At 70.3% G+C, this 461,373-nt stretch carries 408 protein-coding genes, 7 tRNA genes, 3 rRNA genes, 8 pseudogenes and 2 riboswitches (1 of these 428 cut by a window edge); of the genes and pseudogenes, 272 read left to right on the top strand and 154 right to left on the bottom strand.

What is annotated here, in order from left to right:
* The first annotated feature begins 1 nt into the window (after position 1).
* The 3 genes from OH768_RS41875 to OH768_RS41885 all read left to right on the top strand — a co-directional run bounded on the left by OH768_RS41875 (position 2) and on the right by OH768_RS41885 (position 3,327).
* Positions 2–1,132, top strand: coding sequence for a PP2C family protein-serine/threonine phosphatase (locus OH768_RS41875; protein WP_406461690.1), 1,131 nt, complete (start codon positions 2–4; stop codon positions 1,130–1,132).
* Positions 1,133–1,338: 206 nt separating this feature from the next.
* Positions 1,339–2,679 carry a transcriptional regulator gene (locus tag OH768_RS41880; RefSeq protein WP_406461692.1) on the top strand — a complete coding sequence of 447 codons (1,341 nt, stop codon included), beginning with the start codon at positions 1,339–1,341 and terminating at the stop codon, positions 2,677–2,679.
* 69 nt (positions 2,680–2,748) lie between these two features.
* Positions 2,749–3,327, top strand: a complete 579-nt coding sequence (locus OH768_RS41885) for an NUDIX hydrolase (RefSeq protein WP_406461694.1) — start codon at positions 2,749–2,751, stop codon at positions 3,325–3,327.
* Positions 3,328–3,405: 78 nt separating this feature from the next.
* Here OH768_RS41885 and OH768_RS41890 read toward each other — a convergent pair whose 3' ends face one another.
* Positions 3,406–3,663 (bottom strand): hypothetical protein, encoded by a 258-nt coding sequence (locus OH768_RS41890; protein WP_200714457.1) that lies wholly within the window; start codon positions 3,661–3,663, stop codon positions 3,406–3,408.
* A 204-nt stretch (positions 3,664–3,867) separates the two neighbouring features.
* The gene (locus OH768_RS41895; RefSeq protein WP_406461696.1) at positions 3,868–4,743 is read right to left on the bottom strand and encodes a 3-hydroxybutyryl-CoA dehydrogenase; all 876 of its coding nucleotides are present in this window, start codon (positions 4,741–4,743) and stop codon (positions 3,868–3,870) included.
* 170 nt (positions 4,744–4,913) lie between these two features.
* Between OH768_RS41895 and OH768_RS41900 the strand changes: the two genes are divergently transcribed.
* On the top strand, positions 4,914–6,158 hold the full coding sequence (locus OH768_RS41900) for a glycoside hydrolase family 10 protein (RefSeq protein WP_406461697.1): 1,245 nt from the start codon (positions 4,914–4,916) through the stop codon (positions 6,156–6,158).
* Position 6,159: 1 nt separating this feature from the next.
* Here OH768_RS41900 and OH768_RS41905 read toward each other — a convergent pair whose 3' ends face one another.
* Both OH768_RS41905 and OH768_RS41910 read right to left on the bottom strand, forming a co-directional pair.
* A complete protein-coding gene (locus tag OH768_RS41905; RefSeq protein ID WP_026178161.1) occupies positions 6,160–6,354 on the bottom strand; it encodes a DUF1918 domain-containing protein in 195 nt (64 codons plus the stop codon).
* A 93-nt stretch (positions 6,355–6,447) separates the two neighbouring features.
* Positions 6,448–7,389, bottom strand: a complete 942-nt coding sequence (locus OH768_RS41910) for a DMT family transporter (protein ID WP_406461699.1) — start codon at positions 7,387–7,389, stop codon at positions 6,448–6,450.
* Here OH768_RS41910 and OH768_RS41915 point away from each other — a divergent pair.
* The 3 genes from OH768_RS41915 to OH768_RS41925 all read left to right on the top strand — a co-directional run bounded on the left by OH768_RS41915 (position 7,388) and on the right by OH768_RS41925 (position 10,100).
* The gene (locus OH768_RS41915; protein WP_406461701.1) at positions 7,388–8,821 is read left to right on the top strand and encodes a PLP-dependent aminotransferase family protein; all 1,434 of its coding nucleotides are present in this window, start codon (positions 7,388–7,390) and stop codon (positions 8,819–8,821) included. The genes OH768_RS41910 and OH768_RS41915 overlap by 2 nt on opposite strands.
* Before the next feature lie 143 nt (positions 8,822–8,964).
* A complete protein-coding gene (locus OH768_RS41920; protein ID WP_406461703.1) occupies positions 8,965–9,402 on the top strand; it encodes a GNAT family N-acetyltransferase in 438 nt (145 codons plus the stop codon).
* A 104-nt stretch (positions 9,403–9,506) separates the two neighbouring features.
* Complete coding sequence (locus tag OH768_RS41925) at positions 9,507–10,100, top strand: histidine phosphatase family protein (RefSeq protein ID WP_359608410.1); 594 nt, start codon at positions 9,507–9,509, stop codon at positions 10,098–10,100.
* Between the two features lie 43 nt (positions 10,101–10,143).
* Here OH768_RS41925 and OH768_RS41930 read toward each other — a convergent pair whose 3' ends face one another.
* Positions 10,144–10,587 carry a DUF6314 family protein gene (locus tag OH768_RS41930; RefSeq protein ID WP_406465670.1) on the bottom strand — a complete coding sequence of 148 codons (444 nt, stop codon included), beginning with the start codon at positions 10,585–10,587 and terminating at the stop codon, positions 10,144–10,146.
* A gap of 304 nt (positions 10,588–10,891) precedes the next feature.
* Here OH768_RS41930 and OH768_RS41935 point away from each other — a divergent pair, with 304 nt between their 5' ends.
* Positions 10,892–13,378: an alpha-L-arabinofuranosidase C-terminal domain-containing protein gene (locus OH768_RS41935; RefSeq protein WP_406461705.1), complete on the top strand. Its 2,487-nt coding sequence runs from the start codon at positions 10,892–10,894 to the stop codon at positions 13,376–13,378.
* Here OH768_RS41935 and OH768_RS41940 read toward each other — a convergent pair.
* The 3 genes from OH768_RS41940 to OH768_RS41950 all read right to left on the bottom strand — a co-directional run bounded on the left by OH768_RS41940 (position 13,365) and on the right by OH768_RS41950 (position 15,459).
* Positions 13,365–13,814, bottom strand: a complete 450-nt coding sequence (locus OH768_RS41940) for a carboxymuconolactone decarboxylase family protein (RefSeq protein ID WP_406461707.1) — start codon at positions 13,812–13,814, stop codon at positions 13,365–13,367. The genes OH768_RS41935 and OH768_RS41940 overlap by 14 nt on opposite strands.
* Positions 13,811–14,293, bottom strand: coding sequence for a MerR family transcriptional regulator (locus tag OH768_RS41945; protein ID WP_406461709.1), 483 nt, complete (start codon positions 14,291–14,293; stop codon positions 13,811–13,813). The genes OH768_RS41940 and OH768_RS41945 overlap by 4 nt, the downstream gene beginning before the upstream one ends.
* A gap of 422 nt (positions 14,294–14,715) precedes the next feature.
* The gene (locus tag OH768_RS41950; RefSeq protein ID WP_406461711.1) at positions 14,716–15,459 is read right to left on the bottom strand and encodes a VOC family protein; all 744 of its coding nucleotides are present in this window, start codon (positions 15,457–15,459) and stop codon (positions 14,716–14,718) included.
* 97 nt (positions 15,460–15,556) lie between these two features.
* Between OH768_RS41950 and argC the strand changes: the two genes are divergently transcribed.
* Genes argC through OH768_RS41975 form a run of 5 tightly spaced genes read left to right on the top strand, consistent with a single transcriptional unit; the run spans position 15,557 to position 20,402 of the window.
* On the top strand, positions 15,557–16,585 hold the full coding sequence (argC, locus tag OH768_RS41955) for an N-acetyl-gamma-glutamyl-phosphate reductase (protein WP_406461712.1): 1,029 nt from the start codon (positions 15,557–15,559) through the stop codon (positions 16,583–16,585).
* On the top strand, positions 16,582–17,733 hold the full coding sequence (gene argJ / locus OH768_RS41960) for a bifunctional glutamate N-acetyltransferase/amino-acid acetyltransferase ArgJ (RefSeq protein WP_406461714.1): 1,152 nt from the start codon (positions 16,582–16,584) through the stop codon (positions 17,731–17,733). Before argC ends, argJ begins: the two co-directional genes overlap by 4 nt.
* Positions 17,730–18,638 carry an acetylglutamate kinase gene (argB, locus tag OH768_RS41965; RefSeq protein ID WP_406461715.1) on the top strand — a complete coding sequence of 303 codons (909 nt, stop codon included), beginning with the start codon at positions 17,730–17,732 and terminating at the stop codon, positions 18,636–18,638. The genes argJ and argB overlap by 4 nt, the downstream gene beginning before the upstream one ends.
* Entirely contained in the window at positions 18,635–19,843 is a 1,209-nt protein-coding gene (locus OH768_RS41970; protein WP_406461717.1) for an acetylornithine transaminase, read from the top strand. Before argB ends, OH768_RS41970 begins: the two co-directional genes overlap by 4 nt.
* 19 nt (positions 19,844–19,862) lie before the next feature.
* Positions 19,863–20,402 carry an arginine repressor gene (locus OH768_RS41975; RefSeq protein WP_019066294.1) on the top strand — a complete coding sequence of 180 codons (540 nt, stop codon included), beginning with the start codon at positions 19,863–19,865 and terminating at the stop codon, positions 20,400–20,402.
* 33 nt (positions 20,403–20,435) lie between these two features.
* Here OH768_RS41975 and OH768_RS41980 read toward each other — a convergent pair whose 3' ends face one another.
* From OH768_RS41980 to OH768_RS42000, 5 genes are all read right to left on the bottom strand, one after another.
* Entirely contained in the window at positions 20,436–21,239 is an 804-nt protein-coding gene (locus OH768_RS41980; protein ID WP_406461719.1) for an FAD:protein FMN transferase, read from the bottom strand.
* A complete protein-coding gene (locus OH768_RS41985; protein ID WP_406461721.1) occupies positions 21,232–22,008 on the bottom strand; it encodes an FMN-binding protein in 777 nt (258 codons plus the stop codon). Before OH768_RS41985 ends, OH768_RS41980 begins: the two co-directional genes overlap by 8 nt.
* A 19-nt stretch (positions 22,009–22,027) precedes the next feature.
* Complete coding sequence (locus OH768_RS41990) at positions 22,028–23,410, bottom strand: ferric reductase-like transmembrane domain-containing protein (protein WP_406461723.1); 1,383 nt, start codon at positions 23,408–23,410, stop codon at positions 22,028–22,030.
* A gap of 77 nt (positions 23,411–23,487) precedes the next feature.
* Entirely contained in the window at positions 23,488–23,946 is a 459-nt protein-coding gene (locus OH768_RS41995) for an FMN-binding protein (protein WP_406461725.1), read from the bottom strand.
* A gap of 7 nt (positions 23,947–23,953) precedes the next feature.
* Positions 23,954–25,306 carry a ferric reductase-like transmembrane domain-containing protein gene (locus OH768_RS42000; RefSeq protein WP_406461726.1) on the bottom strand — a complete coding sequence of 451 codons (1,353 nt, stop codon included), beginning with the start codon at positions 25,304–25,306 and terminating at the stop codon, positions 23,954–23,956.
* 151 nt (positions 25,307–25,457) lie between these two features.
* Here OH768_RS42000 and OH768_RS42005 point away from each other — a divergent pair, with 151 nt between their 5' ends.
* Both OH768_RS42005 and OH768_RS42010 read left to right on the top strand, forming a co-directional pair.
* Positions 25,458–26,195, top strand: coding sequence for a response regulator transcription factor (locus OH768_RS42005; protein WP_359608428.1), 738 nt, complete (start codon positions 25,458–25,460; stop codon positions 26,193–26,195).
* The gene (locus OH768_RS42010; protein ID WP_406461727.1) at positions 26,195–27,715 is read left to right on the top strand and encodes a sensor histidine kinase; all 1,521 of its coding nucleotides are present in this window, start codon (positions 26,195–26,197) and stop codon (positions 27,713–27,715) included. The genes OH768_RS42005 and OH768_RS42010 overlap by 1 nt, the downstream gene beginning before the upstream one ends.
* Before the next feature lie 104 nt (positions 27,716–27,819).
* On the opposite strand, the gene OH768_RS42015 is transcribed toward OH768_RS42010, so the two are convergent.
* Positions 27,820–28,533 (bottom strand): L,D-transpeptidase, encoded by a 714-nt coding sequence (locus tag OH768_RS42015; protein ID WP_406461729.1) that lies wholly within the window; start codon positions 28,531–28,533, stop codon positions 27,820–27,822.
* A 131-nt stretch (positions 28,534–28,664) separates the two neighbouring features.
* Entirely contained in the window at positions 28,665–29,531 is an 867-nt protein-coding gene (locus tag OH768_RS42020; RefSeq protein WP_406461731.1) for a hypothetical protein, read from the bottom strand.
* A 228-nt stretch (positions 29,532–29,759) separates the two neighbouring features.
* Here OH768_RS42020 and argH point away from each other — a divergent pair, with 228 nt between their 5' ends.
* The 4 genes from argH (at position 29,760) to OH768_RS42040 (ending at position 34,458) form a co-directional block, all read left to right on the top strand.
* Entirely contained in the window at positions 29,760–31,187 is a 1,428-nt protein-coding gene (gene argH / locus OH768_RS42025; RefSeq protein WP_406461732.1) for an argininosuccinate lyase, read from the top strand.
* Positions 31,188–31,318: 131 nt separating this feature from the next.
* Positions 31,319–32,290 (top strand): aldo/keto reductase, encoded by a 972-nt coding sequence (locus OH768_RS42030; RefSeq protein ID WP_406461734.1) that lies wholly within the window; start codon positions 31,319–31,321, stop codon positions 32,288–32,290.
* Positions 32,291–32,371: 81 nt separating this feature from the next.
* Positions 32,372–32,938, top strand: coding sequence for a TetR/AcrR family transcriptional regulator (locus OH768_RS42035; RefSeq protein ID WP_406461736.1), 567 nt, complete (start codon positions 32,372–32,374; stop codon positions 32,936–32,938).
* A complete protein-coding gene (locus OH768_RS42040; RefSeq protein WP_406461738.1) occupies positions 32,935–34,458 on the top strand; it encodes an MFS transporter in 1,524 nt (507 codons plus the stop codon). The genes OH768_RS42035 and OH768_RS42040 overlap by 4 nt, the downstream gene beginning before the upstream one ends.
* Before the next feature lie 70 nt (positions 34,459–34,528).
* On the opposite strand, the gene OH768_RS42045 is transcribed toward OH768_RS42040, so the two are convergent.
* Positions 34,529–35,200: a lysophospholipid acyltransferase family protein gene (locus tag OH768_RS42045; RefSeq protein ID WP_406461740.1), complete on the bottom strand. Its 672-nt coding sequence runs from the start codon at positions 35,198–35,200 to the stop codon at positions 34,529–34,531.
* A gap of 319 nt (positions 35,201–35,519) precedes the next feature.
* Here OH768_RS42045 and OH768_RS42050 point away from each other — a divergent pair, with 319 nt between their 5' ends.
* From OH768_RS42050 to OH768_RS42060, 3 genes are all read left to right on the top strand, one after another.
* Complete coding sequence (locus OH768_RS42050) at positions 35,520–36,701, top strand: glycerophosphodiester phosphodiesterase (protein WP_406461741.1); 1,182 nt, start codon at positions 35,520–35,522, stop codon at positions 36,699–36,701.
* A 73-nt stretch (positions 36,702–36,774) separates the two neighbouring features.
* Positions 36,775–37,281 (top strand): sigma-70 family RNA polymerase sigma factor, encoded by a 507-nt coding sequence (locus OH768_RS42055; RefSeq protein WP_406461742.1) that lies wholly within the window; start codon positions 36,775–36,777, stop codon positions 37,279–37,281.
* A gap of 46 nt (positions 37,282–37,327) precedes the next feature.
* Positions 37,328–37,825 (top strand): GNAT family N-acetyltransferase, encoded by a 498-nt coding sequence (locus OH768_RS42060; protein ID WP_019066311.1) that lies wholly within the window; start codon positions 37,328–37,330, stop codon positions 37,823–37,825.
* Here OH768_RS42060 and OH768_RS42065 read toward each other — a convergent pair.
* Together OH768_RS42065 and OH768_RS42070 are read right to left on the bottom strand one after the other, a co-directional pair.
* Positions 37,815–38,252 (bottom strand): hypothetical protein, encoded by a 438-nt coding sequence (locus OH768_RS42065; protein ID WP_406461744.1) that lies wholly within the window; start codon positions 38,250–38,252, stop codon positions 37,815–37,817. The genes OH768_RS42060 and OH768_RS42065 overlap by 11 nt on opposite strands.
* A 1-nt stretch (position 38,253) precedes the next feature.
* Positions 38,254–38,613, bottom strand: coding sequence for a hypothetical protein (locus tag OH768_RS42070; RefSeq protein ID WP_019066313.1), 360 nt, complete (start codon positions 38,611–38,613; stop codon positions 38,254–38,256).
* 51 nt (positions 38,614–38,664) lie between these two features.
* Here OH768_RS42070 and OH768_RS42075 point away from each other — a divergent pair, with 51 nt between their 5' ends.
* The 12 genes from OH768_RS42075 to OH768_RS42130 all read left to right on the top strand — a co-directional run bounded on the left by OH768_RS42075 (position 38,665) and on the right by OH768_RS42130 (position 55,668).
* The gene (locus OH768_RS42075; RefSeq protein ID WP_406461745.1) at positions 38,665–39,351 is read left to right on the top strand and encodes an HAD family hydrolase; all 687 of its coding nucleotides are present in this window, start codon (positions 38,665–38,667) and stop codon (positions 39,349–39,351) included.
* A 325-nt stretch (positions 39,352–39,676) separates the two neighbouring features.
* Positions 39,677–40,711 carry a methionine ABC transporter ATP-binding protein gene (locus tag OH768_RS42080; RefSeq protein WP_406461746.1) on the top strand — a complete coding sequence of 345 codons (1,035 nt, stop codon included), beginning with the start codon at positions 39,677–39,679 and terminating at the stop codon, positions 40,709–40,711.
* The gene (locus OH768_RS42085; RefSeq protein ID WP_019066316.1) at positions 40,708–41,412 is read left to right on the top strand and encodes a methionine ABC transporter permease; all 705 of its coding nucleotides are present in this window, start codon (positions 40,708–40,710) and stop codon (positions 41,410–41,412) included. The genes OH768_RS42080 and OH768_RS42085 overlap by 4 nt, the downstream gene beginning before the upstream one ends.
* Positions 41,413–41,500: 88 nt before the next feature.
* On the top strand, positions 41,501–42,337 hold the full coding sequence (locus OH768_RS42090; RefSeq protein WP_406461749.1) for a MetQ/NlpA family ABC transporter substrate-binding protein: 837 nt from the start codon (positions 41,501–41,503) through the stop codon (positions 42,335–42,337).
* 20 nt (positions 42,338–42,357) lie between these two features.
* Positions 42,358–43,188: a MetQ/NlpA family ABC transporter substrate-binding protein gene (locus OH768_RS42095; RefSeq protein WP_406461751.1), complete on the top strand. Its 831-nt coding sequence runs from the start codon at positions 42,358–42,360 to the stop codon at positions 43,186–43,188.
* 149 nt (positions 43,189–43,337) lie between these two features.
* Entirely contained in the window at positions 43,338–43,976 is a 639-nt protein-coding gene (locus OH768_RS42100) for a GNAT family N-acetyltransferase (RefSeq protein WP_406461753.1), read from the top strand.
* A 115-nt stretch (positions 43,977–44,091) separates the two neighbouring features.
* Positions 44,092–45,321, top strand: coding sequence for a precorrin-6y C5,15-methyltransferase (decarboxylating) subunit CbiE (gene cbiE, locus OH768_RS42105; protein WP_406461754.1), 1,230 nt, complete (start codon positions 44,092–44,094; stop codon positions 45,319–45,321).
* Between the two features lie 384 nt (positions 45,322–45,705).
* Positions 45,706–49,623, top strand: coding sequence for a nicotinate-nucleotide--dimethylbenzimidazole phosphoribosyltransferase (gene cobT / locus OH768_RS42110; protein ID WP_406461756.1), 3,918 nt, complete (start codon positions 45,706–45,708; stop codon positions 49,621–49,623).
* A 142-nt stretch (positions 49,624–49,765) separates the two neighbouring features.
* The gene (gene cobA, locus OH768_RS42115; RefSeq protein WP_406461757.1) at positions 49,766–50,998 is read left to right on the top strand and encodes a uroporphyrinogen-III C-methyltransferase; all 1,233 of its coding nucleotides are present in this window, start codon (positions 49,766–49,768) and stop codon (positions 50,996–50,998) included.
* Positions 50,999–51,062: 64 nt separating this feature from the next.
* Entirely contained in the window at positions 51,063–51,881 is an 819-nt protein-coding gene (locus OH768_RS42120) for an RNA methyltransferase (RefSeq protein ID WP_093624585.1), read from the top strand.
* A gap of 9 nt (positions 51,882–51,890) precedes the next feature.
* On the top strand, positions 51,891–52,286 hold the full coding sequence (locus tag OH768_RS42125) for an NUDIX domain-containing protein (RefSeq protein ID WP_406461759.1): 396 nt from the start codon (positions 51,891–51,893) through the stop codon (positions 52,284–52,286).
* A 256-nt stretch (positions 52,287–52,542) separates the two neighbouring features.
* On the top strand, positions 52,543–55,668 hold the full coding sequence (locus OH768_RS42130; protein ID WP_406461761.1) for a Tn3 family transposase: 3,126 nt from the start codon (positions 52,543–52,545) through the stop codon (positions 55,666–55,668).
* Between the two features lie 133 nt (positions 55,669–55,801).
* On the opposite strand, the gene OH768_RS42135 is transcribed toward OH768_RS42130, so the two are convergent.
* Together OH768_RS42135 and OH768_RS42140 are read right to left on the bottom strand one after the other, a co-directional pair.
* Positions 55,802–56,467, bottom strand: coding sequence for a response regulator (locus tag OH768_RS42135; RefSeq protein ID WP_406461763.1), 666 nt, complete (start codon positions 56,465–56,467; stop codon positions 55,802–55,804).
* Positions 56,464–57,639, bottom strand: coding sequence for a sensor histidine kinase (locus tag OH768_RS42140; protein ID WP_406461764.1), 1,176 nt, complete (start codon positions 57,637–57,639; stop codon positions 56,464–56,466). Before OH768_RS42140 ends, OH768_RS42135 begins: the two co-directional genes overlap by 4 nt.
* Positions 57,640–57,847: 208 nt before the next feature.
* Between OH768_RS42140 and OH768_RS42145 the strand changes: the two genes are divergently transcribed.
* From OH768_RS42145 to OH768_RS42155, 3 genes are all read left to right on the top strand, one after another.
* Positions 57,848–58,768: an ABC transporter ATP-binding protein gene (locus OH768_RS42145; protein ID WP_406461766.1), complete on the top strand. Its 921-nt coding sequence runs from the start codon at positions 57,848–57,850 to the stop codon at positions 58,766–58,768.
* Positions 58,765–59,589 (top strand): ABC transporter permease, encoded by an 825-nt coding sequence (locus OH768_RS42150; RefSeq protein ID WP_406461767.1) that lies wholly within the window; start codon positions 58,765–58,767, stop codon positions 59,587–59,589. Before OH768_RS42145 ends, OH768_RS42150 begins: the two co-directional genes overlap by 4 nt.
* Positions 59,590–59,771: 182 nt before the next feature.
* Complete coding sequence (locus OH768_RS42155; protein ID WP_406461768.1) at positions 59,772–60,782, top strand: recombinase family protein; 1,011 nt, start codon at positions 59,772–59,774, stop codon at positions 60,780–60,782.
* A gap of 132 nt (positions 60,783–60,914) precedes the next feature.
* Here the strand turns inward: OH768_RS42155 and OH768_RS42160 are convergent, their stop codons facing one another.
* Positions 60,915–62,288 (bottom strand): protein kinase domain-containing protein, encoded by a 1,374-nt coding sequence (locus OH768_RS42160; RefSeq protein ID WP_406461769.1) that lies wholly within the window; start codon positions 62,286–62,288, stop codon positions 60,915–60,917.
* Positions 62,289–62,485: 197 nt separating this feature from the next.
* Between OH768_RS42160 and OH768_RS42165 the strand changes: the two genes are divergently transcribed.
* From OH768_RS42165 to OH768_RS42180, 4 genes are all read left to right on the top strand, one after another.
* Positions 62,486–62,761 carry a hypothetical protein gene (locus tag OH768_RS42165; RefSeq protein ID WP_362972044.1) on the top strand — a complete coding sequence of 92 codons (276 nt, stop codon included), beginning with the start codon at positions 62,486–62,488 and terminating at the stop codon, positions 62,759–62,761.
* 212 nt (positions 62,762–62,973) lie between these two features.
* Positions 62,974–63,183: a hypothetical protein gene (locus OH768_RS42170; protein ID WP_026178166.1), complete on the top strand. Its 210-nt coding sequence runs from the start codon at positions 62,974–62,976 to the stop codon at positions 63,181–63,183.
* A 291-nt stretch (positions 63,184–63,474) separates the two neighbouring features.
* Entirely contained in the window at positions 63,475–64,416 is a 942-nt protein-coding gene (locus tag OH768_RS42175; RefSeq protein ID WP_406461772.1) for a phosphotransferase family protein, read from the top strand.
* Between the two features lie 80 nt (positions 64,417–64,496).
* Positions 64,497–64,796, top strand: a complete 300-nt coding sequence (locus tag OH768_RS42180; RefSeq protein WP_318015217.1) for a zf-TFIIB domain-containing protein — start codon at positions 64,497–64,499, stop codon at positions 64,794–64,796.
* A gap of 53 nt (positions 64,797–64,849) precedes the next feature.
* Here OH768_RS42180 and OH768_RS42185 read toward each other — a convergent pair.
* The 5 genes from OH768_RS42185 to OH768_RS42205 form a co-directional block, all read right to left on the bottom strand.
* Positions 64,850–64,921 (bottom strand) — tRNA-Val (locus tag OH768_RS42185).
* 34 nt (positions 64,922–64,955) lie between these two features.
* A tRNA-Val gene (locus OH768_RS42190) sits at positions 64,956–65,027 on the bottom strand.
* 19 nt (positions 65,028–65,046) lie between these two features.
* Positions 65,047–65,118, bottom strand: a tRNA-Val gene (locus OH768_RS42195).
* Position 65,119: 1 nt separating this feature from the next.
* Positions 65,120–65,193, bottom strand: a tRNA-Cys gene (locus OH768_RS42200).
* Positions 65,194–65,232: 39 nt separating this feature from the next.
* Positions 65,233–65,305 (bottom strand) — tRNA-Gly (locus tag OH768_RS42205).
* 179 nt (positions 65,306–65,484) lie between these two features.
* Between OH768_RS42205 and OH768_RS42210 the strand changes: the two genes are divergently transcribed.
* The 3 genes from OH768_RS42210 to OH768_RS42220 are packed head-to-tail and all read left to right on the top strand — an operon-like array spanning position 65,485 to position 68,224.
* The gene (locus OH768_RS42210; protein ID WP_406461773.1) at positions 65,485–66,528 is read left to right on the top strand and encodes a chorismate-binding protein; all 1,044 of its coding nucleotides are present in this window, start codon (positions 65,485–65,487) and stop codon (positions 66,526–66,528) included.
* Entirely contained in the window at positions 66,525–67,346 is an 822-nt protein-coding gene (locus OH768_RS42215; RefSeq protein WP_406461775.1) for an aminotransferase class IV, read from the top strand. The genes OH768_RS42210 and OH768_RS42215 overlap by 4 nt, the downstream gene beginning before the upstream one ends.
* A gap of 53 nt (positions 67,347–67,399) precedes the next feature.
* Positions 67,400–68,224, top strand: coding sequence for a GNAT family N-acetyltransferase (locus tag OH768_RS42220; RefSeq protein WP_406461776.1), 825 nt, complete (start codon positions 67,400–67,402; stop codon positions 68,222–68,224).
* Between the two features lie 15 nt (positions 68,225–68,239).
* Here the strand turns inward: OH768_RS42220 and OH768_RS42225 are convergent, their stop codons facing one another.
* Positions 68,240–68,755 carry a DsbA family protein gene (locus OH768_RS42225; protein ID WP_406461777.1) on the bottom strand — a complete coding sequence of 172 codons (516 nt, stop codon included), beginning with the start codon at positions 68,753–68,755 and terminating at the stop codon, positions 68,240–68,242.
* A gap of 287 nt (positions 68,756–69,042) precedes the next feature.
* Between OH768_RS42225 and OH768_RS42230 the strand changes: the two genes are divergently transcribed.
* Both OH768_RS42230 and OH768_RS42235 read left to right on the top strand, forming a co-directional pair.
* A complete protein-coding gene (locus OH768_RS42230; RefSeq protein WP_406461778.1) occupies positions 69,043–69,486 on the top strand; it encodes a hypothetical protein in 444 nt (147 codons plus the stop codon).
* Positions 69,487–69,650: 164 nt separating this feature from the next.
* Positions 69,651–69,803, top strand: coding sequence for a hypothetical protein (locus OH768_RS42235; RefSeq protein ID WP_019059824.1), 153 nt, complete (start codon positions 69,651–69,653; stop codon positions 69,801–69,803).
* Between the two features lie 64 nt (positions 69,804–69,867).
* Here OH768_RS42235 and OH768_RS42240 read toward each other — a convergent pair whose 3' ends face one another.
* Together OH768_RS42240 and OH768_RS42245 are read right to left on the bottom strand one after the other, a co-directional pair.
* Positions 69,868–70,428, bottom strand: coding sequence for a CGNR zinc finger domain-containing protein (locus OH768_RS42240; RefSeq protein ID WP_406461780.1), 561 nt, complete (start codon positions 70,426–70,428; stop codon positions 69,868–69,870).
* A 303-nt stretch (positions 70,429–70,731) separates the two neighbouring features.
* Positions 70,732–71,145, bottom strand: coding sequence for an SsgA family sporulation/cell division regulator (locus OH768_RS42245; protein ID WP_004002642.1), 414 nt, complete (start codon positions 71,143–71,145; stop codon positions 70,732–70,734).
* Between the two features lie 191 nt (positions 71,146–71,336).
* On the opposite strand from OH768_RS42245, the gene OH768_RS42250 reads away from it, so the two are divergent.
* The 7 genes from OH768_RS42250 (at position 71,337) to OH768_RS42280 (ending at position 78,861) form a co-directional block, all read left to right on the top strand.
* Complete coding sequence (locus tag OH768_RS42250; RefSeq protein ID WP_406461781.1) at positions 71,337–71,813, top strand: TIGR02611 family protein; 477 nt, start codon at positions 71,337–71,339, stop codon at positions 71,811–71,813.
* A 78-nt stretch (positions 71,814–71,891) separates the two neighbouring features.
* A tRNA-Val gene (locus OH768_RS42255) sits at positions 71,892–71,963 on the top strand.
* Positions 71,964–72,307: 344 nt separating this feature from the next.
* On the top strand, positions 72,308–73,594 hold the full coding sequence (locus OH768_RS42260) for an ABC transporter substrate-binding protein (RefSeq protein ID WP_406461783.1): 1,287 nt from the start codon (positions 72,308–72,310) through the stop codon (positions 73,592–73,594).
* Positions 73,594–74,562 (top strand): carbohydrate ABC transporter permease, encoded by a 969-nt coding sequence (locus OH768_RS42265; protein ID WP_019066340.1) that lies wholly within the window; start codon positions 73,594–73,596, stop codon positions 74,560–74,562. Before OH768_RS42260 ends, OH768_RS42265 begins: the two co-directional genes overlap by 1 nt.
* Positions 74,559–75,431, top strand: a complete 873-nt coding sequence (locus OH768_RS42270; RefSeq protein WP_406461785.1) for a carbohydrate ABC transporter permease — start codon at positions 74,559–74,561, stop codon at positions 75,429–75,431. Before OH768_RS42265 ends, OH768_RS42270 begins: the two co-directional genes overlap by 4 nt.
* Before the next feature lie 4 nt (positions 75,432–75,435).
* Positions 75,436–76,026, top strand: coding sequence for a hypothetical protein (locus OH768_RS42275; RefSeq protein WP_406461787.1), 591 nt, complete (start codon positions 75,436–75,438; stop codon positions 76,024–76,026).
* Positions 76,027–76,125: 99 nt separating this feature from the next.
* Positions 76,126–78,861, top strand: a complete 2,736-nt coding sequence (locus tag OH768_RS42280; protein ID WP_406461788.1) for a Tat pathway signal sequence domain protein — start codon at positions 76,126–76,128, stop codon at positions 78,859–78,861.
* A gap of 7 nt (positions 78,862–78,868) precedes the next feature.
* Here OH768_RS42280 and OH768_RS42285 read toward each other — a convergent pair whose 3' ends face one another.
* Positions 78,869–81,304, bottom strand: coding sequence for an SCO7613 C-terminal domain-containing membrane protein (locus OH768_RS42285; RefSeq protein ID WP_406461790.1), 2,436 nt, complete (start codon positions 81,302–81,304; stop codon positions 78,869–78,871).
* Between the two features lie 65 nt (positions 81,305–81,369).
* Between OH768_RS42285 and OH768_RS42290 the strand changes: the two genes are divergently transcribed.
* The 4 genes and pseudogenes from OH768_RS42290 to OH768_RS42305 all read left to right on the top strand — a co-directional run.
* Entirely contained in the window at positions 81,370–81,816 is a 447-nt protein-coding gene (locus OH768_RS42290) for an SRPBCC family protein (protein ID WP_406461792.1), read from the top strand.
* A gap of 39 nt (positions 81,817–81,855) precedes the next feature.
* Positions 81,856–81,927 (top strand) — tRNA-Val (locus tag OH768_RS42295).
* Between the two features lie 172 nt (positions 81,928–82,099).
* Positions 82,100–82,678, top strand: a complete 579-nt coding sequence (locus tag OH768_RS42300; protein WP_406461794.1) for a DUF2207 domain-containing protein — start codon at positions 82,100–82,102, stop codon at positions 82,676–82,678.
* A 151-nt stretch (positions 82,679–82,829) separates the two neighbouring features.
* Positions 82,830–83,207: pseudogene (locus OH768_RS42305) on the top strand (hypothetical protein); the annotation flags it as partial.
* Between the two features lie 342 nt (positions 83,208–83,549).
* Here OH768_RS42305 and OH768_RS42310 read toward each other — a convergent pair.
* Positions 83,550–84,275 (bottom strand): 3'-5' exonuclease, encoded by a 726-nt coding sequence (locus OH768_RS42310; protein ID WP_406461795.1) that lies wholly within the window; start codon positions 84,273–84,275, stop codon positions 83,550–83,552.
* Positions 84,276–84,444: 169 nt separating this feature from the next.
* Between OH768_RS42310 and OH768_RS42315 the strand changes: the two genes are divergently transcribed.
* From OH768_RS42315 to thrS, 3 genes are all read left to right on the top strand, one after another.
* Positions 84,445–85,011, top strand: a complete 567-nt coding sequence (locus OH768_RS42315; protein WP_093624554.1) for a DUF4365 domain-containing protein — start codon at positions 84,445–84,447, stop codon at positions 85,009–85,011.
* On the top strand, positions 85,008–86,240 hold the full coding sequence (locus tag OH768_RS42320; protein WP_406465672.1) for a hypothetical protein: 1,233 nt from the start codon (positions 85,008–85,010) through the stop codon (positions 86,238–86,240). The genes OH768_RS42315 and OH768_RS42320 overlap by 4 nt, the downstream gene beginning before the upstream one ends.
* Before the next feature lie 115 nt (positions 86,241–86,355).
* Positions 86,356–88,332, top strand: coding sequence for a threonine--tRNA ligase (gene thrS, locus OH768_RS42325; RefSeq protein ID WP_406461796.1), 1,977 nt, complete (start codon positions 86,356–86,358; stop codon positions 88,330–88,332).
* A gap of 35 nt (positions 88,333–88,367) precedes the next feature.
* Here the strand turns inward: thrS and OH768_RS42330 are convergent, their stop codons facing one another.
* Entirely contained in the window at positions 88,368–89,030 is a 663-nt protein-coding gene (locus OH768_RS42330; RefSeq protein ID WP_406461797.1) for a potassium channel family protein, read from the bottom strand.
* A 67-nt stretch (positions 89,031–89,097) separates the two neighbouring features.
* Between OH768_RS42330 and OH768_RS42335 the strand changes: the two genes are divergently transcribed.
* Positions 89,098–89,658 carry an HIT domain-containing protein gene (locus tag OH768_RS42335; protein ID WP_019066352.1) on the top strand — a complete coding sequence of 187 codons (561 nt, stop codon included), beginning with the start codon at positions 89,098–89,100 and terminating at the stop codon, positions 89,656–89,658.
* A gap of 19 nt (positions 89,659–89,677) precedes the next feature.
* Here the strand turns inward: OH768_RS42335 and OH768_RS42340 are convergent, their stop codons facing one another.
* A complete protein-coding gene (locus tag OH768_RS42340; protein WP_406461799.1) occupies positions 89,678–91,345 on the bottom strand; it encodes a hypothetical protein in 1,668 nt (555 codons plus the stop codon).
* Positions 91,346–91,553: 208 nt separating this feature from the next.
* A complete protein-coding gene (locus OH768_RS42345; protein ID WP_406461801.1) occupies positions 91,554–93,749 on the bottom strand; it encodes an elongation factor G-like protein EF-G2 in 2,196 nt (731 codons plus the stop codon).
* 233 nt (positions 93,750–93,982) lie between these two features.
* Between OH768_RS42345 and pgsA the strand changes: the two genes are divergently transcribed.
* The 16 genes from pgsA (at position 93,983) to OH768_RS42425 (ending at position 110,316) form a co-directional block, all read left to right on the top strand.
* Positions 93,983–94,717, top strand: a complete 735-nt coding sequence (gene pgsA, locus OH768_RS42350; protein WP_406465673.1) for a phosphatidylinositol phosphate synthase — start codon at positions 93,983–93,985, stop codon at positions 94,715–94,717.
* A complete protein-coding gene (locus OH768_RS42355; protein WP_406461803.1) occupies positions 94,714–95,625 on the top strand; it encodes a phosphatidylinositol mannoside acyltransferase in 912 nt (303 codons plus the stop codon). Before pgsA ends, OH768_RS42355 begins: the two co-directional genes overlap by 4 nt.
* Positions 95,622–96,782 (top strand): glycosyltransferase family 4 protein, encoded by a 1,161-nt coding sequence (locus tag OH768_RS42360; RefSeq protein WP_406461805.1) that lies wholly within the window; start codon positions 95,622–95,624, stop codon positions 96,780–96,782. The genes OH768_RS42355 and OH768_RS42360 overlap by 4 nt, the downstream gene beginning before the upstream one ends.
* A gap of 76 nt (positions 96,783–96,858) precedes the next feature.
* The gene (locus OH768_RS42365) at positions 96,859–97,692 is read left to right on the top strand and encodes a formylglycine-generating enzyme family protein (RefSeq protein WP_406461807.1); all 834 of its coding nucleotides are present in this window, start codon (positions 96,859–96,861) and stop codon (positions 97,690–97,692) included.
* A 25-nt stretch (positions 97,693–97,717) separates the two neighbouring features.
* Positions 97,718–98,260, top strand: coding sequence for a hypothetical protein (locus OH768_RS42370; RefSeq protein ID WP_406461809.1), 543 nt, complete (start codon positions 97,718–97,720; stop codon positions 98,258–98,260).
* 190 nt (positions 98,261–98,450) lie between these two features.
* The gene (gene pdxS, locus OH768_RS42375; RefSeq protein WP_234468195.1) at positions 98,451–99,299 is read left to right on the top strand and encodes a pyridoxal 5'-phosphate synthase lyase subunit PdxS; all 849 of its coding nucleotides are present in this window, start codon (positions 98,451–98,453) and stop codon (positions 99,297–99,299) included.
* Positions 99,299–99,901 carry a pyridoxal 5'-phosphate synthase glutaminase subunit PdxT gene (pdxT, locus tag OH768_RS42380; RefSeq protein ID WP_406461810.1) on the top strand — a complete coding sequence of 201 codons (603 nt, stop codon included), beginning with the start codon at positions 99,299–99,301 and terminating at the stop codon, positions 99,899–99,901. Before pdxS ends, pdxT begins: the two co-directional genes overlap by 1 nt.
* 51 nt (positions 99,902–99,952) lie before the next feature.
* A complete protein-coding gene (locus OH768_RS42385) occupies positions 99,953–100,705 on the top strand; it encodes a YebC/PmpR family DNA-binding transcriptional regulator (RefSeq protein ID WP_406461811.1) in 753 nt (250 codons plus the stop codon).
* Positions 100,706–100,908: 203 nt separating this feature from the next.
* Positions 100,909–101,484 carry a crossover junction endodeoxyribonuclease RuvC gene (gene ruvC, locus OH768_RS42390; RefSeq protein WP_406461812.1) on the top strand — a complete coding sequence of 192 codons (576 nt, stop codon included), beginning with the start codon at positions 100,909–100,911 and terminating at the stop codon, positions 101,482–101,484.
* Entirely contained in the window at positions 101,481–102,089 is a 609-nt protein-coding gene (gene ruvA, locus OH768_RS42395; protein WP_019059777.1) for a Holliday junction branch migration protein RuvA, read from the top strand. The genes ruvC and ruvA overlap by 4 nt, the downstream gene beginning before the upstream one ends.
* 9 nt (positions 102,090–102,098) lie before the next feature.
* Positions 102,099–103,169, top strand: coding sequence for a Holliday junction branch migration DNA helicase RuvB (gene ruvB, locus OH768_RS42400; protein WP_406461814.1), 1,071 nt, complete (start codon positions 102,099–102,101; stop codon positions 103,167–103,169).
* A gap of 165 nt (positions 103,170–103,334) precedes the next feature.
* Positions 103,335–103,841 carry a preprotein translocase subunit YajC gene (yajC, locus tag OH768_RS42405; RefSeq protein ID WP_406461816.1) on the top strand — a complete coding sequence of 169 codons (507 nt, stop codon included), beginning with the start codon at positions 103,335–103,337 and terminating at the stop codon, positions 103,839–103,841.
* Between the two features lie 143 nt (positions 103,842–103,984).
* Positions 103,985–105,739, top strand: a complete 1,755-nt coding sequence (gene secD, locus OH768_RS42410; RefSeq protein ID WP_406461818.1) for a protein translocase subunit SecD — start codon at positions 103,985–103,987, stop codon at positions 105,737–105,739.
* A gap of 1 nt (position 105,740) precedes the next feature.
* Positions 105,741–106,859 carry a protein translocase subunit SecF gene (gene secF / locus OH768_RS42415; protein ID WP_406461819.1) on the top strand — a complete coding sequence of 373 codons (1,119 nt, stop codon included), beginning with the start codon at positions 105,741–105,743 and terminating at the stop codon, positions 106,857–106,859.
* Positions 106,856–107,395: an adenine phosphoribosyltransferase gene (locus OH768_RS42420; protein WP_406461821.1), complete on the top strand. Its 540-nt coding sequence runs from the start codon at positions 106,856–106,858 to the stop codon at positions 107,393–107,395. Before secF ends, OH768_RS42420 begins: the two co-directional genes overlap by 4 nt.
* Positions 107,396–107,775: 380 nt before the next feature.
* Complete coding sequence (locus OH768_RS42425) at positions 107,776–110,316, top strand: RelA/SpoT family protein (RefSeq protein ID WP_406461823.1); 2,541 nt, start codon at positions 107,776–107,778, stop codon at positions 110,314–110,316.
* 92 nt (positions 110,317–110,408) lie between these two features.
* On the opposite strand, the gene OH768_RS42430 is transcribed toward OH768_RS42425, so the two are convergent.
* Positions 110,409–111,638: a DUF349 domain-containing protein gene (locus OH768_RS42430; protein WP_019066371.1), complete on the bottom strand. Its 1,230-nt coding sequence runs from the start codon at positions 111,636–111,638 to the stop codon at positions 110,409–110,411.
* A 135-nt stretch (positions 111,639–111,773) separates the two neighbouring features.
* Entirely contained in the window at positions 111,774–112,619 is an 846-nt protein-coding gene (locus tag OH768_RS42435) for a peptidylprolyl isomerase (RefSeq protein ID WP_406461824.1), read from the bottom strand.
* A gap of 179 nt (positions 112,620–112,798) precedes the next feature.
* On the opposite strand from OH768_RS42435, the gene OH768_RS42440 reads away from it, so the two are divergent.
* Complete coding sequence (locus OH768_RS42440; RefSeq protein ID WP_406461825.1) at positions 112,799–113,506, top strand: MBL fold metallo-hydrolase; 708 nt, start codon at positions 112,799–112,801, stop codon at positions 113,504–113,506.
* 12 nt (positions 113,507–113,518) lie between these two features.
* On the top strand, positions 113,519–114,781 hold the full coding sequence (gene hisS, locus OH768_RS42445; protein WP_406461826.1) for a histidine--tRNA ligase: 1,263 nt from the start codon (positions 113,519–113,521) through the stop codon (positions 114,779–114,781).
* A 221-nt stretch (positions 114,782–115,002) separates the two neighbouring features.
* Here hisS and OH768_RS42450 read toward each other — a convergent pair whose 3' ends face one another.
* The 4 genes from OH768_RS42450 to OH768_RS42465 are packed head-to-tail and all read right to left on the bottom strand — an operon-like array spanning position 115,003 to position 118,536.
* Entirely contained in the window at positions 115,003–115,626 is a 624-nt protein-coding gene (locus OH768_RS42450) for a response regulator (protein WP_406461828.1), read from the bottom strand.
* Positions 115,623–116,831 (bottom strand): sensor histidine kinase, encoded by a 1,209-nt coding sequence (locus tag OH768_RS42455; RefSeq protein WP_406461830.1) that lies wholly within the window; start codon positions 116,829–116,831, stop codon positions 115,623–115,625. Before OH768_RS42455 ends, OH768_RS42450 begins: the two co-directional genes overlap by 4 nt.
* Positions 116,828–117,673, bottom strand: coding sequence for an ABC transporter permease (locus tag OH768_RS42460; protein ID WP_406461832.1), 846 nt, complete (start codon positions 117,671–117,673; stop codon positions 116,828–116,830). Before OH768_RS42460 ends, OH768_RS42455 begins: the two co-directional genes overlap by 4 nt.
* On the bottom strand, positions 117,670–118,536 hold the full coding sequence (locus OH768_RS42465) for an ABC transporter ATP-binding protein (protein ID WP_406461833.1): 867 nt from the start codon (positions 118,534–118,536) through the stop codon (positions 117,670–117,672). The genes OH768_RS42460 and OH768_RS42465 overlap by 4 nt, the downstream gene beginning before the upstream one ends.
* A gap of 142 nt (positions 118,537–118,678) precedes the next feature.
* On the opposite strand from OH768_RS42465, the gene OH768_RS42470 reads away from it, so the two are divergent.
* From OH768_RS42470 to rpsD, 3 genes are all read left to right on the top strand, one after another.
* Positions 118,679–119,335, top strand: coding sequence for a vitamin K epoxide reductase family protein (locus OH768_RS42470; protein WP_406461834.1), 657 nt, complete (start codon positions 118,679–118,681; stop codon positions 119,333–119,335).
* Positions 119,336–119,381: 46 nt separating this feature from the next.
* On the top strand, positions 119,382–120,737 hold the full coding sequence (locus OH768_RS42475; protein ID WP_406461835.1) for a replication-associated recombination protein A: 1,356 nt from the start codon (positions 119,382–119,384) through the stop codon (positions 120,735–120,737).
* Between the two features lie 297 nt (positions 120,738–121,034).
* Entirely contained in the window at positions 121,035–121,649 is a 615-nt protein-coding gene (gene rpsD / locus OH768_RS42480) for a 30S ribosomal protein S4 (RefSeq protein ID WP_406461836.1), read from the top strand.
* Between the two features lie 33 nt (positions 121,650–121,682).
* Here the strand turns inward: rpsD and OH768_RS42485 are convergent, their stop codons facing one another.
* Positions 121,683–123,845 carry an ATP-binding protein gene (locus OH768_RS42485; protein ID WP_406461837.1) on the bottom strand — a complete coding sequence of 721 codons (2,163 nt, stop codon included), beginning with the start codon at positions 123,843–123,845 and terminating at the stop codon, positions 121,683–121,685.
* Between the two features lie 152 nt (positions 123,846–123,997).
* Between OH768_RS42485 and OH768_RS42490 the strand changes: the two genes are divergently transcribed.
* From OH768_RS42490 to nusB, 13 genes are all read left to right on the top strand, one after another.
* On the top strand, positions 123,998–124,444 hold the full coding sequence (locus OH768_RS42490) for a DUF948 domain-containing protein (protein ID WP_200686476.1): 447 nt from the start codon (positions 123,998–124,000) through the stop codon (positions 124,442–124,444).
* Between the two features lie 7 nt (positions 124,445–124,451).
* Complete coding sequence (locus OH768_RS42495) at positions 124,452–124,802, top strand: hypothetical protein (RefSeq protein ID WP_406461839.1); 351 nt, start codon at positions 124,452–124,454, stop codon at positions 124,800–124,802.
* A complete protein-coding gene (gene alaS, locus OH768_RS42500) occupies positions 124,802–127,474 on the top strand; it encodes an alanine--tRNA ligase (RefSeq protein ID WP_406461840.1) in 2,673 nt (890 codons plus the stop codon). Before OH768_RS42495 ends, alaS begins: the two co-directional genes overlap by 1 nt.
* A 15-nt stretch (positions 127,475–127,489) precedes the next feature.
* Positions 127,490–127,954, top strand: a complete 465-nt coding sequence (gene ruvX / locus OH768_RS42505; RefSeq protein WP_406461842.1) for a Holliday junction resolvase RuvX — start codon at positions 127,490–127,492, stop codon at positions 127,952–127,954.
* 122 nt (positions 127,955–128,076) lie between these two features.
* Positions 128,077–129,861, top strand: coding sequence for an endolytic transglycosylase MltG (mltG, locus tag OH768_RS42510; RefSeq protein WP_406461843.1), 1,785 nt, complete (start codon positions 128,077–128,079; stop codon positions 129,859–129,861).
* Positions 129,842–130,681: a shikimate dehydrogenase gene (locus tag OH768_RS42515; RefSeq protein WP_406461844.1), complete on the top strand. Its 840-nt coding sequence runs from the start codon at positions 129,842–129,844 to the stop codon at positions 130,679–130,681. The genes mltG and OH768_RS42515 overlap by 20 nt, the downstream gene beginning before the upstream one ends.
* A 197-nt stretch (positions 130,682–130,878) precedes the next feature.
* Positions 130,879–132,063, top strand: a complete 1,185-nt coding sequence (aroC, locus tag OH768_RS42520; protein ID WP_406461846.1) for a chorismate synthase — start codon at positions 130,879–130,881, stop codon at positions 132,061–132,063.
* Positions 132,060–132,578, top strand: a complete 519-nt coding sequence (locus tag OH768_RS42525; RefSeq protein ID WP_406461848.1) for a shikimate kinase — start codon at positions 132,060–132,062, stop codon at positions 132,576–132,578. Before aroC ends, OH768_RS42525 begins: the two co-directional genes overlap by 4 nt.
* Positions 132,575–133,666 (top strand): 3-dehydroquinate synthase, encoded by a 1,092-nt coding sequence (aroB, locus tag OH768_RS42530; protein ID WP_406461849.1) that lies wholly within the window; start codon positions 132,575–132,577, stop codon positions 133,664–133,666. The genes OH768_RS42525 and aroB overlap by 4 nt, the downstream gene beginning before the upstream one ends.
* A gap of 164 nt (positions 133,667–133,830) precedes the next feature.
* On the top strand, positions 133,831–134,643 hold the full coding sequence (locus tag OH768_RS42535; RefSeq protein ID WP_406461850.1) for a Pro-rich N-terminal domain-containing protein: 813 nt from the start codon (positions 133,831–133,833) through the stop codon (positions 134,641–134,643).
* Between the two features lie 167 nt (positions 134,644–134,810).
* Positions 134,811–135,917: a M24 family metallopeptidase gene (locus OH768_RS42540; RefSeq protein ID WP_406461851.1), complete on the top strand. Its 1,107-nt coding sequence runs from the start codon at positions 134,811–134,813 to the stop codon at positions 135,915–135,917.
* Positions 135,918–135,977: 60 nt separating this feature from the next.
* The gene (gene efp, locus OH768_RS42545; protein ID WP_043683951.1) at positions 135,978–136,544 is read left to right on the top strand and encodes an elongation factor P; all 567 of its coding nucleotides are present in this window, start codon (positions 135,978–135,980) and stop codon (positions 136,542–136,544) included.
* Between the two features lie 2 nt (positions 136,545–136,546).
* Positions 136,547–136,981: a transcription antitermination factor NusB gene (gene nusB / locus OH768_RS42550; protein ID WP_200712616.1), complete on the top strand. Its 435-nt coding sequence runs from the start codon at positions 136,547–136,549 to the stop codon at positions 136,979–136,981.
* Positions 136,982–137,148: 167 nt separating this feature from the next.
* On the opposite strand, the gene bldD is transcribed toward nusB, so the two are convergent.
* Positions 137,149–137,649, bottom strand: a complete 501-nt coding sequence (gene bldD / locus OH768_RS42555; RefSeq protein ID WP_019059743.1) for a transcriptional regulator BldD — start codon at positions 137,647–137,649, stop codon at positions 137,149–137,151.
* A 253-nt stretch (positions 137,650–137,902) separates the two neighbouring features.
* Here bldD and pyrR point away from each other — a divergent pair, with 253 nt between their 5' ends.
* From pyrR to metK, 13 genes are all read left to right on the top strand, one after another.
* Positions 137,903–138,466, top strand: coding sequence for a bifunctional pyr operon transcriptional regulator/uracil phosphoribosyltransferase PyrR (pyrR, locus tag OH768_RS42560; RefSeq protein ID WP_406461852.1), 564 nt, complete (start codon positions 137,903–137,905; stop codon positions 138,464–138,466).
* A 141-nt stretch (positions 138,467–138,607) separates the two neighbouring features.
* Positions 138,608–139,585 (top strand): aspartate carbamoyltransferase catalytic subunit, encoded by a 978-nt coding sequence (locus OH768_RS42565; protein ID WP_200685905.1) that lies wholly within the window; start codon positions 138,608–138,610, stop codon positions 139,583–139,585.
* A gap of 5 nt (positions 139,586–139,590) precedes the next feature.
* Positions 139,591–140,877 carry a dihydroorotase gene (locus tag OH768_RS42570; protein WP_406461854.1) on the top strand — a complete coding sequence of 429 codons (1,287 nt, stop codon included), beginning with the start codon at positions 139,591–139,593 and terminating at the stop codon, positions 140,875–140,877.
* Positions 140,874–141,458: a hypothetical protein gene (locus tag OH768_RS42575; protein ID WP_406461856.1), complete on the top strand. Its 585-nt coding sequence runs from the start codon at positions 140,874–140,876 to the stop codon at positions 141,456–141,458. Before OH768_RS42570 ends, OH768_RS42575 begins: the two co-directional genes overlap by 4 nt.
* The gene (carA, locus tag OH768_RS42580) at positions 141,455–142,639 is read left to right on the top strand and encodes a glutamine-hydrolyzing carbamoyl-phosphate synthase small subunit (RefSeq protein ID WP_406461857.1); all 1,185 of its coding nucleotides are present in this window, start codon (positions 141,455–141,457) and stop codon (positions 142,637–142,639) included. Before OH768_RS42575 ends, carA begins: the two co-directional genes overlap by 4 nt.
* The gene (carB, locus tag OH768_RS42585; RefSeq protein ID WP_406461859.1) at positions 142,632–145,940 is read left to right on the top strand and encodes a carbamoyl-phosphate synthase large subunit; all 3,309 of its coding nucleotides are present in this window, start codon (positions 142,632–142,634) and stop codon (positions 145,938–145,940) included. The genes carA and carB overlap by 8 nt, the downstream gene beginning before the upstream one ends.
* A 53-nt stretch (positions 145,941–145,993) precedes the next feature.
* Positions 145,994–147,100: a quinone-dependent dihydroorotate dehydrogenase gene (locus tag OH768_RS42590; protein ID WP_406461861.1), complete on the top strand. Its 1,107-nt coding sequence runs from the start codon at positions 145,994–145,996 to the stop codon at positions 147,098–147,100.
* Positions 147,097–147,942, top strand: a complete 846-nt coding sequence (gene pyrF, locus OH768_RS42595; RefSeq protein ID WP_406461862.1) for an orotidine-5'-phosphate decarboxylase — start codon at positions 147,097–147,099, stop codon at positions 147,940–147,942. Before OH768_RS42590 ends, pyrF begins: the two co-directional genes overlap by 4 nt.
* Positions 147,943–148,231: 289 nt before the next feature.
* The gene (locus tag OH768_RS42600; protein ID WP_019059734.1) at positions 148,232–148,555 is read left to right on the top strand and encodes an integration host factor; all 324 of its coding nucleotides are present in this window, start codon (positions 148,232–148,234) and stop codon (positions 148,553–148,555) included.
* A gap of 37 nt (positions 148,556–148,592) precedes the next feature.
* Complete coding sequence (gene gmk / locus OH768_RS42605) at positions 148,593–149,150, top strand: guanylate kinase (RefSeq protein ID WP_406461864.1); 558 nt, start codon at positions 148,593–148,595, stop codon at positions 149,148–149,150.
* Between the two features lie 40 nt (positions 149,151–149,190).
* Complete coding sequence (gene rpoZ, locus OH768_RS42610; RefSeq protein ID WP_019059732.1) at positions 149,191–149,463, top strand: DNA-directed RNA polymerase subunit omega; 273 nt, start codon at positions 149,191–149,193, stop codon at positions 149,461–149,463.
* Positions 149,464–149,554: 91 nt separating this feature from the next.
* Entirely contained in the window at positions 149,555–150,757 is a 1,203-nt protein-coding gene (gene coaBC, locus OH768_RS42615; protein ID WP_406461866.1) for a bifunctional phosphopantothenoylcysteine decarboxylase/phosphopantothenate--cysteine ligase CoaBC, read from the top strand.
* A gap of 239 nt (positions 150,758–150,996) precedes the next feature.
* Positions 150,997–152,205 (top strand): methionine adenosyltransferase, encoded by a 1,209-nt coding sequence (gene metK / locus OH768_RS42620; RefSeq protein WP_406461868.1) that lies wholly within the window; start codon positions 150,997–150,999, stop codon positions 152,203–152,205.
* A gap of 61 nt (positions 152,206–152,266) precedes the next feature.
* Here the strand turns inward: metK and OH768_RS42625 are convergent, their stop codons facing one another.
* Genes OH768_RS42625 through OH768_RS42635 form a run of 3 tightly spaced genes read right to left on the bottom strand, consistent with a single transcriptional unit; the run spans position 152,267 to position 155,636 of the window.
* Positions 152,267–153,376 carry a hypothetical protein gene (locus OH768_RS42625; protein ID WP_406461870.1) on the bottom strand — a complete coding sequence of 370 codons (1,110 nt, stop codon included), beginning with the start codon at positions 153,374–153,376 and terminating at the stop codon, positions 152,267–152,269.
* A 26-nt stretch (positions 153,377–153,402) separates the two neighbouring features.
* A complete protein-coding gene (locus OH768_RS42630; RefSeq protein WP_406461871.1) occupies positions 153,403–155,343 on the bottom strand; it encodes an ABC transporter substrate-binding protein in 1,941 nt (646 codons plus the stop codon).
* Entirely contained in the window at positions 155,340–155,636 is a 297-nt protein-coding gene (locus OH768_RS42635; RefSeq protein WP_406461872.1) for a hypothetical protein, read from the bottom strand. Before OH768_RS42635 ends, OH768_RS42630 begins: the two co-directional genes overlap by 4 nt.
* 74 nt (positions 155,637–155,710) lie before the next feature.
* On the opposite strand from OH768_RS42635, the gene OH768_RS42640 reads away from it, so the two are divergent.
* Complete coding sequence (locus OH768_RS42640) at positions 155,711–155,950, top strand: hypothetical protein (protein WP_266592842.1); 240 nt, start codon at positions 155,711–155,713, stop codon at positions 155,948–155,950.
* 124 nt (positions 155,951–156,074) lie between these two features.
* Here OH768_RS42640 and OH768_RS42645 read toward each other — a convergent pair whose 3' ends face one another.
* Both OH768_RS42645 and OH768_RS42650 read right to left on the bottom strand, forming a co-directional pair.
* The gene (locus tag OH768_RS42645; RefSeq protein WP_266655938.1) at positions 156,075–156,671 is read right to left on the bottom strand and encodes an NAD(P)-binding domain-containing protein; all 597 of its coding nucleotides are present in this window, start codon (positions 156,669–156,671) and stop codon (positions 156,075–156,077) included.
* Positions 156,672–156,714: 43 nt separating this feature from the next.
* The gene (locus OH768_RS42650) at positions 156,715–157,533 is read right to left on the bottom strand and encodes a 3'(2'),5'-bisphosphate nucleotidase CysQ (RefSeq protein ID WP_053747145.1); all 819 of its coding nucleotides are present in this window, start codon (positions 157,531–157,533) and stop codon (positions 156,715–156,717) included.
* A 139-nt stretch (positions 157,534–157,672) separates the two neighbouring features.
* On the opposite strand from OH768_RS42650, the gene OH768_RS42655 reads away from it, so the two are divergent.
* A complete protein-coding gene (locus OH768_RS42655; RefSeq protein ID WP_053747144.1) occupies positions 157,673–158,566 on the top strand; it encodes a LysR family transcriptional regulator in 894 nt (297 codons plus the stop codon).
* 263 nt (positions 158,567–158,829) lie between these two features.
* On the opposite strand, the gene OH768_RS42660 is transcribed toward OH768_RS42655, so the two are convergent.
* The 4 genes from OH768_RS42660 to OH768_RS42675 form a co-directional block, all read right to left on the bottom strand.
* Complete coding sequence (locus OH768_RS42660) at positions 158,830–159,372, bottom strand: hypothetical protein (RefSeq protein WP_406461874.1); 543 nt, start codon at positions 159,370–159,372, stop codon at positions 158,830–158,832.
* 13 nt (positions 159,373–159,385) lie between these two features.
* A complete protein-coding gene (locus OH768_RS42665) occupies positions 159,386–160,675 on the bottom strand; it encodes a helix-turn-helix domain-containing protein (RefSeq protein ID WP_406461876.1) in 1,290 nt (429 codons plus the stop codon).
* Positions 160,676–160,875: 200 nt separating this feature from the next.
* Positions 160,876–161,628 (bottom strand): ABC transporter permease, encoded by a 753-nt coding sequence (locus OH768_RS42670; protein WP_406461877.1) that lies wholly within the window; start codon positions 161,626–161,628, stop codon positions 160,876–160,878.
* Positions 161,618–162,532 (bottom strand): ABC transporter ATP-binding protein, encoded by a 915-nt coding sequence (locus OH768_RS42675; RefSeq protein ID WP_406461878.1) that lies wholly within the window; start codon positions 162,530–162,532, stop codon positions 161,618–161,620. Before OH768_RS42675 ends, OH768_RS42670 begins: the two co-directional genes overlap by 11 nt.
* A 68-nt stretch (positions 162,533–162,600) precedes the next feature.
* Between OH768_RS42675 and OH768_RS42680 the strand changes: the two genes are divergently transcribed.
* Entirely contained in the window at positions 162,601–163,131 is a 531-nt protein-coding gene (locus tag OH768_RS42680; protein ID WP_406461880.1) for a TetR/AcrR family transcriptional regulator, read from the top strand.
* A 61-nt stretch (positions 163,132–163,192) separates the two neighbouring features.
* Entirely contained in the window at positions 163,193–165,340 is a 2,148-nt protein-coding gene (locus OH768_RS42685) for a primosomal protein N' (RefSeq protein WP_406461882.1), read from the top strand.
* 175 nt (positions 165,341–165,515) lie between these two features.
* On the opposite strand, the gene OH768_RS42690 is transcribed toward OH768_RS42685, so the two are convergent.
* Positions 165,516–166,067: a hypothetical protein gene (locus OH768_RS42690; protein ID WP_406461883.1), complete on the bottom strand. Its 552-nt coding sequence runs from the start codon at positions 166,065–166,067 to the stop codon at positions 165,516–165,518.
* Between the two features lie 255 nt (positions 166,068–166,322).
* Here OH768_RS42690 and fmt point away from each other — a divergent pair, with 255 nt between their 5' ends.
* Together fmt and OH768_RS42700 are read left to right on the top strand one after the other, a co-directional pair.
* Positions 166,323–167,264 carry a methionyl-tRNA formyltransferase gene (gene fmt, locus OH768_RS42695; protein ID WP_406461884.1) on the top strand — a complete coding sequence of 314 codons (942 nt, stop codon included), beginning with the start codon at positions 166,323–166,325 and terminating at the stop codon, positions 167,262–167,264.
* Between the two features lie 75 nt (positions 167,265–167,339).
* Positions 167,340–168,758, top strand: coding sequence for an RsmB/NOP family class I SAM-dependent RNA methyltransferase (locus OH768_RS42700; RefSeq protein ID WP_406461886.1), 1,419 nt, complete (start codon positions 167,340–167,342; stop codon positions 168,756–168,758).
* 457 nt (positions 168,759–169,215) lie between these two features.
* Here the strand turns inward: OH768_RS42700 and OH768_RS42705 are convergent, their stop codons facing one another.
* Complete coding sequence (locus OH768_RS42705; RefSeq protein WP_406461887.1) at positions 169,216–170,382, bottom strand: alpha-hydroxy-acid oxidizing protein; 1,167 nt, start codon at positions 170,380–170,382, stop codon at positions 169,216–169,218.
* Between the two features lie 125 nt (positions 170,383–170,507).
* On the opposite strand from OH768_RS42705, the gene rpe reads away from it, so the two are divergent.
* The 5 genes from rpe to OH768_RS42730 all read left to right on the top strand — a co-directional run bounded on the left by rpe (position 170,508) and on the right by OH768_RS42730 (position 173,696).
* Positions 170,508–171,194 carry a ribulose-phosphate 3-epimerase gene (gene rpe, locus OH768_RS42710; RefSeq protein WP_406461889.1) on the top strand — a complete coding sequence of 229 codons (687 nt, stop codon included), beginning with the start codon at positions 170,508–170,510 and terminating at the stop codon, positions 171,192–171,194.
* 78 nt (positions 171,195–171,272) lie between these two features.
* A complete protein-coding gene (locus OH768_RS42715) occupies positions 171,273–172,319 on the top strand; it encodes a sugar-binding domain-containing protein (protein WP_359614083.1) in 1,047 nt (348 codons plus the stop codon).
* Between the two features lie 50 nt (positions 172,320–172,369).
* Complete coding sequence (locus tag OH768_RS42720; protein WP_406461891.1) at positions 172,370–172,735, top strand: ribonuclease domain-containing protein; 366 nt, start codon at positions 172,370–172,372, stop codon at positions 172,733–172,735.
* Positions 172,732–173,049: a barstar family protein gene (locus OH768_RS42725; RefSeq protein ID WP_406461892.1), complete on the top strand. Its 318-nt coding sequence runs from the start codon at positions 172,732–172,734 to the stop codon at positions 173,047–173,049. Before OH768_RS42720 ends, OH768_RS42725 begins: the two co-directional genes overlap by 4 nt.
* Positions 173,050–173,084: 35 nt before the next feature.
* Positions 173,085–173,696, top strand: coding sequence for a hypothetical protein (locus OH768_RS42730; protein ID WP_406461893.1), 612 nt, complete (start codon positions 173,085–173,087; stop codon positions 173,694–173,696).
* A 12-nt stretch (positions 173,697–173,708) separates the two neighbouring features.
* On the opposite strand, the gene OH768_RS42735 is transcribed toward OH768_RS42730, so the two are convergent.
* Entirely contained in the window at positions 173,709–175,313 is a 1,605-nt protein-coding gene (locus OH768_RS42735; RefSeq protein ID WP_406461894.1) for an LPXTG cell wall anchor domain-containing protein, read from the bottom strand.
* 219 nt (positions 175,314–175,532) lie between these two features.
* On the opposite strand from OH768_RS42735, the gene OH768_RS42740 reads away from it, so the two are divergent.
* The 5 genes from OH768_RS42740 to OH768_RS42760 all read left to right on the top strand — a co-directional run bounded on the left by OH768_RS42740 (position 175,533) and on the right by OH768_RS42760 (position 179,002).
* A complete protein-coding gene (locus OH768_RS42740; RefSeq protein ID WP_406461896.1) occupies positions 175,533–176,975 on the top strand; it encodes a GuaB1 family IMP dehydrogenase-related protein in 1,443 nt (480 codons plus the stop codon).
* A gap of 88 nt (positions 176,976–177,063) precedes the next feature.
* Positions 177,064–177,588, top strand: coding sequence for a GNAT family N-acetyltransferase (locus OH768_RS42745; protein ID WP_406461897.1), 525 nt, complete (start codon positions 177,064–177,066; stop codon positions 177,586–177,588).
* Between the two features lie 15 nt (positions 177,589–177,603).
* On the top strand, positions 177,604–177,999 hold the full coding sequence (locus OH768_RS42750) for a hypothetical protein (RefSeq protein ID WP_406461898.1): 396 nt from the start codon (positions 177,604–177,606) through the stop codon (positions 177,997–177,999).
* A 70-nt stretch (positions 178,000–178,069) separates the two neighbouring features.
* Positions 178,070–178,522: an Lrp/AsnC family transcriptional regulator gene (locus tag OH768_RS42755; RefSeq protein ID WP_262062324.1), complete on the top strand. Its 453-nt coding sequence runs from the start codon at positions 178,070–178,072 to the stop codon at positions 178,520–178,522.
* 36 nt (positions 178,523–178,558) lie between these two features.
* Positions 178,559–179,002 (top strand): VOC family protein, encoded by a 444-nt coding sequence (locus tag OH768_RS42760; RefSeq protein ID WP_406461899.1) that lies wholly within the window; start codon positions 178,559–178,561, stop codon positions 179,000–179,002.
* Positions 179,003–179,021: 19 nt separating this feature from the next.
* Here OH768_RS42760 and OH768_RS42765 read toward each other — a convergent pair whose 3' ends face one another.
* Positions 179,022–179,762, bottom strand: coding sequence for a GntR family transcriptional regulator (locus tag OH768_RS42765; protein WP_406461901.1), 741 nt, complete (start codon positions 179,760–179,762; stop codon positions 179,022–179,024).
* Positions 179,763–179,974: 212 nt separating this feature from the next.
* Between OH768_RS42765 and OH768_RS42770 the strand changes: the two genes are divergently transcribed.
* Genes OH768_RS42770 through OH768_RS42790 form a run of 5 tightly spaced genes read left to right on the top strand, consistent with a single transcriptional unit; the run spans position 179,975 to position 185,432 of the window.
* Complete coding sequence (locus tag OH768_RS42770; protein WP_406461902.1) at positions 179,975–181,132, top strand: ABC transporter substrate-binding protein; 1,158 nt, start codon at positions 179,975–179,977, stop codon at positions 181,130–181,132.
* On the top strand, positions 181,129–182,028 hold the full coding sequence (locus OH768_RS42775) for an ABC transporter permease (protein ID WP_406461904.1): 900 nt from the start codon (positions 181,129–181,131) through the stop codon (positions 182,026–182,028). Before OH768_RS42770 ends, OH768_RS42775 begins: the two co-directional genes overlap by 4 nt.
* Positions 182,013–182,831 carry an ABC transporter permease gene (locus OH768_RS42780; RefSeq protein WP_406461905.1) on the top strand — a complete coding sequence of 273 codons (819 nt, stop codon included), beginning with the start codon at positions 182,013–182,015 and terminating at the stop codon, positions 182,829–182,831. The genes OH768_RS42775 and OH768_RS42780 overlap by 16 nt, the downstream gene beginning before the upstream one ends.
* A 3-nt stretch (positions 182,832–182,834) precedes the next feature.
* Positions 182,835–183,914, top strand: coding sequence for an ABC transporter ATP-binding protein (locus tag OH768_RS42785; protein WP_406461907.1), 1,080 nt, complete (start codon positions 182,835–182,837; stop codon positions 183,912–183,914).
* Between the two features lie 42 nt (positions 183,915–183,956).
* Positions 183,957–185,432: an HAD-IA family hydrolase gene (locus OH768_RS42790; RefSeq protein ID WP_406461908.1), complete on the top strand. Its 1,476-nt coding sequence runs from the start codon at positions 183,957–183,959 to the stop codon at positions 185,430–185,432.
* 6 nt (positions 185,433–185,438) lie between these two features.
* On the opposite strand, the gene OH768_RS42795 is transcribed toward OH768_RS42790, so the two are convergent.
* The gene (locus OH768_RS42795) at positions 185,439–186,317 is read right to left on the bottom strand and encodes a DUF1963 domain-containing protein (RefSeq protein ID WP_406461910.1); all 879 of its coding nucleotides are present in this window, start codon (positions 186,315–186,317) and stop codon (positions 185,439–185,441) included.
* A gap of 212 nt (positions 186,318–186,529) precedes the next feature.
* On the opposite strand from OH768_RS42795, the gene OH768_RS42800 reads away from it, so the two are divergent.
* Together OH768_RS42800 and OH768_RS42805 are read left to right on the top strand one after the other, a co-directional pair.
* The gene (locus tag OH768_RS42800; RefSeq protein WP_406461911.1) at positions 186,530–187,318 is read left to right on the top strand and encodes a carbon-nitrogen hydrolase family protein; all 789 of its coding nucleotides are present in this window, start codon (positions 186,530–186,532) and stop codon (positions 187,316–187,318) included.
* 59 nt (positions 187,319–187,377) lie between these two features.
* Positions 187,378–189,090, top strand: coding sequence for a flavin monoamine oxidase family protein (locus tag OH768_RS42805; protein ID WP_406461912.1), 1,713 nt, complete (start codon positions 187,378–187,380; stop codon positions 189,088–189,090).
* Between the two features lie 7 nt (positions 189,091–189,097).
* Here OH768_RS42805 and OH768_RS42810 read toward each other — a convergent pair whose 3' ends face one another.
* Positions 189,098–190,027, bottom strand: a complete 930-nt coding sequence (locus OH768_RS42810; protein ID WP_406461914.1) for an LLM class F420-dependent oxidoreductase — start codon at positions 190,025–190,027, stop codon at positions 189,098–189,100.
* A gap of 95 nt (positions 190,028–190,122) precedes the next feature.
* A complete protein-coding gene (locus tag OH768_RS42815) occupies positions 190,123–190,809 on the bottom strand; it encodes a DUF5995 family protein (RefSeq protein ID WP_406461915.1) in 687 nt (228 codons plus the stop codon).
* Between the two features lie 150 nt (positions 190,810–190,959).
* Between OH768_RS42815 and OH768_RS42820 the strand changes: the two genes are divergently transcribed.
* From OH768_RS42820 to OH768_RS42830, 3 genes and pseudogenes are all read left to right on the top strand, one after another.
* The gene (locus OH768_RS42820; RefSeq protein ID WP_406465675.1) at positions 190,960–192,066 is read left to right on the top strand and encodes a glycoside hydrolase family 6 protein; all 1,107 of its coding nucleotides are present in this window, start codon (positions 190,960–190,962) and stop codon (positions 192,064–192,066) included.
* 127 nt (positions 192,067–192,193) lie between these two features.
* Positions 192,194–193,015 (top strand): class I SAM-dependent methyltransferase, encoded by an 822-nt coding sequence (locus OH768_RS42825; RefSeq protein WP_406461916.1) that lies wholly within the window; start codon positions 192,194–192,196, stop codon positions 193,013–193,015.
* Between the two features lie 65 nt (positions 193,016–193,080).
* A pseudogene (locus OH768_RS42830) lies at positions 193,081–194,475 on the top strand (aldehyde dehydrogenase family protein); the annotation flags it as partial.
* Here the strand turns inward: OH768_RS42830 and OH768_RS42835 are convergent.
* Positions 194,472–195,080, bottom strand: a complete 609-nt coding sequence (locus OH768_RS42835) for a flavin reductase family protein (protein WP_406461918.1) — start codon at positions 195,078–195,080, stop codon at positions 194,472–194,474. The pseudogene OH768_RS42830 and the gene OH768_RS42835 overlap by 4 nt on opposite strands.
* 277 nt (positions 195,081–195,357) lie before the next feature.
* On the opposite strand from OH768_RS42835, the gene OH768_RS42840 reads away from it, so the two are divergent.
* Positions 195,358–196,623, top strand: coding sequence for an alginate lyase family protein (locus tag OH768_RS42840; RefSeq protein ID WP_406461919.1), 1,266 nt, complete (start codon positions 195,358–195,360; stop codon positions 196,621–196,623).
* Positions 196,624–196,972: 349 nt separating this feature from the next.
* Complete coding sequence (locus OH768_RS42845) at positions 196,973–197,431, top strand: acyl-CoA thioesterase (protein ID WP_406461920.1); 459 nt, start codon at positions 196,973–196,975, stop codon at positions 197,429–197,431.
* Here the strand turns inward: OH768_RS42845 and OH768_RS42850 are convergent.
* A complete protein-coding gene (locus OH768_RS42850; protein WP_406461922.1) occupies positions 197,391–198,602 on the bottom strand; it encodes an MFS transporter in 1,212 nt (403 codons plus the stop codon). The two genes, OH768_RS42845 and OH768_RS42850, sit on opposite strands and share 41 nt — an antisense overlap.
* Before the next feature lie 147 nt (positions 198,603–198,749).
* On the opposite strand from OH768_RS42850, the gene OH768_RS42855 reads away from it, so the two are divergent.
* The 10 genes from OH768_RS42855 (at position 198,750) to OH768_RS42900 (ending at position 207,886) form a co-directional block, all read left to right on the top strand.
* Positions 198,750–200,069, top strand: a complete 1,320-nt coding sequence (locus OH768_RS42855) for an ROK family transcriptional regulator (RefSeq protein ID WP_406461924.1) — start codon at positions 198,750–198,752, stop codon at positions 200,067–200,069.
* A 210-nt stretch (positions 200,070–200,279) separates the two neighbouring features.
* Positions 200,280–200,410: riboswitch (FMN riboswitch) on the top strand.
* Positions 200,411–200,560: 150 nt separating this feature from the next.
* Entirely contained in the window at positions 200,561–201,163 is a 603-nt protein-coding gene (locus OH768_RS42860; RefSeq protein ID WP_406461926.1) for a riboflavin synthase, read from the top strand.
* Positions 201,160–201,804, top strand: a complete 645-nt coding sequence (locus OH768_RS42865; protein WP_406461928.1) for a nicotinamide riboside transporter PnuC — start codon at positions 201,160–201,162, stop codon at positions 201,802–201,804. Before OH768_RS42860 ends, OH768_RS42865 begins: the two co-directional genes overlap by 4 nt.
* The gene (locus tag OH768_RS42870; protein WP_406461929.1) at positions 201,801–203,090 is read left to right on the top strand and encodes a bifunctional 3,4-dihydroxy-2-butanone-4-phosphate synthase/GTP cyclohydrolase II; all 1,290 of its coding nucleotides are present in this window, start codon (positions 201,801–201,803) and stop codon (positions 203,088–203,090) included. Before OH768_RS42865 ends, OH768_RS42870 begins: the two co-directional genes overlap by 4 nt.
* Positions 203,091–203,125: 35 nt before the next feature.
* On the top strand, positions 203,126–203,611 hold the full coding sequence (gene ribH, locus OH768_RS42875; protein WP_019059681.1) for a 6,7-dimethyl-8-ribityllumazine synthase: 486 nt from the start codon (positions 203,126–203,128) through the stop codon (positions 203,609–203,611).
* Between the two features lie 33 nt (positions 203,612–203,644).
* Positions 203,645–203,917 carry a phosphoribosyl-ATP diphosphatase gene (locus OH768_RS42880; protein WP_018534786.1) on the top strand — a complete coding sequence of 91 codons (273 nt, stop codon included), beginning with the start codon at positions 203,645–203,647 and terminating at the stop codon, positions 203,915–203,917.
* A gap of 49 nt (positions 203,918–203,966) precedes the next feature.
* Positions 203,967–204,815, top strand: coding sequence for an ATP phosphoribosyltransferase (gene hisG / locus OH768_RS42885; protein ID WP_406461931.1), 849 nt, complete (start codon positions 203,967–203,969; stop codon positions 204,813–204,815).
* A 50-nt stretch (positions 204,816–204,865) separates the two neighbouring features.
* A complete protein-coding gene (locus OH768_RS42890; protein WP_406461933.1) occupies positions 204,866–205,309 on the top strand; it encodes a PH domain-containing protein in 444 nt (147 codons plus the stop codon).
* 175 nt (positions 205,310–205,484) lie between these two features.
* Positions 205,485–206,819: a hemolysin family protein gene (locus OH768_RS42895; RefSeq protein ID WP_406461935.1), complete on the top strand. Its 1,335-nt coding sequence runs from the start codon at positions 205,485–205,487 to the stop codon at positions 206,817–206,819.
* Entirely contained in the window at positions 206,816–207,886 is a 1,071-nt protein-coding gene (locus OH768_RS42900) for a hemolysin family protein (protein WP_406461937.1), read from the top strand. Before OH768_RS42895 ends, OH768_RS42900 begins: the two co-directional genes overlap by 4 nt.
* A 130-nt stretch (positions 207,887–208,016) precedes the next feature.
* On the opposite strand, the gene OH768_RS42905 is transcribed toward OH768_RS42900, so the two are convergent.
* On the bottom strand, positions 208,017–209,885 hold the full coding sequence (locus OH768_RS42905) for an AAA family ATPase (protein ID WP_406461939.1): 1,869 nt from the start codon (positions 209,883–209,885) through the stop codon (positions 208,017–208,019).
* A gap of 433 nt (positions 209,886–210,318) precedes the next feature.
* Complete coding sequence (locus OH768_RS42910; RefSeq protein ID WP_406461941.1) at positions 210,319–210,939, bottom strand: uridine kinase; 621 nt, start codon at positions 210,937–210,939, stop codon at positions 210,319–210,321.
* 229 nt (positions 210,940–211,168) lie between these two features.
* On the opposite strand from OH768_RS42910, the gene OH768_RS42915 reads away from it, so the two are divergent.
* The 4 genes from OH768_RS42915 (at position 211,169) to OH768_RS42930 (ending at position 214,920) form a co-directional block, all read left to right on the top strand.
* Complete coding sequence (locus OH768_RS42915; RefSeq protein ID WP_406461943.1) at positions 211,169–212,536, top strand: peptidase C39 family protein; 1,368 nt, start codon at positions 211,169–211,171, stop codon at positions 212,534–212,536.
* A 101-nt stretch (positions 212,537–212,637) separates the two neighbouring features.
* On the top strand, positions 212,638–212,784 hold the full coding sequence (locus tag OH768_RS42920) for an SCO1431 family membrane protein (RefSeq protein WP_200708868.1): 147 nt from the start codon (positions 212,638–212,640) through the stop codon (positions 212,782–212,784).
* 65 nt (positions 212,785–212,849) lie between these two features.
* Positions 212,850–213,509: a TetR/AcrR family transcriptional regulator gene (locus OH768_RS42925; protein WP_388105493.1), complete on the top strand. Its 660-nt coding sequence runs from the start codon at positions 212,850–212,852 to the stop codon at positions 213,507–213,509.
* 229 nt (positions 213,510–213,738) lie between these two features.
* A complete protein-coding gene (locus OH768_RS42930) occupies positions 213,739–214,920 on the top strand; it encodes an acyl-CoA dehydrogenase family protein (protein WP_406461946.1) in 1,182 nt (393 codons plus the stop codon).
* On the opposite strand, the gene OH768_RS42935 is transcribed toward OH768_RS42930, so the two are convergent.
* Positions 214,874–215,122, bottom strand: a complete 249-nt coding sequence (locus tag OH768_RS42935; RefSeq protein ID WP_406461948.1) for a hypothetical protein — start codon at positions 215,120–215,122, stop codon at positions 214,874–214,876. The two genes, OH768_RS42930 and OH768_RS42935, sit on opposite strands and share 47 nt — an antisense overlap.
* A gap of 142 nt (positions 215,123–215,264) precedes the next feature.
* On the opposite strand from OH768_RS42935, the gene OH768_RS42940 reads away from it, so the two are divergent.
* Together OH768_RS42940 and OH768_RS42945 are read left to right on the top strand one after the other, a co-directional pair.
* Positions 215,265–216,365 (top strand): hypothetical protein, encoded by a 1,101-nt coding sequence (locus OH768_RS42940; protein WP_406461950.1) that lies wholly within the window; start codon positions 215,265–215,267, stop codon positions 216,363–216,365.
* A gap of 12 nt (positions 216,366–216,377) precedes the next feature.
* The gene (locus OH768_RS42945; protein ID WP_406461952.1) at positions 216,378–217,472 is read left to right on the top strand and encodes a phosphotransferase family protein; all 1,095 of its coding nucleotides are present in this window, start codon (positions 216,378–216,380) and stop codon (positions 217,470–217,472) included.
* A 10-nt stretch (positions 217,473–217,482) separates the two neighbouring features.
* Here the strand turns inward: OH768_RS42945 and OH768_RS42950 are convergent, their stop codons facing one another.
* A complete protein-coding gene (locus OH768_RS42950; RefSeq protein WP_406461953.1) occupies positions 217,483–217,917 on the bottom strand; it encodes a hypothetical protein in 435 nt (144 codons plus the stop codon).
* Positions 217,918–218,186: 269 nt separating this feature from the next.
* Between OH768_RS42950 and OH768_RS42955 the strand changes: the two genes are divergently transcribed.
* The 4 genes from OH768_RS42955 to fxsA all read left to right on the top strand — a co-directional run bounded on the left by OH768_RS42955 (position 218,187) and on the right by fxsA (position 222,253).
* Entirely contained in the window at positions 218,187–218,627 is a 441-nt protein-coding gene (locus OH768_RS42955; protein ID WP_019066462.1) for an Lrp/AsnC family transcriptional regulator, read from the top strand.
* A gap of 47 nt (positions 218,628–218,674) precedes the next feature.
* Positions 218,675–220,276: an amidohydrolase gene (locus OH768_RS42960; RefSeq protein ID WP_406461955.1), complete on the top strand. Its 1,602-nt coding sequence runs from the start codon at positions 218,675–218,677 to the stop codon at positions 220,274–220,276.
* A gap of 534 nt (positions 220,277–220,810) precedes the next feature.
* Positions 220,811–221,623 carry a polyprenol monophosphomannose synthase gene (locus OH768_RS42965; RefSeq protein WP_406461957.1) on the top strand — a complete coding sequence of 271 codons (813 nt, stop codon included), beginning with the start codon at positions 220,811–220,813 and terminating at the stop codon, positions 221,621–221,623.
* Positions 221,624–221,695: 72 nt separating this feature from the next.
* A complete protein-coding gene (gene fxsA, locus OH768_RS42970) occupies positions 221,696–222,253 on the top strand; it encodes an FxsA family membrane protein (protein ID WP_406461959.1) in 558 nt (185 codons plus the stop codon).
* 106 nt (positions 222,254–222,359) lie between these two features.
* Here fxsA and OH768_RS42975 read toward each other — a convergent pair whose 3' ends face one another.
* The 4 genes from OH768_RS42975 to OH768_RS42990 form a co-directional block, all read right to left on the bottom strand.
* A complete protein-coding gene (locus OH768_RS42975; RefSeq protein WP_003977404.1) occupies positions 222,360–222,734 on the bottom strand; it encodes an RNA polymerase-binding protein RbpA in 375 nt (124 codons plus the stop codon).
* Positions 222,735–222,989: 255 nt separating this feature from the next.
* Positions 222,990–224,348 carry an MFS transporter gene (locus tag OH768_RS42980; protein ID WP_406461961.1) on the bottom strand — a complete coding sequence of 453 codons (1,359 nt, stop codon included), beginning with the start codon at positions 224,346–224,348 and terminating at the stop codon, positions 222,990–222,992.
* A gap of 38 nt (positions 224,349–224,386) precedes the next feature.
* Positions 224,387–225,154 carry a glycerophosphodiester phosphodiesterase gene (locus OH768_RS42985; protein ID WP_406461962.1) on the bottom strand — a complete coding sequence of 256 codons (768 nt, stop codon included), beginning with the start codon at positions 225,152–225,154 and terminating at the stop codon, positions 224,387–224,389.
* Positions 225,151–225,840, bottom strand: a complete 690-nt coding sequence (locus OH768_RS42990; protein WP_406461964.1) for a YitT family protein — start codon at positions 225,838–225,840, stop codon at positions 225,151–225,153. The genes OH768_RS42985 and OH768_RS42990 overlap by 4 nt, the downstream gene beginning before the upstream one ends.
* Positions 225,841–225,904: 64 nt before the next feature.
* Here OH768_RS42990 and OH768_RS42995 point away from each other — a divergent pair, with 64 nt between their 5' ends.
* Positions 225,905–227,407 carry a PLP-dependent aminotransferase family protein gene (locus OH768_RS42995; protein ID WP_406461965.1) on the top strand — a complete coding sequence of 501 codons (1,503 nt, stop codon included), beginning with the start codon at positions 225,905–225,907 and terminating at the stop codon, positions 227,405–227,407.
* Between the two features lie 66 nt (positions 227,408–227,473).
* On the opposite strand, the gene OH768_RS43000 is transcribed toward OH768_RS42995, so the two are convergent.
* The gene (locus OH768_RS43000) at positions 227,474–229,051 is read right to left on the bottom strand and encodes a hypothetical protein (protein WP_406461967.1); all 1,578 of its coding nucleotides are present in this window, start codon (positions 229,049–229,051) and stop codon (positions 227,474–227,476) included.
* A gap of 34 nt (positions 229,052–229,085) precedes the next feature.
* Positions 229,086–229,280: a hypothetical protein gene (locus tag OH768_RS43005; protein ID WP_164314909.1), complete on the bottom strand. Its 195-nt coding sequence runs from the start codon at positions 229,278–229,280 to the stop codon at positions 229,086–229,088.
* A 256-nt stretch (positions 229,281–229,536) separates the two neighbouring features.
* Between OH768_RS43005 and OH768_RS43010 the strand changes: the two genes are divergently transcribed.
* The 5 genes from OH768_RS43010 (at position 229,537) to OH768_RS43030 (ending at position 234,955) form a co-directional block, all read left to right on the top strand.
* A complete protein-coding gene (locus tag OH768_RS43010; RefSeq protein ID WP_019066472.1) occupies positions 229,537–229,929 on the top strand; it encodes an ankyrin repeat domain-containing protein in 393 nt (130 codons plus the stop codon).
* 323 nt (positions 229,930–230,252) lie between these two features.
* Complete coding sequence (locus OH768_RS43015) at positions 230,253–231,671, top strand: HEAT repeat domain-containing protein (protein WP_406461969.1); 1,419 nt, start codon at positions 230,253–230,255, stop codon at positions 231,669–231,671.
* A gap of 139 nt (positions 231,672–231,810) precedes the next feature.
* On the top strand, positions 231,811–232,938 hold the full coding sequence (locus OH768_RS43020; protein ID WP_406461971.1) for a glycosyltransferase family 4 protein: 1,128 nt from the start codon (positions 231,811–231,813) through the stop codon (positions 232,936–232,938).
* Positions 232,935–234,098 (top strand): glycosyltransferase, encoded by a 1,164-nt coding sequence (locus OH768_RS43025; protein WP_406461973.1) that lies wholly within the window; start codon positions 232,935–232,937, stop codon positions 234,096–234,098. Before OH768_RS43020 ends, OH768_RS43025 begins: the two co-directional genes overlap by 4 nt.
* On the top strand, positions 234,095–234,955 hold the full coding sequence (locus OH768_RS43030) for an SGNH/GDSL hydrolase family protein (protein ID WP_406461975.1): 861 nt from the start codon (positions 234,095–234,097) through the stop codon (positions 234,953–234,955). The genes OH768_RS43025 and OH768_RS43030 overlap by 4 nt, the downstream gene beginning before the upstream one ends.
* A gap of 6 nt (positions 234,956–234,961) precedes the next feature.
* Here OH768_RS43030 and OH768_RS43035 read toward each other — a convergent pair whose 3' ends face one another.
* Genes OH768_RS43035 through OH768_RS43055 form a run of 5 tightly spaced genes read right to left on the bottom strand, consistent with a single transcriptional unit; the run spans position 234,962 to position 239,344 of the window.
* On the bottom strand, positions 234,962–235,831 hold the full coding sequence (locus OH768_RS43035; RefSeq protein ID WP_406461977.1) for a biotin-dependent carboxyltransferase family protein: 870 nt from the start codon (positions 235,829–235,831) through the stop codon (positions 234,962–234,964).
* Positions 235,828–236,445, bottom strand: a complete 618-nt coding sequence (locus OH768_RS43040; protein ID WP_406461979.1) for an allophanate hydrolase subunit 1 — start codon at positions 236,443–236,445, stop codon at positions 235,828–235,830. The genes OH768_RS43035 and OH768_RS43040 overlap by 4 nt, the downstream gene beginning before the upstream one ends.
* Positions 236,442–237,194, bottom strand: a complete 753-nt coding sequence (locus OH768_RS43045) for a LamB/YcsF family protein (RefSeq protein WP_406461980.1) — start codon at positions 237,192–237,194, stop codon at positions 236,442–236,444. The genes OH768_RS43040 and OH768_RS43045 overlap by 4 nt, the downstream gene beginning before the upstream one ends.
* A gap of 12 nt (positions 237,195–237,206) precedes the next feature.
* Positions 237,207–238,028 (bottom strand): putative hydro-lyase, encoded by an 822-nt coding sequence (locus tag OH768_RS43050; protein ID WP_406461982.1) that lies wholly within the window; start codon positions 238,026–238,028, stop codon positions 237,207–237,209.
* Complete coding sequence (locus OH768_RS43055; protein ID WP_406461984.1) at positions 238,025–239,344, bottom strand: MFS transporter; 1,320 nt, start codon at positions 239,342–239,344, stop codon at positions 238,025–238,027. Before OH768_RS43055 ends, OH768_RS43050 begins: the two co-directional genes overlap by 4 nt.
* 170 nt (positions 239,345–239,514) lie before the next feature.
* Between OH768_RS43055 and OH768_RS43060 the strand changes: the two genes are divergently transcribed.
* The 4 genes from OH768_RS43060 (at position 239,515) to OH768_RS43075 (ending at position 247,669) form a co-directional block, all read left to right on the top strand.
* Positions 239,515–240,222 carry a GntR family transcriptional regulator gene (locus OH768_RS43060; RefSeq protein WP_406461985.1) on the top strand — a complete coding sequence of 236 codons (708 nt, stop codon included), beginning with the start codon at positions 239,515–239,517 and terminating at the stop codon, positions 240,220–240,222.
* A 100-nt stretch (positions 240,223–240,322) separates the two neighbouring features.
* Positions 240,323–241,849 (top strand): hypothetical protein, encoded by a 1,527-nt coding sequence (locus OH768_RS43065; RefSeq protein ID WP_406461986.1) that lies wholly within the window; start codon positions 240,323–240,325, stop codon positions 241,847–241,849.
* Positions 241,850–241,956: 107 nt separating this feature from the next.
* On the top strand, positions 241,957–242,835 hold the full coding sequence (locus OH768_RS43070; RefSeq protein ID WP_406461988.1) for a hypothetical protein: 879 nt from the start codon (positions 241,957–241,959) through the stop codon (positions 242,833–242,835).
* Positions 242,836–242,902: 67 nt separating this feature from the next.
* Positions 242,903–247,669, top strand: a complete 4,767-nt coding sequence (locus OH768_RS43075; RefSeq protein ID WP_406461989.1) for a hypothetical protein — start codon at positions 242,903–242,905, stop codon at positions 247,667–247,669.
* Between the two features lie 7 nt (positions 247,670–247,676).
* On the opposite strand, the gene OH768_RS43080 is transcribed toward OH768_RS43075, so the two are convergent.
* Complete coding sequence (locus OH768_RS43080) at positions 247,677–248,225, bottom strand: hypothetical protein (protein WP_406461990.1); 549 nt, start codon at positions 248,223–248,225, stop codon at positions 247,677–247,679.
* 418 nt (positions 248,226–248,643) lie between these two features.
* Between OH768_RS43080 and OH768_RS43085 the strand changes: the two genes are divergently transcribed.
* Genes OH768_RS43085 through OH768_RS43100 form a run of 4 tightly spaced genes read left to right on the top strand, consistent with a single transcriptional unit; the run spans position 248,644 to position 252,980 of the window.
* Positions 248,644–251,490 carry a nitrate- and nitrite sensing domain-containing protein gene (locus OH768_RS43085; protein ID WP_406461992.1) on the top strand — a complete coding sequence of 949 codons (2,847 nt, stop codon included), beginning with the start codon at positions 248,644–248,646 and terminating at the stop codon, positions 251,488–251,490.
* The gene (locus OH768_RS43090) at positions 251,487–251,921 is read left to right on the top strand and encodes a roadblock/LC7 domain-containing protein (protein ID WP_406461994.1); all 435 of its coding nucleotides are present in this window, start codon (positions 251,487–251,489) and stop codon (positions 251,919–251,921) included. The genes OH768_RS43085 and OH768_RS43090 overlap by 4 nt, the downstream gene beginning before the upstream one ends.
* Before the next feature lie 9 nt (positions 251,922–251,930).
* On the top strand, positions 251,931–252,326 hold the full coding sequence (locus OH768_RS43095; RefSeq protein WP_200708836.1) for a DUF742 domain-containing protein: 396 nt from the start codon (positions 251,931–251,933) through the stop codon (positions 252,324–252,326).
* 48 nt (positions 252,327–252,374) lie between these two features.
* Positions 252,375–252,980 (top strand): ATP/GTP-binding protein, encoded by a 606-nt coding sequence (locus OH768_RS43100; protein ID WP_362982696.1) that lies wholly within the window; start codon positions 252,375–252,377, stop codon positions 252,978–252,980.
* Positions 252,981–253,052: 72 nt separating this feature from the next.
* On the opposite strand, the gene glpK is transcribed toward OH768_RS43100, so the two are convergent.
* From glpK to OH768_RS43125, 5 genes are all read right to left on the bottom strand, one after another.
* On the bottom strand, positions 253,053–254,564 hold the full coding sequence (glpK, locus tag OH768_RS43105) for a glycerol kinase GlpK (RefSeq protein ID WP_406461996.1): 1,512 nt from the start codon (positions 254,562–254,564) through the stop codon (positions 253,053–253,055).
* A 70-nt stretch (positions 254,565–254,634) separates the two neighbouring features.
* Positions 254,635–255,360, bottom strand: coding sequence for an MIP/aquaporin family protein (locus OH768_RS43110; RefSeq protein WP_406461997.1), 726 nt, complete (start codon positions 255,358–255,360; stop codon positions 254,635–254,637).
* Between the two features lie 336 nt (positions 255,361–255,696).
* Positions 255,697–257,349 (bottom strand): EAL domain-containing protein, encoded by a 1,653-nt coding sequence (locus OH768_RS43115; RefSeq protein WP_406461998.1) that lies wholly within the window; start codon positions 257,347–257,349, stop codon positions 255,697–255,699.
* Between the two features lie 100 nt (positions 257,350–257,449).
* On the bottom strand, positions 257,450–258,640 hold the full coding sequence (locus OH768_RS43120; protein WP_406462000.1) for a lipid-transfer protein: 1,191 nt from the start codon (positions 258,638–258,640) through the stop codon (positions 257,450–257,452).
* The gene (locus OH768_RS43125; protein ID WP_406462001.1) at positions 258,637–259,062 is read right to left on the bottom strand and encodes a Zn-ribbon domain-containing OB-fold protein; all 426 of its coding nucleotides are present in this window, start codon (positions 259,060–259,062) and stop codon (positions 258,637–258,639) included. The genes OH768_RS43120 and OH768_RS43125 overlap by 4 nt, the downstream gene beginning before the upstream one ends.
* Positions 259,063–259,296: 234 nt before the next feature.
* Here OH768_RS43125 and OH768_RS43130 point away from each other — a divergent pair, with 234 nt between their 5' ends.
* A complete protein-coding gene (locus OH768_RS43130; RefSeq protein WP_406462003.1) occupies positions 259,297–259,833 on the top strand; it encodes an NUDIX domain-containing protein in 537 nt (178 codons plus the stop codon).
* Positions 259,834–259,835: 2 nt separating this feature from the next.
* On the opposite strand, the gene OH768_RS43135 is transcribed toward OH768_RS43130, so the two are convergent.
* Positions 259,836–262,202 (bottom strand): TIM-barrel domain-containing protein, encoded by a 2,367-nt coding sequence (locus OH768_RS43135; protein WP_406462005.1) that lies wholly within the window; start codon positions 262,200–262,202, stop codon positions 259,836–259,838.
* Positions 262,203–262,416: 214 nt separating this feature from the next.
* Between OH768_RS43135 and OH768_RS43140 the strand changes: the two genes are divergently transcribed.
* Positions 262,417–264,384 carry an acetoacetate--CoA ligase gene (locus tag OH768_RS43140; protein WP_406462006.1) on the top strand — a complete coding sequence of 656 codons (1,968 nt, stop codon included), beginning with the start codon at positions 262,417–262,419 and terminating at the stop codon, positions 264,382–264,384.
* 21 nt (positions 264,385–264,405) lie between these two features.
* Here the strand turns inward: OH768_RS43140 and OH768_RS43145 are convergent, their stop codons facing one another.
* The gene (locus OH768_RS43145) at positions 264,406–265,731 is read right to left on the bottom strand and encodes an aminotransferase class I/II-fold pyridoxal phosphate-dependent enzyme (protein WP_406462008.1); all 1,326 of its coding nucleotides are present in this window, start codon (positions 265,729–265,731) and stop codon (positions 264,406–264,408) included.
* A gap of 111 nt (positions 265,732–265,842) precedes the next feature.
* Between OH768_RS43145 and OH768_RS43150 the strand changes: the two genes are divergently transcribed.
* The gene (locus tag OH768_RS43150; protein WP_406462010.1) at positions 265,843–267,051 is read left to right on the top strand and encodes an MFS transporter; all 1,209 of its coding nucleotides are present in this window, start codon (positions 265,843–265,845) and stop codon (positions 267,049–267,051) included.
* 22 nt (positions 267,052–267,073) lie between these two features.
* The gene (locus OH768_RS43155) at positions 267,074–267,970 is read left to right on the top strand and encodes a hypothetical protein (protein ID WP_406462011.1); all 897 of its coding nucleotides are present in this window, start codon (positions 267,074–267,076) and stop codon (positions 267,968–267,970) included.
* 71 nt (positions 267,971–268,041) lie between these two features.
* On the opposite strand, the gene ptsP is transcribed toward OH768_RS43155, so the two are convergent.
* Positions 268,042–269,712, bottom strand: a complete 1,671-nt coding sequence (ptsP, locus tag OH768_RS43160) for a phosphoenolpyruvate--protein phosphotransferase (RefSeq protein ID WP_406462013.1) — start codon at positions 269,710–269,712, stop codon at positions 268,042–268,044.
* A gap of 78 nt (positions 269,713–269,790) precedes the next feature.
* The gene (locus OH768_RS43165; RefSeq protein WP_406462015.1) at positions 269,791–270,240 is read right to left on the bottom strand and encodes a PTS glucose transporter subunit IIA; all 450 of its coding nucleotides are present in this window, start codon (positions 270,238–270,240) and stop codon (positions 269,791–269,793) included.
* Positions 270,241–270,805: 565 nt separating this feature from the next.
* Here OH768_RS43165 and OH768_RS43170 point away from each other — a divergent pair.
* From OH768_RS43170 to OH768_RS43230, 13 genes are all read left to right on the top strand, one after another.
* Positions 270,806–272,333 (top strand): 16S ribosomal RNA (locus tag OH768_RS43170).
* A 312-nt stretch (positions 272,334–272,645) separates the two neighbouring features.
* Positions 272,646–275,767, top strand: a 23S ribosomal RNA gene (locus OH768_RS43175).
* Between the two features lie 92 nt (positions 275,768–275,859).
* A 5S ribosomal RNA gene (gene rrf / locus OH768_RS43180) occupies positions 275,860–275,976 on the top strand.
* Together the 16S, 23S and 5S rRNA genes form the textbook arrangement of a ribosomal RNA operon.
* A 110-nt stretch (positions 275,977–276,086) precedes the next feature.
* On the top strand, positions 276,087–276,695 hold the full coding sequence (locus OH768_RS43185) for a CDP-alcohol phosphatidyltransferase family protein (protein ID WP_406462017.1): 609 nt from the start codon (positions 276,087–276,089) through the stop codon (positions 276,693–276,695).
* A 114-nt stretch (positions 276,696–276,809) separates the two neighbouring features.
* The gene (locus OH768_RS43190) at positions 276,810–279,305 is read left to right on the top strand and encodes a sugar phosphate nucleotidyltransferase (protein WP_406462019.1); all 2,496 of its coding nucleotides are present in this window, start codon (positions 276,810–276,812) and stop codon (positions 279,303–279,305) included.
* Positions 279,306–279,472: 167 nt separating this feature from the next.
* Positions 279,473–280,309: a DUF881 domain-containing protein gene (locus OH768_RS43195; protein ID WP_406462021.1), complete on the top strand. Its 837-nt coding sequence runs from the start codon at positions 279,473–279,475 to the stop codon at positions 280,307–280,309.
* Positions 280,306–280,638, top strand: a complete 333-nt coding sequence (locus tag OH768_RS43200) for a small basic family protein (RefSeq protein WP_019059351.1) — start codon at positions 280,306–280,308, stop codon at positions 280,636–280,638. The genes OH768_RS43195 and OH768_RS43200 overlap by 4 nt, the downstream gene beginning before the upstream one ends.
* Before the next feature lie 5 nt (positions 280,639–280,643).
* Positions 280,644–281,480: a DUF881 domain-containing protein gene (locus OH768_RS43205; protein ID WP_406462023.1), complete on the top strand. Its 837-nt coding sequence runs from the start codon at positions 280,644–280,646 to the stop codon at positions 281,478–281,480.
* Between the two features lie 61 nt (positions 281,481–281,541).
* Complete coding sequence (locus tag OH768_RS43210) at positions 281,542–282,423, top strand: FHA domain-containing protein (protein ID WP_406462025.1); 882 nt, start codon at positions 281,542–281,544, stop codon at positions 282,421–282,423.
* Between the two features lie 43 nt (positions 282,424–282,466).
* Positions 282,467–283,204, top strand: coding sequence for a MerR family transcriptional regulator (locus tag OH768_RS43215; protein ID WP_406462027.1), 738 nt, complete (start codon positions 282,467–282,469; stop codon positions 283,202–283,204).
* Positions 283,205–283,289: 85 nt separating this feature from the next.
* On the top strand, positions 283,290–283,763 hold the full coding sequence (locus OH768_RS43220) for a bifunctional nuclease family protein (RefSeq protein ID WP_006123076.1): 474 nt from the start codon (positions 283,290–283,292) through the stop codon (positions 283,761–283,763).
* Positions 283,764–283,979: 216 nt separating this feature from the next.
* Positions 283,980–284,624 carry a MerR family transcriptional regulator gene (locus OH768_RS43225; protein WP_406462028.1) on the top strand — a complete coding sequence of 215 codons (645 nt, stop codon included), beginning with the start codon at positions 283,980–283,982 and terminating at the stop codon, positions 284,622–284,624.
* A 57-nt stretch (positions 284,625–284,681) separates the two neighbouring features.
* Positions 284,682–286,250 carry a DNA polymerase IV gene (locus OH768_RS43230; RefSeq protein ID WP_406462029.1) on the top strand — a complete coding sequence of 523 codons (1,569 nt, stop codon included), beginning with the start codon at positions 284,682–284,684 and terminating at the stop codon, positions 286,248–286,250.
* On the opposite strand, the gene OH768_RS43235 is transcribed toward OH768_RS43230, so the two are convergent.
* A complete protein-coding gene (locus OH768_RS43235; RefSeq protein ID WP_262061719.1) occupies positions 286,172–286,543 on the bottom strand; it encodes a PRC-barrel domain-containing protein in 372 nt (123 codons plus the stop codon). The two genes, OH768_RS43230 and OH768_RS43235, sit on opposite strands and share 79 nt — an antisense overlap.
* Before the next feature lie 114 nt (positions 286,544–286,657).
* Positions 286,658–286,753: riboswitch (glycine riboswitch) on the top strand.
* Between the two features lie 179 nt (positions 286,754–286,932).
* Between OH768_RS43235 and gcvP the strand changes: the two genes are divergently transcribed.
* Positions 286,933–289,818, top strand: a complete 2,886-nt coding sequence (gene gcvP / locus OH768_RS43240; RefSeq protein WP_406462030.1) for an aminomethyl-transferring glycine dehydrogenase — start codon at positions 286,933–286,935, stop codon at positions 289,816–289,818.
* 109 nt (positions 289,819–289,927) lie between these two features.
* Here gcvP and OH768_RS43245 read toward each other — a convergent pair whose 3' ends face one another.
* From OH768_RS43245 to modA, 3 genes are read right to left on the bottom strand one after another with little or no spacing between them, the layout of a single operon-like run.
* Entirely contained in the window at positions 289,928–290,992 is a 1,065-nt protein-coding gene (locus OH768_RS43245; RefSeq protein ID WP_406462032.1) for an ABC transporter ATP-binding protein, read from the bottom strand.
* Positions 290,989–291,846: an ABC transporter permease gene (locus OH768_RS43250; protein ID WP_406462034.1), complete on the bottom strand. Its 858-nt coding sequence runs from the start codon at positions 291,844–291,846 to the stop codon at positions 290,989–290,991. The genes OH768_RS43245 and OH768_RS43250 overlap by 4 nt, the downstream gene beginning before the upstream one ends.
* The gene (gene modA / locus OH768_RS43255) at positions 291,843–292,664 is read right to left on the bottom strand and encodes a molybdate ABC transporter substrate-binding protein (protein ID WP_406462035.1); all 822 of its coding nucleotides are present in this window, start codon (positions 292,662–292,664) and stop codon (positions 291,843–291,845) included. The genes OH768_RS43250 and modA overlap by 4 nt, the downstream gene beginning before the upstream one ends.
* A gap of 205 nt (positions 292,665–292,869) precedes the next feature.
* Between modA and OH768_RS43260 the strand changes: the two genes are divergently transcribed.
* Positions 292,870–293,361, top strand: coding sequence for a molybdopterin-dependent oxidoreductase (locus tag OH768_RS43260; protein WP_406462037.1), 492 nt, complete (start codon positions 292,870–292,872; stop codon positions 293,359–293,361).
* Here the strand turns inward: OH768_RS43260 and OH768_RS43265 are convergent.
* Positions 293,273–293,773 (bottom strand): annotated as a pseudogene (locus OH768_RS43265) (molybdopterin cofactor-binding domain-containing protein); the annotation flags it as partial. The gene OH768_RS43260 and the pseudogene OH768_RS43265 sit on opposite strands and share 89 nt — an antisense overlap.
* Positions 293,774–293,925: 152 nt before the next feature.
* Here OH768_RS43265 and OH768_RS43270 point away from each other — a divergent pair.
* The 3 genes and pseudogenes from OH768_RS43270 to OH768_RS43280 form a co-directional block, all read left to right on the top strand.
* Positions 293,926–294,096: pseudogene (locus tag OH768_RS43270) on the top strand (helix-turn-helix domain-containing protein); the annotation flags it as partial.
* 26 nt (positions 294,097–294,122) lie between these two features.
* Positions 294,123–295,055 carry a LysR substrate-binding domain-containing protein gene (locus tag OH768_RS43275; protein WP_406462039.1) on the top strand — a complete coding sequence of 311 codons (933 nt, stop codon included), beginning with the start codon at positions 294,123–294,125 and terminating at the stop codon, positions 295,053–295,055.
* Between the two features lie 104 nt (positions 295,056–295,159).
* On the top strand, positions 295,160–296,320 hold the full coding sequence (locus OH768_RS43280; protein WP_406462040.1) for an NAD-dependent formate dehydrogenase: 1,161 nt from the start codon (positions 295,160–295,162) through the stop codon (positions 296,318–296,320).
* Between the two features lie 47 nt (positions 296,321–296,367).
* Here the strand turns inward: OH768_RS43280 and OH768_RS43285 are convergent, their stop codons facing one another.
* On the bottom strand, positions 296,368–296,763 hold the full coding sequence (locus tag OH768_RS43285; protein ID WP_406462042.1) for a molybdopterin-binding protein: 396 nt from the start codon (positions 296,761–296,763) through the stop codon (positions 296,368–296,370).
* A gap of 98 nt (positions 296,764–296,861) precedes the next feature.
* Here OH768_RS43285 and OH768_RS43290 point away from each other — a divergent pair, with 98 nt between their 5' ends.
* Positions 296,862–297,452 (top strand): DUF1707 domain-containing protein, encoded by a 591-nt coding sequence (locus OH768_RS43290; RefSeq protein WP_406462044.1) that lies wholly within the window; start codon positions 296,862–296,864, stop codon positions 297,450–297,452.
* On the opposite strand, the gene OH768_RS43295 is transcribed toward OH768_RS43290, so the two are convergent.
* The 4 genes from OH768_RS43295 to OH768_RS43310 all read right to left on the bottom strand — a co-directional run bounded on the left by OH768_RS43295 (position 297,430) and on the right by OH768_RS43310 (position 302,470).
* Positions 297,430–297,951, bottom strand: coding sequence for a hypothetical protein (locus OH768_RS43295; protein ID WP_406462045.1), 522 nt, complete (start codon positions 297,949–297,951; stop codon positions 297,430–297,432). The two genes, OH768_RS43290 and OH768_RS43295, sit on opposite strands and share 23 nt — an antisense overlap.
* A 118-nt stretch (positions 297,952–298,069) precedes the next feature.
* Positions 298,070–300,028, bottom strand: a complete 1,959-nt coding sequence (locus OH768_RS43300; RefSeq protein WP_406462047.1) for an amino acid transporter — start codon at positions 300,026–300,028, stop codon at positions 298,070–298,072.
* 280 nt (positions 300,029–300,308) lie between these two features.
* Entirely contained in the window at positions 300,309–301,883 is a 1,575-nt protein-coding gene (locus tag OH768_RS43305; protein WP_406465676.1) for a Na+/H+ antiporter, read from the bottom strand.
* Between the two features lie 104 nt (positions 301,884–301,987).
* Positions 301,988–302,470 carry a hypothetical protein gene (locus OH768_RS43310; protein WP_406462048.1) on the bottom strand — a complete coding sequence of 161 codons (483 nt, stop codon included), beginning with the start codon at positions 302,468–302,470 and terminating at the stop codon, positions 301,988–301,990.
* A gap of 141 nt (positions 302,471–302,611) precedes the next feature.
* Here OH768_RS43310 and OH768_RS43315 point away from each other — a divergent pair, with 141 nt between their 5' ends.
* The 9 genes from OH768_RS43315 (at position 302,612) to OH768_RS43355 (ending at position 315,479) form a co-directional block, all read left to right on the top strand.
* Positions 302,612–304,453 (top strand): APC family permease, encoded by a 1,842-nt coding sequence (locus tag OH768_RS43315; protein WP_406462050.1) that lies wholly within the window; start codon positions 302,612–302,614, stop codon positions 304,451–304,453.
* 502 nt (positions 304,454–304,955) lie between these two features.
* Positions 304,956–305,045 (top strand): K(+)-transporting ATPase subunit F, encoded by a 90-nt coding sequence (kdpF, locus tag OH768_RS43320; protein ID WP_016434100.1) that lies wholly within the window; start codon positions 304,956–304,958, stop codon positions 305,043–305,045.
* An 8-nt stretch (positions 305,046–305,053) separates the two neighbouring features.
* Positions 305,054–306,733, top strand: coding sequence for a potassium-transporting ATPase subunit KdpA (gene kdpA / locus OH768_RS43325; protein WP_406462052.1), 1,680 nt, complete (start codon positions 305,054–305,056; stop codon positions 306,731–306,733).
* A complete protein-coding gene (gene kdpB / locus OH768_RS43330; protein WP_406462054.1) occupies positions 306,730–308,856 on the top strand; it encodes a potassium-transporting ATPase subunit KdpB in 2,127 nt (708 codons plus the stop codon). Before kdpA ends, kdpB begins: the two co-directional genes overlap by 4 nt.
* Positions 308,857–308,881: 25 nt before the next feature.
* A complete protein-coding gene (locus OH768_RS43335) occupies positions 308,882–309,514 on the top strand; it encodes a potassium-transporting ATPase subunit C (RefSeq protein ID WP_406462056.1) in 633 nt (210 codons plus the stop codon).
* A gap of 100 nt (positions 309,515–309,614) precedes the next feature.
* Positions 309,615–310,298 (top strand): response regulator, encoded by a 684-nt coding sequence (locus OH768_RS43340; protein ID WP_406462057.1) that lies wholly within the window; start codon positions 309,615–309,617, stop codon positions 310,296–310,298.
* Between the two features lies 1 nt (position 310,299).
* Positions 310,300–312,846: an ATP-binding protein gene (locus OH768_RS43345; RefSeq protein ID WP_406462059.1), complete on the top strand. Its 2,547-nt coding sequence runs from the start codon at positions 310,300–310,302 to the stop codon at positions 312,844–312,846.
* A 52-nt stretch (positions 312,847–312,898) separates the two neighbouring features.
* The gene (locus tag OH768_RS43350; RefSeq protein WP_406462061.1) at positions 312,899–314,344 is read left to right on the top strand and encodes a glycoside hydrolase family 43 protein; all 1,446 of its coding nucleotides are present in this window, start codon (positions 312,899–312,901) and stop codon (positions 314,342–314,344) included.
* 91 nt (positions 314,345–314,435) lie between these two features.
* Positions 314,436–315,479 (top strand): endo-1,4-beta-xylanase, encoded by a 1,044-nt coding sequence (locus OH768_RS43355; protein WP_406462063.1) that lies wholly within the window; start codon positions 314,436–314,438, stop codon positions 315,477–315,479.
* 93 nt (positions 315,480–315,572) lie between these two features.
* Here the strand turns inward: OH768_RS43355 and OH768_RS43360 are convergent, their stop codons facing one another.
* Together OH768_RS43360 and OH768_RS43365 are read right to left on the bottom strand one after the other, a co-directional pair.
* Complete coding sequence (locus OH768_RS43360) at positions 315,573–315,764, bottom strand: DUF5999 family protein (RefSeq protein ID WP_406465678.1); 192 nt, start codon at positions 315,762–315,764, stop codon at positions 315,573–315,575.
* Between the two features lie 284 nt (positions 315,765–316,048).
* Entirely contained in the window at positions 316,049–316,633 is a 585-nt protein-coding gene (locus OH768_RS43365) for a hypothetical protein (protein WP_406462064.1), read from the bottom strand.
* Between the two features lie 522 nt (positions 316,634–317,155).
* Between OH768_RS43365 and OH768_RS43370 the strand changes: the two genes are divergently transcribed.
* Entirely contained in the window at positions 317,156–318,673 is a 1,518-nt protein-coding gene (locus tag OH768_RS43370; RefSeq protein WP_406462066.1) for a glutamate-cysteine ligase family protein, read from the top strand.
* A gap of 12 nt (positions 318,674–318,685) precedes the next feature.
* Here OH768_RS43370 and OH768_RS43375 read toward each other — a convergent pair whose 3' ends face one another.
* Complete coding sequence (locus OH768_RS43375) at positions 318,686–320,473, bottom strand: substrate-binding and VWA domain-containing protein (protein WP_406462068.1); 1,788 nt, start codon at positions 320,471–320,473, stop codon at positions 318,686–318,688.
* Positions 320,474–320,611: 138 nt separating this feature from the next.
* On the opposite strand from OH768_RS43375, the gene OH768_RS43380 reads away from it, so the two are divergent.
* Positions 320,612–321,412, top strand: coding sequence for a CPBP family intramembrane glutamic endopeptidase (locus OH768_RS43380; protein WP_406462070.1), 801 nt, complete (start codon positions 320,612–320,614; stop codon positions 321,410–321,412).
* A 27-nt stretch (positions 321,413–321,439) separates the two neighbouring features.
* Here the strand turns inward: OH768_RS43380 and OH768_RS43385 are convergent, their stop codons facing one another.
* Together OH768_RS43385 and OH768_RS43390 are read right to left on the bottom strand one after the other, a co-directional pair.
* Positions 321,440–322,252, bottom strand: coding sequence for a PhzF family phenazine biosynthesis protein (locus OH768_RS43385; protein WP_406462072.1), 813 nt, complete (start codon positions 322,250–322,252; stop codon positions 321,440–321,442).
* 83 nt (positions 322,253–322,335) lie between these two features.
* Positions 322,336–323,004 carry a class I SAM-dependent methyltransferase gene (locus tag OH768_RS43390; RefSeq protein ID WP_406462073.1) on the bottom strand — a complete coding sequence of 223 codons (669 nt, stop codon included), beginning with the start codon at positions 323,002–323,004 and terminating at the stop codon, positions 322,336–322,338.
* Between the two features lie 45 nt (positions 323,005–323,049).
* On the opposite strand from OH768_RS43390, the gene OH768_RS43395 reads away from it, so the two are divergent.
* On the top strand, positions 323,050–323,574 hold the full coding sequence (locus OH768_RS43395; protein WP_406462075.1) for a hypothetical protein: 525 nt from the start codon (positions 323,050–323,052) through the stop codon (positions 323,572–323,574).
* 3 nt (positions 323,575–323,577) lie between these two features.
* Here OH768_RS43395 and OH768_RS43400 read toward each other — a convergent pair whose 3' ends face one another.
* Positions 323,578–324,474 carry an aminoglycoside phosphotransferase family protein gene (locus OH768_RS43400; protein ID WP_406462076.1) on the bottom strand — a complete coding sequence of 299 codons (897 nt, stop codon included), beginning with the start codon at positions 324,472–324,474 and terminating at the stop codon, positions 323,578–323,580.
* A gap of 121 nt (positions 324,475–324,595) precedes the next feature.
* On the opposite strand from OH768_RS43400, the gene OH768_RS43405 reads away from it, so the two are divergent.
* Positions 324,596–325,231: a PadR family transcriptional regulator gene (locus OH768_RS43405; protein ID WP_026178907.1), complete on the top strand. Its 636-nt coding sequence runs from the start codon at positions 324,596–324,598 to the stop codon at positions 325,229–325,231.
* Positions 325,232–325,336: 105 nt separating this feature from the next.
* On the opposite strand, the gene OH768_RS43410 is transcribed toward OH768_RS43405, so the two are convergent.
* Both OH768_RS43410 and OH768_RS43415 read right to left on the bottom strand, forming a co-directional pair.
* Entirely contained in the window at positions 325,337–325,765 is a 429-nt protein-coding gene (locus OH768_RS43410; RefSeq protein ID WP_406462078.1) for an SRPBCC family protein, read from the bottom strand.
* Positions 325,766–325,910: 145 nt separating this feature from the next.
* Complete coding sequence (locus tag OH768_RS43415; RefSeq protein ID WP_406462080.1) at positions 325,911–326,099, bottom strand: hypothetical protein; 189 nt, start codon at positions 326,097–326,099, stop codon at positions 325,911–325,913.
* 197 nt (positions 326,100–326,296) lie between these two features.
* Here OH768_RS43415 and OH768_RS43420 point away from each other — a divergent pair, with 197 nt between their 5' ends.
* The 3 genes from OH768_RS43420 to OH768_RS43430 all read left to right on the top strand — a co-directional run bounded on the left by OH768_RS43420 (position 326,297) and on the right by OH768_RS43430 (position 328,232).
* Entirely contained in the window at positions 326,297–326,848 is a 552-nt protein-coding gene (locus OH768_RS43420) for a Clp protease N-terminal domain-containing protein (protein WP_406462081.1), read from the top strand.
* An 88-nt stretch (positions 326,849–326,936) separates the two neighbouring features.
* Positions 326,937–327,944, top strand: a complete 1,008-nt coding sequence (locus tag OH768_RS43425; RefSeq protein ID WP_406462083.1) for an EamA family transporter — start codon at positions 326,937–326,939, stop codon at positions 327,942–327,944.
* 30 nt (positions 327,945–327,974) lie between these two features.
* Complete coding sequence (locus OH768_RS43430; RefSeq protein ID WP_406462084.1) at positions 327,975–328,232, top strand: hypothetical protein; 258 nt, start codon at positions 327,975–327,977, stop codon at positions 328,230–328,232.
* A gap of 44 nt (positions 328,233–328,276) precedes the next feature.
* Here OH768_RS43430 and OH768_RS43435 read toward each other — a convergent pair whose 3' ends face one another.
* Positions 328,277–328,909, bottom strand: a complete 633-nt coding sequence (locus OH768_RS43435) for an FMN-binding negative transcriptional regulator (RefSeq protein ID WP_406462086.1) — start codon at positions 328,907–328,909, stop codon at positions 328,277–328,279.
* Complete coding sequence (locus OH768_RS43440; RefSeq protein WP_406462088.1) at positions 328,909–329,595, bottom strand: pyridoxamine 5'-phosphate oxidase family protein; 687 nt, start codon at positions 329,593–329,595, stop codon at positions 328,909–328,911. The genes OH768_RS43435 and OH768_RS43440 overlap by 1 nt, the downstream gene beginning before the upstream one ends.
* 70 nt (positions 329,596–329,665) lie before the next feature.
* On the opposite strand from OH768_RS43440, the gene OH768_RS43445 reads away from it, so the two are divergent.
* Positions 329,666–330,997 (top strand): aminotransferase class I/II-fold pyridoxal phosphate-dependent enzyme, encoded by a 1,332-nt coding sequence (locus OH768_RS43445; RefSeq protein WP_406462090.1) that lies wholly within the window; start codon positions 329,666–329,668, stop codon positions 330,995–330,997.
* Positions 330,998–331,056: 59 nt separating this feature from the next.
* Positions 331,057–331,959, top strand: coding sequence for a LysR family transcriptional regulator (locus tag OH768_RS43450; protein ID WP_406462092.1), 903 nt, complete (start codon positions 331,057–331,059; stop codon positions 331,957–331,959).
* Between the two features lie 23 nt (positions 331,960–331,982).
* Here OH768_RS43450 and OH768_RS43455 read toward each other — a convergent pair whose 3' ends face one another.
* Positions 331,983–332,450 (bottom strand): pyridoxamine 5'-phosphate oxidase family protein, encoded by a 468-nt coding sequence (locus tag OH768_RS43455; protein WP_406462094.1) that lies wholly within the window; start codon positions 332,448–332,450, stop codon positions 331,983–331,985.
* Between the two features lie 149 nt (positions 332,451–332,599).
* On the opposite strand from OH768_RS43455, the gene OH768_RS43460 reads away from it, so the two are divergent.
* On the top strand, positions 332,600–333,250 hold the full coding sequence (locus tag OH768_RS43460) for a cysteine hydrolase (RefSeq protein ID WP_406462096.1): 651 nt from the start codon (positions 332,600–332,602) through the stop codon (positions 333,248–333,250).
* Between the two features lie 3 nt (positions 333,251–333,253).
* Here the strand turns inward: OH768_RS43460 and OH768_RS43465 are convergent, their stop codons facing one another.
* Entirely contained in the window at positions 333,254–333,730 is a 477-nt protein-coding gene (locus OH768_RS43465; RefSeq protein WP_406462097.1) for a Rieske (2Fe-2S) protein, read from the bottom strand.
* A gap of 350 nt (positions 333,731–334,080) precedes the next feature.
* Here OH768_RS43465 and OH768_RS43470 point away from each other — a divergent pair, with 350 nt between their 5' ends.
* The 8 genes from OH768_RS43470 (at position 334,081) to OH768_RS43505 (ending at position 341,130) form a co-directional block, all read left to right on the top strand.
* Entirely contained in the window at positions 334,081–334,917 is an 837-nt protein-coding gene (locus OH768_RS43470) for an SGNH/GDSL hydrolase family protein (protein WP_406465679.1), read from the top strand.
* 135 nt (positions 334,918–335,052) lie between these two features.
* Entirely contained in the window at positions 335,053–335,808 is a 756-nt protein-coding gene (locus OH768_RS43475) for a HipA family kinase (protein WP_406462099.1), read from the top strand.
* Positions 335,805–336,221 (top strand): DUF3037 domain-containing protein, encoded by a 417-nt coding sequence (locus OH768_RS43480; protein WP_019071068.1) that lies wholly within the window; start codon positions 335,805–335,807, stop codon positions 336,219–336,221. The genes OH768_RS43475 and OH768_RS43480 overlap by 4 nt, the downstream gene beginning before the upstream one ends.
* A 142-nt stretch (positions 336,222–336,363) precedes the next feature.
* On the top strand, positions 336,364–337,125 hold the full coding sequence (gene fabG / locus OH768_RS43485) for a 3-oxoacyl-ACP reductase FabG (RefSeq protein WP_406462101.1): 762 nt from the start codon (positions 336,364–336,366) through the stop codon (positions 337,123–337,125).
* Between the two features lie 21 nt (positions 337,126–337,146).
* Positions 337,147–337,908: an SDR family oxidoreductase gene (locus OH768_RS43490; RefSeq protein WP_406462103.1), complete on the top strand. Its 762-nt coding sequence runs from the start codon at positions 337,147–337,149 to the stop codon at positions 337,906–337,908.
* Between the two features lie 201 nt (positions 337,909–338,109).
* Positions 338,110–339,687 carry an ABC transporter substrate-binding protein gene (locus OH768_RS43495; RefSeq protein WP_406462104.1) on the top strand — a complete coding sequence of 526 codons (1,578 nt, stop codon included), beginning with the start codon at positions 338,110–338,112 and terminating at the stop codon, positions 339,685–339,687.
* 113 nt (positions 339,688–339,800) lie between these two features.
* On the top strand, positions 339,801–340,484 hold the full coding sequence (gene ung / locus OH768_RS43500) for a uracil-DNA glycosylase (RefSeq protein WP_399194293.1): 684 nt from the start codon (positions 339,801–339,803) through the stop codon (positions 340,482–340,484).
* A 103-nt stretch (positions 340,485–340,587) separates the two neighbouring features.
* Positions 340,588–341,130: a hypothetical protein gene (locus OH768_RS43505; protein WP_406462105.1), complete on the top strand. Its 543-nt coding sequence runs from the start codon at positions 340,588–340,590 to the stop codon at positions 341,128–341,130.
* A gap of 27 nt (positions 341,131–341,157) precedes the next feature.
* Here the strand turns inward: OH768_RS43505 and OH768_RS43510 are convergent, their stop codons facing one another.
* Entirely contained in the window at positions 341,158–341,640 is a 483-nt protein-coding gene (locus OH768_RS43510; RefSeq protein WP_406462106.1) for a hypothetical protein, read from the bottom strand.
* 117 nt (positions 341,641–341,757) lie between these two features.
* Positions 341,758–342,270: a DinB family protein gene (locus OH768_RS43515; protein WP_406462108.1), complete on the bottom strand. Its 513-nt coding sequence runs from the start codon at positions 342,268–342,270 to the stop codon at positions 341,758–341,760.
* A 98-nt stretch (positions 342,271–342,368) separates the two neighbouring features.
* On the opposite strand from OH768_RS43515, the gene OH768_RS43520 reads away from it, so the two are divergent.
* Positions 342,369–343,280, top strand: a complete 912-nt coding sequence (locus OH768_RS43520; RefSeq protein ID WP_406462110.1) for a Gfo/Idh/MocA family protein — start codon at positions 342,369–342,371, stop codon at positions 343,278–343,280.
* Here the strand turns inward: OH768_RS43520 and lnt are convergent.
* Positions 343,198–344,772 (bottom strand): apolipoprotein N-acyltransferase, encoded by a 1,575-nt coding sequence (gene lnt, locus OH768_RS43525; protein ID WP_406462111.1) that lies wholly within the window; start codon positions 344,770–344,772, stop codon positions 343,198–343,200. The two genes, OH768_RS43520 and lnt, sit on opposite strands and share 83 nt — an antisense overlap.
* Before the next feature lie 97 nt (positions 344,773–344,869).
* Positions 344,870–345,361, bottom strand: a complete 492-nt coding sequence (locus OH768_RS43530; protein WP_406462113.1) for a nuclear transport factor 2 family protein — start codon at positions 345,359–345,361, stop codon at positions 344,870–344,872.
* A 198-nt stretch (positions 345,362–345,559) separates the two neighbouring features.
* Between OH768_RS43530 and OH768_RS43535 the strand changes: the two genes are divergently transcribed.
* A complete protein-coding gene (locus tag OH768_RS43535) occupies positions 345,560–346,300 on the top strand; it encodes an SDR family NAD(P)-dependent oxidoreductase (protein WP_406462115.1) in 741 nt (246 codons plus the stop codon).
* 53 nt (positions 346,301–346,353) lie between these two features.
* Here OH768_RS43535 and OH768_RS43540 read toward each other — a convergent pair whose 3' ends face one another.
* The gene (locus OH768_RS43540) at positions 346,354–346,533 is read right to left on the bottom strand and encodes a hypothetical protein (protein ID WP_026178900.1); all 180 of its coding nucleotides are present in this window, start codon (positions 346,531–346,533) and stop codon (positions 346,354–346,356) included.
* 131 nt (positions 346,534–346,664) lie between these two features.
* Positions 346,665–346,943 carry a winged helix-turn-helix transcriptional regulator gene (locus OH768_RS43545; protein WP_406465681.1) on the bottom strand — a complete coding sequence of 93 codons (279 nt, stop codon included), beginning with the start codon at positions 346,941–346,943 and terminating at the stop codon, positions 346,665–346,667.
* 140 nt (positions 346,944–347,083) lie between these two features.
* On the opposite strand from OH768_RS43545, the gene OH768_RS43550 reads away from it, so the two are divergent.
* Positions 347,084–347,644 carry a carboxymuconolactone decarboxylase family protein gene (locus tag OH768_RS43550; protein WP_406462117.1) on the top strand — a complete coding sequence of 187 codons (561 nt, stop codon included), beginning with the start codon at positions 347,084–347,086 and terminating at the stop codon, positions 347,642–347,644.
* Between the two features lies 1 nt (position 347,645).
* Here OH768_RS43550 and OH768_RS43555 read toward each other — a convergent pair.
* Both OH768_RS43555 and OH768_RS43560 read right to left on the bottom strand, forming a co-directional pair.
* Positions 347,646–347,777: pseudogene (locus tag OH768_RS43555) on the bottom strand (undecaprenyl-diphosphatase); the annotation flags it as partial.
* A 45-nt stretch (positions 347,778–347,822) separates the two neighbouring features.
* Positions 347,823–348,347: a hypothetical protein gene (locus OH768_RS43560; RefSeq protein WP_406462119.1), complete on the bottom strand. Its 525-nt coding sequence runs from the start codon at positions 348,345–348,347 to the stop codon at positions 347,823–347,825.
* A gap of 240 nt (positions 348,348–348,587) precedes the next feature.
* Here OH768_RS43560 and OH768_RS43565 point away from each other — a divergent pair, with 240 nt between their 5' ends.
* The 3 genes and pseudogenes from OH768_RS43565 to OH768_RS43575 all read left to right on the top strand — a co-directional run.
* Positions 348,588–348,839 carry a type II toxin-antitoxin system Phd/YefM family antitoxin gene (locus OH768_RS43565; protein WP_406462121.1) on the top strand — a complete coding sequence of 84 codons (252 nt, stop codon included), beginning with the start codon at positions 348,588–348,590 and terminating at the stop codon, positions 348,837–348,839.
* Positions 348,827–349,225: a PIN domain-containing protein gene (locus OH768_RS43570; protein ID WP_406462122.1), complete on the top strand. Its 399-nt coding sequence runs from the start codon at positions 348,827–348,829 to the stop codon at positions 349,223–349,225. The genes OH768_RS43565 and OH768_RS43570 overlap by 13 nt, the downstream gene beginning before the upstream one ends.
* A gap of 476 nt (positions 349,226–349,701) precedes the next feature.
* Positions 349,702–350,046, top strand: a pseudogene (locus OH768_RS43575) (transposase); the annotation flags it as partial.
* Positions 350,047–350,335: 289 nt separating this feature from the next.
* Here the strand turns inward: OH768_RS43575 and OH768_RS43580 are convergent.
* From OH768_RS43580 to OH768_RS43595, 4 genes are all read right to left on the bottom strand, one after another.
* Positions 350,336–351,181, bottom strand: coding sequence for a ketose-bisphosphate aldolase (locus tag OH768_RS43580; protein ID WP_406462124.1), 846 nt, complete (start codon positions 351,179–351,181; stop codon positions 350,336–350,338).
* 79 nt (positions 351,182–351,260) lie between these two features.
* On the bottom strand, positions 351,261–352,202 hold the full coding sequence (locus OH768_RS43585) for a 1-phosphofructokinase family hexose kinase (protein ID WP_406462126.1): 942 nt from the start codon (positions 352,200–352,202) through the stop codon (positions 351,261–351,263).
* On the bottom strand, positions 352,199–353,014 hold the full coding sequence (locus OH768_RS43590; RefSeq protein WP_406462128.1) for a DeoR/GlpR family DNA-binding transcription regulator: 816 nt from the start codon (positions 353,012–353,014) through the stop codon (positions 352,199–352,201). Before OH768_RS43590 ends, OH768_RS43585 begins: the two co-directional genes overlap by 4 nt.
* A gap of 231 nt (positions 353,015–353,245) precedes the next feature.
* On the bottom strand, positions 353,246–354,643 hold the full coding sequence (locus OH768_RS43595) for an L-fuculokinase (RefSeq protein ID WP_406462129.1): 1,398 nt from the start codon (positions 354,641–354,643) through the stop codon (positions 353,246–353,248).
* Between the two features lie 347 nt (positions 354,644–354,990).
* Between OH768_RS43595 and OH768_RS43600 the strand changes: the two genes are divergently transcribed.
* The 6 genes from OH768_RS43600 to OH768_RS43625 all read left to right on the top strand — a co-directional run bounded on the left by OH768_RS43600 (position 354,991) and on the right by OH768_RS43625 (position 360,474).
* Positions 354,991–356,346: an ABC transporter substrate-binding protein gene (locus tag OH768_RS43600; RefSeq protein ID WP_406462131.1), complete on the top strand. Its 1,356-nt coding sequence runs from the start codon at positions 354,991–354,993 to the stop codon at positions 356,344–356,346.
* Between the two features lie 24 nt (positions 356,347–356,370).
* A complete protein-coding gene (locus OH768_RS43605; RefSeq protein WP_406462132.1) occupies positions 356,371–357,354 on the top strand; it encodes a carbohydrate ABC transporter permease in 984 nt (327 codons plus the stop codon).
* Between the two features lie 11 nt (positions 357,355–357,365).
* Positions 357,366–358,226 carry a carbohydrate ABC transporter permease gene (locus tag OH768_RS43610; protein WP_406465683.1) on the top strand — a complete coding sequence of 287 codons (861 nt, stop codon included), beginning with the start codon at positions 357,366–357,368 and terminating at the stop codon, positions 358,224–358,226.
* Positions 358,223–359,227, top strand: a complete 1,005-nt coding sequence (locus tag OH768_RS43615; RefSeq protein ID WP_406462134.1) for a zinc-dependent alcohol dehydrogenase family protein — start codon at positions 358,223–358,225, stop codon at positions 359,225–359,227. Before OH768_RS43610 ends, OH768_RS43615 begins: the two co-directional genes overlap by 4 nt.
* A 177-nt stretch (positions 359,228–359,404) precedes the next feature.
* The gene (locus tag OH768_RS43620) at positions 359,405–359,947 is read left to right on the top strand and encodes a winged helix-turn-helix domain-containing protein (RefSeq protein WP_406462135.1); all 543 of its coding nucleotides are present in this window, start codon (positions 359,405–359,407) and stop codon (positions 359,945–359,947) included.
* A complete protein-coding gene (locus OH768_RS43625) occupies positions 359,872–360,474 on the top strand; it encodes a transposase (RefSeq protein WP_406462137.1) in 603 nt (200 codons plus the stop codon). The genes OH768_RS43620 and OH768_RS43625 overlap by 76 nt, the downstream gene beginning before the upstream one ends.
* Before the next feature lie 19 nt (positions 360,475–360,493).
* Here OH768_RS43625 and OH768_RS43630 read toward each other — a convergent pair.
* From OH768_RS43630 to OH768_RS43665, 8 genes and pseudogenes are all read right to left on the bottom strand, one after another.
* Positions 360,494–361,005, bottom strand: a pseudogene (locus tag OH768_RS43630) (oxidoreductase); the annotation flags it as partial.
* A gap of 51 nt (positions 361,006–361,056) precedes the next feature.
* Positions 361,057–361,245, bottom strand: a pseudogene (locus OH768_RS43635) (transposase domain-containing protein); the annotation flags it as partial.
* 218 nt (positions 361,246–361,463) lie between these two features.
* Complete coding sequence (locus tag OH768_RS43640; protein ID WP_406462138.1) at positions 361,464–362,990, bottom strand: mannitol dehydrogenase family protein; 1,527 nt, start codon at positions 362,988–362,990, stop codon at positions 361,464–361,466.
* Positions 362,991–363,006: 16 nt separating this feature from the next.
* The gene (locus OH768_RS43645; RefSeq protein ID WP_406462140.1) at positions 363,007–363,774 is read right to left on the bottom strand and encodes an SDR family NAD(P)-dependent oxidoreductase; all 768 of its coding nucleotides are present in this window, start codon (positions 363,772–363,774) and stop codon (positions 363,007–363,009) included.
* A gap of 140 nt (positions 363,775–363,914) precedes the next feature.
* Entirely contained in the window at positions 363,915–365,018 is a 1,104-nt protein-coding gene (locus OH768_RS43650; RefSeq protein WP_406462142.1) for an ABC transporter permease, read from the bottom strand.
* Positions 365,015–366,019 carry an ABC transporter permease gene (locus tag OH768_RS43655; RefSeq protein WP_406462144.1) on the bottom strand — a complete coding sequence of 335 codons (1,005 nt, stop codon included), beginning with the start codon at positions 366,017–366,019 and terminating at the stop codon, positions 365,015–365,017. Before OH768_RS43655 ends, OH768_RS43650 begins: the two co-directional genes overlap by 4 nt.
* The gene (locus OH768_RS43660; protein ID WP_406462146.1) at positions 366,016–367,578 is read right to left on the bottom strand and encodes a sugar ABC transporter ATP-binding protein; all 1,563 of its coding nucleotides are present in this window, start codon (positions 367,576–367,578) and stop codon (positions 366,016–366,018) included. Before OH768_RS43660 ends, OH768_RS43655 begins: the two co-directional genes overlap by 4 nt.
* Before the next feature lie 10 nt (positions 367,579–367,588).
* Positions 367,589–368,638 (bottom strand): autoinducer 2 ABC transporter substrate-binding protein, encoded by a 1,050-nt coding sequence (locus OH768_RS43665; RefSeq protein ID WP_406462148.1) that lies wholly within the window; start codon positions 368,636–368,638, stop codon positions 367,589–367,591.
* A 196-nt stretch (positions 368,639–368,834) separates the two neighbouring features.
* Between OH768_RS43665 and OH768_RS43670 the strand changes: the two genes are divergently transcribed.
* The 7 genes from OH768_RS43670 (at position 368,835) to OH768_RS43700 (ending at position 374,062) form a co-directional block, all read left to right on the top strand.
* Complete coding sequence (locus OH768_RS43670) at positions 368,835–369,929, top strand: substrate-binding domain-containing protein (RefSeq protein ID WP_406462149.1); 1,095 nt, start codon at positions 368,835–368,837, stop codon at positions 369,927–369,929.
* Positions 369,920–370,669: a hypothetical protein gene (locus OH768_RS43675; RefSeq protein ID WP_406462151.1), complete on the top strand. Its 750-nt coding sequence runs from the start codon at positions 369,920–369,922 to the stop codon at positions 370,667–370,669. Before OH768_RS43670 ends, OH768_RS43675 begins: the two co-directional genes overlap by 10 nt.
* A gap of 428 nt (positions 370,670–371,097) precedes the next feature.
* Positions 371,098–371,508, top strand: a complete 411-nt coding sequence (locus tag OH768_RS43680; protein WP_406462153.1) for a hypothetical protein — start codon at positions 371,098–371,100, stop codon at positions 371,506–371,508.
* The gene (locus tag OH768_RS43685) at positions 371,486–372,082 is read left to right on the top strand and encodes a winged helix-turn-helix domain-containing protein (RefSeq protein WP_406448757.1); all 597 of its coding nucleotides are present in this window, start codon (positions 371,486–371,488) and stop codon (positions 372,080–372,082) included. The genes OH768_RS43680 and OH768_RS43685 overlap by 23 nt, the downstream gene beginning before the upstream one ends.
* The gene (locus OH768_RS43690; RefSeq protein ID WP_406448759.1) at positions 372,007–372,609 is read left to right on the top strand and encodes a transposase; all 603 of its coding nucleotides are present in this window, start codon (positions 372,007–372,009) and stop codon (positions 372,607–372,609) included. The genes OH768_RS43685 and OH768_RS43690 overlap by 76 nt, the downstream gene beginning before the upstream one ends.
* A gap of 97 nt (positions 372,610–372,706) precedes the next feature.
* The gene (locus OH768_RS43695) at positions 372,707–373,261 is read left to right on the top strand and encodes a hypothetical protein (RefSeq protein ID WP_406462155.1); all 555 of its coding nucleotides are present in this window, start codon (positions 372,707–372,709) and stop codon (positions 373,259–373,261) included.
* Positions 373,262–373,831: 570 nt separating this feature from the next.
* Entirely contained in the window at positions 373,832–374,062 is a 231-nt protein-coding gene (locus tag OH768_RS43700; RefSeq protein WP_406462157.1) for a hypothetical protein, read from the top strand.
* An 80-nt stretch (positions 374,063–374,142) separates the two neighbouring features.
* Here OH768_RS43700 and OH768_RS43705 read toward each other — a convergent pair whose 3' ends face one another.
* Together OH768_RS43705 and OH768_RS43710 are read right to left on the bottom strand one after the other, a co-directional pair.
* Positions 374,143–374,460 (bottom strand): hypothetical protein, encoded by a 318-nt coding sequence (locus tag OH768_RS43705; protein ID WP_406462159.1) that lies wholly within the window; start codon positions 374,458–374,460, stop codon positions 374,143–374,145.
* A 336-nt stretch (positions 374,461–374,796) separates the two neighbouring features.
* Complete coding sequence (locus tag OH768_RS43710) at positions 374,797–375,672, bottom strand: undecaprenyl-diphosphate phosphatase (RefSeq protein ID WP_406462161.1); 876 nt, start codon at positions 375,670–375,672, stop codon at positions 374,797–374,799.
* A gap of 251 nt (positions 375,673–375,923) precedes the next feature.
* On the opposite strand from OH768_RS43710, the gene OH768_RS43715 reads away from it, so the two are divergent.
* Genes OH768_RS43715 through OH768_RS43725 form a run of 3 tightly spaced genes read left to right on the top strand, consistent with a single transcriptional unit; the run spans position 375,924 to position 378,795 of the window.
* On the top strand, positions 375,924–377,111 hold the full coding sequence (locus OH768_RS43715; RefSeq protein WP_406465685.1) for a Gfo/Idh/MocA family protein: 1,188 nt from the start codon (positions 375,924–375,926) through the stop codon (positions 377,109–377,111).
* Positions 377,108–378,046 (top strand): PmoA family protein, encoded by a 939-nt coding sequence (locus tag OH768_RS43720; RefSeq protein WP_406462163.1) that lies wholly within the window; start codon positions 377,108–377,110, stop codon positions 378,044–378,046. Before OH768_RS43715 ends, OH768_RS43720 begins: the two co-directional genes overlap by 4 nt.
* Positions 377,998–378,795, top strand: coding sequence for a cupin domain-containing protein (locus OH768_RS43725; protein ID WP_406462165.1), 798 nt, complete (start codon positions 377,998–378,000; stop codon positions 378,793–378,795). Before OH768_RS43720 ends, OH768_RS43725 begins: the two co-directional genes overlap by 49 nt.
* A gap of 13 nt (positions 378,796–378,808) precedes the next feature.
* On the opposite strand, the gene OH768_RS43730 is transcribed toward OH768_RS43725, so the two are convergent.
* Positions 378,809–379,294 carry a winged helix-turn-helix transcriptional regulator gene (locus OH768_RS43730; protein ID WP_406462167.1) on the bottom strand — a complete coding sequence of 162 codons (486 nt, stop codon included), beginning with the start codon at positions 379,292–379,294 and terminating at the stop codon, positions 378,809–378,811.
* A gap of 105 nt (positions 379,295–379,399) precedes the next feature.
* Between OH768_RS43730 and OH768_RS43735 the strand changes: the two genes are divergently transcribed.
* The gene (locus tag OH768_RS43735) at positions 379,400–380,569 is read left to right on the top strand and encodes a thiolase family protein (protein WP_406462168.1); all 1,170 of its coding nucleotides are present in this window, start codon (positions 379,400–379,402) and stop codon (positions 380,567–380,569) included.
* A gap of 3 nt (positions 380,570–380,572) precedes the next feature.
* On the opposite strand, the gene OH768_RS43740 is transcribed toward OH768_RS43735, so the two are convergent.
* Positions 380,573–381,376 (bottom strand): TVP38/TMEM64 family protein, encoded by an 804-nt coding sequence (locus tag OH768_RS43740; RefSeq protein ID WP_406462170.1) that lies wholly within the window; start codon positions 381,374–381,376, stop codon positions 380,573–380,575.
* 50 nt (positions 381,377–381,426) lie between these two features.
* Here OH768_RS43740 and OH768_RS43745 point away from each other — a divergent pair, with 50 nt between their 5' ends.
* From OH768_RS43745 to OH768_RS43760, 4 genes are all read left to right on the top strand, one after another.
* Complete coding sequence (locus tag OH768_RS43745; RefSeq protein ID WP_406462172.1) at positions 381,427–382,149, top strand: DNA alkylation repair protein; 723 nt, start codon at positions 381,427–381,429, stop codon at positions 382,147–382,149.
* A gap of 294 nt (positions 382,150–382,443) precedes the next feature.
* Positions 382,444–383,613, top strand: coding sequence for an elongation factor Tu (gene tuf / locus OH768_RS43750; RefSeq protein WP_406462174.1), 1,170 nt, complete (start codon positions 382,444–382,446; stop codon positions 383,611–383,613).
* Between the two features lie 155 nt (positions 383,614–383,768).
* Entirely contained in the window at positions 383,769–384,605 is an 837-nt protein-coding gene (locus OH768_RS43755; RefSeq protein ID WP_406462176.1) for a patatin-like phospholipase family protein, read from the top strand.
* A 49-nt stretch (positions 384,606–384,654) separates the two neighbouring features.
* On the top strand, positions 384,655–385,500 hold the full coding sequence (locus OH768_RS43760; protein WP_406462178.1) for a spermidine synthase: 846 nt from the start codon (positions 384,655–384,657) through the stop codon (positions 385,498–385,500).
* Here the strand turns inward: OH768_RS43760 and OH768_RS43765 are convergent.
* The gene (locus OH768_RS43765) at positions 385,462–386,769 is read right to left on the bottom strand and encodes an MFS transporter (RefSeq protein ID WP_406462180.1); all 1,308 of its coding nucleotides are present in this window, start codon (positions 386,767–386,769) and stop codon (positions 385,462–385,464) included. The genes OH768_RS43760 and OH768_RS43765 overlap by 39 nt on opposite strands.
* Before the next feature lie 75 nt (positions 386,770–386,844).
* Entirely contained in the window at positions 386,845–387,861 is a 1,017-nt protein-coding gene (locus tag OH768_RS43770) for a hypothetical protein (protein ID WP_406462182.1), read from the bottom strand.
* Between the two features lie 153 nt (positions 387,862–388,014).
* Here OH768_RS43770 and OH768_RS43775 point away from each other — a divergent pair, with 153 nt between their 5' ends.
* The gene (locus OH768_RS43775) at positions 388,015–388,452 is read left to right on the top strand and encodes a DUF4442 domain-containing protein (RefSeq protein ID WP_266776222.1); all 438 of its coding nucleotides are present in this window, start codon (positions 388,015–388,017) and stop codon (positions 388,450–388,452) included.
* 68 nt (positions 388,453–388,520) lie between these two features.
* Here OH768_RS43775 and galU read toward each other — a convergent pair whose 3' ends face one another.
* Positions 388,521–389,486 (bottom strand): UTP--glucose-1-phosphate uridylyltransferase GalU, encoded by a 966-nt coding sequence (galU, locus tag OH768_RS43780; RefSeq protein ID WP_406462184.1) that lies wholly within the window; start codon positions 389,484–389,486, stop codon positions 388,521–388,523.
* 419 nt (positions 389,487–389,905) lie between these two features.
* Here galU and OH768_RS43785 point away from each other — a divergent pair, with 419 nt between their 5' ends.
* Complete coding sequence (locus OH768_RS43785) at positions 389,906–391,657, top strand: RICIN domain-containing protein (protein WP_406462186.1); 1,752 nt, start codon at positions 389,906–389,908, stop codon at positions 391,655–391,657.
* 42 nt (positions 391,658–391,699) lie between these two features.
* Positions 391,700–393,196: an amidohydrolase gene (locus tag OH768_RS43790; protein WP_406462188.1), complete on the top strand. Its 1,497-nt coding sequence runs from the start codon at positions 391,700–391,702 to the stop codon at positions 393,194–393,196.
* Between the two features lie 223 nt (positions 393,197–393,419).
* On the opposite strand, the gene OH768_RS43795 is transcribed toward OH768_RS43790, so the two are convergent.
* Complete coding sequence (locus OH768_RS43795) at positions 393,420–394,727, bottom strand: lysine N(6)-hydroxylase/L-ornithine N(5)-oxygenase family protein (protein WP_406462190.1); 1,308 nt, start codon at positions 394,725–394,727, stop codon at positions 393,420–393,422.
* A 98-nt stretch (positions 394,728–394,825) separates the two neighbouring features.
* Here OH768_RS43795 and OH768_RS43800 point away from each other — a divergent pair, with 98 nt between their 5' ends.
* Entirely contained in the window at positions 394,826–395,779 is a 954-nt protein-coding gene (locus OH768_RS43800; RefSeq protein ID WP_406462192.1) for a methionyl-tRNA formyltransferase, read from the top strand.
* A 116-nt stretch (positions 395,780–395,895) separates the two neighbouring features.
* Here the strand turns inward: OH768_RS43800 and OH768_RS43805 are convergent, their stop codons facing one another.
* From OH768_RS43805 to OH768_RS43815, 3 genes are read right to left on the bottom strand one after another with little or no spacing between them, the layout of a single operon-like run.
* Positions 395,896–396,783, bottom strand: coding sequence for an ABC transporter ATP-binding protein (locus OH768_RS43805; RefSeq protein ID WP_406462193.1), 888 nt, complete (start codon positions 396,781–396,783; stop codon positions 395,896–395,898).
* Positions 396,784–396,787: 4 nt separating this feature from the next.
* Positions 396,788–397,861, bottom strand: coding sequence for a FecCD family ABC transporter permease (locus OH768_RS43810; protein ID WP_406462194.1), 1,074 nt, complete (start codon positions 397,859–397,861; stop codon positions 396,788–396,790).
* Positions 397,858–398,883, bottom strand: a complete 1,026-nt coding sequence (locus OH768_RS43815) for a FecCD family ABC transporter permease (protein ID WP_406462195.1) — start codon at positions 398,881–398,883, stop codon at positions 397,858–397,860. The genes OH768_RS43810 and OH768_RS43815 overlap by 4 nt, the downstream gene beginning before the upstream one ends.
* A 227-nt stretch (positions 398,884–399,110) precedes the next feature.
* Here OH768_RS43815 and OH768_RS43820 point away from each other — a divergent pair, with 227 nt between their 5' ends.
* Entirely contained in the window at positions 399,111–421,256 is a 22,146-nt protein-coding gene (locus OH768_RS43820) for a non-ribosomal peptide synthase/polyketide synthase (RefSeq protein ID WP_406462196.1), read from the top strand.
* Positions 421,257–421,308: 52 nt separating this feature from the next.
* On the top strand, positions 421,309–421,512 hold the full coding sequence (locus OH768_RS43825; RefSeq protein ID WP_406462197.1) for an MbtH family protein: 204 nt from the start codon (positions 421,309–421,311) through the stop codon (positions 421,510–421,512).
* A gap of 60 nt (positions 421,513–421,572) precedes the next feature.
* Here the strand turns inward: OH768_RS43825 and OH768_RS43830 are convergent, their stop codons facing one another.
* The 3 genes from OH768_RS43830 to OH768_RS43840 are packed head-to-tail and all read right to left on the bottom strand — an operon-like array spanning position 421,573 to position 426,197.
* The gene (locus tag OH768_RS43830) at positions 421,573–422,649 is read right to left on the bottom strand and encodes an iron-siderophore ABC transporter substrate-binding protein (protein ID WP_406462199.1); all 1,077 of its coding nucleotides are present in this window, start codon (positions 422,647–422,649) and stop codon (positions 421,573–421,575) included.
* 48 nt (positions 422,650–422,697) lie between these two features.
* Positions 422,698–424,485 (bottom strand): ABC transporter ATP-binding protein, encoded by a 1,788-nt coding sequence (locus OH768_RS43835; protein ID WP_406462200.1) that lies wholly within the window; start codon positions 424,483–424,485, stop codon positions 422,698–422,700.
* Positions 424,482–426,197, bottom strand: a complete 1,716-nt coding sequence (locus OH768_RS43840) for an ABC transporter ATP-binding protein (RefSeq protein WP_406462202.1) — start codon at positions 426,195–426,197, stop codon at positions 424,482–424,484. The genes OH768_RS43835 and OH768_RS43840 overlap by 4 nt, the downstream gene beginning before the upstream one ends.
* A 219-nt stretch (positions 426,198–426,416) precedes the next feature.
* Here OH768_RS43840 and OH768_RS43845 point away from each other — a divergent pair, with 219 nt between their 5' ends.
* Positions 426,417–427,061, top strand: coding sequence for a DedA family protein (locus OH768_RS43845; RefSeq protein ID WP_406462204.1), 645 nt, complete (start codon positions 426,417–426,419; stop codon positions 427,059–427,061).
* 89 nt (positions 427,062–427,150) lie between these two features.
* Here OH768_RS43845 and OH768_RS43850 read toward each other — a convergent pair whose 3' ends face one another.
* Entirely contained in the window at positions 427,151–427,678 is a 528-nt protein-coding gene (locus OH768_RS43850) for a gamma carbonic anhydrase family protein (protein ID WP_406462206.1), read from the bottom strand.
* A gap of 108 nt (positions 427,679–427,786) precedes the next feature.
* On the opposite strand from OH768_RS43850, the gene OH768_RS43855 reads away from it, so the two are divergent.
* Positions 427,787–428,584 carry an acyltransferase gene (locus tag OH768_RS43855; RefSeq protein WP_406462208.1) on the top strand — a complete coding sequence of 266 codons (798 nt, stop codon included), beginning with the start codon at positions 427,787–427,789 and terminating at the stop codon, positions 428,582–428,584.
* 188 nt (positions 428,585–428,772) lie between these two features.
* Here the strand turns inward: OH768_RS43855 and OH768_RS43860 are convergent, their stop codons facing one another.
* Positions 428,773–429,630: an EamA family transporter gene (locus OH768_RS43860; RefSeq protein WP_406462209.1), complete on the bottom strand. Its 858-nt coding sequence runs from the start codon at positions 429,628–429,630 to the stop codon at positions 428,773–428,775.
* Positions 429,631–429,737: 107 nt separating this feature from the next.
* Here OH768_RS43860 and OH768_RS43865 point away from each other — a divergent pair, with 107 nt between their 5' ends.
* The gene (locus OH768_RS43865) at positions 429,738–430,322 is read left to right on the top strand and encodes a helix-turn-helix domain-containing protein (RefSeq protein ID WP_406462210.1); all 585 of its coding nucleotides are present in this window, start codon (positions 429,738–429,740) and stop codon (positions 430,320–430,322) included.
* A gap of 31 nt (positions 430,323–430,353) precedes the next feature.
* Positions 430,354–430,911, top strand: coding sequence for a YbaK/EbsC family protein (locus OH768_RS43870; RefSeq protein WP_406462212.1), 558 nt, complete (start codon positions 430,354–430,356; stop codon positions 430,909–430,911).
* A 12-nt stretch (positions 430,912–430,923) separates the two neighbouring features.
* On the opposite strand, the gene OH768_RS43875 is transcribed toward OH768_RS43870, so the two are convergent.
* The gene (locus tag OH768_RS43875) at positions 430,924–431,973 is read right to left on the bottom strand and encodes a cation diffusion facilitator family transporter (protein ID WP_406462214.1); all 1,050 of its coding nucleotides are present in this window, start codon (positions 431,971–431,973) and stop codon (positions 430,924–430,926) included.
* Between the two features lie 59 nt (positions 431,974–432,032).
* On the opposite strand from OH768_RS43875, the gene OH768_RS43880 reads away from it, so the two are divergent.
* A complete protein-coding gene (locus tag OH768_RS43880) occupies positions 432,033–432,392 on the top strand; it encodes a metalloregulator ArsR/SmtB family transcription factor (protein WP_362978478.1) in 360 nt (119 codons plus the stop codon).
* Between the two features lie 7 nt (positions 432,393–432,399).
* On the opposite strand, the gene OH768_RS43885 is transcribed toward OH768_RS43880, so the two are convergent.
* From OH768_RS43885 to OH768_RS43905, 5 genes are all read right to left on the bottom strand, one after another.
* A complete protein-coding gene (locus tag OH768_RS43885) occupies positions 432,400–433,623 on the bottom strand; it encodes a 4-hydroxybenzoate 3-monooxygenase (protein WP_406462215.1) in 1,224 nt (407 codons plus the stop codon).
* Between the two features lie 83 nt (positions 433,624–433,706).
* Positions 433,707–435,344 (bottom strand): APC family permease, encoded by a 1,638-nt coding sequence (locus tag OH768_RS43890; protein ID WP_406462216.1) that lies wholly within the window; start codon positions 435,342–435,344, stop codon positions 433,707–433,709.
* Positions 435,345–435,510: 166 nt separating this feature from the next.
* Positions 435,511–435,924 carry a CoA-binding protein gene (locus tag OH768_RS43895; protein WP_406462217.1) on the bottom strand — a complete coding sequence of 138 codons (414 nt, stop codon included), beginning with the start codon at positions 435,922–435,924 and terminating at the stop codon, positions 435,511–435,513.
* A gap of 70 nt (positions 435,925–435,994) precedes the next feature.
* Complete coding sequence (locus tag OH768_RS43900; RefSeq protein ID WP_406462218.1) at positions 435,995–437,845, bottom strand: right-handed parallel beta-helix repeat-containing protein; 1,851 nt, start codon at positions 437,843–437,845, stop codon at positions 435,995–435,997.
* Between the two features lie 156 nt (positions 437,846–438,001).
* Complete coding sequence (locus OH768_RS43905) at positions 438,002–438,997, bottom strand: LacI family DNA-binding transcriptional regulator (RefSeq protein ID WP_406462220.1); 996 nt, start codon at positions 438,995–438,997, stop codon at positions 438,002–438,004.
* Positions 438,998–439,190: 193 nt separating this feature from the next.
* Between OH768_RS43905 and OH768_RS43910 the strand changes: the two genes are divergently transcribed.
* Entirely contained in the window at positions 439,191–441,149 is a 1,959-nt protein-coding gene (locus OH768_RS43910; protein WP_406462222.1) for a hypothetical protein, read from the top strand.
* Between the two features lie 13 nt (positions 441,150–441,162).
* Here the strand turns inward: OH768_RS43910 and OH768_RS43915 are convergent, their stop codons facing one another.
* The gene (locus tag OH768_RS43915) at positions 441,163–443,322 is read right to left on the bottom strand and encodes a BTAD domain-containing putative transcriptional regulator (protein WP_406462223.1); all 2,160 of its coding nucleotides are present in this window, start codon (positions 443,320–443,322) and stop codon (positions 441,163–441,165) included.
* Between the two features lie 127 nt (positions 443,323–443,449).
* On the opposite strand from OH768_RS43915, the gene OH768_RS43920 reads away from it, so the two are divergent.
* The 4 genes from OH768_RS43920 (at position 443,450) to OH768_RS43935 (ending at position 446,119) form a co-directional block, all read left to right on the top strand.
* Positions 443,450–444,334 (top strand): alpha/beta fold hydrolase, encoded by an 885-nt coding sequence (locus OH768_RS43920; protein ID WP_406462225.1) that lies wholly within the window; start codon positions 443,450–443,452, stop codon positions 444,332–444,334.
* A 57-nt stretch (positions 444,335–444,391) separates the two neighbouring features.
* Positions 444,392–444,784: a DUF190 domain-containing protein gene (locus OH768_RS43925; RefSeq protein WP_406462227.1), complete on the top strand. Its 393-nt coding sequence runs from the start codon at positions 444,392–444,394 to the stop codon at positions 444,782–444,784.
* Between the two features lie 70 nt (positions 444,785–444,854).
* Positions 444,855–445,580: a hypothetical protein gene (locus tag OH768_RS43930; RefSeq protein WP_406462228.1), complete on the top strand. Its 726-nt coding sequence runs from the start codon at positions 444,855–444,857 to the stop codon at positions 445,578–445,580.
* Entirely contained in the window at positions 445,577–446,119 is a 543-nt protein-coding gene (locus OH768_RS43935) for a SixA phosphatase family protein (protein ID WP_406462230.1), read from the top strand. The genes OH768_RS43930 and OH768_RS43935 overlap by 4 nt, the downstream gene beginning before the upstream one ends.
* Before the next feature lie 8 nt (positions 446,120–446,127).
* On the opposite strand, the gene OH768_RS43940 is transcribed toward OH768_RS43935, so the two are convergent.
* Positions 446,128–446,952: an SDR family oxidoreductase gene (locus OH768_RS43940; protein WP_406462231.1), complete on the bottom strand. Its 825-nt coding sequence runs from the start codon at positions 446,950–446,952 to the stop codon at positions 446,128–446,130.
* Positions 446,953–446,957: 5 nt separating this feature from the next.
* Positions 446,958–448,943, bottom strand: coding sequence for an amino acid transporter (locus OH768_RS43945; protein ID WP_406462233.1), 1,986 nt, complete (start codon positions 448,941–448,943; stop codon positions 446,958–446,960).
* A gap of 125 nt (positions 448,944–449,068) precedes the next feature.
* On the opposite strand from OH768_RS43945, the gene OH768_RS43950 reads away from it, so the two are divergent.
* A complete protein-coding gene (locus tag OH768_RS43950; RefSeq protein WP_406462234.1) occupies positions 449,069–449,695 on the top strand; it encodes a YigZ family protein in 627 nt (208 codons plus the stop codon).
* A 16-nt stretch (positions 449,696–449,711) separates the two neighbouring features.
* On the opposite strand, the gene OH768_RS43955 is transcribed toward OH768_RS43950, so the two are convergent.
* Together OH768_RS43955 and OH768_RS43960 are read right to left on the bottom strand one after the other, a co-directional pair.
* Positions 449,712–451,613, bottom strand: a complete 1,902-nt coding sequence (locus OH768_RS43955) for a protein kinase domain-containing protein (RefSeq protein ID WP_406462236.1) — start codon at positions 451,611–451,613, stop codon at positions 449,712–449,714.
* 169 nt (positions 451,614–451,782) lie between these two features.
* Positions 451,783–451,971 (bottom strand): IclR family transcriptional regulator C-terminal domain-containing protein, encoded by a 189-nt coding sequence (locus OH768_RS43960; protein WP_406462238.1) that lies wholly within the window; start codon positions 451,969–451,971, stop codon positions 451,783–451,785.
* A gap of 74 nt (positions 451,972–452,045) precedes the next feature.
* Here OH768_RS43960 and OH768_RS43965 point away from each other — a divergent pair, with 74 nt between their 5' ends.
* The 8 genes from OH768_RS43965 to OH768_RS44000 all read left to right on the top strand — a co-directional run.
* Complete coding sequence (locus OH768_RS43965) at positions 452,046–452,273, top strand: hypothetical protein (RefSeq protein ID WP_406462239.1); 228 nt, start codon at positions 452,046–452,048, stop codon at positions 452,271–452,273.
* A gap of 102 nt (positions 452,274–452,375) precedes the next feature.
* Positions 452,376–454,028, top strand: a complete 1,653-nt coding sequence (locus OH768_RS43970) for a glycosyltransferase (protein ID WP_406465687.1) — start codon at positions 452,376–452,378, stop codon at positions 454,026–454,028.
* Between the two features lie 442 nt (positions 454,029–454,470).
* Positions 454,471–456,033: an ABC transporter substrate-binding protein gene (locus OH768_RS43975; RefSeq protein ID WP_406462241.1), complete on the top strand. Its 1,563-nt coding sequence runs from the start codon at positions 454,471–454,473 to the stop codon at positions 456,031–456,033.
* A gap of 42 nt (positions 456,034–456,075) precedes the next feature.
* Complete coding sequence (locus tag OH768_RS43980; RefSeq protein ID WP_406465689.1) at positions 456,076–456,999, top strand: ABC transporter permease; 924 nt, start codon at positions 456,076–456,078, stop codon at positions 456,997–456,999.
* A complete protein-coding gene (locus OH768_RS43985) occupies positions 456,996–458,933 on the top strand; it encodes a dipeptide/oligopeptide/nickel ABC transporter permease/ATP-binding protein (protein WP_406462242.1) in 1,938 nt (645 codons plus the stop codon). Before OH768_RS43980 ends, OH768_RS43985 begins: the two co-directional genes overlap by 4 nt.
* The gene (locus OH768_RS43990) at positions 458,930–459,730 is read left to right on the top strand and encodes an ATP-binding cassette domain-containing protein (protein ID WP_406462244.1); all 801 of its coding nucleotides are present in this window, start codon (positions 458,930–458,932) and stop codon (positions 459,728–459,730) included. The genes OH768_RS43985 and OH768_RS43990 overlap by 4 nt, the downstream gene beginning before the upstream one ends.
* A gap of 38 nt (positions 459,731–459,768) precedes the next feature.
* A complete protein-coding gene (locus OH768_RS43995; protein WP_406462245.1) occupies positions 459,769–461,019 on the top strand; it encodes a serine hydrolase domain-containing protein in 1,251 nt (416 codons plus the stop codon).
* A 113-nt stretch (positions 461,020–461,132) separates the two neighbouring features.
* Positions 461,133–461,373, top strand: the 5' portion of a protein-coding gene (locus OH768_RS44000) for an exonuclease SbcCD subunit D (RefSeq protein WP_406462247.1). 923 nt of this gene lie beyond the right edge of the window; the window shows 241 of its 1,164 coding nt (coding positions 1–241); the start codon lies at positions 461,133–461,135; the stop codon falls past the right edge of the window.

Below are 461,373 nucleotides of genomic sequence, written 5' to 3' on the forward strand. Positions count from 1 at the left end.
CATGATCCGCATCAAGGCTGGGGTTCCCCGCAGGCCGCGCCCGAGGCCGCGCGCCCGCCGTCCACTGCGCCGGGCGCTCGCTCTGGGGCTGCCCACGATGTGGGGCGCCATAGCGATCACCTACAAACTCACCTGCCCGCTCGCCCAGCAGACCGGCCTGGGCGCCCGCATCGTCACCAGCGCGGTGTTCTTCGCGGTCGGCACCGGTCTCATCGTCCAGGTCCGCCGCTCCCTGCTGCGCGAACTCCGCCAGATCCGCCAGATCGCGGGCGCCGCCCAGAACGCGCTGCTCCGCCCACTGCCACCCCGACTCGACGGCCTGAACATCGCCGCCGCCCAACTCTCCGCCGAGCGCGGCGCGGTGGTGGGCGGCGACCTCTACGAGGTGATCGCCACCGAGCACGGCGTCCGGGTCGTGATGGGTGACGTACGCGGCCACGGCATCGCCGCGATCGGCACGGTCGCCGCGGTCCTCGGCAGCTTCCGCGAGGCCGCCCACGACGAACCCGACCTGGAGGGCGTCCTACGCCGCCTCGACCGCGCCCTCGCCCGCCACCTGCGCGAACGCGCCCGCGCGGAACACCCGGCGTCGGGCGCGCTGGACCCCGACAGCCAGGTGGCCGAGGAGTTCGTCACGGTACTGCTGCTGGAGATCGGCGCGGACGGCGAACTCCGCGCTCTCAACTGCGGCCATCCGTGGCCGTATCGGTTGAGCGGGACGGGTGCCGAGCCGCTGGCCCGGGCAGATCCTCTTCCGCCTCTCGGCCCGTTTCCCCTGCCGACGGCGCTGCCTTTCGTCTGCTGCGGTCAACTGCTCCCGGGCGAGGCGCTGTTCCTGTACACGGACGGAGCGGAGGACGCCCGCGACGCGCGGGGCCGCTTCTTCCCGTTGAGGGATGTCTTGGCAAAGGTGGTGGCCCAACACCCGCTGCCCGTACCGCAGTCCGTGCTCGGCTCGGTCTTCACGGCATTACTGCGCCACACGGGCGGCACCCCGACGGATGATGTGGCGATACTCGTCCTCCGCAATGACCGCAGGCCCGCATCCACACCCTCAGGGCCGCAGGGAACTGCGCACTCAGCGACGACGCACCCGCACCCGACGAACTACCCACAACGCAACGGTGTCTAGTCGCACCGTTCCGCCCGCAAAGCCAGGCCGCCGCACTTACGAGGGGGAGCCGGCGGCCCGGCCGGCCTCTTGCGAGGCAATCCAGTCAACCGGTTGGAAACTCTCCGCGACAGCGCGCACACACCCCGGATCCACGCACTCCGTTCACACCCCGTGTGAACCCAACCGCACTACTCTGTCCGCACCGAGTCACCGGGGGGCCCTCCATGCAGCCCAACACACTTCTCGACGCCATCCTGGACGAGGCGGGCATCTCGCACGCGGGACTCGCCGCACATGTGAACCAGGCCGGCCGGCCCCGAGGCCTCGCACTCCGGTACGAACACACCGCCGTGGCAAGGTGGTTGAAGGGCCAGCGCCCACGGGGCCAGGTCCCCGACCTGATCTGTGAGGTGCTCGCGACCCGCCTGCACCGGCCCGTCACGCTCGACGACATCGGCCTCGGCGTACCCGGCGAACCCGCCACCCCGCACGGCACCTCCCTCTCCGGCTTCGTCGAACGGGCCACCGCCCTGTGGCGCTCCGACGAGCAGCAGCGCCCGCACATCCTCGGGGCGCCCGCGGTCACCGGAACCCCCGCCGTGATGCCGGTGTGGGAGTGGGAGAACCCACCGGACGACGTGGACGTCTCGCGCGGGGGCCGGCACCGGGTGAGCATGGCCGACATCGAGATGCTGCGCGCGGCCCGCGCCCACTACGAGCAGATGTACCGCAAGGCCGGCGGCGTGGCGACCCGCACCCGCATCGTCGGCTTCCTCAATTCCGAGACCGCCCCGCTGCTGCGCGGCAGCTACACCGACGCCACCGGCCGCCAACTGCATCGGGCGACCGGCGGGTTGGTGGCGATCGCGGGCATCTGCGCCTACGACTCCGACGCGCACGGACTCGCCCAGCGCTACTTCCACCAGGCGCTGCGGCTCGCAAAGGCCAGTAACGACAGGGGACTTGGCGCGTACGTCATCGCACTGCTCGTCAACCAGTCGCTGTTCATGCGGGAGTTCCGCCAGGCCGTCGCCTTCGCGGAGGCCGCGCTGCGGGCCGCGGGCCGGCAGATCACCCCGGCACTCGCCTCCGACCTGTACGCGATGCAGGCGAAGGCGTACGCCCACCTCGGCGACGGCACGAGCGCGCTGTCCTGCATCCGGCGGGCCGAGCAGGCCGCCGAACGCATCCGGCGCGGATACGAACCCGACGAGACCGGCTATGTCCAGCCGGGCCTGGTCAACGTCCAGGTGGCGGAGGCGCTGCTCAGCCTCGGCGATCTGACGGCGGCGGGGGAGCACGCCACGGCGGCCGTTGACACTCCGGCGCACGACCGGGGCCGGGTGCACCGGCTCGCCATGCTCAGCCAGATCGAACTGCGCCAGGGAAACGCCGACAAAGCGGTGGCCACCGCGCTGCAGATGGCCGAACAGGCCAGGGGGATGGAGTCCCAGCGGCTGCGCGACAGACTCCGCGCGGTGCGCGAGTACCTGGTGCGCAGCGACTGCGCGGGTACGGCCGAGGCGGCCGAACTCATCGACGGGGCACTGCGCGTACCGCTGTAAAGACGCCGTAGACCACAACACAGTCCCTGCTGCGATATTGCCACTTACTCGACGGAAGGTGGCAGAACCGTGCAGTGGACGAAACAGAACGAACAAACTGTGTACTCAAACCGCTGGTTCAGCGTCAATCTCGCGGATGTCGAACTACCCGACGGCCAGCACCTCGACCACTTCCTCATACGGCTGAGGCCGGTGGCGGTGGCGACGGTCGTGAACGAGGCGAACGAAGTTCTCCTCCTGTGGCGGCACCGCTTCATCACCGACAGCTGGGGGTGGGAGCTCGCGGCGGGCGTCGTCGAGGACGGCGAGGACATCGCGCGGGCCGCCGCCAGGGAACTGGAGGAGGAGACCGGCTGGCGGCCGGGGCCCCTGCACCACCTGATGAGCGTGGAGCCGTCCAACGGGCTCACGGACGCCCGGCACCACATCTACTGGGCCGACGAGGGCGAGTACACCGGACACCCCGTGGACGACTTCGAGTCGGACCGCCGGGAATGGGTACCGCTCAAACTCGTACCCGACATGGTCGCCCGCGGGGAGGTCCCGGCCGCCAACATGGCGGCCGCGTTACTGCTGTTGCACCACCTGAGGCCAGGAGCGGACACAGCGCCGGTTTCTGCAGCGCCCCATAGGGGCGCGGGGCGGTGACATTCTGCGGCTCCGCCGCGTGGGCGCGACCAGCCACAACGGACCCGCAGAGAACCCACCGGCCTTCCACCGGAACGTCTAGCGTCCCAAGGCCTGCCAGACAGTCACGACAAGGGCACCCACGGCGGTCAGCGCGGCAATAGCCGGCAGCGGCCACCGCGTGTGCTCCAGTGCAACGATTCGCGCGCTCAGATCATCCACTTCCTTGTCCGTCTCCTCGGTGCGATGGCTGAGCAGGGCCAGCCCTCCCTCGACCCGCGCGTAGGCGACGTCGAGGCGGCGGCGTAACTCTGCGAGTTCTCCATGGACCACGGGATGCTCGGGGTCGGCGGTCACGTGTCCGCTCCTTTCCGTAGTCGGAACATCCCTTGCATGCGCATGAAGAGTCAACTCGCCTGGTGGACACCGGGGGAGAGTGTGCGAGCGGCATATGCGGGCCCGGCGCGCACACGGTGTGTGAATGCCGCGGGCCCGGCACTCCGAAGAGCGCCGGGCCCGTAACGGCCGCGATATCACGGTGAGTTGCCGCGCGGTGCGCGCTCAGTCGTAGGTGTAGAACCCCGAGCCGGACTTCCGGCCCAGCCGCCCCGCGTCGACCATGCGCTGGAGCAGCGGGGGAGCGGCGTACAGCGGCTCCTTGTACTCCTCGTACATCGAGTACGCGACCGAGGCCACCGTGTCCAGGCCGATCAGGTCGGACAGCTTCAGCGGGCCCATCGGGTGGGCGCAGCCCAGTTCCATGCCGTTGTCGATGTCCTCGCGGCTGGCGATGCCCGACTCGAACATCCGGATCGCGGACAGGAGATAGGGGATCAGCAACGCGTTGACCACGAAGCCGGAGCGGTCCTGGGCGCGGATCGCGTGCTTGCCGAGCACCTTCTCGGTGAACAGCTGGGCGCGGCCGAGCGTGCCCTCGGAGGTGGTCAACGCCGGGATCAGCTCGACGAGTTGCTGTACCGGGGCCGGGTTGAAGAAGTGGATGCCGATGACCTGGTCGGGGCGTGAGGTGGTGACCGCGAGCCGCACCAGCGGGATCGAGGAGGTGTTGGAGGCGAGGATCGCGTCGGGGCGGGTCACGACCTGGTCGAGCACCTGGAAGATCTCGGTCTTGACCTGCTCGTTCTCGACGACGGCCTCGATGACGAGGTCGCGGTCGGCGAACTCGCCGAGGTCGGTGGTGAAGCTGAGCCGCGCCCGGGTCCCGGCCAGTTCCTCGGCGGAGATCTTGCCGCGTTCGGCGGCCTTGGACAGGGAGTTGAACAGCCGGGTCCGGCCGATCTCCAGGGCCTCGCCGGTGGTCTCGGCGACCTTCACGTCCAGGCCGGCGCGGGCGCACACCTCGGCGATACCGGCGCCCATCTGGCCGCAGCCGACCACTCCGACGCGCGAGATGTCTCCCGCCGGGATGTCCGTCACATCGTCCCCTTCGCTGCTACTGCGGGCTCTGTTGGAACCCCGTTGTCCGGAGTCTGCTCCGATCGTGCACGTTACCCGCAAGTATCGATGATCGATCGCCGGGGTCGGGCATCCTGGGGCGCGGAGACGATCCGTGACCGCACGGATCCACAGCGTATGGGGGTGTGCAGATGGGGCGATTGTCACGTCGGGCGTTCGCGATGGCGGCGCTGTCGACCCTGGCGACCACGGGCAGTGCGGCGGCGGACACCGGGCGCGCTCCGGTGGCGGCCGGGCGTCCGCGCGCGGTCACCGAGATGCGGGGCGTGTGGCTGGCGACGGTGGCCAACCGCGACTGGCCCTCCCGCCCGGGCCTGACCGCCGCGCAGCAGCGCACCGAACTGATCGCCCACCTCGACACGGCGGTCCGCGACCGCCTCAACGCGGTGATCTTCCAAGTCCGGCCCACCGCCGACGCGTTGTGGCCCTCGCCGTACGAACCCTGGTCCCAGTACCTGACCGGCACCCAGGGCGTCGCCCCCGGCTGGGACCCGCTGAAGACGGCCGTAGAGGAAGCGCATGTGCGGGGGCTGCAACTGCACGCCTGGTTCAATCCGTACCGGATCGCCAACAGCACCGACCTGACGAAGCTCGTCGCCTCGCACCCCGCGCGCAAGCACCCCGACTGGGTCGTGACGTACGGCGGGAAGCTCTACTACAACCCCGGGCTGCCGCAGGTCCGTCTCTTCGTCGAGAACGCGATCCTCGACGCGGTGCGCAAGTACCCCGTGGACGCGGTCCACTTCGACGACTACTTCTATCCGTACCCGGTCGCCGGCCAGACCTTCGACGACGACGCGGCCTACGACAGGTACGGCGGCGCCTTCACCGACCGGGCCGCGTGGCGCCGCGACAACATCGACAAACTGATCCGCGAGACCGCCGCCCGCGTCAAGCAGATCCGCCCGGGCACGCGCTTCGGCATCAGCCCCTTCGGCGTGTGGCGCAACGCCGCCACCGACCCGCGCGGCTCCGACACCAGGGCGGGCGTGCAGACGTACGACGATCTCTGCGCGGACACCCGCAAGTGGGTGCGCGAGGGCTGGATCGACTACATCGTTCCGCAGCTGTACTGGAACATCGGCTTCGCCCCCGCCGACTACGCGAAGCTGCTGCCCTGGTGGGCGGCGGTCGCGCGCGGCTCGAAGACGCGGCTGTACGCGGGTGAGGCGCTCTACAAGGCGGGTGACCCGGCGCAGCCCGCGGCCTGGCAGGACCCGGTCGAACTCTCCCGGCACCTCACCCTCGCCGACCGCTACCCGGAGGTCGGCGGGCATGTCTTCTTCGCCGCCCGGGACGTCGCGGTGGACCCGGTCGGAGCCATGGCGCGGGTGGTCGCCGACCACTACCGGCAGCCGGCGAAACCCCCGCGCTGATCTACCGTTCCGTGTCCTGGTGCCTGACCTCGCAGTCGGGGCCGGGTGACATCACGGCCTCGTGCCCGTCGGGGAAGCGGACGCGGTAGGGCGGGTTGCCCTCCGTGCCCATCACCTCGACGACCTCCGAGACCTGGTCGTGCAGGCCGACCACCCTGCCGTGCTGGACGAGCCTGTCGCCAACGGTCGCACGCATTTGCAGCGCCTCCTCACCGAGTCCGGGAGCAGCGGTCCATGCCCTTCGAGTCTACGGCGGCCTGCCCGGCCGGGACCGGGTCGCGCACGCCCCTCAACTCCGGGCGCGCTGGGTGACGGCGATGCACACCAGCACGGCCGCCGCGGTCAGCGGAGCGGCCACCGGCAGATGCTCACCGAGCAGGAACACCGACCACACCAGTGTGAGCAGCGGCTGCGCCAACTGCAACTGGCTGGCCTTCGGGACCCCGATGGCCGCCATGCCCCGGTACCAGACGACAAGCCCCAGGAACTGCGAACCGGCGGAGACCCACAGCACCCCGGCCACACTGTGCGCGGTGAGCTGCGGGGTGTCGTAGGACAGCGCGACCGCGGCGGCGGGCACGCTCAGCGGGAGGCAGAGGACCAGTGCCCAGGCGATGACCTGCCAGCCGGGCATCACCCGGGCCAGTCGGCCGCCCTCGGTGTAGCCGGCCGCGCAGACCAGCAGGGCCGCGAGGAGATACAGGTCGGCGCTGGTCAGCGCGCCGCCGCTCTGCTGGATCGTGAAGGCGAGCACCGCGCCGGCACCGGCGAGCGCGGCCGTCCAGAAGGCGCGTGAGGGGCGGACACCGGTGCGCAGCGCGGACAGGGCCGCCGTCGTCAGCGGCAGCAGACCGACGACGACGGCCGCGTGCGCGGTGGTGGACGTCTCCAGAGCGAGCGTGGTCAGCATCGGGAAGCCGACCACCACTCCGGCCGCGACGACGGCCAGCCCGGCCCAGTGTCTGCGGGCGGGCACGGGCACACGCAGCGCCAGCAGACAGCCGCCCGCCGGCAGCGCGGCGAGGACGCAGCGCACGGCCACCAGCGACCAGGGGCCGAAGCCTTCCAGCCCCCACGCGGTGGCGGGAAAGGTGAGGGAGAAGGCGATCACACCGAGCGCGGCGAGGACCGTACCGGCGGGGGCCTTCGCCGCCTTGGCCGTTCCGGTGGTGGTGGGGGCGGTGCTGACCGCTATCGGGCTCGGTGCAGTAGCGCTATCATGAGCTCTCATGCAAGAGCGTAGCAGTGTCGGCGAACTGGCGAATCATCTACGGCGTGAACTCGACCGCTACTCTCCTGGTGGAAAGCTGCCGTCGAGTCGGGCGCTCGTCGAGCGGTTCCGGGTGAGCCCGGTGACCGTCTCGCGCGCCCTCGCGCAGCTGACCGCAGAGGGACTGGTGGTCACCCGCCCCGGCGCGGGCGCGTTCCGGGCCGCGCCCCGCGCCGCGACCGCCGTCACGGGAGACACCTCCTGGCAGGAGGTCGCACTCAGCGCGGACGGTGCCGTCGACGTCGTACCGCGCACGGTCGACGCGTCCGCGGTCCTGGCCACGCTGGCCGTCCCGCCACCGGGCGTGATCGAGTTCAACGGCGGCTATCTGCACCCGTCCCTGCAGCCCGAGCGGGCGATGGCCGCGGCGCTGTCCCGGGCCGGCCGCCGCCCCGGCGTCTGGAGCCGGCCGCCGCTGGAGGGACTGCCGGAACTGCGCGAGTGGTTCGCGCGCGGCATCGGCGGAGCGGTCACCGCGGCCGACGTCCTCATCAGCGCGGGCGGCCAGACCGCGCTGACCACCGCACTGCGCGCCCTGGCGCCTCCCGGCGCACCCGTCCTCGTCGAATCCCCCACCTATCCGGGCATGTTGGCGATCGCGCGGGCGGCCGGTCTGCGTCCGGTCCCCGTGCCGGTCGACGCGGACGGCGTACGTCCCGCCCTGCTCGCCGACGCCTTCCACGCCACCGGCGCCCGGGTGTTCGTCTGCCAGCCCCTCTTCCAGAACCCGACCGGCGCCGTCCTGGCCCCCGCCCGCCGCCCGGAGGTCCTGCGCATCGCCCGTGACGCGGGCGCGTTCGTCATCGAGGACGACTTCGTACGACGGCTGGTGCACGAGGACGCGGGGCCGCTGCCGCGCCCGCTGGCCGCCGACGACCCCGACGGAGTCGTCGTCCACGTCGGCTCGCTCACCAAGGCCACCTCACCCAGCTTCCGGGTCAGCGCGCTCGCCGCACACGGACCGGTACTGCAACGCCTGCGCGCCATCCAGGTCGTCGACACCTTCTTCGTCCCCCGCCCACTCCAGGAAGCCGCCCTCGAACTCGTCGGCTCACCGGCCTGGCCACGCCATCTCCGCGCCATCTCGGCCGAGTTGAAGACCCGCCGGGACACGATGACGGCGGCCCTGCGCCTGGAACTCCCCGACTTCTCCCTTCCGTACATCCCCTCCGGCGGCTACCACCTCTGGCTCCGCCTCCCCGCCGGCACTGAGGAGCAGCCCCTGACCACCGCGGCCCTCCGCGCGGGCGTCTCCCTCACCCCCGGCCGCCCCTACTTCAGCGCCGAACCCCCGGCCGCCCACATCCGGCTGAGCTTCGCGGCGGTCGCGGGAACGGGGGAGATCGTGGAGGGGGTACGGCGACTGAGGTCGGCGTGGGACGAGATCCGCTGAGGGGGCCTTGTGAACTCGGGTCCCCTCAAGGGGCGCGGGGCGGTGACATTCTGCGGCTCCGCCGCGTGGGCGCGCCCAGCCCCCACCGGCCCGCAGCGGAAAACCACTCGACGTCCGCGATCCTGAACTGCCAGTCTCCGGCCATGAACGACATCCCGAGCCTCCCCGACGGCTACGAGTTCTCCGCCGACACCGCCCGCGTCGACCTCGACCGCACCTACCACTGGCTGTCGACCGACGCCTACTGGGCGAAGGGCCGGCCCCGCGAGCAGCACGAGCGCGCGGTCGCGTCCTCGCTGAACTTCGGGGTGTACGACACGGCTTCGGGGGAGCAGGTGGCGTACGCGCGCGTGGTGACCGACGGGGCGCTGTTCGCGTGGCTGTGCGACGTGTACGTGGACCCGTCGGCACGCGGCAAGGGCATCGGCACGGCGCTCGTCGCTGCCGTACGCGAGGAGCTGCGGCCGCTCGGAGTGCGCCGGATCCTGCTCGCCACGCACGACGCCCACGGGGTGTACGAGAAGGTCGGATTCAAGCCACTGGAACGGCCCGACCAGTGGATGGCCCTGTATTTCGAGTGACTTGTCCGCCTGGTCCTGACTTCGAAGTAAGGTTTCGCCCACCCTGGGTAACTCTCATCCGGCCCCCCTTGACCTGCGTACTTCGGCGGGATCACGATCGCCGCATGCAACTTCGGGTCACGTTCGTCGCCGCCGCGCGCAGTTCCCCGCTGCTCGCGGAGCGCTTCGAGGACGACCGGCCGCTGGACCAGGCGGGCTGGGACGAGGTGCAGCGCGCCGCTCCGGTACTGCTGCCGCTGGCGGCGGCGGAGCTGCGCTACTGTTCGCCGACCCCGCGCAGCCGCACCACCGGCGACGGCCTCGGCTACACCCCGCTGGTGCAACTCGCCCTGCGGGACTGCGACATGGGCCGCTGGCGGGGGCTGACGCTCGGCGAGGCGATGGCCCGCGAACCGGCACTGGTGGACGCCTGGCTCGCCGACCCGCGCTCCACCCCGCACGGCGGAGAGTCGCTGCTCTCCTTCATCGCCCGGGTGGGCGGCTGGCTGGACACCCGGCCCATCGAGGACGGCGGCCGGATAGTCGCCGTCGCCGAACCCTCCGTCATCCGGGCCGCGTTGGTCTACGCCCTCAAGGCCCCGCCCTCGACCTACTGGAACCTCGACGTACGCCCCTTGTCCACGACCACCGTCACCGGCAGCGCAGGCCGCTGGAACCTGCGCTTCGACGGAGCGGCGGTTCAGTCGAGACGGGTCTAGCCGGAGCGAGTCACGGGTCAACCCGGCGAAGCGGGGCCCGGGTTCAGCCCGCGCGCACGTAGTCCGTGCTGAGCACCAGGTCCTTCGCGGGACCGCCCACCCGCCACACGGTCCGCCAACGGTCCGCGTCCAGGATCGTGAACTCGCCCCGGTACAGGTCCGCCGAGCAGGGATGGTCGGCGGCATACCGTCCCGACGTCAGATCCAGCTCGTGGAAGGGGCGCCCGTCGCCGAAGCGCACGTCGGCCGTACCGGGCGCCGTGCCCGGCAGGAACCGCAGCGTCCGCTCGGCGGGACGGGCCACGCCCCGCCAGGTGAAGGTCCCCGACTCGGCGTGCAGCAGGCCCCCTTCGGGCAGCGCGCTGAACACGGTCGTCCCCGAGAAGTCGCCCTCGTCCCCGCTCGCCAGATCCCGCACCGACCGCCGCACCCGCCAACTCCCGGACAGATACGCCAACACATCGGGAACCGGCCAGAACTCGCCCACTGTCACCCTTTCCTGCGCCACCGGCGCCATCCGTCCGGCGAGTCGGCGGGCGCCTTCCGCTCCGCCTGCGCCCGGATCTCGTAGTGCGCCGCGTGACCCGTGGCCCGGAAGGCCTCCTCGTACGCGGCCAGGGCACCGCGACAACGCAGACATGCCCTCGACCCTACGTCCCCACCCGGGCCGGTCCCATTGACGTGCTCACGCCCCTTGCTTATCTTGCCGTTCGAAGTGCTGACCGACGTCCGATATCTCGAACTGGACATTCGAGCATCGCGCACGATCCGACACGAGCCGCGGAGTATCCATGTCACGCACCAGCCGCACCCGCCTGAGACTTGCCCTAGGGGCAAGCGCTTTCCTGCTGGCGACGGCCGTCGCCCCCGTCCCCGCCCGCGCCGCCGACGTCACCGATTACGCGATCACCGTCGCCCCGGGCACGCGGGGCGCCGCGATCGACAGGACGATGTACGGCGTCTTCTTCGAGGACATCAACCGCGCGGCCGACGGCGGCCTGTACGCCGAGCTCGTGCAGAACAGGTCCTTCGAGTACTCCACCGACGACAACAAGTCGTACACCCCGCTGACCGGTTGGACGGTCAGCGGTACGGCCCAGGTGGTGAACGACGCCGGCCGCCTCAACGAGACCAACCGCAACTACCTATCCCTGGCGGCCGGTTCAGCCGTCACCGACGCCGGCTACAACACCGGCATCGCGGTCGGGGACGGCAAGAAGTACGACTTCTCGGTGTGGGCACGCGCCGACAGCGGCACCACGCTCACCGTGAGCCTCCAGGACACCGGCGGCACCCTGGCGACCGCCCACCAGGTCGCCGTGCGGAAGAACGGCTGGGCCAAGTACAAGGCCACGTTCACCGCGACCCGCACCAGCACCACGGGCCGCCTCACCGTCGCCTCCACGGCCGCGACCGCCCTCGACATGGTCTCCCTCTTCCCCCGCGACACCTACAAGCACGAGCCGAACGGCCTGCGCAAGGACCTCGCCGAGAAGATCGCCGCCCTGCACCCGGGCTTCGTGCGCTTCCCCGGCGGCTGCCTGGTCAACACCGGTTCCATGGACGACTACAGCGCGGCCTCCGGCTACCAGCGCAAGCGGTCGTATCAATGGAAGGACACCGTCGGCCCGGTCGAGCAGCGCGCCACCAACTCCAACTTCTGGGGATACAACCAGAGTTACGGCCTCGGCTACTACGAGTACTTCCGCCTCGCCGAGGACATCGGCGCGATGCCGCTGCCCGTCGTACCGGCCCTGGTGACCGGCTGCGGCCAGAACAAGGCCGTCGACGATCCCGCGCTGCTGAAGCGGCACATCCAGGACACCCTGGATCTCGTCGAGTTCGCCAACGGCCCGGTCACCTCGAAGTGGGGCAGGCTGCGCGCCGAGATGGGCCACCCCAAGCCCTTCCACCTCACCCACATCGAGGTCGGCAACGAGGAGAACCTCCCCACCGAGTTCTTCGCCCGCTTCACCCAGTTCCGCGCCGCGATCCAGGCCGCGTATCCGTACATGACCGTGATCTCCAACGCGGGCCCGGACGACAGTGGTTCGACCTTCGACACGGCCTGGCAGCTCAACAAGGACGCGCATGTCGACATGGTTGACGAGCACTACTACAACAGCCCGCAGTGGTTCCTCCAGAACAACAACCGCTACGACTCCTACGACCGCACCGGCCCGAAGGTCTTCCTCGGCGAATACGCCTCCGGTGGCAACGCGTTCAAGAACGGCCTCGCCGAGGCTGCCTACATGACCGGCCTGGAACGCAACGCGGACGTCGTCAAACTCGCCTCCTACGCACCGCTGTTCGCCAACGAGGACTACGTCCAGTGGCGCCCGGACCTGGTGTGGTTCAACAACCACGCGTCCTGGGGCTCCGCCGACTACGAGGTCCAGAAGCTGTTCATGAACAACGTCGGCAGCCGTGTCGTGCCGTCGACTGCCACCGGCACACCGTCACTTGTCGCCCCGATCTCCGGCGCGGTCGGCCTGTCGACCTGGGCGACGAGCGCGGCGTACGACGATGTGAAGGTGACGGCGGCGGACGGTTCGGCGCTGCTCTCCGACGACTTCTCCGGTGACGCGACCCGGTGGACCCATACGGGAGGCGGGAGTTGGAGCCTCCAGGACGGGCAGTACGTCCAGACCGACACCGCCGCCGAGAACACCATGGTGTCGGCGGGCGACCCGGCCTGGCACGACTACGACCTGCACGTGAAGGCGACGAAGCGGTCCGGGAAGGAAGGCTTCCTGGTCGCGTTCGGCGTCAAGGACACCGGCAACTACTACTGGTGGAATCTCGGCGGCTGGAACAACACCCAGACCGCCGTCGAACAGGCCGTGGACGGCGGCAAGTCGACGCTGATCGCCAAGCCGGGGACCATCGAGACGGACCGCGCCTACGACGTCGACATCAAGGTGAGGGGCCGTCAGGTCACCCTGTACCTCGACGGGCAGGAGTGGGGAAGCTTCACCGACGACAAGCCGGCCGAGCCGTTCCGGCAGGTGGTCACCAAGGACGCGAAGACCGGTGATCTGATCGTCAAGGTTGTCAACGCCCAGTCTGCGGCGGCCCGTACGGCGATCGACCTGGGCGGCGCCAAGGTCGCGTCCAAGGCGAAGGTGACCACGCTCGCCGCCGCGCCCGAGGCGGTGAACAGCGAGACGGCCACGGCGGTCGCGCCGGTCCTGTCGACCTTCAACGGCGTTGCCGACAAGTTCAGTTACACGTTCCCGGCGAACTCGATCACCTTCCTGAGGATCAAGCAGAAGTAGCTTCGGCGTCCGCCGCGTCCGGCGTGGGCCGCTGTCCCAGCGGCAGCAGCCCACGCTCGGCGAAGACCTTCTTCGCGGCGAAGGTCGCGTTCAGGGCCTTGGGGATGCCGCAGTACACGGCGGAGTGCGTCAGTGCCTCGATGATCTCCTCGGGCGCGAGGCCCACGTTCAGCGCCGCGTTCACGTGCACGTCGAGCTGGGCCTCGCAGCCGCCGAGCGCGGTGAGCATGCCCAGCGTCACCAACTGGCGGTCGCGCGGGGCGAGTCCGGGACGGTCGTAGATCTCGCCGAAGGCCCAGGCGACGACCTGGTGGCCCAGTTCGGGGTTGATGTCGGCGAGCGAGTCGACGACCCGCTGCCCGGCCTCGCCGTCGACCCGCTTCAGGACCTCCAGGCCGTGGGTGAACCGCTCTTCACGGGTGGTGCTCGCGCTCATGTCAGCTCGTCCGATCCCTGCTGCTCGTGCTCGAACTCTTCGAGGAGCAGCTGTTCGTAGTGGTCGATCTTGTGGTCCAGCACGGCCGCGTTGCGGCGCAACGCCCTTATCCGGTCGGCCAGTTCGGCGCGGTGCTCGCGGAGCATCGCCAGCCGGTCGGCGACCGTGACGTTCCCCGCCGCCCGCAGCGCGGCGAACCGCTGCATGTCGGCGATCGACATACCCGTCTCGCGCAGCCGCAGCAGAAACTCCAGCCAGGCCAAGTCCGCTGCCTGGTAACGCCGTTGGTTGCCCGTGCTCCGGCCGACCCGCTCGATCAGGCCGGCCTTCTCGTAGTAGCGCAACGTGTCGTGCGAGAGTCCGGTGCGCTCGGCGACCTGGGCGATGGTCAGAGTGGGTTCCCGGTCCTGCGGGCGGGGCTTCCGGGGCTGTCCGCCGATCTGCCCGCCGATCTGCCCGCCGGTCTCTCCGCTGGTCATGAACACCACGCTAGAACCTGGAGCGCGCTCCAGGTCAAGCACTGCCGGGGATCAGCTGGCACGGGCATCGCGCCCGGCCGCTACGTCGTACGACGGCAGGGCGAGCGCGACACCGAGCGCATCGGCCGGTTCGGGAACCCGGGCGACCGGATGATCGCCGTCGTGTCGACGTAGGCCGGCGGGATGGACAGGGCGAAGACCAGTGCGCGGGCGACGGCTTCGGGCCGAGATCCAGCAGTATCAGGTGCGTGACCAGGGTCGTCCCGGCGGGCAGGGCGGTGAGGATGCGCCGGTGGTCGCGCCAGAACCCGGAGAGCGGGGAGAGACTCAGTGCGAAGGTGCCGATGCCGTCGGAACAGGGTGGGCGTCCGTCGTATGACGTCATTCGTCGGGTGTGCCCGGGCCGTCGCCGAGGCTACGCGTCAGGATGAGCGGGCCAGGACGCAGAACTCGTGGCCCTCCGGGTCCGACAGGCACCGCCACGGGACATCGCCCTGGCCGACGTCGAGGTCGGTGGCGCCGAGGGCTCGCAGCCGGGTCACCTCCGCCTCCTGATCGTCGCTCGGGTACCGCAGCAGGTCGAGATGGACGCGGTCCGGCACGGTCTTCACGCCGGGTGTGCGGAGGAACTCGAAATACGGGCCGTCGCCCTTGGCGGAGCGGAACGTCGCGTGGTCGTCGCTCACCTCGTGCAGCGTCCAGTCCGTCGCCTCGCCCCAGAACCGGGCCATGGCCCGTGGATCCACACAGTCGATCACCACCGCGGCGATCGGCCCGGTGTCCCGGTAGATCTCCCTGGGCTCCAGCACGCAGAACTCGTTGCCCCCAGGGTCCGCGAGCACCGTCCACGGCACCTCGCCCTGGCCCACGTCGGCGGGCGTCGCGCCGAGCGAGCGCAGGCGCGCGGTCAGCTCCGACTGATGGGCGGCGGAGGTGGTGGCGAGATCGAGGTGCACCCGGTTCTTCGTCGCCGTCTTGGGTTCCGGTACGGCGATGACGTCGACGCAGACACCGACCGGGTCGAGCCAGTCGAAGCCGGCGGGTTTGACGGCCGTCGCGCCGGGCTCCGCGCCGGAAACGGTCCACCCGAGCACCTCCGCCCAGAACCGGCCGACCGCCGTGTCGTCGAGGGCCTTGATGTTCACCTGAACTGGTCGCAGCGTCATGTCGGCGATCCTATTCAGCCGCTCGCCGTACCCACGGCGTCGGATTGCATAAACGTGCAGCGAAACGTATAGTCATGCCATCGATGAGGAGGGTTCCATGGCGGTACGTGCGGCAGTGGCCGGAGCGAGTGGATACGCGGGCGGGGAACTCCTGCGTCTGCTCCTGGCCCACCCCGGGGTCGAGATCGGCGCTCTGACCGGCAACTCCAACGCCGGCCAGAAACTCGGCGCGCTCCAACCGCATCTGCTGCCGCTGGCCGACCGGGTCCTGGAGGAAACCACCCCCGAAGTCCTCGCCGGACACGAGGTGGTTTTCCTCGCCCTGCCGCACGGCCAGTCCGCCGCCGTCGCCGAGCAGCTCGGCCCGGACGTCCTCGTCGTCGACATGGGCGCCGACTTCCGGCTGAAGAACCCGGCCGACTGGGAGAAGTTCTACGGCTCCGCGCACGCGGGCACCTGGCCCTACGGCCTTCCCGAACTGCCGGGCGCCCGCGCCGCGTTGGAGGGGTCCAAGCGCATCGCGGTGCCCGGTTGCTATCCGACGGCCGCATCCCTCGCGCTCTTCCCGGCGTACGGCGCCTCCCTCGCCGAGAACGAGGCCGTGATCGTCGCCGCCTCCGGGACGTCGGGTGCCGGAAAGGCGCCCAAGGCTCACCTCCTGGGCTCCGAAGTCATGGGCTCCATGTCGCCGTACGGCGTCGGCGGCGGCCACCGGCACACCCCCGAGATCATCCAGAATCTGGGTGACGCGGCCGGTGAGACCGTCACCGTCTCCTTCACGCCCACCCTCGCGCCGATGCCCCGCGGCATCCTCGCCACCTGCAGCGCCAAGGCGAAGCCCGGGGTCACCGCCGAGTCGGTCCGCGCCGTCTACGAGAAGGCCTTCGCCGACGAACCCTTCGTGCATCTCCTCCCCGAGGGGCAGTGGCCGGCGACGGCGTCCGTCTACGGTTCCAACGCCGTTCAGGTACAGGTCGCGTACGACGAGGCAGCGGGCCGCATCATCGCGATCAGCGCCATCGACAACCTGACCAAGGGCACCGCGGGCGGTGCCGTCCAGAGCATGAACCTCGCCCTCGGACTCGACGAGACCACCGGGCTTTCTACGATCGGAGTCGCGCCGTGAGTGTGACGGCAGCACAGGGATTCACGGCCGCGGGCATCGCCGCCGGGATCAAGGAGAACGGCAACCCGGACCTGGCCCTCGTGGTCAACAACGGGCCCCGCCTCGCCGCCGCGGGCGTCTTCACCTCCAACCGCGTCAAAGCCGCGCCGGTGCTGTGGTCCGAGCAGGTGCTCAAGGGCGGCCAGGTCTCCGCCGTGATCCTCAACTCCGGTGGCGCCAACGCCTGCACGGGGCCGAAGGGCTTCCAGGACACCCACGCCACCGCCGAGAAGGTCGCCGACACGCTCGGGCTGAACGCCGCCGAGGTCGCCGTCGCCTCCACCGGGCTCATCGGGCTGCTGCTCCCGATGGACAAGCTGCTCCCGGGAGTTGAGACCGCCGCCGGTCAACTCTCCGAGCACGGCGGCGAGAAGGCCGCAATCGCCATCAAGACCACGGACTCCGTCCACAAGACCGCTGTCGTGACGAAGGCAGGCTGGACCGTCGGCGGTATGGCCAAGGGCGCCGGCATGCTCGCCCCCGGCCTCGCCACCATGCTCGTCGTCCTCACCACCGACGCCGACGTCGAGAGCGACGTACTGGACAAGGCACTTCGGGCCGCCACCCGCACCACCTTCGACCGGGTCGACTCCGACGGCTGCATGTCCACCAACGACACCGTGCTGCTGCTCGCCTCCGGCGCCTCCCAAGTCACCCCGGAATACGCCGAGTTCGCCGAGGCCGTCCGCGCCGTCTGCGACGACCTGGGCCAGCAGCTGATCCGGGACGCCGAGGGTGCCAGCAAGGACATCAAGGTCGAGGTGGTCAACGCCGCGAGCGAGGACGAGGCCGTCGAGGTGGGCCGCTCCATCGCCCGCAACAACCTCCTCAAGTGCGCGATCCACGGCGAAGACCCCAACTGGGGGCGGGTGTTGTCCGCGATCGGCACGACCAGGGCCGCCTTCGAGCCCGACCAGCTCAACGTCGCCATCAACGGCGTGTGGGTCTGCAAGAACGGCGGCGTCGGCGAGGACCGCGAGAAGGTCGACATGCGCTACCGCGAGGTGCACATCGTCGCCGACCTGGCCGCCGGGTCCGAGACCGCGACGATCTGGACCAACGACCTCACCGCCGACTACGTCCACGAGAACAGCGCGTACTCGTCATGAGCACTACCCGTAAGCACACCGCGCTGCCCAAGGCGCAGATCCTCATCGAGGCGCTGCCCTGGCTGACCCGGCACAACGGCAAGACCGTCGTCATCAAGTTCGGCGGCAACGCCATGATCGACGAGGACCTGAAGGCCGCGTTCGCCCAGGACGTCGTGTTCCTGCACCACGCGGGCCTCAAGCCCGTCGTCGTGCACGGCGGCGGCCCGCAGATCAGCGCCGCCCTCGACAAGCACGGCATCGTCAGCGAGTTCAAGGCCGGCCTGCGCGTCACCACCGAGGACGCCATGGACGTCGTACGGATGGTGCTCGCCGGGCAGGTCCAGCGCGAGCTGGTCGGACTGCTCAACCAACACGGGCCGCTCGCCATCGGGTTGACCGGCGAGGACGCGCACACCATTACCGCCACCAAGCATCTGCCCGAGATCGACGGGGAGTTGGTCGACATCGGGCGGGTGGGCGAGATCACCGCGATCGACACCGGCGCCATCGAGGCACTGCTCGCGGACGGCCGTATCCCGGTCGTCTCGTCGATCGCCAGGAGCGAGGACGACGGACATGTCTACAACGTCAATGCTGATACGGCGGCTGCGGCACTCGCTGCTGCTCTGGGCGCCGAAACCCTCATGGTCCTCACGGACGTCGAGGGCCTCTACGAGGACTGGCCCAACAGCGACGAGGTGATCAGCCGCCTCACCGCCTCCCAACTGGAGAAGCTGCTCCCGGAGTTGAGCTCCGGGATGGTGCCGAAGATGGAGGGCTGTCTGCACGCCGTCCGCAACGGCGTCACCACCGCTCGCGTCATCGACGGCCGGGTCCAGCACTCGATCCTGCTGGAGATCTTCACCGATGAGGGCATCGGCACGATGGTCGTGCCCGACAAGAATCAGGGGGATGCCGGATGACCGGGACCGTGACGAACGCAGAGCTGACCCAGCGGTGGCAGGGGTCGCTCATGAACAACTACGGCACCCCGAAGCTCCCCCTCGTCCGCGGCGCGGGCGCCAGGCTCTGGGACGCGGAAGGCAACGAATACACCGACTTCGTCGGCGGTATCGCGGTCAACGCGCTCGGCCACGCCCACCCGGCGATCGTGGAAGCCGTCAGCAGGCAGATCGCCGAACTCGGCCATGTCTCCAACCTGTTCATCGCCGAACCGCCCGTCGCCCTCGCCGAACGGCTGCTGGAGCGCTTCGGCCGGGACGGCAAGGTGTTCTTCTGCAATTCGGGCGCCGAGGCCAACGAAGGCGCCTTCAAGATCGGCAGGCTGACGGGCCGTCAGCACATGGTCGCCACGGAGGGCGGCTTCCACGGCCGGACGATGGGCTCCCTCGCCCTCACCGGCCAGCCCGGCAAGCGGGAGCCGTTCCTGCCGCTGCCCGGCGATGTCACGCACGTCCCGTACGGCGACGCGCAGGCCCTCGCCGCCGCCGTCACCGACGAGACCGCGCTCGTCATCATCGAGCCCATCCAGGGCGAGAACGGGGTCGTCGTACCGCCCGCCGGGTATCTGAAGGCGGCCCGTGCGATCACCGCCGCGCACGGTGCGCTGCTGGTCCTGGACGAGGTGCAGACCGGGGTCGGCCGTACCGGGCACTGGTTCGAGTACCAGGCCCACGAAGGCGTGCTCCCGGATGTCGTGACCCTCGCGAAGGGGCTCGGCGGCGGGCTGCCGCTCGGTGCCACCGTCGCCTTCGGACGCGCGGCCGACCTGCTCCAACCGGGCCAGCACGGTACGACGTTCGGCGGCAACCCGGTCGCCTGCGCCGCCGGTCTCGCCGTCCTGGACACCATCGCGAACGAGGGGTTGCTGGAGAACGTCAAGCAGCAGAGCGAGAAGCTGCGCGACGGAATCGAGGGCGCTGACGGCAGTTCCCGTCACCCGTTGATCGATTATGTCCGGGGTGCGGGCCTCCTCCTGGGTATCGTGCTCACCGAGCCGCTCGCGCCCCAGGTGCAACAGGCGGCTCAGGACGCCGGTTTCCTGGTCAACGCGCCCGCCCCCGATGTCGTACGGCTGATGCCACCGCTGAACCTCGGCGACGACGAGACGGACGCGTTCCTCCGGGCGCTGCCCGGTGTCCTGGACGTGGCCAAGGGGGACGGATGATCCGGAGAATGAGTCGACGATGAGTCAGGCGCAGGAGCACGAACAGTCGGCGGGGCCGGCCGTGCCGCAGACCCGTACCGCCCGCCACCGCCGGATCGTGGACATCCTCAACCGGCAACCGGTGCGCTCCCAGAGCCAGTTGGCGAAGCTGCTGTCCGACGACGGGCTGAGCGTCACCCAGGCGACGCTCTCCCGGGACCTGGACGAGCTGAACGCGGTGAAGATCCGCAACAACGACGGCGACCTCATCTACGCGGTACCGAGCGAGGGCGGCTTCCGCACCCCGCGCGTGCCGCTGGGGGAGTCGGCGAAGGAGGAGCGGATGCGGCGGCTCTCCTCCGAGCTGCTGATCTCCGCGGAGGCCTCCGCCAACCTCGTGGTTCTGCGCACCCCGCCGGGCGCCGCCCAGTTCCTGGCCTCGGCGATCGACCAGGCGGAACTGCAGGACATCCTCGGCACCATCGCCGGCGACGACACGCTGCTGCTGATCAGCCGGGACCCGCTCGGTGGACAGGCCCTCGCGGACCATCTGCTGCGGCTGGCGCAGAACGACCACTGACATACCCGTAGGACCGACTCGCATGGGGGATCCCTACCCTAGGCGGGCCGCCAGTCCGCCGGTGCAGCGCACTTCGTCGCCTGCCGTGATGAGCAGGGCTTCCACGTCCGGGAGCGATTCCAGCCATGCCAGGCCCTCCCGTGAGCCCATCGCGAACGCGGCCGTGGCCCAGCAGTCGGCCCAGGTGAGGCGGGGTGCCACCACGGTGACGGCGACCAGGTCGGTTACCGCGGACTTGCCGGTGGACGGGTCCACGATGTGCGCCCCGCGCTCCGCCGTACCGGAGGTGGCGACCGCGAGTTCGTCGGCGCCCGCCGCGGAGATCACGGCCGCGAGACCGCCCGGGCGGAGCGGATCGGACACGCCGACCCGCCAGGGCCGGTGCGGTCCCGGGGTGCCGAACATCTGGACGTCGCCGCCGCCGTTCACACTGACCCCGCTCACCCCGGCCGCCGTCGCGATCAGCTCGGCCGCCCGCTCGGCCGCCCAGCCCTTCACGATGCCGGTCGGGTCGAGGCGGCCCTCGTAGTTCGTGCTGAACCAGCCGGAACTGACCCGCTCCGCCTCGGCGCCCAGCTCCAGCACCTCGGCGACCTCGGCGTCGCACTCCGCCACGGTCAGCTCGCCGCGGGCCAGCCGGGAGACCTGGCTGTCGTCGCGGTAGGTGCTGAACACCTCGTTGACCCGGTGCAGTTGGGCGACCGCCTGTTCCAGCACGGCCCGGACGGCCTCGGGCTCCCCGCCGCGGATGTCGAAGGAGAACACCGTCCCCATGACCTCCTCGGCGTGCCGCAGCGTGGCGGGAGCCTCCGCGGGATCGGTCACCGTGTCAGCCACCGGCCTTGTCCAGCGCCGACTGCAGGGACTGCTTGTAACCGCCGCTCGTGTAGGTGGCACTCGACACGGAGTCGATGTTCGCGTTCCCGGCCGCCACGGCCTCCTGGTTGAGCTTGGGGATCGCCAGCGCGGTCTTCTGGTCGCTGGTGCCGCCGCTCGGGGCCTGCACCGCCTCGGCCTTGGTGATCTTGCCGTTCGCGACCGTGATCCGGACCTGGACGGGCCCGTACTGGGTCGTCGCGACATTGCCGGTGACGGTCTTGGCCTGCGCTGCGGGAGCCGCGGCTGCCGAACTCTGGGACGGGGAAGCCGCGTTGGCGGTCTTCATCTTGTCGATGGCCGACTGCAGGGACTTCTTGTAGCCGCCGCTGGTGTACGTCGCCCCGGTCACGGAGGTGATGTCCGCGCTCTGCGTGGCGACCACCTCCTGGTTCAGCTTGGGGACGGACAGCGCGGTCTTCTGGTCGCTGGTGCCACCGTGCGGCGCCTGGACGGCCTCGGCCTTGGTGATCTTCCCGTTGGCGACCGTCAGGCGCACCTGGACGACCCCGTACTCGGTCTGGGTGGCGGCGCCGGTGACCGTCGAGGTCCCGGCCGCCGCGGCACCGCCCTGGGGCGACTCCTGCGCGGCGGCGGCCCCCTGGGCCGCACCCTGCGCGGACGCCGAGGAGGAGTCGGTCGCCGGCTTCAGGGAGAGCAGCAGAACGATCCCGGACACGGTGGCGGCGCTCGCGAGCAGAACACGCCGGATGGGGTGGCTCTTCTTCATTGCTCCTGACTCCCGTCGCTCACATCTCGAACGACTCGTGATGGATACGGCGGGCGGGGACCCCCGCGCCGCGCAGTGCTTCGTAGACCGACTGCGCGAAGCCGGGCGGCCCGCACATGAAGACGTCGTGGTTGTCGATGTCGGGCAGCTTCCGGCGCAGGGAGTCCGCCGAGATGTCGGGGCGCTCCCCGTCGGGGCTGTTGACCGCGTACATCAGACGGGCGCCGCGCTCGTCGGCGATCTTCGCCAACTCGTCCCACAGCGCCAGATCCTGGGTGGTGTTGGCCCGGTAGAGCAGCGTGATGTCGCCGGCCGCTCCCGGCAGCGTCTCGAACAGCGCCCGCATCGGGGTGATGCCGACACCGCCCGCGACCAGCAGCACCTTGCCTCGGGTGCGCCGCTGCGAGGTCAGCGCGCCGTAGGGGCCCTCGGCCCACACCTTCATGCCGGGCCGCAGTTCGCGCAGCCGGGCGCTGTGGTCGCCGATCGCCTTGACCGTGATCCGCAGCATGTTCGGGCGGGGCGCCGCCGACAGCGAGTACGGGTGCGAGCTGAACCGCATGCCCGGCGCGAGGAACCGCCACCGGAAGAACTGCCCGGCCTCCGCGCCCATCCGGTGCAGCTTCCGCCCGCCGATCAGCACGGACACGATGCCCGGCGTCTCCTCGATGACCGCCTCGACGTACATCCGGTGACGCAGGTTGAGCCGGATCGGGGTGAGGATCCGGTACCAGACCACCAGCGCGGTGACCGTGCCGTACAGCCCGTACCAGACGGTCTTGGCGAGCGGCGTCAGCGCGAAGTCGTTGCCGGTGGTGATCTGGTGCCAGAAGGTGAGGAACACCGCGCCGTACGTCAGCAGGTGCACGTGGTACCAGGTGTCGTACGGCAGTCTGCGGCGGATGCCGCCGATCGAGGACAGGCCGATGAGCAGGAACAGCCCGGTGCCGATGGCGGCCTTGCCCATGTCGGGCAGCTGGTTCACCGAGTCGATGGTCTGCTGGACGATGTCGCTCAGCGTCTTGCCCGCCTGGAGGGCGTAGCCCCACATGATGAGGAAGACGTGCGCGAAGACCAGGCAGAGCGTGTACCGGCCGCTCATCGCGTGCCAGCGGGCGACCCGGTCGGAGCCGACCCGGCGTTCGAGAGCGGGCACGCGGGCCATCTGGAGCACGACGAGTGCCATCAGATAACCCGCCAACAGGCCTGTGATACGGCCCGCGTTGAGGATCTTGCCGTTCTGGTCGGCGATGGACGGCGTGTTGTGCCACCACAGCCACAGCACCCCGACCGCGCCCGCCCAGACGGCGAGCAGCAGCAGGGTCGCTGGGGAGCGGCGCGGGCGGATGCGGCGCATCGTCTGTCGGCGGGCGGCACGTCCGCCTGCGAGCGTGGTGGTCACGGTTCCTCCGTGGACGGGGCACAAGGGGGGTGGCGTGGCCCCTTGGCCCTGAAGTACGTGCCGTTGCGCCCGTGCGTTCAGAGTCCCGCGGAGTCCAGTGCGGACTGGAGTGACTGGCGGTAACCGTCACTTGTGTACGTGGCTCCCGACACCGTGTCGATCTTCGCGCTCTGCGCGGCCAGCGCCTCGCTCTTCAACTGCGGCAGGGCATAGGAGTTGATCTCCTGGTCGCGTGGATTGTCCGACGGCGACTGGACGGCCGTGACATCGGTGATCTTGCCGTTCGTCACGGTGATCTTCACCTGGACGGGTCCCCAACGGGTCTGCGCGGTCGAGCCGGTGACGGTCTTCGTCCCGGCCACCGCCTTCCCGCTCGCGCTGCCGGAGGGAGCGGGCGACGAGACGACCTGGGGTGCCGAGGCCGCCTCGGGCGCCGTGTGCGGCTTCAGCGCCAGCAGCATCACCAGGCCGGAGGCGGTGACCGCGCTCGCCAGCACGATCCGGCGCAGCGGACGGTTCTTCTTCAACGGATGCACGACGGCCTCACAGCTCGAACGACTCGTGGTGGATACGGCGGTCCGGCACACCGGCGGCGGACAGCGCCCCGTACAGCTCCTGGGCGAAGGAGTGCGGACCGCAGATGTACACGTCGTGCCCGGCGAGATCGGGCACGGCCTCGCGCAGATATGCCGGGGTGAGCGAAGGCCGTTGCCCCTGCGGCCCGTTGAGCGCGTACAGCACCTTCGCCCTGCGCCACCGTGCGATCGCCTCCAACTCCCCGCCCAGCGCCAGGTCTTCGGCCGTACGCGCCCGGTACAGCAATGTCACCTCGCCGGGCAGCGTCTCGAACAGCGCCCGCAGCGGGGTGATCCCGACACCGGCCGCGATCAGCAACGACCGCTGCCCGGTGCGCCGTTCGGCGGTCAGCGAGCCGTACGGCCCCTCCGCCCACACCCGCGCACCCGGCCGCAGCAGCGGTACGGCCGCGCTGTGGTCGCCGAGCGCCTTCACCGTGATCCGCAGCCGGTCCCCGCGCGGCGGCGCCGACAGCGAATACGGCGTCGACGTCCAGCCCATGCCCTCGCCGAAGAACCGCCAGCGGAAGAACTGCCCGGCCTCCGCGCCGAGTTGGTCGATCCGCCGCCCGCGTACGACGACGGAGTACACCCCCGGCGCCTCCCGGTGCACCGACTCCACCCGCAGCCGGTGCCGCAGGTTCAGCCGCACCGGTGCGAGCACCCGGAACCACAACACCAGTGCCGCCACGCCCAGATACAGCGCGTACCAGGCGGCCGTGGCCCCGGCCCGCCCGTTGAACTGCTCGCCCAGGGACAGTTGATGGAAGAACGCGAGGAACACGGCGGCATACGTGAGGAGATGGACGTAGTACCAGAACTCGTAACTCACCCTGCGCCGCGCGGCCCGCGCCGAGGTGATGCCGACCGCGAACAGGATGAGCCCGCCGAAGGTCGCCTTCAGCATGTCCGGGTAGTCCAGGACGACGGTGACCGTCTCGTGCACGACCGAGGCGCGGTCCTGGGCGGCGTACCCGAGCAGGATCAGCACGACGTGCACGACCAGCAGACAGACCGTGTACCGGCCCGCCATCGCGTGCCAGCGCGCCACCCGGTCCGAGCCGATCCGCCGCTCCAGCAGCGGCACCCGCGCCATCAGGCCCACCAGCACGGCACAGGCGTACCCGCACAGCAGCCCGGCGATCCGCCCGGCTCCCGTCAGCCAGCCCGCGGCCCCGACGACCGACCCGGTGTCCGCCCACCACAGCGCGACGACGGCCGCCGCACCCGCCCACAGCAGGGCGAGCACCGGGCCCGCCGGCGGGCGCCGGGGAACGGGCGCCACGGGCGGCGCCTTCCGCTGCTCGTACACGGTGGCCATGTGTGCGTCCTTTCACCTGTCCTCCACGCAACTGTGCGGGCACAACCTCTGAGGGATCTCTGAGCGGGCGCCTTTCTCAGAGTTCTCAGAGGAAACTCAGAGGCCCTCGCGGCGGCCGGGGACGCCGCGAGGGGCGATGCTGGTAAGTGCCATGAACACGACCCGCTCCGGCCGACCGGCCCTCACCCGCCCCGACGGCACACCCGTCCGCGTCCTCGTCGTCGACGACGACCCCGACCTGGCCGAGGTGCTCTCCGGCGCCCTGCGCTACGAGGGCTGGGAGGTCCGCACGGCCGGCGACGGAGCCGCCGCGCTCGCCGGGGCGCGCGAACTGCGGCCGGACGCCGTCGTCCTCGACGTGATGCTCCCGGACACCGACGGCTTCGCCGTACTGCGCTCCCTGCACGAGGTGAAGCCCGACGTCTGCGTGCTCTTCCTCACCGCCCGGGACACGGTCGAGGACCGCATCGCCGGCATCACGGCGGGCGGCGACGACTACGTCACGAAACCCTTCAGCCTGGAAGAGGTCGTCGCCCGGCTGCGCGGACTGCTGCGCCGCGCCGGCATGGCCCGCCAGGCGGAGGAGGGGCCCCGGATCACCGTCGGGGACCTGGTCATGGACGAGGAGGCCCGCGAGGTCAGCCGGGCCGGCCGGATCGTCGAACTCTCACCGACCGAGTTCGAACTGCTCCGCTTCCTCATGCGCAACCCGCGCCGCGTCCTCAGCAAGGCCCAGATCCTCGACCGCGTCTGGTCCTACGACTTCGGCGGCCAGGCCCATGTCGTCGAGCTGTACATCTCGTACCTGCGCAAGAAGGTGGACGCCGGCCGCGCGCCCATGATCCACACCGTGCGCGGGGCCGGATACGTGCTCAAGCCGGTCCTCTGATGGGCAGGGCACTGCGGGCCGTCGCGCGCAGGCTGCGGAGCCTGCCCCGCCCGCACACTCTGCGGGCGCGCCTGACGGCGGGCCTGGTGGTACTGCTCGCGGTCAGCTGCGCGGCCGTCGGAGTGGCCGCCGTCGTCGAACTGGACGGCTTCCTCACCGGCCGCCTCGACCAGCAGCTCACCGAGGTCGGGACACAGTTCCCGGCCAGCCTGGAGCACAAGGGCCAGACGCTCACCGACCACGACGCCGACGACCGGGAACGCGGCGACACCCGCCGGCAGGCACCGCACACCTTCGGCGCCCGCCTGGTCGACGGCATCGTCACCAACTCCGGGGTCGTCCCCGCGGACAAGGACGACACCACGACCGACCTCAAGGTCTCGCTGACCGCACGGGACCGCAGGGAACTCGCCGAGGTCCCGGTAGGCGGCACGGCCCGCACCATCCGCCTCTCCTCCCTCGGCAAGTACCGCGTCCTCGCCGCCAAGGGCCGGGACGGCGACGTGATGATCACCGGGCTCCCGCTGGAGTCGGTGGAGGCCGCCGTCCACCGGTTGGAGACGGTCGCCGCGATCGTCTTCGGCGCCGCCCTCCTGATCACCGGGTTCGCGGGCGCGCTCTGGGTGCGCTGGTCGCTCCGGCCGCTCAGCCGGGTCGCCGCCACCGCCACCCGGGTCAGCGAACTCCCACTGGCCAGCGGCGAGGTGGCACTGCCGCCCCGGGCGCCCGAGTCCGATCCGCGCAGCGAGGTGGGCCGGGTCGCCGGTGCCTTCAACCGCATGCTCGGCCATGTCGAGGACGCGCTCACCCACCGGCACGCGAGCGAGGAACGACTGCGCAGCTTCGCGGCCGACGCCAGCCACGAGCTGCGCACCCCGGTCGCCTCGATCCGGGGCCATGCCGAACTGGCCCTTCTCCACCCGGACCCCGTCCCGCCCAAGGTGACCCGGGCACTGGAACGCATCGGGGCCGAGTCGGCGCGCATGGGCGTGATGGTCGACGAGATGCTCCTCCTCGCCCGCCTCGACGCGGGCCGCCCCCTCGAACGCAGTCCCGTCGACCTGACCCGCCTGGTCCTCGACGCCATCGCCGACGCGCGCGCCGCAGGCCCCGACCACCGCTGGGCCCTGCAACTCCCCGAGGAACCGGTCACGGTCACCGGCGACGCCCACCGCCTCCAACAGGTGTTGGCCAACCTGTTGGCCAACGCACGTTTGCACACGCCTGTTGGCACGAAGGTGACAGTGTCGGTGGAGACGGACGGCAAGGCGACCTACCTGACGGTCCACGACGACGGCCCGGGCGTCCCGGCGGAGGTCCAGCCGGGCGTCTTCGAACGCTTCACCCGGGCAGACCGCCGCCGGGCGGAGAACGGGGGAGCGGCAACGGGCGGGGGAGCGGGCCTGGGCCTGTCGATCGTGGCGGCGGTGACGGAGGCGCACGGGGGAAGCGTGGAACTGGAGAGCCGCCCAGGCTCAACGACGTTCACGGTCCAACTCCCGTCCAGGGGAGCTACCTAGGGGCACGGGGCTGTGTCGATTTGCGGCTCCGCCGCGTGGGCGCGACCAGCCACGAACGACCCGCACCCGCCGTACAACCGACACCTGAACGGCGCTGCGACGCATCAGTACCGAGTGACAGCCGTAATCCCGCTCACCGTCCCGATAGCAATGTGCGGCGCCCGCCCAGGATCGACCCACCGCAAAATCCTCCGCATCGCATCCACCGGCACGGACACACAACCGGCGGTAGCCCCACGCCCGTTGACATGCAAAAAGATCCCGGCCCCACGCCCCTTCACAGGCTTGGCGTAGTTGTACCCAATGACAACCCCGTACGCGTACTGCGTCGCATAAGAGATCATCCGCTCGGACTCGGACGCCCGACAGTCACGAGCCAACGGCTCACTCCACCGGTTGTAGACCCGCGACCGAGTGTCCTCACACCACCAAGAACTCCCGTGCACCCGCCGGTACTTGACCCGAGTCCCACTCGGCGCACCCTTGATCCCGAAGGCGTACGGCAGGTCGTACAACCCGGTGGGAGTCGTGTAGGACCCCTGCTTACGAGCCCGCCCCTCGACGAGCCCCTTCGCCCCGAACCGAGCGACGGCGGAACCGACCTTCACCCACGCCCCACCTCGCCGCCGCTCCCACCAACTGAGCGTCCCCGAAGTGGAGTTGGCGCGCGGCGCCTGAGCGAGGATCAGCTGACCGCCACCCCCGGTGTCCGCGAGCAGCGAGGGCACCGGAGGCGACACGGCACGCGCGGGCGCCGCCCCCGCACCGAGCAGCAGAAGAAGAGACGCGGAGGCAAGGGCGAGAGCACCGGGACGCATGGCTCAGACGGTAGAGCGCACGCGCGCTGACGGCACCTCAGATGGGCCGAACAGGCAACGCACCCCGCTCCGGACATCACCGTGCCCGCCCCGGCCGGCGTTCATCGGGGCGGCCACGGCTGCCTGTCACGTCACTTGGTGAGCGTGCAGGCGGCCAGGGAGTCCAGTCCGGTCGGCTTGGTGCCCTGTCGCCCGATGGCGATGGCGATGCGGTCGATGGTGGAGACGCGCTTGTCCTTCAGGGGGCCGAGGATGGCGTTCTGGACGAAGTTGGCGCCGCCCTGTCCGACGGTGTCGACGAGTCGCTTGTTGGCCTCGGCGATCTGCGTGTCGAGGAGGGCGAGGTTCCGGTCGACCTCGGCCTGCGCGGAAGCCGGAACCGCCGGCAGCTGCGACTTCACGTCCGGGCAGGAAATGGTCCCGACCGCACTCGACCCGGCGGCGGTGTCGTCCGTCCCCCCGGCCGCCTGCGTGGCGGCAGCCGTCGCGCTCGGGGTGGCGGTCGCGGCGTCCGTCGCACCGGTCGAACCCGTAGTACCCGTAGCACCGGCCGAGTTCAGGGTGCACGCGGCGAGCGCGTCGAGGCCCGTCGGCTTGGTGCCCTGTCGCCCGATGGCGATGGCGATGCGGTCGATGGTGGAGACGCGCTTGTCCTTCAGGGGGCCGAGGATGGCGTTCTGGACGAAGTTGGCGCCGCCCTGTCCGACGGTGTCGACGAGTCGCTTGTTGGCCTCGGCGATCTGCGTGTCGAGGAGGGTGAGGTTCCGGTCGACCTCGGCCTGCGCGGAAGCCGGAACCGCCGGCAGCTGCGACTTCACGTCCGGGCAGGTGATCGTCCCGGGGTCGGACAACGTGCGGGCGCTCTGCGTGGTGCTGCTCTTGTCCGGCGTCCCGGCAAGGGCGGTACCGGCGATGACAGCACCGGTGAGCGCCACGGCGGCGGCACCGCCGATGAACACGACGCGACGCTTGTTGTACTTGGGGAGAGCCCTGGACATGCGAATGCCTCACTCGGGTCAGGGGTGAACTGAAGGTGACTCGTGGGGGGAAACGCGGCGCCTGCGTTCGGCGAGAGGTACGGGAAAGCGGTTGCTGGTGTTCAAGATTGTTCAAGGGTCTTTCAAATTGACGAATCATGCAGAGCTCTGCATAATCATGCATGCGAGACAATGCAGGGACACCACAGAACGACGAACCCCGTCCACGGCCTTTGAGGAGCAGCGCAAGTGAGCAGCAACAGCGGTGACGTACGGCTCTGGGGCGGTCGTTTCGCCGACGGTCCCGCCGAGGCCCTGGCGAAGCTGTCCGCGTCCGTCCACTTCGACTGGCGGCTCGCGCCCTACGACATCGCCGGTTCCCGCGCCCACGCACGCGTACTGCACAAGGCGAACCTCCTCACGGACGACGAGTTGACCCGCATGCTCGGGGGCCTCGACCAGCTCGAAGCGGACGTCGCCGACGGCTCCTTCGTGGGCACGATCGCCGACGAGGATGTCCACACCGCCCTGGAGCGCGGCCTGCTGACCATCCTCGGCCCCGACCTCGGCGGCAAGCTGCGGGCCGGCCGCTCCCGGAACGACCAGGTCGCGACGCTGTTCCGCATGTGCCTGCGCGACCACGCCCGGACGATCGGCGGCCTGATCGCCGACCTCCAGGACGCGCTGGTCGGCCTCGCGGAGGCCCACCCCGACGTGGCGATGCCCGGCCGCACTCACCTCCAGCACGCCCAGCCGGTGCTCTTCGCCCACCACGTCCTGGCCCACGTCCAGTCCCTGTCCCGGGACGCGGAGCGGCTGCGCCAGTGGGACGAGCGCACCGCCGTCTCCCCGTACGGCTCGGGCGCGCTGGCCGGCTCCTCCCTGGGCCTGGACCCGGAGGCGGTGGCGAAGGACCTCGGCTTCGAGCACGGCTCGGTCGCGAACTCGATCGACGGCACGGCCTCCCGCGACTTCGTCGCCGAGTTCGCCTTCATCACCGCGATGATCGGGGTGAACCTCTCCCGGATCGCCGAGGAGATCATCATCTGGAACACGAAGGAGTTCTCCTTCGTCACCCTGCACGACGCGTTCTCCACGGGCTCGTCGATCATGCCGCAGAAGAAGAACCCGGACATCGCGGAGCTGGCGCGCGGCAAGTCGGGCCGCCTGATCGGCAACCTGACGGGTCTGATGGCAACGCTCAAGGCGCTCCCGTTGGCGTACAACCGGGACCTCCAGGAGGACAAGGAGCCGGTCTTCGACTCCATCGACCAACTCGAGGTCCTGCTCCCGGCGTTCACCGGCATGATGGCCACCCTGACGATCCACCGCGACCGCATGGAGGAACTGGCCCCGGCCGGCTTCTCCCTCGCCACCGACATCGCCGAGTGGCTGGTCAAGCAGGGCGTCCCGTTCCGGGTAGCCCACGAGGTCGCCGGCGAGTGCGTCAAGGTCGCGGAGTCCGAGGGCATCGAACTCGACGGCCTCACCGACGAACAGTTCGCGAAGATCTCCGCCCACCTGACCCCCGAGGTCCGCACGGTCCTCAACGTCCCCGGCGCCCTCGCCTCCCGCAACGGCCGAGGCGGCACGGCCCCGAGCGCGGTGGCAATCCAACTGGCAGAGGTGAAGGCGGATCTGGTCCAACAGCACATCTGGGCCAACGCCAAGTCGTAAAGGGGCGCGGGGCTGTGTCGATTTGCGGTTCCGCCGCGTGGGCGCGAGCAACCACGACGCACCCGCACTCGCCGATCAACCGCACAACCCGAATCCTGAGGCGAACGGGCATCCCGAGTTACGTTGTCGGTATGCCCTTCGCCCGCCTCGCCACCGCCACCACGCCCACGGCCCACCTCGGACTCGGCCTCGCCGCAGTAGGCCGCCCCGGCTACATCAACCTCGGCCGGGACGAAGACCTCGGAGAGAACCGCACCGTAGAAACACTCCGCACCCGCACCCACGAACTCCTCGACGCCGCGTACGCGCAGGGCGTCCGCTACTTCGACGCGGCCCGCTCCTACGGCCGCTCGGAGGAGTTCCTCGCCGACTGGCTGACCGCCCACCCCGACCTCGACGACATCGTGGTCGGCAGCAAGTGGGGCTACACCTACACCGCCGACTGGACCACGGACGCCGAGAAGCACGAGGTCAAGGACCACAGCGTCCAGACCTACGACCGCCAGCGCGGCGAAACCGCAGAACTGCTCGGCGATCGCCTGGACCTCTACCAGATTCACTCGGTGACCCCGGACAGCCCGGCCCTCACCGACAAGGAACTCCACGCGAGGCTCGCCGAGGCCACCGCAGACGGCGTGACCATCGGCTTCTCGACGAGCGGCCCGGCCCAGGCGGACGCCATCCGCGCCGCGCTCGCCGTGACGGTCGACGGCGAGCCCCTCTTCCGTACCGTCCAGTCGACCTACAACGCCCTGGAGACCTCGGCAGGCCCCGCCCTCGCCGAGGCCCACGACGCCGGACTCACGGTGATCGTCAAGGAGGGCATGGCCAACGGCCGGCTGGCGGGGCCGTACGCACCGGACGCCCTGAAGGCCGTGGCGGAAGAGACGTCCTTGGGTGCCGACGCGGTCGCCCTGGCCCTCATCCTGCGCGAGCCGTGGGCAGGGGTGGCCCTGTCCGGCGCGGCGACGGTCGGTCAGCTGGCGTCCAACCTGCACGCGGCGGTCGTGGACCTGAACGACGACCAGCTCGCCCGCCTCGCCGTACTCGCCGAGGACCCGCACACGTACTGGGAGAAGCGCGGACAGCTGCCCTGGCACTGAGAGATCCCGACGCTCGACCACCCGTGAGGCAGCCATGCCCGTAATGAGACATGAATGTCTCACATGGGTTATGGTTGTCTCATGGCTCTCGACCGCGACCACGTACTCCGCGCTGCCGCCGCCCTGCTGACCCGCAAGTCCACCGCGACCATGGACGAGGTCGCCAAGGCGGCCGGGATCAGCCGGGCCACCCTGCACCGCCAGTTCGCGGGCCGCGACGCGCTTGTACGGGCGCTGGAGGCGCTCGGTATCGCCGAGTGCGAGGCCGCCCTGGACGCGGCGCGGCTGGACGACGGCCGTGCCGAGGACGCCGTACGGCGACTCGTCCGCGAGGCCGAACCGGCCGCCGGTCTGCTCGCCTTCCTCTACACGGAGAACCAGCTGTTCGAGGGCGAGGAGCAGCACGCCGGCTGGGCCAGGATCGACGACCGCATCACCGCCCTGTTCCGGCGCGGCCAGCAGAGCGGCGAGTTCCGCATCGATCTCACGCCCGCCTGGCTCACCGAGGCGCTGTTCGGCCTGCTGGCCTCCGGGGTGTGGCTGGTACAGAGCGGCAAGGGCGCCCCCAAGGACTTCACGCACATGACCGTCGAGCTGTTGCTCGGCGGCGCACTACGCAGAGACGCAACACGGAGAGAGGAATCATGACCAGCACCCTGCAGCCGGCGGCTGTGACGGAGACGGAGAAGCGCCCGGGCCGTTGGCTCGCGCTCTCCGTCCTCGTGCTCGCCGTGCTGCTGGTGGCCGTGGACGCGACCGTCCTCGGCCTCGCGACCCCTTACATCAGCGAGGACTTGAAGCCGTCCGGCACCCAGCTCCTCTGGATCGGCGACGTCTACTCATTCGTCATCGCGGGCCTGCTCGTGTCGATGGGCAGCCTCGGCGACCGCATCGGCCGCAAGCGGATCCTGCTCGTCGGGGCCACCGCCTTCGGCGCGATCTCGATCCTCAACGCCTATGCCACGACACCGGAGTTGATGATCCTGGCCCGGGCGCTGCTCGGTGTCGCGGGTGCGACCCTGATGCCCGCCACCCTCGCCCTGATCCGCAACCTCTTCCACGACCCGCGCGAACGCAGTCTCGCGGTCGGCATCTGGGGCGCAACGGCGTCCGCCGGTACGGCAGTCGGTCCCGTCGCCGGCGGCTTCCTGCTCGAACACTTCTGGTGGGGCTCGGTGTTCCTCATCAACCTGCCCGTGATGGCGGTCCTCGTCCTGGTCGGCATCAAGATGCTCCCCGAGTCGAAGAACCCCAACCCCGGGCCCTGGGACATGATCAGCGTCGCGCTGTCCCTGGTGGGTGTGATCGGCATCGTCTACGCGGTCAAGGAGGCCGCGACCCACGGCTTCGAGTGGCCCGCACTCGCGGTGGGCGCACTGGGCGCGGCGGCCCTGTACTGGTTCGTCCGCCGCCAACTCACGATTCCCGCACCGCTGTTGGACATGCGCCTGTTCCGTAATCGGGGCTTCAGCGCGGCCGTCCTGGCCGACCTGCTGACCATCCTCGGCCTGTCCGGGCTGGTGTTCTTCCTCTCCCAGTACCTGCAACTGGTCCAGGGCAGGGGCCCGTTCGAGGCGGGCCTGGCCGAAATCCCCGCCGCTGTCGGTGCGGTGGCGGCCGGTCTGATCGCGGGCCGGGCGGCCCGCCGCTTCTCGGTCCGCGCGGTGGTCGCGGGCGGCCTCGCCGCGGTCGGCCTGGCCCTCGCCGTACTGACAACCCTCGGCCAGTCGACCGGCTACCCGCTCCTCGGCGCCGCACTGCTGGTGGTCGGCGTCGGCGCAGGCTTCTCCTTCACGGTGACAGCCGACGTCATCCTCTCCTCCGTACCGAAGGAACAGGCAGGCGCGGCCTCGGCGGTCTCAGAAACGGCCTACGAACTGGGCGCGGCCCTCGGCATCGCCGTACTGGGCTCCATCGTGACGGGCGTGTACCGGGGCTTCGCAGCTCCGGCAGGCACTCCGAGCGGGGCGCACGAGTCGTTGGGTGGCGCGGTGGAGGCAGCGGGCAGCCTGCCGACGCAGGCGGCTCAGGAAATGCTGACGTCGGCAAGAGAGGCTTTCGTCAACGGCCTCAGCCTGGCATCGGGTGCAGGCGCAACAGTCCTGCTGGCAACGGCGGTTGCGGCATGGTTCATGCTGAAGAGTCAGAAGCTGGAAGACGCAGGGTAAGGGCGATGTTTTTAGGGGCGCGGGGAACTGCGCGACCAGCCCCCACGCACCCGCACCCGAAAACGAACCCCTACGCGGCTTTGGCCTTCGTGGCGTACATATCCACGTACTCCTGCCCCGACAACCGCATGACCTCGGTCATCACAGAGTCGGTAACAGCCCGCAGCACATACCGATCCCGGTCCATCCCCTCGTACCGGGAGAACTCCATCGCCTCACCGAACCGAACAGTGACCCGCCCGGGGCGGGGAATCCCCGCACCCCCCGGCTGCAACTTGTCCGTGCCGATCATGGCGAACGGAACAACCGGCGCGCCCGTCATCATCGTCAGCCGGGCGATGCCGGTACGGCCCCGGTACAGTCGCCCGTCGGGCGACCGCGTGCCCTCGGGGTAGATGCCGAACACCTTGCCCTCTTCCAGGATGCGGCGCCCGGTCATCAGCGCGGCGACCCCGCCGTTCGCCCCGTCCCGGTCCACCGGGATCATGCCGACGCCGGTGAAGAACCAGGCCATGAGGCGGCCTTTGAACCCCTTGCCGGTGACGTACTCGTCCTTGCCGATGAAGAGCACCTGCCGGTCGCAGACCAGCGGAAGGATCATCGAGTCGATGAACGTGAGGTGGTTGCCGGCCAGGATCACCGGGCCGTCGTCGGGGATGTGCTCCGCGCCCTCCACACGTGTGCGGAACATCAGGCGCATGATCGGTCCGAGCACTGCCTTGATGAGCACGAAGCGGGACAACGGGCCCTCCGGTGTCAAGGGGTCGATATAAAACTGTGCAGGTGAGGACGATACTCGCGGTACCCCGCGTATTGCACATCGGGCTCACCGAGGTCTTACGCAATGTTGACGCACGTTTACCTGCGGTGTCGCTCCGGAGTCGTCCCGTAACCGGGCCGCCATGTTGTGACGCATCTCGCCTTCCTTGCTGATGGCGTGTCAAACCTGTCCGTCCGTACGACATCCAGCGTCACCGTCGTGTTCCCACCGAGGTCTCCCGCTCGTCATGTGCGCGCACCTACGATCGGCGCGCACCGACGGGGCGACGCCAGGAGGTTTCATGGACACGCAGGGAACGCAGGGGCCGAACGAGCGAGCGGGCGGCACCGGACGACGGGCGCTCCTCGGCGCGGCCGTGCTCGGTGCGGGAGTGGCCGCACTGGGACCGGCGGGCACGGCGAGAGCCGCCGAGGCCACGACGGCCCGCCACGGCGGCGGTCTGAAGGACCTGCCCAAGCCGACCATCGTCGGGCACCGGGGAACCAGCGGCTACCGCCCGGAGCACACCTTCGGCTCGTACAACCTGGCCCTCGACCTGGGCGCCGACATCGTCGAGGCCGGCGACCTCGTCCCCACCAAGGACGGTCACCTGGTCTGCCGGCACGAGCCGGAGATCGGCGGCACGACGAACGTCGCCGACCACCCCGAGTTCGCGAGCCGCAAGACCACCAAGCTGCTCGACGGCGTCTCCACGACCGGCTGGTTCACCGAGGACTTCACGCTCGCCGAGCTGAAGACCCTGCGCGCCATCGAGCGCATCCCGGCCAACCGCCCGCACAACACGCTCTACAACGGCCGCTGGGAGATCCCGACCTTCGAAGAGGTCCTCAAGTGGCAGGACGAGCAGACCCGTAGGCGCGGCAAGCAGGTCTGGATCTACCCCGAGATGAAGCACCCCACCTACTTCCGCAAGCGCGGATTCGAGATGGAGAAGCTGCTCTCGACGGCCCTGCGCAAGCACGGCAAGGACAAGCGGAACTCGCCGGTTCTCATCCAGTCCTTCGAACCGACCAGCATCCAGAAGATCAGCAAGCTCGTCCGCAACAACCTGGTGGTGCTGCTGTCCGGTACGGGCACCCAGCCCTTCGACTTCATCGACCTGGGCGACCCGCGCACGGTCGACGACCTGGTCAAGCCCAAGGGCCTCGCCGAGATCGCGACGTACGCGCAGGGCCTGGGCCCGACGCTCGACCTGATCATCACGAAGAACGCCGACGGCAGCCTGAACAAGGAGACCACCCTGGTCGCCGACGCGCACAAGGCCGGCCTGATCCTGCACCCCTACACCATGCGCAACGAGAATCCCTTCCTGCCGCTGGAGTACCGCAAGGGCACCGCCGTGGACGCCTACGGCGACGTGTTCGGCGCCTTCAAGCGCTACTTCGCCACCGGCATCGACGGTGTCTTCACCGACAACGCCGACACCGGTCTGCTGGCCCGCGCGGACTTCGTCAACGGCTGAGCCCCGCGCCCCGTTGGAGTGACAGACGGCCGCCCCGGCAACCCTCCGCCGGGGCGGCCACGTCGTGCCGCATATGACACACCAACTCGTCGCTACTCTGCGCCCACTGCTCGCCGCCGAGGCCTCTGCCGAGGCACATGCCTCCGGAACCGAACCGGCCGACCTCGAACAGGCCGTCTGGCTCCGCCTCCTGGAGCGCCTCGACGCCTCCGGCCCACCGGTCGACCCCCAGCGCTGGCTCCGCCGCGCGGTCCGCTCGGAGGCCCAACGCACCCGCCGCACGGCCCGTCTCGAACAGTCGTACGGCGATGATCCCGTCGAGGACAGTGACTGCGGCCCGGAGCAGGTCGCCCTCACTGCGGCGCGGCACCGCGCGCTGCACGACGCGGTGCGCCGGCTGCCGGGGCGCTGCCCGCGTCTGATGGAGGCGCTGCTGTCGCCCAAGGACCTCACCTACCGCGAGATCGCAGGGGAGTTGGGTATCTCACAGGGCAGTCTCGGCCCGGAACGTTCCAGATGTCTGGGATGTCTTCGTCGATTGCTGACGCCGGAGGTTGCGGCCCGCGAAGCACGGGGATAGGAGTGAGGGACCACATGGCGATCAGGTGAGCGGGAGGCGTGCGCACATGGGCATGAGCGTGACCATCTCGGTGGCGACCGAGCAGGACGCAGAGCAGATCTTCAGGCTGCAGTACCTGTGCTTCCAGAGCGAGGCGGCGCTGTACGGCAACTACCGCATCGACCCGCTCGTCCAGAGCCTCGACTCGGTCCGGGCCGAGCTCGGCTCCGACTGCGTCTTCGTGGCCCGGCTGGGCGAGGAAGTGGTCGGCTCGGTCCGCGGCACGGTCACGGAGGACGGCGCCGCAGCCATCGGCAAACTCTGCGTCCACCCGCGCCTCCAGGGCCACGGCATCGGCGCCCGCCTTCTCCGCGCGGCCGAATCGGCCCTCGCCGAGGAACGCGGCGCCAAGAAGTTCCGCCTCCACACCGGCCATCGCAGCGAGGGCAACCTCCGCCTGTACCGCCGCGTGGGCTACGAGACCGTAGGCACCTCCCAGGGCGACGACGGCGTACCGATGATCGTCCTGGAGAAGCCGGTCGAGGCGTACGTCGCTACGGCGTGACCGTGTCGGCGCGGTTCTTCCGCAGCCAGTAGAGCGCGGACAGCGGCAGCAGCACGGGAATGAAGATGTACCCCGCGCCGTAGTACGACCAGACCGTCGCGTCCGGGAAGGCCGAGCTGTCGATCACGGTCAGCGTGCCGACGATCAGGACCCCCGCGAGTTCGGCGGCGCAGCACGCCTGTGCCGCCCTGCGGGCCTTCTCGCCGCCGCGGATCAGGGAGTACGTGATGAAGCCGTACACCACTCCCGCGACGGCCGACAGGGAGTAGGCGAGCGGGGCCCGGTCGAACTCGGTGGCGATCTGGTAGACGGAGCGCGAGACCGCGCCGACGACCATCACGCCGTAGAACCAGACGAGCAGCATGCCGGGCCCGCCGATGAGCCGCTTCGGCTTCTCTTCCACGGTGCTCTCTTCCACGGTGGTCATCTCAGCTTCCCCAGATGTCGTAGAGCCGGACTTCGAGCACGGCGAGGACCACGGCGCCGGCCGCGACCGTCGCCGTGCCCCAGCGGGTGCGCTCCGCCAGGGACATGAAACCCGCCGCGGGGACCGCCGCGAACGCGCCCAGCAGATACGCCACGAAGATCGCCGTGCCCTGCTCCGCCTTCTCGCCGCGCGCCAACTGCACGATGCCGACCACCAGTTGGACCGTGGCCAGCAGGGTGACCACGGCCATCCCGATGAAGTGCCAGTCCTTCGTCGACTGGTCGCGGTAGGCCGCCCACCCGGTCCAGGCGGCGAGCAGCAGCGCGGCGACACCGATCGCCAGCGTCAGGGCATCAAGCATGCGGCGACCCTATTACGGGCCAAAAGACCCGGTGACCGTAGGGTCGGGAACGTGAAGATCCATGCTGAGGCCCTCCTGTTCGACAACGACGGCACGCTCGTCTCCTCCCTCGAATCCGTGCGCAGGTGCTGGACGCGGTGGGCGGCGGAGTTCGGGATCACCGCCGAGGACTTCGCCCGGGTCGAACTGCACGGGCGGACCGCCGTGGCGATAGCCGCCGACCTGCTGCCCGCCGACGTCGTCCCGGCGGCGGTCGCGCGGATCGAGGCGCTGGAGGTCGAGGACGTGCCCAACGGGGGTGCCGTCCTGCTGCCCGGTACCAAGGAATTCCTCGACTCGCTGCCCTCCCCCACGCTCGAATCCTGCTCGCGCGGGGGGACCCCCATCCGCTGGGCCGTCGTCACCTCCGCCACCCGCCGACTGGCCGAGGCCCGGCTCGCGCACGCCGGCATCCTGCCCAAGACCCTCGTGGTCGCCGAGGACGTCACGCGCGGCAAGCCCGACCCCGAGCCCTACCTCCTCGCCGCCCGCCGGCTGGGCGTCGACCCGGCCCGTTGTGTCGTCTTCGAGGACGCCCCGGCGGGACTCCAGGCGGGCCGCGCGGCCGGAATGATCACCGTGGCATTGGCCACAACCCACCAGGCCCACGAGCTGGACGCCGACCTTGTTGTGAGTGACCTGTCAGCCCTGTCCGTGCTGGTCAGCGACGGGGAAGTGGAGATCTCCGTGCGCCCCTGACAGCCGTCCGCCGCTGTCCGACATGCGGACAGCGGCACTTTGTCAGGACCGTACGTCTGCTTTACTGATTCCATGACCACGACGAGCAGCCGCACCCTTGCGACCGAGGCGACCCTGACGCCCGGTGCTCGTTGTATGTGTCGAATGTGCGCCTTCTAGAGGGCCCCCGCACCACCCCGGGCCCAGCGCCCGAAGCCTCGCGCCCCGAAGCGAGCCGTGGCATGTCCATGTGCTGAACGCCGTGTGACTCCGCCGCCCCACGCACATTTCCCCCCTCGTACCAGGGCACATCCACGCCCGTGTACTCGACAGTCATGGAACCCCAGTGATCACCACATCGGGCCTGACCAAGGTCTACCGCTCACGCGGCCGTGAGGTCACCGCCCTCGACGGCGTCGATCTCCACGTCCGCGAAGGCGAGGTGTACGGCGTCATCGGCCAGTCCGGCGCCGGCAAGTCCTCGCTCGTCCGCTGTGTCAACCTGCTGGAGAAGCCCACCGCCGGCACGGTCACCGTCGACGGGCAGGACCTCACCGCCCTCGCCGGGCGCGGGCCGCGCGCCGGACGGGAACTCCGGCAGGCGCGCAGCCGTATCGGCATGGTCTTCCAGCACTTCAACCTGCTGTCCTCGCGGACCGTGCAGGACAACGTCGAGCTGCCGCTCGAAATCCTCGGGAAGTCGGGGAAGGAACGGTCCGCCAAGGCCCTCGAGCTCCTCGGCCTCGTCGGGCTCGGCGACAAGGCGAAGGCCTACCCGGCCCAGCTCTCCGGCGGTCAGAAGCAGCGTGTCGGCATCGCCCGCGCGCTGGCCGGCGATCCCAAGGTGCTGCTCTCCGACGAGGCCACCAGCGCCCTCGACCCGGAGACCACCCGCTCGATCCTCCAGCTGCTGCGCGACCTGAACCGGCAGCTGGGCCTGACCGTCCTGCTCATCACCCACGAGATGGACGTCGTGAAGTCGGTCTGCGACTCCGCCGCGCTCATGCGGCACGGGCGCATCGTCGAGTCCGGCACGGTGAGCGAACTGCTCGCCACCCCCGGTTCCGAGCTGGCCTCCGCGCTCTTCCCGGTCAGCGGCGAGGCGGGCGGCGAGGACCGGACCGTCGTCGACGTCACCTTCCACGGCGAGGCCGCCACCCAGCCCGTCATCTCCCAGCTCTCGCGCACCTACAACATCGACATCTCGATCCTCGGCGCCGCCATCGACACCGTCGGCGGACTCCAGGTCGGCCGCATGCGCATCGAACTGCCCGGCCGCTACGAGGACAACGTCGTGCAGATCGGCTTCCTGCGCGAACAGGGCCTGCAGATCGACGTGTTGGGCCAGGAGCCCGTACTGCTGAAGGAAGGTGCCAAGTGAGCTGGTCCGAGATGCAGCCCCTGCTGTCCCAGGCGTGTTGGGACACGCTCTACATGGTCGGCTGGTCCACGGTCATCGCCGTCGTCGGCGGACTTCCGCTCGGCATCCTGCTGGTGCTGACCGACCGCGGCGGACTGCTGCAGAACGTCGCCGCCAACAAGGTCATCGGGCAGATCGTGAACGTGGCCCGCTCGCTGCCCTTCATCATCCTCATGGTCGCGCTGATGAACTTCACCCGGACCATCACCGGGACGACCATCGGCCGCGAGGCCGCGATCGTGCCGCTCGCTATCGGGGCGATTCCCTTCTTCGCGCGCCTGGTCGAGACGGCTGTCCGCGAAGTGGACGGCGGTCTCGTCGAAGCCGTGCAGTCGATGGGCGGCAACACCTGGACGATCGTGCGCAAGGTCCTCGTACCGGAGTCCCTGCCCTCGCTGATCTCCAGCACCACCACCACGATCGTCGCGCTCATCGGCTACTCCGCGATGGCCGGCACGGTCGGCGCGGGCGGCCTCGGCGACATCGCCATCCGCTACGGCTACCAGCGCTTCGAGACCCAGCTGATGTGGATCACGGTGGCGATCCTCGCGGTCGTCATCTCCCTCATCCAGTTCGCCGGCGACTACGCGGCCCGCTCCGTGCACCGGCGCGGCGGACGGTCGGGACCCGCGCCGAGGCTCCGGCTGCTGAAGGCCGCGTAGGCCCATCCCGGCACCCCACCCCAAAGGCTCCCCGCACCACCCAACGCGGGGCCGTAATACGCAACACCCTTCAGGAAAGGCACTTTTCGTGCGTAACACCGCAAAGCTCACCACCGCCGTCCTCGCCGCCGGAGCCCTCACCTTCGCGCTCTCCGCCTGCGGCTCGGACAAGGGCTCCTCCTCGGCCTCCTCCGACTACAGCGGACCGCTGGTCGTCGCCGCGAGCCCCACGCCGCACGCCGAGATCCTCGACTACGTCAAGGACCACCTGGCGAAAAAGGCCGGACTCGACCTGGAGGTCAAGGAGTTCACCGACTACGTGACGCCGAACACGGCGACGGAGGACGGCTCGGTGGGCGCCAACTACTTCCAGAACCAGCCGTACCTCGACGACTTCAACAAGAAGAACGGCACCCACATCGTGCCCGTCGTCACGGTCCACCTGGAGCCGCTCGGCCTCTACTCCCACAAGGTGAAGAGCGCCGACGCCCTGAAGAGCGGCGCGACGATCGCCGTCCCGAACGACAGCGTCAACGAGGCCCGCGCCCTCAAGCTGCTCGCGGCCAACGGGCTGATCACCCTCAAGTCCGGTGTGGGCAACGAGGCGACCCCCGCGGACATCACCAAGAACCCGAAGAACCTCAAGTTCAAGGAGCTGGAGGCGGCCCAGACCCCGCGCTCCCTGGACGACGTCGACGCGGCCGTCATCAACGGCAACTACGCCATCTCCTCGGGCCTGAAGCCCGCCAAGGACGCGATCGTCCTGGAGTCCGCGACGGACAACCCGTACGGCAACTTCCTCGCCGTGAAGAAGGGCAACGAGAAGGACCCGCGCGTCAAGAAGCTCGCGAAGCTGCTGACCTCGCCCGAGGTGAAGAAGTTCATCGAGGACAAGTACGCCGGTTCGGTCATCCCGTCCTTCTGAGTCGAGTAGGGGGAATCACCATGCGCAGGAGCATCGCCATGACGGCGGCCGGACTCGCCGTGACCTTCTTCGGCCTCACGGCCTGCGGCTCGGGCTCCGACTCCGGCAAGAGCGGCGGCAAGGACGACGGCGCCCTCGTCGTCGGCGCCACCGCCGTGCCGGCCGGCGAGGTCCTGACGTACATCAAGGACAACCTCGCCGCGAAGGCCGGACTCGACCTGGAGATCAAGGAGTTCACGGACTACGTCCTGCCGAACACCGCGCTCCAGGAGGGCTCGCTGGACGCGAACCTCTACCAGAACCAGCCCTTCCTGGACGAGTTCAACAAGTCCAAGGGCACCGACCTGATCTCGGTCGTCAAGGCGTACCTGCCGCCGATGGGCGTGTACTCCAAGAAGATCAAGGACATCGCCGAGCTCGCCGACGGAGCCACCGTCGCCGTGCCGAACGAGACCACCAACGAGGGGCGCGCCCTGAAACTCCTCGCCGCGAAGGGGCTGATCACGCTCAAGGCGGACGCGGGCACCGACGCGTCCCCGGCGGACGTCACGGCCAACCCGAAGCACCTGGAGTTCAAGGAGCTCGACCCGGCCCAACTCCCGCGCTCGCTCGACGACGTGGACGTGGCCGTCATCAACAACAACTACGCCCAGGACGCGGGCCTCAGCCCCGCCAAGGACGCGATCCTCCTGGAGTCGGCGAAGGACAACCCCTACGCCAACCTCCTGGCCGTGAAACGCGGCAACGAGGACGACCCGCGCGTCGAGAAGCTCGCGAAGCTGCTCGTCTCCGCCGACGTGAAGAAGTTCATAGCGGAGAAGTACAAGGGCTCCGTCCTGCCGGTCACTTAAGGCTGACGGGGGCGTATACGGCGTATCACCACGCACGGGGTCCACTCGCTCACCGCGGGTGGACCCCGTGGTGCGGTTCACTGCTTTCATGCTGCATGCTGGGCAGTTCAGGTTGCCCTGAACATTTTCCAAAGGTTACGGAGTGGCGCATGACTAGCACCTTCCCCAACATCTCCATCAGCACGGAGCGGTTGGTGCTGCGGCCCCTCGACGAGGACGATGTGCAGGCCCTGGCCGAGATGATGAACGACGAGCAGGTCGCGGCCTGGACCGACGTCCCCCAGCCGTTCACCGAGGCCGGCGCCCGCGAGTGGATCACCAACTATGCGCCCGCCGAACGGACTTCGGGCCGCGGCCTCGACCTCGCCGTCACCGAGTTCCTCACCCAACGGCTCGTCGGCATCGTCCAGTTGACCAAGACCGACTGGCATGTCCGGTCCACGGAGCTGTCGTACATCATCGCCCCCTGGGCCCGCGGCGAGGGCTACGCCTCCGAAGCCGCGCTCGCCACCGCCCAATGGCTGTTCGGGGACCAGAAGCTGGAGCGCATCGAACTGCGCACCGCCGCCGACAACACCGCCTCCCAGCAGGTGGCCCAGAAGATCGGCTGCATCAGCGAGGGCGTCCTCCGCAACGCCTGCATAGCGCATGTCCACGCCGGCGACGGCACCTGGATCGACGTCCGCACCGACTTCATCGTGTGGAGCCTCCTCCCGGAGGACCTGGAGGGCACGGCGGAACAGCTCGCCGACGTCGACGGTTTCACGTCACTCGCCGACTGGAACTGAATCCGGCGGGTACCACCACGGGAGCACCGCCCAGCCGCACCAGGTACCCTCACGGTGCCCGCGTACGGGCCGCTTCCCCTGACGACCTGCGATGTACCCCTGGAGACTGACGACGATGGCCGACCGCGTCACGGTGATCGGCTGGGACGGCTCTCCGCTGACAGCTGCGGCACGCTCCGCCCTGAGCGCCGCCACCCTGGTGGCCGGCGCGCCCCACCATCTGGAGCTGCCCGAGGTACCGGCGGGCGCCGAACGCATCCGCCTCGGCAGCGTGGCCCTCGCCGCCCGCCGTATCGCCGGCCGCCGCGGTACCGCGGTCGTGTTCGCCGACGGGGACCCGGGCTTCTTCGGCGTCGTACGTACCCTGCGCGCACCCGAGTTCGGCCTGGAGGTGGAGGTCGTCCCCGCTGTTTCCTCGGTGGCCGCCGCCTTCGCCCGCGCCGGTATGCCCTGGGACGACGCACAGGTGGTCGTCGCACACAGACGCACCCTGCGACGCGCGGTGAACGTATGCCGGGCCCACACTAAGGTCGCCGTTCTCACCTCGCCGGGCGCCGGCCCCGCCGAACTCGGCCTGCTGCTTGAGGGCGTCCACCGCACCTTCGTCATCTGCGAGGAACTGGGCACCGAGCACGAACAGGTCACCGTCCTCACCTCCGACAAGGCCGCCGACCGCACCTGGCGCGACCCCAACGTCGTCATCGTCATCGGCGGCCCGGTCGGCCGCGCCGTCACGACCGGCCCGGGCGAGGGTGCCGGCTGGATCGCCGGCCGCGACCCGTCCGCCGTCTCCCGCGGCTGGACCCTCCCTGCCGAGGCCTACGTCGGTGAGCTCGGCGAGGGCGAGACGGAACTGCTCCGGGCCGCCCAACTCGCCCGCCTCGGCCCGCGCGTCGGAGACCTCGTGTGGGACATCGGCTGCGGCAGCGGCGCCTTCGCCATCGAGGCGGCCCGCGCCGGAGCCGCCGTCATCGCCGTCGACCGCGACGCCCAGGCCTGCGCCCGCACCGACTCCGCGGCCCGCAGTTTCGGCGTGCACCTCCAGATCGTGAAGGGCGACGCCCCGCACATCCTGGAGAACCTCCCCGAACCTGACGTAGTACGCGTCGGCGGCGGGGGAGTGGCCGTCGTCTCCGCGGTCGCCGACCGGCGCCCGCAGCGCATCGTGGCGCACGCCTCCACCCGCGACGAGGCCGAACTCGTCGGCCGCGACCTGTCGGAGCACGGCTATCACGTCGAGTGCGCCCTCCTCCAGTCCGTCGAACTCGACACCAGGGCCTGGACGGAGACGGAGCGGAGCGTCGCGTTCCTGCTCAGCGGCCTCCTCCCGGAGCGCGTTTCCTGACCCCTCGAACCGTCCCCGTGATCCTGTTGTCGTACTGCGCGCGGTAGGCTGGCGGACCGTTGTACCGCACAGGGTGGACCGGCGCTTCGTTCGCCAATGTCCGGAAAACCCGCCCGTTTTGGGGTGTGTGTGATACAGCGGAACCGGAGGACGCGCAACGTGGCGCAGTCCACAGCGGGCTGTCGCGGATCAAGCTGCCGTGACGGCGCAACGGCCGCGACAATGCCATTCAATGGCTTTGTCGTCTCAATGGCTTTGTCGCTTTTTGGCGTCGGGTCGTTCGTGCCGCTGGACAGGCACGCTCGTTCTCCACTGCGGGGCGGTCGGTGCGCCGTTCCCGGTGAGCGGGTCGTAGAAGCACTAACCGATGGGCGAGGGGTACGCATGACCGACACCGGCCAGGTCCCGGCCGAGGGGTTGCCGGAGAACGCAGGCATGGTGGAACAGCCGAGCGTTCCCGCACACGGCGCGTACACCTACCTCTCCGAGACCACCGCCGAGGACGAGGACCTGTTGCTACTGCCGGGCGCCCAGGGCGCCTGGGGCAACGAGGTCCCGCCCCCCGTCCCCGTGCCGGTCGTCGAGACCGTCCAGGAGCCCGCTCCGCTCGAGCCGGCTCCGTACGGGCAGGGTCCGCACGAGTCGGCTCAGCACGGGCAGCTTTCGCCCGAGTCGGGTTCGCCCGAGTCGGTTCTGGATGAGCCGGGTCCGCACGAGACGGCGGGCCGGGACAGCGGCTCCGTGGACCTCGGCGGCGTCCGGCTCGCCGAACCGCCGTCCGCGCCGGTCACCCCGCGCCGCCCGCTGCACCTCGGCCCTCCCCTCCCCGACACCTCCGCGAGCCCGGTCCGCTCCCTCGCCGACCGCGGCCCCGCCGGTGCGCCGGTACGTCAGTCCGGCCCGCCGACGACCAGCCCCGAGTACCTCGACGCCCCCCAACTCCGTGACCTGCCCCCGCAGGGCGCGGCCCCCTGGGGCGCCCACTCCTCGGTCGCCGCAGGGGTGCGAACCGCGGAAACGGCTGCCCCGGCACCGGCGGCCGAAGCGGCCCCGGAGCCCGACGGCGCGGCCCAGTCCGCGGTGGCGAGGCTCGCCACGGAAGCGGTGAACGGGGGAGTCGCCACGGCCGTGGACACCGGGCTCACCCCGGCTTCCGAGCCGGGCCCGGGCTTGGCGCAGGCCCCCGACGCGGGGGAGGCCTGGCAGGGGCATGGCCAGCTGTACGCGGTGGAGACGGCGCCGACGGCGTCCGCTGTGGAGTCCTCTGCTTCTTCTGCTTCTTCGGTTTACGCGAGCACGGAGAGCTCCGAACCTGTCGGTGTCCCTGAGGCGGGTCAACTGCCGGAAGGTGCTGAGGGATTGGGCGCCGGGGCGGTGCCGGGGGCCGGAGAGGCTGTCGACGCCGGGTTCGACCAGGGTGTTGAGGCCGGGGTGGCTTACGGTGCCGGGGTAGACCCTGAGCCCGCATTCGACTCCGGCGCCGAGGGCGAACTCCTGCACAGCGCAGGCCCTGCGCCCGATGCCACGCTCGTGCAGGACGGCATCCCCGTTTCCGAAGCCGCGCAGACCCCCGAGGGCGCGTTCGTTGTCCCCCCGACCCCGGAAGCCGTAGCCGCTGCGGAGCCGAGCCACGCAGAGGGGGACCAGGGTTTCGACGCCGCTCAGGCCCAGGAGACCGCTCCCCTCGACGAGGCCGGCGAGGTCCATGTCCAGGACGCCGGGTCAACTTCCCCTGTTCCTACGGCAGTCGAGACCCCGCTCACCCCCGACGCCGAGCCCCTCGCCCCCGCCTCGGACACCGAGCAACCCGCACCCACGGCCGACGACTCGGCGCCTCTCGCCGAAGCCATCCCGGTCCCGGCCCCGGTCCCGGTCCCGGCCCCGGTCCCGGTCCCGGCCCCGGTCCCGGTCCCGGCCCCGGTCCCGGTCCCGGCCCTTGACGAGGCACACCCCGAGACTGCGGTCACGCCCGTCGAGGAGGCCGTCCCCACTCCAGTCGTCGAAGACTCACCCGCCCTCCTCGACGCGACCCCGGGCGACCTGGCTTTCCAGCCCACCGCCGCGCCCGAAGCCGTACCGGACCAGCAGTTCGCGGTGGAAGCGGAGCCGGCACTCGCGCCGCAGCCGACCACCGCCGAGGGCCACGGAGCGGAAGCCGCCGATCCGCACGCCCCGCTCTCCACCGAGCAGCCCCCCGCCTCCGAGCTCCCCGCTCCCCTCGCCGAACCCGCCACCCCGGAAGCCGAGTTCGCCGAGTTCGCCGAGGTGCCCCAGGCCGTCCCGGTGGGCCCCAACCCCGACGACTCACTCGGCCGCTTCGTGCCGGTGGAGGGCTCGGTGCCCACCACCCCACACCTCGCACCGACCCCGCCGCACCCCCTCACCCTCCCCACGGAGGATCCGTCGGGCGGCGCGGAAGCCTTCGCCACCGTCCCCGGCCCCCGAGAGGCCGATGCCGACGCCGAAGGTGAGCCCGAACTCGTACAGCACGCGGACGACCTGGACACCCGGGCCGCCGACCAGGAAGAAGAGAGCACGGCCGCAGTGGAAGACGTACGGGAGTCCACCGGCCCTGCCGCACCCGCCTACGACGACGCCGAGCGCGAGGCCGTGCTGAAGGTGATGCGCGAGCGCCGTGACATCCGCAACGGCTTCCGCAGCGACCCGATCCCGCACGACGTGCTGCTGCGTGTGCTGGAGGCGGCGCACACGGCGCCGTCCGTCGGCCACTCCCAGCCGTGGGACTTCGTGGTCATCCGTTCCGCCGACACCCGCCGCAACATGCACGAACTGGCCCAGAGCCAGCGCGAGGCGTACGCCAAGTCGCTGCCGAAGGGCAGGGCGAAGCAGTTCAAGGAACTGAAGATCGAGGCGATCCTCGACACTCCGGTGAACATCGTCGTCACCGCCGACCCGACCCGCGGCGGCCGGCACACCCTGGGCCGCCACACCCAGCCGCAGATGGCGCCGTACTCCGCCGCCCTCGCGGTGGAGAACCTGTGGCTCGCGGCCCGCGCCGAGGGCCTCGGGGTCGGCTGGGTCAGCTTCTTCGACGAGCGCGAGATGGTTCGCGCGCTCGGTCTGCCGGAGCACCTGGAGGTCATCGCGTACCTCTGCGTCGGCTACGTCGACGAGTTCCCGGAGGAGCCCGAGCTGATGCAGGCGGGCTGGTCCAAGCGCCGCCCGCTGTCGTGGGTCGTGCACGAGGAGACGTACGGCCGCCGTGCCCTGCCCGGTGAGGACCCGCACGACCTGCTCGCGGAGACGGTCGCCGGGATCCGCCCGCTGGACGCGAAGGCGCTCGGCGAGGCGTGGGAGCGGCAGAAGCGGATGACGAAGCCGCCGGGCTCGCTCGGCATGCTGGAGATCATCTCCGCGCAGCTGTCCGGGCTTTCCCGGCAGTGCCCGCCGCCGATCCCGGAGCCCGCGGCCGTCGCGATCTTCGCGGGCGACCACGGTGTGCACGCGCAGGGGGTCACCCCCTGGCCGCAGGAGGTCACGGCCCAGATGGTCGCCAACTTCCTTGGCGGCGGCGCCGTTTGCAACGCCTTCGCGAGCCAGGTGGGCGCCGAGGTGTGTGTCGTGGATGTCGGTGTGGCATCCGAACTCCCCGCCACGCCGGGCCTGTTGCCCCGCAAGATCCGTGCCGGTACGTCCGACATGACGACCGGTCCGGCGATGTCCCGCGAGGAGGCCAAGCAGGCCATCGAGGTGGGCATCGAGACGGCCCGCGACCTGGTGGCGGCCGGCAACAGGGCTTTGCTCACCGGTGAGATGGGCATCGCGAACACCACCGCGTCCGCCGCCCTGATCTCGGTGTTCACGGACACCGACCCCGCCGATGTCACCGGCCGGGGCACCGGTATCAACGACGAGACCCTGGCCCGCAAGACGGAGGTCGTGCGCCGCGCGATCGAACTCCACCAGCCGGACCCCGCCGACCCCATCGGCGTACTCGCCGCGATCGGCGGCTTCGAGCACGCGGCCATGGTCGGCCTGCTGCTCGGCGGCGCCTCCCTGCGTACGCCGGTGATCCTGGACGGCGTCAGCGCCGGCGCCGCCGCCCTGGTGGCCCGGGCGATCGCCCCCGAGGTCCTCGCGGCCTGCATCGCGGGTCACCGCAGCGCCGAACCGGGGCACGTCGCCGCCCTCAACAAGCTTGGCCTGCGCCCCCTGGTCGACCTCGACCTCCGCCTCGGCGAGGGCACGGGCGCGCTGCTCGCCCTGCCGCTGGTGCAGAGCACGGCGCGGGCGATGCACGAGGTGGCGACGTTCGATTCCGCCGGGGTGACCGAAAAGTAGGCGCCCGCAAGGTGCTGTGGCGGCTCAGCCAGTGGACCGGCTGAGCCGCCACAGCGCCCTGCCCGTAAAATCTGCACGTCAGGGCCACCGCACGCCGAAAAGCACGCCGGGCAACCCGCCGTAAAAGAGGAGCCGCAACCTCATGGCCGAAAACCCCGCCTACCCCGTAGGCCTCCGCCTCACCGGCCGCAGGGTCGTCGTCCTGGGCGGCGGCCAGGTCGCCCAGCGCCGGCTGCCGGCGCTGATCGCGGCGGGCGCGGACATCCTCCTCGTGTCCCCCGAGGCGACCCCGTCCGTCGAGGCGATGGCGGACGCGGGCGAGATCACCTGGGAGCGACGCCCGTACGCGGACGGCGACCTCGCGGACGCCTGGTACGCCCTGATCGCCACCACCGACCCCGAGGCCAACACCGCCGCCTCCGCCGAGGCGGAAGCGCACCGCGTCTGGTGCGTGCGCTCAGACGACGCCGACCGGGCCACCGCCTGGACCCCGGCGACCGGCCACAGTGAGGGCGTCACCGTCGCCGTACTCACCACGGACGCGCGCGGCCGGGACCCCCGCCACACCGCCGCCATCCGGGACGCGGTCGTCGCGGGCCTGCGCGACGGCACCCTCGTCGCCCCCCACCACCGCACCCGCACCCCGGGCGTCGCCCTCGTCGGCGGCGGCCCCGGCGACCCGGACCTCATCACGGTCCGCGGCCGCCGCCTCCTCGCCGAGGCCGACGTCGTCATCGCCGACCGCCTCGGCCCCCGCGACCTCCTCGCCGAACTCCCCCCGCACGTCGAGGTGATCGACGCGGCGAAGATCCCCTACGGCCGTTACATGGCCCAGGAGGCCATCAACAACGCCCTGATCGAACACGCCAAGCAGGGCAAGTCGGTCGTACGACTGAAGGGCGGCGACCCGTTCGTCTACGGCCGTGGCATGGAGGAGGTCCAGGCACTCGCCGAGGCCGGCATCCCGTGCACGGTCGTGCCGGGCATCTCCAGTTCGATCTCGGTACCGGGCGCGGCCGGTATCCCGGTCACCCATCGCGGAGTCGCACACGAGTTCACGGTGGTCAGCGGCCATGTCGCCCCTGACGACGAGCGCTCCCTGGTCGACTGGCCGTCCCTCGCGAAGCTCACCGGCACGCTGGTGGTTCTCATGGGCGTGGACAAGATAGGGAAGATCGCCGAGACCCTGATCGCGCACGGCAAGCCGGCCGACACCCCGGTTGCTCTGGTCCAAGAGGGCACGACCGCCTCTCAGCGCCGGGTGGACGCGACCCTCGCGACGGTCGGCGAGACCGTGCGCACCGAGGACGTGAAACCGCCGGCGGTGATCGTCATCGGCGCGGTCGTCACCGTAGGCCCCGAGGCGCTTGCGTAACCCCGGGTAACACAACCCGTTCCCAGCCGTTGGCACGACACCCAGGACAAGGCAGTATCACCCTGTGGCCGATCTCATCACCGTTGAGGATCCCGACGACCCGCGCCTGCGTGATTACACGGGCCTGACCGACGTAGAGCTGCGCCGCAAGCGCGAACCGGCCGAGGGCCTGTTCATCGCCGAGGGCGAGAAGGTCATCAGACGGGCCAAGGACGCGGGCTACGAGATGCGCTCGATGCTGCTGTCCGCGAAGTGGGTCGACGTCATGCGGGACGTCATCGACGAACTCCCGGCCCCCGTCTACGCGGTGAGCCCCGAACTCGCCGAACGCGTCACCGGCTACCACGTCCACCGGGGCGCGCTCGCCTCGATGCAGCGCAAACCGCTCCCCACGGCGCACGAACTCCTCCAGACCACCCGCAGGGTCGTCGTCATGGAGTCGGTCAACGACCACACCAACATCGGCGCGATCTTCCGCTCGGCGGCGGCGCTGGGCATGGACGCGGTATTGCTCTCCCCGGACTGCGCGGACCCCCTCTACCGCCGCAGCGTGAAGGTCTCGATGGGCGCGGTGTTCTCCGTCCCCTACGCCCGGCTCGACAGCTGGCCCAAGGGCCTGGAGTCGGTCCGCGAGGCAGGCTTCACGCTCCTCGCCCTCACCCCCGACGAGAAGGCGAAGAGCCTCGACGAGGCCGCCCCGCACCGCATGGACCGGGTCGCCCTGATGCTCGGCGCGGAGGGCGACGGCCTCTCCACACAGGCCCTGGTCGCCGCCGACGAATGGGTCCGCATCCCGATGGCCCACGGCGTCGACTCGCTGAACGTGGGCGCCGCGGCTGCCGTAGCCTTCTACGCGGTGGCCACCGGCCGCCCCGAACTCTAGGAGAACGGCTTGGCCCAGCGCGAGGCGATCGTCGCAGTCCTCCGGCGCGCGGACCGCGTCCTGGTCATCCGCCGCGGCCCCGACTCCGCCCGCTCCGGCTACTGGGCCCCGCTCAGCGGCAAGCTCGAACCCGGCGAGACCCAGGAAGAAGCCCTGGTCAGAGAGGTCCACGAGGAGGTCGGCCTCGCGGTCTCCCCCCTGGCCAAGGTCTGGCAGTCCGAGACCGACGACGGCAGTTTCCGCCTCCACTGGTGGACCGCCACCGAAACAGGCAACGGCACCATCGTCCCCGACCCGGGCGAGGTCTCCGAGGTCCGCTGGGTCACCCCGGCCGAGTTCCTGACGATGACCCCACTCTTCGACGCGGACCGCGAGTTCTTCGAGCGGGTGCTGCCGGGGTTGTAGGCGGGGCTGGGGCCGCACACTTTTGGCCCAGGCCACAATCCAGCCTGTCCGGCGTTTGAGGACGAGGCCCTTTCAGGACCGACGGGGGTCTGTGGGCGCAGCAGCCCCCAGGCGGGGCCAAAGCGGCCTTGGGGAACATCGGTACAGCCGTTGGCGCTGAGATTGATCATGGTCGGCGAGCACAGCGATCGTCCCCGGAGCGGGGGTTCGCTGAAAGATCGTCGATCACGGGCGGGGCCTGCCTACGGTCCGGGCCATGCCGGTGGAGTTCTTAACTGATGATCAGGCCGAGGTGTACGGGAAGTTCGCCGAGGAGCCGACGAGACCTGAGCTGGAGCGGTTCTTCTTCCTGGACGACGTCGACCGGGATCTGATCGCGCTGCGGCGAACGAAGTATCACCAACTGGGCTTCGCCCTCCAGATGTGCACGGTCCGCTACGTGGGGCTGTTCCTGGAGGACCCCGTCGCGGTGCCGTGGCCGGTGGTCGAGCACCTGGCCGCGCAGCTCGGCATCGAGGACCCGTCGTGCGTGAAGCGGTACACCGAGCGGCTGAAGACGGCGTACGAGCATGCGTGGGAGATCCGGGACGCCTACGGCTACCACCCGTACGACGATCCGGGGTGGGGTCGGAAGTTCCGTACGTTCTTGCACGGCCGGGCGTGGACGCATGCGGAGGGGCCGGTCGCGCTGTTCAACCAGGCGGTGGGCTGGCTGCGGCGGAACCGGGTGCTGCTGCCGGGTGTCTCGGTGCTGGCCCGGCAGGTGTCCGAGGTTCGCACGATCGCGGAGAAGCGGCTGCACGCCACCGTTGCCAGGGCGGCTCACCGCGCGGACCCGGCGCTGCCGGCGGACTTGGTGGCCACGCTGGTGACGCCGGAGGGCGGCCGGTACTCGGAGCTGGAGCGGCTGCGCCGGCCGCCGACGCGCACGACGGGCACGGCCTTCGCGCGGTCGCTGGAGCGGGTCGATGAGATCGGCGCGTTCCAGCTGGGCCGGTTGAGGCTGTCGCAGATCCCGCCGAACCGGCTCGCGGCGCTGGCCCGGTACGGGCTGGGGTCCAAGGCCGCGAGCCTGGAGCGGGCCGCGGAGCCCAAGCGCACGGCGATGCTCACCGCGGTGATGCGCCACCTTGAGGCCAAGGCGATCGACGAGGCGCTGGACCTGTTCTCGGTGCTGATGGCGACGAGGCTGATCAGCACGGCGAAGAGGGCCACGGACAAGGAACGGCTCTCGACGCTGCCGCAGCTGGAGAAGGCGTCGCGGACCCTGGCCCGGGCGGCGAAGGTGCTGTTCGAGGAGCTGGAGTTGGTCGAGGCACACGGCACGGATCTGGACGCGGCGGCGTTGTGGCGGGCGGTGGAGGAGATCGCGCCGCGGGCGGTGGTGATGAGCTCGGCCGCGATGGTGGTCTCGCTGGTGCCGGAGGACGAGGACTCGGCGGCGGTCGCCATGCGGGCGGCGCTGGCCACCCGGTACAACACGGTGCGGCCGTTCCTGTCGCTGTTGGGCGAGTCGAAGGCGCTGGACGCGGCGAGCGGAGGGGCCCGCATCCTGGCCGGGGTGAAGCGGTTGCCCGCGTTGGCGCGGCGGCGGGTGAAGGACAAGCCGCTGCTGCCGCGAGAGGTCGACGACAAGCTGGTGCCGGCCGCGTGGCGCAAGTCGGTGTACGCCAACGCCGAGCTGCCGCCGGGGGCGGTGGACCGGGACGCGTACGTCGTGTGCGTGCTGGAGCAACTGCACCGCGCGCTTCAACGCCGGGACGTGTTCGCCTCTCCCTCGCACCGCTGGTCCGACCCGCGCGCCCGGCTGCTGGACGGCACCGAGTGGGAGGCGGTCCGCGAGGATGTCCTGGCCGGGCTGAGCCTGGACATGCCGGTCGAGGAGCACCTGGCCGCGCTGGTGACGGTGCTGGACGCGGCGTGGAAGCAGATGGCGGAGCGGCTGGAGACGGCCGGGCAGGAAACGAAGGTCTCCATCGATGTCCCTGCGGGCGGCCGGGCGAAGCTGAACGTGTCCAAGCTCGGCGCGTTGGGCGAGCCGAAGTCGCTGGCCTGGCTGCGGGGCCGGGTGGAGAAGATGCTTCCGAAGATCGACCTGCCGGAACTGCTCTTCGAGGTGCACGGCTGGACCGGGTTTCTGGACGCTTTCGTGCACCTGGGCGACGGCACGACCCGAATGAAGGACCTGATCACTTCCCTGGTGGCCCTCCTGGTCTCGGAGGCGTGCAACATCGGCATGACCCCGGTCATCAACTCCGGCCACGAGGCGCTGACCAGAGCCCGGTTGGTGCACGTCGACCAGTTCTACCTGCGTGCCGACACCATCGCCGCGGCGAACGCGGTGCTGATCGAGGCGCAGGGCCAAGTGCCGATCGTGCGGTACTGGGGGGACGGGCTGCTGGCCTCGGTGGACGGGCTGCGGTTCGTCGTCCCCGTGCGCACCATCAACGCCGCCCCGTCGCCGAAGTACTTCGGGTTCAAGCGCGGCATCACCTGGCTCAACGCCGTCAACGACCAGGTTGCCGGGATCGGGCAGATGGTCGTGCCGGGCACCCCGCGCGACTCCCTGCACATCCTGGATGCCCTGCTGAACCTCGACGGCGGGGTGAAGCCGGAGATGGTTGCCACCGACAACGCCTCGTACAGCGACATCGTGTTCGGCATCTTCCGCATCCTGGGCTACAACTTCAGCCCCCGGTTCAAGGACCTGGACGACCAGCGGTTCTGGCGCGCGTCCCTGCCCGGCGTCGAGACCGGCACATACGGACCGCTGGAGCCGTTGGCCCGCAACCGGGTCAACCTGAACAAGGTGATCACGCACTGGCCCGACATGCTGCGGGTCGCCGGTTCCCTGGTCACCAACCAGGTCCGCGCCTACGACCTGCTGCGGATGTTCGGCCGCGAGGGCCACCCGACCCCGTTGGGACAGGCATTCGCTGAGTACGGGCGGATCGCCAAGACTGAGCACCTGCTGCGGGTCGTGGACCCGGTCGATGACACCTACCGGCGGCAGATGAACCGGCAGCTCACCGTGCAGGAGTCCCGGCACAAGCTGGCCCGCGACGTATGCCACGGCAAGCGCGGCACTATCCGCCAGGCGTACCGGGACGGGATGGAGGACCAGCTCGGCTCGCTCGGCCTGGTCCTCAACGCTGTGGTGCTCTGGACCACCCGGTACATCGACGCCGCCGTTGCCCAGCTCCGCGCAGAGGGCCACGAGATCCGGGACGAGGACATCGCCCGGCTGTCCCCGCTCAAGCACCGAAACCTCAACGTGCTCGGCCGCTACAGCTTCACCGCCTCCCAGCCGGTTGACGGGCTGCGGCCCCTGCGCGACCCGGACGCCGTCAACCTCGACGATGACGACGACGGAGAGGACTGAGCCAGCCCGGGACCGGCCAGTCCTGTTTACAGCCGCAGTGGGTGGCGTGGTGGCGGCTGCTCCTTTGGCGGCTCGTACACGAGACGTGAGCGACAGGGTATTCCCGGCTTCGCCATGGGGGCCGGGGACGCCATCAGCGAGGCAGGGTGACGAGCCCCATCTCATAGGCGGTGATGACGAGCTGGACCCGGTCCCTAGCGCCCAATTTGGTGAGCAGCCGTGACACGTGCGACTTGGCGGTGGCCACCGTGATGAAGAGGTCGTCGGCGATCTCGGTGTTCGACCGGCCGCGTCCGACCAGGGTCAGAACTTCCCGTTCCCGCTCGGTGATGCCCTCGACCGGCCGTGGGGAGCGCTCCGGAGCTGCCGCCGGACGCCGCCCGATGAAGTCGGCGATCAGACGGCGCGTCACACCCGGCGCGATCAGTGCGTCGCCGGCGGCGACCACGCGGATCGCCGCGAGGATGTCGTCCAGCGCCATGTCCTTGACCACGAAGCCGCTCGCGCCGGCCCGGAGCGCGCCGTAGACATGGTCGTCCTCGTCGAAGGTGGTCAGGACGAGAACGCGAGTGGTTGCCGGACCGGCCGTTATCAGGCGGGTGGCCTCGATCCCGTCCATGCCGGGCATCCGGATGTCCATGACCACGACGTCGGGGCTGGCATCCCTGACCAGTTGGACGGCCTCGGCGCCAGTGGCGGCTTCACCGACGACCTCCAGGTCGGTGTGATCGGCCATGATCACGCGGAGACCGGACCGAACCAACGGCTGGTCGTCGGCGAGCACCACCCGGATGGTCATCGGGCCTCCACCGGAATTCCGACGGGTGCGGGCAGCGGCAGCCGGGCTGCGACCCGGAAGCCGCCCTCAGGGCGCGGCCCGGCGCTGAGCCCGCCGCCCAGCAGACCGACCCGCTCCCGCATCCCGATGATGCCGAAGCCGTGGGCCGAGCCGTTCCCGGTGGCGCCACGCCCGTCGTCGACGACCTCCACGGACAGCTCCTCGTCTCCGTAGTCGATGGCCACCCGGCAACGCCCGGTGGCCGCGTGGCGGACCACGTTGGTCAGCGCCTCCTGCACGATGCGGTAGGCGGACAGGTCGATGTCGGCCGGCACAGGACGCTGCTCCCCGCTGCGGCGCACGTCGACGCGTACCCCCGCGTCCGCGGTGGCTGCCGCCAGCCGTTCGACGTCCGCCAGCCCCGGCGAGGGTGCGCGCGGTGACTGCTCCGAAGTGCTCGCGCCCCGGTCAGCCTGACGGAGCGACACCAGCGTGCGGCGAAGGCCCGACAGAGTCTCTCTGCTGGTGGCCTCGATGGCGCGCAGGGCCTCGCGCGCCTCCGCCGGCTGGGTCTGGATGACCCGGCTGCCCACACCGGCCTGAATGGCGATGATGCCGATGCTGTGCGCGACCATGTCGTGCAGCTCCCGTGCGATCCGCAGCCGTTCGGCGGTCACGGCCTCGGCCACCTCCTGTGCACGCAGCGCCACCGCGTGCTCGCGGCGCTCGCGACTGAGCAGACCGGCCATGCAGGATGCGGCGAACGCCAGGAGAGCGATCACCTCGTTGACGGCCAGGCTGTCCCCGTGCGCGAAGACGCCGATTACCAAGAGCTGCACGGCGAAGGACACGGCCACGGCCACAATCGAAGCGCGCCGTGCGCGGGTGGCGACGATGAAGCCCAGAACGAGGTCCACCGCCACATACGACAGGAACTGGCCGTGGTATGACGCCGCCGGGCTCTCATGGCCAGAACTCGGAGGGCCCACCACCACAGCAGTGGATCCGAAGAGTGCCATGGCCAGAGCCAGCAGCGGCATCTGTCGCACGACGCCGGCGAGCAGGCTCACAGCCAGCAGTGCTCCGACACCGTGGACCGTGCCCGACGCCCGCGGCGCGCCCCCCACCAGCAGACCCACAACCAGGAGGTAAGAGGCACCCCCCGCCCAGGCCACGGCCTTGGTTCTCGTCATCGGCGGTGTGGCCTCTCGGGAACAAGGCCGCGGTGCGCGATGCGCGCAGGCAACGAAGTGGTCGTCATGGGGTTCACGCCGCGAGACTAACCGGCCACCACGGGCGTGGCATCAGCCCGGGGACGTACGCCCACGGGCCAGTGCGGCCGCACGATTGCCGCCCTCGGCCCCATGTCCGGACGCGGGTCCGCTCGGCAGTGTGGGTACCGTGATCGAAGTCAGTGAACTCACCAAGCGCTACGGCAGCAAGACGGCCGTCGACCATCTGTCCTTCACCGTGCGGCCGGGCCAGGTCACCGGATTCCTCGGCCCCAACGGGGCCGGCAAGTCCACCACCCTGCGGATGATCCTCGGCCTGGACGCGCCCACCACCGGCGCCGCCACCGTCAGCGGCATCCCCTTCCACCGCCACCCGCGCGGACTGCGGCACGTCGGCGCCCTCCTCGACGCCGGACAGATCCACGGCGGACGCAGCGCCGTCGCCCACCTTTCCGCTCTGGCCCGCAGCAACGGCATCCCGCGGCGCCGGGTGGACGAGGTGCTTCAGGAGGTAGGGCTGGCCGAGGTGGCGAACCGCCGCATCGGCGGATTCTCCCTCGGCATGAAGCAGCGCCTGGGCATCGCCACCGCCCTGCTCGGCGACCCGCCCGTGCTCTTGTTCGACGAGCCGATCAACGGCATGGACCCGGAGGGCGTGCTCTGGATACGCCGGCTCTTCCGGCGCCTGGCCGCCGAGGGGCGCACGGTCTTCCTCTCCAGCCACCTGATGTCGGAGATGGAGAACACCGCCGACCAGCTGGTCGTCATCGGCCGGGGCCGCCTCATCGCCGCCGAGCCGCTGCGGGACTTCGCGGCTCGCAGCACCGGTAGCAGTGTTGTGGTGGGGACACCACAGGCCGCCGAGCTGGCAGCGGTGCTGACCGCAGCGGGCGCCTCGGTCGAGCCGGAGGGCTCGGCCGGCGCCGAGAAGCTCGCCGTGACCGGGCTCCCGGCGGACCGGATCGGGGCGCTCGCCTTCGAGAACGGTATCCGGCTGGACGAGCTGACCACCCATACCGCCTCGCTGGAGGCGGCCTTCATGCAACTGACCGCCGACAGCGTCGAATACGTGGCAGGACAGCCCCGATGACCACACTCGCCTCCGTCTCCCCGACCACCCCCGTCGCCGGGCCGCCCGCCCGCTTCCGCGACCTGCTCGCCTCCGAGTGGATCAAGATGCGGTCCCTGCGCTCCACCCCGTGGACCATCGGCCTCACCCTCCTGTTCGTCGTCGGGTCCGCCGCCGTGGCCACGCTGGCGGACAAGGCCGCGGGCTCGGGCCCCGCTGATTTCCTGCCCTTCGACGCCTACCCGGCGGCCGGCTACTGGACTCTGATGCTCGTCGCCAGCAGCATGGGCGCCCTCACCGTCGTGAGCGAGTACAGCAGCGGGCTGATCCGCACCACCACCGTGGCCGTCCCGGCCCGCGGCTCGGTCGTGCTGGCCAAGGCGGCCGTCACCGCTGTGCTGTGGACCGCGGTCGGCACGGCCGCCTCCACCGGTTCCTTCCTGGTCTCCCAGGCCATCCTGGACGGGCACCATGCCGGCGTTCCGATCACCCACCCCGGGGTGTTCCGGGCGCTGGTGGCATCCGCGTTGCTGGCTCCAGTCTGTGCCCTGGTCGGTCTGGGCCTCGGCGTTCTGCTCCGGCATGCCGCCGGGACCATGGTCACCAGCATCTTCACCCTGCTGATGCTGCCCACCATGTTCTCGGAGAGCAACCGCTGGTCGGCAGACATCAAACACGCGCTGGTGTCGGCCGCCTGGAATCGCCTGGTCCAAAACTGGGGGCCGCAACCCGGATCCCTGGGCTACACCGCCACGGTCCCCGGCTCCTGGATCGTGTACACGCTCTGGCCGCTGATCACGATCGCACTCGCCGTTCTCGTCGTGAGGCGCCGCGTCGTGTGAGTGTGCCTCCAGAGGCGAGGTCCCGATAGCTCGTCGCAGCCTTGATGACGGTCTCTCATAAATGAACATCTGTGAGAGTTCTGCGAGAGCCCCAGGAGCAATCACATTTCCCCAGGTCGCCGTTCGCAAAAGGCCTCTCAAAACAGGCGCGTTGTGCGAGGCACTTCTGAGAGGCTGCGGCCATGAATCTCACGCCCGATCAGGCCGCATTGGCAGTAGAACGTCACGACTGCCCGAACTGTGACGCGCCCGCAGGCAGCGCCTGCCGAACCCGGGGCGGGAAGACCGCCGCGAAGTACCACACCCCGCGCTTCGTCCTCGTCCCCGCGCTCCGCGAGGAATTGGAGATCCCCGTCCCCGCCGACCGGCTCCCCGGCCGCGCGTGGAAGCAGGGCCCCGCGCTCGCCGTCGTGCCGGCGCCCCGCACCGAGCGGCCGGTGCGGATCGGGTACGCGAGGACGTCGACCGCCCGCCAGGAACTGGCGAGCCAGCTCGAAGCCCTCCACCGCGCGGAGTGCCACAAGGTCTTCCAGGAGCAGATCAGCACCCGCATCAAGGTGCGGCCCGAGCTGGAGAAGGCACTCGCCCTGGCCCGCCAGTTCAAGGAGGCCGCCCCCGAGACGCCGGTCATCTTCACCGTCCACGAGCTTAAGCGCCTCGCACGCAACGCCGCCGAGCTGATGACTCTGTCCGCCGGGCTTCAGGCCGGCGGCATCCAACTCGAACTCCTCACCGGCCCGCTCACCGGCATCTACGACCCCAACGGCATGGGCGCCATGTTCTTCGCCGTACTCGCCGTCGCCGGGCAGATCGAGCGCAACTACATCCGGGAGAAGACCCTCGAAGGCCAGGTCACCGCAGCGGCCAAGGGCAACCACGGCGGACGCCCGAAGGTCATCGACGACGACATGCTCACCTTCGCCGTCGCGCTCAAGGACAAGGGCGTCCCCGTCCCCGAGATCGCGAAGAAGCTGGTCATCAAGACCGGGAAGAACGCGGGCAAGAACCCCTCGGTCGCCTCGCTCTACCGGGCGTTCGCCGAAGCTGAGGAAGCCGCGGCGGACGACGGCCTGCCGCTGGGGCCCAAGCCCGCACGCATCCGCCGGACAGAAGATTCGCTCACCCCTGAGGAGATCGACCTCCGCGAACGTCTCCAGGCCCAGCCTCACCCGAATACGGAGATCCTCAGCTAGACCCGTGATCATTCTCAGCGCCAACGGCTGTACCGATGTTCCCCAAGGCCGCAAAGGGGCGGCAGCCCCTGAGGACGGGACGGGTAGGAGCGGCGGGGGCGAAACAACAACCCCACGACACCTCACCGCGAACTACCCGGCGAAACCGCCCACAGCCCCGAACCGCCCATCCGCCGCTACGACCCTCTCGTGCCCCTGCGGTGCACCGCCCCCCGTGCGCCCAAGCCCGTGCGCCGGCCCCGAGCAGCCCTGGGCCACCGCGATACCGAGCGCGACCAGCAGGGTCACCACGACGAACACGAACAGCCGCTGGCGCAGCAGGCGCGGGTTGGCGGGGCGCCGTCCGGTGCCTGTGGTGCGCGGTCCGGGGCGCCCGGTGCCGCTGCGCGGAGCGGGACGGCTGCCGCTGCCGCTGCCGTTGCCGGAGCGGGTGGTGTTGCGCCCCGCCGGAGTCGGCCGCGCCTGACTCGGCCGGGACGGGACCCCGCCCCCGCGTGACGCACTGCCACCGCCCCGCGACGGCGGGGCGGCACCGCGCGGCGCCGGGGTGCCCTGCGGACCCTGCGGGCGCCGACCGCCCTGCGTGCGCTGCTGCTCCGGATAGCTCTCGGTGAGCCGCCCCGTGGGCCGGTCGGCCTCGCTGCCACGCGGCGCGGGCGGTCGTACATCCGACAGACCTTGGGCCTCGCGGGCGGCGATCTCCTTGAGGCGCAAGGACAGTTGGAGGGTGCTGGGCCGCTCCTCGGGGTCCTTCGCCAGGCACGCGCGGACCAGCGGGGCGAGCGCGTCCGGTACGCCGTGCAGGTGCGCCTCCTCGTGCACCACGCGGTACAGCATCACCTCGGAACTGCCGTGCCCGAAGGGCGAGTCGGACGTCGAGGCGTACGCCAGCGTGGCACCGAGCGAGAACACGTCCGTGGCCGGCGTGACAGCCGCCCCGCGCACCTGCTCGGGCGCGAGGAAGCCGGGCGAACCGACCGCCGTACCGACGTGCGTGAGCGTCGAGGCACCGGTCGCCCAGGCGATACCGAAGTCGATGATCCGCGGGCCCTTGGGGGAGAGGAGGATGTTCGACGGTTTGAGGTCCCGGTGGACGACCCCGGCCTCGTGGACGGCGACGAGCCCCTCCGACAGCGCGGCCCCGATCGCGGCGACCTCGGCCGCGCCGAGCGCGCCCTCGTCGGCGACCTTGTCGTGCAGGGAGGGCCCGGGCACGTACTGCGTGGCGAACCACGGCCGGTCCGCCTCAAGGTCCGCCGCGACCAGCCGCGCCGTGCACCCGCCGCGGATCCGCCGGGCGGCCGACACCTCGCGCGCGAACCGCGAACGGAACTCCTGGTCCTCCGCCAGATCCGGCCGGATGACCTTCAGCGCGACCCGCTGCCCCTTGCGGTCGGAGCCCAGGTAGACGACGCCCATTCCGCCCGCGCCGAGCCGTCTGTGAAGCCTGAACGAGCCGACGACGCGCGGGTCCTCGCGCCTCAGGCGCATCATCGCCATGTTCATCCCCGCTGCCCGGTCCGTGTGACGAGCGACAGCTTACGTTTCCACAGCCGCCCGCGCGCAAAGGCCGCGCCCTCTCGGACCGACGGATTGTCAGTGCCGGGTGGGAAACTTTGAAGGGTGGTCAGAGGCCGTGCGAAGAGCAGGACTTCATATCGCCCCCGACCCCAACCAACCATCACAGAAGGGGGATTGAGCGCGTGAAGGGTGATCGCGTCGAGATAGTGGTGGACGCCGGCGACACCACACGTACATACGAGGTGGTGGCGAGCAGGGCAGGCCGCAGGGTGGAGACGGCGGTACGACGAGGTGTCGTGGAAGTGAGCGAAGTCACCCGCAGCGGCTCCGTCGTCCGCACCGCCCGTTTCATGGCGACCAGGGTCCTCGCCCTGGTCGAGCAGCCGGTTCCGCGCGAGGACAGCTCAGAGAAAGCGGGGCACACCGGACGCCCCCTCAGGGAAGACCCCGAGACCTAGGTCCCCGTCTCCACCCAGGGGAGTAGTTCGCAGGTCATTGCTCATCCTCCGGGAGGCCCGCCAATCGGTACGAGGGCATGACGACCCGCACCCGCCGCACGCCTAGATTTGAGGTCAAGCGGCGGGTGCAGCACTCGTCCCCCGAGGTCAGACACCCGCCGCTGCCAACGACAACTGAGTTCGGTCAACGGAGCACGGTCAGGAGAGGGACCATGGCCCACACGGCACCGCGGGCATTGATCCGCGAAGAGGGACGCAAGGCGTACAACGCGGCGTTCCGCACCCGCCGCACGGGCCGTCGCCACCCGCTGGTGGCGACCTTGATGGCACTTCCCCTGGCGGTCCTGCTCCTCGTCGTCTTCGACGGCTGGGAGACCGTGGCCACACAGGCGTCGTCCGTGGGAGTGATGCTGGGGCGCTGAGCGGCGACCCCAGGCCCGGAAGAGCGGTCCGGGCGGGGACATCAACCCATGAAACCCCGTGGGGACGGGGGTGCGGCGGACGGCAAAAAAAGCCGGCGCAGCTGGGGAGCTGCGCCGGCTTTGCTTTGCCCTCGCGGGAAAACACCCTGGGCCGGAGCGCCCCATAGGGGCGCGGGGCCGCATCGATTTTCGGCTCCGCCGAGTGGGCGCGACCAGCCCCCACCGACCTGCACCGGACCCACGTACCGAGCCGTACGCTCCCATCGAAAGCCGTACGACCCAGGGGACCCCGTGACCACCCACCAACTGCTGCCCGAGCTGACAGCCCGAGCCATAACCGCGGCGCACACCCGAACCTCCGCCTGCCCTTGCGGAGCAACCCGCACGCTCACGGACCGCCCCGACGGCACAGTCGTCCGCCACGCGGCCACCGTCGCCAAGGCCCACGCCCCCAACACAAACCCCACGGACCTCACCGCCCGCCTCACCGCCGCCGCACACCTCCCAGGCATCCTCCTGCCCCCACTGGACCCCACCCCCGTCACCCTGCACGACCGCCAGGTGACGTTCTGGCCCTACGGCACCCCCGTGGACCCGGAGGATCCGGACGCGGCCCCCTGGGAAGCCGCGGCCACCCTCCTAGCCCGCCTCCACCGCACCCCCGCCCCGACCCCTCTCCCACCCATGCGCGGCCCCCTCAAGGCGGTCCGCGCGGTCACCCGCCTCCGCGAGACAAGCGGCGGCCACCCCGCCGCAGCCCCCGTCCTGCACGCCTGGACCCTGCTCCCGGCCTGGGCCCGCGCGGAGGCGCCCCAGCCCGACACGACCACCCTCTGCCACGGCGACCTCCACCTCGGCCAGCTCGTCCGGCACCCGGCCCCCGACGGCCCCTGGCAGCTGATCGACGTCGATGACCTGGGTGTAGGAGTCCCCGGATGGGACCTGGCTCGCCCCGCCGCCTGGTACGCCTGCGGGCTGCTCCCGCCCGAAGAGTGGACCCGCTTCCTGGCCGCGTACCGCGCGGCCGGCGGCCCGGCGGTTCCCACCGACGGCGACCCCTGGCCCGCCCTGGACGTCCCGGCCCGCGCGCTCACCGTGCAGACCGCGGCTCTCGCCATCGTCAAGGCGGTCGCGGCGGGCCGTCCACTGGACGAGGTGGAGGGAGCGGTGGTGGACGCCTGTGACCGAATGGGTTCCGTCCCGCCCGAGTTGACGCCCGGATTCGCGAAGTAGGGTGCAACCGACCGGGGTCGGACGGAGTCTGTCCTGGGGAAACACGAAGACGTACCAACGGCCGAGGAGTTGAGCCGAGCATGCAGTGTCCGAAGTGCCATGCGCCGATGCACACGTACAACCGCAACGGTGTCCAGATCGAACAGTGCAGCAACTGCCGGGGGATCTTCCTCGACTACGGCGAGCTGGAGGCGCTGACCCGCGTGGAGTCGCAGTGGCAGCAGCCGGCCCCACCGCCCCCGGGCCCGCAGGCCTACCCCGCCCCGCCCGCGCCCGCCTGGGGCGCCCCGCACGGCGGCGGTCACGGCGGTGGCCACTACGGAGGTCACGGCGGCCACCACCGCCACAAGAGCTTCGGCCACATGCTGTTCTCCAGCTGACCGGCACACGGAAGAACCCCCGGCCGTACGAGACGGCCGGGGGCTCCGGTGTGTGGACGATACTGGGATTGAACCAGTGACCTCTTCCGTGTCAGGGAAGCGCTCTCCCGCTGAGCTAATCGTCCTCGAGACCACGATCCGGGGATCATGGGCGGTGCGTGCGCGATACTGGGATTGAACCAGTGACCTCTTCCGTGTCAGGGAAGCGCTCTCCCGCTGAGCTAATCGCGCGGGGATCCTTGCGGACCAGTGGACGATACTGGGATTGAACCAGTGACCTCTTCCGTGTCAGGGAAGCGCTCTCCCGCTGAGCTAATCGTCCTTGGAGGTGGAGACGGGATTTGAACCCGTGTAGACGGCTTTGCAGGCCGTTGCCTCGCCTCTCGGCCACTCCACCAGGAGCGTAGGGGTTCGGGAAGATCCCCCACTTCCTGCGAGCGGACGACCAGGTTCGAACTGGCGACCTCAACCTTGGCAAGGTTGCGCTCTACCAACTGAGCTACGTCCGCTTGTCGTTTCCGCTCGGCTTGCGCGTCGCGGCGACGAGTTGAACTCTAGCGGATTCCGGGGCCAGCACAAAAACGCGTTTGTGCAGCGTGCTGGCCTGCGACTACGGGAACACATGGTCAAGGCGGCCGCGGTGACATGGCCGGGCAACCTGTGAGACACCCGCCATAGACTCGACGGTGTGCTCGACCTCGCTCCTCTCGCCCGCTTCGGCGGCCGCGTCGCCACCGGCCTCCTCGATGTCACCAGCGATCCCGCGGCCCTGGACTCCACCGGCTTCTGGGCGGTCGCTGCCGACTTCGAGGGCCGTCTGACCTGCGCGCGCTTCAGCGACGTACGACCCGAACCGGTCCCGGCACCCGTCCCCGGCGCCTGGCACGGCCCCGCGACCGGCGCCTGGACCACCTCCCTCGACCGCGCCGCCTACACCGCCGGCGTCCGCCGCATCCGGGAGCACATCGCGGCCGGCGAGGTCTACCAGGCCAACCTGTGCCGCGTCCTGTCCGCGCCCATCGCCCCCGACGCCGACGTGGACGCCCTCACCGCGCTGCTCGCGCGCGGCAACCCGGCGCCGTACGCAGGAACGATCCGGCTGCCCGGTGACGGTGTCGAGATATCCACCGCGTCACCCGAGCTCTTCCTGCGCCGCACCGGGCGGGTCGTCGAGTCCGGCCCGATCAAGGGCACCGGGCGGACGGAGGCGGACCTGCTGCAGAAGGACTACGCCGAGAACGTGATGATCGTGGACCTGGTCCGCAACGACCTCGGGCGTGTCTGCGCCACGGGGACCGTGACCGTGCCGGACCTGTGTGTCGTCGAGAAGCACCCCGGTCTCGTCCATCTCGTGTCGACGGTCCGGGGTGAGCTGCCCACGGACGCGGGCTGGCCGGAGCTGCTGGCCGCCGCCTTCCCGCCCGGGAGTGTCACCGGTGCCCCCAAGTCCAGTGCCCTGCGCATCATCGACGCCCTGGAGACCGCGCCCCGGGGCCCCTATTGCGGGGGCATCGGCTGGGTCGACGCCGACCGGGGCACCGGCGAACTGGCCGTCGGCATCCGCACCTTCTGGATCGACCGCGCCGACGGCATGCTCCGCTTCGGCACCGGCGCCGGCATCACCTGGGGGTCGGACCCCGAGGGGGAGTGGCGGGAGACCGAGCTGAAGGCGTCACGGCTGCTCGCGGTAGCGTCGGGCGCGTACGAGGTGAGCGGAGGGGCTCTTTCATGAAGATCTGGCTCGACGGCGGGCTACAGGACATCGAGTCCGCCCGCGTCTCCGTCTTCGACCACGGACTGACCGTGGGCGACGGCATTTTCGAGACGGTGAAGGCGACGGGCGGGAAGACGTTCGCGCTGACCCGCCATCTCGACCGGCTGACCCGCTCCGCACGCGGCCTCGGCCTCCCCGACCCCGACCTGGACGAGGTCCGCCGCGGCTGCGCGGCCGTCCTCGCCGCCAACCCGATGCCGTTCGGCAGGCTCCGCATCACCTACACGGGCGGCCACGGCCCCCTCGGCTCGGATCGCGGCGAGCACGGGCCGACCCTTGTGGTCGCCCTCGGTGAGGCAAGCCGCCGCCCGGACTCCACGTCAGTCGTCACGGTCCCCTGGACCCGCAACGAGCGCGGCGCCCTCGCCGGCCTCAAGACCACGTCCTACGCCGAGAACGTCGTCGCCCTCGCCCGCGCCCACCAACACGGCGCCTCCGAGGCCCTGTTCGCCAACACGGTCGGCCAACTCTGCGAAGGCACAGGGTCGAACGTCTTCGTCGTCCTGGACGGTGAGATCCACACCCCGCCGGTCACCTCCGGCTGCCTCGCCGGGATCACCCGCGCCCTGACCGTCGAATGGACCGGCGCGAAGGAGACCGACCTGCCGCTGGACGTCCTGGAGCGCGCCGACGAGGTCTTCCTGACGTCCTCGCTGCGGGACGTACAGGCCGTCCATCTGCTCGACGACCGCCAACTCCCGGGTGTGGCAGGGCCGGTGACCGCCAAGGCGATGCGCGTCTTCGACGAGCGGTCGGGCGACGACCTTGATCCGTAGAAGCCCGATTTAATAGGCTGACCTGGTGCTCCGGGTCGGGTAGAACACAGTTGATGACCACGACCCTGCGGCCGACCGAGCCGCTTCAGCGCGAGGCAGACGGGACGCGTTCACGCCGCTACCAGGTGTGTGTGAACAGCCGTCCCGTCGGCGCGATACACCTCGGCACGAGTCCGTTCTTCGGCGAGTCCGTGGCCCAGATCCTGGATCTGCGCATCGAGGAACCGGACCGTCGTCGTGGCCGGGGCACCGTGGCCGCGTTGGCCGCCGAGGAGGTGACGCGGGGGTGGGGCTGCGATCGGATCGAGGCATCCGTGCCCGCGGAGGCGGAGGCGGCACTCAAGATGGCGACCAACCTCGGATACGTGGTCCGCAACCGCCACATGGAGAAGCCCCTCGGCGACACCGCGCCCGAACTGCCCGAGGGGAGCCGGGGTCGGCCCATGACCCAGGAGGAGTACGGCCCGTGGGAGGACCGCGGGACGGAGGACTTCATCCTGAGCTGGACCGCGCGCGGGGTGCCCGAGGCCGAGGCCCGGACCAGGGCTCTGCAGAGCAACGCCGATTTCCTGCCCGACGGACTCGCCACCGCGGACATGCTCTTCAGCGTCCTGGAGCACGAGGGCACCGGGGTGGGCACGCTCTGGACGGGCCGCCGTGACGGCAACGCCTTCGTCTACAAGGTCGAGTCCGACGCGCGTCATCGGGGCAAGGGCCACGGCCGCACCCTGATGCTCCTGGCCGAGGCGCAGGGCGTGGCGGCCGGTCTGCCCGCCATCCAGCTGAACGTCTTCGCGGGCAACACCCCGGCCGAGCGGCTCTACGAGTCACTCGGCTACAAGACGGTCACCTACCACGTGTACAAGAGCCTGCTCTGAGGCGCGCTTCGGGGCTCACTCGCCCCCTGCGAGCAGCCGGTCGGCGATCTCCTCGATGCGGGCGCGCAGCCCTTCCTGGCTCTTGCTGCCGTCGAGGCGTTCGCCGCCGATGACATACGTCGGGGTGCCGGTCACCCCGATGGCCTTGCCCTCGGCCTGGTCGGCGTCGACGATCAGGATGTGCCGGCCGTCGATCAGGGCGGTGTCGAACTCCTCGGCGTCCAGGCCGAGTTCGCCCGCCACCTCGACCAGGAAGGGTTCGCCCCTACGGTCCAGCTCCTCGACCCGGCCGAGCACGGCCTCGATGTAGTCCCAGCCCCGCCCCTGCTCCACGGCCTCCTCGGCGGCCTGCGCGGCGGCGAAGGCGTGCTTGTGCTTCTCCAGCGGGAAGTGCCGCAGCCGCAGCTCCAGCCGGTAGCCGTAGCGGGCCCGTAGGGCGCGCAGATCCTCCAGCGCGGTGCGGCAGTCCGTGCACTGGAGCTCGCACCAGACGTCGAGGACGGGGGTGCGCGCGGAGGAGAGGTCACTCATGGGACCAGTCTCCCAGCCCCGGATCCACCGTCCCAACCGGGACCACGGGGACCACGGGGACCACGGGGACCACGGGGACCAAGGGACGCGGACGTACGACGCCGACCGGCACCTGGGGAGGATGCAACCCGGAGATGTCCCTGATGTCCTACCGGGGCATGGCATCCAGGGGACCGGACGGTGCAGGATGGAAGGGACGAAGTGCGACCTGCCGGACCGACGTGTCCGAGCGGACCTGCCGACCTCGTCCGACCGAGAGTGCCCGACGGAACTGCCTGGAGGACCGGATGATTGCCGAGACCGTCTGTTCCGCCGTCTCCGCGGCAGGCCTGGGCATCGCGGCGGTCACCGCGTACCGCAAGCGTTTTCTCTCCGCCGCCCGTATCGCCGCCTATTCGCTGGTGCCCGTCGGCCTGGTGATGACCGGGGTCGTCGGCTGGGCCGCCGACACCGCGTTCAGTCCCACGGCCTGGGCGGGTTTCGTCGTACTCGGCGGCGCCTGGCTGCTCTTCACCAGTACCCGCGCCGTGGAGCGCCGCCGTGGCGGCACCCGCAAGGAGCGCAGGGCTGCCCGGGCCTCGGCGCAGCCCGACGCGGTGGCGCCGACGGCCTCCGCGCCCTCCCTCGGCCCGGCCGTACGCCCGGCGACCCGGCCCGCCGCCGCGCCCCGCGCCCAGAGCGGGGACGACTTCAGCGACATCGAGGCCATCCTGAAGAAGCACGGCATATGACGGCCGCACAGCGACTGAAACGACACAGAGCGAGCCGGGCCCGCCGGTAAGTGTTCAGGACGCGACGCGACCCGAAACGGACATCACGGAATTCAGCGAACTCCCTCCCTTATCGGGCGTGTTGATCGCGTGAGGGGTCCTCGCTGCGTCATCATCGCGACGAGATGCTGGACACGACACAGAGCGACGCCGCGCCGCCGAAGGACGAGCCGCGCGGGTGCCTTTTCGCCCTTTCCCAGCCACCGCTGATGATCTTCCTTGCGGTGATCGGGTGTCTGCTGCTCATGGCCTCGCTGCACGACCTGCTGATGCTGTGAGCCGTACTCGTGGTCCCCGACGTCACCCGCCGGGGGCCACGACCTCATCGAGGGGCGCCGGCCGTCAGCCCGCGGCTTCCTTGCGCCGGGCCCGGTACGCGGCGACATGCAGTCGGTTTCCGCAGGTCCGGCTGTCGCAGTACCTGCGCGAGCGGTTCCGGGAGAGGTCGACGAAGGCGCGCCTGCAGTCGGGGGCCTCGCAGCGGCGCAGCCGCTCCTGCTCGCCGGCCACCACGAAGAACGCGAGCGCCATCCCGCAGTCGGCGGCGAGATGGTCGGCGACCGAGGCGCCGGGCGCGAAATAGTGCACGTGCCAGTCGTAGCCGTCGTGGTCCGTGAGGCGGGGCGTGGTGCCCGCGGCGGCGACCAGGTCGTTGATCAGTCCGGCGGCGGCCCGGGGGTCCGGCGCGGAGAAGACCGCGGTGAACCGGCCGCGGATCTTGCGCACGGCGGAGAGGTCGAACTCCGAGAGCACGCCGACATCGCTGATCTCGTGGTTTCGTACGAAATCCGTGAGCAGCGCGACGTCCGACAGTCCGTCCGGCGCCGCGGCGTCCTCCGGTGCGGTGTTCACCAGATCCACCACGGTGTCGAGGGCACACCGGGTGTCGTGGGTGATCAGCACGTTTAGCTCCCTGGCCTGGGGGTCGGGCGGGCGCCCGCCGATGCTGGCCGATGGTAGTGGCATCCCGGAGGGCGGCCCCTGCCTCTATGAACGCCTTCGTGTCCCTCACGGTTCCCCGGACTACGGAGAGTCGCGCCCTCCGCGGCCCACGGGGGACCGCCGGTAGCAGGTACCGCACGCACCGGCGCCGCCCCCGCGACGAATCGCGGCGACGGCGCCGGTGTGTGCCATATGCGGTTGTCCACGCCCGAGCCGTCTCCCCGAGTTCGGACGGCGCCGGGTGGTTTGGGTCGGGGCCGTGCGCTAGCTCTCCGCCAGGATGTGCGACAGCTCCTGATCCAGGTCGAAGTGCCGGTGCTCCGTGCCGGGTGGCACGGCGGCGTCCGTCCGCTTCAGGAAGGACTCCAGGGCCCGTGCGGGAGCCTCCAGCAGGGCTTCGCCCTCGGGAGAGCTCAGTGCGATGCAGACGACGCCCTGACCGTGACTACGGGATGGCCAGACACGGACGTCGCCGGTACCGGTGGGCCGGTGGAGGCCCTCCGCGAGAAGGTCGCGGGCGAACACCCACTCGACGGTCTCCTCGGCTCCGGTGTGGAAGGTGGCGTGCACGGCGTAGGGGTCGGCCGTGTCGTACCTCAGGCCTGCGGGGACAGGCAGGGATGACTCGCTCGACACAACGAGGCGCAGGTGCAGCTCGCAGCTGACCGTGGTGTTCATAAGCGCCAGGGCCTTTCGCTCAGTGTGCGCTCGGGGATTCGCACGTCGGCGAAATCGACATGCCACCTACGGTGCCGTTGTAAACCCCTCTGAGTGTTTTGCGTGCCTTTACGTAACTCTTCCGGCCGAGAGCTCGATCGCCCGGTGCGGCCATTCCGGTGACTGGTTTCCCTCGGGTAGGGTTTGTCCGTATGAATACGGGGAGTGACGGGCCGGGTGAGGTTGTCGTGGCGCCGGACGGAGCGGCCGACGGGGTGCCGGACGGGACAGGAGCGGACGGGGCGCGGGACGAGCGGGGGCTCGGTTCCAAGGCGCCGGAATTCATCAAGGCGCGCCGTGCGCTGCACGTGAGCTGGCAGGTCGGCGTGTTCGTCGTCGGCCTCGCGGTCGTAGCCGCCGGCATCGTGATGCTGCCGCTGCCGGGACCCGGCTGGGTGGTGATCTTCGGCGGTATGGCGATCTGGGCGACCGAGTTCGTCTGGGCCCAGCTGGTGCTCCGCTGGACGAAGCGCAAGGTCACCGAGGCGGCGCAGCGCGCGCTCGACCCCGCCGTGCGCCGCCGCAACATCGTCCTGACCTCGATCGGCCTGGTGATCGTGGTCGCCCTTGTGGGCGTCTACGTCTGGAAGTTCGGTGTCGTGATGCCCTGGAAGATCAAGGACCAGTGACCCGGTGACGGCGCCCGGGTGCCTTCCCGTGCTGGTCGGAGGCACCCGCTGACATGGGGTAATGTTCTCCGTGCGTCCGGGCGATTAGCTCAGTGGGAGAGCGCTTCGTTCACACCGAAGAGGTCACTGGTTCGAACCCAGTATCGCCCACCCGGACCGACGGCCCGCGTGTGATCACGCAGGCGGGCCGTCGTCGTTCGCCCGCCGGTGACGAGAGGTCAACTCCCCGCCGCCCAGGCCTTTTTCGGCCGGTCGTCAGCGAGTGCGGCCGGCTGCTTCCTGTTCGTCCGGCCGAACACGGGCGCCTCACCTGCGGTGTCCGTCCCGCCGCTCCCGCGCCGTGTCCGGCGGCGCCGTCGTAGCGCTCAGCCGGTCCACAAGAAATTCCTGTCCGAATCATTGACGCACCCCGAGGGCCTCCGTAACTTGTGCCAGCAAGCGCTTACTTGAAACGATTCATGCAGGTGGCAACGACGCTACGGGGAGGGCCCGTCATGGGAACCGGCACGAATGTGGAGAGGCGTACGGTCTTGAAGGCCGCCGGAGTCTCGGCGGTCACGCTGGGGCTGGCCGCGACGGCTTGCGGCGGCAACGGCGGCACGTCCGCGGACGGGACGGTGACGATCCGTTACTCGTGGTGGGGTGCAGAGGAGCGGGCGAAAAAGATCAATCAGTCCATCGCGCTCTTCGAGAAGAAGTATCCGAAGATCAAGGTGAAGACGGACTTTCAGACGTATCAGTCGTTCTGGGAGAAGTTCCAGACGCAGGCCGCGGGCGGAAATCCGCCGGACGTATTCCAGAACGCCGTCGGATTTCTTCGGAAGTACGACAGGAGAGGCATTCTTCTCGACCTCAACTCTCAGGTAAAAGCAGGCAATCTGAGTCTGGATCACTTCCGTGCGGGCGTCACGAAGGTCGGTGAGGTCGACGGAAAGCAGCTCGGTGTTCCGGTCGGCTCCAACACCATGGCGCTGGTCATCGACAAGAAGGTGTTCGAGAAGGCGGGCGTCGACCCGGCGACGGGCTGGACCTGGGACGACTACTTCAAGGCCCTCAAGACGATCCACGACAAGACGAAAGTCCCCGGCGACACGGGCTACTTCGCCATCATGTACCTGTACGACCTCTACCTCCGGCAGAACGGCAAGGCGTTCTTCACCAAGGACGGGCTCGGTTTCGACAAGTCCGATCTGACGGAGTGGTGGACGGACGGCTACGGCCGGGTGAAGGCCGGAATCGTCACGGACCCGAAGGTCGTCGCACAGGACCAGCCCAAGTCGTCGCTCTCCGCCGGGCACGGTGCCTCGGAGTTCACCTGGGACAACTTCACGGTCCGCTACTCGGCGGAGGGCAGCAGCACCTACGGCCTCGCCCCGATCCCCACCATGGACGGCAAGCACACGGGCCAGTACCTCGCCTCGCTGATGCTGAGCGCCTCCGCCCACACCGCGCACCCCAAGGAAGCCGCGCAGTTCATCGACTTCATGGTCCACGACCCGGCGGTCGGCCAGATCATGGGCTACGACCGCGGCATCCTGGCGAGCACCGAGCAGTACGCGGCGTTCAAGCCCACCGACACGGTGAGCAAGGAGATCGCGCAGTACGAGGACACCACCGCCAAGTCCGGCGTCCTCGGCACGATCACCCCGCACCCCTCCGGCGCCGACACCGTCGAGGCCGCCTTCCTGCGCATCGGCGGTGACCTCGGCCAGGGCAAGACCAAGGTCACGGACGCGGTGAAGCAGTTCTTCACCGAGTCCGAGGCCGCCTTCCAAGCCTGATGGGAACCGCCGTGACGCTCGTCAAGGACTCCGTGCCCACCACCCGGAAGGCACGCTCCGCCGCCCCCGTCACCAAGGGGCGGCGGGGCCGCCGGGAGAACCTCGCCGGCTATCTCTTCATGTCCCCCTGGATCGCGGGCTTCCTGCTGCTGACCGCGGGCCCCATGGTCGCCTCGCTCTACTTCGCGTTCACCGACTACAACCTCTTCAACAGCCCGAAGTGGGTCGGTTTCGACAACTTCACCGCGATGTTCGACGACCCGCGCTGGCGGAAGTCGGTCGAGGTGACGGCGAAGTACGTCGTCATCGGCACCCCGCTGAAGCTGCTGCTCGCCCTCGGCGTCGCCCTGCTGCTGGCCCAGAGCCGCCGCGGCCAGGCCTTCTACCGGGCCGCGTTCTACGCCCCCTCGCTGATCGGCGCGAGCGTCTCGATCGGCTTCGTCTGGCGGTCGCTCTTCTCCGACGGCGCCGTGGTGGACCGTACGCAGTCCTTCCTCGGCTTCCATGTCGGCGGCTGGGTCGGCAACGCCGACTGGGTCCTGTACTGCCTGGTGGCGCTGACCGTCTGGCAGTTCGGGGCGCCCATGGTGATCTTCCTGGCCGGGCTCAAACAGGTGCCCCGGGAGCTCTACGAGGCCGCCGAGATGGACGGCGCCGGACCCTTCCGGCGCTTCTGGAGCATCACGCTGCCGATGATCTCCCCGGTGCTGTTCTTCAACGTGCTGCTGGAGACCATCCACTCGTTCCAGATCTTCGGCTCGGCGTACGTCGTCTCCAACACGTACTGCGGTCCCGCCGACGCCACGCTCGTCTACACCTGTTACCTCTACCAAAAGGGCTTCAAGGACGCCCAGATGGGCTTCGCCGCCGCGATGGCCTGGATGCTGCTGCTCGCCGTGGCACTGGTGACGGCCGTCCTCTTCTGGTCCCAGAAGAAGTGGGTGCACTACGAGGAGGACGCCCGATGAGCGCCACCACCACGAAGCCGCCCGCCCTCGGCCGCCGCCGCACCGGTTCCCTGGTCTGGCATCTCGGCGCGCTGCTGATCCTCGCGGTGATCCTCTATCCGGTGGTCTGGGTCGTCGGCGCCTCGTTCAAGCCCAGCAAGGACATCATCAACAGCCTCCAGCTGTTCCCGGGCCACCCCATCCTGTCCAACTTCAAGGGCCTCGCCGACGGCATAGCCGACATCAGGATCTGGACCTTCTTCGAGAACTCCCTTTTCTACGCCCTCGGTTCGGTCGTCGGCATCCTGGTCTCCTGCTCCCTGACTGCCTACGCGTTCGCCCGCATCCGGTTCGCCGGCCGCAACTTGCTCTTCTCCCTCATGATCGGCACGCTCCTGCTGCCGTATCACGTGCTGCTGATCCCGCAGTACGTGATGTTCCAGAAGCTCCAACTGGTCAACACCTACGTCCCGTTGCTCATCGGCAAATACCTGGCGACCGAGGCCTTCTTCGTCTTCCTGATGGTGCAGTTCATGCGGAACCTGCCCAAGGAACTGGACGAGGCCGCCCGCCTCGACGGCTGCGGGCATCTGCGGATCTACTGGTCGATCGTGCTGCCGCTGTGCAGGCCCGCACTCATCACCAGCGCGATCTTCACCTTCATCAACGCCTGGAACGACTTCATGGGCCCGCTGATCTACCTCAACGAACCGGGCAAGTACACCGTCTCCCTGGGCCTGATGATGTTCCGCGACTCCGACGGAGTGGCCGCGAACTACGGCGGCATGATCGCGATGTCGCTGGTCGCGCTGCTGCCGGTGCTGCTGTTCTTCCTCGCCTTCCAGCGGTATCTGATCGACGGTATGGCGACCTCCGGACTGAAGGGCTGAGGCGGTGACCGAAGCACGTGTGAAGGCGCGGAAGGAATCGGTCTTCGCCGAGCGGTTCGGAGTGTTCGCCGAATGTCTGCTCACCGGGGTGTGGATCGCCGTCGCATCGGCGGGAGTCGTCACCTATCCCGCCGCATTCGCCGCCGGGGCACGGCACTTGAGGCGCCGCACCGCTCATGTGGGCGGCGGCTGGCGGGAGTTCGTCGCGGACTTCCGGGCGGCGGTGCGTGGCGGGTGGGTCGTCGGCCTCGCCGGCTGGGGCGCGGGGGCCGCCGTGTGGGTGGACGTCCAGGCCGTGCGGGCCGGGCTGCCCGGTGGGCCGCTCATCGGTGCCGTCGGGGTGTTCGCGCTGCTCGGGCTCGTCGTCGCCGGGATGCGTGCGGCGGCGGTCTGGGCGCCGGGGGACACCTGGCGGGCCCTGCTCGCCGAGGCCGGCCGCCGGACCGTGCTCGACCCCGCAGGTTCCTTCCTGCTCGTCGGCGGACTGGTCCTCGTCGGCTGTTCCGCCCTGCTCATCGCACCGCTGGCGGTCCCCGTCCTGGGAGCAGTTGCCGCGGCGGCCGTCGCGGTGGAAGAGCGGTATCGGGGCCGCTGACGGGCGGTTCTGCGGCAGCGGACTGCTGCCGCACCTCTATCTGTCATGCCCCTGACCAGACGGACGTGAGAAACGCTACCCGCACGGAAAGGACAGGTCATGTCTCCCATCCCCCGCAGGTCCCTCCTCAAGGCAGCCGCTGTCGCGGGAGCCGCCGCGCAGTTCAGCTGGGCGCTAGGGGCGAAGGACGCCCAGGCCGCACCCAGAGCCGCCGCTGCCGACGACGACCCGGTGACCCTCGACTGGCTGGAGGACGGCGGTCTCGGCGCCGCGCCCGGTTCGACGGTCGGCGTGCCGTGGCCGATGGGCACCTACCAGGAGGACCAGACCTTCGCGCTGACGGATGCCGAGGGCACGGCCGTTCCGGTGCAGTCCTGGCCGCTCGCCTACTGGCCCGACGGCTCGCTCAAGTGGACCGCGCACGCGGTGAGTTCGGGCTCAGGCAAGCTCACGCTCACCGCCGGGGACACGGCCGCCCCCGACAAGAAGGTCACCGTCGACAAGAGCGGCGGCACCATCGACGTGTCGACCGGGGTCATCACCGCGAAGATCGGCAAGACCGGCTCCACCCTCATCAAGTCGGTCACCAGGGACGGTACGGAGATCGCCAGGAACGGCCGGCTCGTCCTCATCCGCCAGCCCGAGATCGAGGACGAGGACCAGGGCTCGGTGAAGACCGAGCGCTTCGACGGCGTCATCGGCGAGGTCACCGTCGAACAGGACGGCCCGGTAAGGGCGGTGATCCTCATCGACGGCAAACACCGCAGGGGCGGCCGGAGTTGGCTGCCGTTCTCGATCCGCCTCTACTTCTACGCGGGCGCAGACTCCTTCCGCATGGTGCACACGATCACCTTCGACGGCACGGTGGAACCCGGCAAGGCCAGCGGTGACTTCATCCGCGGCCTCGGCGTCCGCTTCACCGTGCCGATGCGGGACGCTGCCTACGACCGCCACATCCGCATCGGCGGCGAGGGAACAGGTCTGCTGCGCGAGGCGGTTCAGGGCATCACGGGCCTGCGTCGCGACCCTGGCGCGACCGTCCAGGCGGCCCAGTACGCGGGCCAGAAGCTGGCCGATCCGTCCACCTGGGACCAACGGGTCACGACCCGTCTCCAGTACATTCCCAAGTGGGGCGACTACACCCTCTCCCAGCTCTCCGCCGACGGCTTCACCCTGCGCAAGCGAACCACCAAGGGCTACGGCTGGATCCCCGCCGGCGGTGGCGGGCACGCCTCCGGGTTCGGGTACGTCGGCGGGGCGAGCGGCGGATTCTCCTTCGGACTGCGGGACTTCTGGGAGAAGTTCCCCGCGCAGCTCGACATCCGCGACGCCCACACCGACGAGGCCGAGGTAACCCTCTGGCTCTGGTCGCCCGAGGCCCAGCCGATGGACCTGCGCTTCTACCACGACGGCATGGGCCAGGACACCTACGCCGAACAGCTCCAAGGCCTCGAAATCACCTACGAGGACTACGAACCCGAGTTCGGCACCCCGTACGGCATCGCCCGCACCTCCGAACTCCTCTTCTGGGCCAACGAGTCGACGCCGACCCCGGAGACCCTCGCCCAACAGGTCGAAGCGCTACGGGTGTTGCCCCAACTAGCCGCCCCGCCTCAGCAGTTGATCAAGTCCAAGGTCTTCGGCCCCGGCCTCTACTCCGAACCCGACCGCTCCACCGCCGCCAAGGCGAAGGTCGAGGACCATCTCGACTTCCTCTTCACCTACTACAAGGACCAGGTGGCGCAGCGCCGTTGGTACGGCTTCTGGGACTACGGCGACTTCATGCACTCGTACGACACCGTGCGCCACCAGTGGCGGTACGACATCGGCGGCTACGCCTGGGACAACTCCGAGCTGTCGCCGGACATCTGGCTCTGGTTCGCGTACATCCGCTCGGGCCGCTCGGACATCTTCCGCTTCGCCGAGGCGCTCACCCGGCACACCGGCGAGGTCGACGTCTACCACCTCGGCCAGTGGGCCGGGTTGGGTACCCGGCACGGCGTCCAGCACTTCGCCGACAGTGCCAAGCAGCAGCGCATCGCCAACACCACCTACCGGCGCTACTACTACTTCCTCACCGCGGACGAACGCGTCGGCGACCTCATGGCGGCCAATGTCGACTCCGACGAGACGTTCCTCGTCCTCGACCCGATCCGCAAGATCCGTACCGAGCCGTACACGCCCGACCGGCATGCCCTGTCGATCGGATTCGGCACCGACTGGAGCGGGTTGGTGTCGGCATGGCTGACCGAGTGGGAGCGCAAGGGCCCCAAGTGGGAGAAGGCGAAGGCGCGCGTCCTGTCCACGATGGAGACAATCGCCGCCCAGCCCAACGGATTTGTACAGGGAAGCGGGCTGTACGACCTCGACACCGGCAGGTTCGCCGTCGCCTCCGCGCCCGTGGTCTCCGTCTCGCACCTCTCGGCCGTCTTCGGTCTCAACGAGCTGTGCGCTGAACTGATTTACCTCGTCGACATGCCCAAGTTCAAGGAGGTGTACATGGATTACTGCCGCTACTTCAACGCCTCCAAGACGGAACAGGCGGCACGTTACGGCTCCAACTTCGGCACCCTGCTGCTCTTCCAGGGCCACTCACGTCTCGACGCCTACGCCGCCGTACAACTCGACGACGCGGCACTCGCCAAGCGGGCCTGGACGAAGTTCTACGGCTCCGACGGCTACATGGAGACCTCGCCCTGGAAGACGGAGGCGCTGAACGGTCCGGTCACCCTCGTCCCGGGCAGCGAGGCCGCGTGGGTGTCCTCGAACGACACCGCGCTGTACGGCCTCGCCGCCATCGAGAACCTGGCGCTGCTCGGCGACAAGATGCCCTAGCCGAGGGCTAGTTCATCCTCCCCAGGACCTCCCGTACCCGCCGGGCGTCACGGATCCGCTGCTCGTAGGTCGCGCCGAGTGCGAGCAGCAGGAGTCCGGCGAGGGCGGGAGGTGCCCAGCGGGGGAGGGCGCCGACGACCTGGACGAGGTACGGGGCGAGTTCGTGCAGCGCGTCCAGCGCGAGGGTGCTGCCGCCGAGGACGAGGGGTGCCTGCAGGCGGTGCCGGGCTCCCAGCAGGGTGACGGCCAGCGCGGCAGTGCCCAGCAGCAGTGGGCGGGTCCAGTGCGGGTCCGTCCAGGCCGCGAGGAGGCTCGGCGCGAGCGTGACGGTGAGCCCGGGGCCGTAGGCCGTCCAGGACGTGGCGCTCGGGTCGCGGCGCCTGCGCAGCGCGCCGACGAACAGCGCGGGGACGGTCACCGGCAGCGTGTACGCCTCGGGGTTGGTGACGTTCCAGGTGCTCAGCCGCACCCAACTGGCGAGGACGAAGAGAGCGGCGGCCACATAGCCGAGGCTCCTGCGTTCGGGCCGTATCGCCGTACCCGCCACGATCACCCCGCACAGGGCCAACACCAGTGCCAGCACGGGCAGTTCGGCCGTCGCGAGATCGATCGCGACCAGCGCCGCCGCAGCCCCCGTGATCTCGACCGCCTTCGTGGTGGCCGGGTCGGTGATGCGTGCCGCGAGCAGTGCGGCGGTCACCGGTACGAGCAGCACCAGCAGCGCGATGTGCTGTGGCTGCCAGTCGAGGGAGGCGCCCACCGCGCAGGCGAGGGCCGTGGCGTAGCCGAGGGAGGCGGCGGCGGACGCCGGTGCGAGGCGCCCGCGCCAGGCGGCTGCCGCGAACACGGCGGTCAGCGACGCGAGGACGGAGAGAGTGGCCGGCTCGGCGGCCAGGGCGAGGCAGGCGAGGCTGAGAGAGGTGACCAGGGCGAGCGTGGTCGCCATGCGGTGCCTGAGCGCGAGCAGTGCCATGACCGTGCCCCCGTGTACCAACAGGCCGACGTTGTACGGCAGTTGCAGCGCGGTCGGGAGGATGAGTGCCGTCGCCCAGGCCAGGGTGAGGGCGCCGGTCAGCGACTGGGGGCGCCATTCGGCGGCGCGGACCGAGAGGGCCAGCACTGTGGCAACCGCGAGCAGGATCAAGGGAGTTGTGGTCGCGTGCGCCGGCCAGAAGGTGTCCGTCGCCGCCGCTTCACGGGCGTCGCCGGGCGCACCGGACCACGCACGGGACAGCCACGCGGCCGGGCCGAGCAGCGTGACGCCGACGGCGGGCAGCGTCCACAGCACCGCGCTCGCCTGCACGACACCGGAGGCCCAGCCGAGGCCGTCGCGCACGGGCTTGGGGAGTCGGCCCCGTACCAGTGCCAACAGGGCGATCCCGCACGCCAGATAGCCGGGAACCGTCCAGTCGGCGGGCAGCGACGCGCGCAGCATTCCGCCGAGCGCGGCGACCACGAACAGGCCGCCCGCCGCGGCCGTACTCGTCCGGAGGCCACGGCCCGAAGCGAGCCACGCGGCGCCGAACGCACCCGCCGCGGCGAGAGCGAAGAGCGCCGCCGCACGGGCGGCGGCGCCCGGACCGGCCGCATCCAGAGAGATGAGGCCGGCCGCCGGCACGCCCCAGCCACCCATGCCGAACGCACCGCCGGCGGCGACGGCGCGAACGGCCTTAGGAGTGACCCGGAGCGCGACAACCATGTCGATCACGGCGGTCAGCAGCACCGCCGCCGTGATCGTACGAGGGCCCCCGCCGGCCGCGATCGCCCAGAGGACCAAGGGGAGTTGGGCGACCGCGAGCGCGGCGGGGAGGGGGAGGAGAAGGGCCGGCGAGGCGGGTGCGGTGGTCGGGTCGGCGCGGGCGACGGCCGGGCGGGGGAGCGCCGCCGTCCCGATGCCGTACGCCGCCCACACCACCGCGAGCACCGCCGACGCGGCAGCCGCGAACGAGACGCCGTACCTGTCCGGGAAGGCGACCTCGTGCAGCGCGTAGGTGTCCAGCACCGTCAGGACGAGACCGATGCCCGCGATCGACTCGGCCGTGGAACGCAGGCCCCGCCGCAGCAGCGCCACGGGCGCGCCGAGCGCCGTCAGCGTCACCGCGCCGAGCACCAGCGCCCGGCCCGTGATCCCCATGCTTCCCCAGCTGACCAGCGTGAACGCCGTCGCGGCGAGGGCGAGCAGGATGCCGCCGAGCACCAGCAGCAGGTTCTGCACACCGGGCGCGGTGGTCTCGCGGCGGGACGGCACGGTCGGCAGTGGCGGCGGCACGGGCGCGGACCAGGCGGGCTGAAGCACGGTCAGCAGCCAGGCCCGGCGGTGCAGCAACCGCGCACGGCGGGCGTCCAGTTGGTGCAGCTCGGCATCGAGGAGCTGCAACTCCAGGGCCGGGGGCGGGATGTGCGTCATGACTCGGAGTGTGGCGCCCGTCACGCCGTACGACATGAGTACGGGTACTCAAACGCCCCCGATTGCCGGGAGACGGGCCGCCCAGCGGGCAGACTCCCGCTATGGACTGGACCCATTACCGCTTCCGCGCCCGATGGGAGCTGCCCGCGCCGCCCGCCGTCGTCTACCCGGTCCTGGAGCGGGCCGAGGAGTATCCGCGCTGGTGGCCGCAGGTGCGCGAGGTCAACCAGCTCGACGACACCACCGGCGTCATCCGCATCCGCGCGAGCCTGCCGTACGCGCTGACCTTCACCGCGCGCGAAGTGCGGCGCGATCAGGCCGCCGGGGTGCTGGAGATCGCGATGACCGGAGATCTGGAGGGCTGGGCGCGCTGGACGCTCACGGCCGACGGCACCGGCACGCTCGCCCGCTACGACCAGGTGGTCGACCTGAACCGGCCGCTGCTCAGGCGGTTCGCCGTACCCGGGCGGCCGGTGTTCCGGCTCAACCACGCGCTGATGATGCGGGCCGGACGGCGCGGGCTGCTCGCGCACCTGGAAGCGGTTTGAAGGAAACCGGCGGGGGCCTGTATTGTTCAGTCCGTTCCCGGGCGATTAGCTCAGTGGGAGAGCGCTTCGTTCACACCGAAGAGGTCACTGGTTCGAACCCAGTATCGCCCACCGGGGAAAACCGGTCCGCATCAGCGGGCCGGTTTTTTCGTATCCCGGGCACGTCTTCGTGTCCGTTGTGCGTCTTGAGGGGGGCCTCATGCGTGACGGAGAAGGCAAGAGACGGAGAAGGAGACGGGGGAAGGTCACGTCCCTGCGGCGGCGCCGCATACGGTCGTTGGCCGTGATCGTCTTCGTGCTGATGGTGTTCGGCGGGATCGGTGCCGGCTGCCAGGCGCTCTCGAACACGGAGCGGGTCACCTCGATGTGGGTCGGCGCCGAGATCCGCGCCGACGGGAGCGCCCGGGTCACGGAGGTCATCGACTACGACTTCGGGCACTCGGGCCAGACGCACGGCATCTACCGTGACGTACCGGACGCGGACTTCGACGCCGACGACGTCCGGGCCACCATGGACGGTCACAAGGTTCCCTACGCGAGCACTTACGGCGACTCCTACCGGGACGAGAACGGCAAGGAGTCCTACGCCGAGCGACTCAAGGTGGGCGACCGCAACCGCACGGTCGGGGGAGTGCACCGCTACCGAATCCAGTACACGGTCACCGACGCGGTCGTCGTCAAACTCGACAGGCTCAACGGACACGAGGGCCGCACGCCCCACGCCACCACAGCCAAGAGCAGGACCGAGCCCCGGCGGCGCTGCCAACAGCGCCCACGGGCAATGCCGCTGGCACCTCCCTTCCGCAACCGCTGCGCAACGGCGGGCTGTTCCTCGCCGTCGCCCTGGCCGCTGTCACGCTGACGCTCTGCGTACTGCGGTTCCTCGGGCGCGACCGGGTGCAGGGGGACGGCGGGCGGGTACGGCGCGTCGAGGTCGAGCGGCTCGCCCGCACGGGCATCTCACCATCGAGGGAGACGATCAGCATCCGGTCCTGAAGCGGCACGGGCGTCCGGTGAACCGGGAGATCAGGGACGTACTGGACCGGATGTTCACCGGCGGCACCAGCCTGGCCCTCGGCTTCCGTAACCCGTCGTTCAAGGCGGGCTGGGAGGACCTCTCAGGGAAGCTGGACAACTGGCGCGAGGCGAGCGGCCTGTGGGACACGACCCTCACCCGGCGGCTCCGTGAGCGGCTGATGGTCCAACTGGGCGTGGTGCTCCTCGGGTTCGTCCTCGTGGTCACCGGCGGTGTGCTGAACGGCCATCGCATCGCGGCCGGACTTCCCGTCCTGCTGGCGGGTGCCGTGGTCGCCGGTCTCGGTCTCGCCGTGGTCGCCCGCGGCTGGGAGCTGGACAGCCGTACCCCTCGCGGCAGCGCTCTCTGTCTCCAAGTCGAGGCGTTCCGGCGCTACTTGGCCGACCCGGCCGGCTGCCCCGACGCACCTCCCGCCGCGGAGACCGCGGACCGCTACGCGGCCTGGGCGGTCTCCTGGGTGTCGAGGCCGCCTGGGAACAGGCCGTCGGCGCCTCGGCCTCGGCGGCGAGAGCGAGGCGGAGTCTCTCGCTGGGCGTCGGTGACGTCCTGCTCGCCGCCGTCGTCTCCGCGGCCGACGCGGCCTCCAGCTCAGGGAGTTCTGGCTCCGGCGGCGGTTCCTCCAGCGGCGGAGTCGGTGGCGGCGCCGGTGGTGGAGGCGGCGGCTCCTGGTGAGGTGTGGGGACGCGACCCCACACCGTCAGGCCGCTTCGGCCAGGCCCGGCCGGAGCGGCCAGTCCGTGCTCACCACCTCCGGTGTACCGCTGCGCGTGAACCACGCCTGCAGTCCTCGCGCCTGCGCCGCGTGCCACGTCGACTGCAGCGTGTGCAGCTCGGCGGGGGACAGGCGCTCCAGCCTGGTCGCGAAGCGGCGGCCCAGGGCCCGTACCACCTCCAGGGAGGCCAGCGCGTCCGCGCCCGCGTCGTGCGCGCCCTCCAGCGTGACACCGTAGTGCTCGCACAGGTCGGTGAGGGTGCGGCGGCCCTTGCGGTAGCGGTCCAGGTGTTTGTCGAGGACCCGGGGGTCCAGCACCCGCAGCGCCGCCGACTCGAACCAGTGGTCCAGCGAGGACGCGCGGTGCCGGCGCAGCTCGCGGTCCAGGAGCGTCAGGTCGAACGGTGCGTTCATCACCACCAACGGGCGTCCCATGGCCGCCTGTTCGGCCAGCTCGTCGGCTATCTCGTGCATCACCGGCGCGGGCCAGCGGCCGTTGCGCTGAAGATGCTCATCCGTCAGTCCATGGATCGCCGTCGCCCCGGCGGGCACCGGCACCCCCGGGTTCACCAGCCACCGGGAGACCCGGGGACGGGTGCCGGGGGCGTCCTGGACGACGACGGCGGCCGACACGATCCGGTCGGTCTCCACATCCACGCCCGTGGTCTCCGTGTCGAACGCGGCCAACGGGCCCTCGTACCAGCACGTCATACGTACACAACTCCTCGTTCACCCACGGCAGCTGACGCACCGTCTTCTGCCTGTTTGGTGATACCCGTGCTGTTTGCGCCGTACGCCGGAAGGACACAACAGGAGTACGGGTCTTTGCAGTTCAGCGGCCCGGTACGGGGAAACACTTGGCGTGGAAGGCGATTTGCTCATGGTGATAGCGCAGCCCGAGCGGGGCGGGCTGCTGCCCGAACGGACGGCACCCCATCGCGGATCGCTCGCCACCACCGCCTGCATGGAAACGTTGCAGGTGGGCTATCTGCACGCCGTCGCCGCCGCGGCCGGCTGCTCGCTGTCGCAGCCCTTTCCGGACAACGGCATCGACTGGCACGTCAGTCACGGCTCGCCGGGGCACACCGTCGACGACGAGGTCACCATCAAGGTGCAGCTCAAGTGCACCTACCAGATCCCGCCGAACCCGCCCGGCCGCTCCTTCTCCTTCACCCTCGACAACGACCACCTGCGCAAGCTCGCCCGCACCCCGGTCTCGGTGCACAAGATCCTGGTCGTGATGCTCGTCCCGCGTTCCCAGGACGACTGGCTGCGCGCCAGCCACGACCGGCTCGACCTGCGGCACTGCTGCTACTGGGTCAATCTCGCCGGTCACGCGATCACCGGCCGGACCCGGACCACCGTGCGCATACCGACCGCGCGCATCTTCGACGACCGGGCGCTGTGCGAGATCATGACGCGGGTCGGGACGGGCGGCAGGCCGTGAGGGACCGCCCGGTCGAGGAACACCTGAGGCAGGTACGGCCGCATCCCGTGGACACCTCCTCCTGGGAGCGTCCCCCCGAGCCCGGCCAGGTCGACCCCGCCGTCCTCGGCGCCCTGCTGCGCCGGCACGGCTGGCAGCGGCGCGGCGGCGCCCCCGGACGCTACGGCCGCTGGACCCCACCCGGGCCCGGCGGCTCGGGCACCAGCCTGCTGGTCCCCGAGAGCCGGGCCTTCCCCGACAGCGACGACCTCCTCGGCGAGGCGCTCATCGCCCTCGCCCGCAGCAACACCCCCTCCGCCCGCGAGGTCCTCGTCGGCCTCGCCGTACCGAGCGACGAGATCCGCTGGTGGCGGGACATCCCCACCGGCCCGGCCGGCACCGCGCCCTGGACCGTCGAGGAACAACTCCGCGCCGCCGCCCGCCAGATGCTGCTCGCCGCCGCCCTCGCCACCCGCGCGCGTGCCGGTTACTACGGCGCCCGCCACCGCCGCCCCGCCGCCGCGTCCCTGGAACACGTCCTCGTCGGCTCGGCCCCCGGCGGCCGGCAGCTCACCGCGTTCGTCCCCGTCGACACCGGCCGCATCCTCGCCGTACGCCTGCACCAGGCCCTGTACGCCACCCGCGAGGCCATCGACTACGAGCGGGCCACCGGCGGCATGGACGCCTTCGACGGGGCCGTCGAGGCGGGCGTCAGCCGCGAGTTGACCGAAGCCGTCGTCGCGCTCGTGCGCGGCACCGAGGGCGCCCGGATCGCCGTCGAGTGGGCGCCGGCCGCGGGCGTCCCCGAGGGCTGTGCCGCCCCCGCCGAGGCCGTCGAGTTCTCGCCCGGCGACCTGCCCGTACTGCGCGCGGCCGGGGCCCGCTATCTGCGCGAGGAACCCTCCATGCCCGTGCGCATCACCGGCTCGGTGGTGCGGATGCGCAGGTCGGGGCCGCGCGGCGAGGGCACCGTACGGATGCAGGTGATCGCCGGCGCCGAGGTCGGGCACGTCCGCATGACCCTGGACGAGGAGTCGTACCGCATAGCCGGTCACGCCCACCTCGTCGGGCTCCCGGTCCGGGTGCACGGGCGGCTGGAGAGCCGGGGCGGCTTCCGCAGGCTGACCGGCGCCTCCGGGGTCGTACCCGTGCAGGTGGACGAGGCGGAGCGGGACCGGCTGATGAAGTCAATCCAGGGGCACGGGGAGAGCACTGCCTTCTTCGAGGAGGCGTGCAGCGGGGAGGACTGAGGGAGGGGAGCCCAGGGGCAACCGTTTCGCGGTGGGCCCCTTAGGGTCGGTACGATCCCCTATTGCGCGCGCTCACGGTATGGCGCCGCATCCACCCCGCAGTCAGGAGAGACCGGTGTCAGACGTCCGCGTGATCATCCAACGCGATTCCGAGCGGGAAGAGCGCACGGTGACGACGGGCACGACGGCCGCCGAGCTCTTCGCCGGCGAGCGCTCGATCATCGCCGCGCGCGTGGCCGGAGAGCTCAAGGACCTGGCCTACGTCGTCTCCGAGGGGGACGAGGTCGAGGGCGTCGAGATCTCCTCCGCCGACGGCCTCAACATCCTGCGCCACTCCACCGCGCACGTCATGGCCCAGGCCGTGCAGGAGCTGTTCCCCGAGGCCAAGCTCGGCATCGGCCCGCCGGTCAAGGACGGCTTCTACTACGACTTCGACGTCGAGCGGCCGTTCACGCCCGAGGATCTCAAGGCCATCGAGAAGAAGATGCAGGAGATCCAGAAGCGCGGCCAGCGCTTCTCGCGGCGCGTGGTGACCGACGAGGACGCCCGCGCGGAGCTGGCGAACGAGCCGTACAAGCTCGAACTGATCGGCATCAAGGGCTCCGCCTCGACCGACGACGGCGCGGACGTCGAGGTCGGTGGCGGCGAGCTGACGATCTACGACAACCTCGACGCCAAGACCGGCGACCTGTGCTGGAAGGACCTCTGCCGCGGTCCCCACCTGCCCACCACCCGCAACATCCCGGCGTTCAAGCTGATGCGCAACGCCGCCGCGTACTGGCGCGGCAGCGAGAAGAACCCGATGCTCCAGCGCATCTACGGCACCGCCTGGCCCTCCAAGGAGGAGCTGAAGGCGCACCTCGACTTCCTGATCGAGGCCGAGAAGCGCGACCACCGCAAGCTGGGCAACGAGCTGGACCTCTTCTCCATCCCGGACCAGATCGGCTCCGGCCTGGCGGTCTTCCACCCCAAGGGCGGTGTCGTCCGCCGGGTCATGGAGGACTACTCGCGGCGCCGCCACGAGGAGGAGGGCTACGAGTTCGTCTACACCCCGCACGCGACGAAGGGGAAACTCTTCGAGACGTCCGGGCACCTGGACTGGTACGCCGACGGCATGTACCCGCCCATGCAGCTCGACGAGGGCGTGGACTACTACCTCAAGCCCATGAACTGCCCGATGCACAACCTGATCTTCGACGCGCGAGGCCGTTCCTACCGTGAACTGCCGCTGCGGCTCTTCGAGTTCGGGACCGTGTACCGGTACGAGAAGTCCGGCGTCGTGCACGGCCTCACCCGGGCCCGCGGTTTCACGCAGGACGACGCGCACATCTACTGCACGCGCGAGCAGATGGCCGACGAGCTGGACAAGACGCTCACCTTCGTCCTGAACCTGCTGCGGGACTACGGCCTGACGGACTTCTACCTGGAGCTGTCGACCAAGGACCCGGAGAAGTTCGTCGGCTCGGACGAGGTCTGGGAAGAGGCGACGGAGACGCTGCGCCAGGTCGCCGAGAAGCAGGGGCTGCCGCTCGTACCCGACCCGGGCGGGGCCGCGTTCTACGGGCCGAAGATCTCCGTCCAGACGAAGGACGCGATCGGCCGGACCTGGCAGATGTCGACCGTCCAGCTCGACTTCAACCTGCCGGAGCGGTTCGACCTGGAGTACACCGGCCCGGACGGCTCCAAGCAGCGGCCGGTCATGATCCACCGTGCGCTGTTCGGTTCCATCGAGCGGTTCTTCGCCGTGCTCCTGGAGCACTACGCGGGTGCCTTCCCGGCTTGGCTGGCGCCGGTGCAGGCGGTCGGGATTCCGATCGGGGACTCGCATGTCGAGTACCTGGAGAAGTTCGCCGTGGCGGCCAAGAAGAAGGGGCTGCGCGTCGAGGTCGACTCGTCCTCGGACCGGATGCAGAAGAAGATCCGCAACGCGCAGAAGCAGAAGGTGCCGTTCATGGTCATCGTCGGCGACGAGGACATGAACGGCGGCACGGTGTCCTTCCGCTACCGGGACGGCTCGCAGGAGAACGGCATCGCGTTCGACGCGGCCATCGCGAAGATCGTGAAGGTCGTGGAGGAGCGGGCGCAGGTCTGACCCGACGCCTGTGTGACGGTGGGCCCTCGGAGAGCTCAGCTCCCCGGGGGCCTTTCCTCGTCCTCCCCTCGCGCGAACCGCTGCATGAGGTACGACGAGAACGAGCCCGTCACCGCGCCCAGCAGGGCCAGCCCGCAGCCCATGAGCACCGCGGCGACCAGCCGTCCCGGCAGCGTCACTGGAGCGACATCGCCGTAGCCCACGGTCGACAAGGTGGAGGCCGCCCACCACAGCGAGTCGCCGAAGGTACGGATCGTCGCGTTCGGGGCCGTGTGCTCGAAGCGGTACACGGAGAGGGAGCAGGCGAAGCCGAGCAGCCCGGTCGACAGGCCCGCGTACAGGATCACCCGCCCCTGCAGGGACATGGTGGGTCGCTCCCCGCGGCGCTGCTGCAGCGCGTCGTAGACCCGCACGACACGTACCGGCCGCAGCAACGGCAGCACCACGACCACCGTGTCCAGCCAGTGGCGGTGGACGAAGTGCAGCCTCTGGCCGCTCAGCGACCAGCGCACCGCGTAGTCCACGACGAACAGCGCCCAGCTCGCGGCCATCACGGCCAGGAACAGATCGCGCACGGGCTGGGGCAGGTCCTCTCCGAGGACCCACACCGCGTACGAGCCGAGATAGACCAGGGATGCCACCCCGAGCGGAATCCCCGCCCACCGCTCCCAGCGGGCCGTGCGGCTGTTGTCGTCCATCGCCCCAGCTTGGCCCGGGACGGCCTTCCCGCAACCCCGGCGACACGCCGCGAACGAGCGAAGCCATATGCTGACTTGCATGACGAGTGAGCCGGAGCAGCAGATCGGAGTGGGCACGCCGGACGCGTTCCAGCGCCTGTGGACGCCCCACCGGATGGCCTACATCCAGGGCGAGAACAAGCCGACCGGCCCCGGTGCCGACGACGGTTGCCCCTTCTGCTCGATTCCGGCGAAATCGGACGAGGACGGGTTGATCGTCAGGCGCGGTGAGCTGGTGTACGGGGTGCTCAATCTGTATCCGTACAACGGCGGCCATCTGATGGTGGTGCCCTACCGCCATGTCGCCGACTACACCGACCTGACCGACGCGGAGACCGTGGAGCTCGCGGCGCTCACCAAGCAGGCGATGACGGCCCTGCGCACCGCGTCCGGCGCCCACGGCTTCAACATCGGCATGAACCAGGGGAGCGTGGCGGGCGCGGGCATCGCCGCCCATCTGCACCAGCACATCGTCCCGCGCTGGGGCGGCGACACCAACTTCATGCCGGTGGTGGGCCACACCAAGGTGCTGCCCCAACTCCTCGCGGACACCCGGAAGATGCTGGCGGACGCGTGGCCCACGGCGTGAGCCACGCGACGGGGACCGGCTACGCGTCGTAGAGGTCGGCCTTCCTCGGTGACGCGTCCTGCACGTTCGTGCTGAGGAACGACGAGCGGTTGCCGAACTTCTCCGTGTCGACGCCGTTCTCGTCGAGGACGCGGATCGCGGCCGCGTGCACCACGCGCAGTACCGGTGTCGCGGCGCGCAGCGCGTCGTCCGCCATGAAGCGGTGGCGCCAGGGCTGGTCGGCCCAGGCGTGCCGCAGGCCGAACGGCTCGGGCAGGGACATGGAACCGCCGAGCCAGTTGAGCAGCGGCGGGTACCAGGTGATCGGGGCGCGGACCGCGAGCCGTACCACCTCGTCGGCGGGGACCAGCGGGAGTTTGACCTTGCGGGTCTCCCACGGCTTCAAGGTCTTCTGCACGTCCTTCGTCGGGGCCTCGGGCTTGCCGGTGAACAGTGAGTTCACGGGACCCAGGGCGTGCCCGGTGATCTCGATGCGCAGCGTCTTGTGCAGCACGGTCACCGTGATCATCATCGTGATGACCAACTGCCCTTCCCAGAGCGTCCACTGCACGCCCAGGTAGTGCCGCTCGCCGCTGCCGAACTGCTGCTTGTTGCAGATGTCCTGTATCGCGTGCGACTTGACCTGGTACGCCTCCACGTCCGTGCCGTCCGGCCGGGACACCGCCTTGGCACCCTCGCCGACCGGCGTGACGATCCAGTGCCGTACCGACGCCTTCGGGAAGCCGCCGGTGTTGATCGTGTTCCGCTCCAGCATGCGCAGGTCGTCATGGATGTTGCGGATGACGTCCCAGCTGCGGAAGGGGTGGATCTCCCGGTCGGCGTCGCGCGCGATCAGGTCCTCGGCGAGCTGCCAGCTGCCCCAGCGGGTGCCCATGCCGAGGATGCCTTTGGGGCCGGCGTAGAAGATCGAGTTGGACTGCTGCTCGGCGCTGAGCTTGGCGAGGGACTGGCGGAGCTGCTCGGCCTGGGTCTCGCCGGGGCTGGTCGGCACCGCCTCGGGGACCTTGGCGCCGACACTGCTGCCGGAGAGCAGGCTGTCCCAGCGCCCGCGCAGATCCTTCGCGGTGTTCTCGCAGACCTGCTTGGCCCACAGCCAGCCGACCACGGGGAGGACGACGCACGCGCGCGCGTACCAGGACCAGAAGCCCGCGAAGGGCATCTTGACCAGGAAGATCACGGCGACCGCGCCCACCGCGACGAGCAGGGTCGTGGCGATCGCGCCGGCCCGCTTGTTGGTCTGGGTGCGTTTGTCGATCAGGCTGCGCAGCTGGAAGACCAGCAGCCAGACGATGAGCCCGGGCAGGAACAGCAGGCCGCACAGCACCATGATCATGGACAGCCTGTTGTCCCGCGCGCGGCGGATGTTGTTGGCCGCCAGGGCGTGTTCGACGACGGCCTGGGGCTCGGTGCCGAACGACTGGATGAGCGGTTTGCGGCCGGGGCCGAGCATGCGGGCCACTACGGCTCCGGCGAACGCCTCACCGAGGTTGGGGCGGAAGATCGTCGCCCACTTGCGGCCCTCGTCGACGGTCGTCTGGTGCCATTCGTTGTCGGCCTTCTTGATGTCCGCGACCGGGTTGTCCCGGTAGGCCGCCGAGGCCAGCGCGAAGGTCGCCGTCTGGCCCTCGTTGCCCGTACGCGGCACCTGTGGTCCGAAGATGTCCCCATAACCGCTGTCAACGGTCATTCCCGCCCCCGATCGCCGCTGCTCCCGCTTCTGCGGCTTTCCCGACTTCCGTGCTCCGCACACCTGTTGATCAGGTCATCAGCGTATCGGCCATCACTGACATCCGTAGGCGGACGACCGAAGCCGCCCGTCTACCCGGAACAGACCGTTCCATTTAGGCCTCTTGTGGGTCGTCGCAAGCCACAAGTGAGCCGTCCGGTATCAACTCCTAGACGTCGCCCACCTGTTCGCGGATCCGTTCGGCGATCTGCGGAGGCATCGGTTCATGGCGGACGTAGGTGCGGTTGAAGCGTGCCGAGCCGTGGGAGAGGGAGCGGAGGTCGACGGCGTAGCGGCCGATCTCGATCTCGGGGACCTCGGCCCGGATCAGTGTGCGCCCGCCGGTCGTCTGCTCGGTGCCGAGCACCCGGCCGCGCCGCCCGGACAGGTCGCTCATGACCGCGCCCACGTAGTCGTCGCCGACCAGCACGGTCACCTCGGCCACCGGTTCGAGGAGATGGATCTTCGCGTCCGCCGCCGCCTCCCGCAGGGCCAGCGCGCCGGCCGTCTGGAACGCGGCGTCCGAGGAGTCCACCGAGTGCGCCTTGCCGTCCAGGAGCGTGATCCGTACGTCGAGAAGCGGATGCCCGGCCGCAACTCCCCTCGCCGCCTGGGCCCTAACGCCCTTCTCCACCGACGGGATGAACTGCCGGGGCACCGCGCCGCCGATGACCTTGTCCACGAACTCGATGCCCGTGCCGCCCGGCAGGGGTTCGACCTCGATCTCGCAGATCGCGAACTGCCCGTGCCCGCCGGACTGTTTGACGTGCCGGCCGCGCCCCTGCGCCTTGGCGGCGAACGTCTCCCGCAGGGAGACCTTGTGCGGGACGACGTCGACCTGGACGCCGTAGCGGCTGCGCAGCCGTTCCAGGGCGACGTCCGCGTGGGCCTCGCCGAGGCACCACAGGACGACCTGGTGGGTGTCCTGGTTCTGTTCCAGGCGCATGGTGGGGTCCTCGGCGACGAGCCTGCTCAGGCCCTGTGAGAGCTTGTCCTCGTCCGCCTTGCTGTGCGCCTGGATGGCGAGCGGCAGCAGCGGGTCGGGCATCTCCCATGGCTCCATGAGGAGCGGGTCGTCCTTGGCCGAGAGGGTGTCCCCGGTCTCCGCGCGGCCCAGCTTCGCCACGCACGCGAGGTCGCCCGCGATGCAGTGCGTGAGCGCCCGCTGCTGTTTGCCGAAGGGCGCGGACAGGGCGCCGACGCGTTCGTCGACGTCGTGGTCCTCGTGCCCTCGGTCGGCGAGCCCGTGCCCGGAGACATGGATCGTCTCGTCGGGGCGCAGGGTGCCGGAGAAGACGCGGACCAGGGAGACCCGGCCGACGTACGGGTCGGAGGCGGTCTTCACGACCTCGGCGACCAGCGGCCCGTTCGGGTCGCACGCCTTCAGCTCCCGCGCCCTGCCGTCGACCGTGGTGACCCCGGGCGCCTCGCGCTCCAGTGGGGTCGGGAAACCGCGCGTGATCAGCTCCAGGAGCTCGACCGTGCCCAGACCCTGGCGGGCGCCCTCGGCGGCCGGAGCGGCGGCCAGCACGGGGAAGAACACCCCGCGCGCGACGGCTCGCTCCAGGTCCGCGATCAGCGTCCTGACGTCGATCTCCTCGCCGCCGAGATAGCGGTCCATGAGGGTCTCGTCCTCGCTCTCCGAGATGATCCCCTCGATCAGCCGGTTGCGGGCCTCCTCGATCCCCGGCACCTGGTCGGGCCCAGGCTCGGACTCCTTGCGCTCCCCGGACGCGTAGTCGAACAGCTTCTGCGACAGCAGCCCCACCAGACCGGTCACGGGCGCGTGCCCGTCGGGCCCCGGCGCGCCGCGCAGCGGCAGATACAGCGGGAGTACGGCGTCGGGGTCGTCCGCGCCGAACGCCTCCGCGCAGTTCCGGATCATCGCCTCGAAGTCCGCGCGCGCCGACTCCAGGTGCGTGATGACGATGGCCCGCGGCATGCCGACCGCCGCGCACTCCTCCCACACCATGCGGGTCGAGCCGTCCACGCCGTCGGAGGCCGAGACGACGAAGAGGGCCGCGTCCGCCGCACGCAGACCGGCCCTCAACTCGCCGACGAAATCGGCGTATCCGGGGGTGTCGAGAAGATTGACCTTGTACCCGTCCCAGTCGACGGGCACCAGGGAGAGCTGTACCGAGCGCTGCTGGCGGTGCTCGATCTCGTCGTAGTCGGAGACGGTGCCGCCGTCCTCCACGCGGCCCGCCCGGTTCACCGCCCCCGCGGTCAGCGCGAGGGCCTCCACCAGAGTCGTCTTGCCCGATCCGGAGTGGCCGACCAGCACCACATTCCGTACGGACGCGGGGTGGTCGGCCGCCGTAGCCCTGCCGGCGGCTCCGGGGTGTGCGTTCGCCTTGTCGCCCATGGCCTTGCCTCCCGTGCACGGTGAGGTCACTGTGGGCGCGGACACACGGTGCCGCGTGCGGTGGCGGCTCCGATGACGCCCGCGGTGGTTCGAGCTTTCCACGCCCGTCACGGTGCGTCCATACAGCGGACGCGATCCGGCCGTGACACCGATGGCATCGCCTCGTGCTGCAGCCATTCAAAAACATGGGCACGCGGGTGCCCGGCGGCCGCCCACGCGCGCGCGTGGCTACGATGGGCCAGCCGGTGGCCAGCAGGGGCCGCGCGGCGACACCGACCCTCGGGAAGGCCATGCTGAACAAGTACGCGCGTGCATTCTTCACGCGTGTCCTCACGCCGTTCGCCGCGTTTCTGATCCGCCGGGGCGTCAGCCCCGACACGGTCACCCTCCTCGGCACCGCCGGAGTGGTCGCGGGCGCGCTGGTCTTCTACCCCATGGGCGAGTTCTTCTGGGGCACGGTCGTGATCACGCTGTTCGTGTTCTCCGACCTCGTCGACGGCAACATGGCCCGCCAGCTGGGCCGCTCCAGCCGCTGGGGCGCCTTCCTGGACTCCACCCTCGACCGGGTCGCCGACAGCGCGGTCTTCGGCGGCCTGGCCCTCTGGTACGCGGGCGGCGGCGACAACATCGCCCTGTGCGCCGTCTCGATCTTCTGCCTGGCCAGCGGCCAGGTGGTGTCGTACACCAAGGCGCGAGGCGAGTCGATCGGCCTGCCGGTCGCCGTCAACGGCCTGGTCGAGCGGGCCGAGCGACTGGTGATCTCACTCGTCGCGTGCGGCCTCGCCGGCCTGCACAAGTTCGGTGTCCCCGGCATCCAGTGGCTGCTGCCGATCGCGCTGTGGATCGTCGCCGTCGGCAGCCTGGTCACGCTGATCCAGCGGGTCGTCACGGTCCGCAAGGAGGCCGCCGAGGCCGACGCCGCCGCGGCTCAGGAAACCGAGCAGCACAGCACCGGGGCGACCCCGTGAGCAGTGCCCAGGAGCGGCTGACCGACGCGCTCTACGGCCTCGGCTGGAGCACCGTCAAGAAGCTCCCCGAGCCGGTCGCCGTCCGGCTCGGCCGCACCATCGCCGACCTCGCCTGGAAGCGGCGCGGCAAGGGCGTACGCCGGCTGGAGAGCAACTACGCGCGCGTGGTGCCCGACGCGAGCGCCGAGCGGCTCGCCGAGCTCTCGCGCGCGGGCATGCGGTCGTACCTCCGCTACTGGATGGAGTCCTTCCGGCTCCCCGCCTGGAGCCCCGAGCGCGTCAAGACGGGCTTCGACCCCAAGGACGTGCACTACCTGACCGACGGCATCGCCTCCGGCCGCGGTGTCATCCTCGCGCTGCCGCACCTCGCCAACTGGGATCTCGCCGGCGCCTGGGTCACCACCAAGCTGGCCACGCCGTTCACGACGGTCGCCGAACGCCTCAAGCCGGAGACGCTCTACGACCGGTTCGTCGCCTACCGCGAGGGCCTCGGAATGGAGGTCCTGCCGCACAGCGGCGGCACCGCCTTCGGCACGCTCGCCCGGCGGCTGCGCGACGGCGGCCTGGTCTGCCTGGTCGCCGAGCGCGACCTGTCCGCCTCCGGGGTCGAGGTCGAGTTCTTCGGCGAGGCCACCCGGATGCCCGCCGGACCTGCCCTCCTCGCCCAGCAGACGGGCGCGCTGCTGCTCCCGGTGACGCTCTGGTACGACGACTCGCCGGTCATGCAGGGACGGGTCCATCCGCCCGTCGAGGTCCCCGAGTCAGGTGACCGGGCCGAGAAGACGTCTGTCATGACACAGGCGCTGGCAGACGCCTTCGCCACCGGCATCGCCGACCACCCGGAGGACTGGCACATGCTGCAGCGCTTGTGGCTCGCGGATCTCGACCCCACGAAGGGACCCTCGTGAGGATCGGCATCGTCTGCCCCTACTCCTGGGACGTCCCGGGCGGCGTCCAGTTCCACATCAGAGACCTCGCCGAGTACTTCATCCGGCTCGGCCACGAGGTGTCCGTCCTGGCTCCGGCCGACGACGACACCCCGCTGCCGCCGTACGTCGTCTCGGCGGGGCGTGCGGTCCCGGTGCCGTACAACGGCTCGGTGGCCCGGCTGAACTTCGGCTTCCTGTCCGCCGCGCGGGTCCGACGCTGGCTGCACGACGGCGAGTTCGACGTCATCCACATCCACGAGCCGACCTCGCCGTCCCTCGGCCTGCTGGCGTGCTGGGCCGCGCAGGGCCCGATCGTCGCCACCTTCCACACCTCAAACCCGCGCTCCCGGGCGATGATCGCCGCGTACGCGATCCTGCAGGCCGCGCTGGAGAAGATCAGCGCGCGGATCGCCGTGAGCGAGTACGCCCGCCGCACGCTCGTCGAACACCTCGGCGGGGACGCGGTCGTCATCCCGAACGGCGTCGACGTCGACTTCTTCGCCCGCGCCGAACCCAAGCCCGAGTGGCAGGGGGAGACGATCGGCTTCATAGGGCGCATCGACGAACCCCGCAAGGGCCTCCCGGTGCTGATGAAGGCCCTGCCGAGAATCCTCGCCGAGCGGCCGAACGCGAGGCTCCTGATCGCCGGGCGCGGCGACGAGGAGGAGGCCGTCGAGACGCTCCCCGAGGAACTGCGCTCACGCGTCGAGTTCCTCGGCATGATCAGCGACGACGACAAGGCCCGCTTCCTGCGCAGCATCGACCTCTACGTCGCCCCCAACACCGGCGGCGAGAGCTTCGGCATCATCCTCGTCGAGGCCATGTCGGCGGGCGCCCCGGTCCTCGCCTCCGACCTGCCCGCCTTCGCGCAGGTCCTCGACCAGGGCGCGGCCGGCGAGCTGTTCACCAACGAGGACCCGCACACCCTCGCCGAGGCGGCCGTACGACTCCTGGGCGACCCGGAGCGGCTGGCGCAGCTGCGGCGGAGCGGGAGCGCCCATGTGCGGCGCTTCGACTGGTCGACGGTCGGGGCCGACATCCTGTCCGTGTACGAGACCGTGACCGCCGGCGCGGCGGCCGTCGCCACCGACGAACGCACCGGTCTGCGGGCGCGGTTCGGGCTGGCCCGGGACTGAGGTGCGGGACGGCGACCGCGCGGGGGCGTGCTGCTCTCCCGCGCGCGGGGAGGGCGGTTCGGTTTTCCAACTCGGGGTGCCCGTCGGCCGATCCGCCGACGACACCCGCGCGATCGCCCTGCCCGGCGGTGAGTTCCGCATGGGCGACGCCTTCGACGAGGGCTACCCGGAGGACGCGGAGGGACCCGTCCGTACGGTGACCGTCGAGCCGTTCCGCATCGACGCGACCGCCGTCACCAACGCGCGCTTCGGCCACTTCGTGGACGACACCGGATACGTCACCGAGGCGGAGCGGTACGGCAGTTCGTTCGTGTTCCACCTGCTGCTGCACCCCCGCGCGCGGGACGCCGTGTTCGGCCAGGTCGAGGCGGCACCCTGGTGGCTCGGCGTGGCAGGCGCCTCCTGGAGAGCACCGGAGGGCCCTGGTTCCGATGTCGTCGGACGTGCGGACCATCCCGTAGTGCATGTCTCACACCACGATGCCCTCGCCTACTGCGCCTGGGCGGGCGCCCGGCTGCCCACCGAGGCCGAGTGGGAGTACGCGGCACGGGGTGGCCTCGACGACCGGCGCTATCCCTGGGGTGACGATTTCGCCCCGGAGCGGCTGAATACCTGGCAGGGCGACTTCCCCAGGACCAGCACCCGCACCGGTGGCGCGACGGGCACGGTCCCCGTGGACGCGTACGAGCCCAATGCCTTCGGCCTGTTCAACACATCGGGCAACGTGTGGGAGTGGTGCGCCGACCGCTTCGTACCGGGCGGCGAGGAACGCGTGATCCGCGGCGGCTCGTACCTCTGCCACGCCTCCTACTGCCACCGCTACCGGGTCGCCGCCCGCTCGAAGAACACCCCCGACTCCTCGACGGGGCACGGGGGTTTCCGGTGCGCGTGGGACCTGACGGGACCGTGACCGCCGCCCGGTAGCCTTGCCGCCCGTGACGCCAACCCTGATCTGGATCCTCGTCGCCCTCGTGGCGATCGGCCTGTACCTGAGCTGGACCGCGGGCCGGCTCGACCGGCTGCACGCCCGGATCGACGCGGCCCGCGCGGCACTCGACGCCCAACTGCTGCGCCGCGCCTCGGTGACACAGGAGTTGGCCACCTCGGGCGTCCTCGACCCGGCCGCCTCGATCGTCCTCTACGAGGCCGCGCACGCCGCCCGGCAGGCCGAGGAGGAGCAACGGGAGGTCGCCGAGAGCGAGTTGAGCCAGGCCCTGCGCGCCGTCTTCGCCGAGCCCCCGCAGGTCGAGGGCGTCCGCGAGGCCCCCGGCGGAGAGGCGGCGGCCCGCGAACTCGCCGAGTCGGTACGCCGCGTCCCAATGGCCCGGCGCTTCCACAACGACGCCGTGGGCGCGGCCCGCCGCCTCCGCGAACACCGCAAGGTCCGCTGGTTCCGTTTGGCTGGACACGCCCCCTTCCCCATGGCCTTCGAAATGGACGACGAGCCACCGGCGGCACTGGTCGACCGGGCCGCGTAGCGGTTGCCCCTGGGGCACAGCGGTTCGAAAACGATCCACCGGGTGTTCATTGGCCCTTGCTGTGGCCTGCATCTCTCGCGTTTCCTCGGTACTGCAGCAGCCCTCTTTCACCGAGTGAGGTCACCCCGTGTCCAGCACCCCCAGCTCCGCCCAGACTCCCGAGACCGGCACCGCGCGCGTCAAGCGCGGGATGGCCGAGCAGCTCAAGGGCGGTGTGATCATGGACGTGGTCAACGCCGAGCAGGCGAAGATAGCCGAGGACGCCGGCGCCGTCGCCGTCATGGCCCTGGAGCGGGTCCCCGCCGACATCCGCAAGGACGGCGGAGTGGCCCGGATGTCCGACCCGAACATGATCGAGGAGATCATCGAGGCGGTCTCCATCCCGGTCATGGCCAAGTCCCGCATCGGCCACTTCGTCGAGGCCCAGGTCCTGCAGTCCCTCGGCGTCGACTACATCGACGAGTCCGAGGTCCTCACCCCGGCCGACGAGGTCAACCACAGCGACAAGTTCGCCTTCACCACCCCCTTCGTCTGCGGTGCCACCAACCTGGGCGAGGCCCTGCGCCGCATCGCCGAGGGCGCCGCGATGATCCGCTCCAAGGGCGAGGCCGGCACCGGCAACGTCGTCGAGGCGGTCCGCCACCTGCGCCAGATCAAGAACGAGATCGCCCGCCTGCGCGGCTTCGACAACAACGAGCTGTACGCCGCCGCCAAGGACCTGCGCGCCCCGTACGAGCTGGTCCGCGAGGTCGCCGAGCTGGGCAAGCTCCCGGTCGTGCTGTTCTCCGCCGGCGGTGTCGCCACCCCCGCCGACGCCGCCCTGATGCGCCAGCTCGGTGCCGAGGGCGTCTTCGTCGGCTCCGGCATCTTCAAGTCCGGCGACCCGGCCAAGCGCGCCGCCGCCATCGTGAAGGCGACCACGTTCTACGACGACCCGAAGATCATCGCGGACGCGTCCCGCAACCTCGGCGAGGCCATGGTCGGCATCAACTGCGACACCCTCCCCGAGGCCGAGCGTTACGCGAACCGGGGCTGGTGATGACCACTCCCGTAGTCGGAGTGCTCGCGCTCCAGGGCGACGTACGGGAACACCTGATCGCCCTGGCCGCGGCCGACGCCGTGGCCAGGCAGGTCAGGCGCCCCGAGGAACTCGCCGAGGTGGACGCCCTCGTCATCCCCGGGGGTGAGTCCACCACCATCTCCAAGCTGGCCGTCCTCTTCGGACTGATGGACCCCCTGCGCGCACGCGTGCGTGCCGGTATGCCCGTCTACGGCACCTGCGCCGGCCTGATCATGCTCGCCGACAAGATCCTCGACCCGCGCTCGGGCCAGGAGACGATCGGCGGCATCGACATGATCGTGCGCCGCAACGCCTTCGGACGGCAGAACGAGTCCTTCGAAGCAGCTGTCGACGTCCGGGGGATTGAGGGCGATCCTGTGGAGGGCGTCTTCATCCGCGCCCCCTGGGTCGAGTCCGTCGGCGCCGAGACCGAGGTCCTCGCCGAACACGAGGGCCATATCGTCGCGGTCCGCCAGGGCAACGCGCTCGCCACGTCGTTCCACCCGGAGCTGACCGGCGACCACCGCGTGCACTCCCTGTTCGTCGACATGGTGCGCGCGAACCTGACTCCGGGGTCCTAGTAGGATCTCTGGGGTTCGTAAAGAGTTGGGTTACGCGAAGGAGACAGGCAGATGTCCGGCCACTCTAAATGGGCTACGACGAAGCACAAGAAGGCCGTGATCGACGCCAAGCGCGGCAAGCTCTTCGCGAAGATGATCAAGAACATCGAGGTCGCGGCCCGTACGGGTGGTGCCGATGTGTCCGGCAACCCGACGCTGTTCGACGCCATCCAGAAGGCCAAGAAGAGCTCGGTCCCGAACAAGAACATCGACTCCGCCGTCAAGCGCGGCGCCGGTCTCGAAGCCGGTGGCGCCGACTACGAGACGATCATGTACGAGGGTTACGGCCCCAACGGTGTCGCGGTGCTCATCGAGTGCCTCACCGACAACCGCAACCGCGCCGCCTCGGACGTCCGCGTCGCCATGACCCGCAACGGCGGGAACATGGCCGACCCCGGCTCCGTGTCGTACCTCTTCAACCGCAAGGGCGTCGTCGTCGTCCCCAAGGGCGAGCTGTCCGAGGACGACGTCCTGGGTGCCGTGCTCGACGCGGGCGCCGAGGAGGTCAACGACCTCGGTGAGTCCTTCGAGGTCATCTCCGAGGCCACCGACCTGGTCGGCGTCCGCACCGCGCTCCAGGACGCCGGCATCGACTACGACTCCGCCGACGCCAACTTCGTCCCGACCATGCAGGTCGAGCTCGACGAAGAGGGTGCCCGCAAGATCTTCAAGCTGATCGACGCCCTGGAGGACAGCGACGACGTGCAGAACGTCTTCGCCAACTTCGACGTCAGCGACGAGGTCATGGAGAAGGTCGACGCGTAGCGCTGCCGCGAGCTGAGCGGGATTTCGGCGGGCCGACGGGACACGTCCCATCGGCCCGCCGCCGTTGTCGGTGGCACCGGATAGCCTGACGGAAGTCAAAGATCACCGACCGCGGACCGCAACCATCAATTGAGGAACTCCGACGGTGCTCAGCCAGGTCCGCGAGAGCGGCGGCGGTTTAGCCGCAAAGAAGGGGGGTTGGAGTGCGCGTACTCGGGGTGGACCCCGGTTTGACCCGCTGCGGTGTCGGTGTCGTCGAGGGCGTCGCGGGCCGGCCTCTCACGATGGTCGGCGTAGGTGTCGTACGGACCCCGGCGGACGCCGAGTTGGGGCTGCGCCTGCTCGCCATCGAGCAGGGCATCGAAGCGTGGCTGGACGAACACCGGCCCGAATTCGTCGCCGTGGAGCGGGTGTTCAGCCAGCACAACGTCCGCACGGTGATGGGCACCGCCCAGGCCAGCGCCGTGGCGATGCTGTGCGCCGCCCGCCGTGGCATCCCGGTCGCCCTGCACACCCCCAGCGAGGTCAAGGCCGCCGTCACCGGCAGCGGGCGCGCCGACAAGGCCCAGGTCGGCGCCATGGTGACCCGTCTGCTCCGGCTCGACGCGCCCCCCAAGCCCGCCGACGCGGCCGACGCCCTCGCCCTCGCCATCTGCCACATCTGGCGGGCCCCCGCACAGAACCGCCTCCAACAGGCGGTCGCCCAGAACCGACTTCAGCAGGCCGTCGCCCTGCACGCAGCCAGGACTCCGAACGCATCGAAAGGCCGTACCGCATGATCGCCTTCGTCAGTGGCACGGTCGCCGCACTCGCTCCCGACGCCGCGGTGGTGGAGGTAGGCGGTGTCGGCATGGCGATCCAGTGCACGCCGAACACGCTCTCCACGCTCCGCCTGGGCAAGCCGGCCAAGCTCGCCACCTCCCTCGTCGTCCGCGAGGACTCGCTCACCCTGTACGGCTTCGTCGACGACGACGAACGCCAGATCTTCGAGCTGCTGCAGACCGCGACCGGCGTCGGCCCCCGGCTCGCGCAGGCCATGCTGGCCGTGCACACCCCGGACGCCCTGCGCCGCGCCGTCGCCGCCGGTGACGAGAAGGCGCTGATGGCCGTGCCCGGCATCGGCAAGAAGGGCGCGCAGAAGCTGCTGCTGGAGTTCAAGGACCGGCTCGGCGCCCCGGTGGGGTCCGCCCCGGCGATCGGCGCCCCGGTCACCAGCGGCTGGCGCGACCAGCTGCACGCGGCCCTCATCGGCCTCGGGTACGCCACCCGCGAGGCCGACGAGGCCGTGGCCGCCGTAGCACCGCAGGCCGAGGCCGCCGAAGGGGCGCCGCAGGTGGGGCAGTTGCTCAAGGCCGCCCTGCAGACCCTGAACCGCGCCCGCTAGGAGACGTCAGTGAACTGGGACGACACGACCGACGAGACCGCCGCCGAGCGGCTGGTGGGCTCGGTCGCCGACCGCGAGGACCAGGCCGTCGAGGCCGCCCTGCGCCCCAAGGACCTGGGCGAGTTCATCGGCCAGGAGAAGGTCCGCGAACAGCTCGACCTGGTCCTGCGCGCCGCACGCGCGCGTGGCGCCACCGCCGACCACGTGCTGCTCTCCGGCGCCCCCGGCCTCGGCAAGACCACCCTCTCGATGATCATCGCGGCCGAGATGGACGCCCCCATCCGCATCACCAGCGGCCCCGCCATCCAGCACGCCGGCGACCTCGCCGCGATCCTCTCCTCCCTCCAGGAGGGCGAGGTCCTCTTCCTCGACGAGATCCACCGCATGTCCCGGCCCGCCGAAGAGATGCTCTACATGGCGATGGAGGACTTCCGCGTCGACGTCATCGTCGGCAAGGGCCCCGGCGCCACCGCGATCCCGCTCGAACTCCCGCCGTTCACCCTGGTCGGCGCCACCACGCGCGCGGGACTGCTGCCGCCCCCGCTGCGCGACCGCTTCGGTTTCACCGCGCACATGGAGTTCTACGAGCCCATCGAGCTGGAGCGGGTCATCCACCGCTCGGCCAACCTCCTCGACGTGGAGATCGACCCCGCCGGCGCCGCCGAGATCGCCGGCCGCTCCCGCGGCACCCCCCGTATCGCCAACCGCCTGCTGCGCCGCGTCCGGGACTACGCGCAGGTCAAGGCCGACGGCTTCATCACCCGGGACATCGCCGGGGCGGCCCTCAAGGTGTACGAGGTCGACGGCCGCGGTCTCGACCGGCTCGACCGCGGTGTCCTGGAGGCCCTGCTCAAGCTGTTCGGCGGCGGGCCGGTCGGCCTCTCCACGCTCGCGGTCGCGGTGGGGGAGGAGCGCGAGACCGTGGAAGAGGTCGCCGAGCCCTTCCTCGTACGCGAAGGTCTGCTGGCCCGCACCCCCCGGGGACGCGTCGCCACCCCCGCCGCATGGGCCCATCTCGGCCTCACCCCGCCCCGCTCGTCAACCGGGGGAAACGGACAAGGGGACCTGTTCGGGGCGTGACGGCGGGGACACTGGCCGGGTCAGGAACCCCGGTGCCATGCTGAGCGTTGTTCCATCAGCGTGGACTCGCTTAGACTCCGCCGATGCCGCCTTTGTGGGCGGCGCCGACCACCCCCATCCACCAGGCCGCTCACCGCCGCGGTCGTGCGAAGGAAATTCCGTCCCGTGAATATCGTGACCCTCCTCCCCTTCATCGTGCTCATCGGGGCCATGTTCCTGATGACCCGCTCGGCCAAGCGCAAGCAGCAGGCGGCCGCGTCGATGCGTAGTGACATGCAACCCGGCACCGGCGTCCGCACGATCGGGGGCGTGTACGCGACGGTCAAGGAGGTCAACGAGGAGACGGTTCTCCTCGACGCCGGCCCCGGTGTCGAGCTCCTCTTCGCGAAGAACGCGATCGGCGCCGTCCTCACCGACGACGAGTACAACCGCATCGTCCACGGCATCGAGCACGACCTGAAGGACGACGCCGAAGTCGTCCTGGACGACGCTTCCTCCCTCACCGAGACCGACGAGCCCGCCGCCGACTCTTCCGACGACAAGCCCATCGACCTCGGCAAGAAGGACGCGGCCGACGAGCCCGCCGACGCCACCGAGGAGCCGGCCGAGGCCGCCGAGGCAAAGACGGACGAAGAGCCGAAGAAGACCGACGGCGACTCCGACGCGAAGTAGTTCACGTCCCGGGAGCGCGGCGCGATCCGCTAGCGCCCCGCGCACCCCGGGTACGTGCGTCGCTCGCACGGGATCCCGACACCATGTCATGGCCGCAGGCGCGCTGACCCGGCGCGGAGCGGCCCGAGAGGGAGTACGAGAAGGTGGCAGCACCTAAGAGGGGCCGTAGCGCGAGCGCCCAGAGCAAGCCAGGGCGCTCGCTGGCCCTCATCCTGATCGCCATCGTGGCGCTCACCGGTGGCATGTTCGCATCCGGGCACACCACTCCGCGTCTCGGCATCGACCTGGCCGGCGGTACGAGCATCACTCTCCGGGCCGTTCCGGAGAAGGGCCAGGAATCCGCGATCAACAAGGCCAACATGGACACCGCGGTCGACATCATGAACCGCCGTGTCAATGGTCTTGGTGTCTCGGAGGCCGAGGTCCAGACGCAGGGCACCAGGAACATCATCGTCAACATCCCCAAGGGCACGAACTCGGAGCAGGCACGGCAGCAGGTCGGTACCACGGCCAAGCTGTACTTCCGCCCGGTCCTGACCACGGATCCCTCCACGGGCGCCGCGACGACGAGCCCGTCCCCGAGCGCGTCCGGCAGCCCGTCGAGCTCGGCCAGCCCCAAGACGACGGCCTCCTCGACCAAGACCGGCTCCGCGACACCGTCGGCCTCCGCCACCTCGCAGGGGCGTGCCGCAAGCGACGCGCTGAAGGCCGACTCCACCCCGTCCGCCAGCGCCTCGGCCTCGGCCAGCGCCAGCCCGTCGGCGTCCAGCAGCAGCGCCGCCAGCGAAGCGGCGGCCAAGCTGGAGGCCCAGTACACCGCGCTGGACTGCTCCAAGAAGTCGGTCCAGAACACCGCGGGCAGGGGCGCCAAGGCCACCGACGCGACCGTGGCCTGCGGCAAGGTCTCCGGGATCTGGTACAAGTACCTGCTCGGCCCCGCCGCCGTCGACGGCACGGACGTCAAGAAGGCCTCGGCCGTCTACAACACGACGACCGCCGCCGGCTGGCAGGTCACCATGGACTTCACGGGCAAGGGCGGCGACAAGTTCGCCAAGGTCACCGGTGAGCTGGCGAAGAACACCGCCCCGCAGAACGAGTTCGGCATCGTCCTCGACGGCCAGGTCGTCTCCAGCCCCTCCGTCAGCTCGTCGATCACCGGCGGCAGCGCGGAGATCTCCGGCAGCTTCACCCAGGAGGAGGCCCAGAGCCTCGCCAACATGCTGTCGTACGGCGCCCTGCCGCTGACCTTCAAGACGGACAGCGTCACCACGGTGACCGCGGCGCTCGGCGGTGAGCAGCTGCACGCCGGTCTGATCGCGGGCGCGATCGGCCTCGCGCTGGTCGTCATCTACCTGCTGATCTTCTACCGCGGCCTGTCGGTCATCGCGATCCCCTCGCTGCTGGTCTCCGCGATCCTCACGTACGTGATCATGGCGCTGCTCGGCCCGGGTATCGGCTTCGCGCTGAACCTGCCGGCCGTCTGCGGTGCGATCGTCGCGATCGGTATCACCGCGGACTCGTTCATCGTGTTCTTCGAACGCATCCGGGACGAGATCCGCGAGGGCCGCTCGCTGCGTCCCTCCGTCGAGCGGGCCTGGCCCCGTGCCCGGCGCACCATCCTGGTCTCCGACTTCGTGTCGTTCCTCGCCGCCGCGGTGCTGTTCATCGTCACCGTCGGCAAGGTCCAGGGCTTCGCGTTCACGCTCGGTCTGACCACCGTGCTCGACGTCGTCGTGGTCTTCCTCTTCACCAAGCCGCTGATGACGATCCTCGCCCGCCGGAAGTTCTTCGCGAACGGCCACAAGTACTCCGGCCTCGACCCGAAGGCACTCGGCGCCAAGCCGCCACTGCGCCGCACCCGCCGTCCCTCCGCCCCCGTCGACCCGAAGGAGGCGTGAGATGTCGAAAATCGGCAGCATCGGCGCCCGACTGCACCGTGGCGAGGTCGGGTACGACTTCGTCGGCAATCGCAAGATCTGGTACGGCATCTCGATCCTGATCACCATCACGGCCATCCTCGGTCTGACGGTGCGCGGCCTGAACATGGGCATCGAGTTCCAGGGCGGCGCCGCCTTCACCACGCCGAAGCACATGAGCGCCTCGGTGAGCCAGGCGGAGAAGTACGCGGTGGACGCCTCCGGCCACGACGCGGTCGTCCAGAAGCTCGGTGACGGCAGCCTGCGCATCCAGATCGCCGGTATCGACACCGACAAGTCCGACAGCATCAAGAAGCAGCTGTCGAAGGACCTGAACATCAGCTCCGAGAGCATCGCCGCGGACCTGGTCGGCCCCAGCTGGGGCGACCAGATCGCCAACAAGGCCTGGGAGGGCCTGGCGATCTTCATGGTGCTGGTCGTGATCTATCTGGCGATCGCCTTCGAGTGGCGCATGGCCCTGGCCGCGCTCGTCGCCCTGATCCACGACATCACCATCACCATCGGCATCTACGCCCTCGTCGGCTTCGAGGTCACGCCCGGCACGGTGATCGGTCTGCTGACGATCCTCGGTTACTCGCTCTACGACACGGTCGTCGTCTTCGACAGCCTCAAGGAGCAGACCAAGGACATCACCAAGCAGACCCGCTGGACCTACAGCGACATCGCGAACCGCTCGATCAACGGCACCCTGGTGCGTTCCATCAACACCACGGTCGTCGCGCTGCTGCCGGTCGCGGCCCTGCTGTTCATCGGCGGCGGTTTCCTCGGCGCGGGTGTCCTCAACGACATCTCGCTGTCGCTGTTCGTCGGTCTCGCGGCCGGTGCGTACTCGTCGATCTTCATCGCCACGCCGCTCGTCGCCGACCTCAAGGAGGCCGAGCCGCAGATGAAGGCGCTCAGGAAGCGCGTCCTCGCCAAGCGGGCCCAGGCCGCCGCGCAGGGCGAGCCGGTCGAGCCCGAGGTCACCGACCAGGCGGACGACGACTACGAGGACGAGGACGCCGCAGCGGTCGTAGGACCGCGCACGCAGCCGGCGTCCCGCAACCGCGGCCGTGGCCGCCCCTCGGGGAAGCGCCGATGACCGACGTCCAGGAGCTGCTGCTCAGCCGTATCCGCGATGTGGCCGACTACCCGGAGCCGGGCGTGATGTTCAAGGACATCACCCCGCTCCTGGCGGACCCGGCCGCGTTCACGGCCCTCACGGACGCGCTCGCCGAGATCGTCGTGACCACCGGCGCCACCAAGGTCGTCGGACTGGAGGCACGTGGCTTCATCCTCGGCGCCCCGGTGGCCGTCCGCGCGGGCGTCGGCTTCATCCCCGTGCGCAAGGCGGGCAAGCTCCCCGGAGCCACCCTCAGCCAGGCGTACGACCTGGAGTACGGCTCCGCCGAGATCGAGGTGCACGCCGAGGACCTGAACGCGGGAGACCGCGTCCTGGTCGTCGACGACGTCCTGGCCACCGGCGGTACCGCCGAGGCCTCCCTGCAGCTGATCCGCAGGGCGGGCGCGCAGGTCGCCGGCCTCGCGGTCCTGATGGAGCTGGGTTTCCTCGGGGGCCGCGCCCGCCTGGAACCGGCACTGGGCGGGGCGCCGCTGCAGGCACTGCTCGTAGTCTGACGTGAACGCGTGACGCAACGGCCGTCCCTCTGCCACGGGGACGGCCGTTGCGCATGTCACGGGCCTTGGTGCCGCGTCCCAAGGGGCGCGGGGCCGTATCGATGTGCGGCTACCACCGCGTGGGCGCGATCAGTCACGGCGAGGCCGCACTCGCCGACGGACCTCAGACCTCACGGCCCCATCCGCGCAACCTCGTGCAAGCCCACAGAACAACCCTGGGACACCGTAGAGCTGCCTCCCGGAATGCCGGCGGCAGTCCCTCGTGTTTCACCGGTAGACGGCCCTCACATCGGCCTGAAGGCGATCCCCGAGCCCGGGATCGCTACCATGGGCACTCCGGAGCCTGACCGGGGGACCCGGATCGCGCACGAGGAGTCCTCTTGGCAGACGAGGCCCAGCCCCTGACCGCCGCCAAGCCCGAGCCCACCCCGGGCCCCGCGGCACAGCCCGCGCCCGGCGCGACGACCGCGCCCAGCGAGCCGCGCGGGACGGCGGAGCACGCCCAGACGGCGCCCGCCGACAAGGCGGCCGAGCCTCCGCGCCCCAAGCCCGACCAGCCCGAGCGCCCGGCGCCGGCCCCCGCGCCCCGGCCCACGGCCGGTCAGCCCGCCCGCACCGGCGGCGGCTCCTCCAACCGCGTCCGCGCCCGCCTGGCCCGCCTCGGTGTGCAGCGCTCGAACCCGTACAACCCGGTCCTGGAGCCCCTGCTGCGGATAGTGCGCAGCAACGACCCGAAGATCGAGACGGCCACCCTCCGCCAGGTCGAGAGCGCCTACCAGGTCGCCGAGCGCTGGCACCGCGGCCAGAAGCGCAAGAGCGGCGACCCGTACATCACGCACCCGCTCGCCGTCACCACGATCCTCGCCGAACTGGGCATGGACCCGGCGACGTTGATGGCCGGCCTGCTGCACGACACCGTCGAGGACACCGAGTACGGCCTCGACCAGCTCCGCCGCGACTTCGGCGACTCCGTCGCCCTCCTCGTCGACGGCGTCACCAAGCTCGACAAGGTCAAGTTCGGCGAGGCCGCGCAGGCCGAGACCGTGCGCAAGATGGTCGTCGCCATGGCCAAGGACCCGCGCGTCCTGGTCATCAAGCTCGCCGACCGCCTGCACAACATGCGCACCATGCGCTACCTCAAGCGCGAGAAGCAGGAGAAGAAGGCACGCGAGACCCTGGAGATCTACGCGCCGCTCGCCCACCGGCTGGGCATGAACACCATCAAGTGGGAACTGGAGGACCTCGCCTTCGCGATCCTCTACCCCAAGATGTACGACGAGATCGTCCGTTTGGTGGCCGAGCGGGCACCGAAGCGTGACGAGTACCTGGCCATAGTGACCGACGAGGTCCAGACCGACCTGCGCGCCGCCCGCATCAAGGCCACCGTCACCGGCCGCCCGAAGCACTACTACAGCGTCTACCAGAAGATGATCGTCCGCGGTCGCGACTTCGCGGAGATCTACGACCTGGTGGGCATCCGCGTCCTCGTGGACACCGTCCGCGACTGCTACGCGGCCCTCGGCACCGTGCACGCGCGATGGAACCCGGTCCCCGGCCGGTTCAAGGACTACATCGCGATGCCCAAGTTCAACATGTACCAGTCGCTGCACACGACCGTGATCGGCCCCAACGGCAAGCCCGTTGAGCTCCAGATCCGCACCTTCGACATGCACCGCCGCGCCGAGTACGGCATCGCCGCGCACTGGAAGTACAAGCAGGAGGCCGTCGCCGGCGCCTCCAAGGTGCGCTCGGACCAGCCGCGGACCACCGGCAAGGACGACCACCTCAACGACATGGCGTGGCTGCGCCAGTTGCTCGACTGGCAGAAGGAGACCGAGGACCCCGGGGAGTTCCTGGAGTCCCTGCGCTTCGACCTGTCCCGCAACGAGGTCTTCGTCTTCACGCCGAAGGGCGACGTGATAGCGCTGCCGGCGGGCTCCACCCCGGTGGACTTCTCCTACGCGGTGCACACCGAGGTCGGCCACCGGACCATAGGAGCACGGGTCAACGGCCGCCTCGTACCGCTCGAATCCACCCTGGACAACGGCGACTTGGTGGAGGTCTTCACCTCCAAGGCACCCGGCGCGGGCCCCTCCCGCGACTGGCTCGGCTTCGTCAAATCGCCGCGTGCCCGCAACAAGATCAGAGCGTGGTTCTCCAAGGAGCGCCGCGACGAGGCGATCGAGCAGGGCAAGGACGCCATCGCCCGCGCGATGCGCAAACAGAACCTGCCGATCCAGCGCATCCTGACCGGCGACTCCCTGGTCACGCTCGCGCACGAGATGCGCTACCCGGACATCTCCTCGCTGTACGCGGCGATCGGCGAGGGCCATGTCGCCGCGCAGAACGTCGTACAGAAGCTGGTGCAGGCGCTCGGCGGCGAGGAGGCGGCCACCGAGGAGATCGACGAGAGCGTGCCGCCGACGACCGGCCGGGGCCGCAAGCGCCGGTCGAACGCCGACCCGGGTGTCGTCGTCAAGGGCGTCGACGACGTGTGGGTCAAACTGGCCCGCTGCTGTACGCCCGTCCCCGGCGACCCCATCATCGGTTTCGTCACACGGGGTAGCGGCGTATCGGTTCACCGCAGCGACTGCGTCAACGTGGAGTCACTGTCCCGCGAACCCGAGCGCATCCTCGAGGTCGAGTGGGCGCCCACGCAGTCCTCGGTCTTCCTGGTCGCCATCCAGGTGGAGGCCCTGGACCGCTCCCGGCTCCTCTCGGACGTCACCCGCGTCCTGTCCGACCAGCACGTCAACATCCTCTCCGCGGCCGTCCAGACCTCCCGCGACCGCGTCGCCACCTCCCGCTTCACCTTCGAGATGGGCGACCCCAAGCACCTGGGCCACGTCCTGAAGGCGGTCAGGGGAGTGGAGGGCGTCTACGACGTCTACCGCGTGACGTCGGCGCGCAACAAGTCGTAAGGCACAATCGGCGCGCAACAAGTCGTAAGGCACAAAAGGAAGGGGCTCCCGTACGCGATGTACGGGAGCCCCTTCCTCATGCCTGCGACGTGTCAGCCGCCGAACTCCTGGAGGCCCTTCAGCGCCTGGTCCAGCAGGGCCTGGCGGCCTTCCAGCTCGCGCTCCAGCTTGTCGGCACGGGAGTTGTTGCCCTGGGCGCGCGCCTGCTCGATCTGGCCCCTGAGCTTGTCCACCGCGGCCTGGAGCTGGCCGGTCAGACCCTCGGCACGCGCGCGTGCCTCCGGGTTCGTCCGGCGCCACTCGGTCTCCTCGGACTCCTGAAGGGCCCGCTCGACCGCGTGCATCCGGCCCTCGACCTTGGGGCGGGAGTCACGCGGCACATGGCCGATGGCCTCCCAGCGCTCGTTGATCGAGCGGAAGGCCGCGCGGGCCGCCTTGAGGTCGCCGATCGGCAGCAGCTTCTCGGCCTCCTCGGCGAGCTCCTCCTTGAGCTTCAGGTTCTCCGTCTGCTCCGCGTCCCGCTCGGCGAAGACCGAGCTGCGGGCGGCGAAGAAGACGTCCTGGGCGCCGCGGAAGCGGTTCCACAGATCGTCCTCGTGCTCGCGCTGGGCGCGGCCCGCCGCCTTCCAGTCGGACATCAGCTCGCGGTACCGCGCGGCCGTGGGACCCCAGTCCGTCGAGGCCGACAGACCCTCGGCCTCGGCGACCAGCTTCTCCTTGGTCTTGCGGGCCTCCTCGCGCTGCGCGTCCAGCGACGCGAAGTGCGCCTTGCGGCGCTTGGAGAAGGCCGACCGGGCGTGCGAGAAGCGGTGCCACAGCTCGTCGTCCGACTTGCGGTCCAGACGCGGCAGACCCTTCCAGGTGTCCACCAGGGCGCGCAACCGCTCGCCGGCGGCCCGCCACTGGTCGGACTGCGCCAGCTCCTCCGCCTCGACGACCAGCGCCTCCTTGGCGTGCCGGGCCTCGTCGGACTGCTTGGCGCGCTGCTGCTTGCGCTCCTCGCGGCGCGCCTCGACGGTCTCCACGAGCTTGTCGAGCCGGACCCGCAGCGCGGCGAGGTCGCCGACCGCGTGGTGGGCGTCGACCTGCTCGCGCAGATGGTCGACGGCGGCCTGCGCGTCCTTCGCCGACAGGTCGGTCGTCTTCACGCGCTTTTCGAGGAGGCCGATCTCGACAACCAGGCCCTCATACTTGCGTTCGAAGTAGGCCAGCGCCTCGTCAGGGGAGCCGGCCTGCCAGGAACCGACGACCTGCTCGCCGTCGGCCGTACGCACGTACACGGTCCCCGTCTCGTCGACGCGTCCCCACGGGTCGCTGCTCACAGCGCCTCCTCCACATGATGCCTGCACAGGGCCTCTGTGCCCCCGGGCATCGTCCACAGTTTCGTCACGGCCAACATAGGCGACCGGCGGGTTGCCTGTCCGCATCCCGCGCGACCGAAAATTCGCTGCTGACGGTCAGGATTTTGTCACGGTCGCCTTGTTGATCACGACGGTCGCGTTCGGAGCGGTGTTCCCCGTCGTGGGGTCGGCGGCCTGCGCCCCAGCTGCGGCGATCTTCTTCAGGACCGTCATCCCGGAGGCCGAGATGGTACCGAACGGGGTGTAGTTGGCCGGGAGCTGGCTGTCCTGGTAGACGAGGAAGAACTGGCTGCCGCCGGTGTTGCGACCCTTGCCCGTGGAGGCGTCGTAGGTGTTCGCCATCGCCACCGTGCCCGCCGGGTAGGTCCCGCCCTTGAGGCTCGTGTCCTTCAGGTTCTCGTCCGGGATCGTGTAGCCGGGGCCGCCGCTGCCCGTGCCCGTCGGGTCGCCGCACTGCAGCACGTAGATGCCGCTGGTGACGAGCCGGTGGCACTTCGTGTGGTCGAAGAAGCCCTTGCCCGCAAGGTAGTTGAACGAGTTCACGGTGTGCGGCGCGGCCGACGTCTTCAGCGCGACGTCGATGTCACCGCAGGTCGTCGCCAGCTTCATCGTGTACTTCGCCGACTTGTCGATCGTGACCGCCGGCTCCTTCTTCCAGGTCGCCGTCTTGATCTTGCCGGCCGCCGGCTTCGCGCACGGGTCCGGCGCCTTGCTCGTCGCCGAGGCGCTTGGCGTCACGTCCGCGCTCGCGTTGGACTTGTCGTCGTCCTTCATGACCCCGGTCGTGTACAGCGCCACACTGCCGATCACGATCACGCCGAGCACCGACGCGATCACCGAGTTGCGCGCACGCGCCTTGCGCCGAGCGGCCGTGCGCCGCTGCTGCTGCCGCAAGAACTTCTCCCGCGCGAGCTGCCGCTTCCGCTGTTCCTGGGTGACCACCGGATTCTCTCCTCATGCGTCTCGTACGTCGACTGGGACGCGTGCGTCTTGTGAGCCGACCGCCTGCGTGTGCCCCGTACCGTATATGGGTTCGCTGAGGATTCGGCAGCGCCGGTAGGCTCTGACCACTGAGGCAGGGATCCTTATCCCCTCCCGTATCGACACAACGAAGGACGATCGTGCTCATTGCCGGGTTCCCCGCCGGGGCCTGGGGGACGAACTGTTATCTCGTCGCCCCCGCCGCCGGTGAGGAGTGCGTGATCATCGACCCGGGCCATCAGGCCGCCCAGGGAGTCGAGGAAGCGCTCAGGAAGCATCGGCTCAAGCCCGTCGCGGTCGTCCTCACCCATGGCCACATCGACCATGTGGCCTCGGTCGTCCCGGTGTGCGGCGCGCACGACGTGCCGGCCTGGATCCACCCCGAGGACCGCTTCATGATGAGCGACCCCGAGAAGGCGCTCGGCCGCTCGATCGGGATGCCGCTGATGGGCGAGCTGACCGTGGGGGAGCCCGACGAGGTCAAGGAACTGACCGACGGCGCACGGCTGGAGCTGGCGGGACTGGAGTTCTCGGTCGCGCACGCGCCGGGCCATACGAAGGGGTCGGTGACCTTCCGGATGCCCGAGAACCCGGAGATCCCCTCCGTGCTCTTCTCCGGGGATCTGCTCTTCGCCGGCTCCATCGGACGCACCGACCTGCCCGGCGGCTCCCACGCCGAGATCCTCGACTCGCTGGCCCGCGTGTGCCTGCCGCTCGACGACTCGACCGTGGTGCTGTCCGGCCACGGCCCCCAGACGACCATCGGCCAGGAGCGCGCCACCAACCCGTATCTGCGGGAAGTGGCCGCCGGCCTCGGGAGCTCGGACGCTCCCCGACGAGGAATGTGACGAGAGACTTTCGTGAGCACCTTTCAGGCCCCCAAAGGCACGTACGACCTGATCCCGCCGGAGTCGGCCAAGTACCTCGCCGTGCGCGAGGCGATCGCCGCCCCGCTGCGCAACTCCGGCTACGGCTACATCGAGACGCCCGGCTTCGAGAACGTCGAGCTCTTCGCGCGCGGTGTCGGTGAGTCGACCGACATCGTGACCAAGGAGATGTACGCCTTCGAGACCAAGGGCGGCGACCAGCTCGCCCTGCGTCCCGAGGGCACGGCCTCCGTGCTGCGCGCGGCACTTGAGGCCAACCTGCACAAGCTGGGCAACCTCCCGGTCAAGCTCTGGTACTCGGGCTCCTACTACCGCTACGAGCGCCCCCAGAAGGGCCGTTACCGCCACTTCTCCCAGGTCGGCGCCGAGGCGATCGGTGCCGAGGACCCGGCGCTGGACGCCGAGTTGATCATCCTGGCGGACCAGTCGTACCGCTCCCTGGGCCTCAGGAACTTCCGCATCCTCCTCAACAGCCTGGGCGACAAGGAGTGCCGTCCGGTCTACCGGGCCGCGCTCCAGGACTTCCTGCGCGGCCTGGATCTCGACGAGGAGACGCTCCGCCGCGCGGACATCAACCCGCTCCGGGTCCTCGACGACAAACGCCCGGACGTCCAGAAGCAGTTGACGGACGCCCCGCTGCTGCGCGACTACCTGTGCGACGCGTGCAAGGCGTACCACGAGGAGGTCCGCGAACTGATCACGGCCGCGGGCGTCGCCTTCGAGGACGACCCGAAGCTGGTCCGGGGCCTGGACTACTACACCCGCACCACCTTCGAGTTCGTCCACGACGGTCTGGGCTCCCAGTCCGCGGTGGGCGGCGGCGGTCGCTACGACGGTCTCTCCGAGATGATCGGCGGCCCCGCACTGCCCTCCGTGGGCTGGGCGTTGGGCGTCGACCGCACGGTCCTGGCCCTGGAGGCGGAGGGCGTCGAACTCGAACTCCCCGCGTCCACCAGCGTGTTCGCGGTCCCGCTGGGCGAGGAGGCCCGCCGCGTCCTCTTCGCCAAGGTCACCGAACTCCGCAAGCTGGGCATCGCGGCCGACTTCTCCTACGGCTCCAAGGGCCTCAAGGGCGCCATGAAGAACGCCAACCGCAGCGGCGCCCGCTACGCGATCGTCGCCGGCGAACGCGACCTCGCCGAGGGCGTCGTACAGCTCAAGGACATGGAGTCCGGCGAACAGTCGGCGGTCGCGGTGAACGAGATCGTGGCGGAGCTGGAGTCGAAGCTCGGCTGAGGACCGGGTTCTTCGCCCCCGCCGCCCCTACCCGTCCCGTGCCTGGGGGCTGTGCCCCCAGACCCCCGCTTCGGCCTGAACGGCCTCGTCCTCAAACGCCGGACGGGCTGAAAGATCAAGCCTGGGCCAGCATCAACTCAGCCCCTCCGGCGTTTGAGGAGCGGGGTCTGGGGCGGAGCCCCAGGCACGGGACGGGTAGGGGCGGCGGGGGCGAAGAACCGCTAGTCCAGCAACCCGTACCGCATCGCACTCGTCACCGCCGCCGTCCGGTCGTCGACCCCCAACTTGCCGAACACGCGCAGGAGATGGGTCTTCACCGTCGACTCCCCGATGTACAACCGCCGCCCGATCTCCGCGTTCGTGCACCCCTCCGCCACCAACCGCAACACCGCCGTCTCCCGCTCCGACAACCGCGGCCGCTCCGGCTTCGTCCGCAACTGGTCCACCAACCGCGCGGCCACCGAAGGCGCCAACACGGTCTCGCCCCGCGCAGCGGCCCGTACCGCGTCGGCAAGCTCACCCCGAGGCAGGTCCTTCAGCAGATAGCCCGCCGCCCCCGCCTCCACCGCGCGCAGGATGTCCCGGTCCGTCTCGTACGTAGTGAGGACGATCACCCGGCACGGCAGCCCGGCCTCGCTCATCCGCACGATGGAGTCGACACCTCCGCCGCCCGGCATCCGCAGGTCCATCAGCACGATGTCGGGCCGGAGTTCGGCCGCCAGCGCCTCGGCCTGCGGCCCGCTGGAGGCGTCGGCGATCACGTCGAGATCCGGTTCGGCACTGAGCATCGCCCGCAGCCCCTCCCGTACGACGGGATGGTCGTCGGCCAGCACGATCCGGATCATCGGGGACTCCTCAAGGGTGATGCGGGGGATACCGGCAGCCGGACGGTCACCGTCGTGCCGCCGCCCCGCGCGCTGCGCACCAGCGCCGTGCCGCCCACCTCCGCGGCCCGGGTGCGAAGCCCCGCCAAGCCGTAGCCGCCGGACACCGCGGCCGGATCGAAGCCGCACCCGTCGTCCCGCACCGACACGGTGAGTTGATCGTCGGTGTACGCCAGTGTGAGGCTCACCGTCGCCGAACTCCCCGCGTGCTTGCGGGCGTTGGCAAGGGCCTCCTGGCAGGAACGCAGCGCGACCACCTCGGGTCCTGCGGGCAGGGTGCGCACGGAGCCGGTCACCTCCAGGACCGCGTCATGGCGCGCGGCGAGCCGGCGCAGGGCGTCCGGCAGTGAGGCGTCGGCGAGGTCGGCCGGGGTGCCGCCGGCGACCAGGGCGCGGGCCTCGGCGAGGTTCTGCCGGGCGGTCTCGTCCATCAGCGCGAGGTGGCGGCGGGCTTGGGGGAGGTCCTCGTCCAGCTCGGCCTCCACCGCCTGGACCAGCATCAGCAGGCTGGTAAAGCCCTGGGCGAGGGTGTCGTGGATCTCGCGGGCCATGCGCTCGCGTTCGGCCAGCGCGCCGTGCGCCGACGACAGCCGGGAGACCTCGTGACGGCTCGCGTCCAGCTCGGCGATCAACTCGGCGCGCTCCTGGCTCTGTTCGATGACCTGGATGATCCAGGTGCCCAGGGCCATCGAGAAGACCAGGGTGACCACGGCGAACACCGAGTTGAAGAACACGTCGTGGGCGCCGGGCCACCACAGCAGCGCCCAGCCGATCACCGGCGCGATGTTGATCACGGTCACCGCGATCAGCGCCCAGCGCAGCCGCAGCATCATGAAGCAGGGCGGGACGAGGGCGAAGGCCATCAGCCGGGTCTCGCCGACCAGCACCGCCGACGGCAGGAACAGTGCCATCTGCGCCGCGAGGTAGGAGACGGCCCGCCGCTCGTCGGGCGGATCGCCCCGCAGGACAGGGCGCCCGAACCAGACGTACAGCGGAACCAGCGGGGCGAGCAGCCCGGCCGCCACCGCGCGCACCGGCCACCCCGGCTTGTCCGTGCCGAGCACGAACACCAGGGTGGCCAGCCAGATCAGGGCGAAGTACGTGTCCCAGATCCGGAACGACCGGTCCCAGGTGTACGAGCCCTTCGCCGGGGCGGGAACGGTCATCCGTCGCGCCGGTTCTTCCACCGGAAGGTCAGCAGGCACAGCAGCAATCCTCCGACGCACCATGCCCCGAGCACCAGCGCGATCTTCCCGAACTCCCAGCTCCCGGCCTGCTCCAGCACCTGCGCCGACGAGGGCAGGAACACCCCGCGCAGCCCCTGGCACATCCACTTCAGCGGGAACAGGGCACCGATGTTGAGCATCCAGTCCGGGATGGTGTCGATCGAGATGTACACCCCGGAGATGAACTGCAGGACCAGGAAGGGCAGTACGACCACGGAGGTCGCGCTCTTGCCGGACTTGGGCACCGAGCTGACCGCTATGCCGAGCAGCGCGCACGCCGTCAGACCGAGCACGAAGATCCACCCGAAGTCCAGCCACTTGGTGGCGGACGAGGGCAGGTCCACGCCGTAGAAACTGGTCCCGACAACCAGCAGGATCGCCGTCTCCAGCAGGCCCGTGACCAGAACCAGCCAGATCTTGCCGAGGAAGTACGCGGCCGGCGGCATCGGGGTTCCGCGCAGCCTGCGCAGCACCTTCTCGTCGCGTTCGATCGCGATCGAGATGCCGAGGGACTGGAAACTCGTCGACATGATGCCGGCGGCCATCATGGCCGGGACATAGAGCTGGGAGGCGGTGACGCCCGCGCCCCGGACGTCGTCCTTGAAGATCGACGCGAAGAGGAAGAGGAAGACGACCGGGAAGGCGAAGGTGAAGACGACCTGGTCGCGCTGGCGGAAGAACTGTTTGAGTTCCAGCGCCCCGCGCCGCAGCCCGAGCCCCCAGGCGCCGGGCAGCCGTTCCTCGGCGGTCCGGGGCCGGGCCCGCACAGCTGTCGTGGTCATCGCACGTCCTCCTGTCCGGTCAGGCGGAGGTAGACGTCCTCCAGGGTGGGGCGGGTCACCAGCAGGCCGGGGATCTCGCCGTCGAACCGGTGCATGAGCTCGGCTACTGCCTTGGTGGGAGTGTCGGTGTGCTCCGCGCGCGGGGTGCCGTCGGGCTCGGTCCACTCGACGGTGGCTCCAGTGCCGTGGCGCTCGCGCAGGGCGGCCGGTTCGCCCTCGGCGACCACACGGCCCTTGGCGACGATGGCGAGGCGGTCGGCGAGGTTCTCCGCCTCCTCTAGGTAGTGGGTGGTGAGGAGGATGGTGGTGCCCTCGCCGGCGAGCTTGCGGATCAGGTCCCAGAACTGGCGCCGGGCCGCCGGGTCGAAACCGGTTGTCGGCTCGTCCAGGAGCAGGAGTTCCGGATCGCCGATCACTCCGAGGGCCACGTCCAGCCGCCGGCGCTGTCCGCCCGACAGCGCCTTGATGCGGCTGTCCACCTTGGCCTCCAGGCCCACCAGGCCGATGACCTCCTCGGGGTCGCGCGGACGCGGGTAGTAGCGGGCGAAGTGCCGTACGGTCTCGCCGACCGTCAACTCCGCGGGTGCCGATTCGTCCTGCCAGACGATGCCGACCCGCGAACGCCACGCGCGTGTGCCCGTCGCCGGGTCCGACCCGAGTACCAGGACCTCGCCCGCGTCCCGGCCCCGGTTGCCCTGGAGGATCTCCACCGTGGTGCTCTTGCCCGCGCCATTGGGCCCGAGCAGGCCGAACACCTCTCCCGTGCGGATCTCCAGGTCGATTCCGTCCACGGCGGCCACGTCCCCGTACTGCTTGCGCAGCCCCCGCACATCCACTGCGAGTTCGTTCGCCTGTGTTGTCATGCCATGAGCATCGTCCGGAATCGAGCGCTCAGGGACGACCGTACGTACTTCCTTATGTCCACCGAACGGTGGACAGGCCGGTGCGTGCGGCACAATGGCCCTGCCCGAAGATGGTCCAACTCTCAAGTGACGGATCGGCGTGATGAGCAAGACGACAGTGAAGGACGTCTCCACCGACTCCGAGCCGGAGCACACGGCAGAGGAGCCGCGCACGGTCGGCAGCAGCCGGGCCTTCGCCGTGCTGCTGGTGATCACCGGTGCGGCCGGTCTGCTCGCCGCGTGGGTCATCACGATCGACAAGTTCAAGATCCTCGAGGGCAAGCTCGCGGGCAAGACGTTCACCCCGAGCTGCAGCATCAACCCGATCGTGTCCTGTGGCAGCGTCATGGAGAGCAAGCAGGCCGCGGCCTTCGGCTTCCCGAACCCGATGCTCGGGCTGGTCGCCTACGGCATCGTCATCTGCGTCGGCATCAGCCTGCTGACCCGGGTGAAGTTCCCGCGCTGGTACTGGCTGACCTTCAACTTCGGCACGCTCTTCGGAGTGGGCTTCTGCACCTGGCTCCAGTTCCAGTCGCTGTACCGGATCAACGCGCTGTGCCTGTGGTGCTCGCTGGCCTGGGTCGCCACGATCACCATGTTCTGGTACGTCACGTCGTTCAACATGCGCAACGACTTCCTGAATGTCCCGCGCCCGGTGAAGAACTTCCTGGGCGAGTTCACCTGGGTCCTCCCGGTCACCCACGTCGGCATCATCGCCATGCTGATCCTGACCCGCTGGGGCACCCAGCTCTGGGCGTAATCCCGCCCCGACTGGATTGTCAGTGCGGTGACATAGGGTTTTGGACGTGGAGCCCGACCTTTTCACCGCCGCAGCCGAAGAACGCCAGGAGAAGGACCCGTCCAGCAGTCCCCTGGCGGTACGGATGCGCCCGCGCACCCTCGACGAGGTCGTGGGCCAGCAGCACCTGCTGAAGCCGGGCTCACCCCTGCGCCGACTGGTCGGCGAGGGCGCGGGCGGCCCGGCCGGACCGTCCTCGGTGATTCTCTGGGGGCCGCCCGGCACCGGGAAGACGACCCTCGCCTACGTCGTCTCCAAGGCCACCAACAAGCGGTTCGTGGAGCTGTCCGCGATCACTGCGGGGGTCAAGGAGGTCCGCGCGGTCATCGACGGGGCCCGGCGCGCGACCGGTGGCTTCGGCAAGGAGACCGTCCTCTTCCTCGACGAGATCCACCGCTTCAGCAAGGCCCAGCAGGACTCCCTCCTCCCGGCCGTCGAGAACCGCTGGGTGACCCTGATCGCGGCGACCACGGAGAACCCGTACTTCTCGGTGATCTCCCCGCTCCTGTCCCGCTCCCTGCTCCTCACCCTCGAACCCCTCACGGACGACGACCTGCGCGCCCTGCTGCGCCGCGCCCTGTCCGACGAGCGCGGTCTCAAGGACGCGGTCACCCTCCCCGAGGACAGCGAGAACCACCTGCTGCGCATCGCCGGCGGCGACGCCCGCCGCGCGCTGACCGCCTTTGAGGCCGCCGCCGGGGCCGCCCTCGACAAGGGCGAGCCGGACATCACCCTCCAGACGCTGGAGGAGACGGTCGACCGGGCCGCCGTGAAGTACGACCGCGACGGCGACCAGCACTACGACGTGGCCAGCGCCCTCATCAAGTCCATCCGCGGCTCCGACGTCGACGCGGCCCTGCACTACCTCGCCCGCATGATCGAGGCCGGAGAGGACCCCCGCTTCATCGCCCGCCGCCTGATGATCTCCGCCAGCGAAGACATCGGCCTCGCCGATCCCAACGCGCTGCCCATAGCGGTCGCCGCCGCCCAGGCCGTAGCCATGATCGGCTTCCCGGAGGCCGCGCTCACCCTCAGCCACGCCACCATCGCTCTCGCCCTGGCCCCCAAGTCCAACGCGGCGACCACGGCGATCGGCGCCGCCATGGAGGACGTACGCAAGGGGCACGCGGGCCCGGTGCCGACGCATCTGCGGGACGGGCACTACAAGGGTGCGGCCAAGCTGGGGCACGCCCAGGGGTACGTCTACCCGCACGACCTGCCCGAGGGGATCGCCGAGCAGCAGTACGCCCCGGAGGAGCTGAAGGACCGCGTGTACTACGAGCCCACCCGGCACGGCGCGGAGGCGCGGTACGCGGACGCCGTGGAGTGGACCAGAAAACACCTTGGTCGTAAGCGGTCCTGAACAGCCTGTAGAATCCTGCGCAGTGCTGTGTCCCGTGTCCGACTCCGGTCGGCGCCTCAGGCGGGACAATCAGCCGGATCTTTCTGATCCAGGAGCGTCGCGCACCGTCGTAGGTGTCGCGGGCAGCCCACCACCACCCGGGGATCCGGGACCGGTCGGTGGGCCGTTCGTGTGCTGCACATGTGCCCAGACCAGGGAACGGCTGCCTGACAAGTCCCTCGTGGACCCGTCGGGATTCCCCGGCTGCGGATGCGACCTCCCCTAACCCTGAGGCAGCCGAAACGAAAAGGATAAGCAGTGGCGAATCAGTCCCGCCCCAAGGTCAAGAAGTCGCGTGCCCTCGGCATCGCGCTGACCCCGAAGGCCGTCAAGTACTTCGAGGCCCGTCCCTACCCGCCGGGTGAGCACGGTCGTGGCCGCAAGCAGAACTCGGACTACAAGGTCCGTCTGCTGGAGAAGCAGCGTCTGCGCGCGCAGTACGACGTGTCCGAGCGCCAGCTCGTCCGCGCCTACGAGCGTGCCTCCAAGGTCCAGGGCAAGACCGGTGAGGCCCTGATCATCGAGCTGGAGCGTCGTCTCGACGCGCTGGTCCTGCGTTCGGGCATCGCCCGCACGATCTACCAGGCCCGCCAGATGGTCGTCCACGGCCACATCGAGGTCAACGGTGGCAAGGTCGACAAGCCGTCCTTCCGCGTCAAGCCCGACGACGTCGTCATGGTCCGCGAGCGCAGCCGCAGCAAGACCCTGTTCGAGGTCTCCCGCGCCGGTGGCTTCGCCCCCGACGGCGAGACCCCGCGCTACCTCCAGGTGAACCTCGCCGCCCTGGCCTTCCGCCTGGACCGCGAGCCGAACCGCAAGGAGATCCCGGTGATCTGCGACGAGCAGCTCGTCGTCGAGTACTACGCCCGCTGATCACCTCACGGACGTAGCACCACCCGCACCATGTCAGCCCGCCGTCTCCCCGCCCTTCCGGGTGGGCGAGGCGGCGGGCTTTCGCATGTCCACGCCCACCGGCGCAGGCCGTACCGGCCCACGTGGCACCGGTAGGGCGTCGAGGGGCCGCCGCTGCCCCAGCGCCCGTGCCACGGCGGCCTCCCGGCCGAGCCGCGCCCCCTCCCGTACGCACTCCTCGTACGGGCCGTCGCCCAGCCGCTCCCGGGCCATCGCCTCGCACAGCTCGTGCGGCGCGTTGTAGTACGCCGAACCGAACAGCGGCAGACCCACCGACGGCCACATCCCGCCCGCCGCGCCCTGCAGCAGCGCGGCCTCGGCGGCGTCGCCCTCGGCCGCCGTGACGAGGGCGAGCAGTTCGACCGCCAGCACCGAGCCCAGCAGATCGCGGAAGCCGTGCGCGCTGCCCAGACAGTCCGCCAACAGGTCGCGCGCGAGCGGGAGTTGGTCCTCGCTCCAGGCGACGTAGGCCAGGACGTACAGCGCGTACGCCCGGGTCCACCGCTCGCCGTGGTCCTCGCACACCCGCCGTACGTCCTCGCACAGCGTCACCGCGTCGGCCAGATCGCCCTGGAAGGCCCGGGCCATCGCCAGCTCGACCTGGCCCATCAGTACGTTGCTGTTCAGCTCGCCGATCTGCTGATAGCGGTCGAGCGCCGAGCGCAGCAGGGTCTCCGCGCGCGGCATGTCGTCCGTGACCAACGCCAGGCAGCCGGTGCGGTGTTCGGCGTACGCGACCGCCGTGGGGTTCGCGGCCTGGTCCGCCTCCTCGCTGCACTCCTGGAGCGCGGCCAGCGCGGGCACGGTGTCGCCCTGGAGAATCGCCACATAGCCGAGCACCCACAGGGCCTTCAGCCGCGACTGGTCGTTGTCGGAATCGAGCCGTACGGCCTGCTCCAGCCAGTGCCGGCCCTCCGAGAGCCGCCCGCAGCCCGCCCAGTAGAACCACAGGGAGCCCGCCAGATACTGGCCCAGATGCGTCTCGTCCGGCTCGGTCAGGCAGTACTCCAGGGCGCCGCGCAGATTCGGCAGCTCCGCCTCGACCCGTGCGGCGACCTCGCCCTGGCGCGGCGAGAACCAGTCCAGCTCGCACCAGGTGGCCAGCCCCAGATACCAGTCGCGGTGCCTGCGCCGCAGTCGGGCCGCGTCCCCGGTCGCCTCCAGCCAGTCGGCGCCGTAGGCCCGGATCGTGTCGAGCATCCGGTAGCGCAGGCCCGTCGGTGTCTCCTCGCGGACGACCACGGACTGCGCGAGCAGCTCGGACAGCACGTCGAGGACACCGTCCGAGGGCAGTCCGTCGCCGCCGCAGACGTACTCGGCGGCCTCCAGGTCGAAGCGCCCGGCGAACACCGACAGCCGTGCCCACAGCAACCGCTCCTCGGGGGTGCACAGTTCATGGCTCCAGCCGATCGCCGTCCGCAGCGTCTGATGCCGGGGCAACGCATCCCTGCGCCCGCCGGCCAGCAGCCGGAACCGGTCGTCGAACCGCGCCAGCAACTCCCCGGGCGACAGGGCCCGCAGCCGCCCCGCCGCCAGCTCGACGGCGAGCGGGATCCCGTCCAGCCGCCGGCACAACTCCCGTACGTCCGCGTCCTCTTCGCCGAGGACGACCCCCTGCTGCGCGGCCCGCTCGGCCAACAGCTCCGCCGCCTCGCCCTCACCCAACGGCGCCAGCGCCATCACGCGCTCGCCCGCCAGTTCCAACGGCCGCCGCCCCACCGCGAGCACCCCCAGCCCCGGCACCCGCCCCACCAACTCGGCCACCAGCGGGGCACACACCTCCACCAGATGCTCGAACCCGTCCAGCACCAACAGGAGTTGACGTCCAGTCAGATGAGCGAGCAGCGCCTCACGGGGCAGCCGCGTGGTGTGATCCGTCAGCCCCAGGGCCTCCACGACCGCGAAGTCCACGAGTTCCGGATCGCGCACCGGCGCCAGCTCCACCCGCCACACGCCGTCCGGGGGAGCGGACCGGGCCGCCGCACGGGCCGCGAGCCGGGACTTGCCGACTCCGCCGGGCCCGGTCACCGTGACCAGACGCGAGGCGTCGAGCGCCCGTGCCAGTTCGGTGAGTTCGGCCGTGCGGCCCACGAACCGGTCGGGTTCGAGGGGCAGATTGCCGTCCGCGGTGGCGTCGCCGCCAGGGGAAGCTCGCATGGAACACGGAGCGTACTGAACCGTATTCAGTCCGTACAATCGCTCCACCCAACTCCACTGCGCGCGGGGCGGGAATGCGGTACGGAGCGCCACCCCCGGCGCGATAGGCTCGGGACCAGTTATCTACAGGTGGTTGTGAGAGAGGGTGTCAGGTGTCCGGTGGAGAGGTGGCCGGGATCCTGGTGGCCGTCTTCTGGGCGATCCTGGTCTCCTTCCTCGCCGTCGCACTGGTGAGGCTGGCCCAGACGCTCAAGGCGACCACCAAACTCGTCGCGGACGTCACCGACCAGGCCGTCCCGCTGCTTGCGGACGCCTCCTCGGCGGTGCGCTCGGCGCAGACCCAGATCGACCGGGTTGACGCGATCGCCTCCGACGTCCAGGAAGTCACGTCGAACGCCTCCGCCCTGTCCACCACCGTCGCCTCCACCTTCGGCGGCCCCCTCGTCAAGGTCGCGGCCTTCGGCTACGGCGTCCGCCGGGCCCTGGGCGGCCGCCGCGAGGACGTGCCCGCGCCGTCCGGGGCGTCCCGTCGTACGGTGATCGTGGGCCGTACCGTCCCGGCCGGACGGCGGGGCAAACGCACCCGGAAGAAGGACTGACCGAGCGATGTTCCGCCGTACGTTCTGGTTCGGCACGGGCGTGGCCGCCGGTGTCTGGGCGACCACCAAGGTCAATCGCAAGCTGAAGCAGCTGACCCCCGAGCACCTGGCCGTCGCCGCGGCCAACAAGGCGCTGGAAGCCGGGCACCGGCTCAAGGACGGCGCGGTGGGCTTCGCGCTCGACGTCCGCGCGGGCATGGCCCAGCGGGAGACCGAACTCGGCGACGCCCTGGGGATCAACGCCCCGGTCGACCCCGAACTCCCCGCACCCAGGCAGCACATCGCCATCGAGAACCGCAGCAACCCGAAGTCCGTCGACAGGACGACGTACTCGTACAACCGGAATGAGGACCACTGATGGAGTCGGCTGAAATCCGCCGCCGCTGGCTGAGCTTCTACGAGGAGCGCGGCCACACCGTTGTTCCCTCGGCGTCGCTCATCGCGGACGACCCGACTCTGCTCCTGGTCCCCGCCGGCATGGTCCCCTTCAAGCCGTACTTCCTCGGCGAGGTCAAGCCGCCGTGGCCGCGCGCCACCAGCGTGCAGAAGTGCGTGCGCACGCCCGACATCGAAGAGGTCGGCAAGACCACCCGGCACGGCACGTTCTTCCAGATGTGCGGCAACTTCTCCTTCGGCGACTACTTCAAGGAAGGCGCCATCACCTACGCCTGGGAGCTGCTCACCTCGCCCCAGGACAAGGGCGGTTACGGCCTCGACCCCGAGCGCCTGTGGATCACGGTCTACCTCGACGACGACGAGGCAGAGACGATCTGGCGCGACAAGATCGGCGTCCCCTCCGAGCGCATCCAGCGCCTCGGCAAGAAGGACAACTACTGGTCGATGGGCGTCCCCGGACCCTGCGGCCCGTGCTCCGAGATCAACTACGACCGCGGCCCCGAGTTCGGCGTCGAGGGCGGCCCTGCCGTCAACGACGAGCGGTACGTGGAGATCTGGAACCTGGTCTTCATGCAGTACGAGCGCGGCGAGGGCATCGGCAAGGAGGACTTCGAGATCCTCGGCGAGCTGCCCAGCAAGAACATCGACACGGGCCTCGGCCTGGAGCGCCTCGCGATGATCCTGCAGGGCGTGCAGAACATGTACGAGATCGACACCTCGATGGCCGTCATCAAGAAGGCCACCGAGCTGACCGGCGTCGAGTACGGCGACTCGCACGACTCGGACGTCTCGCTGCGCGTGGTCACGGACCACATGCGCACCTCCGTGATGGTCATCGGCGACGGTGTGACCCCGGGCAACGAGGGCCGCGGCTACGTCCTGCGCCGCATCATGCGCCGCGCCATCCGCAACATGCGGCTGCTCGGCGCCACCGGTCCGGTCGTCAAGGACCTCATCGACACGGTCATCGCGATGATGGGCCAGCAGTACCCGGAGCTCGTCACGGACCGCCGGCGCATCGAGACCGTGGCCCTCGCCGAGGAGGCCGCCTTCCTCAAGACGCTGAAGGCCGGCACCAACATTCTCGACACGGCCATCTCCGACACCAAGCAGTCGGGCGGCAAGGTCCTCGCCGGCGACAAGGCGTTCCTGCTCCACGACACCTGGGGCTTCCCGATCGACCTCACCCTCGAAATGGCCGCCGAACAGGGCCTTTCCGTGGACGAGGACGGCTTCCGCCGCCTGATGAAGCAGCAGCGCGACCAGGCCAAGGCCGACGCGCAGGCCAAGAAGACCGGCCACGCGGGCGTCGGTGCCTACCGCGAGATCGCCGACAAGGCCGGCGAGACCGACTTCATCGGCTACTCGGACACCCAGGGCGAGTCCACCATCGTCGGCATCCTCGTCGACGGCGTCTCCTCCCCGGCCGCGACCGAGGGCGACGAGGTCGAGATCGTCCTCGACCGCACCCCGTTCTACGCCGAGGGCGGCGGTCAGATCGGCGACACCGGCCGCATCAAGGTCGAGTCCGGTGCCGTGATCGAGGTCCGCGACTGCCAGAAGCCGGTGCCCGGGGTCTACGTCCACAAGGGCGTCGTCCAGTTCGGCGAGGTCACCGTCGGCGCCAAGGCCGAGGCCGCGATCGACACCCGCCGCCGTACCGCCATCGCCCGTGCCCACTCGGCCACCCACCTCACCCACCAGGCGCTGCGTGACGCCCTCGGTCCGACGGCCGCGCAGGCCGGTTCCGAGAACCAGCCGGGCCGTTTCCGCTTCGACTTCGGTTCGCCGTCCGCGGTTCCCACCGTCGTGATGACCGACGTCGAGCAGAAGATCAACGAGGTGCTCGCCCGCGACCTGGACGTGCACGCCGAGATCCTCAGCCTCGACGAGGCCAAGAAGCAGGGCGCCATCGCCGAGTTCGGCGAGAAGTACGGCGAGCGGGTCCGCGTCGTGACCATCGGCGACTTCTCCAAGGAACTGTGCGGCGGCACCCACGTGCACAACACCTCCCAGCTGGGCCTGGTGAAGCTGCTCGGCGAGTCGTCGATCGGCTCCGGAGTCCGTCGTATCGAGGCGCTCGTCGGTGTGGACGCCTACAACTTCCTCGCCCGTGAGCACACGGTCGTCGCCCAGCTCCAGGAGCTGGTGAAGGGGCGCCCGGAGGAGCTTCCGGAGAAGGTCTCCGCCATGCTCGGCAAGCTGAAGGACGCCGAGAAGGAGATCGAGAAGTTCCGCGCCGAGAAGGTGCTCCAGGCCGCCGCCGGTCTCGTCGAGTCCGCCAAGGACGTGCACGGCATCGCAGTCGTGACCGGCCAGGTCCCGGACGGCACCACCCCGGACGACCTGCGCAAGCTGGTCCTCGACGTGCGCGGCCGTATCCAGGGCGGACGCGCCGCCGTGGTCGCCCTGTTCACGGTCAACAATGGCAAGCCGCTCACCGTCATCGCCACCAACGAGGCCGCCCGCGAGCGCGGTCTCAAGGCCGGTGACCTGGTGCGCGCCGCCGCCAAGACGCTCGGCGGCGGCGGTGGCGGCAAGCCGGACGTGGCCCAGGGCGGCGGCCAGAACCCGGCCGCGATCGGCGAGGCTGTCGAGGCCGTCGAACGCCTCGTCGCCGACACGGCGAAGTAAGAAGCGGTCGAGAGTATGAGAAGAGGACGTCGGCTCGCGCTCGACGTCGGGGACGCCCGCATCGGGGTCGCCTCGTGCGACCCCGACGGGATCCTCGCCACTCCCGTCGAGACGGTTCCCGGCCGCGACATCCCGGCGGCGCACCGCCGACTGAGGCAGCTCGTCGAGGAGTACGAACCGGTCGAAGTCGTCGTCGGCCTCCCTCGCTCCCTCAAGGGCGGCGAGGGACCGGCCGCCGTGAAGGTCCGGGCCTTCACCCAGGAGCTGGCCAAGGGAATCGCCCCGGTACCGGTCAGACTGTTGGACGAACGGATGACCACAGTGACGGCCAGTCAGGGACTGCGCGCCTCGGGTGTGACCTCCAAGAAGGGCCGCTCGGTCATCGACCAGGCAGCCGCCGTCATCATCCTTCAGCAGGCGTTGGAATCCGAACGAGTGTCAGGTAAACCACCCGGCGAGGGCGTCGAAGTGGTCATCTGATCGCGATACGGTAACGTTCCGCGCGATGCGATGGTGTTCGAACAGCCATGGCACAGCAAGAGGCGGGACGGGAGCCGGAGCCCCAAGCGCCGCGACCGCCGCCTCGCGGCTCTAGGGGATCGATGACTGAGTATGGCCGGGGCCCAGGCTCCGAACCGTGGCATCCGGAGGACCCGTTGTTCGGGGACATCGGATGGGAAGGCCAGCAGGCCCACGTGGGCCAGCAGTCCTCCTACGACGGCCAGCCGCAGCACTATCCGGAACAGCCTCAGCAGCCGCAGCAGTACGGCGACTGGGGTCACGGCCAGCAGGCCGACTACGGTCAGGCGCAGCAGCAGTACCAGGTCTACGACGAGCAGGGCCACCCGCAGTACCCCGATCAGCACCAGCAGTACAACGACCAGCAGCAGTACGCCGACCAGAGCCAGCAGTACGACGACCAGCAGCAGTACGCCGATCAGAGCCATCAGCAGTACGCCGGTCAGCAGCAGCAGTACCAGCAGGGCGGCTGGGACGGCACCCACCCGCACAACCAGGTCCCGTACGCCGCCGACCCCGGCGACCCGTACGGGCAGCAGGCCGCCGCCTACGGCGAACAGCAGCCCGATTTCTACGGCACGCCCGACGCGTTCCCGCCGCCGGAACCGCCCGGCAAGCGCCGCACGGAACCCGAACCGGAGCAGGTCGACTGGGACCCGGGACCCGATGAAGGCGAACACGCGTTCTTCGCGGGTGGCGGCGACGACGATGACGAGGCCGACGACGAGCCGGAGGACGGCCGCCGGCGCGGCAAGGGCAAGGGCGGCAAAGGCAAAGGCGGCAAGGAGAAGAAGCGCCGCAACGGCTGTGCCTGCCTGGTCGTCGTCCTGGTGTTCGGCGGCGGCCTCGGCGGCGTCGGCTATTTCGGCTGGCACTTCTACCAGAACCGTTTCGGCTCGGCGCCCGACTACGCGGGCGACGGCACCGGTTCGGTGAGCGTCACCATCCCCAAGGGCGCCTTCGGCTCGGACATCGGGCAGAAGCTGAAAGAGGCGGGCGTCGTCAAGAGCGTCGACGCGTTCGTCGCCGCCCAGTCGCAGAATCCGGACGGGAAGAAGATCCAGGCGGGCGTCTTTCTGCTGAAGAAGGAAATGTCCGCCGCGGCCGCCGTCAAGCTGATGCTCGATCCCAAGAGCCAGGACAACCTGATCGTCGCTCCCGGCTGGCGAAACGCCCAGGTCTACGCGGCGATCGACAAGAAACTCCAGATTTCCGACGGCACCACCAAGGCCATCGCCAAAAAGGAATACAAGAGCCTCGGACTGCCCAGCTGGGCGAACGACAACGCGGATATCAAGGACCCGCTGGAGGGATTCCTCTACCCAGGTACCTATGGCGCCGCCAAGGGCATGAAACCCGAGACGGTCCTCAAGCAGATGGTCGCCCAGGCCAACGACAATTACGACGCGATCGACCTCTCGGCGAAGGCCAAGGCGCTCAACCTGGACAGTCCGCTGCAGGTCATCACGGTCGCGAGCCTCGTCCAGGCCGAGGGCAAGACGCACGACGACTTCCGCAAGATGGCCGAAGTCGTCTACAACCGGCTCAAGACCACGAACACCGAGACCAACCGTTACCTGCAATTCGACTCGACCTTCAATTACCTGAAGGGTCAGAGCAACATCCGCATCAGCGAGTCCGAGATCAACAGCAACAAGGACCCGTACAACACCTACACCCAAAAGGGCCTGCCGCCCGGTCCCATCGACAACCCCGGTGCCGAGGCTCTGGCAGCGGCACTGAATCCGACCCGCGACGGCTGGATCTACTTCGTGGCGACCGACGGCGAGAACAAGACCGAATTTGCCAAGACGTACGCCGAATTCCAGGCACTCAAGGAAAAGTTCAATGCCACCTCGGGCAACTGACGCCCGCCGGGCCGCCGTGCTCGGTTCACCCATCGCCCACTCCCTCTCCCCGGTGCTGCATCGCGCGGCCTACCGGGAGCTGGGGCTCGACGGCTGGTCCTACGACCGCTTCGACGTCGACGAGGCAGGCCTGCCTGGGTTCTTCGAGAACCTCGGACCGGAGTGGGCGGGGCTGTCGCTGACCATGCCGCTGAAGCGGGCGGTCATACCGCTGCTCGACGAGATCAGCGAGACAGCGGCGTCGGTGGACGCGGTCAACACGGTCGTGTTCACCGGGGACGGCCGCAGCGTCGGCGACAACACCGACATCCCCGGCATGGTCGCCGCCCTCCGCGAACACGGCATCGAGCAGGTCGACTCGGCCGCCATCCTGGGCGCCGGCGCCACGGCTTCCTCCGCACTGGCCGCCCTCTCCCGGATCTGCACCGGCGAGGTCGTCGCGTATGTCCGCAGCGAAGCCCGCGCCGCCGAGATGCGCCAGTGGGGCGAGCGACTGGACGTGGAGGTCCGTACGGCGGACTGGGCCGACGCGGCGGAAGGCCTGCGCGCCCCCCTGGTCTTCGCGACCACCCCCGCAGGCACCACGGACGCCCTCTCCTCCGCCGTACCGGAACGCCCCGCCACCCTCTTCGACGTCCTCTACGACCCCTGGCCCACCGACCTCGCGGCCCGCTGGTCCGGCTACGGCGGCGCGGTCGTCAGCGGCCTCGACCTCCTGGTCCACCAGGCCGTACTCCAGGTGGAACAGATGACCGGCCACCGGCCGGCCCCCGTCGACGCGATGCGCAGAGCGGGCGAGAAGGCCCTGGCCGACCGCTGACGCGGGCTCCGCAGGGGGCGCCGGTCGCTGACCTTGGCCGTTCGGCGTCCGTTCTCTGGACCGTCGGCCAGGTCCGTGTGCCGAACGTGGGAGGATCGGGGACGGCGGGCCAGGGCCGCGCACCCGGTCACGCCGACGCCGTACGCGAGGACACGCGTGCGCAGGGCAGTACCAGGGCGCGAGCATGAGGAGCACCGTTGAGCAGGTTGCGCTGGCTGACCGCGGGGGAGTCCCACGGTCCCGCACTCGTGGCGACGTTGGAGGGCCTTCCCGCCGGCGTGCCGATCACCACGGAGATGGTCGCGGACCACCTGGCCCGGCGCAGGCTCGGCTATGGGCGCGGCGCGCGTATGAAGTTCGAGCGCGACGAGGTCACCTTCCTCGGCGGCGTCCGCCACGGTCTGACCCTCGGCTCCCCGGTCGCCATCATGGTCGGCAACACCGAGTGGCCCAAGTGGGACCAGGTCATGGCGGCCGACCCGGTCGACCCGGAGATCCTCGCCGGACTGGCCCGCAACGCCCCGCTGACCCGCCCGCGCCCCGGCCACGCCGACCTCGCCGGCATGCAGAAGTACGGCTTCGACGAGGCCCGCCCGATCCTGGAGCGCGCCTCCGCACGGGAGACCGCGGCGCGGGTCGCGCTGGGCGCGGTGGCCCGGTCGTACATCAAGGAGACGGCCGGTATCGAGATCGTCTCGCACGTCGTCGAGCTGGCCTCCGCGAAGGCCCCGCAGGGCGTGTACCCGACCCCGGCGGATGTCGAGAAGCTGGACGCCGACCCGGTGCGCTGCCTGGACGCGGACGCGTCGAAGGCGATGGTCGCGGAGATCGACCAGGCGCACAAGGACGGCGACACCCTGGGTGGTGTGGTCGAGATCCTGGCCTACGGCGTCCCCGTCGGCCTGGGCTCGCACGTGCACTGGGACCGCAAACTGGACGCCCGTCTCGCCGGTGCCCTCATGGGCATCCAGGCCATCAAGGGCGTCGAGATCGGTGACGGGTTCGAGCTGGCGCGGGTGCCGGGTTCCAAGGCGCACGACGAGATCGTCAACACGGATGAGGGCATCCGGCGTGTGTCGGGGCGTTCCGGCGGCACCGAGGGTGGCCTGTCCACCGGCGAACTGCTGCGGGTGCGGGCTGCGATGAAGCCGATCGCGACCGTGCCGCGCGCCCTGCAGACCGTCGACGTCGTCACCGGCGAGGCCACGCAGGCCCACCACCAGCGCTCCGACGTGTCCGCGGTCCCCGCCGCCGGAATCGTCGCCGAGGCGATGGTCGCGCTCGTGCTCGCGGACGCGGTGGCGGAGAAGTTCGGCGGCGACAGCGTGCCCGAGACCCGGCGCAACGTCCGCTCGTACCTCGAGAACCTGGCAATCCGGTGACCGCTGCACCGCTCGTCGTCCTGATCGGTCCCATGGGCGTCGGCAAGTCCACCGTCGGACAGCAGCTGGCCGAGCGGCTCGGCGTCGGCTACCGGGACACCGACGACGACATCGTGGCCGCCGAGGGCCGCACCATCGCGGAGATCTTCGTCGACGAGGGCGAGCCCGTCTTCCGCGCGATCGAGAAGCGCGCAGTGGCCCGGGCCTTGGGCGAGCACGACGGTGTCCTGGCCCTGGGCGGCGGCTCGATCCTCGACGAGGACACGCGCGCGCTGCTCGCCGCGCACCGGGTCGTCTACCTCTCCATGGACGTGGACGAAGCCGTCAAGCGCACCGGCCTGAACGCGGCGCGCCCGCTGCTCACCATCAACCCCCGCAAGCAGTGGCGCGAACTGATGGAAGCCAGGCGTCACTTGTACGCCGAGGTCGCGCAGGCCGCCGTACCCACCGACGGCCGCACTCCCGAAGAGGTCACCCAAGCCGTCCTGGACGCACTGGAGTTGAAGGAAGCATGAGCGAGTCAGTGACGCGGATCCAGGTCGGCGGCACGGCGGGCAGCGACCCGTACGAGGTCCTGGTGGGCCGTCAACTCCTGGGCGAGCTGGGCGGGTTGATCGGCGAGAAGGCCAAGCGGGTCGCCGTCATCCACCCCGAGGCGCTGGCCGAGACCGGTGACGCGCTCCGCGCCGACCTGGCCGGGCAGGGCTTCGACGCCGTCGCCATCCAGGTGCCCAACGCGGAGGAGGCCAAGACCGCCGAGGTCGCCGCCTACTGCTGGAAGGCCCTGGGCCAGTCCGGGTTCACCCGCTCCGACGTCATTGTGGGCGTCGGCGGAGGTTCCACCACCGACCTGGCCGGATTCGTCGCCGCGACCTGGCTGCGCGGGGTCCGCTGGATCGCCGTCCCGACCACCGTGCTGGCCATGGTGGACGCGGCGGTCGGCGGCAAGACCGGCATCAACACCGCCGAGGGCAAGAACCTGGTCGGCTCCTTCCACCCGCCGGCCGGCGTGCTCTGCGACCTGGCCGCGCTGGACTCCCTCCCGGTCAACGACTACGTCTCCGGGCTCGCCGAGATCATCAAGGCCGGCTTCATCGCCGACCCGGTGATCCTCGAACTCATCGAGTCCGACCCGCAGGCCGCCCGCACCCCGGCCGGTCCACACACCGCCGAGCTCATCGAACGCTCCATCAAGGTCAAGGCCGAGGTCGTCTCGGCCGACCTCAAGGAGTCGGGTCTGCGCGAGATCCTCAACTACGGCCACACCCTCGCGCACGCCATCGAGAAGAACGAGCGCTACAAGTGGCGGCACGGCGCCGCGGTGGCCGTGGGCATGCACTTCGCGGCCGAACTGGGCCGTCTCGCGGGCCGGTTGGACGACGCGACGGCCGACCGTCACCGCACGGTCCTCGAATCGGTGGGTCTCCCGCTCAGCTACCGATACGACCAGTGGCCCAAGCTCCTGGAGACCATGAAGGTCGACAAGAAGTCCCGCGGCGACCTGCTCCGCTTCATCGTCCTCGACGGCCTCGCCAAACCCACCGTCCTGGAGGGCCCCGACCCGGCCGTCCTCCTCGCCGCGTACGGCGAAGTGGGCGAGTAAGTCCCGCCGGGCCCCATCCACCCGATGTGCCTTGCGGGGATGGGCACTTCGGCCCCTCCCCGGCCGTTCACCAAATGGCGGCCGGGGAAGGTACCGTTCGGTAGGGAGCGGGGTTCGGGCCTGCTGCCAGCGCCAATTGTCCGTACGAGATGGAGTGGCACCGGATGCAGCACGCAGTGGGGTCTCCGCTGCCGCCGCCCCACCAGCCGGGGCAGGGACCGGCCGCCGGTTGGATGCCGACGGGACAACACCCGGGCCCGCAGCATCCGGGTTCGGTACCCCCGCCGCCACCGGCCCCGCCGATGCCGTACACGATCCCGCGCCACGCACCGGACACCACCGGCCATGTCCAACTGCCACCCGGCGGCCCCGTGGCCATGCCGAGTACGCCCCCCGCGCAGGCCGCCCCCGACCCGACGTCCACCACCCTCGCGGTGCTGCTCATCGGCCCCGCCGGCGCGGGCAAGACGAGCGTCGCCAAGTACTGGGCGGACCACCGCCGGGTCCCCACCGCCCACATCAGCCTCGACGACGTCCGCGAGTGGGTCCGCTCCGGTTTCGCCGACCCCCAGTCGGGCTGGAACGACCACTCCGAGGCGCAGTACCGCCTGGCCCGCCGCACCTGCGGCTTCGCCGCCCGCAACTTCCTCGCCAACGGCATCTCCTGCATCCTCGACGACGCCGTCTTCCCCGACCGCCCGGTCGTCGGCCTCGGCGGCTGGAAGCGCCACGTCGGCCCCGGCCTCCTCCCCGTCGTCCTCCTCCCGGGCCTGGAAATAGTCCTGGAGCGCAACGCCAAACGCTCCGGCAACCGCCGCCTCACCGACGAGGAGGTCGCCCGCATCCACGGCCGCATGGCCGGCTGGTACGGCTCGGGCCTCCCGATCATCGACAACTCCCAGATGGACGTACAGCAGACGGCCCAGGTACTCAACGACGTCCTCGCGCGCTCCATGGCGAGCCCACCGAGCTGGTAATCGCCGGGAAGTTGTCCCACCTGAGGGGCGCGGGGCTGTATCAACTTGCGGCTCCGCCGCGTGGGCGCGCTCAGCCCCCACCGGCCCGCAGCGGAAACTCAAGGCCCGTCCCCCGAACGGCACCCTCCCAACCGGCACAATCCGGCCACCGCTCCTACGCTCATCTCATGTCAGAGGTCTACGCAGCCCGCAGAGCCAGGCTCAGGGAACGCGCCCAAGCCGGTGGCAGCCAATCCGCGCTGGTGACCAACCCAGCCAACGTGCGCTACCTGGCGGGCCCCGCCCCGCAGGACACCGTCCTGCTGCTGGGCAGGCGCGACGACATGCTGGTGTGCGCGAGCCCACTGGACGAGCGTCCGGCAGAGGGTCGCCCCGACGAGACCCTGCGCATCCACATCCTCCCCGGCCCCGGCGGCGACCCCGCCGTGGCCGCCGCAGACCTCGCGGCAGCGCACGGCGCCGAATCCATGGCCGTAGAAGAACACCACCTCACCGTGACCCGCCACCGAGCCCTCCGCTCGGTCGCCCCCGCGCTGCGCCTCACCGACATCGGCGGCGCCGCGGAACAGCTGCGGGTCATCAAGGACGAGGAGGAGATCTCCTGTCTGAGAATCGCCGCCGAGATCGCCGACCAGGCCCTGGGCGAGCTGCTTGAGTCGATCCTCGTCGGCCGCACCGAACGCCATCTCGCCCTCGAACTGGAGCGGCGGCTCGTCGACCACGGTGCCGACGGCCCCGCCTTCGCCACGTCCGTCGCGACCGGCCCGCACTCCGGCCGACGCGGGCACCGGCCGACCGACCGCCGGGTGGAGGAAGGAGATTTCCTCTCCGTCTGCCTCGGCGCCACCTATCGCGGCTACCGCTGCGAGATCGGCCGTACGTTCGTCATCGGCACCTCGCCCGCCGACTGGCAGATCGAGCTGTACGACCTCGTCTTCGCCGCCCAGCGCGCCGCGCGGGAGTCCCTGACCCCCGGCGCCGCCTACCGGGATGTGGACCGCGCGGCCCGTCAGGTGCTGGACTCCGCGGGGTACTCGGAGGGCCTCGCACCCCTCACCGGCCACGGTGTCGGACTCGAAATCGACGAGGACCCGCAGCTGGCCCCCGCGGCCATGGGTAAACTGGACGCTTGCGTGCCGGTCACCGTCGAACCGGGGGTCCACCTCCCGGGCCGGGGCGGTGTCCGGATCGATGACACGCTCGTCGTACGCCCTGAGGCGGACGGCGGACCCGAGCTACTCACCATCACGACCAAGGAACTGCTCGCGCTCTAGCTTTTCGAGCTGTGCGCGTGCCCCGTGGTCGTCCACGTCAGTCCAGGAGATTCCGCAACCGTGGCTTCCACGAACGACCTCAAGAACGGCCTGGTGCTCAAGCTCGACGGGGGCCAGCTCTGGTCCGTCGTCGAGTTCCAGCACGTCAAGCCCGGCAAGGGCCCTGCCTTCGTGCGCACCAAGCTCAAGAACGTGCTCTCAGGCAAGGTCGTCGACAAGACGTTCAACGCCGGCGTCAAGGTCGAGACGGCCACTGTCGACAAGCGCGACATGCAGTTCTCGTACATGGACGGCGAGTACTTCGTCTTCATGGACATGGAGACCTACGACCAGCTCATGGTCGACCGCAAGGCCGTCGGCGACGCCGCCAACTTCCTGATCGAGGGCTTCACCGCCACGGTCGCGCAGCACGAGGGCGAGGTGCTCTTCGTCGAGCTGCCCGCCGCCGTCGAGCTGACGATCCAGGAGACCGAGCCCGGCGTCCAGGGCGACCGCTCCACCGGTGGCACCAAGCCCGCCACCCTGGAGACCGGCTACCAGATCCAGGTCCCGCTCTTCATCACCACCGGTGAGAAGATCAAGGTCGACACCCGCTCCAGCGACTACCTCGGCCGGGTGAACAGCTAACCGTGGCTGCCCGCAATACGGCCCGCAAGCGCGCCTTCCAGATCCTCTTCGAGGGCGACCAGCGCGGAGTCGGCGTCACCACGGTCCTCGCGGACTGGATCCGGCTCTCCCGGGACGACACCCGGCAGCCGCCGGTCAGCGAGTACACGATGGAGCTGGTCGAGGGGTACGCGCAGCACGCGCGCCGCATCGACGAGCTGATCGCTCAGTACTCGGTCGGCTGGACGCTGGACCGCATGCCCGTGGTGGACCGCAACATCCTGCGCCTCGGCGCCTACGAGCTGATCTGGGTCGACGAGACCCCGGACGCCGTCGTCCTCGACGAGATGGTGCAGCTGGCCAAGGAGTTCTCCACGGACGAGTCGCCCTCGTTCGTCAACGGCCTGCTGGGCCGCTTCAAGGACCTGAAGCCCTCGCTGCGCCGCGACGAGGCGTAAGCAGTACGCGAGCGAAACGCCGGAGGGCCCGCAGCGACACCGCTGCGGGCCCTCCGGCGTTCCCGTACCCATGAGGCCCCTGAGGCCCGCAGAAAGCCGCCGGGGCGGCCGGAACCGTGAAGTTCCGGCCACCCCGGCGGCACGTTTCTGCTGAGACGGGGAGCGGCTCAGTTCTCCTCGTGGGAGACCGCGCGACGCGCGTCCGCGTCCAGCACGCCCCAGCTGATCAGCTGCTCGGTGAGGACCGAAGGCGACTGGTCGTAGATGACGGCGAGTGTGCGCAGGTCGTCCTGGCGGATCGAGAGCACCTTGCCGTTGTAGTCACCGCGCTGGGACTGGATCGTGGCGGCGTACCGCTGCAGCGGGCCGGCCTTCTCGGCGGGCACGTGGGCCAGCCGCTCCAGGTCGAGCACCAGCTTCGGCGGCGGCTCGGCGGCCCCGCCCGGCGTGGTGCCCGGCAGCAGCTCCTGAACCGGAACCCCGTAGAAGTCCGCCAGCTCGGCGAGGCGCTGCACGGTGACGGCACGGTCGCCGCGCTCGTACGACCCGACCACGACCGCCTTCCAGCGTCCCTGGGACTTCTCCTCGACACCGTGGAGGGAAAGGCCCTGCTGGGTGCGGATGGCCCGGAGCTTGGCCCCGAGCTGTTTGGCGTATTCGCTGGACATATAGCTCCCCGGACACTGTGTCTACGCGGCAACAGTGTTTCCGCGCCGCGCGGCTGGTAACTCACTGTGAGGTTACGCAGCGTTACACTTCCGCGTCAAGCCGAATGGTCCGCACCGGCACTTCCGTGCCAGCGGTGGCCGATTACTCCATAGGGGTGATCAGGGGTGTCGTCCCGGCCTGCTACCGTGGATGGCGCAAATCCGACGTCCTTTAAGGTCCGTCCCGTGAGGCGGAGAAGGAGGTCCGTTTCTTATGGACACCCAGCAGTACGAGTCCGATGCGCGGCCGGTCCTCGAGGCCCCCGACATCGCGCGGGTCCTGACCCGCATCGCCCACGAGATCGTCGAGCGCGCCAAGGGCGCCGACGACGTGGTGCTCCTCGGCATTCCGACCCGGGGCGTCTTCCTCGCCCAGCGGCTCGCCGTCAAGCTCGAGGAGATCACCGACCGCAAGATCCCGGTCGGCTCCCTCGACATCACGATGTACCGCGACGACCTGCGCATGCATCCACCGCGCGCGCTGGCCCGCACCGACATCCCCGGCGACGGCATCGACGGCCGCCTCGTGGTCCTCGTCGACGACGTGCTCTTCTCCGGCCGCACCATCCGCGCCGCCCTGGACGCCCTGAACGACATCGGGCGCCCCCGCGCGGTGCAGCTCGCGGTCCTGGTCGACAGAGGCCACCGCGAACTGCCCATCCGCGCCGACTACGTCGGCAAGAACCTCCCCACGTCGCTGCGGGAGACGGTCAAGGTCCAGCTCGCCGAGGAGGACGGTCGCGACACCGTGCTGCTCGGCGCCAAGCAGGTCCCGTAGCGGACGGCCGCCGTGCCCCCGCGGCACGCCACGCCTCCGCATGCCCGGCTGTGCTCTCTGGGGCCGTGACACAAGCGGCTACCGCCGCGGGCCCCAGACCCCCGCCTCCCCAAACCTGAACTGCCTTACGGAGCCTGACAGATGCAGCGTCATCTCATCTCGGCCGCCGACCTCTCCCGCGACGACGCCGTCCTGATCCTCGACACCGCCGAGGAGATGGCCCGGGTCGCCGACCGGCCGATCAAGAAACTGCCGACCCTGCGCGGCCGTACCGTCGTCAACCTCTTCTTCGAGGACTCCACGCGCACGCGTATCTCCTTCGAAGCCGCCGAGAAGCGCCTCTCCGCGGACGTCATCAACTTCACCGCCAAGGGGTCGAGCGTCTCCAAGGGCGAGTCCCTGAAGGACACCGCGCAGACCCTGGAGGCCATGGGCGTCGACGCGGTCGTCATCCGGCACGGTGCCTCCGGAGCGCCGTACCGGCTCGCCACCTCCGGGTGGATCGACGCGGCCGTCATCAACGCCGGTGACGGCACCCACCAGCACCCCACACAGGCGCTGCTCGACGCGTTCACCATGCGGCGCCGGCTCGTCGGCCGGGACGCCGGGCTCGGGCAGGACCTGGCCGGCAAGCGGATCACCCTCGTCGGCGACATCCTGCACAGCCGCGTCGCCCGCTCGAACGTCGACCTGCTGCACACCCTCGGCGCCGAGGTCACCCTCGTCGCCCCGCCCACCCTGGTCCCGGTCGGCGTCGAGGCCTGGCCCTGCGAGGTCTCCTACGACCTCGACAGCACGCTCTCCAAGTCCGACGCGGTGATGCTGCTGCGCGTGCAGCGCGAGCGCATGAACGCGGCGTTCTTCCCGACCGAGCGCGAGTACTCGCGGCGCTACGGCCTCGACGGCGACCGCATGGCGAAGATGCCCGAGCACGCGATCGTGATGCACCCCGGGCCGATGGTCCGGGGCATGGAGATCACCGCCGAGGTCGCCGACTCGGACCGCTGCACCGTCGTCGAGCAGGTCGCAAACGGAGTGTCCATCCGGATGGCCGTGCTCTATCTGCTTCTGGGCGGCAACGAACCCGCCGTCAGCCACGCCCGCATCGAGGAGAAGTAAGTCACATGAGCAAGATCCTGATCCGTGGTGCGAAGATCCTCGGCGGCGAGCCGCAAGACGTGCTGATCGACGGGGACACCATCGCCGAGGTCGGTGTCGGTCTCAGCGCCGAGGGCGCCGACGTCGTCGAGGCCGACGGCAAGGTGCTGCTCCCCGGCCTCGTCGATCTGCACACCCACCTCCGCGAGCCCGGCCGTGAGGACTCCGAGACGGTCCTGACCGGCACGCGGGCTGCCGCGAGCGGCGGATACACCGCCGTGTTCGCCATGGCCAACACCTTCCCCGTCGCCGACACCGCCGGTGTCGTCGAGCAGGTCTACCGGCTCGGCCAGGAGCACGGCTACTGCGATGTGCAGCCCATTGGCGCCGTCACCGTCGGCCTGGAGGGCAAGAAGCTCGCCGAGCTGGGCGCCATGCACGAGTCGGCCGCCGGGGTCACCGTCTTCTCCGACGACGGCAAATGCGTCGACGACGCGGTGATCATGCGCCGCGCGCTGGAGTACGTGAAGGCCTTCGGCGGAGTCGTCGCTCAGCACGCGCAGGAGCCGCGCCTCACCGAGGGCGCCCAGATGAACGAGGGCGTCGTCTCCGCCGAACTCGGGCTCGGGGGCTGGCCGGCGGTGGCCGAAGAATCGATCATCGCCCGGGATGTCCTGCTCGCCGAGCACGTCGGATCCCGCGTCCACATCTGCCACCTCTCGACCGCCGGGTCCGTCGAGATCGTCCGCTGGGCCAAGTCCCGGGGCATCGACGTGACCGCCGAGGTGACCCCGCACCACCTCCTCCTCACGGATGAGCTGGTGCGCTCCTACAACCCGGTCTACAAGGTCAACCCGCCGCTGCGCACCGAGCGCGACGTGCTGGCGCTGCGCGAGGCGCTCGCCGACGGCACGATCGACATCGTCGCCACCGACCACGCCCCGCACCCGCACGAGGACAAGGACTGCGAGTGGGCCGCCGCCGCCATGGGGATGGTCGGCCTGGAGACCGCGTTGTCAGTGGTGCAGGAGACCATGGTGGACACCGGGCTCCTCACCTGGGCCGGGGTCGCCGAGCGCATGTCCGTCAAGCCCGCCGAGATCGGGCGGGCGGCAGGCCACGGCCGTCCCGTCTCGGCTGGTGAGCCCGCCAACCTCACGCTCGTCGACACGGAATACCGTGGGTCGGTGGACCCCGCGGGCTTCGCTTCGCGCAGTCGCAACACCCCGTACGAGGGGCGTGAGCTGCCGGGCCGTGTGACGCACACCTGGCTCCGGGGCAAGGCCACGCTCGTCGACGGGAAGCTCACGTGACACCTCTGGAACTGACCCACCTCGCGGCCGGGGAGAAGTCCGCCCCGGTGACCGACTGGGCCGCCCGTATCGGCTGGCTCGTCGGCCTCGCCCTCTTCATCGCGCTCGTCTACTGGCTGATGCGCGAGGGCTGGAAGTGGCGCGGCACGCTCCAGGGCGACCTGCCCGAGCTGCCCGACGCGCCGTCCGACCCCGGTCCGGCGAGACTGACGATGAGCGGCCGCTACCACGGCTCCACCACCGCCGGGCAGTGGCTCGACCGCATCGTGGCGCACGGCCTGGGCACCCGCAGCCGGGTCGAGCTCACGCTGACGGACGCGGGACTCGATGTCGTACGGCCCGGGGCCACCGACTTCTTCATCCCGGCCGGCGCGCTCCGCGAGGCCCTGCTCGGCAAGGGCATTGCCGGGAAGGTGCTCAGCGAGGGCGGTCTGCTGGTCGTGACGTGGGCACACGGCGACCGGCTGATCGACTCCGGGTTCCGCTCCGACACCGCGGCCGAGCACACCGAGTGGGTCGACACGCTGAACAGCATGATCAACAAGAGTCTCGAAACGACCGACACGGAAGGCGCACGATGACCACCTCCACCAGGGGAGCCGCCAAGGTTCCCGCCGTACTCGTCCTGGAGGACGGCCGGATCTTCCGCGGCCGTGCCTACGGGTCCGTGGGGGTGACCTTCGGCGAGGCAGTGTTCTCCACCGGCATGACCGGCTACCAGGAGACCCTGACCGACCCGTCGTACCACCGCCAGGTCGTCGTGATGACCGCCCCGCACGTCGGCAACACCGGTGTGAACGACGAGGACCCGGAGTCGTCCCGCATCTGGGTCGCCGGGTACGTGGTGCGCGACCCCGCGCGCGTGCCGTCCAACTGGCGCTCCCGCCGCTCCCTCGACGAGGAGCTGCGCAACCAGGGTGTCGTCGGGATCTCCGGCATCGACACGCGCGCGTTGACCCGTCATCTGCGCGAGCGCGGCGCGATGCGCGTCGGCATCTTCTCCGGCAACGCGCTGCCCGACGACGGGACCATGCTGGCCGAGGTGCGCCAGGCCCCCGAGATGGCGGGCGCGGACCTCTCCGCGGAGGTCGCCACCAAGGAGACGTACGTCGTCCCCGCGATCGGCCCCGACGGCGAAGCCGTCCCGATTGGCACAGCGAAGTACACCGTCGCCGCCGTCGACCTCGGCATCAAGGGCATGACCCCGCACCGCATGGCCGAGCGCGGCATCGAGGTGCACGTGCTGCCCGCGACCGCGACCGTCGAGGACGTCTACGCCGTTCAGCCCGACGGTGTGTTCTTCTCCAACGGCCCGGGCGACCCCGCCACCGCCGACCACCCGGTCGCCGTCATGCAGGCCGTCCTGGAGCGCGGTACCCCGCTCTTCGGCATCTGCTTCGGCAACCAGATCCTGGGCCGCGCGCTCGGCTTCGGCACCTACAAGCTGAAGTACGGCCACCGGGGCATCAACCAGCCCGTGCAGGACCGTACGACCGGCAAGGTCGAGGTCACCGCGCACAACCACGGCTTCGCCGTCGACGCGCCCCTCGACAAGGTCTCCGAGACCCCCTACGGCCGCGCCGAGGTCTCCCACGTCTGCCTGAACGACCAGGTCGTAGAAGGGCTGCGGCTCCTCGACCGGCCGGCCTTCAGCGTCCAGTACCACCCCGAAGCGGCAGCGGGCCCGCACGACGCCGCCTACCTGTTCGACCGCTTCACGTCTTTGATGGACACAGCTCTGATGGAGGGCCAGCGTGCCTAAGCGCTCCGATATCCAGTCCGTCCTGGTCATCGGCTCCGGCCCGATCGTCATCGGCCAGGCCGCCGAGTTCGACTACTCCGGCACCCAGGCCTGCCGCATCCTGCGCGCCGAGGGCCTCCGCGTCATCCTGGTCAACTCCAACCCGGCGACGATCATGACCGACCCGGAGATCGCCGACGCCACCTACGTCGAGCCGATCACCCCGGACTTCGTCGAGAAGATCATCGCCAAGGAGCGCCCGGACGCCCTTCTGCCCACCCTGGGCGGTCAGACGGCGCTCAACACCGCGATCTCGCTGCACGAGGCGGGGACCCTGGAGAAGTACGGCGTCGAGCTGATCGGCGCCAATGTCGAGGCCATCAACAAGGGTGAGGACCGCGACCTCTTCAAGGGGGTCGTCGAGGCCGTCCGCCAGAAGATCGGGCACGGCGAGTCCGCCCGCTCGGTGATCTGCCACTCCATGGACGACGTCATCCAGGGCGTGGAGACGCTCGGCGGCTACCCGGTCGTCGTCCGCCCCTCCTTCACCATGGGCGGCGCGGGCTCCGGCTTCGCGCACGACGAGGAGGAGCTGCGCCGCATCGCCGGCCAGGGCCTCACCCTGTCTCCCACCACCGAGGTCCTCCTGGAGGAGTCCATCCTCGGCTGGAAGGAGTACGAGCTGGAGCTGATGCGCGACAAGAACGACAACGTCGTGGTCGTCTGCTCCATCGAGAACTTCGACCCCATGGGCGTGCACACCGGCGACTCGATCACCGTCGCCCCGGCGATGACGCTGACCGACCGCGAGTACCAGGTGCTGCGCGACGTGGGCATCGCGATCATCCGCGAGGTCGGCGTCGACACCGGCGGCTGCAACATCCAGTTCGCGATCGACCCGGTCGACGGCCGCGTCATCGTCATCGAGATGAACCCCCGCGTGTCCCGCTCCTCGGCGCTCGCCTCCAAGGCGACCGGCTTCCCGATCGCCAAGATCGCCGCCAAGCTGGCCGTCGGCTACACCCTCGACGAGATCCCGAACGACATCACGCGCGAGACCCCGGCCTCCTTCGAGCCGACCCTCGACTATGTGGTGGTCAAGGCCCCGCGTTTCGCCTTCGAGAAGTTCCCGAGCGCCGACTCCACCCTCACCACCACCATGAAGTCGGTCGGCGAGGCCATGGCCATCGGCCGCAACTTCACCGAGGCCTTCCAGAAGGCGCTGCGCTCCCTGGAGAAGAAGGGCAGCCAGTTCACCTTCGTCGGCGAGCCCGGCGACAAGACGCAGCTCCTCGAAGAGGCCGTACGGCCCACCGACGGCCGGATCAACACCGTCATGCAGGCGATCCGCGCGGGCGCCACCCAGGAGGAGGTCTTCGAGTACACGAAGATCGACCCCTGGTTCGTCGACCAGCTCTTCCTCATCAAGGAGATCGCCGACGAGCTGGCCGCCGCCGACAAGCTGGACCCGGAGCTGCTCGCCGAGGCCAAGCGGCACGGCTTCTCCGACCAGCAGATCGGCGAGATCCGCGGCCTGCGCGAGGACGTCGTCCGCGAGGTGCGGCACGCGCTCGGCATCCGCCCGGTCTACAAGACGGTCGACACCTGCGCCGCCGAGTTCGCCGCGAAGACGCCGTACTTCTACTCGTCCTACGACGAGGAGAACGAGGTCGCCCCGCGCGAGAAGCCCGCGGTCATCATCCTGGGCTCCGGCCCCAACCGCATCGGCCAGGGCATCGAGTTCGACTACTCCTGCGTCCACGCCTCCTTCGCGCTCAGCGACGCCGGCTACGAGACGGTGATGGTCAACTGCAACCCCGAGACCGTCTCCACGGACTACGACACCTCCGACCGCCTGTACTTCGAGCCGCTCACGCTCGAGGACGTACTGGAGATCGTCCACGCCGAGCAGCAGGCGGGCCCGGTGGCGGGCGTGATCGTGCAGCTCGGCGGCCAGACCCCGCTCGGGCTCGCGCAGGCCCTCAAGGACAACGGCGTCCCGGTCGTGGGCACCCCGCCCGAGGCGATCCACGCCGCCGAGGACCGCGGTGCCTTCGGCCAGGTCCTCGCGGAGGCGGGCCTCCCGGCGCCGAAGCACGGCACCGCGACCACCTTCGTGGGCGCCAAGGCCATCGCCGACGAGATCGGCTACCCGGTCCTCGTCCGCCCCTCCTACGTCCTCGGCGGACGCGGCATGGAGATCGTCTACGACGAGACCCGCCTGGAGTCGTACATCGCCGAGTCGACCGAGATCAGCCCGTCGCGGCCGGTCCTGGTCGACCGCTTCCTGGACGACGCGATCGAGATCGACGTGGACGCGCTCTACGACGGCCACGAGCTCTACCTCGGCGGTGTCATGGAGCACATCGAGGAGGCCGGCATCCACTCCGGCGACTCGGCCTGCGCCCTGCCGCCGATCACCCTGGGCGGCTTCGACATCAAGCGCCTGAGGGCGTCAACGGAAGCCATCGCCAAGGGCGTTGGCGTGCGCGGACTGATCAACATCCAGTTCGCGATGGCCGGCGACATCCTCTACGTCCTGGAGGCCAACCCGCGCGCGTCCCGTACGGTCCCCTTCACCTCGAAGGCGACCGCGGTGCCGCTCGCGAAGGCCGCCGCCCGTATCTCCCTGGGCGCGACGGTCGCCGAGCTGCGGGCCGAGGGGCTGCTGCCGGCCAACGGCGACGGCGGCACGCTGCCGCTCGACGCGCCGATCTCCGTCAAGGAGGCCGTCATGCCGTGGTCGCGCTTCCGCGACATCCACGGGCGCGGTGTCGACACGGTCCTCGGCCCGGAGATGCGCTCCACCGGCGAGGTCATGGGCATCGACTCCGTCTTCGGCACGGCGTACGCCAAGTCCCAGGCAGGCGCCTACGGCCCGCTGCCCACCAAGGGCCGCGCGTTCATCTCGGTCGCCAACCGCGACAAGCGCTCGATGATCTTCCCGGCGCGCGAACTGGTCGCCCACGGCTTCGAGTTGCTCGCCACCTCCGGCACCGCCGAGGTCCTCAAGCGCAACGGCCTGAACGCGACGGTCGTCCGCAAGCAGTCCGAGGGCGTCGGCCCGAACGGCGAGAAGACCATCGTCCAGCTCATCCACGACGGCGAGGTCGACCTCATCGTCAACACCCCGTACGGCACCGGAGGCCGTCTCGACGGCTACGAGATCCGTACGGCGGCCGTGGCCCGGTCGGTCCCGTGCCTGACGACGGTCCAGGCGCTCGCCGCCGCCGTCCAGGGCATCGACGCCCTCAACCACGGTGACGTGGGCGTGCGTTCACTCCAGGAACACGCGCAGCACCTGACCGCGGCCCGCGACTAGCAGCCGAAGAGGGGGACACCGGAAACGGTGTCCCCCTCCTTCATGAGGACACCATGTACAAGATCTTCTTCAGTCTCGTCTTCAAACGGATGGACCCGGAGCAGGCCCACCGTCTCGCCTTCCGCTGGATCCGGCTGGCCGTCCGCATCCCCGTCCTGCGCACATTCGTCGCCGCCGCCCTCGCGCCCCGGTTCGAGGAGTTGCGGACGGAGGCCTTCGGGCTGCGGATGCACGGCCCGTTCGGGCTCGCGGCCGGCTTCGACAAGAACGCGGTCGCCATCGACGGCATGTCGATGCTCGGCTTCGATCACGTCGAGATCGGCACGGTCACCGGGGAGCCGCAGCCAGGCAACCCCAAGAAGCGGCTGTTCCGCCTCGTGCCGGACCGCGCGCTGATCAACCGCATGGGCTTCAACAACGAGGGTTCCGCGGCCGTGGCGGCCCGCCTGGAGGCGCGTGAGGTGGTCTTCCGGACCGTCGTGGGCGTCAACATCGGCAAGACCAAGGTCGTACCCGAGGAGGAGGCCGTCGGCGACTACGTGAAGTCGACCGAGCGACTCGCCCGGCACGCCGACTATCTCGTCGTCAACGTGTCGTCGCCCAACACGCCCGGGCTGCGCAACCTCCAGGCGACCGAGGCGCTGCGCCCGCTGCTCACCGCAGTCCGCGAGGCCGCCGACCGCGCGGTGACCGACCGCCGCGTCCCGCTCCTGGTGAAGATCGCCCCGGACCTCGCGGACGAGGACGTGGACGCGGTCGCCGATCTCGCCGTGGAACTGGGCCTGGACGGCATCATCGCCACGAACACCACCATCGCGCGTGAGGGCCTCGGTTTGAAATCCGAACCTTCAGTGGTCAAGGAGACCGGCGGACTCTCCGGAGCACCGCTGAAGGCTCGCTCCCTGGAGGTACTGCGCCGCCTCTACGCGCGCGTGGGCGACCGCATCACCCTCGTGGGCGTCGGCGGCATCGAGGACGCCGAGGACGCCTGGCAGCGCATCCTCGCCGGTGCCACGCTCGTGCAGGGCTACAGCGCCTTCATCTACGAAGGGCCTTTCTGGGGCCGCGCCATCCACAAGGGCCTCGCCGCGCGTCTGCGCACGAGCCCGTACGCCACCCTCGCCGACGCGGTCGGCGCCGACGCAAGGAAGCCGGTATGAGCCCTCTCGAACCCTTCGGCGCACGTCTCCGCCGGGCCATGGACGAACGCGGCCCGCTCTGCGTCGGCATCGATCCGCACGCCTCGCTGCTCACCGAGTGGGGCCTGAACGACGACATCGCAGGCCTGGAGCGGTTCAGCCGCACGGTCGTCGAGGCTCTCGCCGACCGGGTCGCAGTCCTCAAGCCGCAGAGCGCCTTCTTCGAGCGCTTCGGCTCGCGCGGGATCGCGGTCCTGGAGAAGTCCGTCGAGGAGGCGCGGGCGGCCGGCGCGCTGGTCGTGATGGACGCCAAGCGCGGCGACATCGGCTCGACCATGGCCGCGTACGCCGAGTCCTTCCTCCGGAAGGACTCCCCGCTGTTCTCCGACGCACTGACCGTCTCGCCGTATCTCGGCTACGGCTCGCTCGCCCCGGCGATCGAACTGGCCCGCGAGAGCGGCGCCGGGCTCTTCGTGCTCGCGCTGACCTCCAACCCGGAGGGCGGCGAGGTGCAGCACGCGGTCCGCGCGGACGGCCGGAACGTCGGAGCGACCATGCTGGCCCACCTGGCCGCCGAGAACGCGGGGGAGGAGCCGCTGGGTTCCTTCGGGGCCGTCGTCGGCGCCACCCTGGGCGACCTGTCGTCGTACGACCTGGACGTCAACGGTCCGATTCTCGCGCCCGGCATCGGGGCCCAGGGGGCGACTCCGGCCGATCTTCCCGGGGTTTTCGGGACGGTGCTGCGCAATGTCGTTCCGAACGTGAGCCGGGGTGTTCTACGTCACGGTCCCGATGCGGGAGCGCTTCGAGCGGCCTCGGATCGCTTCGCGGAGGAGATCCGCGTCGCCTTTGCGACCGTCTGAGGTGTTCGAACGGGTCGATCGAGTCCTCCGATGAGTGGTTCGACGGGCGGCTCGGGAGCGACTTGAGTCTGAATACATCCTCAAATCCGGGGCGTTATGTCGGAAATGTCCGGCCTGGCGCAGGCTGACCAGGACTTTTCCTCTGTTCTCGCTGACTCTGGCGCCCCTGGCCGCTAGTCTCCGAGCAGAGTCAACGGGCAAGCGTGTTGCTCGTAGCTCCCCAGGTGTGGGGCGACTAGGTTCCTCACCGGTCCGTATCCGACAGTTCGACATCCGAGGTGACGTAGGCGTGGCTCTTCCGCCCCTTACCCCTGAACAGCGCGCAGCCGCGCTCGAAAAGGCCGCCGCGGCTCGCCGGGAGCGGGCCGAGGTCAAGAATCGACTCAAGCACTCCGGCGCCTCCCTGCATGACGTCATCAAGCAGGGCCAGGAGAACGACGTCATCGGCAAGATGAAGGTCTCCGCGCTGCTTGAGTCCCTGCCCGGCGTGGGCAAGGTCCGCGCCAAGCAGATCATGGAGCGGCTCGGCATCTCCGAGAGCCGCCGAGTACGTGGCCTCGGCTCCAACCAGATCGCCTCCCTGGAGCGTGAGTTCGGCAGCACCGGCTCTTGAGTCCCGGGCACCCCGGGATTGCTGGAATAATCGCTGCATGAGTGAACGTCCGCGGCTGACCGTGCTCTCCGGCCCCTCAGGGGTCGGCAAGAGCACGGTCGTCGCCCATATGCGCAAGGAACACCCCGAGGTCTGGCTCTCGGTGTCGGCGACGACCCGCAAGCCCCGCCCCGGTGAGAAGCACGGGGTCCACTACTTCTTCGTCAGCGACGAGGAGATGGACAAACTGATCGCCAACGGCGAGCTGCTGGAGTGGGCCGAGTTCGCCGGCAACCGCTACGGCACCCCGCGTAAGGCCGTGCTGGAGCACCTGGAGTCCGGTGTGCCGGTGCTGCTGGAGATCGACCTCCAGGGCGCCCGGCAGGTCCGCGAGTCCATGTCCGAGGCCCACTCGGTGTTCCTGGCTCCCCCCTCCTGGGAGGAGCTGGTGCGCAGGCTCACCGGGCGGGGCACCGAGCCGCCCGAGGTGATCGAGCGCCGCCTGGCCGCGGCGAAGGTCGAACTGGCGGCGGAGCCCGAGTTCGACGCGACCCTGGTCAACACCTCCGTCGAGGACGTAGCGCGCGAGCTGCTAGCCTTGATGGAAGTTGTGTGATCGTTTTTCCGATCTCATCCCATCTTTCGGAAGGCAGAGCGTGTCCTCTTCCATCACCGCTCCCGAGGGCATCATCAACCCTCCGATCGACGAGCTCCTCGAGGCCACCGACTCGAAGTACAGCCTCGTGATCTACGCCGCCAAGCGCGCCCGTCAGATCAACGCGTACTACTCGCAGCTCGGCGAGGGCCTGCTGGAGTACGTCGGTCCGCTCGTCGACACCCACGTCCACGAGAAGCCGCTCTCCATCGCCCTGCGCGAGATCAACGCGGGTCTGCTGACCTCCGAGGCCGTCGAGGGCCCCGCGACCTGAGTAGCAGCAGTTCTCTTCACAGGCCCGGCAGCGCGACTGCCGGGCCTGTGGTGTGTCATGGATACGTAGGTTTCCGAACTCGGGGAGAGACGTGGACAAGCCGAAGGTCGTTCTGGGAGTCAGTGGTGGCATCGCCGCGTACAAGGCGTGCGAACTGCTGCGCAGACTGACGGAGTCGGGCCATGACGTCCGCGTCGTCCCCACCGCGTCCGCCCTGCACTTCGTCGGCGCCGCCACCTGGTCCGCGCTCTCCGGGCACCCTGTCTCGACCGAGGTGTGGGACGACGTCCACGAGGTCCCGCACGTGCGCATCGGCCAGAGCGCCGACCTGGTGGTCGTAGCCCCTGCCACGGCGGACATGCTGGCGAAGGCGGCCCACGGCCTGGCCGACGACCTTCTCACCAACACCCTCCTCACCGCCCGCTGTCCGGTCGTCTTCGCGCCCGCCATGCACACGGAGATGTGGGAACACCCGGCCACCCAGGAGAACGTGGCGACACTGCGCCGCCGCGGTGCCGTGGTGATCGAACCGGCGGTAGGCCGGCTGACCGGCGTCGACACCGGCAAGGGCCGGCTGCCCGACCCCGTAGAGATCTTCGAGGTCTGCCGCCGGGTGCTCGCGCGGGGCGTCACCGAACCCGACCTCAAGGGCCGGCACGTCGTCGTCAGCGCTGGCGGCACCCGCGAGCCCCTCGACCCGGTCCGCTTCCTCGGCAACCGCTCCTCCGGCAAGCAGGGCTACGCCCTCGCACGCACCGCCGCCGCCCGGGGCGCCCGGGTCACCCTGCTCGCGGCGAACACGGGACTGCCGGACCCGGCGGGCGTCGACGTCGTCCAGGTCGGGACCGCCGTACAGCTGCGGGAGGCGGTGGTGAAGGCCGCCGCGGACGCGGACGCGGTCGTCATGGCCGCGGCGGTCGCCGACTTCCGCCCGGCCGAGTACGCGACGGGGAAGATCAAGAAGAAGGACGACAAGGACCCCGAGCCCGTCGTCCTGGTGCGGAATCCGGACATCCTCGCGGAGATCTCCGCCGACCGGGCCCGCTCCGGACAGGTGGTCGTCGGGTTCGCCGCCGAGACGGACGACGTCCTCGCCAACGGCCGTACCAAACTGGCGCGCAAGGGATGCGATTTGCTGGTGGTGAACGAGGTGGGGGAGCGCAAGACCTTCGGTTCCGAGGAGAACGAGGCGGTCGTGCTGGGCGCCGACGGCAGCGAGACCACGGTGCCCCACGGCCCGAAGGAAGCCCTGGCCGAGACCGTGTGGGACCTGGTGGCACAGCGTCTTGCCTGATTTGTTTCAGCCGTCTGACAGTTCGCTGAAACCTGACATTCGCGCGTGGCGGCTCTGGCCAACGGCACTCGGCATTCGGCAAAATGCGCGTGCCGCAGGTCACAGCGCTTCCCGAGAGACGAGACGGGGGGACCGTCTGTCGACCGCGACCGATAAACTGTTCTCGGACGACGTCGGGCGCAGCTCCCGTCCCGTCCGCCAATGATCAGCCAGCAGCCGCTGCAACCTCAGGGAGCGTTGTGTCCCGTCGTCTTTTCACCTCGGAGTCCGTGACCGAAGGTCACCCCGACAAGATCGCTGACCAGATCAGCGACACCATTCTCGATGCGCTTCTGCGGGAGGACCCGACCTCCCGGGTCGCCGTCGAGACGCTGATCACAACCGGCCTGGTGCACGTGGCCGGCGAGGTCACCACCAAGACCTACGCGCCCATCGCGCAGCTCGTCCGCGACAAGATCCTGGAGATCGGCTACGACTCCTCCAAGAAGGGCTTCGACGGCGCCTCCTGCGGCGTCTCGGTGTCCATCGGCGCGCAGTCCCCGGACATCGCGCAGGGTGTCGACGCGGCGTACGAGAACCGTGTCGAGGGCGACGACGACGAGCTGGACAAGCAGGGTGCCGGCGACCAGGGCCTGATGTTCGGTTACGCGACGGACGAGACGCCGACGCTGATGCCGCTCCCGATCTTCCTGGCGCACCGCCTCGCCAAGCGCCTCTCGGAGGTCCGCAAGAACGGGACCATCCCCTACCTGCGCCCCGACGGCAAGACCCAGGTCACCATCGAGTACGACGGCGACAAGGCCGTCCGCCTCGACACGGTCGTCGTCTCCTCGCAGCACGCGTCCGACATCGACCTGGAGTCGCTGCTCGCCCCCGACATCCGCGAGTTCGTGGTCGAGGCCGAGCTGAAGGCGCTCCTGGACGAGGGCATCAAGCTCGACACCGACGGCTACCGCCTGCTCGTGAACCCCACCGGCCGCTTCGAGATCGGCGGCCCGATGGGCGACGCCGGCCTCACCGGCCGCAAGATCATCATCGACACCTACGGCGGCATGGCCCGCCACGGCGGCGGCGCGTTCTCCGGCAAGGACCCGTCCAAGGTCGACCGCTCCGCCGCCTACGCGATGCGCTGGGTCGCGAAGAACGTCGTGGCCGCGGGCCTCGCCTCGCGCTGCGAGGTGCAGGTGGCGTACGCGATCGGCAAGGCAGAGCCGGTGGGCCTGTTCGTGGAGACCTTCGGCACCGCCAAGGTCGACACCGACCGGATCGAGAAGGCGATCGACGAGGTCTTCGACCTCCGCCCAGCCGCCATCATCCGCGACCTCGACCTGCTCCGCCCGATCTACGCCCAGACCGCCGCGTACGGCCACTTCGGCCGTGAGATCCCCGACTTCACCTGGGAGCGTACGGACCGCGTGGACGCACTGCGGAAGGCGGCGGGGCTGTAACCCCGCGATTGCCGTCGCGAGGCCCGGTTTTCCTTTGGGGGAGCCGGGCCTCGGCGTTTCGTCAGTGCGGGGGTTCGTCACCCGGGGGCGGGGCGGAGTCGCCCACCCCGTCGTCGTCTCCCTGCTCCGCCGGGTCGTGGCCGAAGCGGCGCCTGATCTCGTCGACGGCACCGGTCTTGCCGTGCACCGACGCGAGGTGGATCAGGCGTTCCGCGAACAGGTCGACATCCGGATCGGCGGCGGAGAACCCGAACCACTCCAGCAGCGAGTCGACGGAGAGACCGTCGCCCGAGCCGTTGTCGGACGCCGTCGCGTCCCCCATGTCGTAGGGCTGCTGCCAGTCGGCGGATTGCGGGCTGTCCGCGAAGACGGTCCTCGGCGGGGACACCAAGTGCTCGAACGGTGGTGCGACCGGTTCGTTCTTGGCCGCGGCGGAGAGCTGGGCGAGCAGACCGATCCGGTCGACCGCGCCCTCCACCTCCTTCTCGTTGCGGGAAAGCCACCACACCACCGCACTGCCGGTGTCCTTGAGCACGTCCTCGCCGAGGTAGACCCTCTTGCTGCGCTCGTAGTTGCGTTCGTGCTCCCAGACGTCCTCGTCCTTGCGTACGTCGGAGAGCCTGGCGAGTCGCTCACGGTCGTGCTCCGGAAGGCTGAGCGAGACGTCGAAGGCCATCGCCATGATCCGGCCGGTGGAGTCGACGCGCATGGTCGCCAGGACGCCGTCGAGTTGGTGCTGTGCGAACGCGCTGCGGTGGGGCGGATGTTGGGCCGTCACCACATGGGCGCGCTGGAGGACGGCGTCGATCGCCAGGCCCCCCGGGTTGATGTAGGGCGCGTCCGGCAGTGCGTCCAGCACCAGCCAGCGCACCGCCGCGGAGAAGGAGAAGTCGTAGTCGGCGACCGAGCTGGGCAGTGCCACATGGGCCACCCGCTGCTCCTGCCGCACGGATTCCGGCAGTGGGAGATCCGGTTCCGGAAGCAGTTCACGCCGGAACGGCTCGGGTTTCGGTGCGAGGAGCCGGTGCGTCACCACGCCGATGACCGCCAGCAGCGCGGCGGACGCGTCCCAGGCCCAGCGCGGCCAGTCGGCGCACAGTCCGAGGATGACGAGGAGCAGGCCGACGATGACAGTGAGGAACAGCGTCATCGCCTTGTGTCCGGAACTCATGGAAGGCCCCCGATGGGTGCTCGCGGTCAGACGGCGAGTGGGTGGGACTCGATGCCCTGCGCGGTGTTGATCTTCCGCAGCAGGAGGGAGACGGTCTCGGCACGGGACGCGTTCGGGTCGGCGTACTGCCAGAGCAGGGCACCGTGGTAGAGGCGACCGGAGATCCGGACGTCCGTGTCGCAGGCGGCGGCCAGCACTCTGAGCACGAGCTCGCGATGGCGGACGCCCTCGCTCGCGGTCAGCCAGCGTGCCAGAGCCGCGGCCCAGGATTCGACGGGATGGCGCAGGACGCCGCTCCAGCAGGCGATCAGCGACTCGCGGACGCTTCGATGCGCCACGAGACGTACGGGGTCGGCGAGTTCGAGGAAGAGGGCGAGGTCCTCGACCCACTGGCCCTGGGCGATCCCGGCACCGAGCCGGTCCAGCATCCGCCGGTACAGACGGTCGTCCGACCGTGCCAGATCGAGCAGAGCCCGGCGGGCGTCCACGCCCACGACGCCGTTCGTGCGTCGCGCGAGATGGTGCAGCCGGACGAGGGCCTGGTCGGGATGCGAGCGGGCCGTGGTCGTGGAGCACACGGGGACGAGCACCCGCCTGAGCCCGTAGCTCGTCTCCGTCGACGTGCTCCAGTCGTAGATCTGCTGTCGGAAGAAGCGGCCGTACCGCTCGTCGTCGAGCCCGCATGCCAGGAGTTGGGCCGCGTCGAGGTCGAGTCGCGCCGGTGCCTTGCTCGACGTCCACCGATGCGCGAGCCAGGACAGATCCTCGGGACGCGCGGTGCGCAGACTCTGGGCGGCGAACCTGGCTACGGCCTCCTTGCGGCCGTACCGCAGGAGCGAGGGGTCGGTCAGGCACATGTCGAACCAGTCGCGCAGCTGTCTGCGGATGTCCGGCAGGAAGGTCCAGAAGTGGTCCCGCACCGCACGGTCGTATCCCGCGATGCGGAACCGCACCCGGCCGTCCGCCCGTGTCTCGGCGCCGATGTCGGAGAGTTCGGCGTACAGGTCCGCCCGGTCGAGCCGGGGGGTGGGGTCCGGTGGATGGCTGAGCACCCGCAGCAAGGCGTTCGCGCCTTGGAGCACAGCCCCCGGGGCGGCCCCGTGGAACAGGGCGAGGGACAGCAGCAGTGCCCTGTGCCGCCCGTCCGGCCGGGCCGAGAGATCCGCCGCGACGCGCGAGCGCTGGTCCTGTTGGCCGACCAGCGATTCGGCGAGCCAGTGGGAGAAACCCCGGTCGGCCGGTGATACCTCCCGGCAGCGCCGGATCCGGTCTGCGAGTCCGGCCACTTCACGCAGCGGGGCCTGCGTCAGATAGTTCAGGAGATCACTGCCGCCCAGGTCGGACTGCGACGGTTCGATGCCCTCGTGCCGCAGATGCCGGACGAGCACGCGCTGTGCCGAGGGGCGGCCGATCTCCACGGTGAGGCGCTTCAGTTCGCCCTGGAGGAGGTAGCCGAGGTGGTGGGGAAGCACCACGGCGAGATGGGCGCCGCGCCGGACAAGACTGTCGCGGAAATCGGAGAGCACGTTCTGGATGGCGAGATACCGGGCCTCTCCCGTCTCCGAGAGATCCAGCAGCAGCCGGTCGCCCACACTGATGTCCCGGACGTCGAGCGGCGACGCGGCCGTGTCGTCGGAGGTGTCCGGCAACTCGTGCAGACTGCCGCGGGTGTCGGACAGATCGTGCAGCAGCATGATCGCGGCGGTGCGCCGGCCGCTGCCCGGCAGTCCGTCGATCAGCACCGTGTTCCGCTCGTCCAGCCGGTCGCGCGCGAGCTGCATACCGCGCGGCGGCACGAACCGCGTGGCGAACTGCTCGCGGTCCTCCCTCGCGACGGCACGCGGACGCCTGCTCGCCTGTTCGCGCAGCCTGGCCTCGGCGGCGTAGTAGAAGTTGTACTGAGGTCCGTCGCCGCTGTGGACCGATCCGTGGGCCTCGTGCACATACGAACCGAAGGTCTCGGTCACCGCTCCTCGCCCCCGCGGGGCGTCCGGGTACCGAACCCCTGACGTATCCCGCCGTGGTTGTCCCCGGCGATGTGGTTCGTGCCGTCGCCGTTGATCTGCGTCCCGTTGAACTGATCGCCGTCGCCCGTGTGGAGCGGACCGCGGGCGTCGTGCACATGCGTTCCTACGGTGCCGCTGACCTGGCCGATGCCGCCGCTCTGGTGGTCGTTGCGCACCGTGAAGTCGGGTTCGGCGGGCGCGGACCCATCGGCCCGCGCACTGCGGTCAAGTGCCCCGGAGGTCTCTGGCCACAACCAACTGTTGCTGGGATTTCAGTGACTGTGAGGGGCCGACGCCGGCGGAGTGGGCGCACGCGCACGGCACGCAGATGGGACAGCCGGTGCTGCTGCGGGCCGATGGTTGGTCGGTGCCGGAGGTCAACGGGTTCTTCGCCTCGGCGCGGATGCGTAACGCGAGCGCGGGCACGCGGAGGAAGTACGCCTTTGCGGTAGCGGTCTGGCTGGGGTTCCTTGATGCGGCGGGCCGGGCTTGGCACGACGCCGGCGAAGAGGACGTCGCCGGGTTCAAGTTCTGGCGGATGACTGACGAGGCGAGAGTTTGTGCCTGACGCCCCTAGGTCAACGTCGACTCCGCCACCAAGTCGGACAGTACATCCCACGATCGTGTCCCACCGGGAACCCATCCATGCCACGCGCCGGCTCCGGCTACCTCCAGCCGGCGCAGCTCGACAGTCAGCGGGCGATTGAGATCGCGAAGGGTGTGAATCCGGTGGAACGGATGACGTGAGGTACGAACAGGATCGCGGCCTCTGTGGCGCGGGCGGTCTGGATCCCGCCGAGGTCGGTGATCCATTCCTTTTGCCAGCCGAGGTCGGTGAGCAGTTCGCGGACGCTCTGCTTGGCCTGCGCGTCCTCGCCGGAGAGGAACACGGTCGGTGTCTGGGCGAGCGTGTCCGGCGAGGTCATCACCGGGAAGAGCATGGTGTTGAGTGTCTTGACGACGCGCGTTTCGGGGAGCGCCTTCTGGAGCTGTTCGGCCAGGCTCGAGCCGGGGTAGATCAGATCGGCGGGCAGTCCGTCCGGTCCGTCGGTGGTGGCGTTGGAGACGTCGACGAGGATCTTGTCCCGGAGTTCTTCGCGCAGAGCGGCGAGCCGGTCCAGCGAGCCGGCGCCCGGGGTGGCGTTGATGACGATCCGGGCAGTCCGGGCGGCGTCGGCGGCGGTGCCCGGCGTGCGGTCCGCCACTGTCACTTCGTGTCCTGCCCGGGCGAGGGCTGCGGCCAGGTTGCCGCCGACGCGGCCGTTTCCGAGAACTGCGATCTTGGTCATGATGATCTGGTCCTTCCGTGGGCGTGCGGGTTGTAGTGCGCGGTCAGCGCGAGAGCGTGGACACGGCCTCGGCGTGGACGCCCGGCGCGGCGGCCACAAAGCTCTGGCTCTGGGGGGTCCAGGGGCGGCCCTCGGCGTCGGAGATCCGTCCGCCGGCCTCGGTGACGAGCAGCGCTCCGGGAAGCAGGTCCGCGCGGGCGCCGGCGAACTGCCAGAAGGCGTCGATCCGGCCGGCGGCTACGTTCAGCAGGTGCAGGGTCGCGGGCACGGCGACGCGGACGACGAGCGCGTCGAAGAGCATCGCGGTGATCGAGGAGCCGACCCGCCGCACGACCTTTTCGTCCTCGTCCGGCCGGGCCTGGCTGGTGGCCACGATGCTCAGGCCGAGGTCGGCGGTCTGGGAGACGTGCAGCGGCCGGCCGTCGAGGTGGGCGCCCGCGCCGGTGAGCGCGGTGTAGGTCTCGCCGGTCAACGGCAGGTGCACTGCGGTGAGCACCGGCTGATTCTCCCGCACGAGGGTGGCGGTCACCGCCCACTCCGGCAGGGCGTGCAGGTGGTTGACGTTGCCCTCGGCCGGATCCACGACCCACCACTCGCCGGCCGGCAGCGCCCCGCCGTCCAGTTCGTCCTCCACCCAGCCGGCCTGCGGACGCAGGCTCGTGAGACGGGGACGCAGGATGTCGAGAGCCGCGTCGTCGTTGACGGCCAGCGCGCGCATCAGCTCTTCGCGGCTCTGGTAGCGGACCACCTCGCCGAAGCGCTCGCGCAGCGCCGAACCCGCCTCACGCACGGCGATCGCGGTCTGGGCGAGCAGGTCGGCGTCGGAGGCGGCGACGTCGGTGGTCTGAAGCGTTTCGGACATGGCGGTATTCCCGTCTGAGGAGGGGTGCTGAGGCCGGTCGAGGGCCGAACTGCGCGTTACTTCTTGCGCTTTCGCCTCAACGGTAGGCAGCCCGGCAATTAACTTCAAATGCATGTCAGGCACGGTTAGAATTACTCACATGCAATTGGATTTGAACCTGCTCGCCGCGCTCGACGCGCTGCTGGAGGAGGGCAGTGTGGCCGGGGCGGCGGCGCGCCTGCACGTCACCGCCCCCGCGATGAGCCGGAGTCTGGGCCGGATCCGGCGCACGACCGGGGATCAGATCCTCGTGCGCACCGGCCGCACGATGACCCCGACGCCGTATGCGATCGCCGTCCGGGAACAGGTGCACGAGCTGCTGCACCAGGTCCAGGGGGTGCTGGCACCGAGCCGTGAACTCGATCTGGCAACGCTCGAGCGCACGTTCACACTCCGCTGGCACGATTCCCTCGTCGCCTTGAGCGGCCCCGCACTGCTCGCGGCCGTGCGCGGACAGGCGCCAGGCGTGCGACTGCGCTTCGTCGCGGAATCGAGCATCGACACCCCCGAATTGCGGCGCGGCGAGGTCGACCTGGAGGCGAACTCCAACCGCCCGAGCGCACCGGACATCCGTGCCGAGAACGTGGGCGAGACCCGCCTCGTCGTCGTCGCGAGGCAGGGGCACCCCCTCACCCGCGTCAGGACCCTCACCGCACAGCAGTACGCCGACGCTGAACACGTCACCGTCTCGCGACGTGGAAACCTCACCAACGCCATCGACGACGCCCTCGCCCGGCTCGGCCTCACCCGCCGTGTGGTGGCGACCGCGCCCACGGAAGGGGCCGCTCTGGAGTTCGCGCGCGGCTCCGACATCCTGATCAGCGTCCCCGAAGCCACCACGCGGTCAGCGGTCGCCGACCTCGGCCTGGTCGTGCTCCCCCTCCCGCTCGAACTGCCGTCGGCACCGATATACCTGTCATGGCATCAGCGCTACGACACCGATCACGCCCACGCCTGGCTCCGCGGACTGGCGCGAACCGCGCTGGCCCTGTGAGGAGCGTCGTAGTCGGCGCCGTGGCTGCGTCACTCATGCGTCCACGGTCCACGCGACCACCACGGCGATCTGCTTGAACGTCAGCAGCGGCTTGTCCGTGCGGGTGCCGGCCGTGGAGGCGGCTCACAATCGCGGCTCGCCGGTGTGCAGATCAATCTCACCGGGATTTCCTGTACCTCAACTACTTTCCAGGAGTCGGGCGTTCACTGGCACAGGACCTACCGCCCTCAAGCCATAACAAGGGCGAGTTCGGCACCGCCGGGCTACGCGGGGACGGCCGCTGAACCGTGATCGATTAACGCCGGAAGCAACAACTCGGGATAGGCGAGAGAAGCGAGGGCCGGCACCAGGCGCACGAGACGGTCACCGAGCCGGGCGAGATCGGTCTCCAGGCTGTGCAGTTCCACCCGCGTGTACTGGCATTCCGCGATCTCCGCGATCGACCGGGGGAGCCGTCGTGGATCGAGCTGCTCCACCCTGCGGCCGATGAACAGCGGCACGATCAGCACCCCGGAGACCAGCGCCTCCTCCATCTCGCGCCGTACCCAGTCCTGGGGGTTGTCGAGCGCCCGCCTGCCCGGCCTGTTCCGGTCGGGCGCGTCGAGCCACTCCTCGTCGACAAGGGCGAGCAGTACATGACTGCGCCGGGCGCCCCGGACGAGAGCGTCGGTGTTGTCGCCGGGCTCGATCGACTTCCGGGCGAGGAACACGCTGTCGGGGCCGAACCTGGCCGACAGCACACGGTCGCACGAGTAGGCGACCTCCTTGCCGCCCTTGGTGCGGTAGTTGACGAAGATCTCGTGCATGGTCGTAACCCTTCTAGGAGGTCCTGGAGCGGGTGAGCGTGGCGGACAGGTCCGGGATCAGCGCTCGTACGGAGACGTTGCGGGAGTGTCTGCCGAGCGTGTGGGTGAGGCGGCGCAGGTCGGCGGAGACCGTCGCGGAGTGGGTGAGCCGCACGGACGGCAGGATGTCGGTGGTGATCCGGCAGGCGTGGTCGATCTCTCCCGCCGCCGCGTGGGCCAGTGCGCGCCGGACGCCGTACCGGGCCCTGGTCCGGAAGGCGTGCTCCGGGATGCGGGCGGTCTCCTGGTCCAGCAGCTCGGCCGCCTGCTTCGGGCGGCCCAGGTCGTACAGCCACCAGCCGGTGAACATCGAGACCACGTCGGGTACGTGGGAGGCGCCGAGGACCGGTTCGGCGGGGTCGACGGCGTCCTGTTCGAGGAGTCGGCGGGCGCGGTCGAGGCTGCGCATACAGGTGTCGTGGTCGCCGTCGGCGGCGGCTCCCTGGGCCAGGTGCTGAGCGGCCAGGCCGCGGATGCGGGCGGGTGCGTCGCTCTCCAGGGCATGGGTGGCCAGTTGGACGGCTTCGGCGATGTCCCCGCGATACAGGCTGATCAGCGAGCGGCGGACCTGTGCGTAGGTGGCCAGCCCGGGGTCCGCACCGGCCGCGGCAAGGTGTACGGCGCGGTCCGTCCACCAGATCGCGGCCGTGTCGTCGCCGCACTCCTGGGCCATCCAGCCCGCGTACTCGGCGTAACGGGAGGCGAGGAGCAGCAGGGTCTGCCGTCCGCGTGGGCCGCTGTGCCTGGAGAGCTGTTCCAGGCTGTGGGTCTGGGCGATGAGCGGCGGCAGCACGCTGGCCGGACCGGACGTCTGACCGAGTCGCCGGAACTGGTCGAACAGCATGCGTGAGGCGTCCGCGAAGGTCTCGGCGCCCTCAAGGGGGAGCGAGCGAGGGTCGCCCGTGTGCAGGGTCAGCACCGAGGCGGCGCCGCCGGTGATGAGCCCGCGCCGGGTCACGGGTTGGAAGGAACTCGAACCGTCCTTGCGCAGTTGCATCAGCCACACCTCGTCGTCGCTTCCGGGAGCGGTCAGCGGCGGTTCGGAGGGCCGGACGGTCACGAGCCGGCTCAGTGCGCCTCCGGCCCGCAGCTCGGTGTCGCACAGGCGTGCCAGTTCGGGCGTCGGACGCTTGATTCCCCGTTCCACCTTGCTCAGTTGGCTCTTGCTGTAGTGCACGCGCTGACCCAGTTGGTGCAGGGAGAGCCGGGCGGCGAGGCGCCTTCTGCGCAGTTCCGGCCCGAAGTCGTGCGACTGATCCAACACGTCGACCTCCGTCACTCCCCGGCCGACAGCCGGTGAGCGCCGCGATTCAGCGTGTGGCAGCCGGCTGGGCCGAACAAGGCGAAACGGGTGTTTCCCGTTTCCTCATTCGGAGCGAAGCCGACGTGAACTGCCGTGTCGAGTAAGGGATTTCGGCCAGGTTCGGTCGCAAGCCGGCGGACACCGGGCCCTGTTCGGGAGAGTCAGTGGCGGGTCCCGCGGGCGGCCACCAGGAGGGCCGCCGCCGTGATGGCCGCGATGACCGCCGTCGCGTGTGCGTAGGCCCGGGGGTCGCCGGTGACGGATGCCTGGAAGCCGTGCAGGGCCCAGTAGCCCGGGGTCGCGGGGGCCACCGTGGAGACCCAGTGGGGGAGGACTGTGAGGGGGACCAGGCAGCCGCTGAGGCAGGTGATCGTGAGGGCGCCGATGTCGGAGGCGGCGGCCAACTGGCCCTGGCTGCGGGCGTGGACGCCGAGCGCGAGGCCGCAGGAGGTCACGCAGGCTGCCCAGAGGAGGGCCAGCAGTGGTAGGCGCCAGGTGCCGGCGGCGAGAGGGAAGCCTAAGGCCGCGGTCGCGAAGAGGAAGAGTACGGCCTGCTGGGCGAGGAACAGCGCCGCCAGCGGCAGGGCCTTGCCGGTCAGGATCGTTGTGGGGGTGGCCGGGCCCGAGCGCAGGCGGTCCCAGGTGTGCCAGGTGCGTTCGGAGAGCAGGAGTTGGCCGGCCACGTCCAGGGCGAGCAGGGTGAACATCACCGCGATGCCGGGGGCGGCCTGCACGACGCCCGGTGTGCCGGGGGTGGCGAGGCGGTCGTAGACCGGGTGGAGCACGCTCAGGAGGACCAGGGACATGACGGTGTAGGCGAGCGGGGTTCCCGGGTCCCGGACGAGCAGGACGAGGGTGTGGCGGGTCATGGCCCAGGTGCGGCGGGCCGTGGTCGGGGCGGGTTCAGGCCGCATGGTGGGTCTCCGTGGGGAGTCGGTCGGCGGCCAGGCTTCGGTAGAGGTCGTCGAGGGAGGGTTCGCGGACCGCGGCCGAGCGGACCCGGGTGGTGTCGGGGCCCAGATCCCGGAGGAGCCGGGCCAGGGCCCGGGCTGGGTCCACGGTGGTGAAACGCAGTTCTCCGGGGGCAGCTGAGGTCTGGGCGAGGTGTTCGGGCACGGGGCCGGTGAACGTCACGGTGACCTCGCCGGGCAGGCCGTCCAGGAGGTCGGCGCGGTCGCCGCGGGCGATCACCCGGCCGGCCGCGGCCACCGCGAGCGTGGCGCCCAAGTCCTCCAACTCCGGCAGGTAGTGCGTGGTGTAGCAGATGGCGGCGCCTTCGTCGGCGCGGGTCCTGACGAGTCGTAGCAGCGCTTCGCGGGTGGTGGGGTCGGCGCCGACGGTGGGCTCGTCGGGCAGCAGCACGCGGGGGCGGGGCAGCAGGACCGTGGCCGCCTGGGCGCGGCGCTGCTGGCCCCCGGAGAGCGTGGCGATCGGTCGGTCGAGTACGTCGGTGAGGGCCAACTCCTCTGCTACGGCGGCCAGTTCGGAGCGCAGTTCGGTCCGGCGCAGGCCGGCCAGGCCGCCGAAGAGGCGGAGGTTCTGGCGCAGGGTGGCGGTGGGGTAGAGGGCCAGTTCCTGGGGCGCAAGGCCGACCAGGTTTCGGGCGGAGCGTGGGGCTGTGGCGAGGTCCGTTCCCGCGACGAGGACCGAGCCCGCGTCGGGCCGCTCCAGGCCGGCGACAATGCGGGCGAAGGTCGTCTTGCCCGCGCCGTTGTGGCCGATCAGGCCGCAGATCTCGCCGGACTCGATCCGCAGGTCGAAGCCGTCCAGGGCCTGGACGGGACCCCATCGTCTGCGCAGGCCGCTGACGGTCAGCATGGCCACTCCCTCGATATATACAACGTATACGTATACTGTGTATACGTAGCTTCGAGGGAGGATGTCAAGTGACGCCACGGCGGATCAGTCGTGATCAAGTGCTCGACGTGACATGGGAGTTGGCGACCCGGAAGGGGCTGCCGGCCGTCACCATGCGGGCCGTCGCGCAGGAACTCGACGTGAACCCGATGACGCTCTACCGGCACGTCGGAGACAAGCAGGGACTCCTCGACGGCCTCGTGGAGCGACTGCTGCTGGAGATCGAGGTACCCGGTCCCGGACTCGACTGGCGCGAGCAACTGCGCCTGCTCGCCCACAGCATGCGCGCCACCGCCCGCCGTCACCCCGACCTGTTCCTCCTCCTCTTCCAACGGCCGGCCGTGACCCCGGAGGCGGTCGGGCCGCGCAACGCGGTCTACGGCGCCCTGCGCGCCGCCGGTCTCCAGGAGGAGCAGATTCCGCGGGCCGAGCGGCTGCTGTCCACGTTCATGCTCGGGTTCGCCGCCTCGGAGGCGGGAGGGCGGTTCCGGGACGGCGACCCGGACGAGGACATGGCCTACGCGGAGCGCCTCGTCGTGCGGCTGCTCGCCGAGGTCTAGAAGACCGGGCGCGGACGGCGGTCGTCGGCCGTTGTCAGTCGCGTTTGGTAAGAATGCAGGCGTGAGCAGCGCGGACGGGGAACGGGACGGCGGGGCGGAGGGTGCGCCGCCCGAGCAGCTTGCGCTGATTCGGGAGAGTGTGCGGCAGGCGAAAGGGCCGAGGGCGAAGCCGCGGACATGGCGGGGGGCCGCGCTGGCCGGGGAGTTGCCCGTCGCGCGGGTGCTGGTCGACAAGGGGGTGCTGCATCTCGACCGGTACTTCGACTACGCCGTGCCCGCGGAGCTCGACGCCGACGCGCAGCCCGGGGTGCGGGTGCGGGTGCGGTTCGGGGCCGGGCGGCACCGGGTGCGGGACGGACGGCGTGAGGGCGGGGGGCTGATCGACGGGTTCCTCGTGGAGCGGCTGGCCGAGTCGGACTACTCCGGGCCGCTCGCCGCGCTGGCACAGGTCGTGTCGCCGGAGCCGGTGCTGAGCGCGGAACTGCTCGGGCTCGCGCGTGCCGTCGCCGACCGGTACGCGGGGAGCCTCGCCGATGTGCTGCAGCTGGCCGTGCCGCCGCGCAGCGCGCGGGCCGAGCAGAAGCCGTCGCCCGCGCCCTTGCCGCCGCCGGGGGTGCCCGAGGCGGGGTCCTGGGGGCGGTACGAGCGGGGGGCCGGGTTTCTGGAGGCGCTGGCCTCGGGGGGTGCGCCGCGCGCTGTGTGGAACGCGTTGCCGGGGCCCGAGTGGAGCGAGGAGATCGCGCGGGCCGTCGCCGCGACGCTCGCCTCGGGGCGCGGGGCGCTCGTCGTCGTACCGGACGGGCGGGCCGCCGGGCGGGTCGACGCCGCGTTGACGGCTCTGCTGGGTGAGGGGCGGCATGCGCTGCTCACCGCCGATGCCGGGCCCGAGAAGCGGTACCGGCAGTGGCTGGCCGTGCGGCGGGGGTCCGTGCGGGCGGTCGTCGGGACCCGGGCGGCGATGTTCGCGCCGGTCCAGGACCTGGGGCTTGTCGTGATCTGGGACGACGGGGACGACAGCCACAGCGAGCCGCACGCGCCGCAGCCGCATGCGCGGGAGGTGCTGCTGCTGCGCGCAGCGCTGGACAAGTGCGGGTTCCTGCTGGGGAGTTGGAGCTGCACGGTGGAGGCGGCGCAGCTCGTGGAGAGCGGGTGGGCGCGGCCGTTGGTCGCGTCGCGCGACCAGGTGCGTGCGGCCGCTCCGCTCGTACGGACCGTGGGGGACGGGGACTTGGCGCGGGACGAGGCCGCTCGGGCCGCCCGGTTGCCGACGCTGGCCTGGCAGGCGGTGCGGGAGGGGCTGAAGCACGGGCCCGTGCTGGTGCAGGTGCCCCGGCGGGGGTATGTGCCGCGGATGGCGTGCGCGCAGTGCCGGGCCGCCGCGCGCTGTCGGCACTGCGCCGGGCCGTTGGAGGGGCAGGACGCGGGGGTGCTGCGGTGCGGGTGGTGCGGGGTCGAGGAGAACTCCTGGCACTGTCCCGAGTGCGGGGGGTTCCGGTTGCGGGCCCAGGTCGTGGGGGCGCGGCGGACCGCGGAGGAGCTGGGGCGGGCGTTTCCCGCGGTGCCGGTGCGGACGTCGGGGCGGGAGCAGGTGCTCGACACGGTGCCGGGGACTCCCGCGCTGGTCGTGAGTACGCCGGGGGCCGAGCCGGTCGCCGAGGGTGGGTATGCGGCGGCGCTGCTGCTGGATGGCTGGGCGATGCTCGGGCGGCCTGACCTGCGGGCCGGGGAGGACGCGTTGCGGCGGTGGATCGCGGCGAGTTCGCTGGTACGGCCGCAAGGGGATGGGGGGACGGTGGTTGTCGTGGCTGAACCCACCTTGCGGCCTGTGCAGGCGCTTGTGCGGTGGGATCCCGTGGGGCATGCGGTGCGGGAGCTGGCCGAGCGGGCCGAGTTGGGGTTTCCGCCGGTGTCCAGGATGGCTGCTGTGGCCGGGGCGGCGGAGGCTGTGGCGGAGTTTCTCGCGGCTGTTGAACTGCCGCCGGACGCCGAGGTGTTGGGGCCGGTACCGGTGCCGGTCGTGTCGGCCGGGGGGCCTCGGCGGGTGGGGGGGCCGGCGGTGGGGGAGCGGTGGGAGCGGGCGTTGATCCGGGTGCGGCCGGGGAGTGGCGGGGCGTTGGCTGCCGCGTTGAAGGGGGCGCAGGCTGCCCGGATGGCTCGGGGTGGGGGGGATGTGGTGCGGGTGCGTGTCGATCCGCCGGACATCGGGTGAGGCCTCGGCCTTCGGCCTCGGTTTTTCTCCCACCCACGCACCGCCCGTTCACCGTCCGCCGAGAAGTGGACCTTTCCCGTGGGGGTTCTCGCCGTCGGCGGCCGGCTGTCCGTGCCTCCGGCATACAGCTGCCTCCCGGTCTTCGTCCGGGAGGCAGACAAGGTTCGTCGTGGAATCAGCCGTTGCGTGGGCCCGGGAAGGCTGTTGGCCTGGCCTCTTCGCGGAGGGTGGGGCTGCCTGCTGTGGGCTGGGTCGGCATGGAGCGGGCGGCGGGAACCGTCGGGAGCGCGGGCATCGGGGGGAGGCCCGTGTTCACCGTGACGGGGCGGGCGGTCGCCGCCTCGGTCGTGCGTTCGGCGTCGGCCGCTGCCTGGGTCGCGGCGCGGCGGGCGCCGTAGCGGCGGTGTACCGCCTGCTTGGTGACCCCGAGGGCCGAGCCCACCGCGTCCCACGAGAAACCGAGCGAGCGGTCGAAGTCCACGGCGGCCGTGACCAGGGTCTCGACACTGTCCCGCAGCTCCTGCGCGAGACGGACCGTCGGGGCGGGAGCGCGCCCGTAGACGACGAAGCCCGTGGACGGGCCGGAGCGGCGCGGGCGGTAGACGTTGCCCAGCTGGGCGGTGAGCGTGCGCAGTGCGTCCACCTGCCGGCGGACCCGCTCGATGTCCCGCACCAGCAAGTGCAGGCTGGCCCGAGCCTGGGCGTCGTGGGTTGCGTGGTCGGCCATGAACAAGCCTCTCGAACCGGCGTTGAAACGGATCGGGCCGCGTGAATGCGGCCCATAGTGGTCAACTCTTTCTTGACCAACGCGTGTGCGCTCCGCTGGTCACGCAACGGGGGCGTAAGGGCATTTGCGTACGCCCCCGGTGAACCGGTGCGCGCTGCGGGCGTCCGTGCGTCCGCCGACGTGGGCCCCTGGGCCCACGCACCATAGACTGGTGCGCTGCCCGCACACTCCCGCCCGAGAGGCCCGAACGCACCCATGAGGCTCGTCTTCGCCGGTACCCCCGAGGTCGCCGTTCCCGCACTGGATGCCCTGATCGCCTCCGGGCGGCACGAGGTGGCCGCCGTCGTCACGCGGCCCGACGCACCGGCCGGGCGTGGGCGCAGGCTGGTGGCGAGCCCCGTCGCCGAGCGGGCCGAGGAGGCGGGGATCGAGGTGCTGAAGCCCGTCAAGCCGCGCGACCCGGAGTTCCTGGAGCGGCTGCGGGAGATCGCGCCCGACTGCTGTCCCGTCGTCGCCTACGGCGCCCTGCTGCCCCGTGTCGCCCTCGACATCCCGGCCCACGGCTGGGTCAACCTGCACTTCTCGCTGCTCCCCGCCTGGCGCGGCGCCGCCCCCGTGCAGCACTCCATCATGTCCGGCGACGAGATCACCGGCGCCTCCACGTTCCTGATCGAGGAGGGACTCGACTCCGGGCCCGTCTACGGCACCGTGACCGAGGAGATCCGCCCCACGGACACCAGCGGCGACCTGCTGACCCGGCTCGCCTTCGCCGGCTCGGGCCTGCTCGTGGCGACCATGGACGGCATCGAGGACGGCACCCTGAAGGCCGTACCGCAGCCGGGAGACGGCATCACCCTCGCCCCGAAGATCAACGTCGAAGACGCCCAGGTGGAGTGGGCGGCTCCTGCGCTGCGGGTGGACCGGGTGGTGCGCGGGTGCACCCCCGCGCCGGGTGCCTGGACCGGCTTCCGGGGTGAGCGCCTGAAGATCGTGCAGGCCGTGCCCGTGCCGGAGCGGACCGACCTCGCGCCCGGTGAGCTCTCCGTGGGCAAGAACAACGTGTACGTGGGCACCGGGTCGTACGCCGTCGAGCTGCTGTGGGTACAGGCGCAGGGCAAGAAGCCGATGCGGGCGGCGGACTGGGCGCGCGGGGCGCGGATCGGGGCGGGGGAGACGGTCGGGACTCTGGCCGTGTGACGTTCCGCGCGCGGTCGGGCCGGTGCGACGTAGGCTGGACGCACATCTCGGCCAGAAATCCGGAGCACCTTTTTCGTGAGCGAGCAGTCCCCGCGACCCCGTAAGCCCGGCAAGCCCTACCGCCGGCCGCAGAAGGACCCCGTCCGCATCCTCGCCTTCGAGGCGCTGAGGGCCGTCGACGAGCGGGACGCGTACGCCAACCTCGTGCTGCCGCCGCTGCTCCGGAAGGCGCGCGAGAAGGGCGACTTCGATACCCGGGACGCCGCGCTCGCCACCGAGCTGGTCTACGGGACGCTGCGGCGGCAGGGGACGTACGACGCGATCATCGCCTCGTGCGTCGACCGGCCGCTCCGTGAGGTCGACCCGCCGGTGCTGGACGTGCTGAGCCTCGGGGTGCACCAGCTGCTCGGGACGCGGATCCCGACCCACGCCGCCGTGTCCGCGTCCGTCGAGCTCGCCCGGGTCGTCCTCGGCGACGGGCGGGCCAAGTTCGTCAACGCCGTGCTGCGGAAGGTCGCGCAGGACGACTTCGACACGTGGGTCGAACGGGTCGCGCCGCCCTACGACGACGATCCCGAGGACAACCTCGCCATCGTGCACTCGCACCCGCGCTGGGTCGTCTCCGCGCTGTGGGACTCGCTCGGCGGCCCCCGTGCCGGGATCGAGGACCTGCTGGAGGCCGACAACGAGCGGCCCGAGGTGACCCTCGTGGCCAGGCCCGGCCGGTCCACCACCGACGAGCTGCTGCGCGAGGAGGCCGCGCTGCCGGGGCGCTGGTCGCCGTACGCCGTGCGGCTCAGCGAGGGCGGCGAGCCCGGGGCCGTGGCGGCCGTGAAGGAGGGCCGGGCGGGGGTGCAGGACGAGGGCAGTCAGCTGGTCGCCCTCGCGCTGGCCAACGCGCCGCTCGACGGGCCGGACGAGAAGTGGCTCGACGGGTGTGCCGGGCCCGGCGGCAAGGCCGCGCTGCTCGCCGCCGTGGCCGCCGAGCGCGGGGCGACGCTCCTCGCCTCGGAGAAGCAGCCGCACCGCGCGGGCCTGGTGGCGAAGGCGCTCGCCGGGAACCCCGGGCCGTACCAGGTCATCGCCGCCGACGGGACCCGGCCGCCGTGGCGGCTCGGCAGCTTCGACCGGGTCCTGATGGACGTGCCCTGCACCGGACTCGGCGCGCTGCGCCGCCGCCCCGAGGCGCGCTGGCGGCGCCGGCCCGAGGACCTCGACGGGTTCGCGCCCCTGCAGCGCGGGCTGCTGCGCACCGCGCTGGAATCCGTGCGCGTCGGCGGCGTTGTCGGCTACGCGACCTGCTCGCCGCACCTCGCCGAGACCCGGGCCGTCGTCGACGACCTGCTCAAGCAGTACCCGCACACTGAGCTGATCGACGCCCGCCCGCTCCTCCCCGGCGTCCCGGCACTCGGCGACGGTCCCGACGTACAGCTGTGGCCGCATCTGCACGGGACCGACGCGATGTACCTGGCGCTCATCCGCAGGACCGGCTGACGGGCCGGTCACAGGAAGCCGTCACCGGCAGGACCGGTCGACGCGCGGATCACAGACGCGGTCAACCGCAGCATCGGCTGACGCGCTGGTCGCAGGGCGGGCTTATCTGCGGGACCGGCTCACGCGCGGATCATGGAACGCGCTCATCTGCGGGACCGGCTGACGGGCGGGTCACAGGACGCTGTCATCGGCAGGGTCGGTTGACGCGCGGATCACAGACGCGGTCAACCGCAGCATCGGCTGACGCGCTGGTCGCAGGGCGGGCTTATCTGCGGGACCGGCTCACGCGCGGATCATGGAACGCGCTCCTCCGCGGGACCGGTCGGCCGGTCACTCACAGGACGACGTCATCGGCAGGACTGGCTGATCCGCCGGTCACAGGACGTCGTCATCGGCAGGACCGGTCGACGCGCGGATCACGGAACGCGCTTGTCCGCAGGGCCGGTTGACGCATGGGTCATACGACGCGCTGGAGGGCCTTCCTCGTGAGGTCGGCGAGGGTTGGATATCCGTCGACGGCCATGATCAGGTCGGTCTCCGCGAGGAGTGAGCGGAGGACGTGGACGATGCCGTCCGTGCCGCCCAGGGCGAGGCCGTAGGCGTACGGGCGGCCGATGCCGACGGCGGTGGCGCCCAGGGCGATCGCCTTGACGATGTCGGCGCCGCTGCGGACGCCGGAGTCGAAGAGGACCGGGAGGCCGTCCGCCGCCTCGACCACGGCCGGGAGCGCGTCGAGGGCCGGGAGGCCGCCGTTGGCCTGGCGACCGCCGTGGTTGGAGCAGTAGACGGCGTCCACGCCCCCGTCCTTGGCCCGGCGCACGTCCTCGGGGTGGCAGATGCCCTTGACGATCAGGGGGAGGTCGGTCAGGGAGCGCAGCCAGGGGAGGTCGTCCCAGGTGAGGGGGTTGCCGAAGAGCTGCGTCCAGAGGAGGACCGCGGACTGGGGGTCCTCCTCCGGGGTGCGCGCGAGGCGGCCCCGGAAGACCGGGTCGCTCGTGTAGTTGGCGAGGCAGTGGCCGCGCAGCTGGGGGAAGTTGGCGGTGGACAGGTCGCGCGGGCGCCAGCCGGTGATCCAGGTGTCCAGGGTGACCACGATGCCCTTGTAGCCGGCCTGTTCGGCACGGTGGACGAGGCTCGCGGCGAGGTCGCGGTCGGTCGGGGTGTAGAGCTGGAAGAGGCCCGGGGTGTCCCCGAACTCGGTGGCGACCTCCTCCAGCGGGTCGACCGTGAGCGTGGAGGCGACCATCGGCACGCCGGTGCGCGCGGCGGCCCGCGCGGTGGCCAGGTCGCCGTGCCCGTCCTGGGCGCACAGGCCGATGACACCGACCGGTGCCATGAACACGGGGGAGGGCAGCTTCAGCCCGAACAGGTCGACGGACAGGTCGCGTTGGGCCGCTCCGACGAACATGCGGGGGACCAGTCCCCAGTGGTCGAAGGCGGTCACGTTGGCGCGCTGGGTGCGTTCGTCGCCGGCGCCGCCCGCGACGTACGACCAGACGGAGGGCGGCAGCGCCGCGCTCGCCCTCTCCTCCAGTTCCGCGAAAGCCATGGGGTAGGACGGCACGATTCCGCCGAGCCCGTTGAAGTAGATCTCGTTCTGATAGGAGCCGAACGGCTGTCCCATGCCATCTCCCTCTTCGCTCAGGGAGGGATTCTCGCAGTGGACGCGGTGGCCCCGTACCCCGCACCCGATCCCGTCCGCCACCGACCGATGCCGCTAACCCCCGCGGGACATGGCAGGCTTGGGGCATGGCCGTGCAGATCAACCCCAGCATCCTGTCCGCCGACTTCGCCCGTCTCGCCGAGGAGGCCAAGGCGGTCGAGGGCGCCGACTGGCTCCACGTCGACGTCATGGACAACCACTTCGTCCCGAACCTCACGCTCGGCGTGCCGGTCGTAGAGTCACTGGCCCGGGCGACGGACACCCCGCTGGACTGCCATCTGATGATCGAGGACGCCGATCGCTGGGCCCCCCAGTACGTCGAGGCGGGTGCCTCCTCCGTCACCTTCCACGTCGAGGCGGCCGCGGCTCCGGTGCGGCTTGCCCGTGAGATTCGGGCCAAGGGCGCCCGCGCCTCCATGGCGCTCAAGCCGGCGACGCCCGTCGAGCCGTACGAGGATCTGCTGGGCGAGCTGGACATGCTGCTGATCATGACCGTGGAGCCGGGCTTCGGTGGCCAGTCGTTCCTGGACATCATGCTGCCGAAGATCCGCCGCACCCGTGAGCTGATCAGGAAGCACGGGCTGGAGCTGTGGCTGCAGGTCGACGGAGGAGTTTCGGCCTCGACGATCGAGCGCTGCGCGGAGGCCGGAGCCGATGTGTTCGTCGCCGGTTCGGCGGTCTACGGGGCATCCGACCCGGCAGCGGCGGTACGTGCATTGCGCACACAGGCCGAAGGGGCCGTGAGCAAGGCATCCTGGGCGTGCGACCACTGAGCGGCAGGTATGTGAACGGCGGCCATCAAGGCTGATCAAGAGCGCCGGATCTGCGAGGATGAACGGCGAATCCAGAGTGTGAACAGCAGTGAGGAGATCGCCGTGTCGGGTATGTCGGCGGGCCGGTCAGCCATGCGGATGGGACCCGCAGAGCTGGTGCAGGCGGCGGCCATGGCCCGCCGCTTCTACCTCGAGGGCAAGTCCAAGATCCAGATCGCGGAGGAGTTCGGCGTCAGCCGCTTCAAGGTGGCCCGGGTCCTGGAGACCGCTCTCGAACGGGATCTCGTACGCATCGAGATCCGAGTACCGGCCGAGCTGGACGCGGAGCGCTCGGACGCGCTGCGCGCCCGCTACGGCCTCAGGCACGCCGTCGTGGTCGAGTCCCCGGCCGAGGTCAGCGACGAGTCGCCCGACCCCGAGAACCTCGGGGAGGTCGCGGCCGATCTGCTCGGCGAGCTGGTCAACGAGGGCGATGTGCTCGGCCTCGCCTGGGGCCGGTCCACCATCCACATGGCGGCGGCCCTCGACCGGCTGCCGCCCTGCACGGTGGTCCAGCTGACGGGCGTGTACGACGCCGGGACGGCCGAGCGCGGCTCGGTCGAGGCGGTACGGCGGGCCGCGCAGGTGTCGGGTGGCGACGCCCACCCCATCTACGCGCCGATGCTGCTCCCGGACGCGGCCACCGCGGAGGCGCTGCGCCACCAGACGGGGATCGCCCGGGCCTTCGAGTACTTCGACAAGGTCACCGTCGCCTGTGTCTCCATCGGCTCCTGGGAGCCGGGCATCTCGACGGTGTACGACATGCTCAGCGACGAGGAGCGGGCGCACTACTCGTCCCTCGGTGTCGCCGCCGAGACGTCCGCGCACCTCTTCGACGCCGAGGGCCGCCGGGTCGGCCGGGACCTGGGCGAGCGGTGCATCACCGTCAAGGCGGACCAGCTGCGCCGTATCCCCGAGGTCGTCGCGATCGCGGGCGGGCAGCGGAAGGCGGCGGCGATCGACGCGGTGCTGCGGTCCGGTCTGGTCACCAGCCTGGTGACGGACACCGCTGCCGCGGACTATCTGATGACGGCCGGCACACCACCGAAGTCGGCGCTCGGCAGGACGGACCCCGACGGGATTTGACGGGTCCTGACAGCAGGTCGTGAGGGGACGGCCGTGGCAGCATCGGGCGCATGCTGCTGCGGTTCGTCTCCCGAGTGCTTCTCGTCTGTCTGGCCGTACTACTGCCCGTAGGCTGTTCGTCCACGGCCACGAGTGGAGGCACCGGGACCGTCAAGGCGTCCCAACTCCCCGCCGAGGCACGGCAGACCATCACCCTCATCGACCGGGGCGGTCCCTTCCCGTACGCCAAGGACGGGGTCGTCTTCGGGAACTACGAGAAGCTGCTGCCGGAGCAGAAGAGCGGCTACTACCACGAATACACCGTCCGGACGCCGGGCTCGCGCGATCGCGGGGCCCGCCGCATTGTCACCGGACAGGGCGGCGAGATCTACTACACCGATGATCACTACAAGTCGTTCAGGACGGTACTGAGATGACGCAGCTCGCGGTCACGCTCGACCTCGACGGGGTCACGGACAAGGCCGGCCTGATGGACGGTGTCGCTCGCGCTCTCCGGCTCCCCGACTGGTTCGGCCGCAACTGGGACGCCCTCGCGGACAGTCTCGGCGACCACACCGTGTGGCCCGAAGAGGCCGTGGAGCAGGGCCTGTTGGTCGTCGTACGGAACTGGCGGGCGTACGCGAAGGCACGGCCGGGGGAGTGGGAGACGGCGGTCGACGTCTTCGGCGACGCGGTCGACCGGACGCCGACGCTGTCCGTGGTGCTCGCGCTGGGTGGAGACGGGCGCTAGGCCCATTGTCCGAGGCGGCTGGCAGAGTGTTCGGTATGGAGCAACAGGAGCAGCGCACGTCCGTCCGTCTCGTGGTCGTGGATCCGGATCTCGACGCGCAGTGCGACCGGGTCGAGGAACACCTGCTGGCGCCGCTGGCCGAGTCCGCGCGGGGAGCCGGTGGGCACGCGCTTTTCGCGGACGGGCTCGTGGTCTTCCGGCGGGTGCGGGAGACACTCGCCGAGGCGGTGGCGCGGGGACCCAAGGTGTGGACGCCGAACGGCCGTTGGGAGCACGAGGGCCTGCGCATCGTCGAACTCCCCACCGGGGAAACGGACTTGCTGTACGCGCTGCTGCGAGAGCTGTCCGGACTCCTCGTGACCCCGCCGGACCTCCCCGACCCGTCGGGCGTCGTGGCCGAGGTCCGCGGCACCGTCCTGACGCCCGAGAAGACCGCCGTCGGCCTGGTCGGCGCGCTGGCGAGGGTGCTCTCCCTGGTGGACCTCACGCCCGACGCCGATACGGCCACCCTCTTCGCGGCGATCGAGGCGGCCGACGGCGAGGACGTGAGACTCAGCTACGGGCAGGACGAGGCGTGGCAGCGGCTCGCCCACCGGCTCACGATGCTGCTCACCGAGTCCGCCCCACTGCACCGCTTCCTGTACTGACCCGGCCGCCGCTCAGTGGGCACGGCGCCTGCGGCGGGCGACGACCAGGGCGGCCGAGCCCAGCAGCACGGCTCCGGCCGCCGCGGTGGCGACGAGCGCCATGGGGCCCGTGCCCGTGTGGGGCAGCGTGCCGCCCGGCGAGGCCTCCGCGGTGGGCGTGGCCGACGCGCCGCCCGATGCCCCCGGCGTGGAGGACGTGCCCGGTGTGGGTGACGTGCCCGGCGTCGGTGACGCGTTCGACGTGTCCAAGGCGAACGTGACGCTGTCGTTGGCGGTGTTCGGATCGTGGAGGGGGATGGCGGCCGGGCCGGGGAGCACGGTCGCCGTGCCCTTGGCACCGTCGTAGTCCTTGGTGGTCCTGCCCCACAGCACGAAGAGCTGGCTCTTGCCGGCCGCGACACCGCGCGGCACGGGGCACACGTAGTGCCGGTGACCCGCCTCGAAGGGTGCCGTCCTGGTGCCGCTGACCCAGAGAAGGCATTCGCCGTAGGGGGTGTCCTCCCCTTCCTCGAAGGCGTTGCCGGTCGCGACCGTGCCCTTGGGCAGGACGACGTCGACCAGGGCGACGGCCTTGTTGTCGACCCCGTAGGCGGAGGCCGGGCCGTGGTTTTCGGCGTTGAGGTCCAGGGTCCATTCGCCCGCCTTGCGGCCGGGCCCGACCGCCGCGGTGGCGGCGAGGTCGGCGGAGCTGTCGGCCGAGACGGTGACCCGGCCCGTGGCGCCGCTCTCGAAACCGTCCCCCGCTCCGGACGCGGGCACCAGGGTGAGCTCCGGCCCGGTGCCGCGGTAGGGGCCGCCACCGGGCTGCACGTCGGGCTTCAGCAGCTCGGCCGAGTAGTCGGTCACGGCGGTCAGAACGCGGGCGCCGACCGTGGCGGTCAGCGGGCTGCTCAGCTCCACGGTGGCGCCCGCGGCCACGGGGGCCGTGAAGATGCAGGTGACGGACGCCTGGCTGTCGGGTTCGACGGGGTCGTCGCCGATGCCGTACATGCAGTTGGAGAACTTCCGGTCGAAGACCAGACCGCCCACCGACTCCCAGCGCAGCATGATGCGCCGGTCGGTCGCCAGGGAGCCCGTGTTGCGGAGCCGGAGCGGAAGGTCGATCCGGGACCCGAGCTCGGCGTTCGTCACGTCCGGGACCTTGCCGACGACCAGGTTCGGGACGCCGACGACCACCTTCGTCTGCGCGGTGGCGCCGGTGCCGTGGTCGGCGCTGACGGCGTACTTGAGCGTGCCGCTGTCGCCGAGGGCGGCGCGCGTGTCCGCACGCAGGGTGAACTCGACCGACTCCTGCTGGTAGACGTCCTTGTTGACGCAGGTGAAGACCTGTCCGTCGGCCGTACACCTCGGGTCGTCGACCGCGACGCTCGCGACGCCCGCCAGGTCACGTGTGTCGATGACGAGCGCGATGTTCGTGGGCAGCGGGACCTGCGCACCGTCGTCCGCGAAACTCCAGCTCACGGTGGCCGACTGCGCCGCCGACCCCACGTTGATCTGTTTCTCGGCGCTGATCGACGCGTATGCCTGCGTCGGCAGGGGAGACGGACCGGCGGCCACGGCGGCCGCACCGGGCGCCAGGGCGAGCACCACGGCAGTGAGCGCTGCCCAGAACGCCATGCGATTGACAGTCATACGCGTTCGACAGGCGAGGTGTCCCGAAGGTTGCCCACATGTGAATCACAGATTCGTTCGGGCGTTCCTCCAGCGAGGCCGCCGACCGGCCTGGACGATGATCCCATGCATGGCATTCCGCCTGACATGGGACAATGAAGTACGTGCTCTTCCCCCTGGCTGACCTGTCCGGGGGTCACCTCGATCGACTGGGATGTGCGGCACGTGCGTTTCCTCAACGACATCCAGCCCCCGTACGACCTGACGTACGACGACGTCTTCATGGTGCCGAGCCGCAGCGCGGTCGGCTCGCGTCAGGGTGTGGACCTCAGCTCTCCGGACGGCACGGGCACCACGATCCCGCTGGTCGTCGCCAACATGACCGCCATCGCGGGCCGGCGCATGGCCGAGACCGTGGCCCGGCGCGGCGGGCTCGTGGTCATCCCGCAGGACATCCCGATCGAGGTCGTCACCGAGGTCGTGTCCTGGGTGAAGAGCCGCCACCTCGTCCTGGACACCCCGATCCGGCTGGCCCCGCACCAGACCGTCGCCGACGCGCTGGCGCTGCTGCCCAAGCGCGCGCACAACGCCGGTGTCGTCGTGGACGAGGACCAGCGCCCGGTCGGTGTCGTCACCGACGCCGACCTGAACGGTGTGGACCGCTTCACGCAGCTCGCCGAGGTCATGTCCCGGGACCTGCTGCTGCTCGACGCGGACATCGACCCGCGCGAGGCGTTCAACAGGCTGGACGGCGCCAACCGCCGATACGCGCCCGCCGTCGACAAGGACGGCAGGCTCGCCGGCATCCTCACCCGCAAGGGCGCGCTGCGCGCCACGCTGTACTCGCCGGCCGTGGACGCGGACGGCAAGCTGCGGATCGCCGCCGCCGTCGGCATCAACGGCGACTTCGTGCAGAAGGCCAAGCAGCTGCTGGACGCGGGCGTCGACACGCTCGTCATCGACACGGCCCACGGCCACCAGGAGTCGATGATCAGTACGATCCGGCAGGTGCGGGCCCTCGATCCGCAGGTCCCCATCGTGGCCGGCAACATCGTCGCCGCCGAGGGCGTCAAGGACCTGATCGAGGCGGGCGCCGACATCATCAAGGTCGGCGTCGGCCCCGGCGCGATGTGCACCACCCGCATGATGACCGGCGTCGGCCGCCCGCAGTTCTCGGCCGTCAAGGAGTGCGCCGCCGAGGCGAAGAGGTACGGCAAGCACGTGTGGGCCGACGGCGGTGTCCGCCACCCGCGCGATGTCGCCATGGCGCTGGCGGCCGGTGCGTCGAACGTGATGATCGGCTCGTGGTTCGCGGGCACGTACGAGTCCCCGGGCGACCTTCAGCAGGACGCCGACGGGCGAATCTACAAGGAGTCGTTCGGCATGGCGTCCGCGCGCGCGGTCCGCAACCGCACGTCGGACGAGTCGGCCTACGACCGCGCCCGCAAGGCGCTGTTCGAGGAGGGCATCTCCACCTCCCGCATGTTCCTCGACCCGGCCCGCCCGGGCGTCGAGGACCTGATCGACTCGATCATCGCGGGCGTCCGCTCCTCCTGCACCTACGCCGGCGCGGGCTCCCTGGAGGAGTTCGCCGAGCGGGCCGTCGTCGGCATCCAGAGCGCGGCCGGCTACGCGGAGGGCGAGCCCCTGCACGCCAGCTGGAGCTGAGCCAACTCCTTTTCCTGCGGCCCCTGTTGTCCTGTCGCCCGGGATATTCGGGGGCCGTCGGCGTGCTCCGGCGGTTACCGTCGGACCTATGGAGATCGCCGCGTGCAGGGCCGCCGACGTGGCGCCGCTCGACGAGTTCATCGGCTCGCCGGGGGCCGCCTCGACCCATGCCCGACGGTTCGCACGGCAGCAGGCGGGCGGGGGTACCTATCTCGTCGCCTGGATCGACGGCCGGCCCGTCGGGCACGCGGAGGTGATCTGGGACGGCTGCGCGGCACCCGAGGTGCGGGCAGCGCTGCCCGGCTGCCCGGAGCTCAACGGTCTCGCCGTATGGCCCCCACGACTGCGCTCGCGCGGCATCGGCGGCGCGCTGATCCGGCGCGCCGAGGAAGTGGCCCGGGAGCGCGGCCGTACGGTCCTCGGTCTCGGGGTCGCGGCCGACAATCCGCGCGCCGCCGCGCTCTACGCGCGGCTCGGCTACCGGCCTCTGACGGACTACGTGGACCGCTGGTCGTACGAGGACCGTGACGGGGTGATCCGTGAATGCGTGGACCCCTGCACCTTCCTCACCAAGAAGTTGCCGTCAGGCCCCCTTGACGTCAAGCGACCTTGACGCAACGGTGAACCCATGACCACACCCCAGAGCATCGAACCCGAGCACACCCTGCTCACCGCCGTCGCCCGCCTCGACGACCTCCGCACCCGCGAGTCCCTCGCCGGCTTCGGCAGCGACGCCGAGGCCCTCGACAAGGCCGAGACGCTGGAACTGCTCGCCCTGAGCGAGGTCGTCGCCCGCAAGGCCTCCTACGGCCGTCAGCTCACCGTCCGCGCGGCCCGCGAGGCCGGTGCCTCCTGGACGCAGATCGGGGCCGCGCTCGGCATGAGCAAGCAGGCCGCCTGGGAGGCGCACACCCGCTGGATCGACGCACAGGCGGAGGTGCACGGACAGCCCGGGCGGATGGGGTTCGACGAGGAGGACCTGGCCGCGGCGCGGGCCCTCGCGGGAGATCCGGACGAGGGCTGAACCGTGTTCTACTTCGTATACGGCCATCGCCGCTCCCACCCGGCCAGCGCAGAGAAGTGAACCGCCCGCAGTGCTGAACGAACTCGACGAACGCATCGTGCACGCCCTCGCCGAGGACGCCCGCCGCTCCTTCGCGGACATCGGGCACCTGGTCGGCCTCTCCGCGCCCGCCGTGAAGCGGCGCGTTGACCGGCTGCGGGCCACCGGCGCCATCACCGGTTTCACCGTACGGGTGGACCCGGCGGCGCTCGGCTGGCAGACCGAGGGGTTCGTCGAGATCTACTGCCGGCACAACACCTCCCCGGACACCATCCGGCGGGGCCTGGAGCGCTACCAGGAGGTGGTCGCCGCGTCCACCGTCACCGGCGACGCCGACGCCGTCGTCCAGGTCTTCGCCGCCGACATGCGCCACTTCGAGCGGGTACTGGAGCGGATCGCGGGGGAGCCGTTCGTGGAACGCACCAAGTCCGTGCTGGTGCTGTCCCCGCTGCTGCGCCGCTTCTCGTCCGGCTCGCCCACGTAAGGGCGACTGTCAGTGGGACGCCGTACGGTCGGGGGCATGGCAGCACGAATCGATCTCACCCTCGACTGCGACCACGCCCCGCTCCTCGCCGCGTTCTGGAAGACGGCCCTCGGCTACGTCGACGAGCCACCGCCCGCTCCGTTCGCCACGCGCGCCGAGTGGATCGCGCACCACGACCCGGAGGACGACGGGGCCGAGGACGACGGGGCCGAGGACGACGGCGCCTGGCTGTGCGACCCCGACGGCGTCGGACCGCGCCTGTCCATCCTCAAGGTCCCCGAGCCCAAGACCGCCAAGAACCGGCTCCACCTCGACATCCGGGTCCCGGTGCGGGGTGGCCCGGAGGAGAGATGGGCCGCGATCAGAGCCGAGGCCGAGCGGTTGGCGGACGCGGGCGGCCGGGTGCTCACCGAGGTCGACGGACACCATGTGGTGATGGCCGACCCGGAGGGCAACGAGTTCTGCGTGGCGGCCGGTTGAGCCTCCGGGCTCCCTGCATTCACTCCGCAGTCTTGCGGGCCAGCGCGTTGTTCCCTATGGAGTTGTGCACGCTGAAGGTCACCGCGTCCGAGCGGTAGCGGTCGTCCGACCACTCAACGGGCCGTCCCTCGCGGGTGGTTGTGACCCGGCGGACCCGCAGCAGCGGGCTGGTCCGGCGGATGCCCAGCAGCTCCGCGTCCTGCGCGCCCGCCGCCACCGCGTCGATCACGTGCTCGCCGTAGGCGAAGACCAACCCCGTGTCGTCGTACAGGCGTTGAGTGACCGACGGACAGTCGGGCTCGATCGCCTCGACGGCCGGAGAAATCCAGTCGGCGTATACGGTCCGCTCCAGCAGGACCGGCTCGCCGTCCAGGCCGCGCACCCGGAGGACGTGCAACACCGGGGTCTTCTCCGGGAGTTGGAGGTGTACGGCGTCCTCGGCCGTGGCCGGGCGGTACTCCTGCTCGACCACGTGCCCGGTCGCCTCGCGGTCCATCGCGCGCGCCCACTCGGCGAAGCTGCGCAGTTCGGCGAAGCTCTGGCTGCGGCGGCTGGCCAGCACCACCCGGCGGGCGCCCTGACGGGAGCCGATCAGCCCTTCGGCGGTGAGGGCAGCGACGGCCTGGCGGACCGTGCCGCGCGAGACGCCGTACTGCGCCGCGAGCTCCGTCTCCGCGGGCAGCCGGCTGCCGACTGTGTACTCCTCGCGGTCGATGGCCCTGCGCAGCTCGTCGGCGATCTCCTCGTGTCGCGCCGTCATGCTTCCCCTCTGAGTCGACCACTGTGCACAGCGTGAGCAGCGTAGTCGAGTTCCCTTGGTGATCCGTGTCAGCCAGGACTGTGCAGTGAATAAGGGGTCACGGTTTCGCCAATGTTTACGAACAAGACACCATCGGCGGGCGTACTGAGGCCAACTTGTTCAGACAAGTTCTCCGCTCTGCTCTACCCCTCGTGCGCACCCCTGGAGAGACCGTGACCGTGTCCCCGCCGAGAAACGCCGTCCTGGGTGGTTCCCTCGCCGTCGTCGCCGCGCTCGCCCTGAGCGCCTGCGGCGCCGCTCCCACCAACTCGTCGACCACCGCCGACGGCAAGAACGCCGCCACCGCCACCTCCGTCGCCGACTTCGGCGGGATGGACGCCCTGGTCAAGGCCGCCAAGAAGGAGGGCACGCTGCACATCATCGCGGTGCCCCGTGACTGGGCCAACTACGGCGCCATCATCGACGGCTTCACCAAGAAGTACGGCATCAAGATCACGGACGAGAACCCGGACGGCTCCAGCCAGGACGAGATCAACGCCGTGACCTCCCGCAAGGGCCAGGACCGTACGCCCGACGTCCTCGACCTCGGCTCCTCCTTCGCGCTCAGCGCCGCCCAGCAGGGCCTGCTCGCGCCGTACAAGGTCGCCTCCTTCGACCAGATCCCCGAGGGCCAGAAGGACCCGAAGGGGCAGTGGTTCAACGACTACGGCGGCTACATCTCCATCGGCTGCGACGCCAAGCGCGTGAAGACCTGTCCGACCACCTTCGCGGACCTGCTGAAGCCGCAGTACAAGGGCCAGGTCGCCCTCAACGGCAACCCCACCAAGTCGGGTTCCGCCTTCGGTGGCGTGTACGCGGCGGCGCTCGCCAACAAGGGTTCCTTCGACGACATCCAGCCCGGCCTGGACTTCTTCGCGAAGCTGAAGAAGAACGGCAACTACACGCCTGTCGAGTCCACCCCGGCCACCGTCGAGAAGGGCGAGACGCCCATCTCCATCGACTGGGACTACCTCAACGCCGGTTACGCCGACGAGTTCAAGTCCAAGGGCGTCGACTGGAAGGTCACCATCCCGAGCGACGGCCAGTACGCGCAGTACTACTCGCAGGCCATCAACAAGGACGCCCCGCACCCGGCGGCCGCCCGCCTGTGGCAGGAGTACCTGTACAGCGCCGAGGGCCAGAACCTGTGGCTCAAGGGGTACGCGCGCCCGGCGCTGATGACCTCCATGGAGTCGGCCGGCACGCTCGACAAGACCGCCGCCGCCAAGCTCCCGCAGGTCTCCGGCACGCCGTCCTTCCCGACCGAGGCCCAGCAGAGCAAGGCCAAGACGGTCATCGCGTCCGGCTGGGCGAAGGCCGTCTCCGGATGACGGCCACGCTCACGCGGGCCGACGTGGTTGCCGCCGCTTCCTCGAAGCGGCGGCGCCGCGTCCCCGGCTGGATAGCCGTGGTCCCGCTGCTCGTGTTCGTCGCGGTCGCCTTCGGGGTGCCCGCCATCGCGATGCTGAACGGCGCCTTCACCGTCAAGAACCAGACGACGGGCGCCACTTCGTACAGCACCGTCAACCTCACCGACTCGCTCCAGGGCGCCTACTTCACCGCGCTGGTCGGCAGCGTCAAGTTGTCCGCCCTCTCGGCCGCCCTCGGCACCCTGCTCGGTCTCCCGCTCGCGCAGGTCGTCGTCACCTCCCGCTTCCGCGCGCTGCGCGAGGCCGTCCTCACCGCTTCCGGCGTCCTCGCCAACTTCGGCGGTGTCCCCCTCGCCTTCGCGTTCGTCGCCACCCTGGGCAACGCCGGTGTGCTGACGACCCACTTGGGCCTGAAGGACAAGGGGTGGGATCTCTACAGCTTCTCCGGCCTTGTCCTCGTCTACCTGTACTTCCTCATCCCGCTGATGGTCCTCACCATCACCCCTGCCCTGGAGGGCCTGCGCACCCAGTGGCGTGAGGCCGCCCAGAACAACGGCGCCACCGGCGTGCAGTACTGGAGGCACGTAGCCCTGCCGGTGCTGCTGCCCTCGCTGCTCGGCGGATTCGTCCTCCTCTTCGGCAGCGCCTTCGCCGCGTACGCCACCGCCGCGGCCATGGTGGGCAGTTCGATCCCGCTGGTCACCCTCCAGATAGCCGACGCCATCTCCGGCAACGTGCTGGTCGGCCAGGAGAACGTGGCCCTCGCCCTCAGCCTCGACATGGTCCTGGTCGCGGGCCTGGTCATGGCCGTGTACCTGCCCCTGCAACGACGGAGCGCGCGATGGCTGGACGCCTGAACATCTGGCGGTGGGTCGTCCTCGGCCTCGCCGCCCTGTACTTCCTGGTGCCGCTCGCCGCGTCGGTGATCTTCACGGTCGACGTGCCGGGGGAGGGCGTCACCTTCGACGCCTACACCCAGATCGTCTCCGCCGACGGCTTCACCTCCAGCCTGGTGCTCTCGCTGGAACTCGCCGCCGCCACCATCGCCGTCGTCCTGCTCCTGATGGTCCCGGCCATGGTCGCGCTACGGCTCGGCGCGCCCCGGCTGCGCCCTGTCGTCGAGGTGATCTGCTCGCTGCCGCTGGTGGTGCCGCCGATCGCGTTCGTCGCCGGTATCGCCACCGTCCTCAAGTGGGGCCCCGACTACCTGTCCCGGACCCCGCTGTTCGAGACCTTCGTCGCCATCCAGAATCCGAGCTTCCCGTTCATTCTCGTCCTCGCCTATGTCGTGATGGCCCTGCCGTTCGTGTACCGGGCGCTGGACTCGGGGCTGCGGGCCATCGACGTGAAGACCCTCGTCGAGGCCGCCCGCAGCTGCGGCGCGGGCTGGCCGCAGGCGCTCGTGCGGGCCGTACTGCCCAATCTGCGCGGGGCGTTGCTCAACGCGTCCTTCCTCACGCTGGCGCTGGTGCTCGGCGAGTTCACCGTGGCCCAGCTCCTCGGCTTCCAGCCCTTCGCCGTGTGGATCTACAGCGTCGGCGGGTCCAACGCCCAGCTCTCCGTCGCCGTCTCCGTGCTCAGCCTGGTCGTCACCTGGGCACTCCTCCTCACGCTCGCCGGTGTCGGCGGGCGCGACAAAACCGCTTCGTCCCGGGGATGAACCATGACCGCCACCACGCTTGAGAAAACCACGACGGAGAACGCCGCCACCGTCGAATTCCGGGGCCTGCGCCGGGAGTTCGGCCCCACGGTCGCCCTCGACGGACTCGACCTGACCGTCCGCCCCGGCGAGTTCCTGGCCCTGCTCGGCCCCTCCGGCTGCGGCAAGACCACCGCCCTGCGCATGCTCGCCGGCTTCGAACACCCCACCTCCGGCGAGGTGTTGGTGGACGGCAAGGACGTCACCGACGTGCCCGCGCACCGCCGCGACGCCGGGATGGTCTTCCAGTCGTACAGCCTCTTCCCGCATCTCAACGCCCTCGACAACGTCGCCTTCGGGCTGCGCATGCGCAAGGTGCGTACGGCCGAACGGCGGTCCCGCGCGGCCGAGTTGCTCGACCTCGTCGGGCTCGGCGACAAGGGCGAGCGCTTCCCGCACCAGCTCTCCGGCGGCCAGCAGCAGCGCATCGCGCTGGCCCGAGCGCTCGCTCTGCGCCCCCGCGTGCTGCTCCTGGACGAGCCGCTGTCGGCGCTCGACGCCAAGGTGCGGCTGTCCCTGCGCGAGGAGATCCGCCGCCTCCAGCAGGAACTCGGCATCACCACCCTCTTCGTGACGCACGATCAGGAAGAGGCCCTGTCCATCGCCGACCGGGTCGCCGTGATGCGCGCCGGAAAGCTCGAACAGTGCGCCGCACCGGCCGAGTTGTACGGCCGGCCCACGACCGCGTTCGTCGCCGAGTTCGTCGGCACCATGAGCCGGCTCCCGGGGCACCTCACGGACGGCACTGTGGAGGTGCTCGGCCAGCGGCTGCCGGTCGACGGCGAGGCCCCGGCAGGACCCGAAGTCGACGTCCTTGTACGGCCCGAGGCGATCCACGTGAACGCCGACGACGCCGGAGACGCGCGTGTCGTCGGCACCGCCTTCCTCGGCGCGGTCGTCCGTGTCAGCGTTCTGCTCGCCGACGGCACCGAGGTCAAGGCCGACCTGCCCACGCACGAGGCCACCACCCTGGGCGCCGGAGTCGCCGTACGCGTGTCGCTGCCGGAGCGGCCGGTGCTCGTGGCGGAACGCGTCAACCCGTAGGGCCCACAGGCCCGCAGTGAACCCGCAGTGAAAGAGAGAAACGTGACCCCCCACACCCAACTCCCGCTCCAGGCCGTCCTGTTCGACATGGACGGAACGCTCGTCGACACCGAGCGGCTGTGGTGGGAGGCGGTGGAGCAGGTCGCGGGCAGAACCCTCACCGACGCGGACCAGTCGGAGGTGCTCGGCCGTCCGGTCGAGCACACCGCCGACTGGCTCGCCACCGCCACGGGCGCGTCGGCGACGGACCTCGCGGCCGAACTGCACCGGGAGTTCGCCGCCCGCGTCCGCACCGGCATCGTGCCCCGCCCCGGCGCGCTCGATCTCCTCGACGCCCTCGCCCGCGACGGCGTCCCCACGGCACTCGTCACCGCGTCCCCCCGCGCGGTCGCCGACACCGTCCTCGACGCCCTCGGCGCCAGCCGCTTCGCGGTCTCCGTCACCGCCGACGACACCGGGCCCACCAAACCCGCCCCGGACCCCTACCTCGCCGCCTGCCGCGCCCTCGGCGTCGACCCGGCGGCCTGCGTTGCCGTGGAAGACACCCAGACCGGCGTCAGCTCCGCCGAGGCGGCCGGCTGCGCGGTCCTCGCCGTACCGTCGCTGGCCCCGATCGACGCGGCCCCCGGCCGGACCGTACGGGCGAGCCTCGTCGGGATCACCCCGGCGGACCTGCGCGCGATGGTGACGCCCGGCACGGCACAAGAACTACGCGTGTTGACCTGGAATCTCTGGCTCGGCGGCAGCAAGGTCGACGACCACCGGACCAAGCAGCTCAAGGTCATCGCGGAGACCGGCGCGGACGTGGTCGGCCTCCAGGAGACCGGCGGCACCGCCGGCGAGGAACTGGCCGAGGCGCTCGGCTGGCACCACCACCGCGCCGGCGAGAACCTCGGCGTCATCAGCCGCCACCCGATCACCGCCCGCTTCGGCGGCCCGGACGTCGGCTTCTACGGAGCCGCCGGGGTACGGATCGCCGTCCCCGGGGGCCGCGAGATCGACCTGTGGACCTGCCACCTCGACTACACGCCCTACGGCCCCTACGAATCCGCCTTCGACGGGCTCCCGGCCACCGACCTGATCGCCCACGAGGACGTACGGCTCGCCCAGATGCGGGACACCCTGGACCGGATCGCGGACGCGGCCGTGGACGCCGTACCCGTGGTCCTGGTGGGCGACTTCAACAGCCCCTCGCACCTGGACTGGCCGGACGTCGAGTGGCCGGTCACGAAGGCGGCGGCCGACGCGGGCCTGCGCGACAGCTACCGGGAGGCCCACCCGGACCCGGCCGCCGACCCCGGCCACACCTGGTCGCCGATCCACCCCCTGCACGAGGACGGCAGCGGGCGCCCCGAACCCCAGGACCGCATCGACTACGTCCTGCACCGGGGCCTGACCGTGCTCGACTCCCGCACGTTCGTCACCGGCACCCCGGCGCCCTGGCCCGACGTGTCCGCCAACTGCTGGCCCTCGGACCACGCGGCCGTCCTCACGGTCTTCGCGGTGCCCAACCCGTAGGCCCTGTCAGGGATTCCAGAAGAACGACACGTGCGCGCGGTCGAAGCGGCGCTCGGCCAGATCCTGTCGCGGGATCACCCAGTGCAGGGTGGAACCCTCCCGGCCGGTGAGACCGATGTCCCATTGGGCGAGCAGCACCCATTCGTCGGGGGCGGGCAGTTCCGTGGCGTCGGCGTCGACGGACCCGGGCGCCGCCTCGGCCCGGTGCCGTCGCGCGTCCTCCGCCTCCTCGGCGGCGTCCGTGACGGGGTCCGTCTCCGTGCACTCGTGGAAGGCGTACCCGCCGATGTGCAGCGGTCCGTCGACGGCGATCTCGCCGTACGTCTCCTGCCACACCTCGGCCAGCTCCCAGGCGCGGGGATGGCCGGGGAGCGTGACGGTCTCGTCGCCCGACCCGGGGGACGGGGCCAGGAAGTGGTGCGGCAGGGAGACATCGGGCGCCAGCCGCAGTTCGTCCTGCGGGAACTGCTCGTAGATGGCGAGCGTCGCGTCGTCGCAGACGCTGTTGTTCTTCGTCCGCCGCTCCTCGACAGGCGTCCCCTCGGGGATGTACACGACCTCGCCGGCCGGAGCGCTGTAGTACGTCATGTCGGGGAAGCCGAAGAGCAGCAGACGGCCGTCGGCCGGCAGTGGCAGGCCCGTCGTCTCCTCGGGCAGGGCCGCGCAGTCGAGGGTGGCGAGTAACGGGAACCAGGGGTCGGGGGTGTCGGCGGGCAGCAGCAGCGGTCCGCCGAACCTGCCCACGACCGGCCCGTCCCCACGGGTGACGAGGGTCCCGGTCGGACGGGCGGTGGCGATCCACGCCTCGACGTCCTGGAGCGGTATCCCGCGCCGCAGTGCCTCCGCGCGGAACGGCACGAGCCGGCTGATCAGGTCAGGATTCATGGGCGGAAACATACGCCCGGGGTCTGACAGCCGGTCCGTGGCACCGGAACGACCGGCGCGCAACGAATCGCCGCCCCGCCCCACCCGCACGCAACGAAACGCTCACCGGCGCGCAACGGCTCCTTCTTGTCCGGCCCAGCCCCTCAGCCGTACCGTCTAGATGGCCCCCGACAGGTGGCTCGTCAACCTTTTCGTACCGGCGAGGAACACACATGCGCACCGCCCTGCTCCAGAGCTCCGGCCGCCCCGGCTCCGTCGTCGAGAACCTCAAGGTCCTCGACGAGGCGGCCGGCCGGGCCGCGGCCGGCGGTGCCGCGCTGCTCGCCGCGCCGGAGATGTTCCTCACCGGCTACGCGATCGGCGACGACATCGGCCGCCTCGCCGAACCCGCCGACGGCGACTCCGCCGACACGATCGCCGAGATCGCCACCCGGCACGGTCTCGCCATCACCTACGGCTACCCGGAGCGCGACGGCGACGCCGTCCACAACTCGGCCCAGCTGATCTCCGCCCACGGCGACCGCCTCGCGAACTACCGCAAGACCCACCTCTTCGGCGACTTCGAGCGCGCCCACTTCACCCCCGGCGAACAGCCCGTCGTCCAGACCGAGTTGAACGGCCTGACCATCGGCCTGGTGATCTGCTACGACGTCGAGTTCCCGGAGCCCGTCCGCGCCCACGCCCTCGCCGGCACCGATCTGCTGCTGGTCCCGACGGCGAACATGCACCCGTTCCAGCTGGTCGCCGAGTCCGTGGTCCCGGTGCGGGCCTGGGAGAACCAGATGTACGTGGCGTACATCAACCGCATCGGCCAGGAAGGGGAGTTCGACTTCTTCGGCCTCTCCACGCTCGCCGGTCCCGACGGAGTCGCCCGCACCAAGGCCGGCCGCGGCGAGGAACTGCTCCTCGGCGACGTCGACCCCGCGTTCCTCGCCGAGTCCCGCGCGGCGAACCCGTATCTGCAGGACCGCCGCCCCGGCCTCTACGGGTCCCTGGCCTGAATCCCCCCTGCCGTTCCCGTACTTGTTCCAGTTCTTGTTCCGCTAGGAGTCCGTACCCCATGACGTCCACGGTGCCCAACGCCGTCCAGCACGCCGACGAGCGACAGCCGCCGATCACCATGTTCGGGCCGGACTTCCCCTACGCCTACGACGACTTCCTCGCCCACCCGGCGGGCCTCGGCCAGATACCCGCGACCGAGCACGGCACCGAAGTCGCGGTCATCGGGGGCGGGTTGTCCGGCATCGTGGCGGCCTACGAGCTGATGAAGATGGGCCTCAAGCCCGTCGTCTACGAGGCGGACCGGATCGGCGGCCGGCTGCGCACCGTCGGCTTCGAGGGCTGCGACCCGTCCCTCACCGCCGAGATGGGCGCGATGCGCTTCCCGCCCTCCTCCACCGCCCTCCAGCACTACATCGACCTGGTCGGACTGGAGACCCGCCCGTTCCCCAACCCCCTTGCGGAGGCGACCCCTTCGACCGTCGTCGACCTCAAGGGCGAGTCCCACTACGCGACCACCGTCGACGACCTCCCGCAGGTCTACCGCGATGTGATGCACGCCTGGAACGCCTGCCTCGAAGAGGGCGCCGACTTCTCCGACATGAACCGCGCCATGCGCGAACGCGACGTCCCGCGCATCCGCGAGATCTGGTCGAGGCTCGTCGAGAAGCTCGACAACCAGACCTTCTACGGCTTCCTCTGCGACTCCGAGTCCTTCAAGTCCTTCCGGCACCGCGAGATCTTCGGCCAGGTCGGCTTCGGCACCGGCGGCTGGGACACCGACTTCCCCAACTCGATCCTCGAGATCCTGCGCGTCGTCTACACCGAGGCCGACGACCACCACCGCGGCATCGTCGGCGGCTCCCAGCAACTCCCCCTCCGCCTCTGGGACCGCGAGCCGCAGAAGATCGTCCACTGGCCCTACGGCACCTCGCTGGCATCCCTGCACGTGAACGGCGAACCCCGCCCCGCCGTGACCCGGCTGCACCGCACGGCCGGCAACCAGATCACCGTGACGGACGCGAACGGCGACATCCGCACCTACCAGGCGGCGATCTTCACCGCCCAGTCCTGGATGCTGCTCTCCAAGATCGCCTGCGACGACTCGCTCTTCCCGATCGACCACTGGACGGCGATCGAGCGCACCCACTACATGGAGAGCTCCAAGCTCTTCGTCCCGGTCGACCGGCCCTTCTGGCTCGACAAGGCCGCCGACGACAGGGGAAACCCGACCGGCCGGGACGTCATGTCGATGACCCTCACCGACCGTATGACGCGCGGGACTTACCTCCTCGACGACGGCCCGGACAAGCCCGCCGTCATCTGCCTCTCGTACACCTGGTGCGACGACAGCCTCAAGTGGCTGCCGCTGTCCGCCAACGAGCGGATGGAGGTCATGCTGAAGTCGCTCGGCGAGATCTACCCGAAGGTCGACATCAGGAAGCACGTCATCGGCAACCCGGTGACCGTCTCCTGGGAGAACGAGCCCTACTTCATGGGCGCGTTCAAGGCCAACCTGCCCGGCCACTACCGCTACCAGCGGCGCCTGTTCACCCACTTCATGCAGGACCGGCTGCCCGCGGACAAGCGGGGCGTCTTCCTCGCCGGCGACGACATCTCCTGGACGGCCGGCTGGGCCGAGGGCGCCGTCCAGACCGCGCTGAACGCGGTCTGGGGCGTCATGCACCAGCTCGGCGGCACGACCGACCCGACCAACCCGGGTCCGGGAGACGTCTACGACGACATCGCACCGGTCGAACTCCCGGAGGACTGAGGGGAGTTCAGACCCCGGCCGCCCGCGCCTTCTCGTACACCTCGGCGGCCACGTCCTTGAGCTCCTGGGCGTCCCGCGGGGTGGTCTGGAGGTCGATCAGGATTTCCTCCAGGCCGACCGCCGCGTGTGCCACCAGGTCCTCGACGATCTGGTCGGCGCTGCCCTGGAAGGGCCGACGGTCGGGTCCTTCGTAGGGCTTGGCCGTGTACACGGTGTTGACCCGCACGACCGTCCGGATCGGTTCGGTGCGCCCGCGTTCGGCCGCCAGGTCCTGCAACTCCCGCCACTGGGCGGCCAGTTGCTCGGCACCCATGCCCACCGGCAGCCAGCCGTCGGCGTGGTCGACCAGCCGCCGCCGGGCCTTCCTGTTGGTCGCGGCCAGCATGATCGGGATCGGCCGGGCGGGCTTGGGGCCGACCACGGCGGAGGCGATCTTCGTCAGCTGCCCGTCGTACTTCACCGGGTCGGGGCCCCATACCGCCCGGCACACCTCGATCAGCTCGTCGAGCACCGTGCCGCGCTCCTCGAACGGCCGGATGCCGGAGGCCGCGTACTCGTCGAGCGACCAGCCGGTGCCCAGGCCCGCGATCACCCGGCCGCCGCTCGCCGCGTCCAACGAGGCCAGGGACTTGGCCAGTTGGAAGGGAGCGTGCAGCGGCGCCACCAGCACGCTGCTGCCCAGCCGCGCCCGCTCGGTGGCCGCCGCCGCCAGGGTCAGCGTGACCAGTGGCTCGGCCACGTTCCGGTACGCGTCGGGCCAGGGCAGACCCGGGACGCCGTACAGCCCCTGGGTGGCGGGCTCCGGGAAGAGCGCCCGCTCGAAGACCCACAGACTGTCGTAGCCAATGTGCTCGGCGGTGCGGGCCACGTCGGGAACGTCCGCGCCGATGCTGTACTGCCGCATCTGGGGAAGGCCGAGGCCGAGCCGAGTCGTCATACCGGTGCTCCTTCGCAGTCGGGTGCGTGCCGTCAACGTAGGGCGAACACCGGGAGATTCCGAAGCGGTTCGCACGCCGATCGGATCAGGCCACCTCAGTCGGGCAGCGGTGTGAGCATCATCCGGCCCGCGAGCCCCACCGCCGCGTCCAGCCGTTCGGTGAACTCCTCGGCGACCTCGGGCAGTCCGCGCAGCGCCCACAGGGCCCGGGCCGCCGTCCAGGTGGCGTCCCGGGCGCGCTCCAGGCTCCAGGAGCCGAGCAGATGAGTGAGCGGATCGGCGATCTGGAACAGGTCGGGGCCCGGCATCAGCTCTTCGCGGATGCGCTCCTCCAGCGACACGAGGAGATCGCCCACGCGGTCGAACTCGTCCTCCAGGTCGGCCGGTTCGCAGTCGAGCGTACGACAGGCGTCCACCACGGCGAGCGCGAGATCGTGGCCGATGTGCGCATTGATGCCCGAGAGGGCGAACTGCAGCGGTCGTACGCCCGGATGCCGGCGCAGCTGGAACAGCGGACGCCAACACGCGGGCGCACGCCGCCCGTTGGTGACCGTGTCCACGGCCGCCAGATAGCGTTCCGCGAACCGTACGTCCAGCGTGATCGCGGCCCGTGGGTCCGTGAACCGCCCGGCGTCTACGCTCCGGTCGACCGCCTCCGTGACGGCGAGGTAGACGCGGTTGAACACCGCGACCCCGTCCCGGGCGGGCAGCTCCTCGTCGAGCGCGCGCAGCCGGGAGACGACCTTGTCCACGGGTGTGGTGAAGTGTGCCAATTGCCCCATGGGGGCAGCGTCCCAGTCCTAGGCTGGCCGAGGTGCCGGCGGGCCCGACACTTCCCCGGAACGGGGGAACGGGTGCGACGCACGGGAGGGGGCGGCGGCGTGTCGGGTTCGCGTGGCCGGCGGCGCGGGCGGGGCGCCCGGCGGAGCGTGCTGGTCGTGGCCGCGTCGGTCGTGGTCGCGGTCGGCACGGTGACCGGGATGATCAGAGCGCTGGACGACGACAGCGCTGCGAGCACGGCGCGGCCCGACGCGACGGGGGCGACGCTGCTGGTGCCACTGCCCGAAGTGCCGTCGGCGTCGGACTCCCCGTCCGCGAAGGCGAGTTCGTCCACCCGGCCGAAGAAGACCGCCACCACCGGCACCGTACGGAAGCCGCAACGGACCGCCACCGTCCCCCCGCGTCTCTACCGCCACCCCGAGTCCCAGGTCCTCGACTGGGTCCGCGACCACCCCGACGACCCCCGTACCGAGGTCATCGCGTCCCGGATCGCCGACCGGCCGGCGGCGGTGTGGTTCGCCGACTTCACACCGTCGACCATCACCTCCCGCGTCCGCGCCGTCACTTCGGGCGCCGCAGCGCAGGGCAGGGTGCCGGTCGTCGTGCCGTACGCGATCCCGGACCGCGACTGCGGCGGGGCCTCCGAGGGCGGCGCGTCCGACTTCGCCGCGTACGACGGCTGGATCGACAACTTCGCGGCGGGCCTGGGCTCCCGTGAGGTCGTCGTGATACTGGAACCCGACTCCATAGCCCAGGCCGATTGTCTCTCCGACGCCCAACGCGCCGAACGCTTCGAGGCGTTGGCCCGCGCGGGCCGCGTCCTGAAGGCCGCCGACCCGCAGGCACGCGTGTACTACGACGCCGGCCACTCCGACTGGAACCCGGCCGGACAGCAGGCGGCCCTGCTCAAGCAGGCGGGCGCGGCCTCCGCCGAGTCCTCCGACGGGATCTTCAGCAACGTCTCGAATTTCCACACCACTTCGGCGGAGATCGCCTACGACCGCCAGGTCCTCGACGCCCTCGGCGGCCCCTCGGGCCTCGGCGCCGTCATCGACACCAGCCGCAACGGCAACGGCGCCCCGGCCGACGGCCAGTGGTGCGACCCGGCGGGCCGGAAGATCGGCCGGGCACCGACGCTGAACACCGGCGAGGCCCGGATCGACGGCTATCTGTGGGTGAAACTGCCGGGGGAGTCGGACGGCTGCAAGGGCACGGCCGGCACGTTCACGGCGTCGTACGCCTACGACTTGGCCCGCTGATCCGCTCGTCCACGGGAAAGGACTGTGCGCCGACACGAAAGACGGCTCCGCCACGCCTTGGCAGAGTCGTCCGCGAGTCACCGTCGGGGTGTCTCGGTCGGTACTCGTGAACGGTGGCGGAACGAACATGTCAGAGGCGGGCGGCAGCACGTACGCGATGGGAAGAACCTCCGCGGAGACGGCCAGACTGGATGTTCAGGACGCGCTGTACGGAGGGTTCACCGAGTACCTCTTGCGGGCCGCCGGCCTGCGGGAGGGAATGCGCGTCCTCGACGTCGGCTGCGGCACGGGCGGAGTGTCACTCGCCGCCGCGCGAATTGTCGGCCCGCAGGGCCGCGTTGTGGGCGTGGACATGAATCCGGAGGTACTGGAGACCGCGCGCGCCAATGCCGCCGCGGCCGCGATGGAGAACGTCAGCTTCGAGCACCATGTGCTGCCCGATGTCGAACTCGCGGAACCCGTCGACGCGTTGGTGGGCCGACTGATCCTCATGCACCTCGCAGACCCCGTGACGGTCGTGAAAGCGCTCACCAGGTCTGTACGGCCCGGCGGTCTCGTGACGTTCCAGGAGATCAATATCTCGCGGGCGCGCGCCATTCCGGACGTGCCCCTGGTGACGGCCTGCCGCGAGTGGATCTGCGCGGCGCAGCGAGAAGCGGGCAGCAACCCCGACATGGGCGAACAACTGGCCCAGGTACTGCGATCCGCGGGGCTGGCACATCCCGAGGTCGCCGTCGCCGTCCCGACGGGAGGCGCGGACTCGCCGGCGATGTCTCTCATCGCCGAGACCGTGCGCAGTCTCCTTCCGCTGATCGAGCGCGGGGGTGTCGCCGAGGCCCGGACCGTTGACGTCGAGACGCTGCGCGGCCGTCTGTCGCACGCGTGCGAGGAAGCGCAGGCGATCGTCTACCTGTCCGAGCTGGTCGCCGCGTGGGGACGGCTCGGCTAGTACGCCGGGTTCGGCGGAACTTCGTCCGCCGGACCCGCACACCGCCGACCGAAGTCACGACGGCCGAGACCGCCACCGCGCGGCCCACGGCCGCACACCATCAGCGAGGCACCGTGAACCAGTCCAGCCCCGAGCAGGCCGCCGACGTCGTGGCCCGGCTGCGCGCCACCTTCCGCACCGGCCGCACCAAGCCCGTCGAGTGGCGCACCGCCCAGCTGCGCCGCCTGCGCGACCTGCTCACGGAGCACCGCGAGGACCTTGCCGCGGCCCTCCACGCCGACCTCGGCAAGAGCGCGCACGAGGCCCACAGCACGGAGATCGACTTCACCGTCCGGGAGATCGACCACACCCTCGACCACCTTGCCGACTGGCTGCGCCCCGAATTCACCGCGGTCCCGGACCACCTCGGCGCCGACGCGACCGCCTGGACGCAGTACGACCCGCTCGGCGTCGTCCTGGTGATCGCCCCCTGGAACTACCCGGTCCAGCTCCTGCTGACCCCGGTCGTCGGCGCGCTGGCGGCGGGCAACGCGGTGGTGGCCAAGCCGAGCGAGCTGGCCCCCGCGACCTCCGCCGCCGTGGCGCACCTGCTGCCCGCCTACCTCGACACGGACACGGTCGCCGTCCTCGAGGGCGGCATCCCCGAGACGACGGCCCTGCTCGCCGAGCGCTTCGACCACATCTTCTACACCGGCAACGGCGCCGTCGGCCGCATCGTGATGCGGGCCGCCGCCGAGCACTTGACCCCGGTCGCCCTCGAACTCGGCGGCAAATCACCGGCGTTCGTAGACCGCGGCACCGATCTCGCCGTGGTCGCCGACCGGTTGGCGCGCGGAAAGTTCCTCAACGCCGGCCAGACCTGCGTCGCCCCCGACTACGTCCTCACCGACCCGGAAACGGCCACCGCCCTGGAGTCCGCGCTCGCCCGCGCCGTAGTGGACCTGTACGGCACCGATCCGTCGGCCTCCGGCGAGTACGGACGCATCGTCAACGAACGCCACGTCGACCGGCTCACCGGACTGCTCGACTCGGGCCGCGTCGTGGTCGGCGGCACCAACGACCGTACGACGAAGTACTTCGCGCCGACCGTTCTGGCCGATGTGGACCCCAAGTCACCCGTCATGCAGGAGGAGATCTTCGGTCCGATCCTGCCGATCGTGACGGTCCCCGACCTGGACGCGGCGATCGACTTCATCAACGACCGCGACAAGCCGCTCGCCCTCTACACCTTCACGGACTCCGGCGACACCCGGGCCCGGATCGCCGCCGAGACCTCCTCCGGCGGCCTCGGCCACGGCCTTCCGATCGCCCATCTCACCGTCCCCGACCTGCCGTTCGGCGGTGTGGGGGAGAGCGGGACGGGCAACTACCACGGCCGCTGCTCGGTCGAGACGTTCAGTCACCGCAAGGCGGTGCTGGAGAAGTCGCTGGGCCGATCCGGCGGGAATTCGGCGTCTTAACTCGATGCCGGCCAGTCGGTGTACCGAATTCGGCGCAGGTCGAGAACATCACCGATGGTGCTCCACTCGTCTTTTCCGAGACGTGCCAGGGGCCGCAGCCGAGTGATTTCCGGGTGGCCGTTCTCCAGCGCGGCTTCGTCGATCGCGATATGTACCACCCGTCCGAATACCACCGTGGAGTCACCCAGCCGAAGGGTGCTGTGGAGTTCGCATTCCAGCGCCGCGGGGGAGCGGGCGACCCGTGGTGCCTTCACCCGCGCACTGGCCTCGCGCGCCATTCCCACGGCGTCGAACTCGCTGACACCGTGCGGGAAGTCGGTGGCGGTCCTGTTCACCTCGTCGACAAGCGGTTCCGGAGCGAGGTTGACCACGAACTGTCCGGTGGCCTCGACATTGCGCAGCGAGTCCTTACGGCCGACCGACGTGAACTGCACGATGGGCGGCGTGACGGACGAGATCGTGAAGAATGAGTGCGGAGCGAGATTGTCGACGCCGTCGGCGGAGACGGTCGAAACCCAGGCGATGGGACGCGGAACGACGGTCGACGTGAGCAGTCGATAAACCGCGATGGGTTCGAGCTGGGCCGGGTTGTATTCAGTGCGCATACCAGCGATATATCAGATGCCCGTGTGGCGCCGTGCCGCTGTCCCGGCGGTTCCGGCCCGACACCACGTCCGTGAGAAAGAACTGTGCGCCGACGCGAAAACGGGGCGGCACCGCTGGGTCCGAGCCCCACCGCGAGGCTCACCGTCTCCGTACATGAAGACGGTCCGGACCATTGCCACGTGTACCTGGCGGTTCTACGCTCGCACGGTCCCACTCATGAACTGCGTTCACATGTATGATCGGAGTCGCCTGGTGAGTGCACCGATGAGATCCCTGGTGAGTGCGAGACCCCGACTGGGTGTCCTGCTCGCGGCGGTGGCCACGCTGACCGCCGTGTTCGTCCCCTCCGCCGCCGCGCACCCGTTGTCGGCCGCCCCCGACACCGCCGTCCTCGACGGCGCCCGCCTCCAGCAGACCAAGCTCCGCCTGGACCACGGCGACCCCCAACTCGGGCGCGCACTCGGGAACTTGGCGACGCGCGCCGACAACTGGCTCAACCAGGGCCCCTGGACGGTCGTGGACAAACCAAAGCCCGCGCCCGGCGGCGATGTTCACGACTACCTGAGCCAGGCCCCGTACTGGTGGCCCACGACCACCCCGACCGCCGACAACCCCTGGGGCTGCCCGTACGTCCAGCGCGACGGTCAGCGCAACCCCGAGGTCGACACGGGCACCGACCGCCAGGACGTCGAGAAGGTCTTCGACTCGACGTACGACCTCGCGCTCGCCTGGTACTACACCGGCGACAAGCGCTACGCGCAGAAGGCCGGCCAGGTCCTGCGCACCTGGTTCCTCGACCCAGCCACGAGGATGAACCCCAACCTGAACCACGCCCAGTTCATCCCCTGCAAGTACGACGGCCGGGCCATCGGCGTCATCGACTTCTCCCAGTCGTACACCAGCGTCCTCGACGCCATCGCGATCCTCGGCGCCGGCGCCCCCGGCTGGACGAAGACCGACCGCACGGCGATGACCAAGTGGAACTCCGACTTCCTCGGCTGGCTGAAGAACAGCGCCTTCGGCAAGGAGGAGGGCGGCGCCGCCAACAACCACGGCACGTTCTACGACATGCAGCTCGCCGCCCTCGCCTACGCGACCGGTGACAAGGCGCTGGCCAAGAAGACCGTGCTGGACGCGCGCGCCAAACGCATCGACCCGCAGATCGCGGGCGACGGCAGTCAGCCGCAGGAGCTGGCGCGGACCCGGAGTTGGCACTACTCGACCTTCGACCTGGTCGCGTACAGCCGGCTCGCGGCCATCGGCCGGCATGTCGGTGTGAACCTGTGGAGCTATCAAGGCCCGGAGGGGCAGGGCCTGTTGAAGGCCGTGGACTATCTGCTGCCGGCCGCGACCGGAGCCGCCGCGTGGCCGCATCCGGAGCTGGAGTTCTACCGCTACGCGGCGAGCGACATCGTGCACGCGGCGGCCGACGCGGGCGACGCACGCGCCAGCGCCGCCGTACCGAAACTGGAGACACCGCCCGGCGGTGACCTGTGGGCGCTGCGCCCGGCGGCCGAGCAGCTGGACTCGATCGCAGGCTGACCTGCCGCGCGCGCGGCCCGCGCATCGTCGGCGGGCCGGGCCGCGGAGATCCGCGCCTTGCCGTTCGGCCGGGCTGTGGAGATCGGCTCATCGCCGTTCGGCCGGGCTGCGGAGATCCGCCCATCGCCGTCCGGCCGAGCAGCTGGACTCGATCACCGGCTGACCGGGCCGCGAAGACCCGCCTGCTGTCGCCCGACTAGCCGGTGAGGGTCGCCTGTCGTCGGCCGACCGGCCTGCGCAGGCCCGCCTGACCTGGGCCCTCTCGAACAGGGGTTCCTGAGCGGTCGCTTAGAATGGGGTGTCCCCACAGCCTCCACCGCCCCACTCAGCACCGCTCGGGAGCCCCGCCGTGACCGTCGAATCCCCGTCCGCCACCACCCTCACCCACGGCCGGCTCATCCCCGTCACCGTCCACTTCGACGACCTCGACGCCCTCGGCATGCTGCACAACGCCCGCTACCCGCTCCTCGTCGAACGCGCCTGGACCGAGCTGTGGCAGGAGCACGGCGTCCGCTTCGACGGCGACTGGGCGAGCGCCGGCGACGCCTGCAACGTCGTGAAGGAACTGCTGATCAGTTACGAGGCACCGGTCACCAGGCCCGGCACCTACGCCGTCCACCTGTGGCTGGACCGGCTCGGCACCACCGGCCTGACCTACGGTTTCCGGCTCTGCTCGGCGGACGGCTCGACGACGTACGCGACCGGCATCCGCGTGCTGGTCCGGCTGGACGCGGGGACGCTGCGCCCCGCGCCCTGGAGCGAGGACTTCAGAGCTGCCGGTCGGGCACTGCTGCGCTCGGAGCGCTGACCTCCGGGCGGTCCCGGTCCCCGGCGCGCAGCACGCCCGCGAAGGCCGCGAGCCCACCCGCCAACACCGTGACCAGGCAGAACGACACCACCAGGCTCGTCGCCTGCGCGACCCCGCCGATCAGGCTCGGCGCGATCAGTCCCGAGGTGTAGGTGATCGTCGCCACGCCCGCGATGGCCTGGCTCGGGTTGGGTCCGCTGTGACCCGCCGCCGCGAAGCACAGCGGTACGACCACGGCGATGCCCAGACCGAGCAGCGCGAAGCCGCCCATCGCGAGCGCCGGGCTGTCCGCGACGACGATCAGCAGCCCACCGCACACGGCCAGGACCCCGCCCGCGCGGACCGTGCGCACCGAGCCGAAGCGGTTCACCACCGTGTCGCCCACCAGCCGGGCCACCGCCATCGTCAGCATGAAACCGGTCGTCGACGCCGCCGCGAGCCCGGCCGACGTGCCCAACTGGTCGTGCAGATACACCGCCGACCAGTCCAGGCTGGCCCCCTCCGCGAACACCGCGCAGAAGCCCACCGCGCCGATGAGCAGCGCCGACCGGGGCGGCAGTGTGAACCGCGGCGGCGCCTCCTCCTCCGCCCCCGGCTGGATGTCGAGCACCCAACGGCAGGCGGTCACGCCGAGCACGGTGAGGATCAGGGCCGCGATGAGATGGTGCACGCGCGCGTCCGAACCGAGATGCGCGGCCAGGGTGCCGCCCGCCGAACCGATCAGGGCGCCCGCGCTCCACATGCCGTGCAGGCTCGACATGATCGACTTGTCGAGGAGGCGCTCGATCTCCACGCCGAGCGCGTTCATCGCGACGTCGGCCATACCCGCGCTCGCCCCGTACGTGAACATCGCCAGGCACAGGGTGACCAGGTTCGGCGCGAGGGACGGCAGCACCAGGGACATCGTCCACAGCGAGATCAGCCCGCGCAGCGCCGTACGACTGCCGAAGCGATGTGTGATCCAACCGGCCAGCGGCATCGAGCAGGAGGCGCCGAACGCGCCGAAGGCGAGCGCGAAACCGAGCCAGCCGGCGGCGACATGCGCATGCTCCTGGATCCACGGCACCCGGGTCGCGAACGAGCCGGTGACCGCGCCGTGCACGGTGAAGACGGCCGCCACGGCGTACCGGGCGCGCTTCACCTCGTGTCGGTCGTAGACCACTTCGCTCATTCTCCGGCCCCTCCTGCTGTTCGGATCCCGACCCCGATGTCGGTCCCCGTCCCCACTCGCGTCGCGTAAACTATCAGGAACCCTGCCTGATAGATAGAGAATTACCGGCCGCCCGCCGCGCCCCCTCGATCTGGGAGGATTCCCGGCATGCCCGCATCCCCGAGCACCGCCCGGGCCATCAACGACCGGCTCGCCCTGCGTCTCCTGCAGCGCGAAGGCCCGCTGACGGCAGGGCAGTTGAAGCAGCTCACCGGACTGTCCCGGCCCACCGTCGCCGACCTCGTCGAACGCCTCACGGCCTCCGGACTGATCGAGATGGTCGGCGAGTCGGGGGCCCAACGGCGCGGTCCGAACGCCCGGTTGTATGGCATCGTCGGCGACCGCGCCCATCTGGCCGCGCTGGACGTCCGCCTGGAGAGCGTCTCCGTGCTCGTCTCCGACCTGGTCGGCCGGGTCCTCGCCGAGGCGTCCGTGCCGATCGACGCCGACGCCGGGACGGGCCCGGCGGTGGAGCAGGCCGTCGCGCTGGTGGAGCGGGCGGTGAAGGAGGCGGGGGCGCGGGCAACTGGCCCTGGGGCCACGGGAGTTCAGCGCCGAGAGCCCGTGCGCGAGCCTGAGCCCGTGCGTGAGTGGGGGAGCCTGCACACCGTCGGCATCGGCGCACCCGGTCTGATCGACCCGGCCACGGGTGAACTCCGCGACACCACCGGCCTGCCCGCGTGGCACCGCAGCCTGGTGGCCGCCCTCCAGGAACGGCTGCCCGACGCCCGCGTCGTCGTCGAGAACGAGACCAACCTCGCGGCCCTGGCGGAGATGCGCGACGGCGCGGCCCGGGACCGGGACACCTTCGTCCTCCTCTGGCTGGACATGGGCATCGGCGCCGCGGTGGTCCTGGACGGGGCACTGCGCAGGGGGGCGTCGGGCGGCGCGGGCGAACTCGGCTTCCTGCCGGTGCCGGGCACGCGCGGACTCCCGTCGGCGACGGACTGCGAAGGGGGCTTCCATTCACTGGCCGGTGCGGCGGCGGTGCTCGAACTGGCCCGGGAATGCGGGGTGTTGGGCGTCGGAGCCGCGGGGGAGCGGGCGACCGCGCCGGAGGTCGTGCGGTGGGCGGTCGCGACTGTGGCCGACGGGGATGCCGAGGCCGTGCGGCCGGACGCCCCGCGAGGCGCCCCCGCTCCCCGGAAGACGGACGCCCGCGCCGCTCGCCTCCTGGACACCCTCGCCGATCGCCTCGCCCTCGGTGTCGCGTCCGTCGTCGCGCTGCTGGACCCCGGATGCGTGGTCCTCGGCGGCGAGGTCGGGCAGGCCGGCGGTGACGAACTCGCCGTACGCGTGGCCGAACGGATCGCCGGTATGTCACCGCTGCCCGTGGAGGTGCGCCCCAGCCTCCTCGGCGATACGGCCGTTCTGCGCGGTGCGCTGCTGACGGCACAGGACGGCGCGCAGGACGAGCTGTTCGGCTGAGAGGCCCGGCGGTGGGCAAGGGCCGTCGTCACCACCGCCGGACCGGTTCATGGGATCCGCCTGGAGTCCGTGATCCAGAAAGGACTAGACCAGATGATCCAGCAGGTGAGGGCCTGTTGAGAAGTCCATCGACGCTCTCTGTGAGCCAGCCCACACGCTTCACCTGGATGGACCCTTGCCGGGCGTGGCACACTTGCCGTGTACCAGAAGCAGCGCACTCCGGGGTCGGTGAAAGTCCGAACCGGCGGTTACAGTCCGCGACCCGTCCGCTTCCAGCGGCCGGTTGACCAGGTGAAATTCCTGGACCGACGGTTAAAGTCCGGATGGGAGGCAGTGCGCGGCGGGCGGGCATTCGTGCGCGCCGCCGTATCGGCTCGTCCTGTGTGGACGGGTTCTGTCCGGCGTCGTCCTCGGTGCTCCCGTTCGTTTCATTCTGTCGTCTTCGACAGGCCCCGGAGTCCGTGCCCCGATGTGGCAGGAGGACCCGGGAAGTGTTCACCGGAATCGTCGAAGAGCTGGGTGAGGTCACCGCCGTCGAGAGTCTCGACGACGCCTCTCGCTTTCGTCTGCGCGGCCCGATCGTCACCGAGGGCGCGAAGCACGGCGACTCCATCGCCGTGAACGGCGTCTGTCTCACCGTCGTCGAGCACGAGGGCGACGAGTTCACCGCCGACGTCATGGCCGAGACCCTGAACCGCTCCAGTCTCGGCATCCTCGCCGTGGGCTCCCGCGTCAACCTCGAACGCCCCATGGCCCTCGGCGCCCGCCTCGGCGGACACATCGTGCAGGGCCATGTCGACGGCACCGGCGCGGTGTTGGAGCGCAAGCCGTCCGAGAACTGGGAGCTCGTCAAGATCTCGCTCTCCGCCGACCTCACGCGCTATGTCGTCGAGAAGGGCTCCATCACCGTCGACGGCATCAGCCTCACCGTCGTCGACGCGGGCCCCGACTACTTCACGGTCAGCCTCATCCCCACCACCCTCGACCTGACCACGCTCGGCCTCAAGCAGCCCGGCGACCCGGTCAACCTCGAAGTGGACGTCATCGCCAAGTACGTCGAGCGGCTCATCGGCTCGCGCGAGGTGACCCCGTGAACTGGCTCAACTCCGAGGCCTTCGTCCTGTTCGGCCAGCACATCAAGTGGTCGGACATGATCGGCAACGTCGTCGGCCTGATCGCTCTGGCCTTCGGCTGGCGGCGGTCGATCTGGAGCTGGCCCACCCAGTTCGTCTCCGGCGTGATCCTGTTCGCCGCCTTCGCCACCGCCCACCTCTCCGGCAGCGCCGGCAAGCAGGTCGTCGTCATGGTCGTCGCGGTCTACGGCTGGTGGCAGTGGAACCGTGGCAGGGGCGGCTCCGCCGACGGTCACATCACCCCCCGCTTCGCCACCTGGCGCGAGCGCGCGATCCTCGTCGGCTCCGCCGCCGTGGGAACGGTCGCGGTCGCCGCCCTCTTCAAGGCGTACCCGTCCCTCTCCTGGGACCCGTGGCCCGACGCCTACATCTTCGTCGGCACGATCGTCGCCATGTACGCCCAGGCCCGCGGCATGGTCGAGTTCTGGTTCGCCTGGCTCCTCGTCGACCTGGTCGGCGTCCCCCTCAACTTCGCCAACGGCTTCGCGTTCTCCGGCTTCGTCTACGTCATCTACGGCGCACTCGTCCTGTGGGGCATGCGCGACTGGTGGCTGCGCTCCCGCAAGGCCCCGCAGCCCGTCCTGGAAGGAGCGCCGGCATGACAGCGGCACCAATCCTGTACAGCACCGACGGTTTCGAGGACTTCTCGCTCGACCCGGTCGAGCAGGCCATCGCCGACATCGCGGCCGGCCGCCCGGTCGTGGTCGTCGACGACGAGGACCGCGAGAACGAGGGGGACCTCGTCATCGCCGCCGAGAAGGCCACCCCCGAGATCGTCGCCTTCATGATGAGCGAGTGCCGAGGCCTCATCTGCGCGCCCATGGAGGGCGACGAGCTGGACCGGCTCCGGCTCCCGCAGATGGTCGAGGACAACACCGAGTCGATGAAGACCGCGTTCACCGTCTCCGTGGACGCGTCCGCGGCCCACGGTGTGACCACCGGCATCTCGGCCGCCGACCGCGCGACCACGCTCCGGCTCCTCGCGAGCGGCACCACCGAGGCCGACGACTTCGTCCGCCCCGGCCACATCTTCCCGCTGCGCGCCCGGTCCGGCGGAGTGCTGGTCCGCAACGGCCACACCGAGGCCGCCGTCGACCTCGCCCGCCTCGCGGGGCTGCGCGCGGCCGGCGCGATCGTCGAGATCGCCGGCGAGGACGGCCGGATGCTCCGCCTCCCCGAACTGATCCCCTTCGCCCGCAAGCACGGCCTGACGATCATCTCCATCGAGGACCTGATCGCCTACCGCCAGACCGCCGAACCCACCGTCCGGCGCGAGGCCGAGGTCCAACTCCCCACCCGCCACGGCCAGTTCACCGCCTACGGCTACCGCTCCACCGTCGACGGCGTCGAGCACGTCGCCCTCGTCCACGGCGAGATCGGCGACGGCGAGGACGTCCTCGTCCGTGTCCACTCCGAGTGCCTCACCGGCGACGTCTTCCACTCCCAGCGCTGCGACTGCGGCCCCCAGCTGGAAGCCTCCCTGGAGCGCATCCAGGAAGAGGGCAGGGGAGTGGTCGTCTACCTGCGGGGCCACGAAGGACGCGGCATCGGCCTGCTCTCCAAGCTCCGGGCGTACGAACTCCAGGAGCGCGGCCGGGACACCCTCGACGCCAATCTCGAACTCGGCCTGCCCGCCGACGCCCGGGACTACGGCGCCGGCGCGCAGATCCTGGAGGACCTCGGTGTCCGCAGCCTGCGCCTGATGACCAACAACCCAGACAAGACCGACGCGCTCGTCCGGCACGGCCTCAAGGTCACTCGCCGGGAGCCGATGCCGATGCAGGCGGGCGAGCACAACCTCCGCTACCTGCGCACCAAGCGGGACCGCATGGGCCACGACCTGCCCTGGCTGGACACGGCCCCCGTGTCCACCTGCGGCAACCAGTAAGACACCTTCAGAAGTCACCGAGGAGACAAGAGAACGTGAGCGGCAAGGGCGCACCGGAACTGTCCGTACGCAACGTCGGAGACCTGCGGGTCGCCGTCATCGCGGCGCAGTGGCACGAAAAGGTGATGGACGGTCTGGTGGACGGCGCCCTGCGCGCCCTGCACGACCTGGGGATCGACGAGCCGACCCTGCTCCGGGTCCCCGGCAGCTGGGAACTCCCGGTCGTGGCAAAGGTGTTGGCGGGCCGGGGCTACGACGCGATCGTCGCCCTCGGTGTCGTCATCCGGGGCGGCACCCCGCACTTCGAGTACGTGTGCCAGGGCGTCGTCCAGGGCCTCACCCAGGTCTCCGTCGAGACCGGCGTCCCCGTCGGCATGGGCGTCCTGACCTGCGACACCGAGGAGCAGGCCCTGGACCGGGCAGGCCTGGAGGGCTCCAACGAGGACAAGGGGCACGAGGCGGTGACGGCGGCCGTGGCGACGGCGGCCACCCTCCGCTCAGTATCTGAACCCTGGCGATGAGGTGTGCCCGCAACTCTGTAGTGTTGGGACATCATGTCCAATAAGACGTTCGAGGAGCTCTTCACCGAGCTCCAGCAGAAGGCCGCCACCGGCGACCCCGCCACTTCCCGCACCGCAGAGCTGGTCGGCAAGGGTGTCCATGCCATCGGCAAGAAGGTCGTCGAAGAGGCCGCCGAGGTCTGGATGGCCGCCGAGTACGAGGGCAAGGAGGCGGCCGCCGAGGAGATCTCGCAGCTGCTCTACCACGTCCAGGTGATGATGGTCGCCCGCGGAATCTCGCTGGACGACGTCTACGCCCACCTGTAAAACACAGTTCCGACACTTCACCCCATTTCACGCGAAGGAAGCCGACCTCATGCTGCGCATCGCCGTCCCCAACAAGGGTTCCCTGTCAGGACCTGCGGCGGACATGCTGCATGAGGCCGGCTACCAGCAGCGCCGGGAGTCCAAGGAACTGCGGATCGTCGACCCGGTCAACGAGGTCGAGTTCTTCTACCTCCGCCCCCGCGACATCGCGATCTACGTCTCCTCCGGCCGCCTCGACATCGGCATCACCGGACGCGACCTGCTCATCGACTCCGCCGCGAGCGCCGAGGAGATCCTCCCGCTCGGCTTCGCCCGTTCCACGTTCCGCTTCGCCTCCAAGCCCGGCGCGGCCAGCAGCGTGGAGGACCTCAAGGGCAAGACGGTCGCCACTTCGTACGAGGGCATCGTCGCGGGGCACCTCGCCGACAACGGCATCGACGCCTCCGTCGTCCACCTCGACGGCGCTGTCGAGACCGCCATCGAACTCGGTGTGGCCGAGGTCATCGCGGACGTCGTCGAGACCGGCACCAGCCTGCGCAACGCGGGCCTGGAGGTCTTCGGCGAGCCCATCATGAAGTCCGAGGCCGTCGTCATCCGCCGCAAGGGCGCCGAGGTCGATGAGCCCAAGGTCCAGCAGTTCCTGCGCCGCCTCCAGGGCGTCCTGGTCGCCCGGACGTACGTGATGATGGACTACGACTGCCGGGTCGAGCAGCTCGAGAAGGCCGTCGCGCTCACCCCCGGCCTGGAGTCCCCGACCGTCTCCCCGCTGCACAACGAGGGCTGGGTCGCCGTCCGCGCGATGGTCCCCGCCAAGGAAGCGCAGCGGATCATGGACGACCTGTACGACATCGGCGCCCGGGCCATCCTGACGACGGCCATCCACGCCTGCCGGCTCTGAGAAACACACCGAGGAATACGTCGAGGAACAGGCCGAGGACCACACCGACCATGTCCGAACTCCCCGCCCTGCCGGTCACGTTCCGGCCGGGCCGCACCCGTGCCGTACTGCTCACCGCGGGCGCCGCGATCTTCGTCGTCATCACGACCGTCGCGCTGCTCCTGGAGCAGCTCGGCCCGGGGGAGAAGCTCAGCTTCGTCCTCACCGGTGCCCTCCTCTTCGGAGTGCTGGCCGTGCTCGCCCGGGTGAAGGTCGTCGCCGACGAGACCGGTGTCACCGTCGTCAACATCGCCGGCAGGCGCCGTCTGGAGTGGGCCGAGATCCTCCAGGTGAACCTGCGGCCCGGCGACCCCTGGGTTTTCCTCAACCTCAGCGACGGCACCAGCCTCCCCGTGCTCGGCATCCAGCCCGGCATCGCCAAGGAGCGGGCCATCGCCGATGCGCGCACTCTGCGGGCGCTCGCCGAGGCCCACTCGACAAGGGATCTGCCGTAGATGGCCATGTCTTGATTAATCTGTTGTCGGTGGCGTTTTTCCTCGCACCTCCGTCACCGGTGTTCCCCCCTGTCTTCCGAGGCCCCCTGCTACCCGAGGAGTGACTCCCTCCAGCGATGGACGGATCGTCCTGTAGTACCTGCGCCGCCCCCTCCCGGCATATCGAGGCGGCGGCATGACCATCCCCTTGCTGCTCCTCGGAGCGGCGATCCTGCTGATTCTGGCCAACGGCTTCTTCGTCGCGGCCGAGTTCGGGCTCGTCACCGTGGAGCGCCCCGAGGCCGAGAAGGCCGCCGCCGAGGGCGACCGACGGGCCGCCACGGTCGTCGAGTCGCTCAAGGAGCTGTCCTTCCAGCTCTCCGGCACCCAGCTCGGCATCACCATCACCTCCCTGGTCGTCGGCATGCTCGCCGAACCGGCCCTGGCGGAACTGCTGCACGGCCCGTTCAGCGCGATCGGCATCCCCGAAGGCGCCGTCTCCGGTGTCGCCGTGGTCGTCGGCATGCTGCTGGCCTCCGCCGTGCAGATGGTGATCGGCGAGCTCGTGCCCAAGAACTGGGCGGTGTCGCGGCCCCTGCAGGTCGCGCGCTTCGTCGCCGCACCGCAGCACGCCTTCGCCCGCCTGTTCCGCCCGGTGATCGCCGCGCTCAACGCGGTCGCCAACCGGCTCGTCCGCGCCCTGGGCGTCGAGCCCGCCGACGAGCTGGCCTCCGCCCGCACCCCCGGCGAGCTGGTCTCCCTGGCCCGCCACTCCGCGCAGGCCGGCGCCCTGGAACAGGACACGGCCGATCTCTTCGTACGGACCCTGTCGCTGGGCGAGTTGACCGCGCAGCACGTCATGACCCCGCGCGTGAAGGTCAGCGCGCTGCAGTCGTCGGCGACCGCCGAGGACGTGGTCAACCTGACCCGGGCCACCGGTCTGTCCCGCTTCCCCGTCTACCGGGAGAAGATCGATGAGATCGTCGGCATGGTCCACCTCAAGGACGCCCTGGCCGTGCCCGCGCACGCTCGACTCCGCACCTCCGTCACCAGCATCGCCAAGTCCCCGGTGCTGGTCCCCGAGACCCTGCCGGTCCAGCCGCTCCTGGCCCGGCTGCGCAGCGAGCAGCCGATCGCCGTCGTCGTCGACGAGTACGGCGGTACGGCCGGTGTGGTCACCCTGGAGGACATCGTCGAGGAACTCGTCGGCGAGGTCCGCGACGAACACGACGGCCAGGACGTACCCGAACTCGCCGCCGCACCGCCCGAGGACGGCAAACCCGCCTGGGACGCCGACGGCAGCTGCCGCGTCGACATTCTCCAACGCATAGGCCTGGACGTGCCCGAAGGACCGTACGAGACCGTCGCAGGACTCGTCGCCGACCTCCTCGGCCGCATCCCCGCCCCCGGCGACAAGGCCGAACTCCCAGGCTGGCGCCTCTCGGTGCGCCAGGTGGGCCACTACCGCGCCGAACGCGTCCGCCTGGTCCGCACGACTCCCGCGGTGAACGTCATGGAGGCGGCCCGATGACCGTCCTCCAACTCCTCTTCGCCGTCCTGCTGGTGCTCGCCAACGGCTTCTTCGTCGGCGCCGAGTTCGCCCTCGTCTCGGTCCGCCGGAGCCAGATCGAACCCCTCGGCACCGCCCGCGCCCGACAGGTCCTCTACGGCCTGGAGCGGCTCCCGCAGATGATGGCCGCGGCCCAATTCGGGATCACCGTCTGCTCGTTGACGCTGGGCGCGGTGGCCGAACCGACGGTCGCCCATGTGCTGGAACCGGTCTTCGAGTGGATGCACCTGCCCGACGGCATGATCCACCCCCTCGGCTACGTCCTCGCGCTGGCCGCGGTCGTCTTCTTCCACCTGGTCATCGGCGAGATGGTCCCGAAGAACCTCGCGATGGCCGCGCCGGAGAAGGCCGCGATGTGGCTCAGCCCCGGCCTGGTCGCCTTCGCCCGGATCTGCAAGCCGATCACCATCGCCCTCGGCGCCGTCGCCCAGGGCATCCTGCGGCTCTTCCATGTCGAGCCCAAGGACGAGGTCGAGGCCGTCTTCACCAGCGAACAGCTCAACCGCCTGGTGGAGGACTCGGGCCAGGCCGGCCTCCTCGATCCCGAGGAGCAGGAACGACTGGAGGACGCACTGGAGTTGGGCTCCCGCCCGGTCACCGACGTCCTCCTGCGCCGCGAGAACCTGGTCACGGTCAGCCCCTCGGTCACCCCGGGCGAGATCGTCGCCCTCACGGCTCGCACCGGCTATTCCCGCTTCCCGATCGCGGCGGAGACCGGCGCCTTCATGGGCTACCTGCACGTGAAGGACGTACTCGACCTGGAGGAGTCCGAACGGGCGGTCCCGCAACAGATCTGGCGCCCCATGACGACCCTGCGCTCCGAACTCCCCCTGGACGACGCCCTGACAGTCATGCGCCGAGCCGCAACGCACCTGGCCCAGGTGGCCGACGCGTCCGGCAAGGTGCTGGGCTTGGTGGCGATGGAGGACGTATTGGAGCTGTTGGTGGGCGAGGTGACGGACCCGGCTCACCGGGAAGTCCCCGCTCAACCGCGCACGACGGAACTGAAGCAGACGGTACCCAGCTGACGCCGGATCCCCGTGCCCAGCTCAGGGGTGCGGGGCTGTATCGATGTGCGGCTCCGCCGCGTGGGCGCGACCAGCCCTCACGGCGTCGCAGCCGCGAGTCAACCGATCCGACCGGGCTGTTGCGCTCTGTTCACATCCCCGGCGGATCCTGAGGCCCCCGCCCGGACAACACCTCTCCATACGCCTGCATCAGATCCGGCAACCGCAGAGTCGACAGATCATCCCGCGACAACATCCCGGGATACACCGAGAGCCGCAGATCCCGATACGCGCAGCTCTTCTCGTACAGAGTCCGCAGGAACCGCCCGTTCCCCAGCTCGTCGATCCACCCCTGATCCACCACATGCCCGGCGATGGACCGCAGCTCGTCCAAGGCCTCCTCGTCCCACACGTCCCCGTTCTCCGCGGCCAACACCTCCCCGATGGAGGTGAGTTCAAGGGGACGGTACGAGGGGAAGTCGACGCGAGTCGTGAAGCGGGACGACAGCCCGGGGTTCGCGGCCAGCAGCCGGTCCATGCCCTCGGGGTAGCCGGCCAGTATCACCACGAGGTGGTCGCGGTTGTCCTCGGCCCGCTTCAGCAGCACCTGCAAGGCCTCGTCGCCGTACGCGTCGCCCTTGCCGTAACCGGAGTTGGAGAGCGAGTAGGCCTCGTCGACGAAGAGCACGCCACCGATCGCCGAGTCGATCAACTCGTTGGCCTTCACGGCCGTTTGACCGAGATACTCGCCGACGAGATCGGCCCGCTGCGCCTCGACGAGATGGTCACCGCCGAGCAGCCCGAGAGCGTAGAAGACGCGGCCGAGTATGCGGGCCACCGTGGTCTTGCCGGTGCCCGAGGGACCGGAGAAGACGAAGTGCCGTTTCGGCGGCTGGACCGGCAGCCCCTGCCCGGCACGCAGCCGAGCCATGTTCAACTGGGCGGACAGCGCCTTGACTTGGCGCTTCACCGGCTCCAACCCCACCATGCGCTCCAGCTCGTTGAGCGCCTCCTCCAATAAGACGGGGTCGGTGGGCCCGGTGGGCAGCGGCGGGACGGGCACCGAGGTCTTCTCGCGCACCGAGTCGGCGGCCGAGGGCAGCGGACCGGTCGGCGGAAGACCGGGCTCCGACAGCTTCAGGTCGCGCCCCTCCGCGCCGAACAGCGGATCGAGCCCGTCGGGGCTCTCCAAGGCGTCCTGCCCGCCGGAGAGCGTGATCGCCGCGAGGTCGGTCACGTCCTCGGAGCCGTCGTACCCGTCGGAGTCGGTGATCGCGGCGAGCCGCGCCGAGGTGTCCATGAACGCGGGGTCGACGCGGTGCACCGCCCGGTACAGGGGGAGCGCGGCGGCGCTGCGGCCGGTGCCCTCGTGGGCCCGCGCCAGCCAGTACCGCAGCTCCTTGCGCTGCGGCTGTTCGCTGCGACAGCGCATCAGCGCGGAGGACAGCAGCGGCTCGGCCTGGCCGTACATCTCAAGCCGCACCCGGGCCATCCCGCCGAACAACCCGGCCTCGATGCCCAGGAGTTGGTCGTTCAGCAGCGGATCGGTGTGCCGGACCAGCTGCTCCCAGTCCTTGACCAGATAGGCGCGGCAGGCGTGCAGGAAGCGGACCTGGTGGTCGGTGTCGACGGGCGGCAGTCCGGCCAACGCGCGGTCCAGCTCGGGCACATGGCGGCCGTCCAGCCAGTGCGAGGCGTGCGCGAGCAGCAGATCACGCGGGCTCTCCAGCACGGGCTGGACCCACCAGCCGAGCCAGTACCAGGAGTTGAGCGTCCGGCGGTGTCTGGTGCGCTGTTCCCCGAAGCGTTCCCGGTGCCGGTACATCCGCAGCAGCGCGGTGGTCGTGTCGACGCGCAGCGCGTGCAGTCCGAGCCAGCCGTCGGCCATCCCGGGATCCATCCGTACCGCGGTGCGGAACTCCTCCTCCGCCTGCGGATAAGCGCCCATCGTGTAGGCGTCCACGCCTCGCAGCCACGCGAGGTCGGCCGGGGCCTCGGGGCCCTGCGTGCCGAAGTCCATCACGTCCCCCCACAAACCGTGCCCCCGTTGATTCACCGCCGGGCCGGCGCCCGTCGGCAGTCTGGGTCGAACTGCTGTGCCGCGGACGGGAGTTGCCGTGGTGCGCGAAGCAGCCGTCCGTTGGTCGCACCCTGGGCATCGTACCTGCGGGGCAGTCGCCCATCGAAGGGTGCCGCACAGGCCGTTTGGCGAGGTGGGAGCAGATGGGGCGCACTCGGGCCGGTGACCCAGGGTGAGCAAATCACGGCTCGTAGCGGCCGGAAAAGAGACTGAGAGCAGAACGAAGCCCCCGATCACGGGGGAACAACCGGGGGCTTCGCGACTCTGGGCGGCTCCGAACGGCCGCACATTCAGAACGTAAGACCTGTACGGCCCCTGGGTCAAGCCGAGTTGAGGCACTCAAGCAAGTTCGCGCATGACGCTCTTCACAAGTTCAGCACACTGCGGGCGGTTCGTCACCGTGGGTGATTTCGTGGTCCGGTCCAATCGTCCCGGAGGGCCCCGCCAGCACCTCGTACCCCTTCAGCAACTGCCGTACCAGGAAGTCCGCGTACGGTCGCGAAGGGTCCTCGGTGAAGTGCTCGCGTTCCGCCTCGACCCACCCGTCCCAGAAGTCCCGTTGCTCACTCCCGTCCCGCAGTCGCCCTCGTGCCCAGGACTCCTCCCGGGGCAGCTCCATCCACAGCAGCCGCGCGAGAAACGGTCGTACCGCCCGGCGTCCGGCGCCGACACCCTCGATCAGGACCACGGGCGCGGTCGGCAGCGTGCGGGGTGTTCCGAAGCGTCGGGTGTGCCAGTCGTAGGGGGCGTAGTGGGCGGTCCCGCCGTGGCCGAGTGGTGTGATCACCTGGCTCAGCAGCCGGTCGGTCCAGCCGAACAGCTCGTCGTGGGTGGCGAGGTCGTCCAGGTGCAGCACGGGCGCACCGCCCAGGGCCGCGGCCAGCCGCCCGGCGAACGTGGACTTCCCGGAGCCCGCGTGCCCGTCGACACCGACGAGCCGGACCGGGCCGCAGGACGGGGGCAGGCGGCTGAGCCGGTGGGCGAGGTCGTGCATGAGGGGTCCCGGGGGTCGTGGGCCGATGCCGCAGGTCGCCCCGGCATTCTACGGAGCGGCGGGCTGCGCCCCAGGTCATGCCGGTGGTCGATGCCAGTGGTCGAGACCAATATTGGTGGGCGTGACATGGCTCGCGGTGCTGGCAGGGGCGCGCCGTCGACGTACATAGTTGGCGCACGACCGTGCAGTGGATCTGTCCCGACTCGGAACGCCTGGGGGTCTTCCGCATATGAGCAGAGCCGAACATCCGTCCCGCAGAAACGTCCTGGCCGCGGCGGTCGGCGCCGCCGTGGTGAGCGGCACGGGCCCCGCGGCCGCCGACACCACGACCGTCACCGACGCCGCCGATTCCGAACGCGGCCCGACCCCCACGGTCGACAACCACGCGTGGACCACCTACGACGACTGGTGCCGCGGTGCCGCCCAGGGCACCCGGGCCGTCCCGGGCCTCCGCCCCGGTCTCGTCATCGGGGCCGCCCTCGGCGGCGTCGACTACACGGACCCGCACACCGGCAGGACCGCGAGCTGGGAGTACGCGACCTGGACGTCCCCCGTCCACAAGCTCTCCGTCCCCGCGACGGAGGCCATCGCCTCCTGGAACGCGCACACCCCCGCCGGCACCTGGATCCAGATCGAGCTGCGCGGGACGTACTCCGACGGCACGGACACCCCCTGGTACGTGATGGGCCGCTGGGCCGCCGACGACCAGGACATCAAGCGGACCTCCGTCGACAACCAGAAGGACGGCAGGTCCGCCGTCTGGACGGACACCTTCGCGATCGACGACGCGACCACGGGCCTGCGCCTGGCGTCGTACCGGCTGCGCCTGACCCTCTACCGCAAGCCCGGCACCGAGCTCACCCCCACCGTCCGGCGGCTCGGCGCGATGGGCTCGGACGTCCCGGACCGCTTCACCGTCCCGGCCTCGACGCCCGGACTCGACCGGGAGCTGATCGTCCCGCGCTACTCGCAGGAGATCCACATCGGCCAGTACGCGGAGTACGACAACGGCGGCGAGGCCTGGTGCAGCCCCACCTCCTCGCAGATGATCATCGAGTACTGGGGCGGCCGGCTCACCCCGGAGCAGCTGGCCTGGGTCGACCCGGGCTACACCGACCCGCAGGTCGACAACGCGGCCCGCTTCACCTACGACTACCAGTACCAGGGCTGCGGCAACTGGCCGTTCAACGCCGCCTACGCGGCGACGTACCAGGACCTCCAGGGCGTGGTCACCCGGCTCGGCTCGCTCACCGACCTGGAGACACTGATCGCGGCGGGCATCCCGGCCATAACGTCACAGTCGTTCCTCAGCAGCGAGCTGACCGGCGCGGGGTACGGCACCGCCGGCCATCTGATGACCGTGATCGGCTTCACCGCCACCGGCGACGTGATCGCCAACGACCCCAACTCGCCCAGCGATCCGGCCGTCCGGCGCGTCTACAAGCGCCGTGAGTTCGAGAACATCTGGCTGCGCACCAAGCGGTACAACGCCTCCGGCAAGCTCTCCTCCGGTACCGGCGGCGTCTGTTACCTCTACTTCCCGGCGCAGCCGACCGCCCGCCAGCGCACCGCACTCGCGGCGGTGGGCGTGCGCTGACCGTGCCGCTGTGACCAAGGTCTCCGGCACGGAAGGCGATATGGATGGCAAGGTGGACAGAACGGGGGAGTCCACCGCACATCCGACCTCTGTGAGCCACCATGACCGCACACTCGGCCGGCGCCGCGCGCGCCCGCACCCGCACCGGCGGCCCCAAGGGCGACGGCCCGAAGATCGTCGAACACGTCATGGGCTGGACCCTCGTCGTGGTGATCGCGATGCTCGTGACTCAAATCGGCCTGCTGTGACCTGGCGCATGCTTGACCTGCCATACTGCGGTTGACCAAGCCCAGTTGGAGAGCCAGAGTCGAAATTGGAAATCAGTCAGCAGCGTGACGTCGTACGTCCCCGGGCGCGCGGTACCGAGCGTTCCCTGGCGCGCCGCGCCGAACTCATCGCCATTGGCCGGAAGTTGTTCGCCGACACGTCCTACGACGCGCTGTCCATGGACGACATCGCGCGGCAGGCCCATGTCGCCAAAGGGCTGATCTACTACTACTTCCAGTCCAAGCGCGGCTACTACCTGGCGATCATCAACGACTCCGTCGCCGACCTGGTCACCTTCGCGGCGAGCGGCTACGAACTGCCCCAACTGGACCGCGTACAACGCACGATGGACAGCTATCTCCGCTGGGCCGAGCACAACCAGGCCGCCTACCGCACCATCGTCAGCGGCGGCGTCGGCTTCGACACCGAGGTGCACGCCATCCGTGACGGAGTGCGCGCCGCCATCGTCGAGACCATCGCCGCCGGGGCCTACGGCCGCAGCGACATCTCCCGCCTCGCGCGCATGGGCCTGTTCGGCTGGGTGTGCAGCGTCGAGGGCGCGACCCTGGAGTGGATCAGCGGCCCCGACCTGTCCCGCGAGACGATGCGCGAACTCCTCGTGAAGACCCTGGGTGGCACCCTGCGCGCCATCGAGGAACTGGACCCGACGTATCCGGCGCCGGCCCCGGCCCGCAGGGACGGCTGAACAGGCGCTCCCGACCAGTTCCGGACGACCGGGTTATTCTCGAAGTAAGCGGTCGTTAACTGGTGACGACAGACCTCCGATCGGGCATACTCACAGCGCAGAGCCGCTGGTCAGCCGCTTCCGAGACCCGGGAGCGGGAGCAGCGGCCGTACCCGTGCGATATCCGGCGGAGTCGCCTCGACCCCAGGCGCGCGCCCGCCGATGTCCCGACAGGGAGGAGAGCGTCGCCATGCCCGACCGCGCCCCGCAGCCGGTGGACCGGCAACTGCCCACGGACGAGGCCCGGGATCTGATCTCGCTGGTCCGCGACATCGCGCAGCGTGAGATCGCCCCGAGAGCGGCCGAGGAAGAGGACGCCGGACACTTCCCGCGCGAGGTCTTCACCCTGCTCTCCGAGTCCGGACTGCTCGGCCTGCCCTACGACTCCGAGTACGGCGGCGGCGACCAGCCGTACGAGGTCTACCTCCAGGTACTCGAAGAACTCGCGGCGGCCCGCCTCACCGTCGGCCTCGGCGTCAGCGTCCACTCCCTGTCCTGCCACGCGCTGGCCAACTACGGCACCAAGCAGCAGCAGGTCGAGTACCTGCCCGCGATGCTCGGCGGCGGGCTGCTGGGCGCCTACTGCCTCTCCGAGCCGTCCTCCGGCTCCGACGCGGCCTCCCTGCGCACGAAGGCGGTACGGGACGGCGAGGACTGGGTGATCGACGGCACCAAGGCCTGGATCACGCACGGCGGTATCGCCGACTTCTACACGGTCATGGCCCGCACCGGAGAGGACGGCCCGCGCGGGATCAGCGCCTTCCTGGTGCCCGGTGACGCGCCCGGCCTGAGCGGCGCGGTGCCGGAGAAGAAGATGGGCATGAAGGGCTCGCCCACCGCCCAGGTCCACTTCGACGGCGTCCGGGTCTCCGACGAGCGGCGCCTCGGCGAGGAGGGCCAGGGCTTCGCGATCGCCCTGTCCGCGCTGGACTCCGGACGGCTCGGCATCGCGGCCTGCGCGATCGGCCTGGCGCAGGCAGCGCTGGACGAGGCGGTGGCGTACGCGACCGGACGGCAGCAGTTCGGGCGGCCGATCTCCGACTTCCAGGGGCTGCGCTTCATGCTCGCCGACATGGCCACCCAGATCGAGGCGGGCCGGGCGCTCTACCTCGCGGCGGCCCGGCTGCGCGACGCGGGCCGGCCGTTCGCCAAACAGGCCGCCATGGCCAAGCTGCACTGCACCGACACCGCGATGAAGGCCACCATCGACGCCGTCCAGGTGCTCGGCGGATACGGCTACACCGCGGACTTCCCGGTCGAGCGCTACATGCGCGAGGCCAAGGTCCTGCAGATCGTCGAGGGCACCAACCAGATCCAGCGCATGGTCATCGCCCGCCACCTAGCGGGTCCCGAGGCCCACCGAACTGGCTGAGCCCGGCCGGCGGCGCCGCCAGCCGCACCCACTCCGGGTCGTGCCGCCCCGGCAGGGTGCGGCCCCGGTCGGCCCAAGTCCGCATGAGATCACGGTAGATGGGCGGGTCCTGGGGCTGCGGCGGCGCCAGCGGAACCGATTCTGCGGGTGCGGGGACGTAGATACGGCGCTGACGCCCGGTCGGCGCATATGTGGGGGTCATACCAGGGCAACGCAAGAGCCCGCCGACAGGTCACCGGTGCGGGAAATCGAGCGTGAGTTCACCGGCGTACGGCTCCCGCCCCCTGGCTACCGCACGCCACCTGACGTACCGTCACCTCCACTGTCCCCAGGGGAGGTTAGCCGTGGCAGACGACCGTCCCGTGCCCCTCGACGAGTACCCCGTGCACCAGGTCCCCCTGTCGATGAAGCACGTCGCGACCGGCGACCGCAACGCCTACGACCGCTGCATCTTCCACGTCCTCGACCACGAGGGCCGCGCCCTCCTCATCCTCGGCCTCGGCGTCTACCCCAACGTCGGCGTGATCGACGCCTACGCGACCCTCCGCACCGGCGACACCCTGCACGCCGTCCGCGCCTCGGACGCCCTCGGCGACGACCGCATGCACCTCGCGGTCGGCCCGCTGTGCATCGAGGTCGAGGAACCACTGCGCCGACTGCGCCTGCGCTGCGAGGACAACTCCCTTTCGTGCGAACTCACTTGGACCGCCGAGTTCCCCGCGCTCTGGGAACCCCACCACGTCCAGTACCGCGGCGACCGGCTCACCCTCGAAGGGCGCCGCTTCGTCCAGGCGGGTGGTGTGGAGGGCGTGATCCGCGCCGGTGACGAGGAGTTCCGGGTCTCGGCCGACGGCTGGACCGGTACCCGTGACCGCAGTTGGGGTGTGCGGCCCATCCCCGGCGAGGAGGGCGGCCGGCTCGCCGCGGACCATCCGACCGAGGGCTTCCACTGGATCTGGTGCCCGGTCCGCTTCGAGGACCGCTTCCTCATGGTGATCGTCCAGGAGGACGCCGACGGCCACCGCACCCTGAACGAGGCGACCGTCGTCCGCCCCGGCCACCGGGACCGCCAACTCGGCTGGCCCCAGGCCGAGATCACCTACCGTTCCGGCACCCGCCGGCCCGAGCGCGCCCTCGTCCACCTCGGGGACGCCCGCAAACCGCAGGAACTCGAGGTCGAGATCCTGACCTCCTCACCGCTGGCCATCGGCGCCGGCTACCCACCCGCCGACGACTGGCAGCACGGCACCTGGCGAGGCCGGGACTGGACCGACGCCCGCACCTACGACCTCACCCAACCGGCTCCGCTCGCCGCCTACGGTGTCACCGACCATGCGGCCCGCTTCCGCTTGGACGGCCAGGTGGGCCACGGCATCTTCGAGCACGGCTCCTTCGGCCGCCACGACCCGAGCGGCTTCACCGGCTTCGACTCGGTTGCCCCGTAGGGGAGTTGACACATGGCCACGGCACCCCGCCCCCGCACGACCACCCGCGACCCCGAGGAACTCGCCCACCGCCTCACCGCCTGGCTCGACACCCGCCTGCCCGGCGCCAAGGCCGTCGACATCACGGTCCCCGCGTCGAACGGCATGTCCAGCGAGACCCTGCTCTTCGACATCGAACATCCCGAACCACCCTTGCGCGCCTGTGCGTTGAGGCTCGCGGCCGACCCGGCGGCGTACACCGTCTTCCCGGTCTACGACCTGCCGCGCCAGTTCCGCACCATGCGCCTGGTCGCCGACCGCACGGACCTCCCGGTCCCGGAAGTCCGCTGGCTGGAGGAGGACCCGGGCCCGCTCGGCGCCCCGTTCTTCGTGATGGAACGGGTGGAGGGTCGTGTGCCGCCGGACGTCATGCCCTATACGTACGAGGGCAATTGGCTGCACGCGGCGACCGACGCGGAGCGAGAGCGTCTGGAAGCCGCCTCGATCGGAGTGATCGCCCGCCTGCACGACCAAGTTCCTTTGGCCGAGGCCGAGTTCCTCGCCCTCCCCGGCGAGGGCGACGCGCTCAGCCGCCACGTCGCGTCCCAACGCGCCTACTACGAATGGGTCGTTGACGGGCTCGCCCGCTCACCGCTCATCGAGAGCGCCTTCGACCGGCTGACGGAACTCTGGCCGGCCGACCCCGGCGAGACGGTCCTCAACTGGGGCGACGCGCGCATCGGGAACGTCGTCTACGACGGCTTCGACCCCGTCGCCGTCCTCGACTGGGAGATGGCGGCCCCGGCCCCCCGCGAGGTGGACCTCGGCTGGACCGTCTATCTGCACCGCTTCTTCCAGGACCTCACGGCCGCCTTCGGCCAGGCGGGCCTGCCGGAGTTCCTCCGCCGGGACCGGGTGGAGGCCCGGTACACCGAACTCACCGGCCACACCCCGCGCGACATGGACTTCTACACCCTGTACGCCGCCCTGCGGCACGCGATCGTGATGCTGCGCGTCGCCTACCGGCAGGTGCACTTCGGGGAGACGGCCGTCCCGGCGGACCCGGACACACTGGTCCTGCACCACGGCAGTCTGCGGGCCATGGTGCAGGGCAGCTACTGGGACTGAGCGAGAGCGCTCAGGCGGCGCGGCGCATGTCGGGCACCCGCATCGGGCGCGAGCTGGGGCCACCGACGTGCGAGAACGGCTGCGTCCGCCAGTCGAGCCCCTGAGGGAGCGTCAACAGCAGCGCGGTGTCCTGCTCCTGGGGTTCCGCGGACTCGTCGGCGGACCGGGCGTCGGCCGCCTCACGGCCCGTACCGGCGCAGACCGTCAGCCCGAACGGGTTCCACGGCGAGGCGCACAGCGCGTGCTCCGGCAGGACCGCCTCGTCCGCGAGGAGCGCGATGGGCTGCACGCAGTCCGGGCAGATCACCCGGTACATCTCGAAGGTGTCGTACTCGTCGAGCTCGTCGGCCTCGAAACCGTCGGGTTCGACGCCCTCCGGCTCGGACTCGACGACGAGCTGCGGCCGCCTGGGCGCGGTGCGTCCAGGGCGCTTAAGACTCTGCATGGGTTTCTCCCCCTACTGGGCTGGGCCGTGAAGGCGCTGCGGCCTCGACCACAGCAAGCACTTCCCGTCCCGTCTCCGCGGTAATCACGAGAACATCACGGAGACCGCTCGGGGCCTGTGGCGTTCGTCACATGCCGCCCGCAGATGCCCGGGGCGGCGGATTTGTCCCCGGCCGACTCACGGGCTGCACTCCGTCACATCACGAACCGGGTATGACCTGCGCCGCTGAGGTATCGGAGGAGATCAGCCGCCATGTAAGTTCTTGCGCCATGGAGGAGCTGGACCGACAAATCGTGCAGCTGCTCGTCAAGGACGGGCGGATGAGCTACACAGACCTGGGCAAGGCCACGGGCCTGTCCACGTCGGCCGTGCATCAGCGGGTGCGCAGGCTGGAGCAGCGTGGCGTCATCCGCGGGTATGCCGCGGTCGTCGACCCGGAGGCGGTGGGCCTGCCCATGACCGCCTTCATCTCGGTGAAACCGTTCGACCCCAGCGCCCCCGACGACATCGCGGACCGCCTCTCCGGCGTCCCCGAGATCGAGGCCTGCCACAGCGTCGCGGGCGAGGAGAACTACATCCTCAAGGTGCGGGTCTCCACCCCGCACGAACTGGAGGAACTGCTCGCCCGGCTGCGCGGCCTGGCCGGCGTCTCGACCCGCACCACGGTGGTGCTGTCGACGCCCTACGAGGCCCGCCCGCCGCGCATCTGACCGACCTGCGTGCGGGGCCGCGCCGGTGAGGCGCGAGACTGTTCCCCATGAGTGAGCGCACCCCCGAACCGGCCACCGTCCTGCTCCGCCGCGGCGAGGTCCACAGCCCCGCCGACCCCTTCGCGACCGCGATGGTCGTGGAGCGCGGCCAGGTCGCCTGGGTCGGCTCAGAGGGGGCCGCCGACGCGTTCGCGGACGGGGTCGACGAGGTGGTCGACCTGGACGGCGCGCTGGTCACCCCGGCGTTCACCGACGCACATGTGCACACCACAGCCACCGGCCTCGCGCTCACCGGCCTCGACCTGTCCGACGCGCCCTCCCTGGAGTCGGCCCTGTCCCTCGTCCGGGACTTCGCCGCCGCCCGCCCGGCCGACCGCGTCCTGCTCGGCCACGGCTGGGACGCCGCCCGCTGGCCGGGAGGCCGCCCGCCGACCCGCGCCGAACTCGACACGGCGACCGGCGGACGTCCGCTCTACCTCTCCCGCATCGACGTCCACTCCGCGGTCGTCACCACGGCCCTGCTCGACCTCGTCCCCGGCTTCGAGGCGCCGGACGGCCCCCTCACCGCCGACGCCCACCACACCCTCCGCGCCACCGCGCTCGCCGCCATCACGCCGGAGCAGCGCGTCGGGGCCCAGCGCACCGCGCTCGCCCACGCGGCCTCCCTGGGCGTCGGCTCGGTCCACGAGTGCGCCGGCCCCGACATCTCCTCCGAGGACGACTTCACGGGCCTGCTGCGGCTCGCCGCCGAGGAGCCCGGGCCGCGGGTCGTCGGCTACTGGGCCGAGCAGGACGTGGCGAAGGCGCGGGAACTGGGCGCCGCAGGAGCGGCCGGGGACCTCTTCGTGGACGGGGCGCTCGGCTCGCACACCGCGTGTCTGCATCAGCCGTACGCCGATGCCGGGCACACCGGGATCGCCTATCTCGACGCGGACGCCGTCGCCGCCCATGTCGTCGCCTGCACCGAGGCGGGCCTCCAGGCGGGCTTCCACGCCATCGGGGACGCCGCCGTGACCGCCGTGGTCGAGGGCGTCCGCGCGGCCTCGGAGAAGGTCGGCCTGGCCCGCGTCCGTGCCGCCCGGCACCGCGTCGAACACGCCGAGATGCTCACCCCGGAGACCATCGCGGCCTTCGCCGAACTGGGCCTGACCGCCTCCGTGCAGCCCGCCTTCGACGCGCTGTGGGGCGGCGAGGAGGGTATGTACGCGCAGCGTCTGGGTGTAGAGCGGGCGTGTGCCCTGAACCCCTTCGCGGCCCTGCTCCGGGCCGGTGTCCCGCTCGCCTTCGGCTCCGACAGCCCGGTCACCCCGGTCGACCCGTGGGGCACGGTCCGCGCCGCCGCGTTCCACCGAACGGCTGAACATCGGGTCTCCGCGCGGGCCGCGTTCACCGCGCATACGCGGGGTGGCTGGCGGGCCGTAGGACGGGACGACGCGGGTGTTCTGGTCCCGGGCGCGCCCGCCGACTACGCCGTCTGGCGGACCGACGCCCTGGTCGTGCAGGCGCCCGACGACCGGGTCGCGCGCTGGTCGACCGACCCGCGCTCCGGCACACCCGGACTGCCCGACCTGACACCGGGCGGCGGCCTTCCGGTCTGTCTGCGCACCGTCGTGGGCGGGCGGACGGTGTTCGTACGGCCGGGCGAGTGATCTCCCGGGGTGGCGCGCCCCCGATCCGCGCCCGCCGCCGCGTCGCGCGACCTGCGCATCCTCTGCCCTGACCAGCCAGTTGATGGAGAAAGCGCAGATCGGACGGCTGTTGACAGGCGGGAGCAGGGGGCCGGTAGGTTCGTCCGAGTCCACCACCGGACGCCCGACCGGGGAACCTCCGAACAATCGCCGAAGCGCCGCTGGGTCAGGGACGGTGTGCCGCACCGGGGCACCGCCACTGGGAGCCAGGCTCAGCGCCCGCGCCACGGCGAGGGAACGTTCCGGCCGGTCGGCTGGTGTGACCCGGGTGGGGCCCGGACGTCCAGTAGACAACGGCTTTGGTCGACCCGCAGCCGGCGGGTCCCTGGTCGGCCCGAAGGGCGCCGGGCCCCCATCCGCAGCGCACCAGTGCCCAAAAGGCACACTCTTACCCCCTTCTTGTCGAATCGGCACCGCAGTACGAACGACGTGGCACGTCATCCCATGCGGCGGCCACTATGGTGGACGCCTGCGTACGGACATGAAGGGGCAGCAGTGAACGACGGCGACGGAGCCCTCGCGGCACAGGCCCAGGGGCGGAAGTTCGGCCCGCTCGGCACGGCCTTGGTGATCATTCCGACCTACAACGAGGCGGAGAACATCAAGGCCATCGTCGGGCGGGTGCGGCAGTCGGTCCCCGAGGCTCATGTCCTCGTGGCCGACGACAACAGCCCCGACGGCACGGGCAAGCTGGCCGACGAGCTGGCGGCCGAGGACGAACAGGTCCAGGTGCTGCACCGCAAGGGCAAGGAGGGCCTCGGCGCCGCCTATCTCGCGGGCTTCCGCTGGGGCATCGACAACGGCTACGGCGTCCTCGTGGAGATGGACGCCGACGGCTCCCACCGGCCCGAGGAGCTGCCCCGGCTGCTCACCGCCCTCAAGGGCGCGGACCTGGTGCTCGGCTCCCGCTGGGTGCCCGGCGGCCGGGTGGTGAACTGGCCGAAGTCCCGCGAGTTCATCTCCCGGGGCGGCAGCCTCTACTCGCGCGTGGCGCTCGACCTGCCGCTGCGCGACATCACCGGCGGCTACCGAGCCTTCCGCCGCGAGACCCTCGAAGGCCTCGGCCTGGACGACGTGGCCTCCCAGGGCTACTGCTTCCAGGTCGACCTGGCCCGCCGCGCCGTCAAGGGCGGCTACCACGTCGTCGAGGTCCCCATCACCTTCGTGGAGCGCGAACACGGCGACTCCAAGATGAGCCGCGACATCCTCGTGGAGGCCCTGTGGCGGGTCACCACCTGGGGCGTGGGGGAGCGGGTCGGCAAGCTCCGCGGCCGGGGCAACTCCGGAAGAAAGCCCTCACAGCCGTAGCCCCACAACCCCACAGGCCTCGTTGATCGTCCCCTTATCCCGCACTGAGCCGGGCCCAGGCACACTGGACGTATGACGACTGGCGCATCCACCCCTTCCTCCGCCGCCCGGCCCCCGCGTTCCCGGCTGCGTACGTTCCTGCCGCTGGGCATCGCCGCGTGGCTGGTGCTGGAGATCTGGCTGCTGACCGTGGTGGCGGGCGCGTCGAGCGGTCTTACGGTCTTCCTGCTGCTGCTCGCCGGGTTCGTGCTCGGCGCGGTGGTGATCAAGCGGGCGGGCCGGCGGGCCTTCCAGAACCTGAGCCAGGCCGTGCAGCAGGGCACCGCGCCGGCCAGCGGCGGTGGCAGCGGCCTGATGATGCTGGGCGGGCTGCTGCTGATGATCCCGGGGCTGATCTCGGACGCGGCAGGGCTGCTCCTGCTGATCCCGCCGGTCCAGCAGGCCCTGGGGCGCTACGCGGAGCGCACGGTCGAGCGGAAGCTGCGCAAGGCCGCTCCCGGCACCCTCGGGGACGCCTTCCAGCAGGCCCGCATCCACCGCCCGGACGGCAAGGTCGTCCAGGGCGAGGTCATCCGGGACGAGCCCGGCGGTGACACCCCGCAGGGCCCGCGCCCGCCGCTCACCCACTGACATCCGGGCAGGCAAAAGCGCGGGCGCCGTACATGTTCGTACGGCGCCCGCGCTTACTTGCTTGTGCCACTTGCGTGTGCGGTAGAACCGCTCCGCACCTTCGGGACTAGGCCGACTTGCGGCTGTCCCTCGGGTGAACCGCGATATTCATCGCGCCGGAGCGGAGAACGGCAAGACGCTCCTCGAGGACCTCTTCGAGTTCCTCGCGGGTGCGCCGCTCCATCAGCATGTCCCAGTGGGTACGCGCGGGCTTGGCCTTCTTTTCCTCAGGGCCGTCGCCGTCGACCAGGAGTGCCTGGGCCCCGCAGACCTTGCACTCCCACTCCGGCGGAATCTCCGCCTCGACCGAGAAGGGCATCTCAAAGCGATGTCCCTTCTCGCATGCGTACTCCACGGCCTGGCGTGGTGCCAGGTCGATACCGCGGTCCGTCTCGTAGCTGGTCACCACGAGGCGCGTGCCGCGAAGAGCTCGCTCACTCATGAATCGTGCCTCCCGGGCTTGTCGCCCACAGGACAGGTGTCGCTGTCGTCGTCATCCGGTCAACGTCCGGTCGGCGGTAAAGATTCCCGTACGGGGTCATGCGTCGCCGTCGTAGCCGCCCCTTGTTGTACCCACCAGCGCCCGGTTTGTCACATCTACTAGCAGATGTCACCTAGCGATTCGTCATCTTTGACGCGCAGTAACGGTACGCCAGGCAGGCCAAACGCGTACACTACCGCCCTTTCGCCTCCAGCGCTAAATCCTCTCGGGAAGAGGATTCCCCGCGTCGCCGATCGCCTGTGCCACCGGAACCCGTGCGAGCAGCACGAACCCCACGATGAAGAAGGCCACCAGGGAGATGATCGCGTCCCGGTAACTTCCGGTCAGCTGGTACGTCACCCCGAACAGAAGTGGGCCCAGCCAGCTCATGCCCCGATCGCTCATCTCGTACGCCGAGAAGTACTCGGCTTCCTTGCCGGGCGGCACCAGATGCGAGAACAGAGAACGGGACAGCGCCTGGCTGCCGCCCAGGACCAGGCCGATCCCGGCGGCCAGCACGAAGAACCAGACGGGCGCGCCGGCGGGCAGGAAGTACCCGGCGGCCAGCGTCACCGTCCACGCCACCAGCGAACCGAGAATCGTCCGCTTGGCCCCGTAGGTCTGGGCGAGTCGCCCCATCCCGAGCGCACCCGCCACGGCCAGCACCTGGACCATCAGCACGGCCGTGATGAGCGTCGACTGACTCAGCCCCAGCTCCTCGGAGCCGTACACGGACGCCTGGGAGATCACCGTCTGGATGCCGTCGTTGTAGATCAGGTAGGCGAACAGGAAGGACAGGGTGAGCGGTTTGCCGCGCATGTCCCGGACCGTCGCCGCCAGCTGCCGCCAGCCCTGCGCCGTGGGCGCCTCGGACGTCGTACGGCCGCGCTCGCGCAGCCGTTTCAGCGGTACGAGGGTGAAGGCGCCCCACCAGATGCCGGCCGAGGCGAGACAGATGCGGACGGCCATCGACTCGGACAGGCCGAAGGAGTCGTGGGCGGTGAACAGGATCAGGTTCGCGACGAGGACCAGGGAGCCGGCCGCGTAGCCGAAGGCCCAGCCGCGTGAGGAGACCGCGTCGCGTTCCTCGGGCGGGGCGATCTGCGGAAGGTAGGAGTTGTACAGGACCATCGAGACGGCCACGGAGGAGTTGGCGACGATCAGCAGGAAGCCGCCGAGCAGATAGCGGTCGCCGTCCAGGAAGAACAGGCCCGTGGTGGCGGTCGCGCCCACATAGGCGGCGAGCGCCAGGAGCGGCTTCTTGCGGCCCGTGCGGTCGGCCGCCGCGCCCGCGAGGGGCATGACGAGGATCGACACGATCACGGACGCGGAGACGGTGTAGGCGAAGAAGGAGCCCGCCCGGACCGGTATCCCCAGGGGGTGCACGAAGCCGTCCGGGTCGGCCGCCGACTTGGCGACCGAGGTCAGATAGGGGCCCAGGAACACGGTGAGCACGCTCGTCGAGTAGACGGAGCAGGCCCAGTCGTAGAAGTACCAGCCGCGCTGCTCGCGCCGCCGCTCGGCTGCCTCGTCGGCCTCGTCGGCCTCCGGTGACCGCAGGGTGTCGGTACCCACCCATGCCTCGCTTCCCGTGCACGCGTCGGCCCCGGGGCTCAGGCCCAGACGCCCCGCTCCACCATGACCTCGCGCAGTGTGTCGATGTGATCGGTCATGATGCCATCGACTCCCAGGTCAAGGAGCCGGTGCATGCGATCGGCCTCGTTGATGGTCCACACGTGGACCTGCACCCCGCGAGCGTGGGCAGCGTTTACGAAGCGCCGGTCAACGACTGGGACGCCCGACTGCTCCTCGGGCACCTGTGCGGCGATCGCCGAACGGCGGACCGGGAGGGGCGCGCCCCAGGAGCGCAGCCGCAGATTCAGCACCCCGCGCGTGCCGAACGACGTGGCCAGGCGCGGCCCGGCCAGGTGCTGGGCGCGGACCACGCGCTTCTCGGAGAAGGAGCCGACGCAGACGCGGTTCCAGGAGTCGGTGCGCTCCAGCAGGTCCAGGAGAGGGTGGAGCGCCGGCTCCGCCTTGATGTCGACGTTCCAGCGCACCTCGGGGAAGGTCTCCAGCAACTCCTCGAAGAGGGGCACCGGTTCCCTGCCCGCCACGCGCGCGTGGCTCACGTCGGACCAGAAGAGGTCCGCGATCCGGCCCGCGCCGTCGGTCACCCGGTCCAGGGTCTCGTCGTGGAAGGCGACGAGCTTCCCGTCCGCGGTGGCGTGCACGTCGGTCTCGATGTACCGGTAGCCCAGCTCGACCGCGCGCCGGAACTGGAACACCGTGTTCTCCAGGCCGTCTGCCGCGCCGCCCCGGTGGGCGAAGGGGATGGGGCCCGGATGGTCGAGGTACGGATGACGTATGAGCGTGGTCACCCGGGCAGTATCGCCCGTTCCGGTGACCCGGTGGCTACGACCGTGCTGCCGCCGGATGCCGAGGGGGCGGCGAAGACGCGAAGGAAGAGCTGGGCGAGCGGGCCGATCGCCAGGGCGTAGAACAGAGTGCCGATGCCCACCGTGCCGCCCAGCGCGAAGCCGGTGGCCACGACGGCGACCTCGATGCCCGTGCGGATCAGGCGGATGGAGCGGCCGGTGAGCTTGTGCAGCCCGGTCATCAGCCCGTCGCGCGGGCCCGGTCCGAAACTCGCGGAGATGTAGAGCCCGGTGGCGACCCCGTTGAGCAGGATGCCGGCCAGCAGCAGCGGAATCCGTACGGCCAGGCCGTGTGCGTCCGGCACCAGCGCGAGGGTGCCGTCCATGGCAAGCCCGACTACGAACACGTTGGAGACGGTGCCGAGGCCGGGGCGCTGGCGCAGCGGGATCCACAGGAGCAGCACCGCCGCGCCCACGATGATCGAGACGACACCGATCGTCAGGCCGGTCAGCTCGGCGAGGCCCTGGTGCAGCACGTTCCAGGGCTCCAGGCCCAGGCCGGAGACCACGAGGAGCGCCGAGCTGGCGCCGTACAGCGCGAGTCCGACGTAGAGCTGGACCAACCGTCGGCCGAGACGGTTCCGCGTGGACAAGGGGTGCCCCCTGGTGGTGGTAGTGGCCTGACTCATGACACTCTGTGGCTTGAGAACAGACGTCATCCATGGCCAATTCCGGGAAGGTGGACTGGTTTCCATGGCGCAGTGGACCTCGGCGATGGGCGCCGCGCAGCTGGCCCGGCTGCTCAACTCCCAGCAGGACCGCCCGGCCGGGCCCGGCACCCGCCGCCCGCCCGCCTACCGGGCCCTCGCGGACGGCATCCGCCTCCTCGTGCTGGAGGGGCGAGTCCCGGTGGCCGCCCGGCTGCCCGCCGAGCGGGAGCTGGCCCTCGCGCTGTCCGTCAGCCGCACCACGGTCGCCGCCGCCTACGAGGCGCTGCGCGCCGAAGGATTCCTGGAGTCCCGGCGCGGGGCCGGCAGCTGGACCGCCGTACCGGCCGGAAATCCGCTCCCCGCGCGCGGGTTGGAGCCGTTGCCCCCGGAGGCCCTCGGTTCGGTGATCGACCTCGGCTGCGCCGCCCTGCCCGCGCCCGAGCCGTGGCTCACCCGGGCCGTGCACGGCGCCCTGGAGGAACTGCCGCCGTACGCCCACACGCACGGCGACTACCCGGCCGGGCTGCCCGCGCTGCGCGCGATGATCGCCGAGCGGTACACCCTGCGCGGGATCCCGACCATGCCCGAGCAGATCATGGTGACGACCGGCGCCATGGGCGCCATCGACGCCATCTGCCATCTCTTCGCCGGGCGCGGCGAGCGCGTCGCCGTCGAGTCGCCCTCCTACGCCAACATCCTCCAGCTGATGCGGGAGGCGGGCGCCCGGCTGGTGCCCGTGGCGATGGCCGAGGGGCTGACCGGCTGGGACATGGACCGCTGGCGGCAGGTCCTGCGGGACGCGGCGCCCCGGCTCGCGTACGTCGTCGCCGACTTCCACAACCCGACCGGCGCCCTCGCCGACGACGACCAGCGGCGTCAACTCGTGGACGCGGCCCGCTCGGCCGGCACCGTGCTCGTCGCCGACGAGACGATGACCGAGCTGTGGCTTGACGACGACGTCGAGATGCCGAGGCCCGTCTGCGGGTTCGACCCGGCCGGTTCGACCGTCATCACCGTCGGCTCCGCCAGCAAGGCCTTCTGGGCCGGCATGCGCATCGGTTGGGTGCGTGCGGCCCCCGATGTCATCCGCAGCCTGGTCGCCGCCCGCGCCTACGCCGACCTCGGCACCCCGGTACTGGAACAGCTCGCCGTCAACTGGCTGTTCAGCACGGGCGGTTGGGAGCAGGCCGTCGACATCCGGCGTGCTCAGGCCCGGGAGAACCGCGACGCGCTGGTCGCGGCGGTACGGCGGGAGCTGCCCGGCTGGGAGTTCGAGGTGCCGAGGGGCGGGCTCACGCTCTGGGTGCGCACGGGTGGGCTGTCGGGTTCCCGGCTCGCCGAGATGGGGGAGCGCGTGGGGCTACGGGTGCCGTCCGGGCCGCGCTTCGGCGTCGACGGTGCCTTCGAGGGATATGTGCGGCTGCCGTTCACCGTGGGCGGCGCGGTGGCCGAGGAGGCGGCGGCCCGGCTGGCCGCGGCAGCCCGGCTGGTGGAGAACGGGGTCGGCGGGAGCGGTGGCGAGTCGCCGCGGACGTTCGTGGCGTAACTGGCGACGGGATCGGCTCGGGTTCGGTGCGGGCGACTCCCGGCCGCCCGCACCGAACACCGGCCTCTACGAAGTCTCCGCCACCGCGGCCTCCACCACCGCTTCCGTCGTCACCGTCTCCGCCGCGTCCGCCGGTGTCGTACGCGGCGGGAGCAGGGCCAGCACCGCCTGGCGGTCCGCGTCGCTCGTCGCGTCGTCGTACGGGTCCGGGGTCGCCGGGACCTGGAGCCGGTGCACCGGGCCGTTGCCCAGGCGGGCGTAGCCGCGGCCCGGCGGCACCTGGGCGATCGGGGTGGTGTGCGGGGGAGCGCCGAGGACCGCCTCCAACTGCGTGGCGGTGGCGGGGCCGAGGACGACACGCGCGCGTGTGTGCTGTCGTACGGCGTCGCTCAGGGTGTCCGCGCTGTCGAACTGGTCGGCCACCACCACCGTCACATGGGCCGCGCGGCCGTGCCGCAGGGGTACCTGGAGCAGGGACTGCGGGTCCTGGCGGCCGTCGGCCGCGGCCAGGTGGGCGAAGGCGCTCGGGCGGTCCAGGATGATCCACAGGGGGCGCCTGGTGTCGTCCGGCGCCGGGTGGCCCGACTGGCGGGCGTGGTTGGCCGCGATCAGCCGGCGTTCCGTCTCCTGAGAGGCCCACTCCAGGCTGGCCAGGGTGCCGGTCAGCCCGCACTCGACGGCGAGGACCCCGTCCCGGCCGGTGAGGCACGCGTACTCGCCGGTGCCGCCGCCCTCCACGATCAGGACATCGCCGTACTGGAGGGCCTGGAGGGCGATGGAGCGCAGCAGGGTGGAGGTGCCGCTGCCGGGCTGGCCCATGATCAGCAGGTTCGGCTCGGTGGAGCGGATGCCGGTGCGCCAGACGACCGGCGGGACGTCACGCTGTTCCGTGCCGTGGGTCAGCGGAAGCGTGCGGTGGACGTGGGTCGGGTCGGTGAAGCCGAGGACGGTCTCGCCGGGGGCGGTGACGAAGTGCTGGGCGGCGATGTCGGTGGGGAGGGGGGCGAGGACGCCGATGGTGAGCTGGTTGCCCTCCTCGTCCCATCCGAATTGGTACTCCCGGCCGCGTCCGGACTTAGCGGTGAGCAGCTGCTCGATCCGCGCGCGGGAGTCGGGCTCGCCGTCGGTGAAGTAGGCCGGGTAGCGGACGACCAGGTGGGTGATCCGGCCCGCGCCGTCGAACTCGTAGGCGGGGAAGGCCGTCTCCCAGTCTCCGCCGTGGGCGAACAGGGGTGAGGGGTCCTCGGCGGCCGAGAAGTAGGGCACCAGCGCCTCGTAGAGGGACTGCAGGCGCTGGGTCTGGGACTCGTCGGGCCCTTCGGGCGCCGGCGGGGTGCGGTCGCGGCCGTGCCATGCTGCCGCCGCCATCAGGACGATGACGGCGAGCAGCGGGCCGTACGGCACCAGTGCCACCACCAGGACCACCGAGGCCACCAGGAACAGCAGTGGCCCGCGCTTGTCCTTGGGGGTGTCGGCCCATCTGCGCCGCCCGGCGGATGCCAGCCGGCGCAGACCGCGAGTGATCGTGATCAGCGGATGGAGGACGTCGGTGGCGCCGTCGGCCGCCGTCCGGGCCAGCTCCCGGCTCCGGGCGATCTGTGCGCTGCCGTTGCTCAGGATGCGGGGGAGTGGGCGCCGGGCCACTGCTGTCTCCTGGTGGTGCGTACGGGTGGTTGCGTCAGAACTTGATGCCGCCGAGGAGGCTCGCCAGGCTCTCCCCGCCGGCCTTGATGCTCGGCGCGATGGCCGTGCTGGCCATGTAGAAGCCGAAGAGCGCGGCCACAAAGGCGTGGGAGGCCTTGAGTCCGTCCTTCTTGAAGAAGAGGAAGACGATGATGCCGAGAAGGACGACGCCTGACATGGACAGGATCATTTGAGCTCTCCTGGTTCGTGGGGACAGTCACCATGAGTTCTTCCAGGATCACAGGATGTATCCATACGATAAAAGGTGCAAGTGGGTGGATTTCGGCAGATTTCCCTCTGGTGGCGGAGCGCGCTCGGGCCGTCTGAGCAAGGGTTTCACCTATGCCGGGCCCTGTGGTGATCTTTGCCTCGGAGGGGGCCGGTCATGTGTCGGCGGAGCCAGTACGCTGGCGATTCACCCGTACTAGTGAGAGGCGGTCAGGCCGATGAGTGAAGCCCCCGACCCCGAGGTCGTGGAGCTCGCGACCAAGATCTTCGATCTGGCCCGCCAGGGCGGGACCGAGGCGCTGGTGGCGTATGTGGACGCGGGCGTTCCGGCCAACCTCACCAATGACCGCGGTGACTCCCTGGTGATGCTCGCCGCGTACCACGGGCACGCCGACGCCGTACGGGCGCTGCTGGCGCGGGGAGCCGAGGCCGACCGGATCAACGACCGGGGGCAGACCCCGCTCGCCGGGGCCGTCTTCAAGGGCGAGCAAGAGGTGATCGAAGTCCTGCTGGAGGCCGGTGCCGATCCGGCCGCGGGCACGCCGTCGGCACTCGACACGGCCCGGATGTTCGGCAAGGCCGAGCTGCTGGAGCTGTTCGGCGCGCACTGAAGTGTGGTCCGTCAGTCACGGAGACGGGCCTTGTGACCAGGTACGACAAGGAAAACGGGGGAAGGCAGCACGGGGCCGCCCGAAATTTCGGTCGCGGCAGCGAGAACTGCCGGGTCATCATGACGTCGTGATTCACGGACGCGATGGCCGGGCAGGTGTTGCCGCACCGCGCGGACCGTGAGGGTCCGCTTGGGCCACCGACGAGAGGCAGAGGAAAATGGTCTACAGCAAGCAGGAAACGGCGGGCGCCCCGACGTGTTGTCACGCGGCCAGGTAGTGCACGTCCCCCGGTTGCGTCGACGCTTGATGTGAGGCTGTTTCCCATGTTCGATCCGGTCATAGCGCCCAGCGGTACGCTGCTCGGCCTGCTTCAGCGGGGCCGCGGCGACGGCACACTGCACGCGCTCACCGCACCCCGTGCCGAGGCACTGGCTGCGCTGAACCACTGTGTGCTGCGCGACCCCCGCCACGACTGGCAGGTGGAGAACCGCTCCCTGTACTACGCCCGTCTGTACCTCGATCTGAATGGCGACCTGGACGCCGTGGAGGCCCACCTCTTCGACACCGAGGACGTCCTCGACACCGAGGAGTCCCGCACGGGCCTCGCCCTCGCCGTCCTGGGGCATCTCGCCTCCTACGGCAGGCGGGACGCGCTCGCACTGCTACGCCGTTACGCGGCCACCGGGACCAATTGGGCCTGGGCGCTCGACGAACTGGCCCTCAGGGACGACGACGCGGGCCTGCGCGCCCTCGCCGCCCCCGTGCTGGCGCGTTTCCCGGCCGATCCCGAGGGCGAGGCCGAACTGGCCACCGCCGTGCGGGACGCCTTCGAACCCCGGCCCTGGCGGCTGTGGGCCGAGGACTCACGGGAATCGATCGCCACGCGCGTGCGTGCCGCCCAGGAAGCCGGCTGCTTCGACCGCTGGCAACGGCAGATGCGACCAGCCGGGCCCCGTCCGGGGTGGAGCGTGCAAGCGGTGTTCGAATGGGCCCAACAGGGCGTCGAACGCGGCGCCGCGCTGCACGTCCCCGCCGCCCGCTGCCTCAGCGCCGTGGCGGGCCCCGAGGACCGGCCCGAGATCGTCGAGGCGGCCAAGGACGGCAGCGAGGGAGCCCGCTGCACCGCCCTGCGCTATCTCGCCGACAGCAATGATTCCGAAGCCCTCCAGCTGATCGAACGCGCGGTCGCCACCGGCTCCGCGCCCGTGGTCGAGGCCGCCGTCGACGCCTTCGAACGGATGCGCTCCGTCGCCGCCGTCGACCGGGCCCGCGGCTGGGCCCGCCGCCCCGACCCGCTCGGTGCCGCCGCCGGCCGGATGCTCGCCTGCCGGGGCGGAGCCCAGGACAGCGACCTCGTCCTCGGCGCCCTCAGGGAGGCCGTCATGGGCGAAGGACCCGACGCACCCACCCTGTGGACCCTCGTCGACGGCGCGGGACGCCTCGGCATCGCCTGCGCCGCACCCGTCCTGCGCCATGTGTACCGGGAGACCGCCTCGTCCCATCTGCGCGGCAGGGCCGCCCGGGCCCTGGCCGCCACCGACCCCTCCTTCCCCACCGGCTTCGCCGTCGAGTGCCTCTGGGACTGCGAGGAGACCACCCGCGAGATCGCCGCCCGGCACGCCGAGACCGGTGACGCCCGGGTCGTGGAACAGCTCCGCAGGCTCGCCGCGGACCCGGCCGAGGAAGCGGAGGTCCAGACAGCCGTTCGGAGCCGGATCGGGCCCGACACCCCCGCAGTGTGAACACGGGATGACCCGCGGGTCAGACGAGCATGGACGCCGTCTGACCTGCTCGGGTGTGCAGCGCAACGCTCATGGGACGTTCACCGTTCGCATAGATCCACGTTGACGCGGGCACGTCCAGCACGGCGACAACACGGGTATGCGTGTCGTCATCGTGACCGAATCCTTTCCCCCCGACGTGAACGGCGTGGCCCACTGCGCGCTCCAGACCGCCCGGCACCTCGTGGATCGCGGTCATCATCCGCTCGTCGTCGCGCCGGCCACCGCGGCCGGTAGCGGGCCCGACGCCCAGTCGCCGTGCCCTGTCATCCGCATCCCCTCCCTACCGCTCCCGGGCTACCCCCAGGTCCGCGTCGCCCTCCCCAGCCGACGCGTCGCCGCGGCCATCACCGAACACCGCGCCGACATCGTGCACCTGGCCAGCCCCTTCATCCTCGGCGTCCGCGGCATGGCCGCCGCCGCCCGGCTCGGCATCCCCGCCGTGGCCGTCTACCAGACCGACCTGGCCGGATACGCCCGTACGTACGTCGGCGCGGGCGAGGCCACCGCCTGGCGGCGCATCCGCTCCGTCCACGCCGCCGCCGACCGCACCCTCGCGCCCTCCAGCGCGGCCCTCGGCGACCTGGAGGCACACGGCGTGCCCCGGGTCAGGCTCTGGCCGCGCGGCGTGGACACCGAGCGCTTCCGCCCCCAGTACCGGGACGAGGCGCTGCGCCGCGAACTCGCCCCGAACGGCGAACTGATCGTCGGCTACGTCGGCCGGCTCGCCCCCGAGAAGCAGATCGAACTCCTCGCCGGAGTCTGCGGTCTGCAGGGCGTCCGTGTCGTGGTGGTCGGCGACGGACCCAGCCAGCCGCACCTCACCGAGGCGCTGCCCGGCGCGGTCTTCCTCGGACGCCGTACGGGCGAGGAGCTCGCCCGTATCTTCGCCTCGTTGGATATATTCGTGCACACCGGACCTTTTGAGACCTTCTGTCAGACCGTCCAGGAAGCCATGGCCAGCGGCGTTCCCGTCGTCGCGCCCGCCGCCGGCGGACCGCTCGACCTGGTCGCCCACGGGCGCACCGGGTTCCTCTTCCCGCCGCGCGACGAGAACGCCGTGACAGACGCCGTACGGACCCTGGCCGCCGATCCCGCGCTGCGGGCCGAGTACGGCACCGCCGCGCGGGCCATGGTCGAGGGCCGCACCTGGGCGGCCGTCGGCGACCAGCTGATCGCGCACTACGGCGACGTCCTCGCCGCCCGCAAGGTGGTGGTGGCGGCGTGAACACCGCTGCGCTGCGGATCGTGCGGCTCGCCAACTTCGTGGCCCCCGCCTCCGGGGGGCTGCGCACCGCCCTGCGCGAGCTGGGCAAGGGCTACAAGGAGGCCGGGCACGACCCGGTCCTCATCGTGCCCGGCGAGCGCCACACCGACCGCGAGACCGAGCAGGGCCGGATCATCACCCTGCCCGGTCCGCTGCTGCCCGGCACCGGCGGCTACCGCGTCCTCGCCGACAAGCGGCGCGTGGCCAGCCTCCTGGAACAACTCGCCCCCGACCGCCTGGAGGTCTCCGACCGTACGACCCTGCGCTGGACCGGCAAATGGGCCAGGCGGGCCCGCATCCCCGCCGTGATGGTGTCCCACGAGACCGCCGACGGCGTCCTGCGCACCTGGGGCCTGTCGGAGAACATGTCCCGGCGTACCGCCGACGCCCTCAACGTCCGTACGGCGCACACCTACGCGCGCGTGGTGTGCACCACCGAGTTCGCCGAGCGGGAGTTCGTCCGCATCGGCGCCCGCAATGTCGTACGAGCACCGCTGGGCGTCGACCTGGTGGGGCGCAGTCCGGCGCTGCGGGACCCGGTGGTGCGCGCGGAGTACGCGCGCGTGGACCAGGTTCTCCTGGTGACCTGTACCAGGCTCTCCGTGGAGAAGAAGCCCGGCACGGCGCTCGACGCCCTGGAGGCGCTGGTACGGCGCGGGCGGCGGGCGGTCCTCGTGGTCGCCGGGGACGGGCCGCTGCGCGCCCGGCTCGAACAGCGGGCCCGGGAGCGCGGGTTGCCTGTCATCTTCCTCGGGCACGTCTCCGACCGGCGGCTGCTCGGCGCGCTCCAGGCCTCCGCCGACGTGTGCCTGGCACCCGGGCCCGCCGAGACCTTCGGGCTGGCCGCGCTGGAGGCGATGGCCTGCGGCACGCCCGTGGTGGCCAGCGCCTCGTCCGCGCTGCCCGAGGTCATCGGCTCCGCCGGGGCCACGGCCGCGGACAACGGGCGGGCCTTCGCGGACGCCGTGGACATGCTGCTCGAACGGTCCGAGCCGGAGCGGCGGGAGACCGCACGCGCGCGTGCGGAGTGCTTCGGGTGGGACACGGCGGTCGACGCGTTCCTCGCCGCGCACGACGCGGATGTTCCGGTACGGCGCTTCGTGCCCGGAGGCGTGGCATGAGAACGGTCCGTTTCGTCGCCCTCGGTGACTCGCTCACCGAGGGCGTGGGCGATCCCGTCGGCGAGGTATGGCGCGGCTGGGCCGCGCTGCTCGCTGACGGGCTGGCCCAACAGCCCGAGGCGTCCGTGGAGTTCACGAACCTCGCGGTCAGCGGGGCACAGTCACGGGACGTGCTGGAACGGCAGACCCCGGCCGGGCTCGCCCTGAACCCGGACGTCGTATCCGTCGTCATAGGAGTCAACGACACCCTGCGCTGCACTTTCGACATCCAGGCCCTGGCCGCCCGGCTCGACAAGGTCTACGCGGCCTTCACGGCACAGGGAGCGGTCCTTCTGACGGCCTGTCTGCCCGACCCGGGCACCATGCTCGGCCTCCCGGGCGCACTGGCCCGTCCGCTCGCCCGGCGGCAGCGAGCCGTCAACACGGTGGTGCACGCGCTCTCCGAGCGGTACGGGGCCGTGCATCTGCATGCCGCGGAGGGCGAGTGGATCATGGACCGGGCGATCTGGAGCGCGGACCGGCTGCACCCCGGGGAGCGGGGCCACCGCCAACTGGCCCTGCGGTTCCACGCGTTGCTCACCGAGGAGGGTGTGGCCACGGGGGCCGCGCCGTCACCCGAGCCCGAGTTCCCGGCACCCACCAGGTCGGCCAGCCTGTGGTGGCTGGCGACGGCGGGCACCGGGTGGATGGCCCGCCGCTGCACCGACCTGCTGCCGCAGCTCCTCGGGCTGGCCGCCGACGAGATGCGCCACCGCGCGCGGGGCACCAGCGCGAGGCTCGACCTGAGCGCGTCCCACGCGGTGTCGGCGGCGCTGGCCGCCCTCTCGGTGGGGGAGAAGCAGCCGGATGCCGCCTAGGGCGCCTCAGCGGCGCCGTACGGCCACGAAACGGACCGGGGTTCCGGGCACCGCCTGGGCGGCGGCCGGGAGGTCCGTCGGGCGGACGACCGCGATCACCGGGTAACCGCCGGTGGTCGGATGGTCGGCGAGGAAGACCACGGGGCGGCCGTCCGGCGGGACCTGGACGGCGCCCAGGACCATGCCCTCGCTGGGGAGTTCACCGGTCAGCGCCCGTTCCAGGGCGGGGCCCTCGGTGCGCAGCCCGATGCGGTTGCTCGCCGAGGACACCTGGTAGACGCGTGACGTGAACGTCCGCACGGCCTCCGGGGTGAACCAGTCGTCGCGCGGTCCGAGCGTCACCCGGAGGACGAGTTCGACCGGGGGCCGCGGCTGCGGGGCGACGTCCACGCGCGCGTGGAGGTTTGTCGGGGACCCCAGTGGCAGTATGGCGCCGTTCGTGAGCGGCGCGGGACCGAGCCCGGACAGCAGGTCCGTGGAGCGGCTGCCGAGCACCGGCTCGACGGCGACGCCGCCGGCGAAGGCGACGTAGGCGCGTACTCCGGAGAAGGCTGTTCCGATGTCCAGGAGCGCCCCGGCGGGCACGTGCACGGGCGCTCCCCAGGCGACGGGCCGTCCGTCCACCGTGACCGGGCAGGGCGCGCCGCCGACCGCCACGAGGATCGTTGAACGAGGCCGTACGGCACACCCGTTGAGGGTCGTCTCCAGGACGGCCGCCTCGGGCGGATTGCCGACCAGCCGGTTGACGAGCGCCGCCGCGGGCCTGTCCAGCGCCCCGGAATGCGGCACCCCAAGGTGCGCGTGTCCGGGCCGCCCCAGATCCTGCACGGTGGTCAGGGCCCCGGCCCGTACGACGGCGAGTGCGCGGTCCGTCATACGTCCGCCACGGGGACGAAGCGCACGCGTGTGCCCGGCGACAGCAGCGCGGCGGGCACCCGCGTGTGGTCCCACAGGACCGCGTCCGTCGTGCCGATCAGCTGCCAACCGCCGGGCGAGGCACGGGGATACACGCCGGTGTACGGGCCTGCCAGGCCCACGGCGCCGGCGTGTACGGCCGTGCGCGGGGTGGCCCGGCGCGGGATGTCGTAGCGGGCCGGCAGGCCGGTGAGGTAGCCGAAGCCGGGGGCGAAGCCGCAGAAGGCTACGCGGAACTCGGTGGCCGCGTGGATGCGGCCCACCTCCTCCTCGGGGACGCCCCACAGGGCGGCGACGTCGGCGAGGTCCGGGCCGTCGTAGCGCACCGGGAGTTCGACCACCTCCCCCGCGCGCGGGGGAGCGGGGGGTACGTCGGAGGCGGCCAGCTCGGTGGCCAGCCGGGCCGGGTCGGCGAGGCCGTCCAGGAGCACCGTGCGCGCGGCCGGGACGATCTCGCGGACGGTGAGGAGGCCCTCCGCGCGGCGGCGCAGCAGCTCCGCGTGGACGGCCTCGGCCTCCTCCCCGGAGGCGACCTCGACGAGCAGTGCGTCGTCCCCGACGCGCAGGGCCCTCATGCGAAGGCCTCCACCCGGACACCCGACTCCAGGAGCCGTTCGCGGACCCTGCGGGCCAGTTCGACCGCCCCGGGCGTGTCCCCGTGCAGACACAGGGAGCGGGCCCGGACCTCGATGCGCGCCCCGGAGAGCGCCTCGACCGTCCCCGAGCGGGCCAGGCTCAGCGAGCGCTCCACGACGGCCGCCGGGTCGGTGACCACCGCGCCGTCCCGGCCGCGCGGCACGAGCGTGCCCTCGTCGGTGTAGGCACGGTCCGCGAACGCCTCCGGGACGGCCGGCAGCCCCGCCTTCGCGGCCAGATCGAGGACGACCGAGCCGGGCAGCCCGAGCACGGGCAGCGAGCCGCCGGCCAGGAGCACGCCCTCGATCACCGCGGCGGCCTGCTCCGGGTCGTGCACGACCCGGTTGTAGAGCGCGCCGTGCGGCTTGACGTAGGACACGCGCGTGCCCGCCGCCCGGGCGAACACCTCCAAGGCACCGATCTGGTACGCCACTTCGGCCGCCAGCTCGGCGGACGGCACCTCCATCGCGCGCCGCCCGAAACCCGCCAGGTCCCGGTAGGACACCTGCGCGCCGACCCGCACCCCGCGCTCGGCCGCCAGCTCGCACACCCGCCGCATGGTGACCGGGTCCCCGGCGTGGAAACCGCAGGCCACGTTGGCGCTGGTGACGACGGACAGCAGCTGTTCGTCGTCGGTCAGCTGCCAGCGGCCGAAGCCCTCGCCGAGGTCGGCGTTCAGATCGATCATCATCTCTCCTGGTCAGGCGACGCGGTACTGCTCGTCGCGGGCGTCGGTGACGAACATCTGGCCCGGCGCGTGCGTGATGGCGAACGGCGGGCGGGACGCCATCACCGCGGCCTGCGGGGTCACTCCGCAGGCCCAGAACACCGGGATGTCGTCAGGCGCGGAGTCCACCGGATCACCGAAGTCCGGGCGGCCGAGGTCCTCGATGCCGAGCCCTGAAGGATCGCCGCAGTGTACGGGGCTGCCGTGCACCGCCGGGAGCAGCGCGGTCTCCCGGATCGCCGTCGCCAGATGCTCCGGAGGCACCGGGCGCATCGACACGACCATCGGGCCGTGCAACCGCCCCGCCGGGCGGCACGGACGGCTCGTCACATACATCGGAACGTTGCGGCCCTGCTCGATGTGCCGGATCGGGACGCCCGCTTCGCTCAGCGACCACTCGAAGGTGAAGCTGCAGCCGATCAGGAACGACACCAGGTCCTCGCGCCAGTACGCCCGCACGTCCGTCGGCTCGTCCGTCAACTCGCCGTCCCGCCACACCCGGTAGCGCGGCAGATCGGTGCGCAGATCCGCGCCGTCGGCCAGCACCGTCCGCCAGGAGCCGGCGTCCGTGACGTCGAGCACCGGACACGGCTTCGGGTTGCGCTGGCAGAACAGCAGCATGTCGTACGCCCAGTCGGTGGGCACCGAGATCAGGTTGACCTGGGTGTGGCCCGCCGCGACACCGGCCGTCGGACCCGTCAGCCCGGCCCGGAAGCGCGCCCGGGCGGTGCGCGGGCTCCACGCGTGCGCGTGCTCGTCGACGAGCGTCAGGGGACGGTCCTCCGTGCGGTTCACGCCAGTTCCTTTCCGCGGGTCTCTGGCAGTCCCAGGAGCGCCAGCGCCGCGATGCCGTAACCGATGGCCCCGAAGACGAGCGCTCCGCCCACACCCCAACTGTCGGCCAGGAAACCCACCAGCGTCGGGAAGACGGCGCCGACCGCGCGTCCGGTGTTGTACGTGAAGCCCTGTCCCGTGCCGCGCAGCGCGGTCGGGTACAACTCGCTGAGGTACGAGCCGAAGCCGCTGAAGATCGCCGACATGCAGAATCCGAGCGGGAAACCGAGCACCAGGAGAAGGGTGTTGGCGCCGTTCGGAATGTGCGTGTACACCAGGATGCAGATCGCCGAGAGCAGGGCGAAGAGCCAGATGTTGCGCCTGCGGCCCAGCACGTCGGTGAGGTAGCCGCCGGTCAGGTAGCCCAGGAAGGCGCCGGAGATCAGGAACGTCAGATAGCCGCCGGTGCCGACGACCGACAGGCCGCGTTCCGTCTTGAGGTACGTCGGCACCCAGGTGGCGAGGGTGTAGTAGCCGCCCTGGACACCGGTGGAGAGCAGGCCCGCGAACACCGTCGTGCGCAGCAGGCCCGGCGCCTCGGCCGTGCCCGGCTTGAAGATCGCCGCGAACGAGCCCTTCTGGGCGTTCTGTTCGCGCACGGCCGTCGCCTCGGGGGCGTCGTGCACCCGGCGGCGCATCCAGAGCACCAGCAGCGCGGGCAGCGCGCCGGTCCAGAACATCACCCGCCAGGCCATGTCGTTGCCGAGGAACGAGAAGACCAGCGTGTAGACGACCGCCGCCAGCGCCCAGCCCACCGCCCAGGAGCTCTGGACCGCGCCGAGCGTACGCCCGCGGTGCTTGGCGCTCGCGTACTCGGCGACCAGGATCGCGCCGACCGCCCACTCGCCGCCGAAACCGAGGCCCTGGAGGGCGCGGAACACCAGCAGGGTCTCGTAGTTGGGCGCGAAACCGCAGGCCACGGTGAAGACGGCGTAGGTGATCACCGTGATCATCAGGGCCTTGACGCGACCCACCCGGTCGGCGAAGACGCCCGCCAAGGCGCCCCCGACTGCGGAGACGACAAGTGTGACCGTGGTGAACAGGCCGGTCTGGCCGCTGTCCAGGCCGAAGTACGCGGCCAGCGCGACCATGCTCAGCGGCAGCGTGAAGTAGTCGTAGGAGTCCAGCGCATAGCCGCCGAACGCGCCGGCGAAGGCCCGGCGGCCGTTCGGACCGAGCGCGCGCAACCAGGCCAACGCACCGTCGTCGGCGGTCAGTTCGTCCGTGTCGGGCTGCGTTCCGGTGTTCAGGGCCTGGGGTGGAGGGGTCGTGCTCATGTGCACCTCGCAGAGGGAGGACGGAGGGTGCTGGGACTGAGCCGGGCCGTGCGGAAGCCGTCGGCGCCGGGGTGAGCGGGTGGCGCCATGGAAAGTAAAGTAGAGGATCGTTGAACGATCCTTCAAGAGGCATGTTGTTTCGTTCTTGTATCTGCGGTTGAATTCCGGGCATGGCAGATCAGCTGGCGGGACTCGCCGACGACCGAGCCCTCCTGGGCCGTACGAGCACCGCCGAACGCGTCTCGGACATCCTCAGAAGCCGCATCGCCGAGGGCTATTTCCCGCCGGGGACCCGACTCTCGGAGGACAGCATCGGCGGGGCACTGGGTGTGTCGCGCAACACACTCCGCGAGGCGTTCCGACTGCTCACCCATGAGCGTCTGCTCGTCCACGAGTTGAACCGGGGCGTCTTCGTCCGGGTCCTGAGAGTCGAGGACGTCGAGGACATCTACCGCACCCGCCGCCTCGTCGAGTGCGCTGTCGTCCGAGGGCTCGGCGAGCCGCCGTACGCCCTCGAACGGCTCGCCGCGGCCGTGACCGAGGGGCAGTTGGCGTCCGTCGAGGATGACTGGAAAGGAGTGGGTACGGCCAATATCCACTTCCACCGGGAACTGGTCGCCCTCGCCGGCAGCGCCCGCACCGACGAGCTGATGCGCAGCGTCTTCGCCGAACTCCGGCTCGCCTTCCACCTCGTGGACGACCCGAAGGCGCTCCACGAGCCGTACCTCCAGCGCAACCGCCTGATCCTCCAGGCGCTCCAGGCGGGCGACGCCGCCGAGGCCGAGAGACTGCTCGCGGTCTACCTCGACGACTCGCTCGAACGGGTCGTCGACGCGTACCGGCAGCGGGTCGGCGAGGACGGTACAGCCCTCGGCTGACGACGGCACGGCGCATGACTGACCCCCGCACGCTGCTGTGGCGGTAGTCGCTTCTGCGTCGTTTGGGTCGTTGTCAGACCGAGGACCTAGTCTGTGCAGCGTGACTTCGCCTGCATCGACGGACAGCGTTCCGCCCCAGTTCAGCGCGGGGCCGCGCCCCGCCCCGGGCCCGGCCGCCGACGAGGGACTGGCGCGGCGACTGCGCGCGCTCGCCTGCACCGCGCCGCTGCACGACCTCGACGCGCGCAAGGCCAACCTCGCGGGCGAGTACTCGGTCTACGGCATGGCCGAGGTGGCCCTCGCCGCCATCGACCTGGTCACCCTCAACATGGACTTCGACACGGGTGCGGACCACGACCAGATAGTGGCCAGGCTCATCCCGCGCATCGCCGCCCAGGCCCCGCAGCGCCCCGTCGAGGAGCACGAGCGCGTGGCGCGCTGGGTCCTGGAGAACCTGATCAACGTCGGCAGCGTCGACCGCGGCTTCCGCACGGTCTACGGCACGTTCGCGCAGGACGGCACCTATGTGCGCCGAGACTACGACTTCAAGCTGATCGAGGAGGTCCCCGGCTACGGCGGCAGCGTCTACCTCCGTACGACGGACGAGGCCGTCAACGTCCTCGTGGGCGCCCTCGACACCGACGTCACCAGCGCGCAGATCGCCGCCGAGGTCAAGCTGGAGGTGCTGATCAGCCGCGGCCGGCTCGCCGACGCCCAGCTCGCTGCCGAGCAGGCCCGGTACCGGACCGTGCAGTACTCGGAGACCCTGCGCCGCGCCCTGGACGCCACCCGGCGCAACGTCCGCGCGGTGGACTGGCTCAACGCCGTGCCCGACATGATCGCCGAGGCCCTCGACCACGTGGCCGACCGCTATCGCCACGAGAACGCGATCCTCACCAACATCCGCAAGGCCCGCGACGAGTCCGAGGACCCCGAACAGAAGCGCCGCGCCGCCGAGTTGGTCGACATCGTCAAGGACTGCATCCGACGGCACACACAACTCCAGTCGCGCCTCCTGGAGGCCGGACCGCTGTTCCGCGCCGAGCAGGACCGGCAGGCCTTCGCCACGCCCATGACGACATCGGGGATAGACCTCTACGGTCATCTCGTCTCGCCCCTGCTGCCGCTGCCCCTGGAGCAGGCGATCCGAGTCACGGACGCGTTCTTCGCGCGCGGGACCGGGCTGCGCACACCGGTGTCGGTCCGGGTGGTCGACCTCGTCGACATACTGCTGACGCCGCCTCAGGAGCGGGAGCACCTCGGTGCGGAGATGCCGGAGCCGGATCTCATCGCCACGCCGGACGACAGCCGCTTCAGCGAGGAGCAGTTGGCGGCGGCGATGGAGCTGCTCGACCTGCCTGCGGACGCGCCTCGGAGGCTGTCGGGGTTGCTTGCCGATGCGCGTCGCAAGGATCCCGAACTGCCTTATCTGGTCGCCCTGTTGGCTGTGCATGCGGCCAGTCCGCCGGTCGGTACCGCGTATCGGCAGGGGGAGCCGAAGCTGTTGTTCGCCGTGGACGACGGGACCGAGCTGGACGATCCCGAGTTCGGTGGGGCCGATCTCATCGTGGGGATGGCCTTGTTGGACGCGGCGGGGATGGCGGCGGGCAGGACGGAGGCGGCGTAGACCATGAACGACCGCGACATGAACGACCGTTACGCGAACGACCGCGACATGAACCACCGTTACGCGAACGACCGTTACATGAACCACCTCAGCAAGGAGCCCCAACCGTGAGCGAGCACGTCGAATGGAGCGAGCCGGAGGCCGTCGCCGCGCCGGTGACCGCCGCCGTAACGCCCGCCGACGCCGCCGACGCGGCGCGGCTCGTCGCGTTCGGGCTGCAGCCCAAGCTGCAGCCCGCGCGGGACCAGGAATACGCGGAGCTGCTGCGCCGGTACCGGGAGGACCCGCCGTTCGCCCGGCTCGCCGATGCCGTGGCCGCAGGGCTCGGCCTGGTCGTGCTGGAGGTGTCCCCGCGCGCGGGGATGGCCGTGACCGCCGCCGAGGACTCGGTGTTCGCCGTCCGCATGGGCGACTACGCGCGGCGTACGGCCGCCGACTCCGGGGACCGCTTCCTGCACGGGCTGGCGCATCTCTCCGTCGCCGCGATGGCGTTCCCGCGCCCCGAGGACCTGGCCGACGACGGCTACATCGGGCGCGTCACGGTCAACGGTGTCGACGCCTTCGTACGGCAGGCCTGTCGGCGCCTGGAGGAGCGGGCCGACGAGCAGGGCGTGAACACCGACCCGGCCACCGACGCGCCCGGCCTGGAGGCCGCCTGGCGGATCTGGGTCAGACGCAGCGCGACCGGAGCCACCAAGGACGCCCGCAGACTCGCCGGTTCGACCACCGGCATCGTCGGCAAGGCCGCCGCGTTCCTCACCGACTCCGGCTTCCTCCAGCGCACGGGCGACGACAACGGCGGTACGTACCGCACGACCGCCCGCTACCAGCTCCAGGTGCGTGACATGGCCGGCAGTGCCGCCATGGCCGAGCTGCTGGAGCTGGGCGTCGTCCCGGTCACCGACGGCACCGCGAGCCTGCTGCCCGCCGAGGACTCCGAGGACCTGGAGCTGGTGGCCGACGCCGGACTGCCGTTCCACTCCTGAGCACCCGCCTCTCCAGAAGACCTACGAACCCCCCACACCTGCCGAAGACTTACGACGAGAGTCCGCCATGTACGAGCTGTCCCGGGTCCGCCTCTACTCCATCGGGCCCGCCGGTGCGCGCTACGCCGACACCGTGCTTGACCTGCGAGGCGTGGGCAAGCCCGTGCCCGACCCCGCGCCGACCCAGGCGGAGTTCTTCGAGGACGAGCCCGTCGGACCGCCGCGCCGCCCCGCGCCCGCCGGTGTGCTCTTCCTGGAGAACGGCGGCGGCAAGTCCGTCCTGCTCAAGCTGATCTTCTCGGTGATGCTGCCGGGGCACCGCAATACACTCGGCGGCGCCAGCTCCGGTGTGCTGCGCAAGTTCCTCCTCGCCGACGACTGCGGGCATGTGGCCCTGGAGTGGCAGCACACGCTGACCGGCGAGTGCGTGGTCGTCGGCAAGGTCAGCGAGTGGCGGGGGCGTCAAGTCTCCAACGACCCGAGGAAGTTCGCCGAGGCCTGGTACTCGTTCCGGCCCGGTCCGGGACTCAGCCTGGACAACCTCCCCGTCGCCGAGGCCACTTCCGTACGGCCGCCCGTCGAGGGCGCGTCCGGCGCGCAGGGCCGTCGGCGCACCATGAAGGGGTTCCGGGACGTCATCGCCGAGGCCGGCAAGGCGTATCCGCACCTCGAAGTGCACTGGGAGGAGATCCACGACCGCTGGATCGAGCACCTGGGCGACCTGGGTCTCGACCCCGAACTCTTCCGCTACCAGCGGGAGATGAACGCCGACGAAGGTGAGGCGGCCGGCCTCTTCGCGGTCAAGAAGGACTCCGACTTCACCGACCTGCTGCTCCGCGCGGTCACCGACACCCGGGACACCGACGGGCTCGCCGACCTGGTCGGCGGCTTCGGCAGCAAGCTGGGGCGGCGCGCCGAGCTGATCGCCGAACGGGACTTCACGGCCGGGTCCGTGGACCTGCTCGGCCGGATCGTCGAGGCCGCCGAGGCGCGGGCACGCGCGCGTGACATCCACGCCGGCGCCGAGCGCCGTACCCGCACCCTGGCCCGACGGTTGTCCGCGCGGGGCGCGCAGGAGCGGGTGCGGGCCGCCGACTTCGCCCAGCGGGTCACCGCCGCCGCGTACGCCGTCACGCGCTGCGAGGGGGCGCGCGAGCGCAGCGCGCTGATCGCTGCCGAACTGGCCTACCGGCACGCCTCGTTGGCACTCGCCACGACGGAGAAGTCCGCCGCCGCGCAGAAGCGCGAGCTGGCCGACGCCCGCACCCTGCACTCCGCCTGGCAGGCCGCTGAGGCAGTCCTGCGCCACCGTGCCGCCGCCGACCGCTCCGCGCGTGTGGCCGTCGCGATCCGTGAGGCCGAGCGGGACGCCGCACCGGCGCTCGCCGCCCGCGCCAAGGCCGCCGTCGATCTCGTACGGGCCCTGCACGAGGCCGCGGAGAACGCCGAGAACCTCGCCAACGAGGGCGAGGAGCGCTCCGCCGCCCTCCAGGAGGTCGGCGAGACCTCGCACCGGGACGCGACCTCCGCCGCGACCGAGGCACAGCGCGCCCGCAGCGAGATCGGGCATCTGCGCCAGCGACTGTCCGAGGTCGAGCAGGAGACCGCCGAGGCGGTGCGCGCGGGCTGGCTCGACGACAGCGCTCCCGACGCCGACCCGGCACGCGCGGCCCTCGCCGCGAGCGACGCCGAGAAGACGGCCGTGGCCGCCTGGGACACGGCGCGCGAGGCATCCCGCCGGGCGTCCGAGCACGCCCGCGAGGCCGCTTCGGCGGAGTCCCGCGCGGAGCTGACAGCGGCCCGCGCGTCCGACGCCGCGACCGCCGCCGAGCGGACCTACGACGCGGAACGGCGCCTCGCGGAGGGGCTGGCGGGGGAGGAGCGACTCGCGGAGCTGCTCAGCCTGCCTGGTGCCGGTGGTGCCGGTGGTGCCGGTGGTGCCGGTGGTGCCGGTGGTGCCGGTGGTGCCGGTGGTGCCGGTGGTGCCGGTGGTGTGCCTATGCCACGCGGGGCCAACGAGGTTGCGGCGAGCGGCGGTTCCGCCGCCCACACCACCCCCGTCACCCACGCCGGCACCACCAACCCCGCCCGCCCCCTCGCCGAAGGCCCCCTCACCCCCGAGGAACTCGACCGCTTCGCCGACGAGTTGCGTGAACTGCTCGACGACGGGGTCGCCTCCAGCGAGCGACAGCTCTTCGACCTGCGCACCGCCGCCGCCGACGACTCCCGGATCCTCGGCGCGCTCGGTGACGGCGGGCTGTTGCCGCCCGGCCCGGACGTGCTGGCCACCGTCGAGTACCTGGGCGAGCACGGCATCCCGGCTCTGCCCGGCTGGCGCTACCTCGCCCAGGCCGTCGACCCCACCGACCACGCGCGCGTGCTGGCCGCCCGGCCCGAGCTGGTCGACGGTGTGATCATCACCGACCCGGACACGCACGCACGTGCCCGCGAGGCGCTCAACGACGCGGCCCTGCTGCCCCGATCCGCCGTGGCCGTCGGTACGGCCGCCGCCCTGCTCGCCCCGACCCCGGCGCCCGACGCACAGAACAGCCCCTCTTCCGACGTATTCCTCGTCCCGCCGAACCCGGCCATGCACGACGAGCACGCCGCCGACGAGGAACGGCAGGCGCTGCGCGCGCGGGCGACCGAGCGGGACGAGGAGATCCGCACGCTCGCCGCCCGGCTCGGCAAGGACCGGGAGCTGGCGGCGCGGCTCGCGTCCTGGCGCACCGGCTGTCCGAGCGGGCGGCTGGACGAGCTGGCGCAGTCCGCGCAGGACACGCGTGCGTTCGCCGAGGAGGCCGAGGCCGAGCTCGCCGAGGCGCGGACGGTGCGGGCCGAGGCCGACGAAGCCGCCGCCGAGGCCGCCCAGGTGCGCGACGAGCGGCAGGAGACCGCGCAGAAGGCCCGGCGTGCCGCCGACGCCCTCGCCGGACTCGCCTTCCGGCTGCGGGAACGCGCCGGCTGGCAGGTCAAGCTGCGTGAACTGGCCGACGAGGCAACCGAGTCGGAGGCCCGCGCCCAGTCCTGTCTGGAGCGTGCCCGCGCCGCCGACGAGGACCGCCGCGCCGCCCAGCGCGCGGCCGACGACGCCCGCCGTACGGCCCGCGCGCTGCGCGCCGAGCGCTCCGAGATCGCGGGCGCCCCGGACGACGTACCGGCAGACGGCCCGGACGCTCCGAAGCCGTCGCTGCCCGCCCTGCGCGAGGCCTATCGCGCCGCGTCCCAGCTCTACGAGAAGGTCGGCGTCGGCGCCGACCTGCGGGCCGAGCAGGCGCGGGCGGAGAGCGACGAGAGCGCGGCGATCGCCGAGTTGGACCGGCTCAGCAACAAGGTCCGTACCCGTGCGGCCCAGTTGCTGCAGTCGCCCGACGGCTCCGACGGGCCGTCCCGGCAGGCCGCCGCGGCGCGCGCCGAGGAGCTGGTGCAGCTGCTGGAGACCCGGGTGTCGAACGCGAGCGAGCAGCTCGGGCGGTTGCGCGGCGAGGCCGAACGGCACGCGCCCGAGGACGGCGAGGCGCACACCGAGCTGGCCGAGGAGCTGGTCCCGCGCGACGCCGAGCACGCCCAGGCCCTGCTGCGCACCGCCACGGCCGAACTCGCCTCCCGCACCGACGCGTTGGGCCAGGCCCGCGAGGCGCACGCTGAACTCCTCGACGCCCATCGCGCCGCCGAGGACGGGGCCGGCGGCTTCGACGAGACCGCCGCGATGCTGCGGGACCTGCTGCGCGAGCACTCCTCGGACGAGGACCAGGAGGAGCCCGAGCCGTACCCGGGCGGTGTGGAGGAGGCCCGGCACTCCGCGGCCGAGGCCCGCCGCTCGCTGCGCGGCTGCGCCACCGACCTGTCCGCCGCCGAGGGTGCCGTACGGGAAGCGAGCGATGTGCTCGTGCGGCACGCCAACTCCACGCGGTACGAGCAGGTGCGGACTCCCGCCCGGCAGCAGATCCGTGAGCTGCCGGCGTCCTCCCTGCCCGAGCACGCGCAGAAGTGGGCCGACGCCTTCGCGCCCCGACTCCGGGTCCTCACCGACGAGTTGGCGCAGTTGGAACGCAACCGCGACTCGATCGTGGACCGGCTCCGCGGGCTCGTCGAGTCGGCGCTCGCCACCCTGCGGTCGGCGCAGCGGCTGTCCCGGCTGCCGGAGGGGCTCGGCGAGTGGTCCGGGCAGGAGTTCCTGCGCATCCGCTTCGAGGAGCCCGACCAGGCCACGCTGACCGAGCGGCTCGGCGAGGTCGTCGACGAGGCCACCCGGGCCGCCGTGAAGAAGAACTCGGACATGCGGCGCGACGGAATGTCCTTGCTGCTACGGGGAGTTGCTGCTGCCCTGGAGCCCAAGGGGGTCGCCGTCGAGATCCTCAAGCCGGACGCCGTACTGCGTGCCGAGCGTGTCCCCGTCGGCCAGATGGGCGATGTGTTCTCCGGCGGTCAGCTGCTCACCGCGGCCATCGCCCTGTACTGCACGATGGCCGCGCTGCGCTCGAACGACCGGGGCCGCGACAAGCACCGGCACGCCGGCACGCTCTTCCTCGACAACCCCATCGGGCGGGCCAACGCCACCTATCTGCTGGAGCTGCAGCGCGCCGTGTCCGACGCGCTCGGTGTCCAACTCCTGTACACCACAGGCCTGTTCGACACGACGGCACTGGCCGAGTTCCCACTGGTCATCCGGCTGCGCAACGACGCCGACCTGCGGGCCGGCCTCAAGTACATCAGCGTGGAGGAACATCTCCGGCCGGGACTGCCGCAGCAGGCCCCCGCCGGAGAAGGGGAGTCGGTGCACAGCGAGATCACGGCGACCCGGATGTTCAAGCGACCGGCGCCGACCCCGTAGGCGAACCTCAGGAGTGGGACTGGGACAGCTGCCCGGCACCGCCCTTGCGGGCTATCCGCTCCTGTGCCCGCCGGGTGGCCTTAGCCTGACGCTGGGCCCGACGCCGCTCACGGCGGAGGGTCCGTGCCGTGCTGCTGGGCTCCGAGACGACGCCGTTGCGCTGGTTCCACATCTGGCGGGTCACCCAGACGTCGAGGACGCCCCAGGTGGCCACCACCGTGCTGACCACGCTGCTGATCACCATCGGGAACGCCAGCCAGGACCCGGCCATCGTGCACAGGAAGGCCACCGTCGCCTGGATCAGCGTCACGGCGATGATGAGCACCGCCCGCACGGCCGCCGTACGCACCGGATCGGGCAGCCGACGCCGACGCGCGGGCTCCTCGATCCACAACGGCCTGTAGTACTCCTGCTGTTCGGCTGCCGCGCGGGCCGCACGCGGCCCCTCGAACCCCGCCGCCTTCGGTGCGCCCGAGCGCGCCGGAGCCCCGCCGTCCCCCGTCGACCGCGCCGTCACGCCGTCCTCAAGCGCCTCTTGCCGCTCCGCCGTGCCCATCAACGTGTCCTCCCCACCGCCGGTACACCACTCGCTCCCGAGTCCGAAGACTCCGGCTCCCCAGTGGGTGCCCGGCCTGCCCTGTTTTACGCCGCCCGGATGCGGATGCGGCTCCTGTGGCCGGTTCCGCACCCATATCCCGTAGAGAAAGACGAACAACATCCCACGAAGATTCCCAAGGAACGAAAATTTCCAGCCAACTGGCCAAGTGGGTCGATCCGGTCAGGTCCGGCGAACGTCGCGGAATCAGGGCGGCAATCTCCCGTAATGCCCTGACACCTCCCCATGTCCGGTCTCTGGTGCGGAAGTTCACGCTCCGGACAGCTCTTCGAGTTACCTGTGTGTCAGTAGTAGGCTCGCGCCGTTTGTTGACGCACATGTGTACCCCCGGTCGGCGGGGGTCCAGCTGGGGGAGGCCATGCGCTTTCGCGGGAAGTCCATCCGCCGGAAGATCGTGGCGCTCCTTCTCGTGCCGCTCGTGTCACTGACCGCGATCTGGGCGTTCGCCACGGTCCTCACCGGCCGGGCGGCCGGAGACCTGTTCAACGTGTCGTCGGTCGTCGAGAAGATCGGCTACCCCACCGAGGACACGGTCCGCGTCATCCAGCAGGAACGGCGCCAGTCGCTGGTCTATCTCGCCGACCCGCGCGCCGCCGACGGCCTCACCGACCTGAAGCGCAGCCGCACCGCGACCGACGAAGCCGTCGCCAAGATCCGCAAGAACGCCCGGAACCCGGACGTCCGCGACGCGATGGGCCAGGCCACCGACAGCCGTGTCTCCGCCGTGCTCGACGCCTTCGACGGCCTGGAGTCCCTGCGGCGCAGCGTCGAGGACGGCACCGTCAACCGCGCCCAGGCCCTCGATCTCTACAACCGCCTGGTCAACCCCTGCTACGTGCTGCTGACCAACCTCCACGTCGTCGACAACGTCGAGATGGACAAGCAGTACCGTGCCCTCGTCAACCTCGCCCGCGCGCGTGAACTCCTCTCCCGCGAGGACGCGTTGCTCGGCTCCTCGCTGATCGTCGGCAAGCTCACCCGGGACGAGACCCGCGCCGTCTCCGACCTCGTGGCCGAGCGCACCCTGATGTACGACGTCAACCTGCCGCTGCTGCCCTCCTCGGAGCGCGACCACTTCGATCGCTTCTGGAAGAACGCGGCCAGCGCCCCGCTGCGCGTCGCCGAACAGGCCGCCGCCTCCTCCGAGTCCGGCGAGCCCCGCAACGTCACCGCACAGACCTGGAACACCGCGGCCGGTGCCGTGCTGGACAAGCTCGGCACCCTCGACGACCAGGCCAACGACCGCTATCAGGACCGTGTCCGCCCCGTCGCGATGAACGTCATCCTCAAGGCGGCCGTCGCCGGTGTCCTCGGCCTGATCGCCCTGCTCCTCTCGCTCTTCCTGTCCGTGCGCATAGGCCGCGGCCTCATCCGCGACCTGCGCCAACTCCGCCTGGACGCCCACGAGGCGTCCGGTGTCCGGCTGCCCAGCGTGATGCGCCGCCTGTCCGTCGGCGAAGTCGTCGACGTGGAGACCGAAGTCCCGCGCCTGGAGTACGACCGGAACGAGATCGGCGAGGTCGGCCAGGCCCTCAACACCCTGCAGCGCGCGGCCGTCGAAGCCGCCGTGAAACAGGCCGAGTTGCGCTCCGGAGTCTCCGAGGTCTTCGTCAACCTCGCCCGGCGCAGCCAGGTCCTGCTGCACAAGCAGCTCACCCTGCTCGACACCATGGAGCGCAGGACCGAGGACACCGACGAACTCGCGGACCTGTTCCGCCTCGACCACCTGACGACCCGTATGCGCCGTCACGCCGAGGGCCTGGTGATCCTCTCCGGGGCGGCCCCGTCCCGGCAGTGGCGCAAGCCGGTCCAGCTCATGGACATCGTCCGCGCGGCCGTCGCCGAGGTCGAGGACTACGAGCGCATCGAGGTCCGCCGGCTGCCGCGGATCGCCGTCACCGGCCCCGCCGTCGCGGACCTCACCCACCTGGTGGCCGAACTCCTGGAGAACGCCACGGTGTTCTCCCCGCCGCACACCGCGGTCCAGGTCCTGGGGGAGCGGGTCGCCAACGGCTTCACCCTGGAGATACACGATCGGGGCCTCGGCATGGCGGCCGAAGCACTCCTGGACGCCAACCTCCGGCTCGCGGAGACACCCGAGTTCGAACTCTCCGACACCGACCGGCTCGGCCTGTTCGTGGTCAGCCGGCTCGCCCAGCGGCAGAACGTCCGCGTCTCGCTCCAGCCCTCCCCGTACGGCGGCACGACCGCTGTCGTGTTCATCCCCGACGCTCTGCTGAGCGACGAGGTCCCGGACACCAACGGCATCGGCTTCCGCCTCGACCGGCCCCAGCCGACGAAGGAGGCCGAGTTCGAGGAGAGCCACCGCTCCGCGCTCTCCCAGGTGCCCGTGAAGCTTCCCGGCCTTCCGCCCGCCCTCCTGCACGGGCCGGTCGAACTGGAGGCCCCGGTCGACCTGGACGCTTTCGCGGGCTTCCCGAACGCCCTCGACGACGAGGACGCTGAGCGCGGCGAGGTCTTCCGCCCGCGCCGCCCGGGCCTCCGGGACGACCTCGCCCCCGTCCGCCCCGTAGACGCGCGCCAGCAGGTCTCCGAGGCCCACGACGGACCGCGCGGGGATGCGGACGCCCACCGGAGCGAACCGCTTCCGCTGCCCCGGCGCCGGACGCCCAAGCTCGTGAGTTCCCACGGACGCCCGGTCGTCGAGCAGCGCTCCCGGCGGGACCCGGGGGATTCCTCGGACGGCGGCTTCGACGGCCTCTCCACGCCCCCGGGCGGAGCCGACCCGGAGGGCCCGGCACCGCTGCCGGCCCGGCGGCGCGGAGACACGCCGCTACGGCGCCGTACCGACGTACCTGGTGGGCGCGGCGAATCCGCGGTGCCCCCGGCCTCCCCGGGGCGCGGACCCGCTGAGGCGCCTGGGACTCCCGCCCTCCCCAGACGCACCCGGCGTGCCGAGATCGCGTCCAGCGTTCCGGACTCCGACACCTCACCGGGCGGAACCGGGCCCGACATCGGGGCGTTGCCCAGACGTGTGCGCCAGGCCAACCTGGCCCCGCAGTTGAAGAAGGACCCCGAACGGCGCACCACGAGTCCGGCGGAGGTCGTGGAGCGCGACGCCGACGAGGTACGCAGCCGCATGGCCTCGCTCCAGCGCGGCTGGCAGCGTGGCCGCGAGGAGAACGCCGAGGGCGACGACGTCCAAGGCGGCACAGCACAAGGAACTAAGGGGGACGGTCGATGACCGCACCAAAGGCGACCGGCCACGACACGACCGACCAGCGCGGGCTGAACTGGCTCCTTGACGACCTCGTCGAGCGCGTCGCCAGCATCCGCAAGGCGATCGTGCTCTCCGGCGACGGTCTGCCCACCGGCGTGTCCCAGGATCTGACCCGCGAGGACAGCGAACACCTGGCCGCCGTGGCCTCCGGCTTCCACAGCCTCGCCAAGGGCGTCGGCCGCCACTTCGAGGCGGGCAGCGTACGGCAGACCGTCGTAGAGCTCGACGAGGCCTTCCTGTTCGTGACGGCAGCCGGTGACGGCAGCTGCCTCGCCGTCCTCGCCGAAGCGGACTCGGACGTCGGACAGGTCGCCTACGAGATGACACTGCTCGTGAAGCGGGTCGGTGTGCATCTCGGCGCCGCTCCGCGCACCGATCTGTCCTCCGGCGGGTAGTGAAGTGACATGAGCAGAGACGGTCAGGGAAGAGGCCACTGGTTCGACGACGAGGCCGGACCGGTCGTCCGTCCGTACGCGATGACGCGCGGCCGTACCACCAGTGCGGCACAGCACCGCCTCGACCTGATCGCGGTGGTGGTCGCGGAGTCCCGGGCGGACGACTCCGAAGCGGACCAGGCGCTGTCCCCGGAACACGTGGACATCGTCGGTCTGTGCCGTGACGCCCCGCAGTCGGTCGCGGAACTCGCCGCCGAACTCGACCTGCCCATCGGCGTGATACGGGTCCTCATCGGAGACCTCGTGGACGAGGAACTCGTCCATGTCTCACGGCCCGTACCCCCTGCCGAACTGGTCGACGAGAGTATTCTCCGCGACGTCATCAGCGGCCTCCGGGCACTGTGAGCCGGCGCGGAACCCGACCCGCCCCCCATCAAGCAGGAGAAGAGATCGATGATCTTCGGGCGTTCTGAGCGAGGCAAGCCTCCGGTCGAGCCCGTCACGCTCAAGATCCTGGTGGCCGGCGGCTTCGGCGTGGGCAAGACCACCCTCGTCGGCGCGGTCAGCGAGATCAGGCCGCTGCGCACGGAGGAACTGCTCACCGAGGCAGGACGTCCGGTCGACGACACCAGTGGTGTGGAGGGCAAGCACACCACCACCGTGGCCATGGACTTCGGCCGCATCACCCTGCGCGAGGACCTGGTGCTCTACCTGTTCGGCACGCCGGGCCAGGAGCGCTTCTGGTTCATGTGGGACGAGCTCTCCGAGGGCTCGCTCGGCGCCGTCGTACTCGCCGACACCCGCCGCCTGGAGGACTGCTTCGCCGCCCTCGACTACTTCGAGCGGCGCTCCATCCCCTTCGTGGTCGGCGTCAACTGCTTCGAGGGCGCCGCCCGTTACCCGGTGGAAGCCGTACGGCAGGCCCTGGACCTCGACCAGGACGTACCGCTCATGCTGTGCGACGCGCGCGACCGGTCGTCGGTCAAGGAGGTCCTCATCGAGGTCGTCCAGCACGCGATGGCCTACGGCGCGAAGCGCCGCCAGAGCGTCACCAGTTGACGCGGGCGCGGCCCGTACCTCCGCCGACCGGGGTACGAGCCGCAGCTCGTCGAAGGACGCACGCGCGCGTGCCTAGTTGTCGCCCTCCTCCAGCCAGCCGAAGCTCTTCTCCACGGCCTTGCGCCAGTTGTGGTACTCGCGGTCCCGCACCGAGGACTCCATGGACGGCGTCCACTCGACGTCCTTCTGCCAGTGCGACTTCAGCTCGTCCAGGCCGTTCCACACACCGGTCGCGAGCCCGGCCGCGTAGGCGGCGCCCAGGCAGGTCGTCTCGGAGACCTTGGGCCGGATCACCGGTACGTCGAGCACGTCCGCCTGGTGCTGCATCAGCAGGTTGTTCTTGGTCATGCCGCCGTCCACCTTCAGGGTGGTGATCTGCACCCCGGAGTCCTGGAACATGGCGTCCACGACCTCCCGCGTCTGCCAGCTCGTCGCCTCCAGCACCGCGCGCGCGAGATGCCCCTTCGTGACGTACCGCGTCAGCCCGGTGACGACACCGCGCGCGTCCGAGCGCCAGTAGGGGGCGAACAGGCCGGAGAAGGCGGGCACGATGTACGCGCCGCCGTTGTCGTCGACGCTCTCGGCCAGGCTCTCGATCTCGTCGGCGCTGCGGATGATGCCGAGTTGGTCCCGGAACCACTGAACGAGCGCGCCCGTTATGGCTATTGATCCCTCCAGGCAGTAGACCGGTGCCTCGTCGCCGATCTTGTAGCCCATCGTCGTGAGGAGCCCGTTCTTCGAAGGCACCGGTCGGTTCCCGGTGTTGAGCAGCAGGAAGCTGCCCGTGCCGTAGGTGTTCTTCGCGGTGCCCACGTCGTAGCAGGCCTGCCCGAACACGGCGGCCTGCTGGTCGCCCAGGGCCGACGCGACGGGCACGCCCGCGAGTTGGCCGACCGCGGTGCCGTAGACCTCGGCCGAGGACCTGATCTCGGGGAGGATCGCCTCGGGCACGTTCATCGCGGAGAGGATGGACGGGTCCCACTGGAGGGACTCCAGGTTCATCAGCATGGTGCGCCCGGCGTTCGTCACGTCGGTGACGTGCCGGCCGCCGTCGGTGCCGCCGGTGAGGTTCCAGATCAGCCAGGAGTCGATCGTCCCGAAGGCGATCTCGCCGCGCTCGGCGCGGTCCCTGAGCCCCGGCACGTTGTCGAGCAGCCAGGCCGCCTTGGGCCCGGAGAAGTAGCTGGCGAGCGGCAGTCCGGTCTGTTCGCGGAACCGGTCCGGCCCGTCCGAGCCGCCCAGTTGCTTGCACAGAGCCGCGGTGCGGGTGTCCTGCCACACGATGGCGTTGTGCACGGGTTTGCCGGTGGCGCGGTCCCAGAGGACCGTCGTCTCGCGCTGGTTGGTGATGCCGAGCGCGCTGAGCTGCTCGGCACGGAGTCCGGCCTTGGCGATCGCCCCGGCGACCACCGCCTGCACCTTGGACCAGATCTCGGTGGCGTCGTGCTCCACCCAGCCCGGCTTGGGGAAGATCTGGCGGTGCTCGCGCTGGTCGACGGCGACGATCGCGCCGTCCTGGTTGAAGACGATGCAGCGGCTGGAGGTGGTGCCCTGGTCGATTGCGGCGACGAACTTGTCCGTCATGACGACCCCTTTGTCGTTTCCTTCGGATCCTTCAGAGGGCTGCTTTCGGATGACTGCTCGATGTCTGTTGTCAGAAGGCCGCGTTGAAGATGACTCCGGCGAGCGCCCCGCCGATCAGCGGCCCCACCACCGGGATCCACGCGTAACTCCAGTCCGAGGTGCCCTTGTTGGGGATCGGGAGCAGCGAGTGGACGATGCGGGGGCCCAGGTCGCGGGCCGGGTTGATGGCGTACCCGGTGGGCCCGCCGAGCGACAGACCGATGCCGACCACCAGGAAGGAGACGACCAGTACCGCCGTGCCGGACGTGCCGAGTCCCTTGGTGAGCCCGAAGGCCAGGATCGGCAGGACGAGCGCGATGGTCGCGATGATCTCCGTCATCAGGTTCGCCACGACGTTGCGGATCGTGGGCGTGGTGGAGAAGATCCCGAGCGTGGGCTGCGCCATCTCCTCCTCGGCGTTGGCCTGGAACTGCGCGAAGTAGACCAGCCAGCACAGCACCGCGCCGAGCATGGCGCCGACCATCTGCCCCGCGATGTAGAGCGGAACCTTGTCCCACTTCCCGGTGTCGATGGCGATACCGATCGTGACCGCCGGATTGAGCTGCCCACCGGACAGCGGCGCGGCCGTGTACGCCCCGGCCATCACGCCGAAGCCCCATCCGAAGGCGATGACGATCCAACCGGAGTTCTGTGCCTTGGAGTAGTTCAGTACGACGGCGGCGACCACGCCGGCGCCGAAGAGGATCAGGATCGCGGTGCCGATGACCTCACCGACGAATATGTCTCCGTTGTTCATGGCGGCTCCTAGGCCCGGGCCCGGGACGGTCGGCCCCGGTCCTCCGTGCAGGGTGCGGTTCCCTTGGCGACTTCAGCCGAAGGCAGGGAGGGTCCCGAGCCCCGCCCGGCGTCCGTGACGAGCGTGCCGTCGCAGCCGAGATCGCCCGTGGGGGAGTGGGCCCGGGCGCGGGTGCGGCCCGCGCGGCGCAGTGCCTGGTACGCCGAGAATGTACGGCGATGTCGACCGACACCGGGAAGTGTTCACCGGTGCCGAAGGAGCGTCAAGGTCGCGGACGGCAACGGTGACACCCGCCCTGACGGCCCCTGGAGCCCCGCAGGAGGCCGCCGGATCCGCTCAGTGTCCGTGCGGCTCCGCCGCTGTGCGGGAGGCCCGTACGGGCGCCGTGGGGGCGCCGCGCAGGATCTCGTACCCGTCCAGCCCCGCCCGGCCCAGCACCCAGCTCGTGCCGTCCAGCGCCTTCGCCGCCTGCTTCAGCGGAGCCAGCGACGCCGCCGCGTGGCGATGGTCGGCCACACTGCCCGGCACGCACAGCACGGTGGCCAGGGACAGCGTCACCGCCCTGCCGCCGGCCGCCCAGGGCACCTCCAGCACGGCGGCGGCCAGCGGCTCCAGCCCCTCCGGATCGGTGAGCACCAGGAAGTCGTCCCCGCCGATGTGCCCCACGCGCGTGTGCCCGGACGCCGTCAGCTGCAGCGCTCGTCCGACCGAGCGGATCAACTCGTCGCCCGCCGCGAAGCCGGCCCCGTCGTTGACCTGTTTGAAGTGGTCGACATCCAGCCAGTTCAGCGCGAACGTACGTCCGTCCGCGATCCGCCGGTCCACCTCACCGGTGATCGCGTCCGAACCGGGCAGCCTGGTCAGCGGATTGAGACCCGCGGCCTCCTCCACCCGAGTCTCCGCCAGGGCCCGCACCAGGTCCGCCAGTCGTACGACGCCCACGCACCGTCCGTACCGGTCGACGACCGCCACGTCGTCCGACGTGCGGTCCGCGTCGCCGACCGCGACGACGTCCAGGACCTCCCAGGCGGTCGCGTCGACGCCGACCGTCCGCGGCACGTCACCGAGCTTGGCCGCGGGCCGGTCGGCGTACAGGGCGTGGCCGTAGCGCCCCGACATCGACAGCAGGAAGCGGGACCGGTGCACCGACCGGACCGGCACCCCGTCCCGGTCCACGAGCACCACTCCGGAGACGTCGGGCGAGCCGGTCAGCAGCGCCCGCACCTGACCGGCGGACGCGGTGTCGGGCAGCAGCGCGGCGGGCCGTACGAACTCCCGCGCCCACGGCCCCGACTGCGGCGTCATGGCGAGACCCGGGGCGCGGGGCGGAACGTATACGTCCGCCGCCGGGACCCGCGTCGGTGGAGCGAACAGCTCGCCCTGCGCCAACTGGGCCCCGGCCGCGCGGGCTTGAGCGCACTGCGCCTCGGTCTCCACCCCCTCCACGGACAGCAGGGCGCCCAACTCCTCGCACAGGGTCCGCATGGCGCGCACCGCGGCCGGCCGCTCCAGCAGCGACGCGTCGAGCTTCACCAGGTCGGGCGCCAGGTCCGTGAGCAGCCGCAGGGGTACGTCACCGTCGCCGACGCCGTCGGCACTGATCCGGAACCCCTGGCCGCGCAGCGCGGACACCGCCTCCAGGAGCGCCCGTCGCGGCACGTGCGTGAACGGCGGGACGATGTCGACCGTCACCTCCCACGGCAGCCGTCCCGCCTCGCGGACCGCGCTGTGCAGTGCGGTGAGCCCGCCGAGGTCGGCGAGGGTGCCGGCGAACACATTGATGTGCAGCGGCAGCAGCGTCTCCTTGCGGGCGGCGGCGCGGACCGCCAACACGGCCAGCTTGCCGTCGAGTTCGGGATCGCGGCGGGCCTCGGCCAGGATGTCGCCGGTCTCCGGGCGGACAAGCACCTCCAGGCCCGCGATTCCACCGGTGGTCAGATTGACCACCGGCTGGAAGGCGAAGCGGAGAGTATCCGTCCAGGAGCGCACGGCAGCATGATGACGGCACCGGCGTACGCCCAGGCCCAGTTCATGAGACGTTCACGCACCCGTGCGGGCCGATCGCACCGGTGGGGCGGCACTCCGCCGCTCACCGCACCGCCAGCACCGCCGACCCGTGCCCGAACAGCCCCTGGTTCACGGTGATCCCCACCCGCGCCCCCGCGACCTGCCGGTCGCCCGCTTCGCCTCTCAACTGCCAGGCCAGCTCGCAGACCTGGGCGATCGCCTGGGCCGGCACCGCCTCCCCGAAGGAGGCCAGTCCACCGCTCGCGTTCACCGGTATGCGCCCGCCCAGAGCCGTCGCGCCCTCCCGCAGCAGCTTGGCGCCCCCGCCCTCGGCGCACAGCCCCAGATCCTCGTACCACTGCAGCTCCAGGGCGGTGGACAGGTCGTACACCTCGGCCAGGGAGAGGTCCTCGGGGCCGATGCCCGCCTCCTCGTAGGCCGCGCGGGCTATCGACGCCCGGAAGGTCTCGTCCGGCGGTGGCGCGCCAGCCGCGGAGTCGGTGGCGATGTCCGGGAGGTCCAGCACCGTGTTGGGGTAGCGCGGCGTCACCGTGGACACCGCGCGGATCCGCACCGGGTCCGCCGTCCCGTGCCGGCGCGCGAACTCCACGCTCGACAGCACCAGGGCGGCCCCGCCGTCCGAGGTGGCGCAGATGTCGAGCAGCCGCAGCGGGTCGGCGACCACCGCCGACGCGGCGACCTCCTCGGCGGAGACCCGCTTGCGGTAGCGCGCATACGGATTCAGCGAACCCAGGGCGGCGTTCTTCACCTTCACCTGGGCGAAGTCCTCCGGGGTGTCCCCGTAGAGGGCCATCCGCCGGCGCGCGTACAGCCCGAAGTACGTCGGGTTCGTCGCCCCGAGGACCCGGAACCGGAGCCAGTCCGGATCGTCGTGCCGGTCCCCGCCGGCCGGCCGGAAGAACCCCTTGGGCGCGGCGTCGGCGCCCACGACGAGCACCACGTCCGCGAGCCCCGACAGGATCTGCGCCCGCGCCGCGTTGACGGCCTGCGCCCCGGACGCGCACGCCGCGTACACGCTCGCCACCCGGGCGCCCTGCCAGCCCAGAGCCTTCGCGAACGTCGCGCCCGCCACATACCCCGGGTATCCGCCGCGCACCGTGTCCGCGCCGACGATCGAGCCGACGTCCCGCCACTCCAGCCCGGCGTCGGCGAGCGCCGCCCGGGCCGCCGCCGTCCCGTACTCGACGAAGCTTCGCCCCCACTTGCCCCAGGGGTGCATGCCCGCGCCGAGCACCGCCACGTCCCCCGTCATGCCGTCACCCCCGTAGGCCGCCAGTGCCAGGTCGTCCAGGTCGTCTCCGTGTCCTCGTCGAGCACACCGGGGACGACCTCCATCTCCATGCCCACCGTCAGATCGGCGACGGTGATCCCGGGAACCGCCTGCCCCAGCACCACGATCCGCTCGGGCTCCAGCTCCACAGCGATCAACGCGTACGGTTCCCAAGGAAGTTCCGGATCGCTCACATACGGTGACGGTGGCCGGTACCGACTGTCCGTGTACGACCAGATACGCCCGCGCCGCGACAGCGGGACCTCCTCCAACTCGCCGCCCCGGCAGCCCGGATTGCGGCAATGGCCGTCCTCGCGCGGGAAGAAGACCGAGGCGCACGCCGAGCAACGCGTGCCGAGCAGCCGGAAGCCGTCCCCGTCCCCGGTGAACCAATCGGTGACCACAGGTGTGCGTGTCCGCGACAACGTCCCTCCACAGCACTGGATCTGACGGAACGTCAGAAGTGTGCCACGGGCAACGGAAAATGAGCAGGGCGTTTCGGTGAACCATCGAGCCACCTACGGCGTCGTGATACGGGGAGGGACGGCCGGGGCCCACGGGGGTGGCTCCGGCCGTTTCCCGTTCCGCGCACGGCCCCCGGAAAGACTCCCTCCGCTTGATCGGATACAGTCCGCCGGGTGTCCGAAACTCAAGGCTCCGTCCCCAACTCCGCGCCGGACTCCCACTGTTCGAGCTGTGGATCGCCCTACGGAGAGGGCGTCTCCGGCTGGCCCCGCACCTGCCCGGCCTGCGGCACGGTCGCCTACCGCAACCCGCTGCCCGTCGCCGTCGCACTCCAGCCGGTGTACGACACGAAGGGCACCGCCCTGGTCGTCATCACCCGAACCGTCGCCCCCGCGCGCGGAGGCGTCGCCCTGCCGGGCGGCTACGTCGACGACCGCGAGGACTGGCGGCAGGCCCTCGTCCGCGAACTCAGTGAGGAGACCGGCATCGAGGCCGCGAGCCGCGACGTACGACTCGTCGACGCCATCAGCTCGCCCGACGGCCATCTCCTGCTCTTCGGGGTCCTCCCCGAACGCCCGGTCGAAACCCTGCCCAAGTCCGCCGCCACCGACGAGACGGAGGGCTGGCACCTCCTGCGCAGGCCGGAGGAGCTCGCCTTCCCGCTCCACTCCGTGGCCGTCAGGGCCTGGTTCGAAGGCCGGTACATCTGAGGTCAGCCCACGCCCAGCCCTCGCACCCGCACCGGGCAGGACGGCGCGCTCACGCCGTCCTCCGACTCCCGCTCCACGACCACCCGCCGGCCCTCCCAGCGGGCGATGTACCGCTCGATCTCCGGTTCGTCCCAGCCGTCGCCCGCATCCGGCACCACCAGCCCGCCCCCGGTCTGCCCCCGGGCGGGCGCCCACACCTCCAGCTCCAGCCCCCCGTCCGAGCCGCGTACGGGCAGGACGGCACCCGCGCGCGCGAGCACCGGTATTCGCGACAACGGGGCGTCGACGAGGATCTGGGCCGGCCCCTCGTACACCTGCTCCGTCTCCGTGTCGTACCAGCGCCCTCTCGGCAACTGCACCGCACGCCGGCCCGAGCCCGCATCTAGCACCGGCGCCACCAGGAGGCAGTCGCCGAGCAGGAAGGCGTCCTCGCAGTCCCGTAGCGCGCGATCCTCCGGCGCACCCCACCACAGGGGGCGCACATAGGGTGCCCCGGTCCGCCGCGCCAGATGGGCCAGCGTCATGAAGTACGGCAGCAGCCGCCGCCGTTCGACGAGCGCCACGCGCGCGTGCTCCAGTACGTCGGCGCCGAACTCCCAGGGCTCCCGGCGCCCCGCACGCAGGCTCGCGTGCGTGCGGAACAGCGGCAGATACGCGCCTAGTTGGAACCAGCGCAGATACAGCTCGGGCGACGGACTCCCGTCGAAACCGCCCACGTCCGGACCCGAGTACGGAACCCCGCACAGACCGAGCCCCATGACCAGCGACAGTGAGGCCCGCAACCCCGGCCAGCCGGTGGCGACATCCCCGGACCAGGTACCCCCGTAGGTCTGCATCCCGGCCCACCCGGAGCGCGAGAAGAGGAACGGCCGCTCCTGGGGGGCCATTTCACGCAGCGCCTCGTAGGCCGCCCTGGCCATGCACAGCGCGTACACGTTGTGCGCCTCACGATGGTCACCGCCCTGCCCGTCCAGGTCGTGCCGGGCCGAACGCGGCAACGTCGACTCCCCGAAGGCGGCGAAGGACGTGGGCTCGTTCATGTCGTGCCAGAAACCCGCGAACCCCTGCGCGAGCCGCTCCTGGTAGAGCCCGCCCCACCACTCCCGCACACGCGCGTGCGTGAAGTCCGGGAAAACCGTCTCCCCGGGCCATACGACGCCCCGCACCAGCCGCCCCGACGCCTCGCGCACGAAGGCGTCCTCGGCCGTACCACTGTCGTAGACGGCGTTCCCGGGCTCGGCCTTCACCGCGGGGTCCACGATCGACACCAGCCGGATGCCGTCCCGCCGCAACTCCTCGGCGAGCACCGGCAGTTTCGGGAACCGCTCGTGGTCGACGGTGAACACCTGGTGCTCGTCGTAGTGGTCGATGTCCAGGTGGACGGCGTCCAGTGGCAGATCACGCTCCCGGTAGCCGGCGACGATCCGCCGCACCTCCTGCTCACTGCCGAAGCCCCACCGCGCGTGATGGTGCCCCAGTGCCCACTCCGGCGGCAGCGCGGGGGCACCGGTGAGCGAGACCCAGGCGTGCAGCACGCGCGCGGGAGTGCCCACGATCACCCAGCAGCGCAGCGGACCGCCGTCCATCCGCAGCTCGGACGCCCCCGCCCGGTCGTGCCCGGAACCTGCACCCTCCTCGCCCTCCCGCAGCGTCACCGTGCCGACCCAGGAGGTGTCGTGGAACACCAGATGCGTGGCCGCGTCGGCCACCACCAGTTGCACCGGCATCGTGATGTACAGCGGATCGTCACCCGGTCCGAAGGCACGCCCGGGGTCGGTGTTCCACAGCCGGTACGTCCCGTTGCGCAACCGGGGGCCCGACGCGCGCCCGCCGAGCCCGAAGAACCGGGCGTCCGCGGCCACCTCCGAACGCTGCATCCAGCGCGCCGTGCCCCCGCCCACCGGCTCCCACCAGCGCGGCGGCAGATCCCGGCGCAGCGTCACACCACCGGGCGTACGCACCTCGACCGCGCCGTGCCGCGACACGGTGACCGTCACCCGCTCCGCCACGACCCGCCAGCCGCCGTCCTTGTCCGGCTCCAGGACGGCCCGGGGGTCCGGCTCGGGGAAACGCCCGGCGAGCGCGTACGAGGGCTCCGGAGAGGCCCCGTCCCAGCCCCAGAAGACCGCCCCGTTCACGGCGACGGTGATGCGCAGCTCGGAACGGCTGAACCGGATGACTCCTCCGCCGGGCCCGGGCTCCGCATCCCGCACCGGCCCGGGCACACGCGCCCGCTCGGCCCCCCGCGCGGGCAGCCCGGTGGCGTCGGCACGCCTCCTGCGCCACGCAGCCCGTACGGTACGCAACCCCTGTGCCGCCCCCGTTGAACCGACCACCTTCACCGAACGCACCAGGTCACGACCATCCATGCTGCTCACCCTGCCATTGCGGGCCCCGGATAACCGCGTCGTTCAACTTCCGTTCACCCGTGGTTGGACCACATCTTCACGGCACGGACTATGTGGAGCGTGCCCTGGTGCAGAAGTCGATCACATGGCATCGTCCGTGTCAGCCGCGTCACGCGCACACCCCCGCACGTGCGCGACCGACGCACACGACGCGCACAGTCCCGGGAGCCGCCCCATGTCGACCGCGAACCCTCTGCCGCTCTGGCAGCCAGATCCGGAACGCATCGCCCAGGCACAGGTCACCAGGTTCCAGTCCTGGGCGGCCGAACACCACGGAGCCCCCGCCGACGGCGGCTACACGGCACTGCACCGCTGGTCCGTCGACGAACTGGACACGTTCTGGCAGGCCGTCACCGAGTGGTTCGACGTCCGCTTCTCGACCCCCTACGCGCGCGTGCTCGGCGACCGCTCGATGCCCGGCGCGCACTGGTTCCCCGGAGCGACCCTCAACTACGCCGAGCACGCCCTGCGCGCGTCGGCGACCCGTGCGCACGAACCGGCCCTCCTGTACGTCGACGAGACCCACGACCCGCGCCCGGTCACCTGGGCCGAGCTGCGCCGCCAGGTCGGCTCCCTGGCCGCCGAACTGCGCACCCTCGGCGTACGCCCCGGAGACCGCGTCAGCGGCTACCTCCCGAACATTCCGCAGGCCGTCGTCGCCCTGCTCGCCACAGCCGCCGTGGGCGGCGTCTGGACGTCCTGCGCCCCCGACTTCGGCGCCCGCAGCGTCCTCGACCGCTTCCAACAGGTCGAACCGGTCGTCCTGTTCACGGTCGACGGCTACCGCTACGGCGGCAAGGAACACGACCGCCGCGACACGGTCGCCGAACTCCGCCGCGAACTGCCCACCCTCCGCGCGGTGGTCCACATCCCCCTCCTGGGCACCGACGCCCCCGAAGGCGCTCTTGACTGGTCGTCCCTCACCTCGGCCGACGTGGAACCCGTCTTCGAAGAGGTCCCCTTCGAGCACCCCCTGTGGGTGCTCTACTCCTCCGGCACGACAGGCCTCCCCAAGGCCATCGTCCAGTCCCAGGGCGGCATCCTCGTAGAACACCTCAAGCAGCTCGGCCTGCACTGCGACCTGGGCCCCGAGGACCGCTTCTTCTGGTACACGTCCACCGGCTGGATGATGTGGAACTTCCTCGTCTCCGGCCTCCTGACGGGCACGACGATCGTCCTCTACGACGGCAGCCCCGGGTACCCCGACACGGCCGCCCAGTGGCGCATCGCCGAACGCACCGGAGCGACCCTCTACGGCACCTCGGCCGCGTACGTCATGGCCTGCCGCAAGGCCGGCGTGCACCCGTCCCGCGACTTCGATCTCTCCACGGTGCGGTGCGTCGCCACCACCGGCTCACCGCTGCCCCCGGACGGGTTCCGCTGGCTGCACGACGAGGTCCGCGACGACCTGTGGATCGCCTCGGTCAGCGGCGGCACGGACGTCTGCTCCTGCTTCGCCGGAGCCGTACCGACCCTGCCGGTGTACATCGGCGAACTGCAGGCCCCCGGCCTGGGCACCGACCTCCAGTCCTGGGACCCGAACGGCGAACCTCTGGTCGACGAGGTCGGCGAGTTGGTGGTCACCGACCCCATGCCGTCCATGCCGATCTACTTCTGGAACGACCCCGACGGCACGCGCTACCACGACAGCTACTTCGACACCTACCCCGGAGTGTGGCGCCACGGCGACTGGATCACCGTCACCTCCCGGGGCTCCGTCGTCATCCACGGCCGCTCCGACTCCACGCTCAACCGCCAAGGCGTGCGCATGGGTTCGGCCGACATCTACGAAGCTGTCGAACGGCTCCCGGAGATCAAGGAGTCCCTCGTCATCGGCATCGAACAGCCCGACGGCGGCTACTGGATGCCCCTCTTCGTACACCTCGCCCCCGGAGCCGTCCTGGACGACGCACTCCTGGGCCGCATCAAGCAGACGATCCGCGATCAACTCTCCCCGCGCCACGTTCCCGACGAGGTCATCGAGGTCCCCGGCGTCCCGCACACCCTCACCGGAAAACGCATCGAGGTACCCGTCAAACGCCTCCTCCAGGGCACCCCGTTGGAGAAGGCGGTCAACCCGGGCTCCATCGACAACCTCGACCTGCTGAGCTTCTACGAGGACCTCGCCCGCAAGCGCGCCTGATCGCCCTCCCGTAGAGGCCGATCATCCTCCATAGGTGGCCTCGGACTCGCCCTCGCCGAGCACTGCGGCGAAGTCCGAGGCCAGCCGTACCGCGTCGGCCGGTTCGAGTTCGGCGACGGAGATCCGTACCCCTGGCCCGGACGACAGGCGGAACCGCGCCCCCGCGGCGACCCACCAGCCGTACGACCGCAGCCCGTTGACCACGGCGGACTCGTCCCGCACCGGCACCCAGAGATTCAACCCGCTCACCCCGTGCGCTGTGATCCCCCGCCCGCCCAGCTCCTTGCGGAGGGTCTCCCGGCGCAGTCCGTACGCCTCTTGAGCGCGCGTGACCAACGCGCGCGTGCCGTCGTCCGTCATCAGCCCATGGACGGTCTCCTGGAGGAGATGACTCACCCAGCCGGACGTCAGCAGCAACCGCCCGTCGTGCCGCGCCAGCGTGGTCCGATCGCAGGCAGCCACGGCCCACCGCAGGTCGGTGCCAAGGAACTTGCTCACCGTCCGCACATGCACCCAGCGCGCCAACCCACCGGAAGCCAGCGACCGCAGGGGAGCGCCCGCCACGGCGGACGCGTGATCGTTCTCCACGACGAGTACCTCGGGTCCGTCCCGGAGCACCTCGACCAGGGCGTCGCGGCGCGCTGCCGAGAAGCTGCCGCCGTACGGGTTCTGCGCCCGGGGACTGCACACCACGGCACGCACACCCGCCCGCAGCGCCACGCGCAGCGCATCGGGGCGCAGCCCCTCGTCGTCCACGGCGACCGGCACGCTCCGCAGCCCCAACGCCGTGACCAGGTCCAGAAGATGGTGATACCCGGGATCCTCCATGGCCACCGCGTCCCCGGGCCGCAACTCCACCGACAGCAGCCGTCCGATCAGATCGAGCGCACCGTGCGCGAAGGTCACCTGCTCCACGGGCACGCTGTCGCGTACCAGCCAGTCCCGTACGGCCTCCTCCAACCGTGCCAGTCGAGGTGTCGACCGGTGCGACCGCGCACCCGGGGACAGCCGCGACGGCGGCACCAACGCGGGCAGGAAGAGCGGGTCGGGGTGCCCGCCGGCCAGATCCCGCAGCCCCTCCGGGACCCGGGGCGGCCGTCGGGACGCCACCGCGGGCGCCTGTGCCACCACGGTCCCGCCCCGTCCGCGCGTGACGACGATGCCCCGCTGGCGCAACTCCTTGTACGCGGTGGCGACGGTGCCGGGACTCACCCCGAGCTCGTCCGCGAGCCGCCGCACCGGAGGCAGCGCGGCATCCGGCCCCAACACGCCGTCGGCCACGCACCGTTCGACGGACGCGGCAATCCCCTTGGCCGTCGTACCACTGATCCCATATTGTATTGCCACGTCATCAACTATGTATCAATACATAATGCGATGCAAGGGGGAGCAGTGAGTACGATCCGTCGCAAAACCGGACGGCCGAAACGCATACCCGGAGGACGCGACGGTCGCAGAATGCTCGCGATCGCCCTCGTCGACCGCACCGGCAGTGGCCTGTGGGCCTCCGTGTCCGTCCTGTACTTCACCTACGTCTCGCATCTCTCCGTCGCCCAGGTCGGCACCCTCGCCGCGATCGCGGGAGCCATCGGCATCGCCGGGGCACCCCTGGGCGGTCGCCTCGCCGACCGGTTCCCGCTCACCCGCGTCCTCACCGCCCTCCAACTCCTGCGCGCCCTCGCCTCCTTCGCCCTGCTCACCACGGACAACTACGTCCTCCTGATCGCCTTCTCGGCCGCCGGCGGCTTCGGCGACCGCGCCGCCAACGTGCTCACCAAGCTGTACGCCACCCGCGTGGCCGGACCGGACCGCATCCGCTACCAGGCCATCAGCCGAACCGTCGCCAACGCGGGCTGGGCCCTGGGCGGTCTCGCCGCGGCGGGCGCACTCACCCTCGGCACAACCGCCGCCTACCACTGGCTCCTTCTCGGCGACGCCCTCTCCTTCGTCGCCGTCGCCACGCTCACCGTGCGCTGCGGCGAACCCCCGTCACCACAGCGCGTCATCGCGACATCGAAGGACAGGCCGCCCGCGAACAAGCCCCCGAACCCCTGGCGCGACCGCACCTACCTCGCCTACGTCACGACCGAGACCGTCCTCTTCCTCGACGACGCCGTCTTCAAGGTCGGCCTGCCACTGTGGATCGCCCACGCCAGCGAGGCACCGCACGGCCTGGCACCCCTGCTGATGGTCCTCAACAACCTGATGGTCGTGGCCCTCCAAGTCCCCCTGGCCCGCTTCGGCACCACGACGACGGCCGCCCGCAACCTGCTGATACCGCTCTCCGCCGCCTTCGCCCTGGGCGGGACCACCCTGGCCCTCTCGGCCACCGGCGGAGCCGTTACCGCGACGCTGCTCCTCACCGCCTCGGCAGCCGCCTTCACCATGGCGGAAATACTGCACGCCACCGTCTCGTGGGAACTCTCCGTCGCCCTCGCACCCGGTACCGCGCAGGGCACCTACCTCGGCTTCCACGGACTCGCCCAGTCGACCCAGCGCAGCATCGGCCCACTGGCGGTCACCGCGGCCATCGCCGCCGGCCCCCTCGGCTGGACCGTCTTCGGCGCCGCCATCGCTCTGACCTGCATGATTCAGCACCGCCTGGTCCGCGAGCCCCTCGCTCGGACGCCATTGTCAGTGCTGCCGGTTACTGTGAGTGAGCATTGATCGACCGTGCACAGGGGGAAAAATGGCGCACACCGACCACCAGACCATGCGACGCGTTCTGCGCCGCGAAATCGCAGGCACCATCGGCCTGTTGACCGACGAGCAGGACTTCCGCGCCATGCGGCGCTACCGCAGCTTCACCTTCGACGACCACACCGCCTACCTCCAACAAGTGGAAACACTCCTCAGGAGCCGAGCCTTGCAGGGCAGCCACACCAGCGTGGCCCTCTTCGACCCCCAGGAATACGCCGAGTTCTGCACCGACAGCGGCCTGGACCCCGACAACCCGTCCAGCCGCACCCGCTTCACCGCCGAACTCGCCACCACCGGACCCACCCTGCCCTATGAGGGCCAGCCCCTCGCAGACCTCCTCCCGGCCCTCGTCGACGAGGCCGTCCGCCAGGCGACCTGGGAGTACGTGACCACACTCCTGGCCCGCCTCGGCACCTGCGCCACCTGCGGCGAGGACATCGGCCGCGCGGCCTTCACCCGGGCCTCCGGCCTCCTCGTCCGCATCCTCGACACTGCCCGACCCGGCAACCGACACCTGGTCTGCAGCGTCTCGGGAACACCCGAAACCATCGTCTGCGCCCTCCACGCCGACCAGGACGAGGACGGAGCCACCCACCTGGACGACGTCGAAGCCCTCGAATTCACCAGCGTCCTCGCCCTCGGCATCGCCACCCGAAGCCCCGGCGGCCTCGTCATGCGCACCACCAGCCCCGACACCACCGACTGCATCTACGGCTGGCGTCTGCGCGGCGACGGCCTGGAACCCCTGACCGCCGGCGAGGTCTTCGACGCCTACTGCACCGACGTCGAATCCGGCGACCTCATCTCCCCGGAGTCAGGCGTCGACTACTGCGTGCCGCCCGACCTCGGCGACCTGGAACAGCCCCCAGGAGGACACCACCACTGAACACGCCAGGGGCGCCCCACCCGGTGGTGGGGCGCCCCTGAACCAGAACCGACGGACGGCTTCCTGCCCGACTACTCGCCGGACAGCACCGCCTGAGCCGCCTGACGCGCCTCCTCCGCACTGTCCGCGGCCCGCGCCGCCAGCGCGGCCCGCTCGCACTGAGCCAGCGTGTACTTCGCCAGCGTCGACCGCACATACGGGATCGAAGCCGCGCCCATGGAAAGGGAAGTGACCCCAAGACCGGTCAACACACAAGCCAGCAGCGGGTCGGACGCGGCCTCGCCACAGACACCACAGCTCTTGCCCTCGGCCTTCGCCCCCTCGGCGGACATCGCCACCAGGTCGAGCAACGCAGGCTGCCACGGATCCTGCAGACGGGACACCGCACCCACCTGACGGTCGGCGGCGAACGTGTACTGCGCGAGGTCGTTGGTCCCAAGCGACAGGAACTCGACCTCCTGCAGAATCGAGCGCGCCCGCAGCGCGGCCGACGGAATCTCCACCATCGCGCCGAACTTCGCCCGCAGGCCTGCCTCCCGGCACGCGTCCGCGAACGCCTTCGCGTCCGCGCGGTCCGCGACCATCGGGGCCATGACCTCGAGGTAGACCGGCAGTCCCTCGGCGGCCTTCGCGAGCGAGGTCAGCTGAGTGCGCAGCACGTCGGGGTGGTCGAGCAACGAACGCAGCCCGCGCACACCCAGGGCCGGGTTCGGCTCGTCGGCGGGTGTCAGGAAGTCCAGCGGCTTGTCCGCGCCGGCGTCCAGCACCCGCACGACGACACGCCCCTCGGGGAACGCCTCGAGTACCTGCCGGTAGGCCTCGACCTGCTTGTCCTCGGACGGCGCGTTCTTGCTGTCGTCCAGGAACAGGAACTCGGTACGGAAGAGCCCCACACCCTCGGCCCCCGCCTCCAGCGCGGCCGGCACGTCAGCAGGCCCGCCGACGTTGGCGAGCAACGGCACCTTGTGCCCGTCGGAGGTGGCACCCGGCCCCGTGGAAGAGGAGAGAGCGGCCTTGCGCGCGGCAGCCGCGGCCTCCAGCTCCGCCTTCTTCTCATCACTGGGGTTCACGAAGATCTCGCCTGTGCTGCCGTCCACGGCGACAACAGTCCCCTCGGCCAGCTCACCGGCCCCCGGCAGCGCCACCACAGCGGGCACACCGAGCGCCCGCGCCAGGATCGCGCTGTGACTGGTCGGCCCGCCCTCCTCGGTGACGAAACCGAGCACGAGAGTCGGGTCCAACAGCGCCGTATCGGCCGGCGCAAGATCACGAGCGATCAGCACGTACGGCTCGTCGCTGTCCGGAACACCCGGCATCGGCACCCCGAGCAACCGGGCGACGATACGATTCCGCACGTCATCGAGGTCGGCCACCCGACCGGCCAGATACTCACCGGCACCCGCCAGCAGGGCACGGTAGGCGGCGAAGGCGTCGTACACCGCCCGCTCGGCTGTACTGCCGACCGAGATACGGCGATCCACGTCCGTCATCAACTCGGGGTCCTGGGCCATCAGGGCCTGGGCCTCGAGCACCGCCTGGGCTTCGCCCCCCGCCAGATTGCCGCGCGCCATCAGGTCGGCCGCCACCGCGTCCACGGCTTGGCGGGCGCGCCCCTGTTCACGCTCCGCGTCCTCCACCGGAATCTGCTTGGCAGGCGGTTCCAGAACCGCCGTCCCCATGTGCCGAACCTCGCCGATCGCCACACCGTGGCTCACACCGACGCCTCGCAGCGTTGTCTCCATCTCACCCGTCTCCGATAGTGCGGCGGGTCCCGCCGCCGCGGTGGTTGTCCTGCACACCGTCATACGACGGCACTGACGTCACTCCCAGGAGAAGAGCTTGTCGCCGGCCTTCACATCGCCGTCCTCGCGGAGCTCGGAGAGGGACTCGGCAGTGGCCTCAAGAGCCACGATCGGGCACACCGGGGACTTGCCGGCGGCCTCGACGGCGGCCGGGTTCCAGCGCACGACACTTTGACCGCGGGTCACGGTGTCGCCCTTGTTGACGAGCAGTTCGAAACCCTCGCCATTGAGCTGCACGGTGTCGATACCGAGGTGGGTCAGAACACCATGCCCTTCGCTGTCCACGACGACGAAGGCGTGCGGGTGGAGGGAGACGATGACTCCGTCCACAGGAGAGACGGCCTCGGAAGGCTCACGTACGGGGTCGATGGCCGTGCCGGGGCCGACCATGGCCCCGGAGAAGACCGGATCGGGCACCTCGGTCAGTCCGATGGCGCGTCCTGCGAGCGGGGACGTCACGCTGGTCATGGGAAGCCTCCCAGGGGTGGATGTGTGATGGGGCCGTCACTGCCTGTCCCGGACGGCACACTGAGCAGCAGGGTATGTCATATGTAGTACCGATTCCGCACGAGAGGTCGGGATTAGTGGTCTAGACCACATCTCTAAGCGATTTGCACCTGCTCTACGGCCGCATGTACAGTCGTACTCCTGCTTGAGGCCGAGCGACGCAACCAAGCGTCTTTGCTTGGCCTGGCAGCACCCAACTTGTCAGATCCTATCCCGGGGTCGCCTTCTGCATGCTCGCAGGACGGTGGTCAGAGGGCCGGAAAAACACTGATAGAGTTTGGAACACCGAAGGGAAGCCCGGAGGAAAGCCCGAGAGGGTGAGTACAAAGGAAGCGTCCGTTCCTTGAGAACTCAACAGCGTGCCAAAAATCAACGCCAGATATGTTGATACCCCGTCCCCGGCCGTCATCTGATGGTTGGGGCGAGGTTCCTTTGAAGAAAACATACAGCGAGGACGCTGTGAACGATCATCTTATTCCGGTGGTTGTTCCGCTCTCGTGTGTGTGCACTCGATTACGGGTAAACATTCACGGAGAGTTTGATCCTGGCTCAGGACGAACGCTGGCGGCGTGCTTAACACATGCAAGTCGAACGATGAACCACTTCGGTGGGGATTAGTGGCGAACGGGTGAGTAACACGTGGGCAATCTACCCTGCACTCTGGGACAAGCCCTGGAAACGGGGTCTAATACCGGATGATACTCCCGCACTCATGTGTGGGTGTTGAAAGCTCCGGCGGTGCAGGATGAGCCCGCGGCCTATCAGCTTGTTGGTGAGGTAATGGCTCACCAAGGCGACGACGGGTAGCCGGCCTGAGAGGGCGACCGGCCACACTGGGACTGAGACACGGCCCAGACTCCTACGGGAGGCAGCAGTGGGGAATATTGCACAATGGGCGAAAGCCTGATGCAGCGACGCCGCGTGAGGGATGACGGCCTTCGGGTTGTAAACCTCTTTCAGCAGGGAAGAAGCGCAAGTGACGGTACCTGCAGAAGAAGCGCCGGCTAACTACGTGCCAGCAGCCGCGGTAATACGTAGGGCGCAAGCGTTGTCCGGAATTATTGGGCGTAAAGAGCTCGTAGGCGGCTTGTCACGTCGGGTGTGAAAGCCCGGGGCTTAACCCCGGGTCTGCATTCGATACGGGCTAGCTAGAGTGTGGTAGGGGAGATCGGAATTCCTGGTGTAGCGGTGAAATGCGCAGATATCAGGAGGAACACCGGTGGCGAAGGCGGATCTCTGGGCCATTACTGACGCTGAGGAGCGAAAGCGTGGGGAGCGAACAGGATTAGATACCCTGGTAGTCCACGCCGTAAACGGTGGGAACTAGGTGTTGGCGACATTCCACGTCGTCGGTGCCGCAGCTAACGCATTAAGTTCCCCGCCTGGGGAGTACGGCCGCAAGGCTAAAACTCAAAGGAATTGACGGGGGCCCGCACAAGCAGCGGAGCATGTGGCTTAATTCGACGCAACGCGAAGAACCTTACCAAGGCTTGACATACACCGGAAAGCATTAGAGATAGTGCCCCCCTTGTGGTCGGTGTACAGGTGGTGCATGGCTGTCGTCAGCTCGTGTCGTGAGATGTTGGGTTAAGTCCCGCAACGAGCGCAACCCTTGTCCTGTGTTGCCAGCGTGCCCTTTGGGGTGACGGGGACTCACAGGAGACCGCCGGGGTCAACTCGGAGGAAGGTGGGGACGACGTCAAGTCATCATGCCCCTTATGTCTTGGGCTGCACACGTGCTACAATGGCCGGTACAATGAGCTGCGATACCGTGAGGTGGAGCGAATCTCAAAAAGCCGGTCTCAGTTCGGATTGGGGTCTGCAACTCGACCCCATGAAGTCGGAGTTGCTAGTAATCGCAGATCAGCATTGCTGCGGTGAATACGTTCCCGGGCCTTGTACACACCGCCCGTCACGTCACGAAAGTCGGTAACACCCGAAGCCGGTGGCCCAACCCCCTTGTGGGGAGGGAGCTGTCGAAGGTGGGACTGGCGATTGGGACGAAGTCGTAACAAGGTAGCCGTACCGGAAGGTGCGGCTGGATCACCTCCTTTCTAAGGAGCACTTCTTACCGATCCCTCCGGGGTGAGGTCAGAGGCCAGTACATCGGCGAATGTCCGGTGCTGGTTGCTCAAGGGTGGAACGTTGATTATTCGGCACTCGTGACTGTCTTCTCCTTCCAGTACTGCTCTTCGGAGCGTGGAACGTCGAGGGAAGCAGCAGGAGTGCCGGGCACGCTGTTGGGTGTCTGAGGGTACGGCCGTGAGGCTGCCTTCAGTGCCGGCCCCAGTGAACTCCGGTGCAGACCGGGGGTGATGGGTGGTTGGTCGTTGTTTGAGAACTGCACAGTGGACGCGAGCATCTGTGGCCAAGTTTTTAAGGGCGCACGGTGGATGCCTTGGCACCAGGAACCGATGAAGGACGTGGGAGGCCACGATAGTCCCCGGGGAGTCGTCAACCAGGCTTTGATCCGGGGGTTTCCGAATGGGGAAACCCGGCAGTCGTCATGGGCTGTCACCCACTGCTGAACACATAGGCAGTGTGGAGGGAACGCGGGGAAGTGAAACATCTCAGTACCCGCAGGAAGAGAAAACAACCGTGATTCCGGGAGTAGTGGCGAGCGAAACCGGATGAGGCCAAACCGTATGCGTGTGAGACCCGGCAGGGGTTGCGTATACGGGGTTGTGGGATCTCTCTTCTGTCGTCTGCCGGCGACAGGACGAGTCAGAAACCGTTGATGTAGGCGAAGGACATGCGAAAGGTCCGGCGTAGAGGGTAAGACCCCCGTAGCCGAAACATTGACGGCTCGTTTGAGAGACACCCAAGTAGCACGGGGCCCGAGAAATCCCGTGTGAATCTGGCGGGACCACCCGCTAAGCCTAAATATTCCCTGGTGACCGATAGCGGATAGTACCGTGAGGGAATGGTGAAAAGTACCGCGGGAGCGGAGTGAAATAGTACCTGAAACCGTGTGCCTACAAGCCGTGGGAGCGTCGCGCATCGAGTTTACTCGGTGCGTCGTGACTGCGTGCCTTTTGAAGAATGAGCCTGCGAGTTTGCGGTGTGTTGCGAGGTTAACCCGTGTGGGGAAGCCGTAGCGAAAGCGAGTCCGAACAGGGCGGTATAGTAGCGCGCTCAAGACCCGAAGCGGAGTGATCTAGCCATGGGCAGGTTGAAGCGGCTGTAAGAGGTCGTGGAGGACCGAACCCACCAGGGTTGAAAACCTGGGGGATGACCTGTGGTTAGGGGTGAAAGGCCAATCAAACTCCGTGATAGCTGGTTCTCCCCGAAATGCATTTAGGTGCAGCGTCGTGTGTTTCTTGCCGGAGGTAGAGCACTGGATAGGCGATGGGCCCTACCGGGTTACTGACCTTAGCCAAACTCCGAATGCCGGTAAGTGAGAGCGCGGCAGTGAGACTGTGGGGGATAAGCTCCATGGTCGAGAGGGAAACAGCCCAGAGCATCGACTAAGGCCCCTAAGCGTACGCTAAGTGGGAAAGGATGTGGAGTCGCAGAGACAACCAGGAGGTTGGCTTAGAAGCAGCCACCCTTGAAAGAGTGCGTAATAGCTCACTGGTCTAGTGATTCCGCGCCGACAATGTAGCGGGGCTCAAGCGTACCGCCGAAGTCGTGTCATTCCAGCAATAGCCCCAACGGGTGCTGGGATGGGTAGGGGAGCGTCGTGTGCCGGGTGAAGCCGCAGCGGAAGCTAGTGGTGGACGGTTCACGAGTGAGAATGCAGGCATGAGTAGCGATACACACGTGAGAAACGTGTGCGCCGATTGACTAAGGGTTCCTGGGTCAAGCTGATCTGCCCAGGGTAAGTCGGGACCTAAGGCGAGGCCGACAGGCGTAGTCGATGGATAACCGGTTGATATTCCGGTACCCGCTGTGAAGCGTCAAACATCGAGCCCGTTGATGCTAAGGCCGTGAAGCCGTTCCGGACCCTTCGGGGAAGGGAAAGTGGTGGAGCCGCCGGCCCAAGACGGTAGTAGGTGAGTGATGGGGTGACGCAGGAAGGTAGTCCAGCCCGGGCGGTGGTTGTCCCGGGGTAAGGGTGTAGCCCGTCATCCAGGCAAATCCGGATGACACGAGGGTGAGACCTGATGCCGAGCCGATTGTGGTGAAGTGGATGATCCTATGCTGTCGAGAAAAGCCTCTAGCGAGTTTCATGGCGGCCCGTACCCTAAACCGACTCAGGTGGTCAGGTAGAGAATACCGAGGCGTTCGGGTGAACTATGGTTAAGGAACTCGGCAAAATGCCCCCGTAACTTCGGGAGAAGGGGGGCCATCACCGGTGAGAGGACGTGCTCCTTGAGCTGGGGGTGGCCGCAGAGACCAGCGAGAAGCGACTGTTTACTAAAAACACAGGTCCGTGCGAAGCCGTAAGGCGATGTATACGGACTGACGCCTGCCCGGTGCTGGAACGTTAAGGGGACCGGTTAGTCCGACTTCGGTTGGGCGAAGCTGAGAACTTAAGCGCCAGTAAACGGCGGTGGTAACTATAACCATCCTAAGGTAGCGAAATTCCTTGTCGGGTAAGTTCCGACCTGCACGAATGGCGTAACGACTTCTCGACTGTCTCAACCATAGGCCCGGTGAAATTGCACTACGAGTAAAGATGCTCGTTTCGCGCAGCAGGACGGAAAGACCCCGGGACCTTTACTACAGTTTGATATTGGTGTTCGGTTCGGCTTGTGTAGGATAGCTGGGAGACTGTGAAGCTTGGACGCCAGTTCAGGTGGAGTCGTCGTTGAAATACCAGTCTGGTCGTGCTGGATGTCTAACCTGGGTCCGTGATCCGGATCAGGGACAGTGTCTGATGGGTAGTTTAACTGGGGCGGTTGCCTCCTAAAGAGTAACGGAGGCGCCCAAAGGTTCCCTCAGCCTGGTTGGCAATCAGGTGTTGAGTGTAAGTGCACAAGGGAGCTTGACTGTGAGACCGACGGGTCGAGCAGGGACGAAAGTCGGGACTAGTGATCCGGCGGTGGCTTGTGGAAGCGCCGTCGCTCAACGGATAAAAGGTACCCCGGGGATAACAGGCTGATCTTCCCCAAGAGTCCATATCGACGGGATGGTTTGGCACCTCGATGTCGGCTCGTCGCATCCTGGGGCTGGAGTCGGTCCCAAGGGTTGGGCTGTTCGCCCATTAAAGCGGTACGCGAGCTGGGTTTAGAACGTCGTGAGACAGTTCGGTCCCTATCCGCTGCGCGCGCAGGAACATTGAGAAGGGCTGTCCCTAGTACGAGAGGACCGGGACGGACGAACCTCTGGTGTGCCAGTTGTTCTGCCAAGGGCATGGCTGGTTTGCTACGTTCGGGAGGGATAACCGCTGAAAGCATCTAAGCGGGAAGCCTGCTTCGAGATGAGTGTTCCCACCCACTAGATGGGTTAAGGCTCCCAGTAGACGACTGGGTTGATAGGCCGGATCTGGAAGGCGGGTAACCGCTGGAGGTGACCGGTACTAATAGGCCGAGGGCTTGTCCTCAGTTGCTCGCGTCCACTGTGTTAGTTCTGAAACCACGAACAACCCCATGCCCATGGTCACGGGTGTGGTGCGGTTGATGTGTTTCATAGTGTTTCGGTGGTCATAGCGTGAGGGAAACGCCCGGTTACATTCCGAACCCGGAAGCTAAGCCTTACAGCGCCGATGGTACTGCAGGGGGGACCCTGTGGGAGAGTAGGACGCCGCCGAACTCCTTTTAGAGCTCTGGCTCTTGGGCATGCAGCCCAAGAGCCAGAGCTTTTTTGCGTTGGGGTAAGGTCAGGGAGCATCGTTGGCACGTTTTCCCACAGGAGGCCCCCGGGTGGAGGTCCAGGAGACCCGCGTCCAGACAGACCGGGTGCTCACCTTCCCGAACATCCTCAGCATGGCGCGCCTCGTCGGCGTACCCATCTTCCTGTGGTTGATCCTCAGGCCCGAGTTCGGGGGCCCCAAGAGCGACGCCTGGGCGCTCCTGGTGCTGATGCTGAGCGGGATCAGCGACTACCTGGACGGTAAGCTCGCGCGGCGCTGGAACCAGATCAGCAGCCTCGGCCGGCTTCTTGATCCGGCCGCGGACCGGCTCTATATTCTCTCGACTCTCGTCGGACTCACCTGGCGCGAGATTCTGCCAATCTGGTTGACCGCGGTACTGCTGGCGCGGGAGCTGGTTCTGTTGGTAGTGGTGGGCATCCTCAGGCGTCACGGCTATCCGCCGCTGCAGGTGAACTTCCTGGGTAAGGCCGCGACGTTCAACCTGATGTACGCGTTCCCGTTGCTGTTGCTCAGTGACGGAAGTGGATGGCTTCCGTCACTCGCAGCGATTTTCGGATGGGCGTTCGCCGGATGGGGTACAACGCTGTACTGGTGGGCAGGAGTCCTCTACGTGGTACAAGTCCGCCGCCTGTTGCGTGCGGATGCCACGGCCGACTGACCTTGCCGATGGGGCGGTAACAGTCGCTCGATGGCCCGCTGAGCAAAAGTGCGGGACAATCAGGACTGGTGAAGTCGGCTAGACCGTCGTCTCTCAGAGGAGGACGCTTCCGACATGAAGGCCGTCGTGATGGCCGGAGGCGAAGGCACACGCCTTCGCCCCATGACCTCAAGCATGCCCAAGCCACTGTTGCCCGTGGTCAATCGACCGATCATGGAGCACGTGCTGAGGCTGCTCAAAAGGCATGGGCTCAATGAGACCGTAGTCACCGTGCAGTTCCTGGCCTCGCTGGTCAAGAACTACTTCGGTGACGGCGAAGAGCTCGGCATGGAGCTCTCGTATGCCAATGAGGAGAAGCCACTCGGTACCGCCGGAAGCGTCAAGAACGCCGAAGAGGCGTTGAAGGACGATGCCTTCCTCGTCATCTCCGGTGATGCCCTGACCGACTTCGACCTCACCGAACTGATCAATTTCCACAAGGAAAAGGGCGCGCTGGTCACTGTCTGCCTGACCCGGGTGCCCAATCCGCTGGAATTCGGCATCACCATCGTCGACGAAGAGGGAAAGGTCGAGCGTTTCCTTGAGAAGCCGACCTGGGGTCAGGTCTTCTCGGACACGGTGAACACGGGCATCTATGTGATGGAGCCCGAGGTCTTCGACTATGTCGAGGCCGATGTTCCCGTCGACTGGTCCGGCGATGTCTTCCCGCAGTTGATGAAGGAGGGCAAGCCGGTCTACGGCTTTGTCGCCGAGGGCTACTGGGAGGACGTCGGCACTCACGAGAGCTATGTGAAGGCGCAGGCCGATGTCCTGGAGGGCAAGGTCGACGTCGAGATCGACGGCTTCGAGCTGTCGCCGGGCGTGTGGGTGGCCGAGGGTGCAGAGGTGCATCCCGACGCGGTACTCCGCGGGCCGCTTTACATCGGCGACTACGCCAAGGTGGAGGCCGGCGCCGAAATCCGTGAGCACACCGTCATCGGTTCGAACGTCGTCGTAAAGACCGGGGCTTTTCTGCACAGGGCGGTCGTGCACGACAACGTGTACGTCGGCCAGCACAGCAATCTCCGTGGCTGTGTCGTCGGAAAGAACACCGACATCATGCGTGCCGCCCGGATCGAGGACGGCGCCGTCATCGGTGACGAGTGCCTGATCGGTGAAGAATCGATCGTGCAGGGCAATGTGCGGGTCTACCCGTTCAAGACGATCGAAGCCGGTGCCTTCGTCAACACGTCGGTCATCTGGGAGTCGAGAGGGCAGGCGCACCTCTTCGGTGCGCGCGGTGTGTCCGGGATCCTGAACGTGGAGATCACACCGGAGCTGGTGGTGCGTCTCGCCGGTGCCTACGCCACGACCCTCAAGAAGGGCTCTACGGTCACCACGGCCCGAGACCACTCCCGAGGCGCCCGTGCGCTCAAGCGGGCGGTCATCTCCGCCTTGCAGACCAGCGCCATCGACGTACGGGACCTGGAGAACGTACCGCTGCCCGTGGCCCGGCAGCAGACCGCTCGGGGCAGTGCCGGCGGGATCATGATCCGGACCACACCTGGAGTTCCGGACTCCGTCGACATCATGTTCTTCGACAGCCAGGGCGCCGACCTTTCGCAGGGGAGTCAGCGCAAGCTGGACCGGGTGTTCGCGCGCCAGGAGTACCGGCGTGCGTTCCCCGGTGAGATCGGGGACCTGCACTTCCCGGCCAGCGTCTTCGACTCGTACACCGGGTCCATGCTGCGGAATGTCGACACGACCGGAATTGCCGACTCCGGCCTGAAGGTCGTGGTGGACGCGTCGAACGGCAGCGCCGGGCTCGTGCTGCCCAGCCTTCTCGGCAAGCTCGGTGTGGATTCGCTGACGATCAATCCCGGGCTCGACGAGTCCAGGCCGACGGAGACCGCGGACACGCGGCGCTCTGGGCTGGTGCGGCTCGGCGAGATCGTGGCCTCCGCGCGGGCCGCGTTCGGGGTGCGGTTCGACCCGGTCGGCGAGCGGTTGTCGCTCGTCGACGAGAAGGGGCGGATCGTCGAGGACGACCGGGCCCTGCTTGTGATGCTCGACCTGGTGGCCGCGGAGCGGCGCAGCGGGCGGGTGGCGCTGCCGGTGACCACCACGAGGATCGCCGAGCAGGTGGCGGCCTATCACGGGACGCAGGTCGAGTGGACGACGACCTCGCCGGACGACCTGACCAGGGTCGGTCGCGACGAGACGACCATCTTCGGCGGGGACGGCAAGGCCGGTTTCATCATCCCGGAGTTCAGCAGTGTCTTCGACGGTGCCGCGGCCTTCGTACGACTCATCGGGCTGGTGGCGCGGACGCAACTGACGCTGAGCCAGATCGATGCCCGGATTCCGCGGGCGCACGTCCTGAAGCGGGATCTCGCGACTCCCTGGGCCGTCAAGGGACTTGTGATGCGCCGGGTCGTGGAGGCGGCCGGTGATCGCTTTGTCGATACGACGGACGGTGTGCGGGTGGTGGAGACGGACGGGCGCTGGGTGATGGTGTTGCCGGACCCGGCCGAGGCGGTCACCCATCTGTGGGCCGAAGGGCCCGACGACGCTTCCGCGCAGGCCCTGTTGGACGAGTGGTCGGCGGTCGTGGACAGCGCCGGACGGTAAAACGCGGACCACGCGCGCGTGCCGGACATGCCTCCCCAAGGGGGCCTGTCCGGCACGCCGGTGGGGCCATTCGGAGGTACAGGCCACCACGTGCGACGATGTGCGGCATGCCGCAGCAGCCCCCCGTTCGGAGCACACCCACGCGCCCTGCGCGTCCGGACGCGTCCATGTCGCTGCTCACCAACGTCATGGACCACAGCCTCGACGAGGGTTACGCCGAGGCAGCCGCCCGGAAGAAGGCCGCGGGCGCGAGCGGAGTGCCGAAGACCCTCCGGACGAAGCTCGGTCTCGCTGCCGGTCTGGTGCTGGCGGCCCTTGTCGTGACCCTGGGAGCGGCGCAGGCGCGGGTGGCCGCCCCCGTGGTGGCCAAGGAGCGTCAGGAACTGATCGACCGTATCGACAAAGAGACCAAGTCGGCGGACAAGCTGGAAGACACCGTCGACACGCTCCGGGACGACGTGAGCGCGCGGCAGCGGGCGGCGTTGAAGACGAGCGGCGGCAGCGGCCAGGCGGACCTGGTGAGCATGCTGTCCGGTGCCACCGCGGTACACGGCCCCGGTGTGAAGCTCGTCGTCGACGACGCCAAGGAAGCCAGCAGCGGCGGCGGCGACAACCCGCGCGAGACCGCGGACTTCTCCGACACCGGGCGGGTGCGCGACCGCGACATGCAGCGCGTGGTCAACGGGCTGTGGGCGGCGGGAGCCGAGGCGGTCTCCGTCAACGGGCAGCGGTTGACGGCGTTGTCCGCGATCAGGGCCGCGGGTGACGCGATACTGGTCGACAACAGGCCACTGGTGCCGCCCTACACGGTGCTCGCGGTGGGGGATGGGAAGCGTCTGAGCACGAGGTTCCAGAGCGGTGCCGACGGGCTCTATCTGAACGCTCTGGAAGACAACTACGGCATCAGGGCGACCATCGCCGTGGAGAGTGATCTCCGGCTGCCCGCCGCGCCGAGTGTGATCGTACGTACAGCACAGCCGAGAACTGAGAAGGGCACATCGTGATCGCCGTACTGGGCCTCATCGTGGGAGTGGTGGCCGGAATCCTGGTCCGGCCTGAGGTGCCGGTGGTTGTCGAGCCCTATCTGCCGATCGCCGTCGTCGCGGCGCTCGATGCCGTCTTCGGTGGTCTGCGGGCGATGCTCGACGGGATCTTCGACGACAAGGTCTTCGTGGTGTCGTTCCTGTCGAACGTGGTCGTGGCCGCGCTGATCGTGTTCCTGGGCGACAAGTTGGGCGTCGGCGCCCAACTGTCCACGGGTGTCGTGGTCGTTCTCGGGATCCGGATCTTCTCCAACGCCGCGGCCATTCGCCGGCACGTCTTCCGGGCGTGAGGTCGATGAGCAACGAGGACGAGCAGCCGGAGAACAGGCTGCGCAGGGAACTTCCCGAAGAGGTACCGGCGTCTGCTTCTGCGGAGGCGCCGGTCGCCGAGGAGACGCCTGCTCCCACCGTCACGGGTCGACAGCGGCTGGTGCAGGGGTTGTGGCCGCCGCGCGCCAGCAGGGCCCAACTCATCGTCGCCGTGCTGCTGTTCGGCCTCGGATTCGGGCTGGCCGTGCAGGTCGCCTCGAACAGCAACAGCGACAGCGCGCTGCGCGGGGCACGGCAGGAAGATCTTGTGCGCATTCTCGATGAACTGGACGACCGTACTCAGCGTCTTGAGGACGAGAAGCAGGGTCTGCAGAAACAGCGCGATGAGCTGGAGAACAGCTCCGACCAGGCCGAGGAGGCCCGCAAGCAGACGGCCGAGAAGGAGAAGCAACTCGGCATTCTGGCGGGCACCGTGGCCGCGCAGGGACCCGGCATCACGATGACCATCGACGACACGAAGGGAACGGTCGAGGCGGACATGTTGCTCGATGCGGTCCAGGAGTTGCGCGCGGCCGGCGCGGAGGCGATCCAGGTGAACGGCGTACGTGTGGTGGCCGGCACCTATCTGACGGACTCCGACAAGAGCGTGAGTGTCGACGGGAACAAGATCAACGCCCCCTATCGTTTCAAGGTCATCGGCAAGCCGCAGGATCTCGAACCGGCGCTCAACATCCCTGGAGGCGTGGTGCAGACTCTTGAGAAGGAGCAGGCCACCGTTACCGTCGGGCGGTCGAGCAAGATCGTCGTGGATGCCTTGCGGGTCGCGAAGCAGCCTGACTACGCTCGGTCGTCCTCCCGGTGAACCGGGGGTGCATGGGGACCGTCCGGCGAGGGCATGAGCTTGCGGGGGGTCGACGCACCGATTGGGTGGTGCGTGGTGGAAACTGTCTGGTGGATACGGACGTTGTGAGGATGTCCGGGTCGACCGGTGTGTTCAATCAGGGTTCGTCCTGCCCCACGGGCGGGTCTGTTTCGGTCAAGGGGAATCGCCCGTGAAGTTGTTTGCGAAGTTGTTCGGCAAGAGTGCGAAAGAGAGCAGCGACAATCAGACCGCTCGCCATCGCGCACAACCGGACGCGGAGGGCCAGCGCCCGCTGTTCCGTGACCAGGTCGCTGGTCAGGACGCGCCGTCGGTTGACCCTGCGCAGTCCGGCGCCATAGGTTTTGGGCAACCGTCAACCTCAAGTACGGGTGGAGGGTTTTCCCCTATGTCGGCCCTGGTGTGTACGAGGTGCGGTAACCGCAACGCGGAGAACAGCCGCTTCTGTTCCAACTGCGGTGCGCCACTGCGACCCGGCGTGACCCCGGAGCGTGCGTCCGAGACGACGTCCACGATCTCCATCTCCGGTCTCGAGGCCTACGACGCCGAGGTGACCGGCCAGACGCAGATGCCGACGCTCTCCCCGGAGGCGCAGGCGGCCGTCGACGCGCTGCCGTTGGGCTCTGCGCTCCTGGTGGTGCGCCGCGGTCCGAACTCGGGCAGCCGCTTCCTGCTGGACGGCGAGCTGACCACGGCAGGCCGTCATCCGCAGAGCGACATCTTCCTGGACGACGTGACGGTCTCGCGCCGCCATGTGGAGTTCCGGCGCGGTGCCGACGGTGCCTTCACGGTCGCCGACGTTGGCAGCCTGAACGGCACGTACGTCAACCGCGAGCGCATCGACTCGGTCCCCCTGGCCAACGGTGACGAGGTGCAGATCGGCAAGTACCGGCTGGTGTTCTACGCGAGCCAGCGGGGTTACTGATCCTCCCTCGGACTGTGTCCGGGGGATTCCCCCAGGAAGGTCCATGCTTCAAACACCGAGCGGCGGTGCCGGGCACGGTACCGCCGCCGCGGACACCGGGCTGATGAGCATCGGCACGGTGCTGAACACGCTGCGCGACGAGTTCCCCGAAGTCACCATCTCCAAGATCCGTTTCCTGGAGTCGGAGGGGCTCATCGAGCCGCAGCGGACCCCTTCCGGATACCGCAAGTTCAGCCCCGCCGACGTCGAACGCCTCGCCCATGTCCTGCGGATGCAGCGGGACCACTATCTGCCGCTCAAGGTGATCCGCGAGCACCTCGACGCCATGGGGCGCGGGGAAGCCGCCCCGCTGCCCACCGTAGGCCGTCAACGGGACGGCGAAGTCGTTCTGGAGCCCGTGGAGGGCCCGACGGCGGCCCGGATCGGGCGGGCCGAGCTGCTGGCCGCCGCCGGGATCGGTGAGCAGGAGCTCGACGAGTGGGAGTCGTACGGACTCATCGCTCCACTGTCGGACGGCGTGTACGACGCGGAAGCCATCACCGTGGCCGGGCTCGTCCTGGAGTTGGGGCGGTTCGGGATCGAACCCCGGCACCTGCGCGCGATGAAGGCCGCCGCGGACCGCGAGGCAGGGCTCGTCGACCAGGTGGTCGCGCCGCTGAAGCGGCACCGCAATCCGCAGACCAGGGCCCACGCGGAGGCCCGTACGAAGGAACTGGCGGGGCTCACGGTGAAGCTGCACGCCGCGCTGGTGCAGACCGCGCTCGGCGTGCGCCTGCCCTGAGCCGGGCGGGATTACGGCCGCCTGATCGGTCACCCGATCCCGGCCCGACTACCCAAACGTCCCGGGCACGGCCTAGGGTTGCTGTGTGAACGAGCTCGATGTCGTAGGTGTCCGGGTCGAAATGCCCTCCAACCAACCGATCGTGCTCCTGCGTGAAGTGGGAGGCGACCGCTACCTCCCCATCTGGATCGGGCCCGGGGAGGCGACGGCGATCGCCTTCGCACAGCAGGGCATGGCCCCCGCACGACCGCTGACCCACGACCTGTTCAAGGACGTGCTGGAGGCCGTCGGCCAGGAGCTGACCGAAGTGCGCATCACGGATCTGCGTGAGGGCGTCTTCTACGCCGAGCTGGTGTTCGCCAGCGGAGTCGAGGTGAGCGCCCGCCCGTCCGACGCCATAGCGCTGGCACTGCGCACCGGGACGCCGATCTACGGCAGCGACGGTGTGCTCGACGACGCCGGCATCGCGATCCCGGACGAGCAGGAGGACGAGGTGGAGAAGTTCCGCGAGTTCCTCGACCAGATCTCGCCCGAGGACTTCGGGACCAACAGCCAGTGAGAGCGAGAGCCGGCAGAGAAATGCTGGCATTTGCCACCGGCGTGTGAGAGCGTCCTGCGGCCCCCCGCGAGCGCATTCGGCTAGCCTTTCCCCGCGGTGGGGTACGGGAAACCACTCCTAAGGTGATTATCACTCGGCGTGCCTAGCGTGGCGATCGTTGACGCACCCCTGGTGACTGCCTACCGTCGAGAAGGCAGGTCAAGGACGGAGGTCGGCGTGAGAAGCAGCGGCGACGGTACGGCTGGGGGTGCCCCGGAACGCAGTTTCGGGGACAGTGGCCCGTACCGGCTTCATGGCAGTGCGGCCGATCACGCTCCGCATCGACCCACTGCCGTGCCGAGCAGCGGAGGGGCGACGTCCATGGCGTCCGAGCAGATCGGCTACCGGGGCCCTACGGCCTGTGCGGCGGCCGGAATCACCTATCGGCAACTGGACTACTGGGCACGCACCGGGCTCGTCGAGCCCAGCGTGCGGCCCGCACACGGGTCGGGGACGCAGCGGCTCTACAGCTTCCGGGACGTCGTCGTCCTGAAGATCGTCAAGCGGTTCCTCGACACGGGTGTGTCACTGCAGAACATCCGCAGCGCCGTTCTGCACCTGCGGGAGTGCGACTTCCGGGATCTGGAGCGCATGACGCTGATGAGCGACGGCGCCACGGTCTACGAGTGCACGTCGCCGGACGAGGTCCACGCCCTGCTCCAGGGCGGCCAGGGGGTCTTCGGGATCGCCGTGGGCGTGGTGTGGCGGGATGTGGAGAGCGCCCTGTCGCAGCTGCACGGGGAGCGCGTCGACACCGGTGAGACGCTGGTCGGGGTCAACCCCGCCGACGAGCTGGCCAGGCGGCGCAACCGGGCCGTCTGAGGGCCCGGCAAAAGCCGTAGCAGGGCATTGTCAGTGGCGTAGGGCAGCATCGGAGATGTGAGAACCGCGCCCACGATCCTGCATCTCGACATGGATGCCTTCTTCGCCTCGGCGGAGCAGGCGTCCAAGCCGAGCCTGCGCGGGAAGGCCGTCGTCGTGGGCGGGCTCGGGCCGCGCGGGGTGGTCGCCACCGCGTCGTACGAGGCACGGGTTTTCGGGGTGAACTCGGCCATGCCCATGGCCCAGGCGCGCAGGCTCGCCCCGAACGCCGCGTATCTCGTGCCGCGCTTCGGGTTCTACCGGTCGATCAGCGAGCAGGTAATGGCGCTGCTGCGGGCGCTGTCGCCGCTTGTGGAGCCACTGAGCCTGGACGAGGCGTTCGTGGATCTGGAGGCCGGCGAGGCGGCCTGGGACGCCGAGTCGGCGCGGCGGGCCGGGGAGCGGCTCCGAGCCGACATACGGGCGGTCACGGGGCTCACGGGCTCGGTCGGCCTCGCCGCCTCCAAGATGCTCGCGAAGATCGCCTCCGAGCGGGCCAAGCCCGACGGGCTGGTGCTGATCGAGCCGGGGAGCGAGCGGGCGCTGCTGGGGCCGTTGTCGGTGCGCACGCTGCCGGGGGTCGGACCGGCGACGGGCGACCACCTGCGGCGGGCCGGGATCACCACGGTCGACGAGATCGCCGAGGCGGGGGAGGACGAGCTCGTACGGCTGGTGGGCAAGGCGCACGGGCACGCGCTGTACGCCATGGCGGTGGCGCACGACGAGAGGCCCGTGGTGGCCGAGCGGGAGACCAAGTCGGTGTCGGTCGAGGACACCTACGACGTGGACATCCACGACCGGATCCGGGTGGGCCTGGAGGTGCAGCGCCTCGCCGACCGGTGTGTACGGCGGCTGCGGGGCGCCGGGCTGTCGGGGCGGACCATCGTGCTCAAGGTGCGGCGGTACGACTTCTCGACGCTGACCCGGTCCGAGACCTTGCGCGGGCCCACCGACGATCCCGGGGTGGTGCGGGAGGCCGCGGCGCGGTTGCTGGACTCCGTGGACACCACGGGCGGGGTGCGGCTGCTCGGAGTGGGAGTGTCCGGCCTCGCCGACTACACGCAGGAGGACCTGTTCGCGCAGGCGGCGGGAGAGCAGGCCGACCTTCTTGAGGAGGAGCACACGGAGGAGGAAGAGGGCGGGGAGCAGACGGCGCCCGTGGAGCGGCGCTGGCCCGCGGGCCACGATGTGCACCACTCCGGGTTCGGGCACGGGTGGGTGCAGGGCAGTGGGCTGGGGCGGGTCACCGTGCGGTTTGAGACGCCGGAGGATGCCGGGCCCGGGCGGGTACGGACGTTCCGGACCGACGATCCCGAGCTGGAGCCGGCGGAGCCGCTGCCGTTGGTGACGCGAGACGCGGGTGAAGTGGCTGCGGTGCCAGGGCAGTTGGTGGAGCGGGGTCCCGATGGTGGGGCAGTCCAGTCGCTGCCGTCGGATGCCGACGTCCAGGGCAGCGCGCCACCGCCCCCGGAGAATCGAAGACCCGCCGACCCTCCCGCCGCTTCGGCTCAGGTGTCGTCCGAGCCCGCCAGTTTGCCGAAGTCGCGGTCCGGGAGGGAGGGCGGTGGGGCCACGTCGAGGCCGTAGTGGTGGTAGAGCTGGAGTTCCTGGTCGGGGGAGAGGTGGCGGCCCACGCCGAAGTCGGGGGCGTCCTTGATCAGGGAGCGGTCGAAGGGGATGTGCAGGGTGCCCTCGATCAGTTCGCTGGGCTCCAGGGGGACGAAGGCGTCCCTGGAGAACAGGCCGGTGCGTATGGCCGCCCACTCCGGTACACCGGTCGCGTCGTCGAGGTAGACCTCGTCGATCGTGCCGATCTTGGCGCCGGTGCGGTCGAACGCCTTGCGGCCGATCAGGTTGCGCGGATCGATATCGGTCTGCACGGGCCCTCCTCCTGGTCGCAACTCATTCGTAAACTCTACAAAAGAGCACATTCGGGCCGGTGGCCACTCGAGAGCTCGGCTTCCACGCTCGCTGGTAGGCTGGCGAGCGGCTGCTGACCCCGTGCGGGAGAGTCCTCCAGACTTCATCGGAGGCGCCGAAGGAGCAAATCCTCCCCGGAATCTCTCAGGCTCACGTACCGCACGGACGAGGTCACTCTGGAAAGCAGGGCGGGTGCCGGCGACGGCTCTCGCTCTCACCGACGGTGAAAGCCGGTGACCTTCGGGTGGCCGGTGAAGCTCTCAGGTTGAGATGACAGAGGGGGAGGCCGTCCGGGCACCCCACTGTCGTGGTGCCCTCGAAGGTCGTGTCCGACCAGGAGGCCTCCCAAATGACCGCCCCTCGCACTTCGCTCTCCGAGCTCGAACAGGGCATTCCGTTCGAGCAGCGCCACATCGGTCCCGACCAGGAAGCGCGGGCCAAGATGCTCGCGCAGGTCGGCTACGGCTCGCTCGACGAGCTCACCGCCGCCGCGGTCCCCGATGTGATCAAGAACGCCGACTCCCTGGACCTGCCGGGCGCCCGCACCGAGGCCGAGGTGCTGGCCGAACTACGTTCCCTCGCGGACCGCAACGAGGTCCTCGGTTCGATGATCGGGCTCGGGTACTACGGGACCTTCACGCCGCCCGTGATCTTGCGCAACGTCATGGAGAACCCGGCCTGGTACACGGCCTACACGCCGTACCAGCCGGAGATCTCCCAGGGGCGGCTCGAAGCCCTGCTGAACTTCCAGACCATGGTCGCCGACCTCACCGGGCTGCCGACCTCCGGCGCCTCCCTCCTCGACGAGGGGACGGCCGCCGCCGAGGCCGTGGCGCTGTCGCGGCGCATGGGCAAGAACAAGAAGGGCCTGTTCCTGGTCGACGCGGACGCGCTGCCGCAGACCATCGCCGTGATCGAGACCCGCGCCGAGCCGGCCGGAGTCGAGGTCGTCGTCGCCGACCTCAGCGAGGGCATCCCGGCCGAGATCGCCGAGCGCGAGATCAACGGCGTGCTCGTGCAGTACCCGGGTACCTCCGGTGCCGTACGCGACATCAAGCCGCTGATCGAGCAGGCGCACGCGCTCGGCGCGCTCGTCACCGTCGCCGCCGATCTCCTCGCGCTCACGCTGCTCAAGTCGCCCGGCGAGCTGGGCGCGGACATCGCGGTCGGCACGACGCAGCGCTTCGGGGTGCCGATGGGCTTCGGCGGGCCGCACGCCGGATACATGGCCGTGCACGAGAAGTTCGCGCGCAGCCTGCCCGGGCGGCTCGTGGGCGTCTCCGTCGACGCCGACGGACACAAGGCCTACCGCCTCGCCCTCCAGACCCGCGAGCAGCACATCCGCCGTGAGAAGGCCACCAGCAACATCTGTACCGCCCAGGTGCTCCTTGCCGTCATGGCCGGGATGTACGCCGTCTACCACGGGCCCGAGGGGCTCAAGGGCATCGCGCGGCGGACGCACCGGTATGCCACGATCCTTGCCGCCGGGCTCACCGCCGGCGGTGTCGAGGTCGTGCACGGCGGCTACTTCGACACGCTGACCGCGCGTGTTCCGGGCCGGGCCGCCGAGGTCGTCGCCGCCGCCCGCGAGGACGGCGTCAACCTGCACCTCGTGGACGCGGACCAGGTGTCCATCGCCTGCGACGAGACCACCACGCGCGCCCAACTGGCCGCCGTATGGACCGCGTTCGGGGTCGACGGAGACATCGAGGCGCTCGACGCGACCGCTGAGGACACGCTGCCCGAGGCGCTGCTGCGGAACGACGCCTACCTCACGCACCCCGTCTTCCGGGACCACCGTTCCGAGACCGCGATGCTGCGCTACCTGCGCAGGCTCGCCGACCGGGACTACGCGCTCGACCGGGGCATGATCCCGCTGGGCTCCTGCACGATGAAGCTCAACGCGACCACCGAGATGGAGCCGGTCACCTGGCCCGAGTTCGGGCAGTTGCACCCCTTCGCGCCCGCCGAGCAGGCGCAGGGATACCTCACGCTCATCAGGGAGTTGGAGGAGCGGCTCGCCGAGGTCACCGGGTACGACAAGGTGTCGCTGCAGCCCAACGCCGGTTCGCAGGGCGAGTTGGCCGGGCTGCTGGCCGTACGCGGATACCACCGCGCCAACGGCGACGAGCAGCGGATCGTGTGCCTGATCCCGTCGTCCGCGCACGGCACCAATGCCGCGAGTGCCGTCATGGCAGGCATGAAGGTCGTCGTCGTGAAGACCGCCGAGGACGGTGAGATCGACATCGAGGATCTGCGGGCGAAGATCGAGCAGTACCGCGAAGAACTCGCCGTGTTGATGATCACTTACCCGTCCACGCACGGGGTGTTCGAAGAGCATGTCGCCGACATCTGCGCGCAGGTGCATGAGGCCGGCGGACAGGTCTACGTCGACGGCGCCAACCTCAACGCCCTTGTGGGGCTTGCCAAGCCGGGTCACTTCGGCGGTGACGTCTCGCATCTGAATCTGCACAAGACGTTCTGCATTCCGCACGGTGGCGGCGGTCCGGGTGTCGGGCCGGTCGGGGTGCGCGCGCACCTGGCGCCGTATCTGCCGAACCACCCGCTGCAGCCGGCGGCCGGGCCGGAGACGGGAGTCGGGCCCATCTCGGCCGCTCCCTGGGGCTCGGCCGGCATCCTGCCGATCTCCTGGGCGTACGTCCGGCTCATGGGCGGCGAGGGGCTGAAGCGGGCCACGCAGGTGGCCGTGCTCTCCGCCAACTACATCGCCAAGCGGCTCGAACCGCACTACCCCGTGCTCTACACCGGGCCCGGCGGGCTCGTCGCGCACGAGTGCATCATCGATCTGCGGCCGATCAGCAAGGCGACCGGTGTCTCCGTCGACGACATCGCCAAGCGGCTCATCGACTACGGCTTCCACGCGCCGACGATGTCGTTCCCGGTGGCGGGCACGCTGATGATCGAGCCGACCGAGTCCGAGGACCTGATCGAGCTGGACCGGTTCTGCGAGGCGATGATCGCGATTCGCGGGGAGATCGAGAGGGTCGGCTCGGGTGAGTGGCCGGCCGAGGACAACCCGCTGCGGAACGCGCCGCATACCGCTGCCGCGTTGGGCGGGGAGTGGGGGCACGCTTACTCGCGCGAGGAGGCTGTCTTCCCGGCCGGGGTGTCCGTCGCCGACAAGTACTGGCCCCCGGTGCGGCGGATTGACCAGGCCTTTGGGGACCGGAACCTTGTTTGTTCTTGCCCGCCGTTGGATGCGTACGAGGACTGAACGCTCCGCTGAACGCCGGGAGTTTCGGCTGCGGGTCCGTTGTGGCAGTCGCGCCCCGTGGCGGAGCCACACATCGATACAGCCCCGCGCCCCTATGGGGCGCGGGTGCTCAGGCGGGATATGAGTGTGTCTGGGTTGCCTTTACCGTCGCCCAGACCAAAGCCCCCTGGTACAGGTCCAGTTCGGCTGCTGCGACCGTCGTGAGGTCTGCGGCCAGGGGGAGCTCGCCGGTGAGGTCCGCGCGGATCTGGTCGCCGTGGGTTTCCAGGCCCGCTACCTCGCAGTGCCAGAGGTTGCGGGCGCTGGCGCCGGTGGGGCGGTCGCGGAAGAGGGTCACCGCGCTTGGTGGGAACGCTACGAACACCTCGCCCTGGAGATCCTCCGTGGTGGTGATCACGGGGCCCGTGTCGAGCGTGACCGTGTGGCCGTCGGCGCTGCCCTTGTAGAGGTTGAGGCCGACCAGTTGGGCGATGTAGTCCGTGCGCGGGTGGCGGGCGATGTCGGCGGGGGTGCCCTCCTGGACGATCTTTCCTTGCTCGATCACGACCAGCCGGTCGGCCAACACCATTGCGTCCAGGGGGTCGTGGGTGACCAGTACCGCGACCGCCTCGAACTCTGCGAGGTGGCGGCGGAGTTGCGCCCGCACGTCCAGGCGGGTGCGGGCGTCCAGGGCGGCAAGAGGTTCGTCCAGGAGCAGGAGGCGTGGGCGGGTCGCCAACGCCCTTGCCACGGCGACGCGTTGGGCCTGGCCGCCGGAGAGTCTGCGGGGCTTGGCGCCCGCGTGCTCGGCGAGGCCCATCCTCTCCAGCCACTCGGCCGCGATGGCGCGGGACTCCGCCTTGGTCGCGCCCTGGCAGCGCGGGCCGAACCCGACGTTGTCGAGCGCGGTCAGGTGCGGGAAGAGGAGATAGTCCTGGAAGACGACGCCTACCGGACGAGACTCCGGGGGCGTACGGTCCAACTCCGCGCTGTCCAGCCGTAGATGACCGTCCGTCAGGTGGACCAGGCCGGCCAGCGCGCGTAGCGCGGTCGTCTTGCCCGCGCCATTGGGGCCGAGCAGGGCGACTACGTCGCCGGGTGCGGCGGTCAGTTCGACGTCGAGGCGGAAGGTGCTGCGGTCCACGACGAGATGGGCGTCGAGGCCCTCGCCGGCTGTGGTGATGAGGTTGCTCATGATGTGGTCATCCAGCGGTCCCGGAGCCCCGCCAGGACCGCGATCGACACGGCCAGGAGGACCAGGCTGAGGGCGATGGCCGCTTCCGGGTCGTTCTGGAGGGCGAGGTAGACCGCGAGAGGCATGGTCTGGGTGCGGCCGGGGAAGTTGCCGGCGAAGGTGATCGTCGCGCCGAACTCGCCCAGTGCGCGGGCCCAGGCGAGTACCGAGCCCGCCGCGATGCCCGGGGCGATCAGGGGGAGTGTGACCCGGCGGAACGCCGTGAAGCGGGAGGCGCCGAGGGTCTGGGCGGCCTCCTCGTAGCGGGGGTCGGCGGCGCGCAGGGTGCCCTCGACGCTGATGACCAGGAACGGCATCGCCACGAACGCCTCCGCGACCACGACACCGGTCGTGGTGAAGGGCAGGGTGATGCCGAACCAGGAGTCGAGCCACTGGCCTACGACACCGTTGCGGCCGAGCGCCAGGAGCAGCGCCACGCCGCCCACCACCGGGGGCAGGACCAGCGGGAGTGTCACCAGGGCCCGGACGACGCGGCGGCCGGGGAACTCCGTGCGGGCCAGCAGCCAGGCCAGCGGCACGCCCAGGACCAGGCATACCGCAGTCGCCAAGGTCGCGCTCAGCAGGGAGAGTCGGAGGGCCTGCCAGACCTCCGTGCTGGTGAGTTGTGACGGCAGCGACCGCCAGGGAGCCCGTACCAGCAGGGCGAGCAGCGGGAGGAGCAGGAATGCCAGCCCTACGAGTGCGGGCACCAGCAGGGGCAACGGCACCCCGTGTCCGGACATCCGGACGCGGCGACGCCGCGGCCCGCCCTTCAGGGTCTCGGCCGTGGCGTCGGAGGTGTCGAGCTTGGTCACGGCTTGAGGAAGCCCGCCGCGGACAGCACCTTCTGGCCCTCGGCTGACTGCACGAGCGCGATGAACGCCTTGGCGGCGACGGCGTTGGGCGCGTTCTTCAGGAGGACGATCGGGTAGTCGTTGATGGCGTCGGCGGACTCGGGGAACTCAACGCCCTCCACCTTGCTGCCGGCGGCGTGCACATCGGTCTTGTAGACGACCGCCGCGTCGGCCTCCTTCAGCACCACCTTGTTGAGGGCCGACTTGACGTCCTCTTCGTAGGACACCGGGGTGAGCTTCAACTTGCTTGCGGTGAGCGCCTTTTGGGCCGCGGCGCCGCACGGAACCGTCTTGTCGCACAGCACGACCTTGAGCGAGGACTTGGTGAGGTCCTTCAGGGAGGTCACCTTGTCTGGGTTGCCCGGCAGCGTGGCGATCTCCAGCTGGTTGCGGACGAAGGTGGCCGGAGTGCCGACGCCGTCGCTCTTGTCCGTGACGATCGCCATGGTCTTGGGGCTGGCGGCGGCGAACACGTCGGCCGGGGCACCGCTGGTGATGCTCGCGGCGAGGGTGTCGCTGCCCGCGAAGTTGAAGGTGACCTTGGTGCCCGGGTGGGCAGTCTCGAACTCCTTGCCCAGGGTCGTGAAGGACTCCTTGAGGGAGGCGGCGGCGAAGACGGTGACGGTGCCGGACATCTTCGGGGACGCGGATGCCGAGGAGCCGGACTTCGAGGAGGACGAGTCGTCGCTGGAGGAGCAGGCGCTCAGGGCCAGCAGCGCGGCGGCTCCGGCCCCCGCAACCTGCAGGGTCCGGCGGGTCCGACGCGCGGAACGGGTCATCACGGTTCTACTCCTCTGATTCTGCCGATAAGGGGTTGTCGCGCCCTTGCCCGGCCGCAACGGCCGTGCCGCGATGATACTGCCGCATATGCAAGGTGTAGGTCTCCTGTCGCATCGCATGAGCTGCACTATTCGCATGCGGGGTGCGCATGTGCGTTTGTACGGGAGTGCCGTCCGGGTACCACATTGCGGGAGGTGATGGCTCGTGACGCTCGCGCAGCTCGACCTGACGGGGGACCTCGCCCGACCCGCCCGGCTGACCGTGCCGGACCTGCTGAACTGGCCGCTGTACCGGGTCCGGGTCAGCTTCGAGTGCGCCACCAGCGGCACCCAGGTCCACCGCTTCGCGGGACCACGGCTCTACGACGTCCTGTCCGCGGCCGGTCCCGGCTTCGACCCCGTCCGCCGCAAGGACCGACTGCGCTTCCTCATCGCGGTCAGCGGTACGGACGGGCACCACACGCTGCTGTCCTGGGCCGAGATCGATCCCGACTTCGCTCATGCCCCTGTTCTGCTCGCCGTGAGCATCGACGACACCCCGCTCGACCGTGCCGGGCCGCAACTGGTGCTTCCACAGGACCGTTGCGGGGCCCGGCACATCAGTGGGATCAGTGCGATACGGGTGGACGGGGGGTACGGCGCGGCGAGTTGGCCAGTGCCAGCCACACCCGGTCGCGGGTCAGCGGAAGTTCGGTGAAGCGGACGCCCGTCGAGTCCCGCAGCGCGTTGGCGAAGGCGGGCGCGACCGGGTCGAAGGGATTCTCGCTCATCGACTTGGCGCCCAACGGCCCGATGGCGTCCGCCGTTTCCATGAAGTGCACCTCGGTGCGCGGCACGTCCGCGTACTGCGGGAGCCGGTAGCGGCGGAAGGCGGCCGTCTCCACCACCCCGTGCTCGTCGATACGGACGTTCTCGAAGAGGGTCGCGCCGAGCGCCTGGGCGACCCCGCCCTCCACCGGGCCCCGGCACTGCATCGGGTTCGTCACCTTGCCCACGTCCGCCGCGTCCGCCGCGTGCACACTGCGCAGGATGCGGATCTCACCCGTGTCCGGGTCCACGGCGACCCTGAACCAATGTGCGTTGAAGGCCACGGAACGCGGGGTGCCTGTGGGGGCGGGGAGATTGCGGCCGACCGCCTCGCCCGCGTCGGGTGCTTCGGCGTGGCACACCCCGTGTACCGCGTCGAGGAACTTCCGCTGGACCGGGTGGAGTTCGCCGTCCTCGGCGGCCAGGCCCTCGACCGTGGTGACGGTACGGCCGTCACGCCGTCCTGTTGGAGACCCTGGAGACCTTCCTCGCCTGTGACGGTTCCTGGGCGCGGACCGCGGAGGCGTTGCATCTGCACGTCAACTCCACCGGCCGCGACCTCTCCCGGCTCTACGACCGACTCGACCTGTGGGCGGCCCTGTTGTGCCGGACGGACAGCGCCTAGCCTGCACGTCACAGGGGAGGTCAGGGATGCTGTTGCGTCAGCTGGAGTACCTCGTCGCGCTCGCCCGTGAGCGGCACTTCGCGCGCGCCGCGGCGGCCTGCTATGTCTCGCAGCCCTCGCTGTCGGCCGCGATCCGACGGCTGGAGCACGAGTTGGACGTGCCGATCGTGCGCCGCGGCAGAAAGTACGAGGGGCTGACCCCGGAGGGCGAGGTGGTGCTCGCCTGGGCGCACCGTATCCTGGCCGAACGGGACGCTCTGCACCAGGAGTTGTCCGTCCTGCGCGGCGGCCTGACCGGCACGCTGCGGCTGGGCGTGGTGCCGACCGCGCTGCCGGCAGCCTCCCTCCTCACCACCCCGTTCTGCGAACGGCATCCCCGGGCCCGGGTCGCCCTGGAGTCGCTGTCGTCCGTCGACATCAGGCACGGGCTCGCCGAGTTCGAGCTGGACGCGGCGATGACGTACCTGGACGACGACAGCCTGCGCAACGTCCGCCGCTTCCCGCTCTACGAGGAGCGGTACGTCCTGCTGACGCCGGTCGGTGGCCCACTCGCCGGTGTCAGTAAGGCCAGTTGGGCGCAGGCGGCCACACTTCCGCTCTGCCTGCTCAACTCGCGGATGCGCAACCGCCGCATCATCGACGAGTGTTTCGCGGCCGAGGGTGCGACGGCCTGCCCGGCGATCGAGTCGGACAGTGTCGCCGGGCTCTACACGCTGCTGCCCGGCGGTCGTTGGTCGAGCGTGATCTCGCACGCGTGGCTGCACATGTTCGACGTACCGGAGGGGATGCGGGTGGTGCCGCTGAACGGGCCCGCGCACGGGCCCCGGGTCGGACTGGTGGTCGCCCGCACCGAACCCCAATCCGTGCTGGCGGAAGCCCTGTTGAAGGTGGCCCGGGAGGCGGGCGTACGGGACGCGCTCGACGAGCTGCTGCACACCTACCTGGGCGACGGACGCTGATAGCCGCGGGCTATCCGGGCATAGCAACGTTCGCTTTGACCAGGGCGATTCACTCCGAGGATCGTGAAGTTCACCTTCAGACAACGGAGTTGAGGAGCCGCGACATGGCCAAGGTTCTCTGTGTCCTCTACGACGACCCGACCGACGGATACCCGACCTCGTACGCCCGCGACGACCTGCCCGTGATCGACCACTACCCCGGCGGCCAGACCACCCCCACCCCCGAGGCGGTCGACTTCACCCCGGGTCACCTCCTCGGCAGTGTCTCCGGTGAACTCGGCCTGCGCGCCTACCTGGAGGGTGCCGGGCACACCCTGGTCGTCACCTCCGACAAGGACGCCGAGGGCTCGGTCTTCGACCGGGAACTGGTCGACGCCGACATCGTGATCTCGCAGCCGTTCTGGCCCGCGTACCTCACCCCCGAGCGGATCGCCGCCGCGAAGAACCTCAGACTCGCGGTCACCGCCGGCATCGGCTCCGACCACGTCGACCTCGACGCGGCGATCTCCCACGGCGTGACGGTCGCCGAGGTGACGTACTGCAACAGCATCAGCGTCGCCGAACACGTCGTGATGATGACACTGTCCCTCGTGCGCAACTACCTGCCGTCCCACCAGGTCGTGCTCGACGGCGGCTGGAACATCGCGGACTGCGTGGCCCGTTCGTACGACCTCGAAGGCATGCATGTCGGCACGGTCGCCGCCGGGCGGATCGGGCTCGCGGTGCTGCGGCGGCTCGCGCCCTTCGAGGTGAAACTGCACTACACCGACCGGTACCGGCTGCCCGAGGATGTGGAGCGGGAGTTGGGGCTGACCTGGCACGAGAGCGCCGAGGACATGGTGCCGCACTGCGATGTCGTCACCATCAACGCGCCGCTGCACCCGGAGACGGAGGGGCTGTTCGGCGACAAACTGCTCGCGCAGATGAAGCGCGGCGCGTATCTCGTCAACACCGCGCGGGCGAAGATCGTCGACCGGGACGCCGTCGACCGGGCGCTGCGCAGCGGGCAGTTGGCGGGTTACGCCGGTGACGTGTGGTTCCCGCAGCCCGCCCCGGCGGACCACCCCTGGCGCACCATGCCGCACCACGGGATGACCCCGCACATCTCCGGTTCCTCGCTGTCGGCGCAGGCCCGGTACGCGGCGGGCACCCGGGAGATCCTGGAGGCGTTCTTCGCCGGGCGGCCGATCCGCGACGAGTACCTGATCGTGGACGGGGGCGCGCTGGCGGGGACCGGCGCGCACTCCTACTCCGTCAACAAGTGACGGACGGGATCGTCGCCTTCGGGTGACGGCCGGGGCCGCCGCCCGCCTCACACGCGGTCGATATGTACGTTCGTCGACTTCACGCGGGCGGTGGCCTCCATGCCGACCTCCAGGCCGAGTTCCTCGACCGCCTCCCGGGTCAGCAGCGAGACCAGGCGGTGCGGGCCCGCCTGGATGTCGACCTGGGCGGCGACATCGCCGAGCTTGATCGCGGTGACGATGCCGGGGAACGCGTTGCGCACCGAGGTGTAGGAGGTGTCCTCCTCGACGGCGCCCGACTTCGCCAACTTGACCGAGAACGCGGCTAGATCGACGCCGTCGATGAGCCGCCGACCGCCCTCGTCGCGGTGGGTCGTCACCCGGCCCGCGTCGGCCCACCGGCGCGCGGTGTCCGGACTCACGCCGAGCAGCCGCGCCGCCTGGCCGATTGTGTAGGACTGCATACGCGCCACCCTAGGGGCAGAAACGGAAGTCGGTGGACGAGAGGTTGGCTCTGGGGTATAACGCGATATAGCGTCAGTCTGTCGATCGGGGTGAGGGTATGTCGGGTGAGCTGATGAGCACGACCGGGTTGCGGGCCTCGCATGCGGACCGGGACCGCGTCGTGGACGTGCTGACCGGCGCGGCCGGCGACGGACGGCTGACCGCCGAGGAACTGGACGAGCGCGTCGAGGCCGCATTGTCCGCCCGCACGCTGGGGGAGCTGGCGGCCCTGACGGCCGACCTTCCGGTGGTGGCGGGCGCGACTCCGGTCGAGGTGAAGGACGTCGCCCGCATCGAGCAGAACGGCGGCTCGACGCGGCGCGGTGACGGCTGGGTGGTGCCGCGCCGGCTGGAGATCCAGTCCCGCCTGGGCGATGTGACGCTCGACTTCACACAGGCGGTGATCACCCAGGCCACGCTGCGTATCGACCTGGACATGCACCTGGGCGCGCTACGGCTGCTGCTTCCGCCGGGTGTCGTAGCGAACACCGACGACCTGGTGCTCAACTACGGCAAGGTCAAGACGCGCGGGCCCGGTGACCTGGACACTCCGGTCGACCTGCGGATAGAGATCGTCGGGCAACTGGGGTTCGGGAAGGTCCTGGTACGCCGGACCCGGCGCAAGGTCAGGAAATCCCCGACGCCCTGAGCACCGACCGGGCCGTCTCGTCGTCGATCAGATGGCCCAGGTGACGTCGGACATCGGTGCCCTGGCGCAGCGTGCCGCGCTCCATCGAGTGCCGTATGCCCGTGTCGAGTTCGTGCCAGAGGAGGGGGTTGGCGACCAGCACGCGGGGGTCCAGTTCGAGCCACTGTCCGTGTGTGTCCCGCAGGACCAGGCGCGCGGAGACATCGCCGTACTGCCGTACGACCGTCAGCGCGTCCGTGTGCACCGTGCGGCGCAGTAGCGGGCCGTCCACGGTGAGCCAGCCGGGGCCGGCGGTGACGCGATGCGGGAGCAGCACGGCGCAGAGCGCCGCCGACATGGCGAACCACAGCAGCGCGCGGGTCAGGGTCAGGGTTCCGGCGTTCCAGTCGACCAGCAGGGTCATTCCGAGGAAGCCGAGCGCGCAACCCGCCGCCAGCCGGGCGTCGCCACGCCAGTGGCGGTCGCCGGTCGGGTCCGGTGGTGGGGTGCTGTGCCGCATGAGGCCGACCGTAGGCCGCCCCGGGCCCGACGCGCGGGCCCCTGACGGGCCTCTTACGCTGCGGGACCGGATTTTGTCGTGTCTCTTACGGTGACGGTGACAAAGGGGGCTCGAACGGTCAGCCCGTGTGCACGCGCGGGCGCCTGGCGCGGTCCGGTTCCGCCTCGCGGAGGACCTCCCGGGTGACCGGGGCGACCTCGCCCTGGCCGAAGAGGAAGAAGCGGAGGAAGTTGGCGAAGGGATTGCCCTCGGTCCACTCGAAGTACATGTGCGGGATGCGGCCCGTCGTGTCGCGGGCGTGGAGCATCAGCGCGGCCAGTGCGTTCGGGACGGACGAGGACTCCAGGGTCAGCACCCGGTACCGGCCGTGCAGCACCTCGCCCCGCACCGTCAGGCCCGCCTCGAACTCGGAGGCGTCGAGGACCGTCACCTCCACGAACACGAAGTCCTCGCCGGGGATGTCGTTGTCGGCGCGGATCTGCTCGATCTTCTCCCGGTACTCGGCCTTGTCCCGGCGGTCGGGCTCGTTGGCCACGAAGCGGATCTTCCGGCTGGCCATGTCCCGGATGAATCGTTCCGCCATCGGATCCAACTGCACACTCGTCACCCGGAGTTCGAAGGCGCGGGCCAGCCGGGACAGCAGGGAGACCAGGATGATGCCGGCGATGAAGCAGGCGCCGATCTTCACACCGTCGGGGCGCTCGATGACGTTCACGACGGTGACGTAGAGGAGGACCGCCGAGACGATCCCGAAGGCGATGGTCCAGTTGCGCTGGCGGGCGCGGCGGGCGGAGATGGTCACCGCGATCGCGGCCGAGGACATCAGGACCAGGACGCCGGTGGCGTAGGCACCGCCCTGGGCGTCGACGCTGGCGTCGAAGATCCAGGTGACCAGGAACGCGATCAGCGTGAAGACGATCACCATCGGGCGGACGGCCCGCGCCCAGTGCGGGGCCATGCCGTAGCGGGGCAGGTAGCGCGGCATCAGGTTCAGCAGGCCGGCCATCGCGGAGGCGCCGGCGAACCACAGGATGGCGATGGTGGAGAGGTCGTAGACCGTGCCGAAGGCGTTGCCCAGATACTCGTGCGCGAGATAGGCGAGGGCGCGGCCGTTGGCCTGGCCGCCCGTCTTGAACTCCTTCTCCGGGATGAGCACGGTGGTGATGAAGCTGGTGGCGATCAGGAACACGCTCATGATGAGCGCGGCGGTCGTCAGTAGCTTCTTGGTGTCGCGGATACGGCCCTTGGGGTTGTCGTGGGTGTCGTCCGGGTCGCCCTCGACGTGCGGCATGACGGCCACGCCCGTCTCGAAGCCGGACAGGCCCAGCGCCAGCTTGGGGAAGACCAGCAGGGACACGCCGACCATGGCGAAGACGTTGCCGTGCTCGGTGGTGAGGGCGCTGGTCCAGTCGGTGACCACATGGGCCTCGGTGAGCACGTGCCACATGCCGACGGCCACGACCACCACGTTGAGACTCAGGTAGATCGCCACCAGGTAGAGGGCGACACCGATCGCCTCCAGGAAGCCCTTGAGGAACACCGCGCCGAGCAGGGCGACCAGGACGAGCGTGATCAGCATCTGCTTGTCGTGCAGGGTGCTGGTCAGGTGCGGGTTCTCCACGAGGTGGGTGGAGGCGTCCGCCGCCGACAGGGTGATGGTGATCAGGAAGTCGGTCGCGGCGAAGCCGAGCAGGGTGAGGACGAACAGCTTGCCCTTCCAGAACGACAGCAGCCGTTCCAGCATCGCGATGGAGCCCTCGCCGTGCGGGCTCTCCTCCGCCACCCGCCGGTACACGGGCAGGGCGCCGGCGAGCGTCACGATCACGAGCACGACGGTCGCGACCGGCGACAGCAGTCCGGCCGCCAGGGCGGCGATACCGGGCTGGTAGCCGAGGGTGGAGAAGTAGTCGACGCCGGTCAGGCACATCACGCGCCACCAGCGCTGGCCCTCGTGGGCGTGCTGTTCGGGTTCCTGCGCGGACTGCGGCACCTGCTGGCCGCCGCCCTTGCCCATGTCGGCCAGGCCCTCCAGCATCCAGGCGCGCAGGCGAGTGGGAGGGTGTTCGGTCGTGGCCATGGGCGTGCTCCTGGGGTGCGGGTCAGCGTGCGGTTTCTGGCCATCACGCGGACGGCGGCACCAGCGTAAGCGGAGAGTGACGCGTGGGCCCACGGATGTCGGGGCCGTGGGCGTCAATCTTCCGTTAAGACTGGCCGGGTGGGCGGAACGAGCGCATCAGGAAGGGGTGGCCGGGGGTGGTTCGGGGCGCGTTGGGCTGTATGGGGGTGTTGGGCGGGCGATGAGTGGGCGGCGACAGGCGGTGGACACCGAGCGTCACCACGGGCGGAGTTCCGCCGTCTCACACATCCGTCAGCCTCGCCTCCTCCAGGTCCAGCGACCGCTGCAACCGCCTGCGGGTCGTGTCGCTGATGGCGTGGTCGTCGTAGAGGCGCTGGAGTTCCACCGCCTCTACGGCGATCAGGTCGCGGCGGAGCTGGCGGTAGACCAGGTCGGCGGATTCCGTGGGGGACGGGTGGCCGTTGTGCTCGGCGAGGCGGTCGCGGGCGTCGTCGAGCCGGGCGTTGAGGCCGCGGCGGAGCCGGTCGAGGACGACCTCCGGTACGGCTTCCAGCTCGGCGAGTTCGTCGAGGCGGCGGATGCCGGCGTCGGCCAACCTGCAGCGGGCGGACGCCTCTTCGCGTTCCGTGTGGTCGGGTTCCAGCGCGATGCCGGAGCGGCGGACGACGGGCGCGAGCGTGAAGCCCTGCACGACGAGGGTGACGACCACGACCGAGGTGGTGAGGACGAGGACCAGCGGTCGGTCGGTCAGCGCGGCGCCGCTGCTGGTGACCTCCGGGATCGACAGGGCCGCCGCCAGCGGGAGGACACCCCGGGTGCCTGCCCACGTCAGCACCATCGGCACCCGCCAGTTCACCCGGTGCGTCCCGGCCTTGCGCTGCACCACCGCCGACAACGGCGCCAGCCACAGCAGTCGTACGGCGATCAGGGTGCCCGCCACCGCGAGCGCGTACAGCGGCCAGGCCCGGTCGCCGTCGGACAGCGCCCGCACCTGCGTGGGCAGCGCCAGTCCGATCAGCGAGAACACCACGCTCTCCAGCAGGAACACCAACGTGCCGTAGACGGCGTGCAGTTGGAGCCGGATGCGGGCGTTGGTGAGCCGGTCGCCGCGACCGCCCAGGACGACGCCCGCCACCACCACCGAGGTCACGCCGGAGGTGTTCGCGCCCTCCGCCAGTACGTAGGCCGCGTAGGGCGTGACCAGGGCGATCACGGTCTCCAGGACCGGATCCTCGGTGCGCCGCCGGATCAGTGTCACGACGTGGGCGACGGCCGCCCCGATGACCGTGCCGCCGCCCGCGAGGACGATGAACTCGCCGCCCGCGGCACCCCAGTTCGCCGCCGCCGAGGCCACCGCGACGCTCACCGCGACCCGGAACAGGACCAGCGAGGTCGCGTCGTTGAACAGGGACTCCGCCTGGACGAGCATCTGGACCCGGGGCGGCAGCGCGAGCCGCCGGCCCAGCGCGGTGACGGCGACCGGGTCGGTGCTGGCCAGCACCGCGCCGAGCACGAACGCCATCTGCCAGGACAGCGGGGTCACCGTGGACGCCACCCAGCCCACCGCCGCCGCGGAGGCGACGACCAGGCCGATCGCGAGGATCCCGACCGGCTTCCACACGGCCTTCAGCTCGCGCCACGACAGGTCCTCGGCACTGGCGTAGAGCAGCGGCGGCAGCACCACCAGGCCGATCACGTCCGGGCTGATCCCGATGGCGGGGCTGCCCGGCAGCAGCGCCACGGCGAGACCGGCGACCACGAGGAGAGAGGGTGCGGGGATCCGCCAGCGGCGGGCGAACGTCGCGACCAGCGTCGCCAGCACCACGAGAGCGAGAACCGTACCGACGCCGCGCATGCCGTCCCCCTGGGTCTTGGACGAGCCCATGCGGGCTCCCCGCCGACCAGACTTCCCGGCACACCGCGCACACCCTAACCCGGCCGGACGCCGTCAAGACAGTGTCAACGTCCTCGCGGACAGCGCCAGGGACGCATCAAGAAGCCTGCCCGGAGGCCTGGAACGGCGGCCAACCGGTGCCACACATCAGGGTTGTTGACCAGCACATCGGGATCGATCTCGACCCGGCCGCCGAACTCGTCCCGCAGCAACAGCCGTTGAGAGACTCCGTCCAGACAGCGCACGGACACGCGCCGGTCCGTGCGGACGCGCCGCTCGCGCAGCAGCCCGCGTGCGGACAGCCAGCCCTCGCCCGCCCGGACCCGGGCCGGATACAGCACCACGAAGAGCAGCAGCGCCACAGCGAACCAGAGCGCGGCACGCCAGAGCGTGAGCCGACCGCTGAAGTGGTCGACGACCAGCAGGAGTCCGAGGAGCGCGCCCGCGCAGCGGAACGTGCCGCGCAGGTCCTTCGCCCATCGTCGGTCCTCCACCGGTGCCATGGGGGTGACGCCCTCGCAGCGGCCGAGCGCAGTTGCCCTGGTCACACGCTCGTCAAGTTCGCGTCAAAGAACGCGTGTTCGGCGCGAAGAAGCCGCAAGGAGAAGGAGAAACCAGTGGTGGCGGGACAGAACCTTGAGAGCGCGCGTTCCCGTCACCGCGCGTCCGTACGCGAAGGAGCCGTCAGCATGACCGTTCTCACTGTCCAGCCGGGTGAGACGCCGGCCGACGAGGAGCCCCCGGATACCGGCGAGCGCCATCGGCTGACCGCCCTCGCCGGGTTCGCCGCCCTCTCCCTGGACGCCATGGCGTCGGTGGCCTACGGCCCCGAGGCGATCGTCCTCGTGCTGGCCGCCTCCGGTGCGCACGGACTCGGCTTCACCCTGCCGGTGACGCTCGCCATCGCCGCCCTGCTGGCGGTCCTCGTCGCGTCGTACCGGCAGGTCATCGCGGCCTTCCCGGACGGCGGCGGCTCCTACGCCGTGGCGAAGACCCACCTGGGAGCGCGGACGAGCCTGGTGGCCGCCGCCTCGCTGGTGCTGGACTACGTCCTGAACGTCGCCGTGGCCGTCACGGCCGGCGTCGCCGCCCTGACCTCGGCCTTCCCGAGGCTGTATGACGACCGGCTGTGGCTGTGTCTCGCGGTGCTCGTGCTCGTCACGGCGGTGAACCTGCGCGGGATCGTCGAGTCGGCGCGCGCCTTCATCGTGCCGACGCTCGTGTTCGTCGGCTCCATCTTCGTGCTCATCGCGGTCGGCCTGTTCCGGTCCGCGCCGGTCAGCACCGCGACCGCCGACGGACACGCCTCCGCGCTCGCCGCCAACGCGACGGGCGTCGGCACCCTGTTGTTGCTGAAAGCCTTCGCCTCCGGCTGCAGCGCCCTCACCGGCGTCGAGGCCATCGCCAACGCCGTGCCCTCCTTCCGCGCGCCCCGGGTCAAGCGGGCCCAGCGCGCGGAGGTCGCCCTCGGCGCGGTGCTCGGCGTGATGCTGATCGGCCTGTCGGTCCTGATCTCCCGCTTCCACCTCCGGCCCGTCCAGGGCGTCACCGTCCTCGCCCAGCTCGCGGACGCCTCCCTCGGCCACAACTGGGCTTTCTACGTCATCCAGTTCGCGACGATGATCCTGCTCGCCCTGTCCGCGAACACCTCCTTCGGCGGGCTGCCCGTACTGCTGAACCTGCTGGCCCGCGACAACTACCTCCCGCACGTCTTCGCCCTCAAGGCCGACCGCCAGGTCCACCGGCACGGCGTGCTCGCGCTGGCCGCGGTCTCGGCCGCGCTGCTGGTGTTCTCCGGCGGTGACACCAACACCCTCGTGCCGCTCTTCGCGATCGGCGTCTTCGTCGGCTTCACCGTCGCCCAGGTGGGCATGGTCCGGCACTGGCGCGGCGAACGCGGCACCGGCTGGCGCGGCAAGGCCCTGCTGAACGGCCTCGGCGCGGTCCTCACCGGCGTGGCAGCGGTCGTCGTCACCGCGAGCAAGTTCGAGGAGGGCGCCTGGCTGATCGTGATCACCCTGCCGCTGCTCGTGCTCGCCTTCGAGACCGTGCACCGCGCCTACGCGCACATCGGCGAGCGGCTCGGCCTCGGCCGTATCCCGGAGCCGCCGCACCGCGACCGGTCCGTGGTGATCGTGCCCGTCTCCTCGCTGACCCGGCTCACCTCCGAGGCCCTGACGGCCGCCGCCTCCCTGGGCGACGAGGTCCGCGCGGTCACCGTGTGCTACCCCGACCCCGAGGACCGCGCCCACCTCCACGCCCTGGAGCGCGCCTGGGCCGAGTGGAACCCCGGAGTGCCCCTGGTCCGGCTCGCCTGCGAACGCCGCACGCTGGGCCGCCCGATCGCCGCGTACGTACGGGACGTGTCGGCGACGGATCCGGACACCCGGGTCACCGTCCTGATCGCCGAGGTGGAGCCCGTACGGCTGTGGCAGCGGCTGCTCCAGAACCAGCGCGGGGCCGTCGTCGCCCATGCCGTACGGCGGGACACGGACGCGGTGATCTGCCGGCTGCGGTTCCGGCTGTTCTGACGCCGGGGTGTGGTGCGGGCGCCCTGCTTCGCCGCCGGGGTGCGGTGCTCGCACCTGCGCCTGCCGCACGGCGTCGGCGTGGAACAACCGCCCGCGGGCCGGTGCCGGTGTCGCCGGAAACCGCTTGAGGGACGGTTCCGGCGTCGGTGCTGGAGCAGGCTGCGGCCGGGTGCCCGTGCCGTCGTAGAACCGCTCGCGGCACGGTGCCGGCGCCGGCGAAAACCCCTCGCGGGCCGCTGCCGACACCGCCGTAGAACCTCGCTCGCGGGCCGAAGCCCGGCGTCAGCCCGGCGCCGCCGTAAGAGTCCCGTCAAAGGCGTACGCACCGCCGTAAGGGACCCGTCAACGGCGGCCGAATCCGGTCATGGGCGCGGTTACCTCTAGGCGTCCGTTCCATTCGAACCTCAATCCAGGAGCTCACGATGGCCGATCTGGCCTTCGTCGTCACCACGATCGCGGTCTTCGCGCTGGTGGCCCTCGTCGCCAAGGGGGTGACGAAGCTGTGACCGCCGAGAACATCGTCGGCCTCGTCGTGGCCGTCGCCCTGCTGGGCTATCTCGTCCTCGCCCTGATCTTTCCGGAGAGGTTCTGAGCAACGACATGGGTCCCGTACTCGCAGGCGTCCTCCAGTTGCTCGCCCTCATAGGCGCGCTGGCACTCGCCTACCTCCCCCTCGGCAACTACATGGCCAGGGTCTACTCCTCCGACAAGCACCTGCGGGTCGAGAAGTGGATCTACAAGGGCATCGGTGCCGATCCGAACACCGAGATGCGCTGGCCCGCGTATCTGCGTGGAGTGCTCGCCTTCTCGGCCGTCGGCGTCTTCTTCCTGTATCTCCTCCAGCGGATCCAGGGCATCCTGCCCGGCTCGCTGGGCTTCTCCTCGGTCAATCCGGCGCAGTCGTTCAACACGGCCGTGTCGTTCGTGACGAACACCAACTGGCAGTCGTACTACGGCGAGCAGACCATGGGTCACGTCGTGCAGACCGCCGGTCTCGCCGTGCAGAACTTCGTCTCCGCGGCCGTCGGTATCGCCGTCGCTGTCGCTCTCGTACGGGGCTTCGCGCGCTCGCGCACCGGTGAACTCGGCAACTTCTGGGCCGACTTGGTGCGCGGTGTCATCCGCATCCTGGTGCCGCTCTCGGTCGTCGCCGCGATCGTCCTCGTCGCCTGCGGTGCCATCCAGAACTTCTCCGGGATCCACGAGGTCGGCCAATTCTTCAATGGGCACGGCATGGGCGGCCACCAGCAGTGGAACGGCGGTGCGGTCGCCTCGCAGGAGGCCATCAAGGAGATCGGCACCAACGGCGGCGGCTACTTCAACGCCAACTCGGCCCACCCCTTCGAGAACCCGACCCCGTTCACCAACCTCTTCGAGATCTTCCTGCTGCTGGTCATCCCGTTCGCGCTGACCCGCACCTTCGGTGTGATGGTCGGCTCGATCAAGCAGGGATACGCGATCCTCGCCACCATGGCCACCATCTGGGTCGGCTTCGTCGCGCTGATGATGTGGACCGAGTTCGCCCACCACGGCTCGGCGCTCCAGATCGCCGGCGGTGCGCTGGAGGGCAAGGAACAGCGCTTCGGCGTCGGCGCCTCCTCGATCTTCGCGGTGTCGACCACCCTGACCTCGACGGGCGCGGTGGACTCCTTCCACTCCTCGTTCACCGGTCTCGGCGGCGGAATCACCATGCTGGGCATGCAGTTGGGCGAGATCGCACCCGGTGGCACCGGCTCCGGCCTCTACGGCATGCTGATCATGGCGGTCATCGCGGTGTTCATCGCAGGGCTCATGGTCGGCCGTACACCCGAGTACCTGGGCAAGAAGATCGGCACCCGCGAGATGAAGCTCGCGGCCTGCTACATCCTGATCACACCGGCCCTGGTGCTGATGTTCGCCGCGGCCTCCATGGCGCTGCCGACCCCACCGCATTCCATGCTCAACTCCGGCGCGCACGGCTTCTCCGAGGTGCTGTACGCCTTCACCTCCGCCGCCAACAACAACGGATCGGCGTTCGCAGGCCTGAACGCGAACACCGACTGGTTCAACACCATGACCGGGCTCGCGATGCTGCTCGGCCGCTTCCTGCCAATGGTGTTCGTGCTGGCGCTGGCCGGCTCGCTCGCCGAGCAGAAGCCGGTACCGGTCACCGCGGGCACCCTGCGCACCGAAAAGCCTTTGTTCACCGGCCTGTTGGTGGGCGCGATCCTCATCATCACCGGTCTGACCTACTTCCCGGCCCTGGCGCTGGGCCCGCTGGCCGAGGGGCTGGCGTCATGAGCACCCGTACAGAGAACCAAGAGGACTCGATGTCCACAGCCACTCCGACCCGGGCACCGCACAGCGATGTGCCGACCGGTCACAAGGAAGAGGGACGGGTCGGCGCGGGCCTGTTCGACCCGAAGCAACTGATCAAGTCCCTGCCCGACGCCTGCCGCAAGCTCGACCCGCGGGTGATGGTCAAGTCGCCCGTCATGTTCGTGGTGTGGATCGGGTCCGTGCTGACCACGGTCTTCTCCTTCAAGGATCCGGGCGACTGGTTCGGCTGGGCGATCAGCGCCTGGCTGTGGCTGACCGTGATCTTCGCCAACCTGGCGGAGGCCGTCGCCGAGGGCCGTGGCAAGGCGCAGGCCGACACCCTGCGCAAGGCCAAGACCGACACCGTGGCCCGGCGCCTCGACGGCACGGTGGAGGAGCAGGTCCCCGGCACCGAACTCCGCATCGGAGACCTGGTCGTCTGCGAGGCGGGCGACATCATCCCCGGCGACGGTGACGTCGTAGAAGGCGTGGCGAGTGTCGACGAGTCGGCCATCACCGGCGAGTCCGCGCCCGTCATCCGTGAGTCCGGCGGCGACCGCTCGGCCGTCACCGGCGGTACGAAGGTCCTCTCCGACCGCATCGTCATCAAGATCACGACGAAGCCCGGCGAGACCTTCGTCGACCGGATGATCGCCCTCGTCGAGGGCGCCGCCCGGCAGAAGACGCCGAACGAGATCGCCCTGAACATCCTTCTTGCGTCCCTCACCATCGTCTTCCTGCTCGCCTGCGCCACGCTGCCGCCCTTCGCGGACTACGCGGGCACGCACCTCACGATGATCGTGCTGGTGGCCCTCCTGGTCTGCCTCATCCCGACCACCATCGGCGCGCTGCTCTCCGCGATCGGCATCGCGGGCATGGACCGGCTGGTGCAGCGGAACGTACTGGCCATGTCCGGAAGGGCAGTTGAGGCCGCGGGCGATGTGTCCACCCTCTTGCTCGACAAGACCGGCACCATCACCCTCGGCAACCGGCAGGCCTCCGAGTTCATGCCGGTGACCGGTACCACCGCGGCCCAACTCGCCGACGCCGCCCAGCTCTCCTCGCTCGCCGACGAGACGCCCGAGGGCCGCTCCATCGTCGTCCTGGCGAAGGAGAAGTACCACCTGCGCGAGCGCCACCAGGGCGAGCTGGCGCACGCCGAATGGATCGCCTTCACCGCCCACACCCGCATGTCCGGCGTGGACGTGGACGGGCGCAAGATCCGCAAGGGCGCTGCCGGTTCGGTCGTCACCTGGGTCCGGGAGCGGGGCGGCCAGGTGTCCGAGGACGCCGGCGCGCTCACCGACCGGATCTCCGCGGCGGGCGGCACCCCGCTGCTGGTGGCGGTCGAAGACACAGAAGGCGCACGGGTGTTGGGCGTCATCCACCTCAAGGACGTCGTCAAGGCGGGCATGCGCGAGCGGTTCGACGAGCTGCGCCGCATGGGCATCAAGACGATCATGATCACCGGTGACAACCCGCTGACCGCCAAGGCGATCGCGGACGAGGCCGGCGTCGACGACTTCCTCGCGGAGGCCACTCCCGAGGACAAGATGGCCCTCATCAAGCGGGAGCAGGCCGGCGGCAAGCTCGTCGCGATGACAGGTGACGGCACGAACGACGCGCCCGCGCTGGCCCAGGCGGACGTCGGCGTCGCGATGAACACGGGCACGTCGGCAGCGAAGGAGGCCGGCAACATGGTCGACCTCGACTCGAACCCGACCAAGCTCATCGAGATCGTCGAGATCGGCAAGCAACTCCTCATCACCCGGGGCGCGTTGACGACGTTCTCCATCGCCAACGACGTCGCGAAGTACTTCGCGATCATCCCGGCGCTGTTCGCCGCGGTCCACCCGGGCCTCGACAAGCTCAACATCATGCACCTGTCCTCGCCCGACTCCGCGATCCTGTCGGCCGTCATCTTCAACGCGCTGGTCATCATCGCGCTGGTGCCGCTCTCCCTGCGGGGCGTGCAGTACCGGCCGGTCAGCGCCGACAAGATGCTCCGCCGCAACCTCGGGATCTACGGCATCGGCGGACTGATCGCCCCCTTCGTCGGTATCAAGATCATCGACCTCCTCATCTCCCTCATCCCCGGGCTGTAACTTCTTGAAAGCGTGCTGACCAGTTATGAACAACTCGGTATCCAACACAGCCCGGTTGCTCTGGGCGGCCCTGCGTGCCCTTCTCGTGCTGACCCTGGTGACCGGTGTCATCTACCCGCTGGTGGTCACGGGGGTGGCCCAGGCGCTGTTCAACAACAAGGCGAACGGCTCGGAGATCAAGGCGGACGGCAAGGTCGTCGGTTCCTCGCTCATCGGTCAACAGGGCTACAGCCTGGACTACTTCCAGGGGCGCCCCGCCAACGGACTGGGCACGAACTCGGTCAACACCCGGTACAAGCTGATCCTCTCCGGTGCCACCAACCTCTCCGCCGACAGCAAGGTGCTCGTCAAGCAGGTGGAGGACGCCAAGGCGGCGGTCGTGAAGAACAACTCCACGGCCGACTACAAGGTCAAGCCCTCCCAGGTCCCGGCCGACGCCGTCACCTCCTCCGGCTCCGGCCTCGACCCGGACATCTCCCCGGCCTACGCGGAACTCCAGGTCCACCGGGTCGCCGAGCGGAACCACCTCTCCGTCACCCAGGTGGAGAAGCTGGTCGAGGACCACACCGACGGCCGCACCCTCGGCTTCATCGGCGAGCCCACGGTGAACGTCCTCGAACTCAACATCGCGCTCAAGTCCCTTGTGACGAAGAGCTGATGGCGTTGCACGACCCGCAGGGGAGTCGGCGGCCCGGGCGAGATCCCGGCGACGCCGACTCCCGCCGCCATGCCAGGGACCACACGAAAGGCACACCCCCATGACACGGGTGCTGGTCGTGGAGGACGACCCGCAGCTCGTACGGGCCCTCGTGATCAACATGCAGGCCCGCCAGTACGGCGTGGACGCGGCCCCCGACGGCGCCACCGCGCTGCGGCTCGCGGCCGTGCGGCAGCCGGACGTCGTGATGCTCGACCTCGGACTGCCCGACATGGACGGCGTCGACGTCATCAAGGCGCTGCGCGGCTGGACCCGGGTCCCGATCCTGGTGCTGTCCGCCCGGCAGGCCTCGGACGAGAAGGTCGCCGCCCTCGACGCGGGCGCCGACGACTACATCACGAAGCCGTTCAGCATGGACGAACTCCTGGCCCGGCTACGGGCCGCCGTCCGCCGCGTGGAGGACGCGCCCCTAGCCCCGACCACCACCCTGGTCACCACCGACGACTTCACCATCGACCTGCTCGCCAAGCGCGCCACCCGCGGCGGACACGACATCCGGCTCACCCCGACCGAGTGGCATCTGCTGGAGATCCTGATCACCAACCCGGGCCGCCTCGTCACACAGAAGTACCTGCTTCAGGAGGTGTGGGGGGTGTCCCAGAGCGACAAGACCAACTATCTCCGGGTCTATATGGCCCAGTTGAGAAGGAAGTTGGAGGGGGACCCGTCGAGCCCCCGCTATCTGATCACCGAGCCCGGCATGGGCTACCGCTTCGAAGGATGACATGGGACGCGGCAAGCTCCGGATCTACCTCGGCGCGGCACCGGGCGTCGGCAAGACGTACGCGATGCTGTCCGAGGCGCACCGCCGAATCGAGCGGGGCACCGACTGCGTGGTCGCGTTCGTCGAGCACCACGACCGGCCGCGCACCGAGGTGATGCTGCACGGCCTGGAGGAGATCCCGCGCCGCGAACTCGCCTACCGGGACACGACGTTCAGCGAGATGGACGTCGACGCGGTCCTGGCCCGGCACCCCGAGGTGGCCCTCGTCGACGAGCTCCCGCACACCAACGTCCCCGGCTCCCGCAACACCAAGCGCTGGCAGGACATCGAGGAACTCCTCGCCGCCGGCATCGACGTCATCTCGACCGTCAACATCCAACACCTGGAATCCCTGGGCGACATCGTCGAGTCCATCACCGGCGTACGGCAGCAGGAGACCGTCCCGGACGAAGTCGTCCGCCGCGCCGACCAGATCGAACTCGTCGACATGTCACCGCCCGCGCTACGGCGCCGGATGGCACACGGCAACATCTACAAACCGGACAAGGTCGACGCGGCTCTGTCGAACTACTTCCGTCCCGGAAACCTCACCGCGCTACGGGAGTTGGCGCTCCTGTGGCTCGCCGACCGGGTCGACGCCTACCTCCAGGAGTACCGCAGCGAACACCGCGTCTCGGCGATCTGGGGATCCCGCGAGCGGATCGTCGTAGGCCTGACCGGAGGTCCGGAGGGACGCACGCTCATCCGCCGGGCCGCGCGCCTCGCCGAAAAGGGCGCAGGCGGCGAGGTGTTGGCGGTCTACATCTCCCGCAGTGACGGTCTGACCTCGGCCTCCCCGAAAGAGCTGGCCCAACAGCGCACCCTCGTCGAGGACTTGGGCGGAACCTTCCACCAAGTCGTCGGCGAGAACGTCCCGGTGGCGCTGCTGGACTTCGCGCGCGGGGTCAACGCCACCCAGATCGTCCTCGGCGTCTCCCGCCGCAAGGGCCGGCAGTACGTCTTCGGGCCCGGCGTCGGCTCGACGGTCGCCCGGGACTCGGGCCCCGACCTCGACGTCCACCTGATCACCCACGACGAGGCGGGCAAGGGACGCGGACTGCCCGTGAACCGGGGTGCGCGGCTCGGCCGGGTCCGGATCGTCTGGGGCTGGCTGGCCGGTATCGGCGGCCCGCTGCTGCTGACCTCGCTGCTGAGCGGTGTCGCGCCCGAAGTGGGCCTGGCCAACGACATGTTGCTGTATCTGTCGCTGACCGTGGCGGCGGCCCTGCTCGGCGGACTCTTCCCCGCGCTGGCCTCGGCGGCGGTCGGATCGCTGCTGCTGAACTGGTACTTCACCCCGCCCGTGCACACCTTCACCATCGACGACCCGAAGAACATCGTCGCCATCGCGATCTTCGTGGCCGTCGCGGTGTCCGTCGCGTCGGTGGTCGACCTGGCGGCCCGGCGCACCCATCAAGCGGCCCGGCTGCGCGCCGAGTCGGAGATCCTCTCCTTCCTCGCGGGCAATGTGCTGCGCGGCGAGACCAGCCTGGAGGCGCTTCTGGAACGGGTCCGGGAGACCTTCGGCATGGAGTCGGCCGCCCTGCTGGAGCGCGCAGGCGACGTCGAACCCTGGACCTGCGCGGGCAGCGTGGGCCCGCGCCCCTGCCAGAACCCCGAGGACGCGGACGTGGACGTACCGGTCGGCGACCACATGGCCCTCGCGCTGTCGGGCCGGGTGCTCCCCGCCGAGGACCGCCGCGTCCTGGCCGCCTTCGCGGCACAGGCCGCCGTCGTACTGGACCGCCGTCGGCTGCGCGAAGAGGCCGACCAGGCCCGCGCGTCGGCCGAGGGCAACCGCATCCGCACGGCCCTCCTGGCCGCCGTGAGCCATGACCTGCGGACGCCACTCGCGGGCATCAAGGCGGCTGTCTCCTCGCTCCGTTCGGAGGACGTCGCCTGGTCGGACGAGGACCAGGCGGAGCTGCTGGCCGGCATCGAGGACGGCGCCGACCGCCTGGACAACCTCGTCGGGAACCTCCTCGACATGTCCCGCCTGCAGACCGGCACCGTCACCCCGATGATCCGCGAGGCGGACCTCGACGAAGTCGTCCCGATGGCACTGGGCGGAGTGCCCGAGGACACCGTCGAACTCGACATCCCGGAGACGCTGCCCATGGTGGCCGTCGACCCCCGGCTCCTTGAGCGGGCCGTGGCCAACCTGGTCGAGAACGCGGTGAAGTACAGCCCGGAGGGAACTCCCGTACTGGTCAAGGCGAGTGCCATCGCCGACCGCGTCGAGATCCGTGTGGTCGACCGCGGCCCCGGCGTCCCCGACGAGGCGAAGAACCGCATCTTCGAGCCCTTCCAGCGCTACGGCGACGCACCGCGCGGCGCCGGAGTCGGCCTCGGCCTCGCGGTCGCACGAGGCTTCACCGAGGCACTCGGCGGCACGCTCAGCGCCGAGGACACGCCCGGCGGCGGCCTCACGATGGTCCTCAGCCTGCAACTCGCCCCTGCAAGCGACCTTGCCCCCGTCGAAGGATCCACCTACAGTCCGGCTCCGTAAGGTTCGTCGAGCGGCCCGAAACTTTCGGCGGGCCGGACGGAGGGGCTGACACATGCGGACGTACGACAACCCGGTCATCGGCGGGTTCCATCCGGACCCCAGTGTGTGCCGGGTCGGCGAGGACTACTACCTCGCGTGCTCCAGCTTCGAGTACTTCCCCGGCGTCCCGCTCTTCCACAGCCGGGACCTGGTGCACTGGCGCCAGATCGGCAACGCCCTTGACCGGCCTGGCCAGTTGGACCTGCCGGACGACACCCCCGCCTCGGCCGGCATCTATGCCCCGACCCTCCGCCACCACGACGGCCGCTTCTATCTGATCACCACCGACGTGGGCGGCAGGGGCAACTTCCTCGTCACCGCCGAGCGGCCCGAGGGCCGCTGGTCGGACCCGGTGCTCGTCGACCTGCCGGGCATCGACCCCGACCTGGCCTGGGACGAGGACGGCACCTGCTGGTGCGCGGTCGCCGGGGTGCAGGTCGCCCGTATCGACCCCACGACCGGCAAGGTCCTGGAGGGCCCGTTCCCCGTCTGGTCCGGCACGGGACTCCAGCACCCGGAGGCCCCGCACCTCTACCGCGTCGGCGACTGGTGGTACCTGCTGGTGGCCGAGGGCGGCACCGCACACGGCCACAGCGTCTCGATCGCCCGCGCCCGCTCGCCGCGCGGCCCCTACGAACCGTCCCCGTCCAACCCGATCCTCTCCCACCGCAGCACCGACCTCCCCATCCAGAGCACCGGCCACGCCGACCTGGTCGCGGCCTCCGACGGCACCTGGTGGATGGTGCTGCTCGGCACCCGCCCCCGGGGCTGGTTCCCGGGCTTCCACGTGCTGGGCCGCGAGACGTTCCTGACCCCGGTGGAGTGGGCGGACGGCTGGCCCCGGGTCGGCCCGGTACGGGAACAGCACCCGGCGCCGAAGGCCTGGCACCCCATCCAACTCCCGTCCGCACGCGACGACTTCGACGCCCCCAGCCTCGCCTTCTCCTGGATCTCCCCACGCAACACGCCGGACGGGAGCTGGTCGTTGACCGAGCGGCCGGGGTGGCTGACCCTCGACGCGCAGGCCGGCCCCGCCTTTTTCGGACGCCGACAGCAACACCCCGACTGCCGGGCGGCGGTCCGCATCGACCCCGGCTCCGGGCGCGCCGGACTCTCCGTCCGCATGGACGAGGCCCATCACTACGACATCGAGATCGCCGGGGGAGCGGTGAGCGTGGTCGCGCGGATCGGCCCTGTACGGCAGCGGGTCGCGGAGCAGCCGTCGCCGCCCGGCCCGGTCACCCTCGCCGTCGCCATCAGCACCGCCGACACCGGCACGCGCGGCCCCGACACCCTCACCTTCTGGGTCGAGGGTCCCGAAGGAGCCGTAGAACTGGCCGAGTTGGACGGCCGCTACCTCTCCACCCAGGTCGCCGGGGGCTTCACCGGCCGTGTGATCGGCATGTACGTCACCGAGGGCACGGCGGCCTTCGACTGGTTCGACTACGAACCGAAGTAGCACAACTTTCTGGATGGATCCCGAAAGTTTCGACCTTCACCGGCACGGGCGCCAACCGACGTACTGCTCATCCATGGACAGGAGTCGCATCATGCCCAGAAACAGACTGAGACTCGCGGGTACCCTCACCGCCCTCCTCATCGCCACGGGAATCGCAGGCGGCCCGCCCGCCCAAGCCCACGAGACACAGCCCACCCTCGCCCAACTCGCCGAGCGCCACGGCCGTTACTTCGGCAGTGCCACCGACAACCCCGAGCTGACCGACACCGCGTACACGTCGATCCTCGGCAGCGAGTTCGACATGATCACCCCCGGCAACGGCATGAAGTGGTACGCCACCGAGCCCCGACAGGGCGTCTTCGACTGGACGAACGGCGATCAGATCGTGAACCTCGCCCGCGCCCATCACCAGCGGGTTCGCGCCCACACCCTGGTCTGGCACAGCCAGCTGCCCGACTGGCTCACGTCCGGGACCTGGACGGCGGACGCGCTGCGGGCCGTACTGAAGAAGCACATCACCACCGAGGTACGGCACTACCGCGGCAAGGTCTACTCCTGGGACGTCGTCAACGAGGCGTTCAACGAGGACGGCACCTACCGCGACACCCTCTGGTACCGGACGCTCGGCCCCGGCTACATCGCCGACGCGCTGCGCTGGGCCCACCAGGCCGACCCGCACGCGAAGTTGTACCTCAACGACTACAACATCGAGGCGACCGGCCCGAAGAGCGACGCCTACTACGCCCTGGCCAAGCAACTGAGGGCGCAGCACGTGCCGTTGGACGGCATCGGGCTGCAGGCGCACCTGGCTCTCCAGTACGGCTATCCGGCGACCCTGGAGGACAACCTCCGCCGCTTCTCCCGCCTCGGGCTCGACACCGCGCTCACCGAGGTCGACGTCCGGATGCAACTACCGGCGACCGACGCCAAGCTGGCGGAACAGGCCGACTGGTACCGGGACCTGGCCGAGGCGTGCCTCGCGGTGCGCCGGTGTGTGGGCGTGACCGTATGGGATTACACGGACAGGTATTCGTGGATTCCGGCGTTCTTCCCGGGTGAGGGTGCGGCTCTTCCGTGGGACGAGCAGTTCGTGCCCAAGCCCGCCTATTTCGCGCTCCGCGCGGCGCTCGGATAGCGGTCGACTACGGGGAGTGATCGGTCCCGGATATGCGTCGGGGCCGGTGCGCACCGAAGTGTGTGCGGCCGGCCCCTCATGTTCCTGAAATGCTCAGGCGGCCGTCATCTCCTGGCGGTGCGGGGCGATGATCTGGCCGTCGGGCAGGAGCTCACCGGTGTCCTCGAACAGGAGAACGCCGTTGCACAGCAGGCTCCAGCCCTGCTCCGGGTGGTGCGCCGTGAGGCGGGCGGATTCCCGGTCGGCTGATTCGGCTGTGGGACACGGCGGCTGGTGCTTGCACATTGGTGGGATCTCTCGCTCTGTTGTGGTCATGTCCGTCCCCCGTGGTGTTGAGTTGGTCCGAACCCAGTGTTGCCCCACGGGCGTCAATCCGCAGGGATTTAGCGGCACCGCTTCTCACAGGTTGATGACGCATCACCCGCGCGGACGGTTCATCCCAATTCCCGGCTCGTACGAGCCTTTTCCTGCTCTTACGAGCGTTACGAACATAAAGAGGATCGGAAACGCGATCGTACCCCGCTACCGGGAATTCGGCGGCGGGGTACGGAGGTGACAGCGGAGAGAAGTCAGGCGGGTGAACTGAGTAGTGGCGCGGGAGTCACCCGATGAGTCAGCACCGGCAGCAACTCGGCGACCCGGTGCGGACGGTGGGCCGCGATGCCGGGCGGTGCCGGGGCCAGTGGGACCAGCAGATCGGTCGCGGCGGGGTGGCCGTCGGCGCCGTCCGCGGTGAGATCGCCGTGCAGCCACAGCGTGAGCATGTAGAGGCCGGGCACGGACAGCAGGCGCGGCTGGTAGGCGCCCTTCATGTTCTCGGCCTGGCGCAGCGCCCGCTCGGTGGCGGCGATGTAAGGGCCCTCGAAGAAGTGTGAGAACGCCCAGCCGTCGGGGGTCAGCATCGTCTCGGCTGCGGCGACCGCGCGGTCGCCGCAGCGGATCAGGAAACGCCACCCGGCCAGCGAGGTGACGGCCGTCCCCTCCGGCGTGACGCGGTCCAGTACATGGACGGGCAACGGGAGTTCGGGCGTGGCGGGCCCTTGGGCCGCGCGCAGTGAGGGTGTTCGGGCCTCGCGGACGGCGGTGGGGGAACCGAGTGCCGTGAGAACGGAGCGCAGGGCGGGCGCGGGAGCCGGGGGGACATGCAGCGGCATGGTGGGTCGCCTCTCATTCGACAGGCACGGTGGCGCGAGGGCGGGACGGGGGCGGACGGCGCTGTCAGCTCTCGGGGTCAGAGAGGCGGGGGCCGGGGGTGCTGTGAACATGGGTGCGGCCTGCCGCACGTCACCTCGACGGCAGGTTCCAGGACCGTGGCGCCAACCTTCTGCCTTGTTCGCGGAGTTTATACGACACGTGTTCTGGCGGTGTTTCGTCTAACCGTTTCCCGTATGAACAACAAGGGACCATTCGGCCAGTGATTCGCGGGAATCATCCCGGTTCCGAACCGGGGAAACGGCGATGACCTCGGGATATGTCACCCATGCGGTCGGCCAATTCTCGTCGGCGTTTTTCACGAGGCCTCATTGTGCGCGCAACCGCGCATCGCCCCATGCCTCGTGAATGTGCCGCGGGTCACTTCGGACCAGAGTAGCGGGTCGCCGGGCCGCCGCGGGACGTTATCGATCGCCAGGTCTGGGCATCATCCTTCCTGACCCGGGACGAGGAGGTGACGCATCGTGGGGGAGAAGGTCGTGGCGGGGCCGTTCGAGCTCGCAGACCGCCAGCGCTACCGCGCCAAGCTGCGGCGGTGCCTGACGGGACTGGAGCGGCTGCTGGCCGAGAAGCGGTTCGACCGCCCCAGGAACCTCATGGGGCTGGAGATCGAACTCAACCTCGCCGGCGCCGACGGCATGCCGAAAATGTTGAATGCACAGGTCCTCGAACGCATCGCGAGCCGAGATTTCCAAACAGAACTCGCCATGTTCAATCTGGAAGTCAACATTGCCCCACATCGATTGGAGGGCCGGGTATTCGACCGGCTCGCCGAGGAGATCCGTACGTCTCTGGCATATGCCCATCGGAAAGCGGGCGAGGTCGACGCCGGAATAGTGATGATCGGCATTCTGCCGACGCTCGACCGGGACGACCTGGTCTCCTCGAACCTCTCGGCGGTCGACCGCTACACCCTGCTCAACGACCAGATCGTGGCCGCCAGGGGCGAGGATTTCGTCCTCGACATCGACGGCGTGGAGCACCTCACCTGCACCTCGGGTTCCATCGCGCCCGAAGCCGCCTGCACCTCCGTGCAGTTGCACCTCCAGGTCACCCCCGACCGCTTCGCCGACGTGTGGAACGCGGCCCAGGCCGTCGCCGCCGTCCAAGTCGCCGTGGGCGCCAACTCGCCCTTCCTGTTCGGCCGTGAGCTGTGGCCCGAGTCCCGCCCGCCGCTCTTCCAGCAGGCCACCGACACCCGTCCGCCCGAACTCCAGGCCCAGGGCGTCCGCCCCCGCACCTGGTTCGGCGAACGCTGGGTCACCTCCGCGTACGACCTCTTCGAGGAGAACCTCCGCTACTTCCCGCCGCTGCTCCCGGTCCACGACGACGAGGAACCCCTCGACGTCCTCGAAGCCGGCGGCATCCCCACCCTCGCCGAACTCGTCCTGCACAACGGCACGGTGTACCGCTGGAACCGCCCGGTCTACGGCATCGCCGACGGCGTCCCGCACCTGCGCGTCGAGAACCGCGTCCTGCCCGCGGGCCCCACCGTCACCGACGTCATCGCCAACACAGCCTTCTACTACGGCGTCGTCCGCGCCCTCGCCGAGGAGTCGCGGCCGGTGTGGACAAGGCTGCCCTTCGAGGCCGCCGCCGCCAACTTCGACACCGCGTGCCGCCACGGCATCGACGCCCGCCTGCTCTGGCCCCGGCGCGGACGGCTCGGCGGCACCACCGAGATCGACGCGGTGGCCCTCGTACGCGATGAACTGCTGCCGCTCGCCGAAGCCGGTCTTGACGCGTGGGGGGTCGAACCGGCCGACCGGGACCTGTACTTGGGAGTGATCGACGAACGCTGCCGGCGCCGGACCAATGGCGCGACCTGGCAGTCCGCCACCTTCCACCGCGCTCTCGAACAGGGCCTCAGCAGGGAAGCCGCCTTCGCCGCCACGACCCGCCGCTACAGCGAGTTGATGCACCTCGGCGACCCGGTCCACACCTGGCCGGTGGGCCTGCCGGAACCGGCACCGCTGGGGTGAACGGCCGTCGCTTCAGCCCGTGTTGGCGGATGCGCCCGCCGCGCCCGCCGCCACGATGGCCTGGAGGATCACCGACTGGATCTGCGCGGGGTTGCTCACCTCGTGGCCCGAGCCGCCGGTCGCCTCGGCGATCTGCCGGGCCTCCTCCTTGTCGGCCTCGGGACCCACCGCGATCATGATCAGCGGCACCGGCCGCTCAGGGCTGGCGAGTTGGCGCAACTGCTTGAGCAGCGTGGTGCGCGAGATGCTGCCCGGGTCCTGGTTGACCCCGTCGGTCAGAATCACCAGCGCGTTGAACTTCCCGTCCGCATAAGAGGACGTGGCCGCCTTGTACGCGGCGAGCGTGGTGTCGTAGAGCCCCGTCGCCCCGTTCGGCACCGGCTTCAGACTCCCGAACGCCGCCGACAGCCGGTCCCGTTGGGTGCCGCTGCCCACGCGGTCGCCGAGCCGCTCGGTCGGCACCAGGACGCGGTAGTCCTTGTTGCCGTCGAGCTTCGTGGAGAACTCCCACAGCCCGATCTCGTCCTCGGGCGTGAACGTGGCCAGCGCCTGCAGCAGCGACGCCTTGGTGACGTCCATCCGTGACTGCCCGGTCCCCGGCACCGACTCGGACATCGACGACGACGCGTCCACGACGGTGGTGATCCGCGCGCTCTGCACCGTGATCGTCCAGGTCCCCAGCGCCTCCTGGAGCGCCGCGTCGGAGGCCGGCTCGGCGGGCGCCACGGCGTACGGCTGCGGACTGCTGCCGCCGGCCTTGGCGACCACCGCCTTCGGCGCGTCCTCGTCGTCGGTGCGGAAGCCGTACTTCTCCATCAGCCTCTGCTGCGCGGGCCGGCTCAGATACGTCATGAACCGGATCGCGGCCCGGCTCTCGTCCGTCGTCAACCGCTCCCGGTCCACCAGGTTGTACGGGTAGTCCAGCCGGGGGGATCCGTCCTTCGGGTAGAACAGGTCGAGACTCCCGCCGCCGTCGGCCGACGCGTTGTACGCGAACGCAGACTGCTCGCTCAGCACCAGCGCCTGGTTGCGCTTCGGATTGCCCTGCTCGGTGCCCGAGGAGTCGCGCGGCAGGGTGTCCAGGACCTGACTGTCGGTGTCCGAGATCCGCTGCGACAGCGTCTTCATCATCGCCGCCGCCTGGGTGTCACCGCCCTTGACCTTCGCGGCGGCCGTACTGAGCTGTGTCAGCGCGAGCAGCCCGGTCGCGCTCCGCGCCGGATCGGCCGCGCCCAGCCGCAGCGAGTCGTCCTGGAGGGTGGCACCGGCCAGGTCCAGCCAGGTGTACGTCTTCTGCGGCCACCCCAGCGACTTCGCGGCGGCCGGGACCATCGCCACGCCGACCGGGGTGGAGGCGACGTTGCCCGCGGGCGTCGCCTCCGTCGCGGCCGAGTCGGCGGCCGACGTGACCTGGTTCACCCACAACTCCGAGTCGGGCACCCACACCTGGACGTCCGGGTGCTTGCCCGCCTTGAGCGTGTCCGCGAACTTGTACGACTCCTGGGCGGTCACCGAGATGTTCAGGCACTGCCCGTCGGACGTGATGTTCTCGTCGCGCGCCTGTCCGGCCGCCGCGCGCAGGGCGGGGGCCATGTCGGGCGAGGCGGCCAGTTTCAGTCGTACCGCGTTCTTGCGGCAGGAGGAACCGAAGGAGAGCAGTCCGCTCTGCACCGCGACCGCGGTACCGCCGGCGACGGTCAGCACGAGCACCGTGGCGAGGGCCACCTTGCGGCGCCGCGCGCGAGGACGGGGGTCGCTGCCGTCCGCCCGGTGCGGATCGGGCAAGCTGTGACGTCCCATGACGGTGGTGCCCCTCCCTGTTGAACCTCGGCCTCCGTCTCCCCCAACGGCCTGTCGCGCACGATCTTCGTAAGTTCTTTCGAGACCCTAGCGGGGCGAAGATGGGCATGAGGCGGGATTTCCGAACTGAAGGCAGGTGTGCAGGTGGAGGCAGGGCAGGTGGCCGAAACTTTTCCGCTGGAGCGGCCCACACGGCGGATTCTCCGGTCCGAGGCACTGCTCGTTCTGGGGCTTTCGCTCGGTGCGAGCGGAGTGTCCGCCCTGATCAGCTTTGTCGGATCGGTCACGAAACCGGGCGGTCTCAAGGACCAGGCGGCCACCCTCAACGCCTCGGCCGCGCCCGGCCGTCCATGGCTCGATCTCGCCTGGCAGCTCTTCGGAATCGCGTCGGCCCTCGTCCCCGTCGCCCTCGTCGCGCACTTCCTCCTCAGGGAGGGCGAGAGCCTGCGCACGATCGGCTTCGACCGCACCCGGCCCTGGCCCGACCTGGGCCGCGGCGCGGCGATCTCGGCGGTGATCGGCAGCACCGGCATCGCGTTCTACCTGGCCGCACGGGGTCTCGGATTCAACCTCACGGTGGTGCCGGAGGCGCTGCCCGACGTCTGGTGGAAGTACCCGGTCCTGATCCTCTCCGCGATGCAGAACGCGATCCTCGAAGAAGTGATCGTGGTGGGCTATCTCCTGCGCCGCCTCGGCCAGTTGGGCTGGACACCGGGCACCGCGCTGGTGGCCAGTTCCGTACTGCGCGGTAGCTACCACCTCTACCAGGGCATCGGCGGCTTCGTCGGCAACATGGTGATGGGCGTGGTCTTCGTCTACCTGTACCGCCGTTGGGGCCGCGTGGGCCCCCTGGTCGTGGCGCATTCCCTGCTCGACATCGGGGCGTTCGTCGGCTACGCGCTGCTGGCGGGCAAGGTGGGCTGGCTGCCTACGGCGTAACTCCGTGAAGGGCAGGCATGTTGTGTCTCAGGCGAGCAGCTCGCCGTCGATGACCGTGACCGCCCGACCGGTCAACAGGGTTCGCCCGCCCCGCAGTTCGGTACGGACGAGCCCGGACCGTGGCGAGGCCTGAAGCCCGGTGAGGACGGTGCGCCCGAGCCGCTCGGACCAGTACGGAGCCAGCGCCGTGTGCGCGCTCCCGGTGACCGGGTCCTCGTCGATGCCGACGTTCGGGAAGAAGCAGCGGGAGACGAAGTCGTAGCCCCGCGTGGGGTCTTCGGCGCGGGCGGTGGCGATGATCCCGCGCTCGGAGTAGGCGGCGAGCGCCTTGTGGTCGGGCGTCAGTCCTACGACGGTCTTCTCGTCGGCGAGTTCGACGACGAGGTCGCCGATGTTCGGCCCAGTGTCTACGGCGGTCAGCGCCTCGGCGCCCAGGGCCTCCGCGACGCCGTCCGGGATCTCGACCGGGGTGAGCGGAGCCGTCGGGAAGTCGAGGGTGATCGACCCGTCCGGTGTCGGCGTGGCGATGAGCACACCACTGTGGGTGGTGAACCGCACGGGGCCCTCGTGGGCGCCGGTCGTGTGCAGCACATGGGCCGTGGCGAGGGTCGCGTGTCCGCACATCGCGACCTCCGTGGCCGGCGTGAACCACCGCAGCGCCCAGTCGGCCGCCCCGCCCTCGGGCAGCCGGTGGGCGAACGCCGTCTCGGCGTGATTGACCTCCAGCGCGACCTTCTGCAGCCAGTCGTCGTCCTCCGGGAAGGCGTCGAGAAGCACCACCCCGGCCGGGTTGCCGGCGAAGGGACGGTCGGTGAACGCGTCGACGATTCGAATCCGCATGCTCCGACGCTAGAGGGTCTCCGGCCTGCCGGACCAAGGCCAATTCGGGGGTGGTGGACCGATTCGGTGGCCCGAAGAGATCGCTAGGCCGGCAAGGGGTGCTCCGGTTTCCGGGCCAGGAAGGTGGCGTACGTCCTCTTCGAACCCGCGGTGGGCTCCTGGATCAACCGGGCGGTGATCGTGAGTCCGGCCCGCTCCAGCAACCCGGCGATCCGCTCCGGCGGGAGCAGATGGGACTCGTAGGACACGGGATGCCCGCCGTACGCCTGTGTCGGGCGCCGGAGTTCGCCGTCTCCCACGTGTCCGGCCAGCATCAGATGGCCGCCTGGCGCGAGGGTGCGGTGGAACTCGCCGAACACGACGGGCAGTTGTTCCGGCGGGGTGTGGTGCGTGGAGAAGTAGGCGAGGGCGCCGCCCAGTTCCCCGTCGCCGATCTCCGGCGCGGTCATCGAGCCGACGGTGAAGGTCAGGTCCGGGTAGGCGCGGCGGGCCAGCTCGACCATCCTCGGGGACAGGTCGATGCCGAAGACGGGCACCCCCAACTCGGCCAGATAGGCGGTGACTTTGCCGGGCCCGCATCCCAGGTCCGCCACCGGCCCGAGCCCCGCCGACCGCACGGTCTCCGCGAAGGCGGCCAGCATCGCCCGTGACAGCGGGTCCAACTCGGCGGGATTCTTGACGAGTTGGACGTAGTCGGCGGCGACGGTGTCGTACGACTCCCGGATCGCGGCGAGGTAGGAGGGGTCGGTCATGCGGGCGACTTTAGGGGAGTGGGCCGAGACCGTGAGAGAGGAGTCGTGACCGAACGGACGGAACGCCCGCTGTTCTTCCTGGACGTCGACGGAACACTCCTGCCCCTCGGCGGGGCGCGGATGCCGTCGAGCCCTCAGGGGTGGACGGACTGGCAGGGCGCGTCGAATCCCCAGCTGGCGAAGATCGACGCAGGCCATGTTCCGCGTCTGCTGGCACTGCCCTGCGAGCTGATCTGGGCCACCGCGTGGATGGGGTACGCCAACGAGGTGCTGTCGCCACTCCTCGGGCTGCCGCGCTTTCCGGTGGCCGAACTGCCGGACCCACCGCAGGAGTACGCGTCCGACGTACTCAACTGGAAGACCCGAGCCCTGGTCCGAGCCGCGGCGGGCCGCCCCTTCATCTGGGTCGACGACGAGATCACCGACCTCGACCGCGCCTGGGTGTCGGACCACCACGGAGGGCACGCCCTGCTCCATCGCGTGGATTCGACGACCGGCCTCACCGGTGCGGACTTCGCGGCGGTCGACGACTGGCTGCCGGCGTGGAGCCGGGACCGTCGGCGCGGATAACCGTCAATCCATCGACTCCAGAATGCGGTCGAGTGTCCGGCGCCCCATGCTGCTCATCTTGGGGTTGGTCTCGACGTAGTACCAGACGAGACCCATCGCCTGTTCGAACGCCCATGCCTTGCCGCGCTCCCATTCCAGGTCGTCGCAGGCCAGTGCCCGCCGGAGTACGTTCCGGGGGCCCGGCTGCAGCAGGTGCCAGGCGCTGATCAGGTCCAGCGCGGGGTCGGCCGGCCCGAAGCCGCCGGTGTCGAGTACGCCGCCGAGCCGGTCTCCGGCGACCAGGACATTGCCGGGAATCAGGTCACCGTGGCTCATCACGTCGGCAGCCGTGCGCGGCAGCCGGCGAAGGTGGCTCCACAGCCGGCGCAGCCGGGGCACGTCGAGCAGCCCCTCGCTCTCCTCGAAGCACGTCGCCATCCAGTCGTCGTGGTGAGAGAGGACGCCGCCGCGATTGTCGCCGTCGAAAACCCGCCCCCGTGTCTCGGCGTCCCGCAGGGATGCGATGAAGGCCGCGAGGTCCTCGGCGAAGGTGTCCGAGCCACTGGGGTCGGCGTCAGTGGCGACCGTTCCCGGCAGCCAGGTCTGGACCGACCACGGCATGGGGTAACCCGCTCCGGGCTTGCCCAGGGCGACGGGTTCCGGGACGGGAAACCGGGACACCTGTGCCAGCTCCGCGCTCGCCCGGGCCTCCCGTTCCAGCACCGCCAGCACCTCGGCGGCATCGGCCAGACGCAGTGGGAAACGCGCGGAGAGGCCGTCCCCGATCCGGAAGATCGCGTGGACCGTCCCCGTCGACGACAGGGGTTGGATCGCCCGGCCGCTCCACCGGGGGAACTGCTCCCGGATCAAGGTCGCGACGATTTCGGTGGTCACGTCCACTTGGTCGACATGCATGGTCATGCAGTTATTCATGTGCCCGGGTCCGGATCAACCGAGATTTCTTCGGAGGCTTGCCACCCGAACAGTTCCGATATATCGTTGACGCATCGCGACAGATCAACGATGGAATGGAGTGATTGCGATGCGTACCCACGGATACGAGCGTGGACATGGACAGGAAGGCCACCCCCGGCGTGGCCGAGGCGGCCCCGACGGGCGGCGTGCGGCTTTCGGGCCCTTCGGGCCGGGTGGCCCGGGCGGTCCCGGTGGCCCCGGCTTCGGACCGGGCTTCGGTCCCGGCCCCTGGGGCGGACGAGGGCGCGGCGGCCCGCGAGGCAGGGCGCGGCGTGGCGACGTACGCGCGTCGATCCTCGCCCTCCTCAAGGACCGGCCGATGCACGGCTACGAGATGATCCAGGAGATCGCCGAGCGCAGCGGCGGCGCGTGGAAGCCGAGCCCCGGCTCGGTCTACCCCACCCTGCAGCTGCTGGAGGACGAGGGCCTGATCGCCAGCGCGACGGAGGGCGGCAAGAAGCTGTTCTCGCTCACCGACGCCGGCCGCACCGCGGCCGAGGAAGGTCCGGACGCGCCCTGGGAAGAGGCTTCCCGCGGTGTCGACTGGGAGGCCCTGAGTGAGATCCGCCAGGCCGGCTTCGGTCTGATGGAGGCCTTCGGTCAGGTCTGGAAGACCGGCAGCAAGGAGCAGCGCGAGAAGGCGCTGACCGTCATCAACGACGCCCGCAAGAAGCTGTACCTGATCCTGGCCGACGAGGACTGATGTCCTCGAGGTCGGAAAGGGCTGCAGGTGAAGGCGCCCCACGGGAGTTCCGTGGGGCGCCTTCCCTGTGCGCGTTCCCGTTCCTGCGGTGCCCCGGCGCCTTCCTCAGGCCACCAGCCCGCCCAGTTTGCGCAGCGATTCGTTCAGGGCGGCCGTCCCCGAGTCCTTCAGCTTGCCCGCCATCAACGTCACCGCCGCACCCGTGAACTCGCCGTCGATACGGACCGTCGTGGCGTCTCCGTCGGGGGTGAGCGTGTAGCGCGTGGCGACGTTCACGGCCATCGGGCCCTTGCCGCGGATGGCCAGCACCCGGGCCGCCGCCACCTCCTCGACGGTCCACTCGACCTCCGCCGGGAAGCCCATCAGCTTCATGTTCTCCTGGAAGGTCGCGCCCGCTTCGAGGGTCTCGGGGCCGCCCTTGGGGAAGTTGGTGTGGGTCGTGTTCCACTCGCCGTACGCGGACCAGTCCGTGAGCTGGGTCCACACCTTCTCGGCCGGGGCCTCGATGCGTGCCTCCGCGCTGATTTCGGCCATACGACCACCTCTTCCTGTCGGGCTACGGTGCTGTCGGGCTACGGTGTCGCGGAACGTAGCCGCAGGGCGCGCAACATTCAATACTGATGAACAGTCAGGAAGTGTCCGCAGCGCCCGTGTTCGGAGCGGATCGGCTTCGCCGGCCTCAGCCCACGCGCCGTATCACCGCGGCGTCGAAGAGATCCCACGCGCGCGGGTGGGCGCTCTCGTCGTGGCAGTGCCACGCGTCCCAGAACAGGTCGGCGGGCAGTGCGTCCTCCAGGGCGTACACCCGGTACACGTACTGGCTGCCGTCGACCGCCGGCAGCGCCACCGGCCAGCAACTGCTCTCCATGTTCGCGAAAGACGTACGCCCGGGGCAGCGCGGTTGCGCACGGGCGCACGGCAAGGCGGCGCGCGCCTCTCGGGGTTGAGGCGCGTGATCTCATCCGTAAGGAGGAGATCCCGTCGCCCGGGGTCCACTCTGTGTGGGATGCCGAAATGCTCCCCTCCGGGGATGCCCTCAATGCGGGGGACTGATGGGGTAAGAGTGTGCAACCCCGTATTCCCAGGCAGTCGAACCGCGAGCAGGGCATTCACCGCGCGGACAACGATGCCAGGCTCAGTGCAGAGCTGGCAGCGGTGGTGGCGGGTGCCCGCCGCCGGGCCCTGCGGGACGGGGACCGGCAGATCGACACGGCCCATCTCCTGCACAGCCTCCTGGAGTCGGACCCCGAGGCACGTGCCGTCTTCGGCGACGGCCCCCAGATCGCCCGACTGCTCGGCTATCTGGTGCAGCGCAGCATCGGCTACGGCCTGCGCTGGCAGGGCAGCGTCGAGGACTCCGGCGCGATCCCCGTGATCCCGGCGGCGGAGGGCTGGTCGCCGCTGGCCGCGGGCGCCCTGGAGTACGCCTGCGAGCGCGCCGGACTCCGCGACGGCGACCTGGCGGGCGGCATCGACCTCCTCGCCGCGCTCGTCGCGGACCCCGAGGCCCGCGCCGTCGAGGTCCTCCACCGCGCGGGCATCGAGTCCCCCGAGGTACTGGTGTGGATCCAGAGCCGGCCGGGGGAATACGTCGCGGGCGGCGAGACGGGCTGCTGATCGAGCCGGTCACCGACCGCGCGGAGGCCGTCCACGCGCTGAGACAGGTGTCAACAGGGGTGACGCTCATGTCATCGCCTGCCATCATGTGGCCGTGCATACGTCTGAGAGCAGTGCCGCCGGTAGTGCGAAGGGTGTCGGGCTCGGTCTGGCGCTCGGGTCCGCGCTGGCCTTCGGGGGATCCGGAGTCGCGGCCAAGCCGCTGATCGAGGCCGGCCTCGACCCGCTGCACGTCGTGTGGCTGCGGGTGGCCGGCGCCGCCCTGGTGATGCTGCCGCTCGCCCTGCGCCACCGCGCGCTCGTCCGCCGCCGCCCCGCACTGCTCGTCGGCTTCGGACTGCTCGCCGTCGCAGGCGTCCAGGCCTGCTACTTCGCCGCGATCTCCCGCATACCCGTCGGCGTCGCCCTGCTCGTCGAGTACCTCGCACCCGCCCTCGTGCTCGGCTGGGTCCGGTTCGTGCAGCGGCGTCCGGTCACCCGCGCCGCCGCGCTCGGCGTGGTCCTCGCGGCCGGCGGCCTCGCCTGCGTCGTCGAGGTGTGGTCGGGCCTGAGCTTCGACGCCGTCGGACTGCTGCTCGCGCTCGCCGCGGCCTGCTGCCAGGTCGGCTACTTCGTCCTGTCCGACCAGGGCAGCGACGCGGGCACCGAGGCACCCGACCCGCTCGGCGTGATCGCCTACGGCCTGCTCGTCGGCGCCCTCGTACTGACCGCCGTGGCCCGCCCCTGGACCATGGACTGGTCCGTCCTCAAGGGCGACGCCCACATGAACGGCACCCCCGTCCCGGCCGCCGTCCTCCTCGCCTGGATCGTCCTGGTCGCCACGGTCCTGGCCTACGTCACCGGAGTCGTCTCCGTCCGCCGCCTCTCCCCGCAGGTCGCGGGCGTCGTCGCCTGCCTCGAAGCGGTCGTCGCGACGGTACTGGCCTGGGTCCTCCTCGGCGAACACCTCTCCGCCCCCCAGATCATCGGCGGATCGGTCGTCCTGCTCGGCGCGTTCATCGCCCAGTCCTCGGCCCCCACGAAGGGCTCGGAGGAACCGGTTGCGACGGGCGGCCGCGAAAGGGAGCAACTGTCCTCACGGGGAGCTGCTGCCTAGACCGCGCAGAGCACGGGCAAGGAGGACTGGATGGGGCTCATGCTCTTCCCTGGTGATGGCGACGTGACCAGCCCGGACGCCGCCTGGTCCTACAGCGGCTTCGACATGTTCAGGCGATGGCTGGCCCAGGCCGAGGGATTCGCCCTCGGCGAGATGTACGGCTTCGGCGGAGACCGTCCGTGGAGCAGCGTCACCACCGTGCTGAAACCGCTGCTCGACCATCCGGACGACGACGGCCCCGTTATGAGGCTCTGTCTGGACAAAGACGTCGAGCTCTACTTCGGCTGACCGCAGGCCGCACCCGCCCTTTCACCCTCATGCGCGCCCCCTCCTCACCCCTCCCGCCGCCGCAGCAAATGCCCCCGCGCCACGTCGTCCCGCACCCCGCCCCGCCCGGCGAGCCCCGTCGCGATGCGGTCCTGGACCTCGGCCGACCGCTTGCCCGCGTACTTGAACTTGGCGCGTACGCCGGTGACTTCGAGGCGTAGGGCGCGGATGCCGGACAGCAGGCGTCCGTTCGGTGGTTCGCCGGGGGCGACCGGTGTGGTGCCGCCCTCGGGCTGGAAGTGGCCGACCTGGCGGTTGAGGAGGGTCGCCTTCTCGGTCGGGTCGTCCACGAGGTGGGCGGTGCAGCGGAGTTGGACCGCCGCGTAGAAACTGGTCGGCACGCCGTGTTCCGGTGGGACGTCCGGGTCGGCCTGCCAGGGGCCGGGGATGTACACGTAGTCGTCGACGATGCTCAGCACCACCTGTGGGTTCGCCTCCAGCGCCGGCCACAGGGGGTTGGGGCGGGCCAGGTGCGTGACCGCCTCGCCGCGCTCGGGGTCGTAGGCGAAGTGGAGGGGCTGGATCAATGGCGGTTCGCCGGGTGGGCCGTTGACGGCGAGTTGGCCGAAGTCGTGGTCGGCCAGCCAGTGTTGCCACTCGGTGTCGTCGTGGGGCGCGTCCCAGGGGTGGATGAGCATCACAACACCGCCAGGTAGTCCGGGAGTTCGATGGCGGGGGACAGGTCGTCGTTCGGGAGCGGGGTGCCGTAGCCGGTGTTCAGCGGGAGGACGCCGGCCCAGTGGGGGAGGTCCAGGTCCTCGGGCTCGTCGTTCGCGCCGCCGGTGCGGAGCTTGGCGGAGACCTCGTCGAGGTCGAGGCGGATCACCATGGTGGCGGCGAGTTCCTTCTTGTTGCCGGGCCGGGAGTCCGCCGCACGGCCGGGCACGACATGGTCGACCAGCGCGTCCAGCGCCGTCCGCTTCTCCTCGGGGTCCGTCACCTGGTGGGCGATGCCGTGCACCACCACGGAGCGGTAGTTGATCGAGTGGTGGAAGGCGGAACGGGCCAGCACCAGACCGTCCACGTGGGTCACCGTCAGGCACACCGGGAGCCCCGGGTCGGCCTGCCCCGTCATCCGCAGCGGGCGCGCACCCGTCGAACCGTGCACGTACAGCCGCTCGCCGACCCGCCCGAACAGCGTCGGCAGCACGACCGGCCGGCCGTCGCGGACGAAGCCGAGATGGCAGACGTAGGCCGTGTCGAGTATCGCGTGCACCAGCTCCTTGTCGTACGACGCCCGGTCCGCGGAACGCGTGGGGACGGTCAGGTCGGTCGGCGTGTACGCGGCGGGCTGCGACGTCGGCTGTGAGGTGGTCCCCTGCATGGTGCTCTCCGGGTTCGTTGCTGGGCGGGTCGAGTTGCGATGCCTATTGCACTAGTGCATAGTAAGCTTTGTGCTAGGAGGATATCGGATCGAAGGGCGACGCGCAGCCGACATCGCTGCCGACGTCGAGCGCGCGGTGGGCTCGGGAGAGCTGGAGCCGGGGCAACTGCTGCCGCCGATGCGGGAGTTGGCCGTAGAACTGGGGGTGAATCCCAATACGGTCGCGGCCGCGTACCGGACCCTGCGGGAGCGCGGGGTCATCGAGACCGACGGGCGGCGCGGCAGCCGGGTGCGGCCCAAGCCGGCCACGACCGGGCGGGAGCACATCCGCGTGGAGGTGCCGGAGGGGGTGCGCGAGGTGTCCCACGGCAACCCGGATCCCGCCCTGCTGCCCTCCCTCACCGAGGCGTTCACCCGGGCCGCCGAGCTCTCCGACCGGGAACCGGTCATGTACGGCGACGACCCGGTCGAACCGGAGCTGGCACGCATCGCACGGGCAGCGCTGGACGCGGACGGCGTGCCGGCCGGCCCCGTGGCCGTCGCCTCCGGATCGCTGGACGCCATCGAGCGCGTCCTCGCCGCCCATCTGAAGCCCGGTGACACCGTCGCCGTCGAGGACCCCGGGTGGGGCAGCCTGCTCGACCTCGTACCGGCGCTCGGGCTGCGCGTCACCCCCGTCCGCGTCGACGACGACGGACCGCACCCCGACGACGTGCGCGCCGCGCTGGAGTCCGGCGCGCGGGCCCTGATCGTCACCGACCGGGCGCAGAACCCGACCGGAGCCGTGGTGAGTGCCACGCGCGCGCGTGCCCTGCGTTCCGTGCTCCGCGACCACCCGGAGATCCTGCTGATCGAGGACGACCACGGCCACGGCATCGTCGACCAGCCCCTGCACCCGCTGGCCGGCGCCACCCGCCACTGGGCCTTCGTCCGCTCGGTCGCCAAGGCCTACGGCCCCGATCTGCGCCTCGCCGTGCTCACCGGGGACACCGTCACCCTCGACCGGGTCCGTGGCCGCCAGCGCCTGGGGCCGGGCTGGGTCAGCCGGATCACCCAGCGTGCCGTGGCCCGGCTGTGGGCCGACGGCGCGGTGGACACCCCGGCCGTGGCCGCCGCCTACGGCCGCCGCCGGCACGCGCTGATCGCCGCGCTCGCCGACCACGGGGTCACGGCGTACGGCCGCAGCGGCCTCAATGTGTGGATCCCGGTACCGGACGAGACCGGCGCGGTCTCCCGCCTCCTCCACGCGGGCTGGGCCGTCGCGCCCGGCGCCCGCTTCCGGATGAGCGCACCGCCCGGCATCCGGATCACCGTCTCGACCCTGACGGCCGAGGAGACCGGGCAGTTGGCGGAGGCGATCGCCTCCGCGTGCGGCCGGACGCCGATGCGCGGCTACGCGTAAGGACGTCACCTTGTAGCGCGAGCGGGATTCGACTTCGGGTATCTCGTAGTATCGCTTACGTGTTGAACCTGGAGCGGCTGCGCACCCTGGACGCCCTGGCCCGGCACGGGTCGGTCAGCGGTGCGGCCGAGGGGCTGCATGTGACGACCTCGGCCGTGTCGCAGCAGATGTCCAAGCTGGAGCGGGAGGTGGGACAGCAACTCCTCGCCAAGAACGGGCGGGGGGTGCGGCTCACCGACGCCGGCCGGCTGCTCGCCGAGCACGCGGGCCGGATCCTGTCCCAGGTGGAGCTGGCCCAGGCCGACCTGGAGGCTCAACGGGGGCAGGTCGTGGGCGAGTTGAGGCTCTCCGCGTTTCCGACCGCCGCGCGCGGCCTCTTCCCCGCCGCACTCGCCGCGCTGCGCGCCGAGCACCCCGCGCTGCGCGTCCGCTCCACCGAACTGGAGCCGGAGAGCGGGATCGCGGGCGTCGTGCGCGGCGATCTCGACCTCGCGGTCGTCCTCGACTGGTACAACAAGCCGATGCCGCTGCCCGACGGCCTGGTCAAGGCGCCGATCCTGGACGACCCCGCCGATGTGGCGATGCCGGCCGGGCATCCGCTGGCGGGCCGCGACGAGGTGGACCTCGGGGAGTTCGCCGAGGACGAGTGGATCACCTGGGCCGAGGGCGAGTTCTGCCACGAGTGGCTGATGTTCACCCTGCGCTCCCGGGGCATCGAGCCGATCATCGGCCACCGCGCCGCCGAGACGCACACCCAACTGGGCCTGGTGGCAGCCGGGTTGGGCGTCTGCATCGCACCCCTGCTGGGCCGCAGCCCGATGCCCGCTGGAGTCGTCACCGTCCCGCTGAGGCAGCGGGTGAGCCGGCATGTCTACGTCGTCTGGCGCGCGGACGCCGACCGCCGCCCCTCCATCCGCGCGGCGGTCGAGGCGCTGCGGGCGGCGGCCGAGACGGTCGTCTGACAGCCTGCCCGGGAGCAACTCGCCTACAACGCCGCCAACTTGCGGAAGTCCCAGGACGTGACCGTGTCCGGCGTCAGCCGTATCCACGCGTGCCGGCCGTCGTACGGCATCGCGTCAAGGCCGAAGTTCTTCTGCGCGAACAGCTTCTCCACCGCGACGAGTTCGGGCTGCGGCTCACCCGTGCGCGGGGACTCGCCCACGAACTCGACGGTCCCGGACAGCTCGACGCCCCGCAACTCGTCGTAGGCGTGCCCGCCGTCGACGACCACGGCGACGCGCTGGTCGCGGCGCAGATCGGCCCAGCGCTTGCTGCGGGTGATCGAGTAAAGCCACAGCGAGGTGCCGTCCCAGGCGAACCAGAGCGGGCTGACATGCGGGGCGCCATCCGCGGAGGCGGTCGCGACGCGGCAGGTGCGCTCGGCGGCGAGGAACCCGTCCAGCTCCTCGGGTGTCATCATGATCTTCCGGCCTCGGCGCTGAGTGGCGGTCATGCGATCCCCTTCGGCTACGGCGCGAGCGGCGGGCAGCCGCTTCTGACGGTATGTCAGGAAAAGCGGCCGGACGGGCGTCGGCCGTCTTCCGAACGCACGCGATGCTCGTTACTGTCACCCGCCCCAGCCGTCGACGACAAGGGAGAGCCATGCCGTCGCACGCACAACTCAGTGAGATCCTCGACACTGTGAGCACTGCCCTGCTGACCGTCGAATGTCAACAGGGCGTGGTCGGCCCGGACAGCGCACTGCCCGAACTCGCCCTCGCCGCCCGCTCGTCGGGCGCGCTCGCCAACATCGCCCGGCTGGTCGCCGCCGCGCACGAGAGCGGGGTCCAGGTGATCCACGCCCTCGCCGAACGCCGGCCGGACGGCCGGGGCGCGAACCACAACGCCCGGCTGTTCCGCGCCGCCGAACGCCTGCCCGTCCAGCAGCTGTCGGGCACCGCGGCGGTGCGCGTGGCACCCCCGATAGAGGTCGCCGAGGAGGACTTCGTCGTACGACGGCTGCACGGTCTGTCACCGATCCAGGGCACCGAAGTCGACGCGCTGCTACGGAACTTGGGCTGCCGCACACTGATCGTCACCGGGGTCTCGGCCAACGTGGCGATCCCCAACGCGGTGTTCGACGCCGTCAACCGCGGCTACACCGTCGTCGTACCGAAGGACGCCATCGCGGGGGTGCCCTCGGAGTACACCCCCGCGATGATCCGCAACACCCTCGCATTGGTCGCTACGGTCGCGACCACGGACGAGGTGCTGGGCTGCTTCAAACGACCGCGCAGGGCGGATCGACGCTGACCGTCACGCCAGCGTGATGGAGTCCCCGGTCACGGTGATCTGCTCGGCGGGCAGCGCCTGGGTCGCGGGACCCTGCTTCACACTGCCGTCGGTGATGGAGAACTCGCTCTTGTGGCACGGGCAGCCGATGACACCGTTGGTGATCGTGGTCACGGCGCAGCCCTGGTGGGTGCACTTCGACGAGAACGCCTTGTAGGTGCCCGCCGTCGGCTGGGTGACCACCACGCCCTGGCTGGCGAAGATCTTGCCGCCGCCCTCGGGGATGTCGGTGATCTTCGCCAGTTCGGTGCCGCCGGCGTCACCCTGGGCGGTGGACGCGCCGGCAGTCGTGGTGGAGCCCGAAGTGTCCGAGGAGTCCGACGAGGAGTCGTCGCTCGACGAGCACGCGGTCAGCGCGACGGCGAGTCCCGCCGCGCCGACCGCCGCCAACGCGGTGCGACGGGAGGGCGCCGTAACGGGTTCGAACGAATCGCTGGTCATGCTGACGTTCCTTCCAGAAGAAAGCATTTGTGGGTCTGCAAAGGGGTACGGGGTGCGGATGACCGTCGTTCAGACGGTGTCGAGAGCTTGGCCTTATCGAGATCAGGCAGACGTAAAACCTCGCTGTCGTTTCGCTGTCGGCCCTGCATAAGGCCTGAACACGCACCCGGTGAAGCCGTGAGTGAACCTCCTTGGTGCGCGCGCCGTTTCAAGTCCTGCCAGCACAACGCCCACACCCCGACGGGTGCCGGGGGCGGGGGCCCGACGAATGGACGGACTTGAACGAGCAGAGCAAGAGATCTCCCGGCCGGCGGAGCCTGTTGCGCGGCGCCGCGGTGGCGGGTTGCGCGATGGCCCTGTCCGTCGCGGGGGCGACGGCGGCGAACGCCTCGGCGCACACCGCGCACACCGTGAACTACGTCGCGCTGGGCGACTCGTACGCCGCCGGCCCCGGCATACCGACCCAGGCCGACGCCACATGCGCGCGGTCCGACCAGAACTATCCGTCGCTCCTCGCGGCAGCCAGGAACTGGCAGCTGACCGACGTCAGCTGTTCGGGCGCCACCACGACGGCCCTGGCCGGACCTCAGGGCTCGAAGGCGCCGCAACTGGACGCACTCGGCGCGGACACGGACGTGGTCACCCTGACCATCGGCGGCAACGACATCGGCTTCTCCGGCAACCTGGCCACCTGCGCCGGACTGACGTCCAAGAACCCGACCGGCAATCCGTGCCAGACCTTCTTCACGAGCGACGGCACCGACCGGCTGGCGCAGCGCGTCGACGACACCGCTCCCAAGGTCGCCGCGGCCCTGGACGCCGTCCACGAGCGGGCTCCTCGGGCCAGGGTCGTGGTGGTCGGCTATCCCGACCTGTTCCCGGACGACGGAGTCGGCTGCACCGGCTCCGCCGTACCGCTCGCGGCCGGTGACTTCGCCTATCTGCGGGACACCGAGAAGAAGCTCAACGCGATGATCGCGGACCAGGCGTCGGCGCACGGCGCGGCCTACGTCGACACCTACACCCCGACCGTGGGACACGACATGTGCAAGCCGGCCGGCGAGCGCTGGATCGAACCCCTGGTCGCGGCGGCGCCGACCGCGCCCGCCCATCCCAACGCCCAGGGCCAGCAGGCCATGGCCGCCACCGTGGAGCGCGCCGTCCGCTGCGGCGCATACCGCCGATGACCTGAGCGCAAAGGGGGCGCCGGTTGTCCCGGCCCTGGTGAGAGCGGGCGCCCCCCGCTCCTCATAGAATGCTCACTCCGTGCCGGAGGCGCGTCCGAAGCGGTTGTGGACGGCAAGGCTAGGGAGCCTCGGAAAGTGCTCAAGGAAGTCATCGCGACCCGCTACATCACGCCCCTGCGGGAGGGCGGCTCGCTGCCGGGACTCGTCGAGGGCGACGACTTCGCGCCGTACGTCATGAAGTTCAGCGGCGCGGGCCAGGGCCGCAAGACGCTCGTCGCCGAGGTCGTCGTGGGGGAGCTGGCCCGTCGGCTGGGCTTCCGGGTGCCACGGCTGGTGACCCTCGACCTCGACGCGGTGCTCGGGCTCGGCGAACCCGACCAGCAGGTACAGGAACTCCTCAGGTCCAGCGGTGGCGCCAACCTCGGCATGGACTTCCTCTCCGGCGCGCTCGGCTTCGACCCGCTGGCCTTCTCTGTGAGCCCCGGGGAGGCGGGCCGGATCGTCTGGTTCGACGCGCTCGTCAACAACGTCGACCGGTCCTGGCGCAACCCCAACCTGCTGATGTGGCACGGCGACCTGTGGCTCATCGACCACGGCGCCACCATGATCTGGCACCACAACTGGCCCGGCGCCGAGACCTCCGCCGCCCGCCCCTACGACGCCGCCGACCACGCCCTCGCCCGCTTCGCCCCCGACCTCGCGACCGCCGCCGCCGACCTGGCACCGCAGGTCACCGGGGAACTCCTCGCCGAGGTCACCGCCGAGATCCCCGACGTCTGGCTGACCGGCGAACCCGGCTTCGACACCCCGGACGACCTCCGCCGGGCCTACGCGGCGCCCCTCCTCGCGCGCGCCGCCGTCATCCACGAGCGCATCAAGAGGGACCAGTGACCGAGCGCCACATCATCCGGCCCAGCGAGGCCAACGAACGGGACGTCTTCGAGTACGCCCTGCTGCGCGTCGTACCGCGTGTGGAACGCGGCGAGTGCATCAACGCCGGAGTCCTCGTCTACTGCCGCGCCCGCTCCTACGTCGGCGCCCGCACCCATCTGGACGAGGCGAGGCTGCTCGCCCTCGACCCGGAGGCCGATGTGGCCGGGATCCGGGCCGCGCTGGGTGCCGTGGAAGGCGTGTGTGCCGGTGGTGACGCGGCCGGGCAGGCGGCGCGGGACGACGCCGGGCGGCGCTTCCGCTGGCTGATCGCGCCCCGGTCCACCGTCGTGCAGCCGGGGCCCGTGCACACCGGTCTCACCGTCGATCCGGCGGCCGAGACGGAGCGCCTGCTCGACCTGCTGGTGAGGTAATGAATCACACCCGGCTCATGTGGCGTTGACACCGAGTGCCAGGGCTTCTAGCGTCACGTCTGCCGAAGGTACTAAGCGGTCGCTCACCGGCGGGCCGCAGATTTCCAGGGCGAGAGATTCTCAAGGGCGAGGAGAGCCAGCAATGTCCACCACTGAGCAGCGGGTCGCGATTGTCACCGGCGGGGCGCGGGGCATCGGCGCCGCCACCGCCGTACGCCTCGCGGCCGAAGGCCGTGCGGTCGCCGTGATCGACCTCGACGAGGCCGCCTGCAAGGACACCGTGGAGAAGATCACCGCGGCCGGCGGCAAGGCCCTCGCGGTCGGCGCCGACGTCTCCGACGAGGCGCAGGTCGAGGCCGCCGTCGCGCGCATCGTCGCGGAGCTGGGCGCGCCGACGATCCTGGTCAACAACGCGGGCGTGCTCCGCGACAACCTGCTCTTCAAGATGAGCGTCTCCGACTGGGACACCGTCCTGAACGTGCATCTGCGCGGCTCGTTCCTGATGACCAAGGCCGTCCAGAAGCACATGGTCGACGCGGGCTTCGGCCGGATCGTCAACCTCTCCTCGTCCTCCGCCCTGGGCAACCGCGGCCAGGCCAACTACTCCGCCGCCAAGGCCGGCCTGCAGGGCTTCACCAAGACCCTCGCCATCGAGCTCGGCAAGTTCGGCATCACGGCCAACGCCGTCGCCCCCGGCTTCATCGCCACCGACATGACCGCCGCGACCGCCGCCCGCGTCGGCATGGGCTTCGACGACTTCCAGGCCGCCGCCGCCACCCAGATCCCGGTGCAGCGCGTCGGCGAGCCCGACGACATCGCCAACGCCGTCGCCTTCTTCACGAACGAGGCGGCCGGCTTCGTCTCCGGCCAGGTCCTGTACGTCGCCGGCGGACCGCTCAACTAGGGAATTCGGGAACACGGAACCATGACTGAACTGCCTGAACTCTCCGGCAAGGTCGCCGTCATCACCGGCGCCAGCCGCGGCATCGGCTACGGCGTCGCCGAGGCGCTGCTCGCCCGCGGCGACCGGGTCTGCATCACCGGCCGCAACGAGGACGCCCTCAAGGAGGCCGTCGAGACGCTCGGCGCCGACCGTGTCATCGGCGTGGCCGGCAAGGCCCACGACGAGGCCCACCAGGCCGTCGTCGTCGAGCGCACGATGGAGGCCTTCGGCCGCGTCGACTATCTGGTCAACAACGCCGGTACGAACCCGGTGTTCGGCCCGATCGCCGACGTCGACCTCAACGTCGCCCGCAAGGTCTTCGAGACCAACGTCATCTCTGCGCTCGGCTTCGCACAGAAGACCTGGCACGCCTGGCAGAAGGACAACGGCGGCGCCATCGTCAACATCGCCTCCCTCGCCGGGGTCTCCGCCTCGCCGTTCATCGGCGCGTACGGCGTCAGCAAGGCCGCGATGATCAACCTGACGCTCCAGCTGGCGCACGAGTTCGCGCCCGGCGTACGGGTCAACTCCATTGCCCCGGCAGTGGTGAAGACCAAGTTCGCCGCCGCCCTGTACGAGGGCCGCGAGGCGGAGGCCGCCGCCTCCTACCCGATGGCCCGCCTCGGTGTGCCGTCCGACATCGGCGGCGCCGCCGCGTTCCTGACGTCGGACCAGTCCGACTGGATCACCGGCCAGACCCTCGTCGTCGACGGCGGCATCCTCCTGAACGCCGGAATGGGCTGACCCGACGTCCCGGGCGCCGGTTTCTTTGCTGTTCCCTTTACGGAACCGGCGCCCGTGTCGAGGTACGAAAACGCGCACAGCGGACTGACAACGTCGTCATAAAACCGCTGATCAAGAGCCCCGTCCGAACCTTGCTCAACCGGCCGGGGCACTGCGGTATGGTCTGCCGACCCTTGGTATGGCGGATCGAGGAGCGTGCGCGTGTTCAACCGGAACCGAGGCCTGCGGAGAGCCGCGGCGATCACGTCGATATCCCTGGTGGCCGGATGCGGGGTGTTCTCGGACGGAAATCCGGACGACCGGGGACCTATCGTCGTCGGCACCACCAGCGCCCCCAGCACGCTCGACCCGGCCGCCTCCTGGGACGGCTCGTGGGAGCTGTTCCGCAACATCTACCAGACGCTCCTTGCCTATCCGACCGGCGCGACCACCCCCGAGCCGGACGCCGCCAAGAGCTGTGGATTCACGGACAGTTCGAACACGACGTACCGCTGCGAACTGCGCGCGGGCATGAAGTTCGCCGACGGGGACACCCTCGACGCCCAGGCCGTCAAGCACTCCATCGACCGCATCAGACAGATCGACGTCCCGGGCGGACCCGCCGGCCTGCTGGGCAGCCTCGACCGCGTCCAGGCGACCGGTGGCCGCGAGGTACTCTTCCACCTCAACAAGCCCGACGCCACCTTCCCGTTCGTGCTCGCCACCCCGGCCATGTCGATCGTCGACCCCGACGACTACCCCGCGCACTCGCTGCGCAAGGACGGCAAGGTCTTCGGCTCCGGGCCGTACACCCTGAAGTCCTACGACGACGGCAAACAGGCCCAACTCGTCCGCAACGACCGCTACAAGGGCTTCGCCAAGCGTGAGAACAGCGCGGTGACGATCCGCTACTTCCAGGACTCCGGCACCATGGTCAAGGCGCTGCGGGACCGGAAGATCGACGTCACCTACCGCGGTCTCGCCGCCGACGACATCGTCACCCTCCAGGGCCGCCCCTCGAAGGACCTGCAACTGGTCGACGGCTCCGGCACCGACATCAACTACCTGGTGTTCAACCCCAAGGACCGGTGGGCCCGGAACCCCGCCGTCCGCAAGGCCGTCGCCCAGGTCGTCGACCGCGGGGCGATCACCCACAAGATCTACCGCGACACTGTGGACCCCCTCTACTCCATGGTCCCGAAAGGCCTCACCGGCCACAGCACCGCCTTCTTCGACGACTTCGGAGACCCCAGCGTCCCCAAGGCGCGGAAAATCCTCACCCGCGCGGGCATCACCGACCGAGTCCCGCTCACCCTCTGGTACACCAGCGACCGCTACGGCTCCGAGACCGCCCTGGAGTTCAAGGAACTCAAGCGTCAGCTCGACGGCTCCGGGCTCTTCACGATCACGCTGAAGAGCCGCCCCTGGAAGACGTATGTGACGGGCTACCAGAAGGGCGAGTATCCGGTGTTCGGGCGCGGCTGGTTCCCGGACTTCCCCGACGCCGAGAACTTCATCGCGCCCTTCGTAGGGCAGCAGAACGCGCTCGGCACGCCCTACCCGTCGCCGAAGATCACCGACGTACTGCTGCCCGAGTCCCGCAAGGAGACCGAGCGGGCCGAGGTGGTCAAGGAGTTCGAGGAGGCGCAGCAGATCCTGGTGGACGACACCCGGCTGCTGCCGCTGTGGCAGGGTCGGCAGTACGTGGCCGCCAGCGACGACATCTCCGGCGGGGAACAGGCCCTCGACCCGTCGACGATCATGATGATGTGGCAGCTGTACCGCAAGACGAGCTGGTGAACCGGATCGCGGCATTGGTTGTCAGTGGTCGCCTGTAGGTTCTGGGACATGGAAGCGACCGCACCGCGCGGTCGCTCCGCATCGCAGTCGCCGCACACGGTAAGGAAGTTGACGTGACCGACATCTCCATGCTCCCTGAGTCCTGGCGCGGAGTCCTGGGCGACGAGCTTCAGCAGCCCTACTTCAAGGAGCTGACCGAGTTCGTCGAGGAGGAGCGGGCGAAGGGGCCGGTCTACCCTCCGCGCGAGGAGGTCTTCGCCGCCCTGGAGGCGACACCGTACGACCAGGTGAAGGTGCTGGTCCTCGGTCAGGACCCGTACCACGGCGAGGGCCAGGGACACGGCCTGTGCTTCTCGGTCCGACCCGGGGTGAAGACCCCGCCCTCCCTGCGGAACATCTACAAGGAGATGAAGGAGGAGCTCGACCTCCCGATCCCGGACAACGGCTATCTGATGCCGTGGGCCCAGCAGGGCGTCCTGCTGCTCAACGCGGTGCTCACGGTCCGCTCCGGCGAGGCCAACTCCCACAAGGGCAAGGGCTGGGAGAAGTTCACGGACGCGGTGATCCGCGCGGTGGCCGAGCGCCCCGACCCGGCGGTCTTCGTCCTGTGGGGCAACTACGCGCAGAAGAAGCTCCCCCTCATCGACGAGGAGCGGCACGTGGTGGTCAAGGGCGCGCACCCCTCCCCGCTGTCCGCCAAGAAGTTCTTCGGCTCCCGCCCGTTCACCCAGATCGACGAGGCTGTCGCGAAGCAGGGCCACACCGCGATCGACTGGCGCATCCCGAACCTGGGCTGACCCCACCGGGGCGGGGCCGGGGCCGCCTGACGGGGATTGTCAGTGGGGACGGTTAGCGTCGACAGGGACGGCTAACGGTGGCTGACAAGGTGCGGAGGACGCGGTGGCGGAGCGACAGGGACAGGCGGCGCCGGACGCCCTGCTGACGCGGATCGGACAGGTCGTCATGCTGCACCACGGCGGCGACCGCGAGGAGGCCAGGGAGCGGCTGCTCGGCCTGTGGGCGGAGCTCCGTGAGGACGGCGACCCGCTGCACCGCTGCACGCTGGCCCACTACCTGGCCGACACCCAGGACGACCCGAGCGACGAACTCGCCTGGGATCTCAGGGCGTTGTCGGCGGCGGACGAGCTGACGGACGGGCGGGAGGCCGACGACAGCGACGAGGCGGGCGGGGAGGAGACGAGCGCGGTGCGCGGCTTCTACCCCTCCCTGCATCTCAACCTCGCCGCCGACTACATCAAGCTCGACCGCCCGGACGCCGCCCGCACCCACCTCCGCCGCGCTCGCGAGGCCTGCACGGCCCTCGCGGACGACGGCTACGGCAACGGCGTGCGGGCCGCGATCGGCAGACTGGAGCTGCGGCTCGATACAGAGGGCGGTGCAGCCGGGGAAAGGAACTGGGGGCCGCCGAGACAGCGGCCCTAGAGTCCGGCTGATCTGTTCCCGTCCGCCTCAACGCCCGTACGTCTGACCGCAGATGATCGACTGCGGACTGTCCGACCGCCAGCCGCCGTACTTCCTGCCCAGGGCGCACACGTCCGATGTGTTCTTCGGCACCGACTTGACCACGTCCGGGATGTCCGCGCCCGGTTGCCGGGGGTGCCGCGGCTTCGGGTGAGGATGGGCGTGCGGATGCGGGTGTGCGCGGGGGACCGGTACCGGTGCCTGCGCCGCCCGCGGGGGCGGAGCCGGTGCGCGGTGCGGTGGCTGCGTGGCCGGTTTCGGATGGTGCGAGGGGTCGGTGAGTTCGAGCGCCTCCCGGGCCGGAGCCTGTACGACCTGCGGCTCCGCGCTGCCGTCCGGGCGCGGCACCGACGCCTGGGACGGCGCGGCCGGGGGAGCGAGAGCCGGTGGCCGCTGGACGGTCACACAGCCGGACAGGGCCGAGACGGCCACGGTGACCAGGAGCGTTGCGGTGGTCGTCGTTCGATGCACCCGTGCAACTCTGCTGGTTCCGGCCCTGTTTGGGACAGCGGACGGGCGGATGATGCCCCACACGGGTGATCTCCGGCCCCTTACGGACGGCCCGCGCCCGCCCCGGGTGACGTGACGTCAGTCGCCGGTGCTTCCGTCGATCCGCTCCCGGAGCAGGTCGGCGTGGCCGTTGTGCCGCGCGTACTCCTCGATCATGTGGGTGTAGATCCAGCGCAGGTTGAAGCGCTCGCCGGTGCGCCGGTGCTTGCCCAGGGAGTGGTCGTCCAGGGTGAACCGGGCCGCGTGTTCGTTCGCCGCCTCGATCTCGGCCTGCCAGGTGGCGTACGCCTCCGCCCAGGTGTCCGCCCCGGTGAGATGGAACTCGCCGTCCGGGTCCTCGTCGCTGAAGTAGATCGGGCCCATCCCCTCGTCCGCCATGACATTGCGGAACCAGCCCCGCTCCACCTCCGCCATGTGCCGCACCAGGCCCATGAGGGACAGCGTGGAGGGCTCCACGGAAGCGGTCCTCAGCTGTTCGTCGGTCAGCCCCTCGCACTTCCAGGCGAGGGTGTTCCGGTGGTAGTTCAGCCAGCCCTCCAGCATGGTGCGTTCGTCGGCGGTGGTCGAAGGTTCACTGCGCTCGATCGTCATGCCCGCATCCTCGCGCGCCCGGTCCGCCCGCACCACCGGTTATCGCCCCGCCGTATGCTTCCGAGAACGCACCGCCTGTCGAGCGCCAGGGAGGCTCCGTGAAGGTCGGCTGCATCGGACTCGGTGACATCGCGCAGAAGGCCTACCTGCCGGTTCTCGGCGCCCTGCCCGGCGTCGAACTGCACCTTCAGACCCGCACCCCCGCCACCCTCGCCCGCGTCGCCGACGGCCTTCACCTGCCGGCGGAACAGCGCCACACGGACCTCGACGCACTCCTCGCGCAGGACCTCGACGCCGCGTTCGTGCACGCGCCCACCGCCGCGCACCCCGAGATCGTCACCAGGCTGCTGGCGGCGGGCATACCGACGTATGTCGACAAGCCGCTCGCGTACCAACTCGCCGACTCCGAGCGCCTGGTGCGGCTCGCGGAGGAGCGGAACGTGTCGCTCGCGGTCGGCTTCAACCGCCGCTACGCCCCCGGGTACGCGCAGTGCGCCGACCATCCGCGCGAGCTGATCCTCATGCAGAAGAACCGGATCGGGCTCCCGGAGGAGCCGCGCGCGATGATCCTGGACGACTTCATCCACATCGTGGACACCCTGCGGTTCCTGGTGCCCGGGCCGGTCGACGACGTGACCGTGCGCGCCCGCACCCAGGACGGACTGCTGCACCACCTCGTGCTCCAGCTCTCCGGCGACGGCTTCACCGCGCTCGGGGTGATGAACCGGCTCAGCGGCTCGGTGGAGGAGATCCTGGAGGTCTCGGGCCAGGACACCAAGCGCCAGGTCGTCAACCTCGCCGAGGTCGTCGACCACAAGGGCCAGCCGACCGTGCGGCGCCGCGGGGACTGGGTCCCGGTGGCCCGGCAGCGCGGCATCGAGCAGGCCGTACTCGCCTTCCTGGACGCCGTACGAGCAGGGAAGGTGCTCAGTGCCCGGGACGCGCTGGCGACTCATGAACTGTGCGAGCGGGTGGTGCGAGCGGTCGTGGAGCGGTCCGCCGCAGCCTGAACGCCGTCGCGCCCTCACCGGCGCACATGGCCGCGAGCACCAGCAGGGCCAGGCCCACCGGCCAGGCGCCGTAGCGGACGTACGGTGTGATGCCGTGCGCGAGCGGGACGTCGTAGACCTGGGTCGTGCTCTTGTTCGTGCCCAGCCATGATCCGATGAGCTGTCCGCTCGGGCCGTAGACGGCGGAGACGCCGGTCAGGGTGGCGTGGACCATCGGGCGGCCGGTCTCGGCGGCGCGCAACGCGGCTAGGGTGGCGTGCTGTTCGGGGGCCCAGCTGTTCTGGAAGGACGAGGTCGACGACTGGGCGAGGAGGACGTCGGCGCCGTCCTGGGCGAGATGGCGGCTCATGTCGGGGAACGCGGTCTCGAAGCAGATCAGCGGGCCGATGCGCAGCCCGTGCCCCACGTTCATCACGACCTGCTCGGTGCCGTGCCTGCGGTCGACGCCCGCCGCCTTGCCGACGGAGGTGGCCCAGCCGAGCAGCGAGCGGAACGGGATGTACTCCCCGAAGGGGACCAGCCGCATCTTGTCGTAGCGGTCGCCGGTGAGCCCCTTCGCGCCGACCAGGACCGAGCTCTTGTAGATACCGGGTTTGTCGGACCGCTCGGCGTCCACGTTGACCAGGATGTCGGCGCCGGTCTCCTGGGAGAGAGCGGCGATACGGCGGGCGAGATCGGGCCGCTTGCCGAGGTCGAAGCCGACGCTGCTCTCGCCCCAGGCGATCAAGTTGACGTGCTGACCGGCGAGTTGGCGGGTCAGCTGCTCCTCGCGGTCGAAGCGCCGGTCGCCGCTGTCGTCGCCGTCGATGATCCCGGGCTGTACGACGGCGATCCGCACCCGGCCGTCGATGTCGGGGCGCGGCGACCACACCCAGGCAGCCGAGGTCACGGTGGCGGTGGCGACGAGCCCGGCGACCGCCGGCACCCGCACCTCACGGACCGCGACCAGCACGGCGACGGCCACATTGACGGCCACCACCAGGAAGCTCAGCAGCCACACCCCGCCGACCGAGGCGAGCCGCAACGCCGGTTCCACCTGCCACTGGGTGGAGCCGAGCAGACCCCAGGGACCGCCCAACCCCTGCCAGGACCGCACCAGTTCGACCATCAGCCAGCCCGAGGGCAGGACCAGGAGTGCGGCGGCCCCTCGCCGAGGTGTCGGTACGCCACCCAGGAAGCGGCGTACCAGCCAGCCCCACGGCGCCCACAGCACGCCCAACAGCCCGGCGATGACCACGATGAACACGCTCAGGCTCGGCACCAGCCAGCTGTGCACGGCCAGCATGAACCCGAGCCCGCCGAACCAGCCGTCGTAGACCGCCCGCCGTGGGGTCGGCGCCGAGCGGGTCAGCAGGATCCAGGGGACCAGCGCGACGTAGGCGAACCACCACCACGACGGCGCCGGGAACGCGAACACGGGCAGCGCGCCCGCGAGTACGGCGAGTAGTGAACGCCGCCAGGGGGAGACGAGCCAGTCGCCGAAGGTCTTCATACGGCACCTTCCTACCCGCTGATCGCTCCAGTGTGCGCGCCACGGACGATCTCGCACAGAGGACGTCGCGCCAATCACCTCGATCGACCCCATCGACTCAGTTGATCACGGCCTCCGGGCGCCGCTCGGGAAGACGCCGCCACTTCTCCGCCACCACGACCTCGGTCAGCCGCCAGCCGTCGTACGTCCGCAGCAGCCCGAACTCGTAGCGCCCGCCGCACACGAAGTCGGGCGCGGTGGACGTGTCGTCGGCGTCCTCCTTGGCGAAGCGCATCGGATTGACGTAGTCGGCCTGGACGCGCGCGGTGTCGTCGGTGTTCTGGTCCAGGGCGCCGAAGCGGATGCGCCGGTTCACGATCAGATGCTGCCGCATCGGGAACAGCCGCATGCTGTCGGCGAGCCACCCGGCGATCTCCTCCGCGTTCCCCTCGATGCCTCCGGCGGACCGGTAGTCGGCCCGTCCGTTCGGCGCGAACAGTTTCCGGTACGCCTCCCAGTCGCCGTCGTCCACCGCCACCGCGTACTCGGTGATCACTTCGTCCACGGCCAGCCGGTCCATCACGATCGCCAGTTCCACACGCTGCGTCATCGGGCAAGTGTTGGTCACGCGGTGTGCCGAGCCAAGGGGTACGCGGGGACAACGTGGGGAACATTCGGTGGTGTTCGGACAGGCGTGCGCTTCCGAGCGCCGAGCGCGATCGGATTCCTCAGCCCCGATGCCGGTCGGCGGGCGCCTTCAGCAGCCGTTCCAGCTCCTGAACCGGCCCACCCTTGAAGGGGAGTACGCATGAAACGTCTCGTCACGGTCGTCACCGGAGGCAGCCGGGGCATCGGCGCCGCGACCTGTCTGCGGCTCGCGGAGGACGGGCACGACGTGGTCGTGGGATACCTCCGGGACGCGAAGGCGGCCGAGCAAGTGGCGGACAGGGCAAGGCAGTCCGGGGTACGGGCCGTGTGCGTCGGCGCGGACACCTCCGTGGAGGCGGACGTGGAGCGGCTGTTCACCTCGGCGGAGCAACAACTCGGGCCCGTCACCGGGCTGGTGAACAACGCCGGGGTGACCGGACCGTTCGGGCGGCTCGCGGACGTCGAGACCGCCGACCTGCGCCAGGTCGTCGAGGTCAACCTGCTGGGCACACTGCTGTGTTCACGCCGCGCCGCGCAGGCCATGACGGCGCGGGGCAACGGCGTGATCGTGAACGTGTCGTCGTCGGCCGCCACGCTCGGCAGCCCCGGGGACTACGTCCACTACGCCGCGACGAAGGCCGCCGTGGACACTCTCACCATGGGCCTGGCCAAGGAACTCGGCCCCGACGGCATCCGCGTCAACGCGGTCGCGCCCGGCATCGTCGACACCGAGATCCACGCGAGAATGGGCGATCCGGACCGGGCCCGACGCGTGTCGGCGTCGATTCCGCTGCGCCGCCCCGGGCAGCCAGAGGAGATCGCCGCGGCCATCGCCTGGCTGATGTCACCGGACGCTTCGTACACGACGGGCACGGTGTTGCGGGTGTCGGGCGGACGGTGAGCGCCGGGCAGTCGCCTCTACGGCCGACCGCGCGGCGTGTGGCCGCGCGCCGCTCAGGCGGCCTCGATGACCTCGTCGCGTATCGCCGCGGCCCACTCGACCACCAACAGCTCGTATTCCTCCCGCTCCTGGGTGGAGAGCGATCCGCCCGCGCGCAGCCAGAGAGCCCGGATCTGCTCGTTCACCTCGTAAGCAGACCGCACGGAACCAGGGGTCACGGAATCGGGGGACATGCGCAACAGCCTAGGGGCAAGGACTGACACTGCGCTACCGGACGGCTACTCAGACCGTATGGGGTTGGTCACGGGCGCCGCGAGCCTGGTGCCCGACGCCGTGAACCGGGCGGCCGGCGCGATGAGTTGGCTCACGCCCGCCGCTCGGCCCACACCCGCGACCAGTCCAGCAGGGGCCCCATCGCCGTGACCAGGTCCGCGCCGAGCGGGGTCAGCTGCCACGCCCCGCCCGGCGTCTGTTCCGCGATGTCCGTCTTGCGCAGCTCTGTGAGGCGGGTGGACAGGACGCTGGAGGACATGGCGTCGCAGTGCCGTTGCAGATCGCGGAAACCGATCGGGGCGGGGTGGCGGTGGAGCTCCCAGATCACCCGGAGTGTCCAGCGCCGCCCCAGGAGGTCGAGCGCGGCCATGACGGGACGCCCGGTGTCCGACCCGCGCACGGGGCGGCCGGGGGTGGGAATCGGTTCCAACAGGTCCTCCTCGCCCGGCTCGTGGTGATCTCCCGACTCACTCCTGCGCTTCGATTTCAGAAGCGCAAGAGTCGGTGGACATGAAACAGCGCATCGAAGGAGTCACCTCGCCCTACACCCCTGACACCGGCCGTGCCCTGCACCGCTGGATGCCGCCCGGTGTCACCCACGAACCCCTCATGCTCTTCAAGGTCCTCGAACGCCACCCCGAACTCGCCTCCCGCATGCGGGCGTTGGGCGCCGGACTCCTTGTCCACGGCCGCCTGAGTGCCGCCGACCGCGAACTCGTGATCGCCCGCGTCTGCGCCCGCGCCGACTGCGCCTACGAGTGGGGCGTCCACGTGGCGGCGTACGCCGAAGCCGCCCAACTCACCTCTGAACAGGTCACGTTGACCGCGACCGGCTCCCCGGACGACCCGGTCTGGTCGCCGCGGCAGTCCGCGCTGCTCCGGGCCGTCGACGAACTCGACGCCGGCGCACGGCTGAGCGACCCCGTCTGGTCCGGCCTGCGGGAGCACCTCGACGAGCCCGAGGCCCTCGAACTCCTCGTACTGGCCGGGTGGTACCGCACCATCGCCTACGTCGCCAACGGCGTCGGAATCGCCCCCGAGCCCTGGGCCCTCCCCCTGCCCGAGCGGTAGCTCAGCCCGCCGACTCGGCCGCGTGCGGGCTCAGCGCGCCCGCCGTGACCAGCGCGATGATGACGATGCCGAGGGCGATGCGGTACCAGACGAACGGCATGAAGCTCTTGTGCGAGATGAACTTCATGAACCGATTCAAGTGTAGATGCCCTGAGCGGCTTTGACCTGCTGTTTTCCATCACTCTTCAAGATCGAATGAGAGAGCAGTGGGAGATGGCACTTTCCAGTGCTCTCCCTCGCCGGCCACGAAGCGCAGCCACCTGGTTTGCAGCGAATAGGCAATCTCCTGCTCCATGGTCAGGGTGACGTGCAAGTAGAGACCTTCCACGCCGGCGACCTCCTGGCCCATGTGCGTCTCTACGGCGATGCGACTGTGTCGATCTTCGTCCAGCCACTCCTTGCCGCCGTGACGAAGCAGGTACAGCCGCTTCCCGGCGTACGTGGTCGCAGGGACCTTCGGAAGGGGACGCCGGGAGGTGGCCAGCTGGGGGCCGAAGCTGATGGTGGCGGTCAGGTCGCCTGCGGCAGTGCCGAAGGCGAAGGTCGCCAGGGCAGCCGTCCAGCGGAACGCCATGCGGCGGCGTGTATCGGGATGCCGGTTGGACACAAGGAACGGAAAGGAGGCAAGGGCGGAGAATGCTTGCGGCGCCAGATCATGCCTGGCCTGGGGAAACGAGGCGTCGGTCGTGAGTTCGAGTCCCACCGCCCCACCGCTCGTTATGAGAGAGGAAATCCCTCCGCTTCACTTCCGAAAGCTCGTGAAGCTGAAGTACCTCAAGCGCTGTGACCTGCGATGATGCAGTACCGGAGATGCGGCGAACCATGACGAAACCGTGTTCAGGGGACGCGAGGTTCAGGACGGGGGTGGACGCTCGCCGGTCTGGACTCCTGCCGGTCCTCCACGTGTCTTGTCGTGCATCAGATTCTCTGAGAAAATCAGGTCATGAAGACGATGACCGCTACCGAAGCATCACGGAACTTCGCCTCCGTGTTGGACAGCGCGGAACGCGGGGAATCCATCGTGATCACCCGCGGAGGCAAGCGCCTGGCTGTGCTCGGCCCGGCGCCCAAGGCCACGGGGCGGGCGGTCAAGGATGCTCTCCTGCGTCATGTTGGCACGCTCGACGATGCCTTCGAGGATGACGTCACCGCCACCCGTGACCTGCTGACGCTGGACGATCCGTGGAACGACTGATCCTGGACACCGGCGTGTTGATCGCGATCGAGCGCCGCAAAGTCTCCCTCGACCAGGTGCTGGCCGACGACGACGACCCGGCGATCGCCGCCATCACGGCGGCGGAGCTGCTCCAGGGCGTGGAACTGGCGGACGACACCAATCGGGTCGCCCGCCAGTCCTTCGTCGACACCGTCCTCGCCACCATCCCGGTCGAGGAATACACCGTGGATGTGGCTCGCGCGCACGCGCGGCTGCTCGCCCACGTCCGCAGAGCCGGCCAGCCTCGGGGCGCGCACGACCTGATCATCGCGGCCACCGCGCTGACCACTGCCCGCGCGGTGGTCACCCACGACAAGCGGGCACGCTTCGACGACCTTCCTGGCGTTCGGGTGCGTCAGTTGTGACGGTGCCCTTGCCGAATACCTCATCCACGTAGGTGGGATCGGGTTTGTGCGTTGGCCGAGGCTGGTCGAGTCGCCGGTGTCGCGTGCGGGTGCCTCGGCACTCTCGAACCTGAGTACGGTCTGCGGGATGACGTCTTCGTTCCGGCCCTGCCGGCGGTTCGGGTCCTTCGGCGCCGGTCCGTTGCCTGCCATAGCTGTACCTCCCGTGCGGCGGCCACGAACGTGCGCAGATCACAGGCGAACCAAGGTCCAACGTGCTCGCGTGACCACTGCTATAACCGCTTCATGACCTGCGTCACGCTGGCGAGCGATGTATTCGATCAACTTGGTGCGGTAGCGGCGATCGCCGCTCTAGCCTCGCGCTTTCGCGAGTGGGCCTGTCCGAGTCTTGATCAAATAAATGGAGAGTGCTGCTGACCTGCAACGATGGGACTTGTCGAGGGTCCTGTCACTGCAAGGAAAGAAGGACTCTCCAGGTGAAGAGGAGTAGCGGGTCGTATCCGCGTGTCCGTGTCGAGGGCGGCGGCCGTGGAGTTGTTGCCCAGGCCGGGGCCGTGCTGCTGGTCGAGACGGTCCGCAAGTCGGGCCTGGATACCGCGATATCGGCGGCACTCACGCCGTGGCGCAAGCGTCGGGCCGTGCACGATCCGGGCAAGATCCTGCTGGATGTGGCCCTGGCCGTCGCACTCGGCGGCGACTGTCTGGCCGACGTCGGCATGCTGCGGGCCGAGCCGGCTGTCTTCGGCCCGGTGGCCTCCGATCCGACCATTTCCCGTCTCGTCGACGCGCTCGCCGCGTCCGGCCCGAATGCTCTTGCGGCGTCATGAGCGTGACTTCGGCGTACCCGGAGTCGGCCGGCGAGCTGGGAAAGTGGTGGTGGCGAACCAGCGGCACTTCCTGTGAGGGACCTCATCGGCGTCAGGTAGAACGGAGACGCCGGTGCCTGGCCCGACCTGGAACTGGAGCTGCCTTTACGTGTCGATGTCGGTCGCCACCACGCGGAGCAGAAGGGCGCCCGCCATCAGTTCGTCCACCGTGAGCGAGAGTGCCGCGTCCTGTTCGGGGTGGCCGTGGGCCATCGCGGAGCCCTTCTCGAAATGTGCCCTGGTCTCAAGTGGTCTGGGAGACCGAGAGCTTGCCCAGCAGGCGCGTGACCTCGGCCGTAACCGCGTCGCGGCCCGCCCCGAGATACTTGCGCGGGTCGACGGTGGTGGGGTGAGCGGTGAGGTGGTCGCGTACGGCTGTGGTGAACGCGTTGTTGAGGTGCGTCGATATGTTGATCTTGGCGATGCCGTGGCGGACCGCATCGAGCAGATCCGCGTCGGAGACCCCGGAAGAGCCGTGCAGGACGAGGGGGACGGGCGCTGCCGTGCGCAGGGCGTCGATGAGCTGGTAGTCGAGCTCGGCGTTTCGGGTGAGCATGGCGTGGGAGGTTCCGACAGCGACGGCCAGTGCGTCCACGCCGGTGGCGGCGACGAAGGCGGCGGCCTCGCCCGGATCGGTGCGGGCATCGGGGGCGTGGACACCGTCCTTGCCACCGACCTCACCGAGTTCGGCTTCGACCCATACGTCTGCCGCGTGGCACAGGCGGACGACCTCGGCGGTGGCTTTGACGTTGTCGGCGTAGTCGAGGCTGGAAGCGTCGAACATCACCGAGTGTAGACCGAGTTCGAGCGCCTCGCGGACGAGAGACAGGTCCGTGACGTGGTCGAGGTGGACGGACACGGGCACGTGGGCCGACTGTCCGGCGGCCAGCGCGGCACGGGCGAGGGGCGTCAGAGCGCCGTGGTAGCGCACGGCGTTCTCGCTGATCTGCAGAATGACCGGAGCCTGCGCGGCCTCGGCTCCGGAGATGATCGCTTCGATGTGCTCCAGCTGGATGATGTTGAAGGCGGCTGCTGCGTGACGGGCGCTCGCGGCGGCGGCCACGGTGCGTCCGGTGCCGGTGAGGGGCATGGTGTCTCTTTCGGGAAGGCGGCGGGCTGGCCGGTGCTCGGTCATCCGGCTCTTGGGAGGCGAAGCGGTCCGGGGTCGGTCATCCGGTCCGGAGGCGGCGCAGCCGGTCGGGGCGGTCGTGGAAGACCAGTTGGAAGCTGTTTTCGTCGATGTGCGGGCCGAGCAGGGTGCCCGGCTGCTGGAGAGCCGAGGCCGCCCACTGCAATGCGGTGCGCAGGGCCGGCTCGCCGGTCGCCCCGCCGGCGAGGAAACCGGACAGGAGGGCGTCGCCGGCGCCGACGGCGCTCTGCGGGTTGTCCACGATCACTTCGGCGTGCAGGACTTCGTCGTTCTCGACGAGCAGGGCCCCGTCCACGCCGAGGCTGGCGAGAATGGTGCGCGCTCCCATCCCGCGCAGGTGCTGAGCCGCATCCACGGCTTCGCCGATGGTGGTGACCGGGGTCCCGGCGGCCTCGGCGAGTTCGTGTGCGTTGGGCTTGATGAGATCGGGGCCGGCCGGGAGGGCCGCAAGCAGCGGTGTTCCGGAACTGTCGATGGCGACGGGGATGCCGATGTCGTGCGCCCGGCGGACCAGCTGGGCGTACAGATCGTGCGGGGTACCGGAGGGCAGGCTGCCGGAGCCGACCAGCCAGGACGCTTGCGCGGCGGTCTTGAGTGCTGCCTCCAGCAGAGCCTCGACCTCGTCGGCAGTGAGTACCGGCCCGGGTTCGTTGACCTTGGTCACCGTTCCACGGGGTTCCAGGATGCTCACGTTGCTGCGGATGTTGCCGGCGATCGGAACGCTCACATGCTCGATGCCCGCTTCGTCGAGCATTGCTGCCAGACGGGTGCCGTCCGGGCCGCCAACCGGAAGGACGGCCCGGGTCGGGAAACCGTGGGCACGCAGGGCGAGGGTGACGTTGACACCCTTGCCACTGGGCTCGCTCCAGCCGGAGCTGGCGCGCTGCACGGCCCCCGGGCAGAGCTGATCGACAACGAGAGTGCGATCCAGGCTCGGGTTGGGGGTCAGGGTGACGATCACGTGCGTACCACCTGCTTGAGTCCGGCCGCCTCCAGGCGGTGAGCGTGCTGTTCGGACAGGCCGTCATCGGTGATGAGCAGGTCGATGTCGGAGAGATTGCCATATTTGTAGAGACTGGTGCGGTCGTGCTTGGTGTGGTCGGCGAGCAGCACACGGCGACGGGCGGCCGAGAGCATAAGGCGTTTGACGGTCGCTTCGGACTCGTCCGGAGTGCTCAGGCCGCGTTCGCTGGAGATGGCGTTGGTGCCGAGGAACGCGACGTCGACCTGGATCTCGGACAGCGCGCGGATCGCCCAGTTGTCGACTTCGGCGAAAGTCCTGGCACGTACGCGGCCACCCAGGGTGTGCACGTTCAGGCGGGGGCGGCTGACGAGGGCGAGAGCGATGGTCAAGGTGTTGGTGAAGACGTTCAGGGCCCGGTCGGCGGGGAACATCTCGGCCAGCATCGTGATGGTGGAGCCGGCATCGAGGAAGACGGCGCCTTCGCGCGGTACTTCGGCCAAGGCGGCCCGGGCGATACGCCGCTTTTCGTCCTCATTGCTGGTACGGGTGGACACCTCGGGTTCGAAGGACAGGTCCTCGACGGCGATCGCTCCCCCGTGCACGCGGCGCAACAGGCCACGCCGCTCCAGCAGTTGGAGGTCCTTGCGGATCGTTTCCGTGGAGACCTGCAGTTGCTCTGCCATGGCGCCGGCGTCAAGGCGGCCCTGGCTGCGCACCGTCTGCACCAGTACCTGATGACGTTCGACTGCGTAGTGGGGTCGGCCCTGGTTGTCCGGGGAGTCATCCGCCGTGGTCGTGTCCCTGGTCATGTGTGGCATTCCTTCGTCCGTGTCCGATGGCCGTTGTCCGGGGCGGCAGCTGCACCGCCGGTGGCCGACGGGCCGGGGATCGGCAACTCGTCCTCGGGGTTGAGTCTTTCTGGTGGGGATGATTCTCCTTGGTGCGGGCCACGGTCCGGCCTTCGGACGAGCACGCGACCGACGAAGAGACAGTGGCGCGCCGGGAGTTCTCCGAGAACCTTCGGGCTTCGGGCAGGGCGCTCACTGGCTGCTCCCCGCAGTGAGGGACGGCGACTGCGCCGCCCGGTCCGGTTGCCCGCCGGTTGCCGCGGTCGGCAGATCGTCGGCGCTCGGGTAGATTCCGGCCGCGACGCCGCTCAACAGTGCGGCTCCGCGGCCACCGGCTTCGTGGACCGGGGAGACGGTTACGTCGTTCCATGCCTCGCTGCGCAGCTGCCGTACGCCGAGACTGCGTGACCAGCCCCCCGTCATGACGGTGCGGCGGTGCGGGCCGAGGACTGCGGCCATGTCCGCGTCCACCCGCACGGCTCGCTCCATGCCGGAAGCCAGCGCCGCGTACCAGGCCCGATCGGGAGTGGCGTTGCGGCCGATGCCGCGCAGCGTCACGGTTCCGTCCGCCTCCAGCGAGGCGGTCGCTCTCCGGTCGCGGTGCCGCAAAGCGGCGGCGTCGAGGTCGGGCAGCTGCGTGGAGTCGAAACCGAGCAGACCCTGAACGTTCTGAAGCAGCAGCCCGCCCCGGGTGTCGCCCAGCAGGGAGAGCCGGCCGGCGAGGGCATGCCGGCCCACGGTGATGTCGGCCGACACGAGCCGGTGGACGGCGTCCCCGCTGAGGGGGGCTGGGACGGTGCGTACGAGCGCCTCGGCAGTACCGCACGAGTCGAGCTGATCGCCGTCGCCCGCTGCGTCGGCGCCGATCGCGGCGGCCAGATGGTCGTGGCCGGCCACCGTCAGGCGCGCGCCAAGGAGGCGTGGTCCGGCCCAGGAGGCGCTCACCCGACCCAGCGGTGTCCCCGCTGCGACGAGCGGCGGAAGCAGCGAGGGCTTCGCGCCTGACCACTCCACTGACGCGGGCCACCACTGCGCGGAATCGATCCGCAGCCAGCCTGTGCGGGACGCGAGGGAGAACTCGCTGGCCTCCTCACCGCCCAGGGCACGTACGACCCACTCGGCGATGCCCAGCCGCCGCACTGCCCGTTGCGCGTCCGGGAAGTGCCAGGTCAGCCAGCGGTGTTTGGTCAGCGACCACTGTGGTCGGACGGGGAGTCCGGTGGACCTGATGAACTCGGCGCGTCCCAGGTCATCGGCAAGTCGGTCGGCGAGCTCGCGGTCGCGGTCGTCATGCCAGGCGATGACGGGAGCGATCGCCTCTCCTCGCCGATCGAGCAACACACCTGCCTCGCCCATGCTGGCGACGCCGACACCCACAACAGGGCCCCGGGGGACCTGCGCGAGCGCCTGAACAGTAGCGGCGCCCACGGCCTGTAGGACGTCGGCAGGGTCCGTCTCCACGCCGTCACTGGTGACCTCCCAGCTCAACGGGGCCTTCCCGGTCGCTGCCTCACGTCCGTCGACCGTGCACACCGTGACCTTGCACGACGTGGTGCCGACATCCATGCCCACCAGTAGAGCGTCCGACATGACCGTCCTCTCGGCCTCACGCAGGGTGAGGATCGCGCCTCGCTTGTTAATGCTTGTTTTTAGTTGGATTTCCGTGGGACGTCAACGGTGCGAGGGAGGAACTTTTTGGGTGACCTGGGGTGGGTGGCTGATTGCCTAGCGATGAGGCGGCTGAAAAATGTTCCACCCAGCCATTGACGCCCCACGTAAACCAAACTAAAAACAGGGATTAACAAGGAAGACACATCCAATCGCAGACCATTCTGTCACGCAGGGTAGCTGCCATGGACCCGGCACTCAGGGTCGCGAAGCACTGGACGCGGGCCGGAGCGTCTTCCCCCATCACCCACGAGGGAGAGGTCTCTCGCATGGCATCGCCCAGATACACCGTCCTCGCCGGCACAGCCGCCATTGCCCTCCTCGCCGTCACCGGCTGCGCCGGCGCCGGCGGAGGCAGCAGCAGTGACGGCGGCAAGTCGGTGAACGTGCTGATGGTCAACAACCCGCAGATGCTGGACCTGCAGAAGTTGACCGCAGAGCACTTCACCAAGGAGACCGGGATCAAGGTCAACTACACGGTGCTGCCGGAGAACGACGTCCGCGACAAGATCAGCCAGGAGTTCTCCAGCCAGGCCGGCACCTACGACGTGGCCTCCATCAGCAACTTCGAGGCCCCGATCTACAGCAAGAACGGCTGGCTCGCCCCGCTGGACGACACTGTGGCCAACAAGGCCGACTTTGCGCAGTCCGACGTCCTCAAGCCGATCCAGGAAGGACTCAAGGGCGAAGACGGCAAGCTGTACGCGGAGCCCTTCTACGGCGAGTCGTCCTTCCTGATGTACCGCAAGGACGTGTTCAAGAAGGAGGGCCTGACCATGCCGGCCCGCCCGACCTGGCAGCAGGCCGCGGACCTGGCGGCCAAGGTGGACGGCGCCCAGTCCGGGATGAAGGGCATCTGCCTGCGCGGCCAGCCCGGCTGGGGCCAGGTGTTCGCCCCGCTCACCACGGTGGTCAACACCTTCGGCGGTACGTGGTTCACCAAGGACTGGCAGGCGAAGGTCAACGCGCCCGAGTTCGAGAAGGCCACAAAGTTCTACGTCGACCTCGTCCGCAAGCACGGCGAAGCGGGCGCCCCGCAGGCCGGCTTCACCGAGTGCCTCAACGGCTTCCAGCAGAGCAAGACCGCCATGTGGTACGACGCCACCTCAGCCGCCGGATCGGTGGAGAGCAAGGACTCACCCGTCGCGGGCAAGGTCGGCTACGTCGCGGCGCCGGTGGAGAAGACGAAGAGCTCCGGCTGGCTGTACTCGTGGGCGTGGGCGATCCAGAAGGCGTCCAAGCACCAGGACAACGCCGCCAAGTTCATCGCCTGGGCCTCCAGCAAGGAATACGAGGAGTTGATCGGCGAGCAGCTCGGCTGGGAGCGGGTCCCGGCCGGTAAGCGCGCCTCGACCTACACCAACCCCGATTACCGGAAGGCCGCCGGCGCGTTCTACCAAGCCACCGAGGACGCCATCAACAGCGCCGATCCGCGCAACCCCGGTGCACAGCCCCGCCCGACGGTCGGAGTCCAGTTCGTCGACATCCCCGAATTCCCCGACCTGGGCACCAAGGTGTCCCAGGAGGTCAGCTCTGCGATCGCCGGCCGCACCTCGGTCTCGGACGCCCTGGACAAGGGCCAGAAGCTTGCCGAAGACGTCGCCGCGAAGTACCGCAAGAACTGACACCCACGGAGCGTGAGACGCACCATGACCAGCACACCCACCCACCACCTCAGGCCATCCCGGGTGCCGGGCTCCGGCCGCGGCCCCGGGGCGGCCCGGCCGCACCGCCGGCCGTCGGCCCGGACGGTGGCCTGGGCCCGGCGAGCACCCCTGATGCCAGCTCTGGTGTTCATGGTGATCGTCACTCAGCTGCCGTTCGTGGCGACCCTGGTGATCTCCTTCATGGAGTGGAACGCGCTGGCACCCGGCCAGCGCGGCTTCACCGGCTTCGGCAACTACACACACGTCTTCACTGACGCCGACCTGCGCTCCTCCGTCCTGACCACCGTCACGCTCACCGCCACGGTGGTTCTCATCAGCCTGGTCCTCGGACTCGGCCTGGCCCTGCTCCTCGACCGGAGGTTCCGCGGACGCGCCGTGGTGCGCACCATGCTCATCGCACCGTTCCTCGTTGTCCCGGTCGCCGCCGCCCTGCTGTGGAAGCACGCCCTGTTCAACCCCGAATACGGCCTGTTCAACGGCGTGCTGACCTGGGTGTGGGAACTGTTCGGCTCACACAACGCGCCACAACCGGACTGGATCACCGAGCATCCGCTCGGCGCGGTATCGGCGTCGCTGGTCTGGCAGTGGACCCCCTTCATGATGCTGATCCTGCTCGCCGGACTGCAGGGCCGCCCCCTCGACGCCATCGAGGCTGCCCGGGTGGACGGTGCAGGAAGCTGGCAGATCTTTCGCTACCTGACCCTGCCGCACCTGCGCCGCTACCTGGAACTGGCCGCTCTGCTGGGGTCCATCTACGTAGTGCAGAACTTCGACGCCGTATTCACGATCACTTCCGGTGGCCTCGGCACCGCCAACCTGCCCTACACCATCTACGAGAGCTTCTACCAGGCACACGACTACGGCCAGGCATCCGCCGCCGGAGTCATCGTGGTCATCGGCACGATGGTCGTCGCCACCCTCGCACTGCGCCTGGTGTCCTCGCTCCTCAAGGAGGAGACGACATGAGCACGAGCGTGATGCCGAAGCCCACCCGGGCCGACGGGCGGCCGGGCAAGTCCCGGCGCAACAGTGCCCTGTTGGGGCTGAGCGCCTGGGCGGCAGGCGTCTTCTTCTTCCTGCCCATCGCATGGATGGTGCTCACCTCCTTGCACAGCGAGCAGGACGCCGCGACCAACCCTCCCTCCCTCTCCGCGCCGCTGACGTTCGACGGCTACCGCGAATTCTTCGGCTCGTCCACCGGTGCCAGCCCCTGGCCGTCACTGATCAACTCCACGTCGGCGAGCGTCGTCTCCACCCTCCTGGTGCTCGTCCTGGCGATCCCGGCCGCCTACGCGCTGTCGATCCGGCCGGTACGCAAGTGGTCGGACGTCATGTTCTTCTTCCTCTCCACGAAGATGCTGCCCGCCGTCGCCGGCCTGCTGCCGATCTACCTGGTCGCCCAGAACCTCGGACTGCTGGACAACGTCCTGCTCCTGGTCATCCTCTACACGTCGATGAACCTGCCGATCGCCGTGTGGATGATGCGCTCGTTCCTCGCCGAGATCCCGGTCGCCGTCATGGAGGCCGCGGCCATCGACGGCGCGGGCCTCGTCACGCTCTTCCGCAAGATCATCATTCCGATGGCAGCGCCCGGCATCGCCGCGACGTCGCTGATCTGCTTCATCTTCAGCTGGAACGAGATGCTGTTCGCCCGCGTCCTGGCCGGGGTGCGCTCCATCACCTCACCGGTCTTCCTCACCAGCTTCGTCACCAGTCAGGGGCTCTTCCTCGCCAAGGTGTGCGCAGCCGCCGTGGCCGTGTCCCTCCCGGTGCTCATCGCCGGATTCGCCGCCCAGGACAAACTCGTCCAGGGCCTGTCGCTGGGAGCCGTGAAGTGAAAGCCGCCCTCATCACCGCGCCCGGCCACATCGAACTGGCGGACATCGACGATCCCACCCCAGCCCCGGACGAGGTCGTGGTGGCGGTGGCAGCCTGCGGCCTGTGCGGCACCGACCTGCACATCCTTCAAGGCGAGTTCGCCCCCACGCTGCCCATCGTGCCCGGCCACGAATTCGCGGGCGAGGTCGTCGCCGTCGGGTCCCACGTCACCGGCCTCCAGGTGGGCACCCGCGTCGCCGTGGACCCCTCACTGCCCTGCTTCACCTGCCACTACTGCCGCATCGGACGCAACAACCTGTGCGAGCGCTTCTCGGCCATCGGCGTCACCCACCCCGGGGCAGCCGCCGAGTACGTCGCTGCCCCGGCCGCCAACTGCGTCCCCCTGCCCGATCACATCGCCACCGTCGACGCCGCCCTCATAGAACCCCTGTCGTGCGCGGTCCGCGGCTACGACGTGCTGCGCTCCACCCTCGCCTCCCACGTTCTGATCTACGGAGCCGGAACCATGGGGCTGATGATGCTGCAACTCGCCAAGCGCACCGGCGCGGCCCGAGTCGATGTCCTCGACGTCAATCCCGACCGTCTGGCCACCGCGACCCAGTTGGGCTGCTCGGAGGCCGCGGCGACGGCGGACGAACTCGACCGGCCCGGCTGGGATGTCGTCATCGACGCCACCGGCAACGCCGCCGCCATCCAGGACGGCCTGGGCCGCGTCGCCAAGGGCGGCACCTACCTGCAGTTCGGCGTCGCCGACTACGCCACCCGGGTCGAGATCGAGCCGTACAAGATCTACAACCAGGAGATCACCATCACCGGCTCCATGGCCGTCCTGCACAGTTACGAACGGGCCGCCGACCTCTTCTCCACCGGCGTGATCGACCCGGACATCTTCATCAGCGACCGCCTGCGTCTTGATGCCTATCCCGATGCCATCGCCCGCTTCCAGGCCGGCATCGGACGCAAGATCCAGGTCCAGCCCTTTCCCCGTACCGCCGCCTGACCATCCGCACCGAACGGAGCCCTGACCGTGTCCCAGCCCAATCGCCGTGTGTTCGTCCGCTCCCTCGACGACATCACCATTGAAGACGTTCCCGCCTCTCTGCACTGCTAGAGATCTTTAACGGTGTGGGTTACGTCGGGGCGTGACGTCTGTCGTGGTCCGCGCTATGCCGGAGGGATGAGGTATCCCGATGGCGGTGGGCTGACGGCCGAGGAGCGGGCTCGACGCGAGCAAGTCCGGCTCGCAGCAGCCGACTTGATCGAGGCAGGGGCTGGTGACGGGGAGGTGGCCCGGCGGTTCAGAGTGACGCGGATGTCGGCGAACCGCTGGCGTCGGGCGTTGGCCTCGGGTGGTCGGCAGGCTCTGGTCTCCAAGGGGCCCGGTGGTGCCCGCTGCAAGCTGGATGCCGGTCAACTACGGTCCTTGGAAGCGGTGTTGGCGGCCGGTCCGGCCGCGTGCGGCTGGCGTGACCAGTGCTGGACGCTGGCGAGGATCGCCGAGATCGCGCGCCGCCGGTTCGGCGCCGAGTACACCCTGGCCGGGCTCGACCTGCTGCTGCACCGGATCGGCTGCAGCGTGCAGATCCCGACCCGCAGAGCCACCGAGCGGGACGAATCGAAGATCGCCGCGTGGAAGGACGAGCAGTGGCCCGTCATAAAAAGACGGCGGCGGACCTGGGCGCCTGGCTCTGCTTCGAGGACGAGGCAGGCCAGGGCCTGAGGCCGCCCAAGGGCCGAACCTGGGGCCGACGCGGCCACATACCCGTCGTGCGGGTCACCGCGCAGGGCACCAAACGCGTCTCGATGGCCGCGCTGATCTGCACCAAGACCGGCCACCGGCCCCGGCTGATCTACCGCATCCACCTCGACCGCGGCCCCGCCAAGGGCCGCCGCAAGGGCTTCACCGAGACCGACTACCCCCGCCTGCTCGACGACGCGCACCAACAGCTCGGCGGACCCGTCGTCCTGGTCTGGGACAACTTGAACACGCACGTCAGCCGCACCATGCACGAGCTGATCGCCGCCCGATTATGGCTGACCGTCTACCAACTGCCGCCGTACGCACCCGAACTCAACCCGGTCGAGGGCGTGTGGTCGCACCTGAAGAGGTCGCTGACCAACCTCACCAAACACTGCCTCGACCAGCTCACCGCGCTGGTGAAGACCCGGCTGAAACGGATGCAGTACCGCCCCGGCCTCATCGAGGGCCTCATCGCCAAGACCGGCCTCGACCTCCAACCGCCGTAACCCCAGCCATTAAAGATCTCTAGACAGGGAATTTCACGCCCGTGACGTCCTCAGAGACGGCCCACAAGCGCTGCTGGATGGCCATGTCGTAAGAGTCCGGGCTCGAGGTGACCAATTGGGGGTGTCCCCGGATCTCGCCCATGCCTTTGGGCCCGTAGAACTGCCCGCCGAGGACCGCGGGGTCGGCGGCAGCCCGAAGGGTCGGCAGCGCACCCATTGATTTCTTCTGGGTGAGCACAGGTGCGAGCCAGGTGAGAGGCATGCGGACGAGCGCCGGTGTGTTGCGGAGGAGTTCGGTGTTGGAAATGCCGGGATGGGCGGCCACCGCGGCGGTGGTGCCGCGAGCCGCCGCTGCAGCTCATAGGTGAACATGAGGTTGGCAAGCTTCGACTGTCCGTAAGCGGCAACTCGTCCGTAGGACTGCTCCCAGTGCAGGTCGTCGAAGTGGATCTCGGCCCGGACACGGTGGCCGACGCTGCTGACCGTCACCGCCCGGGAGCCAGCCACGGGCAGGAGCAGGTCCAGCCCGCCGACGTAGGACAGTGCGCCCAGAATGTTCTGGGCCTCGCCCAGGGCCGCGACCGGGTTCTCCGCGACATCGTCGTAGGAGTCCTGCTGGAACAGCGCCAGAGCAAGCACGAAGTAGACCATGAACCGGCTCGACAGGGGACGGGGCTTGACATCCCGCCGGCCACACGCGGTCAGCATCTCGTCCACCAGCTCAGGAACGATCCACTCGGTGAGCAACTCGAGCCGGACCTCATCGGACAACCCGATCCATGGATGGACGTCCGGTCAACGAACCAGCACCCCGGTGGTACCGCGCCTGGGAGAAAAGCTACTGGCACCTGTCAGGCAACGGCATTGGGGCAACAGCACCAAGTGTCCCCACATATCTGCATGGCCGGTATCACCCGGTCATGCAGACGTCCACGCGCGGAACGGTGCTCCGAGGCGGCATCCGGTTGTTGCGGCCTGTGAAACGGCTCCTACGACTGGCAGCTCCGGGCGTCCACATTGTCTGTGGCCAGTGAGGCGTTGAGGCCCTGGATCGTTCGTCGCGTTCCCATGGTGTGAAGGGACTCCAGCGTCGACCGGTATCTCTCAGCGAAGTCCCGATTGCGGGCCAGCGCACCGAAAATCGATCCGTTCTCGATGAAGGCGAGTGGGTTGTCACGTTGTTGACGGGCGCGGGCGATCAGTTCGTCGCGCAGGGAGTCTTGCACGTCGATGGGCGCACCGTTTTCATCGATGGCTTCGGCGTAGCGCGCCCAGCAGGCCACGACCGCCGCGGACCTGGCGAATTCGCGTCCATTGGCGAGGTTGTCGTTGATGACGGGCAGCAGGAACTTCGGAATGCGATCGGAGGCGAAGGCGCACAGACGGGCGATGGTGTCGCAGATAGAGGGGTTGGCGAAACGTTCGAGGAGGCTGTGGATGTAAGCGTCGAGATTGATTCCGGGAACGGGCCTGAGGGTGGGAGCGGCCTCGTGGGTCATGTAACCGAGGAGGAATTCGGCAAGCGCGGGATCGCGGGCCGCGTCGTGTACGAAGGTGTGGCCGGCCAGGTGTCCGGCGTAGGCGATGGCCTGGTGGCCGGCGTTCAGGAGGCGCAACTTCATCAGCTCGTAGGGTTCGACGTCGTCGGTGAGCTGGACGCCGACGGCTTCCCACGGAGGCCGGCCGGTCGGGAACACGTCCTCCAGCACCCATTGTGCGAAGGGCTCAGAGATCACCGGCCAGGCATCGTCGATACCGTAGACCTCGATGAGTTCCGCGATGTCGCCGGGAGTGGTGATCGGGGTGATGCGGTCGACCATCGAGCTGGGAAAGGCGACCTCGCTTTGGACCCGCTCTCCCAGCTCGGCGTCGACGAGGGCTGCGAACGCTGAGAACGCCGTTCGGGCGATGTCTCCGTTGGCCGGGATGTTGTCGCACGACATGATCGTGAATGGCGGGCGCCCCGCTTCCCAATGGCGGCGCAGCGCTTCGATGACGTAGCCGAATACGGTGCGCGGTGCCTGGCCGGGCTCGCGACGGAGATCCTGGGCGACATCGGGCGTGGTGGGGTCGAACCGACCCGTGACAGGGTCGAGGTTGTAGCCGCCTTCGGTGATGGTGAGCGAGACGATGCGTGTGCGCTCGTCGACCAGGACGTCCAGGACGTCGTCCGGTTGGTCAGGTGCGTAGAGACAGCGCACGATCGATCCAATCACCTGCGCTTCCCGCTCTCCGTTCGTCGCCCGCGTGACGAGGGTGTAGAGGTTGTCCTGTCGCGACAGCACTTCGGACATCACCTGGTCGGTGGGCATCAGGCCGATACCGCAGATGCCCCACTCGAATCCCTCGCCCTTGTTGAGCAGGTGATCGAGGTACATCGCCTGGTGCGAACGGTGGAATCCGCCGACACCGAAGTGAGCGATTCCCACGGCTACTTGGGAGCGGTCGTACGTCGGTCTCGCGAGCCGTTCGTCGACGTCGGCCAGCGATGCGGAGTTCAACTGTGTGATCTTCATTGTCCTCGGTTTCCGTTCAGTGCAGGATGTAGCCGCCGTCGATGACCACAACCGACCCGGTCATGAACGACGAGGCATCCGAGGCCAGGTAGACGACGCTCGGCGCGATCTCCTCCGGAAGCGCGTACCTCTTCATCGGCGCGTCCTCGATCCAGCGCTGCCGGAACTGCGGCTCGTCGACCGCGGCCATCTCCGTTTTGACGTATCCGGGGGCGAGGGCGTTGACCCGGATGTTGTACTCTGCCCACTCAGCTGCCAGAGACTTGGTGAGCTGATGCACGGCCGCCTTCGACGCGTTGTAGGAAGGCTGCCACTGCGGCCGGTTCACGATGAGTGAACTGATCGATCCGATGTTGACGATGCTGCCGCCGCCGTTGTCCTTCATGTGTCTGCCGGCCACCTGGCACATACGCCACAGCGAGCGCAGATTGACGTCAAGAACGAAGTCCCATTCCTCGTCGGGGATTTCCAGTGCGGGTCGGTGAAAGGCGATACCGGCGTTGTTGACCAGGATGTCGAGTCCGCCCAGACATTCCACGGCTCCCGACACGGCTTGTGCGGGGCCGTCGTCCGAGACGAGGTCGACTTCGAAGGCTTTCGCTTTCACGCCGGCGGCGGCCAGTGCGCCGACGGCGGATGCGTTGCGTTCCGCATTCCGCGCCACGAACGCGACATCGGCGCCTGCCTCGGCCAGCCCCCGGACGAAGGCCAGCCCGAGGCCGCGATTCCCGCCGGTGACGAGAGCACGCTTACCTGCCAGGGAAAAGGTGTCGAGTATGGGCATCGTTGTTTTCTCCAGAGTTGTCAGTACAGGCGCGAGTGGGGCGGCCGGTGCAGGGGACCGGACGCAGGTCAGCCTCTTGGACCGAAGGGGACCGCAGTGTCGGTCGACAGCTGCCTCGGCTGTGATTCAGCACAGCGGTCTCATGAGCGGATCCGTTGCGCGAAGCGGCTGATGAAGACGTTCAGCAGTGCAGCGAGCAGCAACAGGCCGCCAAGGGCGAACAGTTGCAGCTTGCTGGACTGCTCGTTGTTGAACAGCAGCAGGATTCCCGCGTTGAGCCAGGTCACGAGCAACGCCGCGAGTGCCACCCCGCCGACGCGACCGATGCCGCCCGATATGGCGACGCCGCCCAGAACGGCGACCGTGATTGCGGGAAGCGTCATGCCCGTGCCCGAGGTGCCGGCGTCGGTGGTTGCCGAGGCGAACTGGGAAACGGTTACCACCGCTACCAGTCCGGCGATCGTTCCCGACAGCACGTATGCGGTGAACCGCACGCGTCCGACAGGGATCGCGGCGAACCGGGCGGCCGTCTCGTTCGTGCCCAGTGCGTACAGCCGGCGGCCGTAGGTGGAGCGGTGCAGCACGAACCACGCGACCACAGCCGTGGGCAGGAAGACAGTGAGCACCTGCAGCGGAATGTCGGGCAGCCAGTCCCCGATCAGCGGTAGGGAGACGCTCCGGGTCAGAGACGTCAGATCCTGGATTTCGGTCGTGGCGATCGGCGCGCTGTTGTGAATGGTCAGCGCCAGCGCGCTGTACGCATAGCTCGTTGCCAGCGTCGCGATCAGCGCGGGAATGCGCAGGACGCCGATGAGTAGGCCGTTGACCGCGCCCAGCACCGCGCCACCGGCCATCGCCGCGACGATCGCCAGCCACAACGGCCAGTGCCAGAAGGCGTATTCGTAGCCGAAGACGATGCTGACCAGGCTCACGGTCCCGCCGACGGAGAGATCGATGCCACCCCGCCCGCCGATGATGACGAAGGCTTCGCCTACGGCGAGCATGAATATCGGCACGAAGTAGGCGAGGTAGCCGGCCAGGTAGCTCGCGCTGAACGGAGCGAGCAGATAGTCACCGACGCTGAGGAAGTGGAACCAGACCAGCAGCACCACCAGCAGGACGATCAGCAGCGCGATTCGGTCGGTGAGCAGCCACCGCATCGCCGCGGAGCGACGGGCCCGGCCCTTGGTCGGGGGCACAGGATCGATGTCCGCTGTTTCTACGGGGGCCTCATCGATGGTCATAGTGCCCTCCTGCGACGCTCCCGCAGAACGTCCGTCCCAACGGCGAGCACGATGAAGATCCCGACGAACAGGTTGGCCAGTTGCGAGGGCCAGTTGAGGATCGTGACCGCACTGGTCACGGTGCCTACGAGCAAGGCACCCAGCAGGGTGCCGAGAACGGTCCCACGGCCGCCGAGGATGCTGGTGCCACCGATCACCACCGCCGCGATCACCTTCAGCTCCAGCCCTGTGCCGCTGTTCTGCTGCACGGTGCCCCCGCTGCCGATCAGCACGCATCCGGCCAGGCCGGTCATCACGCCGACCAGGACATAGGCGGCGATCACCCGGCGCCGGACGCGGATGGCGGCCAGGCGCGCGGCATTGGCGTCACCGCCGATCGCGTACCAGTGCCGGCCCGAGGGCCGGTTGCGCATGTAGAACCACACGGCCGCGCCGATCAGCATGCTCAGCCACCACGAGTTCGGCACGCCGAGCAGTCGCCCACTGCTGCCGCCGCCGAGGAGCCGCAATGTGTCGGGGACTCCGTCGAGATTCCCCGGTCCGAAGATCTCCAGCGACAGGAATCGGAAGAGGTTCAGGGTAGCGAAGGTCATCACGATGGGATGGATCCCGGTCAGCGCGATGACCGCACCGTTGAAGGCGCCCAGCAGGCCGCCGACAACCATGGCTATGAGCAGGGCCGTTCCCATGCCGACGTGCTGCACGGTGATGGCCTTGCCGGCCACCACCATCACCACGGCGACAGCGCTGCCGACCGAGACGTCGATTCCGCCGGTGACGATCACGGCCGTCATTCCGATCCCGATCAGAGCGACCGGGGCAACCGACGACAGGATGTTCTGAACGTTGACGCCGCTGAGGAAGGTGTCCGTCCCGAGAGCGAGGCCCACCCAGAGCAATGCGATCACGCCGAGGAGTACGAGTTCAGGTCCCTCGACGGCGGCGAACGCGGTCCGCCACCGCTGCGTGCCGACTGTCCGCGGCGTACTCAACGCGGTCACGACACCTCCTCCACTTCGTCTGTCGCGCCGCCGTCGAGATCCCCGGCAGCAGCGGCCAGGACGTCCACGCTCGGTGCGCCCCGTTCGAAGGACGCGGCCACGGTCCTGTTCCGCATGACGATCAGGCGATCCGCCAGCGTCAGCGCCTCTGCCAGATCGGTCGAGGAGACGACGACGGCGCTGCCGGTGGAGGCAAGGTCGAACACGCGCCGGTGGATCTCGGCCTTGGCACCGACATCGACGCCTTGGGTGGGTTCCTGCAGGACGAGCACCCGGGGATGCGTCGCCAACTGCCTGCCGATCACGACCTTCTGCTGGTTGCCGCCGGACAGGGAGGCGATGGGCGTCGCGGAGTCCGGCGCTTTCACCGCGAGCCGCGCCATGTACGTCTCGGCGAGTCGACGCTCGCCGCGTCGCTTCACCCAGGTGAAGCGACTCAGCTGACTCAGGCTGGACAGGCCGAGGTTGAAGGCGATGCTCTTGTCACCGAAGACGCCTTGCAGTTTCCGGTTCGCCGGGACGAGTCCGAGGCCGGCGTTCTGCGCGTCACGCGGACTGCGCAGCGCAGCCCTGCGCCCGTCCACCGTGACCGTGCCAGCGGTCGGCGGCAGGATGCCGAACAGGCTCTGGGCAAGTTCGTCGTTCCCGGAGCCCACCAGGCCGTACACGGCGAGGATCTCGCCGGCCGACACCTCGAAGGTGACATCGCGGAACGCGGAGCGGTAACCGAGCCCGACAACGTTGAGTACCGGGTCGCCTGATCCGGCCTCGCGCCGCCGGTCGCTCGTGACGATCTGCTTGCCGACCATCAGTTGGGCGATATCGCGGATCGTCGTCGTCGCGACATCCTGCGTCGCGACGACCTCGCCATCGCGTAGCACCGTTACGCGATCGGCGATGCGCTTGATCTCGTCGAGCCGGTGGCTGATGTAGATGACGCCTACACCGTCGCGGCGACTGGCCTGGATGGCCTTGAAGAGCAGATCGATGTCGTGGTCGACGAGGATGGCCGAGGGCTCGTCGAGGATCAGTATGCGGGGCTTGCGGATAAGTGCTTTGGCGATGGATACGAGCTGCTGCTCGGCCACGCGCAGGTCTCCGGCCCTGACGTCCACGATGCGTGGATCCAGGCCGAGTTGCTGGAAGGCGGCCTCGGCCTCGGCGCGCTGTCGCTTCCAGTCGACCCTTCCCTTGCTGCGCAGCTCTCGACCGATGTACACGTTCTCGACCACGGTGAGTTCGGCGAACAGCTGGGGCTCCTGGTACACGGTTGCGATGCCGAGGTCCAGCGCCGCCGCGGTGCTGCCCTTGCCCAGTGGTGTGTCGCCCAGTTCAATGCTGCCGGTATCCGGTGTCTCGGCCCCGGAAACGATACGGATGAGAGTCGATTTGCCGGCGCCGTTCTCGCCGACGAGGGCATGCACTTCACCGCTGCGGACTTCGAAGTCGACACCCCGCAGAGCGCGCACGCCCCCGTATGCCTTCTGAATCCCGGAGAGCCTCAGAAGGGCTCGCTCGGATGTGGAGTCCCGGGCGGCCTCGTGTTGGGTAGAGGTCATCGAGGCGTCCTTAGTAGTCGTACTTTCCGACGTTGGTCTTGGTGAGGATGAGCGGAGGGCCGAGCAATACCGTCGGCACGCCCTCTATGACGCCTTCCTTGACCGCCGGGAGGCTGTCGGAGACGTGGTTCACGGGCTGCAGGGTTTTGCCGGTCGCGAGCTCGTATCCGGTCCAGGCCGTGAGGTATCCAAGGGCCTGGACGTCCCAGAGGACCGAGGCGCTCGAGGACCCGTCGTTCAGGAACGGTTGCATGCTCTTCGGTGTCCCGACGCCGACGGTGAAGACCTTGCCGATCTTCCCGGTCTCCTGCACTGCCTGAGCGACACCGGGCGCCGAGGTGGTGCACTCGCCGACCAGGCCCTTGATGTTGGGGTGTGCGGCCATCAGCGACTTGGCCATCGTCACGGCCTGTGCCTGGTCCTCGCTGGCGTATACGACGCTGTCGAGCTTGAGTCCGGGGTACTTCTTGGCGGCATACGACTTCTGGACAGCGATCCAGGAATTGAGGTTTGCCGCGGTCTGGCCGCAGGAGACGATGGCGTATTCGCCCGTGTCTCCCATCGCCTTTACCATTTGATCGACCACGGCCTCGCCGATGGCCTGTGCCGTGCCCTGGTTCACGAAGACCGACCGCACGGAGTTCGGGGCATCGCTGTCGGATGTGATGACCTTGATGCCCGCGGCCTTGGCCTGTGCCAGAACCGGGGCCAGTGAGTCGGGATCGTTGGGAGCGACGGCAATGACGTCCACCTTCTGCTGAATCAGCGACTGGACGATGCCGGCCTGAGCGGCGGGGTCCGCGCTCGCGGGCGCGTTGACGACCCACTTGAAGCCGAGGGCCTTGGCTGCGGCCTCGGCACCGGTGTTCATGGCGTCGTAGTACGCGGCCTGCAACTTGGGCACGAAGGCCACGGTGACCGACGACGTCGAGCCACTGGGAGCGCCGGAGGCGCTTGAGCTGCTCGAACCCTGTTTAGTGCATGCGGCTGTCAGACAGAGCGCCGCGCCCACAACTGCGGCAAGCGCGCCTCGTGTCCGTCTGTCGGTGAAGGTGACCATCGATCCACTCCCTCGTGCGATGCCCCGCTTATTCAGGGCAGGCGGTTGTGATCTCGTCTCTGGCCCGGGCTCGTGTCACGTCGCTGCCGTCAACCTCTTGCGCCAGCGTTTCATATGTCGTACTCTCACCCGAGATGGTGAACGCACATTAAGTCAGGGTTTCGGTGACGTCAACACCCTGGCTGGAGGGGAACGGATGACGCCGTCGGAGAAGAAGCACCGCGTACCCGCGGTTTCACGCACAGCGCTCGTGCTCGATGCGCTCACTGCGGCCGGTCGGCCGTGCGGCCTCGCCGAGCTCACCGCACTGACCGGAGCGCCGAAGAGCAGCGTGCTCGGCATCTGTCGCGCGCTCACGGAGGAGCGACTGCTCACCCGGGGCATCGACGGCACCTACGCGTTCGGGCCGCGACTGTACGAGCTGGCCTCGATGGCGCGGACACAGAGCCAGACCGTGCGGCGGGTAGGGTTCACCTATCCGGAGAACGAGCCGTTCTTCCTCGCCGAGTGCCGTCGCCTCGGCGAGGAAGCCAGAGCCCGGGGCATCCAGGTGGACATTCGCTGTGCGAACCGGTCGGCGGCGAATCAGACCAACGACATCGCGGACTTCATCGACGCGGGCGTCGACCTGATTCTCGTGGAGCCGGTTGTGTCCGATGGGCTGGTGGATGTGTTGAGCAAGGCGAAAGCCGCGCACATCACGGTCGTGGCCGTCGGTAGCTCGACCGCGGGCGCCGATGCGGTCGTCGCGACCGACAACACCAAAGCGGGCGCTCTCGCCGCCGGTCTGATCGCCCGGGTGCTGGGCGGCAAGGGAACGGTGGCTCTCGTCGACGGAATCGCTATCACCGCCAATGCGGACAGAATGTCCGGATTCCTCGGTGTGATGGCTGAGTATCCGAACATGAGGACCGTTATCGGCGCACCCGGCGCGCTGAACGAGGAGTCCGGCGAGTCTGCGGCACGGGAGATCCTGAAGTCAGGGGAAGCCATCGACGGCATCTTCGCGGCGAACGATCAGATCGGCTTGGGTATCGCGAAGGTCCTGGCGGAAGAGAGGAAACCGGTACCGATTGTCGCAGTTGACGGGGCTCGGCAGGCGGTCGAGCAGATCTTGGCCGGCGGACCGCTCATCGGATCGGCCGCTCAGGATCCTCAGCGGCTGCTCAGTGTGGCGCTCGAACTGGGTGTGGCCCTGCGGTCCGGTTCGGGGCGAGTCCAGCGAGCGGTGTTCCTGCCGCCGCAGATACTCGACCGCAACAATGCGAAGGACTATGAGACATGGGGATAGAGCAACCGCGTCGCACACCGGCCGTCCACCGGGCCGTCGACGTCCTCGACGCGGTGGGCCACAACGTGGCCACGACGTCGGCCGCGCTGGCCTCCGAACTGACCATGGCGAAGAGTTCGATCGGTGACCTCGTCGAGGCACTGGAAAACGAGAATCTGCTACGCCGAGCCATTAACGGAAATCTACGACTCGGGGCACGGCTCGCCGCGGCAACCGCCGGCACGCCGGAGGATCCCACGCTGGTAGAACGTGCCTTGCGGGTTCTCGGGCAGATCGCCTTTTTCGACAGCCACACAGTTTCCTTCGTGCGGGTCGTCGGGCTCCAGGCGCTGTGCGTGGACGTCCGGATGGGGCAGCACCCCCTCGCATTGACGCCGCGCCCGGGGCAGTCCAGGCCGATAACCGACAGCGCCGGTGCCGCTGCCGTACTGCGAAGTGTTCCCGAAAGCACGGCTCGTGATCTGGTAGTCCAATATGCAGACCATCAGGGAATCACCCCGCAGAACATCCAGGACGCGCTGACCGCGATCGCGGCCGTGGACCACGACGATGCGCACGTCGCGCGACTGACTGATTCCTACGGAATCGTTCAGCTGGGGATACGAGTCGGTGCCGACGACGCCGATGGCCACATCGCCGCTGTTCTCCATCTCCCGGACCGGCTGGCTGACCTGAAGACACTCCTCCGAGGTTCGGCAGCGCTGGTCGACCTGGCGGCCAGGCTGGGTTCGCGCGTATAGAGCAGTCGGTTCCGGCGGGGCGATCAGGGCATCGGAAACTGCCATCGAGCGACGTCGAGGCGGTAGCAGGTCAGCCGTCTCCTCAGCGGTCATCGTGGTAGCCGGAGCGTTCCGGAGTGGCTTCAGCCGACCGTCGTTGCCTGCACCTCATCGGCCGCCGGTTCGAGCACCGCCTGCCGGGGGCGGGCAAGGCGCTGCACCGTCTGGTGGGATGGGTCACTTCGGGCGAGGTGCGCACGCCTGCCGCTCAGAGGGCATCACGTCACGTACCGCCCTCTAATAGCCGCCACTTCATAGCAGAGCCTGCCAGCAACATGCTGCGGTGGAGCCTACAGAAACCCGATGCAGGCGGCTCCCGCGCGCGCGTACGCTGGCCGTGCCGCAGGCGTGACCACCTCCTCCGCCCGGCCAACCCTCAAGGACTTGATGTGAGTACGTCGTTCCCCTTCCTGCAGGACTGGATGGAAAACGCGCCGCAGGACCACCCGCTGGCCGACCTGATCGCCGAGGCCACCGGGAACACCCCCGCGGACAGCTCCGCCTTGGTCGTCGTCACGGCCTTCGAGAACATCATCGAGGCCCTGGAGAAGGCGAAACCCGAGCGTCGTGGCGGTGTACGCAGGGACTTCCGCAAGGCCCGCACGTTTGACGACCTGATGATCCCGCGAGCGGAGATGGTTGCCGGCGCCAAGCTCGCGCGCGCCGGGGTCCCCTTCGACTTCGGCCAGCGCAACGGGGCCACCGATCCGGACCTGATGCTGCGCGACATGAACCTCGCCATCGAGGTCAAGGCCCGCCGTCTGGAGATCTTTAACGGTGCGGGTTACGTCTGGTCGTGACGGTTGGCGTCGGCTGCGCTATGCCGGAGGGGTGAGGTATCCCGATGGCGGTGGGCTGACGGCCGAGGAGCGCGATCGGCGTGAGCAAGTCCGGCTCGCGGCAGCCGACTTGATCGAGGCGGGGGCCAGTGACCGGGAGGTGGCCCGGCAGTTCCGGGTGACCCGGATGTCGGCGAACCGCTGGCGCCGGGCCCTGGCTTCGGGCGGTCGCCAGGCGCTGGTCTCCAAGGGTCCCGGCGGCGCTCGCTGCAAGCTCTGCGCGGGTCAACTGCGTGCTCTGGAGGCGGTATTGGAGGCCGGTCCGGCCACGTGCGGATGGAGTGACCAGTGCTGGACGCTGGCCCGCATCGGCGAGGTCGTGCGCCGCCGGTTCGGCGTCGATTACACCCTGGCCGGGCTGGATCTGCTGCTGCACCGCATCGGCTGGAGCGTGCAGGTCCCGGCCCGGAAGGCCAGCGAGCGCAACGAGGCGCAGATCGCCGCCTGGAAGGACGAGCAGTGGCCCGTCATAAAAAGAGGGCGGCGGACCTGGGCGCCTGGCTCTGCTTCGAGGACGAGGCAGGTCAGGGCCTGAGGCCGCCCAAGGGCCGCACCTGGGGCCGCCGGGGCTGCACGCCGGTCGTGAAGGTCACCGCCGCGGGCACCAAACGCGTCTCCATGGCGGCGCTGATCTGCACGAAGGCCGGCCGCAGGCCACGGCTCATCTACCGCATCCACCTGGACCGCGGCCCCGCCAAAGGCCGGCGCAAGGGCTTCACCGAGACCGACTACGCCCGCCTGCTCGATGCCGCACACCAGCAGCTCGGCGGTCCCATTGTCTTGGTCTGGGACAATTTGAACACGCACGTCAGCCACACCATGGGGGAGCTGATAGCCGCACGGTTATGGCTGACCGTCTACCAGCTGCCCCCGTACGCGCCGGAGTTCAACCCGGTCGAGGGCGTGTGGTCGCACCTGAAGAGATCGCTGGCCAACCTCACCAAACACAGCCTCGACCAGCTCACCGCACTGGTCAGGACCCGGCTGAAACGGATGCAGTACCGGCCCCACCTCATCGAAGGGCTCATCGCCAAGACCGGACTCGACCTCCAACCGCCGTAACCCCAGCCATTGAAGATCTCTGGACGGCCTGCAAGACCTGCGAGACGAACTCCAGGCCGCCCTCGCCGACGTCACCCCGCCGGTCTTCCTACGCCTCATGCCCGACTCCCAGCCGCTCACCATCAAGTCCGCGACACGGGCCGAGGTGGTCGCGGAGACACTCCAGCGGGTACGCAGCAGGGACCTGGGCTCCCAGACCAAAGTCATAGACCAGCCCTGGTCGGCTCGCACACGTCTCCTACTCAACATCGGGATCTACCAGGGCGACTACCTGCCGAACGGTTCGCTGGTCACTGTCGCCGGCGGCTTCTGGGGCGCAGAGCCGGGTCCTCACTTGATTGATGTGGAGGGCGAGGTGCTGGCCGCCCTGGAAGACGAGCAGAAGGTCCGGCAGGCCAACAACAGGCCCACGATCCTCCTCTTCGACGCCGCCCGCACCGGCATGGCGTGGATTCGCTCCGAGCTGGTCTGGGCACAGCGTCTGGCGATGCGGCTGCCCGACACCACCCCGTTCGTGGGCGCGGCCGTGATGACACCGAAGCTCGACGACCCCGACGTGGGCATCTCCCTGGGGGTGCGCGAGAACCTGTCCGACCAGGACCGCGCCGCTGTGGACGACCTGGCCCACCGCCTCGGACTCACCGGAGTATGACGCGGCCAGCCCCGGCGTCGCGACCAAGGCAACGGGACATCGTTGAACCGGACATCGCGCGCCAGACGGGCGTATCTCCTCCAACCGTCCTCTTCGAGTAGGCGGCGACAGAGACCCTCGGGGCGATGCCGATCGTGCCAGAACCCGCGCGCCTCTTGGCTCAGGATGCTGACCCGCGATCAGGTTCGAGCCCTGGCGAGTTCCAGATTCCGCGAACCCGCGCGCTTCCAACCGCTCGAAGTCCGACCAGGACCCGGCCGACTGGCTGCCGCCGCCCGCTCGACGTATGCCGTGGCCTCGGTGGCGACCAAACTGCGCTGGCAGCTGTCCGCCGAGGATCGCGAACACATCGCTCTGGCCGAACTCGCTGCGGGCTGCGGGCGGGAGAGGGTGGACTACGAACCGGCCCCGTAGCGGAGCCGGCGAGGGCCGGGCCGCTGTCGACCGGGTTCCCCGCGTTGTCCTGCACGGCCGGTGCTGCCCGCTCCCGGAACCTCGCCGCCGCGGTGGGCGGGCCGTACATGCCGGTGCCCGGGGGAGGGGGGCTGAGGGTCACTGCACCAGACACAGGTGGCCGGCCGGGGGCCTGTCCTGGCGCGGGAGGACGTCGCGGAGATCGTCGACGGTCGGTGTCCACCCGATCTGCGGGTGGACCTGACGCACGGCCAGGTGATCGAGGTACTGGTGGCGAACCGGCTGACCGCTCCTGCGCCGCTGTTCCGCGTCGCGGACTGGGCGTACTCGTGTGAGGCCGTCAAGGGTCTTGGTGGAGGCGGATACGTGTCCCCGCTGGCGCATTGACGGGTCTCATCGGTGTCTTGCTCGGGGCTTCGGCGATCGGCGTCGTTGTCGCGTCCGGCCGGTGGCGGCAGAGCGTCTCCTCAGGGACACCGCCGGAACCCGGCCCCCCACCCGATTGATACGTCGGCGCGGTCGTGGGCCTGCGCAGCGGCATCGTGGTGCGCACCGGCGGTCCCGGGTTCGAGGGCGGCGAGTTCCTCGTAGCGCTCGGCCGCCTCCTCGCGCGGCGCGGCTAGCCGGCGCAGAGCCTCGCCGCGGGCCGCGGGTCCGGCACCGTCGCGGGTGAGGTGGTGCAGCTCGTCGGTGCGGCGGTCCTCGGAGGTGGCCAGCACGGCGAGACAGGCCCTTACGGTGACGGCCCGTTCGCGGCGGGCCCGCTCGGCGGCCTCGGCCCGCAACCTGCGAGACGCAGGAGACCACCAACAAGATGCGCCGGATCCACGAAGCCAACTACGGCGTCTATGGAGCCTGTAAGGTCCACGCCGCTCTCCTGTGTAAGGGGGCGCGAGGTGGCTCGCTGCACAGTCGAGCACCCCCGCACCACCCCCCCCGCACCCGAAACCGACCGGCCCCGGCTACGTCAGCGCCAGGTGGTGGCCGACTGCTGGCCTCCGTCTGTCCAGCTGCGGGAGTGGAGTGGGAGACGAATGGGAGACGATCAAGCCGAGGGAGCTCGAATTGCCTCCAGAAGTCTCTAGATCAGGGGCGTTGGTCTGTCGCTCGGAAGACCTTGCTCAGCCCGCCGACTCCGCCGCGTGCGGGCTGAGCGCGCCCGTCGTCACCAGCGCGATGATGACGATGCCGAGCGCGATGCGGTAGTAGACGAACGGCATGAAGCTCTTGTGCGAGATGAACTTCATGAACCAAGCAATTACGGCATATCCGACCGCGAACGCGATCACCGTCGCGAACATCGTCGGACCCCACGCGATGTGTCCCTCCTCGGCCGCGTCCTTCAACTCGAAGGCGCCCGAGGCCAGTACGGCCGGCATGGCGAGGAGGAAGGAGTAACGGGCCGCCGCCTCACGGGTGTAGCCCATGAACAGGCCGCCGCTGATGGTCGCGCCGGAGCGGGAGACGCCGGGGACCAGCGCCATCGCCTGGCAGAGGCCGTACAGCAGGCCGTCCTTGGCGTTCAGGTCCACAAGTGTCTTGCGCTGCTTGGGCGCCCGGTGCCGGCCGCCCGTCTCGTCGCGGGCCGCGAGGCGGTCGGCGACGCCGATGACGATGCCCACCACGATCAGCATCGTGGCGGTGATCCGCAGATCCCGGAACGGTCCCTCGATCTGGTCCTTGAGCGTGACCCCGAGCACACCGATCGGGATGGAGCCGACGATCACCAGCCAGCCCATCTGGGCGTCGTGGTCGCGCCGCATCTCCTTGTTCGTGAGGGACCGGAACCACGCGGCGAGAATCCGCCCGACATCCTGGCGGAAGTAGATCAACACCGCCGCCTCCGTGCCGAGCTGGGTGATCGCCGTGAAGGCCGCACCCGGGTCCTTCCAGCCGGAGAAAGCCGCCGTCAGCCGCAGATGTGCACTGGACGACACGGGCAGGAACTCGGTCAGCCCCTGGACGAGTCCGAGGATGAGGGATTCAAACCAAGACATGGAGTTACGGCGTCCAAGTGCTGCTCGCGGAGGGGCAAAGGACACGCCAAAACCCCGCGCGCGGTGATCGAGTGTGTGTAGGCGGCAGCGTAGCGTCCCGGTGTGACAGGCCGGACACAGGGGTTTCACGGGCGGTCGGGCGACTCCGGGTGCGCGGTGTTGACCAGGCGCGGGGGCGGCGCATACGTTGCAGCGGAGGAAAGCGCTTGCTGGACGCGCTCGCTGTCTCCGGAGGAGTGCTGATCACGCCCATGTCCACACCCGCCACCAACCCCGGGGCGTTCCAGCCCTTGCCGCCGCTCGCCGGCCGACGCATCAGGGCAGCCGTGGTCGGCGCCGGTGCCATCGGCCGCGGCTCCCATTTCCCCGCGCTCGCCCGGCTCGCCGAGGAGGGCGAGACCGAGGTCGTCGCGGCCGTTGACATCGATGCCACCGCGGTCGAGTCCTTCTGCGCCGAGGCCGGGATCCCGCACGCCTACACCGACCTGGAGAAGCTGCTCCGGGAACAGCGGCCCGATCTCGTCACCATCTGCACCCCGCCCACCCTGCACCGCGCGCAGACCGTCGCCGCGCTGCGGGCCGGCGCCTGGGTGTGGTGCGAGAAGCCGCCGGTGCCCACGCTGGCCGACTTCGACGCCGTGGAGGACGAGGAGGGCCCAGGAGATGGGTCGGTCGGCGGGCCGTACGCCTCCATCGTCTTCCAGCACCGCTTCGGCTCGGGCACCCGGCATGTGCGCCGGCTGCTCGCCGAGCAGGCCATGGGCCGGCCGCTCGTGGCGCACTGCCAGACCACCTGGTACCGCGACACCGCCTACTACGCCGTGCCGTGGCGCGGCCGCTGGGCGACCGAGGGCGGCGGTCCCGCCATGGGACACGGCATCCACCAGATGGACCTGCTGCTCGATCTGCTCGGGCCGTGGAGCGAGGTGAAGGCCATGGCCGGGCGGCTGGTCCACGACGTGGAGACCGAGGACGTCTCCACCGCCCTGGTCCGCTTCGCGAACGGCGCGATGGCGACCGTCGTCAACAGCGTCCTGAGCCCCGACGAGGTCAGCCGCATCCGCATCGACTGCGAGCGCGCCACCGTCGAACTCACCCACCTCTACGGCCACAGCAACGACAACTGGCGCATCACCCCCGCCCCGGACGTCTCGGGCGAGGAGGCCGCGGCCTGGCAGAACTTCGGTCCCGACGTGCCGAGTTCACACCTGGAGCAGCTGCGGGAACTCGTCGTCAGCATGCGGGCCGGCGAACGTCCGCGCAGCAGCGGCACCGACGGGCGCACCAGCCTGGAGCTGATCACCGCGCTCTACAAGTCGGCGTTCACGGACACGACCGTACGGGCCGGCGAGATCGGCCCCGGTGACCCCTATTACACGGCGCTGCACGGCGGCGCCCCCGGCTGGGCGCCCGTGGCGCGCGAGGAGGTGTCGGCATGACCGGCCTGCGTATCGTCCACGCCCACGGCGACCGCATCACGGTGACCGAACCGGCCACCGGCGTCGAGCTGTTCAGCTACGTCTACCGGCCCGAGGCGGCCTGGGAGGCACCGAAGCCGTACCTCCACCCGATCAGGACGCTGGCCGGCGACATCGTCACGGACTACCGGCCCAACGACCACCGCTGGCACAAGGGACTGCAGTTCACCGCCTCGCATCTCTCGGGCCAGAACCTGTGGGGCGGCAACACATACGTTCACGGCGAGGGGTATCTCCAACTCCCGGAGCGGGTCGGGTCGATGGCGCATGTCGCCTTCGACGAGATCGACACCCACATCGACTCGGGCGAGGAGCGCCTCGTCATCGCGGAACGGCTGACCTGGCACCCCTACAGCGGTGAACTCTGGGCCGACGAGCAGCGCCGGATCGAGGTGCACGACGTCGACACGGAGTCGGGTTCCTGGGCGCTGACCTGGACGAGCTCCGTGACGAACCGCCGTGACGAGCCCCTGCTGTTCGGCAGCCCGACCACCCACGGGCGCGAGGCGGCCGGCTACACGGGCCTCTTCTGGCGCGGCCCGCGCGCCTTCCGCGACGGCCGCATCATCGGCCCCGACGGCGAGGGCCCCGGGCTGATGGGCTCCCAGGGCCCCTGGCTCGCCGTCTCCGGAGAGCACGACGGCACCGACGGCCACGCGACGATCGTCTTCGCGCACGCCCCCGAGAACGACCACACCGGCGCCCAGGGCACCCACCCCGCCCACTGGTTCGTACGCAACGAGCCGTTCGCGGGAATCGCTCCCTCCTTCGCCTTCTACGACGAGCTGGTGCTCGACCCCGGCGACACGCTCACCCGGCGCTATCGGGTCGTGGTCGCCGACGGGGCATGGCAGCGGGAGGAGATCGCCAAGTACCTGGAGGCGAGGCCGTGGTGAGCGCGGAGGGTTTCGGCGGACTGCCGGGCGGGGTCGCCGTCTCGCATCTGTCCGTCTACGACTGGCCGGCCGAGGTCGGTGCCGACGGCAGGGTGTGCGGTGGAACTCCCCATATGCACCTGACCTGTTCGGAGGGGTACGTCGTCATCGGCGGGCGTGGTGCGGTGCAGACGCTCACAATGTCCGGCACGACGTCCGGGTACGAGGTCACACCGCTCGCGGCCGGAACGGTCGCCTGGTTCACGCCCGGGACCATCCACCGGCTCGTCAACGAGGGCGATCTGCGCATCACCGTCCTCATGCAGAACAGCGGACTGCCCGAGGCGGGCGACGCGGTGCTCACCCTGCCGCCCCGGTACCTCTCCGACCCTGAGACGTACGCCGCCGTCACCGTCATCCCGGCCGACGCGCCCGAAGCCGAACAGGAACGGGTCGCCCGGGCCCGGCGCGACCTCGCCCTGGAGGGCTACGAGGCGCTGCGCTCCGCCGAGGGCCCGGAAGCGCTGGCCGCGTTCCACCGGGCCGCCGCCGCGCTGGTACGGCCCCGGCTCGCGGAGTGGCGCGCGCGCTGGGAGCGGGGTGCGCGGGCCGCCGCGGCGGCCACGGGGGAGCAGCTCGACCGGCTCGACCGGGGCGACTTCTCCCACCTCGCCGATGCCGCGGTACGGGCCGAACAGCCTGCGGCGTACGGGAAGTTCGGGATGTGCGGGCGGTTGGACGTCTACGACGTCTACAAGGGAGCCGTCTGAGGCGGAGCGGTTTCTACGCCGCTGCCGGGCCCGTTACGGTCCAGCCCGGCGCCTGCGGGTGGGCCGTCAGGTCCTCGTGGCGGACCGGGGCTCCGCAGGCCGTGCAGGTGACGGCCGGGACCAGTTCGTTGCCGCAGATGTGCTCGATCACCATGGGGCGGTCGAGCGGATCCTTTCGAAGGTGACGGTCGCCCCATGCCATGAGGGTCATCAGGACCGGCTCCAGTTCGAGGCCCGCCTCCGTGGGCCGGTACTCGTAGCGCTGAGGGCGTTCGCTGTAGGTCCGCCGGGTGAGGATCCCGGCGTCGACGAGGCGGCGCAGCCGGGCGGCCAGGACGTCGCGCGGGGCGCCGATGTTGCGGACCAGTTGATCGAAACGGCGATTACCCAGGCACACCTCCCGCAGGACGAGCAGCGAGTACTTCTCGCCGACGAGTGCGAGGGCGTCGGCGATCGAGCAGGGGCGCGGGTCTTTGTTTTTCTCTTTGGGGGCGGCCATGGCGTCCAGTCTAGAGGCGATCCCATGGTGGGTTTGATTTTCCAACTTACAGGGCTATGGTGAGTTTGGATTTCCTACTCACTGGTAATCGTGGAGGCCCGCATCATGCGTGATGCAGTGATCGTCGAAGCCGTACGCACCCCCGTGGGCAAGGGCAAGCCGAACGGCTCCCTCGCCCAGGTCCACCCCGTCGAACTCCTCTCGCACACCCTGCGCACCCTCGTCGAGCGCACCGGGATCGACCCGGCCCTCATCGACGACGTCATCGGCGGCACGGTCACCCAGGTCGGTGAGCAGTCTGTCAACATCACCCGGCAGGCCGTGCTGTCGGCGGGCTTCCCGGAGTCGGTGCCCGCGACCACGGTGGACCGCCAGTGCGGCTCCTCCCAGCAGGCCGTGCACTTCGCGGCGCAGGGCGTGCTCTCCGGGGCGTACGACCTGGTCGTTGCCTGCGGAGTGGAGTCCATGGGGCGGGTGCCGATGGGGTCGGCCGTGCTGCCCGGCACGGACCCCTTCGGTCCCGGAATGGCCGGACGCTACCCCGAAGGTCTCGTCCCGCAGGGCATCAGCGCCGAACTCATCGCCGCCAAGTGGTCGATGACGCGCAACCAGTTGGACGACTTCGCGGTCTCCTCGCATCAGAAGGCGGCGACCGCCTGGGACGCGGGCCTCTTCGATGCCCAGGTGACACCCCTGGCGGGCGCCACGCGCGACGAGTGCGTACGGCCCGGCAGCACGGCCGAGGTCATGGGCGGCCTCAAACCCGCCTTCTACGACCCGAGTTGGGCCGAGCGGTTCCCGCAGATCGAGTGGAACATCACCGCCGGCAACTCCAGCCCGATCAACGACGGCGCCTCCGCCGTCCTGATCACGTCCAGCGAGACCGCGGCCCGGCTCGGGCTGCGCCCGCTCGCCCGGCTGCACAGCTTCGCCGTGACCGGTTCCGACCCACTGCTCATGCTCACCGGTGTCATACCGGCCACCGAGAAGGTGCTGCGCAGGGCCTCGCTCACCCTCGACGACATCGACCTGTTCGAGGTCAACGAGGCGTTCTCCAGCGTCGTTCTGGCCTGGCAACAGGAGACGGGCGCCGATCTCGCCAAGGTCAATGTGCACGGCGGGGCCATCGCGATCGGCCATCCGCTCGGCGCGAGCGGCACCCGGCTGACGACCACGCTCGTGCACGCGATGCGGGACCGGGGAGCGCGCTACGGGCTGCAGACGATGTGCGAGGCGGGGGGCCTCGCCAACGCGATGATCATCGAGGCTGTCTGAGTGTCACTGGGGGCGCAGGTGGTGCCGCTTGCGCCAGGCCACCACCGCGCCGCCGAGGGCCGGCAGGGCGATGCAGGCCATGGCGATCAGGAACGCCGGAGACGTGGGGCTGGAGGCCCGGGCGCCGGCGACGACGTACGCGGCCGTGTTCGGCAGCGACCCGAGCGCCGTCGCGAGCAGGAACGGCATCCAGCGCATACGGGAGACGGCGGCGCAGTAGTTCACGCCCCAGAACGGCAGTCCCGGGAAGAGCCGCGCCGCCATCATCGAACGGAAGGCGTGCTTGCTGAGCTGCCCGTCCGCGGCCTTGAGCCACCGGCCCCGCAGCAGCGGGCGCAGCGCGTCCTGGCCCAGGACACGGCCAAGACCGAAGGAGATCCCGGCCCCGAGCACCGTGCCCGCCAGCGCCGAGGCGGTGCCCAGCTGGGAGCCGAACAGCGCGCCCGCCGCTAGGTTGAGCAGCGGGCGCGGTACGAACGCCACGCTGCACAGGCCGTACGCCGCGGCGAACACCAACGCCGCCATGGCGCCGGTGAGTTGGGGTGGCCAGCCGTCGGAGAGGAGTCTCTGCGGGTGGAAGAGCAGCACGGTCGAAGCCGCCCCGGCGAGCAGGACGAGGAGCAGCGACAGCCGGGACCACGGTGAGAGCAGGACTCTCGTGCAGCGCGCGGCGAAGCCGGTCGGTGCGACGGGCAGCAGCGGCGCGACGGGGACGACGGACGTGGCCGTGGAGACAGCCTGGGGAGTGGCCGTGGCGGTGCCCCCAGAGCGGGTGCCCCCAGAGTCGGTGGCGGCATCGGCGAGCATGTCGGCGACCCTAACCGACCTGTGTATGTGATCGCCGTATGGTTCGTCTCATGAGCGTCACAGGTGCGGGCACCCCGAAGGCGCCGGGCAGTGTTCTCGCCGACACCGTGCTGGAGCGGCTCACCGCCACGTACGCCGCCGCGGCCGACCCGGAGCGGGCCGTACCGATGCGGGCCTACATGAAGGACATCGCGTCCTTCCTCGGTCTGACCACGCCCGTACGCAGGGCTCTGTCCCGCACGGTCCTGGAGGGCACGCCCCGCCCCGACGAGACCGACTGCACCGCGATCGCCCTGCGCTGCTGGGAACTGCCGGAGCGCGAGTACCAGTACTTCGCGGTGGACTATCTGCGCCGCCATGTGAGGCACTGCACGTCCGGCTTCCTGCCGGTCGCCCGGCATCTCGTCTCCACGGTCCCCTGGTGGGACACCGTCGACGCACTCGCCTCCCACGTAGTGGGAGGCCTGGTCGCCGCCGATCCGAAGCTGACGGCCGACATGGACGCGTGGATCGTCGACGACGACCTGTGGGTCGCCCGTACGGCCCTGCTCCACCAACTGCGCTACAAGGAGCGCACCGACACCGAACGCCTCTTCGCGTACTGCCTGCGCCAGTCCGGGCACCCGGATTTCTTCATCCGCAAGGCGATCGGCTGGTGCCTGCGCGAGTACGCGAAGACGGAGCCGGAGGCGGTAAGGGGTTTCCTGGCCCGGGAGAAGGGGCGGTTCGCGCCGCTGTCGGTGCGCGAGGCCCTTAAGAACATCGGTCCCTGAAGCGCATCAGGCCCTGAAGTCCCTTCCGAAGTCCCGCTACTGATAAATCGTTCGACGTGGGGCAAAGCGTCGGCAATGATCGGCGTCATGTTCCGGTACGCCTTCCACCTCGCAGCATCCGCGGTCGCGGATGCCCCGAAGGCTGCCGTTCCCGTTCTCGTTCCTGTTCTGGCGGCCGCAGTCGACGGCGCCCGAAGCTGACCCTCTCCGGATCGTCCGGCGGACCCCGCAGGGGGAGGGTCGGCGAGTCCTCGGGGTCCCCGCACTTCACTCACCAGGCTTCGAGGTACCGCCATGTCCAAGACGGCATACGTCCGCACGAAACCGCATCTGAACATCGGCACGATGGGCCATGTCGACCACGGCAAGACCACCCTGACCGCCGCCATCACCAAGGTCCTCGCCGAGCGCGGCGCGTCCACCTTCGTCCCGTTCGACCGCATCGACCGGGCGCCGGAGGAGGCCGCGCGCGGCATCACCATCAACATCGCGCACGTCGAGTACGAGACCGACACCCGGCACTACGCGCACGTGGACATGCCGGGCCACGCCGACTACGTCAAGAACATGGTCACCGGGGCCGCGCAGCTCGACGGGGCGATCCTCGTCGTCTCCGCGCTCGACGGGATCATGCCGCAGACCGCCGAACACGTGCTGCTCGCCCGGCAGGTGGGCGTCGACCACATCGTGGTCGCGCTCAACAAGGCCGACGCGGGTGACGAGGAGCTCACCGACCTCGTGGAGCTGGAGGTCCGCGAACTGCTCACCGCGAACGGCTACGGCGGCGACTCCGTACCCGTCGTTCGGGTGTCCGGCCTCAAGGCCCTTGAGGGGGACCCCCGTTGGGCGGCGTCGATCGACGCGCTGCTCGACGCCGTGGACACCTATGTGCCCATGCCCGAGCGGTACTTGGACGCGCCGTTCCTGTTGCCGGTCGAGAACGTGCTCACCATCACCGGACGCGGAACGGTGGTCACGGGCGCGATCGAGCGCGGCACGGTCCGGGTGGGCGACCGGATCGAAGTGCTCGGGGCCGCCGTCGACACGGTGGTCACGGGCCTGGAGACGTTCGGCAAGCCCATGGAGGAGGCGCAGGCCGGGGACAGCGTGGCGCTGCTGCTGCGCGGGGTGCCGCGCGACGCGGTCCGTCGCGGGCACATCGTCGCGGCGCCCGGCAGCGTCGTGCCCAGCCGCCGCTTCTCGGCCCAGGTGTACGTCCTGTCGGCCCGCGAGGGCGGTCGTACGACCGCGGTGTCGACCGGCTACCGGCCGCAGTTCTACATCCGCACCGCGGACGTCGTCGGCGACATCGACCTCGGCGAGACGGCGGTCGCGCGGCCCGGGGACACCGTCACGATGTCGGTCGAGCTGGGCCGTGAGGTCCCGTTGGAGCCGGGGCTCGGCTTCGCGATCCGCGAGGGCGGCCGGACCGTCGGCGCGGGCACGGTGACCGAGGTCGGCTGAACGAGGTCGACGGAACGGGCGGGGTGCCCGTCCCCACGGGGGCGGGCACCTTCGCGCGTCCCACACCCGATGGCCCGCCTCCGTGATTGTCAGTGCCGTGCGCCAGACTTGATCGCGGAGGCAGTCGAGGCGAGCGGTGGAGAGATGGGGGCACCATGGCGGGCAAGGCACTTGTGCTGGGCGGCGGGGGCATCAGCGGTATCGGCTGGATGGCCGGGATGCTGTACGGGCTCGGCGAGGCGGGCGTGGATCTCGGCGACGCCGACGTCGTGATCGGTACGTCGGCCGGTTCGACCGTCGGCGCGCAACTGCTGGCGGGCACGCTCAAGGAACTCTACGAGCGCCAACTCGCGGCCCCCGAGGGCGAGATCCCGGGCCGACTCGGCGCCGGCCTGCTGTTCCGCTACGTGGCGGCGGCCCTGACCTCGCGCACTCCCGAGGCGTACGGCCGGAAGATCGGCCGTATGGCCCTCGCCGCCAGGACGCCCGACGCGGCGGCCCGGCGTGCCGCGATAGAGAGCCGGCTCGTCTCGCCGGAGTGGCCCGATCGGGCCCTGCGCCTCACCGCCGTGGACACCGCGACCGGAGAGTTGCGGGTCATCGACAAGGACAGCGGGCCGACCCTCGCCGACGCCGTCGCCGCGAGTTGCGCGGTTCCCGGTGTGTGGCCCCCGGTCGCCATCGAGGACCGGGTCTGGATGGACGGCGGTATCCACTCGCCCGCCAACGCCCATCTCGCCGAGGGCTACGACCGGGTCGTCGTCCTCGCCCCGATGGCCGTCGGCGGCGGCCCTCTCGCCTCGGCGGCGGATCAGGCACGGCGGCTCATGGAACAGGGGGCCCGCGCGGTCGCCGTCAGTCCGTCCCCGGAGGCGAAGCAGGCGTTCGGCCGCAACCCGCTCAACCCGACGGTCCGGGCGCCGGCCGCTCGCGCGGGGCGGGAACAGGCGGCGGCGTACGCGGCGGAGGTGGGGGAGGTGTGGGGGGTCTGACGGGCCCGTACGACCGCGCCCCCTCGCTCCACCCCGGCACAATGGACCCGTGAACGAGCCGATACCCGTGACCCGGGACGTTGATCACGGGACCGCCAAGCTGATGCCCGACGTGGATCGGGCGCGGGCCTGGCTGCTGACCGTCGACGGGGCGCCGCAGTCGTATGTGGACCTGGACGCGCCGACGCATCTGGAGTTCGAGTACGCGCGGCGGCTCGGGCATGTGCTGGACATCGTCGCGGAGCCCGGGCGTCCGCTGGACGTGGTGCATCTGGGAGGTGGGGCGCTCACGTTGCCCCGGTACCTGGCGGCGACCCGGCCCGGCTCGCGGCAGGACGTCGTGGAGGCGGACCTGGGGCTGCTGGAGCTGGTCGCCGAGCATCTGCCGGTGCCGGACGGTGCCGGTGTCACCGTGCACGGCGCCGACGCCCGGGCGTGGCTGGAGGCGGCGCCGGACGGTTCGGCGGACGTGGTCGTCGCGGATGTCTTCGGCGGGACGCGGGTTCCGGCGCACCTGACCTCCGTGGCGTACGCCCGCGAGGCCGAGCGCGTGCTGCGGGCCGACGGGTACTACCTCGCCAACCTCGCGGACGCCGCCCCCTTCGCGTTCCTGCGCGCCCAACTCGCCACGTTCGGCGCGGTGTTCGAGGAGCTGGCGCTGATCGCGGAACCGGGTGTGCTGCGCGGACGCCGGTTCGGCAACGCGGTGCTCGTCGCCGCCCACCGGCCACTCGACACGGTGGCCCTGACCCGGCGCGTGGCCTCGGACGCCTTCCCGGCGCGGCTCGAACACGGGCTCGCGGTACGGGACTTCATCGGCGGCGCGCGACCCGTCCGGGACGAGGACGCCGTACCGTCACCCGAGCCCCCCGACGGAGCGTTCGGGATCGGCTGAGCTGTTCGCGGCCTGCGGTTCGTCGTGGGCGGGCGATCCGCTGTGCCGCCGTAGATTGCGTACCTCCGGCACGCACAGCGCACCCGCCGTGACCAGGGTGACCAGGGCCGCGCACCCCCATAGGGCCGCCGTCCGGCCGAAGGCCGACTCCGCCGGGCCGGCCGCCGCGGCGGCGACCGGCATCAGCGCGATCGAGCCGAGCCAGTCGTACGCCGCGATCCGGGAGAGTTTCTCCTCGGGGATCTCCTGGTGCAGTGCCGTCATCCACGACACCCCGAACACCTCGACGGTGGCTCCGGCCACGAACATCACCACGCACAGGACACCGACCGGCACCGGTACCGCGAGCGCGGCGGACGGGAGGGCCAGGGGGAAGATGCAGAGCATGCCCGCGAGGAGCAGCCTGCGGGGTTTCCAGCGGGTCATCAGCAGGGCGCCGGCGACCGTGCCCGCGCCGAACGCTGCCAGCGCCAGGCCCCAGGGACCCGCGCCGCCGAGGCTGTCCCGGGCGACGAGCGGGCCGTAGACGCCGTCGGCCGCGCCGACCACCGCGTTGGCGACGGAGAACGCCACGACGATGGACCACAGCCAGGGCCGGCCGATGAACTCCCGCCAGCCGTCCCGGAGATCGGCCAGCATCCCGCCGCCCGGTGCGCGCGGCGGGATGTGGCTCACGTCGAGGAAGGAGCGCAGCGCCCCGGCGACCGCGAACATCGCCGCGTCGACCGCGAGCACCCAGCCGGGGCCGACCACCGCGACCAGCGCGCCGCCCAGGGCCGCGCCGCCCAGTGACGCGCCCTGCATCGCCATCCGGAACACCGCGAACGCCCGGCCCGCCTGCTCCCCGCTCACCGTGGACATCAGCATGCCCTCGGCCGCCGGACCGAAGAACGCGTGCCCGGTGCCGCCGAGCGCGGCCAGCAGCATCATCTGCCACAGCCGGGGCTCACCGGCGAGGACGAGCACCGCGAAGGCCGCCTGCGAGACACAGCTGAGGGCGTTGGCCGCGACCATCACCCGGTGCCGGGGCACCCGGTCCGCGAGCGCGCCGCTGACCAGCAGGAACATCACCAGCGGCAGCGTGCGCGAGGCGGCCACCAGCCCCACGTCACCGCTGTCGCCGCCCGCGTCGAGCACGGCGAACGCGGCGGCGATCAGCGCACCGCTGCCGCCGAGACCGGTCGCCACCGCGGCGGCGGTCAGCAGGGTGTAGTTGCGGCCCGCCCAGTCGGGACGGCGCGGGTGACGGAGGGCGGCGGTGGCGTTCACCGGCCGACTATCGCCGTCCCGGCCTGTCCCTGCCAAACAGATTGCGGCCAGAAACGAGACAGACGGTCAGGGCCGTCAGCTGGTGCTGCCCGTCGGGTCCCCGTGCAGCCGTACGGTGCTGAGGATCTTCTGCACCGTCGCGTCGGGGATCTCCTCGCTCACGCCCTTGGCGCCGTAGAGGGTCCAGGAGACGAAGTCGCCCGCCGAGTTCTTGAAGGCGAACGTGGTCGCCTTGCCGTTGGAGGAGCACTTGCCGCTCTTCGGCACGCCGGCCGTGTACGAGGTGGCGACGCTGCCGGCGATACCCGACTTCGTCGTGTACGGCTTCGCCGCGCCGATCTTCAGGTACTTCTTGGAGGAGTCCTTCTGGTCCGTGTACCCGCCGAACGCGAACGCCGCCGCGTCACCGCGCGCGGTGCTCGCCGTGTCCTTCGCGCCGTCCTCGCCCTTGGTGCCGCTGGACGCCAGCGACGAGGTCTCCTTCGTGCCGTCCTTGTTGTCGTCGGACTCGCACCAGTTCTGCTTCAGATAGGCGGGCGCGGAGAAGCCGATGTACGGGGAGCCGTCGCCCTTCTGCTCGTCCTCGAAGAAGGTGAAGGTGCCCGGCGTGCCGACCTCCCAGTCGGCGGGGACGTCGAAGGCGGTGCCGTACTTCTGGTTGACGACGACCTTCCAGCCCGCGATGGTCGGCTGCTCGGTCTCGGTGCCGCGCGGGTTGTCGTCGGAACCGGAGGAGGAGGCACTCGGGTCCGCGGACGCCGAGGGCGACCGGCTCGACGTGTCCTTGCCGCCGTCGGCCTTGTCGTCCTTGTTCCCGCCCAGGACCAGGAATCCGGTCACCCCGGCGGCCACGACGACGGCCGCGGCGGCGACGATCGCGACCAGCTTCGTCCGGTTTCCGCCGCCCCCGCCCTGCGGCGGCTGCGGTCCGCCCGCGGGGCCAGGGGCGCCCCACTGCGGCTGCTGCCCATAGGGGTTGGGCTGCTGGTAGCCGGGCTGCTGATAAGGATTCGGCTGTTGGTACCCCGGCTGCTGGTACGGGTTCTGTTGCGGGTTCTGCTCGCCCCCGGGCGGCTGCTGTCCTGGCCACATGGGCAGTAACCCTAGTGCGGCACGGGACACGGTGGGGGCACCGGCCCTTGTCAGGGTCGTACCAACTCGGGGACCGGACGGTGTTTGCCGACGCACAGGTCTGGCCCGAATTGACTACCCGTGGGTAACATGCCGTCCATGAGCGCAGATCAGATGTCCATCGGCGAGTTGCTCGCCGCCACGGTGCCGATGGTTCGCACGCTGAACCTGGAGTACCTTGAGACCAGTCCGGAGCGGGCGGTGCTGGCCCTGCCGGACCAGAGCGAGTACCGCAACCACGTCGGCGGGCCGCACGCCGGTGCCATGTTCACCCTCGGCGAGTCCGCCAGCGGCGCGATCGTCCTCGCCGCCTTCGGCGACCAGCTCTCGCGAGCCGTGCCGCTCCCGGTCAACGCCGAGATCGCGTTCAAGAAGATCGCCCTCGGCCCGGTGCGGGCCACCGCGACGCTCGGCCGCCCGGCCGCCGACGTCGTCGCCGAACTCGACGCGGGCCGGCGCCCCGAGTTCCCGGTGACCGTCGCCATCCAGCGCGAGGACGGGGCTGTGACGGGTGAGATGACGGTCACCTGGACGCTCCGGCCGAACGGCTGACCGTCACGGAGCAGGCGTGAGGGCCCGGTTGTCGCTACGGCGCGACCGGGCCCTCGTGCGTGCGGAGTTCAGGCCGCGAACCGCTCGTTCCCGTTCTCGCTCTGGGGTGCCGCGTCTTCCAGTCCTGCCACGAACTCCTTGAGCCAGGCGACGAATTCGGGCCCCAGGTCCGGGCGGTCGCAGGCCAGCCGGACCACCGTGCGCAGATAGTCGGCCTTGTCGCCGGTGTCGTAGCGCAGGCCTTCGAAGACGACTCCGTGGACCGTGCCGCCGGCCGCCAACTCCTGGAGGGCGTCGGTCAGTTGGATCTCGCCGCCGCGGCCGGGCGGGGTGCGTTCCAGGGTGGGGAAGATCGCGGGATCGAGGACGTAGCGGCCGATGACGGCGTAGCGGCTCGGCGCGTCCTCGCGGGACGGCTTCTCGACCAGGCCGGTGACGCGTACGACACCGTCCTCGCCGGTCGGCTCGACGGCCGCGCAGCCGTACAAGTGGACCTGTTCCTCCGGGACTTCCATCAGGGCGACCACGCTGCCCGCGTACCGTTCGCGGACCTCCAGCATCCGGCTGAGCAGGGTCTCGCGCGGGTCGATCAGGTCGTCACCGAGGAGGACCGCGAACGGCTGGTCGCCGACGTGATGGCGGGCGCAGAGCACCGCGTGGCCGAGGCCGAGCGGGTCGCCCTGGCGGATGTGGTGGATGTCGGCAAGGCGCGCGGGATCGCGTACGGCGTCCAGGCGCACGGTGTCGCCCTTGGCGGCCAGGGCCTGTTCCAGTTCGAAGGCGTGGTCGAAGTGGTCCTCGATGGCGCGCTTGTGCCGGCCGGTGACCATCAGGATGTCGTCGAGTCCGGCCGCCGCGGCCTCCTCGACGACGTACTGGATCGCGGGCTTGTCGACGACCGGGAGCATTTCCTTGGGCGTCGCCTTCGTCGCGGGCAGGAACCGCGTGCCGAGTCCGGCGGCCGGCACGACCGCCTTGCGGACTGTGGGGACGGGGGCGGGTGCGGGGGTGGCTGAGGAGTGGGGGGCGATCATGCGGTTCATGGTGGCCCACGGCGATGAGAGCATCCCGAGAGAAACATCGGAGTTCCCTGTGTGCCTTCCTCGGTTCGCGGGAGAGTTGGAGATTTCGTGCAGACGCCTGTGGATACCGCCGGTAACCAATCTGAATTCACAGCGTTTTGAACATCGGTCACCGTAACTCCTTGTTTCCTGTCAGGCGCTTGTGCGAGTGTGAGCCACCTCATGAGGCCTGCTGTGAGAAGGCACTGGTCAGGGTCGTTTCTGACATCTCATAGGTATGCACCAAGCAAGCACCTGCTTTCCGATGGTCGGGCATTCGCGTGCCGTCCTGCGGCTTGGAAGGAAATGGTCCCGTGCAATCCCCCAACCCCCCACGCCCACCGTTCCCGCCTCGCCCCGGATCAACTCCGGGGGAGTCGGACCGCAATCTCGTGGCACAACTCGGCGACAAAGCCGCGGGCACTCGTGCCGTCGCCCTGCTGCTCGCGCGCCACTGGCAGGCGACAAGCGAATATGCGGTCATCTGCCTCGCCACCGCCGAGAGTTCGGCGTCCATGGTGGCGAGCGCCGCCTTCCACCAGGTACTCGCCGGCCGGGTGACCGGTGGCGCCCTGCGGCCCCAACTCCTTGTGGCGGTCCGGGAGATGGTGAAGAAGTGGGTCGCCGACGAGCGAATTCCCGCGCTGTTGCCGGAACTTCGCAAACCCACCGGCGGCCGGGGTCTACGTGCGGCGAGGCCCGGGACCTCCGAAAGGCGGAAGCTCGCGGAACGTGCTTTCGGAAGGCTGCCGGGCGCCTCCCAATGCCTCCTCTGGCACACCGAGGTCGAGGCCGAACCCATAACCATACCCGCCGGTCTGCTGGGCGTGGACGAGGCCACCGCGACCGCCGCGCTGGATCAGGCGCGTGAACAATTCAGGGCGGGCTGTGTCCGCGCCCACCTGGAACTCGCGCCGACGCCCGAATGCCGCTACTACAACCGTCTCCTCGATGTCCCGATCCGCCGCGGCGGCAGTCTGTTGCCTGATGTGCAACGCCATCTCATGACGTGCCGCTACTGCCGTTTCGCGGCTGAGCAGTTGAGTCATTTCGACGGCGGTCTCGAAGTGCTGCTCGCCGAGACCGTCCTCGGCTGGGGCGCCCGCCGCTATCTCGACTCACGGCCGGGTCGCGTGACGCCCGGGACCTCCGCGCGTGCCGTCCGCCGCCCGATGGGCCGTCACCGTCCCACCCCGGACGGCGTCCTCGCCTTCCCGCGCAGACACCCCATGGCCGCGGTCGTGGGCGTGGGCCTGACCTCCCTCGCGCTGCTCGCGACCGTGCTCGTCTCCAAGGGCTGGACCCAGGTCGACACCCCCGATCCGCAGGCCACCTGGGGTGCGCCCAGCGGCAGTTCGTCCCACCAGAGCCCGGTCGCGGCGCCCTCGTCGGCCGGTGCCGAGTCGGCCGCCGGTGCCGTCGGCGCGGGAGTCGTCCAACAGGGTGTGCTGCGCGCGCTCGCGTCCGGGTTGTGCCTCGACGTGGCCGGCGGGCGGGTGCGGAACGGCGCGGCCGTCACCCTGGCCGCGTGCTCCGACGCCGGGTCGCAGCAGTGGTCGTACGACCAGGACGGTCTGCTGCGCAGCCTCGACGATCCCGGACTCTGCCTCGCCTCCGACACCGGCAGGGGCACGGTCACGCTGGCCGGGTGCCTGGTGCACGCGGGCGAGGTGCACTACGACCTGACGGTCCGCGGTGAGTTGCTGCTCCGCTGGAGCCAGGGGCTGGCCGTCGCTCCCGAGAGCGGGAAGAAGGGGGCGCGGGCCGTGCCGGCGGGGCGGGACGGGTCCGCCGGGCAGCGCTGGGCGCTCGGGTCCGCCGCCGATGAGGGGGCCGGGGGTGGCGAACCGGCGGACGGAGGGAAGACGGAGGGAGGGGGTGACGCACCCCGCAGTGGTGCTCCGACGGCACCTGAGGGTGGTGGCGTTCCGCAGCCGCTTCCCACGGATCTGCCCCAGCAGGATCAACCGCAGAACGCGCCCCGCGCCGCGCAGGTCGCCTGCTGCGAGGATCCCGCGCCGGAGCCCGAGCCGGCGCCCGCACCGGCCGCCGATGCCGTGCAGCCGGTGGTGGTGACGGTCGTCGGGGATGTCGTGAACACTGTCACCGGTGTCATCGCTGGGCTCGTCCCGGCCCGGCACTGAATTGCAGATAAGGTAAGGCTAAGTTTACCTAGGGGGTTCCATATGGCAGACAAGGCAAGCGCCCCGGCGCCCGCATGGACGCTCGCCCGGGTGCGGCTCGGCGCCGGTGGGCCGCTTGCCCGGCTGCGGGTGGCGGACGGCAGGATCACCCATGTCGTCCCGGAAACGGGCGCGGACACGGACGCCGGGGCCGGCGGTGAACCGGTCCTCGATCTCGATGGGCGGGTGCTGCTGCCCGGCCTGTGGGACGCCCACGTCCACCTCGCGGAATGGGCGAGCGCCCGGCATCGGCTGGACCTGGCCGGAACCTCCTCCGCGCGGGAGGTGACCGACCTCGTCCGGGCACGGGCCGGGGCGGCCGACGGCACGGTGCTCTACGGCTACGGGTTCCGCGACGGCCTGTGGCCCGACGCCCCGCACAAGGCACTGCTCGACGCGGTGCTGCCCGACCGGCCGGTCGCCCTGGTCAGTGCCGATCTCCATGCCGCGTGGTTCAACTCCGCCTGCCTCGCCCTCGTCGGCCGCGCCGACCACTCCACCGGCCTGATCAGGGAACACGAGGCCCACGAAGTCCTCGCGGCACTCCCCGCGACCCCGGCCGAGGTGCTCGACGGCTGGATCGAGGAGGCCTGCCGGGCCGCCGCCGCACGCGGGGTCACCGGTGTCATCGACTTCCAGTTCGGCGACACGGTCGCGGACTGGGAACGCCGCTCGGCCCAATTCCGGCCCGCCGTACGGGTGTTGGCGGCGGTCTACCCCGCCTACCTCGACGCCGCGATCAAGCGCGGGCTGCGGACGGGGGACGAGGTCGGCAGCCTGGTCGGGGTGGGCCCGCTGAAACTCTTCACGGACGGCTCGCTCAACACCCGCACCGCCCTGTGCCGCGACCCCTACCCCGGCCTGGAGGGCACGGACGGCGCCCACGGCATCGAGCAGACGGCCCCCGGCGAGCTCGTACGGCTCATGCGGCGCGCCGCCGCGCACGGCATCGAACCGGCGGTGCACGCGATCGGCGACCGTGCCAACACCGTTGCCCTGGACGCATTCGAGGCGGTGCGCTGCCGCGGCCGGATCGAGCACGCGCAGCTGCTGAGCCCCGAAGACCTCCCGAGATTCGCCGAGTTGGGGGTGATCGCGGGAGTTCAGCCCCGGCACGCGACGGACGACCGCGACGTGGCGGACCGGCACTGGGCCGGGCGTACCGAACGAGCCTTCGCCTACGGTGACCTGCTCGCCGCCGGCGCACGGCTGGAGTTCGGCTCGGACGCCCCGGTCTCGCCGCTCGACCCCTGGCTCGCCATCGCCTCGGCCGTCAGCCGGACCGACGACGAACGCCCCGCCTGGCATCCGGAGCAACGCCTTTCCGTCCCGGACGGGTTGGTGGCCGCGGCCCGTGGCCGTCGACTCATCAGGGTGGGGGACCCGGCCGACCTGGTGGTGGTGGACGTGGACCCGCTGGACGCCGATCCGGACACCCTGCGCACGATGCCGGTGCACGCCACGATGACGAACGGCCGCTGGACCCATGGCCCTTACTGAGGCGTTCCCGTGTCCTGGGTTCCCCATGACGTCCGACGACCGGTGAGAGGCCGACGAGCATGCCGTCATCCGACCTGATCCCGTACGACATGCCCGGCCCCGCCGCGCTGCCCCGGGACATCGTGGACGCGATCCGGCCGATTTCATGGTGAGTTGGCGTCACAGACAAAAACCCCGGGCCCGGAAGGGACCGTACCCTCCGGGCCCGGGGAGTCGTGGGGTGTCAGACGGTCACACTCGCCGCCTGTACCGAGCGGTGGATCTCCTCCGCCCGGACCGCGACCGTCGACAGCAGGGTGCTGGTCAGCCCGTGGGTGTGCTCGGTGCCGCCCTGGAGGTAGAGGCCGGCGGTCACCTCCGGGACGGTCTCGACCCGGTGATCCCGGCCCACGCGGATCTCGTCGCCGTCGTCCCTGAGACAGAGCTTGGCCGCCTCGCCGAGCAGTGAACTCAGGTCGCGGGGCCGGTAACCGGTGGCGAGCACCAGCACATCGGCGGGCAGCACCTGCTTCTCGCCGGTGGGCAGGAACTCCACGGCGACATCGAGACCGCCGTCCGCTCCGGCATCCACGGCGCGGACCCGCGAGACGTTCAGGAAGCGCAGCCGCTCGCGTCCCGCCACCTTCTCCCGGTACGCGGTGGCGTACAGGGCCTCGATCAACTCCATGTCGACCACGGAGTAGTTGGTGGACCGGTGGTAGTCGAGCAGCGACTGCTTGACCTCGGAGGGCGCCGAGAAGTAGACGTCCACCGCCTCCGGGTCGAAGATGCGGTTCGCGAACGGGCTGTCGTCGGCCGGGGTGTAGCCGTACTTGGCGAACACCGAGCACACCTCGGCGTCCGGGAAGGTGCGGTGCAGATAGTCGACCGCCTCGGCGGCGCTCTGGCCCGCGCCGAGCACCACGGCCCGTCGCACCGGCTGTCCCGCGGCGGCTAGTTCGGTCGCGCGCGGGATCAACTCGCTGTTGTGCCAGAGGCGTTCGCCCAGTTCGAGACCCGGCGGCACATGCGGCTCAAGACCCATGGCCACGCTGATGTTGCGGGCCCGGCGGGTCACGGTCGCGCCATTCCCTGAGGGGGCCCGGCTGGTGACGTCGAAGAAGGCCACCTCGCCGTCGTCGCCGCGCACCGGGTCGACGGAGACGACCTCACTGGCGTAGGAGACGAGGTGGGAGACCCGCTCGGCCGCCCACTCGAAGTACTCGTGGAACTCCACGCGCAGCGGGAAGAGGGTCTTCTGGTTCAGGAAGTCGATCAGTCTGCCCTGCTCGCGCAGGAAGCAGAGGAAGCTGTAGTCGCTGGTCGGATTCCGCAGTGTGACCAGGTCCTTGAGGAACGACACCTGCATCGTGGCGTCGTCGATCAGCATGCCCCGGTGCCAGCCGAAGCGCGGCTGGCGTTCCAGGAACAGGGCGCCCAGACGGCTGTCTGCCGGAAGGCTCTTGTTGTGCTCCTCAACCGCTATGGACAGAGCGAGATTTGACGGACCGAATCCGATTCCGAGTATGTCGTGGACCACTTCGGAATCCATGAGCGGTGACTTCACCGTGGCATCGCCTCCCTCAGGCAACCCAATGCTAGATAAGGTAAGGCTTACCTTGCAATGAGTCGTTGAAGGGAAGGACCGTCATGCGGGTCGTCATGCTCGGCTATCAGACCTGGGGTCACCGCACGCTGCAGGCGCTGCTGGACTCCGACCACGAGGTCGTGTCCGTCGTCACCCACCCGAAAAGTGAGCATGCCTACGAGAAGATCTGGGACGACAGCGTCGCCGAACTCGCCGAGAAGAACGACGTCCCCGTCCTGCTGCGCAACCGCCCCGACGACGCCGAACTCCTCGACGCCGTACGGGAGGCACGGCCGGACATCATCGTCGCCAACAACTGGCGCACCTGGCTGCCGCCGGAGCTGTTCGACCTCCCGCCGCACGGCACCCTCAACATCCACGACTCGCTGCTGCCGTCGTACGCCGGGTTCTCCCCGATCATCTGGGCGCTCCTGAACGACGAACCGCGCGTCGGCGTCACCGCGCACCGCATGAACGGCGAACTCGACGCCGGGGACGTCCTGATCCAGCGCTCGGTCCCGGTCGGCCCCACCGACACCGCGACCGACCTGTTCCACCGGACCGTCGACCTCATCGCGCCCATCGTGCGCGAGTCGCTCGACCTGATCGCCTCGGGCCGCGACGCCGGCCAGTGGGTGCCGCAGGACCGTAGCCGCGCCAGCTTCTTCCACAAGCGGTCGGAGGAGGACAGCCGTATCGACTGGAGCTGGCCCGCGGAACGCCTGGAACGGCTCGTACGCGCCCAGTCGGACCCGTATCCGAACGCCTACACCTTCCACCGCGGCCAGCGGCTCAGGATCGTCTCGGCTGCCGTCTCGGAGGGGCGCTACGGCGGCACCCCGGGCCGGATCTTCATCCGCGAGGGCGACGGAGTGGTCATAGTGGCGGGCCCCGAGGCCCACACCGGGCGCGGCCGTGGGCTGTTGGTGCGCCGGGTGCGGACCGGCGACGGCACCGAGTACGCGGCCGGCGACTACTTCCGCACGATGGGCGGGTACTTGACGTCCCGGCCCTGAGCCGACGAGCCCGCGCCGGTCGGCGTGTCGGGCCGGGCGGGGACCAGGTTCAAAAAAGTGTGTCACTTCTCGCGAGAAGTGACACACTTTTTTGAACCCCTACCCCGGCGGAGCCCTCATCGGGTCGTGACGGTGTCCTCGGACTTGTCGGTCAGAGGGGCGCCGTCGTGGTGGTGCCGTCCCAGTGGGATCACCAGCGGGGTGCCGCTGACCGGGTCGGGGGTGATCCGGCAGCGCAGGTCGAAGACGTCCTCGACGGTGGCCTCGGTGACGACGTCGGCGGGCGCGCCCTCGGCGACGATACGGCCGGCCTTCATGGCGATGACGTGATCGGCGTACCGGCAGGCCTGGTTGAGGTCGTGCAGGACCATCACGACCGTGCGGCCCTCGCGCCGGTTGAGGTCAGTGATCAGGTCGAGCACGTCGATCTGGTGGGCGAGGTCGAGATAGGTCGTCGGCTCGTCGAGGAGCAGGACGGGGGTGCCCTGGGCAACTACCATGGCTATCCAGGCGCGTTGCCGCTGGCCGCCGGAGAGCTCGTCGACCGGACGCTCGGCGAGCTCGGTGAGGTTCGTCGCCTCAAGGGCCGCGTGCACGGCCTCCTCGTCGGCCGTGGACCACTGCCGCCACCAGGTCTGGTGCGGGGAACGGCCCCGGCCCACCAGGTCCAGGACGGTCAGCCCCTCCGGCGCCACCGGCGTCTGCGGCAGGATGCCCAGTTTCCGGGCGAGTTCACGGGTCGGCACGGAACGCAGCGCGACACCGTCCAGCTCCACCACACCCTGGCGCGGGGCCAGCAGCCGGGCGAGCGCCCGCAACAGGGTCGATTTCCCACAGGCGTTGGCCCCGACGATGGCCGTGATCCGGCCGGTCGGCACGGTGAGGTCCAGATTCTCGACCACGGGCCGTCCGTCGTAGGCGAGATGAAGACCACGTGCCCGCAACTCGGGCCCGGAGGCGGGTGATTCGGACGTCCGCGGGGCGCGCGGGTCGGTGGTCGACATGCGATCAGCCTCCAGAGCCCGCGCGGTTGACGCGGATGAGCAGCCACAGCAGGACCGGCGCGCCCAGGGCGCCGGTGACGATACCGACCGGCAGTTCCGTCCCGGGGATCGCCTCGCGGGCGAGGAGGTCCGAGCCGAGGACGACGAACGCGCCCGTGAGACCGGAGACGAGCGGGGGCGGCGAGGAGGTGCCGGCCAGCCGCTGGGCGATCTGCGGACAGGCCAGCGCGACGAACGCCACCGGACCGGCCGCCGCCGTACCGAACGCGACCAGGCCCACCCCGGCCAACAGCAGTGCCAGCCGCACGATTTGGACGGGTGTGCCGAGTCCGGCGGCCACGTCGTCGCCGAGCATCAGCGTGCGCATCCAGCGGCCCATGCCCAGCGTCACCGGCAGCAGCACGGCCAGGGCGATGGCCAGGGAGTCGACCTGGCCCCAGGTCCGTCCGTTGAGGTTGCCGACCAGCCAGCCGAGGGCAGTCTCAGCCTCGAAGCGATTTCCGCGCGCCACAAGGAAGTTGGTGGCACTGGAGCAGATCCAGGACACCCCGATGCCGACGAGGATGATGCGGTACCCGGTGGCCCCGCCCTTCCACGCCAGCGCGTACACGAGCAGCGCGGTCACCAGCGCCCCGAGCAACCCCAGCGTCGACAGCCCGAGTCCGCCGGTCCAGCCCAGAACGACCGCCGCCACCACGGCGGTTCCGGCGCCCTCGGTGAGCCCGATCATGTCGGGGCTGGCCAGCGGATTGCGGGTCATCGTCTGGAACACGGCCCCGGAGACCCCGAACGCGACCCCGACCAGCAGCCCGACCAGCGCGCGCGGCAGCCGCAGATCCTGTACGACGATGACCGTGCCCGCATCGCCCGAACCCCACAGCGCCCTGATGACGTCGGTGAACGCCACCGGATAGTCGCCGATCGTCAGACCCCAGCAGAACAGCAGGAACGCGCCGACCGCGACGCCGACTCCTGTCAGCAGCAGGCGCGGACGCAGCACGCCGGACACCGGGGGGACGGTGAGCCGGAACGGCCGGTTGCCCAGGGCGGCTGGTGACGGTGGTGCGGACACGCTCATACCTCCGCGAGCTTCCGGCGGCGGACCAGGACGATGAAGAACGGGCCGCCGAGGAAGGCGACGAGAACACCGGCCTGGATCTCGGTCGGGCGGTCCACCATCCGGCCCAGGATGTCGGCCGACAGCAGCAGCACGGGCGCGAGCGCGGCGGACAGCGGCAGCAGCCACCGGTAGTCGGGGCCGATGCCGACCCACTGGGCGAGGACCCGGGCGATGTGCGGGACGACCAGACCGAGGAAGACCACGGGACCGATGACGGCGACGGACGCGCCGGTCAGCAGCACGACCGCGGTGACCCCCTGGAGCCGTACCAGGCCCAGCCGCCGCCCCAGGGAGGCGGCCACGTCGTCGCCCAGCGCCATGCTGTTGAGGGCGGGCGCGCAGGACAGCGCCAGTACGGCGCCGACGGCGAGGAAGGGCAGGATGCGCACCAGATCGCCGGAGTCCTGGTCGGCCAGGGTGCCGGCCGACCAGAAGCGGTAGCGGTCCAGCGCGTCCTGGTCGGTCAGCACGATGGCGCTGGTGAACGACTGCAGCAGCGAGGTGACGGCGACCCCGGCGAGCGCCAGTTTCACGGGCGTTGCCCCGGACCGGCCCAGCCGTCCCAGGAAGAAGACCACGACACTCGCGACCAGCGCCCCGCCGAACGCGAACCACACATAGCCGTACAGCGAGGTGGCCCCGAGCACGCCGACCGCCAGGACGATCGCGAAGGACGCGCCCGCGCTCACCCCGAGGATCCCCGGGTCCGCGAGCGGATTGCGGGTCAGGGCCTGCATCAGCGCGCCGGACAGGCCGAGCGCGGCACCCGTCGTCAGGCCGAGCAGGGTGCGTGGGACGCGTACCGACCAGATGACGTTGTCGATCAGCCGGCTGGGCGGATGGCCCAGCACCGAGCGCACAACCTGGTCGAGCGGAACACTGAGCGCGCCCAGCGCGACGGACAGCAGAGACAGCAGAACGAGGAGGGCGACGAGGAGGGTCACCAGCACCGTGGTGCGAAGCCTTCTGCCTGAAGCCACGTGCCGGTCTCCATGTCGTCTTCCGGGTCATCTTCCGTGCTCTGGAGCCCTGTTGGCGGACCACCGGACAGCCCGGCCCGCAGCTTAGGTGAGCATAACCTCAGCGGCTGTGACATGGGCCTGCGGTTCCGGGGAGGGTCTATCAAGTAAGGCAATGCTTACCTTACTATGCGAGCGGTCGCGGCTCCGCTGAGCCGTTCCGCACGCATTGGGAGGCACGGGCAGCTGTGGCGGGCAACACGCTTTCTTCGGCACGGGCAACGGCGACGAACGACTTCTGGCGACGGCGCTTCGCCTCTCCAGTACCGGAGACGGCACTGCCGCTGGACTTCCCCCGTCCGCCGCGCCAGGACGGCCCGGTGCCCCGCGCGCGCCGCACGGTCACACTCGACATCACGGCCGACACGGCCACCCAACTCACCGCCTTCGCCGTCCTGTTGCACCGCTACAGCGGCACGACGGCCACCGAGACGGCGGTGGCCCACGAGGGCCTCCCGCTGCGCGTCACGATCGACGGCGACACCCCGTTCGCCGAACTCCGCGACCAGATTACTGCCGTACACGCGGAGGCCGCCGCCCACCTCCTGCCGACAACGGATCTGCTACGACTCCTCGCCCCCGAACCCTTGCGTGGCGGCGGCCTGTTGTGCGCCACGGGCTTCGGCGTCGACCCCTGGCACGAGAGCGGCCCGCTGGACCTGGCCCTCACGGTGACCGACGGAGAAGTGACCGCGGACTACCGCACCGACGCCTTCGCACCCGCCACCGTCGACCTGATCCTCGGCCACTACGGCACCCTCCTCGCCGACGCCCTCGCCCGCCCGGACGCCCAGGTCGCCGACCTCGAACTCCTCGGCACGGACGAGCGGCACCGCATCCTGCACGGCTGGAACGACACCGCGCACGACGTACCCGCGCTCACCTGGCCGCGTATGTTCGCCGACCAGGTCGCCGCCCACCCGCACGAGGTCGCCCTCATCCACGAGGACGTCCGCCTCACCTACGCCGAACTCGACGCCCGCGCGGCCAAGTTGGCGCACGCGCTGGTGGCCCGGGGTGCCGGTCCCGAGCAGGTCGTCGCGCTCGCCGTACCGCGCTCCGCCGACATGATCGTGGCCGAGGTCGCCGTCCTGAAGGCGGGCGCCGCCTATCTGCCCGTCGACACCGACTACCCGGCCGACCGCATCGCCTACATGCTCGCCGACGCCCGCCCGGTCTGCCTCGTCACCACCGCCGAGATCGCCCCCGACCTCCCGCCGGGCCTCGATCCGCTGATCCTCGACGCCCCCGGGACGGTCGCCGAACTGGCGGCCCACCCCGCCCAAGGCCCGTCCACCGCCGACGAGTTGACGACCGCGCACGCGGCCTACGTCATCTACACTTCTGGCTCCACCGGCCGCCCCAAGGGCACGGTCCTGTCCCACGCGGGTGTCGCCAAACTGGTCGCCACCCAGCAGGAACGTTTCGGAATCGGCCCGCACAGCCGGGTCCTCCAGTTCGCCTCACCCAGCTTCGACGTCGCGTTCTGGGACCTGTGCCTCGGCCTGCTCTCCGGCGGCCGCCTCGTCGTCGTCCCCGCCGACCGCCGCGTCCCCGGCGCACCCTTCGCGGACTACGCCAACGAGCACGGCATCACCTTCATGATCCTCCCGCCGGCGCTCCTCGCGGCCATGCCCGAGGACGTCCAACTCCCGCCCGAGGCAACCCTCCTGGCCGGCACCGAACGCGTCTCGCCCGAGCTGGTCGGCCGCTACGCACGCGGTCGGATGATGTTCAACGCCTACGGCCCGACCGAGGCCACCACCAACTCCACCCTCGGCCTCTGCGACCCGGACACCCCGGCCGGCACCATCGTGCCCATCGGCATCCCCGACCCCGGCACCCGCGCCTACGTCCTCGACGACCGGTTGCGCCCCGTCCCCGCCGGGGTCACGGGAGAGCTCTACCTCGCGGGCGACGGCCTGGCCCGTGGCTACCTCGGCCGCCCCGCCCTGACCGCCGAACGCTTCGTCGCCGCCCCAGCCGACCTGGCCGCCGCACCCGGCGAACGCCTGTACCGCACAGGCGACTTGGTGCGCTGGAAGACCGACGGCCGACTGGAGTTCCACGGCCGCGTCGACACTCAGGTCAAGATCCGCGGCTTCCGCATCGAACCCGGCGAGATCGAGTCCGTCCTGCGCTCCCACCCGGCCGTCGACCAGGCCGCCGTGATCGTCCGCGAGGACCGCCCCGGCGAACGCCGCCTCGCCGCCTACATCGTGCCCTCGCTGGACGCCGAGGCGACCCCCGACGAGGGGGTGGCCGACTGGAAGGACCTGCACGAACTCCTCTACGCCGCCGCCGGATCGGACGGTTTCGAGGAGAACTTCGCCGGCTGGAACAGCATGTACGACGGCCTCCCCATCCCCCTCGCCGACATGCGCGAGTGGCGCGAGGCCACCCTCGACCGCATCCGCGCGCTACGGCCCCGCCGCATCCTGGAGATCGGCGTCGGCTCCGGCCTGCTGCTGTCCCGGCTCGCCCCCGACTGCGCCGAGTACTGGGGCACCGACCTCTCCGAGGAGGCCGTACGCGCCCTGGACGCCCAGGTGTCCGCCGTCCCCGAACTCGCCGACCGCGTCCACCTGTTGGCCCGCCCCGCGCACGACCTCACCGGACTGCCCGAGGGCCACTTCGACACGATCGTCGTCAACTCCGTCATCCAGTACTTCCCCGGCGGCGACTACCTCACCGGCGTACTCCGCGACACGACCGCTCTCCTCGCCCCCGGCGGCGCGGTGTTCGTCGGCGACGTACGCAACCTGCGCCTTCTCCGCACCCTGAGCGCGGCCGTCGAGAGCGGCCGGGTACGGGACGAGGGAGACGAGACAGGCGCGGACAAGGAAGCCCTGCGCGCCGCCGTGGACCGGGCTGTCGCCTGGGAGGGCGAACTCCTCGTCGACCCCGACTACTTCACCACCCTCGACGGTCTCAGCGCCGACATCCGCGTCAAGCGCGGAACCCACCACAACGAACTCACCCGCTACCGCTACGACGTTGTGCTGCGACCCCAGTCGGCCGCCCCCGAAGAGATCCCCGACTCGCCGTGGCCCGCGCTCGGTTCGCTCCAGGCGCTCGACGAGCTGCTCGCCGGCCGCCCGCCCCGGTCGCGCGTCACCGGCATCCCCAACTCCCGCCTCGCCGACGACCTCGCCGCGCTCGACGCCCTCGCCGACAGCAGCAGGCCGGCCGCCGGACCGTACGGCGTGGACCCCGAGGCCCTGTACGAGATCGCCGCCCGGCACGGCTATGACGTGACGCTCACCTGGAACGGGGACGCCGAGGACGGCAGCCTGGACGCCGTGTTCGCCCTCGAAGCGGAGGCACAGGCGTCGTACCGCCCCGGAGGCGGCCACCCGCTCACCAACCGCCCCGCGCCCTTCCGCAACGTCAACGCCCTGATGTCGACCCTGCGGACGCACGCCACCGAGCACCTGCCCGACTACATGGTCCCGGCCGCCTTCGTCCCGCTGGACCGGCTGCCCGTCACCCCCAGCGGCAAGCTCGACGCCGCCGCACTCCCGGTCCCGGACCTCACCCGGGCGCTCAGCACGGGCCGGGCACCCGAGACACCTCGCGAGCAACTCCTCTGCGACCTGTACGCGCGCGCCCTCAAGGTCCCCTCGGTCGGCGTCGACGACGACTTCTTCGCGCTCGGCGGCGACAGTATCGTCGCTGTCCAACTCCTCATCCTCGCCCGCCGCGCAGGCCTGGAACTCACTCCGCGAGACGTGTTCCGGCACCGCACGGTCGCCGAACTCGCCACGGTCGCCCGCACCGGCACGGCCGACGACCCGACCGCCACCCCGTGGCAGACCCTGAGTGAGGACGAACTCGCCGCAGTGCAGGGCGAGTTCCCGGTCACCGTCGAAGAGGTACTGCCTCTCGGCCCGCTCCAGGAGGGCTTCTTCTTCCACGCGCTGGTGGACGGTGCCGAACTCGACGCCTATGTCGTGCAGCAGGTCATCGAGCTGTCCGGCCCGGTCGACGGCACCCTTCTGCGCACGGCCGCACAGCGACTCGTCGACCGGCACGCCCCGCTGCGCGCCTGCTTCCGCCAGACACCCGACGGCCGTCCCGTCCAGCTCATCGCGTCCGGCCTCGAACTGCCCTGGCACGAAGTCGACTTGGCCGCCCAGGAAGACCCCATGGTCCGCCGAACCCTCGCCGAGGCCGTCGCCGCTGACGAACGCGCCCACCGCTTCGACCTCGCCCACCCGCCGCTGATCCGCTGCGCCCTCATCCGCTTCGGCGCGGACCTCAGCCGACTCGTCCTGACCTTCCATCACATCGTCGCGGACGGCTGGTCCCTCCCCGTCCTGCACCGCGAACTCCTGGCCCTCTACGGCGAGAACCCCACCCCCCTCCCCGAAGTCGCCCCCTACCGCGGCTACCTCCGCCGGATCGCCGGAGCCGACCGCGACGCGGCGCGCGCCGCCTGGCGCGCCGCGCTCGCCGGCGTCGACGAGCCCACCCGGATGGTCGACACCCCCGCGCCCGCCGGACCCCTCGAACCCGCCCAGATCCGCGTCGAGTTGACCGAGCGGATCACCTCACGGCTCACCGCCCGTGCCCGCGAACGCGGAGTCACCCTCGGCACGCTCGTCCAGGGCGCCTGGGGCCTGCTCGTCGGCCGGATGACGGGCCGCCAGGACGTCCTGTTCGGCACCACCGTCGCCGGACGTGACGCCGCCGTCGACGGCATCGAGTCGATGATCGGCCTGTTCATCAACACCCTGCCCACCCGCCTGCGTTGGGCCCCCGGCGACACCCTGGGCGCACTGCTCGACCGACTCCAGGACGAACAGAGCGCGCTCCTCGACCACCAGCACCTCGGTCTCGCGGACATCCAGCGCGCCACCGGCCACGCGGGCGAGGGCGAACTCTTCGACACCCTCGTGGTGTTCGAGAACTACCCCGGCGGCGAGGGCGCCCCCGGCAGCACCGACCCCACCGGCACGATCGCCGTCGCCGGGCACGCCTTCCACGACGCCGTCCACTACCCACTCGCCCTCATCGTCAAGCCAGGCCGGCGCCTCGACCTGCGCCTCAAGCACCACGCCGGGCGCCTCGACGCCGACGCCGTACAGTCCCTCGCCGACCGGCTCACCCTCGTCCTGCACGCCCTGGCCGACGACCCCGGCACCCGCGTCGCCGACCTCGACCTGCTCACCCCGGACGAGCTGACCGCAGCCCACCCGGCGGGGGAGACCCGGCCGGTCCCGGCCACCACACTCGCCGCCGAGTTCGCCGCGCAGGTCGCGAGAACTCCGGACGCGACGGCTGTCGTGTACGACGGCGCGCCCACTCTCACCTACGCCGAACTCGACGCGCGGGCAGAGGAGTTGGCCGCACGGCTGCGGGCCAAGGGCGCGAGCCGGGAGCGGTTCGTCGCCGTCGCCGTACCCCGCTCGGCGGAGCTGATGGTGGCGCTGCTGGGCGTCCTGAAGTCGGGGGCCGCCTATCTGCCCCTCGACCTGGACTACCCGGCCGAACGCCTCGCGTACATGCTGGCCGACTCGGGCGCGACCACGGTCGTCGCTACGGAACGGGACGCGGACCGGCTCCCGTCGGTCGAGGGCCTGGACGTGCTGCGGGTGGACGCGGAGGGCGAAGAGGCCCTGTTCGGCGGAGCCGAGGACCCCGCCCACCCCGACGACCCCGCCTACCTCATCTACACCTCCGGCTCCACCGGCCGCCCCAAGGGCGTCGTCGTTACCCACCGCGCCATCGGCAACCGACTGGCCTGGATGCAGGGCGCGTACCAACTCGCCGCAGACGACCGGGTGTTGCAGAAGACACCGTCCAGCTTCGACGTGAGCGTCTGGGAGTTCTTCTGGGCGCTGCGCGAGGGTGCCGCCGTCGTCCTCGCCGCACCGGACGGGCACCGCGACCCCGCCTGTCTGGCCCGCCTGATCCAGGCCGAGGGCATCACCACGATGCACTTCGTGCCGTCGATGCTGGAGGCGTTCCTCGCCTCCGACGAGGTCACCGCCGACCCCGCCTGGGCGGCCGGCCTGCGCCGCGTGTTCAGCAGCGGCGAGGCCCTGTCCGGTTCCGCCGCCCACCGCTGGCACGAGCTGACCGGCGTCCCGCTGCACAACCTCTACGGCCCGACAGAGGCCGCCGTCGACGTGACGTACCACCCCTACGACGGCTCGCCCGACACCACCGTGCCCATCGGCCGACCCGTGTGGAACACGGGTCTGCGCGTCCTCGACTCCTGCCTGCGCCCGGTGCCCGACGGCGTCCCCGGCGAGCTGTATCTCACCGGCGTCCAGCTGGCCCGCGGCTACCACCGGCGCCCCGCGCTCACCGCCGACCGCTTCGTCGCCGACCCCTACGCCACCGAGCCCGGCGCCCGCATGTACCGCACCGGCGACCTGGTGCGCCGCCGCCCCGAGGGCACGATCGACTACCTCGGCCGCACCGACCGCCAGGTCAAGCTGCGCGGAAACCGAGTCGAACTCGGCGAGATCGAGGCCGAGTTGACCCGCATCCCGGCTGTGGCCCGAGGCGCGGCCGTCATCCGCGACCAGCGGCTCATCGCCTACGCGGTCCCGGCGGCCGGGGCGGACGTAGACCCCGCCGACCTGCGTGCCGCCCTCGCGGAGGCACTGCCCGCGCCCCTGGTCCCAGAGGCGTACGTCGTCCTCGCCGACCTCCCACTCACCCCCAGCGGCAAGCTCGACCAGGCCGCGCTGCCCGCTCCCGAGGCCGAGCGCGCCGAACGCCGGGCACCCGCAGGGCCGTTGGAGCAGCAGCTCACCGAGATCTTCGCGGCCGTCCTCGGCATCGAGGACGCCGGCCCCGACGACGACTTCTTCCGCCTCGGCGGCGACAGCATCAGCTCCATCGGCGTCGCGAGCCGCTCCCGCGCGGCGGGCCTGGACCTGAGCCCGCGCGACGTGTTCACGCACCGCACGCCCGCCGCCCTCGCGCTGGCGGCCGGCACCACAACGGCCATAGCCACCAACTGTGTTGAAACATTCACCCTGACCGAGGCCGAACAGGTCCGTGTCCGCGCCGTCGCCGCCCCGGCGGAGGTCGCCGACGTCTGGCCGCTGGCTCCCCTCCAGGAGGGCCTGTTCTTCCACTCGGCCTACGACGAAGGCGCGTTGGACGTCTACACCGTCCACGAGACCTTCGACTTCGCCACCCGCCTCGACACCACCCGACTGCGCGCCGCCGTCCGCACGCTCCTCGACCGCAACCCCGGTCTGCGCGCGGGCTTCACCAGCGACGGCCTCGACCAGCCGGTCCAGTTCATCGTCGAGGACCCGGAGATTCCCCTCGAAGAGGTGGACCTCTCACTCCTCCCGGCAGCCGAACAGGACCTACTCCTAAAGGAGTTGACGGATGCCGAGCGCAACCGCCGCTTCGACCTGTCCGCGCCCCCGCTGTTCCGGATTCTCCTGCTGCGCCTCGGTGCGGAGCGCGGCGACCGGCTCGTCATCGGCCGTCATCTGATCCTCTGGGACGGCTGGTCGGCCTGGCTGTTCCTCGACGAGCTGTTCGCTCTCTACGAGACGGGCGGCGACGCCAACGCCCTGCCCGCGCCCGGCAGTTACCGCGACTACCTGACCTGGCTGGAGGAACAGGACGACTCGGTCGCCACGGCCGCCTGGCGTACCGCGCTGGCCGGCCTCGACGAGCCGACACTGCTCGCGCCCACCGCCGCCGACGGCCTCGAACCGGTCATCCCCGACCAGCTCGACACCCGCCTCTCCGCCGAACTCGGCGACCGGTTGCGCGAGTTGGCCCCCGCCCATGGTCTGACCCTCAACACGGTGCTCAACGCGGCCTGGGGACTCACCCTCGCCTCCGCGACCGGCCGCGCCGACGTCGTCTTCGGCACCACCGTCGCCGGTCGCCCCAGCGAGGTCCCGGACGTCGGCGACATCATCGGCCTGTTCCTCAACACCGTCCCGACCCGCATCGCACTCGACCCCGCAGAACCGGTCCTCGACCTGCTCCGCCGCGTCCAGGGCGAACGCCTCGACCTGATGCCGTACGAGCACCTCAGCCTCGGCGTCCTCCAGGCCGAGACCGGGCACCGCAAGCTCTTCGACACGCTGTTCGTGCTGCGCAACAACGACACCGAGGAGCGGCTGGCCGACCTCAAGACCCGGCACGGCGCCACGGCCGTCGCCAACGTCGACGCCACCCACTACCCGGCCAACCTCGTCATCACCCCCGGACGCGAGATCGCGGTCACCCTCACCCACCGCCCCGACCTGGTCCCGACCGATCACGCACAGGCCCTCATCGACCGCTTCGCGCTGCTCGTCGACCAGCTCACCGCCGACCTCACGGCACCGGTCGGCTCCCTCGACGCCCTCCTCCCCGCCGAACTCGACGCGCTGCAGCGGGAGTCGGCGGCCAGCCGTGTCCCCGCCCCCGAGGACACCATCGCCGACCTGCTGGCCGCGCAGGCCGAACGCACCCCGGACGAGCGGGCCCTGGTCTTCGGCGAGCGCAGCATGACGTACGCCGAACTCGACGCGGCCGTCAACCGGATGGCCCGGCTGCTGATCGACCGGGGCGCGGGCCCCGAGCAGGTCGTGGCCCTCGCCCTGCCGCGCTCCCTCGACATGGTGGTCGCGCTCTTCGCGGTCCTGCGCACCGGAGCGGCCTACCTCCCCCTGGAGTTGGACCACCCGGCCGACCGCCTGTCGCTGATGCTGGCCGACGCCCGCCCGCTCCTCCTGCTCAGCACCACGGCCGTATCCGCCACGCTGGACGGCGAGATGGCCCGCGTCCTGCTCGACGACCCCCAGATCGAGAGGGAGTTGGCCCGGCAGTCGGACGCTCCCGTCCGCCGATGCTTCAGCCTCGAACACCCCGCCTACGTCATCTACACCTCCGGCTCCACCGGCCGCCCCAAGGGCGTCGTCACCCCCTACCGGGGCCTGACGAACATGCAGTTGAACCACCAGAGGGAGATCTTCGAACCTGCCATCGCCTCGGCCGGCGGGCGGCGGCTGCGCATCGCGCACACCGTGTCCTTCGCCTTCGACATGTCCTGGGAGGAGCTGCTCTGGCTGGTCGAGGGCCACGAAGTGCACGTCTGCGACGAGGAGTTGCGGCGTGACGCCGAGGCGCTGGTCGCCTACAGCGAACGCCACCGCGTAGACGTCGTCAACGTCACCCCCACCTACGCCCGACTCCTCATAGAACAGGGCCTGTTGGAGGGCCACGTCCCGCCGCTGGTGCTGCTCGGCGGCGAAGCCGTCCCGGAGACCGTGTGGACGGCCCTGCGTGACACCGAGGGCACATACGGCTACAACCTGTACGGGCCGACCGAATACACCATCAACACCCTCGGCGGCGGCACCCTGGACAGCGACACCCCCACCGTCGGCAGGCCCATCCGCGGCACCCGCGCCCACATCCTCGACGCCTGGCTGCGCCCGGTGCCCGACGGTGTCCCCGGTGAGCTGTACATCGCCGGAATCGGCCTGGCCCGCGGCTACTTGGACCGCCCCGCGCTGACCGCCGAGCGCTTCGTCGCCGACCCGTTCGGCGAGCCAGGCGAACGCATGTACCGCACCGGCGACCTGGTCCGCCGCAACCCCGACGGCAACCTCGACTTCCTCGGCCGCACCGACGACCAGGTCAAGATCCGCGGCTACCGCATCGAACCCGGCGAGATCGAGACCGCCCTCAGCCGCCACCCGCTCGTCGCCCAGGCCGCCGTGGTCGTCCGCGACGAACGCCTCGTCGGCTACGTCGTCCCCTCCGGCGCCGACCCGTCCGAGCGCACCGCCGCCGAGGCCGCGCAGGTGGGGGAGTGGCAGGAGATCTACTCCGACGAGTACGAGGAGATCGGCACCGCCGTCTTCACCGAGCAGTACGACGGCTGGGACAGCTCCTACGACGGCAGGCCCATCCCCTTCGAGGAAATGCACGAGTGGCGCGAGGCCACCCTCGCCCGCATCGGTGCCCTCAAGCCCCGCCGCATCCTCGAAATCGGCGTCGGATCAGGTCTGTTGCTGTCTCGGCTCGCCCCGCAGGCTGAGGCCTACTGGGCCACCGACTTCGCCGCCCCCGTCATCCGCAAGACAGGCGAGGAGGTGCGGCGCGACCCCGCACTCGCCGCCAAGGTCGAACTGCGCTGCCGCCCGGCCGAGGACCTGAGCGGGCTGCCGTTCGCCTACTTCGACACGATCGTCATCAACTCCGTCATCCAGTACTTCCCGAGCATCGACCACCTCACCACCGTCCTGCACGGCCTGATGGACCTGCTCGCGCCCGGCGGCGCCCTGTTCGTCGGCGACGTCCGCAACCTGCGGCTCGCCGACACCTTCCACACCGAGATCCAGCGCGCCCGGAGCACCGCCGAAGCGGACCTGGAGCGGGCGGTGGAACGCGGACTGCGCCTGGAGAAGGAACTCCTCGTAGACCCCGACTACTTCACCACCCTCGGCTATGGCGTCGACCTCCGCACCAAGCGCGCCGAGCACCACAACGAGCTGTCCCGGCACCGCTACGACGTCGTCCTCTACGCCGACGAACCGGACGTACGCCTGGACAACACCCCCTCCGTCGACTGGGCCACCGGCAACACCATCGGCGAACTCCTGCGCGGCGACCGGACGTCCGCCGAGGCGATCGGTGAACTCCTGCGCGGCGGCTGGTCCGCGACCGGCGCCACCGCCGAACGCCCGCGCGGCGAACGGCCCGAGGCACTCCGCTTCACCGGCATACCCGACGGCCGTACGACCGAGACGGGCGTCGACCCCGAGCACCTGCACGAGCTGGGCACGGCGGCCGGATACCGGGTGCTGACGACCTGGTCGGAGCAGCAGGGGACGTACGACGCCGTATTCCTGAAGTCGTCCGAACTCCGCCTGACCGGCGGCCTGTTCAAGCCCGGCGGCGGCACCCGTCCCTACGCCAACGACCCCACCGCCGCCCGCGAGGCAAGCGCGCTCGTACGACGGCTGCGCGAGGACCTGGGCCGCGAACTGCCCGACTACATGGTCCCTTCGGCCTTCGTCACCGTCGACGGCCTGCCCATGAACGCCAACGGCAAGCTCGACGTCCGCGCCCTGCCCGACACCGAACCCGCCGTCGCCCTCGGCGGCGGACGCGGCCCGCGCACCCCGCAAGAAGAGGTGCTGTGCCGACTGTTCGCCGAGGTGCTGGGACTGCCCGAGGTCGGCGCGGAGGACAACTTCTTCGACCTGGGCGGCCATTCACTCCTCGCCACCCGGCTGGTCAGCCGTGCCCGCACCGAACTCGGCGCCGAACTCGCCATCCGTGACCTCTTCGAAGCCCCAACTCCCGCCCTGCTCGCGGGCCGTGCGGACGCGGCGAGCCCGGCCCGTCCGGCGGTCACCCCCGTCACCGACCGGCCCGCCCGGATCCCGCTGTCGGCCGCCCAGCGACGGCTGTTGCTCGTCGAGCAGATCACCGGCAGCGGTGTCGCCTACAACTTCCCGCTGGTCTTCCGGCTGCGCGGCACCCTCGGCACCGAGGCCCTGGCCGCCGCCCTGCGGGACGTCGCCGGCCGGCACGAGGCGCTGCGGACGGTGTTCCCGACGCACGAGGGCGAGCCGTACCAGCGGATCGTCCCGGCGGAAGAGGCCGACCCGGCCTGCACGGTCGTCGACTGCGCGGAGGGCGAACTGCCCGCGCTGATCGAGGCGGCACAGCGCCGCCCATTCGATCTCACCACCGAACTCCCGTTGCGGTGCGAGGTGTTCAGGCTCGGCCCGGACGAGCACGTGGTGGCCGTCGTCCTGCACCACATCACCACCGACGAGTGGTCCGACCGCCCCTTCCTCGCCGACCTCGACACCGCCTACGCGGCCCGCCGCGAGGGACGGACACCCGACTGGGCGCCGCTGCCGGTGCAGTACGCCGACTACACCCTCTGGCAGGACGACCTCCTCGCCCGCACCGGAGAGGCCCAACTCGCCCACTGGGCCGACGCCTTGCGCGGTCTGCCCGACGAACTCGCCCTGCCCGCCGACCGGCCGCGCCCCAGCGAGCCGACCGGTCACGGCGGCAAGGTCCGCCTGGAGCTGTCCACCGCCACCGGCCACGCCCTGCGCGACCTCACCACCGCCACCGGGACCAGCATGTTCATGCTGTTCCAGGCGGCCACCGCCGCACTCCTGAACCGGCTCGGCGCGGGCGAGGACATCCCGCTCGGCGCCCCCATCGCCGGCCGCACCGACGAGGTCCTCGCCGACCTGGTGGGCTTCTTCGTCAACACCCTGGTCCTGCGCACCGATGTGTCCGGCGACGAGCTGACCTTCCGTGAACTCCTGGGCAGGGTAAGGGAGTCGTCCCTGGCGGCCTTCGAGTACCAGGACCTGCCCTTCGACCGGGTGGTGGAGGCCCTCAACCCGCCCCGCGTGGCCGGGCGCAACCCGCTCTTCCAGGTCATGCTCGGCTACCACCACCGCCCCGACGGCGACCCGGACGTGCTCGGCCTGTCGACCGAATGGTTCGACATGGACACCGGCATGGCCAAGTTCGACCTCCACTTCACGTTCGTCGACGAGACCGGCCGCGACCGTGTCGTCCTGCTCCTGGAGTACGCGACCGACCTCTTCGACGAGTCGACCGCCGAACGCATCGCCGGCCGCATGGCCCGTCTGCTGGACCATGCGGCGGCCGAACCCGACCGCGCGGTAAAGGACTTCGACCTCATGGAGGGCACCGAACGCGCCCTGGTCCTGGGGGAGTGGAACGCCACCGAGCACCCCGTTCCCGCCACCACCCTGCCGGAACTCTTCCGCGCCCAGGCGGCCCGCACCCCCGACGCCACGGCCCTCGTCTTCGAGGGACGGCGGCTGACGTATGGCGAGCTGGACGCCCAAGTGGAGCGCACGGCACGCGTGTTGGCCGCGCTCGGTGCGGGCCCCGAGCAGACCGTCGCCGTGGCCCTACCGCGCTCACTCGAACTCGTTGTCGCCCTGCTCGCCGTCCACCGGGCGGGCGCCGCCTACCTCCCGCTCGACCCCGACTATCCCGAGGAACGCCTCGCCCTCATGGTCGAGGACGCCCGCCCGGTCTACGTCGTCCGCGACACCCTGCCGACCGGTCCCGAGGGCGAACTCCCCACGTCCTACGACCCGTCGAGCCCGGCGTACATCATCTACACTTCCGGTTCGACCGGCCGCCCCAAGGGTGTCGTCGTCCCGCACGAGGGCGTCGTCAACCGGCTGCTGTGGATGCAGGACGCGTACGAACTCACCGCCACCGACCGGGTGTTGCAGAAGACGCCGTCCAGTTTCGACGTGTCGGTGTGGGAGTTCTTCTGGCCCCTGATCACCGGCGCCACCCTGGTCGTCGCCCGCCCCGAGGGCCACCGCGACCCGTCCTACCTCGCCCGGCTGATCCGCGAACAGGGCGTCACCACGGTCCACTTCGTGCCCCCCATGCTCCAACTCTTCCTGGAGGAACCGGCCGCGGCCGACTGCACCGGCCTGCGCCGCGTGATGTGCAGCGGCGAGGACCTGCCCGTCGCCCTCACCCACCGCTTCCACGACATCCTGACCACCACCGAACTCCACAACCTCTACGGCCCCACCGAGGCCTCGGTCGACGTGACGGCCGTGGAGATCGGACCGGACGCGCAGAGCGTGCCGATCGGCCGCCCGGTGTGGAACACCCGCACCTACGTCCTCGACGCCGGACTGCGCCCGGTACCGCCAGGTGTCCCGGGCGAGCTGTACCTCGCGGGCGTCCAGCTCGCGCGCGGCTATCTCGACCGGCCCGGCCTGACCGCCGAGCGTTTCGTCGCCGACCCGTACGGCGCGTCCGGCACCCGGATGTACCGCACCGGGGACCTGGCCCGCTGGAACGCCGACGGAACCGTCGAGTATCTCGGCCGCACCGACGACCAGGTGAAGGTGCGCGGTTTCCGCGTCGAACCCGGCGAGATCCAGGGCGTGTTGACCACGCATCCGTCCGTCGCACACGCCGTCGTGGTGGTCCGGGAACAGCGCCTGGTGGCGTACGTGGTCCCGGCCGGCGACGGCGGACCGGTGAGGGCGGAGGCAATCCGCGTCGGTGCGGCCACCGGCCCCCTGGACGAAACCGCGTCGGGCGCTCGCCCGGCGGCAGGACCGCAGGACGGGACGGCAAACCGCGCCCACACGGCCGCCGAGCCGGTGGACGCGACGGCGATTCGCGCAGGTACGGCCGACGCGCCGGCGGACGAGAACGCGTCGCGCGCTCGCACGGCCGCACGGCCACTGGACGCGACGGCCCTCCGCGCCCACACCGCCGCCGCCCTCCCCGCCCACATGGTCCCCGCAGCCTTCGTCACGCTGGACGCGCTGCCGCTGACCCCCAACGGCAAGCTCGACCGCGCCGCCCTGCCCGCCCCCGACTTCACGTCGGCCACCGGCACGGACGCGGGTACGTCGCCCCGCAGCCCGCGCGAGGAGATCCTCGCCGGACTCTTCGGCGACCTCCTCGGCCTCGAACGCGTCGGCGCCGACGACGACTTCTTCACCCTCGGCGGCCACTCCCTGCTCGCCATGCGCCTGGTCGGCCGTGTCCGTACGGCACTTGGCGCCGACCTCACCGTCCGTACCGTCTTCGAGGCCTCGACTCCCGCACAACTCGCGGCCCGTCTCGACGACCGGGCCGGCGGACTGCCCGCCCTCGCCCCAGCCGACCGTCCCGACGAACTCCCGCTCTCCTACGCCCAGCAGCGCCTCTGGCTGCTGCACCGCATCGAGGGCCCGGGAGCCGCCTACAACATCCCGGCCGCCTGGCGCCTGACCGGCTCGCTCGACCGGGACGCGCTGTCCGCAGCCCTGGACGACGTGGCCCTACGGCACGAAAGCCTCCGCACGGTCTTCCCCGAGCGGGACGGCCGTCCCCACCAGGTCGTGCTGGACCAGGCCTCGGTACCCCTTCACCTCAGCCGGGCAACTGAGACCGAACTGCCCGACCTGCTCGCCGGGGCCGCCGCGTCCGGCTTCGACATCGACCGCGAACTCCCGCTGCGCGCCCACGTGTTCGAGCTCGCCGAGGACCAGCACGTCCTGCTGCTGGTGCTGCACCACATCGCCGGCGACCAGTGGTCCGACGGGCCGCTGTGGCGGGACCTGGCCACCGCGTATGAAGCCCGCCGCGCGGGGCGGACGCCCGCCTGGGCGCCGCTGCCCGTGCAGTACGCCGACTACGCCCTCTGGCACCGCGAGGCACTCGGCAACGCCGACGCCCCGGACAGCCGCCAGTCCCGCCAACTCACCTACTGGCAGGACACCTTGGCGGGTCTGCCGGACGAACTCGCACTGCCGACCGACCGCCCCCGCCCGATGGAGAGCAGCCACCGGGGTGGCGCGGTCGGGCTGACCCTCGACGCCCAACGGACGCGACGACTGCGCGCGTTGGCCCGTCGTCACGGCGTCAGTATGTTCATGGTCACGCAGGCCGCCGTCGCCGCGCTGCTGCACCGGCTCGGCGCCGGGGACGACATCCCGCTCGGCGCACCGATCTCCGGACGGGCCGACGAAAACCTCGAAGACCTGATCGGGTTCTTCGTCAACACGCTTGTCCTGCGCGCCGATCTGTCCGGCGATCCCACCTTCGCCGACCTGCTCGCCCGCGTCCGGGACACCGACCTCGCCGCCTACGAGCACCAGGACCTGCCCTTCGAGCGCCTGGTCGAGGCGGTCAACCCGGCCCGCTCGCTGGCCCGGCACCCGCTGTTCCAGGTGATGGTCGTCCACCTGGACGACGAGGGAGCCACCCCCGCCCTGCCCGGTCTCACCGCCCGCCGCGAGGAACTCGGCCAGCAGGGCGCCAAGTTCGACCTCAGCTTCGACTTCGTCGAGCAGGGCGAGAACGGTATGCGGTGCTGGATCGAGTACAGCACCGACCTCTTCGACGAGTCGACCGCCCAACTCCTCGCCGAGCGCCTGGAGTCACTGCTGGCGCAGGTCGCGACCGACCCGGACCGACGCCTCGCGACGCTCGACGTCCTCCGCGACGACGAACGCGCCCTCGTCCTCACGGACTGGAACGCCACCACCCGAGCCGTCCCCGACCTCACCCTGCCCGAGCTGTTCCGGTGCCAGGTCGCCCGCACCCCCGAGGCCACGGCGGTCGTCCTCGAGGACACCGCCCTCACCTACGCCGAACTCGACCTGCGCGTGGAGAAGTTGGCGCACACCCTCGCCGCACACGGCGCGCGGGCGGAGGCCGTCGTCGCCGTCGCCCTGCCGCGCTCCCTCGCCCTTGTGGTGTCCCTGCTCGCGGTCCACCGTGCGGGCGCCGCCTATCTGCCCCTCGACACCGGCTACCCGGCCGACCGTCTCGCCTACACGCTCGCCGACGCCCGCCCGGTCTGCCTCGTCACCACGGAGGGCGTCACCCTCCCGGACACCGACGTACCCACCCTCACGGTCGACACGGACGGCACCCCCGACCACCCGGCACACGCACCCCTGCCCACCGCCCACGACCCACGCCACCCCGCCTACGTCATCTACACCTCCGGCTCCACCGGCCGCCCCAAGGGCGTCACCGTCCCCCATCAGGGCATCACCAACCGCCTGTTGTGGATGCAGGACACCTACCGCCTCGACGCCGAGGACCGTGTCCTGCAGAAGACCCCGGCCGGATTCGACGTGTCGGTGTGGGAGTTCTTCTGGCCGCTGATCACCGGCGCCACCCTCGTCGTGGCCCGCCCGGAAGGCCACCAGGACCCCGTCTACCTCGCCGAGCTGATCAAGCGTCAGCACATCACCACGGCCCACTTCGTACCGTCGATGCTGCGCGCCTTCCTCGACGAACCCACCGCTGCCGGCTGCGTCGACCTGTGCCAAGTCATGTGCAGCGGCGAGGCGTTGCCAGCCCCGCTGGCCACCCGCTTCCACCAGGTCCTGCCGAGCGCACGTCTGCACAACCTCTACGGCCCCACCGAGGCGTCCGTCGACGTCACCGCCCACGAGGTCCCCGCCGACCCGGCCACCGTGCCGATCGGGCGCCCGGTGTGGAACACCCGCACCTACGTCCTCGACGCCGCCCTGAGCCCGGTGCCGCCGGTCGTGGCCGGCGAACTGTACCTGTCGGGCGTCCAGTTGGCGCGCGGCTACCTGGGCCGCTCCGCCCTGACCGCCGAACGCTTCGTCGCCGACCCCTACGCCACCGAACCCGGCGCCCGTATGTACCGCACCGGAGACCTGGCCCGCTGGACCCGGGACGGGGAGTTGGAGTACCTCGGCCGCGCCGACGGCCAGGTCAAGCTGCGCGGGTTCCGGATCGAACTCGGCGAGATCGAGACCGTGTTGGCCGCCCACCCGAGCGTCGCGCACACCGCCGTCGTCGTACGGGAAGAACGGCTCGTGGCGTACGTCGTACCGGTCGGCACCCCGGCGGAATCCGCCGAACTCCGCGCCCACACCGCCCGTTCGCTGCCCGACCAGATGGTCCCGGCCGCCGTCGTCACCCTCGACGCCCTCCCGCTCACCCCCAACGGCAAACTGGACCGACGCGCCCTGCCCGCGCCCGACTTCGCCGCCGAGGTCACCGACACCCGGCCGCGCACGGCGCTGGAGGAGACCCTCTGCGCTCTCGTCGCGGACGTCCTAGGTCTCGAACGCGTCGGTGTGGAGGACGACTTCTTCACTCTCGGCGGAGACAGCATCATCGCCATGCAGCTGGTCGCCCGCGCCCGCGCGGCAGGGCTCACCTGCAGCCCGCGTGACGTCTTCCGCCACAAGTCGGCGGCGGGGCTGGCCACCGTGACCGCGAACACGGTCACCGCCGGGCGCGACGACGACGCCGTGCTGCTCGACCTCACCGACGACGAGCGCGCCGAACTCGCTGCCCTGCCCGCCGGCACCGAGGTCCTGCCCGTCTCCCCGCTCCAGGCCGGCCTGCTCTTCCACGCCGCCCTCGACTCGGGCGACGACGGCCCGGACGTGTACACCGTCCAGGTCTCCTACGACCTCGAAGGCCCCCTGGACGCCGACCGGTTGCACACCGCCGCACAGTCCGTGCTCGACGGGCACGAGAACCTCCGCAGCGGCTTCCGGCACCTGTCCTCCGGGCGGCCCGTGGCCGTCGTACCGCGGACGGCCGTACTGCCGTGGCGACAGCTCGACCTGACCGACGAGCCCGAGGAGTGGGAGCGGCTGCTCGTCCAGGAGCGGCGCCGCTTCGACCCCGAACACCCGCCGCTGCTACGGCTGTTGCTGGCCCGCCTCGGTCCGGACCGGCACCGGCTCGTGCTCTCGCACCAGCACCTCCTGCTGGACGGCTGGTCGTTGCCGCTACTCACCGCCGAACTGTGGGCCCGCTACGAGGGCCGGACCCCGGCCGCCCCCGCCCCCTACCGCGAACACCTGCGGCTCCTCGCCGCCCAGGACCAGGCCGCCTCCGCCGCCGCGTGGGCCGAGGCCCTCGGCGGGCTGGCCGAACCCACCCGGCTCGCACCCGTCGACCCCGACCGGGCCGCCGTCGTACCGAACACCCACACCGTGGAGTTGGACCCGGACCGCACTGCGGAGCTGGAGGCGTTCGCGCGGCGCCGGGGCGTCACCGTCAACACCCTTGTCCAGGCCGCCTGGGGCGTGCTCCTCGGCCGGCTCACCGGGCGCGACGACGTGGTGTTCGGCGCCACCGTCGCCGGGCGCTCGCCCGAGCTGGCCGGTGCCGAGTCCATGATCGGCCTTTTCATCAACACCGTGCCGGTACGGGTGAACGTCCGCCCGGAAGAGAGCACGGCCGCCCTGCTGACGCGACTCCAGGACGAGCAGTCCGCCCTCATCGCCCACCAGCACCTCGGCCTCGCCGACATCCAGCGGGCCGCCGGACTCGGTGAACTCTTCGACACCCTCGTGGTGTTCGAGTCGTACCCGGTGGCCGACACCGACGAGGACGGCGACGGGCCGCGCGTCAGCGTCCGCGACCACGAGGACTCCACCCACTACCCGTTCGCCTGGGCCGTCGAACCCGCCGAACGGCTGCGGCTGACCGTCGAGTTCCGCCCCGACCTGTTCCAACCGGCCGTCGTACGACGGATCTCTGACTCCCTGACCACCCTCCTCACCGGGATGGCGGCCGATCCCGACCGCCCCGTCGGACGCCTCGACCTGCTCGCCCCCGCCGACCTGCGCACCGTCCTGGAGAGCTGGAACGACACCGCGCTCCCGGACGCCGAACGCCTCGGCACGGTCCCCGAGTTGTTCGCCGCGCAGGCCGCCGCAGGCCCGGGCGCGATCGCCGTCACCGACGGCCGTACAACCTACACGTTCGCCGAACTCGACGCCCGCGCCGATCAGTTGGCGCGCACCCTCGCCGGACACGGCGCCGGACCCGAGCGCATCGTCGCCCTCGCGCTGCCCCGCACCGTCGACCACATCGCCGCGATCCTCGCCGTGATGAAGGCGGGCGCCGCCTATCTGCCCCTCGATCCAGCCCTTCCCGAGTCCCGCCTTACCGGCATGCTCGACGACGCCCGCCCCGTGCTGATCCTGACCACGGGCGAGACGGCCGCCGCGCTGCCCCCAACCGGCGTACCGGTACTGCGGCTTGACGCCCTCACCGAAGGCCTGCCGCAGGCGGAACCCGTCGCCCCCGGCCCCGACCACCCCGCCTACGTCATCTACACCTCAGGCTCCACCGGCCGCCCCAAGGGCGTCGTCGTCACCCAGCGAGGCATCGCCAACCTCTTCCACAGCCACCGCCACGACCTGCACGAGGTCGCCAGGCAGCGCACCGGACTGCGCCGCCTGCGGGTCGGCCACGCCTGGTCGTTCTCCTTCGACGCCTCCTGGCAGCCGCAGTTGTGGCTGCTCGACGGACACGCCCTGCACATCGCCGACGACGACACCCGCCGTGACCCCGAACTCCTCGCCGAGTTCATCCGCGGCCGGGGCATCGACTTCATCGAGGTCACCCCGTCGCTGCTCGCGCAGATGGCGGACAGCGGACTGATCGGCGCCGAGGGCGACTGCCCGCTCGCCGTGGTCGGCTTCGGCGGCGAGGCCGTACCCGAGTCGCTGTGGACGCGGCTCGCCGCGCTCCCGGACACCGAGGCGTTCAACCTCTACGGCCCCACCGAGGCCACCGTCGACGCGCTCGTCGGCCGGATCCGGGACAGCGCCACCCCGGTCGTCGGACGCCCGGTCCACGAGTCCCGCGCCTACGTCCTCGACACGGCCCTGCGGCCGGTACCGCCCGGCGTCACCGGCGAGTTGTACCTGTCCGGTCCGGGTCTGGCCCGCGGCTACCTCGACCGCCCCGACCTCACCGCCGAACGCTTCGTGGCCGACCCGTTCGCCATCCGGCCCGGCGAGCGCATGTACCGCACCGGCGACCTGGCCCGCTGGACCGAGGACGGCCTGCTGGAGTTCGCCGGCCGCACCGACGACCAGGTCAAGATCCGCGGCTACCGCATCGAACTCGCCGAGATCGAGGCCGCGTTGGACACCCACCCGGCCGTCGCCCAGACGGTTGTCGTGGCCCGCGAACACCGGCCCGGCATACGGCAGTTGATCGCCTACGCGGTAGCCGAGGACACGGACGGGACCGCTCTGCGCGCGCACGCCGCCGCCGTACTGCCCGACTACATGGTCCCGGCAGCCGTGGTCGTCCTCGATCAGCTGCCGCTGATGTCCAACGGCAAGCTCGACCGATCCGCCCTGCCCGCCCCGGACTTCACCGCGACGGGCGGCGGCCGGGCCCCCGAGAACGACGCCGAGCGCACCTTGCGCGACCTGTTCGCGGACACCCTCGGGCTGCCCGCCGAGGCGGTCGGCACGGACGACGACTTCTTCACCTTCGGCGGTGACAGCATCGTCGCGATGCAACTCGTCGCCCGCGCCCGGGCAGGCGGCCTGCGCGTCACCCCACGCCAGGTCTTCCAGCACCGAACCGTGGCCGCCCTGGCGGCAGTTGCCGTCCCCCTGGGCACCGGCGAACGGCACGCCGTCCACGACGACGGCACTGGCACCGTCCCGCTCACCCCGATCATGCGCGGCCTGCTGGAGCGCGGCGGCCCCATCGCCGCTTACCACCAGGCGGCCCTGGTCCAGACCCCCGCCGACCTGACCGAACCCGGCCTGCTGGCCGTGCTCAGGGCACTCGCCGACCGGCACGACATGCTGCGCGCCCAACTCGTCCGCGAGCCCGAGTGGTTGCTGCGGGTGCCCGCCGCACGGGACACCGACGTGAGCACCTGGCTCACCCGCGTAGACGTGCGCGGGGCGGACGAGGCCGGACTGCGCGCCGCCATCTCCCGCCGCGCCGAGACCGCACGCGGAGGGCTGGACCCGGACACCGGGGCGATGGTGCGGGCGGTCTGGTTCGACGCCGGACCCGGACAGCCCGGGCGGCTGCTGATCCTCGTCCACCACCTGGTGATCGACGGCGTTTCCTGGCGCGTGCTGCTGCCCGACCTGGCCACCGCCTGGGCAGCGGTCCGAGGCGGTCGTACGGCCGAACTCGCCCCTGTGGAGCTGTCGTTCGCCCGCTGGTCCCGGCTCCTGGGGACCCGCGCCGGCGATCCCGCCACCGAGGACGAACTGCCGTGGTGGACCTCCGCCCTCGCCGAGGGGGCCGGCCTTCCGCTGGCCCGCCCGCTCGACCCGGCCCGGGACACCGTCGCCACCACCCGCTATCTCTCCCTGACCCTGCCCGCCGAGCTCACCGAACCGCTGCTGAGCCGCGCCCCGGCCGCCTTCGGCGCCACCGTCAACGACGTCCTGCTCACCGCCTTCGCGCTGGCGGTCGGAGACTGGCGGACCCGGACACTCGGCGCGCGGCACACGGGCGGGCCCGTCCTGGTCGACCTGGAGGGCCACGGCCGCGAGGAACAACTCGCGGGCGACGCCGACCTGTCCCGTACGGTCGGCTGGTTCACCAGCGTCGTACCCGTACGACTCGACCCGGGCGAGGCCGACTTGGCGGAGGCCTTCGCGGGCGGGCCCGCGCTGGACACGGCCCTGGCCCGCGTCCGCGCCCACCTCACCGCGCTGCCCGCGGCCGGCATCGGGCACGGACTGCTGCGCCACCTCAACGCCGGGACCGGCCCGCTCCTCGCCCAACTCGCCGAGCCGCAGGTCGAGTTCAACTACATGGGCCGCTTCGACCGCCCGGCGGCGGCCGACTGGTCCTACGCCCCCGAGGACGACGCGGCCGACCTCGACGCCGACCCCGGCCAGCCGATGTCCCACGCCCTGACCCTCAACGCCATCACCGAGAACCGTCCCGAGGGCCCGGAGCTGAGCGCCCACTGGGCGTACGCCGCCGAACTCCTCACCGAGGAGCAGGTGCAGGATCTGGCCCGCACCTGGTTCCGGGCGCTGGAGGCCGTCGCACGACGGGCGGACGCCCTCAACAGGCACTGACCGAACCGCACTTACCCACCAGAACGCATCAGAGAGGCAAGGAACCCCCGACATGAGCAACCCGTTCGAGAACCCCGAAGGCGTCTACTCCGTCCTCGTCAACGACGAGGGCCAGTACAGCCTGTGGCCCGACTTCGTGGACGTACCGGCCGGCTGGACGGTCGAGCACGGCCCCGCCGCCCGGCAGGAGTGCCTGGACCACATCGAGGCCAACTGGACGGACATGCGGCCGAAGAGCCTGGTCGACGGGGCCTGAGCACACGAATGGGGGGGCGGATCCGGACTCGGACCCGCCCCCCCCATTCGCATGCGCAGGTCAGGATGCGGGCTGCTCCACCTTCGTCGACGTCTTGCCGTCCACCGCCGCCGCGAGCTGCGGCACCAGCCGGTCCAGGACGTAGGGGATGCTCAACACGGTAGAGAGGGATACCGCGTTGCCGTACTCACTGGTCTCCTTGATGAAGACCTCGCGGCCCTGCTTCACCACGTTCAGGTCGCCGTAGATCTTGTCGTCGTGCAGCTTGGTGACGGCCGTGGTGGTGTCCGGCACGATCCACACGGCGACCTTCTGGTCGAGCAGGTCGTAGCGCTCCTTGCTGATGTTCGCGCCGAACGTGTCACCGATGACCTTGTCGAGGTCCTTCGGGAGCGAGAAGCCCAGGTCGGACAGGAGGCGCGAGCGCGGGTCCTGGCTGCCGTACACGAAGACGCCCTCGTACGGGGTCGCCATGACGGCGGAAGTGCCGGCGAAGGCGGGGTTGGCCTTCTTGGCCGCCTCGAACTTGGCCTCGACGCCCGCCACCAGGGTCTTGGCCTCGGCGGACTTGCCGAGCGCCTGGCCGATCTCCTCGGTCTGCTGCTGCCACGGCACGCCATAGTCGTTGTACGCCTTCGGCTGGGCGACGACCGGCGCGAACTGCGACAGGCTCTGGTACTGGGCCTTGGTGAGGCCCGAGTAGACGGCGAGGATCAGATCGGGCTTCAGGGCGGCGATCTTCTCCACCTGTGGTCCGGTGCCGGTGTCCTTGAGGACCGTCGGCGCAGCCGCGCTGCCCAACTTGTCCTGGGCCCACGGGCCGATGGCGCCCTTGTAGCCGCCGAGCCACTCGGTCGTGCCGACCGGCACCTTGCCCAGCGCGAGGACCGCGTCCTGGTCGGTGAGACCGACGGTGACGATGCGCTTGGGCTCGGACTTGATCGTCGTACTGCCGAACTTGTGGGCGATCGTCACGGGGAACGCGTCGGCGGAGGCCTTCGCCTCCGAGCCCGACGTGTTGGTGGAGGACGAGGTGGAGGAGGAGTCGGAGGAGCCGCAGCCCACCGCCGTGACGGCCAGCAGGAGTACGGAGGCGAGCAGGCCGGACAGCCGGGAGGCTCTGGTGGCGCGGGGCATCGGATGATCCTTCTGTTCGTCGCGATGGGTCGGCGGGGGGTGACGGGTTTAGGGGGTGTCGGAGGAGCGGCTGCCGGACCAGGCCTGCCAGAGAGCGGCGTACTGGCCCTGGGCGGCGAGGAGTTCGTCGTGCGTGCCGTTCTCCACGACCCGGCCGTCACTGAGGACGACCACCCGGTCCGCGGAGGCGGCCTGGCTCAGCCGGTGCGCCACGACCAGTGCCGTGCGGCCGCGCAGGGCCTGTTCGGCGGCTTCGTCGAGCTGACGGGCGCCCGAACTGCCCGCCTCCGCCGTCGCCTCGTCGAGCACGACGACCGGCGGATCCGCCAACAGCAGCCGGGCCAGGGCGAGTTGCTGAGCGCGGTCGGCGGTCAGCCGGTGACCACCGTCGCCCACGACCGTGTCCAGGCCCTCCGGCAGCGCCTCGGACCAGCCGAGCGCGCCCACCGTTTCGAGCGCCTCCCGCAGTTCCTCGATGTGCGCGTCCGGGCGGGCCAGCCGCAGATCGTCGACGAGCGGCCCGGCGAAGACATGGACCTCCTGCGTGACGAGCCCGACCAACTGCCCGGCCTCGTCCGGCTCTTCGCCGCCGACATCGATCCGCCCCGCCTGCGGGCGGTGCAGCCCTGCGACCAGCTTGGCGAGCGTCGTCTTGCCCGCACCGGTCGTCCCGACCAGCGCGACCCGCTCCTTGGGCCGGATCTCCAGGTCGACGTCGTGCAGCACCGGGCGGCCCGGCACATATGCGTGCGAGACTCCGGTCAGCGTCACGGACGGGGGTCCGGCCGCGGTCGTACGGTCGTCAACGCGCCCGGCGACCACCGGCGCGGGTTCGTCCACGACCCCGACGAGGCGTGCCAGCCCCGCTGTTGCCGACTGGGCGTCGTCCAGCAGCACCAGCGCGGTGTTGACCGGCCCGAAGAGACTGTGGAAGTACAGGGCGGCCGCGGTGGCCGTACCGACCGAGGCGGACCCGTCGCGCACCAGCAGGAACCCGGTGATCAGGACGGCGGACAGACCCAGGTACTCGGCGATGTGCAGCCGACTGTAGAAGCGCAGCATCAGCCGCACCCCGCTCATCGTCAACTCCACGGCCACACGCGAGCGTTCGGTGACCTGCCGGGTGTGCCCCTTCTGCAGCCGGTACGCCCGTACTGTCCGGGCCCCGCCGATGGTGTCCAGCAACTGCTGCTGCTGGGTCCCGGTCGCGATGCGCTCCTTGGCGTACAGGGGAACGGCGTTGCGCACATACCAACGGGCGGTGTGCGCCTGCACGGGCACGGCGATCAGCGCGGCGAGCAGGAACCGCCAGTCCAGCAGGGCGAGCGCGCCCAGGGTCAGGACGATCGACAACGCGGACCGCGCCAGTTCGGGCAGCGCACCGCGCACCGCGTCCGCCACCCGCGAAACATCCCGCGTGACACGGGAGTTGAGGTCACCGGAACCTGCCTTCTCGATCCGGTCCAGGGGCAGCGACAACGCCCGCTCGACGAACAGTTCGCGCAGCCGCGCGAGCGCGGTCTCCCCGAGCCGGGACACCAGCGACATGCCCAGCGCGGTCGTCACCCCTTGGACCACGGCGACCCCGGCCAGCGCGACCACGGGCAGCGTGAGCGCGTCGGGGGAGCGGAGCTCGGTGACCACGTCGACGATATGGCCCAGCAGCGGCTGGGTGAGCAGCCCGACGGCGGTGGCGACCACCATCAGCCCGAACCCGGCGAAGGCCAAGCCCCGCTGCGGACGCAGAAGTTCGCGCACAGCGGCACGGGTGCGGGCGGGCGTGGCGGTGGGGAGGAGAGCCCGGTCGGAGTCCGTCCGTATGTCTTCCGTCGTCATGCCAGCACCGCCGTCCGGTAGGTCGCATCGGTCCGCACCAGATCCGCGTGGGTGCCCTCGGCGCCGACGCGCCCGGCGTCGAGGAGGATCACGTGGTCGGTGACGGCGAGGAGTGCCGGGCTGTTGGTCACGACGATCGTGGTGCGGCCCTGCCGGAACTCGCGCAGCCCCTCCGCGATACGGGCCTCGGTCACCGTGTCGACGGCCGTCGTCGGATCGTGCACGACCAGGACGGGCGACCCGACACGCAACGCCCGTGCCAGTAGGACGCGTTGACGCTGCCCGCCCGACAGGGATCGACCACCCTCACCGACACCGGTGGCGGTCCCGTACGGCAGCGACTCGGCGACTTCGTCGGCGCGGGCGGCGGCCATGGCGCGCTCGGTAAGGAGATGGTCGCCATCCGCACCCGGAGCTGATTCCTCCTCCGGAGTCACGTTCGCCGCCAACGATCCGTCGAACAGGGCCGCGTCGTGCGCTGCGACCAGCACCGTCGCCCGAAGTCCCGTCGGATCCAGCCGAGTCAGCGGTACGCCGTCCAGCTGCACCGAGCCCGACTCGGGGTCGGTCTCCCGTCCCAGACAGCGCAACAGGGCTTCGGCGCCGGACAGATCGGTCACCGCGATACCGGTCAACTTCCCGGCGGCCAGGTCGAGATCGATGCCGTCCAGGCCACCGAGCCGGACACCCCGCAGTCGCAGTCCGCCGCGCACGGGCTCGGCGACCGGGTCGTCGCCGCCCACGATCGCGGGTCCGGCGGCGAGCACCTCCGCGACCCGGGCGGCCGAGGCGCGGCCCTGCGCCAGCTCGGCGTTGACCCACGCGAACGTCTCCAACGGCCCCAGCAGGAACAGCGCGAGCCCCACCGCCGACACCAACTGCCCCAGCGTAAGGGACCCGTTGAGGGCGAGCCGTCCGCCCACCAGGGCGATCAGCGCGATGAATCCACCGGTGAGCGCGAGTACGAGCCCGGTCTGCCAGGACTCGGCGCGCGCCGAACGCAGCGTGGCGGCGAGGGAGATACGACTCGTACGCCGATACCGCTCGACGGCGGCCTGCTGCGCCCCGAGCCCCTTGAGCACCCGCAGCCCGGCCACCAGGTCGGCGGCCACGCCCGAGGCATGGGCGGCCCGGTCCTGCTCGGCCTCGCTGCGCCGCTCCAACGGCTTGGACAGCAGATGCCCCAGCCACAGCAGAACAGGCGTCCCCAGCAGCACGATCAGCCCGAGCGTCACGGAGATCAGCAGCAGCGCGACGGCACTCACGGCGACCCCGGCGATCGCCCAAATCCCGCTCATCAGCGCCATGTTGACTGCGCCTACCCGCTTGGCGTCCTCGGTGGCGACATTGGCGAGTTCGCCGGGCAGCCGCCCTTCCTCCGCACCGCCCCGGGCATCGAGCACCCGGCCCACGATCGCCAACCGGAGTGTGTGCGCGGCCTCTTCGGCACCGCGCTCACCGGCCTTGGCGCCCAGCCGGAAACTCCACGACAGCGTCACGTACATGAGGGCCAGTGCGCCGAGCCAGAGCATCAGACGTCCGGCGTTCTGACCTGCGACGGCCTGGTCGATGACGACACCGATGAGCACCGGCACCAGGGCTTCCCCCAGTTGGTGCACGCATCCGAGCGCCGAGCCGAGAGCGACGCTTCGTAGCTGTCCCTTGACCGAGCGTGCCAGGACGTCCCGCCCCGACAGTTCCCCTGCTCCCACCAGCCACCCTCCGGAAACCGGTCAACTTAGGCAAGGCTACCTTAAGTGAATTGGGGGAAGTGGGAGCCCTTTCCGCCCGCCCAGTAGGTAACGGAGCGGTTCCGATGCGGTCGATCGGCGGGGGCGTCGACGCGTGACGCCGAGCGGTAGGCTTCCCAAGTGCGCCCATGTGCGCGGCGCACGCCCGCAAGGCAGTACGTGAATTCGGGAGGACCGGCGGTGCACGTCCAGGAATGGCTCGACACGGTTCCCCCGGTGGCCGTCTACGCCGTGGTGGCGCTGGTCATCGGGGTGGAGAGCCTGGGCATCCCGCTGCCGGGCGAGATCGTCCTGGTCTCGGCGGCACTGCTCTCCTCTCAGCACTCCGGCATCAATCCGATCGTCCTCGGCGCCTGCGCCAGCCTCGGCGCCGTGACCGGCGACTCCATCGGCTACGCGATCGGCCGCAAGGGCGGACGCCCCCTGCTCGCCTGGCTCGGCAACAAGTTCCCCAGACACTTCAGCGAAGGTCATGTCGCCACCGCCGAGCGGTCCTTCGAGAAGTGGGGCATGTGGGCCGTCTTCTTCGGCCGCTTCATCGCCCTGCTCCGCATCTTCGCCGGCCCGCTCGCAGGCGTACTGCACATGCCGTACTGGAAGTTCCTGACCGCCAACCTCCTCGGCGGAGTCATCTGGGCGGGCGGCACCACGGCAGTCGTCTACTACGTAGGAATCGTCGCCGAGGACTGGCTCAAGCGCTTCTCGTACTTCGGCCTGGCGGCGGCAGTACTGGTGGGCCTGGCCTCCATGCTGATGGTCAGGCGGAAGGCCCAGAAGATGTCAGCAGAGAAGAACCAGCCCGAGCCGGTCAACGCAGGCGAGTAAAGCCCCAAAGGGGCGCGGGGCTGTGTTTGATGTGCGGCTCCGCCGCGTGGGCGCGACCAGCCACAACGAACCGGCCACCCGCCAACGGTCTACTCATGCACCCCCTTGTGCGCCTTGGCCAACTCCGCATACATGGTCCCGTTGAGGGTCAACCCCTCCCGCTCCTCGGCACTCAACTCCCGCCGCACCTTCGCCGGCACCCCCGCAACCAGTGACCCCGCCGGCACAACCATCCCCTGCGGCACCAACGCCTGCGCAGCGACAAGCGAACCCGCCCCGATCACCGCCCCGTTGAGCACCGTAGCCCCCATCCCGATCAAACAGTCGTCCTCGACGGTCGCCCCATGCACAACGGCGTTGTGCCCGACGGACACCCGCTCCCCGACGCTCACCGGAAACCCGGGGTCGGCGTGCAGCGTGCAGTTGTCCTGAATATTGCTGCTGGCTCCGACGACGATCCGCTCGACGTCACCGCGCAACACGGCGCCATACCAAACGCTCGCCCCCGCCGACACCGACACGTCCCCGATCACCGAAGCCGTAGGGGCGACGAACGCCTCCTCGTCGACCCTCGGTTCCCGGCCGCCGATACCCGTGATCAACGCCTTGTGCGTCATCGTGCTCTCCCTCTCGTCGAAGACACCCGCACCGTATGTCATGCGGTAGGGCGAAGATCACAGCGGCCGGACCTCATGGGTGCGGCTCACGCTGAGTACCGTGAGCGGGTGCCCAAGCGCAAGAACACGTTCTCAGAATGGCGGCGCCACCTCGCGCAACGCGCCGTCCACGCGGGCTGGGCCTGGGTGCAGCGCACGGGCTCCGTGACCGCCGCACACCCGGGACGGTTCCGCTTCGGCGCGATGGGAACAGGTACCAGACTCGCCTTCCCGCTGGGCACCGTCTTCGGCGAACCGTGGATCCACCTCGGCGCCCACTGCATCGTCGGCGAACAGGTCACCCTCACCGCGGGCCTGATGCCCGACCTCGACCTCGGCCCCGACCCCATCCTGCGCCTCGGCGACGGCGTCGTCCTCGGCCGCGGCAGCCACGTCATCGCCGACACGACGGTCACCATCGGCAGCGACTGCTACTTCGGGCCGTACGTCTACGTCACCTCCACGAACCACTCCTACGACGACCCGCACGAGCCCATCGGCAAGCAGTGGCCGCGCATGGAACCCGTCGAGATCGGTCCGGGCTGCTGGATCGGCACCGGCGCGGTGATCCTGCCGGGTGCGCGGATCGGCCGGAACGTGGTGGTGGCGGCCGGCGCGGTGGTCCGGGGCACGGTGCCCGACCATGCCGTGGTGGCGGGGGCGCCCGCACGGGTCGTACGCCGCTGGACTCCGGCGGAGGGCTGGCAGCCACCGCTGCGGACCCCGGCGCCGGTGCCGATCCCCGAGGGTGTCACCCCGGACCAGCTGAACGCGCTCGCGGGCCTGGACGAGGAGACCGCGGCGCGGCTCGCCGAACTCGACGACGACACGATCGCGCGGCTGGCGGAACTGGACGCGGAGACCTGATCCGGCGCCGGATCCTGATCCTGATCCGAACCGTTTGCGCGCCAGCCGCCAGCCGCCAGCCGCCAGCCGCCAGCCGCCAGCCGCCAGCCGCCAGCCGCCGGTCCCGGCCCCGCACCTCCGCCGTCAGTGCCGGGTGCCCAGTCGTCGGCCTTGGTCCCGAGCTCTGCCGCCGGCCACTTCCCTTCGCTTCACCCCGTAGCCAGCAACAACGTCCCCACCAGCACCAATCCCGCCCCCGCCGCCTGTACCGCCCGCAGTCGCTCACTCAGGAATCCGCGCGCGGCCAGGGACGTCACCACCGGGTAGAGCGAGGCGAGCACCGCCGCCACGGTCACCGGCCCGTGCTGCGCGGCGATCGAGTACGTCCCGTTGGCCGCGACGTCGGCGAGTCCCACGAAGGCCAGCGCCGGCAGCGAGGCCCAGCGGAAGCCGCCCTCCGGGAGCGCGGTCCCGCCCCGCCGTACGGAGACGTAGAGCGCGGCCCCGCCCGTGGCCACGTTCGTCAGCCGCTGCACGAACAGGGCGAGGAAGAGACCGGTGACACTGGTGGACGCCTCCGCGATCAGCGCGAACACCGTGCCGAAGCCGAGCGCGGCGATCAGCGTCAGCAGGATGGTCTGCCGCTGCACAGGCGCACCCCGCAACTGCGGACCGCCCGCCAGGACGACCCCGGTGACGGCGACCGCGATCCCCGCCACCTGCATCAGCCCGGGCCGCTCCCCGAGGAACAGTCCGACGCCGACCGGCACGGCCACGCTCAGCGTGGCGAGCGGCGAGACGACGCCCATCGGGCCCAGCGCGAGCGCCTTGTAGAAGGAGAGGAGCGCGATCGGCCCCACCAAGCCCGCCGCGAACGCGAACCACAGTCGCGGCCCGGCCTCGCTCCAGCCACCGCTTGCGACCACGACCGCGCCGAGCACGGCCGCCGCGATCCCCTGCGACACGACGACCACCGTCAGTGCCGGGGATCGTCTGGTCAGCAGACCTCCGCCGAAGTCGGCCAGCCCCCACAGGAGGCTGGTGGCCAGGGCGAAGAATGCTGTCACGGGGTGCCTCGCAGTACAGTTCGGTGAACAATCGGGTGCATCACACCGTAGTTCAGCAAAGTGAACCCTGTCATCCACAATATTGAACTGAAGGTATGGGGCGGAACGTGTCGGACCTCGACCTGCTGAACCAGTCCCTGGCGCGCAACGTCAAGCACTGGCGCTCGGTGCGCGGCTTCACTCTGGACGTGCTGGCCGCGCGGGCCGCCGTGAGCCGGGGCATGCTCATCCAGATCGAGCAGGCCCGCACCAATCCGAGCATCGGTACGGTCGTCAAGATCGGTGACGCCCTCGGTGTCAGCATCACCACCCTGCTCGACTACGAACAGGGCCCGAAGGTCCGCATCGTCTCCGCCGACCGGGCCGTACGGCTCTGGCACACCGAGGCCGGCAGCTACAACCGCCTCCTCGCCGGCACCGAGGCACCCGGACCGCTGGAGATGTGGGACTGGCGGCTGATGCCGGGGGAGAGCAGCCCCTCCGAGCCCCACCCCACCGGCACCGTCGAACTCGTCCATGTCACCACCGGCGAGCTGACCCTCACCGTGGACGGCGAGGACCACCTCGTGCCGGCCGGCGCGAGCGCCACCTTCGAGGCCAACACCCCGCACATCTACGGGAATCGGGGCGAGGTGCCGATGGAGATGGTGATGGCGGTCTCCGTCCCGCCGGTGCACCGCGACACCCCGTGAACGGCCGCCGTACGACTGTTAGCGTGCCGTCATGCGCGCACCCATCGGGCGGTTCGACCACGCCACCCCCGCCCCCGACTGCCTCGGCGAACTGACCCGCCCGGTCGCCGACGCCGTGCGCGACTGGCACGGCGGCGTCCCGGCCGACCGGATCGTCTACGTCGACACCGACCCGGAGTGGGCCGACACCGCCACCTTCGTCGAGCACTACGGCCGGGAGTTGCTGGGGCAGTCCGCGAACTGCGTGGTCGTGGCCGGGAAGCGCGGCGGCGAGACCACGCTGGCCGCCTGTGTGGTCCTGTCCACCACCCGTGCCGACGTCAACGGCGTGGTCCGCCGCCAACTCGGCGCCCGTAAGGCCTCGTTCGCGTCGATGGACACGGCGACCGGCGAGAGCGGCATGGAGTACGGCGGCATCACACCCATCGGACTCCCCGCCGACTGGCCGGTGTTGGTGGACTCCGCAGTCGTCGACCTCCCCTACGTCCTGGTCGGCAGCGGACGCCGCCGCGGCAAACTCCTGGTCCCCGGCAAGGCGTTCGCCGAGATCCCGGGCGCGGTGGTGCTGGAGGGGCTGGGCGTCGCCTGACCCGCTCCGGACTCAGGCCATGCTGTGGTGGTGGGCCAACTCCCCGTGCGGGTCGGCCTCGCCCGGCACCGGTGCCGGGTCGGCGTGGACCAGGGCCGCGGTGAGTCTCGGTACCGCGTGCAGCAGCGCGTGTTCCGCCGCCACGGCGACGGCGTGGGCCTGCCGTACCGTCGCCTCGCCGTCCACGACCACCGCCACCTCGGCGCGCAGCCGGTGCCCGATCCAGCGCAGCCGCAACTCGCCCACTCCGCGCACCCCTTCGACCTCCCGCACGGCGTGCTCGGCCCGGTCCACGAGTTCGGGGTCGACGGCGTCCATCACCCGCCGGAACACCTCGCGTGCCGCGTCCCGCAGCACCAGTGCGATGGCGGCGGTGATCGCCAACCCCACGAGGGGATCGGCGAGTTGCCACCCCAGTGCCGAGCCGCCGGCGCCGATCAGCACGGCCAGCGAGGTGAACCCGTCGGTACGGGCGTGCAGTCCGTCGGCGACCAGCGCGGCCGACCCGATCTCCCGCCCGACCCGGATCCGGTATCTGGCCACCCACTCGTTGCCGACGAAGCCGGCCAGCGCGGCGCCCGCGACCGCCATGACATGCGTGACGGGCCGCGGATCCAGCAGCCGGTCCACCGCCGCCCAGGCCGCGAAGGCAGCGGACGCGGCGATCGTCAGCACGATCGCGATACCGGCCAGGTCCTCGGCCCGGCCGTAGCCGTAGGTGAAGCGCCGGGTCGCCGCGCGGCGGCCGAGCACGAACGCGATGCCCAGCGGTACGGCGGTCAGCGCGTCCGCCGCGTTGTGCACCGTGTCGCCGAGCAGCGCGACCGACCCGGACACCACGACCACGACCGCCTGCACCAGCGCCGTCGCACCGAGCACCGCGAGCGACACCCAGAGCGCGCGCATACCGCGGGCCGAGGACTCCAGGGCGGAGTCGAGTTTGTCGGCGGTCTCGTGGGAGTGGGGGGTGAGGAGATGGGTGAGGCGGTGGCGGAGACCCTTGGGGGCGTGGTGGTGATGCTGGTGCTCGTGGTCATGGCCGTGGTGGTGCTGGTCGCTCACGTGCGTCCCCTTCCGGTGCGCTGGTGGACGTACGGCGTCCACAGAGCCATTATGTGCGTATGAGCGCACGCACGCACCTATCACCTGCGCACGATGCGCACCCGCGTACCCCGGGCGAGGAACAGTTCGCGCTGGCCGCCGAACTCCTGGCCCTGCTCGGCGACCGCACCCGCCTGACCCTTCTCCATGCCCTGACGGCGGGCGAGTCCGACGTCACCACGCTCACGGAGGCGTGCGACGCGGCCCGCCCGGCCGTCAGTCAGCACCTGGCGCGGCTGCGTCTCGCGGGACTGGTGACCACGCGGAAGGAGGGCCGCCGGGTGATCTACTCGTTGAGCGACGGTCATCTACGACGGCTCGTCGACGAGGCGTTGAACGTGGCGGACCACCGGCTGAGCGACCGCCCGCCGCACGACTGACGGTCCGTCAGCCGGCCGGGTCCTTGCCGAGGTACGACTCCGCGAACGCAAGCCCTGCGGAAGGGGATTGGAAGACCCGGCGCAGCCGGGCGAGGGTGGTGCCCGCGAGGTACGGGTCGCCGGACGAGGCGCCGTGGTACACCTCGGAGAGCCACCGCGAGAACTCCTGGTACTCCCAGACCCGGCCCAGGCAGGCCTCGGAGTAGTCGCCCAGGCCCGCCGATTCGCCCCTCGTGAGGTGGGCGACGAGCGCGTCGCCGAGCAGGAACGCGTCGTGCAGGGCGAGGTTCATGCCCTTCGCGGCGATGGGTGCGGTGAGGTGGGCCGCGTCGCCCGCGAGGAACAGCCGGCCGAACACCATGGGTTCGACAACGTAGTTGTGCATGTCGAGCACGCGCTTCTCGATCAGCCGGCCCTCGGTGAGTGGCGGGGCGCCGGTCGCGGCGAGCCGGTGCTGCAGCTCGGACCAGACGCGTTCGTCCGGCCAGTCGGCGGGGTCGTCGCCGGGCGGGCACTCCAGGTAGTAGCGGGTGACTTCGGGGCTGCGCGCCATGTGCCCGGCGAAGCCGCGCGGATGGACGCCGAACAGGACGCAGTCCGAGGACGGCGGCGCCTCGGCGAGCAGCGCGAGCCAGCCCATGCCGTAGTCGTGCCGCGCGGTGCGGGCCCGCTCCGGGGGTATCGCGGCCCGGCTCACCCCGCGCGCACCGTCGCAGCCCGCGACGAAGTCGCCGTGGACGAGCTGCCGTTGACCGGTTTCGGGGTCGGTGTACGACACCGCCGGGCGGTCGGTGTCCAGGTCGTGCAGCTCGACGTCCCGCACGCCGAAGCGGATCTCGCCGCCGCGTACGTCCGCGTACTCCCGCACCAGGTCCGTCACCAGCAACGGCTGTGGATAGACGTAGTGGTGATGGCCCGTCAACTCCGTGTAGGAGAACCGGTGCCGCTGCCCGCCGAAGCGGAACTCGCACTGGGTGTGCCGCTGCGCCCGTTCCAACAGGTTCTGGGCGAGGCCCCGTTGCTCAAGCCCGCGGACGGCCCACTCCTCGATGACTCCGGCGCGTGGCCGCTGTTCGATGAACTCCCTGGTTTCCGTCTCCAGGATCAGACAGTCGACTCCGGCCGCGCGCAGGATGTTGCCGACGGTGAGCCCGGCGGGACCGGCGCCCACGACGACGACCGGAAAGCGGGGAGTGGACGGCGAGTTGGGGTGGGGGGAGGCAGAAGTCACCGGCCCAGTATGACGGCGTCGCGACAACCGAAACCGGCCGCCTGGACGGCGGCCGGTTCGGCTCGCGGGGGAGGAGGGACGGATCAGTGCGCGGGCGCGTCCGTGATCACGACCTCGTCGATGCTGCGCTCGATGTCCTCGACCGTGGACGAAGTCGCCTTGGCCCAGTAGTAGATGCCGAGGGAGAAGGCGGCGATGACCAGGATGTCCCACCACAGCGGGATGTTGCCCTGGCCGCCGAAGCCGCCCTGCCAGGAGATCAGGCCCATGCCCAGCAGGTAGACGGGCAGCCACTGCGCGGCCCGGAAGTCCAGTCGGGGCGCGTCCGGCAGGTTGTTGCTGTGGGCGTAGTAGGCGTAGCCGCCGAGCAGGAGGTAGCCGAGCAGGATCGCCAGGCCGAGCCGCCACAGGGTGTCCCAGCCGGCCCAGTAGATGATGAGGTTGGCGACCACGAACGACAGCGGCGAGATCACCTTGCCGGCCGGCAGCCGGTACGGGCGTTCCAGGCGCGGCAGCTTGTCGGCGAAGACGCCGTAGGCCAGCGGAGCGCCCGCGTACATCAGCACGCTCGCCGAGGTGATGAAACCGACCAGCTTGTGCCAGCTGGGGAACGGCAGGAAGCAGATCACGCCGGTCACGAAGGACATGATCAGGCCGAACCACGGCACACCGCGCGCGTCGGTCTTCGTGAAGATCTTGGGGGCGTAGCCGTTCTTCGCCAGGCCGTAGGAGACCCGTGAGGTGGCCGTGGTGTAGATCAGGCCGGTGCCGCCGGGGGAGATGATCGCGTCCAGGTAGAGGATCCAGGCCAGCCAGCCGAGACCCACCAGGGTCGCCAGGCCGGCCCACGGGCCGCTGTCGCCCTTGAACGCGAGGTGGCTCCAGCCGTTGGCGAAGGTGCTGTGCGGCAGTGCGGCGATGAACACCACCTGGAGCAGGACGTAGATGACGGCACCGATCGCGACCGAGCCGAGCGTGGCGCGCGGCAGGTCCCGCTTCGGGTTGCGGCTCTCGCCCGCCAACTGGATGGCCTGCTCGAAGCCGAGCAGCGCGAAGATGATGCCGCTGGTGCTGATCGCGGTGAGTACGCCCTTGGCGCCGAACGGCGCGAAGCCCTCCGAGTGGAAGTTGGCCGGGTGGAAGTTCCCCACGGCGACGACGAAGATCGCGCCCAGCGGGACGGCTATCTTCCACCAGGTCGCGGCGCTGTTGGTGTGCGCCAGCACTCGTACGCCGAAGAAGTTCACCGCGACGAAGACCGCCATGAGCACGACCGCCACCAGCAGACCGCTGGTCGTCAGGGTCTTGTCGGCGTGCTGGAAGTGCTTCGCCCACGACCAGTGGCCGGCGTAGCCGATCATGGCCTCGACCTCGATCGGCGCCACGGTCGCGGCCTGGAGCCAGGAGAACCAGCCGAACGACATGCCCGCCAGTCCGCCGAACGCGTAGTGCGGGTAGCGGGCCGTGCCGCCCGCCACCGGGAACATGCCGCCGAGTTCGGCGTGCACCAGCGCCAGCAGCACGATCGCGACCGCGCCGATCACCCACGAGATGATCGCCGAGGGTCCGGCCTGGATGACCGCGTCGTGTGCGCCGTACAACCACCCGGAGCCGATGATGGAGCCGACGGATGCCCACGTCAGCCCGATCAGGCCGACGTCCCTCCGCAAGCCGCTCGGATCCCTGGTGGCCTCCGGAATGGACTGGTCAACGGTCACCATGTCAAGAGGCCTCTCGAAGTCAGCACGCATGCTTAACGGACGGGAGGCCTCAGGCTAGGAATGAATGAATATTTACAGAAGTCCGTTGCCTGAAACTTGACTTGTCTTAGAGATGTTCTTTGACATGTTCACAGGCTTCTTGCAGCGCCTTCTCACTGTGTCGGCCTCAGCCGCGGCCAAGCCTCGGGATCTCGATCGCCGGGCAGCGGTCCATCACCATGTCCAGGCCCGCTGCCCGGGTCCGCTCATGGGCGGCCTCGTCGATCACGCCGAGCTGGAACCAGACGGCCTTCGCGCCCTTGGCGACCGCCTCGTCCGCGACCGCCCCGGCGAGGTCGCTGTTGACGAACACGTCGACGACGTCGACCTCGAAGGGGATGTCCGCGAGCGAGGCGTATCCCTGCTCGCCGTGCACCGTCTCCGCCTTGGGGTGGACGGGGACGACGCGCTTGCCGAAGCGCTGCAGAACCTCCGCCACGCCGTACGCCGCGCGGGACCGGTTCGAGGACAGGCCCACGACCGCCCAGGTGTCACCGGACTCGGTGAGGATCTTGCGGACCGTTGCTGAGTCGCCGTACACGCTCGGCCTCCTTGGTGTGCGTGCGGAGTCTGACACGTGACACAACGGCGCGCGGCGGGCGGGGATTCCCTCAGTCGGAGACCACCGAGGTGTTGAGGCCCTTGTCGTAGTGGTTGTGGGCGATCTTGATCCCGGTACTGCCGTGGAAGACGAACAGCGGCGAGGTGTAGGGCGGCTGGTCCGGTGCGGCGAGGCGGCGGACCGTGTTGCCGGTGAAGGTGAAGCCGCCGACGCTCTTGGCGTTGACGACCGTCACGTCACCGATGTCGAAGGAGTTGTGCTCGACCGCGATGTTGTGGTGCACGGGGTTCGCCGGGTCGATGACCTGGTTTGTCGGTTCCACGAAGATGACCGGACCGGTGGGCCGGGTGAAGGAGTTGTCGCGGATCGTCAGGTGGGCCACCGGGCCGGACTCGAACCACTGGTAGGCGTCGGCGGAGACGTAGATGCTGGCCATGGACATCGCGTCGAAGTGGTTTCCGCTGATCAGGACGGGCTTGCGGGTGGTGACCAGGATGCCGCGGGTCGGGACGTTGCGGAACGTGTTGCCGGAGATGACGACCGACGGGGTGGCCGTGATGTTCTCGACGACCGTGCCGCCGATCTGCACCCCGGCGGGCACCGGCCGGTCGAAGGTGACGTTCATCGTGGTCAGCGGCTTGTCGTGGTCCATGCCGCTGGGGCCGTCCACGGCCGTGACCTTCGCGTGCGGGTCCGTCACCGGGGTCATCGTGCGCTGGGTGGTGAACTCGACCTCGTCACCCGGAGCGAACTGCGGGAAACCGGCGGTCTGCGGGTGCTCGTAGGCGAGGGTGAGGGTGTTCGGTCCCGGCTGTCCGACCACTTCGAGGTAGGTGCCGTGGATGTTGATCGGGTCGTCGTGCGGGCCGTCGAAGAGGCTCCGGGTGATGGAGACCCTGCCCTTCACGCCGGACATCTGCACGAAGTCCGCGAACGAGGCCGTGGAGCGGCCGGACTTGGGATCGGGCGCGAAGTTCACCTTGTCGATGCTGATGTTCTCGCTGAACTGCCCGACCACACCGAAGGATTGGAGGTAGTAGGCGTTCATCGAGCGCATCGTGACGTTCTTGGACTGCCAGATGAAGGCGCCCGGCTCCGTGCGTTCGATGAGCCGCATCTGGTAGACGAGACCGGCGTCCGGCGGCTGTGCCGCGGTGGTGTAGTCGATGCGGATCCGGCGGTTGCCGAGGTCGGTGACCGAGGAGACGTCGTTGAACAGCGGGTTGTCGCCGCGCCAGGTCTTCTGCGCCTTGGGGTCGTGGATCTGGGTGTACTGGAGTCCGTCCTCGCCCTGCCAGTACGGCTGTCCGGTGGCCGGGCTCTTCTCGCCGAGCCAGGTGATGTGCGTGCCGTTCACCTGGTACGGGCTGCCGGCCGGGATCGACAGGACGCGGTAGGCGTGTCCGTCGCTGACACCGGCGGTCGCCACGGTCGCGTCGACGACCTCGGGGGCCGCGTAGTCGAACGAGAAGTTCTGGAAGGTCACATCGGTCGAGCGGATCGACGCGGACGCCGTCTGCAGACCGTGGTAGACGAGCTTCGCCCCGCCGCCGTCGACGGTGACGTCGTGCATGTCCTCGATCAGCAGCCCGATCTTCTTGTCCCGGTAACGCTGGTCGGCGCCAACGGTGTTGGAGACATACAGTTCCCGCGTCTCGGCCCGCTCGGGGTAGAGCTGATAGGTGCCCTTGGAGAAGGCGATCCTGACCGGCCGCCCGTGATCGACCTTCTTGGCATGTCGCAGCGCCGCGACCACGGCGGGCGTCGAGTCCGTCCGGCCCGTCGGATCGGCACCGTACGCGTCGACTCTCACCACCGCGGGCGCGGGCGTCGCTCTCGACGCCGCGGCGACGGGACTCCCGCCGCCCACGAGCAGCGCGAGCGCCACCCCCAGAAACACGAACCTAGACCGAGACATAGCCCCTCCGGAGCATTCATGAGTCGCCAAACACCCGATGAATAAACGGAGTTACGGCCGGTTCATGCCGGTCGGATCTCCGACTGGAGTGTCCATAGATCCGACCTCTGGGTCAATGGTCTGGACGAGCAAGGGAGTTCAGGCTTTCGGCGCCGCCGTGCTCGCGCGGATCACCAGCTCGGGGTCGAAGAGGAGCTCACCGACGGGGACGTCACGGTTGCCGACCAGGGCGAGGACGCTGCGGCCCGCCTCCGAGGCCAGCCGGTCGGCCGGCTGGCGGACCGTGGTGAGCGGCGGGTCGACGAAGTCCATGATCATGGAGCCGTCGTAGCCGACGACCGACACCTCGCCCGGGACGTCGTACCCCTGCCGACGCGCGCCGCGGATCGCGCCCAGCGCCATGTAGTCGCTGGCGGCGACGATCGCCGTCGCGCCCCAGCCGAGCAGCGAGATCGCGGCGGACTGACCGCCCTCCACGGTGTACGACTGCCGGACCACCCACTGCTCCGCGTCCTCGACACCACGCTTGGCGAGCGAGGCGACGAACCCGCTGACGCGCCGGTCGGCCGGCCGGTTGCCCACCGGGCCCGAAGCCATGCCGATACGGCGGTGACCGAGCCGGTGGAGATGGTCCACGGCGAGTTCGGCGGCCAGCAGATCGTCGGTGGAGAAGACCGGCGCCTCGCTCACGCCCTCGAACCTGCCGTTGATCCCCACGAACGGGATCCTGCGGGAGCGCAGGAGTTCGTACGCCTGCGGATCCGCGCCCTCGATCGTGTTGCTGGCCGAGAGGAAGACCACGGCGGCCACACCCCGGTCCGCGAGGGAGGTCACGAAGTCCAACTCCTGGACCCCGCCCGGGAAGCACGGGCACAGGACCGTCTTCAGACCATGCGGGGCGAGCACGGACTCGATCCGCTCGGCGACATCGGCGAAGAACGGGTTGGAGACCAACTCGGTGACGACCGCCACGAGTTGCCCCCGCGTCTGCCGCTCATAGCCGAGGTCGGTCATCGCCTGCTCGACGGCCTCGCGGGTCCTGCGGGACACGCCCTGGCGCCGGTTGATGACCCGGCTGACCGTGGCCTCGCTCACCTGCGCCCGGTCCGCGACCTCGGTGATGCCGACCTTCATACCGTTCCCTCCACCCCGACTTGCAACAGTCGGATGAAAACTTTCAGTCCAACCTCCCGCGCAACATAGCAGCGAAACTGCATGTCTTCCATGTTTCTTGCGCATGACCATTGAACCGCCACTTCGGCCCCTGCTAGCTTTCCGGCCACCACGCGGCGCCCATCCCGCAGTGACCGAAGACCCGGGAGACCCGATGAAGCCCTCAAGGCTCATGCTGCTCACCGCTGTTGCCCTGCTCGCACCGATGGCTCCCGCTCTGTCGGCCACCGCGTCCGCCGCCCCCCGCCCCCAACTCGCCATCCCCGACCCCGGGTTCGAGAACGGCGGCACCGGCTGGACCTTCACCTCGGGCGCCGGCGTCGGCACCGGCAACCGGCACGGCGGTGAGCGCTTCCTCTACCTCGACGCCGGAGCCGGCAAGAGCGGCGAAACGACCATCGTCGTGCCCCGCGACGGCAGTTACGACTTCTCCGCGTGGATCGGCAGCGCCGGCACCGGCGGCACGTACACGATCCGGCGCAACGGCGTGACCGTGCAGACCATCACCCTGCCGCAGCACCCCGGCTACGCCCGCTACACCATCAGCAACGTCAAGCTGAGGACCGGGGACCGGCTGCAGATCGAATTCGGTTCCGGAACCTCCTGGGTCAACGCCGACGACCTGATGATCTCGCCCGCCGCGCCCGCCGACCCCAAGGTCACCTCGTCCGACCCCGCGGTGGTCGAGATGTTCGACTGGGCGCAGAAGAAGGCCAACAGCTGGGTGCAACTGCCCGGCACGGTGGGCCCGGTCAACGTCGACGAGTACCAGACCGGCGGCACCGGAACCGCGACGTACGAGCCCACCTACTGGGCCGGATACGCCAACCGCAGCGCCTACTACTCCCGCGACATGACCCACCAGCTCGCCGGCGCCCACCTCATCGGCCTCGACACCGAGAACGAGACGATGCTCCGCTCGTACGCGGCGTCGGCCACCGCCGAGAGCAAGTACTTCCCGGTGTGGTCCCTCAACTTCGACGCCAAGACCTATCTGAGCATCGACTACAAGAGCCCGGACAACTTCGTGCGCGAGGTGCCGGCCGTCTTCGAACTCGTAGAGAAGGCCGCCCAGGCCTACCAGTGGACCGGCGACCGCAGATACGTCGACGACCCGGTGCTGTGGGACTTCTACCGGCACGCCACCGAGCAGTTCATCGACCTGCACGACTCCGCCAAGGACAACGGCAAGGTCAAGGTCGCCGAGGGCACCGGCCAGGGCATCTTCGCCGGCGCCGCCAGCTACAACGAACAGGACGGCGACGACCTCGCCGAGGCCGGCGACACCATCGCCTCGGAGTACCAGGCGTACCTGGCGATGGCCGTGCTCGCCCGCGGCAGGGGCGACACCAAGCTGGCGAAGACCTACGACAAGCGGGCCGCCGACCTGAAGACGTACTTCAACGACAACTGGAGCGGCACCGGCAGCGGCGCCGACATGGTCCGCGCCTACACCGTCTCCGGCAGCCCGGTCACCGGCTGGGGCAAGGAGAACAGCGTCTTCATGCCGATGAAGCAGATCATCGACCCCGGCCCGCGCAACGACGCCTACCTCGACTACATCGAGCAGCAGGAACTGGGACCGCAGGGATCACCCAACATCGAGTCGACGACGTACCTGCCCGACATGTTCTTCAAGAACAACCGCGCCGACACCGCCTGGCAGTGGATGCAGAAGATCTACGGCGAGCGCGAGACCCAGCACGTCAACTCCAGCCAGGGCCCCGACGGCGACTACCCCGAGGTGTCGTTCACCCTGGTCAGCCAGACCATCCAGGGCCTGATGGGCATCACACCGGACGCGCCGGACCATCGGGTGACCACCCAGTCTCAGCTGCCGACCGGCATGAAGTGGCTCCAGGCGGCGGACGTCCCCATCGGGACGGGCACGGTCACCGTGCGGCACGACGGCGCCACGAAGACCACGCTGACGAACAACTCCCGCAAGGACTCCTACAGTTGGGAGGCCCGCTTCCCCGGCGTCCACAAGAAGATCAAGGTCAACGGTGTCCCGCAGCACGTGCGCGTGAAGACGTTGCACGGCGTGACCTACACCTACGTGACGCCGACGGTCCGGGCCGGGGCGACGACGGTCGTGCAGGTCAGCGACTGACGCGAACTCCCGCTCACCGAGGGCCCCGTAGCGCGCCGGCGAGATCGTCGAGATACCGCGCGACGGGGCCAAGCGTGAGCAGACCACTGCCCGCCCCGGCCAACTCGAGCGCAGCGGGCGCCAGTTCGTCCCTCGCGCGCTCCATCGTGTCCCGGTCGCCCACAGTGAGCGCCGCCCGCGCGGCCAGGCACCACAGCGCCTCGAACAGCAGATCGCGCGGCGGCTCCGGGAGTGAACGCAGCGCGGTCCGGGCGTAGTTGGGCTGTCCCTGGGCCAGCGACACGAGCGGGCGGGCCCACGGTTCGTACGGCCCCCAGTCGATGTGCTCGTCGGTCTGGGCGGGCTGCCCGTGCCGCACGCGCAGGCACAGCAGGGCGAGCGGAAGCAGCCCGTGTTCCAGCCCGGGCATACCGGCTCCGTCCAGCCGTCGCGCAGCGTCCTGGTAGGCCGTCGCCACCTCCTCCAGCCGCGCACTCCCGCTTTCGGCGAGCCGCAGCACTCGATACCACTGGGTGAACACGCCCACCAGCGGCAGTTCATGACGCTCCGCCAGTTGCTCGGCGGCTGCCGCGTGCCGATCCGCTCCGGTGAAGTCGGCGAGGGCGCTGCGGGCCTGGAGCCGGACGAGATGGCCGAGCACTTCGTGGGTGACCAGGCCGTGCCGGGCGGACAGGGCGACCAACTCGGCACCGATTACGTCCCGTTGCGGGGCGAGACCGGCGCGCTGGAAGGTCTGCATGAACACCCCGTTGAGGGCGAAGACCAAGAGCGCGGGGTCGTTGAGCCGGCGGGCGATGCCCTCCGCCTGGCGGGCGGCCTGGGGCCCGCGCGCGGAACGCGTACCGCGTGACTCCAGGGCGACCGTGGCCAACAGGCGGGCCCGCACCGCGAGATGGGCGTCCGGCGGGAGTACGGCAAGGGTGCGCTCGGCGGCGGCCACGGTCTCCGCCGCCGGCCGGGGGTCGTCGACACGGGTCCAGATCGCGGGGACGTCGTAGGCGCCGATCACCCGGGCGGTGAGCTCCGGGTCGCCCAGTTCGGCCGCCGCCGTGATCGCCGCGAGCCGGTGCCCACGGGCCGCCTCCAGCCCAGCGCCACCGGTCACCGCGAGATCCCGCAACAGCCCCACCGTCGACTCCAGCCGCACCCGGGCACCGGCCGCCACGGTCCGGTCGTAGGCGGCGGTGGCGGCTGCCCATACGTGCTCCGCGGGACCGCCGACCGCTTGCGGCCGGGGTCGCTCCACGGGGTCACCGTCTGCCTGGGCTTGCGTTCGTGCTGGTGGGCTGTCGTCGCCTTGCGCCCGCGCTGGTCGCGGCGGTTCGCCGTCCGGTTGGGCTCGTCCCCGATCCGGCGGGCCGCCAACGGTCTGCGCCCGCGCCCCTTCCAGCAGACCTCCGGGCCCAGGATCGAGGTGCGGAGCATGCGCGAGGACGTCCGCCTCCAAGCGGCGCAGGGCCGGGCCCGGGTCCGTGCCGAGTTGTTCCACCAGGAGGGTGCGGGCCCGGCGCAGTACCGCGAGTGCGTCGCCCTGGCGGCCCGTGCGGTAGAGGGCCAGTGCCAGCAGCCGCCAGGCGTTCTCGCGCCAGGGGTGATCGGCCGCATGCGCGTCCAGGTCCGGCACCGCCTCCGCCGCCCGCCCCAGGGCGAGTTGGGTCTCGGCCCGGCGTTCGACGGCGTGCAGCCGCAGCTCGGCAAGGCGGGAGCGTTCCGCGCGGGCCCAGGTCTCGGCGCCGAAGTCGGCGTAGGCCGGACCCCGCCACCAGCCGAGCGCCTCCTCCAGCCGGACCAGTGCCCGGTCCTCCGGCAGCGCTCCGGCAGCGGTCACCGCGCGCTCGAACCGCCAGGCGTCCACGGCCTCCGGTGCGGCCCGCAGCGCATACCCCGGTCCCTCGGTGACCAGCAGCCGGGCCGGAGCGCGCGGCGGGCGCTCCGGTTCCAGGGCCCGGCGCAGCGCGGCGACGAAGGTGCGCACCGCGCCCACCGCGTCGGCGGGCGGCTCCTCCCGGCCCGCCCACAGATCCTCGACCAGCCGTCCGACCGGGACGACCCGGCGCCGGGCCACGAGCAGCCGGGCCAGCACCGCCCGGTGTCGCGGCCCCCGCAGGGCGATCACGTCCCCGGCACCGTCCCAGGCCGACACCGGCCCCAGCACCCCGAACGCGACCTCCATCACCGACCACCCTTTCCGAGGCATCGTCCCAGGTCACGGTAGCGCGCTCACCCGTTGCTCATCGGCGCGCGGCAGGCTCGGAGACAGCACCGACAGCACCGACGCACTGACGAAAGCAGGGCGCACCATGTCACCGACCATCCCCGGTTTCACCTACCACCGCGTTCCCGTCGCGGACGGCGCGTCCCTGAACGCGGCCGTGTCCGGTTCGGGCAGCCCGGTCGTGCTGCTGCACGGCTTCCCGCAGACCCACCTCATGTGGCGCCATGTCGCCGCCGACCTCGCGGCCGACCACACCGTCATCTGCCCCGACCTGCGCGGTTACGGCGCGAGCGACAAGCCCGCCGAGACCGACGGCTCCGGCGACGGCTACGCCAAGCGCACCATGGCCGCCGACATCCTGAACCTGGCCCATGCCCTGGGTCACGAGCGCTTCGCACTCGCCGGCCACGACCGCGGCGCCCTCGTCGCCTTCCGCGCCGGGCTCGACCACCCCGACCGGATCACGCACCTGGCCTGTCTCGACGTACTCCCCACACTCGACATGTGGGACGTGCTGCACGGCGTCACCGCCGCCGTCGGCTTCCACCTCTACCTGATGGCCCAACCCCCGGGCCTGCCCGAGGAGTTGATCGCCGCCGCGCCCGACGCCTTCTTCGGCCACTTCCTCGACCTCTGGACCAATGACCCGCAGGCGATCCCCGCCGACGTCCGCACGGCCTACCTGGACGCCTGCCGCGCCGCGGTCCCCTCGATCGTCGCCGACTACCGCGCCTCCGCCGGCGTCGACCTCGCCCACGACCAAGCCGACCGGGACGCCGGAAACCAGCTGCGGATGCCGGTCGCCGTGCTCCAGCAGGACTGGGGTGCCGCCCTCGGGTTCGACGCGGCGGCCCTGTGGCGTGCCTGGGCGCCGGACCTGCGGCACTCCACCGTGACCTGCGGCCACTTCATGGCGGAGGAGGAGCCCGCCGACGTGGCCAAGGCACTCCGGGACCTGCTCGCCCGCTGACCGCGTTCCCCCTTGCCGGCCCGCGCAGTACCGTCGGGACAGTCCCCACGGCAGGGGGTGCCCGATGCCCGCGCCCGACCCGCTCGCCGCACGCCTCACCATCCACCTCGACGCGGCCGTGCTCTGGCACCACAGGCCGTCCCCCACTCTCAACTTCGTTCGAGCGGGGGCACCCCCATCGCCGAACTCGTCCACCGCGCCCACCGCGAGGGCCTCGCCGGAGCGAGTGTCTTCCACGGCGTGATGGGGTTCGGCGCGGGCGACCCCAGGGCCCGGCACCCCGGCCAGGTCCCGCACCTCGGCGCGCACGGGCCCTGTGCGGTGGTCATCGTGGACGAGGAGCGACGGCTGCGCTCCTTTTTGCCGCGCGTGGCCGACGTATTGGGAGAGACCGCGGCCGTCGCGACCTTGGACCAGGTGCGGATCCATGTGCCGGACAGGCCCGGGTGAACCCCGCGACTCCGGCCGGAAGAGAGCGAACGTGCGTGCGTACGGCCCTTCACCCGCCTACGCTCGGGCCGTGCTGCGCATCATCGACGCCCGAACCGGCGACTCCACCGAAGCCGCCCCCGCCCGCCGTGGCCTGACCAGGGTCGAGGCGCACGCGCCGGGCCTCGATCCCACGGCACTACGTGTCCTCCTCGTCGCCGACCTCCTCGTGCGCGCCCTCGAACTCGGCGGCACACCCGTGTGGGCCCTGCTCACCGGCGACCACGAGCGGGCCGAACTCCGTGCCGCCGCCGTGGCGTTGGGCATCCGCCCGTTCGAGGACGGCGGAGACCTCGGCTCCGGGCTGGGCGAGGCCCAGGTCCTCCACGTGGCCGCCGGGAGCGAGGCGACACCCGGGGGAGCCCTGGTCGCCGTAGCGCCCGTCGAATCCCCTACGACCGCTGCCCCGGACCTCTCCGACCCGGGTGCGTTCCGGCTCGCCCTGCTCTCACACCCACGTGGCCTGCCCGTGCGGCTCGACGCGGACGGGCTGGACGAGGCGCGGCGGACCCTCGCGCACTGGCGGGCGTCGGTCGCCGACTGGGCGCGGCGGCCCTCGCGGCCGGTGCCCGACGAGGTGCGGGTCGAGCTGCGGAGCGCCTGGGAGAACGACCTCGACGTGCCTGCGGTGCTGGGGGTCTTGCGTCGCGTGGAGACCTGGCCCGAGCTGCCGGACGGTGCGCGCTTCGAGACGTACGCCTACGCCGACCGGCTGCTCGGGCTCGAACTCACCCGTGACATCGGGTCGTTGGCGTGAGCGCCCGTTCCGGGGCCCGCCCGCTGCGCCGACTGGTGGTGCTCCGGCACGCCAAGTCCGCCTGGCCCGCGGGCGTTCCCGACCATCAACGGCCGCTCGCCCCGCGCGGTCTGCGTGACGCCCCGGCCGCCGGGATCGCGCTCGCCGAGGCGGACTCCCTGCCGGACCTGGCGCTGTGCTCCACGGCCGTACGGGCGCGCCGGACCTGGGAGTTGGCCTCGGCCGAGTGGGGCACCCCGCCGCCGGTGCGGTACGAACCGCGGCTCTACGCGGCCGACGTGGCGGATCTGCTCGACGCCGTTCACCAAGTGCCGCACGAGGTCGAGACCTTGCTCGTCGTCGGGCACAACCCCGGCCTGGAGGAACTGGTCCTCGAACTCGCCGGTGACAGTCTCGACGACGCGCTCGACGAGGTCCGGGTGAAGTTCCCGACCTCGGCCATCGCGGTCCTGGCCTGGCACGGCCGCACCTGGCGGGACCTCGCCCCGGGCACCGCCCTGCTGACGGGCCTGACCGTGCCGAGGGGCAAGAGGAAGTAGGCCTGGTTCTAAGGGAGTTGGAGGAACTCCCGGGCTCCGCGCAGTCGGGTGCCCAGCCGCTCCTGGGTGGCTCGGCCGTCAAGGCGGACGTCGAGGGCCATGGACTTGCCCTCTCCGCGCCCGGCGGGGAGCCGGTTCGTGTCGAGGCCGTCGCGTCGGGCGATGAGCACACCGAGGTCGTGGCGGCTCAGGGCGTCCGGGCCGGCCAGGTGGAACATGCCCGACCCGTCTGACAGCGCGAGTTCCAGCAGGGCGGCGGCCAGGTCCTCGACGTGGACCGGGCAGCGGACGACATCGGTGAACAGGACGCCTTCGCGGGCACCGGCGGCCAGTTCGTGCACCATGCGCTCGTGCGCGGAGCCGCCGTGGCCGATGATCAGTGAGGTGCGCGCGACCGCGGCGGCCGGTGTCAGGAGGCGTACGGCGGTCTCGGCGGCGGCCTTCGCCGCGCCGTACGGGGTAACCGGGTCGGGCGGGCAGGACTCGTCGTAGGAGATCCGGGAACCGGAGAACACGGCGTCGCTGGAGACATGGACCAGGCGGCGGCCGTGGCGTGCCGCCGCCATCGCCACGCGGACCGAACCGTCGGCGGTGACCGCCCAGTCGCTCTGTCCGCTGGTCGCGTTGATGATCGCGTCCGGGGCCAACTCGCCCAGGAGGTCGTCGAGTTGGGTGGGCGCGTGGAGGTCGAGCCGATGCCAGGAGACGCCGGGCGGCGCGGTGTCGGGGCGCGCGGAGCAGTACGTCGCCGCCGTGACCCGGCCCGCCGCGCTCGCCCGGCGTACGAGTTCCGTGCCGAGGAAGCCGCTGCCGCCGACGATCAGAAGTCTCACGGTGGTCAGCCGACGTGGACGCGGGGCCGTCGCTCCGGGTCCGGTTCCGCGCGGCGCAGCACCTCGCGGGTGACCGGGGCGACCTCGCCGTCGCCGAAGACGAGGAAGCGGATGAGATGGCTGACCGGGTTGCCCTCGGTCCAGGTGAAGTAGGCGTGCGGGACCTTGCCGGTGCGGTCTCGGAGGGAGAGCAGTACGGCGGCGATCGCGTTGGGCACCGTGGGACCCGCGACACGCAGTCGGCGCACCCCGTACTTCTCCTCGCCGTGGACCGTGATGTCCGCCGAGAAGTCCGAGGAGTCGTGCAGGAGCACCTCGAGGAAGAGCACGGGACCGCGGTCCGGGATGTGGGTCTCCTCGCGCTGGCTGTACTCCTTGGCGCGGTACTCCCGACTGCTGTGCTCCTGCGGCTCGTTGGCGATCAGCCGCAGTGGGCCGGAGTGGGCCGCCTCGTCGATGAAACGGGCCGCCGCGCTGTCGAACGTGACCTCGGCGGCGCGGAGTTCGAAGGCGCGGTGGATGCGGGAACCGAACGACGTCGCCAGGATCAACACGATGAAGATCCCGGCGATCTTGATGCCGTCGGGCCGTTCGACGACGTTCGTGACGAGGGTGTACGCGAAGACGGCGGTGATCGTGCCGAAGCCGAGCGTGGCCTTGCGGTGGCCGCGCTTGTGCACGGTGACCGTGGAGGCGAAGGCCGCCGAGAGCATCAGCACCAGCACACCGGTCGCGTACGCGCCGCTCTGCGCGTCGACGCTCGCGTGGAACCAGAGCGTGATCAGCACGGCCGTCACCATGAACACGAGCACCAGCGGACGCACCGCCCGCGTCCACTCCGGCGCCATACCGTAGCGCGGCAGATAGCGGGGGACGAGGTTCAGCAGTCCGGCGAGTGCGGAGGCGCCCGCGAACCACAGGATCGCGATCGTCGAGACGTCGTAGAAGGTGCCGAAGACCTGGCCCAGGTGCTCGTGCGCGAGGTAGGCGAGGGCACGTCCGTTCGCCGGGCCGCCGGTCTTGAACGCGCTCTGCGGGATGAGGATGGTCGTCGCCAGGCTGGACAGCAGCAGGAAACCGGACATGATCACGGCGGCCGTGGTGAGCAGCTTGCGGGTCTCCCGGATCCGGCCCGTGGGCTTCTCCCAGGTGTCGGTCGGATCGCCCTTGACCTGTGGCATCACCGCCACACCCGTCTCGAAGCCGGACATGCCGAGCGCCAGCTTCGGGAACACGAGCAGCGCGACGCCGACCATCGCGAGCGGTGAGGAGTGCGCGGCCGTCATCGCGTCCGTCCAGTCGCCGATCTTCACCGGATGGCTCAGCACCTCCCAGGCGGACACCGCGAGGACCACCACGTTGAGCGTGAGATACACGCCCACCAGCACCACGGCGATCCCGATGGCCTCCCGGAACCCCTTGAGGAAGACCGCGCCCAGCGCGCCGACCAGCACCAGCGTGATCCAGGTGTTGCCGCCGTGCATCCAGCCCGGCGCGAAGGGGTTCTCCACGACGTGCGCCGCCGCGTCCGCCGCCGACAGGGTGACCGTGATCATGAAGTCCGTCGCCGCGAAGCCCAGCAGCACCAGCACGAAGATCTTCCCCGACCACCACGGCAGCAGCCGCTCCAGCATGGCGATCGACCCCTCACCGTGCGGAGACTCGTGCGCCACCCGCCGGTACACCGGCAGCGCCCCGAGCAGCGTCAGGCCGATCAGCACGACCGTCGCGAGCGGCGACAGCAGCCCGGCCGCGAGCGCGGCGATGCCCGGCTGATAGCCCAGCGTGGAGAAGTAGTCGACGCCGGTCAGACACATGACCCGCCACCACCGGTGCCCCTCGTGCTCCGGGTTCGGCGTGGCGTGCGGCCCCGGATGCCGGGCGCTCTGCTCGCTCAGCCCCTCCAGCAGCCAGGTCCGGCAGCGCTCGGCGGCGGACCCCGAACCGCCGGACTCCACGCTCTCCGTACGGTCCACCTGCGCGCCGGTCATGCTGAGAACTCCCTGAGATCGAACGACCGCGCCCGCCACCCGGGCAACGAGCAGCGAGTATCCACCACATCGTCACCCGCACCCGGACCGGGGGCGACCCCCGACACTGCGCATAGGCTGGCCGGATGCAGGACGAGTACCGCACAGTTGCCCGGCCGGGCGTGCACGAGACCGAGGTCAACCGCTCGCGCTTTCTGTGCGCCCTCGCCCCGGCGGCCACCGAGCAGGAGGCCCAGGACTTCGTCGCACGCGTCCGCAAGGAGCACACCGACGCCTCGCACAACTGCTTCGCCTACGTCATCGGCGCCGACGCCGCGATCCAGAAGGCGAGCGACGACGGCGAACCCGGCGGCACGGCCGGCGTCCCCATGCTCCAGATGCTGCTGCGCCGCGACATGCGGTACGTCGTCGCCGTCGTCACCCGCTACTACGGCGGCGTCAAGCTCGGCGCGGGCGGCCTCATCAGGGCGTACGGCGGCTCGGTCGGCGAAGCCCTCGACACCCTCGGCACACTCACCCGCCGCCGCTTCCGGCTCGCCACGGTCACCGTCGACCACCAGCGGGTCGGCAGGATCCAGAACGACCTGCGTGCCACCGGCCGCGAGGTCCGGGACGTCCGCTACGGCGAGGCGGTCACCCTCGAGATCGGCCTGCCGGACGCCGATGTGGACGCCTTCAGAGCGTGGCTCGCCGATGCCACGGCGGGGACGGCGGCGCTGGAACTGGGCGGCGAGGCGTACGGAGACGCCTGACCTTTCTGATGCTCCGTCAGGAGTGCCAGTTCCAGACCTGGTTGGAACTGCCCGCACAGCCGAACGTCTGCACCGGCTGACCGTCCTGCCCCGACTCGGAGGCATCCGCGTCCAGACAGAAGCCGTCCGGGGCGCTGACCAGGGTTCCGGCGCTGCCCAGTTGCCACCGTTGCGCGCTCAGCCCGTCGCAGCTCCTGGCCCGGATCTTCGAGAAGTTCTGGCCGACCGTGTCGGCGTCGGCCTCCAGGCAGTAGTGGTCGCCCTGATTGACGACGAGGTACTGGGACGCGTGGCCGGGCACGCGGTACAGCGCCCACTTCTGGGCCGCCGTGCCGTTGCACCCCCACACCTGCACCGCGGAGACGCGGGCGTCGAGACACCGGGCGACATCGACGGCGTGGACGCTCTCGGTGACGGTCACCGAACCGGCCCTGACCGGTCCGCGGTCCGTGCCGTACAGCAGTTTCATGGTCTGCGCGTCGACCGTCCCGCTCGGGGTGGTTCCCGCCTCGGTCTGGAACGCCTGCACCGCGTCGCTCGTCGCCTCCCCGTAGTCGCCGTCGACCGTGACGTGCAACCCGTAGCCGGCGAGGAGGAGTTGGAGGGCCTTGACGCAGTCGCCGTGGGAGTGCGACGCGATTTCGGCGACGCACGAGGCGATCCGGATGTCGAGGGTCGCGGGATCGTGGGTGGCCGGCGCCTTCGTCGGGCTCTGCGACGCCACGTTCTCCGTCCCCGGCAGGGTCGCGTCCGCGGTCGGTGAACTGCTCGGCGCCGAGGGCGAGTTCTCCGGTACGGTCGCCGCCGAGGACGCCTCCGGCCCGGCGCCGGCCGACGTCCCGCCGTCGTCGTGATGCAGCAGCAGAGTCGCGGTGATGCTGCCGGCGACCAGGACGGCCGCAGCGGCGACGGCACCCACGATCAGCTTTCCGCGTCGCCCTGGCGCGAACCTCCTTTTCCCGGGCGCGACTTGGGGCTTGCCGGGCTCGGCCGTCGGCTCCGGGGGCGTCGCGACGGGACGGACGGCGGGGGAGATCGCGAGCCTGGGGGACGCCTCGCGCTTGGGGGCCGCGCGTGGCGGGCCGCCGACCGGCCCGGACAGCTGGTGCCCGATGGCCGTCCTGAACACGGCTTCGGGCAACGGCCGTTGCCCGGGGTCCTTGTCCAGGCAGACGCGGATGAACGCGGCCAGGTCCGCGTCGACGGCCGCCACCTTGTCGAGGATTTCCTCCCGGGGCGGGTCGAAGGCCACCCGGTGCAGCACGTCGACGCCCGTGCCCTCGCCGAACGGAGCTTCCCCGGCGACCGCGTAGGTGAGCGTGGAGGCCAGTGAGAAGACGTCCGAGGCGGCGGTCACCTCCTGGCCGCGGACCTGTTCCGGGGACATGTAGGCGGGGGTGCCCACGTTCTGGCCCGTGGCGGTGATCGAGGTGCCGTCGGTGGCCTGGACGACCCCGAAGTCGATGACGCGGGCGCCGTCGGCACCCAGGATGACGTTGGACGGCTTGAGGTCGCGGTGCACCAGCCCCGCGCGCCAGATCGCCTCGATCGCCCGTCCCACGTCGCCCATCAGCCGCCAGGCCGCCGCCACGTCGACAGGCCCCCGCGCGTCGACCAGCTGGTCCAGCGTGGGCCCGGGTATGTACTCGGTGGCGACCCACACCAGGTCCTCGTCGCAGCCGCTGCCCAACAGCCGTACGATGTGCGCCCCTTGGATGCTGTCCAGGGCGCCGACCTCGCGCTCGAAGCGCCTGCGGAACTGCGGATCCTCCGCGTACTCGGGACGGATCACCTTCACGGCGGCCGGGCCGGTGGCGTCGCGGCCGAGATAGACCCGGCCCATCCCGCCGCTGCCCAGCACCGACAGCAAGCGGTACGGGCCCGCCTGCCGGGGGTCGCTCTTCCGTAACGGGACCACGGGCGGCGGTTCCATCCCCGCCGCCGCATAGGCCATCGTTTCGGACCGACCGCGGTACTCGACTGGCATGGGAACCCTGTGTCTCTCGCGTGGTGCGTGTGACGTGAGATTAGCGCAGCTCCCTTATGGGACAGGGGAGTTGAGGGTTTCCTGTGGGGACTCGGAAGCCTCAGGGACGATCCGTGCCGCCGAGAGTGCGGGAGATCGAGCGGGCGCAGGTCCGCGCCGCGGAGACCAGGGAGGCGCGCACCGGGCCGTCCGCGCAGACCCGGTCGGCGGACCCCGTGACGCTCACCGCCGCGACGGCGGCCCTCGCCCTGTCGCGGATCGGTACGGCGATCGACGCCGCGTTCACCACCGACGAACCGGTCCGCGCGATCGTCGGCTCCTACATCCTCATGACCGTATCCGTTCTTCCTCCTCTACTCGGCGATGGCGGTCGTCCACGGCTTCCTGAACGGCATCGGCCGGACCGTCTTCCCCCTGGTCTGCACGATGCTGTCGTTCCTGGTGGCCCGGGTTCCGACGGCGTCCCTCCTGAAGGGACCGCTCGGTCTGGACGGCATCATCTGGGCAGTACCCGTCGGCTGGTTCATCGGCCTGGCCTACACGGCGTTCGCGGTACGCCGGTACCTCAAGGACCCGCGCACCCTTTCGTAACCCCCACACCAAGGGACGTACAACTTCTCCCCAACAACAAGTGTCTGGTACGGCAACACCACTTGTCCCGGGGGGGATGCCTTGATCAAGGTGAGCGTTGTCGTGCCGGTCTACAACGCCGGCTCGTACATAGAGAGTTGTGCGCCGTCACTCGTCAACCAGAGCCTCGGAGCGGACGCTTACGAGGTCGTGTACGTCGACGACGGGTCGACGGACGACTCGGCCGAACGCCTCGGACGGCTGGCCGAGGCGCACGCGCACGTCCGGGTCCACCGGCAGGAGAACTCCGGCTGGCCGGGCAGACCGCGGAACGTCGGCATCGATCTGTCCAGGGGGAAGTACGTCCAATTCGTGGACCAGGACGACGAGTTGTCGTACGAGGCGCTGGAGCGGCTGTACGCCCTGGCGGAGCGCAACGGGTCGGACATCGTGCTCGGCAAGGTGCACGGGACGATGCAGGGACCCAGCAATGTGTTCAAGCGGACCGTCGACCGGTGCACCGCCGCCGACGCGCCGCTCTTCGAGAGCCTGACGCCGCACAAGATGTTCCGCCGGGACTTCCTGCACGAACACGGGATCCGCTTCCCGGAGGGGCGGGTCAGGCTGGAGGACCAGCTGTTCATGGCGCGCACCTATGTGCGGGCCAAGACCGTGTCGATACTGGGCAGTTACCCCTGCTACCGGTGGAACCGGCGGGAGGACGGCGGCAACAACAGCAGCCGCCGGATCACCCCCGACGACTACTACGGCCACCTCGGCAAAGTCGTCGAGGCGATCAAGGAGGGCACACCGCCGGGCGACCTCCAGGACCGGCTGCTGCGCCGTTCGTACCGGGTGGAACTGCTGCGGCCGGTCAGTGAGCCCCGGGTGCTGCGGCGCAGCGGGAAGGACCTGGAGGCGTACTTCACCACCGTCCGCCGGATGGCCATGACGAGCTATCCGGCGGGGGTGAGCGAAGGCCTCCCGGCGATCAGCCGGCTGCGGGCGGAGCTGCTGGTGCGCGGCCGGCTCGACTCCCTGGTCGAACTGGCCCGCCGCACCGAGCGGATCCGGGCGCGGGTGGAGGTCGACGACATGCGCTGGCGCAACGGCGGACTGGTGATCCGGACCCGGATCGGCATGGTCCGGGGCGACGGCGAACCGCTGACCGTCGTGGACCGCGGCGGACGCATGCTGCTCGACCCCGAACTCCTCGACGGCATCGGCGGAGCCGAGGACTGGGAGGTCCCCGACCCCTTCTCGTACGCGCACGGGGAACTCGTCGTCCACGACACCGCGGGCAATCACTGGTGGTATCCCCACGGAGAGCTGACGCCGGCCCTGGAACCGCTCGGCGGAGACCGCCACCGGGTCGTGGTCACCGGCGAGACGGTCATCGACCCGCTGACCCTCGCCGGCGACGAGCCCATGGCCCCCGGCGTCTACCAGGTCTGGGCCAGCGCCCAGCTGCTGGGCGTCGGCCGCCGCCCCCGGCTGACCCCCACCCCGGGCCGCTCCCGAGTCGTCCTCGGCACCGTCGCCGTAGGAGCACCCGCGCGCCTGGTCTCCCCGACCTGGGCGGGCCCCGGCGGTCAGCTCAGGCTCGCCGTCGGCGCCCCCGGCCGGATCGGCACCACCCGCCGCCTCCTGCTGCGCACCGCCGCCGACCACCGCCTCCGCCACGGCGTCCGCGAAGTCCTGCGGCGCCTCCCGGCCGACACGAGCCGCGACCTCCGCGCCACGGTGCGCCGGGCCGAGCGGTGGATGCTGCGCTAGCGGGGGCGGCGGACGAGAGAACCGATTGCGTAGGTCCGCGGCCCACCCGAACGGGGTGGGCCGCGGCGTCCCGATGTGTCCGGCGGTCCGTTCAGCGGACTGCTGTCTTTCCGGGATCACGGCGGCCGACCGAATAATGAGCACACTCCGTTCCCTGGGGCCCCACCCCCTGCTCGGCCAGAACTCCACAAGAGTGGGTTGATCAGCGGTTTCACTCCTAGGCTTGCAGCTCACAACAGCACGGTTCGCGTGTTCCCCGTTCGGCCGGGACACGCTCCGCGGTTTCCGGACACCGCCGTACGCCGCCGTACGGCGAGACCGTCCCGCCGCCCCACCACCCCCGCGGACTCACACCAAGGAACAGCCACCACGACGGTGGCCTCCTTCCCCACGCCCGGTGAACCCCGCGTTCCCGTTCGATGCCTCAACGCCGGAGGTTCAGATGACTCGTTCGCGCCTCACTCTCACAGTCACGGCCGGTGCCGCCGGGCTGGCGCTGCTGACCACCGCGTGCGGCGGTGGAAACAGCACCTCGACCGGTACCGCCAAGGCCCAGGACCCCAGCGTCCTGACGGTCGCCTCCGCCATCGCACCCAACAGCCTCAACCCGGCTCTGGGCGGTTCCGCCGACCCGCAGCAGTACTTTTTCGAACTGGCATACGACACGCTGATCCGCCAGGCCCCGGACGGGAAGTACGCGCCCGCCCTCGCGACCAAATGGGGCTTCGTCGGCTCCGGCAGCAAGACCTTCGACCTCACCCTGCGCTCCGGCGTGAAGTTCAACGACGGCTCCGCGCTCACCGCCGACGGCGTGAAGAAGTCGCTCCAGTACTACGCCAAGGCCGGCGGCCCACTCGCGGCCGACCTGGCCCCCGTCGGATCGATCGACGTCCTTTCCCCGCTCTCACTCCGTATCCACCTCAAGACGTCCGATCCGCTGCTGCCGCTCTATCTCTCCAGACCGACCACCGGAGAGATCATCAGCCCCACCGGCCTGAACAGGACGAGCGAACTCGGGACCACCACCCACGGCGCCGGACCGTACATGATCGACAGCTCGCAGACCGTCTCCGGCCAGACCTACACCTACGTTCCCAACCCCACCTACTACGACAAGTCTCGGGTGCACTGGAAAAAGGTCGTCGTCAAGGTCATCAAGGACGAGAACACCACGCTCAGCGCCTTCCGCTCGGGCGAGGCCGACTACGCGCTCGGCGACTCCACCACCGCGAAGGGCGCCAAGTCCGCCGGATTCCAGGTCCTTTCGAGCCCCTACTCGATCATGCAGCTGATGATCCAGGACCGGGCGGGCACCATGGTCAAGGCCCTCGGTGACCTGCGGGTACGGCAGGCCATGATGTACGGCATCAACCGGGACTCGATCGCCAAGGCCCTGTACGGCTCGTACGCCAAGGGCTGGGACTACCCCGTGCTCGCCGACACGAGCGGCTACACCCAGGGCAGCGAAGGAAAGTACCCCTACGACGTCGCCAAGGCCAAGAAGCTCCTGGCGGCGGCCGGCTACCCCAACGGCTTCACCATGTCCATCACCGTGAACCTCACGGGCGTAGGGGAGTCCCAGGCCGCGGAGGCCTTCGCCGCGGAGATGGCGAACATCGGCATCAACGTCAAGATCAATGTCCCGGCGAACGTGAACGAACTCTTCTCCACCTATGCGAAGTACCCGGCGATGATGTTCGACTACGGCACCGGAATCGCCCCGCCCTACGCCCAGGGCAACGACCTCCTCTACAGCTGGGGCAACCCGCTCAAGGTCAGCGACAAGCAGCTCGACACCCTCTACAGCGCGGCGGCCTCCGCACCGAGCGCCGCCCTCCAGGAGCAGAGCTGGCAGAAGTTCGAACAGCGCCTGTCCGACCTGTCGTGGACGATTCCGATGGTCTCCCTGGAGAAGATCGTCTACGTACGGCCCGGTCTGAAGGGCGTCGACCTCTCGGCCACGAACCTCACGCCGGACCTGACGTCCCTGTACGCCGCCAAGTGACCCTCCCGAGAAAGGCACCCAGTCATGTGGCGAACCAGCGGAATGCGGATCGTGCAGGCTGTACCCCTGCTGCTCTTCGTCTCGGCGCTCACCTTCTTCCTCCAGCTGTTCATTCCGGGTGACGCCGCCCGGTCCATCGGAGGTCTGACCGCCTCGCCCCAGGCGATCGCCGCGCTGCGGCACCGCCTCCACCTCGACCAACCGGTCTGGGAGCGTTACTGGGCCTGGCTGAAGGACGCGGTCCACGGCGACCTCGGACGCTCGATCAGCAACAACGAATCGGTCGCGGGCACCCTCAACACCCGGCTGGGGGTGACCCTCTCTCTGGTGATCGCGACCACCCTGCTCGCGCTGGTCGTCGGAGTCGTACTGGGCATGGCGAGCGTGCGTGGCGGGCGCACCACCCGGCTCGCCGCGGACAGCGCGTCCATCGCCGGCATGACCATCCCCGCCTTCTGGGTCGGCCTGCTGGGCATCTGGGTCTTCAACACCCGGTTCGACCTGTTGCCCGCCAACGGATACGTGTTCTTCGGGACGTCCGCAGGCGGCTGGGCGCGCTCACTGGTCCTGCCGGTGGCCGCCCTGGCCTTCGCCCTGGTCACGGTGATCGCCAAGCAGACCCGCGAGCAGTTCGCCGACGTACTGAGCCGCGACTTCGTACGGAACCTGCGGGCCAACGGCGTCAGTGAGCGCTCGATCCTCTTCAAGCACTCGCTGCGGCACGTCTCCGTCACCGTCCTGACCGTGGCGGGCAACAACCTCATCGGACTCCTCGGCTCGGCCGTGGTGATCGAGGAACTCTTCGGCCTGCCCGGCCTGGGCAGCGCGGCGGTCACGGCCGCGTCCAGCGGCGACATTCCGGTGATCCAGGGAGTGGCGGTGTACTTCACCCTCATCGTGGTCGGACTCAATCTCCTGCTCGACCTCGCCGTCGGCTGGCTCAACCCACAGGCGGTCGCCGCATGAGCACATCCCAAGTCCCCTTCCTCCGGCGCGCGTTGGGCCGCCCGCGCATCACGATTCCGGCCGTGATCCTGGTCCTGGAGCTGATCGCGTCGTTCGGCGCGAGCCGGCTCGCGCCCTACCCGCCGCAGCAGGCGGACTTCGCCGCCGCCCTCGCCGGACCGAGCGCCAAGCACCTCCTCGGCACCGACCGCCTGGGCCGCGATGTGCTGTCGCGGCTGATGTACGGCGGCGCGGACACGTTCCGGGAGATCGCGATCGCCGTGCTGATCACCCTGGTGATCGCGGTCCCCCTCGGCCTGGTCGCCGGTCTGCGCCGGGGCCGCATCGACGCGGTGCTGATGCGGCTGGCCGACGTGGTGATGTCGATCCCGGGCATCATCCTGCTGCTGATCGTGCTGGCCCTGTTCTCGCAGAGCATGACCGCGGCCATGGTCGTGATCGGCCTGCTGTCGGTACCCGGCATGATGCGGGTCGTCCGGTCCGCGTCCCTCACGGTCGGCCGCGAGACCTACGTCGCCGCAGCAAGGGTCTCCGGACTCGGCACCTGGCGCGTGGCCCGCCGGCACGTGCTGCCCCGGATCACCGGCCTGATCCTGGTGAACGCGGCCCTGGCCTGCGCGAACACCCTGCTCATCGCGGCCGGCATCAACGCCATCGGCCTCGGCGTGAAGCCGCCCGCCCCGTCCTGGGGCGGCATGATGGCCGACGCCGCGCAGACCCTGAACCAGAGCCTCTGGCTGGCCATCCCGACCGGCGGTCTCGTCGCCGTCACGGCCGCCGCGCTGATCGTCCTCGGTGACGGCCTGCGCGACATGCTCGCCGAACGCTGGTCCGGCACCTCCCACACCACACCGGCCCGGCGCCGTACGGCATCGGTCGCCCCGATGGCCGCCGCCGCGGCACCGGAGTCCGACGACGCCTGGCTGCTGGCGGAACCGCATCCGGTCGTACGGCTCACCAAAGTGACCGTCTCCGCGGAGACCGAGCACGGCGAGGTCGAGCTGATCAGCGATGTGAGCCTGTCCGTGGGCCAGGGCCGCACGGTGGGACTGGTCGGCGAGTCCGGCTGCGGCAAGTCCATGACCGGACTGGCCCTGCTCGGCCTGCTGCCGAACGGCGCCCGGGTCTCCTCGGGCACGGTCGAGATCGACGGCACCGACGTCGGCTCGTACGGTCCCGCCCAGTGGCGGGCACTGCGCGGCGGCACCATCGCCTTCATCTCGCAGGAGCCCATGGTCGGCCTCGACCCCCTCTTCACCATCGGCCAGCTGCTGCGCGAGGCGGTGCGCACCCACGAGAAACTGTCCCGCAAGGAAGCCGCGCTCCGCGCCCGTGAACTCCTCGCACAGGTCCAACTCCCCGACCCCGACCGGGTGTTGAAGCTCCGCCCGTCGCAGATCTCCGGCGGTATGGCACAGCGCGTCTCCATCGCCGTCGCGCTCGCCGGACGCCCGCGCATCCTCGTCGCCGACGAACCGACCACCGCGCTCGACGTCACCGTCCAGCGCGAGATCGTCCAACTGCTGCGCACCATCCAGCGGGACACGGGCATGGCACTGCTGATGATCAGCCACGACTGGGACGTCATCGCGGAGGCCTGCGACACCGCCCTGGTCATGTACGCCGGCCAGGTCGTCGAAGCCGGCCCGACGGAACGCGTCATGACCGCGCCGCTGCACCCGTACACCCGCAAGCTGCTCGCGGCGAACCCGCGCCTTGCGACGGTCGGCGAGCCCATCCCCACCATCCCCGGCACCGTGCCGCCCCCGGGACAGTGGCCCGTCGGCTGCCACTTCGCCGACCGCTGCCCCGACCGGGTCGCCCGCTGCACCGAGGCCCCGATCGCCCTGACCCGACCCGACGACCAGGGCGTCGCCCGCTGCGTCCTGGCCGGCGAGGAACTGGGCGAAGAACTGCTGGAGGTGTCCTCGTGAGCACGACCGAACAGCCCCTGCTCGACATCCGCGGCCTCTCGGTGTCCTACCACCGCCGTGGCAAGGGCACCCCGGCCATCCGGGACGTGTCCCTGGACATCAGGCCCGGCGAGACCGTCGCGCTGGTCGGGGAGTCCGGTTCCGGCAAGTCCACGCTGGGCCGTGCCGTGCTCGGGCTGACGGCCGTCACCCAGGGCACGATCCTGTTCGACGGCGAGGACATCACCCATGCCGCCGGCGCCCGGCGCAGGAAGCTGAGCAAGACCGTCCAGGCCGTCTTCCAGGATCCCAACGGTTCACTCAACCCGGCACTGACCGTGGGCCAGACCCTGGCCGAACCGCTCCTGGTGCACTCGCGCGACGAACGGTCCGTCGTCCGGCGGCGGGTAAGGGAGGTGCTGGAGTTGGTCGGGCTCCCGGCCGAGGCGGCCGACCGCTACCCGCGCCAGTTCTCCGGCGGCCAGCGCCAGCGGATAGCGATCGCCCGGGCCCTGGTGATGGCGCCGAAGCTCATCGTGTGCGACGAGCCGGTCAGCGCGCTCGACCTGTCCGTCCAGGCACAGGTCCTGAACCTCTTCACCGACCTCCAGCGGGAGACGGGCGTCAGCTATCTGTTCATCTCCCACGACCTCGCCGTCGTACGGCACCTCGCCCAGCGGATCGTCGTCCTGTACCGCGGCGACGTCGTGGAGCACGGCACGACCGAGGAGGTCTACGCCGACGCCCAACACCCCTACACCAGAAAGCTGTTGGCGGCGGCCGGGGTGGAGGGGGCTTCGGCTCCCGCCACCCGCTGACCCCGGACAGTCCCCAACTCCCGTACACGGAGGCCCACATGCAGCAGTTCGCCGACCGCTTCGGCGTCACCAAACCCCCGGAGCGGTCCGGCTTCAGCGCCGAACGGCTGGGCCGGATCACCGAGTTCTTCGACCGGCAGACCGAACTGGGGGTCATCCCGGGCTGGTCGGCGCTGGTGGCCCGCAACGGGGAACCCGTGTACGCGGCGGGCGGCGGACTCCGCGACCTCGAAGCGGGGCTGCCGGTCGAGCCGGGAACCCTGTGGCGCCTCTACTCCATGACCAAACCGGTGACGTCCGTCGCCGTCATGATGCTGGTGGAGCGTGGACTGCTCGGACTCGACGACCCGGTCGGCGAGTACATCCCCGAGTTCGCCGACATGCGGGTCTACGACGGCGGGTCGCCGGGGAGCGTGCGGGTGCGCCCGGCCGCTCACCCGGTGACCGTGCGCCACCTGCTCACCCACACTGCCGGGCTGACCCTCGGACTGGCCCACATGGATCCCGTCGACGCGCTGTACCGCGAGGCCGGCCAGGACGTCCTGCCGCTGCCGGGCGCGACGCTCCGGCAGATGTGCGCCGATGTGGGCGCCCTGCCGCTGCTGTTCGAACCGGGCACCGCCTGGAACTACTCCCTGGGCGTCGACGTCCTGGGCCGGATCATCGAGGTGGTCAGCGGTGAGAGCCTCGACACCTTCATCGAGTCCAACGTGCTCGGTCCGCTCGGGATGACCGACACGACGTTCGCGCTCGCGTCCGAGCGGGTGGCCGACCTGGCCGAGATCTACAGCCCGGACTCCGAATCGGGCCGGCTCGCCGTGAACCAGGAACTGCGGCCCACCTTCCGCGAGCCGGCCCAGTTCCCCTCCGGCAGCGGTGTGCCGGGACTGGTGTCGACGCTGGAGGACTACCACCGGTTCGCGGCCATGCTCGTCGGCGGCGGCGAGCTGGACGGCGAGCGGCTCCTCGGCCCCCGGACCCTCGCGCACATGACGGCCAACCACCTCCCCGGCGGCGCCGACATCAACTCCTTCGGGCGGTACCCCGACGACGAGCACCGCGGCTGCGGATTCGGGCTGGGCTTCTACGTCGTGACCGACCCCGTGGGCGCGGGCTCGTTCGGCAACAAGGGGGAGTACGGCTGGTCCGGCGCGGCCAACACCCACTTCTTCGTGGACCCGGTCGACGGGGTCACGGCGGTCTTCTGCACCCAGGTCGTCACCTGGGGCAAACACCGCACGCCGCTGCGCCGCCAGCTGCGCAACCTCGTGTACCAGGCCATGACATAAGGGGTGTTCGGCGCCGGCATAAAGGATATTCGCGGCTTCTCGTTCGAGGTGGCAGGCGCAAGAGTGTGGCCGTGGTGAAGCAGGGGGGCCACAGGCGCTAGCGTGGTGGCTCCATGAAACTGCTGCACACCTCCGACTGGCACCTGGGCCGGGCGTTCCACCGAGTGAACATGCTCGGGGCCCAGGCCGACTTCGTGAGCCACCTCGTCGCCACCGTCCGCGAGCGCGCGGTGGACGCCGTGGTCGTGTCGGGAGACGTGTACGACCGCGCCGTACCGCCGCTGGCCGCCGTCGAGCTCTTCGACGACACCCTGCACCGGCTCGCCGACCTGGGCGTGCCCACGGTGATGATCT

This window comes from Streptomyces sp. NBC_01622, from assembly GCF_045209635.1.
Lineage (GTDB): Bacteria > Actinomycetota > Actinomycetes > Streptomycetales > Streptomycetaceae > Streptomyces.

What these genes read in the sequence shown, in the direction of transcription:
- OH768_RS43790 (WP_406462188.1), top strand. Translation starts at nt 391,700, where the DNA reads ATGGCAGACAAGGCAAGCGCCCCGGCGCCCGCATGGACGCTCGCCCGG.
- OH768_RS42990 (WP_406461964.1), bottom strand. Translation starts at nt 225,840, where the DNA reads ATGAGTCAGGCCACTACCACCACCAGGGGGCACCCCTTGTCCACGCGG.
- tuf (WP_406462174.1), top strand. Translation starts at nt 382,444, where the DNA reads ATGTCCAAGACGGCATACGTCCGCACGAAACCGCATCTGAACATCGGC.
- OH768_RS42495 (WP_406461839.1), top strand. Translation starts at nt 124,452, where the DNA reads ATGTTCCGCCGTACGTTCTGGTTCGGCACGGGCGTGGCCGCCGGTGTC.
- OH768_RS42340 (WP_406461799.1), bottom strand. Translation starts at nt 91,345, where the DNA reads ATGACCGTTGACAGCGGTTATGGGGACATCTTCGGACCACAGGTGCCG.
- galU (WP_406462184.1), bottom strand. Translation starts at nt 389,486, where the DNA reads ATGATCGCCCCCCACTCCTCAGCCACCCCCGCACCCGCCCCCGTCCCC.
- OH768_RS42795 (WP_406461910.1), bottom strand. Translation starts at nt 186,317, where the DNA reads ATGAATCCTGACCTGATCAGCCGGCTCGTGCCGTTCCGCGCGGAGGCA.
- OH768_RS43650 (WP_406462142.1), bottom strand. Translation starts at nt 365,018, where the DNA reads ATGACCATCGATGAGGCCCCCGTAGAAACAGCGGACATCGATCCTGTG.
- OH768_RS42995 (WP_406461965.1), top strand. Translation starts at nt 225,905, where the DNA reads ATGGCGCAGTGGACCTCGGCGATGGGCGCCGCGCAGCTGGCCCGGCTG.
- OH768_RS42670 (WP_406461877.1), bottom strand. Translation starts at nt 161,628, where the DNA reads ATGCGGCCTGAACCCGCCCCGACCACGGCCCGCCGCACCTGGGCCATG.
- rpe (WP_406461889.1), top strand. Translation starts at nt 170,508, where the DNA reads ATGGCCGTGCAGATCAACCCCAGCATCCTGTCCGCCGACTTCGCCCGT.
- OH768_RS43890 (WP_406462216.1), bottom strand. Translation starts at nt 435,344, where the DNA reads ATGGTGACCGTTGACCAGTCCATTCCGGAGGCCACCAGGGATCCGAGC.
- OH768_RS43695 (WP_406462155.1), top strand. Translation starts at nt 372,707, where the DNA reads ATGCCCGACTCCCAGCCGCTCACCATCAAGTCCGCGACACGGGCCGAG.
- OH768_RS43945 (WP_406462233.1), bottom strand. Translation starts at nt 448,943, where the DNA reads ATGACCGGCGCGCAGGTGGACCGTACGGAGAGCGTGGAGTCCGGCGGT.
- OH768_RS43850 (WP_406462206.1), bottom strand. Translation starts at nt 427,678, where the DNA reads ATGACGCACAAGGCGTTGATCACGGGTATCGGCGGCCGGGAACCGAGG.
- OH768_RS43165 (WP_406462015.1), bottom strand. Translation starts at nt 270,240, where the DNA reads ATGACCAGCGTGACGTCCCCGCTCGCAGGACGCGCCATCGGACTGACC.
- OH768_RS42565 (WP_200685905.1), top strand. Translation starts at nt 138,608, where the DNA reads ATGCAGCGTCATCTCATCTCGGCCGCCGACCTCTCCCGCGACGACGCC.
- OH768_RS42955 (WP_019066462.1), top strand. Translation starts at nt 218,187, where the DNA reads ATGGAGGAGCTGGACCGACAAATCGTGCAGCTGCTCGTCAAGGACGGG.
- OH768_RS43060 (WP_406461985.1), top strand. Translation starts at nt 239,515, where the DNA reads ATGGCAGATCAGCTGGCGGGACTCGCCGACGACCGAGCCCTCCTGGGC.
- alaS (WP_406461840.1), top strand. Translation starts at nt 124,802, where the DNA reads ATGGAGTCGGCTGAAATCCGCCGCCGCTGGCTGAGCTTCTACGAGGAG.
- OH768_RS42420 (WP_406461821.1), top strand. Translation starts at nt 106,856, where the DNA reads ATGACCGACGTCCAGGAGCTGCTGCTCAGCCGTATCCGCGATGTGGCC.
- fmt (WP_406461884.1), top strand. Translation starts at nt 166,323, where the DNA reads ATGAGGCTCGTCTTCGCCGGTACCCCCGAGGTCGCCGTTCCCGCACTG.
- OH768_RS43550 (WP_406462117.1), top strand. Translation starts at nt 347,084, where the DNA reads ATGAAACAGCGCATCGAAGGAGTCACCTCGCCCTACACCCCTGACACC.
- cbiE (WP_406461754.1), top strand. Translation starts at nt 44,092, where the DNA reads ATGGCCGACCGCGTCACGGTGATCGGCTGGGACGGCTCTCCGCTGACA.
- bldD (WP_019059743.1), bottom strand. Translation starts at nt 137,649, where the DNA reads ATGTCCAGCGAATACGCCAAACAGCTCGGGGCCAAGCTCCGGGCCATC.
- OH768_RS43775 (WP_266776222.1), top strand. Translation starts at nt 388,015, where the DNA reads ATGTCCATCGGCGAGTTGCTCGCCGCCACGGTGCCGATGGTTCGCACG.
- OH768_RS43090 (WP_406461994.1), top strand. Translation starts at nt 251,487, where the DNA reads ATGACCGCACCAAAGGCGACCGGCCACGACACGACCGACCAGCGCGGG.
- OH768_RS43075 (WP_406461989.1), top strand. Translation starts at nt 242,903, where the DNA reads ATGTACGAGCTGTCCCGGGTCCGCCTCTACTCCATCGGGCCCGCCGGT.
- OH768_RS43415 (WP_406462080.1), bottom strand. Translation starts at nt 326,099, where the DNA reads ATGGAGAGCAGTTGCTGGCCGGTGGCGCTGCCGGCGGTCGACGGCAGC.
- OH768_RS42235 (WP_019059824.1), top strand. Translation starts at nt 69,651, where the DNA reads ATGCTGGACACGACACAGAGCGACGCCGCGCCGCCGAAGGACGAGCCG.
- OH768_RS43745 (WP_406462172.1), top strand. Translation starts at nt 381,427, where the DNA reads ATGAGCGTCACAGGTGCGGGCACCCCGAAGGCGCCGGGCAGTGTTCTC.
- OH768_RS43275 (WP_406462039.1), top strand. Translation starts at nt 294,123, where the DNA reads ATGCTGTTGCGTCAGCTGGAGTACCTCGTCGCGCTCGCCCGTGAGCGG.
- OH768_RS42535 (WP_406461850.1), top strand. Translation starts at nt 133,831, where the DNA reads ATGCAGCACGCAGTGGGGTCTCCGCTGCCGCCGCCCCACCAGCCGGGG.
- OH768_RS41975 (WP_019066294.1), top strand. Translation starts at nt 19,863, where the DNA reads ATGAGTCAGGCGCAGGAGCACGAACAGTCGGCGGGGCCGGCCGTGCCG.
- OH768_RS43800 (WP_406462192.1), top strand. Translation starts at nt 394,826, where the DNA reads ATGCGGGTCGTCATGCTCGGCTATCAGACCTGGGGTCACCGCACGCTG.
- OH768_RS43595 (WP_406462129.1), bottom strand. Translation starts at nt 354,643, where the DNA reads ATGTCGGACGCTCTACTGGTGGGCATGGATGTCGGCACCACGTCGTGC.
- OH768_RS42950 (WP_406461953.1), bottom strand. Translation starts at nt 217,917, where the DNA reads ATGCAGAGTCTTAAGCGCCCTGGACGCACCGCGCCCAGGCGGCCGCAG.
- OH768_RS42745 (WP_406461897.1), top strand. Translation starts at nt 177,064, where the DNA reads ATGGAGATCGCCGCGTGCAGGGCCGCCGACGTGGCGCCGCTCGACGAG.
- OH768_RS43080 (WP_406461990.1), bottom strand. Translation starts at nt 248,225, where the DNA reads ATGGGCACGGCGGAGCGGCAAGAGGCGCTTGAGGACGGCGTGACGGCG.
- OH768_RS42460 (WP_406461832.1), bottom strand. Translation starts at nt 117,673, where the DNA reads ATGACCACGACAGCTGTGCGGGCCCGGCCCCGGACCGCCGAGGAACGG.
- OH768_RS43410 (WP_406462078.1), bottom strand. Translation starts at nt 325,765, where the DNA reads ATGGCCGAAATCAGCGCGGAGGCACGCATCGAGGCCCCGGCCGAGAAG.
- ptsP (WP_406462013.1), bottom strand. Translation starts at nt 269,712, where the DNA reads ATGGAGACAACGCTGCGAGGCGTCGGTGTGAGCCACGGTGTGGCGATC.
- OH768_RS43305 (WP_406465676.1), bottom strand. Translation starts at nt 301,883, where the DNA reads ATGCGCGGCGTCGGTACGGTTCTCGCTCTCGTGGTGCTGGCGACGCTG.
- kdpB (WP_406462054.1), top strand. Translation starts at nt 306,730, where the DNA reads ATGAGCACCCGTACAGAGAACCAAGAGGACTCGATGTCCACAGCCACT.
- mltG (WP_406461843.1), top strand. Translation starts at nt 128,077, where the DNA reads ATGACTGAGTATGGCCGGGGCCCAGGCTCCGAACCGTGGCATCCGGAG.
- OH768_RS42130 (WP_406461761.1), top strand. Translation starts at nt 52,543, where the DNA reads ATGCCGGTGGAGTTCTTAACTGATGATCAGGCCGAGGTGTACGGGAAG.
- OH768_RS43020 (WP_406461971.1), top strand. Translation starts at nt 231,811, where the DNA reads ATGCGTGTCGTCATCGTGACCGAATCCTTTCCCCCCGACGTGAACGGC.
- OH768_RS43355 (WP_406462063.1), top strand. Translation starts at nt 314,436, where the DNA reads ATGCCCAGAAACAGACTGAGACTCGCGGGTACCCTCACCGCCCTCCTC.
- OH768_RS43590 (WP_406462128.1), bottom strand. Translation starts at nt 353,014, where the DNA reads ATGACCAGGGACACGACCACGGCGGATGACTCCCCGGACAACCAGGGC.
- OH768_RS42800 (WP_406461911.1), top strand. Translation starts at nt 186,530, where the DNA reads ATGCGCACCGCCCTGCTCCAGAGCTCCGGCCGCCCCGGCTCCGTCGTC.
- OH768_RS43870 (WP_406462212.1), top strand. Translation starts at nt 430,354, where the DNA reads ATGCGCGCACCCATCGGGCGGTTCGACCACGCCACCCCCGCCCCCGAC.
- OH768_RS42290 (WP_406461792.1), top strand. Translation starts at nt 81,370, where the DNA reads ATGGACTGGACCCATTACCGCTTCCGCGCCCGATGGGAGCTGCCCGCG.
- OH768_RS43375 (WP_406462068.1), bottom strand. Translation starts at nt 320,473, where the DNA reads ATGGGACGTCACAGCTTGCCCGATCCGCACCGGGCGGACGGCAGCGAC.
- OH768_RS42730 (WP_406461893.1), top strand. Translation starts at nt 173,085, where the DNA reads ATGGAGCAACAGGAGCAGCGCACGTCCGTCCGTCTCGTGGTCGTGGAT.
- pdxS (WP_234468195.1), top strand. Translation starts at nt 98,451, where the DNA reads ATGGCCGAGCAGCTCAAGGGCGGTGTGATCATGGACGTGGTCAACGCC.
- OH768_RS43285 (WP_406462042.1), bottom strand. Translation starts at nt 296,763, where the DNA reads ATGCAGTCCTACACAATCGGCCAGGCGGCGCGGCTGCTCGGCGTGAGT.
- OH768_RS42660 (WP_406461874.1), bottom strand. Translation starts at nt 159,372, where the DNA reads ATGCACGAGATCTTCGTCAACTACCGCACCAAGGGCGGCAAGGAGGTC.
- OH768_RS43470 (WP_406465679.1), top strand. Translation starts at nt 334,081, where the DNA reads ATGGCCCTGTCCGTCGCGGGGGCGACGGCGGCGAACGCCTCGGCGCAC.
- pgsA (WP_406465673.1), top strand. Translation starts at nt 93,983, where the DNA reads ATGGGCCAGCCGGTGGCCAGCAGGGGCCGCGCGGCGACACCGACCCTC.
- OH768_RS43155 (WP_406462011.1), top strand. Translation starts at nt 267,074, where the DNA reads ATGGCGCACACCGACCACCAGACCATGCGACGCGTTCTGCGCCGCGAA.
- OH768_RS42030 (WP_406461734.1), top strand. Translation starts at nt 31,319, where the DNA reads ATGCCCTTCGCCCGCCTCGCCACCGCCACCACGCCCACGGCCCACCTC.
- glpK (WP_406461996.1), bottom strand. Translation starts at nt 254,564, where the DNA reads ATGACGGACAAGTTCGTCGCCGCAATCGACCAGGGCACCACCTCCAGC.
- OH768_RS41920 (WP_406461703.1), top strand. Translation starts at nt 8,965, where the DNA reads ATGAACGACATCCCGAGCCTCCCCGACGGCTACGAGTTCTCCGCCGAC.
- OH768_RS43005 (WP_164314909.1), bottom strand. Translation starts at nt 229,280, where the DNA reads ATGATCCTGTCCATGTCAGGCGTCGTCCTTCTCGGCATCATCGTCTTC.
- OH768_RS43995 (WP_406462245.1), top strand. Translation starts at nt 459,769, where the DNA reads ATGCAGCAGTTCGCCGACCGCTTCGGCGTCACCAAACCCCCGGAGCGG.
- OH768_RS42805 (WP_406461912.1), top strand. Translation starts at nt 187,378, where the DNA reads ATGACGTCCACGGTGCCCAACGCCGTCCAGCACGCCGACGAGCGACAG.
- OH768_RS42310 (WP_406461795.1), bottom strand. Translation starts at nt 84,275, where the DNA reads ATGACGTGCTGGTACGAGGGCCCGTTGGCCGCGTTCGACACGGAGACC.
- OH768_RS42655 (WP_053747144.1), top strand. Translation starts at nt 157,673, where the DNA reads ATGCAATTGGATTTGAACCTGCTCGCCGCGCTCGACGCGCTGCTGGAG.
- OH768_RS43405 (WP_026178907.1), top strand. Translation starts at nt 324,596, where the DNA reads ATGCGTACCCACGGATACGAGCGTGGACATGGACAGGAAGGCCACCCC.
- OH768_RS42735 (WP_406461894.1), bottom strand. Translation starts at nt 175,313, where the DNA reads ATGGCGTTCTGGGCAGCGCTCACTGCCGTGGTGCTCGCCCTGGCGCCC.
- OH768_RS43095 (WP_200708836.1), top strand. Translation starts at nt 251,931, where the DNA reads ATGAGCAGAGACGGTCAGGGAAGAGGCCACTGGTTCGACGACGAGGCC.
- OH768_RS42590 (WP_406461861.1), top strand. Translation starts at nt 145,994, where the DNA reads ATGTACAAGATCTTCTTCAGTCTCGTCTTCAAACGGATGGACCCGGAG.
- OH768_RS42920 (WP_200708868.1), top strand. Translation starts at nt 212,638, where the DNA reads ATGACCGCACACTCGGCCGGCGCCGCGCGCGCCCGCACCCGCACCGGC.
- cobA (WP_406461757.1), top strand. Translation starts at nt 49,766, where the DNA reads ATGGCCGAAAACCCCGCCTACCCCGTAGGCCTCCGCCTCACCGGCCGC.
- OH768_RS42225 (WP_406461777.1), bottom strand. Translation starts at nt 68,755, where the DNA reads ATGAGTGACCTCTCCTCCGCGCGCACCCCCGTCCTCGACGTCTGGTGC.
- OH768_RS42890 (WP_406461933.1), top strand. Translation starts at nt 204,866, where the DNA reads ATGTCCGAACTCCCCGCCCTGCCGGTCACGTTCCGGCCGGGCCGCACC.
- OH768_RS43975 (WP_406462241.1), top strand. Translation starts at nt 454,471, where the DNA reads ATGACTCGTTCGCGCCTCACTCTCACAGTCACGGCCGGTGCCGCCGGG.
- OH768_RS43085 (WP_406461992.1), top strand. Translation starts at nt 248,644, where the DNA reads ATGCGCTTTCGCGGGAAGTCCATCCGCCGGAAGATCGTGGCGCTCCTT.
- OH768_RS42285 (WP_406461790.1), bottom strand. Translation starts at nt 81,304, where the DNA reads ATGTCGTACGGCGTGACGGGCGCCACACTCCGAGTCATGACGCACATC.
- OH768_RS42880 (WP_018534786.1), top strand. Translation starts at nt 203,645, where the DNA reads ATGTCCAATAAGACGTTCGAGGAGCTCTTCACCGAGCTCCAGCAGAAG.
- fabG (WP_406462101.1), top strand. Translation starts at nt 336,364, where the DNA reads ATGTCCACCACTGAGCAGCGGGTCGCGATTGTCACCGGCGGGGCGCGG.
- OH768_RS42230 (WP_406461778.1), top strand. Translation starts at nt 69,043, where the DNA reads ATGATTGCCGAGACCGTCTGTTCCGCCGTCTCCGCGGCAGGCCTGGGC.
- OH768_RS43205 (WP_406462023.1), top strand. Translation starts at nt 280,644, where the DNA reads ATGAGCAACGAGGACGAGCAGCCGGAGAACAGGCTGCGCAGGGAACTT.
- OH768_RS43540 (WP_026178900.1), bottom strand. Translation starts at nt 346,533, where the DNA reads ATGTCCCCCGATTCCGTGACCCCTGGTTCCGTGCGGTCTGCTTACGAG.
- OH768_RS42170 (WP_026178166.1), top strand. Translation starts at nt 62,974, where the DNA reads ATGGCCCACACGGCACCGCGGGCATTGATCCGCGAAGAGGGACGCAAG.
- OH768_RS42765 (WP_406461901.1), bottom strand. Translation starts at nt 179,762, where the DNA reads ATGACGGCGCGACACGAGGAGATCGCCGACGAGCTGCGCAGGGCCATC.
- OH768_RS42895 (WP_406461935.1), top strand. Translation starts at nt 205,485, where the DNA reads ATGACCATCCCCTTGCTGCTCCTCGGAGCGGCGATCCTGCTGATTCTG.
- pyrR (WP_406461852.1), top strand. Translation starts at nt 137,903, where the DNA reads ATGGACACCCAGCAGTACGAGTCCGATGCGCGGCCGGTCCTCGAGGCC.
- OH768_RS42315 (WP_093624554.1), top strand. Translation starts at nt 84,445, where the DNA reads ATGGTGATAGCGCAGCCCGAGCGGGGCGGGCTGCTGCCCGAACGGACG.
- OH768_RS41950 (WP_406461711.1), bottom strand. Translation starts at nt 15,459, where the DNA reads ATGACGCTGCGACCAGTTCAGGTGAACATCAAGGCCCTCGACGACACG.
- OH768_RS42705 (WP_406461887.1), bottom strand. Translation starts at nt 170,382, where the DNA reads ATGGGACAGCCGTTCGGCTCCTATCAGAACGAGATCTACTTCAACGGG.
- OH768_RS42640 (WP_266592842.1), top strand. Translation starts at nt 155,711, where the DNA reads ATGGGACAGCCGGTGCTGCTGCGGGCCGATGGTTGGTCGGTGCCGGAG.
- OH768_RS43755 (WP_406462176.1), top strand. Translation starts at nt 383,769, where the DNA reads ATGGCGGGCAAGGCACTTGTGCTGGGCGGCGGGGGCATCAGCGGTATC.
- OH768_RS42455 (WP_406461830.1), bottom strand. Translation starts at nt 116,831, where the DNA reads ATGACCGTTCCCGCCCCGGCGAAGGGCTCGTACACCTGGGACCGGTCG.
- pdxT (WP_406461810.1), top strand. Translation starts at nt 99,299, where the DNA reads ATGACCACTCCCGTAGTCGGAGTGCTCGCGCTCCAGGGCGACGTACGG.
- OH768_RS43110 (WP_406461997.1), bottom strand. Translation starts at nt 255,360, where the DNA reads ATGAACAACGGAGACATATTCGTCGGTGAGGTCATCGGCACCGCGATC.
- OH768_RS43740 (WP_406462170.1), bottom strand. Translation starts at nt 381,376, where the DNA reads ATGCTCGCCGATGCCGCCACCGACTCTGGGGGCACCCGCTCTGGGGGC.
- OH768_RS42650 (WP_053747145.1), bottom strand. Translation starts at nt 157,533, where the DNA reads ATGTCCGAAACGCTTCAGACCACCGACGTCGCCGCCTCCGACGCCGAC.
- OH768_RS43350 (WP_406462061.1), top strand. Translation starts at nt 312,899, where the DNA reads ATGCGGACGTACGACAACCCGGTCATCGGCGGGTTCCATCCGGACCCC.
- OH768_RS42855 (WP_406461924.1), top strand. Translation starts at nt 198,750, where the DNA reads ATGCCCGCATCCCCGAGCACCGCCCGGGCCATCAACGACCGGCTCGCC.
- OH768_RS42750 (WP_406461898.1), top strand. Translation starts at nt 177,604, where the DNA reads ATGACCACACCCCAGAGCATCGAACCCGAGCACACCCTGCTCACCGCC.
- OH768_RS43545 (WP_406465681.1), bottom strand. Translation starts at nt 346,943, where the DNA reads ATGGCCGCGCTCGACCTCCTGGGGCGGCGCTGGACACTCCGGGTGATC.
- OH768_RS42040 (WP_406461738.1), top strand. Translation starts at nt 32,935, where the DNA reads ATGACCAGCACCCTGCAGCCGGCGGCTGTGACGGAGACGGAGAAGCGC.
- OH768_RS43915 (WP_406462223.1), bottom strand. Translation starts at nt 443,322, where the DNA reads ATGGAGGTCGCGTTCGGGGTGCTGGGGCCGGTGTCGGCCTGGGACGGT.
- OH768_RS43045 (WP_406461980.1), bottom strand. Translation starts at nt 237,194, where the DNA reads ATGATCGATCTGAACGCCGACCTCGGCGAGGGCTTCGGCCGCTGGCAG.
- OH768_RS42915 (WP_406461943.1), top strand. Translation starts at nt 211,169, where the DNA reads ATGAGCAGAGCCGAACATCCGTCCCGCAGAAACGTCCTGGCCGCGGCG.
- OH768_RS42005 (WP_359608428.1), top strand. Translation starts at nt 25,458, where the DNA reads ATGAACACGACCCGCTCCGGCCGACCGGCCCTCACCCGCCCCGACGGC.
- OH768_RS43580 (WP_406462124.1), bottom strand. Translation starts at nt 351,181, where the DNA reads ATGCCCCTCACCGGCACCGGACGCACCGTGGCCGCCGCCGCGAGCGCC.
- OH768_RS43565 (WP_406462121.1), top strand. Translation starts at nt 348,588, where the DNA reads ATGAAGACGATGACCGCTACCGAAGCATCACGGAACTTCGCCTCCGTG.
- OH768_RS41905 (WP_026178161.1), bottom strand. Translation starts at nt 6,354, where the DNA reads ATGCGTGCGACCGTTGGCGACAGGCTCGTCCAGCACGGCAGGGTGGTC.
- OH768_RS42760 (WP_406461899.1), top strand. Translation starts at nt 178,559, where the DNA reads ATGGCAGCACGAATCGATCTCACCCTCGACTGCGACCACGCCCCGCTC.
- OH768_RS43905 (WP_406462220.1), bottom strand. Translation starts at nt 438,997, where the DNA reads ATGAAGGTCGGCATCACCGAGGTCGCGGACCGGGCGCAGGTGAGCGAG.
- OH768_RS41910 (WP_406461699.1), bottom strand. Translation starts at nt 7,389, where the DNA reads ATGAGAGCTCATGATAGCGCTACTGCACCGAGCCCGATAGCGGTCAGC.
- OH768_RS42905 (WP_406461939.1), bottom strand. Translation starts at nt 209,885, where the DNA reads ATGGACTTCGGCACGCAGGGCCCCGAGGCCCCGGCCGACCTCGCGTGG.
- modA (WP_406462035.1), bottom strand. Translation starts at nt 292,664, where the DNA reads ATGACCCGTTCCGCGCGTCGGACCCGCCGGACCCTGCAGGTTGCGGGG.
- OH768_RS42180 (WP_318015217.1), top strand. Translation starts at nt 64,497, where the DNA reads ATGCAGTGTCCGAAGTGCCATGCGCCGATGCACACGTACAACCGCAAC.
- OH768_RS43120 (WP_406462000.1), bottom strand. Translation starts at nt 258,640, where the DNA reads ATGACGGGGGACGTGGCGGTGCTCGGCGCGGGCATGCACCCCTGGGGC.
- OH768_RS42825 (WP_406461916.1), top strand. Translation starts at nt 192,194, where the DNA reads ATGTCAGAGGCGGGCGGCAGCACGTACGCGATGGGAAGAACCTCCGCG.
- OH768_RS43515 (WP_406462108.1), bottom strand. Translation starts at nt 342,270, where the DNA reads ATGACGATCGAGCGCAGTGAACCTTCGACCACCGCCGACGAACGCACC.
- OH768_RS42785 (WP_406461907.1), top strand. Translation starts at nt 182,835, where the DNA reads ATGACCGCCACCACGCTTGAGAAAACCACGACGGAGAACGCCGCCACC.
- secF (WP_406461819.1), top strand. Translation starts at nt 105,741, where the DNA reads ATGTCGAAAATCGGCAGCATCGGCGCCCGACTGCACCGTGGCGAGGTC.
- OH768_RS42935 (WP_406461948.1), bottom strand. Translation starts at nt 215,122, where the DNA reads ATGACCCCCACATATGCGCCGACCGGGCGTCAGCGCCGTATCTACGTC.
- OH768_RS42815 (WP_406461915.1), bottom strand. Translation starts at nt 190,809, where the DNA reads ATGGGGCAATTGGCACACTTCACCACACCCGTGGACAAGGTCGTCTCC.
- ruvA (WP_019059777.1), top strand. Translation starts at nt 101,481, where the DNA reads ATGATCGCCTTCGTCAGTGGCACGGTCGCCGCACTCGCTCCCGACGCC.
- OH768_RS43805 (WP_406462193.1), bottom strand. Translation starts at nt 396,783, where the DNA reads ATGTCGACCACCGACCCGCGCGCCCCGCGGACGTCCGAATCACCCGCC.
- hisG (WP_406461931.1), top strand. Translation starts at nt 203,967, where the DNA reads ATGCTGCGCATCGCCGTCCCCAACAAGGGTTCCCTGTCAGGACCTGCG.
- OH768_RS43245 (WP_406462032.1), bottom strand. Translation starts at nt 290,992, where the DNA reads ATGAGCAACCTCATCACCACAGCCGGCGAGGGCCTCGACGCCCATCTC.
- OH768_RS42780 (WP_406461905.1), top strand. Translation starts at nt 182,013, where the DNA reads ATGGCTGGACGCCTGAACATCTGGCGGTGGGTCGTCCTCGGCCTCGCC.
- OH768_RS43360 (WP_406465678.1), bottom strand. Translation starts at nt 315,764, where the DNA reads ATGTGCAAGCACCAGCCGCCGTGTCCCACAGCCGAATCAGCCGACCGG.
- OH768_RS43810 (WP_406462194.1), bottom strand. Translation starts at nt 397,861, where the DNA reads ATGAGCGTGTCCGCACCACCGTCACCAGCCGCCCTGGGCAACCGGCCG.
- OH768_RS43385 (WP_406462072.1), bottom strand. Translation starts at nt 322,252, where the DNA reads ATGCGGATTCGAATCGTCGACGCGTTCACCGACCGTCCCTTCGCCGGC.
- OH768_RS43920 (WP_406462225.1), top strand. Translation starts at nt 443,450, where the DNA reads ATGTCACCGACCATCCCCGGTTTCACCTACCACCGCGTTCCCGTCGCG.
- OH768_RS42465 (WP_406461833.1), bottom strand. Translation starts at nt 118,536, where the DNA reads ATGACAACACAGGCGAACGAACTCGCAGTGGATGTGCGGGGGCTGCGC.
- OH768_RS43460 (WP_406462096.1), top strand. Translation starts at nt 332,600, where the DNA reads ATGCCGTCGCACGCACAACTCAGTGAGATCCTCGACACTGTGAGCACT.
- OH768_RS43710 (WP_406462161.1), bottom strand. Translation starts at nt 375,672, where the DNA reads ATGTCTTGGTTTGAATCCCTCATCCTCGGACTCGTCCAGGGGCTGACC.
- OH768_RS42070 (WP_019066313.1), bottom strand. Translation starts at nt 38,613, where the DNA reads ATGCTTGATGCCCTGACGCTGGCGATCGGTGTCGCCGCGCTGCTGCTC.
- OH768_RS41880 (WP_406461692.1), top strand. Translation starts at nt 1,339, where the DNA reads ATGCAGCCCAACACACTTCTCGACGCCATCCTGGACGAGGCGGGCATC.
- OH768_RS43365 (WP_406462064.1), bottom strand. Translation starts at nt 316,633, where the DNA reads ATGCCGCTGCATGTCCCCCCGGCTCCCGCGCCCGCCCTGCGCTCCGTT.
- OH768_RS42645 (WP_266655938.1), bottom strand. Translation starts at nt 156,671, where the DNA reads ATGACCAAGATCGCAGTTCTCGGAAACGGCCGCGTCGGCGGCAACCTG.
- OH768_RS42385 (WP_406461811.1), top strand. Translation starts at nt 99,953, where the DNA reads ATGTCCGGCCACTCTAAATGGGCTACGACGAAGCACAAGAAGGCCGTG.
- OH768_RS41940 (WP_406461707.1), bottom strand. Translation starts at nt 13,814, where the DNA reads ATGAGCGCGAGCACCACCCGTGAAGAGCGGTTCACCCACGGCCTGGAG.
- OH768_RS43950 (WP_406462234.1), top strand. Translation starts at nt 449,069, where the DNA reads ATGCAGGACGAGTACCGCACAGTTGCCCGGCCGGGCGTGCACGAGACC.
- aroB (WP_406461849.1), top strand. Translation starts at nt 132,575, where the DNA reads ATGAGCGAGTCAGTGACGCGGATCCAGGTCGGCGGCACGGCGGGCAGC.
- OH768_RS42220 (WP_406461776.1), top strand. Translation starts at nt 67,400, where the DNA reads ATGACCACGACCCTGCGGCCGACCGAGCCGCTTCAGCGCGAGGCAGAC.
- kdpA (WP_406462052.1), top strand. Translation starts at nt 305,054, where the DNA reads ATGGGTCCCGTACTCGCAGGCGTCCTCCAGTTGCTCGCCCTCATAGGC.
- cobT (WP_406461756.1), top strand. Translation starts at nt 45,706, where the DNA reads ATGACCGACACCGGCCAGGTCCCGGCCGAGGGGTTGCCGGAGAACGCA.
- OH768_RS42065 (WP_406461744.1), bottom strand. Translation starts at nt 38,252, where the DNA reads ATGACCACCGTGGAAGAGAGCACCGTGGAAGAGAAGCCGAAGCGGCTC.
- OH768_RS43715 (WP_406465685.1), top strand. Translation starts at nt 375,924, where the DNA reads ATGTCCACACCCGCCACCAACCCCGGGGCGTTCCAGCCCTTGCCGCCG.
- OH768_RS43435 (WP_406462086.1), bottom strand. Translation starts at nt 328,909, where the DNA reads ATGCTCATCCACCCCTGGGACGCGCCCCACGACGACACCGAGTGGCAA.
- OH768_RS42270 (WP_406461785.1), top strand. Translation starts at nt 74,559, where the DNA reads ATGAGCGCCACCACCACGAAGCCGCCCGCCCTCGGCCGCCGCCGCACC.
- OH768_RS42335 (WP_019066352.1), top strand. Translation starts at nt 89,098, where the DNA reads ATGCTGACTTGCATGACGAGTGAGCCGGAGCAGCAGATCGGAGTGGGC.
- OH768_RS43910 (WP_406462222.1), top strand. Translation starts at nt 439,191, where the DNA reads ATGAAGCCCTCAAGGCTCATGCTGCTCACCGCTGTTGCCCTGCTCGCA.
- OH768_RS43295 (WP_406462045.1), bottom strand. Translation starts at nt 297,951, where the DNA reads ATGCGGCACAGCACCCCACCACCGGACCCGACCGGCGACCGCCACTGG.
- OH768_RS42675 (WP_406461878.1), bottom strand. Translation starts at nt 162,532, where the DNA reads ATGCTGACCGTCAGCGGCCTGCGCAGACGATGGGGTCCCGTCCAGGCC.
- OH768_RS42625 (WP_406461870.1), bottom strand. Translation starts at nt 153,376, where the DNA reads ATGAGTTCCGGACACAAGGCGATGACGCTGTTCCTCACTGTCATCGTC.
- OH768_RS43530 (WP_406462113.1), bottom strand. Translation starts at nt 345,361, where the DNA reads ATGACGCAGCGTGTGGAACTGGCGATCGTGATGGACCGGCTGGCCGTG.
- OH768_RS42775 (WP_406461904.1), top strand. Translation starts at nt 181,129, where the DNA reads ATGACGGCCACGCTCACGCGGGCCGACGTGGTTGCCGCCGCTTCCTCG.
- OH768_RS43040 (WP_406461979.1), bottom strand. Translation starts at nt 236,445, where the DNA reads ATGAGGGCCCTGCGCGTCGGGGACGACGCACTGCTCGTCGAGGTCGCC.
- gmk (WP_406461864.1), top strand. Translation starts at nt 148,593, where the DNA reads ATGAGTGAACGTCCGCGGCTGACCGTGCTCTCCGGCCCCTCAGGGGTC.
- OH768_RS42945 (WP_406461952.1), top strand. Translation starts at nt 216,378, where the DNA reads ATGGCCACGGCACCCCGCCCCCGCACGACCACCCGCGACCCCGAGGAA.
- OH768_RS43835 (WP_406462200.1), bottom strand. Translation starts at nt 424,485, where the DNA reads ATGACGACGGAAGACATACGGACGGACTCCGACCGGGCTCTCCTCCCC.
- OH768_RS42835 (WP_406461918.1), bottom strand. Translation starts at nt 195,080, where the DNA reads ATGCGCACTGAATACAACCCGGCCCAGCTCGAACCCATCGCGGTTTAT.
- OH768_RS42910 (WP_406461941.1), bottom strand. Translation starts at nt 210,939, where the DNA reads ATGCACGACCTCGCCCACCGGCTCAGCCGCCTGCCCCCGTCCTGCGGC.
- OH768_RS43195 (WP_406462021.1), top strand. Translation starts at nt 279,473, where the DNA reads ATGTCGCTGCTCACCAACGTCATGGACCACAGCCTCGACGAGGGTTAC.
- OH768_RS42330 (WP_406461797.1), bottom strand. Translation starts at nt 89,030, where the DNA reads ATGGACGACAACAGCCGCACGGCCCGCTGGGAGCGGTGGGCGGGGATT.
- OH768_RS43675 (WP_406462151.1), top strand. Translation starts at nt 369,920, where the DNA reads ATGGGGATAGAGCAACCGCGTCGCACACCGGCCGTCCACCGGGCCGTC.
- OH768_RS43830 (WP_406462199.1), bottom strand. Translation starts at nt 422,649, where the DNA reads ATGCCCCGCGCCACCAGAGCCTCCCGGCTGTCCGGCCTGCTCGCCTCC.
- OH768_RS43490 (WP_406462103.1), top strand. Translation starts at nt 337,147, where the DNA reads ATGACTGAACTGCCTGAACTCTCCGGCAAGGTCGCCGTCATCACCGGC.
- OH768_RS42055 (WP_406461742.1), top strand. Translation starts at nt 36,775, where the DNA reads ATGACACACCAACTCGTCGCTACTCTGCGCCCACTGCTCGCCGCCGAG.
- OH768_RS43345 (WP_406462059.1), top strand. Translation starts at nt 310,300, where the DNA reads ATGGGACGCGGCAAGCTCCGGATCTACCTCGGCGCGGCACCGGGCGTC.
- OH768_RS42450 (WP_406461828.1), bottom strand. Translation starts at nt 115,626, where the DNA reads ATGATCCGGATCGTGCTGGCCGACGACCATCCCGTCGTACGGGAGGGG.
- OH768_RS43340 (WP_406462057.1), top strand. Translation starts at nt 309,615, where the DNA reads ATGACACGGGTGCTGGTCGTGGAGGACGACCCGCAGCTCGTACGGGCC.
- gcvP (WP_406462030.1), top strand. Translation starts at nt 286,933, where the DNA reads ATGACCGCCCCTCGCACTTCGCTCTCCGAGCTCGAACAGGGCATTCCG.
- carA (WP_406461857.1), top strand. Translation starts at nt 141,455, where the DNA reads ATGACCACCTCCACCAGGGGAGCCGCCAAGGTTCCCGCCGTACTCGTC.
- OH768_RS42140 (WP_406461764.1), bottom strand. Translation starts at nt 57,639, where the DNA reads ATGACGAGAACCAAGGCCGTGGCCTGGGCGGGGGGTGCCTCTTACCTC.
- OH768_RS43605 (WP_406462132.1), top strand. Translation starts at nt 356,371, where the DNA reads ATGACCAGCACACCCACCCACCACCTCAGGCCATCCCGGGTGCCGGGC.
- OH768_RS42100 (WP_406461753.1), top strand. Translation starts at nt 43,338, where the DNA reads ATGACTAGCACCTTCCCCAACATCTCCATCAGCACGGAGCGGTTGGTG.
- OH768_RS43190 (WP_406462019.1), top strand. Translation starts at nt 276,810, where the DNA reads ATGAAGGCCGTCGTGATGGCCGGAGGCGAAGGCACACGCCTTCGCCCC.
- OH768_RS41935 (WP_406461705.1), top strand. Translation starts at nt 10,892, where the DNA reads ATGTCACGCACCAGCCGCACCCGCCTGAGACTTGCCCTAGGGGCAAGC.
- OH768_RS42470 (WP_406461834.1), top strand. Translation starts at nt 118,679, where the DNA reads ATGAGCAAGACGACAGTGAAGGACGTCTCCACCGACTCCGAGCCGGAG.
- OH768_RS43600 (WP_406462131.1), top strand. Translation starts at nt 354,991, where the DNA reads ATGGCATCGCCCAGATACACCGTCCTCGCCGGCACAGCCGCCATTGCC.
- OH768_RS41985 (WP_406461721.1), bottom strand. Translation starts at nt 22,008, where the DNA reads ATGAAGAAGAGCCACCCCATCCGGCGTGTTCTGCTCGCGAGCGCCGCC.
- OH768_RS43030 (WP_406461975.1), top strand. Translation starts at nt 234,095, where the DNA reads ATGAGAACGGTCCGTTTCGTCGCCCTCGGTGACTCGCTCACCGAGGGC.
- OH768_RS43645 (WP_406462140.1), bottom strand. Translation starts at nt 363,774, where the DNA reads ATGCCCATACTCGACACCTTTTCCCTGGCAGGTAAGCGTGCTCTCGTC.
- argB (WP_406461715.1), top strand. Translation starts at nt 17,730, where the DNA reads ATGAGCACTACCCGTAAGCACACCGCGCTGCCCAAGGCGCAGATCCTC.
- OH768_RS42870 (WP_406461929.1), top strand. Translation starts at nt 201,801, where the DNA reads ATGACAGCGGCACCAATCCTGTACAGCACCGACGGTTTCGAGGACTTC.
- OH768_RS43880 (WP_362978478.1), top strand. Translation starts at nt 432,033, where the DNA reads ATGAGCGCACGCACGCACCTATCACCTGCGCACGATGCGCACCCGCGT.
- OH768_RS41970 (WP_406461717.1), top strand. Translation starts at nt 18,635, where the DNA reads ATGACCGGGACCGTGACGAACGCAGAGCTGACCCAGCGGTGGCAGGGG.
- OH768_RS42015 (WP_406461729.1), bottom strand. Translation starts at nt 28,533, where the DNA reads ATGCGTCCCGGTGCTCTCGCCCTTGCCTCCGCGTCTCTTCTTCTGCTG.
- OH768_RS42930 (WP_406461946.1), top strand. Translation starts at nt 213,739, where the DNA reads ATGCCCGACCGCGCCCCGCAGCCGGTGGACCGGCAACTGCCCACGGAC.
- OH768_RS43735 (WP_406462168.1), top strand. Translation starts at nt 379,400, where the DNA reads ATGCGTGATGCAGTGATCGTCGAAGCCGTACGCACCCCCGTGGGCAAG.
- OH768_RS42975 (WP_003977404.1), bottom strand. Translation starts at nt 222,734, where the DNA reads ATGAGTGAGCGAGCTCTTCGCGGCACGCGCCTCGTGGTGACCAGCTAC.
- OH768_RS43140 (WP_406462006.1), top strand. Translation starts at nt 262,417, where the DNA reads ATGTCGACCGCGAACCCTCTGCCGCTCTGGCAGCCAGATCCGGAACGC.
- OH768_RS43135 (WP_406462005.1), bottom strand. Translation starts at nt 262,202, where the DNA reads ATGGATGGTCGTGACCTGGTGCGTTCGGTGAAGGTGGTCGGTTCAACG.
- OH768_RS43290 (WP_406462044.1), top strand. Translation starts at nt 296,862, where the DNA reads ATGTCGGGTGAGCTGATGAGCACGACCGGGTTGCGGGCCTCGCATGCG.
- OH768_RS43640 (WP_406462138.1), bottom strand. Translation starts at nt 362,990, where the DNA reads ATGAAGATCACACAGTTGAACTCCGCATCGCTGGCCGACGTCGACGAA.
- OH768_RS42000 (WP_406461726.1), bottom strand. Translation starts at nt 25,306, where the DNA reads ATGGCCACCGTGTACGAGCAGCGGAAGGCGCCGCCCGTGGCGCCCGTT.
- argC (WP_406461712.1), top strand. Translation starts at nt 15,557, where the DNA reads ATGGCGGTACGTGCGGCAGTGGCCGGAGCGAGTGGATACGCGGGCGGG.
- fxsA (WP_406461959.1), top strand. Translation starts at nt 221,696, where the DNA reads ATGACGACTGGCGCATCCACCCCTTCCTCCGCCGCCCGGCCCCCGCGT.
- OH768_RS43720 (WP_406462163.1), top strand. Translation starts at nt 377,108, where the DNA reads ATGACCGGCCTGCGTATCGTCCACGCCCACGGCGACCGCATCACGGTG.
- OH768_RS43390 (WP_406462073.1), bottom strand. Translation starts at nt 323,004, where the DNA reads ATGACCGACCCCTCCTACCTCGCCGCGATCCGGGAGTCGTACGACACC.
- OH768_RS43985 (WP_406462242.1), top strand. Translation starts at nt 456,996, where the DNA reads ATGAGCACATCCCAAGTCCCCTTCCTCCGGCGCGCGTTGGGCCGCCCG.
- OH768_RS43335 (WP_406462056.1), top strand. Translation starts at nt 308,882, where the DNA reads ATGAACAACTCGGTATCCAACACAGCCCGGTTGCTCTGGGCGGCCCTG.
- OH768_RS42810 (WP_406461914.1), bottom strand. Translation starts at nt 190,027, where the DNA reads ATGACGACTCGGCTCGGCCTCGGCCTTCCCCAGATGCGGCAGTACAGC.
- OH768_RS42265 (WP_019066340.1), top strand. Translation starts at nt 73,594, where the DNA reads ATGGGAACCGCCGTGACGCTCGTCAAGGACTCCGTGCCCACCACCCGG.
- OH768_RS43015 (WP_406461969.1), top strand. Translation starts at nt 230,253, where the DNA reads ATGTTCGATCCGGTCATAGCGCCCAGCGGTACGCTGCTCGGCCTGCTT.
- OH768_RS42060 (WP_019066311.1), top strand. Translation starts at nt 37,328, where the DNA reads ATGGGCATGAGCGTGACCATCTCGGTGGCGACCGAGCAGGACGCAGAG.
- OH768_RS42960 (WP_406461955.1), top strand. Translation starts at nt 218,675, where the DNA reads ATGAGTGAGCGCACCCCCGAACCGGCCACCGTCCTGCTCCGCCGCGGC.
- OH768_RS43610 (WP_406465683.1), top strand. Translation starts at nt 357,366, where the DNA reads ATGCCGAAGCCCACCCGGGCCGACGGGCGGCCGGGCAAGTCCCGGCGC.
- OH768_RS43300 (WP_406462047.1), bottom strand. Translation starts at nt 300,028, where the DNA reads ATGGCCACGACCGAACACCCTCCCACTCGCCTGCGCGCCTGGATGCTG.
- OH768_RS43010 (WP_019066472.1), top strand. Translation starts at nt 229,537, where the DNA reads ATGAGTGAAGCCCCCGACCCCGAGGTCGTGGAGCTCGCGACCAAGATC.
- OH768_RS42245 (WP_004002642.1), bottom strand. Translation starts at nt 71,145, where the DNA reads ATGAACACCACGGTCAGCTGCGAGCTGCACCTGCGCCTCGTTGTGTCG.
- OH768_RS42020 (WP_406461731.1), bottom strand. Translation starts at nt 29,531, where the DNA reads ATGTCCAGGGCTCTCCCCAAGTACAACAAGCGTCGCGTCGTGTTCATC.
- OH768_RS43315 (WP_406462050.1), top strand. Translation starts at nt 302,612, where the DNA reads ATGACCGTTCTCACTGTCCAGCCGGGTGAGACGCCGGCCGACGAGGAG.
- pyrF (WP_406461862.1), top strand. Translation starts at nt 147,097, where the DNA reads ATGAGCCCTCTCGAACCCTTCGGCGCACGTCTCCGCCGGGCCATGGAC.
- OH768_RS42720 (WP_406461891.1), top strand. Translation starts at nt 172,370, where the DNA reads ATGCTGCTGCGGTTCGTCTCCCGAGTGCTTCTCGTCTGTCTGGCCGTA.
- OH768_RS41925 (WP_359608410.1), top strand. Translation starts at nt 9,507, where the DNA reads ATGCAACTTCGGGTCACGTTCGTCGCCGCCGCGCGCAGTTCCCCGCTG.
- OH768_RS43535 (WP_406462115.1), top strand. Translation starts at nt 345,560, where the DNA reads ATGAAACGTCTCGTCACGGTCGTCACCGGAGGCAGCCGGGGCATCGGC.
- OH768_RS42850 (WP_406461922.1), bottom strand. Translation starts at nt 198,602, where the DNA reads ATGAGCGAAGTGGTCTACGACCGACACGAGGTGAAGCGCGCCCGGTAC.
- lnt (WP_406462111.1), bottom strand. Translation starts at nt 344,772, where the DNA reads ATGAAGACCTTCGGCGACTGGCTCGTCTCCCCCTGGCGGCGTTCACTA.
- OH768_RS42900 (WP_406461937.1), top strand. Translation starts at nt 206,816, where the DNA reads ATGACCGTCCTCCAACTCCTCTTCGCCGTCCTGCTGGTGCTCGCCAAC.
- OH768_RS43100 (WP_362982696.1), top strand. Translation starts at nt 252,375, where the DNA reads ATGATCTTCGGGCGTTCTGAGCGAGGCAAGCCTCCGGTCGAGCCCGTC.
- OH768_RS43035 (WP_406461977.1), bottom strand. Translation starts at nt 235,831, where the DNA reads ATGACGGACCGCGCACTCGCCGTCGTACGGGCCGGGGCCCTGACCACC.
- OH768_RS43795 (WP_406462190.1), bottom strand. Translation starts at nt 394,727, where the DNA reads ATGGATTCCGAAGTGGTCCACGACATACTCGGAATCGGATTCGGTCCG.
- OH768_RS42215 (WP_406461775.1), top strand. Translation starts at nt 66,525, where the DNA reads ATGAAGATCTGGCTCGACGGCGGGCTACAGGACATCGAGTCCGCCCGC.
- OH768_RS42345 (WP_406461801.1), bottom strand. Translation starts at nt 93,749, where the DNA reads ATGGGCGACAAGGCGAACGCACACCCCGGAGCCGCCGGCAGGGCTACG.
- OH768_RS42540 (WP_406461851.1), top strand. Translation starts at nt 134,811, where the DNA reads ATGTCAGAGGTCTACGCAGCCCGCAGAGCCAGGCTCAGGGAACGCGCC.
- OH768_RS43825 (WP_406462197.1), top strand. Translation starts at nt 421,309, where the DNA reads ATGAGCAACCCGTTCGAGAACCCCGAAGGCGTCTACTCCGTCCTCGTC.
- OH768_RS42570 (WP_406461854.1), top strand. Translation starts at nt 139,591, where the DNA reads ATGAGCAAGATCCTGATCCGTGGTGCGAAGATCCTCGGCGGCGAGCCG.
- OH768_RS43055 (WP_406461984.1), bottom strand. Translation starts at nt 239,344, where the DNA reads ATGAGCACGACCCCTCCACCCCAGGCCCTGAACACCGGAACGCAGCCC.
- OH768_RS43660 (WP_406462146.1), bottom strand. Translation starts at nt 367,578, where the DNA reads ATGACCTCTACCCAACACGAGGCCGCCCGGGACTCCACATCCGAGCGA.
- OH768_RS43670 (WP_406462149.1), top strand. Translation starts at nt 368,835, where the DNA reads ATGACGCCGTCGGAGAAGAAGCACCGCGTACCCGCGGTTTCACGCACA.
- ruvX (WP_406461842.1), top strand. Translation starts at nt 127,490, where the DNA reads ATGAGAAGAGGACGTCGGCTCGCGCTCGACGTCGGGGACGCCCGCATC.
- OH768_RS42515 (WP_406461844.1), top strand. Translation starts at nt 129,842, where the DNA reads ATGCCACCTCGGGCAACTGACGCCCGCCGGGCCGCCGTGCTCGGTTCA.
- OH768_RS42135 (WP_406461763.1), bottom strand. Translation starts at nt 56,467, where the DNA reads ATGACCATCCGGGTGGTGCTCGCCGACGACCAGCCGTTGGTTCGGTCC.
- OH768_RS42035 (WP_406461736.1), top strand. Translation starts at nt 32,372, where the DNA reads ATGGCTCTCGACCGCGACCACGTACTCCGCGCTGCCGCCGCCCTGCTG.
- OH768_RS42150 (WP_406461767.1), top strand. Translation starts at nt 58,765, where the DNA reads ATGACCACACTCGCCTCCGTCTCCCCGACCACCCCCGTCGCCGGGCCG.
- OH768_RS42690 (WP_406461883.1), bottom strand. Translation starts at nt 166,067, where the DNA reads ATGGCCGACCACGCAACCCACGACGCCCAGGCTCGGGCCAGCCTGCAC.
- OH768_RS43665 (WP_406462148.1), bottom strand. Translation starts at nt 368,638, where the DNA reads ATGGTCACCTTCACCGACAGACGGACACGAGGCGCGCTTGCCGCAGTT.
- OH768_RS42160 (WP_406461769.1), bottom strand. Translation starts at nt 62,288, where the DNA reads ATGAACATGGCGATGATGCGCCTGAGGCGCGAGGACCCGCGCGTCGTC.
- OH768_RS43770 (WP_406462182.1), bottom strand. Translation starts at nt 387,861, where the DNA reads ATGTGGCCAGGACAGCAGCCGCCCGGGGGCGAGCAGAACCCGCAACAG.
- OH768_RS43620 (WP_406462135.1), top strand. Translation starts at nt 359,405, where the DNA reads ATGAGGTATCCCGATGGCGGTGGGCTGACGGCCGAGGAGCGGGCTCGA.
- OH768_RS41915 (WP_406461701.1), top strand. Translation starts at nt 7,388, where the DNA reads ATGCAAGAGCGTAGCAGTGTCGGCGAACTGGCGAATCATCTACGGCGT.
- OH768_RS43980 (WP_406465689.1), top strand. Translation starts at nt 456,076, where the DNA reads ATGCGGATCGTGCAGGCTGTACCCCTGCTGCTCTTCGTCTCGGCGCTC.
- OH768_RS42095 (WP_406461751.1), top strand. Translation starts at nt 42,358, where the DNA reads ATGCGCAGGAGCATCGCCATGACGGCGGCCGGACTCGCCGTGACCTTC.
- OH768_RS43440 (WP_406462088.1), bottom strand. Translation starts at nt 329,595, where the DNA reads ATGCAGGGGACCACCTCACAGCCGACGTCGCAGCCCGCCGCGTACACG.
- OH768_RS43215 (WP_406462027.1), top strand. Translation starts at nt 282,467, where the DNA reads ATGCTTCAAACACCGAGCGGCGGTGCCGGGCACGGTACCGCCGCCGCG.
- OH768_RS42155 (WP_406461768.1), top strand. Translation starts at nt 59,772, where the DNA reads ATGAATCTCACGCCCGATCAGGCCGCATTGGCAGTAGAACGTCACGAC.
- OH768_RS42250 (WP_406461781.1), top strand. Translation starts at nt 71,337, where the DNA reads ATGAATACGGGGAGTGACGGGCCGGGTGAGGTTGTCGTGGCGCCGGAC.
- OH768_RS41945 (WP_406461709.1), bottom strand. Translation starts at nt 14,293, where the DNA reads ATGACCAGCGGAGAGACCGGCGGGCAGATCGGCGGGCAGATCGGCGGA.
- OH768_RS43400 (WP_406462076.1), bottom strand. Translation starts at nt 324,474, where the DNA reads ATGACCATGCATGTCGACCAAGTGGACGTGACCACCGAAATCGTCGCG.
- OH768_RS43430 (WP_406462084.1), top strand. Translation starts at nt 327,975, where the DNA reads ATGGGGCTCATGCTCTTCCCTGGTGATGGCGACGTGACCAGCCCGGAC.
- OH768_RS42280 (WP_406461788.1), top strand. Translation starts at nt 76,126, where the DNA reads ATGTCTCCCATCCCCCGCAGGTCCCTCCTCAAGGCAGCCGCTGTCGCG.
- OH768_RS42485 (WP_406461837.1), bottom strand. Translation starts at nt 123,845, where the DNA reads ATGCGAGCTTCCCCTGGCGGCGACGCCACCGCGGACGGCAATCTGCCC.
- OH768_RS42260 (WP_406461783.1), top strand. Translation starts at nt 72,308, where the DNA reads ATGGGAACCGGCACGAATGTGGAGAGGCGTACGGTCTTGAAGGCCGCC.
- OH768_RS43965 (WP_406462239.1), top strand. Translation starts at nt 452,046, where the DNA reads ATGGCGGTCGTCCACGGCTTCCTGAACGGCATCGGCCGGACCGTCTTC.
- OH768_RS43465 (WP_406462097.1), bottom strand. Translation starts at nt 333,730, where the DNA reads ATGACCAGCGATTCGTTCGAACCCGTTACGGCGCCCTCCCGTCGCACC.
- OH768_RS43725 (WP_406462165.1), top strand. Translation starts at nt 377,998, where the DNA reads ATGGCAGCGGGAGGAGATCGCCAAGTACCTGGAGGCGAGGCCGTGGTG.
- OH768_RS43280 (WP_406462040.1), top strand. Translation starts at nt 295,160, where the DNA reads ATGGCCAAGGTTCTCTGTGTCCTCTACGACGACCCGACCGACGGATAC.
- OH768_RS42725 (WP_406461892.1), top strand. Translation starts at nt 172,732, where the DNA reads ATGACGCAGCTCGCGGTCACGCTCGACCTCGACGGGGTCACGGACAAG.
- OH768_RS43730 (WP_406462167.1), bottom strand. Translation starts at nt 379,294, where the DNA reads ATGGCCGCCCCCAAAGAGAAAAACAAAGACCCGCGCCCCTGCTCGATC.
- OH768_RS41900 (WP_406461697.1), top strand. Translation starts at nt 4,914, where the DNA reads ATGGGGCGATTGTCACGTCGGGCGTTCGCGATGGCGGCGCTGTCGACC.
- OH768_RS42050 (WP_406461741.1), top strand. Translation starts at nt 35,520, where the DNA reads ATGGACACGCAGGGAACGCAGGGGCCGAACGAGCGAGCGGGCGGCACC.
- OH768_RS41875 (WP_406461690.1), top strand. Translation starts at nt 2, where the DNA reads ATGATCCGCATCAAGGCTGGGGTTCCCCGCAGGCCGCGCCCGAGGCCG.
- OH768_RS42010 (WP_406461727.1), top strand. Translation starts at nt 26,195, where the DNA reads ATGGGCAGGGCACTGCGGGCCGTCGCGCGCAGGCTGCGGAGCCTGCCC.
- OH768_RS43455 (WP_406462094.1), bottom strand. Translation starts at nt 332,450, where the DNA reads ATGACCGCCACTCAGCGCCGAGGCCGGAAGATCATGATGACACCCGAG.
- OH768_RS43150 (WP_406462010.1), top strand. Translation starts at nt 265,843, where the DNA reads ATGCTCGCGATCGCCCTCGTCGACCGCACCGGCAGTGGCCTGTGGGCC.